This window comes from Nitrobacter sp. TKz-YC02 (assembly GCF_049852135.1).
GTDB lineage: Bacteria > Pseudomonadota > Alphaproteobacteria > Rhizobiales > Xanthobacteraceae > Nitrobacter > Nitrobacter vulgaris.
Genome location: NZ_CP180728.1, coordinates 2,549,267 through 3,009,372 on the forward strand (window position 1 = coordinate 2,549,267; position 460,106 = coordinate 3,009,372).

Sequence of the window (460,106 nt, forward strand, 5' to 3'; positions counted from 1 at the left end):
TTCGAGAGCGTCGACGCGATCTCTCTCGCCTTAGTTCAAAAAAACCTTCGATGTGCATAGACGCTGCTTCGGTATCAACGTCGGAATTTCCCATCGTCTGGCGCTGGCTTCCTACTTCTCGAGCAGCGATAAGCATCCACACACACCAGCCATCCATTCGTGAAGGATGATCTCATGATCTATCACAACATTCTCGAAAGCACTGGGAATACGCCGATCGTCCGTCTTTCTCGCTTGTTTCGCAATTCGCCGTGTGAGGTGCTTGCTAAACTAGAAATGTTCAATCCGGGAGGCAGTGTTAAGGATCGGCCGGCGCGCTATATCATCGAACGCGGTCTGGCGGACGGGTCCATCCGGCCGAATTCACACATCATCGAAAGTTCGTCGGGCAATCTCGCCATCGCGCTGGCCATGGCTTGCCGCATTCATGGTTTGCGCTTTACGGCAGTGGTCGACCCGAAGATCTCACCTCTCAATCTGAAAATTATTCAATGCTATGGCGGCAATATCGAGCTCGTCACCGAGAAGGATAGCCAGGGCGGTTATCTGGGAACGCGCATAGAGCGCATCAAATGCCTGCTGCGCGAGTGGCCCGATGCCGTATGGGTCAACCAGTATGCCAACGAGCGCAATTGGCAAAGCCACTACCATGGGGAAGGTGAGGAGATCCTGCGACATCTAGATCGTCCGGTGGATTACCTGGTGCTGGGCGTCAGTACTTCAGGCACCGTGCATGGCATCTCCCGCCGCCTGCGCGAAGCGTGGCCCGAGTTGAAGGTAGTGGGAGTGGATGCGGTCGGCTCGATCCTGTTCGGCACGCCTCCCTATCCTCGCGACCTGCCGGGAATCGGCGCCAGCCGTGTGCCGGAGTTATTCCAGCGCGATGAGATCGATCAGGCAATTCATATCGACGATTATGAATCCGCGGTCGCATGCCGTGAACTCGTCAACCACGAAGGTATTTTCGCCGGTGGATCGTCCGGTTCGGTGATCGCGGCCATTCAACGGCTCTGTGCAGACCTGCCACGCGACACTCGCATCCTGACCATTCTGCCGGATCGGGGCGAACGCTATCTGGATACGATCTATGACGACGAATGGGTGTCGCGCATGAAGGATCGCCACTTGGTGCGCACGGCAAAAAATTCCGTCAACTTGTCTATGGAACACACAGCATGACTTCGCCAACCGTCACACCGAACTTGCTTTATCTCAACCGTAACGACCTGATCGTGTTGGGCGGCGATCATTCACAACCGTATGTCGACGCCATTGTCGACGGGTTAGCCGCGCATGCGCGCGGCGAATACGTGCAGCCGCTCAAACCCTACCTGCGCTGGCCGACCGCTGACCATATCGCCGACCGCATCATCGCGATGCCATGCTACCTGGGAGGCGAGCGGCCTATCGCGGGCGTGAAGTGGGTCGGCAGCCGGCAGCATAACCCATCCCTTTTCGGGCTGGAGCGTGCCAGCGCGGTCGTGGTGCTGAACGACGCGGAAACAAATTATCCGATTGCGCTCATGGAGGGGGGCCTGCTTAGCGGTATGCGTACCGCAGCGATCACAGCCGTAGCCACTCGTTATCTGGCGCGTGCCGGCTTTACCGACGTGGCCGGCATCGGCTGCGGCCCGATTGCGCGCATGCAGGTACAAACCCTGCTGGAGCAATTCCCGTCGATCGAGCGCCTTCACCTGTTTGATCTCTCGCATGCCGCTGCCGACGCCTTCATTACTGAGTTTGCGGCGCGTTTTCCGAACAAGGAGTTTGTCCTGGCTATTTCGGCGGAAGCGGCGGTGCGTGCCGCCGATGTGATCGTGACCTGCACGGTGGCCGATGCACCTTATCTGCATTTCGGTTGGCTTAAGCGGGGCGCCTTTGTCAGTAACGTATCGATCATGGATGTGTGCAAGGAGGTCTACGAAAAGGCCGACAAAGTGGTGGTGGACGATTGGGATCAATCGAATCGCGAGAAAAAGATCATCAACCAGTTGGTGCTGGAAGGGCGGTTTAGCCGCGAGCGGTTGCACGCCGAACTCGGTCAAATCGTCGTGGGCGACAGGCCCGGCCGCGAAAGCGAGGAAGAGATCATTCTCCTCAATCCGATGGGTATGGCGCTCGACGACATAGTATGCGCCCGGCATTTCTATCATCTGGCACGCGAGCGCGGCGTCGGCGTGCAATTGCCGCTATACGGTTGAAATGCATGCAGTCCAATACATCTCATCCGTACGCGCGGCGGCTGGCTCAGGATCTGTTCGATGCGCTTTGGTTGGAGGATCTGTACGGCTTTCGCAAGCACTGCAGGTTTCATTCGCTCGAAGACGGCGACACGATGCTGGATGTCGCGCTTGATGAGACGCGGTCGTTGCTTTGGCACGGTTATCAAGCCGGTGGTTTGCGCCCATTCCGGGTGTCGGACCGGCCCGTCGCGTTGCATATCGCTCACCGTACGACAAACCAAACACTCGTCGAAGTCGTCGAGACCCTGCAAACCGCCGACTGGTGGGGCGACCGGACTGGCCGTTTCGCCCACTTCTTTGCGTTAGCCTACGACCAGGCCGCATGGACGGCGGTGTATGAACCAACCATCATAGCGCGGGCTGTTGCGGCTCCGGAGGACCTGCTGTCCTGGGAGGCCGTGAGTTGTCTAAAAGACCGCCCGTTTCATCCGCTGGCGCGCGCCAAGGATTGGGATGAATGCGACGGGACCACCTACTTGCCGGAAACGGGCGCTTCGTTTGCGCTGCATTGGGTGGCCTTGCCGCGGGATCAGGTCCTCACCGTTTCCTGCGAGTCCTTGTCGGACCTGCTGCTGGACCGCTTCCAGCAGCAAGCCCTCGCCGAGATGGCGCGCGCGCGCGGCGCCGATGGCGATACTTACTTATGGCTGCCTGCGCATCCGTGGCAGTGGGGGCGGCTTAACCGCACCGGACTGTCAGACCTGGCGGGCTGCATTGACTTGGGCACAGGGCCGGGATCCGTCATGCCGACCGCTTCGCTGCGTTCGCTTGCCGTCATCGGCCGCCCCGGCTTGCACCTCAAGCTTGCGCTTTCCGTCAATGCGTTGGGAGCGGTGCGCACGCTTCCACCGCGCTATCTACACAACGGCATGCTCGCCAGTGCTTGCCTTGAGCGCCTGAAACAGCGGGATGACTGGCTGGCTGCCATTTTACGCTTGTGCAATGAGAATGACTGGTGGGCGTTGAGCCAGCGCGATGCATTGCAAGCAGAGCCCGGAGAACTGGCGTGTATGATCCGCCGCTATCCGACGGTGGCTGGTGCGACGTTCATTCCGATGGCGGCATTGCCGGCGACGAGCGCCGGAGGAACGCTGCCGGCTTTCGACCATCTGATCGGTCTTGCCGGAACGGAGAGTAAGGTTTGGGCATTGTTCGCCGATATCGCCCGCGCCTTGTTGGAATTGGGCCTGCGCTGCTTTGCGTACGGTGTCATGCCGGAGTTGCACGGACAGAATGTGGTGCTGGCATTTCAGGGGCAGCGCATCGCCGCGCTGGTCCTGCGCGACCACGACACCTTGCGCATCTGCCCGCCGCTGATGCGGGCCCAGGGTGTAGCGGCGCCGGACTATATGATTGATCGCAGCACGCCGAACACGCTCGAACTGAATACCCCGCGCGAGTTGCTGGCGTATCTGCAAACCCTGGCCATCGAGGTCAACCTGTATGCCATCCTTTCCGCGTTGGCGGAGCGCTACCGCCGGGAAGAGTCGCATGGCTGGCATATCATACGCACGGTGTTGGAAGACTGCCTGGCGCGTGTGCCGCTGCCGAACGACATCGCCAATGAGACCAGGAGCCTGCTGCTGGATGAACCTGATTGGCCGTTCAAGCAGCTTCTGGCACCGCTGCTCGGCCGAGCGAGCTTCGGCACCGGCATGCCCAGCGCGATGGGACGATTGAGCAACCCGTTATTACCTGTCGAATGTAAATGTCTGGCGTAACATCATGTTCCCGCAACCTTGTCCTGTTGCTGGCATGCCAAGCCGTGACGACGCTCGGGCTGATGGTGTTGGTGCCTATCCTACCTCTGTATATGGCGACGCTTACCGGCATTGATACGCTTGGCGCCGCACGTTGGAGCAGTCTCGCGCTGGCAGCACCGGGGCTCGGCACTTTGTGCTTCGCGCCTCTTGTCGGTCAGTGGTGTGACCGATTCGGCTATCGGCGCATGTTACTGGTGTCGCTGGCGGTGTTCATCGCAAGCATGCTGCTGATGGCGCTGAGCACAAGCGTGTTGAGCTTCATGTTGGGTCGCCTGCTGCAAGGTATGAGCACCATTGGCGTCGTACTGACTGCCTTCGTCGGCCATGCCAGCAGCGACGCGTCGCGTGGACGCTCGCTGGGCTTGCAGGAAAGCGCGATTGCTTGCGGCGCGCTGGCCGGTCCGGTGCTGGGTGGCATGATGCTGGACCAATGGTCGCTGAAGCCACTTTTGATAGCGAGTGCGCTGCTCACGGGCATGGCGGGCGGCGTGTTATGGAGCCAGCTCAGAGAGCCGCCCAAGTCGACGCCGGATAAAAACCTTCCACAGTTCGCCGGCTTGAAAACTGTGCTTGCCCGCGCCGATTTGCGCAACTGGATGTTAGCTGCCTGCCTGACCCAGGCCGCTGCATTCGCACTGGTCAATGTTTTCCCGCTCTATTTGATGGCGCATTTCCCCGCGGCGGATGCGATTGCCAGCAAGACCGGGGCGCTGCATGCATTGGGCTGGCTGGCAACTATGCTGGCGAGCCCGCTGTGGGGACATCTGAACGATCGTGGTGACCCGCGCCGTCAATTCGTGCTGGCCGCGATCGGTTGCGCATTGTCCATCGGATTGTTGATGAAGGCCGATCAACTCTGGCTGGTCGCCTTGCTCAGGGTAGTTCAGGGGGTCTGCTATGCCGCATTGGCGCAATCGATGTTGCTGGCCTGCAGTCGTCAACTGCCGGCAGCGGTTTATGGGCATGTGACTGGGTTGAGCCGCAGTTTCATGGTCGTCGGCCAAATGCTGGGGCCGCTCATCGTCATGCTTCTGATGCCGCTTCTTGCGCCTGCCAACCTGGTATGGCCGATCACCGCACTGTTTATGGCGGCCGGTTTACTCGTGCTCGGCAATGGCATGCAGCGCTCATACCCTGTTTGCAGGATTGAAAACCAAGGGAAGGATGTCGCATGACAATGCATTTTCCGCGGCTCGCTCCCTTGGAGCGGCGTCTGGTGGAGCAGTACCTCAACACGTATTGCCGTGAGACCGCTTGTTTCGATCCTCGCTTAGCACCGACTGACGCGGGACCAGCCGAATTGCAAGCGCAGATAACCGGCTGGCGGGCTGCCGGACTGATGCCGTATCTCGTGTCGTTCGCGCAGACCGGATATCAACTGGTCGGCGCGCTGAACTACTTCTCCCCGATCGGTTACCACCGCGTGACGCCTTTTGCATGGATCGGGTACAACGGCGACTGGTGTCCCCTGACGAACGCGACGCCACTGGTCGACCGGATCGTGGACACACTCGCCGATGCCAGCGGCCAGCCCGCCGAGACGGCGCAACAATGCCGTGATCGCTTGAAGACCTTGATGCGTAACAGCGTGGACAAGGTACGCCGTTTCCACCAGCACCATGCCGCCGCAAATCGATCGGCTTTTGTTACGGCGGAACAAGGCTTGCGGTTCGGCCATATTTTTCATGTCACTTCCAAGGCTTCGGAAGGATTCAGCGAAGAAGACATGCAGCGTTATGCACCTGAACTGGGAGCCTCGTTTCGTTTGCACTACTTCGCAGTCGCCACCAGCTTGCTGGATACGCGTGTCGTAAACGCCGGACAGTTGCCTATCGATCCGGAGGCGGCACGTTTCGATGAGGAACTGTTGGCCGATGGCGGGTACCACCTGCTGCCTTGCCATCCGTGGCAAGCCAATCATCTGTTGAGTCTGTCGGAGATCGCCGAGCTGGTGAAAAACCGCTCGCTGATTTCGCTCGGGCCTCTAGGGGAAGTGGTTTGGCCGACGTCCTCGGTACGCACGGTCTGGTTGCCTGCTCAAGAGCTGTTCCTCAAGTTATCCCTCAATATCCGCATCACCAACTTCGTGCGCAACAATCCGCCCGAACATGTCGAGCGGGCGCTGGATGCAAGCCTCGCGCTGTCCCAATTGCCGCAAGAGGCATTGGAACAGCCGGCATTCCATATCTTGACGGAGTTGGGCAGCCAGAGCTTGAAGCTGTCGAGCGAGGCGCTGCGCGCCGCCTGCACGGTGGTGTACCGAAAAGCCATCCCAGGCACCGAGGCCGAGCATGCGCAAGTGGTCGCGTCAGTGCTGGAAGAACCGGCGGAGGGTGAGATTCCTTTGTGGGTGCTGCTGCGCCAAGCTGCAGGGCGGAACGCGCCCGACGCCGCCTTAGTTCAACGCTGGTGGGCACGCTACCTGGATGCGAGCCTGATGCCCTTGCTGCGCTTATTCTCCGAATACGGCATTAGTCTGGAGGCACATCTGCAGAACACGATGATGGCATTCCAGGACGGCTGGCCGGCACGGGGTTATGCGCGCGACATGGAGGGCACCAGTATCAGCCGCACGCGCTTCCCGTTCCTCGATCGCCTGAAGCCCGACAGTCCTGTTTTATACGACGAGCAGCAGGCGTGGCATCGTTTCCAGTATTACGTGCTGGTCAATCATATCGGTCATGTCATTGCCTGCCTGGCCCGCACCGGCCTGACAACGGAGGCTGCGCTATGGCGCGACACGGCCGACCGAATTGCTACGACCGGCGATTCGCTGGTGTTGCAGCTGCTCGCGCAGCCGACGCTGCCGGCCAAAGCCAACATGCTCAGCAGTTTCCAGCAACGCGGTGAACGTCCGTCGTGGGTGGAGGTTCCCAATCCACTGCTTCAGAGATAAGCCATGCATCCGCACGATTATCAGAACCTGATCGACAGCCCGGCCTACCGGCAGGCCAGCCGCCGCGTGCTGCGCCAACTGCTGGAAGCCTTGCTGTTCGAAGAGGCTTTGCCGCATTGCGTGTGGCGCGGAGAAACTCTGACGATACCCGGCTGCGCTGCCGACGACACGGCAGTCAGCTATCAATGCCAGGCGCGACGCAGCTTCAGCTTCGGCCGTGTCCGCATCACCGCACCCCTGCAGCGCCGGGCGGACGATGTAACGGAAGAAGCGAGTGATCCCGCACTGTTCCTGGCGGAAATCGCACCCTGGCTGACCGCAGACGAAACGCGGCTCAGCCAGTTTGCTGCGGAACTGCTGGCAACCCAGATCAAGGATGCTCAAACCTTGCATGTGCGCGGCGACAAGATATTGCGGGGTGCCGATTACGACACGGTGGAAGCTAGGCTGACCGATAGCCACCCTTATCACCCCAGCTACAAATCGCGTCTCGGGTTTACGCTCGATGACAACAGCGCCTATGCGCCGGAGATGACGTCGGCAGTGACGCCGCTGTTGCTGGCCGGGCGCCGCGACCGCAGCCGTTGCTCGGTCAGCGCCACGATCGACCGGGAACATGCGGCGCGCACCCTGCTGGGGGACACCGACTGGCAGCGCTTTCACGACAAACTGAGCCAACGCGGTGTGCGTTCCGACGATTACGTGCCGCTGCCGGTTCATCCGTGGCAGTGGGAAGAAGTGTTTCTTCCCGCTTTCCATCAAGCGCTGGCGCGCGGCGAACTGCTGCTCATCGGGCCGCTGACGAAGCGCTATCTGCCGCAGCAATCCATCCGTACGCTCGGTAATATGGATGACCGGAAAGGCTTATCGCTCAAGCTGGCGATGAGCCTCGTCAATACCTCCACCTCGCGCGTGCTGGCGCCACACACCGTGCAAAACGCCGCGGTCATCAGCGACTGGTTGCAAGCCCTGGTGGAACAGTCGTGCTGGCCGGCGCCGATGGTGCGTCCGGTGCTGCTGCGCGAAGTGGCTGGCGTGAGCTTCACCGCGCTGGCGCCAGCGCACGGTCAATACGGGGCATTGGCGTGCATTTGGCGTGAAAGCGTGCACCGGCATATGCAGCTGGGCGAAGCCGCGGTGCCGATGACCGCCTTGATGCATGTGGACGCCGATGGCCGGCCGTTTGTCGATGCGTGGGTCAGGCGCCATGGCCCCGAACCATGGCTGAAGCGCTTGGTTGAGCGGGCCTGGCTGCCGGTGCTGCATCTGCTTTGGGAACATGGCACGGCACTCGAATCGCATGCGCAGAACATGATCCTCCTGCACGAAGACGGGCTGCCGGCACGGGTGGCGCTCAAGGACTTTCACGACGGCGTGCGGTTTTCCAAGGCCCTGCTATCCGGCTCCGCACCCGCGCTCATCGCGCCGCCGGCCGAACATGCGCGCGTCAATCCGAATTCTTTCCTGGAAACCGACGATGCCGACGAGCTGCGCGATTTCACCTTTGATGCCCTGTTCTTCGTCAACATGGCTGAACTGGCGTGGCTGTTCCAGCGTTTCTACGACGTGAAGGAGACGCGGTTCTGGGAGATTGTGCGCGATGTACTGCGGTCATATCAATCGCGTCACCCTGAACGCGCGGCGCGCTACCGATTGTTCGATTGCTTTGCCGAGCAGGTCTCGATCGAACTGCTTGCAAGCCGCCGCTTTCGGCAGGAAATCCGTTTGCGCACTCGGCTCGCGCCGAACCCGCTGGCGCCGGAAGGGAAGCCGTCATGTCTCTGAAAGTGCGCCTGCAACAGAAAGCCTCGTCGCATCCATTGTATGGATTATTTTGCTCTACGCCGGCTGCGCTTTCGGTCGAATTGATCGCGGCAGCCGGCTACGACTTCGTGGTGATCGATCTGGAACATACGCTGATCGGCCCGGACCAGTTAGCCAGCATGTTGCTGGCGGCGCGTGCCGCCGGGATCGCCGTGCTGGTCCGGGTGGCGGCGCCGCATCAGGCCGCGCAGGCGTTGGACGCCGGTGCCGAAGGCATCGTGTTTCCGCGCATTTGCTCGGAGCAGGCCGCTCGGGACGCGGTGCGGCTTTGTCATTTCGCACCGTACGGCGAGCGTGGCTTGAACGCCACTTGGCATAGCGGCTATGGGCGCGATGATCTGGTATCCGCCTTGGAGGCCGCGCGTGAGCGCACGCTGGTCGTGGCGATGATCGAAGACACCGAAGGCATCGATCAAGCCGATGCGATTGCCGCAGTCGACGGAGTGGACGTGCTTTTGGAGGGCGCCGCCGATCTCTCGCAATGTCTCGGAGTTCCGTGGCAGACACGCCACCCGGAGGTGCGCGCGGCGGTGTCGCGCATTCGCACGGCGGCTTTGCAGCATGGCAAGACGTTCTGCGCGTTGCCGCGCGCTCCGGAGGATTGCGAGGCCTGGCATCGGGACCAGGTGCGCATGTTTATCCTGGGCGATGATCGCGGCATCAGCCGCCGCGCCATGGCGGCCCATCTGGCACGGCATCAAATGAAAGATAGCGGGCAATGAACCTGCAACACTTACGCAATTACCTGGATGGCCGCACCGAACCAGTGTGCGCCTACCTCTACGATCTGGCGCATTTGCGCCGGCGCGTCGACACGCTGCGCCGTTGCCTGCCTGCGCAGTGCAAGCTGTTCTACGCCATCAAGGCTAATAGCGACGCGCCGATTCTGCGGGCGCTGTTGCATCGTACCGACGGCTTTGAAGTGGCATCACTGGGGGAAATCCGGGCCGTGCGTGAGGTCGACGATGCGGTGCCGATTGTGTTCGGCGGGCCTGGCAAGACCGATGCCGAGCTTGAAGGCGCCCTTGATCAGGGTGTCCTGCTGATCCATGTCGAAAGCGAGCACCAGTTGCGGCGTCTGGACTGGATCGCGCGCCGCCGCAATCAGCGAGCGGATATCCTGCTGCGGGTCAACCCGGCATCCGTACCGCAGCAAGCTACACTGCGCATGGGAGGGCAGGCGACCCAGTTCGGCATTGAAGAGGCGCAGATACCTGCCCTGATCGAACTGGCGCTCGGCCTACCCGGCGTACGTCTGAAAGGCCTGCATATCCATTCCATCTCCAACAATCTGGACGCACAAACACATCTCGCCCTGCTCGAACATTACTTCGATCTGACGAGCACTTGGCAGCGGCGCTATCAACTGGAATTCGATTGGCTCAACGCCGGCGGCGGCATCGGCATCAACTATGCCGACCCGGAGGCCTCATTCGATTGGGAAGGCTTTTGCGCCGGATTGGCGACGTTGATCGCCGCGCGCCGGCCGCGCTTCCAGCTCGTCTTCGAATGCGGGCGCTTTCTGACTGCGGACTGCGGTTATTACCTTGCCGACGTCACCGACCTCAAGCACACTCACGGCAAGCACTTCGCGATACTGCGTGGTGGATCTCACCATTTTCGGCTGCCGGCATCATGGCAGCACAATCATCCGTTCGTGGTGCTGCCGCGCGAAGCCTGGCCATATCCGTTCCCGCGCCCGGCCGTGCATGAGACTCCAGTGACCTTGTGCGGCGAACTGTGCACGCCAAAAGACACGCTTGCCTGCGACGTCCGGGTCAAGCGTCTGCGCGCGGGCGATTGCATCGCCTTCCTGCTGGCCGGCGCCTATGGCTGGCACATTTCACATCATGACTTTTTAAGTCATCCGCATCCGGAACGGGTTTATCTGGATTAGAAAGGAGCCGGCCGTGCTCTGTGCGTTGCCCGTCCACTTCGTTCGTGCCGACTCGATCCTGCCGAACGAATGCCACTATCCGGAACATGCTGCAAACTTGGCGGAAACACTTCGGCGCGAACAACTCTGGCGCATCCCGATTGTGCTGGAATGCAACAGCATGGCGGTCATGGATGGTCATCATCGATTGCAAGCCGCATTGCAACTCAAGCTGGCTCATGTGCCATGCCTGTTGCTTGACTACGACGACGTGGAGGTGAGCGCCACGCGGGAGGGCTACCTCGTTACGCCGCAAGAGATCGTGCGCCGCGCCAGGGCACAGGATCTCTACCCGCCGAAAACCACCCGCCATCGGTTTCCATCGGCTCTGCCGACCTGCAATGTTTCGGTATGGTTGCTTACAGAACGTCCAACCGCGGCTGATGGCGTGCCGGATCGCAGGACCGGCAGACAGGACGAACATGCCCGGAAAGTCCCCTCTCCGGAAACTGTGCTTCGTGCTCCGAGCGATGGCCGCACAACTGGCGCCACGGCTTCTCGATCTCCAGCTTGATGTGGCTGATCAGGGCTTCGGAGCTCGACAGGTCCGTCGCATTGGCTGCCTCGGCCTTGGCGCCTCATTGCCCGGGCTTGGGCAATTGTCGCGGTAAATTGCGTCTTTGCCGCAACCGTCTCCGCTTGCCAGCGTGCAGGGCGCTCGCCGAGGATCATCGCATATGCGGCGGCCAACCCCTGGCGAGAATGATCGAAGGAGATTACGACGATGATAAGATCAGCCAAACGCACGCACCGCATCGGCGTTTCGCGCTCAAGCTGCTGCCCCCGAACGGTCGTTCACAACGTTACTGTCCCATGGCGACTCAAAAATCGATGCTCGCCGAGATTCGGTAAGTGCGTGGTGTACCGGGGGTGAGGAAACCACGTCCTGTCGTTGCCCAGTAGTCTAAGCCGAAGACGTTTTCCACCGCCGCACGCAACGTCAGCAACCTGCCGTCGATTTTAGTGACGTAGCGTGCCCCGATATCAGCCCGGGTCCAGTCCGGTATCTGCTGCGTGTTCGCCTGATCGTAAAATTGTCGCGAGGTATAAATGACCCTTCCGGTCAGGGTCGCTACTCCCGAGGTCCGCCAGAAGGGCAGATCGTATTCGCCATACAGGTTGAATTGAACATCTGGAACGCCAACCGCGGTCCTGCCGTCGAATTGGCCGCCAACCGTCTTGGTCTGCACGCCGTCGATGAGGGCCACGCCACCGAGCAGACGCACTCCAGGAGCGACTTCACCGAAGGTGTTGAACTCCAATCCGCGATTACGTTGCTCGCCATCGACCGAGAAGATGTTGGTTGCCGGATTCGTAAACCCGTTGGGCTGTGTAATCTCAAACGCGGCTACACTCACACCCACAGTCCCGAAGTCATACTTGGCGCCGACTTCGATCTGCTTGGCCACAATCGCAGGAAAGACTTGGCCGACATTGGCGGTCCCGACTGGCGCTATTCCACCCGACGTTAGGCCTTCGATGTAGTTGCCGTAAAGCGACAGGTTGTTGATTGGCTTTACTACGAGAGCCACGGCAGGAGTGATCGCCTCGTTCTGCGGGCGTGAGGTCACGGCACCGGTCCTATTGAAGTTGGCGACATCGATTCCCTGCCAGCGCCCGCCCACGGTGAGGAGCACGCGATCATCGAGAACCGACATTGTATCTGCGATCGCGACGCTTTGATTGATCCGCCGCGAAGCAAGTGGCGCATCGTGTGACAGGCCCGTCGCGCTACGCGGAGCCACATAAACCGGGTTATAGAGGTTCGACGTAATCAATGATCCGACATTGGTAGCGGCAGTTCCGTTGTCTTGCCACAGACCGGTGGCCGACATCACGGTTGAATGTTTCACCACTCCGGTGGCGAAACGGCCGCGCAGCCCAACCTCTCCGGTTTCGCGATCGGCATCTTGTACGGTGAGGGCCGGTTGTGACGTGAACCTGCCCAGTGCGTTCGTGAGTCTCAGAGTTCCACCGAAGAAAGTCTCGTCAGATTTGCTGCGACCGTAAGCTCCGTACAGCGTCCAGAAATCATTGAGGTCATATTCGGCGCGAAGCGCCGCGTATTGATGGTTCGATTGATAGTATTCCCAGGGCTGCTGCTGGTTGATCCAGAGTGAAGGTGAATCCGGGATAGGAAAGCCCGGGTTCACTTGCCGCACGCGTGTTGGCGCCTTCAGGTTCTGCTTCTGAAAACCGACATCCACCGTAGCCCGGAACCGTTCGCCACGATAGTCGAGAGCCGCCGCGCCGACGCCGAATCCATCCGTCTGGAAGGCAATCGGCGTCTGGCCATCGCGATAGGCACCATTGAGGCGAACGCCCCATTCTTTGTTCTCGCCAAAGCGCCGACCGAAATCGACGGCCGTCCCGACATTTCCGTTTGACACGAAGCCCGTCGTCAATCGCGTGATCGGATCGTCGGTGGCACGCTTCGGAATGAGGTTGACTGTCCCGCCGACATTTCCGAACGGCGAAATCCCATACAGCAAGGCGCTTGCCCCCTTTAAGATCTCCACACGCTCGATAGGCTCTAGCGCAGGGCGGCGCGTATCGGTGATGCCGAAAAGGCCGTCAAACGCGAAGTCGCTCGCAAATACCGGGAAGCCGCGGATCAAAAACCCATCGATTCCGCTATAACGTGGTGAGTTCGTACGCACCGAGGGATCGTTGTCGGCGACATCGCTGATGGTGTTGGCCTGCTGGTCGCGGATTAGCTTGCTAGTGTAGCCCGTCGTGTTGAACGGCGTATCGAAGACATTGCGATTGCCTAACATGCCGACACGCGTGGTGGTCCCGACTTGACCGCCGGCATAGGGAGCCGGCGGCTGACCGATCGTGCCGGTCGAAGGCATGAGGTACGGTACAGCCGGCGCCCTCACCGGAGTCGCAACGCGCGAAACAGCAGTCGATCTCACCGGAGCGGTAGCGCGCCGAGCAACAGTGCGCGGTTTCTTGTTTGCGGCCTTGGGTGCGGTGACCGTCACGGCTGGTAAGGAAGTGGCTTCCTGCGCGTACGCGTCCTCTGCTAATTCATAGGACAACGGGAGATAACTCACTGCGCCACAACAAACGGCCCAGTAGAATTTTTTCGTCCAAGGATTCATCGTCGCCCCCATGTCCTCACCCAAGAAAGTATGCTCTACTCAATTATTCTGTGTGCGGCTACCTTTCATCTTAGAATTATTGTAAATAGCTCTTGCAGCTGTGGAAATGCACTCTGTCGCGCACGCCGAATGACATCGAAAGCCCTCACAAGGGCTGACATTCGAGCCTTGCTTGGTGCTGACGTTTTTAGCTTTCTTTAGCCTCTCGTCGAAGCTGCCTCATTGATTCTAATTTTGCTCGAGCGCTTTTTGAGCCACATCGTTACGCCGCTAACAAATAAGGCGAAAGGCGCGAAACCAGCTGTGAACACGAGCAGGCGACCAAAGAGCCCGAATGTCGAGCCGTTATGAATCCAGAGCTGTTCTGTCATGTAGCGATCACCCATCGACATGGCATCCGAGGCCCGATCCTGCACTATCGCCCCGCTCCACGGGTCGATCCAGATCGCGCCGCGTGAACGTAAAGCGGGATCAGCGTCATCTGGGCGGAATCGTATGCGCCATGCGTTGCTAGTCTCGGTCGGCGGATTCAGCACCGTGATCGACAAGGTCGGCTTGGTTGCCTGTGCGATCCGCATGATCTCATCAGGCGGGAGTTGCGGCGTTCCCTTTGGCGACGAAGTCTCAATGCGAGGCGAGCGATCAGGTGTCGCCTTTGACAGGAGACCAACGACGGGGCGGACCACCCCGGGGAAAACGACACCGATTCCCGTGATAGAGATCGCCAGGAGCACGATCAATGCCCAAAAACCCGCCGTGTTATGAACATCGACAAAAAATCGAAGAGGCGAAACACCTCGGCGTATCGATACCGATCGCCAGAACCTCCCCTGCTTGGGCCACCATGAATATAGGCCCGATAGCGCCAATCCAAGCAGCACGAACCCGACCACGCCCACCACCTGTTTGCCCCCCCATTCGTAGAGCAGCAATGTGTAGTGCAGGCGATAGATCATGAACACGGGCGCGTTCGTGTAGTCACGCTGACCAAGCACCCTCCCGTTCGAAGGATCGATCATGGTGGTCCAAAGATTTTTGAAGCTATCTTTCGGACCTTCGTGGGTATGCATCACAACCCATACGGGCCAAACCTTATCGGGAACTACGATCGCGAAAATCGGCGCGGGGTCAGCCTCTGCCGCGATCCGCACCACCTCGGTCAGGTTGATCGATTTCTCTGGACCAGCGGGGACAAAAAACGCTGGATTCAGTGCGGCGTCGATTTCCCGGTAAAAGACATTGAAGCTTCCTGTGAGCCCCATCAGCACCACAACAATGCCGCACACTAGCCCAAGCCATCGATGAGCCCACAAGAAGCCCCGTCGCACACTAACCGACGAATAATTTTTGAATACCGTCCGCACAGATAAGACGTTGGTCATTTCTTGAAGGCGCTGGTCGATGTCCGGACCTCACCGGCACACCAACTGTTCGTTCTGATGACCGATCCTTCACAAGTATGCATGAAGCGTCTCACTAGGCTGTAAGTGCAGGCGACTACAGATCCACACTCATCGAAAAGAGATATGTTCGCGGCGCTCCCAGGAAAAACGTTCCGAACGAGGCCACGCTGGACCAGTAATTTGCGCCGGTCACGTTCTGAACGTTCGCGCGGAAAATTGTCCTTCTGCCGTAGATTGCCGTCGTGTACCGAACGCCAAGATCGAGGCGCGTCCAATCCGGGATCGGCTGCCGGTTCGCTGTATCGATGAACTGCCTGCCGGTATAGATGATTGCTCCATTCAAGGTGAGTCCTCTCATCCATGGCAAGTCCCACTCGCCCCCAATATTGGCCTGTATGTTCGGAACGCCGATTGGCGTATTGCCCACATTTGCCGCGACCGCACTCTTCGTCAGGGTGCCATCTAGCAGCGACACGCCTCCGAGTACACGCACATCGGGCATCAGTTCGCCGTAGACATTGAACTCGAGCCCGCGAACCTGCTGTTCGCCAGTCTGCGCTAAGCGCCCAGCGGACAGCTCACCGCTCGGCTTCGATATCTGAAAGGCGCTGAAAGTGGTGGCGATTCTGCCAAAGTCAACCTTGACACCAGCCTCGACCTGCTTGGTGATATAGGGCGCGAGTACTTCGCCGAAATTGGTTGCATTCTCCGGTGCTATATCACCTCGGCTCAGACCTTCGACGTAATTCGCGTACAGAGAGACGTTGTCCCGGGGACGGACAACGAGGCCGACCACGGGAGTCACTGCGCTCTTATCGTAGGAGTTCACCGGAGTTCCGACATTAGAAAGATAGTTGTTCGCCTCGACACCTTGACGCCGGACGCCCAATGTCAACAGTACATGCTCATCAAGCATCGACAAGGTATCAGCGATCGAGAGTCCCGTGAGTTGACTGTCCGAGAGCCGAGGACGCCCGGGGATATCGTTTGCGAACTGAGTGGGCGTCACCGTCGGATTATAGATGTTCGACGCGAGCAGACTGCCATTGGTGAGCCGCCGGTACAGCGCGTCATGATAAACCGACGCCTGGAAAACGACAGCATGGTGAACGACTCCGGTATCAAAACGGGCGCGGAAGCCGCCATCATATGTGTACCGTTCGATGTTAAGCCCGAAGAACTGGGGCGCCGCGGTCGTGTCGCCTTGCTGATTGAGAATGGTGTGTAGAGGTGCATTCGCGAAGAAACGATTGACCGTCGACCGCGACCCACCAACGTCAGCGAACACCGTAATCTGATCATTTACATCGTATTCGTTCCGCCATAGGACAGATTGATCGGTAATGCGCGACCATTCCCAAGGTTGGATCACATTCAACCGACCGTCTGGTGCCGTTGGTACCGGCAAGCCAGCAGCCATACGGAAGGGGCGGGACGGAGCGGTAAATCGATCATTTTGCGCGAGGAGGTAGAGCCAAGTCCTGTACCGCTCGCCCTGATAGTCTAAGGCGAGTGACCCAACCGCCGTCGTTTCAGACTGGTGGTCAATGGGTGTATCGCCGCCACGCATGCTGCCGTTGGCCCGCACGCCCCATTCCCGGTTACCGCCGTAGCGCCTCGCGACGTCCAAGTAACCGCCGAACCTCGCGACCGAACCGTAACTCATAGTGAGACGAGTCAAGTCGTCTCCCGCGCGCTTAGGCACGATATTGATGACGCCGCCGACACCACCGTTGGGTGCGATGCCAGAGAGCGCAGCCGAAGGCCCCTTGAGCACCTCGATACGCTCGGCGTAATCCGTAAAGATGCGGTAGCTCGGCGCTATACCGTAAAGCCCTCCAAAGGCGAACTCACCATTGTTGCCTTCGTTGGCTGGGAGGCCACGAACATTGAATGAACTGACTGTACCGCCTGCTGGGGCGGTACTCCGCACGGAAGGATCAAGGATCAATGCGTCTGCACCCGTTGCCGCCTGTTGGTCTCGGATGAACTTGTCCGTGTAGCTTGTGATGTTGAATGGAGAATTCATCACACTGCGATTGCCGAGAATACCGAGCTGGCCTCCTGTTGCGACCTGCCCACCCGCATAAGCTGGCATCGGCGTCATCGTCGAATTGGGATTCTCACCCTGCACATCGATGGTATCGAGCGCGATTGCGCCGGCCGGCACCGCGCCGCCCGTGGTTTGCGCGCCGGGCGTCCCGATCACGACAGTGGAAGCTCCAGTGAACCGATAGGAAAGGCCGGTTCCGGCCAACAGGCGTGTCAGGGCAGCGGCGGGTGTCAGGGTGCCTGTCGCGCCGGGCGACGTCAGACTTCTCACCGCCGCAGCATCGACGGAGACTTGCAGACCAGTCTGCTGACCGAACACCATGAGGGCACCTGGAAGGGGCTGCGGCCGGATTGCGAATGCCCGTTCCTGAGTTGCGTAACCGGATTGCGCTGCCTGCGCTTGCGGAGCAATTAATGTCACGACGTTTATCGATCCAAGTGCGGTACTCATCAGCAGCGCCGCGAAAGCCTTACTTCCGAGTCCACCCGCCTTCCGCGCCTTCATTTCCGCTTGCATCCCCTAACCCTTCATTCCTCAGTACAAGGGGCTGCGCGGCTGCGCAGAAATAAACCCTCGCTGAAGGAACGAAGCCGAGCCGGATTTTTTTAGCGAAAAGCGACGGATTGCAGATTAGAAGTGTTGTAAAATGACAATCGCCGTCATGAACTCGAGACGATAATCAGCCAGGGGCTGACCTGACGTGCGCGTGCCCCAAGCGCCTGCGCGACGGCATGAACGGCATCGATGGGCTTGTTGAGATCATAGACGCCCGTCACGCGTTTCTCGCCAAGGTCACCGCTTGCGATGATGATCTTGCCACGGTAGTGCCGTCCGATTTCGTCAATGACATCGGTGATGGCCTCGTCCTTGACCGCGAGCATCCCTGAACGCCAACCGCCGGCCAACTCGGGCGCATCGTTGCCGCGTCGGACTGTCCCGCTCCATGCGACCCGGACCCAATCGCCAGCAACCAGCGGCGTTACGAGAGCCTGGCTGGCGATCGGCGATGTCACGGCTACGCTGCCCTCGTTGACGGCGACCGATACGCCGTCGGGCCTCCGCCGAACATCGAACGCGGTTCCAAGGTCTACCGTATCGACGGAGCCCGCCTCGACATGGAAAGGCCGCACGCTGTCCTTCTGAACCTCGAAATAAGCCTGACCGGACAGGAGGCGCACGCGGCGGCGGCTCGCATCATAGGCGACCTCGATCGCGCTGTCGGCGCCGAGGAAGGCGATGCTGCCATCCTCCAGCCGGATTTCCCGAGTCTCCGCAACGCCCGTGCTATAATCGGCGCGTAGCCATACATCGATCGCCGGCTGAAGGATGACGACTGCACAGGCTGCGGCGAGGCCCGCGGCTGCCATGACGAGATGGCGGGGTCGGAGGCGCGATGCCGGTCGCGCCGTGGCGGTCGATAGCCGAGAGGGCCGGGTTGACGCTAGTGGGGTCGCCTGCATTGGCGCTTTGACTGAGGCTCGCGCCTCGCCGAGCACATCCCAGAGATGCTGTGCCTCCTCCCACGCTCGGGCGTTCTCCGGATCGCTCGCACGCCAAAGCTCAAGATTTGCCCGAAGGCTCGGATCGTCAGGGTATTCCTGAAGGGCGATCAGCCAATGAAGCGCTTGTTGACTTGGGCTGTTATGGTCGTCGTCCGGTTTAATCAGCTATCTCCCAAAGAAGTACGGTGCCCGGAGCCGCCTGGAGGACGAATCGTCCGATCAACCGGCTCAATTGTAGAACGAATGAAACCAGCAGATTTTCAGGAAGCGCAGGAAAGCGCGTCACGATTCCCGTGCCAGTCGCTTACGGCAATACTCCAATCCCTCATAGACGAGGGAATGCGCGCGCGCGACCGAGATGCCCAGACGGGCTGCGATGTCCTTGAGCGTCAGACCCTCGAAACGATGCAGCTCCAAGGCGACACGCGTCCTCTCGGGCAATTCCGCCATCGCTTCCATGACGATCAACAACTCGTCGCGCTTGACGATCGCATCTTCCTGCGATGGCCGGTCTTCAGCGATCGTCTCACAGGCCACAGACCCTGCGAGAAGTTTGCCTTCAGACGCGAGCCGTCGCACCCAGTCGATCGCAAGATTGCGGACGATCCGCCGGAGATAACCGAGAGGTTCATCCAGCGGCCGGTCGGCCGAAGATGATCTGAGACGAAAAAAAGCTTCTTGAACGACATCCTCGCCGCGCCCGCGATCTCCGACGATCGCCGTCGCGTAATCGACCAGCTCGCCGCGGTGGCTGAGATAAAGGCCCAGATGTTTATCGGCATATCCCAACGCGTGCGACCTTCCGAACGGGCGTTCTCAACGCTACATTTTAGAGTTAGTCTAAATTCTACAAGGGCTTGGTATCCCTTAATATGCTTATTTTCTTATTTGAAACGAGGGCTGACGGCAACGCAAACAGTCTCTAAAGGATGATACCATGCGCCCCCATTGGCCCGCCTGACACACACTTTTCTTTCGCTGTCCTTATCGCAAATCAAATCCGGATATATTGATGGTTGTGTGTACCGAAAACCTTATCCGAGTTGATGACGTGACGGAATCGCCTAAGCTGGCGAAATGATCGGGCTACTCTGTTTCGCTTTGGCCGTCCTGGCCTCGCCTGTCCGTCGTCAGACCATGTTGAGACTGATCGGGCATTTCGCGAAGAGGCTCTGGCTCATCTGGGGTTAGAGTTTAGGCGGCCTGCAGCCGATGCTGCAAGCGGCGGTTTGCGGTAGTAGCAAGCTTGATACGTTTGCGTTCGGCGAGGATCGTCTCAGATCTGCCGAAGTAAATGTCGGCCGGAGTGAGATTGTTGATGCTCTCGTGATAGCGGACATGGTTATAGTGCGCGACGAAGGCGTTGATCTGCCGTTCGAGATCACCGGGCAGGTAATAGTTGAACCGCCCGGGTTTGCCGGAGGCTCCAACTCTTGAGAGGATGGAGCCACCATGAGTAAGACGACCAACAAGTTTCCGCCTGAGGTCCGCAACCGCGCTGTCCGACTGGTCCTTGATCACGAGCACGAGCATCAGTCGCGATGGGCTGCGATTACCTCGGTTGCCGCGAAGATCGGCTGCACAGGCCAGACATTGAACGACTGGGTGAAGAAGTCGGAGGTCGACACCGGCAAGCGTCCTTGTGCCTACCGCAAATCAAATCCGGGCATATTGATGGTGCAGTCCGCCCAGGATCGGTCGACAGAGAATGCGTCCGGCTGTCTCGGCGGCGCGTGATTTCGGCGCGTCCTTGTTCAATGACAAATGGGTGCGTGTGCCGTTGTAATAGCTCATGTACGAGAGCGGCACGTGACGCAGATGGCGTTCGCCAAACACCACGATATGATCAAGGCATTCCCTGCGGATCGATCCGATCAGCCGTTCAGCATACGCATTTTGCCACGGTGAGCGTGGAGATGTCGGGCGGTCGCGAATACCGATGGACCGAACCCGACGCAGGAATATTTCGCCATATGCGCCATCGCGGTCCCGGATCAGGTAACGAGGGGCCTGCTCCCAGCCACACGTCTCCGTCAGTTGGTAGGCGATCCATTCGGCCGTCGGATGCGCGGTCGCCCCAACCCACAGGATCTGCCGACGGCCATGGCCCATAATCAGAAGGCCGTAGAGCAGACGAAGGAGATTGTCGGCACCACGAAAAGGTCCATCGCGGCGATCCCGTCAGCATGGTTACCAAGGAACGTCTTCCATCCTTGTGACGGAAGAGCCCTCCTCCGTGCCAAATACTTGGCCACGCTGGTCTGGCCGATCTCGATGCCAAGCTTGAGAAGCTCACCGTGGATTCTCAGCGCTCCCCACAACGGATTGGCGAGGCTCATCTCGCGGATCAGCCGGCGAATTTCCAACGGCACCATCGGTCGGCCGGAGCTGGCGGCTCGACTTCCAGCGCCAATACGATCTGAAACCGGTACGATGCCAACGGATCACAGTGTCCGGTCGGACAATCGCCAGGGCACCATAGATCTTGGGAAACAATCGGCAGACACCTCCCAAGATCAGTCTGTCGATCGAGATGAAGATAGGTCTCCTGGGACGGGTTCGCCGCAGCACATTGATTTGTTGCCGCAAGACCAGAATTTCTGCCTCGAGCACAACGCGCGACCGCAGCAGGTCGATCACCATTCCAAAGATCAGTCTGCACAAATCCAACATCGAGCAGCAGCATCGCCCGACTCTCGATCAACTGCCAGCAGGATTGGATTTACGGTAGGGACAGCACTAGGCCCACCCCTCAAGACGCCACCCACGAGCCACAAAAAGTGGGACGAATGGCAAGGGAATAAACAGCCGGTCCTCGGGGTTTGGAATTCGGAAGTAACTTTGGGGCCGGAGGATCACGTTGTCGCTGCGACTCAGATCGATAATGGCTCGGTTGGGTTGCTCGCGGCGACCCAGATACCGCACCTCGAAAGCCTCGAAGCGAAGCGGGTTAGCTGGAACAAACACACCATCTCCGTTGACGCGTGCTTTGCGGACGAAGTCGCGCGCTTGCTTCAACGCTGGAGTCGATTCGGCCAGCTTGTTCGCTTCTCCCGGAGAGATCACCGCGTCGAGAAGCGATCTGGCCTTGCGGAACGGATCGACGTTCGGCCAGATGAAGTACGGTAGGGCCGCGCCTCTCTCGAGCATTCGCGCATTGTAGGTCAAAGGTCTCGGGCCCGGATCGGTGGGCGCAGGCTGGTTTCGGTTGATGAACGCAAGGAAGCGGCCAAAAGAATCGAAGACCTCAAACTCGAATGACACGAAGTAGGCGAATGTATTCGTGTCTTGCCCAAGGGCCGCCATGTCCGACTGTACTAACGCGGTTAGCGCCTGTTCGGCGTTGCCAGCGTGGAGACGATGGTTCACGCCCGCTCCAGGACCAATCCGGCCGCGCAAGTGCGTGACGAGGGGCTCCTCAAGTTCGAAAGGCCCGAACTGGGGTTGAAACGGATCGGTCAGGTAGGCCTCCCACTGAGGCGAGCCCAGGTCAATCTGACCGCCCGATCCAGGAACTTCAAACGCCTTTTCGGGTGAGTCGATCCCCAGGAAGCGCACCGAGCCGCTCCCTTGAACGTGAACTCCAATTGTGTCGCCATCCGGGATGGACTGGGGGACCGATTGCGGTTGGCCATTCGCGGCCTGCCGCACCCGCATGACCGATCTCGGTCGGCCTTGGTCTGCGAAGAACGCCTCGGGCATGGCTAGCCTCCCTGCGATTTGCCAATCAATCCCTGCGCAGCACGCCGCCCACCTGAGCGGAAGGCGGTGTTTAAGCGCTGCCTACCGTCGCTCTGATGCCCTCCTTGGCCGTTGCGGGCTTTCCCGGTGCAGGGCATTTCCCTGAGGCGAGAATGTTGTCCACTGTCATGAGGGCGAGCGCCGAAAGCGTGAGCACCGGATTGGTCGCCGATCCTGTTGGGAAGGTGCTGGCGCCGACCACGTACATGCCAGGATGCGCGTGGCACTCCCCGAACTTGTTCACGACCGAAGTGGCGGCATCAGGCCCCATGCGGCAGGTCCCCATCGGGTGCCCAGCCGTATTCCACTTGGCTGGATTGAACGGCTTCGGGCCTTCCTCCGGCCTCTCCGCGTGCGGCTCTGCCCCCATCGCATGGAAGATTTCCAGCGCGACGCGATGGCCGTGCTGCAATGCATCCTGCGTGTACTTGTGGACCTCGAAGCGGATCAAGGGACGGGGTATGCCGAGATCATCCTCCTGTTCGGACAGCGTCACGCAATTGCTCGCGTGCGGCAGCTGCTCCGTCGAGAACCCAATCCTCACGAGGCGGATGAGCCTCTCCACCGCGGCCTTCCGCAGATCTGCGCCAATCTTAAACTCGTTGGGTTTGGTCGGATTGAGCATCCCCTCGAGGATGGACGTCGGGTTTCCCTCTCGCCCCCAGCCGTCATTTCCGAGCGTCAGCCTGAACGAGGCGAATTTGCTGCGATACCTGCCGTCCCTGAGTGAATCGATGCCACATAGTGTTTGAGGCCCACGGAACGGAAAGATCGGCTCCGGCGCCAAGGCGAGAGCCTCGCCTTGCACGTGATCCATTAGATACTTGCCAACCTGCGGACCTCCCAGGCGCGACATCAGCAGGATCTTCGGCGTCTCTATGGGATTCGCGGCAAGAATGACGCGGTCTCCCGAGACCGTTTCCGAACTCTCCTTCGGCCTCTCGCTCCGCCAGTTCTTGTAAGTCACTTCCCATCGGCCGTCGTCGCCGCGTTGAGCCACCCCGACCACAACCGCAGCCGTCCTGATCTCGGCACCTTTCAGAACGGCTTGCCGAAGGTGGATGGTGGCATCGTATTTCGCATGCGTCGGGCAGAGCGGAATGCAGTTGTGATTGCCTTCACAAGCAGGCCGGCCCTGATAGGGGCGAGTGTTCCGCGCCTGCGCCATGGTGAACACTCGCACAGGCAGGCTCTCTCCATCGAGATCCACGCTCAGTTCACCCATCCTTGAGACAAGGATCTTGTCCGAGTAGCTCTTCGGCTGCCCGGGCATCGGGTAAGGCACGCCGTCGCGGGGGGTGAGTTGCTCCCATTCCTCGGCATTGCCGGCAACGCCCAACTCCTCCTCCGCCCTCAGGTACCAGGGCATCAGCTCTTCGTAACTGACAGGCCAATCGGCAACATTCGCGCCGTCGGGATAACTGCCGTCCGGGAAGTAGATCGAGGCCAATCTCAGGTCATTCGGCATCATGCGTGGGGTGTTGCCCCGCCATGCCCACGTGCTTCCCCCAAGCAGACGCTGGTAGTAGGCCTTGAACGTGCGCAACGAGGTCGCATCATCGTTCGGATTGGCCGGATCCACCGCGGGCTGATCGAAATACTTCGTGTCATTGGTGCTGGGACTTGGGTAAAATTTGCGACCAACATCGTCGAGATAGGGCGTATTCCAGGACTTCGGTATCTTGGGATCCCACACCCGGCGGTATTGCTCGCGTTGCGCGCTGCCTATGCCGTTCGATCCGGCCTCAAGGATCAGAACCTTCTTGCCGGCTGCCGCAAGGCGATCCGCGCAGATCGCGCCTGCAACGCCTGAACCCACGATAACGACATCATACTCAGACATGGCATGTTCCCTCGTTTGGGAGTGGCGACTGAGTGGCGGGGATGATCGGTCTCACTTGAAGAAGCTGACAGGCTGTTCGCTCCAGTAGCCGTGCGGCAGGTTCGAATACCCCGAGACAGGCGCTCCGATGAGCGGAAAGATGACCGCTAGCTGGTACTGTCCAAGGCCTCCGCCGAGTTGCGATCGGCTCGTCCCCTTTTCCTTGTCCAGGCTAGCTTGTGGATCATCAATAGTGGAGAGGAACCAGATCTTGGCGATCTGCCTGGCCGCCAGCCGGAGGGCAAGCGCAGCGTCCCCGGTCTTGCCGAGTTCGGCAGCAAGCTTGCTTGCCGCATCGGGCTGACTGGGATCAAGGCGCACCCACAGTTGCAGGAGGCGAACGAGCTCCGTCGGATAGGCGGCGCGCACACGATCGTAGAAAATTTCATAGAGCGGCTGCTTCTCGCCCGTCGGCAGTGTCTGCTCGATCCGGGCCGGGAGATCATTCTCCAACACCCCTGTGATCGCGACCGAGATTGACAGAAATGCTCGCAGGCTCGCCTCGCGACCAACGGGCTTGGTGCTCCCGGCCGTTTCGCCGATCCTTGTGGGGATTTCCACGTCGGGCGCAGGAGCTTCGTTCCAATATGTCGTTCCCGACGGGCGAGCTTGTGCGGTGCCGAGCGGCTGATCGTCTGCCATATGGGTTCCCCTTAGGGTCAACGCCAAAACAAACGCTCCAATGTCGGACGCAAGACGGCCCGACATCATGTCCTATCAACTATCCAGCCGCGAATGATTTGGCCGGCAGTAGCAGCGACTTAACAGTGCTCTGTATGTTATCACCTTTGCACAGATCTGAACACCCTCTTTTCGATTGACTAACCCGTTCTGGGCTTCCACTGAACCGTGAGCAACTAAAATCAGAGATAGGGATTAGGATTGCCTCACAGGTCGCGGCAAGACCAGGTTGCTTGCTCCTCGCGTCCGGGCTTGATCGTGATCGTTTCCGAAGGGGCAAACTCGCGCCTTCTGCGGCGTGAGGATTTGTCCCGCGAAAGGGAGACAACGAACATGGCCATTTCTCATCCTATCGACGATACGTCACACCTACGACCGGGAGCGGTCGCCGCAGACGGACCGGTAATCCGGCACATCGGTTTCTCCGACCTTCGTGATGCGTTGCGGCTGGGCTGGGAAGACTTCAAGGCAGTTGTGCCTACCGCATATCAAATCCGGACATATTGATGGTGCAGTCCGCCCAGGGTTGGACGACAAAGATTGTGCCCGTCGCGATCGACGGCGCACGAGATCGGTGAATCTTCTCCAGGGATAGATGCGTGCGGGCCCCGTTGTAATATTTCATGTACGACAGCAGTAGGTGACGGAGGTGGCGCTCGCTGAACACAACAACGTGGTCAAGGCATTCCCTGCGGATCGAACCGATCAGCCTTTCAGCATATCCGTTTTGCCAAGGGGAGCACGGCGACGTCGGTCGAACGCGAATGCCCATTGATCGAAGCCTTCGGATGAAGACCTCACCATACGTCCCGTCCCGGTCACGAATGAGATAGCGAGGAGCTTGTTCCCAGCTGCAGGCTTCCGTGATCTGATTTGCGATCCATTCTGCAGTCGGATGCGCTATGACGCCAAACCATAAAATCTGCCGTCGACCCATGCCCCACAATCAACAAGCCGTAGAGCAGACGAAATGAGATTGTCGGCACCACGAACAGATCCATCGCGGCGATGCCGTCTGCATGATTGCGAAGGAACGTCCTCCAGCCTTGGGATTACAGACCTCTTGCATAAGGCAAGAGCATCGCCCGATTCGATATCAGTTGCCAGCAAGATTGAGTTTCTGACAAGGACAAGTATCGCTGATGCTCCGATCTTTATTCCCCGACGACAGAATCGATGATTACTGCCGTCCCGTTCGCCACCCACTCAGGTTCAGTCCCAATAATGCCGCACCATTCAGCCCGCAGTTCTGCTGCGATGTAGATGGCAGACATGAAGGTATGTGCACATCGTCGTAACGGGTATGGACTCGTCGTCAGTCCTTGAGTCTGCCGAACGTGTTTTCGATTTTATTCCGTTAGCGATAGAGCAGCGCCAGTATCGCGCAATCAGGATGATTTCCGCGATAGCCTACCTGACTATTCCTGGGCGGGCCTCAGATTGCCAGGCAGATATCTTTGCGAGTGCCTCGCGCAAATTCTCCTCGAATGCTCTCCGATCGTACAGGTCGTTGTGACCGGCCTCGATGGTGCGATCGAACACCAGGCTCGGTATAGCATCCCGCAACGGCGCGCTGCGCCGGGCTGGTACAATTGTGTCTCGGGCAGCCACGATCAAAGCCGTCGGCGTCGGCCTATCGCGAACGAAGTCAATAGTTGGCATGCGATGGCGCAACAGAAGGCCGACCGGCGCCCACCAGTAAAGGTCGCTTGCCAAGGCCTCGAGCGAGTCGAAGGGCGTGACCAGGATGAGCCCTGCTAAGGATCGCTGGCGAGCAAGGTAGGCTGCCACCCCCGAACCGATGCTGAACCCGACCGCCACAACCCGCTCGGGGGCGAGGACCTTCTGCACGTGGTCGAAAGCGGTAACCGCGTCTGTCAGCAGCGCCTCTGCACTAGGCCGCCCCGTGCTCGGCCGGTAGCCCCGATAGTGGAAGGCGACCACGCCGCAATCAGGGATGCGCTCGTGCAGGTAGAGGGCCAGGGCATCACCGCTCCAGGCATTCCCGCCAAAGCCCAGCAGCAGCGGTCTACGCTGCCCCGAACTAATCGAGCCCGGAATATGCACGCCGACAAGCCGATCGCCACTAGACGCCTCAATCTCGAGCCGCTGAGCCGAGGCGGGCAGCCGCACGTGCCCGGCCTGCACGAGCGTGGTCGGGAATATGAGCCAGGTTTGGGCGAAGTACATGCCGGTCAGCACGGCCACGTAGAGGGCCATTCCGACAAGGACGAGATGAGCGAACCACATGCGATCAGCTCGAATAGGCGCAGCGTAGGCCGATGCAGATGGCGGGGGCGGGAATTTTCATCAGCTTTTCCCGGGTAATGCGGAACAGGCGCTCGACCAAGATGAGCTTTAGGAGCTCGCCGACGATCAATGTGACGACACTGCTCGCCATCTGAGCGGTGGCAGCCAAATAAGCCGCACCGGTTTGATTGGTTCCAGAATGATCACCGGTATCAAAAACAGCGCCAACGACGGGTAGGGGCGTAACGATCTGATGCAGACGCACAATTGCCTCAGTCATGAAAGCCGCGTCTGCCAAGAAATACATGGCGGCCAGTCCGGCTTCGGTACTGTACAGATCAAAGGCTCCGCGCCTAAGACAATCAATTTCATACCAACTCGTTTGAATTGATGTCCTTTTCGAAAATCGTTCGCAGCAACCGCCATAGCTCGCGATGCCCGGCGCTTTGGCCGCCTTGCTTGAGGTAATCGCAAATATCCATCGTCGTGGTTTGGATCTCCGTCGTCCCGTCATGAACGTCTACATGGGCCACATCGCGTTCGACATATAGACTTTTGGCGTCAGTATCGAAAACGAGCGTGCAGCAATCCGCGTGCGTGACCTCGGGACCTTTTATCTGACGGCATAACTCACGTCTCAGCAGAGCCATGTTCCACTCCTGTCAGAACCGCTGCCCCACAATCAATCATATCAGTCCGTCCGACCGCGCGGCAGCGTCTTCGCTAGTGCTGTGCACAATAGAACTGACCCCAACGCTATGCGCAGCACTTAACAATGCGGTCGTCTAAATCCAATCAGAATCCGCAACCAATGCACTCATGGCCTCGTCTTCTTGGCCTCGCGATGAACTTCGCCCCTCACGTCTACTTTGGTCGAGACGCAGAAAGTGGCGGCGCCGGATGCATTTTGGGGCTCGATTGTCGGAGCGCCTGCTCCCATCAGATGTTCGACATTAGCATTGTTGAGATTCTTGCAGAAAGGACTGGCATTCGTGGGCAAAGCGAGCATTGCTGTGGCGTGAGAGATGGCCCTCGGATCGGCCCCGCAGCGCAATATCGCTGACGGGGCCTTGGATGGTGCGACGCTGATGTCGCATCATTCGGATGGCCTAACCGCTCTGGAGAAGGCCCCCCTTCGCCGAAGACAATGTCGTCGCCATCGCCGCCGCGCAGCACATCGTTCCCAGCATTGCCGTCGATATAGTCGTCGCCGCTGTTGCCGGTGATGGCATCATTGGCGATGCCACCAATCAAAATATCGTTGCCGCCGGCGCCATCGAGAAAGGCAGTCGATGTCATGCCCGAGGCGTTGAACGTATCGCTGCCGTCGTCGCCGATCACCTCTTCAACATGTGCCGCCGCAAGGTCCAACGTCACGCCTTCCGTATCGTTGACCTTAACGAGGTCGAAGCCGGTGCCGCCGCCGAGCCAATAGGAGCGCGTGTCGTTGACATCGACGAGAAAGCTGTCATCGCCTGTCGTTGAATAGAACGCATCCGGATGCGTGCTGTCGGCCAGCGTGAAAGTCGAGGCATTGATGGTCTGCCCGGCGTCATCAGTCACCACATAGCTCGTGACGGTCTCGGCACCCTCGGCCCGGACGATGACCGCCCCGGTGACCTCCGTGGTTGTTACCGACGCGCCGTCGGCCTCGAAATCGACGCTCGCGACCTGGCCTGTGGTCCCGTCGTCCCGTGTGTAACTCGCGCGGTTGATCACGTCATTGCCGGCGATCGCCTCGCCCTGGTTGCCCGAACCCTGCAGCGAGATTGCCGTGATGCCGAGTTCGTCCAGCGTCTTCAACTCGCCGGCATCGGTCTGGCCGTCCGCATTGGCATCGACCCAGATCCTGACCTCGTCGAAATAAAGGTTGCCGGTCGCGGGATTAGTGCGCGACGTCGCGCGCGAAAAGCTCACCGCCCCAAATTGCGCCAGCGACGTCAAGGCGGCGAAGCCGTCCGCAAAATTCCCGCCGGCAAATTTGACCGATACCATCTCGGTGATGTCGTCGATCGCGCCATTGCCATTGCGGTCAAGCACCGTCGCCGTCCGCGGTCCAGCCGGTCTGGTGGGTCTTACCGTCTCCAGTCATGTCGAAGAACACGCTGCCAGAGACCCAGTCGGTCAGCTCAATCCCGTTGCCGTTGAGATCGAGCACCAGGGGATCGATGTTTTTGGTCGTCGACCCTTGCGCCTTAGCGAACGTGAAGCGGACTCCATTCGCCACGATTTCTCTGATCGTCGCTCCCAAACCGGAGCCCTGATCGAGACGTTTGGCGACGTCATGCTTCTTATTCTGGACTTCGTGGCGACCGGGATTAACGTTGCCGGTAATGATGTAGTTCTGCGCCACCGGCCAGAATCCGTCATTGTTGATCGTGGGCGAACCCGCCAGGAATGCCGCCGCCGCCCTGATAGATCCCGTACAGCACCGCCCCGGTCGGATCCGTTAGCACCGGAGCCGCCTGTGTCGGCGCACCGGAAGACCAGTTGGAGCCGCTGACAGAGAGGTGGGAGTTGTCCGCCATTGTGCCTGGCGGCAAGGTCATGGCTGGCGAATAAACTGACTGCACAAACGCCGGCGTTACTGTTACGCCATGCTGCAGCGCCGCCAAGATTCTCCCGTCGTCGCCTTTCAGAACGCCAAGCAACGCATGGCCCGTTCCAAGGTCTTGAACAGGAACATTGAAGAACGCAGAGTTTCCTAACGCATCATTCTTCAAAACATCCAGGCCGACAACCTTTCCGTTACTCCAAACCGCGTTGAGAACAACGCCGTTATTCGCACCCATCATGACTGGCCAGGGCATAAAGATATATCCTTGATATTTCTTTTTAGAGGTATAGATTTTGACTCGTGGCGAGGGTCCTAGTTGTTTGGTCCCGGCATTTTCTGGAGCGGGTTTAGTTTGAATCGCTTCGGTTCGCTTGTCCAGCATTTACAGATGAACTCGTAAGGCGTGAGGCCTTTGAGGGTTTTCAGCCTTCGACCGAAATTGTAAGCGTCGACGAAATCAGCGAGATGGCGTCGCAGTTGGTAGTGGCTGTCGTAGTGATAGCGTTTGACGGTGGCTTCCTTGATAGTGCGGTTCATTCGCTCGACCTGACCATTGGTCCACGGATGATTGATTTTGGTGAAGCGATGCTCGATGCCGTTCTCGCGGCATCGCATGTCGAACATGTGTGTCATGTAGCGGGCGGTTGGGCCATCGGCGTAGCGTGGCGCGAAACGGAACTGAATGCCGTTGTCCGTCAGGATCGTGTGAATCTTGTAAGGAACGGCGGCAATCAACGCGACCAGGAAGTCTGAGGCGGCCACACGGTTGGCGCTCTCGACCAACTGCACGAACGCGAATTTGCTCGTGCGATCGATAGCGACGAACAGATAGAGTTTGCCTTCGGCCGTCTGCACTTCGGCGATGTCGATGTGAAAGAAGCCTATCGGATAAGACTTGAACTTCTTCTTTGGTGGTCTGTCGCCCGCAACCTCGGGTAACCGACTGATCCCGTGCCGTTGCAAGCAACGATGTAATGACGAGCGCGTCAGGTGCGGGATCGTCGCTTGCAAGGCGTAGAGGCAATCATCGAGCGGCAGTAACGTATGCCGACGGAAGGCGACGACGATCGCCTCGTCCTCGACGGAAAGAACCGTCGACTTTGGCTCTTTAGGGCCGGTCGGCAAATCGCTGACCGACGAGCGCTGCTTCCACTTGGCGACCGTCTTCTGGTTTATCCCATAGCGCTTGGCCAGTGCCCTCAGGCTCTCTTGACTATGTTGTATCGCTCGACGGACCGCCTCTGTCGTTGTGGCGCTCCCGTGCAGAATTTGGCCCATAGCGCATCCTTCCATTCCAAGGAAAAGACTGCACCATCAAAGTCCGGGATCAAACACCTAGTCCCTTCCTTCGCCGCAAGGTCCGCGATCCGGTACGAGTACCGATAGGTACCGGATCGCTCCACTCTTTTTATGCATCCAAAACCACGAAGGTAGAACGGTCCTCGATTTTGGTTTTGTGCACTCACCAAACCAACGAGGGGCCGGGAAAGGTTTCCAATGACTACCGTAAAGCCAGTTCAAGAAGCAGCCCAATCGCAAAAGGACGCCGAAGACTTCGCCACCCAGCAAGCTGATCCACGTTCCAGTGAGAGCCTAGTGCCAATGCTTGTCGCCGGGGTTGTTCTAACTTTTGGAGGGATGATTGCCGCCTTGGCCTTTACTTCGGTGACTTAAAATATGGGTCAATATCGAGTCGATACCTGACCTACTGCATCCGGCAGAGGGAGATGAGCGCAATGGCCATGCACCACGCCAGTCCCGAGGAAGTTTTTGATCTCGCACCATTGGGTCCGAAGCTGAAGGACGCGCGGACAACCGCCGTCGTAAAATCGGAAGCGTTCGAGGTCGTGCGCCTCATCGTTCACGCTGGCACGGATATCAAGGCGCACCAAGTTGATGGTCCAATCACGCTGCATTACCTGGAAGGTCGGGCTCTGCTCGGCTTACCTGAAACGTCACTTGAACTTTCGGCAGGTCAATGGGTGTATCTCGAAGGGGACGTCCCGCACTCGCTCAGGGGAATCGAGGATACGTCTGCTCACGATTCTTTTCTTCTCGAAAAGTTCCGGCCCTCTCAGTGATCAAAGGGAAAGAGGGCGGGCATGAAAGATGAGGTGACATGAAGATAGTTGTGGCAACAATTCTAATCATCGGAACATTGGTAGGTATTAGGGTCAGGACTCATTGATCAGAGCCAAAAGATGACGGCTGCTGCGATGCAGATGACAGACATGAATGTATGTGCGCATCGGTCGTAGCGGGTGTGGATGCGCCGCCAGTCCTTGAGCCTGCCGAACGTATTTTCGATCTTGTGTCGTTGGCGATAGAGAAACCGTAATACATATGCTCGCAAGCTTTGCGGGATACCGAGAATGTTACTGCGTCAATCGGTTCCTGACGCAGAGACAAAGTCGCCTTGAAGAACAACCAGACGGGCCAAGGTCTGGGTAATAGCCTGGCGTGCGGGCAACACCTCTCGGCGAGCAGTGCGAATGTTCTGCTGGGCCTCGGCTACCTTGCCTGCATCAATGAGATCGAGCGTCTCGCTGGCCGCCGTACCCAACCAGCCGGCCAGTCGGTGAATGGCTAGATCCATCTGGGAATCGCCATAGCTCAGCGCTTCGAAGAGCCGCTTCATGGTTTCCGCCTCCTGTGGCGACAGCACCCGGTGAAACCAGCGGTCGAGGTGCTTCTGGTAGATGTTGTAAATCTTGTGACAGTGGCCCCGGGCTTCGCCCATTCGAACCGTGAGCTGACCGCTTTCCAATGTGAGTAAGACCTGCCGCTCGGCCGCCAGATTGCCCGCCGGTTCGAAATGCAGGCTGAGGAAGCGGACCAACTCGGATTCGAGGGTCGAATAGATTTTCGACAGCTCGTCGAGCACGGTCGCCAACTTGTCTGCGGCTGCATCCGGATTGCGGAACAGCTTTTTCTTGACGCCGTCTAGCAGGCCAAGTTTGTCGGCGATGTCAAGGAGGGCGGTCGGATCGAATGGGATGGTCATTTGGTTACATGCGTGCTGTTCAGGAGGGCTTTCCTATAGGAGCGGCCTAGTGCATTCGATTCTCGCGCCAACACAGGAGCAGGCTGCGACCTTCTACAAGTTCAAAGCGAAGTTCGGCGGCATGGATGTGTTCGACGGCCGTCGTCTGAAAGCGCTGGAGAAGGGGAACGCTCGGCTGAAGAAGCTATTGGCAAATGCTCAACAATGCGATTCTTGAAGGACGTCACCTCAAGAAAATGTATGATCCGCCCCGTCATTGCAAGGTCCTTGTACGTGACGAAGAAACAGTTGCGTAAATATATCCGGCCTTCGCAAGCGGACTGCTGTTGCAGTCAGGCCATGATGAGATCCGCGCGCATCGTTCTCAGATAGACTCGACCGAGGAGCATTCGTATTCATCACCTTTCCCTCGCGGCGTCGTAGCGATAGCGCAGCAGTGGTAACAACAGATATTCAATGACACGTCGTTGGCCGGTCTTGATTTCCGCCGTCACGGCCATGCCCGGCGCAAGCCGGACGGTCCTGTCGTCGATCAGCTGTAATGTCAGAGCACCATCGAGCCCCGCCTCTTCGGCCACGACATCAGTAATCTCAATTTGAGCACCAATTTTCTGAGCGTAGCTCTGCCATACATCGAGTATCGCTGTTCGGTCACCCACTTGCTCGCCCGCCCGAAGCGCATTGAGTATCGCGTCTGTATCGAGAAATATGACTTTGCTCATGCGTCCTCGCCTCCCCGCGCGGGGTGGATTATTTGATTCCGTTAAGCTTCAGGCCTCTTACGAGTTCGCTTTGTTCACACCAGTCAAGAAACACCTTGGCCAAGTCCTTCGGCAAGTCAAAGGTGAGGCCTCCAGGCGCTTCTGCTCCCTTCTTCGTCTTCGCCCAAATTTTCGGATAGCGAACCGTGTCGAGGAAGCGTGTCCTGCCAATGTGAGTTTGCGAAACGCGATCCCGCTCATCGGTTGGGCGTCGGCAGAATCGATGAGACCATCATCACCAATAGCGTGAGGTGGTATTCAAGCTTGTCGCCTAGCGCGCGAGGGCGCGGAAAAACGCGCCCTCGTTCGGAGTATTTATGACGAAGCCTCAGGGCCGCAATTGTTTTTGTGCGGGTTCGCTCACGCAAATGCCGGGGCAGTCGGCGCCGCCCTTGGCGGGATCGCACGTATCCGACGGATCGTCCACGCACTTCTTGTCTTTCGGGCAGGGAATGCCGGCGATGCCGCCGCACATCTGCTTCGAATAATCTTTGCCATAAGCCGGGCTTTCCTTGGACGGATATTCTTTGCGTTCTTTGATCTCGGGCTTGGGTTCGGCGGGAACGATCTCCACGGCTTCGTGTATCTGGCGCGGCTGGACCGCATCGACGTCCATGGTCTCCACTTCGCCGTCGCTGTGCCTTGCGGAGTAAACGGAGACCACGTCCAGCGGCTCGGGGCTCTTGATCACCACGAAGCCTTCTAGAAAGGCGAAATCGATGCACACGCCATTGATCGGGCAGAAGTAGCTCGCAATGTCGAAGCAACTCAATTTCACGGCCCCGTCCGGCGCCAGCTTGGCCTTCTTGAACGGCGTGACGCTGAAGGGGCCTGGATCGGAGCCGAAATCCGCGGAGAGCGCGACTTTCGCGGCGATTGTGAGCGGCTTATTGCCGGGATTGTGCATGTTGACGATGGTGCGATACGTGCCCTTCGCAAGCGTTCCATCCTGGTGCGGGAGCATCAAGGAGCAAACGACTTTGGCGGCGTATTGATATTCGGTCTTTATGACCTCGGGTTTCGTCGCCTGCGCGAGCGAAGGATCGGCACCCGCGGGGCCGAGCCAATAGGCTAATCCCAACAGCGCCGACGAGAGTTTAGCAAGGCGCAAATGTTTCATCGCAATTCCCTCGTGTTGATTCGAATTTGAAGTCGGACTCACGAGCAATATCGATGGACGCTGCCGATGCAGCCAAAGCGGCCAGCGCCCCCACTGCGAAACTTTTCGTCTTGGTCGCGCCAATAGCCATTAGGATATCCTTGATTCTCGGGCTGTGGCATCGGCCGCCGCCCGAGATCGCTGTTCAAACAAATGCCACGTTCCGGCCCGTAGCATTTGATCCAGATCAAGAGGATCTACCGGTAGCGACAGCTAGGCTGTGCCTATCGCAAATCAAATCCATATTGGTGATGCAGCCCGCCCAGGATTGGAAGGCGAAAAACACGCCCCGCTCTCTGAACCGTGCGCGATAGGGGCGCATCCTTGTCCAACAATAGATTGTAGGAATGTACGGACTTGCGAGACATCCTTTCTCTTGAGCCTCAATGGCAGGAAGGATGATCGGGATGCACAAGTTTCGGCGAGATGTGGGCTACAAGCTGCGGGTGCTCCAGCACGCTGACAAGATTGGCGATGTCGGCAAGGCCTGCCGGTATTTCGGCGTCGCTAGAGCCAGTTTCTACCTCTATGGACGGCTCTCCCGTTGCAAGTCGATTTTGATCTGATCTGCTTGGCCCGTTGCAAACATCTATCCGGCGTCGCCCGCAGTGATCAGGGCGCCCAGATGGGGAATCCGCTCGCGCCCGCCTCTACAACTGGTAGGCCACGAGGGCCTCGATAAAAGTCAGGCTCTTGGCGCGCCGGTCCGACCTGTGCAGCTCATTTCTCCGTCGTCTCGCAATCTCCAGGTGGGTCCTCAGAAAGCGGCGCGGTACGGTTCGCCGGTTCGAAGCACAGCCCAGATGATCCGTGCATTCTTGTTGGCGACCGCCACCGTGGCACGGTTGAAGCCGCGCCGCTCCTGAAGCTGATTGACCCATTGATTATTATGGTCTGTCTTGGATGGCGCCGTCCGGACCACAGCTCTGGCGCCATGAACGAGCAAGCTGCGCAGGTGCTGGCTCCCGCGCTTGGAGATGCCCATTAACGTGGTGCGATCGCCACTGGAGAATTGCCGTGACACGAGACCAATCCAGGCGGCAAGATGACGGCCGTTCTTGAATTCCGCGCCGTCTCCGATGGCGGCGACGATTGCCGTGGCGGTCTTAGGTCCAACACCTTAGATCGTCGCGATGCGCTGGCAACGCTCGCTGCCGCAGAAAACCGCATCGATCCTCTTGTCGAAGATCGCGATACGGCGGTCGATATCTAGGAACAGATCATGCAGTTCAGCGACTGCCTCCCGCGCCAACGGCGTCAGTTCGTTCTCGAGATCCGATAGGATCTCCGGAACCACCCGGCGGGCGCGGGTAATGCTCTTGGCAATGCCGAAGCCTCGATCGAGCAAGAGACCTCGGATTTGGCTGACCACAGCGGTGCGATGATTGACCATGCGCTGGCGAGCGCGATGCAGGGCTTGGATGTCCTGCTGCTCGATCGTCTTCTTTGGGACGAGCGGAATGTGCGGTTGGCGTGCGGCGGTGCAGATCGCCTCAGCGTCGTTGCCATCGTTCTTCTGCCGGCGCACAAACGGCTTCACATATTGCGTGCTGATGATCTTTACCTGGTGGCCGAGTGCCTCAAACTTACGAGCCCAGCAGAACGCGCCCGTGCATGCTTCGACCACGATCGTGCAGCGCTCGACCTTTGCAACAATGTCGAGAAGCCGATCGCGCATCACCCGCCGCTTCAGCACAACGCAGCCATGATGATTGACCCCGTGAAGTAGAAACACGTTCTTGGCGATATCGATGCCCAGTGTCTCGACGGTCATTGCAGCTCTCCTTGCTGTTGCAGGCTCTCAGCCTGAATGGTGGAGGGAGAGCCGTCCGTCCCATTAGATGGTTCGTGGGCATCGGCGTCGACGATCCCGCCCGGTACCTGTGCCTACCGCAAATCAAATCCGGACATATTGATGGTGCAGTCCGCCCAGGATCGGATGGCAGAGAATGCGTCCAGCTGTCTCGGCGGCCCGTGACATCGGCGCGTCCTTGTTCAATGACAAATGGGTGCGCGTGCCATTGTAGATCGCGATTGAATGCTGGATTTTGTCGCGCCTATCATCCGCTAACGTGACAATGCCCTCGCCCGGGTTCTATAACCGACCGGGCATCATAGAGATCCGTACCATTGCGCCTATCTCTCCCGCAGGCTGATCGCGTTCAGCAGGACTCCGCTTGAGCGGGCGGCGGACTTGAGAAACACCAGCGCAATCGCGCGGGCCTCAATCGTGCGAGGTGAAATGGCCGTGCCACGCATCCGCGGTCAACCGTGCAAATTCCCCGCGGCCCAGATGGATGAGCGTGGCGTGATCGCCGCCCTCTATGTAAATCTCGCGCTGCGCCTCGATGCTGTCGTCGACGATGACGTCGAGCCCGTAGCACTCGCCAACCGGTGGAACGGCCCCACGTTCGCAGTCGCAAAACAGCTGCACGATCTCGTCTTCACTCGCCAGAGCGACCTTGTCACCGAGCTGCATTTTCAAAGTCGACAGGCGGATGTGGTGGTGCGAGGCCGGAAGGACTGCCAGCAGGTAGCCGCCGTTGCGGCGCAGCACGACGCCCTTGGCCAGATAGTCACCCGGCACGTTGCAGGCTTCGGCGGTGCGCGTCGACGACATAGTGGGATCGTGTGAGATCTGCTCGTAGGTGACGGTTTGATCAAGGTATTTCTGCAGGGTCGGAGCGATGGTCATGTCGGTTCCTCCATTGCAATGGGCAATCCGCACACCGGGAGGAACTCGCGCCGTCGCCTCACGATGCGGGCGATTGTAGCTTGGCTGAGGATACGCCTGTCGGGAGCCCGCGACAATGCGCGGATTTCGTCGGCCAATCATCCTTCGGCCAAAGGCCGTCGTCGCGCGGCGGATTGGAACCATCCAACATGCTGCGGCGGCCGCAAATCCGCGGCGGCGAAATCGTGCAAAATCGTATGGTCGCGCGCCCGAAGAGATTTGATCAGGATCTGACCTTTCTTATCGCAAATCGAATCCGTCCGGACATATTGGTGGTGCAATCCGCCGAGAATTGAACGACAAAGAATGTGCCCAGCGCGGTCGACGGCGCGCGATACCGGCGCATCCTTATCCAAGGATAGGTGCGTGCGCGTCTCATTATAATAATTTATATACGACTGCAGCACATGACGAAGATGCCGCTCGCCAAGCACAACAACGTAGTCAAGGCACTCCTGTGTGTGCCGAAAACCTCATCCGAGTTGATGAGGTGACGGAATCGCCTAAACTGGCGAAATGATCGGGCTGCTCTGTTTCGCTTTGGCCGTCCTGACCTCGCCATTCAAGTCGAAGTTGCGGCTTGAAGCTGAGAACGCGGCGCGCTTCGACATCAGTTGATTGTTTTGCGGCGCAAGTCGCGGGGCCGTGTTCGACTCGCAAACAGCGATCGCTGGTTCTTTGTCCAGCTGTATCGCTGGTTTCCGTCAATCCTGCAGGTTCTCACCATCATCCGGCCCGAGACGCTGGTGCGTTGGCATCGGGCTGGCTTTCGCCGCTATTGGCGTTGGAAGTCGCGCCCGCAGGGAGGGCGCCCGCGGATCGACGCGGAGCTACGCGTATTGATCCGGCGGATGAGCGTCGAAAATCCGCTTTGGGGCGCGCCCCGCATCCACGGCGAACTGCTCAAGCTCGGGTTTGAGGTCGCGCAATCAAGCGTCGCCAAGTACATGGTCAAACGGCGAGGACCGCCAAGCCAAGGGTAGCGGACTTTTTCTGCGTAATCACGCGCCGGATATTGCCGTATGGACTTGTTCGTTGTCCCGACGATCGGTTTCGACCTGCTCTATGCCTTCGTCATCGTCCGGCTCGATCGCAGAGACCTCGTCTGGATCAACGTCACAACAAACCCCACGGCGGAGTGGATTGCGCGTCAGATCACGGAGGCCTTCCCTTGGGATGATGCCCCAAAATACCTGATCCGCGATCGGGATCAAATCTATGGCGCGGTCGTCACCCGCCAATTGCGCGCCATGGGCATCCGAGACAAGCCCACCGCAGCAGCTTCACCTTGGCAAAATGGCTTTGCCGAACGGCTGATCGGATCGATCCGGCGTGAGTGTGTGGACCACATCATTGTCCTGGGAGAGGTGCATCTGCGCCCGGTACTCAAATTTTATGCCAACCATTACAACCGTGTCAGAACCCATCGATCTTTGGACAAGGATGCGCCGGCTTCCAGGCCGGTTTACCGAACCGGTGTCATTTGTTCACACGCCATTCTGGGCGGGCTGCATTACCGCTACGCCCGTGTTTAAGTTTTCGGTACACACAGCTATCTCTTCCTGCCGGAAGGCAAGCACGTCGGTCAGCGGCTACAGATGGCCGAGTTCATGAAGGACGACTTCCGCGCCATTTACGGCAACCCGGCTGGCTGCGATCCCAATGGCTGGCCGACCGATAAGCTACATTCGTGGAATGACTATTCGATCGAGCCGCACTTCCACGCCAGCCATTCGCTTTTCCATGGCTGAAAAACGAGTTTCGAGCGCGCCGAAGCGCACTTCCATAGTGCGAATTTCCTCGCTGATATTATCGAGCTTGGTGAGGATAGCAGTCTGGTTGCGGCGAATGGCGCGCAGCATCTCATGGACGACCAGTTGGACGTCGTCATTGTCGGGCTCTTCGCTCATCCGCATTTTATAGCACGCCGCTAACAAAAAGCCAGAAGCGGGAGGTGAGCGACAGCTCGTTTTGCGCGTTGTTTACCGCCAACGCCATGTAGGCTTCGGCGTCAGACATTTTGCGCTGACCCGAGCCGGGCACCCTACTTCGCGAGCAAGCCGTTTGCGGCAACGTGCAGCCAAGCCGTGCGACTGATCCCAAGCCGCCGAGCGTCGGCATCGATACTGTGCCTACCGCAAATTAAATCCGAACATAATGATGGTGCAGTCCGCCCAGAATCGGGCGACAGAGAATGCGTGTCCTTATCGCAAATCAAATCCGGGTATATTGATGATGCAGTCCGCCCAGGATCGGATGCCAGATAATGCGTCCAGATGTCTCGGCTGCGCGTGACATCGGCGCGTCCTTGTTCAATGATAAGTGAGTGCGCGTGCCGTTGTAGTAGCTCATGTACGAGCGCAGCACGTGGCGCAGATGGCGGTGCGCTTTACCGACGAGAAGCGCTATTTTGTGTCCGAAGCCACCGTCTATCGCCTGCTCAAGGCCCATGATCTCATCACCAGCCCGGCCTTCGTCGTCATCAAGGCCGCCGACGAGTTCAAGGACAAGACCACGCGGCCCAACGAGATGTGGCAGACAGATTTTACCTACTTCAAGATCATCGGCTGGGGCTGGATCTATCTGTCGACCGTGCTCGACGACTTCTCCCGCTACATTTGCACAACCATGCGCGCCGAGGACGTGACCGACACGCTGGAACTGGCGCTCACGGCTTCAGGCTGCGACAGCGCCAGGGTGCTGCACAAGCCAAAACTGCTCAGCGACAATGGCCCGTCTTACATCGCCACCGAACTCGCCGAGTGGATCGACGCCAACGGCATGAGTCATGTCCGCGGCGCTCCGCTTCATCCCCAGACGCAGGGCAAGATCGAGCGCTGGCATCAGACGCTCAAGAACCGCATCCTGCTCGAAAACTACTTCCTTCCTGGCGATCTCGAACGCCAGATCGAGGCCTTCGTCGAGCGCTACAATCATCGCCGCTATCACGAGAGCCTCGGCAACGTGACCCCGGCCGACGTTTACTTCGGAAGGGCCGTAGCCATCATTGAACAACGGGAAAGGATCAAACGACAGACAATCCAACTCCGGCGCTTGCAACACCGCAAGCTCGCCGCTTAACATCAGCCCAAAAGCCGACACTCCGCTAAATCGAGCAGCCATCAGCGCCAAATGTTCTGACGACGGACACTGCTAAAAATCGACTCCGAGGATGAGGCGTTCAAGGACTAAACTGGGAAGTCAGCAAGCGCAAATTGGGTTTCAACGCTGAGTTTTGGAGATCGGCGATGGATCGTGATGCGCTTCAGAATGACCAGTGGGAATCCGTGGGATGCCCAAGTCGCATTCGAACGCCTGCCGGTCCCACTTGGCCAGGTCAGCGGCCGCTTCGTACGTCGATTGCAGGAAGCTCGTGAGGTCCTCCTGAGGATCGGCACTGGTCCGCACCGCCTCATAAGGCAACAAGAACTCTCCAAGCTTCTGGTCGAAGCGGGCCGCCGCCGGCTTGACGCAACGGTCGGCGAAGCCCCCGGGCGCCGGATAGGCGTAGGAGTAGAACATCGCCTCATCCACCCCGCCGCCGCCGGGCCAGAATCCAGCCGAGGATACTTCGTGACTATAGGCTTCCTGGGTAATCGAATCCGGAAGCGCGGGAATCCCGCCGGGATGGAGCGGTGCTTTGCGTCCCGAGAACCGTGTCACAGCCAAATCGAACGAGCCCCAGAACAGATGCACCGGCGAGACCTTGCCAAGATACCCGGTGCGGAAGCGTGCGAACACGCGGTCGATCTGCACCAGCGCCCGATGGAACCGCTCGACCGCCTTACGGTCGTAGGGCCGCAATGCGGTGTCCTGCGCGAACGGTTTCGCATCGGGAATCTCGTTCGGAGCGCCATGAATGTTCATCCGCCCGCCAAGCCGTTCGACCAGCGTGGTCGTCCGGCTCAGGAAGTCGGCCACACACATTGCCTCCAGCGGAAAGCTCTCGCGCATATCGGCCGTTTCGCCGATCAGCGCATGATCGTGGAAGTCAAAGGTCAAGGTGATGGCCGACTTGCCGTCGGGCACCATTCCCGTCGTCAGACCGCGCGGCGTCACATAGAGCGTGGCGTGCCAGGAGTGATTAACCCAGGGTGTGTGCGCGAGCCGGTACTTGCCGACGATCTGCGTCCACAGATGGAGCGCGGAGCATGTTTCGGCCCAATCGCGATAGGGCAAGGCCGGCCAGCCCGTTTCTTCCTCGCTCATCCGATGGGCTCCATGGCCTGCCGCGCGAGTGCCTGCTTCACACCCTCGTCCGCTTCCATATGCACGCGGAACGCTTTCAGCGGCGGATAATCGCCGATCGACAGCGGCGTCTTCTCGATCCAGCGCGTCAGCACATAGAGAAAGGTGTCGGCGAAGGAGCGCTGGCCGAGATACCATTTGCCGCCATTCCCGCTCAGAACGCCATTCAACCGCTCGTAGTGACCGACGAGTTTCTCATAGGTCTTACGCTTAACCTCTTCCTGCGCCCCCGCGCTCTCGGCAAATTTTTGGGTGTTAAAGTGACCGCCATAAGCCGCATGGACTTCCGAACTCATGTAGGCTAGCGCCTCGGCCTCCTTGCGGCCGAGCCGGCTGCTGGGGGCGTAGCTCTCCTTGCCATAGGTCGCTCCAAGCCAGGCGAGGATCGCCGTCGCCTCGGTCAGCACATCCCCGTCTTCGAAGCGCAGCGCCGGCACCTGTCCCCGAGGATTGATGGCGAGATAATATTCCTTTTTCTGGTCGCCATAAGGAATGTTGAGAATTTCGACCGGAGCGTCGAGCCAGGCGACAGCGATGTTCGGCGAAAGCGAACAAGTGCCAGGCATCGTGTAGAGAGTCGGCATCTGATATTCTCCTTCTGTGCTTGTGTTCTCGATGCGCGGGCTTCGCCAGTCGGTCGTATACGAGAGCCAAAAATCCCGACGAAGCCATTACTCTGCGGTTACGCTAAACGCCGTTCGAAATTCCAACGACAGCTTGCCCCTTAAGTTAACCACCGCATCCATGTGAAAGAAAGGCGATCACAGGGGCAAGGTGGCAAATGAGACGTAGAACTTGCACACGACCCGAGACGAGCAACAAGATTGCTCAGAATGACTGGCGTTGCTGGAGCAACGAGTTTGGCTGTGAGCTAACAGGCTCGTCAGGCCCCCTGCCCTGCCCCCGCGGCTTGGCCACTCGCGGGGCAGCGTTGGTGGGGATGCGATGGATGCCCCGCGTCACGTACCTGGCCGCGACGACTCACTTCAAAGGCGCAGTCCCACTTCTCGTCGATCAAGTTGACAGATAGCGTTTGGTTCGCAATACGGACCATCGGCCTACCGGCTTTGCTCTGTCCAAATCAAGAATTTGAATCATAACTCACCTGCGCGCCTCCCCTTTCAACCGATCTTCAAAACTGCCTTTAGGAGGTGCAGGGAATGACCCATCGAACCTGCTGCGTTGTCGGCGCCGGCCCAGCCGGCTTGATGTTGGGTCTGCTATTTGCGCGCGCGGGCGTAGACGTGACCGTCCTGGAGAAGCACAGCGATTTCCTGCGCGACTTTCGCGGCGATACGGTCCATCCATCTACCCTCGAAGTCATGCACGAGCTCGGACTGCTTGACGGACTCCTGAAGCTGCCGCACACGCAGGCTCCGAGATTGCACGCCGAGATCGACGGCAAGGACATCACAATCGCAAACTTCTCACGCCTGCCGACGAGGTGTCGCTTTATCGCGTTCATGCCGCAATGGGATTTTCTCGATTATGTCGCGCGGCAGGCGTCCAGATTTACGAATTTCCGGCTGATCATGCAGGCGGCGGTGACAGAGCTTATCGAGGAAGACGGCCGGATCGTCGGAGTCCGGGCCGCTACACCAAGCGGCGATCTGGACATCAGGACAGCGTTGGTCGTCGGAGCCGACGGACGCAATTCGATCGTGCGGGAAAAGGCAGGCCTCGAGATCGAACGCTTCGGAAGCCCGCGCGACGTGCTGTGGATGAAGCTCTCACACTGGCCCGATGATTCACCCTTCGTCATGGGACATGGCGGACCGCGGCAAGGCTTCGTCATGATCGACCGCGGCGACTATTGGCAATGCGGCTACGTTGTTCGGAAGGGGTCGTTCAATGACGTGAAGGCCGTGGGGCTGGATGCATTCCGTGCAGCCGTCGCTGCGATCTCACCGTTGCCGCCCGAACGTATGGAAGAGGTGAGGTCGTGGGATGATGTACATGTGCTTAGCATACGCATCGACCGCTGTCCGGGATCAGCGCCTATGGCACAGAATTGAAGGTATGATTTAAGGAGAGTTCGGTTCTCGTCGATGACGAAGGAACGAACATGACTACGAAGTCTCGCAGCAGGAAAAGTTCTGCCGAACGGGTTGTCAAAGACATTCGCCGCGCCACCCGGCGCCATTTCTCGGCGGAAGATAAAATCCGGATTGTGCTTGATGGCTTGCGCGGTGAAGACAGCATCGCTGAACTGTGCCGCAAGGAAGGGATCGCTCAGAGCCTTTACTACGTCTGGTCGAAGGAGTTCATGGAGGCAGGCAAGCGGCGGCTGGCCGGTGATACGGCGCGAGCTGCGACAAGTGGTGAAGTGCAAGACCTTCGCCGTGAGGCGCATGCCCTGAAGGAGGTGGTTGCCGATCTGACGCTGGAGAACCGTCTGCTCAAAAAAAGCATGATCGCGGATGGGGGCGAAGGCGAATGAGATATCCCGCATCCGAAAAGCTTGAGATCATCAGGCTCGTCGAGCAATCGCATCTGCCGGCGAAGAAGACACTCGACAAACTGGGCATTGCACGTCGAAGCTTCTATCGCTGGTATGACCGTTACCTTGAGGGCGGGCCGGAAGCGTTGGAAGATCGTCCTTCCCGGCCAGGTCGCGTGTGGAACCGCATCGATGCCGATATCCAGGGTCAGATCATCGAGATGGCGCTGGAGCAATCCGAACTTTCATCGCGCGAACTGGCAGTGCGCTTTACCGATGAGAAGCGCTACTTCGTCTCCGAAGCCAGTGTCTATCGCCTGCTCAAGGCCCACGATCTCATCACCAGCCCAGCCTTCATTGTGGTCAAGGCGGCTGATGAGTTCAAAGACAAGACGACAGCACCCAACCAGATGTGGCAGACCGACTTCACCTACTTCAAGATCATCGGCTGGGGGTGGGTGTATCTGTCCACCGTACTCGATGACTTCTCTCGATATGTCATTGCCTGGAAGCTGTGCTCGACCATGCGCGCCGAGGACGTCACCGATACGCTCGAACTGGCCCTTGCAGCTTCAGGCTGCGACAACACCAAGGTGTTGCACAAGCCCAGACTGCTCAGCGACAATGGTCCCAGTTACATCGCCGCCGAGCTTGCCGAATGGATCGATGCCAACGGCATGAGCCATATCCGCGGCGCACCGCTGCATCCGCAAACCCAAGGCAAGATCGAGCGATGGCATCAAACCCTCAAGAACCGCATCCTGCTCGAGAACTACTTCCTGCCCGGCGATCTCGAGTGTCAGATCGAGGCATTCATCGAGCATTACAATCATCGCCGTTATCACGAGGGCATCGGCAACGTCACACCCGCCGACGTCTACTTCGGACGTGCACAATCCATCATCAAACAGCGTGAAAGGATCAAACGACAGACAATCAAATATCGGCGCTTGCTCCACCGCAAAATCGCCGCTTAACATCAACCAACAAATGAGGCCCGCTCTCCGCTAAATCTCGCCGCTCTTTGCGCCAAATGTTTTGATGACGGACAATGCTGCCCTCCAAATCCAGTCAGATTCCTCAACGAAGGCATTCATGGCCGAACAGATTCTGAAGGCCGCAGGAAATGGTGTTTATCGCCGAAAGGATCTGACCGACATTGCTGTTAAAGCAGCTCGCATGGAAGCACTGGTCGTCTCTGGCGAGACGTCGAAGCCAAAATAGAACTTGTCAGACGCGCCATGAAGCGTTGGTGAACGCTTCTGGGGATTACGCACTGAGATAACAGGCTCGTCTCAAACAACAACGATTGCTCGCAGTTAACGTCGCAGGGCTGGAGACTCTACTGGGGAGTTCCCTGAGCACGATCCCCAACGTCTGAGAGATACATGCGCGCTCCAACTTGCTCGATTGGCCATTCGGAGGAGTCCAATGAACGGCGCATACGACAGTCATTATAAGCGCCTCCCCGGCAATGATCGCAAACCACCTATGGCGGAACGCTTTCTTGCCTATGCCAGACGGTTCTGTCCGTATTTGAGCTGAGACTGGGCGGGTTCGCGCGGTTTTTACCAAATGGACGTGCCTGACTATGGGCCGATATCCCATCCAAGGTCAGGTCGCTTGCAACGGCTATCGTCTGAGGAAAATCGGAGCGAGCACCCGCCGCGATGTCACCTTGAAGAGCAAATTGTGTCAGTCCCGAATAATTTGGCTGCCAAGGCTGACCAGAGCCGTAGAAATACTCCTTCGCTTCGGGATCGGAATAGGGAAGGCCACTCGTCGAGGCGGCATCATACAGGCTTTCGACAGCACCGCGGAAACCAATATTATCGAATGTTGTGCCACCCAGACCGTACAGCGATGCAACAAAGCCGGCGAGAGCTCCACCTAATGAATGTCCGGTTGTTTCGATCGTTCCTCCAGTTTCCTGTTGGACAGTGCGAAAAAAAATCGACAGCCAGACGAACTTGCGCGGCGTTGTAGTTGTCAGCAAACCAGACTGACCAAGCTTCAATATCTTGAATGTTCGCGGGAAACTCCGAGGGATTCAATGAAGGAAGCACATCCGTTCCGCGATAGGATATTACCGTTTCTCCACTCCAGGAGTAAGCCTGAGCAAAAAAGCCTTCTTCTGGCGACCCATCGGGCAGATCAACGTGAAGCAGCGTTGCATTCCCGAGCTGACTGCCAGCGACGTTCAGTCCTAGACGAATTTCCCGATTATAAGAATCCATCGCGAGGATGGCGGCAAAAAGTGGATCCGTTGAGAGAGCCATGTTCTCATCCTTTCTGAAAGAGATCCTCAGGCACTTGTGAGACACCCGTCCTCACCCCTTCACGCCAAGCTCGTTTTGCTATCGACGCAGGACGGCCAGGCAACGACCACCACAGCAGTTTCTTTTCGATCCCGCGTGTGACAGGAGTACTTGTGGTTTCCAGAGTCATTCGTCGAAGGGAGTATCCAGGTCCGAATGTTGCAGCCAACTCGGCTGGGCTCACGACTTTCGCGGTGGCAGGATCTCCCAAATCACTAAACGTAATCAGCGTAGGAAAAAATGACGACGGAAGATCACCTCGGCCCTTGAGTTTGTGTTCATCTTTCCATTCGACCTTGCGGTTTGGTGCGAGAGCAGCCCTCGTCAGATAAAATATCTTGCTTTCATCCTCACCAAGCTTTCCCCAGCCTAGAATGGCGATAAGATTTTTGCCGTGACCAAGGTCAACAAAGATTGCCTCCCCCTTCACGGTCGACCGCACCCCTCTAGCGTCGGGCAGCCCACCGCTTTCCCAGCTGGCGGTTTCAATTACGCTAGATCCGGATTTCAAACCGTCCGGTGTGTCAACCTCAACGGTCAATCGAAATCGGTTTGAGGAGTAGGGCTGCAGATAAATGTAACCTCCTACTGATCCTGACCCAGGAAGCTGGTCCATGTTGAAGGCAATTTTTTCGGGCATTCTGAACCCCACGGAGGGCGGATGCCATGAAACGGAAGCGGTTTTCGGAGGAACAGATTGCCTTTGCGTTGAGGCAGGCAGAGAGCGGGACGACGATCGAGGAGATCTGCCGGAAGATGGGGGTCTCGGAGCCGACATTTTATCGATGGAAGAAAGTCTATGCCGGCATGGGCGTGAGCGAGATCCGGCGGCTGAAGCAGCTTGAGGACGAGAACGCGAAGCTGAAGCGTGTGGTGGCGGATCTGACGCTGGACAAGGCGATGTTGCAGGACGTCCTGCGAAAAAAATGGTGAGGCCCGCCGTCCGACGTGAGGTCGTATTCCATCTGCAGAAGGTCTACGATATTGGCGAACGACGGGCCTGCAAAGCGACCGGCTTTCATCGCTCTTCACAACGCTACAAGTCGCGCGGCGATCCGCAAACCGAGCTGCGCATTCGGCTGAAGGACCTGGCAGCCAGCCGGGTGCGTTACGGTTATCGGCGTCTCCACGTCCTGCTGCTGCGCGAGGGCTATCGCTTGAACCACAAACGCACTTACCGGCTGTATCGCGAAGAAGGCCTGTCGATCAGGACAAAAACGCCGAAGCGCAAACGGGCCTGGCGCTATCGTTCCGATCGGCCGAAGATCGCCGCCGTGAACCACTGCTGGGCGATGGACTTCATGTCGGATGCGTTGTTCAACGGTCGCCCGTTCCGACTTTTGACCGTTGTCGATTGCCACACCCGAGAATCACTTGCGATCGTTCCGAGAACGAACTTCAGGGCCTTCCAGGTCGTCGAGGTTCTTGAGCGGCTGGCAAGGGAGCGCGGCAAGCCAAAGACCATTCGCTGCGACAATGGCCCCGAGTTCGCCGGCAAGATGCTCGACCAGTGGGCCTATCACAATGGCGTCGAGATCGACTTCTCGAGACCCGGAAAGCCAACGGACAATGCGTTTTGCGAGGCCTTCAACGGTCGCGTCCGGGCGGAGTGCCTGAATGCCTCATGGTTCCTGTCGATGGCCGACGCTATCGAACGGATCGAGGAATGGAGGTGCCACTACAACAATGATCGGCCCCACACCTCGCTCGGCAACTTGACGCCGAACGAGTTCGCACGACAAACTCAAACAGCTCGAGAAATTGCCTGACATCTGGACCACAAAACGGGGCAGCTCCAAAACGGCTGATAGCCTAAGTCAGGGAGGACCACTTTTCAGGGGGCAGACCAGTGGCCTTATCGCAAATCAAATCCGGGTATATTGATGATGCAGTCCGCCCAGAATCGGTCGACAGAGAATGCGTCCGGCTGTCTCGACGGCACGTGATATCGGCGCGTCCTTGTTCAATGACAAATGGGTGCGCGTGCCGTGTAGTAGCTCATGTACGAGAGCAGCACATGGCGCAGATGGCGTTCGCCGAATACCACGATATGATCAACGCATTCCCTGCGGATCGATCCGATCAGCCGTTTGCTACGGTGAGCGAGGAGACGTCGGGCGGTCGCGAATCGATGGGTCGAACCCGACGCAGGAATATCTCGCCGTAGGCGCCATCGCGGTCCTGGATTAGGAGGGAATTGCTCTCAGCCACATCTCGCGGATCAGCCGGCGAATGTCCAACGGCACAGTCGGTCGGCCGCAGCGGCGTCGCGATTTCCAGGGCTAATACGATCTGAAACCGGCACGATGCCAACGGATCACAGTGTCCGGTCGGACAATCGCCAGGACATCGTACATTTTGGGAAACAATCGGCAGACACCTCCCAATATTAGTCTGTCGATCGAGATGAAGGTAGATCTCCTTGGACGGGTTCGCCGCAGCACATTGATTTGTTGCCGCAAGACCAGAATTTCTGCCTCAAGCACAACGCGCAACCGCAGCAGGTCGATCACCATTCCAAAGATCATCGAGCAGCAGCATCGCCCGATTCTCGATCAACCGCCAGCAGGACTGGTTTTACGGTAGGGACAACACACAAGTTGTTTACCATTCTCATGTTCAATGAATCGCCTCCTACCCGGATGATTCGACATGGACATCGATCTTGCAGCGCTCGTCGGGTTGACTCCGGCTGACGCAAGCTGCCTTCAGTCGCTCAAGCTGCGGATGGGAGGCAACCAAGATGAGATCATCAACGCTTTCTACGGGCGGATTCTGTCGTTTCCCGCCTTCAAGGCGATGATCGAACAGGCCTGCGCACGGGAGAAGATCGATATCGGGCAGCTTGTCGCCCATATCAACGACGTCCAGTTCAAGCACTGGCACCGATTCTTCGATGGCACGCCGGACAAGGTTTTCAAGGATTTCGCGCACAAGATCGGAACCGCGCACGAGAAATGCCTTCTCAGCAGCGACCTCTATGTCGCGAGTTCTGCCGTTATCCTTGAGAAATTTCTCGGACTCGCGGTTGACCAGCATCTCGGCGATGCCGAACAGGCCGCAGCGATTAAGGCGTCGCTCAGCGCCATTGTCCGGATGTTCTTCCTCGATATCTCCCACGCGATTTCGGCCTATGACAACGCCGCCGCCCGGACCGCCTTCCAGCATGTTTCCGAGCCGCTGCTCAACGCCTTCGAGGTCGAGATCGCGGGCGACCTCAAATCGATGGCCGGCGCCGCCGACGAACTCAACAGCACCATCAAGAACATCGTCGCGGTCAACCTCGGCAATATGCAGCGATGCCGCGACACCGTGTCGAGCATCGAGACCCTGACCAAAAATCTCGCCGATCTTGCACAGACCACGCGACAGATAGAGAATTTCGTCAAGGTCATCACTGACGTCTCGCGCAAGACCAAGCTGCTGGCGCTGAACGCCGCGATCGAGGCTGCGCGCAGCGGCGAATACGGGCGCGGCTTTAACGTCGTGGCGAACGAAGTCAAGGCGCTGGCCAATGAGGCCGAAAGCGCCACCAGGGATGTCACACGGCAGGCCAGCGAAATCCAGGACGCCATTGATCACGCCATCACGCAGGTCGCCAGCTCGCAGCGGCTGGTGCAGGAGATCGATGCCGGTATGACCACGGAGAGCGAAGCCATTGGCGCCCAGAGCACCGCCGTCAGCGAGATCTCGACCACCCTTGCAGCCGTGTCCGAAAGCGCGCGCGGGCTGCGGGAACGCTTCAAGACGCTCAGCGCCGCGTGACGAAACGTCCCTTGCGCTGAAACAGTTGTTCTTTCAGGGTTGAAACGTTCGGTCCGCATCTCGCCGAAACTTGTGCATCCCGATCATCCTTCGTGCCATTGAGGCTCAAGAGAAAGGATGTCTCGCAAGTCTGTACATTCCTACAGGTCGCGTTCTGGACCACAAAACGGGGCAGCTCCATGGCGACGGAACCGTTGTGGGAACCAGGGTGGCCCTCGCACAAGGTGATCTTAGTTTTCACCGACTAAGACAGAAATTGCGTCAGCAGCATGACTGCATAGAATTCCCGGCGCCAGTCGCAGCAGCACGACGCGCGACCCGCGGATGCTGTTTCACCCTTGAAAGCAGGCCGCTGCGACCGCGAGCTTTTGCGGTGCAGGCACATAGCGGCTTCTTCGCTTCGTTTGATGAAAGGCCTGACTACGCGTCAGCCACAGCCGATCAAAACCCTCTTGCTACTCTGGGGGCGTCCACAGAAGACCCCAGTCCACGCGGACGAGGAAATCTCTTTCCTCCGGCCACGAGCAGATAATAGTCAGGATTCAAGCAACTATCTGCTCGATTGCCGGGTGACGCCAACGCGCCAGCCGTTGAAGCGGATTGACCGAGGAGCCTCTTTCATTCTCAGTTCGATAATACCCTCTGGAGAATTGCATCGACGGAGTGCGGCGAAATTCCAAGTTCAATAAATCCAGGCATCTCCGGTGATGACACCGTATCGATCTGCATCAGTTCCACTTGATTGCGAGTTAGGAGTGGACCCGGAAACATTTCGGAAGCCCATGCGAGTGCATGCCAAACGGCAAACGGGATCGGAATCAACAGGGGCGCAAGGCCGGCTTGGCGCGCAATGGCTCCGAGAAGTTCTTTGTAGGAGTAGACACGAGGGCCGCCGAGCTCGAAGATCATCGAAGGCGTCTCGGCGTGCTGCATGACCCGGCCAATCGCCTCCGCAACATCCTCCACATAGGCCGGCTGCAGCCTGGTCAGGCCGTGGCCAAACATCGGATAGATTGGAAGCTGGCGGAGGAGCTTGAGGATGGTGGTGAGAAACGCGTCGTCCGGTCCGAACATCACCGCCGGGCGGATGAAAAGTGCATCGGCGAACGCGGCTTGGATCGCCATTTCGCCTTCGCCGCGCTTTCGGATGTAGTGTGACTGTGAGGTCGGATTGGCGCCGATTCCTGAAACATGAATGAGTCGCTCGACTCCGACCCGGCGCGCTTGCGCTGCCACCCGTTGAGCCGACTCGACATGAACGGAATGAAAAGTCTCCTGTCCGTGCTCGACGTAAAGACTAACCGCATTTACAAGACCGTAAGCGCCAGCAAGCGCATCCGCAACTGACCGCTCGTCGTGAATGTTGGCCCGGACGGATTGAAGTTGTGGATCATCAGGACCGAACAGTCTGTTCCCCCGATCCGGATGCCTTGACGCGACCCGAACAGGAAATCCGCGATAGCGCAGATGCTGAACGATGCGGCGGCCGAGAAAGCCGGTTCCACCAAACACTGTCACGATGCGACCGCTCGTTGCTACCATGACTCGAACTCGCCAAATTGCGGCGACCACTGTTCATCGGAGCACCATACGCGCCCCCAGCACCTTGGAATGGCAGGCCGCTTCGAGCAGCTATTGGACGGAAGCTGGAAGCAAGCGCCGAGCGAAACTGAGTTCGTGGCGGTCGGGGTCAATTAGGTGGAAGAAGCGCTCACCCCACTCGGCAACGCGGGGTGCGGTGGTTGGCTGGCACCCTGCTGCGAGCGCACGTTCATAGAGTGCATCAACATCGGTGACGTAGAAGATAACGCGGCCCCACCAGGACCAGCGCCGCTCGGCAGGCTGCGCGATGAGGTTCAGATAGCCCGCCCCCGCGCGAAAGCTAGTGAATGACGACTCTTCGCCGCCATGCAGGACTTCAAATCCCAGCGCGCGGTAGAATCGAACAGCTCGCGGCATTTCGTGTGTGGCCAGCGTGATTGCGCTGATCCCCTCAATCATGGATAGGGCTCTCCTGTTTCTTCCTGTGCGTCATTTGTAGTCGACTTCTCCACCGGTCTGATTTGTGAAATTGCTTCCAAGCCTGACCCCACCCGCGAGGTAGCGCATTTCATTGATCATACGAAGGAATTCATGATTTCGGGTGGGGTCACGTTTCGCGCGAATATGACCCCACCGTAATCCGCATTTTCCTAGCGATTTCAATGCGCAGCAGGCGTCGGGGGGTGGGGTCATCGTTCGGCGCGTTTTCACATGCTCCGACCAACGCCAACCAAATTAGGCTACAGACCTCTCGCATAAGGTAGGAGCATCGCCCGATTCGATATCAATTGCCCGCAAGATTGAGTTTCCGACAGAGACAAGTATCGCTGATGCTCCGATCTTTATTCCCCGACGACAGAATCGATGATTACTGCCGTCCCGTTCGCCACCCACTCAGATTCAGTCCCAATAACGCCGCACCATTCAGCCCGCAGTTCTGCTGCGATGTAGATGGCAGACATGAAGGTATGTGCACATCGTCGTAACGGGTAGTTGCAAGCGCCGAATTCGCCGAATTGGCTGTCCCACCCAGTCAGCGAACCGGTCTCTGCCGTTCGGCCAGGAACGGGATTTTTCGATGCAGAGACGGAGCGCCCTTTGGCGATACTCTTGAGGCCAGAGACACGCGCAGAGACTCAACGGATCGCCAAAACCCCGCAATTTGCGCGACAAATTCACGGATACGCTACCGAGTCCGATCCCTACCGGTCTCGGCGCGCAAATCCCCTGCTATCAGGGAAAATAACAGGGAATTTTGCGAAAATCGCAGTTCGGGGAGCCCGGCGGCCAGCTATTTTCACGAGAATTCAAAGATTTGCAGACGAATTCCCTGCTTTGCGAGCAGGGAATTTTTCAGAACGTAACAGGGAATTTTGAGCAACGGATCAGGGAATTTGTAAGCGTCCATTTCTCGCACCCTTGTTCGATCGTTAGCGACCCCGATCTGTTCCTGTCTTCAATTTGAAGATGGAGAGAACAGCATGACGAGCGAACATCGAGGGTGGAGGCGTCAAGGCGAGGATTTTTGGCGGGCGCATCACGAGGCATGGACGCGTAGCGACTTGAATCAACGTCAATATTGTGAAGCGCAAGGCATTCCGCTCAAGGCGTTTGGCAACTGGCGATCGTTGTTTAAAGTGGAGCCACAGCCGCCCAAGCGGAAGCTGTTGTATCGACGACGCTCCTTAAGTCCTCCCCTTAGTCCGCCGTTAAGTCCCCTCGTAAGTCCGGGATCTTATCCCTCCTCGGCGGCAGCGGAGCCCATTGTTCCAAGACCACGTGAAGGGCATCGGCGACGGTTCAGCGAAGCCGACAAGCGTTGGATTCTTGAAGAGATGATACGGTCCGGCGCGAGCGGCAGCGAGATCTCGCGCCGCTACGGCATCGCTCCGCGCGTTCTGCGCCGATGGAAGCAGGACGTTGCCGCAGCGAAAGAGCTGGGCTTCGTCACTGTGCAGATCGCCGACGGAGCGACACCTGCGGCCGAGAGGGCCATGCCATGACGGCCTTGCTTCCTCCAAACGTAAAGGTGCACCTGGCTCTGGGCTACATCGATATGCGCAAAGGCATCGACGGTCTCGCGATGCTGGTGCAAGGCGTCCTGCACCAGGATCCATTTACCGGACATCTGTTTGTCTTCCGAGGTCGCACCAGGGCCAACCTTATCAAGATCATCTACTGGGATGGCACCGGCTTCTGCCTATTCACAAAACGGCTCGAGCACGGCGTCTTTCTGTGGCCGCCGAGCATTGCGCCTGGCGAAACGCTGTCGTTGACCTCAGCACAGCTGTCGCTGCTGATCGAAGGTGTCGATTGGCGCGCGCCCGAGCAACGCTGGCGTCCGGCAATTGCCGGATGATCTGCGACCGATTGACTCGATGATGCAAGAAATGCGGCGAGAACGGTGCGAGTCAGTTAGATTCTTCTCGTATGAACGTCGATCTCGCCGCACTGCCCGACGACGTGGAGACGCTGCAAAAGCTGGTGCGTTCGCTTGTAGCCGAGCGCGTCAGCCTCAGCGAGGCGAAGGCCGAGATCGAACGGCTCAATCTCATCATCAAGAGGCTGCAGCGCAACCAGTACGGCCGCCGGGCTGAGCGGCTCGATGACGAGCAGTTGCAACTCGGCTTCGAAGACCTCAACGCCGATCTTGCGCGCGTCGAAACTAGCCTTCCGCCTCCGCCAGCCGAGAGCCGTCCCCCGAGGACCCAAAGCGAGCGCCCGAGCCTGCCGGTGCACTTGCCCCGCGAGGATGTCAGGCTCGATGTTGAGCATCAAACCTGCCCTTGTTGCGGCGGCATACTGCACTTGATCGGCGAAACGACGAGCGAGATGCTCGACCATGTGCCGGCGCGGCTGCGGGTCATCCGAATCTGCCGGCCGCGCTATGGCTGTCGGGCCTGCGGGACTATCCATCAAGCGCTAGCACCAGAGCGGCCGATCGCCAAGGGGCTGGTCTCCCCGGCTCTGCTCGCCCATGTTCTGGTCTCCAAATACTGCGATCACCTCCCGCTTTACAGGCAGAGCCAGATCTTCGCCCGGCAGGGCGTCACGTTGGACCGCTCGACCTTGGCGAACTGGATCGGCGGCGCCTGCTGGTGGCTGGAGCCCCTTCAATCCAAGCTCGCTGAACACATCTTTGCATCGCAGAAACTGTTCGCCGACGACACGCCGATCCCGGTACTCGATCCCGGCCGCGGCCGCACCAAAACTGGCCGGTTGTGGGTGTACGCCCGCGATGACCGGCCTTGGAACGGACCGGATCCGCCAGCCGCGGTCTATCTCTACAGTCCGGATCGCAAGGCTGAGCGTCCCGCTGCTCATCTGGCCAACTTCAGCGGCATCGTTCAGGTCGACGGTTATCCCGGGTTCGATCGGCTTCGCGACGGCGGCACCATCCAGCTCGCAGCTTGTTGGGCTCACGCCAGGCGGAAGTTCTACGAGGTGCAGCAGGCGACCGCCTCGCCTGTCGCGACCGAAGCGCTGCGACGCATCGCCGAGCTTTACGTGATCGAGGCCGCCATCCGCGGCCAGACCGCGGAAGCACGGCAAAGCATGCGTCGATCAAAGTCGTTGCCTCTGGTCACGGCGATGAAAGCATGGCTTGAAATGCAACTCGCCCAAATCCCGCCGCGCAGCGGGCTCGCCGATGCCACTCGCTATGCCCTGAGCCGCTGGGATGCTCTTTGCTGCTTCCTCAATGACGGCCGCATCGAGCTCGACACCAACACCGTCGAACGCGCCATTCGCCCCATCACGCTCGGACGAAAGAACCACCTGTTCGCCGGATCAGATGGCGGGGCTCAGCGCTGGGCCACAGTCTGCTCCCTCATCACCACGGCAAAGCTAAATGACGTCGAGCCCTTCACCTATCTCAAGGACATCCTTGAACGAATGTCGGCCGGTCATCCCATGAGCCGGCTCGATCAGCTCTTGCCATGGAACTGGCGCCCGGCAACTATCCTCAACTAAGATGACGTGTCAGGAATAGACGCTTACGCCGGACTGGTCGGAACGCAACAGCGTGTATCGAGTAAGGTCGCCGACCGTTAGCACCTTGAGGAGTGGATTTGCTTTGACCAGGAAGATGAGGCGTCTATCGCGTAGCGCCGATTAGATGGCATCCGCCTGGCATAGTGTGATCCGCGTCAATTCGGACGGGCGACCGAGCCGCAGCGCGAAGCCGGGCCACAGCGCGGTACCGTTGTTCACGTAGAGCGTCATTCCGCCGACGTTGTAACGGCCTGAGACGTAGCCGGCGTTGGCGCGCGCAACCAACCGGTCGATCCCCAGAATCAGTCCTCCGTGCGTGTGTCCGGATAGTTGAAGAGCCACGCCGAGCTTCGCGGCGTGCCGAGCGTCGCTCGGCTGGTGATCGAGCAGGATGACGGGGACGCCTTTTGGAGCACTTTCGAGAATCGCGGCAAGGTCGCGAACGGGATGCTCCGTGCGGCCTGACGCACGATCGGTGATGCCAGCGAGAACCAGCTTGCCGCCGTCACGAGCGAGAACGATGTGCCTATTCTCGAGCGACAGCAATCCCAACGTGGCGTAATGCGCCATCCACGTTTTGTAGCCGAAGATGTACTCGTGATTGCCAGAGATCACGTAGACGCCTTCGGTTGCTTTCAAATTCCGCAACGGCTCGATGTCGGCGCGTCGCGCATCGAGTGTGCCGTCGATCAGATCCCCTGTGATCGCGATCAGGTCCACCCCAAGTTTGTTCGATCGCTCGACAACTGTACGCGCCCATGAAGCGGGAAACAGACGGCTGATATGGAGATCGGTCAGTTGCAGAATGGTATAGCCGTCGAATTGGCGGGGAAGTCCGCGGATGCCGACCTGGATATCTTTCAGCGGCGGAATCCGCATCGCCTGATGGACGCCGATCGCGGCCGCGGCGGCGGCCAACGCGGCCAATCCAAAGCGGACGCCATCGGGAGCGCTCACGATGCCGCCGTGGATCAGCATTCCGAATAGAAGCCCGGTATCGAGCAGCAGTTGCAGCAGTGCGAGCAGGACGATCGTACCAAATGCCCAGTTGAAGAGGGCGACCACCGGGCGTGGAAACTCCGGAGAGAATACCGAGCCCGATGAGAGCTTGCTCCAGCGGTGAAACTGCAATGCGATCAACCCGAGCGTCGCCACCACGATCTTGATCGAAAGCGGCAACTGCAGAGGCCAGAGGAATCGAGTTAGAATCAGCAGATAGATCAAGCCGAAAATGAGTTGAGGAATCGATCTGCTCCGAATTTGATTTGGCCCGGCTTTCGTACACGAACTCCAGCGCCATATCGACCCGATTAGCTTTGCCCCAGACGCCGATCAGGCGGCTTCCTCGGCGCGGTCGAACGCGCCTTCCCGCTTGAGGTTCATGAGGTTCAAAAGATGGCCCGTCGTTGTGCGTGACGAAGATCCCGTCGCCCATGAACTGTATGAAACTATCCGCGACTTCCGAGAATATCGGCGCACCGCGGGCGGTCTCGAATACCGATGGACCGAACCCGACGCATGAATATTTCGCCATATGCCGCCATCGCGGTCCCGGATCAGGTCACGAGGGACCTACTCCCTGTGCCTGTCGCAAATCAAATCCGAATATATTCGTGATGCAGCCCGCCCAGGATTGGAAGGCGAAGAAAACCCCCGGCTCTCTGAACCGTGCGCGATAGGGGCCCATCCTTGTCCGACGATAGGCGCGCGCGCGTCTCATTATAGTAGTTCATGTAAGACAGCAGCACGTGACGAAGATGCCGCTCGCCGAAGACAACAACATGGTCAACGCATTCCCGCCGGATCGAACCGATCAGCCGTTCAGCATATGCGTTTTGCCAGGGTGAGCGAGCAGACGTCGGGCGGTCGCGAATACCGATGGATCGAACCCGGCGGATAAATATCTCGCCGTAGGCTGTGCCTACAGCAAATTAAATCCGAACATATTGATGGTGCAGTCCGCCCAGAATCGGCCGACAGAGAATACGTCCGGCTGTCTCGACGGCACGTGATATCGCCGCGTCCTTGTTCAATGACAAATGGGTGCGCGTGCCGTTGTGTAGCTCATGTACGAGAGCAGCACGTGGCGCAGATGGCGTTCGCCGACTACCACGATATGATCAACGCATTCCCTGCGGATCGAACGCGGCGGATAAATATCTCGCCGTATGCGCCGTCTCGATCCCGGACCAGGTAACGAGGGATTTGCTCCCAGCCACATGCCTCCGTCATTCGATTGGCGACCCATTCGGCCGTCGGATGCGCGGTCACCCCAAACCACAGGATCTGCCGCCGGCCGTGGCCCATGATCAGCAACCCATAGAGCAGTCGGAACGAGATTGTCGGAACCACGAACAGGTCCATCGCGGCGATCCCGTCAGCGTGGTTACGAAGGAATGTCCTCCAGCCTTGTGACGGAGAAGCCCGCCTCCGCGCCATATACTTGGCGACGCTGGTCTGGCCGATCTCGATGCCAAGCTTGAGAAGCTCACCATGGATTCGCGGCGCTCCCCACAACGGGTTGGCGAGGCTCATCTCGCGGATCAGCCGGTGAATTTCCAACGGCACCGTTGGTAGGCCGCAGCGGCGTCGCGATTTCCAGCGCCAATACGATCGGAAGCCCGCGCGGTACCATCTTATAACAGTGTCCGGCTTAACGATCGCAAGCGCACAACAGGTCCGAGGGAGCAACCGGTAAAGACCATGAAAATCAGTCGGTCAATTAGGTTGAAAGCAAACTTGCGAGCCGCCCCTCGCCGAAGCACATTGATTTGTTGCATCAATACCAAAATCTCGGCCTCAAGCGTAGCTCGCGACCGGAAAAGATCCGTGAACATCCGCCAGATCAGTCTGCACAGGTCCAACATCACGCAACAGCATCAGCCGATTATCAATCAACTACCAGCCGGATATGGTTTGCGGTAGGGACAGGGTGCCTGGCACCAAACGATACAGCCCAACGAAGATCCGACGGTCGATGGCACCAAAGGTCAGTCTCTTCGGCAGATGCCGTCGCTGGATGTTAAGTTGATGACGAAGGGTCAGGATCTCGGCTTCCAGCGAGGCCCGCGACCGGAACAACAAGACCAGCACTGACCAGACCAGGCTGCAAGCTTCTCTCATAAGACCGAAGCATCACGCGATTCAGCCTCACCTGCCAGCCGGATTAGGTTTCCGATAGGGACAAGCGAAAAGACTTTGAGGAACGCCGGGCCGCAGTTCTTAGCCAACGGGAGCCGAAGCCGCCCTAGCGCGCAGCGGCCGCCTCGATTGTCACCGAGCTCATAGCCCCAGACATCGAGACGGCCTTGCGAGAGCGCGCGTCTTTCCATCAATCCGAATTATCGAAGAACCGGTGCTTGCGCCCGTAAGGGGGCAACAAGACGGACGGGAAATCGGCCGCGTAGCGCTGTTCCCTCTCCTTTTCCGGGACTTCGTGCGCCGATGTCGTCAACGGGCTCTCGATCGCCTTGCGATAGAGGTGCCACGTCGCATGACCGAGCAGCGGCATGACGATCGTGAGGCCGAGGAAGAAGGGAATCGACCCAAGCACCAGCAAAACGGCAACGATCAAACCCCATTCCACGGCCGCAACTGGATTCTTCGCCACCACGCGCATCGACGTCATCATGGCATCGCTCATGTCGGCGTGCTGGTGGAGCATCAGCGGGAACGACACAAGGCTGATGCACAGGGCAACGGCTGCGAACAGGAACCCGACGCCAACACCGATCATGAGCATGCGCCAGCCCTCGGACGTGGTGAAGACCTGCGTGAGGAAATCGGGAATTGCCGAAGCCGGGGTATCGCCGTAGGTGGACACGTAGATCGCGTGCGCCGTTGCCACCCAGGCGATAAAAATGGCGAGCAGCAGCGCGCCCAGTCCAAGCATCGATCCGAATGACGGTGCCCGCAACACGCGGAATGCGTGCCAGGCGGACGCTTCCATACCAAGTTCGCGCCGATAGCTCAGTTCATAAAGTCCAAGTGCCGCAAACGGCCCGATGAGAGCAAAGCCGGCGGCGATCGGAACCAGCATCGGCAAGACCGAATAGCCGAGCACCATCCGCCACAGCAGAATTCCGATTATGGGATAGATAACGCAAAGGACGATGGCGTGGCTGGGAACCGCCTTGAAGTCTTCCCAACCCAGCCGCAAGGCTTCGAGAAGATCGGAGAAACCGATGTGCCGGATCACCAGTCCGTCCGCCGCGACCGCTCCTGGTCGTAGTGACGTGTGGTCGAGAGGATAATGAGTGGCCATGTTCGTTGTCTCCCTTTCGTGGGCCGATCTCTAACCGCCAAAAGGCGCGAGTTCGCCCCTTCGGAAACGATCACGATCAAGACCAGACGCGAGAGCACAACCAACACTGATCTTGCCGCGACCTGTTAGGCAATCCTAATCCCGATCTCTGATGTTGGTTGCTCACTCTTCAGTGAGTTTGTGCCGCAGGATGCATCGGTTATTATTAGTTCGGACGGGGTGCGCAGCCCAATCTAGGTCATCCGGGATTGGCTGCGTATCTCGACCAAAGACCCGCCGGTGGTCTCCCTTGCCGGCGGGTTTTGTTGAGGCACGGACTTTCATTTTCATCGACCGCAGTACCAGCTCGGTGCCGCCCAATGCGGGTATTGGCGCTGTCGCGCGCTGCTCGCGGCGCGCCGAGCCTGTGCCTGTCGCAAATCAAATCCGAATATATTGGTGATGCAGCCCGCCCAGGATTGGAAGGCGAAGAATACGCCCTGCCCTCTGAACCGTGCGCGATAGGGGCGCATCCCTGTCCAACGATAGGTGCGTGCGCATCTCATTATAGTTGTGTGTGTAGTTGTGTGTGTGCATAGTTGTGTGTGTGTGCCGAAAACCTCATCCGAGTTGATGATGTGACGGAATCGCCGAATCTGGTGGCATGATCGCGCTGCTCTGTTTCGTTCTGGCCGTCCTGGCCTCGCCATTCAAGTCGAAGTTGCGGCTTGAGGCAGAGAATGCCGCGCTCCGACATCAGGTGATTGTATTGCGGCGGAAGCTGCGTGGCCGCGTCCGGCTCACTAACCAGGATCGTTGGTTCTTCGTCCAGCTGTATCGCCGGTTTCCATCAATCCTGACGGTTATCACGATTGTTCAACCTGAGACCCTCGTGCGTTGGCATCGGGCGGGCTTTCGCTGCTACTGGCGGTGGAAATCGCGGCGGCGGGGTGGTCGCCCGCAAATCGAAGCGGACCTGCGCGCGCTGATCCGGCAGATGAGCATGGAGAATTTGCTTTGGGGTGCGCCGCGCATCCACGGCGAACTACTCAAGCTTGGATTTAGCGTCGCCCAATCAACCGTCGCCAGGTACATGGTGAAACGACGTGGACCGCCCAGTCAGGGGTGGAAGACCTTCTTGCGAAACCACGCTCCGGATATTGCCGCCATGGATTTGTTCGTGGTCCCGACCATTGGCTTCAAACTGCTGTACGGCTTCGTGATTGTACGGATTGATCGCAGAGATCTCGTCTGGATCAACGTCACAGCCAACCCGACGGCGGAGTGGATCGCTCGGCAGATCACCGAGGCTTTCCCTTGGGACGGTGCTCCGGGTTACATGATCCGGGACCGTGATCGCATTTACGGTGCGGTCGTCACACGCCGACTGCGTGCCATGGGCATCCGGGACAAGCCTATTGCACCGGCCTCACCCTGGCAGAATGGCTTTGCCGAACGGCTGATTGGATCGATCCGTCGCGAGTGTCTCAATCACGCGATCATCTGTGGCGAGGCACATTTGCGTCGGGTCCTGAAACCTTACGCTGACTATTACAACCGTTTCAGAACGCATCGGTCTTTCAACAAGGATGCACCGGTCTCTCGCTCGGTGCAGCACACCGGTGTCATTCGTTCACGCGCCATCCTGGGCGGACTTCATCATCGCTACGCCCGTGTTTAAGTTTTCGGTACACACAGGGGTTGGCTGAGCGCGGAATCATGGTGTCCTATGAGACGGTACGCCGCTGGGTGAGATACTTCGGACCGACGATCGCAGCTGACCTTCGACGACGCCGGCCCAAGCCTCATTCGACTTGGCATCTCGATGAGGTGTTTATCAGGATCGATGGCAGGTTGGTCTATCTATGGCGCGCCGTCGATGCCGAAGGCGAAGTTCTCGACGTTGTTGTCCAGAGCAAGCGGGACAAGCGCGCGGCACTGAAATTGCTGCGGAAACTGCTCAAGAAAATGGCCTTTGTTCCGGACAAGCTTGTGACCGACGATCTTCGATCCTACGGCGCGGCCGCCCGTGAGCTTGGGCTGTCTCGTTGCCATGAACGCGGGCGATGGCGCAATAACCGAGCGGAGAACTCGCATCAACCGACCCGACGACGGGAGCGCAAGATGCAGGGGTTCAAGAGTGCGGGATCAGCCCAACGATTTCTGTCCGTCCACGCCGCCACCTACAACACCTTCAACGTCCAGCGTCACCTTATCTCAGCGAAGACACACCGGGCATTCCGAGCCTCGGCCATGCAGACGTGGCGCGAGGTGACTGCTGCGGCGTGATCGCGATTGAATGCTGGATTTGTCGCACCTATCATTCGCTAACGTGACAAAGCCAGAATTTGCTTTGGGGTGCGCCGCGCATCCACGGCGAACTGCTCAAGCTTGGATTTAGCGTCGCCCAATCATCCGTCGCCAGGTACATGGTGAAACGACGTGGACCGCCCAGTCAGGGGTGGAAGACCTTCTTGCGAAACCACGCTCCGGATATTGCCGCCATAGATTTGTTCGTGGTCCCGACCATTGGCTTCAAACTGCTTACGGCTTCGTGATTGTACGGATTGATCGCAGAGATCTCGTCTGGATCAACGTCACAGCCAACCCGACGGCGGAGTGGATCGCTCGGCAGATCACCGAGGCTTTCCCTTGGGACGGTGCTCCGGGTTACATGATCCGGGACCGTGATCTCATCTACGGTACGGTCGTCACACGCCGACTGCGTGCCATGGGCATCCCGGACAAGCCTATTGCACCGGCCTCACCCTGGCAGAATGGCTTTGCCGAACGGCTGATTGGATCGATCCGTCGCGAGTGTCTCGATCACGCGATCATCTGTGGCGAGGCACATTTGCGTCGGGTCCTGAAATCTTACGCTGACTATTACAACCGTTTCAGAACGCATCGGTCTTTGAACAAGGATGCACCGGTCTCTCGCTCAGTGCAGCACACCGGTGTCATTCGTTCACGCCCCATCCTGGGCGGACTCCATCACCACTATGGCCGGATTTGAGATTTTCGGTACAGACAGCCAGCCGGATGGGATTTGCGACATGGACATGCATTCGCGCCACCGTTTCTCGCGCGCTGTTGCGCTGACGCAACAATTGATTAGTCGATGTCGTGCTACCTCAAGGATGGCTGGGGCGCTCGCGCTGTGCGAATTTTTGGTTTGTGACTGTTGGTTCGCAGGAGGACCATGGAATGAACCGTTGCTTACGCTCGCTGGCCCGTGTCCTCACCCTCACAGCGCTCGCCATGCTTTCGAAGGACGCGACGGCGGCGCGGACCAATCCCAAGCAACAACAGACCACGAAGACACACGAGGCGAAGCAGGCTCGCCCCCCTCGCAGCGCGGCGGTTGGAAAACGCCGGCACGCCAGGCATGCCGACGCTCATCGCAAATCAAAGCCGTCGAAGGACACGCCGCCGCGCAGGGAGCCTACCACTCCGCTCACCGGCGATCTGGCGCTGGTAAAGGAAGCGATTGATCTCGCGCGTAAGGCTAAGACCGACGAGACGACCGCCACTCGGAACAAGATCGCGGACCCGGCAGGGCAAAAACTCGTCGAATGGTTCATCCTGCGCCACTCCGAGACGACGGCGAATTTCAGCCGCTATGCCACGTTCCTCACCGCCAATCCGGAATGGCCAAGTGCGGCGTTGCTGCGCCGGCGGGCGGAGGCGCGGCTATGGCAGGAGCGCAGCGATGCGGCCACGGTGCGCGGTTTTACCGGCGACCAGCCGATCAGTGCGAGGGGCAAACTCGCGCTCGCGCGTGTGCTGCTCGCTGCGGGCGATCGCGAGGGTGCGGGCCGGCTGGCGCGCGACGCGTGGCGATCGGACGAACTGTCGGAGCGCGTGGAGACCGAAGCATTCGAGATGTTCCGCGACCTTCTCACCCGTGAAGACCACCGTGCGCGCATGGACAGGCGGATCGGCGCCAAGGATCTCGCGGGCGCCAGACGCGCGGCGCAACGTCTCGGCGGCGACGAGCTTGCGATCGTGAGGGCCTGTGCCGCGGTCAGGGGCAAAGCGAACAAGACGCTGGATGCGCTCGATGCGGTCGCGACCGAGGCGCGATCGGATCTCGGCTACACCCTGTGCCGCATCCAGTGGATGCTCGCCCAGAACAAGATTGACGACGCGGCCCGCCTGATGGTGGCGGCGTCGCCAGAGACGATGGCGCTGCAGGACACCGATCAATGGTGGCGCGAGCGGCGTTCGCTCGCCCGCAAGCTGCTCGATCAGGGTAAATTCCAGACGGCATATGATGTGATCCGCCCCGCCGCTGCGCCGGCCAATGAATACTACCGCGCCGACTACCACTTCATGTGCGGCTGGATCGCCCTGCGCTACCTCGATGACCCCGCCACCGCACAGGCGCATTTCGCGCATATCGACGACGGCGCGACCAATCCGATCGTGCTGGCGCGGGCGAACTATTGGCGCGGGCGCGCCGCCGAGGCCCTCGGCGAGAAAGACAAGATGCGCGCAAGCTATGAAGCGGCCGCGCGCTATCCCACTGCCTATTACGGGCAGTTCGCGCGCGCCAAGCTTGGCCACGACCAGATCGAACTGCGCGCGCCCTCGCCTGTTCTCGCGTTCGCCGATGCGCCAGCCACCGACGAACGCGTGCGCGCCGCCGATATGCTCTACGAGATCGGCGAGCGCGACACCGTATTGTATTTTGTCGCCGATCTCGGCGAACAAAGCTCCGACGTGGCCCTGCTCGAAGCACTCGGCGAACTCACCGGCCGGCGCAACGACGCCCGCGCGATGCTGCAGATAGGAAAGCCCGCGCTCGGCCGCGGGCTGCCGCTCGACCATTACGCGTTTCCCACCATCGGGATTCCGCCGCACCGCCAGGTCGCTCCCGAAATCGAGCTCAGCATCATCTATTCGGTGGCGCGTACCGAGAGCGCGTTCGACCAGCGCGACAAGTCTCCGGCCAACGCCGTCGGCCTGATGCAAGTGACGCCGGAAGCGGGACGCGATACCGCCAAGCGCTTCAAGGTCAGCTACGACTGGGACCGCATGGTCTCCGATCCGGTCTACAACACCCAGATGGGCGCCGCCGAACTCAGCGCGCTGCTCTCCGAATACAAGGGGTCTCACATCATGACCTTCGCTGGCTACAATGCCGGCAGGGGCCGTGTCCGGGACTGGGTCAAGGTGTGCGGCGATCCACGCGACCCCAAGGTCGACCCCGTCGACTGGGTCGAGCGCATCCCGTTGTCGGAGACGCGAAACTATGTCCAGCGCGTGATCGAGAACCTGGTGGTCTACCGCGTTCGTTTTGAGAGCGACCCTGCGGTGGCGAAGACCGACCAGCCTGTCGCTCTGCAGGAGAAAACGAATGTGTCACCGATTCCGTCGGCTGAGGCGGCTGCCGGGCGGTGAAGTTGCGGCGAAGGCGTTGAAAGCGCCGTTCGTCCGTTATGCGCGTGATGAGTTTGGAAATCCCTCATGGTGAGAAAACGATGATCGCGAAAAGACAAATGTTTTCAATAGCTAAGTCGCTCAGTGTCTGCACAGTGTCAGGACCAGCTATCGCGTTGATCTGACACTGAAACGCCCCACGATCCCAACATCTGCTGCCCCGTGCTGCACTCGTCCGCAGCACTGGTTGCGCCCTGTCTTAGCCCTTTCGCTGTAGTTGTCCGTCGCTGGCACTATTTTTGATACCGGTGATCATTCTGGAACCGGTTAAACCGGTGGCGGCTTATTTGGCTGCTACCGGTCAGATGGCGAGCTGCTAAAGCTCATCTTGGTCGAGCGCCTGTTCAGCCTTACCCGAAACAAGCTGATGATATTCCAGCCTTTGCCTGGGCGCTTGACTGCGGTTGGCGTGCGATTGTCGCTGCAGCTCGTCGCAAACTCGACAGGGAACGCGTCAGAATTAGGCACACAAAAAGCGGGACCTGACCGTCATTTGCTCGGCGCGCAACGTCAAAAAAGTGCGAACTCACCAGCCGATCGAAACGCCGCCAACAGTTCGACAAAGCTCAATCGGGACTGAAGCGCAAGCGCGACACGCTTAGCTAGCGCCCCGCTTGCGGGCGGCTTTCGCCTTTTTGCTTGGCTTCTTGTCGCCAACTTCGGGCGCGTTCATCGGCGCAAAGCTTCCGAGGGACATCCCCACGATTTCGCGCTGTGCAGCGAACCAATATGCCTCTGCATTCCCGTTCGGTCGGCCAGCCGCCAGCCAGAAATGGTAGGCTCGTTCACGAATTGCCTGTTCGACATCCTGCATCGAAAGCTCCATTTTTGACTGAGCAATAATGCCAAATCAACCTTAACAAAATCTAAACAGTCGGCTTACAAGAGATTGCGACGGTCCGAAATTATGGCTCCCCCCGGTTCGCACCTCGTGTATTTTCTGACGAGGACGCGGTCGTTGAGCCTTTCCATCCCAAAGCCATGACTTATGAGGAGAGTGGTTTCTGGATGTTTGCAGAGGCCTACGAGCGATTCGCACCGGGGCTGCCACCCCTTCTAGGCGAGCCTCGAGCTCGCTTGCGTCCCTCAGAACCGCAACGCGGTGACTACGGTACAGTTACCGTTAACCGACTATGAAGCTACAGCCGTTTGATTTGCCGACGACCTTATGGAAGTTGAGAGGTGATTTTCATCAATATGGAGAATGATCGAACGTCGTCGAGTTATTCGAACGAAGGTTGCGCAGCCCGCGAAGATCTTATCGCGAGATGCTGACATCCTTCACCGTTGCATCGTGACTAACTTAAGTACCGCGGGTGCTTGCATAATATTTGAAGCAAAGCCGGTCAGCGAGTTGCCACCAAAGTTCTACCTGTCCTTCGACAACTGCCGCACCCTTTGGGATTGCCGCGTGATCTGGCGCAACTCTTATGTTGGTCGTGTCGGAGTGTCTTGGAAGAAGCAATGACGGATGTCGCAAGCCGGCCTCAGCACGTCCTTCGGCGTGAGTGGTGTTTCGCAGCGCGACCGCGCGCAAGCAAGACCCGTCGGCAGCTGTATAGGGGCACTGTGCCGAAAACCTCATCCGAGTTGATGAGGTGATGTAACCGCCTAAGCTGGCGCAATGACCGGGCTGCTCTGTTTCGTTCTGGTCGTCCTGGCCTCACCACTCAAGTCGAAGTCGCGGCTTGAAGCTGAAAACGCAGTGCTTCGACATCAGTTGACTGTTTTGCGGCGCAGGTTGCCTAACGCGTTCGATTCGCAACAACGTCCGCTGGTTCTTTGTTCAACTGTATCGCTGGTCCTGTAGGTTCTCCTTGATATAGGCGCGGACTTCGGCGGGCCCCTGACCGCCGCTGGATACCGCGAGCTTATGTGAAACCAGTGTTCAAAGGCGCGGTAGACTTTTTCCGGTGGGGTAGCGAAGACCCGGTGCAGTTTCACGGTATTAGGCATGGATATTTCCTTTCATTGAGTTGTTATCAACCGCGTTTTATTTATGAATTTCCCTTAGGACGAAAGCCCTCCACGCATTCCGACAACCCGCGACAAGTTTCTGTCAACTTGTCGTAGGCCTGGTCAAGAATCGCGTGATAGCTGGGGCACTAGCGTCACCTGCTTCGTCTCAGACAAACTAGGACCTTGTTGAGGCCGTTCTGAGCAGCGGAAGCTCTGCATTGGACCTACAGTGTTGATATGTGAAACGCTTGGTATTCCACCCAAGACGTTTGACAACATTCCCGAGCCATTTGATAGCAAACTTGCTCATCACGTCCGATGCTGCTCGCGCTCAACTTGCGGCTTTGGAAAATGATAGGCTTTGTAGGTTCCGGTTCAACCACACTAAAATTTGCTGCGGTATGTCCGGCTCTCATGAAATCGTCACGGCGCAGGCGTTAGTTGAGCTTTCCGGCATTGGCCGGCAGCCAATGCGAGGACCCGGGATGCAGACGACGATCACAGGTACTGTCCGGGATCAGCGCCTATGGCACAGAATTGAAGGTATGATTTAAGGAGAGTTCGGTTCTCGTCGATGACGAAGGAACGAACATGACTACGAAGTCTCGCAGCAGGAAAAGTTCTGCCGAACGGGTTGTCAAAGACATTCGCCGCGCCACCCGGCGCCATTTCTCGGCGGAAGATAAAATCCGGATTGTGCTTGATGGCTTGCGCGGTGAAGACAGCATCGCTGAACTGTGCCGCAAGGAAGGGATCGCTCAGAGCCTTTACTACGTCTGGTCGAAGGAGTTCATGGAGGCAGGCAAGCGGCGGCTGGCCGGTGATACGGCGCGAGCTGCGACAAGTGGTGAAGTGCAAGACCTTCGCCGTGAGGCGCATGCCCTGAAGGAGGTGGTTGCCGATCTGACGCTGGAGAACCGTCTGCTCAAAAAAAGCATGATCGCGGATGGGGGCGAAGGCGAATGAGATATCCCGCATCCGAAAAGCTTGAGATCATCAGGCTCGTCGAGCAATCGCATCTGCCGGCGAAGAAGACACTCGACAAACTGGGCATTGCACGTCGAAGCTTCTATCGCTGGTATGACCGTTACCTTGAGGGCGGGCCGGAAGCGTTGGAAGATCGTCCTTCCCGGCCAGGTCGCGTGTGGAACCGCATCGATGCCGATATCCAGGGTCAGATCATCGAGATGGCGCTGGAGCAATCCGAACTTTCATCGCGCGAACTGGCAGTGCGCTTTACCGATGAGAAGCGCTACTTCGTCTCCGAAGCCAGTGTCTATCGCCTGCTCAAGGCCCACGATCTCATCACCAGCCCAGCCTTCATTGTGGTCAAGGCGGCTGATGAGTTCAAAGACAAGACGACAGCACCCAACCAGATGTGGCAGACCGACTTCACCTACTTCAAGATCATCGGCTGGGGGTGGGTGTATCTGTCCACCGTACTCGATGACTTCTCTCGATATGTCATTGCCTGGAAGCTGTGCTCGACCATGCGCGCCGAGGACGTCACCGATACGCTCGAACTGGCCCTTGCAGCTTCAGGCTGCGACAACACCAAGGTGTTGCACAAGCCCAGACTGCTCAGCGACAATGGTCCCAGTTACATCGCCGCCGAGCTTGCCGAATGGATCGATGCCAACGGCATGAGCCATATCCGCGGCGCACCGCTGCATCCGCAAACCCAAGGCAAGATCGAGCGATGGCATCAAACCCTCAAGAACCGCATCCTGCTCGAGAACTACTTCCTGCCCGGCGATCTCGAGTGTCAGATCGAGGCATTCATCGAGCATTACAATCATCGCCGTTATCACGAGGGCATCGGCAACGTCACACCCGCCGACGTCTACTTCGGACGTGCACAATCCATCATCAAACAGCGTGAAAGGATCAAACGACAGACAATCAAATATCGGCGCTTGCTCCACCGCAAAATCGCCGCTTAACATCAACCAACAAATGAGGCCCGCTCTCCGCTAAATCTCGCCGCTCTTTGCGCCAAATGTTTTGATGACGGACAGGGAAACAGGGCCCTGGGAGGGCCCGAGGTGGCCCGGAGGCCGATCCCGCATTTCTAACCTCACGTTCGAATCAGCGTGTTGAGCTATATCAACAGGCACATTGGCTAGGCCACTTCATCACCTCGCCAACTTGTGTGTGCCGAAAACCTCATCCGAGTTGATGATGCGACGGAATCGCCTAAAGCGGCAGAGTCGATCTGGTCGGCCTTCGAGCGAGCCTGAAACCTTTCCTCTTCGGGCATGGTCGTGGACGAAGGGCGAGTTACGCTGTCGCTAACCCGCCCTACTCTTCACGCAGCCTTGGCGACTTTCTCTGGTCCGGCCTGCTCCATTGCGCGCATATAGAGATCGAGCAGACCCTCGCGCTCGTCGCGCTCTTCCTGGTCCTGCTTTCGAAGTTTGATGATCTCTTTGAGGATCTTCACGTCAAACCCTTCCCCTTTGGCCTCCGCAAACACTTCCTTCTTTTGTTCGTTCAACTCTAACAATTCTGTGTCCAGATTTTCGATCCGTTCAACGAACGCGCGAATTTTGCCGCCAGGAATGGTGACATCAGACATAGTGCCTCCCTGATAAATGGAAGCGCAAAATGCCCGCAAACAAATAACTAATGTGTTAACCCAAAAAAACCAAAGCGAAAGGTGACTAACGGCGGACCCGGCGTCTATTTGGTGTCCGCTTTGCCTTCGATTGTGTTGAAAAACTCCGGGTTGTGAACGGTCAGAAGCGCTGATTCACTCAGGCATCCAAGCCTGGGGCGAAGCCATGATGGGTGAACGGCGAATCGATCAAGCGGCGCTTTTCTATCTATTCTCGCTGGAGCGGCACGTGCCGGCGGACCACATGCTGCGGGCGATCGACCGGTTCGTCGATCTGCAGGGTGTGCGGGCGCACTTGGCAGCGTTCTACAGTTCGACGGGTCGCCCCTCGATTGATCCGGAGCTGCTAATCCGGATGCTGATTGTCGGCTACTGCTTCGGCATCAGATCGGAGCGGCGTTTGTGCGAGGAAGTCCACCTGAACCTCGCCTATCGTTGGTTCTGCCGATTAGGCCTCGATGGCGACGTGCCAGACCACTCAACCTTCTCCAAGAACAGGCACGGCCGCTTCCGTGACAGCGATGTGCTGCGACATGTGTTCGAGACCGTGGTGCGTCGCTGCATGACCGAGGGGTTGGTTGGCGGTGAGAGCTTCGCTGTCGATGCCAGTCTGATCAAGGCCGACGCCAACCGCCAAAGCGGGGTGCAGGGCGCCGAGGAGCTAGATCCAGTTCGATCTCGTCGCGCAGTTCGTGAGTATCTGGCGGTGCTAGATGACGCAGCCTTCGGTGCGGCGACGTCCGTCGCGCCGAAATATCTCGCGCCCGTCGATCCGGCCGCGCGGTGGACCGCGGCAAACGGCGGCCTCGCGTTCTTCGCCTACGCGACGAACTACCTGATCGACCTTGATCATGCCGTCATCGTTGAGGTGGAGGCATCCAGCGCCGTACGCCAGGCCGAGGTTACAGCCGCCAAGACCATGATCACGCGAGCCCACGATCGCTTCGATCTTCAGCCGGCGCGTCTCGCCGCCGATACGGGTTATGGCTCAGCCGAGATGCTCGATTGGCTGGTCAACGAAGAAGGTATCGAGCCGCACGTGCCGGTGTTCGACAAATCCCAACGCACCGACGGGACCTTCTCACGAGACGAATTTATTTACGACCATGAGCGCGACATCTATGTCTGTCCCGGCGGCAAGAACCTAACGACGAAGGGAACGCTGGTGAACGACGGCGCCACCTTGTTCTACCGCGCCAGCAAGGCTGACTGCTCCGCCTGTACTCTTAAATCTCGTTGCAGCCCTAACACCCCGATGCGGCGAGTGCCTCGCAGTATCCATGAGGGCGCAAGAGACTTCGCCCGCCACATCGCCAAGACCGCCGCTTATCTAACCTCGCGGCGACAGCGCAAGAAGGTTGAGATGTGCTTCGCCCACCTCAAACGCATCCTCAAGCTCGACCGACTGCGACTGCGCGGCCCATGTGGCGCACATGACGAGTTCCTGCTCGCCGCCACCGCTCAGAACTTGAGAAAACTGGCCAAGCTGATCCCCGCCACCGCACCGATCTTGGCCGCTTGATCGGTTACGACCGCCTTCAAACGCTACGGCTTGCCTCGACGTAAGATCACTCCAGACCGAAAGGCGACTTCTTCAACACAATCCGCACACGAGCAGACGGCTTTGTCACGTTAGCGGATGATATGACGGGACGATTGTGACATGCATGCCATGGTGCTTCCGGCGCGCGGCGCGCCGCTGACGCTGGTGGAACGGGCCGAGCCGGTACCGGGCGCGGGCGCGGTTCGGATCAAGGTCAGCGCCTGCGGCGTGTGCCGGACCGACCTGCATGTGGTCGACGGCGAGCTGCCCGACATCGGCTATCGCAATCGTGCTGTTCGCGTTCCGCAGGCACGTGCCATGACCTCGAAATTCCGCTGTGCAACTGTGAAATGCTACGATATATATACATAGATATGACGATGAAATGCTCCTCATCGTTCGTATTCGCCGCAAGGTGGTAGTGACTTGGTTCCTCGCTTACGTTCCTAGAAACACTTGCCGCGCTGTCCACTTCGGTGGATGGCGCGGCTTTCTTTCTGATGCCCCGGATAGACGGATGTCTACCGGTGTAATGAAGTGGTTTAACAGCCAGAATGGTATTGGATTTATCCAACCGGATGGTGGAGGTAATGACGTGTTCGTGCACATCAGCGCCGTTCAACGAAACGGCCTTGGAGAAGGTCAAAAGGTGTCGTTCGAAGCTAAGACCGACAAAATGCGCGGCAAGGTGAGCACGGAAAATATGTCGCTAAGGTGAGGACAAAATCTACGGATGTACCGAACTGAGGTAGCTCGTCCGTTCCAATATTGGACGAGCTTCATCCTCGGGATCAGTTGAATACGCGCACCGAGGAGCGGACTTCAAACCGCTTGTCTCGCAGATGGGTAACCGCTATGGCCTGCCGTTCACGCATTAAGGCGAGATATTAACGTTGGTTGTCGCCTGGCGGTCAGCGGCCTTGCTATTAGACCACATCATTGTCTTGGGCGAGCTGCATCTGCGCCAGATACTGCAATCGTACGCGCGCTATTACAATGACATCAGGACGCAGCGGTCATTGGACAAAGATGCACCGATCTCTCGCCAAATTCAGCGAACCGGAAGCATCAAATCACGTGCCGTCCTGGGCGGACTTCACCACCACTACGCCCGTGTTTAAGTTTTCGGTACACACAGGGCGCGAGAGCGCGAACTAACGGTCCTGTGAGAGCCGCAACGATCATTTCGGCGGTTGAAGCTCCGGCGAGTTGATCCAGTCATTGAGTTCTGAAGCTTTCTCGGCTTGTGCGATTTTCTGGAGCAAAGCGTCTTTTTCCGGCCCTGGCGCCAGCGTCTCTGCCTGCTCTCGAAGATCGTCGGCCCACGCCGAAAGACGATCCTGAAGGGTGAGTTTCTTGGACAAGGGGCTACTCCTCCCGCTTTAGACGAAGAGAGAATGAATTTTAGTGCCTGTGCCTACCGCAAATTAAATCCGAACATATTGATGGTGTAGTCCACCCAGAATCGGTCGACAGAGAATGCGTCCGGCTGTCTCGACGGCACGTGATATAGGCGCGTCCTTGTTCAATGACAAATGGGTGCGCGTGCCGTTGTAGTAGCTCATGTACGAGTGCAGCGCGTCTTCGCTGAGATGAGGTGACGCTGGACGTTGAAGGTGTTGTAGTGGCGGCGTTGGCACCATGCGATTGCCCACATCGTCGAACAACAGCCCGGTCAGCAAATGGTCGCTGGCATTCCGTAGCCTGGATCGGGTGGTCCATTGCTCGGTGAGCTTGTGCTGAACCGCGTCGAACAATGCTCGATCCAGGATAGGCCCGGACCGTCTGCGCCGGTGTCCCCGCGGCCGTTATCGGGAAGCTCCCTATCAGAGCGTGCTAGGCCGAATGGTGACCATCCGGGAAGGTGGAACCACCCGCCGTGTCACGGCTGTCCTTATCGCAAATCAAATCCGGGCATATTGATGGTGCAGTCCGCCCAGAATCGGACGGCAGAGAATGCGTCCGGCTGTCTCGGCGGCGCGTGACATCGGCGCGTCCTTGTTCAATGACAAATGGGGGCGCGTGCCATTGTAGTAGCTCATGTACGAGAGCAGCACGTGACGCAGATGGCGTTCGCTGAATACCACGATATGATCAACGCATTCCCTGCGGATCGATCCGATCAGCCGTTCGGCATATGCGTTCTGCCAGGGTGAGCGAGGAGACGTCGGGCGATCTCGAATGCCGATGGACCGAACGCGGCGGACGAATATTTCGCCGTATGCGCCGTCTCGATCCCGGACCAGGTAACGAGGGATTTGCTCCCAGCCGCAAGCTTGAGTGAGCTGATTGGCGATCCATTCGGCCGTCGGATGCGCGGTCACCCCAAACCACAGGATCTGCCGCCGGCCGTGGCCCATGATCAGCAACCCATGGAGCAGTCGGAACGAGATTGTCGGAACGACAAACAAATCCATCGCCACGATGCCGTCGGCATGATTGCGAAGGAACGTCTTCCATCCCTGTGACGGAGGGGCCTTCTCCGCGCCATATACTTGGCGACGCTGGTCTAGCCGATCTCGATGCCAAGCTTGAGCAGTTCGCCATGAATCCGTGGCGCTCCCCACAGCGGATTGGCAATGCTCATCTCGCGGATCAGCTCGCGTATTTCCAGCGGCACCGTCGGCCGGCCGCCGCGGGGGCGCGATTTTCAGCGCCAGTACGATCTGAACCCGGCGCGATGCCAGCGGACAATGGTGTCCGGTTTCACAATTGCCAACGCGTCGCGAACTTTAGGGAACAGCCGATAGAGACCAACGAATATCAACCGATCGATGGCGCTGAAGGCGTGTTTCGTTGGAGCCGTTCGCCGCAGAATGCTGATTTGCTGCCGTAGCACCCAAATCTCTGCCTCGAGCACTATCCGCGACCGGATCAGATCGACGACCATCCAACCAATGAGCCTGCAAAGGTCCCTCATCACACAACAGCATCGCCCGATTCTCAATCAACTGCCAGCCGGATTAGGTTTACGATAAGGACAGGCTGGTAGCTCCCCGCTTTGCGGGTAGGAAGCCGCCAATAGCCGCAAAGCTAGCTGGTAACTCCCTAAGTATATCACGTGCAAAAAGTCTCCCGCCTGTGAAGCCGGAGCAGTTGGCTTGCCGGGACGAAGGGAAATCCGACAAGGCTGGGTTTTCACGGGTAGCGAAGCGCGGCGATGAGGTCGCCGTGCGGCCCGAGGACGAACTCCGGCCCTTCGATCATCCGGCAGTTAGTGAACGACGCCTCGCAGTGCGGGGAGCAGAACGTCTTGCCCCCGCTGTGCCGGCGCATGAGGCCGAAGGCGGACCGATTGCAGAAGTCGCATGTCTTCTTGATGCGTGGTTGGTGCTTTGATTGCCACATTGGCGACGCTCCTCGGTTGTGAAGGCGTACTGCGGAGTGGAGATACTCAAAAGCAACTGCACCGCACGATTCCAAAACCGACGAATCGAACTGGCTGCCTACATCCTAACACGGGTCCATAGTGTCTCGGGAAAAGTGCACAGCTTTCTCGTGCGGGATACAGCACAGACCCACTCCGAAAAAGGAGCTATTGATGCTAGGAATCAGAGATTGGTGTAGGGCTCGTGGATGGATATAGCGGCTATACCACTTGCCGTTTTTGCAAAGGATGATCTGCCCATAGCGGCCATAAATTCAGAAGATCGCATTTCGCCTCTGCCTGATGACGCAGATGCGGCGGAGCGTTGTATTTTAGTGGAGGCCACATGGCTGCGGAAGTAAGCCCACTCGCTGGCAAGACGGTTGAATCGGCGATGCTCGTCAACGTGCCGAGGTTGGTGACGGCTTATTTCGCGGGCAAGCCCGATCCGGCAGTAGCGGCGCAGCGTGTTGCCTTCGGCACGTCCGGGCACCGCGGGTCGGCGTTCAACTGCGCTTTCAATGAACGGCACATTTTGGCGATCAGTCAGGCCATATGTGATTACCGGATAAGCTCTGGGATCACGGGTCCGCTGTTCATTGGGATCGATACCCACGCACTGGCCGAGCCTGCATTAATCAGCGCGCTGGAAGTATTCGCGGCAAACGGCATCAACGTCATGGTCGACGAGCACGGCGGATATACACCGACGCCAGTTATCTCCCATGCGATCCTCACCTATAATAAAGGCCGCGAGAACGGCTTAGCCGATGGGGTTGTGATTACGCCGTCACACAATCCGCCTGAGGACGGCGGCTTAAAATACAATCCACCTAATGGCGGGCCGGCCGATACCGCTATAACTGCGGGAATCGAACGCGTTGCCAACGCGTATCTGGAAGGTAATCTCAGGGACGTAAAGCGAATTTCTTATGAACGCGCTCGCAATTTGCCGTCCATTCATCGCTACGATTTCATCGGACTGTCCGGGATCAGCGCCTATGGCACAGAATTGAAGGTATGATTTAAGGAGAGTTCGGTTCTCGTCGATGACGAAGGAACGAACATGACTACGAAGTCTCGCAGCAGGAAAAGTTCTGCCGAACGGGTTGTCAAAGACATTCGCCGCGCCACCCGGCGCCATTTCTCGGCGGAAGATAAAATCCGGATTGTGCTTGATGGCTTGCGCGGTGAAGACAGCATCGCTGAACTGTGCCGCAAGGAAGGGATCGCTCAGAGCCTTTACTACGTCTGGTCGAAGGAGTTCATGGAGGCAGGCAAGCGGCGGCTGGCCGGTGATACGGCGCGAGCTGCGACAAGTGGTGAAGTGCAAGACCTTCGCCGTGAGGCGCATGCCCTGAAGGAGGTGGTTGCCGATCTGACGCTGGAGAACCGTCTGCTCAAAAAAAGCATGATCGCGGATGGGGGCGAAGGCGAATGAGATATCCCGCATCCGAAAAGCTTGAGATCATCAGGCTCGTCGAGCAATCGCATCTGCCGGCGAAGAAGACACTCGACAAACTGGGCATTGCACGTCGAAGCTTCTATCGCTGGTATGACCGTTACCTTGAGGGCGGGCCGGAAGCGTTGGAAGATCGTCCTTCCCGGCCAGGTCGCGTGTGGAACCGCATCGATGCCGATATCCAGGGTCAGATCATCGAGATGGCGCTGGAGCAATCCGAACTTTCATCGCGCGAACTGGCAGTGCGCTTTACCGATGAGAAGCGCTACTTCGTCTCCGAAGCCAGTGTCTATCGCCTGCTCAAGGCCCACGATCTCATCACCAGCCCAGCCTTCATTGTGGTCAAGGCGGCTGATGAGTTCAAAGACAAGACGACAGCACCCAACCAGATGTGGCAGACCGACTTCACCTACTTCAAGATCATCGGCTGGGGGTGGGTGTATCTGTCCACCGTACTCGATGACTTCTCTCGATATGTCATTGCCTGGAAGCTGTGCTCGACCATGCGCGCCGAGGACGTCACCGATACGCTCGAACTGGCCCTTGCAGCTTCAGGCTGCGACAACACCAAGGTGTTGCACAAGCCCAGACTGCTCAGCGACAATGGTCCCAGTTACATCGCCGCCGAGCTTGCCGAATGGATCGATGCCAACGGCATGAGCCATATCCGCGGCGCACCGCTGCATCCGCAAACCCAAGGCAAGATCGAGCGATGGCATCAAACCCTCAAGAACCGCATCCTGCTCGAGAACTACTTCCTGCCCGGCGATCTCGAGTGTCAGATCGAGGCATTCATCGAGCATTACAATCATCGCCGTTATCACGAGGGCATCGGCAACGTCACACCCGCCGACGTCTACTTCGGACGTGCACAATCCATCATCAAACAGCGTGAAAGGATCAAACGACAGACAATCAAATATCGGCGCTTGCTCCACCGCAAAATCGCCGCTTAACATCAACCAACAAATGAGGCCCGCTCTCCGCTAAATCTCGCCGCTCTTTGCGCCAAATGTTTTGATGACGGACAGAGTTTACCGAGGCGTCGTTTTAAGGAAAGCTTCGTTAAGACGCGGCATCGGAAGCACCAGCACCGCCGCTCTGACCTCGGCAAATTGAACAGCATCCCGATCAGAACAATTCATCCGACAGTCTCAATCACTGGAAACAGCGTACATGAAACAGTTGGCGAACAAGCACGATATGAACATCACGTTCCAAGAAGGAGCAAGCGCAGCCGAGATGAGCGGCGCATCCAAGTCCCCGATCATTCTGCATGCTGCCGATGCCCTTCGCCGAGCGCGCAAGCTTCCGGTGGGCGCAGCGAGAAACGATCTTCGCCAGTTAGCGAGAGAATTGCGAGATCTGCATCGGATCGGGACCTACGCCAGTCTCCAAAACGTGAGCCCCGCAACCGCCGAATTGCTCTGACCCATACGCGGCGCAGACACTTGCAAATGGATGTTCGACCACAACATCGGTAGATATCGCGCGATAGTGACGCGCGACGCGTTTGCCCCTGCGCGCGAATTATGGCTGTCCCACCATCCAGACCGCCGTCATTGTGATGACAATCGCAATGAACTGAAGGAGGACCCGCATTCGCATAAGCTTTTGCGATAGGTTGGGACTACCGCCGCGCATCATGTTGATCAGACCCATCAGCAGTACGGCAGCGACCGCAGCCACCGCGATCGGAATCAAAACGTTGCTCAGGAATAGGGTCATGGTGATGGCGATCTCAGGCCCGTTTACTGTAAGTAACTGAGTGAGACGGGAGGGGTTCCGGACAACCGCGCGTTCTTTGGCCCACAGCCCTATAGAAACGCCCTACGCGGCCCTAAACTCGCTCTTGACGACTTCAAGACTATTCGCGGCCGCCCGTCCGAATGGCTTTTGCTATGACGATCCACTTCGTCAGGAAGCAAGCGTGAAGCGCGGCCAACATCGGCATGAATGACGTTATCTACCCTCCGGGTGGCCAAACCTTCGACGTTGATCTCGCCATTACATCTTCGGACGCGGATCGTCTTTAGGATTGATGTAGTTGATGCCCCATGGACCGGAGCTATTGAGCTGAATAATCGTGTCGCCGTCGGCGAAGAAAGAGTGCACCGAACCAGCGGACATCGCAAAGAAACTACCTGCGGGAAGAACCTGAGCTTTGTCGTGATCGTCTGTCGTTCCCATTCCCAGCCGCGCTGTTCCCGAGAGCACAGTGACGATCTCTGGCTTAGGATGGGTGTGTGGTGCAATGTGATAGCCCTTCGGCACCTTCAGCCGAAGGGCAAACAGGCCTTCCTTGCCCGGGTCGCCATACAGCACTGCCGCCTGCGCACCCTGCGGGAGGGATGATGGCGCTGGTCCCCACACGATGTCCTGGGGCGCAAACAACTTGTGCTCGCCTGTCTCTTGGCCAACGGCGCTGCCGGCCAGCGTTGTGAGTCCGATAGCCGTTGTCGCAACAATGTTGAGAAGAGTATGCTGATTCATTGTGGCTTCTCCTTTGACATAGGCGCTGCCCGTGAACGGCTACGCGCTCGGCGCAGATGCGAAAATTAAAATCAGACTGCTCAGCCGAGCAACCTGCCTCGCCGAAACATGAAAATGCCGGGAACGAAACTTCTGGCCACCGCGAGAACGCCACTCTCGCAGTTTTCCAACGCGATCTTCTGGGCAAGCATCACGTCTCCGATCGGCAGCTCACCCATTGTTCGAAAACACAGCCCTAACCTCGGGTGGCCTGTTTCGTCGACCTCGCAGACGTTCAACATGGTGCCGGGATAAATCCTATAGCGCCTGCCCGTGTCGCCACCGACGACTTCGAAGTATTCCTTTTCCGCGAACTGCATCCGTTGCACCGGTGACAGCCACTCCCGCAGAAGCCGCAAAGACCGGCCCTCCGCAGTTCGCTCGGCCCCAAGTCTGATGAAAAGCGCCCTTACGGCTCTTATACGCGAGCGTTCGCATGGTGGAAGTCGCGACATGGCGCTGATCGTTTCTAGCCGCCGACCAGCCTGGGGAAGAACACGGTTTCTTCCGCGTCTGGGTCAAACGATCGGATTTGCGAGACCTGCCCCGCACCAGTCCGGACCGCGGCGGTGAAGCCGACCTTCGTCAGCTCGCAAAATCGCTGCTCCGCCTTCGCCAGTTCCTGTGCGTCATTCGCATTGAAAAAGTTCCGGCTGTCGCCGGTACGGTCCATCACGATCTGGATTGCCATGATCGTCCTCCTCGGATTGCTGATAGCCAAGGACCTTGATCAATTATCCGGCTGAAGCTGCGGAACTTCAAGAAAATAGATTCGTCGCGAACCCATAATTTCGATTACAGCGCGCTCAAATCACTCGGCACCTCGCCAAACGCTTTCAGAAAAACGGCATCTGCAAACTCACCGCCGGCAGGATCGCCTGTACGGCTAAATGCCACCGCACCGATATGTCCATCAGACCGTGCCATTCGCTCAGCACTTCGTATCGCCGCATTCGCGCTTGTGCTTTCGACTGCTCCGCGAGGCTTCGGCCCCTCGTCGCCAGCACCGAAGGATAGCATAGAACCGCAGACCACCAGCCCCAAAGCAAGAAAATCCGACGTCAGTTCGTGCATACACTCGATTAACTATTTCACTGGATGGTGACGCGCGGACATATCTTAACAAAGCAATCCTACTTTGCGCAGTGGAGTCACTATGCGTCGGTTTCCTGTTTTTATCGTCGCGGCTGGGGCTATGGCCGTGGCAAGTGGCAGCATCATCGCGGTCGCGGCAAAACATTTTCTCGGTTCAACCGCCGTCGAACCAGCACCCACTGCGAAGTCAGAACTAACCACCGGCTCAATTGATGCGCGTTGGCCCAAACCGGGCGTGGAACGCCAGACTGCAGTCGCCGAAGCTGCACCGAAACTCGTCGCGCTGGAAGCCGAGGCAGCTCCGGAACCCGAAAAACGAGTGGCCGTCGCCAAGCCCACCTGCAACAACCCGAATGCATTAGGCGTGTCGCGCACGGTGCAGATCGACACCATGGGCGGACCTGGCTTTGGTATGTCACAGTATCGCGATTACGACTTCCTACAACCTGGCGAGGTAGTGTTGACTTTCGATGACGGTCCCTGGCCGGTGACGACACCGATGGTGCTGGCGGCTTTGAAGGCTGAGTGCTTGCGGGCCACCTTCTTCTCGATCGGCAAGCACGCCACCTGGTACCCTGAAGTGCTGAAACAGGTGGTCGCGGCGGGCCACACGGTGGGCTCACACACTTGGTCGCACCAAAATCTTGCTCATAAATCGCCGCAAGAAGCCCAGGATGAAGTCGAGAAAGGCATGAGCGCTGTGGCGATGATGGCCGGTACACCGATCGCGCCGTTTTTCCGCTATCCGCAATTGCGGCAAACCCGCAATCTCAAGGCATATCTTGTCCAGCGCAATGTCGCGGCGTTCTCGATTGATATCGACTCGGAAGACTTCAAAATCAAGAAGCCTGACGTGTTGGTGGGTTCGACGATGGCTAAGCTCAAAAAGAATGGCAAGGGCATTATCTTAATGCACGATCTGCATAAGTGGACCGCCCTTGCGGTGCCGGAACTGCTAGCCCAGCTCAAGGCGAATGGCTACAAGGTTGTCCACGTCCGCGCTAAAGGCACGCTTGATACCCTACCGGAATACGACGCAATGGTCGCGGCGGCGCAGCCGGTCAAACCAAGCAACGCGCGTGCGATTTCCGCAGAAATGCAGACCTTCGACTGAAGGCAACGGTGGGCATGCGCGTAACTCCGTGCTCACAGCGAGCAAGAAAAATCCCATTCTCGCGCCCCAGGCCCAAGTCATGCCGGTCCGTGACGGCAAATGGAAAGCGATCTCCGGACTAAGCGCCGTCTCTTGATCTCCGTGAAAACGCCCGTTGGCGAAGCGCATGGCCTTGCCGGATCGCGCAGCGCTGCGCTGTCATTGCCTTGCGCAAAACGCGCGATCTGCTAAACCGCGCGTTTTGTGATTGAAGGATCGAAGATTTGCCAAAGAAAAATAAGCTGTTCGTCGCGAGTGGACGAAAGACGACGTTCGCACTCTCAAGGCGCTCGCGAAGCAAAAGGTAGGCGTAGCGAAGATTGCAGGAATGTTGAAACGAACACCAGGCGCAACGGCAGCGAAGGCGCATACCATCGGTGTGTCGTTGAGCACTCAATAGTGGCGCAAGCATTGAAAGCAACGGCTTGGATACTCTTACTCGCCCTCTTCATTTTTACGGTTGGGCCGCTCGGCTTGCGTCCAACGTTCGGGTACCCAAATGCTGAGCGACTACTGGCACTCGCTGTGCTCGGGTTTGCCTTCTCTCTTGCCTATCCTCGTCGACTCTTGGTCGTCTTAATTCTGCTTGCAGGCGCTCTATGCTGTTTTGAGTACCTGCAGCATTTCGTGAATTACAGGCACGGGACCGCGCATGATGTCGCGATCAAGCTGGCAGGCGCAGTAGCAGGAGTCGGCGGCAGACTCGTCGTTTCAAAAGTTTGCCGTGAGCGCTTTGTGGCTTAGCCACGACTAGGCTCCCACCGCACATAGTCTACGGATGGACCGGTAGCAACCACGTTCACTCGGTGATGGATTGTACCGCGAAGGGTTCCAGAATTAACCCGGAACGCGCCTATCAAGCTTAATAAGCGAGTTTTGTTGCGTTTGCCGAAGTCCGCGCTAGCTTCCCAACACCGGACATTGCCCTACGTCCGGGTCTATCCCCGGCGAAGTCGTTGATCGATCATATTCCGCTCGGCGGCTTCGTTTTATGCGGATTTAGCTCAGCGGCAGAGCGACGCGTTTTACGACGCAGGTCCATGTTCGACTCATGGAATCCGCACCATTCCATTCCGTTTGCGACCGACGAGCGCATTCAAAGCGACGGGACATTCCACCATTCGGAATAGTCGAGCCTATTCGCAAATGATATCCGAACGACGAAATCAAAAGGCCAAGCCTTGTGCAATTCGCCTGCCGCGCTTCACCAATCTGCGCGGTAATTTCTCTATTTCGACTTTGAGTGCTGCGGCTTCTGCGATCTGTGTTTGACATCATCCGGCGCTGTGACGGAAGGCGCCTGCTGCGAAAGCTGATCAAAGCGTTTGTTCAGATTTCCAACGTCCGTCTGAAGAGCGTCTATCGTCGTTTTGACCGACTCAGAATTTGCCGTTACGACGCTGTCTATCTTTGTCTTGAAAGCGTCGAAATCCGCCCCCTTGAAAGTTCCCAACTGCGTTTGTATTGCCGCGAGCTGGGACCCCAGACCCTTAAGTTGTGCTTTGAGCTGAGAGGTGTCGAATGCTGGGGGAACCTTCATCTTGGATTCGACCTCTACCAAGCGCTCATCAAGCATGGCGACCGCATCTACTTGGGGAGACGCGACTTGTGCCTTCGCCTTCGGAGCTTCTGCTATCGGTTTCGACGGAAGCGCGTTGCCGCTGCTCCAAACCAAACCCACGCTGCCCGCGACAAGCAAACAGACAACGGTCATGGTCAAGATCATCAACTTATTGGCGCGGTCGTGTTCGTTCATCACGGCACCCTCCGTTCAAGCCAAGCTCAAAGTATGACCGATCTACGACATTTGTATAGAGTGCGCACGCATCTTCGGCGCGGCGCGAGGGATCAGGTTGGATGCTTCGTCGACATGAGTTTATGCTGACCCCATCCAGAATCGCTTGATGCCAAAAGTCTACCATCGGCGCGAAGATCGGATAAGGAAGACCTCATGCTGGCGATCCCGATCTCAAGATTTAACCGTCTCTTGATCGCAGCACTTGTCACACTCGTTTCCTCGCCTGCACTCGCGGGTACAATCACAGGACAGGCTTCCGTTGTTGACGGCGACACGCTCGAAATTCACGGGCAGCGCATTCGTCTATCAGACGTGGACGCGCCCGAGTCCGATCACCTCTGTCGTGGAGACGATAGCCTACAATATCGCTGCGGTGCGAAGGCTGCGAACGAGCTAGCTCGCTTCATTGCTGACAGGCCGGTTAGCTGCAAGGGCGTGGACATTGACCGATATAAGCGCGTTGTCGCTGTCTGCTCTGAACCGCCCTGGGTTTGCCGGAGGCTCCAACTCTTGAGAGGATGGAGCCACCATGAGTAAGACGACTAACAAGTTTCCGCCTGAGGTCCGCAACCGCGCTGTCCGACTGGTCCTTGATCACGAGCACGAGCATCAGTCGCGATGGGCTGCGATTACCTCGGTTGCCGCGAAGATCGGCTGCGCAGGCCAGACATTGAACGACTGGGTGAAGAAGTCGGAGGTCGACACCGGCAAGCGTCCTGGCGCATCGACGGACATGACCGCCAAGATGAAGTCTTTGGAGCGCGAGAACCGTGAACTCCGGCAAGCCAATGAGATCCTGCGCAAGGCATCCGCGTATTTTGCCCAGGCGGAGCTCGACCGCCGGTCAAAGACATGATCGCGTTTATTGACGATCATCGCGAGGTCTATGGGGTCGAGCCGATCTGCAAGGTTCTGCCGATTGCCCCCTCGACCTACCATGACCACGTCGCCAAGAGGGTTGATCCTTCGAAGTTATCGGTTCGGGCGCACCGGGATTTGGTGTTGAAGCCGGAGATCGAACGTGTCTTCGCCGAGAACTTCGAAGTCTACGGCGCACGGAAGGTCTGGCGGCAGCTCAACCGCGAAGGCGTCGCTGTCGCGCGTTGTACGGTCGAGCGCCTGATGGCCGACCTCGGCCTCCAGGGCGTGATCCGCGGCAAACCAGTCCGCACAACGATGCAGGACAAGGCCGCGGCTTGCCCGCAGGACCATGTGAACCGCCAATTCCATGCGCCGGCGCCCAATATGCTCTGGCTCTCCGACTTCACCTATGTGAGTACTTGGAGCGGGTTCATCTACGTCGCTTTTGTGATCGACGCCTACGCTCGTCGCATCGTCGGCTGGCGCGTCTCCCGAACGGCGCATGCAAGCTTCGTGCTCGACGCGCTGGAACAAGCGCTTCACGAACGGCGACCAGCACGTGGTGGCCTGGTGCACCATTCCGACAGGGGTTCGCAATACGTCAGTATTCGATACACCGAGCGCCTTGCTGAGGCGGGCGTCGAGCCTTCCGTCGGCAGCGTCGGCGACAGCTACGACAATGCGCTCGCCGAAACGATCAATGGGCTCTACAAGGCTCAGGTCATCCACAGACGTGGACCTTGGCGGAGTTTCGAAGCCGTCGAGTTCGCAACGCTGACCTGGGTCGACTGGTTCAACAATCGCCGGCTGCTGGAGCCAATCGGCAACATCCCGCCGGACGAAGCTGAGGAACGTTACTACGCTATGCTCAATGAGCAGAAACTGGCGGCGTGACTCAAACGAAATAGCCTCCGGCAAACCCGGGGCGGTTCAATCCGCTTGTACACATCCCCATTCTTGAGGTTGAATGACGTTTGCACTCGTCTGAATAATAGACTTTGTTTGCATATTGTTTTTTGCCCTATTCAGTTTTCAACGAGCCGCTGCCAGTTTACGCGCTGTGTAGTTTACATCCGTTGAGCGGAGCGGATGGCCTGGGAAGGCGGAATTGGCGCACAACGAATTAGAGCCGCCCCAACTCAAAGGGTACGGCTCGTATTCGGTATGAAGCTCGTCAGGATGGCGCATATAATCCTACCATACTGGTAAGGCGCACACGCGCAATCGTCATCCTAATTTTCTCCATACGCTTTCAATTCTAGCACGCCCAAGATTTGCGCAAACCCAAGCGCGGGGATAACCGCGCGCTCGATCTCAGCCCAATGAATATCTGGCGGGCTCTTTTCGTTGGAACGTTTTTTCTCCATCCGCATTGAACCATCGGAACGGGCTCCACAGCCCCTGTGACGCCCGAACCCAAATTGGTCCGCTGTGACCCTCCGTCCGGCGGGCCTTTTTGTGGATTCAGGAGCAAACTGTTCGAGCAGAACGGTACACCCAGCGATATCTTTGGAACAAACAGGCCTTGGCCCTCAGCCTTCGTCACCGCCCGGTCGTGGCTTTTATCGGTGATGAGAACGCCGGTTTGCGCTCCCGCCTTCCTCAAACGGAAAGGAGCGCGGCATGCAGATCGGGCGTCGTTTCAAACAAAACCTGACCTTCTTCGAACGATGCCACAATGAAGCGGAACGTCTGCGTATTATGGAGGCTGAAACGCTTCCATTGGGCGCTGAGCTGAAGAACTCGAAAGCAAGGCGATTCAGGCTGAAACCGCGGCTGACATGGAACGCTGGTTGCGGTCGCCTGAACTCCAACCGCCGAAATAGTGCTCGCCGATTGGCAACCCGGAAGGCAAGAAGAACCACCGCTGAAAAGGCATCCAAGCGATAGGATGTCCGTCCGGCGGGCCATTTTGCCGACGATGAAACCAATTTCCTGGTCCCATGAAGTCTGTTTGAAACGTTGAACTGCTACGTCTTCCCGAAACGATCAAGGGAAGCGTCATGCTGGAATCCTCAGTCGCCGCACTGCTTTTAGTTAGCGCCGTCGTATTCATCGCTCACGCGTACGATGCGATGCGTACGTATTGATGCGCTGGCTCATAGTGACAGCTAAGCGGCCGACAGGAAGGGTGGCAGTCTTTTGAACTGGTCCCGTCGCTTCGACGATCCTGTCCCGATGCCAGACGGCACAACGATACGAACCATTGGCGAGGCGGCGGAATATGCAATCAGGCGACCCAAAACGGTTCGCAACACCGAGCCATGGCAGCGCGCCGCGAAGGTGTTGCACGAGGCGGCGGAACACGGCGGCCCGTTCGTGTTCATGGCGCGGATCAACTTCTATCGGGCCGTCTACGGTGACCAGTCGCCGCCGATCGGAAACCCGCAGGGCAAGAAGGGACGTAAGTGGGGAAAGCGGAAGCTGGCGCGGGATGAATAAATGAAAATTCCGTCCACGTGAGTCGTGAAATGACGCATTTTAGGTTCAATTCATTTAATTTAAGGAACTTACAGAAGGGAACTGAGTTACCAGCGCTCCGATCGGGCCGCCCTCTACCGCCGCCCTCTCCTCAGGGCCATTGCTCTCATGTCCATCGACCAAGCCAGTAAGAACTTGCCAACTTTTGCGGGTATACGAACTGGCTTTGAAGGCACCCGATGGGGATGGCTTCTAATTGCCATGATCGCCATTATCGCCGCGGACACCCTGCTCGCGGCTGGGGCTTGGATCGCTGTTGGCTACATCATCGGAAAGTAGGTCACTGCCGAAATAAAAAATGTGACCGATCACGTAGGCTGCCTGGTTCACGACCAGACACGCGGCTATGATAACGATCCCACTCCCGGATCCAAAACCGTACATATGGAGAACAGCGGCCGAAACCGGGACAATTACCAACGCGATGGGCACAAAGACGAAGACACTAAAGCGCAAGCCTGAGGCCGCACCTATCAGTGTGCTAGTTAACAGCAAAACAGAAACTGTCCGTCATCAAAACATTTGGCGCAAAGAGCGGCGAGATTTAGCGGAGAGCGGGCCTCATTTGTTGGTTGATGTTAAGCGGCGATTTTGCGGTGGAGCAAGCGCCGATATTTGATTGTCTGTCGTTTGATCCTTTCACGCTGTTTGATGATGGATTGTGCACGTCCGAAGTAGACGTCGGCGGGTGTGACGTTGCCGATGCCCTCGTGATAACGGCGATGATTGTAATGCTCGATGAATGCCTCGATCTGACACTCGAGATCGCCGGGCAGGAAGTAGTTCTCGAGCAGGATGCGGTTCTTGAGGGTTTGATGCCATCGCTCGATCTTGCCTTGGGTTTGCGGATGCAGCGGTGCGCCGCGGATATGGCTCATGCCGTTGGCATCGATCCATTCGGCAAGCTCGGCGGCGATGTAACTGGGACCATTGTCGCTGAGCAGTCTGGGCTTGTGCAACACCTTGGTGTTGTCGCAGCCTGAAGCTGCAAGGGCCAGTTCGAGCGTATCGGTGACGTCCTCGGCGCGCATGGTCGAGCACAGCTTCCAGGCAATGACATATCGAGAGAAGTCATCGAGTACGGTGGACAGATACACCCACCCCCAGCCGATGATCTTGAAGTAGGTGAAGTCGGTCTGCCACATCTGGTTGGGTGCTGTCGTCTTGTCTTTGAACTCATCAGCCGCCTTGACCACAATGAAGGCTGGGCTGGTGATGAGATCGTGGGCCTTGAGCAGGCGATAGACACTGGCTTCGGAGACGAAGTAGCGCTTCTCATCGGTAAAGCGCACTGCCAGTTCGCGCGATGAAAGTTCGGATTGCTCCAGCGCCATCTCGATGATCTGACCCTGGATATCGGCATCGATGCGGTTCCACACGCGACCTGGCCGGGAAGGACGATCTTCCAACGCTTCCGGCCCGCCCTCAAGGTAACGGTCATACCAGCGATAGAAGCTTCGACGTGCAATGCCCAGTTTGTCGAGTGTCTTCTTCGCCGGCAGATGCGATTGCTCGACGAGCCTGATGATCTCAAGCTTTTCGGATGCGGGATATCTCATTCGCCTTCGCCCCCATCCGCGATCATGCTTTTTTTGAGCAGACGGTTCTCCAGCGTCAGATCGGCAACCACCTCCTTCAGGGCATGCGCCTCACGGCGAAGGTCTTGCACTTCACCACTTGTCGCAGCTCGCGCCGTATCACCGGCCAGCCGCCGCTTGCCTGCCTCCATGAACTCCTTCGACCAGACGTAGTAAAGGCTCTGAGCGATCCCTTCCTTGCGGCACAGTTCAGCGATGCTGTCTTCACCGCGCAAGCCATCAAGCACAATCCGGATTTTATCTTCCGCCGAGAAATGGCGCCGGGTGGCGCGGCGAATGTCTTTGACAACCCGTTCGGCAGAACTTTTCCTGCTGCGAGACTTCGTAGTCATGTTCGTTCCTTCGTCATCGACGAGAACCGAACTCTCCTTAAATCATACCTTCAATTCTGTGCCATAGGCGCTGATCCCGGACACTGCTGAATAATCACGGGTGGGAAGCGATATCCGGCGTAGCTGATTTTGCTCATGATCGACACCTATGGCCGCAGATCAGCGCCGGCAAGCCCAACAACGTGACAATGCCGGCGCGCCTATTTCATTGCAGCCAAGGCTTCTACGACAGGGCGATTGCTCACCGTAATCATGCCGACCCCCGGATAGTCCATGTCGATGGTCATCCACAGCGCTGCCGCAAGAACGGCTCCAAAAACGGCGTCGAGCACGGAAAATCGGCGGCCAATACGACCATTGCCGAAACCTATGATGCCAAGACTAATTGCCGCCGTCCCCAAAAGCACCGCCATGATCGGAATGGGCAGATGTCTTCTCGCCATAGTAAGGTGCATCAAATGCAGATCAATGACCTCGTTGATCGGCGGCAGAACCACCGCCATCAGGGGCGCGTTGTCCTGAGCAGCAGTGATCGCCGACCTCCACATTCGTTCATGCAAGCCACTTACCTTGGCGAGCAAAGGCTCAATTTGGTCGCGCCCTTCGCGACTGAGGAGTGTAACCCTGTCGGCGGAATACTCCTTTAGTGCAGCCTTCAGTTCGCCGCGCTGAGGCTCGGCTATGGTGTCGGCTCTCAAGTAGGCAGTTCCGAGCGCGTTCGCTTCCTTCACAATGAGATCGACCCGATTTGTAAAGCGCGATGCTGCCCCCGAAAAAGCAAAGCCGACCAAGAACGCAACCAGAGCGGCCGTGGATGTCCGAACCAGGGCTATTTGGCGATCAAAGGGCTCATCAGCGTTGCGCCTAAGTGAACCCAGCCAAAAGCCAACCTCGTGAGCGGCGACAACTCCGGCGATTAGGCCCATTGCGACCAGTAACTCAGTCATCGTAGCCTCCCCGACTGCACCGCAGGTTATCAGATTTGCAAAGATCAGTAAGAGCGTCGGGTTACTTCGTAACCTGTCAAAGCCGCCGTATCATACCACTTAAATGTCCGGTTTGGGTCGATTGTGTTGAAGAAGTCGCCTTTCGGTCTGGAGTGATCTTACGTCGAGGCAAGCCGTGGCGTTTGAAGGCGGTCGTAACCGATCAAGCGGCCAAGATCGGTGCGGTGGCGGGGATCAGCTTGGCCAGTTTTCTCAAGTTCTGAGCGGTGGCGGCGAGCAGGAACTCGTCATGTGCGCCACATGGGCCGCGCAGTCGCAGTCGGTCGAGCTTGAGGATGCGTTTGAGGTGGGCGAAGCACATCTCAACCTTCTTGCGCTGTCGCCGCGAGGTTAGATAAGCGGCGGTCTTGGCGATGTGGCGGGCGAAGTCTCTTGCGCCCTCATGGATACTGCGAGGCACTCGCCGCATCGGGGTGTTAGGGCTGCAACGAGATTTAAGAGTACAGGCGGAGCAGTCAGCCTTGCTGGCGCGGTAGAACAAGGTGGCGCCGTCGTTCACCAGCGTTCCCTTCGTCGTTAGGTTCTTGCCGCCGGGACAGACATAGATGTCGCGCTCATGGTCGTAAATAAATTCGTCTCGTGAGAAGGTCCCGTCGGTGCGTTGGGATTTGTCGAACACCGGCACGTGCGGCTCGATACCTTCTTCGTTGACCAGCCAATCGAGCATCTCGGCTGAGCCATAACCCGTATCGGCGGCGAGACGCGCCGGCTGAAGATCGAAGCGATCGTGGGCTCGCGTGATCATGGTCTTGGCGGCTGTAACCTCGGCCTGGCGTACGGCGCTGGATGCCTCCACCTCAACGATGACGGCATGATCAAGGTCGATCAGGTAGTTCGTCGCGTAGGCGAAGAACGCGAGGCCGCCGTTTGCCGCGGTCCACCGCGCGGCCGGATCGACGGGCGCGAGATATTTCGGCGCGACGGACGTCGCCGCACCGAAGGCTGCGTCATCTAGCACCGCCAGATACTCACGAACTGCGCGACGAGATCGAACTGGATCTAGCTCCTCGGCGCCCTGCACCCCGCTTTGGCGGTTGGCGTCGGCCTTGATCAGACTGGCATCGACAGCGAAGCTCTCACCGCCAACCAACCCCTCGGTCATGCAGCGACGCACCACGGTCTCGAACACATGTCGCAGCACATCGCTGTCACGGAAGCGGCCGTGCCTGTTCTTGGAGAAGGTTGAGTGGTCTGGCACGTCGCCATCGAGGCCTAATCGGCAGAACCAACGATAGGCGAGGTTCAGGTGGACTTCCTCGCACAAACGCCGCTCCGATCTGATGCCGAAGCAGTAGCCGACAATCAGCATCCGGATTAGCAGCTCCGGATCAATCGAGGGGCGACCCGTCGAACTGTAGAACGCTGCCAAGTGCGCCCGCACACCCTGCAGATCGACGAACCGGTCGATCGCCCGCAGCATGTGGTCCGCCGGCACGTGCCGCTCCAGCGAGAATAGATAGAAAAGCGCCGCTTGATCGATTCGCCGTTCACCCATCATGGCTTCGCCCCAGGCTTGGATGCCTGAGTGAATCAGCGCTTCTGACCGTTCACAACCCGGAGTTTTTCAACACAATCGGTCAGTAGCCGACAATTCCCGGTTCGAAAGGGCATGCCCGAAAGCGGACATCATCGTCGGGGTCGACCGTGAGCGGTCGGCAGGGTCCTGTGGAGGACGGAAAAAAGCGCGGGGACCGCGCCACGGCAGTTATCGAGGGTATCTGGTGCGAGAAAATCCGTGGTTGCAGTTGCGGGAAGCTTACTCAATGTCCGCTATGCCACGATCGCGACTAAGGTCCGCAGCGCAGCGAAATGACGCGATGGGCCAGAACTCGACATCGCGCGTGCACTCCTCTGGATAGTTCTGAGCGAAGACCTTGCGTTCACGCACAAAGTTCAAAGTGAACACTACTTTTCTTGTTGGCGAACGCTACGGCCGCGCCTGACGCCTCGCTTGTGCTCGTAGCGGATGAGTACCCCTTTACGAACAATTACGCATCGATTCTATATTCATCTCCACCAAAACTTCCCCGGCGATGATTTCCGGGTCTCCAAGATCAAGGTCAAGCAGGCTTGCTTGAACAAACTTCAATACTTTATCGTTCGCCGCAATGGCGCTTTCGCGGTCCTCGAATATCATCACAGCGACACCGACGCCTTCGCCCCCATCCAGTACATAATAAGATCTGAATCCGTGTGATTCCCTTAGGATCTGACCGATGCCGCTTTTGGCGCGGCGGGCAGCATCCGCAACCGAACGAACCTTGGTGTACTTTCGAATGACTAAGTACATGAGGCCACCCATGCGTCTCAGTTCCAGCCCCACGCATCAAAGCATATCGGGCCGCTGCTGGACTAGGGCAAACTTCCGAGATGGGTCATTCGCGACGGGGCCGGGCCAGCAGCAAGTCCGGCGATGTCCGCTATGCCGCCGGAAGCGGAAGGGAATTCAGAGCATTAGAAGGACCGAGACCGGCCATTGCGGGTTGGTGGCGCTGTCCTAGACGTGATTCAAGCTCCGAAACTGGAGCATCGAATCATGCGCTACAAACTCAGCGACTACGAATGGACCGCTATCAAACCGATGCTGCCAAACAAACCGCGCGGGGTTAGGCGTGTAAATGACCGTCGCGTGCTCAGTGGCATCTTCTGGGTCCTCCGAACATGTTCGCAATCAGAAGTCCGACACCGACCGCGGCCAGCCCCATGCCGAAGGCCGAGAGCTGGATCAGCACCCAGTTGCAAAACAATAAGGTTCCTAGCGCCGCGCCGAAGCTAGAGCCGTGCTCTCGTACATGAGCTATTACAACGGCACGCGCCCCCAATTTGTCATTGAACAAGGACGCGCCGATGTCACGTGCCGCCGAGACAGCGGGACGCATTCTCTGTCGCCCGATTCTGGGCGGATTGCATCATCAATATACCCGGATTCGATTTGCGATAAGGAAACCTGGCCGAAGGATGATTGGCCGACGAAATCCGCGCATTGTCGCGGGCTCCCGACAGGCGTATCCTCAGCCAAGCTACAATCGCCCGCATCGTGAGGCGACGGCGCGAGTTCCTCCCGGTGTGCGGATTGCCCATTGCAATGGAGGAACCGACATGACCATCGCTCCGACCCTGCAGAAATACCTTGATCAAACCGTCACCTACGAGCAGATCTCACACGATCCCACTATGTCGTCGACGCGCACCGCCGAAGCCTGCAACGTGCCGGGTGACTATCTGGCCAAGGGCGTCGTGCTGCGCCGCAACGGCGGCTACCTGCTGGCGATCCTTCCGGCCTCGCACCACATCCGCCTGTCGACTTTGGAAATGCTGCTCGGTGACAAGGTCGCTCTAGCGAGTGAAGACGAGATCGCGCAGCTGTTTTGCGACTGCGAACGTGGGGCCGTTCCACCGGTTGGCGAGTGCTACGGGCTCGATGTCATCGTCGACGACAGCATCGAGGCGCAGCGCGAGATTTACATAGAGGGCGGCGATCACGCCACGCTCATCCATCTGGGCCGCGGGGAATTTGCACGGTTGACCGCGGATGCGCGGCACGGCCATTTCACCGCGCACGATTGAGGCCCGGACCGTCTGCGCCGGTGCGATTGCGCTGGTATTGGCTTTGTCACGTTAGCGGGTGATAGGTGCGACAAATCCAGCATTCAATCGCGATCACGCCGCAGCAGTCACCTCGCGCCACGTCTGCATGGCCGAGGCTCGGAATGCCCGGTGTGTCTTCGCTGAGATAAGGTGACGCTGGACGTTGAAGGTGTTGTAGGTGGCGGCGTGGACGGACAGAAATCGTTGGGCTGATCCCGCACTCTTGAACCCCTGCATCTTGCGCTCCCGTCGTCGGGTCGGTTGATGCGAGTTCTCCGCTCGGTTATTGCGCCATCGCCCGCGTTCATGGCGACGAGACAGCCCAAGCTCACGGGCTGTGTGTGCCGAAAACCTCATCCGAGTTGATGATGTGACGGAATCGCCTAATCTGGTGGCATGATCGGGCTGATGTCGAAGCACCGCATTCTAAGCTTCAAGCCGCAACTTCGACTGAATGGCGAGGCCAGGACGGCCACCCCAACTTGCTTGGAACTTTTCGAGGGTTCGAGGATTGCCAAAATTGCAAGGGTGGCGGAAGCCCCCAGTCGGCTTTCGACGCAAGTTTGCGGCGTTGAAGGAGCTGCTGGGAGGGTCGTTATGAACTCAGATTTGGACCCGCAAACGCTTTCAAACATGGAAATCGCGCTCGAACGAGCCTGTGCCAATATTCCTAGCACTGAAAAACGCCGAGCTCGGCGACACATCGCTCATCGAATTATCAGATGCGCACGGAAGGGTGGTCGAACCTTGGAATCACTCTTGCGAGCCGGAGAGATCGCAGCAGCAGAGCTCCGCAAGCGCGCGACAGCTGGGATCGAAGCGAGACCGCCCGTGAGAGATAGCAGCAAACCAACCGGAGTTGATTCTGCTCCTGCCCGTCCTGAACCAATCCAATCTACCGCACATTGAGACGCTATGCTGTGCACCTGCCCGCTGTGTGTACCGAAAACTTTATCCGAGTTGATGATGTGACGGAATCGCCTAAACTGGCGGAATGATCGGGCTGCTCTGTTTCGCTTTGGCCGTCCTGACCTCGCCATTCAAGTCGAAGTTGCGGCTTGAAGCTGAGAACGCGGCGCGCTTCGACATCAGTTGATTGTTTTGCGGCGCAAGTCGCGGGGCCGTGTTCGACTCGCAAACAGCGATCGCTGGTTCTTTGTCCAGCTGTATCGCTGGTTTCCGTCAATCCTGCAGGTTCTCACCATCATCCGGCCCGAGACGCTGGTGCGTTGGCATCGGGCTGGCTTTCGCCGCTATTGGCGTTGGAAGTCGCGCCCGCAGGGAGGGCGCCCGCGGATCGACGCGGAGCTACGCGTATTGATCCGGCGGATGAGCGTCGAAAATCCGCTTTGGGGCGCGCCCCGCATCCACGGCGAACTGCTCAAGCTCGGGTTTGAGGTCGCGCAATCAAGCGTCGCCAAGTACATGGTCAAACGGCGAGGACCGCCAAGCCAAGGGTAGCGGACTTTTTCTGCGTAATCACGCGCCGGATATTGCCGTATGGACTTGTTCGTTGTCCCGACGATCGGTTTCGACCTGCTCTATGCCTTCGTCATCGTCCGGCTCGATCGCAGAGACCTCGTCTGGATCAACGTCACAACAAACCCCACGGCGGAGTGGATTGCGCGTCAGATCACGGAGGCCTTCCCTTGGGATGATGCCCCAAAATACCTGATCCGCGATCGGGATCAAATCTATGGCGCGGTCGTCACCCGCCAATTGCGCGCCATGGGCATCCGAGACAAGCCCACCGCAGCAGCTTCACCTTGGCAAAATGGCTTTGCCGAACGGCTGATCGGATCGATCCGGCGTGAGTGTGTGGACCACATCATTGTCCTGGGCGAGGTGCATCTGCGCCGGATACTCAAGTCTTATCCCAAATATTACAACCGTGTCAGAACGCATCGATCTTTGGACAAGGATGCGCCGGTTTCTCGCCCGGTTCAGCGAACCGGTGTGATCAGTTCACGCGCCATCCTGGGCGGGCTGCATTACCGCTACGCCCGTGTTTAAGTTTTCGGTACACACAGCCGTCCGTCCGCGGCTTAAATTGCAGGGTGGTCGCTCGGCTCATGTCGGGCGACCGCCTCAATCTTTGCGATCGCCCATGCTACTGTGCTCGCGAGGCGCTTGATGACGTCACCAGCTCCAACATCTTTTGAACTAATCTTTGTTCATGGCACTTGGGCGCGCGACGGCACGTACGGGCAAAGGGACACTTTCTTTGTAGAGAAGCTGATGGAGTTTGCTGGCGAAGCAGCTTGTTATCGTCGTTTCACATGGTCAGGCCGAAACACGGTCAGCGCGCGTGAACGCGGAGCGAAAGAATTCACCGAATTCGTCGCCAAGCTTCCTCCTAAGCCACCTAAAACAAAGCGCATCGCTCTTTGTCACAGCCACGGAGGAAGCGTCGTCCTGATGGCGTTTCTTGATGAAGCAACTTCCTCGTCATTTGACCTACTCAGCTAACAGGGAAAATCCTTCGGAGTAGCAGGTAAAGGTCAGAATTTATCAGGGTAATCAGCCCGCTTATTACGCGTGGATGGCTGTTTTACCTTGTGCCGTAAGCCCGGTCGCCGGCGTCACCCAGGCCCGGCAGGATGAAGCCGTGCTCGTCAAGACCCTCGTCCAGGGCAGCCGTCCATACCGAAACATCCGGATGCAAACCGCGAATCCGTTCGAGGCCCTCGGGCGCGGCGATCAGACACACGAGGCGAATGTCCTTGGCGCCGCGTTCCTTCAGCCGGTCGACCGCGGCAACCGCGGTGTTCGCGGTCGCGACCACCGGCGTCACCACGATCGCGAGTCGCTCGCCGAGGTCGGAGGGTGATTTGAAGAAATACTCGACGGCAGCGAAGGTGCGCGGCTCGCGGTAAAGCCCGATATGCGCGACGCGTGCGGTCGGCACCAGGTCCATCATGCCGTCAACGAAGGTCACGCCGGCACGCAACACCGGAACGAACACCAGCTTCTTGCCGGCAATTTTTGCAGATTGCATGCGCACCAGCGGCGTCTCGACGATGACCTCGGCCAGCGGAAGGTCGCGAGTGACCTCGTAGCAGAGCAGCATCCCGATCTCCTTGAGCAGTTCACGGAACGACTTGGTGGAGATCGATTTGTCCCGAATGAGCGTGAGCTTGTGCTGGACCAGAGGATGATCGACGATGGTAACGCCTTCCATGGCGAATAGCTCCTTTATTGGCAATCATGACCAGGCCAGAGCCGGATCATGATCTCAAATTCGTACTAGAAGACAGTGCCGTCGCTGACGACCTTGATTGGTGGCGCGCCATCGGCACGCGTCTCAAAGGCGGCGGCGCGGCCAGCCGCCCAAGTGCCGCCTTCCAGCAGGCTTGCAAGCGGCAACGACACCCGACTGCGGCCAAGGCGCGAACGTATTCGTTCCGCCAGCAGATCGAGCAGCGCAACCGTCAGCGCGCGCCACTCCACGACAAGGGGCGAGCCGATATCGTGCGAGCGATCGGCGTCCTCCGGATGACGCAGGCGAAGGACGTCATGGTCGATGAACAGGCCGCCGTTGCGATATTCGGCGAGTCCCGTAAGGCCGTCGATGTCAGTCACCCCGATGCCGGCACGCTCGAGCGGTTCGATCAGGGAATAGGTCAGCCACTGCGAAAGTTTGTGCAACGGCACGAGACCGTCAGTCGCTCCAGCAGCCCTGATCGAGGGGTGGCGCCAGCAATCGCCGAGCGGAATGCCGGCGAGCTCGAGCCGCGACGGCCAGATCGGGCCGAGTTGCACCAGCACTTCGAAGAGGATTGTCGGCGCCGCGATAGCGCCGTCTTTCGCTTTCGCTGCGAGATGATCGAACAGTCCTCCCGGGCGCGGCCGGTCATGCGATGCAAAGACCTGCGGTCGCTCGGACACCAGCCGGCCGAGATTCCGCAAAAGATCGGCGCGGCCATCAAACCCGACCAGCGGGTTGGCGTCGGCGACCTGAAAACCATCCTGCAGCAGCGCCAACGGAAATTTCGCAATCACATCGGCATCGACCCTGAAGGGGTCACGCGCATCGCTGGAGAAAGCGCCGCTTGCGAACATGTCGAGGCTTGCGAGCGCAAGTCCTTCGGAGCGGCCGATGCCTTGTCCAGACATTCGGTCCCGATATCTCCACATGGTTCCGGCGCCCGCATCCAGAAGCACGCTGACGATGGCAAGATCGAATTCGGCGCGTCCGCGCGCCGCGCGATCGCTCCAGGAGACCGATTCCGCATGAGCGGCCCAGCGATCGACGCCGCCAAGGACGAAGTGCCGCCACCGCGCGTGAAACGGAATTTTGAGCGAAGGATAGGATCTGCGCATGACCGCGAGGACGGCGTCCGCAACGTTCTCCAGACGATCGATGCCAATCGTGAAATGCGCAAGGCCGTCGCGCACACCGAGCTCGAGCATCTGCCTTGCGCCTGAGCGCACCGCCTGAGCGGTGAGAAGCGAAAGCGCCTCCTGCTCTGTCGCCGTCGCCTGCGCTGTCACGGGTTCAATACTTTTCCAGCGAGCGTCCGAGGGCATCCGTCAGATCCTGCGCGGTCGGCGCATCGGGCGAATAGTAACCTGCCGCCTTTTTTGCCGCGATCTCGACATGCGCATCCGCCGGAATCAATTCGTCCGGGATCGGCACGCGCTCGACGATATCGATGCCCTGCCCCTTCAGCGCGTCGTATTTCATGTCGCTCATCGACAGGAAGCGATCGATGCGCCTCAATCCGAGCCAGTGGATCACATCGGGCATCAATTGCTGGAAGCGTGCATCCTGCACACCGGCCACGCATTCGGTGCGCTCGAAATACGCCGCCGCCGCGTCGCCCTCCTCCTGGCGCTTTCGGGCATTGTAGACCAGGAATTTCGTGACCTCGCCGAGCGCTCGCCCTTCCTTGCGGTTGTAGACGATGATGCCAAGCTCGCCCGCCTGCGCGCCGCGCGCGCATTCCTCGATGCCGTGAATGAGATAGGGACGGCAGGTACAGATGTCGGAGCCGAACACGTCAGAGCCATTGCATTCGTCGTGAACGCGGCAGGTGATCCTGGTGCGATGATCGGGAAGCTTCGACACGTCGCCGAACAGATAGACGGTGGTGCCGCCGATCGGCGGCAAGAACACCTGCATGTCCGAACGTGTCACCAGTTCCGGAAACATGCCTGCGGTCTGCTCGAATAGCGTGCGCCGCAGATTGGTCTCGCTTGTGCCAAATCGCTCGGCCACGCTAGGCAGGTACCAGACGGGGTCGATGGCAATCTTCACCACCGAGACGCCGCCGTTGGCGTGCACGACGTTGCCGTCCGAGCTCAACCGTTTGGCCGCGAGTGCGGACCGGATCTCGGGCAAATCGAGCCGCGCACGCGTCACCGCGATGCTCGGCCTGATGTCGACCCCCTCGGCGATCTCGGCACGAAAATTTTCCGCGGCCAGATGCCCCCACGGGTCGAGCGCGACAATGCACGCAGGCTCGCTCCATTGCGGAAACGGTCCGATGGTCGCAGCCGGGAAGGTGTTGGTGAGATCGGGACGCCTGATCGGATCGAGTGCGCCGGCGGAAACCGCGAGCGCGCGATACACCGCGTAGGAGCCGCCATGGCTGCCGATCACGTTGCGATCCTGCGGACGAGACACCGTGCCGATGACGGGTCCGCGCGACCGCGCATTTGCTGCACCCCAATGAATTGGGAATGCGTGCTTCGCGCCGGGCTCCGGATGGGAGGTGAGGCGGATATGGTCAGTGCGGTTCGAGCGGCTCATGGTTAGGCATCCAAAACACGACGGCCCGCCTGTCCGACGGGCCTGGCTTGATCGTCCTTCCGCCCGGCGCTTCGGGCTGACTACATATATTCTGCCAGAATATATGTAGCAAACCGCTAACAGCCAACGTTGTATAAATTTATATATATCAGTCTCTGGGAAGCCCTTAATAGTTCCTCAGGGGGTTATACCAAATCTCGGAGAGCGTGACTCTGTGGGGCTTTCAAATCAGCGGCGGGCTGATTCAACATGGCGAACGAGGGAGGTTCGCCATGTCGCCCCTGCCACTGCGAGCTGATTTCAACGCGCAGACGACACGGTCCGCTGCCAAGCGGTCGAAAGACGGGCCGCAGGCGCGGCGACTTCTGGCTCTGGCCGCGATCTACGACCGTGCGACGCGGACGGAAGCCGCCAGGATCGGCGGAGTTGGGGTACAAATTGTTCGCGACTGGGTGATGAAGTTCAACGCACTCGGCCCGGACGGCCTTTTCGATCGCAAGGCGCCCGGTCAGCCGTCCCGGCTCGAGGACGAGCATCGTCAGGCGTTGGCTGCCGTGATCGAAAGCGGGCCGATCCCTGCTATTCACGGCGTTGTCCGTTGGCGCATCGTCGATCTCTGCCAGTTGCTGTATGAGGAGTTCAGGGTCACAGTCTCCAGGCAGACTCTGAGCCGGGAGCTGCGAGGCATGGGCTATCGCAAACTCTCCGCTCGTCCGCGCCATCATGCGCAAGCCAAGGGCGCGATCGAGAGTTTTAAAAAACCTTCCCCGCCCGAGTGGCGGAAATTGCGAAGGACAAGAGCGTCGATCCAGCCGATATAGAAATATGGTTTGGCGACTGTCCGTCATCAAAACATTTGGCGCAAAGAGCGGCGAGATTTAGCGGAGAGCGGGCCTCATTTGTTGGTTGATGTTAAGCGGCGATTTTGCGGTGGAGCAAGCGCCGATATTCGATTGTCTGTCGTTTGATCCTTTCACGCTGTTTGATGATGGATTGTGCACGTCCGAAGTAGACGTCGGCGGGTGTGACGTTGCCGATGCCCTCGTGATAACGGCGATGATTGTAATGCTCGATGAATGCCTCGATCTGACACTCGAGATCGCCGGGCAGGAAGTAGTTCTCGAGCAGGATGCGGTTCTTGAGGGTTTGATGCCATCGCTCGATCTTGCCTTGGGTTTGCGGATGCAGCGGTGCGCCGCGGATATGGCTCATGCCGTTGGCATCGATCCATTCGGCAAGCTCGGCGGCGATGTAACTGGGACCATTGTCGCTGAGCAGTCTGGGCTTGTGCAACACCTTGGTGTTGTCGCAGCCTGAAGCTGCAAGGGCCAGTTCGAGCGTATCGGTGACGTCCTCGGCGCGCATGGTCGAGCACAGCTTCCAGGCAATGACATATCGAGAGAAGTCATCGAGTACGGTGGACAGATACACCACCCCCAGCCGATGATCTTGAAGTAGGTGAAGTCGGTCTGCCACATCGGGTTGGGTGCTGTCGTCTTGTCTTTGAACTCATCAGCCGCCTTGACCACAATGAAGGCTGGGCTGGTGATGAGATCGTGGGCCTTGAGCAGGCGATAGACACTGGCTTCGGAGACGAAGTAGCGCTTCTCATCGGTAAAGCGCACTGCCAGTTCGCGCGATGAAAGTTCGGATTGCTCCAGCGCCATCTCGATGATCTGACCCTGGATATCGGCATCGATGCGGTTCCACACGCGACCTGGCCGGGAAGGACGATCTTCCAACGCTTCCGGCCCGCCCTCAAGGTAACGGTCATACCAGCGATAGAAGCTTCGACGTGCAATGCCCAGTTTGTCGAGTGTCTTCTTCGCCGGCAGATGCGATTGCTCGACGAGCCTGATGATCTCAAGCTTTTCGGATGCGGGATATCTCATTCGTCTTCGCCCCCATCCGCGATCATGCTTTTTTTGAGCAGACGGTTCTCCAGCGTCAGATCGGCAACCACCTCCTTCAGGGCATGCGCCTCACGGCGAAGGTCTTGCACTTCACCACTTGTCGCAGCTCGCGCCGTATCACCGGCCAGCCGCCGCTTGCCTGCCTCCATGAACTCCTTCGACCAGACGTAATAAAGGCTCTGAGCGATCCCTTCCTTGCGGCACAGTTCAGCGATGCTGTCTTCACCGCGCAAGCCATCAAGCACAATCCGGATTTTATCTTCCGCCGAGAAATGGCGCCGGATGGCGCGGCGAATGTCTTTGACAACCCGTTCGGCAGAACTTTTCCTGCTGCGAGACTTCGTAGTCATGTTCGTTCCTTCGTCATCGACGAGAACCGAACTCTCCTTAAATCATACCTTCAATTCTGTGCCATAGGCGCTGATCCCGGACACCGATGCCCAGCTTGAGAAGCTCGCCATGGATTCTCGGCGCTCCCCACAACGGGTTGGCGACGCTCATCTCGCGGATCAGGCGGCGAATTTCCAACGGCACCGTTGGTCGGCCGCAGCGGCGTCGCGATTTCCAGCGCCAATACGATCGGAAGCCCGCGCGGTGCCATCTTATAACAGTGTCCGGCTTAACGATCGCAAGCGCACTACCGGTCTGGGGGAACAACCGGAAAAGACTAACGAAAATCAGTCGACCAATTAGGTTGAAAGCAAGCTTGCGAGGCGCCCCTCGCCGAAGCACATTGATTTGTTGCCTCAAGACCAAAATCTCGGCCTCAAGCGTAGCTCGCGACCGGAAAAGATCCGTGAACATCCGCCAGATCAGTCTGCACAGGTCCAACATCACGCAACAGCATCAGCCGATTCTCAATCAACTACCAGCCGGATATGGTTTGCGGTAGGGACAGGGTATGGATCTTGCGGACCCGTGTGCCGCCGGGCAGTCGGCTGAGACCATTGCGCCTGAGAATGCGATAGACCCCGGCGTCGGAAATGGTGATGGTGATAGCGTGCCAGATGCCAGACGATGCGGATTGGCCCGAGCCGGTAGGTCTTGCGCAGATACAGCACCTTCTCGACGATCTCGGGGGGCGTGCGATTGGCAGGGTTCTTCGGCGCCGTCTTGCGGTGCTCGAGACCTGCCAGACCGAACTGCCGATAGGCTGTTCGCCAACGGTAGAAACTGGCTCTACCGACGCCGAAATATCGGCAAGCCTTTCCGACATCGCCAATCTTGTCAGCGTGCTGGAGCACCCGCAGCTTGTGGTCCACATCTCGCCGAAACTTGTGCATTCCGATCATCCTTCCTGCCTATGAGGCTCAAGAGAAAGGATGTCTCGCAAGTCTGTACATTCCACCACCCCGCCGATTTTCGGCGGGGTGGTGCGTCGCCGGCCGCCGGTCTAGTGGACCACAAGAACCGGAATATGCGCAGTAGCAACAACCTCGGCAGTCTGGCTGCCCAAAAGGACCCTCTTGATTCCACGATACCCGTGCGAGGCCATGACGATCAGATCGCACCCCTGCGTTTTCGCCGCATCAACGATAGCTGCGGCCGGTGAGTCATTCGAGATATGAAGTGTCTCGACCGTCAGTCCCATTTCTTCTGCCGCCGCTTTCGCTGCGGAAAGGATAGCTTGTGCATGCCGTGTGTTGGCATCTTTAAGCCGATCCGGTTCCATACCCTCTATACCCCATGCGCTGATAGAAGGAACTGGAAATGGCTCCGTCACAGTGATGATTGTAACCTTGCTGGCGTTTTCGTCGGCCAGCGACAAGCCATGGTCGACACCTTTCTGCGCCAGTTCGGAGCCGTCAGTGGAAATGAGAATGTGAGTGTACATGGTACCGCTCCGCACTCAGAAATCCTGCGACGATCATAGTCATCACATATCATCTCGACAAGAAGTCGCAGCCGGCTGCGGTCTATAACCGCCCCACGAATTGAAATGCGCGAAGGGGCGGTCTCTCGGTAGGCGTTTCGGTCCGGTCAAAAAGAGACCAATTCTCTCGGCTGATCAACGTGCAGAAAAAAATCCGGCGGCCCTTAAAAATGATTCGCGCTTTGTCAATTTTCGATACACACTGTTGCACTATCCTTTTCGTATGACGAAACGCTTTATTGCGCTCCACCTTCCTCCTACGGAAAGGAATAGCGTCATGAACCTGCGTATCCGCGTCAAGCACGATAAGACCTTCCAAGAGCGCCTCAACGAACAGGCTAGGCGTCTCAGGGAAGATTTCGCCAGAACCCCTTCCGACTCATATCGAGAGCTCCTGTTGTGCCGCGCCAGCGAGGCTGAAGCCGGTTCGCGCTTGGAGAAATGGCTTGCGTCCCCCGAATTGAGGCCGCCGAAATGACTGATACGCCAAAGACCCCGATCATACTTCATGCGACCGACGCACTCCGGCGCGCGCGCAAGCTTCCTGTCGGAGCGGCACGAAACGACCTTCGCCAGCTGGCGAGGGGATTGCGTGACCTTCACCAGATGGGCGCGTATGCCCACCTCCAAAACAACGAGAGTCCCGAACCGGGCCTCGAGAGCATGCGGTGATCCGATGGGCGGCCTGGGCAATCCCAAATGGATGTCCGAGCAGAACGTTGAAAGATACCGCGCGACAGCAGACGAGTGCCAGGCTCACGCTGAGCAGGCGAGGCACGCGATCGACAAGGAGGCATGGCTAAAGCTCGCCGCCGAATGGATTGCGCTTGCCGATAATACGCTGCGGAGACGCAGCAATGGGTAAGCCTCACAGAGCAGCCGCTCTAGCGGAACTCGTCCGCTACATCGCAGGCTATTCGCGGGGACCATGGCCGACTACGGTCCCGCCACCCTCTACCTCAAGCCCCGTGGGGCCGTGCGCCCTCAGTGGTAGCACAAGCGAGCCAACGCAAGAGCAGATCGAGCGTCGGTCGTATGAGCTATGGCAGCAAGCGGGCTTTCCCTCAGGAAGGGACGAGGAATTTCGCCGACAGGCCAAGCGGGAATTGCGCGGCGCTTTCTTACAAGTTTAAAGAGTCAACTGGCCTGACTTTTAAAACAGTTCGACGGCGTTAATCTACGCTCCTTATGCCTCGGAGGGTTTAGATCAAGTTTTGGGAGATGTTCCAATGATTGAACGTCGAGCCCTTGACCGCATTGAAATTAATCAGCTCGCGATGTTTCACCTTGACGGTGTTTGCGGCGTACACCCCTGCATGGTGGTGGATATCCACGATAGGGGAGCCAGGCTTTATTCAGTCACGTTTCACATTGCCGCTTTCCAATTTGATCTATCATTGGATGGCTTCAGAACGACAAAGCATTGCCACGTGGTGTGGAGGGCCAGAAATACGTGCGGCGTGGAATTTGTCGCACGCAATTAGGCGGGCGGTCGGCAAACTCTTGGGATTTCTAGTGATGGTGGCTCGGGCGGGCAGTACCGGCCGGGGCGGCGCTCCTGCGCCCATTGGCAGCAAGCGCGTTCAATGGTCCGAGCTTTTCGTGCCCGGCGTGTCCGGTCACACCATCAACGCAGACCTACTGAACCGCCCTGGGTTTGCCGGAGGCTCCAACTCTTGAGAGGATGGAGCCACCATGAGTAAGACGACTAACAAGTTTCCGCCTGAGGTCCGCAACCGCGCTGTCCGACTGGTCCTTGATCACGAGCACGAGCATCAGTCGCGATGGGCTGCGATTACCTCGGTTGCCGCGAAGATCGGCTGCACAGGCCAGACATTGAACGACTGGGTGAAGAAGTCGGAGGTCGACACCGGCAAGCGTCCTGGCGCATCGACGGACATGACCGCCAAGATGAAGTCTTTGGAGCGCGAGAACCGTGAACTCCGGCAAGCCAATGAGATCCTGCGCAAGGCATCCGCGTATTTTGCCCAGGCGGAGCTCGACCGCCGGTCAAAGACATGATCGCGTTTATTGACGATCATCGCGAGGTCTATGGGGTCGAGCCGATCTGCAAGGTTCTGCCGATTGCCCCCTCGACCTACCATGACCACGTCGCCAAGAGGGTTGATCCTTCGAAGTTATCGGTTCGGGCGCACCGGGATTTGGTGTTGAAGCCGGAGATCGAACGTGTCTTCGCCGAGAACTTCGAAGTCTACGGCGCACGGAAGGTCTGGCGGCAGCTCAACCGCGAAGGCGTCGCTGTCGCGCGTTGTACGGTCGAGCGCCTGATGGCCGACCTCGGCCTCCAGGGCGTGATCCGCGGCAAACCAGTCCGCACAACGATGCAGGACAAGGCCGCGGCTTGCCCGCAGGACCATGTGAACCGCCAATTCCATGCGCCGGCGCCCAATATGCTCTGGCTCTCCGACTTCACCTATGTGAGTACTTGGAGCGGGTTCATCTACGTCGCTTTTGTGATCGACGCCTACGCTCGTCGCATCGTCGGCTGGCGCGTCTCCCGAACGGCGCATGCAAGCTTCGTGCTCGACGCGCTGGAACAAGCGCTTCACGAACGGCGACCAGCACGTGGTGGCCTGGTGCACCATTCCGACAGGGGTTCGCAATACGTCAGTATTCGATACACCGAGCGCCTTGCTGAGGCGGGCGTCGAGCCTTCCGTCGGCAGCGTCGGCGACAGCTACGACAATGCGCTCGCCGAAACGATCAATGGGCTCTACAAGGCTCAGGTCATCCACAGACGTGGACCTTGGCGGAGTTTCGAAGCCGTCGAGTTCGCAACGCTGACCTGGGTCGACTGGTTCAACAATCGCCGGCTGCTGGAGCCAATCGGCAACATCCCGCCGGACGAAGCTGAGGAACGTTACTACGCTATGCTCAATGAGCAGAAACTGGCGGCGTGACTCAAACGAAATAGCCTCCGGCAAACCCGGGGCGGTTCAGTCTCCTGTCCGTGCTCGACGTAAAGACTGACCGCATTCACCACACCATAAGCGCCGACAACGGCATCGGCGACGGACCGTTCATCGTGGATGTTGGCCTCGACCGATTGGAGATGCGGATCATCGAACGCGAACACACTAGCTCCCCGATCAGGATGCCTTGATGCAATGCGAATGGAAAACCTATAGTCACGGAGATGCCGAACGATGCGCCTGCCGAGAAACCCGGTCCCGCCGAACACGGTGATGGTGCGCTCGTTCGTGACCATCATGCGGACCCGCTGTTGATTGAATTTTGCCCTCTCAATGCTGGCGGTCGAGAACTCGGTCGATCTTGGTCGCGATGATAAAATCGTTCTCGTGCAGCCCCTTGATTTTCTTAGTGTTCAGGGAGACGGTGACATAGCCCCAACCGAAACTGATATCAGGGTGATGCCCTTCGGCCTCGGCGAGCTCGCCAATTTTCTGAACAAAAGCCAGCGATTCTCGGAAATTGCCAAAGCGAAAGCTGCGCTCGATGCGGTGGGCATCATCAACGAGCTCCCAATTGGATACCTGTATCTGCAAGCGTTGGGCTTCCTCGCGCGTGAGTGGCGGAACGCGACCGCGACAAGGTGTGCATGTCTTCTCGGCGAGAGTGTCGATCATATCCGCGTCCTCCATCAGCTATAAAGGGACACCGGGTAAATGAGGGTACCCGAGACACAAAACGACGAAGGGAACACACAGCCGATGAGCCCTCCGACAAAGATGATCTGCTGGATCCGGGTTCGAGTATATCTCACCTTGCCCGCCATCTCAGCCGGATGGGCTCAGACGGGCCTTTATTAAACGTAAGTAAACTCTGAGGGCTACAAATTGGTTCCGATCGGTCTCGGCCGAATTTTCTAACCCTTGCCTGTCGCAAATCAAATCCGAAGATATAGGTGATGCAGCCCGCCCAGGACCGGACGGCAAAGAATATGTCCGGCCCGCTCAACGTTGCGCGAGACCGGTGAATCCTTCTCCAAGGATAGATGCGTGCGAGCCTCGTTGTAATAATTCATATACGACAGCAGCAGGCCGCCACGGGCGCGCGATTTCCAGCGCCAGTACGATCTGAACCCGGCGCGATGCCAGCGGACAGCTGTCTCGGCGGCGCGTGATTTCGGCGCGTCCTTGTTCAATGACAAATGGGTGCGTGTGCCGTTGTAGTAGCTCATGTACGAGTGCAGCACGTGGCGCAGATGGCGTTCGCCGAAGACCACGATATGATCAACGCATTCCCTGCGGATCAATCCGATCAGCCGTTCAGCGTACGCATTTTGCCACAGTGAGCGAGGAGAAGTCGGGCGATCTCGAATGCCGATGGATCGAACGCGGCGGACGAATATTTCGCCGTAGGCGCCATCGCGATCCCGGACCAGGTAACGAGGGATTTGCTCCCAGCCACATGCCTCCGTCATTTGATTGGCGACCCATTCGGCCATCTTATAACAGTGTCCGGCTTAACGATCGCAAGCGCACTACCGGTCTGGGGGAACAACCGGAAAAGACTAACGAAAATCAGTCGACCAATTAGGTTGAAAGCAAGCTTGCGAGGCGCCCCTCGCCGAAGCACATTGATTTGTTGCCTCAAGACCAAAATCTCGGCCTCAAGCGTAGCTCGCGACCGGAAAAGATCCGTGAACATCCGCCAGATCAGTCTGCACAGGTCCAACATCACGCAACAGCATCAGCCGATTCTCAATCAACTACCAGCCGGATATGGTTTGCGGTAGGGACACCTGTCCCACTGGGGCGAACGGCTCTGCGTTAACGTCGACTGCTACGACAAGCAGAACGCCGAGCGCATCCTGTCGACGTGGTGACGGAGCTCCAGACCACCGCCGCCAACGTTCGCGAGATGACGGACGCTTATAAGTTCGTCGGCGCGGCGGCGGCCGTCGCCGGGGAAAATATCGAAAGCACCAACGCCCTTATTATCGCATTGTCGAAAGCCGGTCAGATGGGTAGCGAGGCCGGCGTGGCGCTACGCTCCGCGTATGTTCGCGTCCTGAAGCCGACAAAGGACGGTCAGGCCACGATGGCCCGGCTCGGGCTCGACTACGGCAATTATGTCTCCGGTGGCAAGCGCACCGGTACGGGCGTTGCAGCGGGGCTTGCGTCGTTTGGCTTCGATGTGCCTGCGGCAGATATCGACAAGGCGCTCGCGCGGAACCGAGGCAGCAACGAAAAGCAACGCAAGGCGGTCTTCGACGCGGTGGCGTCGCGGCTCGGCGCGGATCAAGCGATGGACCGCGACGCGATTATGAAGGCGGTGGACGGTGCGCTCACGTTGGCCGGTGGTAAGACCGATCTTACCAAGTTGCTTATCGACCTGAAGAAGGCCGGCGCGACGCAAGGCGATCTGGCGCGTATCTTCGAAGGCCGGCAGTCGGTTCGAATGTTGTCGCTGCTCAAGGCCGATCTTGAGGGCATCCTGAAGGATGTGAACGAAGGCGCGGCGGGATATACCGAGAATACGGTCGCCAAGCGCCAGCAAGGTTTGGAGGGTGCGACCCGCAGGCTCAGCGCGTCATGGCAGACCTTTTCCAATACGTTGGTCCGGACGGTGACGCCTGAGATCGTCGGCATGATGGAGCACCTTGCCAGTGCGGTGAAGAACCTCGCGGCAACCTCCCCCGCCACGCTCAAGCTCGGTATCGGCCTCACTGCCGCAGCCGCAGCGGCTGGCCCGCTAATGTTCGCGCTCGGGGCGATCGGCCGCGTCGGTGCGTTGGCCCTCACCGGATTGCTGTCGCCGATCGCGATGGTCGCGCGCGGCATTGCTTTCATCGGCACCGCCGTTGCGGGACTCGCTGTAGCCGGACTTGCGCGCCTTGGCACGCTCATGGTTGGCCTTCGGATGCTGTCTACGTTTGGCGCTGGGGCAACGTTGGCAGCGATTGGCGCAAGCCTGGGCCGGTTCGCCCTCGCCACGCTGCTCTTCCCTGTGAACGCGCTGCGCGGCATCGGAATGGCGATGTGGGCGCTGGCGGCGAACCCCGTTGGCCTGATCGTCGGCGCCCTTGTCGTTGGGCTGACGGCGCTTGGCATTTGGGTTGCAAACAATTGGAACGGCGTCAAGGAGTTCTTCAGCGCCTTCGGTTCGAGCTTCATGGAAGGAATTGGTGGCGCCAACGGTCCGCTCGGCACGCTGGTCGGCTATCTGCGCTCTGCGTTCGATTATGTCAGCCAGTTGCTCGGCCCGTTGAATCAGACGACCGAAGGTTGGTGGTCCTGGGGCGCTGCGGTCGGTGGTGCCGCTGCGAGTGGCATCAATGCGGTGGTCGATGCGATCCAAAGGGTGATCGGCTTCCTCGGCACTGCCATCGAAAAGGCGAGACAGTTCGGTAGCGCCGTCAGTAATTTTCTTGGCTTTGGCGGCGGCGGTGGCACGGCTCCGACCGCGGCGGCTAATCCTGCGCCGGCTGTTGCAGGCAAGCGCGCACTCGGCGGTCCGGTGGCGGCAGGAAAGCCGTACCTTATCGGCGAGCGTGGTCCCGAGCTTTATATCCCCGGCATGTCCGGCAGGATCGAGTCCAACAACCGGCTGCGTAGCTTTACCGCTGATGGCGTTGCTGCGCTCGCTGGGGCGTCGAGCAGTACGACTCGCGGCCCGACCACGATCACCAACCATTGGACGATCAACGGCGCAGATGATCCACACGGCGTAGCGCGGCAGATCGATTCCAGATTCGATGAACTGTTGCGGCAGTTGGAGGGCGAGCAGCGGGGGTTGTTGAGTGATTGAGCAAAGAGGCAACCAATCGATCACGCTCGGAAGTGCCGGTTGCCTGTCTTGTCATAGGCTCCGCGCAAGCGGTTCGATACTATTGCCATCCGATGGCAACATGCCATAGTCGGAAGAGGGAGACGGAGAGCTTCTTATATGGTGGGCACCCGCGAACCGATCCTGCATCCGATTCCAATTTTATCGCTGCGGCCGACGCAGATGACGGTCGGGATGCGGGAGGTCGAGGAAAAGCGTCGGCGCTGGCGCGCGCAGGAGTCCGACAAGAAGCGCGCCGAGTCGCTTGGCCGGCGTTTGATCCCGGTGGTGCGCGGCCCCAACCAACACCATTACGTCATCGATCACCATCATCTGGCACGGGCGCTGCACGACGAAGGTGTGAAGGACGTCCTTGTTACCGTCATCGCCGACCTGTCCATGGTCGATCAAGAGGCCTTCTGGGTAGTGATGGACAACCGGCGCTGGGCTTATCCGTACAATTCCAAAGGCGAGCGCTGTCACTTCAAGGACATTCCCAAATCGGTGACCGACCTCAAGGACGATCCGTTCCGCAGCCTCGCCGGCGAATTGCGGCGCGTGGGTGGATTCGCCAAGGATACGACGCCATTCAGCGAATTTCTTTGGGCGGATTTTCTGCGCCGCAGGGTGTCGAGAAAAACGGTCGAGGCCGATTTCGAGAACGCGATCGAGCAAGGGTTGAGCCTGGCCAAGAGCAAGGACGCGATCTACCTGCCCGGCTGGTGCGGGCCGATTGGGTAAGCTGGCTCCTATTTCTTCGACCCCACCGAATCCTCGTGGGGCGTGAGACACCACCGCCGAGATAACGGATCGCATGTTCTCCGAGATGTTCGGATAGATTCGAGGGCCGGGAAAGCACCCGGCTAAGGGCTGCCAGTTCTAACCCCCATGTTGGGTACTGGGCCGGCAGTCCCCGATCAAGCGGGTTCTATATCAAAGGCAGCGAAAACGAGCGCTCACCGCTCTCATACCGATTCAAAAGCAACGCCAATCCGGCTCTGATTGATCCAGAGGATTCTACAGTTGAGCACGACGCGGCCATGCTCGGCCACAAGTCGAAACCGATCGGGGACGTGGTGCGCGTCCGGCACATCGATAGACGCTCCATCAGCGGAAAGATCTACGACACTACAGCCGATGCTCACTCCATTACCACCTATTCGCGCGGGGTGATGACTCTCGATCTTCGATCATGACGAGCACCAATTTGAGCCGGCGCTTTGATGCGCAATATCCTGACAACCATTTATAGTTTTTCAGGCCTGAACGATTTCACGGTCAGGTGAGCCAAGGTAAACATGCCGCAAGAAAGGCATATGACAACCGCTGGATCGATCCGGCCGGTGCAGAATGACCGCTTGCCCCCACCATCAACATCATTAGCAGCGATTGATCCCGACGCTTGTTGTTGAGGATAGGGGGAGTGACCATGTTGTGCGAAAGCCTTGGACGGGCGGGAGGTTGTTGTGCAGAGCGCAAGTCGTCAGGCCCATTGGGAAAACGTTTACACCAAGAAGGGCGAGAATGAAGTTAGTTGGTTTCAGGAAAGCCCGGCGCAGTCGGTTGAATTGATCGCCGAATTGGGGGCGAGCCCGGACGCGGCCATTGTTGACATCGGAGGGGGCGCTTCACGCCTTGTTGATAGTTTGGTTGCAAAGGGCTTTCGAGCAGTCACGGTGCTGGACTTGTCGGAATCTGCATTGAAGACGGCTCAAGCACGTTTAGGCCAAGATTCCGCATTGGTGCGGTGGCTTGTTGCAGACGTCACGACTTGGGAGCCAACTCAGGAATACGACGTTTGGCATGACCGAGCGGCATTCCACTTCCTTACAGAAGACAAGGACCGTGTTGCTTACGTTGCACGTCTTAGACGCGCGTTGAAAGTCGGCGGGCACGTCATCATCGCCACCTTCGCATTGGATGGACCCGAGAAGTGTAGCGGCTTGCCGGTCGTGCGTTATGATGCTGAGAGTCTTGGGCAGGTGCTCGGAACCGAGTTTCGGCTGGTACACACGCTGCGACATGAACACGCGACCCCTTGGGGTTCGCAACAGTTTTTCCAGTTCAGCGTCTTTCAACGCGCCCTTTGATAGAGATCAGCCAGCTCAGCCCTCCCCCCCCGTTCCTGCCGCCCGAAGGGCGGCGGATCGAGGGCGCGCATGTCCGAGTGCCAGTCAGCAGGCCTCACGAAGCTACCTGCGGGAAGAACCTGAGCTTCGTCGTGATCGTCCGTCGTTCCCATTCCCAGCCGCGCTGTTCCCGAGACTGCTCTCAGCCGAGAAGCCTGCCTCGCCGGAACATGAAAACGCTAGGAACGAAGCTTCTGGCCAACGCGAGAACGCTACTCTCGCAGTTTTCCAACGCGATCTTCTGGGCAAGCATCACGTCTCCAATCGGCAGCTCACCCATCGTTTGAAAACACAGCCCAAGCCTCGGGTGACCTGTTTCGTCGATCTCGAAGACGTTCGACATGGTGCCGGGATAAATCCTATAGCGCCTGCCCGTGTCGCCACCGACGACTTCGAAGTATTCATTTTTCGCGAACTGCATCCGTTGCACCGGCGACAGCCACTCCCGCAGAAGCCGCAAGGACCGGCCCTCCGCAGTTCGCTCGGCCCCATGTCTGATGAAAAGCGCCCTTACGGCTCTCACACGCGAGCGTTCACATGGCGGAAGTCGCGACATGGCGCTGACCGTTTCTAGCCGCCGACCAGCCTGGGGAAGAACACGGTTTCTTCCGCGTTCGGGTCGAACGATCGGACTTGCGAGACCTGACCCGCACCGGCCCGGACCGCGGCGGTGAGACGCGCCAGCCGACGATGCGACGAGCGTAGGCGTCGATCACAAAAGCGACGTAGATGAACCCGCTCCAAGTACTCACATAGGTGAAGTCGGAGAGCCAGAGCATATTGGGCGCCGGCGCATGGAATTGGCGGTTCACATGGTCCTGCGGGCAAGCCGCGGCCTTGTCCTGCATCGTTGTGCGGACTGGTTTGCCGCGGATCACGCCCTGGAGGCCGAGGTCGGCCATCAGGCGCTCGACCGTACAACGCGCGACAGCGACGCCTTCGCGGTTGAGCTGCCGCCAGACCTTCCGTGCGCCGTAGACTTCGAAGTTCTCGGCGAAGACACGTTCGATCTCCGGCTTCAACACCAAATCCCGGTGCGCCCGAACCGATAACTTCGAAGGATCAACCCTCTTGGCGACGTGGTCATGGTAGGTCGAGGGGGCAATCGGCAGAACCTTGCAGATCGGCTCGACCCCATAGACCTCGCGATGATCGTCAATAAACGCGATCATGTCTTTGACCGGCGGTCGAGCTCCGCCTGGGCAAAATACGCGGATGCCTTGCGCAGGATCTCATTGGCTTGCCGGAGTTCACGGTTCTCGCGCTCCAAAGACTTCATCTTGGCGGTCATGTCCGTCGATGCGCCAGGACGCTTGCCGGTGTCGACCTCCGACTTCTTCACCCAGTCGTTCAATGTCTGGCCTGCGCAGCCGATCTTCGCGGCAACCGAGGTAATCGCAGCCCATCGCGACTGATGCTCGTGCTCGTGATCAAGGACCAGTCGGACAGCGCGGTTGCGGACCTCAGGCGGAAACTTGTTAGTCGTCTTACTCATGGTGGCTCCATCCTCTCAAGAGTTGGAGCCTCCGGCAAACCCAGGGCGGTTCACCCGCTCCATTTTATCAAATTCTTTATTAGGCAGTCAGCGCGCGCGAGACATTCGTCGTTGCCTTGCGCAAAACGCGCGATCTGCTAAACCGCACTCAAACAAATTAGGAGAGACGGTTTGGCCAAAGCTAAAAAGACAGTCCGCCGCGAATGGACGAAATCGGACGTTCGCGATCTAAGATCGCTGGCTAAGAAAAAAGTCGGTGTCGCAAAAATCGCAAGGCAATTGAAGCGAACACCAGGCGCAACGGCGGCTAAGGCTTGCTCCTTGGGCGTTTCGCTCAGTATGCAGTAATGGCACCAGCACTTAAAGCAACAGCCTGGATTCTCTTACTCGCCATCTTCATTCTCACGGATGGTCCGCTTGGCCTACGTCCGACGTTCGGGCATCCAAATGCTGAGCGATTACTGGCGCTTGCGGTGCTCGGGTTTGCCTTCTCACTTGCCTATCCGCATCGACTCCTTGTCATCTTAATTCTGCTAGCGGGTGCTATTTGCGGTTTTGAGTACCTCCAGCATTTCGTGAATTACAGACATGGAACTGTGCATGATATCGCGATCAAATTGGCAGGCGCTTTCGCAGGAGTCGGCGCTGGCATCTTCGTTTCCAAGTTTGCCGTGAGCGCTTTGCGGCCGTGCCACGATTAGGCCCGCACCGCGCATAATATGGGGCGGACGGGTAGCAACCACGTTCACCTCAAAACCGCTGATGGATTGTGCCCACGAAGGGTTCCAGAATTAACCTGGAACGCGCCTATCAAGCCTAATGAGCAAGTTTCGTTACGCTTGTCGGAGTCCGCGCTAGCTTACCAACACCGGACATTGCCCTCGTCCGGGTCCACCCCTAGCGAAGTCGTCGACCGATCATACTCCGCTCGGCGGCTTCGTTTACGCGGATTTAGCTCAGCGGTAGAGCGGCGTGGTTCACGACGCAGGCCATGTTTGACTCATGGAATCCGCACCATGGCATCCCGTTTGACGGGACGGGCGAACGCATTCAGCGCGACGGCACATGGTGCGTTTATGAGTTCGCCGTAAAGTTAGACGCAATTCAATTTTGGGACCGCTTCGACGGCCGCTGGCTTCGCGGCAAGTCGACCGAAAAGGCATCATTTCTTTCTAAGAACAATAATACCCTGATATGGAGCAATCCCGTTCATTGCTACGTCTATCAAGTCAAACCGGTCAGTCCAGTTTTGCTCGATGTATTTCCGGGTGATGATGGTCTCGCCGTAGGTCATTGCGCCGTCGACTTCCAAGCTCTGCGGATAGAAAACAATGCCATCGCGCCGTATAGTCTCGGCTATCTCCTGCTGATCCCAACCTGGTAGCTTTGAGACGGGATCATAGTACGCATATGCCGGAGGTCGGACTGTAAGGTACACAATGCCGTCCTCATTGAGGGATGCGTGTAAAGCGGTCAAACATACATCGCTGGCGACTGGGGACAGGTGAGTCCAGACAGAAAGCGCGTAAACGAAATCGAAATTTCCAGCAAATGGCAGACTGTTTGGTAGACTGTCCGACAATACGATATCGAGCTGTGGATTGAGGTCTTTGGCTACTTGGATGATGCCCTTGTGTGGATCGCAAGCATGCAAATTACTCAGCGGCACGTCCTTCATGAAGTATCGGATCACATTGCCCCAACCGCACCCATAGTCCAGCACCGAGCATAGATCGAACGGCTTCCTAAGATGAAGCCTCAGCTTATCATGCATAAGGCGATAAGTTTCGACGACTGCGGCCCCCAACTCCATTCCCGAGCGTCCGGACCAATTTTTCTGAGTTTCAGTATCCGGCACGTTGGGAAGTGTATTCTTTATGGCCTCGTAACCATCGTACTCTTTCCAAAGAAGTACGTTCCATAGGTACGGGTCCGTTATCCAACTAAACGCTACGTATATCGATGCCCCCTTTTCGCATATCGCGTCCGTCTGGGCCAATTTATCTCCGTAGTATTCATTGAGCCACGAACTCCAGTTCATAAGTCCTCCGAGAGGCCACCACGAATTTCATCTTCCGACCTGTATCGTTCCTGCCGCAAATTTATTTCTCATGTTGAAGCAGCCGCTCTGCACGACGCCCAAAGTTATCAGCGCTCCCATGAGGCGCCTAATGACCTTTTTGGGGCGGCGTAGTGGCTCAAAGTGATCGAGCGTGTTGTGGTGAGGGGTACGTAATAACGAGCGAGGTGGTATCATTTCGGAATATTGTGATTTTCACTGATCTCATCCAGCAGCTCCCCCTTGGCTGGTTTTCCAATTGGAAAGCGATTTTCGCGACGCACATTCAGATGGGTGGCCGTGTCGCGCGCCTAGAACACTCTAGACTTGAGACAGAGGCTTGAACCATGACGCGATATGCTGCGCTATTGGCATCGATACTTTTCGCATCCACTGCCACGGCCGAAGAGCCAAAGGCCGTCAGGACTGTCAAAATCACGCAGTCGCTCAACAATACGGCGCTTTATGAAGTGAAGGACGACGGCACCGTTCTAATCGATTGGGCCGAAGTCGAAGCGCTCGCAGCGAGCAAACAAGACCAACTGCTATTACCCCAAGCCCGCGTCATGTTGGCAATCCGTGACGGCAAGTGGAAAGCCATGGATCATTCAAAGTGACCCCAAGATTTAACCGTCTCTTGATCGCAGCGCTTGTCACGCTTGTTGTATCGCTTGCACTCGCAGAGACAATCACAGGCCACGCATCCGTTATTGACGGCGACACGCTCGAAATTCATGGGCAGCGTATTCGCCTATCGGGGATAGATGCACCCGAGTCCGATCAACTCTGCCGCGGTGACGATAGCCTGCAATATCGCTGCGGTGCAAAGGCGGCGAACGAGCTAGCTCGCTCTATTGCTGGTAGGCCGGTTAGCTGTAAGGGCGTGGACGTTGATCGATATCGGCGTGTTGTTGCTGTATGTTTTGTCGGCGGCGATGATCTTGGGGAATGGATCGTGCGAGCGGGGTTCGCATTCGATTGGCCCCGATACTCAAAAGGAAAGTATGCGGGCGCTCAGAAGGAAGCCGAACGTGCGGGTCGAAATGTCTGGGCTGGTAGTTACGTTGTGCCGTGGGACTACAGGGCTTGCCGATGGGGCGGCGGACGGCCGAGCCGGTGTTCGGATGATGCGAATGCGCGGGATTAGGCGAACCCTATGACTCGCAACTGGACATCGGCAGGGGCATGTCCGCTAGGGCCAACAGCAGACATCGCAAGCATGACTTGCTATGAAGTCGCATCCAACTGTGAAACACATGCAATGGAAAAGTCAGAGACAAAGAAAGCGATGTGCGCTGTTTGCGCCGGAATGCGGAATTGCGACGTCCGTGGTAACACCACCGAACGCTGGGATGATGCCGGTGGTTTAGTTTGGGGAAGGACCGACTGGTTCATTCTTCAATGTCGCGGATGCGATCACGTCTTTTGCCAGACCATCAAAATCTTCTCTGAGGATTACCAATACGAATGGGATGATGCCGCGCAAGAAGATGTCCTCGTTTATGACGAAACGGTCGCGTATTGGCCTGCCATCTTAGATCGCAAGGCCCCAGATTGGTTTTCGTCTGGCAATCTCCCAGTAGAAAAATCGGACATGTTAGAAGAGGCCATGAACGAGCTATACATCGCCCTTGAGCACGATCTGTCGATGCTTGCTGCGGCTGGCGTTAGAACGGCTTTCGACATAGCTTCTGAACTTCTGGACGTGGATTCTAATCTCACATTCAAACAGAAATTGGATGCGCTTGTCGCTGACAACCGGATCACGAATTTAGATCGCGAAAGATTGGAGACATTGACGGAAGCTGGCAGCGCTTCTATGCACCGAGGTTGGGTGCCAGAAAAATCTGATTTATTGACAATGGTGGAGATACTCGAACACTTCGTACATCAGGCATTCGTTGCACCCGCGCTTCAGAAGAAGCTTGATGAGCGAAGTGCGAGACTAAAACAGATCGTACCGCCAAGAAAGCCACGACAGCAGAAGGCGTGAGATGCCCGGCGACAGCCGGAACATTACCGTTTGTGAAAACTTGCTGACCCGAATAACTCTTGTTGAAGTTCTCCTAAATCCTCCTTCGGTTCATTTGCCTTTCTATAGGCCCAGCTCATCAGCTTGGGCGCTTCATCGTGATCCGATGCATGAATCATATGATACATGATTCGGCGGCCTCCACCCTCTTTGTCATAGATCGGCCAAGCATGGGCGTGCTTATAGCCAAATTCACTCTTGAAGCGGCTCGCTAATAGCTGCGCTCGATCGAAGGAGCGCATTCCCAGCAGGCTCCGCCAGTCATCATTACCCCACCATTTTGAAAGAACGTCTTGATTGCGGGTAGTTGCTGCAATTGCTCGATCAAGCCAACCTGTAGCCAGAAAGTAGAAGAGTTCGATTTTATTGCCAGACTTATGCGCCGAGAGCGCCTGCAACGATTTCCATTCACATTCGAAGGTATGCTAGATCGAGAAGACAGAAAGTCGCCATTTTTTCCGTAATGGCTCCGCTTTCAAGTATGGATTTTAGATTCTCGTTGAAGTCTCCGAAAACCACTTTAATGGTGCGGCCCTTCTGCATACTCGATGCCGCTAAATCATGGAGTGCCGGTAGCTTTTCCTTGCTTTGCTCACAGAGCCAAAACTTGCGTAGGAAGGGAGGCTTAGAATCCAGCACGAGCTTTGCTGCCCAAGCATCCACCTTTTCAGGGTATTGAGGACCAGCGAAGCCGTCGATGTAAGCTCCGTGCTTCGTGATCATCACGAAATAGTATAGGTACCTCTCAATCAGCTTTGCTTTATTCTCCGTCCAGACCGGACGGTCTGGCGTCCGAAAGCGGATCGGTCGATCCGCCGGCGGGGGCAGATTTTCAAAAAGAAGACCCTGCTTATTCATGCAACCGATGGTGGCGCATCGATTCACTTAGCTCAAGCAGCTACAGTACGTAACCCACGAATTTTAGGAAATTCTCTGACGATCTTCCCGTCAATGAGCCCCCCGCCCTTCCCGTTGGATATTGGGTCAATATCTGCGGCCTGGCGCTCAGTTAGGCCAGCTTCAACAACAAGCGGATTATTCGAATATCGGCCCCACTGTTTCAAAAACGGCGAAGCGCCGACACGGCGACACTCTGCGATCGCTTCTCGTGCCCATTGAGGCTTGGTCGGCCGCGTCTTGTCGATTGCCACGCCGCTCTCGCCACCGATAATCACCCAATCCGGCGAATGCCCAGCAATCGAAAGAGGCCCTAGCGGTCCCATCGCGGGTTCGTAGCTGATAAAATGGACCACGGCAGGCACCGCTAGAAGATGCCTGCCTCGCTGCTGATATGGTTCGCTTCGCGAGCGGTCATACAGTCGTTTCCTGACCCAGGAAGCCGAACGCCTGCTGAAGCACTTCGGCGCGGAAACCCGCATCTTCGACCCGCATGGCTTGCCGTTGCCAGATGGAGCGGCAATCGATCACCCGAAGGTGCGTGAACTGCGGAAACTCTCGCTCTGGTCGGAAGGCCAGGTCTGGACCAGCCCGGAGCGGCACGGCGCCATGAGCGCGGTGATGAAGGCACAGATCGATTGGATTCCCCTGTCGGTCGGCGCCGTCCGGCCGACGCAAGGCCGAACGCTTGCCGTCATGCAGGTATCGGGCGGCTCGCAGAGCTTCAACGCCGTCAACCAGATGCGCGTGCTTGGCCGTTGGATGCGGATGGTGACGATCCCCAACCAGTCATCCGTTTCCAAGGCCTATCAGGAGTTTGATGAAGCTGGGCGGATGAAGCCATGCTCCTACTATGATCGGGTCGTCGATGTGATGGAAGAACTGGTCAAGTTCACGCTGCTGACGCGCGATGTCTCGGCTTACCTCACCGACCGATATTCCGAGCGCAAGGAAAGCGGTGAAGCCCTGATGCGGCGGGTGAACCTCTCGGCGGCGGCGTCCTCTTGAGATTGAATGCAACGACTTGAAATGAGCCAAAAAGCCACCCGACACGCGATCTGTCGTTCCGCGACTCTTCACGAAAGGGTCATTTTCCCCACCTTCCCCGAACGCGAAGCCTGTGCCATTTTCCGATCATGAGGGTAGGCATCTGGCTCCGCAGGTTGCTCCCGATCCTTGCGATCGTGGGGCTTATTGCTGGACCGTTCACCGCATCGGTGAGCGGAGCCGTGGTGGCGGCCGCCTCTGATATGTCCATAGCGTCAATGCCGGACGATATGCCCTGCTGCCCGCATGAGAAGCCGGTAGTCCCGGATTGCCAGAAGTCCTGCCCGTTGATGGCGACCTGTATGGCCAAGTGTTTCTCGGTCACGCCGACGCTTTCGAGTCTTGCCTTCATCTTTTGGGATCAAAGCGATTCCCTTTCTCCAGGCAACGATGTCGTGCGCGATGCGCTCGTGGTAGAACCTCCAGCTCGACCTCCAAGAACCTAGAACATCGCCGGCACTTCGGTGCCGGTTCGCGCCGCCCAAGCGTATGCTCGGGCGGTCGAAAGCGCGTGGCCATAGGCCGCGCAACGCCGGGCCATGCGCACGGTGCTTCGATGAATCTGGGATTTTCAAACTATGACGACTTCTTCTATGAAACGCGCCGCTGCGGCGGTGCTCGTGGCCGCACTTTCCGTGACGGCTTTTTCGGCAGCTAAAGCCGACATCACGGACTATGAGCTTCGACTCGTTCAAACTGAAGTCAAGCACGGCAACGGAGCCATCGTCGCAGTCCGGCTCATCAACAAACGATCCGGCAAGGCGGTTCCCGACGCGGTCATCTTCGCGACACGGATCGACATGGCGCCCGACGGCATGGAGTCGATGGCGGCGCCGATCGAGGCTCTGCCATCAACCGAGCCGGGTGTCTATCGCTTCAAGACCAACTTGACGATGGCTGGTGGCTGGCGGCTTTCGCTCGGCGCCAAGATCCAGGGTGAGACCGGAACGCTCGAGAACAAACTGGTCCTGAAAGCGACGCCATGAAACGGCTCGCTCTTATTGGCCTCGCCCTCGCCGCTATTTTAGCGGCGGGGGCCGGAGGCTATTGGGCGGGTGTTCGGAATCTTCCGGTCACCGGCCTCACAAAATGGTTTCGTGTCGAGGCACCCTTGGCGGCGTCGACGCCAGCCGGCACGGGAGCGGTGATTTACTATCAGGACCCTGACGGTAAGCCAGCTTACTCGGCAACACCGCGCAAAACCGCAGACGGCCGTGCTTTCCGCGCCGTTCGCGCCAGCGAGGATGTGAGCTTCGAAGAGAAGCAGCCGACGACAGCCGAGGCGACTGAGCAGGCCGGCACGCAGCGCATCCTCTACTATCGCAACCCGATGGGCCTGCCTGACACCTCGCCTGTGCCAAAGAAAGACTCGATGGGGATGAACTATATCCCCGTCTACGAGGGAAAGGACGACGGCAGCTCAGTCGTGCAGGTGTCGCTCGGCAAATTGCAGCGGACTGGTGTGCGATCCGAGTTGGTCAAGCGGCGGACCGTCGGCAGACCTGTTCGAGTACCGGGAACCATTCAGCTCGACGAGCGGCGCGTCTCGGTGGTCGCAACCCGGAGCGATGCCTTCGTCAACGAGGTGGCGAACGTCACGACGGGAGACCGGGTCACGAAAGGCCAGATACTGGTCCGACTCTACTCACCTGACATCGCTGCCGCGGGTGCGCTGTTTCTCAGCGATCTCAATATTGGCGGTCGCGACGGCGCTATCGGCGGTGCTCGCCAGCGCCTGGAAAATCTGGGAGTACCACCCGAGGCCATCGCCGAGATCGAGCGTACCCGCAAGGTGCCACTATCGATCACATGGCGTGCGGCGCGCGACGGCGTCGTGCTCGAACGCAATGTCGTTGAGGGCATGAAGGTAGCATCAGGCGATGTGCTGTTCCGCCTCGCGGATATCTCGACTGTCTGGGTGTTGGCGGACGTGCCGGAGTTCGATCTTGCGGCCGTTCGAATTGATGCGCCGGTAACGATACGAGTCCGAAGCCTACCAGGCCGCACCTTCGAGGGACGTGTGTCTCTGATCTATCCGCAGGTTAGTGAAACGACGCGAGCCACGCGGGCACGGATCGAAATTGCCAATTCCAGCGGTGTTCTGCTCCCCAATATGTACGCCGAAGTGGAGGTAAGCACCGGCACTGCCGCGCCCGTGGTGGCCGTTCCGGACAGCGCGGTGATCGACACCGGCACACGACAGGTCGTGATCATAGATCGTGGAGACGGCCGGTTCGAACCGCACGATGTGAAGATCGGCTTGCGTGGCGAAGGGTTCACCGAAATCCGCGAGGGGATTGCGGAGGGTGACCGTGTCGTTGTCGCGGCGAACTTCCTGATTGACGCCGAGAGCAATCTAAAGGCGGCGCTCCGCGGCCTGACCCCGCCGGAGGCCCGGCCATGATCGCCCAACTCATTGGCTGGTCGGCCCGCAACCTTGTGCTCGTATTCGTCGGCACGATCTTCGCCGTTGCCGCTGGGCTCTATGCGCTGAAGACGCTGCCGCTCGACGCCATCCCCGACCTCTCGGACGTGCAGGTGATCGTCTACACCAACTATCCCGGCCAGGCGCCGCAAGTGGTCGAGGATCAGGTCACTTATCCGCTGACGACCTCGATGCTGACGGTGCCGAAGTCAAAAGTGGTGCGTGGCTTCTCCTTCTTCGGCGTCTCCTTCGTCTATGTGATCTTCGAAGATCGCACCGATCCCTATTGGGCACGAAGCCGCGTCCTTGAATATCTCAACGCTGCCGCTCAGCGGTTGCCGGCGGGCGTGACGCCAACCCTCGGTCCGGATGCGACCGGTGTCGGCTGGGTCTACCAATACGCCGTCGTCGCGAAGGAGATGACGCTCGCCGAGCTGCGCTCTCTGCAGGACTGGGTGATCCGCTTCGGGGCCTCCAAGGCGGATGGCGTCGCGGAAGTCGCCAGCGTCGGCGGCTTCGTGAAGCAATATTCGATCGTGGTCGATCCCAACAGACTGCGGGCGTTGGGTATCTCGCTCGACCGCGTGCGCGAGGCCGTCAAGGCCAGCAACGCCGATGTCGGCGGTCGTACCGTCGAGCTCTCCGAGTTCGAATTCATGGTGCGCGGTCGCGGCTATATCAGAAGCGCCGCCGACATCGAAAATGTGGTGCTGAAGACCGACCGTGGCGTGTCGCTGCGCGTGAGAGACGTTGCCCGCGTCGAAATCGGGCCGGGCGAACGGCGCGGTATCACTGAACTCAACGGCGAAAGCGAAGTCGCGAGCGGTATCGTCCTGCAACGCTTCGGTGCCAACGCGCTGACCGTGATCGAGAACGTCAAGGCGCGACTTGCCGAGATTGCGTCGAGCCTACCCGAGGGCGCCGAGATCGTGCCGGTCTACGACCGTTCCGAACTGATCGGCCGGGCGATCGAGACCCTGAAGGGCACGCTGATCGAGGAGAGCATCATTGTGGCGCTGGTCTGCGTAGTGTTCCTGCTACATTTGCGCAGTGCGCTTGTCGCCATCCTGATGCTGCCGGTCGGCATCCTCATAGCCTTCGCGGCGATGAAGGCGATTGGGCTTGGCTCCAACATCATGAGCCTCGGTGGCATCGCCATCGCCGTCGGCGCCATGATCGACGCCGCCATCGTGATGATCGAAAACGCTCACAAGCATTTGGAGCGCGCACCGCCCGACAAGCCGCGCGTCGAAATCCTGATCGAGGCGGCGAGCCAGGTCGGTCCGGCGCTGTTCTTCAGCCTGCTCGTTATCACCGTCTCCTTCCTGCCGATCTTCACGCTGGAGTCGCAGGAGGGCCGGATGTTCGGTCCGCTCGCCTTCACAAAGACCTTCGCGATGGCGGCCGCGGCGTTGCTGTCGGTGACACTGGTGCCGGCGTTGATGGTGGTCTTCGTGCGCGGCCGGATCATCCCGGAGCACCGGAACCCGATCAACCGTTTCCTGATCTGGGTCTACCGGCCAGTCATCCGCGGAGTCCTGAAGGCGAAGACGCTCACCATCCTCGTCGCGCTCATTGTCCTCGGAGTGACTGTCTGGCCGGCACGACAACTCGGTTCGGAGTTCATGCCGAGCCTCGACGAGGGGGCACTGATGTACATGCCGACGACCTTACCAGGGATTTCCGTGACCAAGGCGGCTGAGCTTCTGCAAGTGCAGGACCGGATCATCAAGAGCTTTCCGGAGGTGGCTTCGGTCTATGGTAAGGCGGGACGTGCGCTCACCGCCACCGATCCGGCGCCGATGGAGATGTTCGAGACCATCATTAATCTGAAGCCGAAGAGCGAATGGCGGCCCGGTGTCACCATCGACAGCCTGAAGACCGAAATGGATAGAGCATTGCGATTTCCCGGCGTCTCCAATGCCTGGACCATGCCGATCCGCGCTCGCATCGATATGCTTGCGACCGGCATTCGCACGCCAGTCGGTGTCAAAGTGTTCGGAACGGATCTCGCTCAGATGGAGCAGGCGGCTCGTGAGATCGAGCGGGTGCTGCGATCGCTGCCGGGCACATCGAGCGCCTATGCCGAGCGGGTGATCGGCGGCTACTACCTTGACATCGTGCCGGATCGCGACGCGCTTGGTCGCTATGGCTTGGCCATTGGCGACGTCCAGGCCGTGATCGCAAGCGCGCTCGGGGCCGAGTCGGTGACCACTACCGTTGAGGGTCGCGAACGCTATGCCGTCACCATCCGCTATCCGCGCGCTTTCAGGAGTGACCCACAATCGATCGCTCGTGACGTGCAGGTGCCGTTGCCGGGAGGCGGAACGGTGCCGCTCGGCGAGGTCGCCAAGGTCGAGCTGACCCGCGGCGCCGCCTCGATCCGCACCGAGAACGGTCAGCTCGCAGTCTACGTTTTCGTGGATATCGCCGGCCGCGATCTCGGCGGCTATGTCGCAGCGGCGCAGCAAGCGGTCGCGACCGAGGTCAAGCTGCCACCCGGTACCTATGTCTCGTGGAGCGGCCAGTTTGAGTATCTTCAACGCGCAGAAGCGCGGTTGAAGATCGTGGTGCCGGTGACGCTGCTGGTCATTTTCCTGTTGCTCTACCTCAACTTCCGGGCGCTAACCGAGACGCTCATTGTCATGCTGTCGCTGCCCTTCGCGCTGGTCGGCGGCATCTGGTTGATGTGGTGGCTCGGCTTCAACATGTCGGTCGCCGTGGCGGTCGGCTTCATCGCGCTTGCCGGCGTAGCCGCCGAGACCGGCGTCATCATGCTGATCTATCTCGAACAGGCGATGGCGGAACTAAAGGTTGAGCGGGAGGCGGAAGGACGGCCCTTCACCCGAACAAATCTCTACGAAGCGATCATGCTCGGCGCCGTCGAACGTGTCCGGCCGAAGATGATGACCGTCATCGCCATCACAGCCGGCCTCGTCCCGATCCTGTGGAGCACCGGCACCGGTTCGGAAGTGATGCAACGCATCGCAGTGCCGATGATCGGCGGCATGGTCTCCTCGACCGTGCTCACGCTGGTCGTAATCCCCGCCGTCTATGCGCTGATCAAGGGGTGGCGGCTGCCGCGGAGCATGGCCTCCGAGGAGACAGCGATCGAACAGGGGCTAGCTGGTCTCAAGGCAGCCGCCGAATGAGAGGAAATTCCAATGATGCACGACATGATGGGAGCCATGGGATGGCATGGCTCTCGCCGGCGTGATCGGCCTCTTTGTTTTGGTGCTGGTGATCGCGGCACTCGTGAAATACGTCTTCTTCCGATGAGATGCGTTATACGCAACTTCGATTGGAGGCCGAGCGCGAGGGAGCAGCCAACGAAAGCAGAAGCAACATGACAACCAAGCAATTAACAACGCGGCGGGCGCTGATGATGGCGCCTTATAGGCGACCGCCATGCTCGCGCTATCGCAACGCTCACGGGCGGCTGAGACATTGCCCAAGATGACCGTGACCCGCGATCCGAACTGCGGCTGTTGCGGCGGTTGGGTTGCCCATGTGAGGGCAGCCGGATTTAGGGTTGAGGTGGTCGAGACGCCCGACCTCGCGCCGCTCAAGGTCCGACTCGGCGTGCCCGATGCTCTGATCTCCTGCCATACGGCAGAAGTCGTAGCTATGTCGTCGAGGGGCAAGTTCCGGCCAATGCGATCAAGCGGCTGCTGGTCGAGCGGCCGCAAGCGATAGGCTTGGCCGTTGCCGGCATGCCCATCGGATCTCCGGGCATGGAGGTTTCAGGGACGCTGCCTGAGACTTACGAGGTGGTTCTGTTCGGACAGGGACAACAGCGCGTGTTCGCACACTATCGCGGGTCACAGGCCCTCTGATCTTAAATCATCAGTAGAGGGAAGCCCATGGCTATCCTAGAGGCCACCATTACTTGCCCGCAATGCGGTGCAATATCGAAAGAGATAATGCCAACGGACGCCTGCCAATATTTCTACGAATGTCAGGCGTGCGGTGTCGTTTTGAAGCCCAAGCCCGGAGATTGTTGCGTCTACTGCTCATACGCAGACGTATCTTGCCCGCCGATTCAAGAAGATCCGTCCGATTGCTGCAAGACAAAGCCTTAAGTCTTGTCTTATGGCGCGACTATGGTTGTGGGCGACAGCGCCTCGATGATCCGGCAATCGGCAACCGTGCCGCAGCGACACTGATCGATCATGCTGTCAAGTTCGCGACGCAGGGCGCGCAAGTCGGCGATCTTTCGATCAACCTCGGCCCGGTGCTCTTTGGCGATTGCATCGACAGCGTCGCAGGAGCGATCACGCTGATCGGCCAAATCGAGCAATGCGCGCACTTGGTCGAGCGAAAACCCAAGATCCCGCGAGCGCCGGATGAAGCTCAGCCGATTGAGGTGCTCGGAACCATAGGCCCGGTAGTTTCCCGCCGTGCGGCCCGGCGCGGCAAGGAGTCCAATCCGCTCATAATAGCGGATTGTCTCAATCTTGGTATCCGTCCTTCTCCCCAACTCGCCGATCGAGAGGAAATCGCCTGTCATAGTCTTGACCCTATAGTTACTACAGGGTCCATATGGGTGGTCATGTCGAACTTGTCGAGGTGACCCATGGCAACCGCCACCCCGTTGAAGCTGCGTATCGAATGGATGGATTGCGGTGCCTGCGCCGCGAAAATCGAAAACGCGATGAAGCGGCTGCCGGGTGTCAGCGACATCCACGTTAACTTCGGCCTGCAGTCGCTCTCCTTGTCGGTTGACGAAGACCACACGTCCCGGCGTGCGATCGAGGCCAAGATCAGGGCGCTCGGCTACGCACCTGTTGATCCGTCTGAGCAGGTCATGTCGTCGGGTCATCGTGATGATGATCGCGATACGGCGGAAGGCGCGTGGTCATCACCGAAAGGACGCCTTGTCATCGGCACCGGCGCCTTGCTGTTGCTTGCTTTCGCGGTGTCGTATGTCGAGCCTGCCTGGTCGAACTGGGCCTTTATCGCCGCCACTTTAGTCGGCCTAATTCCGATCGGCCGGCGTGCGCTCGCCGGCGCTCTCTCGGGCACGCCGTTCAGCATCGAGATGCTGATGTCGATCGCGGCGGTCGGCGCCGTAGCCATCGGCGAGGCGGGAGAGGCCGCCGTCGTCGTGTTCCTCTTCGCGGTCGGCGAATTGCTGGAAGGCGTCGCCGCCGGGCGGGCACGCGCTGGCATCAAGGCGCTGATCGATCTCGTACCGCGCACTGCCCGCCGTCATACCGGCTCCGACATTGAGACAGTGCCAGTCGGAGATCTGGTCGTCGGCGATGCCGTGATCGTCCGGCCAGGCGACCGAGTACCTTCTGATGGGACCGTGATCGGGGGCGTATCCGAGGTCAACGAGGCGCCGGTGACCGGTGAGTCCGTCCCGGTCGGCAAGGAGCCCGGATCGGTCGTCTACGCCGGCAGTATCAATGCCAATGGTGAGTTGCGCGTCGAGATCACCCGGACGGCCGCCGACAACACGATTGCTCGTATCATCCATATGGTCGAGGAAGCACAGGGGTCGAAGGCGCCGACGGCCCGGTTCATTGATCGCTTCAGTCGCTGGTACACGCCGGCTGCGATGGTCGTTTCGGCGCTTGTCGTCCTCGTTCCTCCACTGGTGTATGGAGTTGACTGGTTCACCTGGGTCTATCGCGGACTGGCGGTACTGCTGATCGCTTGCCCCTGCGCTCTGGTGATATCCACCCCGGCCGCGATCGCGTCGGGTTTGGCCAGTGGCGCACGACGCGGCCTCCTCATCAAAGGTGGCGCGGCATTGGAAACGCTCGGCAAGGTCAGAACCGTTGCCTTCGATAAGACCGGCACGCTGACCATCGGTCACCCGCAGGTTACCGACGTTGTCGTGATCGTAGGCATGAAGGCCGATATCCTGGCGAAGTCCGCTGCCGTTGAGCGTGGCTCCAGCCATCCGCTTGGCGCGGCTATTGTCGCCGAGGCTGAAAGGCGCGGACTCGATATCCCCAAAGCCTTTGGCGGTGGAATCGCGACGCCTGGCAAAGCAGTAACTGCCCGACTTAAGGCTGGTTTCGTCTCAGTCGGATCGCCCCGCTACGCGGCCGAGCAAGGCGCGGTGCCTGAGAACGTCCGGAAACAGATCGAGGCTCTCGAAAGCCAGGGAAAAACTGTCGTGGTGGTCAGCGAGGGTAAGCAGCACATCGGACTGATTGCGCTGCGTGACGAGCCGCGTCCGGATGCCGCTGACGGCCTTGCGAAGCTCCGCACTCTTGGCATACGCCCGATCATGCTGACCGGCGACAATGCCCGTACAGCGGCTGCGATCGGCGGCGCACTCAAACTTGAAATCAGGGCCGAACTGCTGCCGGACGCCAAGCTCAACGCGATCTCAGTTTATAAGAGCGAAGGGCCTATCGCGATGGTCGGCGACGGCATCAACGATGCGCCCGCGCTTGCCGCGTCCTCGGTAGGCATCGCCATGGGAGGCGGCACGGACGTCGCATTGGAGACTGCGGACGCGGCGCTCCTGAAAAACCGAGTTACCGGCGTTGCAGAGTTGATCGCGTTATCGCGCGCGACGCTTGCCAATATCTGGCAGAACATCACGCTCGCGCTCGGCCTGAAGAGCGTTTTTCTCGTCACCACGCTTTTCGGCGCAACACCGCTCTGGATGGCGATCCTGGCCGACACTGGTGCGACCGTTTTGGTGACGGCAAACGCCTTACGGCTGCTGCGCTTCGAATTCAAAGCGTGCGCAGGACCATAGCAATTCGACTATGTCGTCGGGGTGCCGCTGCAGCTTTGCGTACAACTGAAGCTTCAAGCGATTTGTACGTGCGGCAATCAGCAGTGATTGGGTTACGGCGATCAGGATAGCCTGTTTCAGGCTCTTCTCCGCCTCACATTCCGATCCGGCTCATGGGGCCGGCCTCCAGGCGTGTTTCGGCGGCGGATCGATGTTCGCGGCACTGCTATTGCGGTACATGCTGGATCGACTGTCGGATCGCCGGGTGAAGATTTCCGCAGCTGGGACCACTTTCCTTGGCATCATATTGGTGAGCCACAACTCCCAATCTCCATTTGGTTGCTGTGGGTCGTGATTGGGGGTCAGACTTCGACCGGACGGTTGCTCCAACGCGCAGCACAAGCCTCCGACCCGACGTCTACGCCTCATTTGAGGTCTTATTATTGCTTCTTCCACAATCGCCGATGCCCAGGACATCGACTGGCAAAAGGTCGATCCGACGCTCGGCCGCAAGCCCACCCTATCCGGCGACGTCCATCGTTACGGCTTCACAAGGAGCGACCTTAAGGTAACCCTCGATGGGGTTTCGATTGCGCCGGCCCTTGCCCTCGGCGGCTGGGTTGGGTTCAAGCCAGATCACGACGGCGCCATGGCCATGGGCGATCTCGTTCTCCTAGAAACCGAGATCAATCCAGTCATGTCGAAACTAATCGAGGGTGGCCTCGAAGTCACAGCGATTCACGATCACCTGCTCCGAGCAACTCCCGCAACCTTCAATCTTCATGTTAGGGGACTGGAGACCCGGTGAAGATGGCCTCCATACTTCACGACGCTCTCGCCGAGAGCAAAACCCCACTTGCAGCACCGACCACTGCGGCCGCAACGTCCTCCCTCGATCTCGACACGGTTCAGATCGATCAGATCATCGGTGCAAAGGGACATGTAAACGCCGGCGTCTATCAAATCGGTGTTGCGCGGCGCGACGAGATCATGATGGGCGGGATGGCGACCGCTCCTGCGGGGCCAATGGGCATGGCCACTGGGATCAACTTTCAGCCAACGGGTGGCGGCAAAACAGCGATCACTGGTGATTTTGTCTTAACCAGTGACGAAGTGAATCCGGTCGTCAAGGCACTCCGCTTGGATGGCATCGAGATAACTGCGATTCATAGCCACATGCTGGAGGAACAACCGCGGCTCTTCTTCCTGCATTTCTGGACGAACGACGACGCGATCAAGCTCGCGCGAGTGCTCAGCACGGCGCTTAATGCGACTAATCGAGCATCACGGCACTGACCAGAGTAACAGCAATGAAGCTTCAGCGCCGTATTTTGACGAGGGTCGTGTGCCGAATTGTGGCAAGGACATTGTCCCCTTGTCGGTCTTTAACCCAGTCCGAGACGGACCTGCGGCGTGGGCGCGAATTGCTCAATACGCGACAATACCTTCGGCCGCGCGAGCTTGTATCGTCTCATCAAGCTTGTCTGGATGAATCAAGATATCGATAAGCCGTGAGCCATTTAGGATCAAAGACGTCTTCGGGTCCTTTGCCAAGCGCGTAGCAGGGGCGGCCAATCCCCGGGGTTGATCACCGGCCTTCCTGCTCTCCTTTTTGAGGTCGCTCATCGCGGCTTAGCAGCTCCTCAGCAAGAACAGATTTCGTCCGTGTGCGCCATCTGCTGGAGGCGCGCATGAACAATCGCGGCCACAATGGGTCGGGAAAAATGGCTCGAAGGCCTGTTTCTACGGCTACGCTGGATGCGCGACAGGATAAATTTCGACAGCAACAGCTCTGTCTATAATGATTCTACAGTCGAATCCTAATCTACACGCGAAAGGATGCTATAGAGGGATTCGGTTTTTGGGTGCATGGTTAAACTTGGGGCGATGATGAATCCGTTGACGAAAAAACTTTACTGGATGGTTTGTTGCGGTGCAGTGAGTTATCTCCCATTGTCCTATCAATTAGCAGAGGACGCATACGCACAAGAAGCCACTCCTTTACCAACCGTGACGGTCACCGCACCCAAGGCCGCAAACAAGAAACCGCGCACTGCTGCTCGTCGCGCTGCCGCTCCAGTGAGATCGACTGCTGCGTCGCGCGTTGCCGCTCCGGTGAGATCGCCGGCTGTCCCGTACCTCACGCCTTCGACCGGCACGATCGGTCAACCGCCGGCTCCCTATGCCGGCGGTCAGGTCGGGACCACCACACGCGTCGGCATGTTAGGCAATCGCAATGTCTTCGATACGCCGTTCAACACGACGGGCTACACGAGCAAGCTTATCCGCGACCAGCAGGCCAACACCATCAGCGATGTCGCCGACAACGATCCCTCGGTGCGCACGAACTCACCACGCTATAGCGGAATCGATGGGTTTCTGATTCGCGGTTTCCCGGTATTTGCGAGCGACTTCGCCTTCGACGGCCTTTACGGCGTTTCCGATTCGCGCCGCCCTGCGCTAGAGCCTATCGAGCGTGTGGAGATCCTGAAGGGACCAGGCGCCTTGCTGTATGGGATTTCGCCATTCGGAAATGTCGGCGGGACAGTCAACCTCATTCCGAAGCGTGCCACCGACGATCCGATCACGCGATTGACGACGGGCTTCGTGTCAAACGGAAATGTCGGGACGGCCGTCGATTTCGGTCGGCGCTTTGGCGAGAACAAAGAATGGGGCGTTCGCCTCAATGGTGCCTATCGCGATGGCCAGACGCCGATTGCCTTCCAGACGGATGGATTCGGCGTCGGCGCGGCGGCTCTCGACTATCGTGGCGAACGGTTCCGGGCTACGGTGGATGTCGGTTTTCAGAAGCAGAACCTGAAGGCGCCAACACGCGTGCGGCAAGTGAACCCGGGCTTTCCTATCCCGGATTCACCTTCACTCTGGATCAACCAGCAGCAGCCCTGGGAATACTATCAATCGAACCATCAATACGCGGCGCTTCGCGCCGAATATGACCTCAATGATTTCTGGACGCTGTACGGAGCTTACGGTCGCAGCAAATCTGACGAGACTTTCTTCGGTGGAACTCTGAGACTCACGAACGCACTGGGCAGGTTCACGTCACAACCGGCCCTCACCGTACAAGATGCCGATCGCGAAACCGGAGAGGTTGGGCTGCGCGGCCGTTTCGCCACCGGAGTGGTGAAACATTCAACCGTGATGTCGGCCACCGGTCTGTGGCAAGACAACGGAACTGCCGCTACCAATGTCGGATCATTGATTACGTCGAACCTCTATAACCCGGTTTATGTGGCTCCGCGTAGCGCGACGGGCCTGTCACACGATGCGCCACTTGCTTCGCGGCGGATCAATCAAAGCGTCGCGATCGCAGATACAATGTCGGTTCTCGATGATCGCGTGCTCCTCACCGTGGGCGGGCGCTGGCAGGGAATCGATGTCGCCAACTTCAATAGGACCGGTGCCGTGACCTCACGCCCGCAGAACGAGGCGATCACTCCTGCCGTGGCTCTCGTAGTAAAGCCAATCAACAACCTGTCGCTTTACGGCAACTACATCGAAGGCCTAACGTCGGGTGGAATAGCGCCAGTCGGGACCGCCAATGTCGGCCAAGTCTTTCCTGCGATTGTGGCCAAGCAGATCGAAGTCGGCGCCAAGTATGACTTCGGGACTGTGGGTGTGAGTGTAGCCGCGTTTGAGATTACACAGCCCAACGGGTTTACGAATCCGGCAACCAACATCTTCTCGGTCGATGGCGAGCAACGTAATCGCGGATTGGAGTTCAACACCTTCGGTGAAGTCGCTCCTGGAGTGCGTCTGCTCGGTGGCGTGGCCCTCATCGACGGCGTGCAGACCAAGACGGTTGGCGGCCAATTCGACGGCAGGACCGCGGTTGGCGTTCCAGATGTTCAATTCAACCTGTATGGCGAATACGATCTGCCCTTCTGGCGGACCTCGGGAGTAGCGACCCTGACCGGAAGGGTCATTTATACCTCGCGACAATTTTACGATCAGGCGAACACGCAGCAGATACCGGACTGGACCCGGGCTGATATCGGGGCACGCTACGTCACTAAAATCGACGGCAGGTTGCTGACGTTGCGTGCGGCGGTGGAAAACGTCTTCGGCTTAGACTACTGGGCAACGACAGGACGTGGTTTCCTCACCCCCGGTACACCACGCACTTACCGAATCTCGGCGAGCATCGATTTTTGAGTCGCCATGGGACAGTAACGTTGTGAACGACCGTTCGGGGGCAGCAGCTTGAGCGCGAAACGCCGATGCGGTGCGTGCGTTTGGCTGATCTTATCATCGTCGTAATCTCCTTCGATCATTCTCGCCAGGGGTTGGCCGCCGCATATGCGATGATCCTCGGCGAGCGCCCTGCACGCTGGCAAGCGGAGACGGTTGCGGCAAAGACGCAATTTACCGCGACAATTGCCCAAGCCCGGGCAATGAGGCGCCAAGGCCGAGGCAGCCAATGCGACGGACCTGTCGAGCTCCGAAGCCCTGATCAGCCACATCAAGCTGGAGATCGAGAAGCCGTGGCGCCAGTTGTGCGGCCATCGCTCGGAGCACGAAGCACAGTTTCCGGAGAGGGGACTTTCCGGGCATGTTCGTCCTGTCTGCCGGTCCTGCGATCCGGCACGCCATCAGCCGCGGTTGGACGTTCTGTAAGCAACCATACCGAAACATTGCAGGTCGGCAGAGCCGATGGAAACCGATGGCGGGTGGTTTTCGGCGGGTAGAGATCCTGTGCCCTGGCGCGGCGCACGATCTCTTGCGGCGTAACGAGGTAGCCCTCCCGCGTGGCGCTCACCTCCACGTCGTCGTAGTCAAGCAACAGGCATGGCACATGAGCCAGCTTGAGTTGCAATGCGGCTTGCAATCGATGATGACCATCCATGACCGCCATGCTGTTGCATTCCAGCACAATCGGGATGCGCCAGAGTTGTTCGCGCCGAAGTGTTTCCGCCAAGTTTGCAGCATGTTCCGGATAGTGGCATTCGTTCGGCAGGATCGAGTCGGCACGAACGAAGTGGACGGGCAACGCACAGAGCACGGCCGGCTCCTTTCTAATCCAGATAAACCCGTTCCGGATGCGGATGACTTAAAAAGTCATGATGTGAAATGTGCCAGCCATAGGCGCCGGCCAGCAGGAAGGCGATGCAATCGCCCGCGCGCAGACGCTTGACCCGGACGTCGCAGGCAAGCGTGTCTTTTGGCGTGCACAGTTCGCCGCACAAGGTCACTGGAGTCTCATGCACGGCCGGGCGCGGGAACGGATATGGCCAGGCTTCGCGCGGCAGCACCACGAACGGATGATTGTGCTGCCATGATGCCGGCAGCCGAAAATGGTGAGATCCACCACGCAGTATCGCGAAGTGCTTGCCGTGAGTGTGCTTGAGGTCGGTGACGTCGGCAAGGTAATAACCGCAGTCCGCAGTCAGAAAGCGCCCGCATTCGAAGACGAGCTGGAAGCGCGGCCGGCGCGCGGCGATCAACGTCGCCAATCCGGCGCAAAAGCCTTCCCAATCGAATGAGGCCTCCGGGTCGGCATAGTTGATGCCGATGCCGCCGCCGGCGTTGAGCCAATCGAATTCCAGTTGATAGCGCCGCTGCCAAGTGCTCGTCAGATCGAAGTAATGTTCGAGCAGGGCGAGATGTGTTTGTGCGTCCAGATTGTTGGAGATGGAATGGATATGCAGGCCTTTCAGACGTACGCCGGGTAGGCCGAGCGCCAGTTCGATCAGGGCAGGTATCTGCGCCTCTTCAATGCCGAACTGGGTCGCCTGCCCTCCCATGCGCAGTGTAGCTTGCTGCGGTACGGATGCCGGGTTGACCCGCAGCAGGATATCCGCTCGCTGATTGCGGCGGCGCGCGATCCAGTCCAGACGCCGCAACTGGTGCTCGCTTTCGACATGGATCAGCAGGACACCCTGATCAAGGGCGCCTTCAAGCTCGGCATCGGTCTTGCCAGGCCCGCCGAACACAATCGGCACCGCATCGTCGACCTCACGCACGGCCCGGATTTCCCCCAGTGATGCCACTTCAAAGCCGTCGGTACGATGCAACAGCGCCCGCAGAATCGGCGCGTCGCTATTAGCCTTGATGGCGTAGAACAGCTTGCACTGCGCAGGCAGGCAACGGCGCAGCGTGTCGACGCGCCGGCGCAAATGCGCCAGATCGTAGAGGTAGGCGCACACTGGTTCGGTGCGGCCATCCAGGTAATTGCGTAAGTGTTGCAGGTTCATTGCCCGCTATCTTTCATTTGATGCCGTGCCAGATGGGCCGCCATGGCGCGGCGGCTGATGCCGCGATCATCGCCCAGGATAAACATGCGCACCTGGTCCCGATGCCAGGCCTCGCAATCCTCCGGAGCGCGCGGCAACGCGCAGAACGTCTTGCCATGCTGCAAAGCCGCCGTGCGAATGCGCGACACCGCCGCGCGCACCTCCGGGTGGCGTGTCTGCCACGGAACTCCGAGACATTGCGAGAGATCGGCGGCGCCCTCCAAAAGCACGTCCACTCCGTCGACTGCGGCAATCGCATCGGCTTGATCGATGCCTTCGGTGTCTTCGATCATCGCCACGACCAGCGTGCGCTCACGCGCGGCCTCCAAGGCGGATACCAGATCATCGCGCCCATAGCCGCTATGCCAAGTGGCGTTCAAGCCACGCTCGCCGTACGGTGCGAAATGACAAAGCCGCACCGCGTCCCGAGCGGCCTGCTCCGAGCAAATGCGCGGAAACACGATGCCTTCGGCACCGGCGTCCAACGCCTGCGCGGCCTGATGCGGCGCCGCCACCCGGACCAGCACGGCGATCCCGGCGGCACGCGCCGCCAGCAACATGCTGGCTAACTGGTCCGGGCCGATCAGCGTATGTTCCAGATCGATCACCACGAAGTCGTAGCCGGCTGCCGCGATCAATTCGACCGAAAGCGCAGCCGGCGTAGAGCAAAATAATCCATACAATGGATGCGACGAGGCTTTCTGTTGCAGGCGCACTTTCAGAGACATGACGGCTTCCCTTCCGGCGCCAGCGGGTTCGGCGCGAGCCGAGTGCGCAAACGGATTTCCTGCCGAAAGCGGCGGCTTGCAAGCAGTTCGATCGAGACCTGCTCGGCAAAGCAATCGAACAATCGGTAGCGCGCCGCGCGTTCAGGGTGACGCGATTGATATGACCGCAGTACATCGCGCACAATCTCCCAGAACCGCGTCTCCTTCACGTCGTAGAAACGCTGGAACAGCCACGCCAGTTCAGCCATGTTGACGAAGAACAGGGCATCAAAGGTGAAATCGCGCAGCTCGTCGGCATCGTCGGTTTCCAGGAAAGAATTCGGATTGACGCGCGCATGTTCGGCCGGCGGCGCGATGAGCGCGGGTGCGGAGCCGGATAGCAGGGCCTTGGAAAACCGCACGCCGTCGTGAAAGTCCTTGAGCGCCACCCGTGCCGGCAGCCCGTCTTCGTGCAGGAGGATCATGTTCTGCGCATGCGATTCGAGTGCCGTGCCATGTTCCCAAAGCAGATGCAGCACCGGCAGCCAGGCCCGCTCAACCAAGCGCTTCAGCCATGGTTCGGGGCCATGGCGCCTGACCCACGCATCGACAAACGGCCGGCCATCGGCGTCCACATGCATCAAGGCGGTCATCGGCACCGCGGCTTCGCCCAGCTGCATATGCCGGTGCACGCTTTCACGCCAAATGCACGCCAATGCCCCGTATTGACCGTGCGCTGGCGCCAGCGCGGTGAAGCTCACGCCAGCCACTTCGCGCAGCAGCACCGGACGCACCATCGGCGCCGGCCAGCACGACTGTTCCACCAGGGCTTGCAACCAGTCGCTGATGACCGCGGCGTTTTGCACGGTGTGTGGCGCCAGCACGCGCGAGGTGGAGGTATTGACGAGGCTCATCGCCAGCTTGAGCGATAAGCCTTTCCGGTCATCCATATTACCGAGCGTACGGATGGATTGCTGCGGCAGATAGCGCTTCGTCAGCGGCCCGATGAGCAGCAGTTCGCCGCGCGCCAGCGCTTGATGGAAAGCGGGAAGAAACACTTCTTCCCACTGCCACGGATGAACCGGCAGCGGCACGTAATCGTCGGAACGCACACCGCGTTGGCTCAGTTTGTCGTGAAAGCGCTGCCAGTCGGTGTCCCCCAGCAGGGTGCGCGCCGCATGTTCCCGGTCGATCGTGGCGCTGACCGAGCAACGGCTGCGGTCGCGGCGCCCGGCCAGCAACAGCGGCGTCACTGCCGACGTCATCTCCGGCGCATAGGCGCTGTTGTCATCGAGCGTAAACCCGAGACGCGATTTGTAGCTGGGGTGATAAGGGTGGCTATCGGTCAGCCTAGCTTCCACCGTGTCGTAATCGGCACCCCGCAATATCTTGTCGCCGCGCACATGCAAGGTTTGAGCATCCTTGATCTGGGTTGCCAGCAGTTCCGCAGCAAACTGGCTGAGCCGCGTTTCGTCTGCGGTCAGCCAGGGTGCGATTTCCGCCAGGAACAGTGCGGGATCACTCGCTTCTTCCGTTACATCGTCCGCCCGGCGCTGCAGGGGTGCGGTGATGCGGACACGGCCGAAGCTGAAGCTGCGTCGCGCCTGGCATTGATAGCTGACTGCCGTGTCGTCGGCAGCGCAGCCGGGTATCGTCAGAGTTTCTCCGCGCCACACGCAATGCGGCAAAGCCTCTTCGAACAGCAAGGCTTCCAGCAGTTGGCGCAGCACGCGGCGGCTGGCCTGCCGGTAGGCCGGGCTGTCGATCAGGTTCTGATAATCGTGCGGATGCATGGCTTATCTCTGAAGCAGTGGATTGGGAACCTCCACCCACGACGGACGTTCACCGCGTTGCTGGAAACTGCTGAGCATGTTGGCTTTGGCCGGCAGCGTCGGCTGCGCGAGCAGCTGCAACACCAGCGAATCGCCGGTCGTAGCAATTCGGTCGGCCGTGTCGCGCCATAGCGCAGCCTCCGTTGTCAGGCCGGTGCGGGCCAGGCAGGCAATGACATGACCGATATGATTGACCAGCACGTAATACTGGAAACGATGCCACGCCTGCTGCTCGTCGTATAAAACAGGACTGTCGGGCTTCAGGCGATCGAGGAACGGGAAGCGCGTGCGGCTGATACTGGTGCCCTCCATGTCGCGCGCATAACCCCGTGCCGGCCAGCCGTCCTGGAATGCCATCATCGTGTTCTGCAGATGTGCCTCCAGACTAATGCCGTATTCGGAGAATAAGCGCAGCAAGGGCATCAGGCTCGCATCCAGGTAGCGTGCCCACCAGCGTTGAACTAAGGCGGCGTCGGGCGCGTTCCGCCCTGCAGCTTGGCGCAGCAGCACCCACAAAGGAATCTCACCCTCCGCCGGTTCTTCCAGCACTGACGCGACCACTTGCGCATGCTCGGCCTCGGTGCCTGGGATGGCTTTTCGGTACACCACCGTGCAGGCGGCGCGCAGCGCCTCGCTCGACAGCTTCAAGCTCTGGCTGCCCAACTCCGTCAAGATATGGAATGCCGGCTGTTCCAATGCCTCTTGCGGCAATTGGGACAGCGCGAGGCTTGCATCCAGCGCCCGCTCGACATGTTCGGGCGGATTGTTGCGCACGAAGTTGGTGATGCGGATATTGAGGGATAACTTGAGGAACAGCTCTTGAGCAGGCAACCAGACCGTGCGTACCGAGGACGTCGGCCAAACCACTTCCCCTAGAGGCCCGAGCGAAATCAGCGAGCGGTTTTTCACCAGCTCGGCGATCTCCGACAGACTCAACAGATGATTGGCTTGCCACGGATGGCAAGGCAGCAGGTGGTACCCGCCATCGGCCAACAGTTCCTCATCGAAACGTGCCGCCTCCGGATCGATAGGCAACTGTCCGGCGTTTACGACACGCGTATCCAGCAAGCTGGTGGCGACTGCGAAGTAGTGCAAACGAAACGAGGCTCCCAGTTCAGGTGCATAACGCTGCATGTCTTCTTCGCTGAATCCTTCCGAAGCCTTGGAAGTGACATGAAAAATATGGCCGAACCGCAAGCCTTGTTCCGCCGTAACAAAAGCCGATCGATTTGCGGCGGCATGGTGCTGGTGGAAACGGCGTACCTTGTCCACGCTGTTACGCATCAAGGTCTTCAAGCGATCACGGCATTGTTGCGCCGTCTCGGCGGGCTGGCCGCTGGCATCGGCGAGTGTGTCCACGATCCGGTCGACCAGTGGCGTCGCGTTCGTCAGGGGACACCAGTCGCCGTTGTACCCGATCCATGCAAAAGGCGTCACGCGGTGGTAACCGATCGGGGAGAAGTAGTTCAGCGCGCCGACCAGTTGATATCCGGTCTGCGCGAACGACACGAGATACGGCATCAGTCCGGCAGCCCGCCAGCCGGTTATCTGCGCTTGCAATTCGGCTGGTCCCGCGTCAGTCGGTGCTAAGCGAGGATCGAAACAAGCGGTCTCACGGCAATACGTGTTGAGGTACTGCTCCACCAGACGCCGCTCCAAGGGAGCGAGCCGCGGAAAATGCATTGTCATGCGACATCCTTCCCTTGGTTTTCAATCCTGCAAACAGGGTATGAGCGCTGCATGCCATTGCCGAGCACGAGTAAACCGGCCGCCATAAACAGTGCGGTGATCGGCCATACCAGGTTGGCAGGCGCAAGAAGCGGCATCAGAAGCATGACGATGAGCGGCCCCAGCATTTGGCCGACGACCATGAAACTGCGGCTCAACCCAGTCACATGCCCATAAACCGCTGCCGGCAGTTGACGACTGCAGGCCAGCAACATCGATTGCGCCAATGCGGCATAGCAGACCCCCTGAACTACCCTGAGCAAGGCGACCAGCCAGAGTTGATCGGCCTTCATCAACAATCCGATGGACAATGCGCAACCGATCGCGGCCAGCACGAATTGACGGCGCGGGTCACCACGATCGTTCAGATGTCCCCACAGCGGGCTCGCCAGCATAGTTGCCAGCCAGCCCAATGCATGCAGCGCCCCGGTCTTGCTGGCAATCGCATCCGCCGCGGGGAAATGCGCCATCAAATAGAGCGGGAAAACATTGACCAGTGCGAATGCAGCGGCCTGGGTCAGGCAGGCAGCTAACATCCAGTTGCGCAAATCGGCGCGGGCAAGCACAGTTTTCAAGCCGGCGAACTGTGGAAGGTTTTTATCCGGCGTCGACTTGGGCGGCTCTCTGAGCTGGCTCCATAACACGCCGCCCGCCATGCCCGTGAGCAGCGCACTCGCTATCAAAAGTGGCTTCAGCGACCATTGGTCCAGCATCATGCCACCCAGCACCGGACCGGCCAGCGCGCCGCAAGCAATCGCGCTTTCCTGCAAGCCCAGCGAGCGTCCACGCGACGCGTCGCTGCTGGCATGGCCGACGAAGGCAGTCAGTACGACGCCAATGGTGCTCATACCTTGCAGCAGGCGACCCAACATGAAGCTCAACACGCTTGTGCTCAGCGCCATCAGCAGCATGCTTGCGATGAACACCGCCAGCGACACCAGTAACATGCGCCGATAGCCGAATCGGTCACACCACTGACCGACAAGAGGCGCGAAGCACAAAGTGCCGAGCCCCGGTGCTGCCAGCGCGAGACTGCTCCAACGTGCGGCGCCAAGCGTATCAATGCCGGTAAGCGTCGCCATATACAGAGGTAGGATAGGCACCAACACCATCAGCCCGAGCGTCGTCACGGCTTGGCATGCCAGCAACAGGACAAGGTTGCGGGAACATGATGTTACGCCAGACATTTACATTCGACAGGTAATAACGGGTTGCTCAATCGTCCCATCGCGCTGGGCATGCCGGTGCCGAAGCTCGCTCGGCCGAGCAGCGGTGCCAGAAGCTGCTTGAACGGCCAATCAGGTTCATCCAGCAGCAGGCTCCTGGTCTCATTGGCGATGTCGTTCGGCAGCGGCACACGCGCCAGGCAGTCTTCCAACACCGTGCGTATGATATGCCAGCCATGCGACTCTTCCCGGCGGTAGCGCTCCGCCAACGCGGAAAGGATGGCATACAGGTTGACCTCGATGGCCAGGGTTTGCAGATACGCCAGCAACTCGCGCGGGGTATTCAGTTCGAGCGTGTTCGGCGTGCTGCGATCAATCATATAGTCCGGCGCCGCTACACCCTGGGCCCGCATCAGCGGCGGGCAGATGCGCAAGGTGTCGTGGTCGCGCAGGACCAGCGCGGCGATGCGCTGCCCCTGAAATGCCAGCACCACATTCTGTCCGTGCAACTCCGGCATGACACCGTACGCAAAGCAGCGCAGGCCCAATTCCAACAAGGCGCGGGCGATATCGGCGAACAATGCCCAAACCTTACTCTCCGTTCCGGCAAGACCGATCAGATGGTCGAAAGCCGGCAGCGTTCCTCCGGCGCTCGTCGCCGGCAATGCCGCCATCGGAATGAACGTCGCACCAGCCACCGTCGGATAGCGGCGGATCATACACGCCAGTTCTCCGGGCTCTGCTTGCAATGCATCGCGCTGGCTCAACGCCCACCAGTCATTCTCATTGCACAAGCGTAAAATGGCAGCCAGCCAGTCATCCCGCTGTTTCAGGCGCTCAAGGCAAGCACTGGCGAGCATGCCGTTGTGTAGATAGCGCGGTGGAAGCGTGCGCACCGCTCCCAACGCATTGACGGAAAGCGCAAGCTTGAGGTGCAAGCCGGGGCGGCCGATGACGGCAAGCGAACGCAGCGAAGCGGTCGGCATGACGGATCCCGGCCCTGTGCCCAAGTCAATGCAGCCCGCCAGGTCTGACAGTCCGGTGCGGTTAAGCCGCCCCCACTGCCACGGATGCGCAGGCAGCCATAAGTAAGTATCGCCATCGGCGCCGCGCGCGCGCGCCATCTCGGCGAGGGCTTGCTGCTGGAAGCGGTCCAGCAGCAGGTCCGACAAGGACTCGCAGGAAACGGTGAGGACCTGATCCCGCGGCAAGGCCACCCAATGCAGCGCAAACGAAGCGCCCGTTTCCGGCAAGTAGGTGGTCCCGTCGCATTCATCCCAATCCTTGGCGCGCGCCAGCGGATGAAACGGGCGGTCTTTTAGACAACTCACGGCCTCCCAGGACAGCAGGTCCTCCGGAGCCGCAACAGCCCGCGCTATGATGGTTGGTTCATACACCGCCGTCCATGCGGCCTGGTCGTAGGCTAACGCAAAGAAGTGGGCGAAACGGCCAGTCCGGTCGCCCCACCAGTCGGCGGTTTGCAGGGTCTCGACGACTTCGACGAGTGTTTGGTTTGTCGTACGGTGAGCGATATGCAACGCGACGGGCCGGTCCGACACCCGGAATGGGCGCAAACCACCGGCTTGATAACCGTGCCAAAGCAACGACCGCGTCTCATCAAGCGCGACATCCAGCATCGTGTCGCCGTCTTCGAGCGAATGAAACCTGCAGTGCTTGCGAAAGCCGTACAGATCCTCCAACCAAAGCGCATCGAACAGATCCTGAGCCAGCCGCCGCGCGTACGGATGAGATGTATTGGACTGCATGCATTTCAACCGTATAGCGGCAATTGCACGCCGACGCCGCGCTCGCGTGCCAGATGATAGAAATGCCGGGCGCATACTATGTCGTCGAGCGCCATACCCATCGGATTGAGGAGAATGATCTCTTCCTCGCTTTCGCGGCCGGGCCTGTCGCCCACGACGATTTGACCGAGTTCGGCGTGCAACCGCTCGCGGCTAAACCGCCCTTCCAGCACCAACTGGTTGATGATCTTTTTCTCGCGATTCGATTGATCCCAATCGTCCACCACCACTTTGTCGGCCTTTTCGTAGACCTCCTTGCACACATCCATGATCGATACGTTACTGACAAAGGCGCCCCGCTTAAGCCAACCGAAATGCAGATAAGGTGCATCGGCCACCGTGCAGGTCACGATCACATCGGCGGCACGCACCGCCGCTTCCGCCGAAATAGCCAGGACAAACTCCTTGTTCGGAAAACGCGCCGCAAACTCAGTAATGAAGGCGTCGGCAGCGGCATGCGAGAGATCAAACAGGTGAAGGCGCTCGATCGACGGGAATTGCTCCAGCAGGGTTTGTACCTGCATGCGCGCAATCGGGCCGCAGCCGATGCCGGCCACGTCGGTAAAGCCGGCACGCGCCAGATAACGAGTGGCTACGGCTGTGATCGCTGCGGTACGCATACCGCTAAGCAGGCCCCCCTCCATGAGCGCAATCGGATAATTTGTTTCCGCGTCGTTCAGCACCACGACCGCGCTGGCACGCTCCAGCCCGAAAAGGGATGGGTTATGCTGCCGGCTGCCGACCCACTTCACGCCCGCGATAGGCCGCTCGCCTCCCAGGTAGCATGGCATCGCGATGATGCGGTCGGCGATATGGTCAGCGGTCGGCCAGCGCAGGTAGGGTTTGAGCGGCTGCACGTATTCGCCGCGCGCATGCGCGGCTAACCCGTCGACAATGGCGTCGACATACGGTTGTGAATGATCGCCGCCCAACACGATCAGGTCGTTACGGTTGAGATAAAGCAAGTTCGGTGTGACGGTTGGCGAAGTCATGCTGTGTGTTCCATAGACAAGTTGACGGAATTTTTTGCCGTGCGCACCAAGTGGCGATCCTTCATGCGCGACACCCATTCGTCGTCATAGATCGTATCCAGATAGCGTTCGCCCCGATCCGGCAGAATGGTCAGGATGCGAGTGTCGCGTGGCAGGTCTGCACAGAGCCGTTGAATGGCCGCGATCACCGAACCGGACGATCCACCGGCGAAAATACCTTCGTGGTTGACGAGTTCACGGCATGCGACCGCGGATTCATAATCGTCGATATGAATTGCCTGATCGATCTCATCGCGCTGGAATAACTCCGGCACACGGCTGGCGCCGATTCCCGGCAGGTCGCGAGGATAGGGAGGCGTGCCGAACAGGATCGAGCCGACCGCATCCACTCCCACTACCTTCAACTCGGGCCACGCTTCGCGCAGGCGGCGGGAGATGCCATGCACGGTGCCTGAAGTACTGACGCCCAGCACCAGGTAATCCACCGGACGATCTAGATGTCGCAGGATCTCCTCACCTTCCCCATGGTAGTGGCTTTGCCAATTGCGCTCGTTGGCATACTGGTTGACCCATACGGCATCGGGCCACTCGCGCAGCAGGCATTTGATGCGCTCTATGCGCGTTCCCAGATAACCGCCCTGGCTATCCTTCTCGGTGACGAGCTCGATATTGCCGCCATAGCATTGAATAATTTTCAGATTGAGAGGTGAGATCTTCGGGTCGACCACTGCCGTAAAGCGCAAACCATGAATGCGGCAAGCCATGGCCAGCGCGATGGCGAGATTGCCCGACGAACTTTCGATGATGTGTGAATTCGGCCGGATGGACCCGTCCGCCAGACCGCGTTCGATGATATAGCGCGCCGGCCGATCCTTAACACTGCCTCCCGGATTGAACATCTCCAGTTTGGCGAGCACCTCGCACGGCCAATCACGAAACAAGCGAGAAAGACGAACGATCGGCGTATTCCCGGTGCCTTCGAGAATGCTGTGATAGATCATGCGATCACCTTCACGAATGAATTGCGGGCGTGTTGATGCTTATCACTTTTCGAAAAACGGCAAGTCTGGCGCCAGACGATGGAAATTCCGGCACTGATACGCAAATAGCGTCTACGCGCATGGGAGCTCCTTGAATCAACGGTTATGGATTTGCGTTTAGGCAAGATGGATCACATCGACACTCGCGAACGCTTCGAAGTTTGACGAGCGAGCGGCGCGCCTGCTCCGATTCTTTATGAGAACCTTGCGCAGCGAACAAGATCATTCGATCCCGATTATATAGCTTCTAATTGTTTGGTCGTTACCCCACCGGATGAGCCAACATTCTCTTTGGCGAGCTCCAACAAATTTGAATCACTTTGCTCTATATGGTGGACTTGCGCACGATTTCATCGAGTGCGTGTCCTCCTGATCAACGCGCGACAATGGATGAAGATCCCGACCTCGTCGCCGTGCAAACGCTGGAGCAGGTCTGCAAGGGCATTGTTACCCCAAAAGCATCCGTGTCGACCAAGGCTCGGAATTCATTTCGCGCGATCTCGATATTTGGGGCGTATCAACGCGGCATCATTCTCGACGCCTCGCGGCCTGGCAAGCCACCAGCAGCGGCCCCACTCGTTACAGAGGTAACAGACCGGCTCCGCGTTTGACGAAGGAAGGAATGGCAATCGGCGAAATTGGCGTGGCGTTACACGGCTCCGCTGCAGCAAGTACGCCCAGTGCCGAAAGGCCGAGAATTCCAAAGGTAACCTTTCGCAGCGAGCTCTCCAGCATTTGGAGATTCACTGCAATGGGATCGCTCTGAACGCTGGTTGAATGCTTTCGTTATCATCTCGGCTAAAACAAAAAGGCCGCCCTAGTCGGCGGCCTTGGTGTCAATCACAAACCCGCACGCGCGGGCGCACCCAACGCTCGCTCCAGTCATCCCAATAGGCTTCCCCACGAGACCAGTAGCAGCGTCTCTCATAGATGGGTTCGGGCTCAACATAGACCGGAGCGGGCGCATAATAGGGGCGAGGGGCTAATGCACCGCCCAACAGCATCCCACCAAGAAGCCCGCCGGCAACCCCGGCAGCAATCTGGCCATCGTGAGCCTGTGAAGCCGCGGGAACCAGGCAGAGCGCAACAAATGAAAGCGAAAGGAGTTTTTTCATAGCCGTGTCCTCTTGGATTATAGAATGGCGCCATATACGGCAAAAATGTATGGTTAGTGAATGAGGGCCGGTGAATAATGCTCCGTAGGTCAGCCGTAAGCTGCGGACATATTTTTTATCGGTTTGCCTTCAAACCGGTCCCAACAACCGACGAATGGCGTCGGGAGCGGTCGGGGTTTGTGTGTCGAGCATTACTTGAATGTGTACGCCTCTTGCTGGAGCGGCCGGAAGCATGCTGCGGCGCCCATCACATGGGCCGGTCGCTGGCGGCACTGGGGCACGAGGTCCGGCTGATGTCACCTGAGTATGTGAGGCCTTACGTCAAGGCACAGAAAAACGACGACCGCGATGCGGGAGCTATCGCCGAAGCGGCGACCCGACTCACCATGCGCTTCGTCGAGCTGAAGAGCGAGGAGCAGCTCGACGTCCAGACACTGCATCGCGTGCGCGACCGCCTGGTCGGAGAACGCACCCCGCTGACCAACCAGATCAGGAGCCTTTTGCTGGAGCACGGGCACGTCGTGGCGCTGGGTCATGCCCGATTACGCCTCTTGCTCAGCAAACTACTGGATTGCGGCGCGGGCGCTCTGAGCCCGCGCATGACGTTCCTGCTCAGGGATATGCGGATACGCTGGGAGGAATTGGATCGCCGCATCGCCGCATTCGATGCCGAGTTCGCCGCCATGGCAAAGACCGACGACCGGGCTCGGCGGCTAACAGGTATTCCGGGCATGAGAGCTAAACGCCACCGCATTTCCGCCCAATCGGACGAAACGGTTGTAGAGCGTCTTCCTCGGACCGTATTCGGGAGGTGCGTCCATCCAGCGGCCACCTGACTTCAACACATGTACGATGCCGCTGATCACGCGCCGATCATCAACGCGCGGCTTGCCCCGCGTGACTGTCGGTAAGTGCGGCCAATCTTCGAAAACTGCGCTTCCGTCAGCCAGAATTGATCCCGACTCATCAACCGAGACTCCCGCTGCATTTCGCGGCCTATCAAACGTGGTTTACGCGCAGCCTACGTCGCACAACCCGTGGCAACGATCGGCCGCCACGGGTTGCAAGCGTTTTCAGATCAGTACGGATAAGGTGACCACGGGTCCGTTTCCATGACGTCAGCCGCAGGGTACCAGTAGCATTCCAGATCGACGCCGGTGTCAAAGCAATAGGCATAGTAGAACGTATCTACCTGCGCGAGATGAAGCTCACCATTAGCGGCAACCTGCAACTTGTCTCCGTTGAGATCAGCTATCTTCTTGTTGGATTTGAATCTTTTGACCGGCAAGTTGCCGGCACTCATTCCGATGACCTTGTCGTTACTGACTTCCGCGACGACCGCGTTGGCGCCAATTTTGCCGATGCCATGCTTGCCGTTCTTATGAATCTTTGCCCCGAGTAGGTTATGACCGTTGTTGTGATGCGCGTTCTTCGCCAAGGCAAAGCCGGTAGCGGACAATAAGCTTGTACCGATGGCGAGCGCCATGATCGTCCGACGAGTAAACATAGAGGTTGCTCCGTGTGGTGTGATTCTCATGAATCACGCGCGTCGATGAGTGTTGTTGACGCCGGGCTTTTTGAGGGCGGTATTTCGTCCGATTATCGGCTTTCAGTTTCTTCTCGACCACGGAATTGAATGCGTCCGCTAATTAGTGGCATTGTGGTAAGTCTTGTCGCCTTTGACTTGGCTCGAAGCTGGAATCCCAATTTACGGATCGGCCGCAGTCCGCACAATAACCGAAACCTAGCCATAATTTAGGGCGCTTTCGTTCAGACGCCATTCACGGCATCTTCGATGGAATGCACAATCTACTATCGCCATTGCTGGGACAACACTCATGCGTTTCTTGGCTTGTATTGCACTCGCGCTTGTCACGCTCGTATCGTTATCTCCGGCCAGCGCGCAACAAGCTGAAAAGCGCGTCGCTCTGGTGATCGGCAACGCCGCCTATCAGCCAGAAGCATTACCAACATCAGCGAATGATGCTGGCCTGATTGCTCAGACACTGCAGGCCGCAGGCTTTGACGTGGTCGGTGCGCGTGATCTCGATCAGGACACGCTGCGCCGCACCTTCCGCGAGTTTCTCGACAAGGTCAGCGCATCGGGGCCAGACACCGTAGCCGTCATCTATCTCGGTGGCTTCGGCGTGCAACTCGAAGGCGAGAATTACTTCGTACCCGTCGATGCGAAGCTCGCACATGATACCGATGTGCCGCTCGAAACGCTGCGGCTATCCGACTATATCCGGCCGCTGGCAGCACTGAAAATCAAAGCGGGTATTGTCGTCCTCGATGCGGCACGCGCGAATCCGTTCGCCAGATCGGACCAGCCGTTGGCCAGCGGCCTCGCGCTGGTGGAGCCCGAACCGCACATGTTGATCGCCTTCAATGCGGCTCCCGGTACGGTGGCGCCACAGGAGAAGGGGCCGTACGGCGCTTATGCGCAGGCACTCGCCGAAATGATCCGCACCGGCGGCTTGCCGCTCCCAGAAGTGTTCGACCGAACTCGCCTGCGTGTCAATGAAATGACCAAGGGTGGCGAAGTGCCTTGGAGCGCATCGAAGATCGAGGCCCCTTTTAGTTTCTTCGACCGCGCGCCTGACGCTCCACCACCACCGACTGCATCAATGCGTGTGAGACCCATCCGCGATCTCGACGCGCAGGAAGCGTATATCGCTGCGCTGGAGCGCGATACGTTACGAGGATATCTCGATTTTCTCGCCGCCTATCCAAACGATCCGATGGCGAGGCGCGTCCGCGCCATTGTCGCCGCACGCCGGGAAGCGATCACCTGGAGGCACACACGTAGTGTCGACACGCCACGAGCCTACTGGTCGTATCTGCGTCGCTATCCCCACGGGCCGCACGTCGGCGACGCCCATCGCCGCCTCGCCTATCTCGCTGCAGCGTTCGAACCGCCCCCGACGTTCACCGCGATCAGCTACGATGTCCCACCACCGCCCGAAGAGGAGGTCGTGTATTTCCGTCGGCCGGTGCTCGTCTTTGACGATCCGGACTATGGATTCGCGCCACCGCCGCCACCGCCGGTGTTCTTCCTGCCACCGCCACCACCGGATTTTGTCGTGCTGGCACCGCCGCCGCCCGTATTCGCGGCGTTCGTGCTGCCGGTCCCCAATTATGTGCCAATGCCAGTATATTACAGCCCGCCACCCTACGTGGTACCGCCGCCGCCGAATGTCATCTACAACAACATCCACAATACGGTGGTGATCAACAACAACACCAATATGGTCACGATCACCAGACCGGGTGGCGAGGCGCAGACGGTGACGCCGGCGCAGGCGCTCGTGCCGCAACCGGTATCCGCGGCTCCGGCGGCAACGCCAGGCGCCACACAGCAACCTGCCGCGCAGCAGCCTGCTACGCCTGCATCGGGCGCGCCCACCACGCCGACCGCTCCGGGTACCGCAGCTACACCGTCGCACGGCGCATCTCCCGGCGTCATCGCCGCCGGAGCGGCCGTCGCTGGCGCCGCTCTCCTCGCACCGGCATTGCCGAAAACGGTGGCGAAAAAAGCGGCGGTGACCGCGCCGCAACAGAACCCGCAAGTACCGGCGCAACAGAGCAAGCCTCCTGTACAGGGAACCGGGGCCACGCAGCGTGGCCAACCGGCTACCGCGCAGGGGCAGGCCACGCTCACCACCTCGCCTGACCGTAAATCGACAACAACGCCGCTACCGGGCACGCCTGGCGGGCAGTCGCTGCCTCCAGCAGCACAAACCGCGCCGGCGCAACCGGGCGACAAGGCGATTGCCCAACCCCTGCCGAGTCCAAGCGGCCAGCCAAATCCACCGGCACATCCTCCGAAGCAGGACACCGATGCAAAACCTGCTGTCACCTCGCCGCAGACACCGGCATCGCCCGATCATAAGTCGGCCGTGCAACCATTGCCCGGCGCGCCCAGTGCGCAATCGCTGCCTTCGGTGAACGGCAAGCCGCCGATTTCCGGTCAACCCCAACATCCGGCGACCACGCCAGCTTCGCCCACGCCATTAGGCAAAGCGGCTGTGCCGCCTCTACCAGCTCCCGGTGGTCAGCCGAACTCACTGACACAACCTCCGAAGCGAGAACCCGGCGCAAAACCTCCTGTCACTTCGCCGCAGACACCGGCATCGCCCGGTCATAAGTCAGCCGTGCAATCATTCCCCGGCACGCCCGGTGCACAATCGTCGCCTTCGGTGAATAACACGCCGCCGATTCCTGGCCAGTCCAAGCATCCGCAAGCGCAGCAACATACGCTGGTGCCACCGGCTGTGTCGCCTGCGCAATCGGGCGGCAAAGCTGCCGCGCAACCGTTATCGAACCCACATAACCAAAGCAGTTCACCGCAGGCACCGCAACAAAAGCCGATTACCTCACAGCCTTCAGCACGAGCGGCGTCGCCACAGATCGTACGCCCGAGTCCGCCACCGGCTACACACCCAGCGCCACCGGCCATGCGGCCAGTTCCTCCGCCGCCCCAAATGGCACGACCTGCTCCGCCCGCCGCACGCGTTGCCCCGCCCGCAGCCGCAGTCGCGCGGCCAGCACCCCCAGCGATGGCTCGACCTGCTCCTCCGCCACCACCTCAAATTGCGCGTCCTGCTCCGCCACCCGCTGTACGCCCACCCTCACCTCCAGCTGCCGCCACGCGGCCAGCTTCTCCCCCGCCAGTTGCTCGTCCGGCCCCACCACCCACAGCCCATCCGATACCGCAAGCAGCCAAACCTTGTGTCCAGCCAAACGGACAGCCTTGTAAAAAGTAAGTGTCCAAAAGAGCCCGCCCATCGCGTGCATACGCCGCTCGAGGATAATCCGCGATCCCGGCTCGCGGTACTGTTGAAGCGGGATAGGCTCTCGATGAACCTGAAGAACGTCTATCGGTTCTACAAAGCGGAGCAGCTCGCCATGCGGCCGATCGCTGATTGTGCCCGCTACGACAACCTTCGGAGGACCAACTGATGGAACGAGCCCAAATCTTCGATCTCATGGGTGAGCTCAAACTCTACGGAATGAAGGCCGCCTTCGACGAGATCATGGTGACCGCCATCAAGCGCCAGCATGAACCTCAGCGCATCGTCGGCGACTTGCTCACGGCCGAGATCAGCGAGAAGCAGGCGAGATCGATCAAGTACCAGCTCACCATCGCCAAGCTTCCCCTCGCCAAGGACATCGCTGACTTCCAGTTCGGACGGCACGCCGATCAACCAGACACTCGTCAATGATCTCGCCGGCGGCGGCTTCATCACCCAGCAACGCAACGTCGTGCTGGTCGGCGGTACCGGCACCGGCAAGACCCATCTGGCCATCGCCATCGCCAGGAGCTGCATCCGCTCCGGTGCCCGCGGGCGCTTTTACAACGTCGTCGACCTCGTCAACCGTCTCGAAAGCGAGACCCGCAACGGACGTCAGGGCCGGCTCGCCGAGCATCTGACCCGGATGGACTTAATCATTCTCGACGAACTGGGTTACCTACCGTTCGCTCAATCCGGCGGTCAGCTTCTGTTCCACCTCATCAGCCGGCTTTACGAGCGCACATCCGTCATCGTCACCACCAACCTCGCCTTCGGAGAATGGCCCAGCGTGTTCGGCGATGCCAAGATGACCACTGCGCTGCTCGACCGGCTGACCCATCACTGTGACATCGTAGAGACCGGTAACGACAGTTGGCGTTTTAAAAGCCGCGACGACGATCAAACAACCCGCGCTCGCACCGTCTCCGCAACCCCGGCCAGCTCCGACGCTGCGAGCGCTACTAGCAAAGCTCGCCGATCAAAGGGGTCCCTTTTGGGCTCTGACTCACATCTGATGATTTTTCTGCCGAGCTTGCGGTTCTTCAACGGGGGAACAGCGCCATGCGAGCCGGTATTCGAATTTCGTCGCTTGTCCCGAGCGGGTTGGTTATCGAGAGCGTAAGCGATTCATCTGACTCGATTATTTTAGCCGTCCGATCCGAAAGCGACGTGGCCGAGTGTCCATTATGCGGGGCGAGATCGCGCCGAATCCATAGCCGATACGACAGACAGGTCGCGGATTTGCCATGTGCAGGCAAGCAAATACGCCTCCGCGTGATCACGCGACGGTTTGTTTGCGAACTACCTCGTTGTCGGCGGCGGATTTTCGCTGAACGGTTCGGGGACGACGTTCTCCCGACCCGGTCGCGCCGGACGGCACGGCTGGAATGCATCGTCCACCATCTGGGGCTGGCACTCGGCGGCAGGCCGGCAGCGAGCTTTGCCAAGCGACTGATGCTGCCGGTGAGCAACGATACTCTGCTGCGGGTTGTTAGGCGACGAACGCGCCCGCGAATGGAGCCTCTGATCGTCGCCGGCATTGACGACTGGGCTTTTCGCAAGAACCATCGCTACGGAACAATCGTGTGCGATCTGGAGAGACGGCGGATCGTAACCCTGCTTCCAGATCGCGAGATTGCAACGGTGCGGGCTTGGCTTTCCGACCATCCGGAGATCAGGGTCGTATCGCGCGACCGTGGCGGCGGCTACGGTGAGGCCGCGGCAAAGGCGCTGCCGGACGCGGTCCAGGTCGCGGACCGTTGGCACCTGATGGAGAACGCAAGCGCGGCCTTCCTCAACGCGGTGCGCCGTTCCATGCAGGTGATCCGCACCTCCATCGGTGCGACGACGATCAATCCAAAACTGCTCACTTGCGCGGAACGGCTGCAGTATGAAGGGTATCTCCGACGCAAGCGGACGAATGCCGCGATCATGGCGCGCGTCGGAGACGCAGTGCCACTCAAGGAGATCGTCCGTCGAACAGGACACAGCCGTAAACTCGTTCGCCAAGTCAGTCGCGGCGAGAGTACGGATGTCTTCCGGACACGGCAGAGCACGCTCGATGCCCACTTGCCCTTTCTGGATGCGCAATGGAACGAGGGCTGCCGTAACGGCGCAGAGCTCTGGCGTCGTTTGCAAAGGCAAGGCTTCCAAGGCTCCTTGCGTGTCGTCAGTGAGTGGACGGCACGGCGACGACGGGCCGAGAAGGCGATCAATCAACAACTGCAAAAAGTGCCATCCGCGAGAACAATCTCACGATTGATGACCACGGCGCGTGACAATCTCAGCAAAGCAGATACGGTCACCATCGCTGCTATCGAGGCGCGCGTTCCCACACTCGTCGAAGCCCGCATGCTCGTCGAAAGCTTCCAGACCATGGTGCGCAAGAAGCTCGTCGCTGATCTCGATCCATGGATCGCCACCGCCAGCTTGAGCCTGATCGGCTCTTTTGCGAGTGGCATCATCAGGGACAAGGCCGCCGTCCGTGCTGCCATCTCCGAGCCTTGGTCCAATGGCCAGACAGAAGGGCAGATCACGAAACTAAAGCTCGTAAAACGCCAGATGTATGGGCGGGCGAAAATCGACCTCCTGCAAGCTCGGCTGATAGGCGCGACCTAGTTGCGGTAAGCCGTCATCGAAGTTGCGTCAGAGCCCCTTTTGAAGGCCGATGGAGGGTCCCGTTCCAGCGCCGATTGACAAGAAACGTCGTCGATCCCATCTCAGTTAACGGAAACCCCGTCTCGATTCGAGAAATTTTGTCGATCCTTCTCGACAATGCGATTCGCTATTCATCGCAGGACAGCATGGTTACAGTGAAACTTTCTCTCGCTGAGAATTAGCCAAGAATATTCCACGCCGAAACACACTGCTGATCCCGTTTGCTTCTCAGTCAACCGATCAGCAACCAACCGACACCCTACAAGATCAAATAGTGCTACTTCCAGCGCGCAGCACTTTGGCACGTCTTGATTTCGTAGAACGTTTTTTGAACCACATGATCCCACCACTGATAAACAGCGCGAGGGGCACGAAGCCAGCTGTGAGCACGAGCAAACGGCCGAAGAGCCCGAACGTCGAGCCGTTATGAATCCAGAGCTGTTCTGTCATGTAGCGATCTCCCGCCGACATGGCATCCGAGGTCCGATCCTGCACCACGGCGCCGCTCCACGCGTCGAGCCAGATTGCGCCTCGTGAACGTAAGGCTGGATCAGCGCCATCTGGGCGGAATCGTGCGCGCCATGCGTTGCTAGTCTTGGTCGGCGGGTTCAGCACGGTGATCGACAAGTTCGGCTTGGTTGCCTGCGCGATCCGCATGATTTCATCAGGCGGGAGTTGCGGCGTTTCCTTTGGCAACGGAGTCTCAATGCGAGGCGACGGATCAGGTGTTGCCTTTGATAGGAGACCAACGACAGGGCGGACCATACTGGGAAAAACGACACCGATTCCCGTGATAGAGATCGCGAGGAGCACTATTAATGCCCAAAAACCCGCCGTGTTATGAAGATCGAGAAAAAATCGAAGGGGCGAAACGCCCCTGCGCATCGATACCGATCGCCAAAACCGCCCCTGTTTCGGCCACCACGAATATAGGCCCGATAGCGCCAAACCAAGCAGCACGAACCCGACGAACCCCACCAGCTGTTTGCCTCCCCACTCATAGAGCAGCAGCGTGTAGTGCAGGCGATAGATCATGAATGCCGGCGCGTTCGTGTAGTCGCGTTGTCCAAGTATCTTCCCGTTCGAAGGATCGATCATGGTAGTCCAAAGATTTGGGAAGCTATCTTTCGGACCCTCGTGGGTATGCATCACAACCCAGACCGGCCAAACCTTATCGGGAGCCATAATCGAAAAGATCGGCGCGGGATCAGCCGCCGCCGCGACCCGCACCACCTCGGTCAGGTTGATCGATTGTTTCGGACCAGCCGGGATAAAAAGCGCTGGATTCAGTGCGGCATCGATTTCCCGGTAAAAGACATTGAAGCTTCCTGTGAGCCCCATCAGCACGACAACAATTCCGCACACTAGCCCAAGCCATCGATGAGCCCACAAGAAGCCCCGCCGCACGCGCGCCGGCGAATAATTTTTGAATACCGATCGCACTGACAAGATGTCGGTCAATTCTTGAAGGTTCCGGTCCGGGTCCGGACGTCACAGGCACACCAACTGTTCGCTGTATTGACCGCACCGTCACAAGTATGCATGGAGCAACTCCCTAGTAGGCGCCTACAGGTCCACGCTCATCGATAGGAGATACGTGCGAGGTGCTCCCAAGAAGAACGTTCCAAACGAGGCCACGCTGGACCAGTAATTCGTGCCGGTCACATTCTGAACGTTCGCGCGGAAAATCGTCCTTCTGCCGTAGATCACCGTCGTATAGCGGAGGCCTAGGTCAAGTCGCGTCCAATCCGGGATCGGCTGCCTGTTCGCTGTATCGATGAACTGCCTGCCGGTGTAGATGACGGCCCCGTTCAAGGTGAGCCCCCTCATCCAAGGCAAATCCCATTCGCCTCCAATATTGGCCTGTATGTTCGGAACGCCGATTGGAGTGTTGCCGATATTTGCCGCGAGTGCAGTCTTCGTCAGGGTGCCATCCAGCAGCGATAAGCCTCCGAGAAGACGGACATCGGGCATCAGTTCACCGTAGACGTTGAACTCGAGACCGCGGACCTGCTGTTCGGCGGCCTGCGCGAAGCGCCCGGCGGACAGCTCACCGCTCGGCTTCGATATCTGAAAGGCGCTGAAAGTGGTAACGATTCTGTCGAAGTCGACCTTGACACCAGCCTCGACCTGGTTGGCGATATAGGGCGGAAGCACTTCGCCGAAATTAGATGCCGCCTGAGGTGCTACGTCGCCCCGGCTCAGACCTTCGACGTAATTAGCGTACAGCGAGACGTTGTCGCGAGGTCGCACGACGAGGCCGACCACGGGAGTGACTGCGCTCTTGTCGTAGGAACTCGTCAGAGCCCCAACATTAGAAGAAAAGTTATTCGCCTCGACACCCTGCCGCCGGACACCCAATGTCAGCAGAACACGCTCGTCGAGCACGGACAAGGTATCAGCAATCGAGAGTCCCGTGAGTTGACTATTCGAGAGCCGAGGACGCCCGGGGATATCGTTTGCGAACTGAGCGGGCGCGACCGTCGGATTATAGATGTTCGACGTGACAAGACTGCCGTTCGTAAGCCGCCGGTATAGCTCGTCATGATAAACCGAAGCTTGGACAGTGACGGCGTGATGAACAAAGCCGGTATCGAAGCGGGCGCGGACACCGCCATCGTATGTGTATCGATTGACGCTAAGGCCAAAGAATTGGGGCGTTGAAGTCGTGTCGCCCCTCGTGTTGGTGATCGTCGGAAGACCGAAAAAGCGCTCGACATTGGTCCGCGACCCACCCACATCGGCGAACACTGTAACCTGATCGCTGACATCGTATTCGTTCCGCCACAGAACAGATTGATCGTTGATGCGCGACCATTCCCAAGGTTGCGTCACATTCAACCGACCGTCCGGCGCCGCTGGTACTGGCATGCCAGCAGCCATAAGGAAAGGACGGGACGGAGCGACAAATCGATCGTTCTGCCCGAGGAGGTAGAGCCAAGTTCTGTACCGCTCGCCTTGATAGTCTAGAGCAAGCGACCCGACGGCCGTCGTTTCAGACTGGCGGTCAATGGGCGTATCGCCGCCACGCAGGCTGCCGTTTGTGCGCACGCCCCATTCCCGGCTATCGCCGTAACGCCTTGCGACGTCGTAATAACCGCCGAACCGCGAGCGCGAACCGTAACTCGCGGTGAGACGAGTCAAGTCGTCTCCCGCACGCTTAGGCACAATGTTGATGACGCCGCCGACACCGCCGTTAGGTGCGATGCCCGAGAGCGCGGCCGAGGGCCCCTTGAGCACCTCGATACGCTCGGCGTAATCTGTGAAGATGCGGTAGTTCGGCGCGATGCCGTAAAGCCCTTCAAAGGCGAATTCACCATTGTTGCCTTCGTTGACTGGGAAGCCACGAATATTGAATGAATCGACTGTACCGCCTGTTGGGTGGGAACTTCGCACCGAAGGATCAAGGATCAATGCATCCGCACCCGTGGCTGCCTGTTGGTCTCGAATGAACTTGTCCGTGTAGCTTTGTCACGTTGAACGGTGACTTCATTGTGCTGGTATTCCCGAGTAGTCCCAGCCGCGCACCTTGAGCGACCTGGCCGCCCGCGAAGGCAGGCTGCACCCCTCCAACGGAACCGGTTGAAGGCGTCACGGGAGATGGCGCCTGGCGCGGCGCTGGTGCGGCAACCCGTCGCTGGACGCGGTCACCGGACGTGCGGGTTCGTAACCTGCGGGCCGCGTGGTGAACTGCCGGTTTGGGTGCAACGACAGTAATGGACGGCAAGCTAGACTGCGCGGCAGCGTGTTGAATGTAACCCGTCTTGTCGATGGACATTACAAAATAACCCGCCGCTCCCAGCAGCGCAGTACTCATAATGGTTTTGCCTGAGATTTTGCGTGTCATTTCAGCCCTTAGCATTATTCGCCCAGCTGGCGAATCCCCCGCTCGGCCTAACATGCAAGGGTGTTCCGGAGATAGACATCTGCAACTGGAACTTTTCTAAAGCGCCATGGTAAGTGCAGTGCCTCGATTATCGACTATCGACGAATCAAATCGACAGACACCGTGTGCGTTGGAGGAATCCAAATCAGTGCTGTCGAAACTGACAGGAACGATATAGGCTTCAGATGCATCCTATTGAGCATCGAGCGAGTTGAACTCTTGATCAAGTCCGGCATCGGTCGCGATCCGCACACCCGACAGTTTTGCCACACACCGATTTGCCAAACGATGAGTGGCCTACAGACCCAACCGCGGCGCTCGCGAGCCTCGTCAACGCGCTGCGCAATGATGGCTTGCTGACGCCGAAAGTGCGCGCAATGTCGCTGTTGCGGCTCTCAATCCGCCCGGACATGATGGTTGCGTCCCGTCCGCGCCGACTCGTTTCAGTCGGCGCGGACTCGGCCTGCGTGCCGAGGTGAAGCCTGATCTCGCCCATATCGGCGGCGCCGGCGCCCTTGCATGTCCAGCGGAGCTGTCCGTTCAAAGAACACCAGCACTTGCTCAGCACAATCGAGCGACCATCCAGCCAACAGCACCTGATCTGCGATCTTAGAGCGACGATCCGCGCCTTGATCGTGGCAAATGAGTTTTGGAATCGCTTTCGGAAGGCTACCGGCGCGGCGTGGGCCACGGACGGTTCAATTGCTATTCGGGATGACCGTGATGGGTTGGCGCGCGCAAGAGAACTACGAACTGACGAACGAGCGTGACTTCAACCGCCTACCGGGCCTGACCGGAAGATCATTCGGGCAGGGTGGATTGCCGCGCTGGTGATCTTGTTTGCCTGCATCGTCGCTGCGGTGCGCTAAGGCCAAAAAGAAAAAAGGTCGCGGCAACCGCGACCTTTTTACAAATCCGCCGACAGGGATGGTTATGTGATTACCACGTGCCGACGCTGAGGCCGAATGACGGACGATAATACCCATAGCCGTCATAGACGCCCACGCGCGGGGCGTAATAGCGGGGACGATAGTAGCGAGGTTCGTAGCCATCATCATCGTCGTCGTAGTATCGGCGTTCGACGTAGCGCCGCGGATGCGTCCGATAGCAATGGCCATAGTCGTCACACACCATATGAGCGCGCACCAGCGGCGCCGTTTCTGTCGCCGCGCGCGTCGGATGCAGCGGTGCGGCGGAAGCGGAAAACCCAAGCAACAGGCTCGCACCGGCAAGAAGACTTATTTTGAGCATCGAAATATCCTCATGGAAACTTAGCTAACAACGGTTTATTTAACGGTCCGCCATATCTTTAGAAAGGTTGAACCGTATCGATGGCCGAATTTTGACTGGTCGCGGAGTCGATCTTTCGAGCACATACCTGTCAACGGCGCCTAAATCGCTAAATCTAGTGCCGCTGCCAACCGATCAGCCATCGACTTGATCATTTGCAGTCTGGCGTTCGCGCCCAGATCGTCCTCAAGATCTATGGGCAAGACCTCGATACGTTGCGCCAGTTGGCGGAAACCACTCGCCAGCGGTTGTCACCAATCTCCGGGCTGGTCGATCTCCAGGTGGAGAAACAGGTCCTCATTCCGCAGGTACGGATCCAGGTTGATCACGAACGCGCCGCCCTCCACGGCCTGACGCCTGCGGCAATCACGCAGGCACTGGACACCCTCTCGAATGGTCGCAAGGTCTCGCAGATCGTCGACGGCAATCGACGCTTCGATGTCGTCATGCGTTTGTCCGATCAGAACAGGTCGACCAGCGGCCTCCGGGATCTCCTGATTCCGACGTCGTCGGGGTTCATCCCCTTAAAGGAACTCGCGGAGGTCACCGAGACCGACGGAGCGAACCAAATCCGAGAACGTTTTCAGCCAGATCTCCGTGTTCTTTAGCAAGATGGCAATGGTGACGTTCGGTGGCGCCTATGCCGTGCTCGTGTATGTCGCCCAGCAGGCCGTCGATCACTATGGCTGGTTGAAGCCTGGCGAAATGTTGGACGGCCTCGGCATGGCGGAAACCACTCCCGGTCCACTTATCATGGTCCTGCAATTCGTAGGATTCATGGCGGCCTATCGCGATCCCGGAACGCTGTCGCCCATGCTGGCAGGGACACTCGGTGGATTGCTTGCCACGTGGGTCACGTTCACCCCGTGCTTCCTCTGGATCTTCCTCGGTGCGCCCTTCATTGAAGTCATTCGGGGGAATAAGAACCTGGTGGCAGCGCTGTCCGGCATCACAGCCGCGGTCGTCGGCGTGGTGCTCAATCTTGCGGTTTGGTTCGCGATCCACACCATGTTCCGGGAGACCATTGCGTTTCACGGAGTGTTAGTGGATTTCGATGCTCCGAAACTGACGAGCGCCGATCCTTGGGCGCTCGGACTATCGGCCGCGGCCGCGGTTGCGATCTTCCGATTCAAAATCGGCATGATACCGACGCTTGGTGCCTGCTGTGCCGTCGGTATCGGTTTGCATCTCGCTGGGGTGTTGAGGTGATGCGACCAAATTAAAGAGGCGCAATACCGACCAGGGTCGTAAAAACGGGATTCTACCCCTTCAAACGGAGATGAGCATGCGCACACTTTTTTCTGCTTTTCTTGGTCTTATCATTGCATCTCCCACATTTGCCAATGCCCAGGACATCGACTGGCAAAAGGTGGATTCAACACTCGGCCGCAAGCCAGCCATATCCGGCGACGTTCATCGTTACGGTTTTCCGAGAAGCGACCTCAAGGTAGCCCTCGATGGGGTTTCGATCGCACCCGCACTTGCACTAGGTGGCTGGCTTGCGTTCAAACCCGATCACGGCAGCACCATGGTCATGGGCGATCTCGTTCTCCTCGAAACAGAAATCAATCCCGTCATGTCGAAACTAATCGAGGGCGGCCTGGAAGTCACAGCGATTCACAATCACCTGCTCCGAGCAACCCCCGCGACCTTCTATATGCATGTCGGAGGACACGGAGACCCGGTGAAAATGGCCTCCACACTTCACGACGCTCTCGCCCAGAGCAAAACCCCACTTGCAGCACCGACCACCGCGGCCGCAACGTCCTCCCTCGATCTCGACACGGCTCAGATCGACCAGATCATCGGTGCGAAGGGACATGTAAACGCCGGCGTCTATCAAGTCGGTGTTGCGCGGCGTGACAACATTACTATGAACGGGATGAGCATCTCGCCTGCGGGACCAATGGGCGTCGCGACTGGGATCAACTTCCAGCCAACTGGTGGTGGCAACGCAGCAATCACCGGCGATTTCGTTCTGACAAGCGCCGAAGTGAATCCGGTGGTCAAGGCACTGCGCTCGGGTGGCATCGAGGTAACTGCGATCCATAGCCACATGCTGGACGAACAACCGCGACTCTACTTCCTGCATTTCTGGGCGAACGACGATGCGATCAAGCTAGCGCAAGGCCTTCGATCCGCGATCGACAAGACTGCAAGAAGGGCGAACTAACATGGCTTCGGTACGGACACGCGGCCATCGTTTAGCTCGCCTATTTCTCGCCAGCGGGCTTCGGTCCACGCTACACCGACCTCGCCGCGACCGTCGGCCCGCTTGGGACGGCGATCCTGACGCTCGACGTCGGGCTGAGCGCACAGGCAACGAGTCGCGCGATCATAGCGCGGCTATCTCCCAGGGTTGACGCTCGGCTCGTGGTGTGAGGCAACGATGATGATGGCGGTGATGTAATGACGACGTTGCACCCCACCAGCGGATCAGCCGCGCGATCGGTCCGGGTGAAAGTGCCGCGGTTTAGCTGACGGAAGTGTTTAAGCCGATGCCACTATCAATTTATGAGAAGTATCCAATCCGCAGAGAAGCGGTAGTGCGCATTGTGCCACTATACGAGCGAGAGCAAAAAATGCCGCATCGACTTAAAGTACGCATCAGGAGGAGCGAGCATGCCTACAGCAACGGAGAAGACCTCTTTCACCAAAGACGTCCAAGGCCGCTATCTCTGCAACAACCTCGCAGAAGTAGATGCGTGGAAGACCGCTGGTGGACGCCCTTTCGACTTCATCATCGTAGGCGGTGGGACCTTCGGCTCCGCGATTGCAGAACATCTTTGGTTTCGTCAGAAACAGGCGGGGGGTGGACTGCGCACACTGGTCGTAGAAGCCGGGCTGTTCAGCATTCCTGAGCACGTCCAGAACACCGGCATTCAGGGTTTCGCTGACCCGGCGAGTCCTTTCTTTTTGAATGAGAACGCGCCGCAGCCGGAGCCACCGCGCAATGAGGTCTGGGGCCTTCCTTGGAAATCCACCATTCCCTTCAAAGGGCTCGCCTACACGGTAGGCGGCCGATCGCTATATTGGGGTGGGTGGTCGCCTCGCCTTCTCGATGAGGAAATGGCGACTTGGCCTACAGTCACTGTTGTTGCGCTGAACAGCCGTTATTTCGACGAGAGCTCAAGACAGATCGGGGTCGACGAGGCCAACGATTTCATTTCCGGAGAGCTGCAGAATGGTTTGCGTCGTCAGCTCTTCGACAATCTCACCAGCGTCCCTGACGTGTTTCCCCTCGGCGCGCTCCCCGCGTCGCCTCTCCTGAAGCCAGGCTCCGATCCGGCAAAGCTGCTCGGTCTAACCTCTACGGGCGGGCTGTCTCAAACTGATCTCCTGAATATGCTGAAGCTTGAGGCGCCGCTTGCGGTGCAGGCGCGGCCACCCCACGCAGGCTTCTTTCCTCTCAACAAATTCAGCGTGGTGCCGCTCCTGATGAAGGCAGCCAGGACGGCGGCTGGGACCTCGAACGGTAACGACGCCACCAAGGAATTCATGATCCTGCCCGACACACATGTGTTGTCCCTCCGCACACTGCCGACTGCCAACGGCACGTGGCGGGTCACCGGCATTGATACAAGCCAAGGACCTATTGATCTTGCGCCGGGCGGCACTGTTGTCATTGCGCTTGGAACCATTGAGAACGCGAGGCTGGCACTGGCCTCGTTCGACGGCACTGGGCTTCCGACCTTGCCACTTTTGGGCAAGAACCTCACCGCGCACCTTCGCTCGAACTTGGTCATCCGCGTGCCTCGCTCAGCGATCTCTGGCCTCTCCCCCACAGTCAACGAGCTGCAAACGGCGGCGCTGTTTGTGAAGGGGCGTGCGATGCGGTCGAACGGTGATCTGATCGGTCGATTTCACCTTCAGATCTCAGCGAGTGGCGGCGGTAATACCGTTGGCGGAGAGGACGAACTCTTTCGCAAAGTCCCCGACATCGATTTCTACGACCAGCTCCGCACCTCAAACGATACACATATCGCCATAGCGATACGGGGCCTTGGAGAGATGGAGCCTGCCGATCTGGCCAACCTTGGTGCTCACCCAAGCCGGGTCGACCTGAGTTCTCGAACCGACGAATACGGAGTGCGCCGCGCATCAGTCGTGCTCACCCCGACCCAGCGTGATCAGGATCTGTGGGACGCGATGGATGCGGCTATGCAGAAAATCGCCGCCATCTTCGCGAACGGGCAGCCCATGCAGGTGGTCCAGAGCAATCGCGACGGTCTCGGAACAACTCATCACGAAGCCGGAGGCCTGTGGATGGGAAATGATCCGATCACGAGCGTCACCGATGGGCACGGACGCTTCCACCACACCGAAAACCTGTACGCGGCAGGCCCCGCGCTTTTCCCAAGCATCGGCTCGCCGAACCCGATGCTCACCGGTATCGCGCTATCACGACGTACAGGCGACCTCATCATGACCCCGCCCCCGTTCGCTGCAGATGCGGGGTTCGAAACGCTATTCGATGGCTTGTCGCTGGGCGACTGGACAATGTCCACCATCAGCAACCAACCCGGTCGGGACGACCCCGGCTCATTTCGGGTCCGGCGAGGTGTGCTGGAGGGGCGGGCCGGAACAGATCTCGGCCTTCTTTGGCTGACGCGGCCGACGCCCGCCCGCTATATATTGCGGCTGCAATGGATGATGACGGCCCCGGACGACAATTCGGGAGTGTTTATCGGCTTCCCCGACCCGAGGCTCGAAGGCTATGACAATACCGCCTATGTCGGCGTCAACTTCGGTTTTGAAATACAGATCGACGAGTTGGCCCGTCCCGATAACGCGCCCATCCACAGCACGGGCGCCGTCTACTCCTTCAAGGGCCCGACCGACGGTCCCGTTGTGGTTCATCCGGTTGGGGAATGGAACGAATACGAAATCACCGTCGACGGCGCTGACATCAGCGTCGTACTGAACGGACAGATGGTCAATCTCTTCCACTTCACCGGCGATCCGCAGTCACCTCGTCGCGGGCTTCCATCCACGGCCCAAGACCCTCGCTTCATCGGCCTCCAGACACATACCGGCCGGGTCTTTTATCGCAACATCCAGTGGAAGGCGCTGTAATCATGCAGCTAGACCGGATTCGGCTTAATCCGGCTCATAACCAGCAGCGGCGAAAAAGTTAGCGCATTCCTGCGGCGTGAAGGTCGCAGCAATGCGCTGATGCGGTTCCACAGGCCGTCGACAGTTCAACTCCGCTGCCTTTCGCAGAAGCGCCTTGAGTTTGGAGAAGGCGTTCTCGATCGGATTGAAGTCGGGGCTGTAGGGCGGAAGGTACGTGAGCCAGGCTCCTGTCGCTTCGATCGCCGCGCGGACGCCGGTGCACTTGTGTCTGCCAAGATTAGCCGTGATGACAATGTCACCGGACCGCAGTTCGGGAACCAGGACCTGCTCGATGTAGGCCTGGAACCAGACGCCGGTGATCGGCCCATCGAGGACCATCCGCGCGACCATTCCGGTCTGCCGCAGCGCGCCGATGAAGGTCGTCGTTTTCCAGTGGCCGTGAGGAACGCCGGCGCGAAACCACTCGCTTTTCGGGGCGCGACCGTAGCGACGCGCCATGTTGGTCGAAGTCCATGTTTCGTCGATGAAAACGAGGCGCTGCGGATCGAGATCGAGCTGGCCGTCGAACCAGTCTTCGCGCCGCTTCAGGCTGTCCGGGCGGTCCTACTCGCTCGCGTGGGCGGACTTTTTTTAATGTCAGTCCGCAGAGGTCGAGGAAGGTCCATAGCGTCGCCCGGCTGGCACGTACGCTGCATTCGGCCAGAAGCCGCTCCAGCAGCTCGCTGATCGTCAGGTCCGGCGTTTCCGCGATCAGCCCGAGAAGATAACCACGGTGCGGATCGAGTTTCGAGCGATGTGGCTGGCCTTGCAGGCGCGCCGAACGGTCGCCGGCCTCGTGAGCCCTGCGAACCCACACGATCGCTGTGGCCCTCGCCAATCCCGAAACGGGCTGCAGCCGGCGTGCAGACGCGCCAGACAACGCGGCGTCGATTACGCGGTCACGCAAATCCCGGCTGTAGGCTCGCGCCATGCTTCGCCCCCGTCGCTACCACGACAAAAGACTCGCATTATTCGCGTATTATTGAGATTCTTGCAGAAAGGACTGGCATTCTCGGGCGAAGCGAGCATTGCTGTGACGGGAGAGATGGCCCTCGGATTGGCCCCGCAGCGTAACATCGCTGACGGGGCCTCGGATGGTGCGACGCTGATGTCGCATCATTCGGAGGGTCTATGCAAAAGTCATCTCGCAATCGGAAGCCATTGAAGCGCGCTCGCCGTGCAAAAACTGCTCGCGTGGTAAAGACGGCAAAAACGGCACGTCAGTCCGCACGGCATGCAACCCGGGAACGCGCGAACAAGCAAACAAAACTGCTCGATCTTCTGAGGCGCCCGGCTGGTGCGACCATAGCCGCGCTCTCGGAAGCTTCAGGCTGGCAGCAGCATTCCGTGCGTGGTTTTTTGGCTGGCGTGGTCCGCAAGAAGCTCGGGCTCGAGTTGGTCTCAAGCTTTGAAGCCGATCAGCGCATCTACCGTATCATTGCAGCGAAGCAGGCCTGACGATGGCTGAAGCCTTGAAGGGCGAGCTCGCGGGTCGTCGCGATCTCGTTGGTCAGCGACCGCAGTCGCGTGGTCGTCGCTCTAGCTGGTCCACGCTGGCGCATCTTCCGAAGCATCTCCAGACAGCCATCATCAGCTATCGGCGACAGGCGGATCAGTCGGGCGACCTCGATCCGGCGATACGCCAGTTCCTTGATCGGATCGGCGAGAAAGAGACGTCCGACTCCATCATGGCCAAGCTCGTGGCCTTCGACCGGGGACAGGTCGAGCTGAAAGCTGGCACTATCCTGTCCCGAGAATGGAACGGCATCACCTATCGGGCGATCGTCGTTGACGATGGCTTCCTGTGGGACGGGACACGGTACGACAGCCTCTCGGCGATCGCCTTCGCCATCACAGGTACCCGCTGGAGCGGCCCCCGCTTCTTTGGCCTGCGGGATAGCACGGTCGCTGGCGAGGATGAGCCGTGAGGGCGGGAAAAGCGGTGGCCCGAGAGCTCGTCCGGTGCGGTATCTATACCCGGGTCTCGACCGACAATGGCCTGGACCAGGGGTTCAACTCGCTGGATGCCCAGTATGAGGCTTCCAGTGCCTATATCAAAAGCCAGGCCCATGCCGGTTGGGTGCAGGTCAAGACCCGCTATGACGATGGCGGCTTCTCGGGAGGATCAACCGACCGGCCGGCGCTGCAGAGTCTGCTCGAGGATATCCGGGCCCGCAAGATCGATGTCATTGTGGTCTACAAGGTCGATCGTCTGACCCGCTCGCTCGCCGACTTCGCCAAGCTGGTCGAGCTGTTCGATGCTCATGGCGTCTCGTTCGTCTCGGTCACCCAGCAGTTTAATACCACAACGTCCATGGGACGCCTGACCCTCAACGTTCTCTTGTCCTTTGCTCAATTCGAACGGGAGGTCACGTCCGAACGCATCCGGGACAAGGTTGCAGCCTCCAAGAAGAAGGGTATCTGGGTCGGTGGCCCCCTCCCCCTCGGCTACGTCATGGAGAACGGTAAGGTGACCGTCGTCTCTGAAGAATCCGAACGGGTCCGCCACATCTTCACCCGCTATCTCGAACTCGGCAGTGCCCGTGCCTTGATGCGAGACCTCAATGACTGCAACATCGTCAGCAGGCGGCGCGTTCTCAAGACCGGAGCAATTCGAGGCGGTGTTCCGTTCGGCTGTGGCGCCTTATTCCATCTGCTCCGCAACCGCTTTTACGTCGGCGAAGTCAACTACAAGGGGCAGATCTATCCGGGCGAACAACAACCTATCCTTGATCGGGACCTGTTCGACCGCGTCCAGACCATGCTCTCCGTGCAGCGCAGTCATCAGACCAGAACCCGGACTTCCTTCAGCCATCTCCTGACCGGTCTGATGTTTGACGACGCCGGCCATCGCATGGCGCCAACCCAGGCCCAGAAGAAGGGCCGGCGCTACAGCTACTATGTCTCCCGGCCGCTTCTGTTCGGGAATGCAGCCACAGCCACAGTTGGTTCAGTCGCTCGGGTACCTGCCCATGATGTCGACGATCAGGTTCGCAAGGTTGTCCTGGAGCCGCGAACCAAAAGCACGAACCCGATCGACAACACCTCCGCCTCCTTGCTGATCGAACGCATCGAGGTCCAGCAAAACTGCCTCGTCGTGCAGCTGAAGCAGGATCCGGACAATCACGCCGACGAAGATCACTCCATCATCGTCATCCCCTGGACCAAGCCACCATCCAAACGAGCGCGGTCCATCCTGCGCCCCACCTCCGCGAAACTTCCGCTCCGCCCGATGAAGCTGGAGCGACGCGCCACGCTCGTCGCAGCCATTGCCCGCGGCCAACGTTGGCTGGGCGAACTCATCGAAGATTCAGCGACAGATGCCGAAGCAATCGCAAAACGCGAGCGATGCAGCCTACGACACGTCAACATGACGCTGTCGTTGGCCTTCCTCTCTCCCGCACTCACCAAGGCTGCCGTTGAAGGCCGGTTACCCCGCGGTATCGGTCTCGAACAACTGCGCGAGCTCCCGCTCGAATGGAATCGTCAGTTCGAAGCATTAGGTCTCGATCCGACCTGACGAGCGTACCTCCGTTTCGTCTTGCCACTTCGATGGCGCGAAGGAGGCTCCCCCGCCGACAGGGTTTCGGCAGACGGGCAGACCATCCCCGTCCCGATCTTTCATCAATTAGTATGAACGCCGGCTATGTCCCGTTGACCCGATTAGTTGCAAGCGCCGAATTCGCCGAATTGGCTGCCCACCCAGTTAGCGAACCGGTCTCTGCCGCTCGGCCAGGAACGGGAATTTTCGATGCAGAGACAGAGCGCCCTTTGGCGATATTATTGGGTCCAGAGACGCGCGCAGAGACCAGACGCATCGCCAAAACCCCGCAATTTGCGCGACAAATTGAGGGATGTGCCACCGCGTTCGATCCCTGCGAACTGGGTGGTGGCGGACGCAGTCGGATGCGAACGGGTCTCCTGTTATTTGGGCTAAACACGGTGATTTCCTGCAAAAAACAGGGAGACGTAGAGCGACGATCGTGACTTACGCCTGCCTCGTAGCGGTTTCTGTGATTTTTCTGAAGGAGGATATCAGGGAAAAAACAGGGAGGCGGCCCCTTAGAATCACGATCGAAAAAGACAAAAACACAGCCTATTTTGAACACGCTGCCCTTTTCATTCGCTCTAGTTTGTCTATAGATGTTTGATAGACAGGAGAGCTTTCCTTGCCTCATTCTGCAATTGCCGTTTTCACCAGCAAATCACTTGAGACGCTGCTCGCACATGGCGGTTCCGGCCCCTGGGTAGGTGCGGAGCAACGCGTGCAGCAGCAGGAATTTCTGGTCTGTGTCCGAAAGGAGAGGCCCGGCGCGGAAAGCCACGGCGGGGCCTTTTTGGTCGGCAAGATCAGTGCAGTCCGCAAGCACGGATTTGACCGACGAGGTCAACAGCGCTGGTTTTTCGAGATCAGCGAATTCGCCATTCCCATTGGTAGCGGCCGATGGGAGTGGCGTAATCCGGTCAGGTATACAACCCTCGAGGAACTCGGGATTGAGCTAAGGAAGCTCAAATTCAAGCCTGCGCCGCCGCCCACGCAGACTATACCGACGCCGGACGCCATTTCTAGCGTCAAGCCCTTAACGATAGCCGAGGCCAAGGCGGGGCTGGCCGCGAAATTCGGCGTGAGCCCGGACGCAATAGACATCCACATCAAAGGCTAACCGCAGTCGCGTTAAGCATTGCGGGCATTGGTATGCCACGCCGCATTGCTATGTTTATTAGATATCTATAGATATGCCTGACGAGACAGACGGTAATCGCAGGCATCGATATGAATAACCCACAGATCCAACACGTCGCGCCACAAAGTTTGAGGCCGTATGCCGGAAACGCACGCACGCACTCAAAAAAGCAGATCAAACAGATCGCGGGATCGATCGAGCGCTTCGGCTTCATCAATCCGTTGATCGTTTGTGACGGGGTGGCAATCGCCGGGAATGGGCGCTTGCAGGCTGCGCTGCAGCTAGGTCTCAAATCCATTCCGATCATCGTCGTGAAAAATTTGTCCGACGCTGATCTCCGGGCCTATGTGATTGCGGACAATCGGCTCGCGCAAAATGCAGGCTGGGACCCTGATGTTCTTGCCATCGAATTGCAGAGCCTCCTCGACCTTGGCTTTGATGATTTAGAACTGACAGGATTTTCGCTCGGCGAGATCGACGGTATTCTCAGTGACGCCGCTGAGAAGAGCCCTCTCGAGCCCGGGCCCGAAGACTCACTTCCCGAACATTTCGGAGCTGCCGTCTCGCGTCCAGGCGATTTGTGGATCCTCGGAGCACATCGTTTGATCTGCGGCGACGCTCAGAACGAGGCGGACTACGATCGCGTATTGGCAGGAAAGCCGGCCGATCTTGTTCTCACAGATCCGCCCTATAACGTTCCTATCAAGGGCCACGTCTCCGGCTTAGGCAAGATACAGCATGCTGAATTTGCGATGGCATCCGGCGAGATGTCGGAGAGCGAATTCACAGGTTTCCTAGCGACGTTTCTTGCTCACGCTAAAGCTCATTCCAAGGCCGCTGCGATTCTATTCGTCTTTATGGACTGGCGTCATCTGTTCGAGCTGACCGTCGCTGGACGCGAGAATAACCTGGAGCTGAAGAATCTTATCGTTTGGGCCAAAGACAATGCCGGCATGGGAAGTTTCTATCGATCAAAACATGAACTCTGTTTTGTCTTCAAAAGTGGCGAGGGTTCTCACGTCAATACCTTTGAGCTCGGGCAGCATGGCCGCTATCGGACGAATGTTTGGGAATACGCCGGCGTCAATACGTTTCGAGCAGGTCGGACAGAAGATCTGGCGATGCATCCAACGGTTAAGCCAACGGCGATGATTGCAGATGCCATTCGCGACGTGACCAAACGGGGAGCCGTAGTGCTCGATCCCTTCGCCGGCAGCGGAACGACGCTGATCGCAGCCGAAAAGACCGGACGCGCGGCGTGTGCCATCGAATATGATCCGCGCTTCTGTGATGTCATCATACGCCGTTGGCAGCAATACACCGGTAAAGCTGCGACGCTTGAGGGCGACGCAGGCACCTTCGAAGACGTTGAAATGAAACGCGCACACCCTGTCAGCTTCTCGACATCCGAGGACAATAGCAATGGATGACGATCGCAAGCCTGAACTCCTTCACCCCGACCTTCCTTCGGATGATTCCACCGTTGGCCCTGGCCGCCCGCCGAAAGCAACACGTTGGAAAAAAGGAGGTCCCTCGCCTAATCCTCAAGGGCGTCCGCGAAAAGATTCCATGTTCGCAGATGTGAGGAGGCTTTTCGAAGGTGCATTAAAGCAGAAGGTTTCGCTGACGCGTAACAGCCGGCACGTGACCCTGACGAAGCTTGAGGTGGGCTTTGAGCAACTGGCAAACCAGTTTGCCAAGGGTGATCGCCACGCGCGGCGCGACGTTTTCACGTATTCTGAACAGCTGGGCATTGACCTTACCGGAAAGGCAGAGGCTCTCAAAGAGACACTGGCACCAAACCACCAGGAGATCCTCGACGCCTATTTAGCCCGTCAACGATCGTCGGACGAACGGCTTAAAGATGAGCGCGTGATCGCACCGGTCGATTTGCTCGATAACGACGCGGATGAAGTGCGCTAGTATGAGCCACACATCAAATGCCCTTGATACGGCAGAAATCCCTCCCCAGCTTGTGCTGCGCGCGGCGCTCGCGCGCGATTTCTGTGCCTTTATTGAGTTTAGCTTTGGCGTCCTTCGACCGGGCACGCCATTTCGACCCAATTGGCACATTGAGGCGATGGCTCACAAGCTGGCTCAGATCGCCTCTGGCGAGGTCAAACGGCTTATCGTCACCCTGCCTCCGCGCAATCTCAAATCAATCTGCGCGTCCGTTGCGCTGCCTGCTTGGTTTCTTGGTCATCATCCCTCGGAACGGGTGGTCGCTGTTTCCTACTCCGATTCGCTCGCCAAAACCCACGCCAACGATTTCCGCAAAGTCGTGAGTGATCCGATCTATCAGGCCACGTTTCCGGCTATGAGGGTCTCTCGCGACACCGATAGCGAGATCCACACCACGCTACGCGGGCGGCGCTACGCCACCTCGATCGAAGGAACATTGACAGGGCGCGGCGGTAACCTTGTCATCATCGATGATCCACTCAAACCCAACGATGCCCATTCGGAAGCAGCGCGCACTCGGAGTATAGAATGGTATCGCTCGACGTTGGTGACGCGACCCGACGACAAGATGGCGGCCCGCATTGTCGTTGTCATGCAACGCGTTCACGAAGATGACTTGGTTGGCTATCTGTTGGAACAGGGCGGATTTGAAGTCTTAAATCTTCCAGCGATCGCGCAGTCGGATGCCTCCTATGAACTTGGCGCGGGTGGTGTTTACAGGCGCCAGAGGGGTGAATTGCTTCATCCCACCCATGAACCGGCCGAGGTGCTGCGCGATCTCAAGAAAAACATGGGATCCTATGCATTCTCTGCGCAGTACCAGCAGTCTCCTATTCCGCCCGGTGGCCGGATCATCAAGAAGAGATGGTTCAAGCGATACGGCCAATTGAGTCATGAACCGCGCGATCGTATTCTGATCAGCTGGGACATCGCGCTGAGCGAAACTGAAGCCGGGGATTTTTCGGTAGGAGTCGTGCTGCTCTGCCGAGAAGAAACGTTTTATGTCCTCGATGTTGTTCGAGGCAAATTTCCCTTCGATCAACTCAAGCGCAAAATTATAGAACAAAAGCAAATCTATCATCGCTCAACATTAATTATTGAGGAATCTCCAATCAGCCATGGCCTCATTCAATCAATACAGGAATCGCGCATCAATGTGATCACGTTCCGGCCCGACAGAGACAAACGGGCTCGGGTGATTTCACAGAGCGATCTGTTCGAGGGCGGGTCTGTCTTTTTTCCAATTACAGCGCCGTGGCTCGAGGACTTCGAAAATGAACTTCTTGCCTTTCCAGGCCGGCATGACGACCAAGTTGACGCTCTGATCCAGGGTATCGCTTGGCAGCGCGAAGAGTTTTCCATCGTGGGGTCAGCAAGAGCTATCGGTCATTATTAGAATGACGGCGATCTCGCGCTAGGGACATCATCGAGACGGCTGCGCGCAACAGGTTTTCGGCCGAGCGGACGGGCCGCCGCGGCTACGGTATCGAAATCGATCCGCTATATTGCGACGTCATTATCCGCAGGCTGCGCACAGCATGCCGCCTTGAAGCCACCCTCGAAGGTGCAGGGAAATCATTACAAGAGACCCAGGCCGAACGATCTGAACCAGCTAATGCCTGACTGAGAGCTCAAGCTTTTTGCAGGCAAACGGTTGGCGCGTGGCAGTTTTCATAAGACCAGAAACGAAGGCTTGGTGCGATGAGAATCACCACCTCACCGCTCTGGCGTTTCCGGCAATCCTCAATCGATCCGAGCGCGATCAGCAGATGCAGGCGTCACCTCCACTTGAGGATCTGCGGGCGACTTCAACTCTTCCAGGCCGGCTTGATCGCGGGCTGCGTCCAAGCCGCAATAATCGTTGTGATCACCCCGCTGGTGCTCCTCTTCGCACAATGTCGGGATAACGATCCCAGCGCGTCCGATCGCGACCCGGCGTCCTCGGTGAGCTCGTTGCTGCCTCTATCCTGACGTGAACACCAGCACCGCTTGCTTTGCATGCAGGTCCGCAAGCTTCGGCATTTTTCGGTTGCGACATTCGACAGTCCCGCCTCATAGGCTCGGTTTGCCCGCCGGGAGGCGTCTCTCCGACCCCGGATGGGCCGTCACCAAGAACCGACTAGATTTGGTTATGAGAATTTGATATACATTTATTTAAAGTCATTAGTCATGTCAAATACATCACAATTAACGAGAATACGCTTTTGAAGATTCTCGGTCGATTTAAGGGCAAGCTGGGCGAGATCGCTATCTGGGAGAGCGAACGGACCGGCGACCGACTTTATCGCGAGGGAGAAATCTTTCAGAGCGAAAGCTCCGCAACTGGCGAGAGCCGGCTCCCATACGTTAAAATGATGGAAGTGTTCTTGGGCGACGCCAAGAATGTCCTTCTGCTAGGCTGTGGCGGAGGAAACCTCGCGACGATGCTTGTACGCTCTGGCAAGAACGTAACCGTCGTCGACCACAGCCCTATCAGCTTCGACCTCGCCAAGCGATTCTTCGGAATGCCAAAGGAAATTTCCTGCTTCGTTGCAGATTTCAGGGAGTATCTCGCGGCCGAGACGCGCAGCTTCGATGGGATAGCAGTTGACGTTGGCGGGCCCGGGTTTTGCTACGAAGAACAGTTCAATCCGTCAACGTGTCATTCGATCACGGCGCGGCTGAGCCGCGGCGGACGCATCATCCTGAACATGCTTGTTGCGACCGACTTCGACGCGGCGCCTGACTTGATAGCAAGTGATTTGTCTGAAGACCACCTGAGTTCCTGGATATTCGACCGGCCGGGTCTTCTGAACCGGAATGCCCTTCTCGCCTGCCTGCCGAAAGGCCGCCGTACCGCGAACAAGCACTATATGGCGAAATTTTCCAGGACCACCGACGAACTTTGGACGCTTCGGCGTCCCCGTAGGCCTTCCCATCACAGCCAAGCGGTCGTCGTCGAGATCGCATGAGCAAACTGATCTGAGCCTAGGGAGAAAATGAATGTTGGAACAGGGCATCCGGAATACGGAATACGGGGGCAGATAAATTTGGCTTCACGGATCTTGAGGCGGTCAATTGAAATTTGCTGGAGCCGGAACTGTACGAACGCGTCCCGGCGGAGAAGCTCAACTCAGGTCCGGCGGTGCGCTCTGCGCCGAAACCGGCCTACATACCGGACGCACTCCGAAGGACAAGTATATCGTCTGCTACGGCGTGACGGACGAGACCGTCTGGTGGGAAAACAACGGCAAGATGAGGCCGGCGCAATTCGCGCGTTTGTACCAAGATTAAGAGGGCCGTCTTCACGACGAGCTATTTCTGCCAAATTCGAAAGCGTCGTCCAGGCCGACAGCATGGCCATCGCGATATCCGCGTAAAGTTCGTGTGGCAATTCACCGGATCGGGCCGATTGCTTGATCGCCGACTACTGAGGAGAGACCGAATGTCCGTCAGCAATTCATCCCTGACCGTGCGCGTCTGGCCTGCGATCGTTCGTGCGGTATCCGGAAGGTGCCCGGCATGCGGCGGCGGCAAGTTCTTTAAAAGCTATTTGCGACAGGTTGATAGATGCTCGGTGTGCGGTGAAAGCTTCGGTCAGATCCATGCTGACGACGGGCCGGCGTGGTTGACCATCGGTATAGTGGGTCACGTTGTGGTGCCGATTCTTTTGTTTACCGAAACAAATTATAACTCGCCGTTTTGGATTAGCATGACGGTTTGGCCCCTGACGGCATTGGCGCTGACATTGACGATCCTGCCGCGGGCGAAGGCCCTATTTATTGCAGCGATCTGGGCGATGAAGGCTCCTGGGATCGAATAAGGCATGGCAGACTGGGCCTAGGACTTTCGGGGACACGAGGAACATTGAGAGACTCGCTTGAATGGTTGCTTCGCCGTACGACACGGAAGCGTCGTCGCGAACCTGCGTTACCAAAAGATCCATTCGACATGGCCGACACAGAGGACGCAATATAGAAGGATCTGCCGATTCCATCTTCGCTGCTCGCTCCGGATCTGCTTTTTTCTGCCTTGAGGCATCTTGGCCCAGGCCACGAAGCCTTTGCCCGCTTCGCAAAGAACCTTGATCCTCGTTCCGATGTGCTTCATGTTTTGGATGATCGCGGCAAATTACGGAGCGGAGATCCCGTCTGCAGCTCCTATGGGTACAATCGGAGCCATGCTCCTGTTGACCAACATCGCCTGCCTAGTTGTGCTGAGACTGGACATGTTTGCGCGTCGGGCGGGGCCCGTGCTCGCATGTTCGAAGTCATGCAATCACGAATGCCGCGATCATCATTGCTGCTTTGCTGATATGGGTGTCCGGGACGATATGACCGGACGTCCTGGCCGGACTGGGGATTTTATACACGAACACGGACGCAGCGGAGCACGTTTGGCTCGCTGCGGGCCACCGAACGCAGCGCGAACCTAAACGTTCAGGCTGACGTCCGGAGCTATTCATCGACGCGTGGAACGAGCTTCGCTTACGATGCCTTGTGGTGATACTGCAGCGAGATGAGGAGGCTCTTCAGCCCCCGCAACGGCCAAAGCGTCACGATCAGGACCAACGGAATCCAAAGCGCGGCGTGAACCCAATATGGCGGGTGATATTTAATTTCAGTAATCAGGGCGGCGACGACGATGATGGCACCGGCGATCAATATGACGAATACGGTGGCCCCGTCGCCGACGTTCGCGAAGGTGAAATTCAGACCGCACTTTTCACACTCGGGTTTCAACGTCAGGAATCCATCGAAGAGCTTTCCCTTGCCGCAGCGCGGGCATCGGCACATCAACCCAGTGAAATATGGTGAAGGCATCTTTGAGTGAATCCCTTGTCAGTGATTTCCATATGGCACATGTGATAGCCAACCCGTTCGAATGCGCGATATGCAACCGACCGAATTTACCGTCCCACGTTGCTAGAAGAATTCGCGCTGAAGCGAGACAGTCGGGTCCATAGGCATCCAAGTCGAAAGACGTCACATATGCGTTTCCATCGTTAGCGACTCCCGGGTCCCTCAGCTCTTTGACCCCAGCGTTGGCTGGGTCGGCGTGGATCGTCTGCTTCTCGGCACCGAATTTCAGAATCAGCCGCTGGGTTATCAAGACGACCAATAAATCCCCGTCAGGCAAAAAGCTCAGACCGAACGGTCGACTTAGGACGGCGGCGACAATCGTAGCCCTGCCGTCCAGATCGATGCGGAAGACCGCTCGCGCACGCACGTCGGATACCCATAGGGCTGTGCCTGTCGCAAATCAAATCCGAACATATTGGTGATGCAGCCCGCCCAGGATTGGAAGGCGAAGAACACGCCCTGCTCTCTGAACCGTGCGCGATAGGGGCGCATCCTTGTCCAACGACAGGTGCGTACGCGTCTCATTATAGTAATTCATATACGACAGAAGCACGTGACGGAGATGCCGCTCGCCGAACACAACAACATAGTCAAGGCACTCCCGCCGGATCGAACCGATAAGTCGTTCAGCATAGCCGTTTTGCCATGGGGAGCGCGGCGACATCGGTCGATCGCGAATCCCCATGGATCGAACTCGTCGAATAAAGACTTCGCCATAGGCCCCGTCCCGGTCGCGGATCAGATAGCGAGGGGCCTGCTTCCAGCCGAACGCTTGCGTGATTTGGTTTGCGATCCATTCTGCGGTCGGATGACATGTGACGCCAAACCATAGAATCTGTCGCCGGCCATGCCCCATGATCAACAGGCCATAGAGTAGACGGAACGAGATTGTCGGAACGACAAACAAATCCATCGCCACGATGCCGTCGGCATGGCGGAGGAACGTCTTCCAGCCTTGGGACGGGGGGCCTCTCCGCCTGGTCATATACTTCGCCACGCTGGTCTGTCCGATTTCGATGCCGAGCTTGAGCAGCTCGCCATGAATTCGTGGCGCTCCCCACAGTGGATTGGCGATGCTCATCTCGCGGATCAGCTCGCGCATTTCCAGCGGAACCGTCGGCCGGCCGCCGCGGGGGCGCGATTTCCAGCGCCAGTACGATCTGAACCCGGCACGATGCCAACGGACGACCGTCTCCGGCTTCACAATTGCCAACGCGTCGCAAACTTTAGGGAACAGCCAATAGAGACCAACGAATATTAACCGGTCGATCGCGCCGAAGGCGTGTTTCGTTGGGGCCGTTCGCCGCAGAACGTTGATTTGCTGCCGTAGCGTCCAAATCTCTGCCTCAAGCGTTGCCCGCGATCGAAACAGATCGACAACCATCCACCCAATGAGTCTGCAAACGTCCTTCATCCCACGACAGCATCATCCAATTCTCGATCAACTACCAGCTCGATTAGGTTTACGATAGGGACAACGCTTTCAATTTGCGCCAGTAAATATGACACTAGCTCGTTAGGGTCATGACTCATTGATTAGAGCCAGAAGATGACTGCAGCTGTCGATGCAGATGGCTGATAAGAAGCTGATAAGAAGGTATGAGCGCATCGGTCGTAGCGGGTATGGATGCGCCGCCAGATTGAGTCTGCCGAACGTATTCTCGAGCTTGTGCCGTTCGCGATAGAGAATGCGATCATGCTCGATCGGCTTTGCGCGGTTGGACTTCGATGGGATGCAGGCTGTGATATCCCGGACCGCGAGAACCTGGCGGAACCAGTCGGCGTCCTATCCCCAGTCGCCGCGTAACTGCTTCGCGGCGGTAGCGCATCGATCATCAACGCAGCCCCCTTGTAATCGCTCATCTGGCCTTCGCTGAGCCAGCATGATGATGAGACGTCCCTGACCATCACATACGGCGTGCAGCTTCGAGATCAGACCCCACTTGGTGCGCCCGACCACAGGCGAAAGCATCACCTCACCGTCCAGGCGTTCCGGCAGCCTCAATCGATCCGAGCGCGATCCGCTCTTCATGACTTTCACACCGAATCATACTTTGGGAACGCTCGCTGCAGCCGATCGATGGTGGCCTGCCATGCCGGGACCTTGGGCGCGCAGACCGTGTTGCGGTTACCGAACAGGCCCGGCTCGTCGATGGCGCTGCTTTCTGGCACGGTCTCAGCCCATTCGATCGGGACAAAGTGCTCCATCTTCTCGGGGTCATCCGGCGCTTGGCTTGAGGCCAGAACATCCGAGGCCGGCACCCGCTTGCCATCCACGTTGACGCTGAACTCTGTTTGGGGCGTGGAGAACCCGGTCACACGGCCGACGCCGACGTAGCCGGTCCGGGGAATCTTGACCCAGACCCGGTCCCCGGGCTTCAGCAGTTTTAAGGTGTTGGTGAACCAGGTCCCTCCGCCTGCGCTAATAAAGCCGTACTTGACCGCTTCCTCCCAGAAGCGCCCCTCACCTCCAAATGAGACATAATACTCGCCGTTCCATGGCCCCGACGGCGATCTTGAGGTGGTCGCGCTGCTGGCAGCCTGTGATTCCGCGGGATCGCGGAGCCAGGCACGGCTGAGGAGTTTGTCGGCCCCGCATTCAAAGACCTCGAAGCAGAGCACATTGATGGCGACCGACCGCTTGCTGAGATAAGACACGATCCGCTCGGAACTGGCATCCAGCGAGGCCGCCACAATGACGATCTGGTGCTGGTGAGGGAAGACCTCGGTATCGAGGCCGACGCCAAATCTTGCTTCAAAGTCCTTTGCAAGGTCCCCGCCCTTCTTGAACCGGGAATAGATTCGGGTCACGGCCTCGGCGTCGAGCGCCTCGACCCAGGTGGCATAATCGATCGCTTGAGCAACCACCTCTCGCGGCGACCGGCCACGCTTGAGCTCGATCAGAATCAGGGAGCTATCCGGCGCGATCGCCAAAAGGTCGATGCGCCCGTTAAAACCGGTATCCTCCTGCTGGCCGATGATCATCCATTGGTCGGAGACGATCTCGGGTTTTGCCACAATCATCTCCTCCAGCTGCCGTTCCGAGGCAAGTCTGGCTTCGGGAAGACGCTCGGGTGATTGGCCGACCCGCCAGATCCGTTGATTGAGCTGCATGTGTAACCTCCGTGGCTCGTGTGACCATGGCCACAGCAATTGCTTCGCGGCGCGCCTGTATCCACTTCAAAGCGAGGTAGCCCCACCAGAACAGCAGGTCAGAGTTAATATTATCCTTTTTTGGGATAATCCCGTCTCGGGATCAGCTTGCCCGGGCGATGACTATTTCCGCCCGCGGGATCGGCAAAACCGTCCATTCCTCCGATCAGGCCGCCCTCTGCGCCCTGATGGTGGCTGCCCGCAAGCAGGCCAACTTGACCCAGCATGAGCTGGCGCGCCGGCTGAAGCGACCCCAGTCCTTTGTCGCCAAATACGAGGGCGGCGAGCGGCGGATCGATGTCGTCGAGTTCGTGGCCATCGTGCGAGCGATCGGAGCCGATCCCGTCAAACTGCTGCGGGATCTGATGGCCGGCAAGCCGCCGGCGAAACCTCGGCGCGCGTCGGCGAAATAGCCCACCCTCCCCGTATTCGGCCCCCCTAAGATCACATCGTGCTCCAGCACCCCGATCTCCGCCACAAGATTATCCAGTTCCCGCTCGACTTCCCGCGGCAGCAGAGCGGTAGTGGGGCGAACTCTTACGGAGGACCGATGGAGCGCGCCAGCATCGAACCAGCGATCAAACTCATCATTACCGAGATTCATAATAAACTGAGCGAAGCAGCACGCATTGCCAAGGCCGCCGAAGCCTGTGTCCAGAACGGCGCTATCGCTGAGGGCGTTGAGGTCGCCATGGATATCGAGCAGTTGATCTACGAGGCCGGGCGGCTCCATGACGCCGCCTCGCTGCTCGACCGCATAAGACGAAATCAAGATTAAGTCACCAAGCCGTGATGAGTGTTTCTGCGAGCGAGGCGCTGCCTATGGCGACGTGAGGACTCGCGTGAAAAGGGCGGTGCGTCTGTCGGCGGCGTTTCGCGGGAGAAAAGTGGGCGTGGCCCCGGTCGTGAGAGGCCTATTAGGATCATCATACAGCGAGGGCGTTCTTTTGAGCGTCTAGTCGTGATGGAGAATGGGGGTAATGCAGTGGGATGGTGTGACGAGTCCACCGCTTCTATTTGATTGAAGAAACCAGCATGGTCGTACGAGCACTGCTCGAGCGACGAACGTCCGACGGGGTTCAAGATGAATCCCCGTCGGAGCCACGCACTATAAGAAACATGCCCGCCTATCCAGCGTAAACAATTCGCTTGACGTCCTGACGCGAGTTTTACTCGTACCTACTGATTGATTTCAGGCTCGACCAGTCTTGCGAGCTTACGCAGAGATTCCTGCCAACCGAGATAACAGGCTTCGGCAGGGATCAGATCCGGTACACCCTGTTGTTCTATATTCACCTCTGTGCCGACCGAAACGGCCTTCAGGCTCACCGTGACCTTCATCTCGCCGAGCAAGTGCGGGTCATCGAACTTATCGGTATAGACAAGACGTTCACCCGGAACGAGTTCGAGATAAGAGCCGCCAAAGGAATGGCTTTTCCCCGTGGTAAAATTTCGGAATGACATCCGATGATTGCCACCGACCTTTGCATCCAGTTCGTGAACGGTGCAGGTAAACCCGAAGGGTGGAAGCCAGCTCGCAATAGCATCCGGTTCGAGGAAGGCGCGATAGAGCTTCTCGGGCTTGGCGGCAATGACGCGATGCAGACGGATCGTGTTGGGCATGACTTCTCCCCTGCGGTTTGGCTTTATCCGTTGGTCGATCGTCTCCGGCAGAAGAACGTGGGTTGATGGTTGGTCCGGGTAGCGACGATGCCGCACGCTTCCTACGGATAAACGGTTTTGACCAGCCCAAGCTCTAGAGCGTTTCACGTTTTTATTGAAGCGTATTCGGCGTTGGCGAAGTAGTTTCCGCTCCCTGATCCAAAGGGGTGAGTCGTATGCAGGAACTATCCCACATACTCGCTGAGGCAGCGGCGACTATCGCGTCAAGTTGTCTCGGCGGCGCGTGACATCGTCGCGTCCTTTTTCAATGACAAATGGGTGCCATGGTGAGCGAGGAGACGTCGGACGATCTCGAACGCCGATGGACCGAACCCGACGCAGGAATATTTCGCCGTATGCGCCATCGCGATCTCGGATCAGGTCACGAGGGATTTGTTCCCAGCCACACGCCTCCGTCAGTTGATTGGCGATCCATTCGGCCGTCGGATGCGCGGTGACTCCAAACCATAGGATCTGCCGCCGGCCGTGGTCCATGATCAGCAACCCATAGAGCAATCGGAACGCGTTGTGTCCGCCGCAGCGGCGGCTCGGCTTCCAGCGCCAATACGATCTGAAACCGGCACGATGCCAACGGACGACAGTCTCCGGCTTCACAATCGTCAGTGCGTTGAGGGTGCCTGGCACCAAACGATACAGCCCAACGAAGATCACACGATCGATGGCACCAAAGGTCAATCTCTTCGGCAGATGCCGTCGTTGGATGTTAAGTTGATGACAAAGGGGCAGGATCTCGGCTTCCAGCGAGGCCCGCGACCGAACAATAAGACCAGCACTGACCAGACCAGGCTGCAAGCTTCTCTCATAAGACAGAAGCATCGCGCAATTCGGCCTCACGTGCCAGCCGGATTAGGTTTCCGACAGGGACAACGGGCGCCGACGGTGACGGTGATGCGAGATGATGACTGGGCCACAGGAAGGATGATATTCTCGGCCATCTCGCCGCTTGGCCGAGATGGCTGAAAACGAAAAAACAGCCCGCACATCGTCTCTAAGGAGACTGCCATGTCGTCGATAGAATTAGCGTATTGGCTGATGATAGCTGGAGCCTTGCTGGTGGTGGTGGGCGTCGTTGGCCTAGCGTTGCGCCGAAACAAGGAGGATGAAGCTGATCCTGTTGTGCTTCCCGGAGACGCCCCATGGATGGGCCTGCGATCGGATTCTCCACGAGGGAGTAATCCTGAGCCCAAGAAAAACTCAAGATCCCCATCACCGTGAAACCCCTAACACGGCTGTTGATGGCATCAGCAATTTCTCTGTACATCAACAGCTTCGCTGCTCAGGAGCCCGCCCGATCGCACAAGCCATCCGCCGCCTGGTTGAGCTTGGTCTGAAGGCGAAGGGCAAGTGAAATGATAAAGCCTGACAAGTTCGAACATCCTGAGCTATCGACGGCGACATCGAACTGTTCTTGCGGAAAGTTGGCGATAATTCGGAGCGGCGCTCCTCGTGGCGCACGAGCGATAAGAGGGATGGCCATGCCCAGCACCGGACGGCGCTTTTGGACCTTGAGCGTTCGTGACGATGATTGCCATTGCTGTTTTGATGTCTCCCTTGTCGGCGATTGCCGCATCGGCGTCGATGCCCTCGATCAGGTCATGAGCAAAAGCAATGTCGTTGCGCTGGCCGGGCGTGCCGATCAGGCGGACAGGCAGGCCAAGCGCCTCGGTGGCGACGTGGATCTTGGTGCTCAGGCCGCCGCGAGACCGCCCCAGGCCCTGGGCATCCGCCCCCCTTTGACCTTGCGCGCTCCGGCCGCATGCTGGTGAGCGCGCACGATGGTGCTGTTGATCATCAGCCATTCGAGATCGGCTTCGCGGGCGAGTGTTTCCAGCATCTCGTCCAGCACGCCCATCTCGATCCAGCGATAGTAGCGCCGCTTCACCGGACGGTAGTCGCCAAGCCGCTCCGGCAGGTCGCGCCAGCGACCGCCCGAACGCGCCATCCACAGCAGCGCGTCGAGGAACCTGCGGTTATCCGTGCGTGGCCCGCGCCGACCCTTCGCGCCGCCCGGAACAAAGCCCTTGATCCGCTCCCATTGGTCGTCCCGAAGCGCATCGCAATCCATCGCTGATCCCCAAAATCAGCGTTGAATCTGATTTGCACCCCCGTGGGAATCCAAATCATTAAATCGTCACCACGGCCTAGACGAGTGCGTGCCGCGCCCGGTGACGACTGAGAGACTGAGTAGCATCACGAGCACTGCACCCCGATAACCCAGCCGATCGTGGTGTTGTTGACACGCCTTATGGAGCTGCCCCGTTTTGTGGTCCAGATGTCAGGCAATTTCTCGAGCTGTTGGAGCTGCCCCGTTTTGTGGTCCAGATGTCAGGCAATTTCTCGAGCTGTTTGAGTTTGTCGTGCGAACTCGTTCGGCGTCAAGTTGCCGAGCGAGGTGTGGGGCCGATCATTGTTGTAGTGGCACCTCCATTCCTCGATCCGTTCGATAGCGTCGGCCATCGACAGGAACCATGAGGCATTCAGGCACTCCGCCCGGACGCGACCGTTGAAGGCCTCGCAAAACGCATTGTCCGTTGGCTTTCCGGGTCTCGAGAAGTCGATCTCGACGCCATTGTGATAGGCCCACTGGTCGAGCATCTTGCCGGCGAACTCGGGGCCATTGTCGCAGCGAATGGTCTTTGGCTTGCCGCGCTCCCTTGCCAGCCGCTCAAGAACCTCGACGACCTGGAAGGCCCTGAAGTTCGTTCTCGGAACGATCGCAAGTGATTCTCGGGTGTGGCAATCGACAACGGTCAAAAGTCGGAACGGGCGACCGTTGAACAACGCATCCGACATGAAGTCCATCGCCCAGCAGTGGTTCACGGCGGCGATCTTCGGCCGATCGGAACGATAGCGCCAGGCCCGTTTGCGCTTCGGCGTTTTTGTCCTGATCGACAGGCCTTCTTCGCGATACAGCCGGTAAGTGCGTTTGTGGTTCAAGCGATAGCCCTCGCGCAGCAGCAGGACGTGGAGACGCCGATAACCGTAACGCACCCGGCTGGCTGCCAGGTCCTTCAGCCGAATGCGCAGCTCGGTTTGCGGATCGCCGCGCGACTTGTAGCGTTGTGAAGAGCGATGAAAGCCGGTCGCTTTGCAGGCCCGTCGTTCGCCAATATCGTAGACCTTCTGCAGATGGAATACGACCTCACGTCGGACGGCGGGCCTCACCATTTTTTTCGCAGGACGTCCTGCAACATCGCCTTGTCCAGCGTCAGATCCGCCACCACACGCTTCAGCTTCGCGTTCTCGTCCTCAAGCTGCTTCAGCCGCCGGATCTCGCTCACGCCCATGCCGGCATAGACTTTCTTCCATCGATAAAATGTCGGCTCCGAGACCCCCATCTTCCGGCAGATCTCCTCGATCGTCGTCCCGCTCTCTGCCTGCCTCAACGCAAAGGCAATCTGTTCCTCCGAAAACCGCTTCCGTTTCATGGCATCCGCCCTCCGTGGGGTTCAGAATGCCCGAAAAAATTGCCTTCAACATGGACCAGCTTCCTGGGTCAGGATCACTTATGCTGTCCTTCCCTCTGGGGGGATTGTCATTTGGCGATGCCATGTTGCCTGCGCTCCATGCCTGTCCAGGAACAACAACCGCACAGGGTTTTCACAGTTCCTGCAGAGGGCGCACGGGCGAGCCGATGGGTGGCCGCATCAGACCAAATTTAGGTAACACATAACGACCCAGTCGGCAGCGGGAGGACTTTGTCGTGCTGATCCCTTGCTACTTCATCACCTTGAGACCGCGAAAGCCCGCCTGGATTCGCTTGGCGGCACCGACAGCGTCCGCCTTATCCAAAACGGTCAATATCTGATCTTGAACCTGTCGCGGATTTCGAGGCTTTCCGAAATCGAGATCGTCCGAAAGCGCCTTCTCAAGATCTAATATCAGTTTGATATCCAAGACTGCTTTGGCGAGTATATCGGCAGTGCTGCAGGGCGGCTCCTCTACAGCAAATAGGCTGACTAAAGACCCAGTCCGAGATTCACTTGTTTCGGCGACGTTAGCTACGTCGAAAACGATGTGCTCAGCCTCGCGGCGGCTTTCGCAGATTAGGAGGTCTTTGCCTTTGGCCCGCACGACATACTGCTTTCCCGTCTTGTGAATCGAATATCGCAGCATCGTGTCGGCCCCGGTTTCTTTTCTTGCACCCAGTAGTTTTGCACCCAGTAGTAAATCCCCGCAATCGTAAGTTGTTCCAGCAAAAAAAGCCTGCCAATGGCAGGCTGAAATAGGGAACGGACCCGGCCGAGGAGCCGACGATAGTTGTTTTGAACCTTTTATCGGGCTCAAGCGCCTCATGATTGCTGGGGAAGTTTTTAGGACCAGCTATGGACCAGCGCCGCCGACGAACATGGTTCGCAGCGCGGCGTTGTGCGTGCGTTTGTGGACCTCACCTTAGCAGCCAAAGCAAAACCCGCCGACGCGGGTATTCGCCGCTGAAAGCTACGCGAGGAGCCGACCAGTCTTCAAAATCGAAAAGGATTAGCTGACTGCAGCAACTGAGTATTTTCATTATTATCGTTTTTCGCTAAATCCTACCTGTTCTTCAATGGTGCACGAGCATCGGCACTCAGAGCTTCCGTCACGAACGAATGTGGCACTCGCTTTGCTTTGGACAGAACGTTCAGTGAAATCATAGTGCAAAGTGTTTTGTTATGACCCAAGCATTGTCCTGCCAGGACACGACACACCCGCCCCTCAACCGAAAATGGTACAGTAGCAATCGGAGGATACGCCGCACGCTAATGCGTTGGCGAAAGAAGCCGGGATGGGGGCGACTTCTGATCGCCGTGATCATCATCGATAGCCTGCTCGCGGCCGGGGGGTGGTTCGCCGTCGGTTACTTCATCCAATGATAGGTCTGAAGCGCCGGGCCCGAGGCCGATCTGAACAAGGACGTAGGCCGCCTGGTTCACGACCAGACACGCGACTATGATAACGATCCCACTCCCGGGTCCAAAACCGTGCATCTGGAGAACAGCGGCCGAGACCAGGACAATCAGCAACGCGATGGGCACAAGGACGAAGACGTTAAAGCGCAAGCCTGCGATTGCACCTATTAGTGCGCTGGTAGACAGTAAAATAGGAACGATAATATCCATGATCGATGCCGCGCGCCTGTCGTCGAGCGAGCCAAGCTCTTGAATCATCAGGCTTTAAGATTGGAGCAGAATGGAAGGCAAGGGACAAGTACGCGAATCCGTACCTTGACCTATCGGATAAGGTGGTGTCTGAACGCCCTCGCGACGGTTTGGGTACGGTTTGTGGTGTTGAGCTTGGCGCGAAGTTGGCGCGCGATCTTGTCGACGAAATGTTCTGAAACCTCCAAAATAACACCGATCTCCCAGTCACTTTTTCCTTCCGCCATCCACTGCAGAATATCCATTTCTCGCGGAGTCAAACTCACTGGAACTGGGTGATATCTTTGCGCGAGGGCTCGCGCAAAAGTGTCGTCTAGCGTTCGTCCCGACATCGCCCCTCCCGTCATCACGGGAACCATAGGTGCGCAAGTCCCGTTCCGTGGATTCAATGGCGTTGATTGGAAAAGTCGTTCCAGCAAGACAAGCTCGCAAGAGGCGAAGAAGCGACTTCCCAAATATGAGAATCAAACTGTTACTGCGCGTTGTTAAATCAATCTAATATGGTCGCAGAAGTTACGATAAATATACGCAATCGCTGTTTTTTATCCCGCGCCCGCTTGCCCCAGTTGTGGCTCTCTTGCTTTCCGGTTGCCGATCGGTGGTGGCTTGTCGCCATATACGGCCTAATCAAGATGCCCGCCTATCGTCACAATCCCAACGCATCAAAGGAAGCAAACTTGATTCGATCGTAAGGGTGGCACAACTGTTGAATGGTTGGATTTGGGAGGAAGGAGCTGTTCCGAACGCTCTAGTCAGCGAGGCGGGATTGATTGCCTTACTGATCGGACAAACGATTGCTGAGGTTGAACGCGATCTCATTATTGAGACGCTGCGTGCTTGCGATGGCAATCGGACGCGGGCAGCAAAGACGCTTGCTATTTCGGTTCGCACCTTGCGTAACAAGATCCATGAATATGAAGCCAAGGGCCTGGATATTCCCGCTCCAATCCACAACGGATCAGAGCTTGTTGGGTGCCGCTAGAGCATTTTTCGATCAGGTTGCGGCGGCCATTATTGGGCGCGGAAGATCGCGAAGCTGGAGCACGATGTCCGGCTAATCGCTCCGGGATACGTCAAGCCTTTCGTGAAGCGAGCGCCTGTAAAGCCGCGCCATTTCTAGTGTTGGCGCTGGTTTCGTCGATGAAGACGAGGCGCCCAGGGTCGAGATCGATTTGCCCTTCGAACCAATCCTCACGCGCGGCATTTATATCGCCATGCCGTTGCTCGGCAGCGTGCGCTGTCTTTTTTTAAGTGTGATCTTTCTGCGCTGGAAGAGACGCCAGAGCGAAGCAATGCCGGCCGATATCCCCGCGACGCTTCAACAGGTCTCGTAACTCGGCGAGCGTGATATCCGGCTTCACTGCCACCGAAAATGCTCTAGCCTACGATCTCTGTCAGTTCCGCCAACCGATTCCAGCCCTCAGTAGCTTATTGAATACCCCGAGGGTCGATGGCTTCTTGAGATAAGCAATCGGCCTCCTTCATCTTATAGATGCGCTTTCTGGCTCAGAGGTCTCTCCTTCGAGACTCGGTTCCGACGCTGGTGTAATAGGCCTATCCCGGATGCCCATGGCGCGCAATCGGCGTGTGACGACCGCGCCAACGGCTGCGAACAGGAACCCGACGCCGACGCGTCATGATCATGCGCCAGCCCTCGGACGTGGTGAAGACCTGCGTGAAGAAATCAGGAATTGCCGCTGCCGGAGTGTTACCGAAGGTAGGCACGTAGATCGCGGCGCCGTCAGTCGGCTTACAAGGGTCGCGCGATCCGGATGGACAAGCTGGATGGCCTTGTCACCGAACAACTTGTCGAGCGCCTGCTCCAACCGGAACGTCTAGCGGTGATGCTGTCCTCCCGGAAGGCTCGGCGAACCGCAAAGCCGAGAGCGAGAACAAACGCATCATGGCGCTTCAGCGTGAGTTATCGGATGGAGCTGCCCCGTTTTGTGGTCCAGATGTCAGGCAATTTCTCGAGCTGTTTGAGTTTGTCGTGCGAACTCGTTCGGCGTCAAGTTGCCGAGCGAGGTGTGGGGCCGATCATTGTTGTAGTGGCACCTCCATTCCTCGATCCGTTCGATAGCGTCGGCCATCGACAGGAACCACAGTTCGGTGAGGAAGGCGGCCATTGCAAACCCACGACATAACGATGGATGCGGCGCGAGCAGAAAAGGCCGGGCGACGAAGGCATTCGGACGCATGCAAGGTGCGGTTATTTGCCCTAGTTGATATTTTGAATGTAAAGTAAGATACATTGCGAGTGTAAAGTAGCGTACATTTGAGCTAGGAGAGCGAGCCTGATCACCTCCGCGCAGATGTGTGCTGCCCGCGCCTTGCTCGGCATCGACCAGAAACAACTGGTCGAGATGTCCGCGGTGTCGCAGCCGACGATCCAGCGGATGGAGGCCAACGAGGGGAATGAGCGCTGGGTCGTCCACACGCTCACCAAAATCGTCGAGAACGCGAGAAGCGGGGGGGCGGACGGAGAGCCCGCTTCACGCACCCAGCCTCACCGTCGGGCGATAACGCCTTCTAACCAAAAGCAAAAATTACCGGACGGCGGCTACCTGCCCCCGGATGATCCCTCCATTCAAGCGGCATAAAATAAGGGATGGCGATGACTGCGCGATCGGTTGAACCGACCTTTGTTGAAGCATTCACACCCAAGCTCGTCACGGTCCTCCGGGAAGGCTACCACTTTAGGGATTTCCGCGCAGACGTTCTCGCCGGGCTGACCGTCGCCATCGTGGCGGTGCCGCTCTCCATGGCGATCGCCATCGCCTCCGGCGTGACTCCGGACCGCGGCTTGTACACTGCGATCATCGGCGGATTCATCGTCTCGTTTCTTGGCGGCAGCCGATTTCAGATCGGCGGCCCTGCGGGCGCGTTCATCGTCCTTATCGCCACGACCGTTACGCTTCACGGCGTGGAAGGACTGCTCCTTGCCACCATGATTGCGGGCGTCGTCCAGCTCGTGGTGGGACTGCTGAGGCTCGGGACCTTCATCAAATATATTCCGTTTCCGGTGACGATTGGGTTCACGGCGGGTATCTCCGTGATCATTTTCGCCAGCCAACTCAGCGAATTACTCGGCCTCACTCTTGCGGGCAAAGAGCCGGGGGAACTGATCCCCAAGCTGACGGCCATTGGCGCAGCGTTGCCCACCATGAACGCGGCGGCGGTGGCCGTCTCCGTACCGACGATCGCGTTGATCGTCGCGATACGTTACTTCCGTCCCTACTGGCCTGCGATGCTGATGTCGGTCGGTGTTGCCTCGGTTGCGGTTTGGTTGCTCGGCCTGCCGGTAGAGACCATCGGCACCCGTTTCGGTGGTATTCCCCAAACGCTGCCAGCACCCATGCTCCCCGTGATCTCGCTGGAGAAGATCACTGAGGTGCTGCCCGCTGCCCTGTCATTCGCGCTGCTGGGGTCTATCGAGAGCCTGCTATCGGCGGTGGTGGCCGACTCCATGAGCGGACAGCGGCACCGTTCCAACTGCGAGCTCGTGGCGCAAGGTATTGCCAACATCGTTTCCCCGTTTTTTGGCGGCTTCTGTGTAACCGGCACGATCGCCCGCACAGCGACGAATGTGCGCTCCGGTGCGCACGGCCCGGTCGCGGGCATGCTGCATGCGGTGTTCTTGTTGCTGTTCATGCTCGTCGCCGCACCACTCGCTTCGTACATCCCGCTGGCCGCGCTCGGCGCCGTGCTGGCCGTGGTCGCGTGGAACATGGCCGAAAGGCACGCATTCGCAATGCTTCTGCGTGCCTCGCGCAGCGACGCGGTGGTATTGGTGGTTACGTTCTTGCTGGTGATCTTCAGTGGCCTCATCGAAGGCATTCTTGTCGGCTTCGGTATCGCGGCGCTTCTGTTCCTGCATCGCATGGCGAAAATGGTGGAAGTCGAGAACGCGCGTTTGCCGACCGACGAGGACGAGTCGGACAGGGTCAATGGCAATGGCCGGAAAGCGTATGATGTCGCCCTCGCCACTGATCCCGATGTGGCCGTTCACCGGATTTCCGGGGCGTTCTTTTTCGGAGCGGCGGCGAATGTCGGCGCGGCACTCGACAGTATTGGCGACCATCCGAAAGCCTACGTCATCGATTTCTCGGACGTGTCGGTGATCGATTCCTCCGGAGCTGCAGCCATTGAGGGCTTTGTGCACAAGACGCATTGCCGGCGAGCGCCCGTCTATATTACCGGAGCGTCTCCCGCGATCCGGCGCACGCTTCTGATCCATGGCGTGAAGCCGCCTTACGTGCGATTTCGCAGCGATCTGGCTGAAGGCGTCAAGGCCGCGCATAGCAGGGTCGCGCATAGCAGGGGCACGCATAGCAAGCTCGCGCAGAGCGGGGTAGCGCGGCGCGACGCGGCGGCGGAAGAGGAGGAGGCGCTGACGTGAGCAGCCTCCGGGTATAGGAACGCCGTGATCGCCTAGTGGTAAAGGGACAGGACGCGGCTTCGGAGAGCTCCGTTACCAAAGGTCGTCAATGGAGATCTCTGGCATCATTGACCCACTCTCGGCGGGAGAGTTCTGATAATCATTTGCGCGCAGGACAAGGATGCGATTTACATTTCACAAATGTATTAGACAACACGGTTGATGTATTGTACATTTAAATTGATACTTGATACTAAATTCCATATGACTTAAGCACATCAACTGTGAACCGCATCGGGGTTGCCAGAATTCATGATTTCCGCCAATCAACTCAGGGCCGCCCGTGCGCTCCTGAACATAGATCAACGGCAAATGGCTGAACTGGCAGATCTTTCAGTTCCGACTATTCAACGCATGGAAGCTAGTGACGGCGTCATCCGTGGCAATGTCGATTCCCTGATGAAACTGGTTTCAGCTCTGGACAACGCGGGCATCGAGTTGATTAGTCCGGATGGTCAAAGCTTGGCCGGCGGTCGGGGCGTCCGGCTCAAAGAACAAGTCACGAAGCCAAAGATAAAGCAACCAAAGCCTTTCTCGTCGCGGCCCTTGGAACGAACTCGATAATCTACCCTCTCTGAAGTGTCTCCCTGAAGTATGATTTTCGGATGTCCTTTGCGGGCGTCAAATCTTCACTGAGCGCTTCGCTTAAGGAGTGCTAACGCCATCGGCGCGACGTACAGCGTGGCTCGCTTCTATCGTCCATCACCCCGGTCTGGCGCTTGGCGGTCGACCGGCAGCAGGCTTCGCTAAGTCTCCCAGCCCATCGACGACGGCATCAGGATATCACTGACGCCGCGGCCCTTGAGTTCGTTGATGACGAGCAACCAGCACTTGGCGCCTTCGGTTTGTTCGATCCACAGACCCAGAATATCCTTGGTACCGTCAGGCAGAACGCCCAACGCGATGTACACCGCCTTGTTGCGCACAAAGCCTTCGTCGCGAATCTTGACCCGCAACGCGTCGAAGAACACCAGCGGATAGCTGACATCGAGCGGCCGTTTTGCCATTCCGCGATCTCGTTCAGAACGGCGTCGGTCAGCATTTGATCCGCCGGCGCTTTGCCCGGCCCAGATTTTTGTTTCATCTTCGCTCCTTGCGACTACGATGAACCAAAAATCCTCCCCTCGTGAAGCCTCTCAATTTTGTCTCAAGGGTTCTGACGGCAAATACTCGCGCACCAGATCGTGCAGCTCGTCTACGTCCCAGCGGTCTTGGCCCAGAAGCTCCTGCTGGCGCCATGGGCGGGATCTCCCGCCGCTTACGCTCGCATCCAGCCAGCCTTGCGCGGTTCTTCCCGCGTTCACCACCGTACGCTCCTGCGCAAACAACGGGCACGGGCGCATCCGTCGTTTCACATCCCGTAGCTATGACGCCCACAACTCCAGTACTGTTTCGATCGACGCGATCGTCATCCATGATTGTTGTCGAATCATAGTGATGTAGCGAGTCAGAACTCGCTAATCAGGCGATCTTGATCGGTTACTGTTCAAAAAATTGGTCATTTTCGGACAGAAAAACGGGGTGCAGCCACAATGGCTGATCTCGGCAGGGCTATCGCCTTCTCTTGTCCGTCAATTACTCGACAACGGCAGGCTGCGACGTCTCGAACACGCGACTGGCAAGAACGTCGGACGCTACTACCGACTGGACATCGTCGACAGACAGGATGGCGTCCTCGTCCGCGACCAGGCGATTGGCCTGACGCAAGCGAATACGATCCAGCGCGTTGCGGATCGAGCGTGCGTTGGAGAACAAGGGCTGCGCCTTGCGCAACGCGATATAACGTACAAAGGCGTCGCGGGCGTCAGAGGTGAATTTATAGTTCATGTGACGCAGCATCACCTCCGCGATCGCGAGCAACTCCTCGTTGGTGTAGTCGGGGAAGTCGATGTGATGGGCGATGCGAGAACGGAAACCGGGATTGCTGGAGAAGAATCTTTCCATACGGTCGGCGTAGCCGGCGAGAATTACCACCAGATCCTCGCGCTGCGATTCCATGACCTGAAGTAGTATCTCGATGGCTTCCTGGCCGTAGTCTCGCTCGTTGTCGGGCCGATGAAGGTAATAGGCCTCGTCGATGAACAGCACACCGCCCATCGCCTTTTTCAATATTTCCTTGGTCTTCGGCGCGGTGTGGCCGATATACTGTCCGACCAATTCGTCGCGCGTGACCGAAACGACATGGCCACGGCGTACATAACCCAGTCGATGGAGAATATCGGCCATCCGCAAGGCAACGGTGGTTTTGCCGGTACCGGGATTTCCGGTGAACGACATGTGCAATGTCGGGATCTCCGACGTCAGTTCCATTTTCTTGCGTATCCGCTCGACGAGGAGCAGCGACGCAATCTCCTGGATTCGTGTCTTGACCGGCTTGAGACCGATCAGCTCTTGATCGAGCTGCTTGAGTATCTCGCCGATTCCAACGGCCTCGAGTTCCTCGCGAAGGTTGACTTTTTCTTGCATCGAAGATGGTCCTGATAACCTCGGTCGGGAGCTTCTTTTTTACGACCGCTCGCGAGAAAACCGTTCGGGGAGAAAGGCTCCGTCGTCAGGAGACGACGGAGCAGTACTTCCGGGCTGGACGACCGAAAGGATAAATCGTCCAGCCTTAGCCGGATGGAATCATGATGAATAGCGCTGACCTTCGGAACGTTCGGCCACCGCATAGGAGGTCGTGGTGTATCGGACGTTGCGACTATCGGATTCCTGGCGCTCGAGCCGGAAGCCCGGCTCGTTCTTGGGCCTGTTGACGATGAACGAGATCTTCACCGACTCCCAGCCAGGACTGGAATCGAACCCGGAGATCCGGATGTAGCGGTCGCCATAGACCTTCCGGCACTCCTTCAGCTCCATCAGCACGCCTGCCGCGTCCAGCAGGTCGAACATCGGCAAATTCCACATTTCCCAATAGGTATTGCGGGGATGCGGATCGTCGGTGAACTCAATGTTCACCGCCCACTTCTGGCTGAGGCAGTACTGGATCTGCCGGGAAATCTGATCGTCGGTCAGATCAGGCAGGAACGAAAAACAACCTTGAGTAATACGCATGATGTCCTCCATTACGCCGCAGGAACGGCGGTGGGCACGTAGTCGGGAGCGTCGGTCGAGGCGTAGTCGAAGGTGACGTCCTTCCACACCTCAAGCGCCTGCTTCAGCGGCGTGCAGCTCGCGGCTGCCTTGGCCAGGATCTCCGGCCCTTCGCTGACGTAATCGCGACCTTCGTTGCGAGCGAGGATCATCGCTTCCAGCGCCACACGATTCGCTGTCGCACCGGCCTGGATGCCCATCGGGTGACCGATGGTGCCGCCGCCGAACTGCAACACCACATCCTCACCGAGGTGCTGGATGAGCTGGTGCATCTGGCCGGCATGGATGCCGCCAGAAGCGACCGGCATCACCTTGTTGAGGCTCGCCCAGTTCTGGTCGAAGAAGATGCCGTGTTCGAGCTGGGTCGGGTTGTACTCCTCGCGGCAGATATCGTAGAAGCCGCGCGTGGTAAGCGGATCGCCTTCCAGCTTGCCGACCACGGTTCCTGCGTGGATATGATCGACGCCGGCGAGCCGCATCCATTTGGAGATGACGCGGAACGACACGCCGTGACTGCGCTGCCGCGTGTAGGTCGAATGACCGGCGCGATGCAGATGCAGGATCATGTCGTTCTTGCGCGCCCAATTCGACATCGACTGGATCGCGGTGTAGCCGATCACCAAGTCGATCATGACAACCACCGAGCCCAACTCTTTCGCGAACTCGGCGCGCTCGTACATGTCCTCCATCGTCGCCGCAGTGACGTTGAGGTAGCTGCCCTTGATCTCTCCGGTCGCTGCCTGGGCGCGATTGACCGCCTCCATGCAGTAGAGGAAGCGTTCTCGCCAGTGCATGAACGGCTGCGAGTTGATGTTCTCGTCGTCCTTGGTGAAGTCGAGACCGCCTTTCAAAGCCTCATAGACCACGCGGCCGTAATTGCGGCCGGACAGGCCGAGCTTCGGCTTGACGGTGGCGCCAAGCAGCGGCCGACCGAACTTGTCGAGGCGCTCGCGCTCGACGACGATGCCGGTGGGCGGCCCCTTGAACGTCTTAACGTAAGCAACGGGCAACCGCATGTCCTCGAGCCGCAAGGCCTTGAGCGGCTTAAAGCCGAACACGTTGCCGATGACCGACGCGGTGAGGTTGGAAATCGAACCGGGTTCGAACAGGTCGAGATCGTAGGCGATATAGGCGAAGTACTGGCCTTCCGCCCCCGGTACCGGGTCGACGCGATAGCACTTGGCGCGGTATTTTTCGGCTGCCGTGAGGCGGTCCGTCCATACCACGGTCCAGGTCGCCGTCGAGGATTCACCAGCCACCGCCGCCGAGGCTTCGATCGGATCGACGCCATCCTGAGGCGTAACCCGGAACAGGCAAATGACGTCAGTGTCCTTCGGCGTGTAGTCCGGCTCCCAATAGCCCATCTTCTTGTAGGACATGACGCCGGATTTGTAGCGGTCCTTTCCGCGGACGGTCACCGATTTTTCGTTTTGGACGTTCATCTATCTCTCCTTCTTCTCTCTGTGATCCGCGAAAGTTCCGGATCGAATGTCACGCCGCGGCAACGGCCGTATCAGCGATGCTTGGATCAAGTTTGCCCGTACGATAGAGCTCGGCCATCTCAGCCCGTGGGTTCACCTTGATTTTTGAGGCATTTCCCGCTGTGCAGCGATCGGCTCCTTCTTGAAGCTCCATCCGGGGATTGGCGTCAGTCTGACGATCACCACTCGCCAGGAGATACGCAGGCCTTGCGTGGCTATGCGCTTCGCAATCATGGCCCCCCTCCCGACATCGAACTGGACACCCACTTGATCGCGACCATCGGGCTTCCGGACTAGCAGCGAGCGATCTGGCGCGGCCTTCCTCGAAAAGGTCGATCGGCTAGGCAACTGAGGCGTAAAATCTCATGTCTTCAAGTTGATATCTCATGTCTTTAACAAAAAACATGTGTCTTCAGCATAATATAAGGTGTTTTTACAAGCTATTCACGTGCCAAAAATATAAACGATGATATACTAAACACCAATTGTTATTTCTTATAGAATGCATTAGATTCGCTTATGTATCTGACGCTCAGACAGCTCCAGATCTTCGACGCGGTGGTGCGTCGGCGGAGCTTTACGCGCGCGGCCGACGCGCTGCACCTCACCCAGCCGGCGGTCTCGATGCAGATGCGACAGCTGGAAGAGCAGATCGGCGTGCCGCTGTTCGACCACGTCGGGAAAAAGATCCATCCGACCGATGCAGGTCGCGAGTTGCATCGCCACGCCACGCTCATCGGCGCCAAGATGCACGATCTCGAGTCGGCGATGGAGGAGTTCCGCGGCGTCCATCGCGGAGAACTCGACCTCACCGTGGCCAGCACGGCCAACTACTTCATGCCGAAGCTCATCGCAGCTTTCTGCGCCTGCCATGCCAGGGTGCAGGTGAGGCTGCAGGTGTCCAACCAGACGCATATCCTCAAGACGCTCTCAGCGGCGAACCAGGACCTGGCCATCATGGGGCAACCGCCAGAGGACGCCGAGCTCGTCGCGCGCGCGTTCCTCGACAACCCACTGGTGGTCATCGCTTCGCCCGAACATCCCCTGGCTGGACGCCGGAAGATTCCGCTGGAGCAACTGGGACGTCAGCCGTTCATTACGCGTGAGCCCGGCTCGGGCACCCGCAACGCCGCGGAGCGTCATTTTTCGCGCCACGGCGTGGAATTCCATTCGGTGATGGAGATGAGCAGCAACGAGGCCATCAAGCAGGCTGTCGAAGCCGGGCTGGGGTTGGGCATCCTGTCGCTGCACACTCTGGAGCTGGAGCTGGTGACACGCCGCCTGGTTACTCTCGATGTGAAGAGTTTTCCCATCGTGCGGCAATGGTTCGTCGTGCATCGCAAGGGCAAACGCCTATCGGCGGTGGCGCAGTCCTTCCTGGCGTTCATCTCCCAGCAGGCGCGTCCGCTGGCCTCGCCCAAGCAGTCATCGACCCACTCAGGGCTACAAGCCTTTCGTCTTCAACAATGAGCGCGCCGCTCGTTGCCCAGGCTCAGGAGGATCTCGTCGCATGAATGCGATCAAACTGCATCCGCTGAAAAAACTGGAAATCATTCTCGCCGGCGAGCACAAGGAATTCGCTACCGACCTGCTCGAGCGCGCCGGGGTGAAGGGTTACACCATCGTCGGCAATCTGTCCGGCAAGGGCAGCCACGGCCTGTACGAAGGTCACCTGATGTTCAACGAGGACGACGTCCTCATCATGATCATCGCTGCGGTACCGCAAGGCTTGGCCGATTCGCTGCTCGATGGTTTTCAGCCGTTTTTCGACACCCACTCAGGTGTGATTTTCGTCAGCGACATCCAGGTCTGCCGCCCGACCAAGTTCATGGTGGCCTGCCCCCATGAGGTGGCCCGGTTTCAGTCTTAATGCATGATCGGCTTTTCGACCATTGCTTGCGCGGCTAACGAAGCCCAGCCGGATGTCTCAAAACCGGGCTGCATTACAGAGGATCGCGGATATGAACACGCGTAAACGCCTTCAGTCCCTGCGACGAAAAGCCAGCCCCGTTGCTGTGGCAACGCCCGTGGCGGCGGCTATGCTTGATCGTCCGGCGGGCATGACTGACGGCGAGCAGATGTGTGAGCATGCGCTGGTCGATCGCGATCTCAATCGCCTGCTGTTCGATTACGAGCAAACCGTGCGCTCGCGTTTTACCCGCATCGTCGACGTGCTCAAGCGTATCTCGACGTATCAGCACGACGAGAATTTTATCGGGCGGGCGCAGCAGCTTACCCGCGAACAACTCGGCTTCGATCTTCCGACGCAGGTGCTCGAGGACGCCTGGGTGTGCGGGCTGGATTTGTCCACGCTGCATTCACGCTGCATATTCAGCTCTTTGAAGTTGAGCGTCGATAACGCGCAGACCGAGCAGATCGGTTGGCGCCAACGCCTCCCGCTCGACGAGAACTTTCTGCGTTCGTGCGGCTACCACACCGTGGACATCAGCCCGTGTTCCGACGGCCGGCTGCAGGGCGTCGGCGCCTATGTGCTGCGCATGTTGCCTGGGCCAAATGTGCGGGTGAAGGGGTATGCCGGCGCACTGTTTAATGTCGAAGCCAATATGTCAGACTGGGCAGAGCGCGAAGTCAAGCGGCTATCGGGGGAGATGGTCGATGGTGATCGCCTGAACTACCTCAAGATCGCCGTTTATCATTTCAGCAGTTCTTCGCCCGATAATCACGGTTGCGCTGCTCACGGCAGCAACGACCGTCAGGCCATAGAGGCGGCACTGCAGCGCCTGCACGAGTTGCGAGCGGCGGTCGACCAGACTTTCGGCGCGGGCGCTGCGCCAGATGTGCTGCTTATCGGTGTTGACACGGATCTGGATGCGCTGCGCATCCATCTGCCTGATGGCTTCGGCGAGCTTAACGCGCACCGCTACTTCGAAACCGCGCAGGTCTACCGCGACACCCTCGGGCTAGCGCCCGATGCGGCTCGGGCCCATATCGCCGAGACCGTCGCCGTTGCCGAGGGCATGAATGACGGGAGCCAGGACACCGGCCGAATGCACGAGGGTATGCGCCGCCTGGTGCTGGCGCTGGCTGAGGCCAACCTGTCGCAAATCGAATACGTCATCGAGCACCACACCGGGCGCTACGCGACCATCGGGCACGACGAGGAGTACATCATCGCCGGTGAGAAGCTGCGGCCGCTGCAGCTGCGCAATCTATTTTATCTTGCTCACCTCAATACAATCGAGGAAGGCGCGCCGGACATGGATGTCGGGATTGATATCTTCACCAAGCTCAACGCCGCGCACGGTCTACCGGTGCCGGTGCTAGTGCATTTCGAATATGATGCACGAGTTCCCAAGTCGCGCGAGCGGGCGATCGCGCGGGGTCGGCGGGTGCGTGACGCGATCGAGTCGCGCTACCCAGTTCTGGCCACCCGGGGTCTGCTCAATTGCGCGATTGCGGTAAGCGAACGTGGCGGCGACGAGCGCTGCGCCTTCGTCGCCGACGACGCTGCCGACGATCAATGAGGACGTATGGCTGAACGCCTTCGACGACGCCACGATGACACCCGCGTTGCTCGACCGGATCACCATCACTGCGAGATCGTCGAGACCGAAAACGAATCTTGGCGCTTCAAGAGTCGCTCACAAAACTAAAGCCGAAAGCCTGATCAGCCGCGCCCGAGCAAGCTGCGCAACCCCGACCAGCTTGGCCTGATCAGGCGCTAATCGACATGCTTTTCAGCACCTCGAACTGGAGAGAACGTTGCGCCGATGATATCAAGTATATTTAGCCTTATGCTTGATATATCAGTTAGTATGTGTAGATATTCAAATACGGATCTTGGCAAACTTTGAGGGGATAAGCCCGCTCGGCATCTGCGCTGCCTCTGAGGGTGTGGTCTGGACGGCCGCGACCCGATAGTCGCTTTCTGTGCGCTTGCTACGAGGTGGACGCGTCACGCATCGCATCACGTCTCGGGTAAAATGGCTTGCATTAGCATTGCGAGTTGGCTCGGTCAGTTACTGTCCCGCTCGGAGCGCAGAAAGCTAGAAATGGTAATCAATGACAAGGGATTCACGCAAAGATGCCTTCACCATATTCCACTGGGTTGTTGTGCCGATGCCCGCGCTGCGGCAAGGGGAAGCTCTTCGACGGATTCATGACGTTGAAGCCCGAATGTGATTCGTGCGGTCTGAATTTCAACTTCGCAAACGTCGGCGACGGGGCCACCATATTCGTCATCATGATCGCGGGTGCCATCGTCGTCACCGCCGCTCTATTTACTGAAGTCAAATATCAGCCGCCGTATTGGGTTCACGTGGCGCTTTGGATTCCGTTGATCCTGATCGTGACGCTTTGGCCGCTGCGAGGGCTGAAGAGCCTCCTTGTATCGCTGCAGTATCACCACAAGTCATCGTAAAGCGAGGCTCATCCCCCGCGCCTACGAATAGCTCCGGACGTAGGTCTGAACGTTTATTCCGCTCAAGGCGTTTGGCAACTGGCGATCGCTGTTTAAAGTGGAGCCACAACCGCCCGAGCGGAAGCTGTTGTATCGACGGCGCCCCTTAAGTCCTCTCCTTAATCCGCCAATAAGTCCGGGGACTTATCACTGTGCATGCTGATCGAAAAATGACCCCCATCGGCATCACGGGGACCCTTCGCGTTTGTGACCCTTAAAATGGTGCGCCGAAATGTTTCTTGGCGAAAGCGTCAAACCGTTGGTCAAACCCAGGTTGAATGTACACTTTCATGACGATGGAGCGTGCGATGTTATTATACCCATGGCCCTTGTACGCTGATGCGGACGTTTTGAGCGAGGCACTCGATATCGTAATGCGCTACCTGCTCTTCACGGGGCAAGCGAATCGGCGGGTAGAGATGCGCCATGTCGCGGCTCACGCTATGCTCGCCGCGTGGCGCTCGGGGGGCAGACACAAGATACAATTGGCCAATTGCGGCATTGCAGCAGTGGAGAAAAACTCTTCAGGTGAGGAGATGCTCTCGTCCTATTCTCGTGTTGGTTGATTTCGGCTTTGTCGGCTTCTGATCTGCGACCTTCAAATCGGACCGTTTTTGGTTAGAGTTTTTCCGCTGGATTTCCTCGGACTGGGAGGAGCGGAGAGCGATGAAAGCCTCGAAGTTTTCAGACGCGCAGAAGGCATTTATTCTGAAGCAGGGTTCCGATGGGGTGCCGGTGGCTGATATTTGCCGTAAGGCCGGGATCAGCCAGGCGACCTATTTCAACTGGAGAAGGAAGTACGACGGCTTGCTGCCGACCGAGATGCGGCGGCTGAAGCAGCTTGAGGATGAGAATGGCAAGCTGAAAAAACTGGTCGCTGATCTCAGCCTGGATCGCGAGATGTTGCAGGACGTCATCCGCCGAAAAATCTGAGGCCTGTTCGTCAGCGCAAGCTCGTCGACGCGGTCCGCGGTGAATGGGATGTCTCGATCCGGCGGGTGTGCCAGATACTCGAGGTCGACAGATCAACCTATCACTACAAGTCGCGCCGGCCCGGACAGGCCAGCCTCGAAAGCAAGATCAAGGAGATCTGCCAGACGCGGGTTCGCTACGGCTACCGCCGCGTGCATGTGCTGCTGCGCCGCGAAGGCTGGCTAATCAACCAGAAGAAGACGCGACGGATCTATCGCGAGTTAGGCCTGCAATTGCGCAACAAAACGCCGAAGCGACGGGTCAGGGCGAAGCTGCGCGACGATCGCAGAGATGCCACGCATCCCAACGAGACCTGGGCGATGGACTTTGTGCACGATCAGCTCGCCACGGGAAACAAGATTCGTGTGCTCACCGTTGTCGACTTATTCTCACGGTACTCGCCGGTGCTTGATCCGCGCTTCAGCTACCGCGCCGAGAATGTCGTTCAAACGCTGGAGCACACCTGCGCGGCAGTTGGTTATCCGAAGACCATCCGCGTCGATCAAGGCTCCGAGTTCATCTCGCGCGATCTGGATCTGTGGGCCTATTCCAATGGTGTCACGCTCGACTTCAGTCGGCCTGGCAAACCGACTGACAATGCGTTCATCGAAGCCTTCAATGGACGCTTCCGCGCTGAGTGTCTGAACACTCATTGGTTCCTGACCCTTGACGACGCACGATCAAAATTGGAGGATTGGCGCAGATACTACAACGAAGAACGCCCGCATGGGGCGATCGGGAATAGACCCCCGATTACGTTGCATAATCGTGACAGCGATCCCAGCTCGCCGTCATGACAAAGCCGGAAACTCTAGCCTCCGGCGGTCCAAAGAATGGTCGCAGATCAACAAAGCCGGAAACTCTAGCCTCCGGCGGTCCAAAGAATGGTCGCAGATCAACGAAATCCAGGACTCTCCCTCAAGCTGGAGGAGACTAGGGTATCAGGTCACTTCGCAAGAAGGTAGGTCAAGCGTATTTGAAAAACATAAGAATCCTGTGGAACGCCTTTCGGTCTCACCTTGGGCCAACTCTTGAAACGGCTCAGTCGTCTTGGTCCGCTAGGGAGCGCCAATGGTTCCAACTGGTTAGCTCTTTTCGCCGTTCGTTATGTCTAACTCTACTACGCAGCGTTGAGAGGAGACGGCTCGAAACGCGGGCGTCAAATGTCCGCACACCGACTCCTCGGTGACGGCTGAACCGTTCTCCCGGAGCCAGGGTACAAGGTCACTCAATACAGCTACCATTTGCTGAACGTCGCTGGTTAATGGCATGTGTAACGATGAAGAAGATGCTCTGACATGCAGGTGAGCCAAGCGGATTGGAAAGCATAGCAATTCTTGAAAGGCTTTCTGGTCTCACCTCCGCACACCGACACCACTCAATCTTCTTGGTCTCCATCTCAATGCACTGCCATCGCGCGATCCGGCTCGTGCGGCGCTTGCGATGCAAATGCTTTTCCCAGAGGCTCACCACCAACATGATGATCGTCGTGAGCCAGCCCATGGTGAGCAGGTCCGGGCGGTAGGTGACAGGGATGAGTGCCGCGAGCAAGACGACGCCGACAATGTGTGACGCGGGCCCGGCACCATAGACCACTTTCTTGTAGATAGCGCTGCCGAGAAGGTAGATCGCCGGCCTGGCGGACAGGACGAGCGCATAAGCCATATTCACCGCATCGTGTGGATGAGCAAGAACGAGGTCGTTGGCGACGGCGGGGCGATGATGCCCGCGACCAAGATAGCATGGAGATAGTGGAACCAGGCTCCGATTCGGCGCGGATCGTCGGACCGTGTGATGGTCTCGGTCACGTCTTCGCTCGACGTGCCGAAATAGAGCCACCACATCGCCAGCGTGCCTAGGAAGGTGGCGAGCATGGCACCGAGAATGGCCGTGTTCCAGCTTGCTGCTCGGCCGAGCGTCGAACCGGTAGCGAGCACCGTCTCGCCTAGCGCGACGATCACAAAGAGCTGGCAGCGCTCGGCGAGATGTCCGCCTTCGATGGTCCAGTCGCTGGTTCTGGAGAGACCGAGGCCGGGAAGCGCAAAGCCGAACATTGGCGAGACATACTCGCAGAGCATGGCAACCGCCCATAGCGCGGCGCGGGACCAGCCCTCCATGAAGGCACCCGAGATCCAGAACACGGCTGCGACCATGAGCCATCCGAGTATGCGGCGGTAATTGGCCGCAAGCGGATGATCCTTGCCGAGCTCAAAGACGATATAAGCGGTCCGTCCCACCTGGATCGCGACATAAGCAAGCGCGAAGACCAGCCCGCGTTCACCGAACGCGCCAGGGATGGCCGCTGCCATGACGAGGCTCGCCAGCATTACCACGAATAGCAACGAACGGATGCGCGGGGTGTCGGGATCGAACCAGTTGGTGACCCAGCAGGTGTATTGTCAGCCAAGCCAAACCGCGAACCACAGGATCAGCGTTTGGACCACGCCGGTCAACGTCAGGTTGGTCAGAAGTTCATGACTGAGTTGAGTAACCACGAAGACATAGACGAGATCGAAGAACGGTTCAGCATAGCTGACTCTTGCATGATGGCCGTCACGGCGGCGCAGTAACGGATGAGGGGCGGAAGTATGATCTGACATAATCAACAACTCAGGTCACATAACGGGACCTCCGGTTTCGCTCAAACTTATCTCTGCGGCTGCATCTGCGGCAGCGTTGCGGTATTCGACGACTGTCCGATAATGGTCCAAGCTGCCAGTAAATCATTTTTACAACGGCGCCAAAATCTAGGCCTAGTCTAATTTTCAAACACGCTCGACGTCCAGTTTGAGGTTGAGCGCCTTCAGAACCCATATGTCATGCTAAGTTGGACGCTGCGCGGTGCACCATACGTGTAGCTGCTGCACCAATTGTAAATTGAATAATATTTTTTTGTCGAAGAGGTTTCGGACATTGAGGTGACTGAAAGGTTCTCATTGAACTTATAATTCGCCATCAGATCGACGGCCCAATAACTCGGCGCCGTGCTCCTGACGTCGGCGCCAATTAACCCGTTCCAGACCTCATCGCTCCATGTGATGTCCTGCCACCACACCGCCGCCGACCGTCAATCCGTCCAGCGCACCATCAAGTTTGTAAGTCGTGTAAAGAGTAAACTGATTTTCGGGCGTCAGCGTCGAAACCCTCCCCTTGTCCCATCCCAAACCCGCTGGCGGCGCTGTGGCTGGTCCTCTGGTTACGGGACCGAGCGGCTTCTTGTTGAGGTCAGATGTGATTGCTATGATCGTCGCAGACTTTCTGAGTACGAAGGGGTACTACCCATGTACGATCACATTCTCATTTCAACTGACGGCTCCGAACTGGCACAGAAAGGTGTCGACCATGGTCTGTCGCTGGCCGACGAAACCGGCAGCAAGGTTACAATCATCACTGTGACGGGGCAGTCTCCAGTTCCTTCCATCAGCGCAAGCGGATGGGGTATGGCGGGTATGGACCCGGATCGGCTTGAAGATGCCAACACGCGGCATGCAAAAGATATCCTTTCGGCAGCCAAAGCGGCGGCAGAAGAAATGGGACTGATGGTCGAGACACTTCATATCCCAAGCGCCTCACCGGCCGCGGCCATCGTTGATGCGGCGAAAACGCATGGTTGCGATCTGATCGTCATGGCCTCCCATGGGTACCGGGGGATCAAGAGGGCCCTCTTGGGCAGCCAGACCGCCGAGGTTATTGCTACTGCGCATATTCCGGTTCTTGTGGTCCACTAGATCGGGCGACCGACATTGGCTTGTCCGGGCGCCGCCGCACAACCCGTCTCTGCCCATGGCATGTGGATGTAGATCGCCAACGCGTTCGCTTTCTCGCCCGTGAGCGAGCGCGTTGCGAGCGGTCACACCGAGCCTGGCAAGCATTCGTCGAATACCGCAACCCAGACGCAGCCGCAGAAATAAGTTTGGGCGAAAGTCTGGCGGCCCCTATGGGCCCTGACGCCGCACAAACTGCACAGGACAAGCGGTGTGCCTGTCGCAAATCAAATCCGAACATATTGGTGATGCAGCCCGCCCAGGATTGGAAGACGAAGAATACGCCCTGCTCTCTGAACCCTGCGCGATAGGGGCGCATCCTTGTCCAACGACAGGTGCGTACGCGTCTCATTGTAGTAATTCATATACGACAGAAGCACGTGACGGAGATACCGCTCGCCGAACACAACAACATAGTCAAGGCCCTCCCGCCGGATCGAACCGATAAGTCGTTCAGCATAACCGTTTTGCCATGGGGAACGCGGCGACGTCGGTCGATCGCGAATACCCATGGATCGAAGTCTTCGGATGAAGACCTCGCCATAGGCCCGATCTCGATCACGGATCAAATAGCGGGGAGCTTGCTCCCAGCCGCAAGCTTCCGTGAGTTGATTTGCGATCCATTCCGCAGTCGGATGTGCTGTGACGCCGAGCCACAGAATCTGTCGTCGACCATGCCCCATGATTAACAAGCCATAGAGCAAGCGAAATGAGATCGTCGGTACGACGAAAAGGTCCATCGCCGCAATACCGTCGGCATGATTGCGGAGAAACGTCTTCCAACCTTGCGACGGCGGGCCTCTACGCCTGGCCATATACTTCGCCACGCTGGTCTGACCGATGTCGATGCCAAGCTTGAGCAGTTCGCCATGAATTCGTGGCGCTCCCCACAGTGGATTGGCAATGCTCATCTCGCGGATCAGCTCGCGTATTTCCAGCGGCACCGTCGGCCGGCCGCCGCGGGGGCGCGATTTCCAGCGCCAGTACGATCTGAACCCGGCGCGATGCCAGCGGACAATGGTGTCCGGTTTCACAATTGCCAACGCGTCGCGAACTTTAGGGAACAGCCGATAGAGACCAACGAATATCAACCGATCGATGGCGCTGAAGGCGTGTTTCGTTGGGGCCGTTCGCCGCAGAACGTTGATTTGCTGCCGTAGCGTCCAAATCTCTGCCTCAAGCGTTGCCCGCGATCGAAACAGATCGACAACCATCCACCCAATGAGTCTGCAAACGTCCTTCATCCCACGACAGCATCGTCCAATTCTCGATCAACTACCAGCTCGATTAGGTTTACGATAGGGACAGCCCAAGCCGTCAAGACTGTCAAAGTCACGCAATCGCTCAACGATATCGCGCTCTATGTGGTGAAGGACGACGGCACCGTTCTAATCGATTGGGACAAAGTCGAAGCACTCGCCGCGAGTAAGCAAATCCCCTGCTCCTGTCCCAGGCTCAAGTCATGCTGGCTATCCGTGACGGTAAATGGAAAGCTATGGATCAAACTAGCTAAGTGACGCGGTCACAATCACCGGCCAAGCGTCCAACTTCACCAACAAGGCGGCCGGAGTTCTGTTGGCGAAACGCACGACTGCCAGATTGCGCCTAGATAGAAGAAGCGCGACGATCGACCTCCGCGGCTGATCTTTTGCGACCAGTTCCAGAATTAACCTGGAGCGCCGAAATAAATCTTAATTCCAATCCGACGTTGTGTGCATCAAACAAGGCGTTACCCTTTTCTCACCGGACATTGCCCTAAGTCCGGAGGTGCCCAGCGAAGCCGCAGGAAAGTCCCAAGCAGCCCGCGGTTTCGTCTTATGCGGATTTAGCTCAGCGGCAGAGCGGCGCGTTTACGACGCAGGTCCATGTTCGACTCATGGAATCCGCACCATTTGGGCTTCGCTAGCGGCGTAATTTTGTGATCCGCTTGGCCGAACAAAAGGCCATGCAAGATACGTCACACGCGCCTCAACGGGTGTTCGAATCGCTGCACGAAACGCCAGAGTAGATTGACGGGTGGCAATTGAATGGCCCTCCGGCTCAGCTATAACTGAATGTCGGCGCAATATTTCGTGAATCATCTGTCGGTCTTGCCACTATGTTTCTGCCACGTTTTCGTTCTGAAAATGACAAGCGAGTTGATCCGAGGGACGTGCTGAGCGCATTCACAGAGTCGGCCTGACTTAGGATGCATCGCCAGAAATAGATCGAGTCGTCGCGGCATGGACCATCAACGCTATTCGCTGATTCTCGCGGTTGCAGTGCTGTTCGCCAACTCAGCCGGATCGACCCTGTCGCTTGAGCTTGAGCTTCCGATCGCGTGCGAGATTGGCCAGACGTGCTTCATTCAGAACTACGTCGACCACGATCCATCAAGGGGAGCGTGTGATTACATGTGCCGCCACCAAACTTACGATAAGCACGACGGTACAGATTTTCGTCTGCCGAGCGTGGCATGGGAGCGCACCGGCGTTGCGGTGCGTGCGGCTGCGGATGGGCAGGTCCTGCGCACCCGTGATGGCATGCAAGACGTGTCTGTGCAAACAATTGGTCATGAGCAAATCAAGGGGCGAGAGTGCGGCAACACTGTGATTCTCGCCCATGCAGACGGATTCGAGTCGATCTATTGTCATCTGCAGCGCGGCAGCCTCCGTGTTAAACCAGGAGACACGGTGAAGCGGGGGCAGGACCTGGGCCGCGCTGGGCTGTCAGGTAATACCGAGTTCGCTCACCTGCACTTTGGCTTGCGTCGAAATGGAAAACCTGTCGATCCGTTCTCCTACGGAGCCCCTACTGATGCATGCGGTGGTGGGACTTCGCTTTGGGCACCGCGCCTGGCGAGCGCGCTGAGCTACCGGCCATTCGCGGTCCTCAATGCTGGATTTGCTTCGCACGCAATCACGTCGGAGGAAGTCGAGGCCGGGGATGGTATTGGCCCGCCGCCAAGCATCAATTCTGATATTGTTGCGTATGTACGCGCGATCGGCTTAGAGACCGGTGACGTGCAGCAACTCACGCTCACGGGCCCCGGCGACCGTGTCATCGCCCAATACACCGCCCCCGCGCTCGCGAACGATATGGCTCAGTACACATCGAAGGCCGGACGAAAACGCCCCGAAGGCGAATGGCCGCACGGCACCTATCGGGCAACTTATCGGGTCGAACGCAGCGGCGTGTCTCTGATTGAGAAAACTTTTGAGCTACAGCTTTAGCGGCGTTCAGCCGATGCGCGGCAAGTGAACTTACGCTCCGCTGCCAAGGAAAGACCGCGGGGGCACCCTGGCGGCCATCACCAGCACCAAGGGACAAAATGGCGCCCGTTGAACCAATTATACGTACACATTGCGCGACTGTTTGATCGTAGCGCGAGGTGCGCGACGGGAGGTGGAAAGCTATCATGCGAAGTGACCTCAGGACTTAAGCGTCGTCATCTTGATCGCAACGCTTGTCACCCTCGTTTCGTCGCCTGCACTCGCGGGCACAATCACCGGACAGGCTTCCGTTGTTGACGGCGACACGCTCGAAATTCACGGGCAGCGCATCGCCTCTCAGGTATCGACGCGCCTGACTCTTCCCAACTCTTTCGCGGCGACGATAGCCTGCAATATCGGTGCGGAGCCAAATCAGCCAACGCGCTTGACGAGCACATCGCGGGAAGGCCCGTTAGCTGTAAGGGCATCGGCCGGGATCAGTATGGGCGCACCACCGCGGTATGCTCGATTGATGGCGAAGACGTTGCGGGCTGGTCCGCAATGGCCTCGCGTTCGATTGAACCAGGTATTCAGGCGGAAAGTACGCAAGCGCTTAGAAAGAGGCAGCGCGCGCGGGCCGTGGCGTTGGCCGGATCGTATGTCGCACCGTCGAGCTATCGAGCGTGCGTCAGGAATGGCGGACGGCGGGTGGAGGACCCGTCCTGGTGGGTAATGCGCTGAGGCGGGGTATAAACAAAAACCCGCCACCAGCATCAGTCGGCAGCGGGTCTTGTATGCACGCAGTACTATGGTCCTCTCGGGTTGGAATCAGGCTAGCACTGCTGGGTTTGAGGGGGAGATGGCTCCGGGCGCGCCATCTATGCCACCCGGACGGAGTCCAGGAACTTGTTCACTTCCACCTTGAGCCGGGCGCTGTCGCGCGACAGCGTTTGCGCCGCAGACAATACTTGCGACGAGGCGGTTCCCGTTTCCGCCGCGCCGCGCTGGAGGTTGCCGACATTCGAGGAGACTTCCTGCGCCCCCTGCGCAGCGTGCTGCACGTTGCGAGCGACTTCGTGGGTGGTCGCGCCCTGTTCCTCAACAGCAGACGCGATCGCGGAGGAGATTCCCGAAAGCTTTTCGATGGAGTTACGAATATCGTTGATTGCCGCGACGGATTCCTGCGTGGCCGATTGGATGCCACTGATCTGCTGACCGATCTCGCCGGTAGCCTTGCTAGTTTGCTCGGCGAGCGCCTTCACTTCCGAGGCAACGACCGAAAACCCACGGCCGGCTTCCCCGGCGCGCGCCGCCTCAATGGTGGCGTTCAGGGCAAGGAGGTTGGTCTGACCAGAGATATTGTTGATGATCTCGACGATGTCGCCGATGCGCGCTGCCGCGCTCGACAACGCACTGACGCGCTCAGTCGCCGAATGCACCTGTTCGACGGCATCGCCCGCCATGCGCGCTGATTCCTGCACCCGCTGGCTAATTTCGCGAACCGAGGCGGTCATCTCCTCCGTGGCCGAGGCCACCGAATTGACGTTCGAGGAGGCTTCGTTCGAACCGTTGGCAACGCGTGCCGCAAAATCCTTTGCATGGTCAGCATTCGACGCGAGCGTGGTTGCGGAAGCTTCCAGTTCGGTCGCTGACGTCGCGACAGCCTGAACGATTTCGCCGATCGCCGCTTCGAAAGAATTGGCGATTTTTGTCATGTCCGTCTTGCGCTGAACCTCGGCCTGGCGTTGCGTGGAATTGACTTCTTCCCGGCTGAATCGAATCAGCGTCTGCACGGTCTGAAGGTTGCGAAGCGCCACGCCGATCTCGTCGTCGCGCTTGATTTCGATCCGATTGTCGAATTTGTCGTGAACGAGGTTCAGCATGGTCTCGTTCAGATGATGTATCGGCCCCTCAAACGCGCGAAGCGTCTGACTCCCGACGATCCATCCGACGGCACCCCCGACAATGGCAAGAAGGCTGAGGACGAGCCCCCACGTCCCGCCAACCACGACTGCCCCCAGCACACCACAGGTGAGCAGAAAAGCAGCTTGCAGCGTGATCAGCGTCGTTATTCGCGCCCGCATGGTGCGGGTGAAAAGTCCGAAACGATCGAAGAACGATCGCTTCCGGATGATGCCGGCATCAATCCGGTACGGATGCGGCCGCTTTTCGCGGATGGCTGCATAAACTTCGTCTGCCAAGGCGCGCTGGTCGGCGGCAAGCTTGGTGCGGATCGAGGTATAGCCGGTGACCTGCCCGTTTGTGCAAATCGGCGAGGCAGTCGCCAACACCCAGTAGAAGCCGCCGTTCTTGCGGCGATTCTTGATCGCGCCGACCCAGGGCTTCTCGGCCTTCAGCGTGTCCCAGAGATTTTCGAACGCCTCCGGCGGCATGTCGGGGTGGCGCACGATGTTGTGCGCCTTGCCAATCAATTCCTCGGGCGTAAATTCCGCTGCGTCGATGAAGTCCTCATTGACGTAGGTGAGACGACCTTTGAGGTCGGTCCTGGAAACGATCAGCGTTTCGTCGGAAACGGGATATTCGGCGTCGGTAACCGGAAAATTCTTGCGCACGGGGAAACTCGTTGATCTGTTGCGGTTGAAGCAAGCATCACGCCCGACGCGCTGCTATGACGCGATTCGCTACGGGCCTCTCAGCCACGGCTCCCTGTGGGAGGGGGCCGCTGCTGATGATAGAGTAAAAAGAATCATCCATGATATTTGTTTAAAATCGATTTAGGACACCGAGCTTGCTGACAGCCGTCGTCGAGCGATTTTTTCGCCGACTGTGCTGGACAAGCCAGAAGGAAATAGTGTCTCCGGATATTTTCAGATATTGGTCAGAGGGCCGGGAGGCGTCCGGCTAGGGGGGTGCCTACCGCAAACTAGATCCGAACATATTGATGGTGCAGTCCGCCCAGGATCGGTCGATAGGGAATGCGTCCGGCTGTCTCGACGGAACGTGATATCGGCGCGTCCTTGTTCAATGACAGGTGAGTTCGCGCGTCGTTGTAGTAGGTCATGTATGAGAGCAGCACGTGACGAAGGTGCCGTTCGCCGAAGACAACAACATGATCAAGGCATTCCCTGCGGATCGATCCGATCAGCCGTTCGACGTATGCATTTTGCCATGGCGATCGCGAATGCCGATGGACCGAACCCGACGCAGGAATACTTCGCCGTATGCGCCATCGCGATCTCGGATCAGGTCGGGATTTGTTCCCAGCCACACGCCTCCGTCAGTTGATTGGCGATCCATTCGGCCGTCGGATGCGCGGTGACTCCAAACCACAGGATCTGCCGCCGGCCGTGGCCCATGATCAGCAACCCATAGAGCAGTCGGAACAAGATTGTCGGCACCACGAACAGGTCCATCGCGGCGATCCCGTCAGCATGGTTACGAAGGAACGGCTTCCATCCCTGTGACGGAGGAGCCCTCCTCCGCGCCATATACTTGGCGACGCTGGTCTGGCCGATCTCGGTGCCAAGCTTGAGCAACTCTCCATGGATTCGCGGCGCTCCCCACAACGGGTTGGCGAGGCTCATCTCGCGGATCAGCCGGCGAATTTCCAACGGCACCGTTGGTCGGCCGCAGCGGCGTCGCGATTTCCAGCGCCAATACGATCTGAAGCCCGCGCGGTGCCATCTTATAACAGTGTCCGGCTTCACAATCGTCAGTGCGTTGAGGGTGCTTGACACCAAACGATACAACCCAACGAAGATCAGACGATCGATGGCACCAAAGGTCAATCTCTTCGACAAATGCCGTCGCTGGATGTTAAGTTGATGACGAAGGGTCAGGATCTCGGCTTCCAGCGAGGCCCGCGACCGGAACAACAAGACCAGCACTGACCAGACCAGGCTGCAAGCTTCTCTCATAAGACAGAAGCATCGCGCAATTCGGCCTCACGTGCCAGCCGGATTAGGTTTCCGACAGGGACAGGTGTATTGCGCACATTCAAACGGTCATCGCAACACGGATCAGCTCACCTCGCGTAGCCACTCGTCAAGCGCCTCGGCTCGCGTTTTCCAGCCCAGTGTTTTTCGTGGCCTTGAGTTCAGGGTTGCGACTAACCGGGGGCTCGAGGGCCTCAGATCGCCCGAATGGTGTCGCTCACCCAAGCAACACCGACCTGACCGGCCGCTTGCCACACAACCTCGCAACGCCAGATCGTTACAAAGTTGTCGAAGCTGAGTTCGAATGTTTGCGGAAGCTTGTCACCAGCATTTTCCAGCATGATGCACGCACCGACGGCGGTGACGTTGCGAACGATACAGTTTCGCGGCGTCATGTCCGGCGACAGCAGAAACTTGGCGGCGCAATGAACTGCAGTTCGTTCGCGTGTCCGGCGTTCCGGCAACATCACGGCACCTCAAAATCGAAGCGTGAGCACAAATCATCCAAATATCCGCGAGATTAACATCGCCGCACGCGTCGCGCATAGCGGGCTAAGGCATTACGCTTAATGGACTGGGTATTAGGTGCACGACGCTCGGCTGCCAGCACAAATGCATCGCGTAACAGTTGGTTAAGATTCAACGCCGCGGCCTATTCGGCATCATCGAGATGCTGGTCAACGACGGGTCCGAGAAATTTCTCAAGGATGATGGCAGAACTAGCGACATAGAGGTCGCTGCTGAGAAGACATTTCTCGTGCGCGGTTCCGATCTTGTTTGCGAAAGCCTTGTCAGGCACGCCGTCGAAGAATCGTTGCCAATGCTTGAACTGGACATCGTTGATATGGGCGACAAGCTGCCCGATATCGATCTTCTCTATGCGCAGGTCTGTTCGATCACCTCCTTGAAGGCGGGAAACGACAGAATGCGCCCGTAGAAGGCGTTGATGATCTCGCCCTGGCTGCCCGCCATCCACAGCTTGAGCGACTGAAGGCAGCTACACCCAGGGTCAGCCCGACGAGCGCCGCAAGATTGATGTCCATGTCGAATCATCAGTCGGCGTCATCCGCTCGATCGATTGCGCGACGGCGGCGATCGTCGAAGCGCTACGGCCAGTTCCCCTCAGCGACGATGCGCCCGCCTTCACGATGTCCTCCGTGTGATACCTGTGTGTACCGAAAACTTATCCGAGTTGATGACGTGATGAATTCAAAACTGGCGAAATGATCGGGTTGCTCTGTTTCGCTTTTGGCCGTCCTGGCCTCGCCATTCAAGTCGAAGTTACGGCTTGAAGCTGAGAACGCGGCGCTTCAACATCAGTTGCACAAGCTGCGTGGACGTGTTCGACTCGCAAACAGCGATCGATGGTTTTTTGTCCAGCTATATCGCTGGTTCCCGTCTATCCTTCAGGTGCTTGCAATCATCCGCCCGAGACGCTCATCCGATGGCACTGGTCTGGCTTTCGCTGCTATTTGGGGCTGGAAGTACACTGCGTACCTTAATCTTTAGACAAACGGCACCCCGATCCGCTTCCTCTCGCCAGACTATCTCGCAGAATAGCGCGGAGTAATCGGCGTCAAGTATCAACATTGAGCTGGCAGCGCGATCAGCCGATGACCTTGAACAGGAAGAGGGCCGAGGTCAGTGTCGCACCTGCGAGGATTGACAGACCAATCCTGAAAAACTGTTTCTCTTCCTGTTCGGCAATTCGCCTGCCGCGACAGGCTTCGATTGCAAGAAGCGACAAACGCCCACCATCCATCGGCAAAAGGGGAAGCAGATTAAACAATCCGACAGAGGCGGACAGGCCACCAATCAACAAAGCGAGCGTGGTTGCGAGGTGTTGAAGAGATCCAATTGAAAATCTTCCGCCCAGGCAAATGATCGTCAAGAATACTATGCCTGCAAAAGCTAAATTAAAAATCGGACCAGCGACATAGATCATGGCTCGTTCGCTGTGGGACGCATCGGAAAATGCTCGTCCGCTGAGATCCGAAGTGGTCAGTGCGCTGGCACGGTCTGAAAAAGTGCAACTCCCTCCCACAGGAAGCAACGCCATCGTCCAGCGCGTCCCTGATCCATCTGTGTATCCGATCACTTCGGGCCCAAGTCCGACGCTAATCCCTGATGCATTGAGGCCGAAGAAGCGGGCCACCACAAGATGGCCAAGCTCGTGAATCAGGAGAACCCCGAACGTTCCGGCCACCAATATCAACCATTGAAGATACATTTGAGGCTCTGGCGCAAAGTAGTTCATACTCGGGCAAGTTGGCCTACGGGACCGTAGGCCCTCCGAAGCAAGTCCCCCAATATTACCGTCTTTGGCTTAAGTGAACCTTTTAAACTGACCAGAAATTTTCCGTCGCAAATAATCGGTGAAGAAATCCCTAGTCAAAACGCACTCGTTCCACCACACGATGCCTGTATATACCGAAAACTTAAACACGGGCGTAGCGGTGATGCAGTCCGTCCAGAATGGCACGTGCCCCGATCACACCGGTTCGCTGAACCGGGCGAGAAACCGGCGCATCCTTGTGCAGCGACCGATGAGTTCTGGCACGGTTGTAATATTCGGCATAAGATACCCGGCGCAGATGCGCCTCGCCCAGGACAATGATGTGGTCCACACTCACGCCGGATCGATCCGATCAGCCGTTCGGCAAAGCCTTTCTGCCAGGGCGCTGCTGGTGTAATAGGCCTATCCCGGATGCCCATGGCGCGCAATCGGCGTGTGACGACCGTGCCAACGGCTGCGAACAGGAACCCGACGCCGACGCCCATCATGATCATGCGCCAGCCCTCGGACGTGGTGAAGACCAGCGTGAAGAAAACGGGAATTGCCGCTGCCGGAGTGTTACCGAAGGTAGACACGTAGATCGCGTGCGCCGTAAGTCGGCTTACAAGGGTCGCGCGATCCGGATGGACAAGCTGGATAGCCCTGTCACCGAACAACTTGTCGAGCGCCTGCTCCAAGCGGAACGTCTAGCGGTGATCCTGTCCTCCCTGAAGGCTCGGCGAACCGCAAAAGCCGCGAGCGAGAACAAACGCATCATGGCGCTTTAGCGTGAGGTATCGGAAGCGGACGAACGGCTCAAACGCCTGCGCCTACCGCAAATTAAATCCGGACATAATGATGGTGCAGTCCGCGCAGGATCGGTCGACAGAGAATGTGTCCGGCTGTCTCGACGGAACGTGATATCGGCGCGTCTTTGTTCAATGACAAATGGGTGCGTGTGCCGTTGTAGTAGCTCATGTACGAGAGCAGCACGTGACGCAGATGGCGTTCGCCGCGATATGATCAACGCATTCCCTGCGGATCGATCCGATCAGTCGTTCATACGCATTTTGCCACGGTGAGCAAGGAGACGTCGGACGATCTCGAATGCCGATGGATCGAACGCGGCGGATAAATATCTCGCCATAAGCTCTTTCGCGGTCCCGGATCAGGTAACGAGGGGCCTGCTCCCAGCCACACGCCTCCGTCAGTTGATTGGCGATCCATTCGGCCGTCGGATGCGCGGTCACCCCAAACCACAGGATCTGCCGCCGGCCGTGGCCCATGATCAGCAACCCATAGAGCAGTCGGAACGAGGTTGTCGGCACCACGAAAAGGTCCATCACCGCGATCCCGTAAGCGTAGTTACGAAGGTACGCCCTCCACCCCTGCGACGGAGGAGCCCTCCTCCGCGCCATATACTTGGCGGCGCTGGTCTGGCCGATCTCGATGCCAAGCTTGAGCAGCTCACCATGGATTCGCGGAGCCCCCCACAACGGATTGGCGAGGCTCATCTCGCGGATCAACTGGCGAATTTCTAACGGCACCATCGGTCGACCGCAGCGATGCCTCGATTTCCAGCGCCAATACGATCTGAACCCGGCACGATGCCAACGGACGACAGTCTCCGGCTTCACAATCGTCAGTGCGTTGAGGGTGCTTGGCACCAAACGATACAACCCAACGAAGATCAGATGGCACCAACGGTCAATCTCTTCGGCAAATGTCGTCGCTGGATGTTAAGTTGATGAAGAAAGGTCAGTATCTCGGCTTCCGGCGAGGCCAGCGACCGGAACAACAAGACCAGCACTGACCAGACCAGACTGCACAGGTCCAACATCACGCGACAGCATCACCCAATTCTCAATCAACTACCAGCCGGATATGGTTTGCGGTATGGACAACCCTGAGTAGCACCAAGAACTCGAAGATCCGCTCGATGATCTGGCTATGCAGCCGCATCCCCAGGGCCTCGATGAGGCCCGCGCCAGCCATTGGGGGTTGCTCCAGAATCAACATAAGCAACTTCTCGCCGCCTGGGGCGCAACCGCTCGCAACCCACATGCTTCCCGACCTGATGTAACCTAGTGGATAATCTGCTGAACGCGGCGCGCCTGTTCGGTGCCCATCAGGCCAGTGAGCTTGCTTTCCTTGGTGGCTTTCATCATTTGTTTGTGCGATGCATCACTGCGAAACCAAACTATAATAAACAAACGACTCTTAGGGGAAGCAGGCCGTAGCCGAAATCGGGAACACGAAAGTTTTGAATCCGATGTTCATCGAGTAGGTGACCGATCCGGTCACGGAGTTGCCGCACCCGGCTGACGCATAGGTAAAAGTGGGCGAAATGTTGGGACCCAAATAGTGGCTTTGAGTATAGGCGATGGTCGTCGCCGAATCGGAGCATATTGTGGTTTTTACGGAAGCGCAGCGTGCGCCGTCTTCAACGGCGTAGTGGAGACTTCCAATCAGAAAAAGAGCAAGGCATAGGCCGATCGTGCCAAGAAGCAGCAGAATGAACACAGGTGCGATGATTGCGAATTCGACCGCTGTGGTGCCGTCCTTGTTTTGAAATAGGTCTCTAAATAGATTGCGCACGATCAACCCAATCTCAACATGGCGGTCCGGATGATAGGTGTCGGGAAAGTTGTGGCGACACTGATCCCCGGAAACAATGGTTGATAGGTGAACGTTGTATTTACGGTAATGTAATCGCCCGGTTGCAACGTCGGCATACCTGCTGCGGTGCAATCGCCAGGTTTCGAGGAGACGTCGCTTACACGTTGCAGCGCGCTTGATGAATTGATGCAGTAGTATCCCTCTGTCGGCGAACCAGATTGCAGTGTGACGGCTGTGCCCAACGAAGTGCTCTCCAACGCGTTCTGCATAGCACTCAATAGGCTCGAACAGTTTGTCGTTGCCGGCAATTTGGTGCTGCAGGTCTTCAATGCGGCTTGGGCCGCAATCTCCGTTGCATTCTCCACCTGCATGCGCTGGTAGATGTAAATCGAGACGTCCGTGACATTCGCAAGCGTGGCTGACAGAAAAATAGCAAAGATACCGAATTCGATCGCGGCGACACCTCGGCCATCCGCCCTCATCGCCCGAATTTTGTCAGAGAAAGGGAGCCTAGGATTCCGCGATAACCAGCCCCGGTGTTTTGCTGTTTGCCTCATAGGACGAGCTTTGCTCCGCCGGGAATCATGGCTGTTGGCATCGTCAAGCCTGCTTGCGAACATTGTCCGATATCGGTTTTTGCAATTCCGCCATTGCCGCTGAGCTGAACATTGTCTGCAACCAGGACAACGCACGATTTGCCGGATGTCGATTTGTCGATCGCGCCCTTCAGCGTGACGCTCGCATGAGGCATGTAAATCAGCCCGCTGATGTTCCAAGTCGGACTGTTTCCCGCCGCTGAAACATCGACACCGGTCGTCAACGTGGGATCTTGATAAATTGCGACGCCGGACCACGCTCCTGACGTTGGAGCCGTCAGGTCGAGAACGCCTCCTGGTCCGTTCGTGTTATCGGTTGGCGCGTGCGAATATCCACCTCCATTGGTGCCGGAAAAAACCAGCGTGACCGCCGAACCGGTGGAGGTTCTCAGCGCATGTCCGTTTAGGTCAAACTGACCATTTTCAATGACGAGGACCGCGGACTGACCTGGCGGCGTATTGATAGTTACGTCGCCGGTGAGCAATTGATCTCCGCAGAGAAAATTATTGCCACTCAAGAGGCTGAGACTTCCCGCCAGCTGGTTGCTTGAGGCTACGGTGTAGCTGTTGCCTTTTTTCGTTTCCTGCGGGTAATTCTTACAACCGCTCGAGCTAAGGGCTGGAATATTACTCGCAAGATACGCGTAGGGATCCGCTAGCGCAGGACTGTGCAACTGTTGAGCGCCACAGCCGCTGTTAGATCCAACGGCAAAGCTGATCCCAAGTCCTAAGTTGGAACCATTGCATTGCGCGGCGGTATTCGACATTGAGTCGCAGCCGTTCATATTAGCTGTGGGCGATCCGTTCGTGCGGATTCCCTGAGGAACACCACTAGATGCTAACGCCAACATGCAAAGACTGTCAGGCGTGCTGCTCTGCTTGGCGGCTGCAAGTGCACTCAACCTCTTTTGGCGGCTACCGTTGAGGTTGTTGTCGCCCTGGAAGCCGACAACCTGCGACATCAGCAGTGGTGTATAGCCGGCAATCGTCACGCTGTAGCAGGTATTGCTGCCGTTGGGACAGGCTGCCGTGTTGGAGACCCCGACGGTGACGTTGTTGGTGTCATTGACAAAGCCATACTGTGCTGCCACCGCTCTGGCCTCGACATCATAGTTCGACCCGTTGTTGATTGCGGCCGCAAGCGCGGACGCATCGGCGGCGTTTTGCATCCCGCGCGTGATCAGATACCAGTGAGAAACTTCGAACCCGACGGCCAGGAACCCCACCAGCGGGACGAGCAGAAAGCCCATCATGACGCTTACTGTGCCGCGTTCATCCATGCGCAGGCGGCACAAATGATTTGCTAAGGACAAAATGGGCAAGGGAAACTCCTCAACAGCGGGACTTGAAAAGCCTTGCTTACGTGAGGCTTACGCCAGCAATTCCTGTTTTCCCGCTCCGTCTATTTTAGGCTGATGAGTCGTGAAAGAACGGTTTCTAAATTGAGAGGCCTTGTCGAGAATTGCCGCCAATGGTGAACCAGCGTGTCCCCTTTCGAGTGCAGCAGGAAAGCGTGATGAGCAAATACTCTGGACAGCCGGTATCGACAGGAAATCTCTGCATTGGTTCGGAGTGATCGTCCGATTGAGCTGCCTGTGCGCGGGAGCTATTGCCAAGCCCGAATCTGAAAGCCGCCCGATTGTAAACGGCCCACTCGGTCAGGCAGAGCCTGATCGCTGTTAGCTTTAGCGTAGAAACGGCGGTGATCGGCGGCAATAGAGGGCGATCGACGGTTTTGGCACGCCCGAAGAGATTCGAACTCCTGCCCCCCAGATTCGTAGTCTGGTGCCGATCTAGATTCACATGCGCCACCGCACCGACCCCCGAAAGCGAGCAACAAGATCCCGGCAACGTTCAAGATCTGGGTCCTCCCCGCTTCGTACTGTCGAGATTCCTGCAGAAAGGACTGGCATTCGCGGGCAAAGCGAGCATTGCTGTGGCGTGAGATGACCCTTGGATCGGCCCCGCAGCGCAACATCGCTGACGGGGCCTCGGATGGTGCGACGCCGATGTCGCATCATGTGGAGGGGGTCTATGCAGAAGTCATCCCGCAATCGTAAGCCTTCGAAGCGCGCAGGCCGGGCAAAGGCTGCCAGAGCAAGTGGACATCGCGCAGCGAAGACAGCAAAAGCGGCGCGTAGCGTTGCACCGTCGCCGGTTAGCGAACGGATGAATAAGCAAACAAAACTGCTCGATCTTCTGAGGCGCCCGGCTGGTGCCACCATTGCCGCACTCTCAGACGCCTCCGGTTGGCAGCAGCATTCCGTGCGAGGATTCTTGGCCGGTGTGGTCCGCAAGAAGCTCGGGCTCGAGTTGGTCTCAACCGTTGAAGCCGACCAGCGCATCTACCGCATCGTTGCAGCGAAGCAGGCCTGACGATGGCTGAAGCCTCGAGGAGCGAGCTCGCGCGTTGTCGCGATCTCGGTCGTTGGCGACCGCAGTCTCGCGGTCGTCGGTCAAGCTGGCCCGCACTGGCGCATCTTCCGAAGCATCTACAGACAGCCATCGTAAGCTATCGGCGACAGGCAGATCAGTCGGGCGACCTCGATCCGGCGGTTCGCCAGTTCCTTGATCGGGTCGGCGAGAAAGAGACGTCCGACTCCATCATGGCCAAGCTCGTGGCCTTCGACCGGGGACAGGTCGAGTTGAAGGCCGGCACCATCCTGTCCCGTGAATGGAACGGCATCATCCAGCGAGCGATCGTCGTTGAGGGTGGCTTCCTGTGGGACGGGACACGGTACGACAGCCTTTCGGCGATCGCCTTCGCCATCACCGGCACCCGCTGGAACGGCCCCCGCTTCTTTGGGCTGCGGGATAGCACGGTGGATGGGGAGGATGGGCCTTGAGGGCGGGAAAAGCGCTGTCCCGAGAGATCGTCCGGTGCGCGATCTATACCCGGGTCTCGACTGAGAATGGTCTCGATCAGGAGTTCAACTCGCTGGATGCGCAGTATGAGGCTTCTAGCGCCTATATCAAAAGCCAGGCCCATGCCGGTTGGGTGCAGGTCAAGACCCGCTATGACGATGGCGGCTTCTCGGGCGGATCAACCGACCGGCCGGCGCTGCAGAGCCTGCTCGAGGATATCCGGGCCCGCAAGATCGATGTCATTGTGGTCTACAAGGTCGATCGTCTGACTCGCTCGCTCGCCGACTTCGCCAAACTGGTCGAGCTGTTCGATGCCCATCAAGTGTCGTTTGTCTCGGTCACCCAGCAGTTCAATACCACAACGTCCATGGGACGCCTGACCCTCAACGTTCTCTTGTCCTTTGCTCAGTTCGAGCGGGAGGTCACCTCGGAGCGCATCCGGGACAAGGTGGCAGCTTCCAAGAAGAAGGGCATCTGGGTCGGTGGCCCCCTCCCCCTTGGCTACGTCATGGAGAACGGTAAGGTGGCCGTCGTCCCCGAAGAAGCCGAACGGGTTCGTCACATCTTTGGGCGCTATCTCGAGCTTGGCAGCGTCCGTGCCCTGATGCGGGACCTCAAGGACCGCAACATCGTCAGCAGGCGGCGCGTTCTTAAAACTGGTGCGACACGGGGTGGAGTTCCCTTTGGCTGTGGCGCTTTATTCTACCTGCTGCGCAATCGCTTCTACATTGGCGAGGTCAACTACAAAGGTCAGATCTATCCGGGCGAGCAGCCCCCGATCCTGGATCGCGACCTGTTCGAGCGCGTCCAGACGATGCTGACGGACCAGCGCAGCCATCAGACCAGAACCCGGACCTCCTTCGGCCATCTCCTGACCGGTCTGATGTTTGACGACGCCGGCCATCGCATGGCGCCGACCCAGGCCCAGAAGAAGGGCCGGCGCTACAGCTACTATGTCTCGCGACCGCTTCTGTTCGGAAATGCAGCTAAAGCCGACGTTGGTTCAGTTTCTCGTGTCCCAGCCCCCGATATCGACGATCAGGTTCGCAAGGTTGTCCTGGAGCCGCGACACAAAAGCACGAGCCCGATCGACAACACCTACGCCTCCTTGCTCATCGAACGGATCGAGGTCCAGCAACACCGTCTCGTCGTGCAGCTGAAGCAGGATTCCGACAATCCCACCGAAGAAGACCACTCCATCATCGTCATCCCCTGGATCAAGCTCCCATCCAAACGAGCGCGGTCAATCCTCCTGCGCCCGACCTCCGCGAAACTTCCGCTCCGCCCGATGAAACTGGAGCGACGCGCCACGCTCGTCGCAGCAATTGCCCGCGGCCGGCACTGGCTTGACGAACTCATCGCCGATTCAGCAACGGATGCCCAAGCAATCGCAAAACGCGAGCGATGCAGCCTGCGACACGTCAACATGACGCTATCGCTGGCCTTCCTCTCTCCGGCACTTACCAAGGCTGCCGTTGAAGGTCGTTTGCCTCGCGGCATCGCTCTCGAACAATTGCGCGAGCTCCCGCTTGATTGGGATCGTCAGTTCGAAGCGCTCGCTCTCGATCCAATCTGACCAGCAACACCGTCGGTATTGCATTTCCAAGTCGCAGCGGCCGCGTTTCTAGCGTTTCCCGAAAGCGCGATTCAAGACCAACATTGTCCAAACTCTTCATAGAGTAGCATGACGCCGGCTATGTCCCGTTGAACCGATTGGTTGCAGCGGGCCGAACTAGCTGCCTCACCCAGTCAGCGAACCGGTCTCTGCCGCTCCGCCAGGAACGGGAATTTTCGATGCAGAGACGGACCGCCCTTTGGCGATATTTCTGGGACCAGAGACGCGCGCAGAGACCAGACAGATCGCCAAAACCCCGCAATTTGCGCGACAAATAGACGGACGTGCCACCGAATTCGTTCCCTACGAACTGGGTGGTGGCGGACGCAGTCGGATGCGAACTGGTCTTCGCGGTTAGTATTCCAAAATTGCCCGAAATTCCCTGCAGACTCACTTTTCTCAGCGAAAACCCGCGAATTTCTCTCATAAAAGATAGTTGATCCAAGGAATTAACCGCGAATTCCCTGCCCTAATTTAGCAGGGAATTTTCGGTGCGCAGCAGGGAATTGATTGGTCTTAGGCAATGATAAAAAGCGCACGCCACAGAGCGCGCTAAACCCTCTCCTAAGTAGAAGTGCTTGACGGGAACCCAGTCCTGGCATAACGAACCGTCGATCGTGTGTCCCCTTGTGAGGGCCGCTGTTGCTGTCTTGTGTGCGCACAACATGGCATCGGCCAGACGATATGAACTCGTCTCGCGAACGAAGCAGAAAAGGAAACTTGACGATGAAGCGTGTTCAACCGCGCTCGGAGTCCGCCTTTTCTGTTTTCGAAAAGGCTACTCCGAGCCAAAACTGGAGGAGCCTATGTCTAAGACCTTCGAGACAGATCCACCCGACGCGGACAAGGAGTCGGAAAGTCGCGTAAGCCCCGTTGGGGAAGACGTGGCCGACGACGACAAGGTTGGATATCGCCGACCGCCGAAATCATTTCAGTTCAAGAAAGGGCAAAGCGGTAACCCGCGTGGGTCCTCGCGCAAAGTCCAGAGGCGATTACGTCGTCAAGGCCTTCCGCTTGATGATCTCATTCTTGAAAACTCACAAACATTGCTGCGTATTCGCGAGGGCAACCGCACGTCCAGCATCAATGTGAAGGAGGGGATGATAAGAAAATTATCCGCGCTCGCTCTCAGCGGCAACCGTCTAGCATTAACCGCCTCTCTCAAAATGATCCAAGCAGCCGAAAAAAATACGCTCGCCGAAGCTCTCGATCACTACGCGACGTACCGTGACTATCAAGATCAATATGCCGCGAGGGCCAAGGCTTGCCGTGATCGCGATCTCCCCCCTCCTCTGCCCCATACCGATGACCTGCACTTCGACTATAACACTTTCAAACTTAAGATCACCGGTCCGATAAACCATGAGCAGCTCCATCGGCTTGAGAAAATACTTGAGGCCAGAGAGCTTTTTCTGAAGATGATCGAGGAACAACGTGCCGATGCCGAGGAGTGCGCTCAGCAAGGCTGTCCCTATTCTCCAAAGGACCTCGAAATCCTCTCTCTTCTAGAGAACTACCTCAGATTCTTTGACAACGAACTCGAAAAGCGCGGCTGGTTGCCTCGGATCGCCGGTCGAAAGGAGGCATAGGCACCAGCACTTGTATGCATTGGGGCTCATCCTGGAGCCTACAACCGATTGGCATGACCGCTCTGGAGGAGCGAATGAGGGACGGGAAGCAAGGAACGTCATCATGCAAAAACGCCATTGATTCTGAATCGACCAAACAGAGCGAACGAGCGCCTGCATCGGCATCGAAGCCGAAGGCACGCAACCCGAGCACCGATGGCGAGAAGCAGACCGACAGCATCTACGATCACTTTGATAAAAGCAGCTTCCGCTTTTGGGAGCGCGCGATTTCTCGGGGCCACTTGCCAACGTCGGCAGAGCTTACCGAGCTGCTCAAGAACAACAGCGGTAGTCCCGTTCCGGATTGGCTCGTTCCAATCGTTGAGCGCCGAGATGAATTAAGGTGGCGTACCGGCCGCCCCCCGAAATCTGTCCTCAACGAGATGCGAATCAATTTAGCTACCGCAAGGTACCCCCGCTACCTCGCTTGGCTGCGAGCACGCCATCGTCGCTTGGGTCTTCAGGGTTGGCCTGCCATTCGCAATAAAGATTGGTGGACCGGTCCACCGCATGAACGCGCGGCGCGAATGGCGTTACGGAGCGCAGAACTTAGGTACATGACTTGGAGAACGTTTCTCAATGGGGTCGTTAACTACAATGCGCCGACTTAATATGAATGAACCTGCGGTCTTTTGTGCCTAATAAGCTACCTCCTGTCACGGAGGTAGAAATGAGCTCACTGTCGGCAAACAGATCCAACCTGACCATTGTTTATCAGGACATCGCAGTCCTCAATCCGCGCAAGAGTAATCCTCGAACCCACTCCAAGAAGCAAATCGACCAGCTTGCACGAGCGATCACAGAGTTCGGATTTACAAACCCGGTTCTGGTCGATGATGGCAACGGCATTATCGCCGGGCATGGCCGCGTCGCAGCCGCCAAGCTCGTAGGGATGAGCCAGGTTCCGACGGTGCGTCTCTCGGCGATGAGCGAAGCCGAAATCCGCGCCTATGTCATCGCCGATAACAAGCTTGCGGAGAATGCCGGCTGGGATCGCAACCTGCTTGGACTGGAGTTTCAGTATTTGAGCAGCCTCGACATCGATTTCGATGTCGGTTTAACGGGGTTCGAACTGCCGGAAATTGATCTTTTGATCGGCGAACTCGACATCGCCAATAGCAACGAGCCTGCCGACACAGACATTCCGCTTCCCTCCGGTCCCGCTGTGACGCGGCTCGGAGATATCTGGCAAATCGGCCGCCATCGCCTGATCTGTGGCGATTCAACCAAGCGGGATACGTATCAGCGATTGTTGGGCGAAGCCCGCGCGCAGCTGGTGTTCACCGATCCGCCCTATAATGTTCCGATTGCGGGTCACGTTGGAGGCTTGGGCAGCGTTCAGCACCGGGAGTTCGCAATGGCCTCGGGCGAGATGTCACAATCGGAGTTCACGGCGTTCCTGACATCTGTTTTTACGCACCTTGCGGAATTTTCCGTCGATGGTTCTATTCACTTTCAGTGCATGGATTGGCGCCATGTCGACGAAATCCTGCAAGCCGGCCGGAATGCCTATCATGAACTCAAAAATATCTGTGTCTGGGCCAAAAATAATGGCGGCATGGGATCGCTCTATCGTTCTCAGCATGAACTCGTGTTCGTTTTCAAATCAGGGACTAGCCCTCACATCAACAACGTTGAACTCGGCAAGCACGGCCGCTATCGCACCAATATTTGGAGCTACGCCGGCGTGAACAGCTTCGGTACTGATCGTTCGGACCTTGCCCTTCATCCGACCGTCAAACCGGTCGCGCTGGTTTCAGATGCCATCCGGGACTGTTCTCATAGAAAGGGCATTGTCCTCGATGTTTTTGCCGGTTCCGGCACGACATTGATTGCGGCCGAGCGGACGGGCCGCCGCGGCTACGGCATCGAAATCGATCCATTGTATTGCGACGTCATTATCCGCAGGCTGCGCACAGTATGCCGCCTTGAGGCCGTCCTCGAAGGTGCAGGCAAATCATTTCAAGAGATCCAGGCCGAACGCTCTGAACCGGCTAATGCCTGACTGAGAGCTCAAGCTTTCTGCAGGCCAGCGCGCTGACGCGTGGCAGTTGTCATGAGACCTGAAATGAGGGCTTGATGCGATGAGAATCACCAACTCACCGCTTTGGCGTTTCCAGCAGCCTCAATCGATCCGAGCGCGATCCACCCTTCATGACTTTCAACCGAGTCGTATTTTGGAAACGCCCGCTTCAGCCGATCGATAGTGGTCTGCCATGCCGGGACCTTGGGCGCGCAGACCGTGTCGCGGTTGCCGAACAGGCCCGGCTCGTCGATGGCGTCGTCTTCTGGAACAGTTTCGGCCCATTCGATCGGAACGACGTGCTCTATCTTCTCAGGTGTCCGGGATCAGCGCCTATGGCACAGAATTGAAGGTATGATTTAAGGAGAGTTCGGTTCTCGTCGATGACGAAGGAACGAACATGACTACGAAGTCTCGCAGCAGGAAAAGTTCTGCCGAACGGGTTGTCAAAGACATTCGCCGCGCCACCCGGCGCCATTTCTCGGCGGAAGATAAAATCCGGATTGTGCTTGATGGCTTGCGCGGTGAAGACAGCATCGCTGAACTGTGCCGCAAGGAAGGGATCGCTCAGAGCCTTTACTACGTCTGGTCGAAGGAGTTCATGGAGGCAGGCAAGCGGCGGCTGGCCGGTGATACGGCGCGAGCTGCGACAAGTGGTGAAGTGCAAGACCTTCGCCGTGAGGCGCATGCCCTGAAGGAGGTGGTTGCCGATCTGACGCTGGAGAACCGTCTGCTCAAAAAAAGCATGATCGCGGATGGGGGCGAAGGCGAATGAGATATCCCGCATCCGAAAAGCTTGAGATCATCAGGCTCGTCGAGCAATCGCATCTGCCGGCGAAGAAGACACTCGACAAACTGGGCATTGCACGTCGAAGCTTCTATCGCTGGTATGACCGTTACCTTGAGGGCGGGCCGGAAGCGTTGGAAGATCGTCCTTCCCGGCCAGGTCGCGTGTGGAACCGCATCGATGCCGATATCCAGGGTCAGATCATCGAGATGGCGCTGGAGCAATCCGAACTTTCATCGCGCGAACTGGCAGTGCGCTTTACCGATGAGAAGCGCTACTTCGTCTCCGAAGCCAGTGTCTATCGCCTGCTCAAGGCCCACGATCTCATCACCAGCCCAGCCTTCATTGTGGTCAAGGCGGCTGATGAGTTCAAAGACAAGACGACAGCACCCAACCAGATGTGGCAGACCGACTTCACCTACTTCAAGATCATCGGCTGGGGGTGGGTGTATCTGTCCACCGTACTCGATGACTTCTCTCGATATGTCATTGCCTGGAAGCTGTGCTCGACCATGCGCGCCGAGGACGTCACCGATACGCTCGAACTGGCCCTTGCAGCTTCAGGCTGCGACAACACCAAGGTGTTGCACAAGCCCAGACTGCTCAGCGACAATGGTCCCAGTTACATCGCCGCCGAGCTTGCCGAATGGATCGATGCCAACGGCATGAGCCATATCCGCGGCGCACCGCTGCATCCGCAAACCCAAGGCAAGATCGAGCGATGGCATCAAACCCTCAAGAACCGCATCCTGCTCGAGAACTACTTCCTGCCCGGCGATCTCGAGTGTCAGATCGAGGCATTCATCGAGCATTACAATCATCGCCGTTATCACGAGGGCATCGGCAACGTCACACCCGCCGACGTCTACTTCGGACGTGCACAATCCATCATCAAACAGCGTGAAAGGATCAAACGACAGACAATCAAATATCGGCGCTTGCTCCACCGCAAAATCGCCGCTTAACATCAACCAACAAATGAGGCCCGCTCTCCGCTAAATCTCGCCGCTCTTTGCGCCAAATGTTTTGATGACGGACAATCGCTACCTTGCGGAAAACACGCCGTAGGCAGCGTGGTATCGCATGCTCGGTTGATGGTCCGTTCGCAGGTCAGGCCGCCGCCGCCTCGCGAGCATCGAATGTTTTGAGAACGCGCTTTGATAGCCCCTCGCCGACAACAATTTGCCAACGCGCGAAGGCGGCGGATTCGTTTGCGTGGCACGCTGGGAGGTCGGCAACAATGGCAATTGTCGATACACTCCGATGCGGGTCGCGTTGGGCTCGGATGGAGAGGCGGGTATGCTTGCGAACGAGTACTCCAAGCGGCTGGCCCTCGCTAGCATCGAGGATGCTTGTCTCGTCGATTTCGATGGCGACGTTGGGCACGAGGACTCCTGTCCAATCGTCATTGCCAGCGCTCGGCATGTATGAAAACCGGTACTGGCCGTCGAGGAAAATCGCGGTCGGCTCACCCGGCGCAGACGTAACAAGAAAAGAAGCTTCCCCCGCGTCGCGGCGCAGCAGGAGGGTTATGCCCGAGGCGAGGGCCAAAGGGCCAACCAAGAACTCGTGGGGAGCTAGCATGCCGGGCCCTCTCATGAACGCTTCCATTGCCTGCGCAACGGCACCAGCAAATCTTCCGCGATGCGTTGTCGGTCTAGCCGAAGCGCGGGACGAGGCTTGTGCAGCGAGACCGGCTCACGCTGTTCATTCCGGTAAATCGACATCGTTCCACCGTTCGGGCTGGCATCTTGTTCGCGCTGCGTGCGCCATGCCATGTAGTCGCTTGCCTCGATCTGTACGGCGCAGACGATATGCGACAAGCGCTGCGTCGGATCGACATGGTCAAGCAACCACGACGCATAATTGAGTCCGGCGGTGATGCTCGCCAGCACCGTCTCTTCAATGACCGCAGGGAAGCTCATGTGGTTGTTGCGCCGCTGGTCGGCTTCCTCAAGCGCGATGCGAAGCACAATCGCGCCATCCTCCTCCAACTGAATGCGTCCGCCGCCCTGCTGTTCGAGCACGAGCGAGTCACCATCCATGCCGGTTTCTACACCCAGATTGCGGAAGAAAATGCGCGCACCGAATAGTGCCTCGCGGTGCAGGGCTTCCCCAAGGACAGGCGCTTCAATCTCGGCCGGACGTAGGATTTGCTGTTGCGGGCCCCCGGCAACGGCGAGGGAGATAGCTGCCACTCGTGAGCTGTGGCGCTCGTCCTTCGGCAAGAGCTCTTTCGCGCGCTGGACCAGGGCCTTAGGATCAACCGTCCCGACCGCGCGGGCGAGGTCGTAGTCGTGCAGCGCCCGGATAAGTTCGTCCCGCAAATCATCTGGCGCTCTAAACCCGACGCGGAACAGCCCGTTTTCCCACTCCTGCACTTCCCTGATGAATGCCGCCTGCTGGGGCTCAGGCGTCATACTCTCCTGTACGAAAGCGATCACTGGCTTGCGGCCCTTGGCCTCGCGATATTCTTCATGCGTTGCCGACAGGCCCGAGCCGGGCTGGGGTTGGCCATAGCTTTGGCCCAGAACGAGCACGACAAGGTCCGCGCTCCGCAGGCCCTGCAGACAAGCGACCTGCGGCGAATGCAGGCTGGCTCCGAAATCCTCGGCCATCACGGGCTCGTGCCGCAGCGCGGTAATCGCCCCACGGCAGGCCTGCCGCTCGTGCCCAAATCCGGAAATGAGAGAGCTGACGAAAACCTTCATGGCCGCGATTTAGCGCTTTTCCTCAGCCGCTCAACGGCCCGAATACGATGAGTCCGCTTCGACCGGTTGAACCCAGTCGCCCAACACGGCGGGCAGGCTACGCCATCTACCATTAATTCGCCATCCTGCTTCACCCCGCGTGCGACGATCTGCAACGCGCCATCCGGCCGGGGGTGCTGCAGCCTCAGCGCCCTCTCCCGCCGGCGCGGTGAGCCACACCTCGATCTCGTCCGGTCCAGGACTGTTTTACCAGTATGAAAGCGGAAAGGTCCATTTGCCGATCTCGGCTTCGTAGCTGACGCATGCCGACATTCTCGGTGCCGGCCGTTTCGTCAAGATCGGTATTCCCTGGCCAGAATTCTTTGGGCCGTTCGTTGGCGTGATTGAAATACTAGCGGGGACCATGTTCATGATCGGCTATGCTTCGCGCGCGGTGGCCGTACCGATCATCGTCATCATGATCGTGGCGATCATCTCCACGAAAATCCCAATCCTGTTAGGCCGCAACTGGTGGATATTCAGCCTCCGCCACCTGGATCGCTATGGTTTCCTGAGCTTCACTCATGAGACGCGCACCGACTGGGCGATGCTGATGGGCGCAATCTTCATGTTGCTGTCCGGATCGGGTCGCTGGTCGCTCGATGCGCGCGCTTGGCGACGAAGTTCAGCCAGCGGGAATGCATTAGCTGATGGTGAATGAGGAAAGACCACCACGGGGTAATGCGAGGCAGGAAATGCAGAATTGCGCTCATATATACCGGGAATGGGCTATCGGTAACTTGGCAACTCTGCCGCCTGAACGGGCGTTGTGTCGCATTACGCCGAGTGGGGTCGCCGCCTCAGTTTTTTGTGCTTGCGGTTTTGTCGAGTGCTGCGCGTAGGCCTTTGGCGAGCTTGATTGCATCGTCATTGGCCCAGAAGTGCATGAAGAAGAGCCTTGGCTGCTCGTCGAGCATGTGGCTGTGAAGTGCAGTGACTTCGATGCCGTGCGTGCGCAGCGCAGCTACCACCGGATTGACCTCATCGCCTGTCAGGACGAAGTCGCCGGTGATAGCAGCCTTACCATCGCCCGTCGGTTGAAAGTTGATTCCGATCGCCACACCCATCGGCCCGGCCGGCGCCAACGTCATGCCACCTTCGCTGACAGGATCACGTCGCGGCACATTGAACTGATAGACGCCGCCATTGGTCTTACCCTTCGCGCCGATAATTTGGTCTAGTTGCGCGGTATCGAGGTCGACAGCAGAAGGTGGATTTGACGACGGAGTAACCTGAAGCGGGGTTTTACTTTCGGCAAGCGCGTCATGGAGCACGGTGGCGAGTTTGGCGGGGTCTCCATGCCCGGCCACATGCATGTAGAACGTCGCGGGGCTCGCCCGGAGCAGATGATTATGGATGGCCGTGATCTCGAGCCCGCCAGCGATCATCTTCAACATGACTGGGTTGATTTCACTTTCCAACAATACGAGGTCTCCCATCGCCATTGCGCCATCGTGAGCTCGCTTAAATGCGACCCAGCCACCGAGCGCCAAAGCCGGCTTGATGGTCACGCCGTCAAGGGTCACCGTCAAATCGGTTCGAGGGAAACCATAACGATGCACGTCTTCGGCGACCGCCGCCTTTCGACCGAGTATTCCATCGACCTCCCCCCAGTCTACGCCCTGATCTTGCGCGTAAGTGCTTCCATTCACTGCCATGAAGCAGGCGCTTATGCCTATCAGCGCTGAGAGTACGTTTCGCATAAAAGCTCCTTCTTATGTCTCTCAAGGTCTCGTCAAAAACAGTTCGTCAGCGTTCATAGTTTAAATGATGCCCGCCAAACGCAAAAATATGCCTGCGGCGCAGGAGGCCGCCAGGACAATGAGCATCCCCACTTTGAAGTGGAAGATTGCAGTAGCCGCTGCGAGTGACAGGAGAAAAGCTCGAATGTCGATGCTGCTCAGAACGGGTGCGTCGAACGACAGGCCGAATTTGTGAATCGGGAACGTCTGATGAAATAGCGTGTGCAGCGCGAACCAAATCGACAGATTCAAGATAACGCCGACCACGGCAGCGGTAATCACCGAGAGCGCTCCGGCGAGCGCCTTGTTGCCCCGCAGGGCCTCGATATAGGGCGCTCCGACGAAAATCCAGAGGAAGCACGGCGCAAAGGTCACCCAAGTCGCGAGCAGCCCACCAAGCGTTCCGGCCATAAGCGGGGAGAGTCCGCTAGTCTCGCGGAAGGCGGCCATGAAGCCCACGAATTGGACGACCATGATGAGGGGCCCGGGGGTGGTCTCGGCCATGCCGAGACCATCGAGCATTTCCCGCGGTGTGACCCAGTGATAATACTCGGCCGCCTGCTGCGCGACATAAGCCAAGACGGCGTAAGCTCCTCCGAACGTAACCATCGCCATTTTACTGAAGAAGATTGCGATTTGGCTGAAGACGTCGTCCGGGCCAAGCGCGACAAACAACGCAAAAACCGGAACGAGCCAGATTGCGAGCCAAGCTACAAGCAGTCGCAGCGTGCGCGCCGTATTGGGCCTTACGTGTTCGGGAATTCCCTCGCCGAGCATACTGTCGATCACGGCAGTATTTTTTCCCCTGTGCTCCAGTGCCGCGAATTCTGGGCGGCCTAGTCGTGCGCCCAGGAAGCCGATGAGAGCGGCAGCGACGATAATGAGCGGGAACGGTACACTGAAAAAAAAGATGGCAACGAACGCCATGGCTGCGAGAGCCACCATAATCGGATTGCGGAGCGCGCGCTTACCGACGCGGACAACAGCCTGCATCACTATGGCGAGCACTGCAGCTTTCAGGCCGAAGAACAGAGCTTCGACGAACCCGACATTCCCGTAGATCGCATAGACGTAGCTGAGACCCATGATAGTCACGACGCCCGGCACAATGAACAGACCGCCCGCCACAAGACCTCCGACTGTCCGGTGCATGAGCCAGCCGATGTAGGTGGCGAGTTGCTGCGCCTCAGGTCCCGGCAGAATCATGCAGTAGTTCAAGGCGTGCAGGAACCGGCTCTCGGAGATCCAATTCTTCTCCTGGACCAGAACGCGGTGCATGACGGCAATCTGGCCTGCCGGCCCGCCGAAGCTTAGAATGGCCACCCGTATCCAAACGGGAAGCGCCTCGTTTAAGGAAATTCCGTGCCCCAATGCCTCGGCGCCAGTCTTTTGATTCGCTGCGACGTCGGTCATGGCTTCACCTTGTTGGTCGGCCAGTTATGCGTCTCCTTCGTCGCGTCGCGGCACCACCGATAGAACGCATCGTAGAGAAGAAGACCTGCATTCAATTGTTCGAGGTCGTCGTCGAACATGCGTGACAGGCCCAGCGAGGCTGCTAGAAGGCCAGGTGCCTCCGGAGACAGATCCGGCCGTGCAGTGTCGGCAGCGCGAACCATCGCCGCTAATCGCTCCAGCGGCGGCGTCGCAAGCCCGAACTCCGCCACCATGACATCAAAGGTGCAAAGTTCGCCTCGATGGCTCCAGAATGTATTTTCAATGTCGAAGGGAGTAGCGTCGAAGCGCTCGGCCACAGCTTCCACCTCAGCCGGCGTTACGAAGAGGAAGACCGCGGACGGATCGACGAAGCGGCGGATCAGCCATGGACAGGCAATGCGATCGATCTTCGGGCGCGATCGCGTGACCCAGACTGTACGCCCTGATTCGTCGCGTTTAGGGATCTTGTCCGCGGGGATGGTTGGCAGTTTTGCCTCCTTCCAACCCAGATGACCCCCTTCCAGAATTTCGGCGGCGACGTTGCTGCACCGGAGCCAGGCCGCGGTTCCCTCACTAAGCTTTTGGCCCTTATTGCCGATCACGACCACCGATTGTCCGTTCAGAGGCGGTGCCCATTGCTGAAGGTCAAGATGCGAGCGCTTCACGGCGCTTGGAATCAAGCGCGGGTCGCCAGAGAAATCTTCATCTAGGCGGACATCGATCAGCATCGGCGCGCCCGCCGTGCCGATCAGTCGTGATAATTTATCGGATGAAATCGAAGTGTATGATGCTGACATGTTGCGCCCTTGGTGTTCCAGGACGCGATACTTGGGCATGTCGCCTCGCGGGGAGATCGCAGATCCCCGTGCCCCGAATAAAAAGCCTATTCTCGATAGTGTCAACGGTCATGCGGCCTTCCTTCTACAAGGTCGGCATTAAGAGTTATTGCGGTTGCGCCCAACTTCCGGTCTGTCACAGCGCGCCGAGCGCTGACCGCAGATAGCTCCTGCCAGCTGTAATCCGGTATGCGCAGAACCACTGGGCGGAAAATCTGCATCGCTGAACGCGCCCGCTGCCAGTTAACCTTGATCGTGGATTTTGCTTAAGTCAGTGAACCTTTCAAGGCGCTGTGAGACACCCCGACAAGGGGGCCCTAGCATTGAGGGTGCAACGGCATGAACACTCCCGATCAGGCCAGAGAGCTCCGTCTCGCCCTTTCGCTCGCTCGCCACTCAACAACACAATCTCTTCCTCGAATTCGTAATCCTCGGAAAGATGAGGCGCGAACTTGCCTTGAAAGCTCGCGACAGGTTTCCATGACGGCAGCGGCTTGCCGTATTGACGAGCGTTATGGGTACGGAGCTGTCCAAGGATCATAGGGAGACTTGCATCCGAGCAACAGAGGAACGGACGACATAGGTTGGGAAGCGTGTTGCATCAGGAGAAGCGAGCATGCCTACAGCAACGGAGAGGACCTCCTTCACCAAAGACGTCCAAGGCCGCTATCTCTGCAACAACCTCGCCGAAGTAGATGCGTGGAAGACCGCTGGTGGACGCCCTTTCGACTTCATCATCGTAGGCGGTGGGACCTTCGGCTCCGCGATTGCAGAACATCTTTGGTTTCGTCAGAAACAGGCGGGGGGTGGACTGCGCACACTGGTCGTAGAAGCCGGGCTGTTCAGCATTCCTGAACACGTCCAGAACACCGGCATTCAGGGTTTCGCTGACCCGGCGAGTCCTTTCTTTTTGAATGAGAACGCGCCGCAGCCGGAGCCAGCGCGCAATGAGGTCTGGGGCCTTCCTTGGAAATCCACCATTCCCTTCAAAGGGCTCGCCTACACGGTAGGCGGCCGATCGCTATATTGGGGTGGCTGGTCGCCTCGCCTTCTCGATGAAGAGATGGCGACTTGGCCTGCAGTCACTGTTGTTGCCCTGAACAGCCGTTATTTCGACGAGAGCTCAAGACAGATCGGGGTCGACGAGGCCAACGATTTCATTTCCGGAGAGCTGCAGAATGGTTTGCGTCGTCAGCTCTTCGACAATCTCACCAGCGTCCCTGACGTGTTTCCCCTCGGCGCGCTCCCCGCGTCGCCTCTCCTGAAGCCCGGCTCCGACCCGGCGAAGCTGCTCGGTCTAACCTCTACGGGCGGGCTGTCTCAAACTGATCTCCTGAATATGCTGAAGCTTGAGGCGCCGCTTGCGGTGCAGGCGCGGCCACCCCACGCGGGCTTCTTTCCTCTCAACAAATTCAGCGTGGTGCCGCTCCTGATGAAGGCAGCCAGGACGGCGGCTGGGACCTCGAACGGTAACGACGCCATCAAGGAATTCATGATCCTGCCCGACACACATGTGTTGTCCCTCCGCACACTGCCGACTGCCAACGGCACGTGGCGGGTCACCGGCATTGATACAAGCCAAGGACCTATTGATCTTGCGCCGGGCGGCACTGTTGTCATTGCGCTTGGAACCATTGAGAACGCGAGGCTGGCACTGGCCTCGTTCGACGGCACTGGACTTCCGACCTTGCCGCTTTTAGGCAAGAACCTGACGGCGCATCTTCGCTCGAACCTGGTCATCCGAGTGCCTCGCTCAGCGATCTCGGGCCTGTCCTCCGCAGTTAACGAATTGCAAACGGCGGCGCTGTTTGTAAAGGGGCGTGCGACGCGGTCGAACGGTGATCTGATCGGTCGATTTCACCTTCAGATCTCAGCGAGTGGCGGCGGTAATACCGTTGGCGGAGAGGACGAACTCTTTCGCAAAGTCCCCGACATCGATTTCTACGACCAGCTCCGCACCTCAAACGATACACATATCGCCATAGCGATACGGGGCCTTGGAGAAATGGAGCCTGCCGATCCGACCAACCTTGGCGCTCACCCAAGCCGGGTCGACCTGAGTTCTCGAACTGACGAATACGGAGTGCGCCGCGCATCAGTCGTGCTCACCCCGACGCAGCGCGACGAGGACCTGTGGAACGCAATGGATGCGGCTATGCAGAAGGTCGCCGCCATCTTCGCGAATGCGCAGCCCATGCAGGTGCTCCAGAGCAATCGCGACGGTCTCGGAACAACTCATCACGAAGCCGGGGGCCTTTGGATGGGAAATGATCCGACCACAAGCGTTTCCGATGGTGAAGGACGCTTCCACCATACCGAAAACCTGTACGCGGTAGGCCCCGCACTTTTCCCAAGCATCGGCTCGCCGAACCCGATGCTCACCGGCATCGCGCTATCACGACGTACAGGCGACCTCATCATGACCCCGCCCCCGTTCGCTGCAGATGCGGGGTTCGAAACGCTATTCGATGGCTTGTCGCTGGGCGACTGGACAATGTCCACCATTAGCAACCAACCCGGTCGAGACGACCCCGGCGCATTTCGGGTCCGGCGGGGTGTGCTGGAGGGAAGGGCCGGAACAGATCTCGGGCTTCTTTGGCTGAAGAGACCGACGCCCACCCGCTATATATTACGGCTGCTATGGATGATGACGGCGTCAGACGACAATTCGGGAGTGTTTATCGGATTCCCCGACCCGAGGCTCGAAGGTTACGACAATACCGCCTATGTCGGCGTCAACTTCGGTTTTGAAATACAGATCGACGAGTTGGCCCGTCCCGCAAACGCGCCAATCCACAGCACGGGCGCAGTCTACTCCTTCAAGGGCCCGACCGACGGTCCCGTTGTGGTTCATCCGGTTGGGGAGTGGAACGAATACGAAATCACCGTCGACGGCGCTGACATCAGGGTCGCACTGAACGGACAGATGGTCAATCTCTTCCACTTCACCGGCGATCCACAGTCGCCTCGCCGCGGGCTTCCATCCACGGCCCAAGACCCTCGCTTCATCGGTCTCCAGACCCACACCGGCGGGGTCTTTTATCGCAACATCCAGTGGAAGGCGCTGTAATCCATGCAGCTAATGCCACTCCGCTCACTGGGCGCCGTCGAGACGAACGGCGCCGTTACATTCGGTCTCTTGCCGTCTACCGTGAGTTTGGGCGAGAGATTCCTGGCGCTAGAGCATTTTCCGACCGGAATGAATCGTTGGGGATTCCCAAAATGGCGCGAGTCAGGTTCAAGCTGCGTGCTGGCGAAGGAGGTCAGCATGCATGGCCAAGGCGCTTTCCGTTGATCTTCGCCAAAGGGTGATCGCCGCGATTGATGGTGGCTTGTCCTGTCGACAGGCCGCCGAGCATTTTGGTGTCAGCGCGGCCAGCGCGATCCTGTGCCTGTCGCAAATCAAATCCGAATATATTGGTGATGCAGCCCGCCCAGGATTGGAAGGCGAAGAATACGCCCTGCCCCCTGAACCGTGCGCGATAGGGCGCATCCTTGTCTAACGATAGGTGCTGCGCGTCTCATTATAGTAGTTCATGTACGACAGCAGCACGTGACGAAGATGCCGCTCGCCGAATACAACAACATGGTCAAGGCATTCCCGCCGGATCTCACCGATCAGCCATTCAGCATATGCGCTTTGCCATGGCGAGCGCGGCGACGGCGGTCGATCACGAATGTCCATGGATCGAACTCTTCGAAAAAAGACTTCGCCATAGGCCCCGTCCCGGTCGCGGATCAGATAGCGAGGGGTCCGCTTCCAGCCGCACGCTTGCGTGATCTGATTTGCGATCCATTCTGCGGTCGGATGCGCGTGCGGATGAAAGAAATATTCGTACGTGCGATCTTCCTTTGCGGTGAAGTCGTCCCAAACGGAACTCTGTATCGCTGGTCGAAAGTGCTCACCGGTTGTTCACCCGTCGGATTCGGCACAACCGAAGGGAAAACCTTGAAGCCGCACATGAAGTAGCGCTGACCACGTCGCGTCGTTCGACCGCAAAACCACGCAGCCCGTCGGTATTCGCATCCTTTGCATCGATGCCGAACGACACGGTACTGATACCGCTCACAGCGTAGATCTGATAACCCCCGATTTTTTTGATTTGAACCGCATTCGCCTCTCCCGATTCAATACCGTAGACTGGCCTGCTGTGTGTACCGAAAACTTATCTGAGTTGATAACGTGATGAAATCACCTAAACTGGCGAAATGATCGGGCTGCTCTGTTTCGCTTTGGCCGTCCTGGCCTCGCCATTCAAGTCGAAGTTGCGCGTTGATCCGACAGATGATTATCGAAAATCCACTTTGGGGCGCACCACGCATCCACGGCGAACTTCTCAAGCTTGGGTTTGAGGTCGCTCAATCAAGCGTCGCCAAGTACATGCTCAAACGGCGAGGACCGCCAAGCCAAGGGTGGCTGACCTTTCTGCGTAATCACGCGCCGGATATCCGACGGAGTAACGCCTGCTGTTCGGGACCTTCTCCGTCCGCAGGAGTTCTCCAAGTTCGATATGTGATAGTCGGCCGCCCGATGAAGAATCGGGCTGGCGGATGATAACGCGTGCCCGTCAGCGGATGTGCGCCGTCCACCGAGATGAGCGCGGCCAGTTAGCCAAAGCGGCGCAAGTTTGACTGGATCGCGCCTCCCAGGAACGTTTTCCCCGCCAATCCTTTCACTCAGTAACCTAGGAGAAGCGAAGCTCTAATGCAGAAGGCCCGGCAGGGGTGCCGGGCCTTTGTCTTTCTCTTGCGCTCTGAACAGCTAGACTTAGAAATCCATACCTCCCATGCCACCGCCACCTGGGGGCATCCCACCAGCGCCTGCATTCTTCTTCGGCAGCTCGGCGACCATCGCCTCGGTGGTGATCAGCAGCGCCGCGACCGAGGCCGCGTTCTGTATCGCGGTGCGCACGACCTTGGTCGGGTCGATGATGCCCTTAGAGATCAGGTTGCCGTATTCGCCGGTCTGCGAGTCGAAGCCGTGGGAATACTGCTCCTTCTCGAGGATCTTGCCGACGATGACGCTGCCGTCTTCGCCCGCGTTGATCGCGATCTGACGGGCAGGCGCGGACAGTGCCTTGCGCACAATCTCGACGCCGGTCTTCTGGTCATCGTTCTGCGTCTTAATGCGCTTGAGCTGCTCGGAGGCACGGAGCAGCGCAACGCCGCCACCCGGAACGATGCCTTCTTCAACCGCCGCACGGGTCGCATGCATCGCGTCGTCCACGCGATCCTTCCGCTCCTTCACTTCGACCTCCGTCGCGCCACCGACGCGGATCACCGCGACGCCGCCGGCGAGCTTGGCCAGACGCTCCTGCAGCTTCTCACGATCGTAGTCCGAGGTGGTTTCCTCGATCTGCGCCTTTATCTGCGCCACGCGCGCCTCGATGTCGGCCTTCTTGCCGGCCCCGCTGACAATGGTGGTGTTCTCCTTGTCGATCATCACCTTCTTGGCGCGGCCGAGCATCTGCAGCGTGACATTCTCAAGCTTGATGCCGAGGTCTTCGCTGATCGCCTGACCGCCGGTCAGGATGGCGATGTCCTGCAGCATGGCCTTGCGGCGATCGCCGAAGCCCGGCGCCTTGACGGCCGCGACCTTGAGGCCGCCACGCAGGCGGTTGACCACCAGCGTCGCAAGCGCTTCGCCTTCAACGTCTTCCGCGACGATCACAAGCGGTTTGCCGCTCTGCACCACGGCTTCCAACAACGGAAGCAATTCGTTCAACTGAGATAGCTTCTTTTCGTTGATGAGGACGTAGGCATCTTCCATTTCAACGCGCATCTTTTCGGCGTTGGTGACGAAGTAGGGCGAGATATAGCCGCGGTCGAACTGCATGCCCTCGACGACCTCGAGTTCGGTTTCAAGCGACTTGGCTTCTTCAACCGTGATGACGCCCTCGTTGCCGACCTTCTTCATAGCGTCGGCGAGGAATTTTCCGATTTCGGAATCGCCGTTGGCCGAGATGGTGCCGACCTGGGCGATTTCCTCGTTCGAGGTGACCTTCTTGGAGTTCCTGGCAAGGTCGGCGACCACGGCTTCGACAGCGAGGTCAATGCCGCGCTTCAGATCCATCGGATTCATTCCGGCGGCGACCGACTTGGCGCCTTCCCGGACGATCGCAGCGGCGAGGACCGTTGCGGTCGTGGTGCCGTCACCGGCCGCATCCGCGGACTTGGAAGCAACTTCGCGCACCATCTGCGCGCCCATGTTCTCGAACTTGTCCTCAAGCTCAATTTCCTTGGCGACGGTAACGCCGTCCTTGGTCATGCGGGGTGCGCCGAACGACTTGTCGAGCACGACGTTGCGGCCCTTCGGGCCGAGCGTAACCTTCACCGCGTTGTTGAGAATTTCGACGCCGCGCAGCATCTTGTCGCGAGCATCGACGCCGAATTTAACTTCTTTGGCAGACATAATGATCTCCGTTTTCGTCAGATCCCTAAGACCGCGCGATTGGGCGGTTTCTTGAGAAATGATGGCTGTGCCTACGCGACCTTCTTCTTAGTGGCGGGCAAATCGGTGAGAACGCCCATGATGTCGCTTTCCTTCATGATCAGGAGATCCTGACCGTCGATCTTGACCTCGGTGCCGGACCACTTACCGAACAGCACGCGGTCGCCGACATTGAGGTCGATCGGGATCAGATTGCCTGCCTCGTCACGGCCGCCGGGGCCGACGGCTACGACCTCGCCCTGCGAGGGCTTTTCCTTGGCCGTATCCGGAATGATGATGCCGCCAGCGGTTTTGTCTTCGGCGTCGATACGCTTGACCACGATGCGGTCGTGAAGCGGACGAAAGTTCATGCGATCCTACTTTGCTGTTGGGATTATGGATTGGCAGTCGTAATGAACGAGTGCTAGCCGCTGCTGACATAACTCCAGGAACGCTAGCGCGCAAGATCTGCGATGTTTTCCGGCTTCCGGCGCCGACCGCATGCATGTGCCAGCGGGGACGGAGATCACATCGCCATTGCGAACCGGGCGCCATTACACCTTATCGGCGATGGAGATGTCTTCGATCGAGGCACGCAACATCGCTGATGACGGCGGATTTCAAACCAACGCCAACCCGCGCGCCGACTTCGAAAATATCAGGGCTGCCCTCTTACCGTTCGGCAGGCCGATGGACCGCGCGGAATTCCATGCCAGCGCTGCCGTTGAACGTTTCGTGTTCAGCTCCTTCAGAACGAATAGCTGCCGATCTAAGTGCAAACGCCGCACGAGCAAAACACCGCCGGCTTTGCGGCCGGCGGTCTTCATCGCACTTCGATAACATGAGCACACCTCTGAACGAGGACACGCAACCGATCTAAAGGTCCCAGTACATCCGTGGGTACCTCAAGTCGGCGAATTAATCGACGCGAAGGTTTTCAGCGCTGGTCTTGCCGCGCATGCTGTCGGTCTTGGCTTCGAACGAAACCTTCTGACCCTCGTCGAGGGAGCTCAAGCCAGCGCGTTCGACCGCGCTGATATGAACGAAGATATCCTGCCCGCCACCGTCAGGCTGAATGAAGCCGAAGCCCTTTGTCGCGTTGAACCACTTCACTGTTCCAGTTGCCATTTGTCATCTCCAAGATGCGCAAAAGCGCGCTCGCTCGCACGACATCCGTGCAAGCTTGATCCGAGTTCAGCGATGTCTTGGGGAGTGGAGCCGGTTTCGGCGCGGTCAACAAGCCAGAGCGACAGTTCGAACCTTACCTACATATGGTCCCTTAGGGAAAATGCAAGGGGCCGGTCCAATCCACATTTGGGCACCCTGCGTTATGAGGAAAGACTCAGAACTAATGAATAGCTATTGGACCAGAAAGGGCGCACGCTCATGGAATGTCGTCGCAAACGCAATTTCTCGTGCAGGCCTTTAATGCCGCAAAAGGTAATCAGTTGAAGCCAGACAGGCCGATTGTGTGTCGATCAGCTGAGGGCGCCCGTCGAACCGCGCAGAGGCTCGCACTGTCCAAGGCAGGCGTCGTTGCCTTCTCCATAACCTCTGATGATGAAACCGGCGACTATGACGAGAAGCCGGCGATCTTTTATTGGGAAGGACAGATCCCCGACGAATTTAGTGAGATGCCATGATGAGCGCGCTGTCGGTACTATTTTTTGAAAACGGATTACCAGATCTTCCGATAATCCTGATCGAGCCGCATCGAAATCAGGAAGGGCTTTGGCGCATCAAGGTCTGCTACGCCGACGATGAGCCGCTCCCCATGAGTTCGGTTCAAGCTTCGGCGCTGACCGGTAACCTTCATCAAATGGGCGAGGCCCAGTTGGCCGACGAGATCAACGACGCAGTGCGAAGAGCGAAGCGCTACTACTCGATGTGAGTACGCCTGTTTAACGAGACGTGTTATCAACGAGAGGAGATCATCGTGGCAAAAAGCAATCGCGAGTCGAAGAAACCGAAAAAAGAGAAAGCCAAGATCATCGCGGCAGCACCAAGCCAAAAGGGCGCTGCGGCATGGCAACCAAACTCCGGTGCGGGCAAAAAGAAGTCGTGAACTGGTAGTCATTGTGGTATCAATCGCAAAGAATCGTCAGGCGCCAAAAGCTATCAGCTATCATGCCGTTCATGCTTTTCGTTGGGAGCGGTCTCCAAATGGAGAGACTAGATTTTGGATCCTGCTTCGAACGTTGCGACCGAAACATCTCTGCAAGACCTGATCGAGCGAATTGGCTCAGAACATGTTGAGCGGCGATTGAAAATCGAAGCCGAGCACGAGGCCCAGCTGTTCGGCCAGGGACTGATCTTCTTCAATCTCGAAAACTGGTACGCAGCACCGTGGATCGTCAGAATCGCGTTGAAACTGACTGGACTTTATGGCCGCGCGCGTCGAAATGCTGACCACGTCGTTGTCAAACACCATAGCGTGGCTTTCGCCAATCTGCCCCCGGCATTTGACAATTTCACTATCCTCCACATCAGCGATCTGCATGCCGACATAAGTGTAGGCGCGATGCGGCATCTGGTCAGCGTGATCGGCGGCCTTCAATACGACATTTGTGTCTTAACCGGAGACTATCGTGGCAGGACGTACGGTCCGTTCGAAAAAAGTCTAGGTATCATCGAGGAGATCCAGGCTCGGTTGAAAGGGCCGATCTATGGGATACTTGGAAACCACGACAGCATCCAAATGGCCCCTTCCATGGAAGCGATGGGAATCCATATGCTTTTCAACGAAAGTGAACCGATTTTCCGTGACGGACAACGCATCTTCCTGGCCGGTGTGGACGATCCGCATTTCTATCGAGCGGACGACGTTGAGAAAGCCGCGAACCAAATTCCTTCAGACGCCTTTTCGATTTTGTTGGCGCACACGCCCGAAGTTTATGATCGAGCGATGAACGCGGGATTCGATCTTATGTTTTGCGGACACACCCACGGGGGCCAGCTCTGCCTACCCGGTGGAGTTCCAATCAAGCTGGAGGCAGCATTACCTCGATTCATGGGCGCTGGACCGTGGCGCCATGGCGGCATGGTCGGATATACCTCGGTGGGCGCTGGCACGAGCATTCTTCCCGTGCGCTTAAACTGCTCACCGGAAATAACTCTGCATACCTTGCGCGCGATGGGCGCTTCCGGCTAACCGCCTATCTTTTCCGGCCGGTTTCTCGCTCCGTACACAGACCCGGATCCTGAGAGGCAGACGGCGATAACTAGCCGCCGCCGGGTTGTTGCATCAATCCTGACGGTTATCGCGATTGTCCAACCTGAAACCCTCGTGCGTTGGCATCGGGCGGGCTTTCGCTGCTACTGGCGGTGGAAATCGCGGCGGCGGGGTGGTCGCCCGCAAATCGAAGCGGACCTGCGCGCGCTGATCCGGCAGATGAGCATGGAGAATTTGCTTTGGGGTGCGCCGCGCATCCACGGCGAACTGCTCAAGCTTGGATTTAGCGTCGCCCAATCATCCGTCGCCAGGTACATGGTGAAACGACGTGGACCGCCCAGTCAGGGGTGGAAGACCTTCTTGCGAAACCACGCTCCGGATATTGCCGCCATAGATTTGTTCGTGGTCCCGACCATTGGCTTCAAACTGCTTACGGCTTCGTGATTGTACGGATTGATCGCAGAGATCTCGTCTGGATCAACGTCACAGCCAACCCGACGGCGGAGTGGATCGCTCGGCAGATCACCGAGGCTTTCCCTTGGGACGGTGCTCCGGGTTACATGATCCGGGACCGTGATCGCATTTACGGTGCGGTCGTCACACGCCGACTGCGTGCCATAGGCATCCGGGACAAGCCTATTGAACCGGCCTCACCCTGGCAGAATGGCTTTGCCGAACGGCTGATTGGATCGATCCGTCGCGAGTGTCTCGATCACGCAATCATCTGTGGCGAGGCACATTTGCGTCGGGTCCTGAAACCTTACGCTGACTATTACAACCGTTTCAGAACGCATCGGTCTTTGAACAAGGATGCACCGGTCTCTCGCTCAGTGCAGCACACCGGTGTCATTCGTTCACGCCCCATCCTGGGCGGACTTCACCACCACTATGGCCGGATTTGAGGTTTTCGGTACAGACAACGGCTGAGCAGCCCGTCTAACTTGGGGTGACTTGACCCGCCGGGAAACTGGCAGGTCTTTTTTTTGCCGGCCGACCAGAATCGCAAGGAACTCCCTTCCCGTCCGTGCATTGTCCAGAAGACGGAGAACGCCCCCACGTTCCTTCGTCAAACCCCTGCAGCCCGTCGGCGCGCCCATCGTCGGCGGGCTTCGCGCGTCACTCCGCGTTACACAGTCGCTTCATCATGAACTCGATCTCCCCGGCGGGTTTTTCTTTGAAACCACATCCCCGCCGCCCGCATTATTCATCCGGACCGGTTGATCGCTTGGTACGGCTGATCCCGGTCCCGAAAGGCCCGCTGTGACTGCAACCGGCGGGCCTTTTCGCGGGCGTCGCTCAGCGGTGTCGCACCCGCCTTCGGCTCGATCGAAAACAGTCGGCAACTTCCTTGAGGCCGGGACGGCGTTGCCTCGCGCAGTTCGTATTGTCGTCAGCGCCCGTAATGGCGCTGGTGGCTTTCAAGCTCATTTCTGCGGCTGCGATTGCGTCGCGGGGCTGGGCGGATTCTCGGCGGATTTATCGTGCGTTTTGCGGCCGGGGTAGATTAGCAGGAGGCCGAACAGCACCAGGACAACCGCGCCCGCGATCGCCCAGCGGGTGGTGTTGATGCGCCTTTCATCCCTTGTCCCCCTGGGAGGCTCGTTTTCATTCGGGAATGTCATGGCTGCGCTCCATGCCTGTCTAGGAACAACAACTTCACCGAACTATTACCGTTCCTAAAGCGACCGCGCACGGGCGAGCCGGTGCGTGGCACTCAGGCCAAATGGTGGAAAAATCGGAAGCTGGCGAGGGACAAAAAAAGGTGGCCCGACTCTGCAAGAGCGTACCGGCTGTCACTATATGTTCAGCCGTGGGGGCAACAAAAAAAGGAGCTCCCTATGTCCAATCAAAACGAGAAAAATCCGGACCTGCAGCAACCGAACCAAAGTCAAAAGCCGAGCCAGCAGGCCGACGAGGAAGAAATCAGGATGGCCGAAATCAGGAAGGCCGTAAGGGCAGATATGATCGACCCGAAACATCCTCAGGGCCAACAAGATACTGAGTATAGCGGTGGCACCTGATAGGGCCGAGCATCGCCGGGTGACCCGCTGTACGCTTCACGGTGGGTGTGTGTGCCGAAAACCTCATCCGAATTGATGATGTGATGGAATCGCCTAAGCTGGTGGAATGATCGGGCTGCTCTGTTTCGTTCTGGCTGTCCTGGCCTCGCCATTCAAGTCGAAGTTGCGGCTTGAAGCTGAGAACGCGGTGCTTCGACATTGATTGTATTGCGGCGCAAGCGGCGTGGCCGTGTTCGACCCGCAACCAGCGATCGCTGGTTCTTCGTCCAGCTGTATCGCTGGTTTCCATCAATCCTGACGGTTATCACGATTGTCCAACCTGAAACCCTCGTGCGTTGGCATCGGGTGGGCTTTCGCTGCTACTGGCGGTGGAAATCGCGGCGGCGGGGTGGTCGCCCGCAAATCGAAGCGGACCTGCGCGCGCTGATCCGGCAGATGAGCATGGAGAATTTGCTTTGGGGTGCGCCGCGCATCCACGGCGAACTGCTCAAGCTTGGATTTAGCGTCGCCCAATCAACCGTCGCCAGGTACATGGTGAAACGACGTGGACCGCCCAGTTAGGGGTGGAAGACCTTCTTGCGAAACCACGCTCCGGATATTGCCGCCATGGATTTGTTCGTGGTCCCGACCATTGGCTTCAAACTGCTTACGGCTTCGTGATTGTACGGATTGATCGCAGAGATCTCGTCTGGATCAACGTCACAGCCAACCCGACGGCGGAGTGGATCGCTCGGCAGATCACCGAGGCTTTCCCTTGGGACGGTGCTCCGGGTTACATGATCCGGGACCGTGATCGCATTTACGGTGCGGTCGTCACACGCCGACTGCGTGCCATGGGCATCCGGGACAAGCCTATTGAACCGGCCTCACCCTGGCAGAATGGCTTTGCCGAACGGCTGATTGGATCGATCCGTCGCGAGTGTCTCGATCACGCAATCATCTGTGGCGAGGCACATTTGCGCCGGATACTCAAATCTTATGCTGACTATTACAACGGCGTCCGAACGCATTGATCCCTGAACAAGGATGCGCCGGTTTCTCGCCCGGTTCAGCGAACCGGTGTGATCAGTTCACGCGCCATCCTGGGCGGACTTCATCACCGCTACGCCTGTGTTTAAGTTTTCGGTACACACAGGGAATTCTGGAAGCTGCCACAGTGCGGATCAGCTTCGCGGTAGCGGTTTCGTCGCGGATAGCCTTCTTCAGGGTTTGCTTGGTCCGTCCGCGCTCACTATCTGGAACGATGACGGTCGACACGGGTTGAGGACCGCGCAAACGTGGCATTCAGGAACCAATCTAGCGAGGAGGAAAAACGAGTGGCCTTTTTCATTGAACTGACGGAAGCGGACAGCAATGCGCGGACGTGGGTCAATTTGGGCCGCGTCAATCGCTTCGTTCAGTCAGCAGGCGGAAATTCCGTCGCGCATTTCGAAAATGGCGTCCGGTTGGATATCCGGGAGTCGATGGCCGAAGTTTTGACGCAAATTCCGCACAACCTCCGCGAAGGGCAGGAATTCGAGGAATAGCCGGCGAGTTTCGCCCAGGTTGCGAGGTTGTCGCCCGCGAGAGCGTTGAAGGCTTCGGACGAGTAATCGGCATTGTCGTCGTAACCGGCATTCGACGCCGGCGGGAAGTTTTCGAGCGCCGTAAACCAGACCGTCGTTCCACGCGGCGTGACTACATCGGCGGCAACGTGGAGACCACCAGAAGGGTCGCCCGAAAGCGTGTGGCAGCACGGCAGGATGCGCACCGGGATTCCGGTTTCTGGAGGCGCCGTGGGTGACGATAGTGGTTTCGAGCCATGAGCAACTGGTCGGCTTATTGGCGCATACCCCCTAAACAATTCGAAAAAAATGTTGGTTTTGCTGGAACGTCTTTGTGGCGCAAGCATTGTCAATTTGAATGATACGAGGAGGGAGAAATCCACCGAAATATCATCTCAAAGCCCCGTCAGTTACTTCGGTAGCTGGCGGGGCTTTTGTTTGGCTGCTGCCCTCAGAAAGGCCGAATAGAAAGGCGAGTGCTCTTGCGCGCAGAAAGACGAGCGCGGGGCAACCGACCGGTCGATCCCCAGAATCAGTCCTCCGTGCGTGTGCCCGGACAGTTGAAGAGCCACGCTGTCAATCGGCTCGCAAATTTCCGGCAGACACCTCCCAATATCAGTCGGTCAACCGAGATGAAGGGAGGTCTCCTGGGACGAGTTCGCCGCAGCACATTGATTTGTTGCCTCAAGACCAGAATTTCTGCCTCAAGTGCAACTCGCGACCGCAGCAGGTCGATCACCATTCCAAAGATCAGTCTGCACAAATCCAACATCGAGCACCAGCATCGCGGGATTCTTGATCAACCGCCAGCCGGATGTGGTTTGCGACAGGGACAGGACCTTTTCAAAATGCTTATTCGAGATCTCAGCCTTGGAAGTGTAATCCGTCAGCATCGCCCTACAGACCACGCCGGAAATTTTCTAAGGAAACAACCGTCAACGCGCTCACCCCCTGGACAAGGCTCGAAAACCAGCGTCTCAACTTTTGATGATATCGAACCATACGAATTGACGGGCATAGGGCAGCAATTCGTACATTACGCGATGAACGAAATAGTAGCGAAGATTGAATTCAAGGAAGAAGCCGAAAGCTAAGCCTTTCTCTTCCCCTTTCAGCCCCACTACGACGGCCTCGGATTCCCGCGATGCGATTGCTTGGATTCATCGGGCGCGGTATGTGAACTGATGTTCAAAAACCCCAAAAGCCTCTACGAAGTCGCCTTGATGTCGGTGGCCGGATCACTCTTCGTCGTTGTGCTGTTGAAAGCAGCTTTCGCATTTGGCTTCGGCTGAGCCAGAGTCAAAAACATGGTGCCTAGATGAGTAAGAGGGTGGGAAATGTTCTCTACTGGGCTGGCTGCATTCTAGCTGGCATTGCCGTCTTATTCGGCGGACTCATCTCTATCGTCTTATGGCAAAGCGGAAATCCAAACGACCACGAGATGGCTTGGTTTCCGGCTGTCTTCGCAAGTATTGGCGCTCTGATTACCTGGCTGATAGGCCGCGCACTTCAATACGTCTTGTCTGGCAAATAACCAGCAACTCCTCCGGCGTTGGAAATTTTCCGACGATACATTTCGTATTCATCTTCACCTAAAACGGAACGATCATGCGAACGTCCTCATTTTTCTCAACAGTACTCGCCTCGCTTCTAGCTGGATCGCCCTTGGGCTAGCATCTTCCCTGACTACAAGTTGAAACCACCAGAATGAAGTTGGAACGATGCTGGTAGCCTTGACTTGTAGGCCATGACAGAAAGCTCCGATCTGCGCGACCAAGCTGCCAAATGCCGCCGACTCGCTAAGACCGGGGTGGATCCTAAAACCATAGCCAGCCTGAGCTCCCTTGCGCTTGAATACGACGCCCGTGCGCTGGTCATTGAAGAGCGGCTTACCCACACCTGACACCACATTCGGTTCGGACTTTAGAGAGAGAGAGATGATACCTGAGATTGGCTCTGAATGGATCGCGCGCGATGGTCGTAAGATGCGTGTGGACGAGGTGATAATACCCGTCGATCCGGACGCGATGCCATGGTGCAAAATGACAGTATTGAACCCCGGCGAGAGGATGCGTCGCCACACCGAAATGTCGGTGTCGAACTTCGGCAAACAAGCCAACATCGGATTTTTGAGGCCGCTTCCATGACAGACACCGAGCGAACGCTCGCAACTGCGGTGAACTCGCCGACGATGCGAAGGACCTGCCTTCGAAGAACCGCTACAGACGCATGCCTGGCTCGCACTTGCCGAGGAGCAAGACTGGCTAGATGGACAGTTGCCAACTCATAAATAGAAAATCCCGCCCGAGCAATGCATTAAGCGTATGGCGGCACTTCGACGAGTGTCCCAATCAAACGGAGCAATGCCTGCTGTTCTGGACCTTTCCCACTCCGTAGGAATTCTCCCAGTTCAATATGCGACAACCGTCCGCCGGATGGGGAATTAGGCTGGTGAATGATAAAGGCATGCCCGTCTGTCGGCTCGCGACCTAAGTACCAGGAATCGCCATTTGGGCTTCGATATAGTTCGCGGCGTTCTGTCATGACTTGCCTCCTCCTGTCTTGAGGTCAGTCTATCACAGGGGGCGCGGGGAAAGGCTTTCGGACTGGACTCTACAAGACCAAGCGACGGCCCCGGCAGCCTGCAAATGCCGAGACCGCCACAGGCGGGGTGCCATGGGCAACACCCCCAATAGCCAAACCCCCAACTGGCATAAGGTTACTCTTCCAAATCAGGATTATTTACATCGCCCCTAAGAATATTGGTGCAGCCTTCCGCGACGGGGCGTCTGCCCACCAAACTCGACCATAATACCTTCTTTTCTTTTGTGCGGCTCTAGTTTTGATCGGTGGGACTGCCCATATAGGTATTATTGCCAGCAACGCTATCCAACCGGCACTGGCGACAGAGAGACGCTCCTGTGCTCCCGCCCACAAAGGGAGCAAGCTATGTACGCCATGGTCTATCCGATTCATCTTCAGAGAAGCTCGGAGCGCAGATGGGCAAATCGTGCCGCCCGTGAGATACCCGTCCGAAGATCGCGCCCCGAAGGGACTGATACCTGCGCTTGTGGGAATACCGTAACAGCACCCATGAACTCGCGATATTCGCCTCATATCGTCACCAACGAATGGTACTGCACTAAGTGCAACGCCAGGTGGACGACCGAAGCATCCATTCCGTGCGGCTAACGCGTCAAGCCTTCCTTTTAGTCAGGCTTTTTCGCCACAAAGCCGCATAATGACGGTGCTTACATCGTTATCAGCGCTCGCCCTCGCTTCGCAGTCCAGGCCTCTGCATTTATCGGTGACTGAGAGCGTTGCGCTTCCGTCTCCTGCCAAAAAAGGAGCCACGCCATGCAGACTCGATCTCGCTTTCTACCGAATCCAAAATCGCTCTATCAACGTCTCAACGATGAAGCTCAGCGTCTGCGTAAAGAGGCGCGCGGTACTCAGCTCGGCGTTGAGCGAGAGCGGCTAATCCGAGAAGCACGCCAGGCTGAAACAGCGTCGCACATCGACCAGTGGCTGTCGTCCCCAGGCCTTCGGGCGCCGACATAATGAGCAAATATCACACCTACGTTTGGGCAAGCACGAAACGCCTGATTCTTTATTTGCAGTGCTTGTGATGCTACTCAGTCTCTCCGTCTTCACCGGGCGCGGCACGCCACCTAAATCCGGCGAGAATGCGCCGAGTAGCCCAACGCAGACGCAATTGCAGAGATGGGCTTAACCGCCGTGTCCACCGCGGTAGAACTCGACGGGCCGCATCGGTCAATAAAAGGAGAGCAGCGATCGGGAAGCCTATCATTAACGATATGTCTCTGTATGCGGCGTGCTAGGGTGATGGCAGCCAGCAGCCAACCACATTGAAGGAGGTGCCTAAGTGATAGGCCAGATTGCATTTGTGTCTATTACAGCGGGCCTTGCATGCACCTTCGCGGTATTTGCTCACTTCAGGCACAAGCGGGTTTTGCTCACGGTACAACAAGACGCTTCGCCGGTTTTCCTTGATCTATTGGTTGAGGGTGGCCTCTGGGGTGCAAGTGTTCTTTTTGGTGTTTCGGGGGCGATATACTTGGCTTTCTGCGCTTCGAGATATTGGGTGAGTTACTAGAGGACGTGAGATATCGCCGCGCGTCTTTTGGTTTGCGCTCAGACACCCCAGCCCCCTTGCGACCGCTTTGGCCTGTCGGCCTGACGGTATTCAAGTGGGTGATTTCCTCCTGACGGATCACGCGCGAGAATGCTTGCGTCGCAAGGACTCCCTGTTGATCACACCCCCACGGCAGGGCCGCATGAACCCGTCGGAGCAGCGATCATGTTGTTGATCTCAACAAGATGATTCCTAGGCCTCGCATCGGCCAAATGGGTCATCAGGACGCACAGCAACGCAGCCGCTAGAAAGGTTCGCATGCTCGTCGATTTTATCTTGTGGTGTTGGTGGATAGGCCTAGGTGTTTGATCCCGGACTTTGATGGTGCAGTCTTTTCCTTGGAATGGAAGGATGCGCTATGGGCCAAATTCTGCACGGGAGCGCCACAACGACAGAGGCGGTCCGTCGAGCGATACAACATAGTCAAGAGAGCCTGAGGGCACTGGCCAAGCGCTATGGGATAAACCAGAAGACGGTCGCCAAGTGGAAGCAGCGCTCGTCGGTCAGCGATTTGCCGACCGGCCCTAAAGAGCCAAAGTCGACGGTTCTTTCCGTCGAGGACGAGGCGATCGTCGTCGCCTTCCGTCGGCATACGTTACTGCCGCTCGATGATTGCCTCTACGCCTTGCAAGCGACGATCCCGCACCTGACGCGCTCGTCATTACATCGTTGCTTGCAACGGCACGGGATCAGTCGGTTACCCGAGGTTGCGGGCGACAGACCACCAAAGAAGAAGTTCAAGTCTTATCCGATAGGCTTCTTTCACATCGACATCGCCGAAGTGCAGACGGCCGAAGGCAAACTCTATCTGTTCGTCGCTATCGATCGCACGAGCAAATTCGCGTTCGTGCAGTTGGTCGAGAGCGCCAACCGTGTGGCCGCCTCAGACTTCCTGGTCGCGTTGATTGCCGCCGTTCCTTACAAGATTCACACGATCCTGACGGACAACGGCATTCAGTTCCGTTTCGCGCCACGCTACGCCGATGGCCCAACCGCCCGCTACATGACACACATGTTCGACATGCGATGCCGCGAGAACGGCATCGAGCATCGCTTCACCAAAATCAATCATCCGTGGACCAATGGTCAGGTCGAGCGAATGAACCGCACTATCAAGGAAGCCACCGTCAAACGCTATCACTACGACAGCCACTACCAACTGCGACGCCATCTCGCTGATTTCGTCGACGCTTACAATTTCGGTCGAAGGCTGAAAACCCTCAAAGGCCTCACGCCTTACGAGTTCATCTGTAAATGCTGGACAAGCGAACCGAAGCGATTCAAACTAAACCCGCTCCAGAAAATGCCGGGACCAAACACCTAGGCTTGATAAGCCGTGTTGGCGCTATAGAGCGACCCGGTAGTACGGCCCGACACGCCTGCTCTCACGAGTGACCGCGTGTCGGGCTGTTGCTCTAGCTGAAGTGCTCGCCGTCAGGGCGGCCCGCGAGAAAGGTTCGCACAGTCATCGAATTACCTTGTGATGCTTGTGGATAGGCCTAGGGTGGATATCCGTATTGGCGCTGTAGAGCCGATCCGGTATGGCTCCCGGCGCGCCACTTCCCAGGAAAACGTGCCGGGGCCTATCTCAAGCGGTATTCAACTGAGAAGTCGGTCTTCGGTTTTTGCGCCTCAGTTGCCCAAGCTGTCCAAACATAAAGAGCGGTGACATCGATCGCATCCGTCGCTTGCACCAGGTTAGGCTTGGTGCCTTTCCTCTTGCGCGCCATAAGCTGCGGCAGACAGCGAGCGATTACGGCTCCTCAACCCGCCTCACCCGAGCGAGATTGCTGTCCGCGATCTCAAAGAAGAGCGGGAATTTTGGTGACGGCTCTCTTCATCAACTCAGCGCGAATCCCAATAGAGACTTGGGGAGGTTCGGTATCGCAACCGATTAGCGATCGTGGCCTAGGATCCAGCGGGTTGGCTGCAAACTTGCTCCGGCCAAGTGCTGCGGCAAGCTGAATCTTGATTTCCCTCAGTTTGTAGGGGTCGCGCTCCAGCATGCCGCGTCTGAATAGAGCCACTGCGTCTGCTGTTATGTGCGCCGAGCTGCGGCGCCTGAGCAGCGCCGATGGAAGCAAGATGTCGCGGCGATGACAGGGCCAGGCCCGAATAGCTGGCTGGTCGGACGAGCTCAGCTTTGTCCTACAAATCAAATCTGTCCGCCCCCAAAATGATCGCGAGGACGTGTTTCTTTCCATCTAAGGGAACGTGCACAACACCCTCTGTGCGACCAACAGGCTCGCCGTCAAGGTCAGCTTGAACCACATTGCGGCCCGCGCCGGGCAGGTTCCGAACGCAGATATCATAGTGCGTAGAAGCTACTTTTACCGCGGCTTCGAAACCAGGCCAGGCGGAGGGAATACAGGGAGCAATGACGAGAAACGCACCCTCGCGGCGAATGCCAAGAATGCTCTCGACGCCTGCGCGGTACATCCACGCCGCCGAGCCCGTGTACCAAGTCCACCCCCCGCGACCCGTATGGGGAGGCACGGAGTAGACGTCGGCGGCGACCACATAAGGCTCGACCTTGTAGCGCTCGACCTCGTCGAGGGTCCTCGCGTGGTTGATGGGGTTAGCTAACGAAAACAGATCAACTGCGCATGCGCCCTCCCCTAGCTTCGCGAACGCCATAATCGCCCACATGGCAGCGTGACTATATTGCCCGCCATTTTCGCGCAGCCCCGGCGGGTAACCCTTGATGTAGCCCGGATCGCGCGGCGTCGTGTCGAAGGGTGGCGTGAATAGCAGGACGAGGCCGTCGTCATGGCGGATGAGATGCCGGTCGAGTGCCGCCATTGCCCGGGCGGCGTGCTCGGAATCGGAGGTTTCCGACAGCACCGCCCAAGACTGGGCGATGGAGTCGATCCGGCATTCCTCGCTCTCCTTCGAGCCGAGCCACGTCCCGTCGTCGAACGTAGCCCGGCGATACCATTCGCCGTCCCAGGCCTCGCGCTCGATCGCGGCTTGGACGGAGGCGGCATGCGTCCGCCAGCGGTCAGCGCGGCCCGGACCGCGACTGTCGGCGAATGGAGCAAAGAGCGCGATAGTGCGCACCAGCAGCCAGCCGAGCCATACGCTCTCGCCCCTGCCGTCCTCACCGACCCGGTTCATACCGTCGTTCCAATCGCCCGTACCGATGAGCGGCAGGCCGTGCTCGCCGGTGAGGTCGAGGCACTGGTCGAGCCCGCGGGCGCAATGCTCGAACAGCGACGCCCGCTCGTTCGCGATCATCGGCTGGAAAAAGGCATCGTGCTCTCCGCCACCAAGAGGCGCTCCCTCAAGAAACGGCACAACCTCGTCCAGAACGGCCGTATCGCCGGATGCCGTGATATAGGTCGCGGCAGCGAAGGCGAGCCAGACCCGGTCGTCGGAAATGCGTGTGCGCACGCCCTGACCCGAATGCGGCAACCACCAATGCTGGACGTCGCCTTCGATAAACTGCCGGGCGGCCGCCCGCAGGAGATGGCGGCGCGTCTCGTCCGGCGCGGCAAAGGACAGCGCCATGGTGTCCTGGAGCTGATCGCGAAAGCCGTAGGCGCCACTCGCCTGGTAGAAAGCCGAGCGGGCCAGCACGCGGCACGCGAGCGTCTGATAGAGCAACCAGCCGTTCAGCATGAGGTCCATCGTCCGGTCCGGCGTCTTTACGCGGACCGCGCCGAGCAGGGTCTCCCAATGATCCGCCACCGATGCCAGCACGGTGTCGAGGTCGGTTTCGCGGGTTCGGGCGATCAGCTCGCGTGCATCCTCGACCGAACCGCATTGTCCGAGGAGCCAAACGATCTCGGTCGTCTCACCTGCCCCGAGTTCGATGCTCGTTGCGAGCGCAGCGCAGGGGTCGAAGCCGGCACCAACCGCACCGGACAGCGTTCCGCCATGGACCAGCGCGGCCGGTGCTTCAAGTGCACCATTATGACCGACAAACTCGGCGCGGTCGGCCGTCCAGGCCGTCTGCCGCCCGCCAAGATCGGCGAAGGCGATCCGGCCGGGAAAGGCGGTGCTCCAGGGATTGCGGGCGAGAATGGCGCCGCTGACCGCATCGATCTCCGTTACGATGAACGGCGCGGAGGCACCGCGGGACGTGCCAAGCACCCACTCGGCATAAGCGGTGATCGACAGCCGCCGGGCGCGTCCTGAGCGGTTGCTAAGTGTCAGGCGGGAGATCTTGACCGGATCGGATAGCGGCACGAATTGCAGCAGCTCGAGCGCAATGCCGTTTGCCTCGTGCTCGAAGCGACTGTAGCCGAAGCCATGGCGGGCGACATAGAGCCCGCCATCTCGGATGGGTTGTGCCGTCGGGCTCCAGAGATCGCCCGTGACCTCATCGCGGACATACATCGCCTCGACGGGAGGGTCGCTCACCGGGTCGTTCGACCATTGCGTCAACTGGTTTTCGCGGCTGTTCCCGGCCCAAGTATAGCCGGCTCCCTCCGTCGAGACCTGGAAGCCGAAGCAGGAATTGGCGATTACGTTGATCCAGGGTGCGGGCGGCAGGCGCTCACCGTCGAGGACGGTCACGTATTCTCGCCCGTCTTTGTCAAAGCCGCCTAGACCATTGAAGAATTCGAGACCGGCTGTCGCCAACGTCGCCGCTGACTGCTGGGCGGCGGGAATTGCCGCCCTCGGTTTTGGATGTTTGAGCGGCAAAGATCCGCCCGACGGCGGTCGTAGGCGGGCGAGCTGATCGGCGAGCGTACCGCGATATGCGTGCAGGACGACACGGGCGACCGCATGCAGCAGCGATCGGGCCTCGGCGTTCATGAGGTCGGCACGGAGCGCATAGACCGCGCCTTGCGCGGGAACGTCGCCGACGCGGGGTCGCGACTGGCTGCTGCGCACTGCGGTTTCGATCGCGATCTGCAGGTCCTGCATATAGGAAGCGGCGTGCTCGTTGACGATGACGAGATCGACCGCGAGACGCTTCATGCGCCAGTACACGTGCGCGCGGAGCAACTGGGCGATCTGAGCCATGTCCTCGATATCGTAAATTCGCAGCACGACGATCGGCAGGTCGCCGGAGATAGCATAGGGCCACAGGCCAGACTGGGCGCCCGCTCCGCGCTGGATCGCCTCCGAAGGCACCCGGAAGCGCGGGTCGGCGTAGAGGATGGGCGCCGCGAGACGCTGGAAATCTGCGGCTTCTGCCGTGGCGATGCCAAGATGCCGAAGCTGGACCTGTCCCTTAGTCCACGCCAGGGTCCTCGCCCGGTCGAATGCGCTGCGATCTTGGTTCTTGTCGATCAGCCCCAAAAGTTCGTCTCGTGACGACGCGGCAACGGTCCAGAAGGCGACCCGTGCAATCTTGCCGGGTTGAATCATTACGCGCTGCCTAAGCGAGAAGATCGGATCGAGAACCGTCCCCACCGTTTTCGAAAGCGGATGGCCGTCCAGGATAGCGGTAGCATCGGCAACCGCGCGGCCGCGGCCAAGAAAACGAGCCCGATCGGTCTCATATTGCGGATCGGCCGCGACCTCGCCTTCAACGACAGCGAAATGGGCAACCCAGAGCCGAGGCTCGTTGTTCGACCTCGGACGGCGAGTCGCGAGGAGCGCGTCGAATTCGGGAAGATGCTCGGTCTGAACGAACAGCTTGGAAAAAGCCGGATGGGCATTGTCAGCGGCCGGCGCCGCCAGCACCACCTCCGCGTAGGACGTGATCTCGATCTCGCGCGGCCGGCCTCCCTTGTTGGTCAAGCTGACGCGGCGGACCTCGCCATCGTCCTCGCTCAAAACCAGGATGTCCGTTGTCGTCGTTAGACTGCCATCGCGGTGGACGAACTGTGCATGGTCCTCGCCGAAAAAGACTTCGTCGTGATCGGCATCGCTGCCGTCGGACCGTGCGCCTACCGACCAAATTTTCCCACTTCGGCCGTCTTTGAGAAAAAGGAATGATCCCCAGTTGTCGCGAGTCGTGTCCTCCCGCCAGCGCGTCACCGCGATGTCTCGCCAGCGACTGTAGCCGCCTCCGGTCGCGGTCAGCATCACGGCGTAGCGTCCGTTCGAAAGCAGATGCGTGACCGGCGGGCCGCCCGTCGATGCCGAAAGGCGGCGTACGGTCACGGCCTCGGTGACCGTCCCCGGAGGGGGTGACTTCACCTCCTCAGCGCGGGGATGCACAATCGCAACCTCCATTGGTATGCGCTCCTGCAACAGAAGCTCGCTGGCCTTTATCATAGGCTCGCGATGGAACCTGGCGCGCATACAGCCATCGTCCAGGGTGTTGGCGATGGCGACGATGGTCATGCCCTGGTGATGCGCCATAAAGGCGCGCACGATCGCGACGTTCTCACCCGCCGGCAGACGCGAGCGGGTGAAATCGAGAGACTCATAAAAGCCGTAGCGGCCCCGAGCGCCCATCGCCGCAAGCCGGACGTAGTTCGCTTCCGCGCCCGCCGGATCGACCATGGCCGCCAGCGCCGTGGCGTAGGGCGCGATCACGGCGTTCGCCGAGAGCCCGCGCTTGAGGCCGAGGCCGGGCACGCCGAAGTTGGAATATTGATAGGTGAATTCGATGTCGCGAGCGTTGTAGGCCGATTCTGAAACGCCCCAGGGAACCCCAAGGGATCGGCCATACGCCTGCTGACGTTTCACAACCAGATGGCCGGTCTGCCCGAGCAGACTGTCGTCGGGCGCGCGCATCACCAGCGACGGCATCAGGTATTCGAACATTGACCCCGACCAGGAGACCAGCGCCGCGCCGCCACCAAGCGGCGTTACCGCACGGCCGAGGCGGAACCAGTGCTTTGTCGGGACGTCGCCCTTGGCGATCGCAAACAGGCTCGCGAGCCGCGCTTCGGACGCGAGAAGGTCGTAGCAGCTCGAGTCAAGGCCATTGTCGGCAAGCGAATAGCCGATCGAAAGCAGCTTCCGATCGGGATCGAGGAGAAAAGCGAAATCCATTGCCAGCGCCATTTCGCGCGCTGTGTTGGCGAGCGCCTTCAACCGCCCGTTCAGAGGGCGGGCGGGGTCGGCAAGTCCGGGACGATCGCGCAAAAATTCGAGCCCAATCCTCTTCAATGCCCCGATCCAGAACAGGAGATCCGGTGTGTCGCAGTCCTCAGAAATGGGCGTAACGCTGCGAGCGGCCGCGGCTGCCTTTTCGGTAAGCCGGTTCAGGGAGGCGGCTATCCGTTCGATTGCCTCAGCCCCATTCAACCGGGTCTCGATATCGTCAAAAGCGGCGAAGAGCGAGTGCCCCCTGCCCCCCGCGTTCGTCGGCAGAGCTTCCGCAGCCTCGCGCGCCAGTCGGAGGGCATCGTTCATCCCGACTCTCGCATCCGGCATGCACGTCGGATCCATCCATTCTTCGCAGGCATTGGCGAGCGCAATCAGATGGCCAGCGAGATTGCCACTGTCGACCGACGAGACATAAGCCGGGTCGAGCGGGCGCAGATCCCGCGTATCGTACCAGTTGAAGAAGTGTCCCTTGAACTGGGCGAGTTTCCGCATCGAGCCGAGCGTAGCCTCGAGGCGCTCAACGGTCTCGGTCGTTCCCGCCCAGCCGAAGTCGCGGGCGGCGACCGCGGACAGGAGATAAAGTCCGATGTTGGTGGACGAGGTGCGGTGCGCGAGCGCGGGCTTCGGATCTTCCTGGAAGTTGTCGGGCGGCAGCATGTTGTCGTCCGGCGTCACGAACGTCTCGAAATAGCGCCAGGTGCGGCGCGCGATGAGGCGCAAGTCGGTCGCATCTGCCGGCGAAATCGAAAGCCGCCGCGCGATCGGCGGCGCCCGGCTGATCCGGAAGGCGAGTGCCGGCGCACATGCCCACAGCAGTACGAAAGGCAGGACGAGCGGCCAGGATGCCGGAACAGCCGCCAGCGTGAGCGACGCCAGGGCCAAGCCGAGCACCACGCCGCCTGCCATCCCGCGATAGAAGCCGCCCATGCCCAGCCGAGCCGCCGCCGTCGATTTCGCTGCCGTAGTCCATTCGAGGAGATGACGGCGAGTCACGAACAGTCGCAGCAGGGTTCTGGCGATGGCGTCTGCCGCCCGTTGCGCATGGTCGGGCAAAAAGGCGACCGTGAACGACGTCTGGGCGGCGGCGAGGCGGAGACCTCCGGCAAGCGCGCCGAGATGGTTGCGCACGCGAAGCCCGGCGCGACGTGGCAGGACCGAGAAGACGCTCGGGAGGAATGCCGGGATGGCGACGGTGGCGAGGACGAGCAGGAGCCCGACGATGGCAGCCGGCATCGGCAGCAACCAGCAGAAGACGACCGCCATCAGCGTGGTCGGCGCAAGCAGCGAGCGCCTTAGATTGTCAAGCATCCTTAAGCGACCAAGGAGTGGCATCGTCCCGCCGCGACCAACGATCCAGGGCAAGAGCTGCCAGTCGCCACGCACCCAACGATGCTGGCGCTTGGCAGCAACGTTGTATCGATTCGGAAACTCCTCGACGACCTCGATGTCGGACGCGAGGCCCGCGCGAGCAAAAACACCCTCGAAGAGATCGTGGCTGAGGAGGGCATTGTCAGGCACGCGCCCGGCGAGCGCCGCCTCGAATGCATCGACGTCATAGATGCCCTTACCGGTGTAGGTACCCTCGCCAAATAGGTCCTGGTAGACGTCGGAGATCGCCGCCGCATACGGGTCTATACCTGCGGGTCCGGAAGACACTCTTTGATAGACAGACCCCTCACGGCCGAGCGGTAGCGCGGGTGTGACGCGGGGCTGGATGATCGCGTAGCCGCTAATGACCCTCCGCTCGCGTTCACTGAACTGCGGCCGGTTCACCGGGTGAGCCATCTTACCGACCAGGCGGCGAGCGGCATCGCGCGGCAGTCTGGTGTCGGCATCGAGGGTGATGACGAAGCGGACATTGTCCGGAACACGAGGTGCCTTGCCCGCCACCGCCACGAAGGTTGTGTCGGGAGCCCCACGCAGAAGCCGGTTGAGTTCGTGCAGCTTGCCGCGCTTGCGCTCCCATCCCATCCACACGTTCTCGCGGGCGTTGAATACGCGGCGACGATGCAGAAGGAGGAAACGGTCGCCATCCGGTCCTGGGCCATAATGACGGTTTAGACGTGCGATCGCCTCGGCCGCGACCCCGAGCGGATGTGCGTCGCTGGCGACGATCTCCCGGTCAGCATCGACGCCGTCCGAAAGAAGAGCGAAGGTCAGATCTCCGCCGGAGCCGGCGAGATAATGGACTTCAAGCCGGTCGACCTGCTCCATGAGATCGACTTCATTCGTCAACAGCGTCGGAACGGCAATCAGCGTCCGAAACGATTTCGGGACACCCTCAGCGAGTTCTAGCCCAGGCAGGGTGGTCGCACCGAAGCTCCAGGTGATCGCACGGTTGACCAGTGCGGTTGCCACCTCGGTCGTCGGCAAGAATCCCCACAGTGCAAACAAGACAACCCAGTTGGCGTCGAGGCCCAAAGCCGAAAGCGTCCATAAACCGAGGGCCAGCAGCGCCGCGGTGACCGACAGGATGACCCCAACGTAACCGATGATGCCAGGGCGCAGGCTAAGACGGCTGATCCGCAGTCGGACACCCGGCTTGAAGCCGATCGTCCGTTCGAACGCACGGCGCCCCTCGGCGATCAGATGATAGCCGGGATCCCCAACTCTCTCGCGCTCCTTGGGATCATGTGCTTGCGCGGCCGCCCCGGAGGATACCAACAACACCTGCTCGGCAACCTCGATCTCGGACGATAGCGAGCCGCGGGCGAGTTCTTCGATCGCGCTTCGGTAAAGATTGCGGGTTGGGAAATCCATCGCGGCAAACGCGCTTCCAACGCGAAGCCGCTTATCAACGAGACTGAGGCTCTCGAACAGGTCCGCCCAGTCGATGTCGGAGATCAGCCGCATGCTGGTGATAACGTTGCGGACGGAAACGTTGGACGCGCCCAGCCTGTGCTGGGCATTCTGCACGACATCCTCGATCGAGGACTCCTGCAGACGGAGCCGCTCCGCGAGCAAGCCGAGCGCGGGAGTTGTTCTCGGATCCTGATCCCTCAGGCGCTTGGCGAGTTGCGCTGCGTACACCTCCGACAGGGGCGCACTCAAACGCGCGCCGATATCAGCGTCGAGCGCGGATTGCGCACCTCCTGATTCCAGAAGCCTGTCGGCGAGTCGATCTGCATCCGCGCGTTCTCCGCGTCCCGCGACGATCTGGTCTGCCAATCGTCGCAGGTTCTCGATGAGGACGATGCGAAGGGTGATCGCAACGGCCCACAACTCGCCGATCGTAAGCGGCTGAACCTGCTGATAGGCTGCAATGAACCGGCGCAATATCTCTAGGTCGATGTGGCTGTCTGTGTGGGCGACAAAAGCCCAGGCCAAGCCGAATACGCGCGGATATCCAACAAACGGACCGTCAGCTAGTTTGGGCAGCTGCCGGTAATAGCCGGGTGGCAGATCAGCTCGGACTTCGCGGATCTGCTCTTCGACCAGGTGATAGTTGTCCAGCAGCCATTCCGCCGCGGGAACCACGCCTCGGCCGCTTTCGAGATCGGAAGCGCAGATGCGATAGGCCGCCAATAAGGCAGCGGCATTTTCACTCAGCCGCGCCTGCAGAGATCTGACTGGCGGCGGTCGCGTCGTGACCTGCTGCGCTGCGGCCAAGCTTTCCGCATGCCGTTCCAGGCGTTCGACACCAAATAGTTCCTCGCGCACTGGAGAAGTGCCGTTCCACGGTGCTGATCGAGGGCGGGACCATAGCCCGCCGTGGAAGAAAGTCTGAAGCATTCGCGCCTTTCCGGCTGCACGGTTAGCGCCGTATGCGAGGGAGGACCGTCGCCCTTTCCAGAACGATTTATTAACAATGGCCGTCGCTGCTTTTCCGTAGACCGGATTCGTTCTTGAGAACGAAATAGAGTCAAACCCAGAACTTCACGAACGGGCTTTGCGCTTGCGGCGGGCGATGTGCGGTTTCTTCGGCGAGATTCAAAAACGGCTGATCAGAATCATTTCGCAAGGTCGAACAAGCAACGCCCAAGTCGGAGATGTGGCAGGCTGGAAGCCGGTCCTCTCTGCCCTAAAGACCGATACGGCGAAGCGGGATAAACTCGATGAAGACCATTAACTTACGGCATCGACCTTGGTGCGGACCTTCGTTTCCGCGTTATACACTTCCACGCGGAGCATCGGAAATTTTTCTAGAAGTTCCTCACCGGCCGCTTTGGCGGCTTGCTCATCGGAAAAGTTACCCTTGAGCTTTCCGTCCACGACCATTGCAAAACCCTCAGTCGGGATAATGTCCGCGCGCTGAGCATTCCGAGGCCGAAGCTCCTCCAACAACTGAGTTTCGTTCGGCTTATGCTTAAAGGTTTTCATGGCTACCTGATTTGTGGGGATCGCGTTTTGTGTACCGATTCGCGATTCCAGCATCGCGGCTCATATTGCGGCAACGAGATCCTATCGTCCGCATTCAATGGACATGTCGCGACTGAGTTTTTACGTTTTTACAAGTCCAATTGCGGCGGAATTCCAAGCCAGCGCTGCCGTTGAACGTTTCGTGTTCAGCTCTTTCAATAGCTGCTGATCTAAGGTGCAAACGCCGCACGAGCAAAACACCGCCGGCTTTGTGGCCGGCGGTCTTCATCGCGCTTCGATAACATGAGCACACCTCTGAACGAGGACACGCAACCGATCTAAAGGTCCCAGTACATCCGTGGCACCCCAAATCGGCGAATTAATCGACGCGAAGGTTTTCAGCGCTGGTCTTGCCGCGCATGCTGTCGGTCTTAGCTTCGAACGAAACCTTCTGGCCCTCGTCGAGGGAGCTCAAGCCAGCGCGTTCGACCGCGCTGATATGAACGAAGATATCCTGCCCGCCACCGTCAGGCTGAATGAAGCCGAAGCCCTTTGTCGCGTTGAACCACTTCACTGTTCCAGTTGCCATTTGTCATCTCCAAGATGTCCGTCATCAAAACATTTGGCGCAAAGAGCGGCGAGATTTAGCGGAGAGCGGGCCTCATTTGTTGGTTGATGTTAAGCGGCGATTTTGCGGTGGAGCAAGCGCCGATATTTGATTGTCTGTCGTTTGATCCTTTCACGCTGTTTGATGATGGATTGTGCACGTCCGAAGTAGACGTCGGCGGGTGTGACGTTGCCGATGCCCTCGTGATAACGGCGATGATTGTAATGCTCGATGAATGCCTCGATCTGACACTCGAGATCGCCGGGCAGGAAGTAGTTCTCGAGCAGGATGCGGTTCTTGAGGGTTTGATGCCATCGCTCGATCTTGCCTTGGGTTTGCGGATGCAGCGGTGCGCCGCGGATATGGCTCATGCCGTTGGCATCGATCCATTCGGCAAGCTCGGCGGCGATGTAACTGGGACCATTGTCGCTGAGCAGTCTGGGCTTGTGCAACACCTTGGTGTTGTCGCAGCCTGAAGCTGCAAGGGCCAGTTCGAGCGTATCGGTGACGTCCTCGGCGCGCATGGTCGAGCACAGCTTCCAGGCAATGACATATCGAGAGAAGTCATCGAGTACGGTGGACAGATACACCCACCCCCAGCCGATGATCTTGAAGTAGGTGAAGTCGGTCTGCCACATCTGGTTGGGTGCTGTCGTCTTGTCTTTGAACTCATCAGCCGCCTTGACCACAATGAAGGCTGGGCTGGTGATGAGATCGTGGGCCTTGAGCAGGCGATAGACACTGGCTTCGGAGACGAAGTAGCGCTTCTCATCGGTAAAGCGCACTGCCAGTTCGCGCGATGAAAGTTCGGATTGCTCCAGCGCCATCTCGATGATCTGACCCTGGATATCGGCATCGATGCGGTTCCACACGCGACCTGGCCGGGAAGGACGATCTTCCAACGCTTCCGGCCCGCCCTCAAGGTAACGGTCATACCAGCGATAGAAGCTTCGACGTGCAATGCCCAGTTTGTCGAGTGTCTTCTTCGCCGGCAGATGCGATTGCTCGACGAGCCTGATGATCTCAAGCTTTTCGGATGCGGGATATCTCATTCGCCTTCGCCCCCATCCGCGATCATGCTTTTTTTGAGCAGACGGTTCTCCAGCGTCAGATCGGCAACCACCTCCTTCAGGGCATGCGCCTCACGGCGAAGGTCTTGCACTTCACCACTTGTCGCAGCTCGCGCCGTATCACCGGCCAGCCGCCGCTTGCCTGCCTCCATGAACTCCTTCGACCAGACGTAGTAAAGGCTCTGAGCGATCCCTTCCTTGCGGCACAGTTCAGCGATGCTGTCTTCACCGCGCAAGCCATCAAGCACAATCCGGATTTTATCTTCCGCCGAGAAATGGCGCCGGGTGGCGCGGCGAATGTCTTTGACAACCCGTTCGGCAGAACTTTTCCTGCTGCGAGACTTCGTAGTCATGTTCGTTCCTTCGTCATCGACGAGAACCGAACTCTCCTTAAATCATACCTTCAATTCTGTGCCATAGGCGCTGATCCCGGACAGGCCGACATCAAAGCGCTCGAAGAAAACCTGACTAAAGCAATAGCGAACCACTATCCTGACGCAAAGTAGGCTCGCGACGAGCTTAAGTCACCTGCGGATACTTGGGAGCACCGCGACATCACTTCTGCGAGACATGCTGGGCTTTGCTGGTCTAAGGCACTAACAAAAACGGAACGAACCTACATATCAAGCTGACGGTCCTATCTCCTAGAACCACCGCACGGTCCTGCACCTTTTGCCTCGCAAGAGCCCCTGCGGGACAGTGCGCCGCCCGTCGCAGAAAGCCAGGAAGCGCCATGGACGCCCCGCACAACGCCCAGATCATAGTCCGCGCCAATCAACTATGGGAAGAGGCCGGCAGTCCTGAAGGGCGTGCCGAAGAGTTCTATGCTCGGGCCGAAGAGGAGCTGCGCGAACAAGAAGGATTCGATCCGATGCGCACGCTAGATAATCCTAAAGATGACCACTAGCCCCACTTTTACCTGGAGCATCGTGACGCGGGTACTCGTAATTCTCTCATGGCTTGAAGATCGCGCGAGCTCCGCTATTCACCCGCTCATCGTTCTGTCCCGCCTAGTCAGGAAGCTCTTATAATGAGGATCCCAGCCCTTCATATGTTTGAACAATGCCTGGCGCCGCTGTTCGGGCATGCCGGGCCCGTACTCTATGAAGTTCTGCACCGTCTTCTTGAAGTCCTGTGCCTGCGTCTCCCCGCCCAGCGTCAGGTGGCCGTACTGCGCGACGATGTCGTTCACGCACACTTCTATCTCGTCCATCTTCGAGGTCCTCTCAGCTGTCACACTCATGTCCGTCATCAAAACATTTGGCGCAAAGAGCGGCGAGATTTAGCGGAGAGCGGGCCTCATTTGTTGGTTGATGTTAAGCGGCGATTTTGCGGTGGAGCAAGCGCCGATATTTGATTGTCTGTCGTTTGATCCTTTCACGCTGTTTGATGATGGATTGTGCACGTCCGAAGTAGACGTCGGCGGGTGTGACGTTGCCGATGCCCTCGTGATAACGGCGATGATTGTAATGCTCGATGAATGCCTCGATCTGACACTCGAGATCGCCGGGCAGGAAGTAGTTCTCGAGCAGGATGCGGTTCTTGAGGGTTTGATGCCATCGCTCGATCTTGCCTTGGGTTTGCGGATGCAGCGGTGCGCCGCGGATATGGCTCATGCCGTTGGCATCGATCCATTCGGCAAGCTCGGCGGCGATGTAACTGGGACCATTGTCGCTGAGCAGTCTGGGCTTGTGCAACACCTTGGTGTTGTCGCAGCCTGAAGCTGCAAGGGCCAGTTCGAGCGTATCGGTGACGTCCTCGGCGCGCATGGTCGAGCACAGCTTCCAGGCAATGACATATCGAGAGAAGTCATCGAGTACGGTGGACAGATACACCCACCCCCAGCCGATGATCTTGAAGTAGGTGAAGTCGGTCTGCCACATCTGGTTGGGTGCTGTCGTCTTGTCTTTGAACTCATCAGCCGCCTTGACCACAATGAAGGCTGGGCTGGTGATGAGATCGTGGGCCTTGAGCAGGCGATAGACACTGGCTTCGGAGACGAAGTAGCGCTTCTCATCGGTAAAGCGCACTGCCAGTTCGCGCGATGAAAGTTCGGATTGCTCCAGCGCCATCTCGATGATCTGACCCTGGATATCGGCATCGATGCGGTTCCACACGCGACCTGGCCGGGAAGGACGATCTTCCAACGCTTCCGGCCCGCCCTCAAGGTAACGGTCATACCAGCGATAGAAGCTTCGACGTGCAATGCCCAGTTTGTCGAGTGTCTTCTTCGCCGGCAGATGCGATTGCTCGACGAGCCTGATGATCTCAAGCTTTTCGGATGCGGGATATCTCATTCGCCTTCGCCCCCATCCGCGATCATGCTTTTTTTGAGCAGACGGTTCTCCAGCGTCAGATCGGCAACCACCTCCTTCAGGGCATGCGCCTCACGGCGAAGGTCTTGCACTTCACCACTTGTCGCAGCTCGCGCCGTATCACCGGCCAGCCGCCGCTTGCCTGCCTCCATGAACTCCTTCGACCAGACGTAGTAAAGGCTCTGAGCGATCCCTTCCTTGCGGCACAGTTCAGCGATGCTGTCTTCACCGCGCAAGCCATCAAGCACAATCCGGATTTTATCTTCCGCCGAGAAATGGCGCCGGGTGGCGCGGCGAATGTCTTTGACAACCCGTTCGGCAGAACTTTTCCTGCTGCGAGACTTCGTAGTCATGTTCGTTCCTTCGTCATCGACGAGAACCGAACTCTCCTTAAATCATACCTTCAATTCTGTGCCATAGGCGCTGATCCCGGACACTTCAGAGCGACCGATTCGCGCAGAGCACGTTTAACGACCGAGTCGTTCGATATTGATCCAGATGATCTGAAAGAAGCCTTGCGAATAGACGCTGTAGTCTAGCTTCGCGATGGCTTGTCCGGAAAGCGGACGGCCCTAAACGGCTGAGAATTTACCGGAGTTGTTAGATCATGAATCGCGATAATGAAGTTAGCCCCGGCGGTGTGCCCCCAGTCAGGAACGCACCAGACATCGAGAAGCTGCTAAAGGTCCATGATTTGGTGGCTGAGTTGAGCCATTGGAATGGTGATGACCAAGTGGTGTTCCGATCCACCTCAGATGGCAGCGCGCTGCGTTTCTATTGTTTTCGATCACCCGAGGCCGGAATCCTTGAGATAGATCTCAGCGACTAGCATTAGATAGGCGATAGCGGTTCGCTGTACGCTTGATCGCCTAATAACGGATGGAGGACGCTTTGGGCGATAAGGTTCGTACATTCGTAGACTTTTGGATTCAGTCTCACATCCGTGCCGAGGGTTATCAGGCGAAAGGGGACACCAGGCTCGCTAGGGCGCTTGCTCGCAAGTGCGTTGAGATGGCTCAAACGGAGGGCATATCAGCTAGCGATATCGAGGCTGAGTTCGGTGATATCATCGAGTACGTTCACTGGCAGATCAAACGCGTAAACGACGATTTGGCCATGAGCGTGAGGGATATCGATAGAGCAAGTATCCGACGTATCGATCAACAGCTCGAAGAAGGGTTGATCGACTCCTTTCCGGCGTCCGATCCCGTAAGTGTGACGCAGCCCAGCAAGTCCAGATTCGAAGCTCGCTAACCGAAAAATCTCTCAAAGGCTCGGCGCAGTGCATTTATCACCTGAAGGGTTGTCCAATGACTTCTGTGCGCAAAACTATCCTGGCATTAACTGCCGTAACCGGCGGCGCTCTAGTCCTTACGTCCTTGACCGCTTCGGCGGGAATCGTTTGTTCGGAAAACGTGTGCTGGCACACACCGGATCAGTACAGCTACCCGCCGGACGCGAGGATCGTCATTCACGACGATAGTTGGCGCGCCGACCCGCATGTCGTCTTCCGCGAACATGAGGGGCGAGGTTATTGGAGGGGCGACGAATGGGTGACTTGGTAACAAGTCTGCAACAGCCGTGAGAAATGGCCTTCGCTTGGTGAACGAGCTCCGAGTTGAAAGGGCTGATAGATCGCTAGCCTCGCCGAACGCTTTCAACACCACCGCGTCGGAGAATTCACCGACGGACGGATCTCAGGTGCGACTGCCAACGTCTTTCCAAATGGCCTCCGGGCGTAAGTACGCTCCACTCCGCCTTATGATCTGAGATCCCACGCCACGTTCTGCGCGTCAGTTGCTTACGCTGATCAGCGCAGCATGGAAATCCGTGCCGGAGCGCCCTCGTGTAAGTCTGTGCTGGCAACATTATTGAACACTATCAGCCGCGCGATGAGGCCTTGCATCGGTAACTGCGTTTTTGAGGCAGCCCTGCCGTTGTTCCACTTTAAACTCTTGAACCGGAGGCAAGCTGGCTGCCCGAACCGTTGCAACGTCCTCGGCAGGGAAGACGTTGCTCGAGGCTGTAAAATTCGGTTGCGTTCCGCCGGGCGATATCCAGGTAACCGAACTGATGAATAAGTTGTAATGACCGTCGCTTGGATGATATCATTATGTGCCGGACTGATGCCTAGTCTTCGTCAATTCGCTATCGGCTTTGTTTCCTGCCCTTTCAGCAAGCTGCAGACAGTTATCTTCGTTTTCGCGAAGTGCTTTGAATCTTGGGTCATCCGCAGACACCGCCTCAGGCAGGATCATTGCCTTACCGGCGTAAAGCCTACCTGGATGCCGGTGCTTGGGGGCTGCCGGTCAGCTGTAAAACCTCGTATCAATGCCTTGTAATCGCGGGCCAACGGCAGCGTACGAGTGGAACAAATATTTCTTATTTCGCATGCACCCATTGCGATCAGAGTCACAGGCCCCACTTCCAGCGAGCACCTAGAAAATTAGTTTTAGGTTCGTTTCCGGAAGGAAACACCATGTCCGATACACCGATCGCTCCCACTGAATCCCCGAACACTGCACCTCCGGGCGAGGCCAAACCTACCGCTCAGGACAACACGCGCAATACCAGACCCTTGCCGGAAGCTCCGAAGCAGAAATAGCTGTCCTTGAATGGCGCGAGGGAGCCCGGCGCGTGCCGGGTTTTCTTTTTCGGGGGAAGTTATCATGTCAATTTAGACATCATTTCGCTTTCGAGACTGGCCCGTATTGCCTTGGCTTCAAGATTTCCTGGCTCCGTCATTTTGGCATTGATGACTGATGATTCTTGTCCGCTCACTGTGAATTATGGGCATCGGTAAGCCTGCTCACGGGCACGCTTCGGATTACGAAATCTCGCATTATGAAGGCGACACAAACTTCACTCATCCTTAGCAGATAGTAACGCAATCATAACTCATGACTACCTCAAGGTGCCGCGTTCACGCCAACGCGATAATAGCGGAACAAGTCGCGCCGCCCGAGCGCTGAGATTGATCCGGCCACCGGCAACGAAAAGAGAGCTTCTATGAATGAGACATCACTGCACGAAAGAAACGCCAACGCGCTCGTTGACAACGCCGTCAACGACGGTTTTCAAATCTCCATCAGCAGTGGAGATAAAACGGTCGTTAGCCGATCACGAAATAGCGCCGAGATCATCAAAGCGATGTTTCATACCGATATGGACACGCTCACGCTTAACGTCGAAGAACGGCGCGTTGGCATCGTCACTCTAATGTACGACACCGAAAAACCCGGGATCGAAGTAATCGGCGACCACACCGACATCCCACACATAAATCGTCTCGTCGAACACACCATGAAGGAGTTTGAGAAATGATCTCTGCGCCGAACCTGCAGGGCACTTCCGAACATACGGCTTGGCGAGGAGGGTTCGCGAAGTCTGTGATGGAGATGCTGCGCTGCGCCGATCGCTCGTCACGTCGACGACTATAAGAATAGCCGCCTACTGACGCGGCATCACTTGGTTAATCGTCGCGCTTGTCATTATGCCCTCGGTGGCGAGAGCGCTTCGATGGTTTGATCGTTTCCCCAATAAGTCAATGCTGTCATGACCGCCCAATCAGACCTAATATTCAGCTGAAAAATGACCTAAATCGTCTCGTTGCCATGACTTACGCGTGACATTTGCCCATTATCTCGGTGCCTGAAGTTCTGTCGACGTCGCTAGCGATCAGATCATTTATGGTTTCTTCGGTTCCGATGTACTTCTCCTAGGTTACTGAGAGAAGGGACTGACCGGGGAAGCGTTCTTGGGAGGCGCGATCTATTGCATTGGACCGTCAAGCTTGCGCCGCTTTGGCTAACTGGCCGCTACTAGCGCCGAAGAATTCTCCCGCCCGAGCTATTACTTTCCGGCGCGACCAATCCGGGTGCGGTGGATTGTCCAGCCCACCAATCCCCTAGCGGCTTCCGTTGCCCCTATCCGGGTTGCAGATCGGGCTCTCGTCCGCTGGCGGCACACGAGCGAGCACCACAATTGAACATTATCAACACCCACCCTTTCCGCCTCGACTCACGCTATCGTGCTATGAAGACCTTGTATCGGCAGACTTTGTTGCCACTTGTAACGGGCGATAGCGTTTATTTGGCCGCAGCCCTGAAGTGACGAATGATGGGACGCGAGCCTGAACGATCTGCATGCCGATTTATCAGGCATCCCTATTCAGCAGCGACGTGAACTGACGGCGGAGACTCTTTAGAACGCGCTGCTTGACGAGGAAGCGTTTACTGCGGACTAAGATTCGCAGCCCTCTATGATGACACCACGCGATCGTTGCATCGAACAGGCGGAGCGGATCATGGCCACACGAACGCGCCGAGAGACAGTTTACTTCAAGCATCCATTCAAGATGCAAGGAATCGATCGCCTGTTGCCCGCAGGCCCTTATGAAATCTTAACAGACGAGGAGTTGATCGAAGGACTGTCGTTTCCCTGCTATCGTCGCGTCTCTACCATGATCATGGTGCCGGCCGCTGCCTCGTGCACGGCGGCGATAGAGATGGTGTCCATTAGTTCGGTCGATCTGTCCAATGCGCAGCTTAGGGATGCGCGTGCGGCTTGTGATCCCTCCTGAAGGTCAACCGGATCCCATCACGGCAGCGGGGCGAACGTGACATCGGGGCGCCAAGTAACAGGTCCGCTCGCTACAGTGAAGGAAACAATCTCATGACACTGACACGCGGAGCCTTTGATAGGTTTGAATACGATCGGATGGTCGTGCTGTTCTCGATGATGAACGACGAGGTGGAAATCCCCTGCGCCATCAGCACCGACGCGCTCGACAGCATGGAAAATTCTGGACGCATTGCGCCTGCCCAGCGCGCTGCTCAGTTCGAGCGATTGCGCGACCGGATCGAGGCTTGCGCGATCCGCAAGTTTCAATTGTCGGAATTCGAGGGCAAGCCACCCGGTCTCATCCTGCGCACCACCGACTTTCGCTGACGGGACGCCGAGGCCTTCAATGGGTGACGCAGTAGTCGCTTTCACGTTGTCGACGGCAATGACGGTGAGGTTCATCGCTCGAAAAGCAGCCGGTCGGGATCCTAGTCCCTCTTAGCCCACCTATCCACGCTCCTTCACGAAGCCGAGGCGGGGTTCGTTGAGGATTTTGGAGACGGATGATGTCATGGAAGCGGCCTCAGAAACCCGATGTAGGATCCTCTGCCGAAGTTTGACACCGCCATCTCGGTGTGGCGACGCATCCTCTTCCCAGGGTTCAATACTGACATTTTGCACCATGGCATCGCGTCCGGATCGACGGGCATTATCACCTCGTCCACACGCATCTTACGACCATCGCGCGCGATCCATTCAGAGCCAATCACAGGTATCATCTCCCTCCTAGTCCGAACCCATGGCGTTTTCGGGGTTCTTTCAATGAATCAATCAATGCGCGATGACCTTCGACCTCATCCGGTGTCATGTTTTGAAAATCATCTTCAGAAAAAGCTGGAGCGGCTCGAATAATAATTTTGTCCGATTCATCATCAAAATATCAGCCGCGATCTGTCGTTAAACCAGTATCAGATAAGCTCATCAAACTTTTGGGTGACGATATGCCCCGAATCGCCACCAGCTAGCTCATCCTGCACTTCTTCGATCTTAACTGCATATCCGCCTGCTTATTTCGCATTGAGAAAATCCTGCGCCTTTCCCAGCAGACTGCAGTTAGCGTGGGAAGATCGTGCCTGACCCATCTGATAAGGGCAACGATCTTCATCGCATTCAACGCGCTGTAACGGAAGATTTTTTGACGGTTGGACGAGCGCAGCAGTAAGCCCGTCCCGGCGTGCATTAGGCGTATTGCATCGCAATTTGTCAATCGGCTCGCAAATTTTGCATGCCGAATGACACGCAATTTGTCGATCGTGCGCTTACACCTCAGGTTCAGCACGGCGGCGAGAGGCTAAGCTGCATGAGTACCGTAGAGAGCATATACGCCAATCTCGGCAAAGCGATTGCCCAATGTCACGGGCCCTCCGGTCCATTGCAAGCCAAGTCCGTTCAGACGCTCCGCCGGATGCTTCTCGATCACGGCAAGACACATTCTTCATCCCGCTCCGCACGATCGTGAAATCACCTGGAAATAAACGCTCTAACGGCGGCTGGAATTCAGGCGTCAGTGATCTTCAGAGGTTGAGGGTATCAGAGGTAAAAGTGGGCTAGTGCTCAATTCGCCAAAAGTTATTGCACCATCGGTTTTTTATCGAGGGCTTTCTGGCTGGAAGGGCGCGCCGCTTCGAGGTGCTCTCCGAGCAGCACATCCAGTTGTTCTTCGAGCGCTGTAAGTTCGGCTTTGTTGAGGCTGATGCTAGCCGGGTCGTCAAGTCCGATCGAAAGCCCGCGGTTGACAGCAATCTTTCGGCGCAGTTCGTCGCATTCGCTGCACATGGTGCGCTCCGTAAGAGGCGGGAGCTCGCGCTGCTCTCAGTCATCGGCGGATGCCTCGAAAGGGGCGATGATGGCTGAGCCTACCATTTATGCACGGCTTCCGGCACAAAATCGTCAGCCGCGGATCGGACAGGTTTCATGCATCGTTCTGACTTAATTTGATTGTTCCAGTGGCCTCCCTGGGGAGCACGGTCCCGCGGGGGCTTTTGGGGGCGAAAAGCTGCGGGACCGTGCTAGAGCCCTCCGGGGGGAATGGGCCCGTCGCGCTAATATGTACGCCTGATCAATCCTTGTAAGCCCCTTGAACGGGTTTTGCCGCGACAATGCCTGAGATGTGATGTCGCATCGCATCGCGCTATTTTCCGAGACAATGCATCGCTCGACGGCTCTCAGTGCAGCGTCACTTCTTCGATAATAATGATGACCTGGCTCGTGTCAGGAGGGGTGCTGTCGTTGCACTCGCACGGCATCCCTTCGCTACACGCGCAGCCGAGCTCGTAGTCAAAAGCCTTGCTGGAATGGATCTCGCACACCCAGCCGACGCCGCAGCATACGCGGCAGTTGCCAATCATGCCGGATCGCTCCTCTGCTTCTCTTCGGCCCGCAGTTCCTGCGAGGCCCGCTGTTCGAACTCGTTGTCCCTGCCTTCGGGGAAGCCCGCCTGCTGCCACAGCTCAAACGAGCGGCGCCGGACCTGCGCCTTGGTGGGGTTCTTCATGCTGCTGGTTCTTTGATGGGAGGGATCCTGAGGATGCGGCGCTAGGAATGCTGCCGCGCCTACTTCGGCGGCTGCAGTTCGGGCGAGCTCGCCCACGCCTCGATGTTCGCGGCTGTCTCGGCCTGCCGGATTTTCTTCCGCAGCTCGTACTCGTCCGCGCCGCCCGGCGCAGCGTTAGCCTCGTAGCGCGCGCCCGAGATGAAGGCTGAAAGACGGTCCTGGAACGATGTGGTCTGCTTGAAACGACGCCCGATCTGCATGGCGCTGCTCCTGTCCGCGAGAGGAGGGCGTGAGCGCGAGCGGCGTTCTCATCACCGATATAAGCCACGATCCGTGCGGTGATTAGCCATCATTGCACATCCGGCAGCGGAAGTTATGCGCACTAGTGGACGGAGAGTTCACAAGCGCTTGAATGCTACGGGCCCCTTTTTCTTCTTCCACTGCGCCCAGCGCGCGCCCGTGCCGCCTTCCAATGGATGCATCCATTCGCCGCCGAACTTGCGTACAGAACATCTCCGCGTGCTTAGAACCGCTCCCACGCCTCCTTAAACTCGCTCTTGGCTTCATCCAAACTATCGGCGTCGCCATTGCGCCATGACGGGATACGTTCCACTACCACCTTTCACCTTGCCAGGACCGCTCATCGACACGCCTGATCGTCCCGATACGAAGATCCCTAAGGAAGATGAAATAATGGTGATTCATCTGGTCGTCGGCGATGACGGTTGGCGGAGCAGGTTATGCGAGTCAGGCTCAGAAGGCGCTGCTCTCATCGTTCCAGATCTGAGGTCGCCTCATCATCGACGCTCGATCCCACGGTTGCGATCGATCTGGTTCAGGACCTTTCACATTTTGTCGCCAGCGGCCTGAGAGCTCGATGCGGCCCGACCAAAGTGAACGACGAGAGCGAGTAGATTATCGTAGTAGAGGCCGAGCTCAGACTGCAGCCGCCACCCGCCGGTCGAGCCGGCGAGTTTGAAAATCTACTCGGCCGTCGCGATGCGCGGGTTGAAACATTTATGCCGCACCGGAGGCGTTTCGGCCTTCGACCGTATTTTCGAGGTTCCTGCAGAAAGGACTGGCATTGTCGGGCGAAGCGAGCATTGCTGTGGCGTGAGATGGCCTTTGGATCGGCCCCGCAGCGCAACATCGCTGACGGGGCCGTGGATAGTGCGACGCTGATGTCGCATCATTCGGAGGGCCTATGCAGAAGTCATCCCGCAATCGGAAGCCATCGAAGCGCAACGGGCGTGCCAAGGCCGGCACTGCGGCGAAACCAGCAAGAAAAAAGTCTCGTCCGGTGGGGAGACCGACGAAGCGACGTCCAACGCTTCCCTTAAGCTCGGCTCAATCGGGCGGCGTGGTCAGCGTAACTGCTGAAGCCAACAAACGCGCGAATAAACAAGCCAAACTGCTCGATCTTCTGAGGCGCCCGGCTGGTGCGACCATTGCCGCACTCTCGAAAGCCTCCGGTTGGCAGCAGCATTCCGTGCGTGGATTTTTGGCCGGTGTCGTCCGCAAGAAGCTCGGGCTCGAGTTGGTCTCAAGCTTTGAAGCCGATCAGCGCATCTACCGTATCATTGCAGCGAAGCAGGCCTGACGATGGCTGAAGCCTTGAAGGGCGAGCTCGCGGGTCGTCGCGATCTCGTTGGTCAGCGACCGCAGTCGCGTGGTCGTCGCTCTAGCTGGTCCACGCTGGCGCATCTTCCGAAGCATCTCCAGACAGCCATCATCAGCTATCGGCGACAGGCGGATCAGTCGGGCGACCTCGATCCGGCGATACGCCAGTTCCTTGATCGGATCGGCGAGAAAGAGACGTCCGACTCCATCATGGCCAAGCTCGTGGCCTTCGACCGGGGACAGGTCGAGCTGAAAGCTGGCACTATCCTGTCCCGAGAATGGAACGGCATCACCTATCGGGCGATCGTCGTTGACGATGGCTTCCTGTGGGACGGGACACGGTACGACAGCCTCTCGGCGATCGCCTTCGCCATCACAGGTACCCGCTGGAGCGGCCCCCGCTTCTTTGGCCTGCGGGATAGCACGGTCGCTGGCGAGGATGAGCCGTGAGGGCGGGAAAAGCGGTGGCCCGAGAGCTCGTCCGGTGCGGTATCTATACCCGGGTCTCGACCGACAATGGCCTGGACCAGGGGTTCAACTCGCTGGATGCCCAGTATGAGGCTTCCAGTGCCTATATCAAAAGCCAGGCCCATGCCGGTTGGGTGCAGGTCAAGACCCGCTATGACGATGGCGGCTTCTCGGGAGGATCAACCGACCGGCCGGCGCTGCAGAGTCTGCTCGAGGATATCCGGGCCCGCAAGATCGATGTCATTGTGGTCTACAAGGTCGATCGTCTGACCCGCTCGCTCGCCGACTTCGCCAAGCTGGTCGAGCTGTTCGATGCTCATGGCGTCTCGTTCGTCTCGGTCACCCAGCAGTTTAATACCACAACGTCCATGGGACGCCTGACCCTCAACGTTCTCTTGTCCTTTGCTCAATTCGAACGGGAGGTCACGTCCGAACGCATCCGGGACAAGGTTGCAGCCTCCAAGAAGAAGGGTATCTGGGTCGGTGGCCCCCTCCCCCTCGGCTACGTCATGGAGAACGGTAAGGTGACCGTCGTCTCTGAAGAATCCGAACGGGTCCGCCACATCTTCACCCGCTATCTCGAACTCGGCAGTGCCCGTGCCTTGATGCGAGACCTCAATGACTGCAACATCGTCAGCAGGCGGCGCGTTCTCAAGACCGGAGCAATTCGAGGCGGTGTTCCGTTCGGCTGTGGCGCCTTATTCCATCTGCTCCGCAACCGCTTTTACGTCGGCGAAGTCAACTACAAGGGGCAGATCTATCCGGGCGAACAACAACCTATCCTTGATCGGGACCTGTTCGACCGCGTCCAGACCATGCTCTCCGTGCAGCGCAGTCATCAGACCAGAACCCGGACTTCCTTCAGCCATCTCCTGACCGGTCTGATGTTTGACGACGCCGGCCATCGCATGGCGCCAACCCAGGCCCAGAAGAAGGGCCGGCGCTACAGCTACTATGTCTCCCGGCCGCTTCTGTTCGGGAATGCAGCCACAGCCACAGTTGGTTCAGTCGCTCGGGTACCTGCCCATGATGTCGACGATCAGGTTCGCAAGGTTGTCCTGGAGCCGCGAAACAAAAGCACGGGCCCGATCGACAACACCTACGCCTCTTTGCTGATCGAACGGATCGAGGTCCAGCAAAACCGCCTCGTCGTGCAGCTGAAGCAGGATCCGGCCAACCCCGCCAAAGAAGACCACTCCACCATCGTCATCCCCTGGATCAAACCACCCTCCAAACGAGCGCGGTCCATCCTGCGCCCGGCCTCCGCAAAACTTCCGCTCCGCCCGATGAAGCTGGAGCGACGCGCTACGCTGATCGCAGCAATCGCCCGCGGCCGGCACTGGCTTGATGAACTCATCACGGACTCGGCGACAGATACCCACGCAATCGCAAAGCGCGAGCGATGCAGCCTGCGACACGTCAACATGACTCTGTCACTAGCCTTCCTCTCTCCCGAACTCACTAAGGCTGCCGTTGAAGGCCGGTTGCCACGCGGCATCGGTCTCGAACAACTGCGCGAGCTCCCGCTTGAATGGGATCGTCAGTTCGAAGCGCTAGGTCTCGGTCCGATCTGACGAGCGATACCTCCGTTTGGTCTTGCCTTTCCAAGTCGCGGCGGAAGCGTTTCTGGCATTTCCCCCAAGGCACGTTTCAAGTAGACGGGCAGATCGACGCCGTTCAAACCCTTCATAAAGCAGCACGACGCCAGCTATGTCCCATTCAGCCCCAGACCCAGGGGAAGATCGAACGCTGGCACCAGACCCTGAAGAACCGCATCCTGCTCAACAACTAGTATCTACTTGGCGATCTCGAGCGGCAGATCGCCGCCTTCGTCGAACATTACAATCATGTCCGCTATCACGAGAGCATCGACAATCTGACCCCGGCTGACGTCTACTTCGGCAGAGCTGAGACGATCCTCGCAGAACGTCAGCGCATCAAGCGCGACACCATCGCAAACCGTCGCTTGCAGCATCGACTGCAGGTCGCCTAAACTCTAACCCAAATGAGCCAGACCTCCCTTCGCAGAACGCCTGAGCTGTCTCAAATTATCTGACGACGGACAATGCGGTTCGAGAGCCAGTTGTCGCGCATATTCTGCCAGATACTTTCGACCGGGTGGAGTTCAGGGCATTTCGGCGGCAGCGGGATAATGGTGATGTTGGCGGGAATGAAATTTCTGCGGGAGACTCGGACCCTCACGCCATGATAGCTGAGGAGACACTGCACTTGCGTTCCGGGCCATGCCAAGAGTCTTCGCCGGGGGCGGCGCCGTCCAAGCTGCGGCGCGGCAGGGCAAAAATTTCGCCGCTGCGGATCCTGTTGTCTGAGGGATCGAGCACGTCCGCGCGGGAGGCGATCACGATTCTTGGGATGCAGGGGCATCATGTCGAGGTGTGCGATCCGGATCCGCGCTGCCTCGGGCGCTTCTCGCGGTTCGTGCGGCGATTTCATCGCTGCCCGGGCTTGGGTGTCGATCCGGCCGGCTATGTCATCTTCGTGCTGGCGCTCCTCGCGAGGCGGCGTTTGGACGTTCTGCTGCCGATCCACGAGCAGGGATATGCGCTTTCGAAAATCCGCGAGGCGGTCGAAAACCATGTCACCGTCGCGCTGCCGTCGCACGCCGCGTATCAGGAGGCGCACAGCAAAGCCTCTTTCAGCCGCCTCCTGAGCGAGCTCGACCTGCCGCAGCCGCGCACGCAGCTCGTCAAGACGCGCGAGGACGTGCTGGCGCTCGAGCGTTTTCCGCTGATGCTGAAAGCCGCGACCGGCACGGCGAGTCGGACGGTGTGGCCGGTGAAGGGGCCGCGCGAGCTTGCAGCCGCGGTCAAGGAGCTCGCGCGAGGCGGCGCGTTCACCGACGTCATCGTCGCCCAGCAGCTCATCGAAGCTCCGGTGGAGCATGCACAGGCGGTGTTCGACCGCGGGCGACTGTTGGGCATGCACGCCTACCGGCAGATCGTCCGCGGCGCGGGCGGCGGCGACGCTGTGAAGGAAAGCGTCAACCGCCCGCTCGTGCGCGAGCATCTGACGCACATCGGAAAACACCTCGACTGGCACAGTGCCCTGTCGGTGGACTATCTGGCGGCGGGCGAGGACGACGTCCGCTACATCGACTGCAACCCGCGGCTGGTCGAGCCGATGAACGCCCTGCTCGCTGGTCACGACCTGTTGAGCCTGCTCCTGCAGGTGACGCGGGGCTCCTCGCCGGAGCCGCTGCCCCCTGGCCGCGCCGGCGTGCGCACGCACCTTGCTCTACAGGCCCTGCTCGGATGCGCCATGCGGACGCGGTCGCGGCTGGAACTCTTGCGCGAATGCCGGCGTTTGCTAACACGAACGGGTATTTACCGGGGCAGCGAGGAGGAGCTGACACCCCTGCGCATCGACTGGCCGAGCGTCATTCCTACCCTGTTTGCAGCCGCCTGGCTGCTGATCCGGCCAAGGGCGGCGGAGCAACTGGCGAGCAGGGGCTGGGGAGCTCACCTGCTGAACCCGGAAAGCATCCGGATCATTGAAGGGTGGAACGGCCAGCCAGCGTAGTATCTTTTCCATCACCGGGGGCTCGACCCTCTTGGAGCCGGCGGACGTGGAACCTATCACCCTGCAACCTCCCGTTAAAACGGCGCCGGCCGGCCGTCGCCGCGTCCTGGTCACAGGCGGAAGCGGATTCATTGGGCAGCACCTTGTGGCAGCGCTTCACCGCCGGCACGACGTCGTCCGGGTCTTGGATCTGCAACCGCCGCCGACCGGACCCCTGCCGGAATTCATCGAAGGCACGATCCTGGACCCGCACGACGTGCGGCGCGCGCTGGACGGCGTGGATACCGTGTATCACCTGGCGGCGATCTCGCACCTGTGGACGGCGAACCCCGCTGACTTCGAACGCGTGAACCAACACGGCACCGAGCTCATCCTCGCCGCGGCGCGCGAGAGAGGGGTGCGGAACATCGTCCATTGCTCCACCGAAGCGATCCTGTTTCCATACCGCAGAGGCGAGACGAAGAGCCCGCAACGCGCCGAAGACATGCCGGGCCCCTATACGCGATCGAAATTCATGGCCGAGCAGGCCGCGCGCGATGCGGCAGCCGACGGACTGCGCGTCGTTATCGCCAATCCCACCGTTCCGATCGGGCCCGGCGATCACAATTTCACCGAGCCGACGCGGATGCTCGAATTGTTCGCGCGCAAGCCGCCGCCGATGGTGCTCGACTCGACACTGAACCTTGTCGACGTGCGGGATGTCGCAACCGGGCTCATCCTGGCCGGAGAACGCGGCCGGGCAGGCGAACGCTACATTCTCGGCGGCGAGAACGTCAGCGTGCGCGAGCTCGCGCGGCGGGTCGGCAGCCTGTGCGGCCGCAGCACCAACGTACACGCGCTGCCGGGTGCCCTGGCACTCGCGATCGGCGCGGCGTCCGAATGGTTCGAAGGTCAGATGATCCGCCGCACGCCGCGCGTCTCAATCGAGGCGGTGCGCATCGCGCTACGCTCGATCCCGCTGGACACGCGCAAGGCAGAGACCGAACTCGGCTATCTGCCCCACCCGATCGACGACGCGATCGCCGACGCCGTCGCCTGGCTCACGCGCCGCGAGGCGGTGGATGCGGTTCGGCCGCGGGTGTCCGCTTAGTCGGGCGGCTGGAGCGTTTTGCGCATGTCATTGCCTTTCATGCCATGACAACTCATGGATGCGATAACAAACCTCATCGATTGAGCATTCGACCCTGATGCGATCGCGTCAAATCGCGGTTGTCATGCCCGCCATAGACGTTTGAAGAACGGCGTCCTTCGACTATGGGCGGGCATCCAGTACTCCGCAGCGTCACGACAAACGCCGTCGAAGGTCGGTTGCCACGTGGCATCGGTCTCGAACAACTGCGCGAGCTTCCGCTTGAATGGGATCGTCAGTTCGAAGCGCTAGGTCTCGATCCGACCTGACGAGCGGCACCGTCCTTCTGGTCTGCCGAGTCACGACAGAGCGTTTCTGGCATTTCCCCCGACGGGTTGCAGCGGCCGAACTCGCTGCCCCACCCAGTCAGCGAACCTGTCTCTGCCGCTCGGCCAGGAACGGGATTTTTCGATGCAGAGACCGAGCGCCCTTCGACGATATTTTTAAGGCCAGAGACGCGCGCAGAGACCAGACAGATCGCCAAAACCCTGCAATTTGTGCGAAAAATTGACGGATGTGCCACCGAGTTCGATCCCTACGAACTGGGTGGTGGCGGACGCAGTCGGATGCGAACCGGTCTTTCGAGCTTTACGGGAATTAACAGGGCAAAAATGCGAATTTGATCGTTTTCGCGCGTATGGCATGGCGAACAACGGCGTGTTTGTAGGGACTTACGCTATAAATTCCCGCGAAAATTGGAACGGGAATTTGTGACGCGGCGTACGGGGAATGAACGCTAGCCAACGCGAAGAACGGCACTCGTCGCGCTGGATTTATCGGCATTCCACATCTGGACTTGATCGACGCGGTAAATCGTTTTATTGGCCGGGGGCCTGAGACGGGTGTCGATGATGCGGCATGGGTCGTTGCGCTGCCCCGTTGTGAATAGAGAGCCGGCATGGGTCGGAGCTATTCTTAAGGTACCTCGACGCTGCATGGGCAGATTGCGTGGTTTTCGGTTTTCACCGGAGCCGCGCTTTTTTTATGCCGGCTCCAAATCGAGGAGCAGTCCATGCCCCGTGAGTATTCCGTCGGTTACAAGAAGCCACCTGTTGAGTATCGCTTCAAAAAGGGCAATCTCGCCGCGCATCGCAGGGCGAGCCTAAAAGATAAAGTCCCTGATCTCGTCAGTCACCTCAATCGCCCCTTTGACACGGAAAGAGGCGGCAAGCGTGTCAAGGTGCACCCTTTCGAAGCCGCCCTGCTTTCTTTGGCCAGAGACGCTATGAAGGGCAAGCCGAGCGCTATCAAGAAGATTATCCAGATCTTTGAAGGAGCGGGCCTGTTGGATCCGCCTCCGGCCAAACAAACTCATGGCGTCCTCGTTGGGCCGAAGCACATCCACCCGGAATTCTTCTACGACAAAGTGCAGGAAATCCTGGGCATCTCGCACCTGGATCCTGAACTGTTTGAGGCGGCGCGGGTCGAATATGATCAAGATCAAGCGCAGATTAAGGAATTACGCCTCCAATTTCTAAGGGGGCAGAACAATGGCTGAGATTGCGAGCGGCCGAAAGCCGCCCCCGGTCGAATACCGCTTTCTCAAAGGCAAGTCAGGCAACCGTCTGGGTAGGCCAAAAGGCGCGATCAGTCAGCGCTCGATCGTGCGGCGGGTCGCCCTGAAAAAGGTTCGGGGGTCTTACGACGGTGAGCCCGTTTGCCAGACCGTCCTTGAATGTATTTTGGACGTACTGAAACGAGAGGCCGCACGCGGAAAGCCGTCCATGGTAGCCGAATTAGTGAGGATTTCGAACAAACTCAGTCCATCGCCTGAGGATCAGCAAGGCGGCTTTCTGATGGTGTCGGGTCCTTTGACTACCGAGGAATGGATGGCTCAGGCTGAAAAGCACAATGCAAGAGCGGCCCGCGATCCTTCGCTCCCCTACGAGCCAAACCAAGAAGCAGACGCCACAGTCCCTGCTGTCTCGAAAGATCAAGCGCTTGTCGACGCAGAGATCGAGAAAGCACGAAACGGCCTGCCATCCCCGCTCGGAGAAGCTATACTGGCCTTCGAGAGAAAGTGGGGTTACCTAAGTCAATGAGCGGCCGCGCCTCACGAGACGCTGGCCTCGCAGTGGACACAGCCTGCGGCATCACCAAACCTGTTGACGCCGAGGGCAAGCTACGTAGGCAGTCTACCTTCGCTATTCATGCTGAAAATGCGTTGCACTGTCGCTGATCGCTTTGAGCGACAATCGGCATCAAGCCGGACGCGAGGTTTTCGAAATGGAAATATCGCGGGTAGCATCTGCATGCCTTGGGATGCGTCTTTCGGGCCTAGCACCCGATGGCATGATCGTACTTGAGGAGCGAATGATGGACGGAAAGCAAGGAACGTCATCAGGCAAAAACGTCATTGAATCCTCAATCGACCAAGCAGCCCGAGCTTGCGCCAGCATCGGCATCGAAGCCGACTCCAAGTCATTTCGGGACGCCTGGTGAGAAGAAGACCGACAGCATCTACGATCACTTCGACAAAAGCAGCTTCCGCTTTTGGGAGCGAGCGATTGCCCAGGGACGATTTCCCACCTCGCCCGAGCTCGCTGACCTGTTGGAGGCCAATTCGAGCGACATAATTCCATCCTGGCTGAACCCGATTATCGCCCAGGGTCTTCGAGGCAAGCTGAAGCAGCCTGCGGGCCGTCCTCCTGCTACAGCGCTGCAGAGCATGCATTTGCAGCTGGCTGTTGCGATGTATCCTCGTTACCTTTCATGGTTAAAGGCGCGCGAGAAACGTTGGGGCCTCACCGGATGGCCTTTAATTCGCGAAAGAGAGTGGTGGGTTGGACCACCCCATGAGCGTGCTGCAAAGATGCTCACCGCGCGTTGGCTTCCGCACATGGATTGGCGGTCATTTTTGAACCGCGTCCATTCATAAAAATACGCCCATCTTTTTGTGAATGAATCCTGCCTGTTTCAAATTTAAGCAAGTCTCCGAATCGAAATGGAGACTTAAGGTGGACGCAACTAGCAAAATCGAAACGCCCCTTTCAATCGTTTATCAGGACATCGCAGCCCTCAATCCGCGCAAGAGCAATCCTCGAACCCATTCCAAGAAGCAAATCGACCAGATCGCGCGAGCAATCACGCAGTTCGGATTTACAAATCCGGTTTTGGTCGATGATGCCAACGGCATTATCGCCGGGCATGGCCGCGTCGCAGCCGCCAAACTGGTGGGCCTAAGCCAGGTTCCGACGGTCCGTCTCTCGGCGATGAGCGAAGCTGAGGTCCGCGCCTATGTGATCGCCGATAACAAGCTTGCGGAAAATGCCGGCTGGGATCGCAACCTGCTTGGGCTGGAGTTTCAGTATTTGAGCAGCCTCGACATCGATTTCGATGTCGGTTTAACCGGGTTCGAGCTGCCGGAAATTGATCTTCTGATCGGCGAACTCGACATCGCCAACAGCAACGAGCCTACTGATACGGACATCCCACTTCCCTCAGGTCCCGCTGTGACGCGGCTCGGAGATATCTGGCAAATAGGCAGTCATCGCCTGATTTGTGGCGATTCCACGCAACGGGAAACGTATCAACGATTGTTGGGCGGAGCCCGCGCGCAGCTGGTCTTTACCGATCCGCCCTATAATGTTCCGATCGCGGGTCACGTTGGAGGTTTGGGCAGCGTGCAGCACCGGGAATTCGCAATGGCCTCGGGCGAGATGTCACCATCGGAGTTCACGGCGTTCCTGACATCTGTTTTTGCGCACCTTGCGGAATTTTCCGTCGATGGTTCGATCCACTTTCAATGCATGGATTGGCGCCATGTCAGCGAAATCCTGCAAGCCGGCCGGAATGCCTATCAGGAGCTAAAAAATATCTGTGTCTGGGCCAAAAATAATGGCGGCATGGGATCGCTCTATCGTTCTCAGCATGAACTCGTGTTCGTTTTCAAATCAGGGACTAGCCCTCACATCAACAACGTTGAACTCGGCAAGCACGGCCGCTATCGCACCAATGTTTGGAATTACGCCGGCGTGAACAGCTTCGGTAACGATCGTTCCGACCTTGCCCTTCATCCAACGGTCAAACCGGTCGCGCTGGTTTCAGATGCCATCCGGGATTGTTCGCATAGAAAGGGCATTGTCCTCGATGCTTTTGCCGGCTCCGGCACGACTTTGATTGCGGCCGAGCGGACGGGCCGCCGCGGCTACGGTATCGAAATCGACCCGCTATATTGCGACGTCATTATCCGCAGGCTGCGCGCAGCATGCCGCCTTGAGGCCGTCCTCGAAGGTGCAGGCAGAACATTTCAAGCGATCCAGGCCGAACGCTCTGAAGCGAGCTGACGTTAAAAATTGAGGAACGCGATCCGCCTGCTCCCCGTCGGCAACTTCGAGGGACATGGATGGATTTTGAAGAAATTGTTTGCCGCCTTGGCCTTTACTTCGGTGACTTAAATATGGGTCAATATCGAGTCGATACCTGACCTACTGCATCCGGCAGAGGGAGATGAGCGCAATGGCCATGCACCGCGCCAGTCCCGAAGAAGTTTTTGACCTCGCACCATTGGGGCCGAAGCTAAAGGACGCGCGGACAACCGCCGTCGTAAAATTGGAAGCGTTCGAGGTCGTGCGCCTCATCGTTCACGCTGGCACGGATATCAAGGCGCACCAAGTTGATGGTCCCATCACGCTGCATTGCCTGGAAGGTCGGGCTCTGCTCGGCTTACCTGAAACGTCACTTGAACTTTCGGCAGGTCAATAGGTGTATCTCGAAGGGGGCGTCCCGCACTCGCTCAGGGGGATCGAGGATACGTCGTTACTGCTCACGATTCTTTTCTTCTCGAAAAGTTCCGGCCCTCTCAGTGATCAAAGGGAAAGAGGGCGGCCATGAAAGATGAGGCGACATGAAGATAGTTGTGGCAGCAATTCTAATCATCGGAACATTGGTAGGTATTTAGCGCGCTAGTGTCTGCTGTTTACAAAACGGATAAAGCTGTTCCTCATACCAGCAGTGTGTGGCATCAGCACGAAGAATTGACGCTGCGTGCAATATACGTCTCCATTGCGCGTTTCTGGTGCGTGCGTCGCTATACGCAGCGCGCTCCTGCTCGCGACGCGCTGAACCGTCCTGGAGCGCCTCTCGCCTACGCTGCCACGTGACGACACATGTCGCCAGCCTGCTCGCACGACCTTGCGTATTCCTCGCAGATCTCGACGCATTGCCGGCAGGTATGCTTATGGTGTGGGTGCCAAAACCCGACAGCTTTGCGCGGTCGGCAATCACACCGCGACGTCGCTTTCTCAGGGTTACCGTACGTCGAACGTGTGATCAAAAAGGAGAGTGCAGGTGCACTCGCCCTGCTCCTGAATGTTGGCAGAGTTGACAATGCCACCGAGGCGGCGTGCGGCAGAGATCGGGTCACCGCCGGTGAGTGACATATCCATGCTCTGCGAGATCACCACCGCAGCCCACTTTCCGGCCGGCTCCTGCAGAGGCAGGTCGAATGTGCCAGAATAGTAGGTGGACATCGCCTTCCATGGATCGGCGGAGATGCGATGTTTGTCGGTGCAGATCGAAGCAAGGACGCCGTCGCCGCCTCCGCCCTCGAGGTCCAACCGAATAATTTCGGGCCCGGTGAGTCGCAATTTCTGTACCACGCCGGGCTGGTCAGCGGAGGTCGCCTCAGCGACGACGTCCCCGTTTGCGCCGATCGCCCTCACGTGGATACGTTTCCCGCGGTGCAGCACGTCCAGGTCGGCGTTGGTGCATGGTGGAACCGCGACGTAGATTGCTTCACCTGCCGGAATGCCGAGAGCCGTTCCGTCGATGACAGTCGAAGGGGTGCGGCTCCAGAGACGAAACGGTGCCTCTACAACTGGAAAGAGCATCTGCGCCACGCCTTGGATTTGTGGCGTGAACCCTTGGATACAGATCGGCTTTTGCTCTTTCTCCAGTTTGTCGTCCAAACGCTTGCAGACTTCGTTTTCCGCTAGGACACGCCTCGTGATCCGCGAAGGATCGGCGATTGGAAAAAGGTGTGCGACGACGAACAGCTCTCGGACTTTCTCCCGTGCGGGCGTCCATATCTCGGCACAGATTCTCACGCGGTCACCTCCGCGATAAACAGGGCGATCGCTGAACACACGCTTGCCGATCAGCGTATGCTCGTTCGGCCGCTCCGCATCGACGGTGCCGGTCGTTGAACCACTCGTTGCGATCCGGGTGTATTCCCATTTCGTCTTCGCTTTCCAGGTGCGGCCCGGGAACGGAAGATGCGGTATCTCGGCGTCAAGGCGTATGGTCTCGCGCTCCGTCAGGGCGCCACCCGGCGGGACCGCAGTGGTGCGCTGACCCCAGCGGTTTGGATCTTCCGCATCCGACGCGGATGCGGCCAACCAGGCGATCGCGGCAGCGGTGTCGAGGATCGTCGTGGCCGCACTTGGCGCTGTCCAAAAGAAGAGGTGCGTAAGTGGGCCTCCGCACGCCAACCATGCGATGGCAGCGCCGATATATTCGTTAGTCGGGAGCCATGGTTGAATACCTTCGGCTCCGAGGGAGTCTCCGTATACATGGGCGTTCGATAGCGCCATCGCGTCGCCGCTCACTGCGTCGAAGCAGATGCCCCCAAGCGTTCCATAGCCGGTCGGGAATGAGTGGAAACTGCCGAGGGTGGTCGTTGAGGTGCCGCCAACGAGAGGATTCTCGATCTCGCTGCCGCGATCCCCCGTCGGCGGGTTGTCTGGTGGACAAGCGAGCGTCCGGAAAATCTCGACCTGAATGACATCCGTCGGATAGCCGCCCACTTCGCCGGGGATCATCGTCGTTCCGAGCTTCTCTAGGTCGTGGCTCGAGGCCTTCTCGCGTACGTAGTACTGTAGAGCCGCGGAAAGCCTTGGCTTTCCTTTCACAAACTTGAGGCCAATGCCCATGGACAGCAAGTTCGGATCATTGATGAGGCGTCTCGATTCCGCCGCCGCTACTTCCGCGAGAGTCTTCCGTTCAGGAATGACCGTTTTCTGAACCATGGCTTGTCCCTCACGCGAAGCGAATGGAAAGCTGATTGATGACGTCTTCTATGCGGCAGGCGCCTGCAGTCACGCCGGACTCCAGCCCTGCGTGATTGAGCGCAATAATCGCGTTGGTGCCCTGCTGGAACCAGAGCGAGCCGGAGTCACCGGAGCAGGAAAGAGAGTCCGTCGTGTCGGCGTCTTGCGTAAAGGAGACCTGGTTCATCATCCAGATCACGCCGCCGTCGTCCGTGAGGCGTGGGAACTGCCTGACCACCGACGACACCACCCCGAGGCCGAGGCCACTGCGGGCGCCGCTCTTGTAGGCGCGGACGGCAGCCTGTGCGGCCGGATCGGAGGGGTTGTCCGCGAGGTTCTGCACAATCGCCTCGATCTGTTCGTTCGTCAGGAACGTGCCGGGTGTGTCGATCGTGCTGTCGAGCCCAACGATGGGCGTGGTCGTGAAGAACTCTCCGCTCTGCGCGTCCAGCTCCGTGAATACGGCTGGCGTCAAATCACGATTGCCGACTAGCGTGACCACGGCTGCGTCGATCGTTCCAGGGTCCGTCGGCAAGGGATCGATGGCCTGCCTCGCGCTTAGCGCATTGAGGATCGAACCGGTAAGAAACCCAATGGACACGCTGTCGCCGCGGTTCGCGAGATCTGCCGTCGACGATGCCCAGGCCGCAATCGTCAGGATAATGGCGATGATGATCAGCAGTACCTTCCACCACGGGTCATCGTATGGGATCGGTCCGAACTGGCCCGCAAATGGTGAGTGATAATCCACGGAGTAGTCGATTTTCGTTGGCCAAAGAAAAAACGACACCCCGGCCCCGGGGTAGGCGGTCCAATCGTCGCCCCCTCCATCGTGCTGGCATCCCGCGCAGCAACACGCAAGGTCGCGCCAGACTGCACAGATGTCGACGCTCTTTCCCTCAAGAAACATACGGAGCTGCGCCCGGATTTGTTCGAGCTTGCGTGGATCGCACCCTTGTGTGGGAGTGGTTGTTCCCCCTCCCCCTCCGCCGCCCTCGCGGATGAAGTGGCGGGCGTCACCGAGCGCCCGCTTGAACGAGTTGTAGTCGACGGTGAGCTCTTTGATTGCGGCCGTCATGGTGCCGACGTCGCATCGTGAGGTGAAAATATTGGTCGACGCATCGAAGGTTGTGCGCGAGACCTGAATTGGCGCCTTCGCCTTCTTGCTGATCAGCTCTATTGCCTCGGCGCCAAAATCGGTATCGACCTGTAGCTCCACCTGATGCTTGCGCACCTGCGCCGCTGATACCTCGACCTTGAAGTAGATCAGGCGTGATTCCCACGCCGGCAGTCCACCCGCCGCGACCCGGCCATTGAGGACTGTCTGACCCAAGGTGGCCTGTTCGTTCGCACTCCAGGCGTCCACCACGTTGATGCCGCCCGCTGCGAGCCAAGCGCGGCATCTCGCGGAGAGCCCCACGCGCGCTGATGAGGGCCACGCATGCGTGAAGATGTTTGTCACGCGAACGGCCATGAAATAACGGCCGAGAGTAGCCTCAAATACCCCTTCGGGCATCGCCTGCATCGTCTCGGGACGGATCGCAAACGGCGGCACGCGCTGTGAAATGGCCCCGAGCTTGTCCACCCGGATGATCAGGTCGTTGAAATCGCCATCCGTTCCGGTGGTGATATCTTCGGAGACGATGTTCATCGATATCCGCACTCCGGCCATGAACGAGGTTGAGCGCAACCAGTTAGATTGCCACCCGCTTGAGCCGTCGTTGTGCTCGATGCGCAGGACCCACGGCGCTGTGCCGTTGCCGAGGATATCGAGCGATTGCCCCGGAACGCCGTTGACGAAGAGGGTGCCCGCGCTCGAGCCGGTCGTCGCTACCCGCTGACTCCAGCCAGCGCTCTTGCTGAGCACTGTGATCCGCCAGTCACCTACAAATGTCAGTTGAGTTATCTCAGCCATGTCTAGCCCCTCTCCGGAGCGCCGGGTTTGAACCGGATTTTAGGCTAATTTGTCGAACGCTACTCTTAATAATTGTCTATACGACTTTTGCTTCTGAACGACGCATACTCGCATGGTACGCTTTCAATTTGCGACAGTAAATATGGCACTAGCTCGTTAGGGTCAGGACTCATTGATTAGAGCCAGAAGATGACTGCAGTTGTCGATGCAGATGGCTGATAAGAAGGTATGAGCGCATCGGTCGTAGCGGGTATGGATGCGCCGCCAGTCCTTGAGTCTACCGAACGTATTCTCGATCTTGTGCCGTTCGCGATAGAGAATGCGATCATGTTCGATCGGCTTTGCGCGGTTGGACTTCGATGGGATGCAGGCCGTGATATCCTGGACCACGAGAGCCTGGCGGAACCAGTCGGCGTCCTATCCCTTGTCGCCGCGTAACTGCTTCGCGGGCGGTAGCGCATCGATCATCAACGCAGCCCCTTGTAATCGCTCATCTGGCCTTCGCTGAGCCAGCATGCGTGCTGTTCAGGAGGGCTTTCCTATAGGAGCGGCCTAGTGCATTCGATTCTCGCGCCAACACAGGAGCAGGCTGCGACCTTCTTCAAGTTCGATGGGGAGAGCGAAATTTGGACCGAGCCGATTTCGGCCTGATCACGCGGAGATCAGGGAGAGCGTGGTGGTCAAGGTCTTCACGGAAATGCACCAGAACGAACACCTGGTGTCCCTGAGTGAAGGACTCCGCGATGCATTGGCGCCATGTCGACGAAAATCCTGCAAGCCGGCCGCAACGCCTATCATGAGCTAAAGAATATATGTGTTTGGGCCAAGACCAATGGCGGCATGGGATCGCTCTATCGTTCCCAGCATGAACTCGTGTTCGTCTTCAAGGCAGGGGCTAACCCTCACATCAATAATGTCGAACTCGGCAAGCACGGCCGCTACCGCACGAATGTGTGGAGTTACGCCTGCGTAAACAGCTTCGGCATTGAGCGTTCCGACCTTGCCCTTCATCCAACGGTCAAACCGGTCGCGCTAGTGGCAGATGCCATCCGGGACTGCTCCCATAGAAAGGGCATTGTCCTCGATGCTTTTGCCGGTTCCGGCACCACCATGATTGCGGCCGAGCGGACGGGCCGCCGCGGCTACGGTATCGAAATCGACCCGCTCTATTGTGACGTCATTATCCGCAGGCTGCGCACAGTTTGTCGCCTTGAGGCCACCCTCGAGGGTGCAGGCAAGTCATTTCAAGAGATCAGAGCTAATGCCTGATTGAGAGCTCAAGCTTTTTGCAGGCAAGCGCCCTGGCGCGTGGCAGTTTTCATGAGACCTGAAATGAAGGCTTGGTGCGATGAGAATCACCGCCTCACCGCTCGGGCGTTTCCGGCAGCCTCAATCGATCCGAGCGCGATCCACCCTCCGAATCGTATTTTGGAAACGCGCGCTGCAGGCGATCGATGGTGGTCTGCCACGCCGGGACCTTGGGCGCACAGACTGTATTTTGGTTGCCGAACAAGCCCGGCTCGTCGATGGCGTTGGTTTCCGGAACGGTCTCGGCCCATTCGATCGGGACAAAGTGCTCCATCTTCTCGGGGTCATCCAGCGCTTGGCTTGAGGCCAGAACATCCGAGGCCGGCACCTGCTTGCCATCCACGTTGACGCAGAACTCTGTTTGGGGGGTGGAGAATCCGGTGACCCGGCCGACGCCGACGTAGCCGGTGCGGGGAATCTTGACCCAGATCCGGTCCCCAGGCTTCAGCAATTTTAAAGTGTTGGTGAACCAGGTCCCTCCGCCTGCGCTAATAAAGCCGTACTTGACCGCCTCCTCCCAGAAGCGACCCTCGCCTCCGAATGAGACATAATACTCGCCATTCCATGGCCCCGACGGCGATCTTGAGGTGGTCGCGCTGCTGGCAGCCTGTGATTCCGCGGGATCGCGGAGCCAGGCACGGCTGAGGAGTTTGTCGGCCCCGCATTCAAAGACCTCGAAGCAGAGCACATTGATGGCGACCGACCGCTTGCTGAGATAAGACACGATCCGCTCGGAACTGGCATCCAGCGAGGCCGCGACAATGACGATCTGATGCTGGTGAGGAAAGACCTCGGTATCGAGGCCTACGCCAAATCTTGCTTCAAAGTCCTTTGCAAGGTCCCCACCCTTCTTGAACCGGGAATAGATCCGCGCCACGGCCTCGGCGTCGAGCGCCTCGACCCAGGTGGCATAATCGATCGCTTGGGCGACCACCTCTCGCGGCGACCGGCCACGCTTGAGCTCGATCAGGATCAGAGAGCTATCCGGCGCAATCGCCAAAAGGTCGATGCGTCCGTTATAACCCGTATCCTCCTGCTGGCCGATGATCATCCACTGGTCGGAGACGATCTCGGGTTTTGCCACGATCATCTCTTCCAGCTGCCGTTCCGAGGCAAGTCTGGCTTCTGGAAGACGCTCGGGTGATTGGTCGACCCGCCAGATCCGTTGATTGAGCTGCATGTGTAACCTCCGTGGCTCGTGTGAACACGGCCACAGCAATTGCTTCGCGGCGCGCCTGTATCCACTTCAAAGCGAGGTAGCCCCGCCAGAACAGCAGGTCAGAGTTAATATTATCCTTTTTTGGGATAATCCCGTCTCGGGATCAGCTTGCCCGGGCGATGACTATTTCCGCCCGCGGGATCGGCAAAACCGTCCATTCCTCCGATCAGGCCGCCCTCTGCGCCCTGATGGTGGCTGCCCGCAAGCAGGCCAACTTGACCCAGCATGAGCTGGCGCGCCGGCTGAAGCGACCCCAGTCCTTTGTCGCCAAATACGAGGGCGGCGAGCGGCGGATCGATGTCGTCGAGTTCGTGGCCATCGTGCGAGCGATCGGAGCCGATCCCGTCAAACTGCTGCGGGATCTGATGGCCGGCAAGCCGCCGGCGAAACCTCGGCGCGCGTCGGCGAAATAGCCCACCCTCCCCGTATTCGGCCCCCCTAAGATCACATCGTGCTCCAGCACCCCGATCTCCGCCACAAGATTATCCAGTTCCCGCTCGACTTCCCGCGGCAGCAGAGCGGTAGTGGGGCGAACTCTTACGGAGGACCGATGGAGCGCGCCAGCATCGAACCAGCGATCAAACTCATCATTACCGAGATTCATAATAAACTGAGCGAAGCAGCACGCATTGCCAAGGCCGCCGAAGCCTGTGTCCAGAACGGCGCTATCGCTGAGGGCGTTGAGGTCGCCATGGATATCGAGCAGTTGATCTACGAGGCCGGGCGGCTCCATGACGCCGCCTCGCTGCTCGACCGCATAAGACGAAATCAAGATTAAGTCACCAAGCCGTGATGAGTGTTTCTGCGAGCGAGGCGCTGCCTATGGCGACGTGAGGACTCGCGTGAAAAGGGCGGTGCGTCTGTCGGCGGCGTTTCGCGGGAGAAAAGTGGGCGTGGCCCCGGTCGTGAGAGGCCTATTAGGATCATCATACAGCGAGGGCGTTCTTTTGAGCGTCTAGTCGTGATGGAGAATGGGGGTAATGCAGTGGGATGGTGTGACGAGTCCACCGCTTCTATTTGATTGAAGAAACCAGCATGGTCGTACGAGCACTGCTCGAGCGACGAACGTCCGACGGGGTTCAAGATGAATCCCCGTCGGAGCCACGCACTATAAGAAACATGCCCGCCTATCCAGCGTAAACAATTCGCTTGACGTCCTGACGCGAGTTTTACTCGTACCTACTGATTGATTTCAGGCTCGACCAGTCTTGCGAGCTTACGCAGAGATTCCTGCCAACCGAGATAACAGGCTTCGGCAGGGATCAGATCCGGTACACCCTGTTGTTCTATATTCACCTCTGTGCCGACCGAAACGGCCTTCAGGCTCACCGTGACCTTCATCTCGCCGAGCAAGTGCGGGTCATCGAACTTATCGGTATAGACAAGACGTTCACCCGGAACGAGTTCGAGATAAGAGCCGCCAAAGGAATGGCTTTTCCCCGTGGTAAAATTTCGGAATGACATCCGATGATTGCCACCGACCTTTGCATCCAGTTCGTGAACGGTGCAGGTAAACCCGAAGGGTGGAAGCCAGCTCGCAATAGCATCCGGTTCGAGGAAGGCGCGATAGAGCTTCTCGGGCTTGGCGGCAATGACGCGATGCAGACGGATCGTGTTGGGCATGACTTCTCCCCTGCGGTTTGGCTTTATCCGTTGGTCGATCGTCTCCGGCAGAAGAACGTGGGTTGATGGTTGGTCCGGGTAGCGACGATGCCGCACGCTTCCTACGGATAAACGGTTTTGACCAGCCCAAGCTCTAGAGCGTTTCACGTTTTTATTGAAGCGTATTCGGCGTTGGCGAAGTAGTTTCCGCTCCCTGATCCAAAGGGGTGAGTCGTATGCAGGAACTATCCCACATACTCGCTGAGGCAGCGGCGACTATCGCGTCAAGTTGTCTCGGCGGCGCGTGACATCGTCGCGTCCTTTTTCAATGACAAATGGGTGCCATGGTGAGCGAGGAGACGTCGGACGATCTCGAACGCCGATGGACCGAACCCGACGCAGGAATATTTCGCCGTATGCGCCCATCGCGATCTCGGATCAGGTCACGAGGGATTTGTTCCCAGCCGCACGCCTCCGTCAGTTGATTGGCGATCCATTCGGCCGTCAGATGCGCGGTGACTCCAAACCACAGGATCTGCCGGCGGCCGTGGTCCATGATCAACAACCCATAGAGCAATTGGAACGCGTTGTGTCCGCCGCAGCGGCGGCTCGGCTTCCAGCGCCAATACGATCTGAAACCGGCACGATGCCAACGGACGACAGTCTCCGGCTTCACAATCGTCAGTGGCGTTGCGGTTGCTTGGCATCAAACGATGCAACCCAACGAAGATCACACGATCGATGGCACCAAAGGTCAATCTCTTCGGCAGATGCCGTCGTTGGATGTTAAGTTGATGACAAAGGGGCAGGATCTCGGCTTCCAGCGAGGCCCGCGACCGAACAATAAGACCAGCACTGACCAGACCAGGCTGCAAGCTTCTCTCATAAGACAGAAGCATCGCGCAATTCGGCCTCACGTGCCAGCCGGATTAGGTTTCCGACAGGGACAACGGGCGGCGACGGTGACAGTGATGCGAGATGATGACTGGGCCACAGGAAGGATGATATTCTCGGCCATCTCGCCGCTTGGCCGAGATGGCTGAAAACGAAAAAACAGCCCGCGCATCGTCTCTAAGGAGCCTGCCATGTCGTCGATAGAATTAGCGTATTGGCTGATGATAGCTGGAGCCTTGCTGGTGGTGGTGGGCCTCGTTGGCCTAGCGTTACGCCGAAACAAGGAGGACGAAGCTGATCCTGTTGTGCTTCCCGAAGACGCCCCATGGAGGGGCCTGCGATCGGATTCTCCACCGGGAAGTAATTTTGAGCCCAGGAAAAACTCAAGTTCCCCATCACCGTGAAACCCCTAACACGGCGGTTGATGGCATCAGCAATTTCTCTGTGCATCAACAGCTTCGCTGCTTAGGGGCCCGTCCGATCGCACAAGCCATCCGCCGCCTAGTTGAGCTTGGTCTAAAGGCGAAGGGCAAGTGAAATGATAAAGCCTGATAAGTTCGAATATCCTGAGCTATCGACGGCGACATCGAACTGTTCTTGCAGCAAGTTGGCGATAATTCGGAGCGGCGCCCTGGTCTGCCCCCTGAAAGTGGTCCTCCCTGACTTAGGCTATTCGCCGTTAGAGAGGACGTTGGAATGCCCCAGAAGAAGCACAAGGCGGAAGAGATTGTCGCGAAGCTGCGCCAGGTTGATGTTTTACTGTCCCAAGGCAGAACGGTTGGCGAAGCGGTTCGTTCGATCGACGTGACGCAGTTCACGTATTACCGGTGGCGCAAGGAATTTGGTGGCCTGAAGGGCGATCAGGTGAAGCGCCTCAAGGATCTTGAGAAAGAGAACGACCGGCTGCGCAAGGCAGTGTCGGACCTGACGCTGGAGAAGCTGATTCTGAAAGAGGCTGCCTCGGGAAACTTCTGAGCCCCTTCCGCCGTCGCCGCTGCGTCGACCATGTCATGGTGAGGTTCTCCGTTTCGGAGCGCTTTGACCGCTAAATTTCCTAATGGGAAACTCGCGATGCGCTCCGATGAAGGTGGAGATGCGGATTGAGACGGGCGGGTGCTGCTCCTGCAAGATCAGCGATAGGAAGTAGTACCTCAGCTCGACGCGGAAGCCTCGACGGAGCTGATCCAGCGATCACGACTTCTGAGGCAAAACTCCTTGCGCAGATGTTTGCAGGGGTGCGGTGTGTTGCATACCCTGCCAGCCAAGCCAGCCGGTGTAGAGGCCGACAAACACGATCAGGACGGCTGAAGCATAAGGCGCTCGCCTTGCGAAGCTGCTGAAGCCCGACCAGCGGCTCGAAACGTGCTTGACGCTGAGCGCCGCGAGAACGCCGGCCGATACCATCGTCAGCGCTAGCCCGATGCTGAAACACACGACCAGCACGAACCCAAGGCTGAGTTGCTTTAGCTGCATACACAGAAGCAGCACGGTAATCGCCGCGGGACACGGAATCAGGCCGCCCGTCAGGCCGAAGAGAATGATCTGCCCGGTCGTGACCGTACGCCCGTCAAACCGGCGTCGAATATCCGCGGCATGCGCGCGAGCATGCGCATCGTCCTCGTCGCCGAGATTCATGTGGCTGTGGTCGTGCTCCTCGAATGCGATCTCGTGGATCTCGGTGCCCGCCGTATTGTCGATCTCCAACCGAACGGTGAAGGCATGCGGCTCCGGGATTTCATCCACGCTTTCGAGGAAGTCGCCCTTCGCCACGAAGGCAAACGCCTGTCGTGTGCTGTCTTCGCGGGTCGTGCCGAGGTTAATCTGATTAGCGGCTGGCAATTCGCCCCTCTCGGAGCGAATGCGCCAGCGTGGCGGGACACCGTCTTCAAAAACCTCGACCGTCAGCAATCCCGTCCGCGTCGTGATGTGTTGGACCTCATCGTGATTATGGTGGTGGTGGTGCTCCTCGGCATTTTGTTCCCGCCAGGTCCGCCATGCCATCCAGACGGCAATGCCGATGATGATGGCAGCCGAGGCTAGCTGGAAATAGGGCTCGCTCGCTTCACCGCCCCACTGTTGGCCGAAATACTGACCACCAAGGGCTATCACCCAGACGACTGCCGTGTGGGACAGCGTCGCTGCAAGCCCAAGCAGGACCGCCTGCATGACGGTTCCGCGAATTGCGATGATGAAGGCCGCCATCATTGTTTTGGAGTGCCCCGGTTCGAGCCCGTGAAGCGCGCCTAAAAGAATGGCAGTCGGGACGAACAGCCACGCGTGCGCGGTGCCTTGCGCAAGGAGATCGGTGAAGGAGGTCACGGACAGCTTTCTTACTTCAGATAGGTGCGAAGGACTTCGATCAGCTCTGCCGCACCCTTGGCGCGCGTCTCGTCCCGTTCACTATCGGGGTTCACGACATGATGGCGGATGTGGTCTTCCATCAGTTCGACGGTCAGGCCGTTGATGGCACCGCGCATCGAGGCGACGAGCATGAGAACGTCAGCGCAATCACGCTCCTCTTCCAGAGCGCGCTCGACCGCTTCCGCCTGGCCTTTCAATCGACGCACGCGCGCCAGCAGCTTCGATTTGTTCTTAATCGTATGAGCCATGCCGTCGCACCTTATAATATAGGTAGGTACCCTATAATTGACTGACTTAATCCTGACAAGGCTGGTTCGATGTCCACGTTTTCAGAACCCGCGCTTTACTGTCAGATCAGCGCCGGCCAGGGCTCGGCGCAACGGCTAAGGCTGGGTGCGGATTCACGACGCCCCGCAGCGCGGTTATTGTGCGGAGCGTCGTAAATTGCCGTTACCTGACTGCGACTTTGTCGAGCGCGGCGCGTAATCCCCTGGCCAGTTTTCCGGCGTCGTCATTGGCCCAGAAGTGCATGAAGAACAGCCGCGGGGTGTCATCCAGCATGTGATTATGGGAGGTGATCCTGACCCACGAAGCTGGTCCATGTTGAAGGCAATTTTTTCGGGCATTCTGAACCCCACGGAGGGCGGATGCCATGAAACGGAAGCGGTTTTCGGAGGAACAGATTGCCTTTGCGTTGAGGCAGGCAGAGAGCGGGACGACGATCGAGGAGATCTGCCGGAAGATGGCGGTCTCGGAGCGGATTTGAAGAAGAAGAAAGCGCGCCCCCGCTGCCGCCAGCTCGGCCGCGACTTCCCAAAGCGAGCGCTTCCGGCAGTTCACGGTGTGCCGCATCAGCCTTGGCTTGCATGTCGGCGAACGCGTTGAGGTCGGCCATGGGCCATGTTACCAAGTTCGGCAAACCCTATGCCGAAGCCGACTTCCACGGCGAGAAGCGGACTAACGACACGCATGCCTCGACCACCGATCCGGACGCAAGGCTCTACAAGAAGGGCAAGGAGGCGAAGCTATGCTTCATGGGTCATGGGCTGATGGAGAACCGCCACGGCCTGTTGGTCGACGCCTGCCTGACGCTGGCCGGCGGACATGCCGAGCGGGTGGCGGCGTTGCACATGATCGAACCTCGCGCCGACCGGCCCCTGGCCATCACACTTGGCGCTGATAAGGCCTATGACACGGAGGACTTCGTCAACGAGTTGCGCGCGATGAAGGTGACGCCGCACGTGGCGCAGAACACAAGCGGCCGAAGCTCGGCGATCGACGGGCGCACGACGCGGCACCGCGGCTATGCCATCAGCCAGCGTATCCGCAAGCGCATTGAGGAAGCGTTCGGCTGGATCAAGATGGTTGCCCGCCAGGACAAGACCCGCTTCCGTGGCCGCGACCGCGTCGGATGGGCCTTCACCTTCGCAGCCGCCGCTTACAATCTGGTGCAACTGCCGAAGCTCATGGCGGCGCCAGCATGACCGCGCCGTCTCACGGCCACGCCAAACTGCTCGACGGCGGCTCAATCCAGATCGCATTCGCTTATCACAACGGCGATCAAGCCATCCCCAAAGCCAGACGGAACACTTCTTCAACAGCCTGTTAGATAGAAGAAGCGCAACGATCGACCTCCGCGGTTGATCTTTTACGACCAGTTCCAGAATTAACCTGGAGCGCCGAAATAAAGCTTAATTCCAATCCGACGTTGCGTGCATCAAACAAGGCGTTACCCTTATTGCCCTAAGTCCGGAAGGGCCCAGCGAAGCCGCAGGAAAGTCCCAAGCAGCCTGCGGTTTCGTCTTATGCGGATTTAGCTCAGCGGCAGAGCGGCGCGTTTACGACGCAGGTCCATGTTCGACTCATGGAATCCGCACCATTTGGGCTTCGCTAGCGGCGTAATTTTGTGATCCGCTTGGCCGAACAAAAGGCCATGCAAATACGCCACACGTGCCTCAACGGGTGCTCGAATCGCTGCACGAAACGCCAGAGTAGATTGACGGGTGGCAATTGAATGGCCGTCCGGCTCAGCTATAACTGAATGCCGGCGCAATATTTCGTGAATCATCTGTCGGTCTTGCCACTATGTTTCTGCCACGTTTTCGTTCTGAAAATGACAAGCGAGTTGATCCGAGGGACGTGCTGAGCGCATTCACAGAGTCGGCCTGACTTAGGATGCATCGCCAGAAATAGATCGAGTCGTCGCGGCATGGACCATCAACGCTATTCGCTGATTCTCGCGGTTGCAGTGCTGTTCGCCAACTCAGCCGGATCGACCCTGTCGCTTGAGCTTGAGCTTCCGATCGCGTGCGAGATTGGCCAGACGTGCTTCATTCAGAACTACGTCGACCACGATCCATCAAGGGGAGCGTGTGATTACATGTGCCGCCACCAAACTTACGATAAGCACGACGGTACAGATTTTCGTCTGCCGAGCGTGGCATGGGAGCGCACCGGCGTTGCGGTGCGTGCGGCTGCGGATGGGCAGGTCCTGCGCACCCGTGATGGCATGCAAGACGTGTCTGTGCAAACAATTGGTCATGAGCAAATCAAGGGGCGAGAGTGCGGCAACACTGTGATTCTCGCCCATGCAGACGGATTCGAGTCGATCTATTGTCATCTGCAGCGCGGCAGCCTCCGTGTTAAACCAGGAGACACGGTGAAGCGGGGGCAGGACCTGGGCCGCGCTGGGCTGTCAGGTAATACCGAGTTCGCTCACCTGCACTTTGGCTTGCGTCGAAATGGAAAACCTGTCGATCCGTTCTCCTACGGAGCCCCTACTGATGCATGCGGTGGTGGGACTTCGCTTTGGGCACCGCGCCTGGCGAGCGCGCTGAGCTACCGGCCATTCGCGGTCCTCAATGCTGGATTTGCTTCGCACGCAATCACGTCGGAGGAAGTCGAGGCCGGGGATGGTATTGGCCCGCCGCCAAGCATCAATTCTGATATTGTTGCGTATGTACGCGCGATCGGCTTAGAGACCGGTGACGTGCAGCAACTCACGCTCACGGGCCCCGGCGACCGTGTCATCGCCCAATACACCGCCCCCGCGCTCGCGAACGATATGGCTCAGTACACATCGAAGGCCGGACGAAAACGCCCCGAAGGCGAATGGCCGCACGGCACCTATCGGGCAACTTATCGGGTCGAACGCAGCGGCGTGTCTCTGATTGAGAAAACTTTTGAGCTACAGCTTTAGCGGCGTTCAGCCGATGCGCGGCAAGTGAACTTACGCTCCGCTGCCAAGGAAAGACCGCGGGGGCACCCTGGCGGCCATCACCAGCACCAAGGGACAAAATGGCGCCCGTTGAACCAATTATACGTACACATTGCGCGACTGTTTGATCGTAGCGCGAGGTGCGCGACGGGAGGTGGAAAGCTATCATGCGAAGTGACCTCAGGACTTAAGCGTCGTCATCTTGATCGCAACGCTTGTCACCCTCGTTTCGTCGCCTGCACTCGCGGGCACAATCACCGGACAGGCTTCCGTTGTTGACGGCGACACGCTCGAAATTCACGGGCAGCGCATCGCCTCTCAGGTATCGACGCGCCTGACTCTTCCCAACTCTTTCGCGGCGACGATAGCCTGCAATATCGGTGCGGAGCCAAATCAGCCAACGCGCTTGACGAGCACATCGCGGGAAGGCCCGTTAGCTGTAAGGGCATCGGCCGGGATCAGTATGGGCGCACCACCGCGGTATGCTCGATTGATGGCGAAGACGTTGCGGGCTGGTCCGCAATGGCCTCGCGTTCGATTGAACCAGGTATTCAGGCGGAAAGTACGCAAGCGCTTAGAAAGAGGCAGCGCGCGCGGGCCGTGGCGTTGGCCGGATCGTATGTCGCACCGTCGAGCTATCGAGCGTGCGTCAGGAATGGCGGACGGCGGGTGGAGGACCCGTCCTGGTGGGTAATGCGCTGAGGCGGGGTATAAACAAAAACCCGCCACCAGCATCAGTCGGCAGCGGGTCTTGTATGCACGCAGTACTATGGTCCTCTCGGGTTGGAATCAGGCTAGCACTGCTGGGTTTGAGGGGGAGATGGCTCCGGGCGCGCCATCTATGCCACCCGGACGGAGTCCAGGAACTTGTTCACTTCCACCTTGAGCCGGGCGCTGTCGCGCGACAGCGTTTGCGCCGCAGACAATACTTGCGACGAGGCGGTTCCCGTTTCCGCCGCGCCGCGCTGGAGGTTGCCGACATTCGAGGAGACTTCCTGCGCCCCCTGCGCAGCGTGCTGCACGTTGCGAGCGACTTCGTGGGTGGTCGCGCCCTGTTCCTCAACAGCAGACGCGATCGCGGAGGAGATTCCCGAAAGCTTTTCGATGGAGTTACGAATATCGTTGATTGCCGCGACGGATTCCTGCGTGGCCGATTGGATGCCACTGATCTGCTGACCGATCTCGCCGGTAGCCTTGCTAGTTTGCTCGGCGAGCGCCTTCACTTCCGAGGCAACGACCGAAAACCCACGGCCGGCTTCCCCGGCGCGCGCCGCCTCAATGGTGGCGTTCAGGGCAAGGAGGTTGGTCTGACCAGAGATATTGTTGATGATCTCGACGATGTCGCCGATGCGCGCTGCCGCGCTCGACAACGCACTGACGCGCTCAGTCGCCGAATGCACCTGTTCGACGGCATCGCCCGCCATGCGCGCTGATTCCTGCACCCGCTGGCTAATTTCGCGAACCGAGGCGGTCATCTCCTCCGTGGCCGAGGCCACCGAATTGACGTTCGAGGAGGCTTCGTTCGAACCGTTGGCAACGCGTGCCGCAAAATCCTTTGCATGGTCGGCATTCGACGCGAGCGTGGTTGCGGAAGCTTCCAGTTCGGTCGCTGACGTCGCGACAGCCTGAACGATTTCGCCGATCGCCGCTTCGAAAGAATTGGCGATTTTTGTCATGTCCGTCTTGCGCTGAACCTCGGCCTGGCGTTGCGTGGAATTGACTTCTTCCCGGCTGAATCGAATCAGCGTCTGCACGGTCTGAAGGTTGCGAAGCGCCACGCCGATCTCGTCGTCGCGCTTGATTTCGATCCGATTGTCGAATTTGTCGTGAACGAGGTTCAGCATGGTCTCGTTCAGATGATGTATCGGCCCCTCAAACGCGCGAAGCGTCTGGCTCCCGACGATCCATCCGACGGCACCCCCGACAATGGCAAGAAGGCTGAGGACGAGCCCCGACGTCCCGCCAACCACGACTGCCCCCAGCACACCACAGGTGAGCAGAAAAGCAGCTTGCAGCGTGATCAGCGTCGTTATTCGCGCCCGCATGGTGCGGGTGAAAAATCCGAAATGATCGAAGAACGATCGCTTCCGGATGATGCCGGCATCAATCCGGTACGGATGCGGCCGCTTTTCGCGGATGGCTGCATAAACTTCGTCCGCCAAGGCGCGCTGGTCGGCGGCAAGCTTGGTGCGGATCGAGGTATAGCCGGTGACCTGCCCGTTTGTGCAAATCGGCGAGGCAGTCGCCAACACCCAGTAGAAGCCGCCGTTCTTGCGGCGATTCTTGATCGCGCCGACCCAGGGCTTCTCGGCCTTCAGCGTGTCCCAGAGATTTTCGAACGCCTCCGGCGGCATGTCGGGGTGGCGCACGATGTTGTGCGCCTTGCCCATCAATTCCTCGGGCGTAAATTCCGCTGCGTCGATGAAGTCCTCATTGACGTAGGTGAGACGACCTTTGAGGTCGGTCCTGGAAACGATCAGCGTTTCGTCGGAAACGGGATATTCGGCGTCGGTAACCGGAAAATTCTTGCGCACGGGGAAACTCGTTGATCTGTTGCGGTTGAAGCAAGCATCACGCCCGATGCGCTGCCATGACGCGATTCGCTACGGGCCTCTCAGCCACGGCTCCCTGTGGGAGGGGGCCGATGATAGAGTGAAAAGAATCATCCATGATATTTGTTTAAAATCGATTTAGGACACCGAGCTTGCTGACAGCCGTCGCCAGGCAAGATGGGCGGGTGGCGAATCCTCCGACTCTTCGTAATGCTATCACGCGCATGTGTTAGAACGCCTTGATGACTGTTATAGACTGTTAAGGTTTCTCGCTGTTAAACGGAGACTGCGAAACAAAGCATGGAGGGCAACATGCTAGTCCCGAATAACGGCCATTGGGGAAGATCGAACAGCAGTCCGGGCGGCTGGGCTATGGTAGGCGCGGTTGTGGTGCTGATGGCTGTCCGTCATCAAAACATTTGGCGCAAAGAGCGGCGAGATTTAGCGGAGAGCGGGCCTCATTTGTTGGTTGATGTTAAGCGGCGATTTTGCGGTGGAGCAAGCGCCGATATTTGATTGTCTGTCGTTTGATCCTTTCACGCTGTTTGATGATGGATTGTGCACGTCCGAAGTAGACGTCGGCGGGTGTGACGTTGCCGATGCCCTCGTGATAACGGCGATGATTGTAATGCTCGATGAATGCCTCGATCTGACACTCGAGATCGCCGGGCAGGAAGTAGTTCTCGAGCAGGATGCGGTTCTTGAGGGTTTGATGCCATCGCTCGATCTTGCCTTGGGTTTGCGGATGCAGCGGTGCGCCGCGGATATGGCTCATGCCGTTGGCATCGATCCATTCGGCAAGCTCGGCGGCGATGTAACTGGGACCATTGTCGCTGAGCAGTCTGGGCTTGTGCAACACCTTGGTGTTGTCGCAGCCTGAAGCTGCAAGGGCCAGTTCGAGCGTATCGGTGACGTCCTCGGCGCGCATGGTCGAGCACAGCTTCCAGGCAATGACATATCGAGAGAAGTCATCGAGTACGGTGGACAGATACACCCACCCCCAGCCGATGATCTTGAAGTAGGTGAAGTCGGTCTGCCACATCTGGTTGGGTGCTGTCGTCTTGTCTTTGAACTCATCAGCCGCCTTGACCACAATGAAGGCTGGGCTGGTGATGAGATCGTGGGCCTTGAGCAGGCGATAGACACTGGCTTCGGAGACGAAGTAGCGCTTCTCATCGGTAAAGCGCACTGCCAGTTCGCGCGATGAAAGTTCGGATTGCTCCAGCGCCATCTCGATGATCTGACCCTGGATATCGGCATCGATGCGGTTCCACACGCGACCTGGCCGGGAAGGACGATCTTCCAACGCTTCCGGCCCGCCCTCAAGGTAACGGTCATACCAGCGATAGAAGCTTCGACGTGCAATGCCCAGTTTGTCGAGTGTCTTCTTCGCCGGCAGATGCGATTGCTCGACGAGCCTGATGATCTCAAGCTTTTCGGATGCGGGATATCTCATTCGCCTTCGCCCCCATCCGCGATCATGCTTTTTTTGAGCAGACGGTTCTCCAGCGTCAGATCGGCAACCACCTCCTTCAGGGCATGCGCCTCACGGCGAAGGTCTTGCACTTCACCACTTGTCGCAGCTCGCGCCGTATCACCGGCCAGCCGCCGCTTGCCTGCCTCCATGAACTCCTTCGACCAGACGTAGTAAAGGCTCTGAGCGATCCCTTCCTTGCGGCACAGTTCAGCGATGCTGTCTTCACCGCGCAAGCCATCAAGCACAATCCGGATTTTATCTTCCGCCGAGAAATGGCGCCGGGTGGCGCGGCGAATGTCTTTGACAACCCGTTCGGCAGAACTTTTCCTGCTGCGAGACTTCGTAGTCATGTTCGTTCCTTCGTCATCGACGAGAACCGAACTCTCCTTAAATCATACCTTCAATTCTGTGCCATAGGCGCTGATCCCGGACAATGGCAGGCTTTTTGGAAGGCTATCCGACAATACGATATCGAGCCGTGGATTAAGGTCTTTGGCTACTTGGACGATTCCCTTGTGTGGATCGCAAGCATGCAAATTACTCAGCGGCACGTCCTTCATGAAGTATCGAATCACACTTCCCCAACCACACCCATAGTCCAGTACCGAACATAGATCGAATGGCTTCCTAAGATGAAGCCTCAGCTTATCATGCATAAGGCGATAAGTTTCAACAACTGAGCCCCCCAACTCCATTCCCGAGCGTCCGGACCAATTTTTTTGAGTTTCAGCATCCGGCACATTGGGGAGTATATTCTTTATGGCCTCGTATCCATCGTACTCTTTCCAAAGAAGCACGTTCCATAGGTACGGGTCCGTTATCCAACTAAACGCTACGTAAACAGATGCCCCCTTTTCGCATACCGCGTCCGTCCTGGCCAATTTGTCTCCGTAGTATTCATTGAGCCACGAACTCCAATTCATAAATCCTCCGAAGGTTCACCACCAACTTTATCCTTTGGCCTGTATTATTCCTGCCGCCCATGTTGAAGCCGTCACTCTGACGTATCAGCGCATCCCATGATGCGCCTAATGGTCTTTTTGGGGCGGCTTAGTGGTGGAGAGATCGAGCACGTTGTGGTGAAAGATAACGCGATACAGTTCCCTTCTTGGCTGGATTTCCGATCGCAGGGCGGTTGTGTGACGCACGTTCAGATGGTTGATGGTGTGAACGCCGTCGTGCGCCTAGAGAATCGAGGCCCTATGATGGAGGCTTGAATCGTGACGCGATATGCTGCGCTATTGGCATCGATACTTTTCCTAACCGCCGCCTCTGCCCAAGAGCCGAAATCCATCAAGACTGTCAAAGTCACACAATCGCTCAACGATACCGCGCTCTATGAAGTGAAGAACGATGGAACCGTTCTAATCGATTGGGACGAAGTCGAAGCACTCGCCGCGAGCAAGCAAAACCCCCTGCTCTTGCCACAGGCTCAAGTCATGCTGGCAATCCGTGACGGAAAGTGGAAAGCCATGGATCATGCGAAGTGACCTCAGTACTTAAGCTTCTCTTAGTCGCAGCGATTGTCACCCTCGTTTCGTCGCCTGCACTCGCGGGCACAATCACCGGACAGGCTTCCGTTGTTGACGGCGACACGCTCGAAGTTCACGGGCAGCGCATTCGTCTCTCAGGCGTGGACGCGCCCGAGTCCGATCAGCTTTGTCGGGGCGACGATAGCCTGCAATATCGCTGCGGTGCAAAGGCCGCTAACGAGCTAGCTCGCTTCATTGCCGGCAAAACGGTTATCTGCAAGGGTGTGGACATTGACCGATATAAGCGCGTCGTCGCTGTCTGCTCGGTTGGCGAACAAGACATTGGGGAACGGATCGTGCGAGCGGGGTTCGCATTCGATTGGCCTCGATACTCAAAAGGAAAGTATGCTGGCGCTCAGAAAGAAGCCGAGCGCGCAGGCCGTGGTGTCTGGGCTGGTAGTTACGTTGTGCCGTGGGACTACAGGGCTTGCCGATGGGGCGGCGGACGGCCGAGCCGATGTTCGGATGAAGCTCGGTTAGATTGATTGCGACTCACTAGGACGGAAGGACCTCGCGGGCGAACAGGGGAATCCTCCTTTCGCAACCACCCGGCATACTCAAATTTGTTACCCTTAGAATCAATGCTACCGTCCGTGCCATGACGCTGGTTATACGAGAAATGCGGGACAACGACGCCCGGGCGTTTTTAGAAGTCCACCATGCAGCGGTGCGTGGTCTTGCTGCTCGGGATTGAGATGCGACGTCCGCCGAAGGTGCGGGCGTTAATCCAAGCCGTCGAAAGTTCTCCATTTCTTTTTTGCCAAATGCTTCAGTACGGCATACTGACGAAAGAACGCTCGGCTCTGACGTGCTGGAATCCCCACCCAGCGTTCGCCGGCCGGAATGTCGCACATAACTCCGCTCGCACCTCCGATCTGGGCTTTTGAGCCAATCGTGATGTGAGGGGCGATCGCCGCATGACCGCCAATGGCGACAAAATCACCGATAGTTGTCGATCCCGCTATACCGACCTGGGCGGCGATCACGCAATGCGCGCCGATCTCCACGTTGTGCGCCACTTGAACGAGGTTATCGAGTTTTGTTCCTTTGCCGATAACCGTCGCTCGCATCGATCCGCGATCGATCGTGGTGTTGGCTCCAACTTCCACATCATTTTGGATTATTACGCCGCCGACTTGGGGAACTTTGACCCACTTTCCTCCGAGAAACGTGAACCCAAAGCCATCTTGGCCAATGGAGGTGCCGGGATGAATAATAACGCGGTCGCCAACAACGGCGTGCGCAACGGTGACGTTGGCTCCGATATAGCAATTCCGCCCGATCCTGACACTGGGTCCAATTACTGCATTCGATCCAATACAAGTGAAGTCGCCGATGCGCACGTTTGGACCAATGGATGCACCCGGATCAATCGTGACGTCACATCCTACAATGGCAGATGCATGGATGTTCGCCTTCGGAGATATTCCGCTCGTCGCAAAATTCGACACGGGAATTGTTGCATCCGGATAGAGTAGCGCGAGCACTTGCGCATAAATCGCATAAGGATGCGGCGTTACAAACGAAAAGGTTCCCACCGGAACGAGCTCACTGTATCGGGGGGATATCAGACACGCGCTTGCTCGAGTTACTTTTAACTCCTCAATGTATTTGGCATCGTCCATATAGCAGAGTTCGCCAACACCAGCTGTCGCAAGCGTGCCTGCGGCCGATATGACAAAATCATCGGTGACAAACGATAAACCGGCAAGGGCGGCGATTTGACTTGCGGTCACACTGTTGTTCGCCACGAAGAAGGTCTCGCTCGACATGGCAATCTCCATCGTTCTGCTGCGGTGCAGCCGATGTGCTTCCTAATGACATAGGGATCGTTTCAGGTCAGAAGGCCACCATTGAGATTATAGCTCGTCGGGTGTTGGCCCAGAGGCCACCGCGCTCAAACTCGCCGCACTCCGCACGTGCATTTGCTACTTCTTGCGAGTCTTGGCAACGTCGGCTTGCATAAACCCCTTCGAGCTAGGAGCCGCCGCGATCACCTTCGGCTTTTCTTTCTTCGGCTTCTTTGCTTCGCGATTCCCGCGTTGTTCACCTTTGGCCATGGTTCAGTCCTCCGGCCCGAAGTGGGCCTGACATCACACTAGCACGGCTCCGTGCATCCGTTGCGGTATTCCTAGTCATTATCGACGAGGGTGTCCCGGAACTCCGCTGGCCCATCGATCAATTGGCTTTTGCGGTCCTCTACATTGGCACTGCTGGCATACCTTTCGCTCAGTCCGTCGACTGCGCCCTCAGCCAAGTCGCTCGCACGTTGGCTTTGGTTTCTCGCGGCGTGTTCATCGAGCCAATCCTGCTCAGCCGCCAAAGCGGCCCAAGCTTGAGCCATCCGCCTATTCCATATCCGGCGATCATACAATTCCACAATCCCGCCTCATGAAGGAGATGCAACCGCCACCTACCCTTGCAGAAGATAATATCGCAATCTTGACTCATGCTTGCATCAAGGTGCCGCGTTCACGCCACCGCGAAAACAAAGAAGCGGAGCACACTACCGGGCGGCACCCCCGAGCGCGGAAATTGATCCGGTTACCGAAGGACGAAGAGAACGCTTCCAATGAGTTCGATATCACTACACAAACAAATTGCCACCACGCTCGTTGATAACGCGGTCAAAGACGGCTTCATCATCTCCATCAACAACGGGGACGAGACGATCGTGGACCAGTCACGGAATAGCGGCGAGATCATCAGCGCGATGTTTCATGCCGAAATGGACACGCTCACGCTAAACGTCGAAGAGCGGCGCGTTGGCTTTATCACTCTAATCTACGACAACGAAAGAACCGGGCTCGATGTGATCAGCGACCACACTGACATCCCTCACATTAATCGTCTGGTTGAGCACACCATGAGGGAGTTCGAGCGTTGGTGCCGCGTATCTCGTCGATGATTCCACTCGCACCAGCGGCATTTTGTCAAAGCTCGCGACGAGCTGGCTTGGGTTCCGCTGGCCTTACGCTTTCGCGGCTGTCTTTGCTCGCCGATCTCGGCAAACGGATTTGGTAGCGTAATTTTCATATCGATCAGAGGTGACGCGGGAGAATGACTGCGGTCGGCCCGCGATATATGACGTCGCGCCGCTATCCTATCAGCTAGATCATTCGGGGTGCTGACACTTAAAATGTAACTCACGCGCCGGAGATTGGGAGTTTAGTATTGCGTGATCGATTGAGTTAGGCAGCACTAACACCACCCCGTTCCGTCGCTGCCTGGCATCTTTCCCGACTATCCGACGCCGATTGTGCGCAACGATGTGAGATCGCTACTCGCCGGGATTTTCAACGCAATGCATTGTTGATGACGTTTGCAAGTCTGGCCGCCGCCAGCGCGGCCCGGCTCAAGGCAATATTGCGGGCGTTCGTTTCGTACTCACGGGTCAGCAGCACCGGGTTTTTGCCCAGGCTCACGGGGGCTGCGTAAACGTATTCCTTGGCCACTTCGGCGCTCTCCTCGATCCACTTCAACGGGTCGGCGATCTTCGCCGCGGCATCACTGACATCCCGGTTGTCGAGCCCTTCCTTGTCCTCGGCATCGAAGATGGCGCCCGCGGGCGAGACGTAGCCACCGAAAATACTGTCCCAGTAGGCATGAAGCGCCATCGGCTTGCCGTTCGCCGGAATGACCTGCTCGGCGTTGCCGCCTGCATCGCCATTCGGAATCTGCCGGGTGAACCGGCCAATCCCGTGCAATGGCTGATGCGCATCGCCGACCAGGTGAAGGATCCAGACAAGATCATACGATCTCACATCGTCCGACGCGCCGGAGGCGGCCGGGAGCGCCGCCAGCATCAGGTTGAGTTGCGTCACCAGGTCGACGGTGGCCGGCGCCGGCATCTCCACCCCGTCCGGCGAGAAGTGGATGTCCTTGAAGTGCCAGTAAGGATGCTGGTTCCTGTCGGCATACCCGATGTTCTGACCAGCCGTCGGACTGTCGCCCCTATCGCGCGTGTAGTTATATTCCTTGGTCTTGATGTCATCCGCCCAGGTGGCGGCGTGAACGAACGCATGCAGCTTCGCGGTCTTGGGATCCGTGATGCCGGCCGTCCATTTCGGATAGTCCGGATTCAGCCGAAGCAGGACGTCCACCTTGTTCTTGACCGGCTGATCGAGCTGCTTGTAAGCGACGTAGGCGATCTGCATGTGGCCGCCGTCCCACCAGGCCAGGGATGGGCTGGCGGAGCAGCCGATGACCAGGCCGATCGCCGAGGCAACCAGCGGGGAAGCGGGCGAACGATGTCATGGAGTTTCTCCGCAGTCGGTTGATCTTCGTCGAGAAAAATTTGAACATGGCGAGTTATCGTGACATCGGCGATCGAGAGGTCCAGCAAAATTTTTTGGTCCGAGTGTGCGGGGCCTCATAAAACTGCAACACGCCTATCGTACCGAAAGGCCGTCACGGCCAAGAATCTGATCAGGTTGCGGCCCTGACCAAAGTTCGATGATAAGCTGAAGACGTTTTCCGGCCGGCGGTCTTGGCGTCAGTGGACGTGCGATCTAGAAATATCCGGCGTCCGCTTCTGACCGATTGTGTTGAAAAACTCCGGGTTGTGACCGGTCAGAAGTGCTGATCCAACTCAGGCATCGAAGCCTGGGCGAAGCCATGATGGGTGAACGGCGTATCGATCATGCGGCGCTTTTCTATCAATTCTCGCAGGCCGCATCCATATCACCGACTGGACGACCAATCCGAATTTCCTCGGCGCCTATTCGACCATGTTGCCCGACTTCAAACGCCGTAATCCGCTGGTCGTCGGCAATTTGGTGTTCGCAGGCGAAGTGTTCGTGCAAGCCTGAAGAAGAGCCCGAGTCAAATGACCGGGCTTGGGATCCGAGCAAATGGTAGGACTCCGCCAACTACCATCGCGGGCGTGACCGGTGTCCATCAGCGGGTTCGCTAGCCACCGCCGTTCACATATGCATGGCACGCTTGGAGACGGTCTGAAGAAGTGGAATTGCCAAGCATATTGGGCAAAACCGCGGCTTCACGCTTGACCCGCTGAATGGCCATGTTCTATTTTCGTTCTCATGTAGACGGATGGCTGCTCTTGGGGCGCAGGAAGCTTAAATGCCTGCGGCCGACCAAAACCATTGGACAAGAACATGTACGAGATTATCTGTCCCCACTGTGACAAGGCCTTCAAGGTCGATGAATCGGGCTATGCGGAGATCTTAAAGCAGGTCCGCGATGGCGACTTTGAGAAACAACTCCACGAACGGCTGGAATTAGCCGAGCGCGAAAAGCTGTCCGCTGTGGAGTTGGCCAAGGCGAATTTCAGCAGCGATTTGCAGAAGATCGCGGCCGCCAAGGATGCCCAAATTCAGGAGCTGAAATCCAAGCTTGACGCGAGTGAGGTCACTCAGAAGCTCGCTGTCACTGAAGCCCTCAGTGCGCTGGAAAGAGAACGTGACACGCTCGCGAACGCTCTAGTGCAAGCGGAACACGAGAAGAAAGCCGCGTCGGATCTTGCTGAAGCGCTTTTGGCCAGCGAGCTTCATAAGATCTCCGCAGACAAGGAAAGGGAAATCCAAGAGCTGAAGGCAAAGCTCCAAGGTATCGAACTTGAGAAGAAGCTTGCGGTGACCGAAGCGGTCAGTGTGATCCGGAAGGAGCGCGACGAGCTAAAAAATGAAATTAAGCAGGCTGGGCTTGAAAAACAGCTTTCTGAAAAGTCTCTCAAGGACAAGTACGAAACGCAGATCAAGGATCGTGATGACACGATCGAGCGATTGAAGGACATGAAAGCTCGCCTTTCGACCAAGATGGTCGGCGAAACCCTGGAACAGCACTGCGAGACCGAGTTTAACCGGGTGCGCTCAATGGCCTTTCCGCGGGCGTATTTCGAGAAAGACAACGACGCGCGCTCCGGTAGCAAGGGCGATTATATCTTTCGCGACTCGGACGGGGTTGGTACCGAGATCATCTCGATCATGTTCGAGATGAAGAACGAGAGCGACAAGACCGCGACAAAGAGCAAAAACGAGGATTTCCTCAAGGAGCTTGATCGGGATCGTGCCGAAAAGGGCTGCGAGTATGCGGTCCTAGTCTCGCTGCTCGAACCTGACAGCGAACTTTACAACGCAGGTATCGTCGACGTCTTCCACCGCTATCCGAAGATGTATGTCATCCGACCGCAATTCTTTCTGCCGATGATTACGCTTTTGCGAAACGCGGCTATCAACTCTCTGAAGTATAAGACGGAACTTGCGCTCGTTAAGGCGCAAAACATCGACATCACGCAATTCGAAAGCCAGCTTGAGACGTTCAAGAACGGGTTTGCCAAGAACTACGACCTCGCCTCCAGGAATTTTCAGACGGCGATCAACGAGATCGACAAGTCGATTGATCATCTCCAGAAGACAAAGGACGCCTTGATTGGCACAGATCGCAATCTACGCCTGGCGAACGACAAGGCGCAGGACGTGACGATCAAGAAGCTGACCCGCTCTAATCCGACGATGGCAGCGAAATTCTCGGAGTTGAAGAGCCAATCGGCCGAAGCCGCCGAGTGAGATGACGAATGCTCGAGGCGAGCGTGCGATCGCTTGGCGTTCGCCGAATACCACGATATGATCAAGGCATTCCCTGCGGATCGATCCGATCAGCCGTTCAGCATACGCATTTTGCCACGGTGAGCGAGGAGACGTCGGACGATCTCGAATGCCGATGGATCGAACGCGGCGGATAAAATATCTCGCCATAAGCTCCATCGCGGTCCCGGATCAGGTAACGAGGGGCCTTGTGTGTGCCGAAAACCTCATCCGAGTTGATGATGTGATGGAATCGTCTAAGCTGGTGGAATGATCGGGCTGTTCTGTTTCGTTCCGGCTGTCCTGGCCTCGCCATTCAAGTCGAAGTGGCGGCTTGAAGCTGAGAACGCGGCGCTTCGACATCAGTTGATTGTTTTGCGGCGCAAGTTGCGTGGCCGTGTGCGACTCGCAAATAGCGATCGCTGATTCTTTATCCAGCTGTATCGCTGGTTCCGTCGATCCTGAAGGTTCTCACCATCATCCGGCCCGAGACGCTCGTGCGTTGGCATCGGGCTGGCTTTCGCCGCTATTGGCGTTGGAAGTCGCGCCCGCAGGGAGGGCGCCCGCGGATCGACGCGGAGCTACGCGTATTGATCCGGCGGATGAGCGTCGAAAATCCGCTTTGGGGCGCGCCCCGCATCCACGGCGAACTGCTCAAGCTTGGGTTTGATGTCGCTCAATCAAGCGTCGCCAAGTACATGGTCAAACGGCCAGGACCGCTAAGCCAAGGGTGGCGGACTTTTCTGCGTAATCACGCGCCGGATATTGCCGCTATGGACTTGTTCGGTGTCCCGACGATCGGTTTCGACCTGCTCTATGCCTTCGTCATCGTCCGGCTCGATCGCAGAGACCTCGTCTGGATCAACGTCACAACAAACCCGACAGCGGAGTGGATTGCGCGTCAGATCACGGAGGCCTTCCCCTGGGATAATGCCCCAAAATACCTGATCCGAGATCGGGATCAAATCTATGGCGCGGTCGTCACCCGCCGATTGCGCGCCATGGGCATCCGGGACAAGCCCACCGCACCCGCTTCACCTTGGCAAAATGGCTTTGCCGAACGGCTGATCGGATCGATCCGGCGTGAGTGTGTGGACCACATCATTTTCCTGGGCGAGGCGCATCTGCGCCGGATACTCAAATCTTATGCCAAATATTACAACCGTGTCAGAACGCATCGATCCCTAAACAAGGATGCGCCGGTTTCTCGCCCGGTTCAGCGAACCGGTGTGATCAGTTCACGCGCCATCCTGGGTGGACTTCATCATCGCTACGCCCGTGTTTGAGTTTTCGGTACACACAGGGTGAACAGCTTGTTTGAGTAAGGCGCCGAACTTGGCCCTGGAACATTCGCAGGCTCCGATTTCTCCGAACAATTATTCGACCGACCAATCGCCCGGATTATGATCCATGTGCCGGGCGACCTGGTCGCGCAGGCTCTCAACGCAATGGACCGCATGGCGGCTCGGCTTCACGCTCCCGCTAACGCAAAGGTCTGAATGCGGACGGGTTCAAACGCAATGCAATCGAGACGATTGATCAACTTCCCCGCGGGCTTCGACGAGAAGAAAAGCTATCCCGCCATCGTCGTCTCGCATCCCGGCGGCGGCGTGAAGGAACAGACCGCGGGCACCTACGCCGCAGCATTCGTCCGCTGCGAAAGCCGCATGAACTTCGCCCGTCACGTCTACTTTGGTCGAGCCGCAGAAAGTGGCGGCGCCGGATGCATTTTGGGGCTCGATTGGATTTTCGGAGCGCCTAAGCCACCCTCCAAACGAGCGCGATCAGTCCTGCGCCCAACCTCCGCAAAACGTCCGCTCCGCCCGATGAAGCTGGAGCGACGCGCCACGTTGGTCACAGCGATTGCCCGCGGCCGCCGCTGGCTTGACGAACTCATCACCGATTCATCATCTGATGCCCAAGCGATCGCGACGCGCGAGCGATGCAGCCTGCGCCACGTCAACATGACGCTATCGCTGACCTTCCTCTCTCCCGCACTCACCAAGGCTGCCGTCGAAGGTCGGTTACCACGCGGCATCGGTCTCGAACAGCTTCGCGAGCTCCCAGCCGAATGGGATCGTCAGTTCGAAGTGCTAGGTCTCGATCCGATCTGACGAGCGATACCTCCGTTTGGTCTTGCCACCTCGATGGCGCGAAGGAAGCTCCCCCGCCGACAGGGTTTCGCACAGACGGGCAGACCATCCCCGTCCCGATCTTTCATCAATTAACATGATGCCGGCTATGTCCCGTTGAACCGATTGGTTGCAGGGCCGAACTGGCTGCCCACCCAGTCAGCGAAAGCGAGTGGTGGGTTGGACCACCTCATGAGCGTGCAGCAAGGATTGTCACCGCGCGCCGGCTTCGGCATATGGATTGGCGGTCATTTTTGAACCTTGTCTCTTCACGAAAATTGCGCCGCCCTTTTTGTGAATGAACCCGGCCTATTGCAAATCTAAGCAAGTCTCCGAATGGAAATGGAGACTTAAGGTGGACGCAACTAGCAAAATCGAAACGCCCCTTTCAATCGTTTATCAGGACATCGCAGCCCTCAATCCGCGCAAGAGCAATCCTCGAACCCACTCCAAGAAGCAGATCGACCAACTAGCACGAGCAATCTCGCAGTTCGGATTTACAAACCCGGTTCTGGTCGATGATGCCAATCCTTTGGCAGTACGATCTTGATGATCCACTTCTTGGGCTCGCTCACGGCGTCTTCTCGGACGGAGTGGACCAGGCCAGTCACGGACACACCCGACAGGCTCATTCGCGTTGGTATTCCCCTGAACTGAGCAGCCCGACAACGTCTTGCTTCAGAGCGTTGGGTCGTTTCGAACGTCTGCATATCCGGCTCCCTTCGCGCGCATGTCCGATCGGAATCGAAAAGGTCGGCGGGCGTGACGCCGCCGACCTTTCGATGCGACTGCCGGCTCAAGAATCCGGTGCCGTCGCGGCCTGTGATAATCGTGGCCGCGTATGCTTAATAAAGGATTAGCACCTGCCTCGGCTGTCAATCGGCTCGCAAATTTTGCATGCCGAATGACATGCCTCATGGTTCCTGTCGATGGCCGACGCTATCGAACGGATCGAGGAATGGAGGTGCCACTACAACAATGATCGGCCCCACACCTCGCTCGGCAACTTGACGCCGAACGAGTTCGCACGACAAACTCAAACAGCTCGAGAAATTGCCTGACATCTGGACCACAAAACGGGGCAGCTCCAGTTCCTGTCGATGGCCGACGCTATCGAACGGATCGAGGAATGGAGGTGCCACTACAACAATGATCGGCCCCACACCTCGCTCGGCAACTTGACGCCGAACGAGTTCGCACGACAAACTCAAACAGCTCGAGAAATTGCCTGACATCTGGACCACAAAACGGGGCAGCTCCAAGCCCATCATGCATTAAGACTGAAACCGGACCACCTCATAGGGGCAGGCCAAAATGTTCTGATCGTGCATTTCACGATACTTTTAACGTCGCGAGCCGATCATTGAGCCACCCGATCTCCAATGTCGACTGGCCGTATGAACGTGTCATCATCGGTAAAGATGAACGTGCCAGCAGTGTTGCGGTATCGCAAGGCTTTCTCGTGCGACCTTGAATATAGCACGGCAACACTTACAAACCGATCATGCCCGAGGTCATCGTGTTTTGCGAGCCTCGAAATATCGACGACTTGAACCTTCTCTTTCAGGGCAGCCTCGCGCACAATGGGATTGTCGACATCGATGTCTCCCGCACGAGCAATACCACCATCAAGAAAACTAGAGGCTCGAAGCGCACCATCATCCTTGGAAACCAGGACAAGCAAAGGTGGCTTTAGCGGACCGATAGCTTGCACGTTGGTACGGAACGTTCTTGCATTGATGTCGGGTGCCGCGAGCACCACCCGGCTTAGCCTGGCGATCACCCGGCCCTTGCCTTCGATACGAAGCTGGCGCAGAGCTTCAACGGTCAACATGGCGCCCATGCTGTGGGCTACCACCATAATGTCGCTGACCTCGGAATTACTGCTAAGCATCGTTAGGAGAGCCATCAGATAGTCGCGAGAATAGTTTGCCGATTGCTTGTCTATTTCATAAGCCCCTACCCGACCTTGCGATGGCCACGCGAACAGTATCGGAATTCCGTCGATCTTCATGTCCGCTTGTAATTGCGTGATTCGGAACAGTGACTCTTGAAAGGTGTTGTTGAACCCGTGCACGAAAACAAAAACTTTGTGCTTTTTACGGTGGGTATGGTTCTGATGAGTAACAGCTTGACGAAACTCAGATTCGCTAAGTGCGGCCCGATCAACGACAGCAAAGTCTCTTTCTGGATCTGGAGTTGCGGTCGGCATTTCAATGTTGCCGGACTTGTGGTTAGGGGGAACTGAGACGGAAAACCTTGCAAAGTTGAGTGCATTGGCAAGGTTCGCGGTGAACGCGTTTTGTGACAAATCGCGTTCGCGCGTAGTTGCCACGTAAATTTGCATAGTCTTCCCGCCAACCGAGGCCGCCACCGGCGTCAGAGCCTCCGAACCAAGTCTGGCAGCACAACCAGCTAAAAGGAATGAGAATAGAATGGCGACTGCGCCTAGCGTACGACCGCCACTCCACCTCGACATGACAACTGACTCCCCACCACCGAGTAGCACCGATGCTGCTGTTCTTAAATTCCCCGAGACGAACAATGGCTTGCAAAGTATCCTAACGATTCTCTCGCAACCCGTGACTGCTTAGCGCCGCACACGTTTAACCCCAAGTCCCGCAAAGTTGTCGCATCTGCACGAAGCGGACCCGTCGCACGTGTGAGCATCAAGCGCACCGTGCGACCTGGCCGCATCACGCTTATTTAAACCTCACCGTTACCCCGCCTACTGCAGCCGACACTTCAGCGCCGACCTTGGGGCCGCTAAGCTGCAGGATTACGCCATTGGCATTCTGCAATTGAACGCCTCCCGCCCCGGCCGCAACTGCACCGCCAGCTCCAATCGCGCTGTAGTTGCCCTGAAACGCAGCCAGGCTATTCAGATTGAGAGCTCGTCCAACCAGCTTGGTCGTCGAGGCTCCGATCGTAAATCCGATACTCATGCCCGAAACGGTGAATGGATAGCGCCTGCCCTTGAAGGTAAGGACACCTTCGCCACCCCCGGCCCCGACGATGAATCCTCCTTTTGTGAATACGACGGAAACCTGACCAGTTTCGGCCCGCAATGGCGCGCTAAAGCCGACTACGCCAACAAGCAAGGCAACAAAAGCTGCGTTTAGAAAAAATCTTCTCATGACATTTTCCTCTGAAAGAGACAGCAACGGCTAGTTCAGTATCCGATCTGCCGCGAGAATCGACGGCGATCACTTTAGATTTTTACCTCCGCGATCCCTGCGGAGTCATTGTCGGAATGCCGTCTTGCGCGAGCAACTTGCGAGGTAACCGTTCTGGCCTCCAGTGGCTTACAAAGTCTCCTAACGATTTGCTCGCCCCCCAAGTTTCCGCACCTGTTGTTACATCTGCGCGAAGCGGACCAGTCGGTCGAGGAAACGAGGAGGTCTCGGCTGCTACCTCTTAAGCTGCGACTATTTTTTCATCTTGATGTTGTTCTGACTCCTGTACTCTTTGAACACCACGTCGATGGCTTCGATGACTTTTTTGCCTGGATTGGCCTTGCAATAAACAATGACTTCGTGCTGCAGCGCCTTTGCGCGGGTGACATTCACCATGTGCTTCTTGGCGAGGCCATTGTACCAACCGCTATACCAGGCAGCCAAATAGTCGGCATCTTCCTGGAACGTGCCCGCCAGTTGTGCGCAGGTCAGCTTCTGAACGTCGAGATGCCCGTCTTGATCCGCGTAGGTGTTGAGTTCGACCTGAGCCACGGCCGGCGCAGCAACAAGAAACGCAACGCAAGACAAGATGAGTTTTTTCGCAATCATTTGGATAAATCCTTTCGTTGCCTGGCTTCGGTATTCAATTGATTGGCTTGAGTTTCATGCGAGCGACGCCGAGCGCGAGATTGACGCCGACCTGTCCTTCCACCGACAACGGCTGCAGCGAAACCGATTTGCGCGTGCCGCCGACCAGCAGGTTGGCGCCAACGCCAAGACCGGCCGAAATGTCGCCGCTGGCGCCGACGAATTCTCCCGCCAGCGCACCAGATGGAATAGTGGTGCTCGCCAGCACCGCCCACGCCATTACGCCGCCGGCAGTAAACCCGATATCGAACCCGAGGCGGCCGATAGTGCCGATGTATTTCTGGGTCCGGCCGCTCTCCGATCTGAACTGACAACGGAGCCGCTGGCGCGATCCAACGAGGAGGCCGACACTCGCCGATATCCGGCAGGTCAATACCCCCTGACGAACCGTGTTGCCCTGCGCCGAGGCGGGCGCTGTCGAAAGCAGGAACGCCGTTAGCAACGCTGCGCTCACGTGGGGCATTCTCGGTGACGAAACTATCCTTGTTGTCACTGACATGTCTGGCCCTCTCGCTACTGGACTCGAACAGTCTCTCGCCGGCGGGCAAGATACCGATCGCAGCAGTCATCAAAACTTGTAGCCCATACGCGCCGTTGCTCAGTTGTTGCACCAGCGCCGACGCCGGGTGTGGTGACACGGTCCTCGCAACTGGTGGGCTTCAGGACAACGCCGGGTGAGCCATGCGGCCAACTTACCGGCAAACGGTGGCGACCCGCCCGTAGGCGTCCACGACCTGCGTGCAAGCGGGCGTGACCACCACGGGCGCAGCCACGACAGCCGCCGTACCCGCAGCTACCGACCCGACTGCCACGGCCCGGCGAGTGGTTCGCCTGGCAACACCGGCATAGCTCATTGGCGTCAGCGGACGGCCTATGCGGGCCTCAGCTGCGGACACCAGCGACGCTTGGGGATCGACGGGCAGTTGCCCATTCCACGACAGCACGGCGGCGCCAAGCACGGTGCCGATCGAAAGACGGACGAGAGCGGCCAATTTGCGGGTCATTTCCTTGCTCCTGCCTTAGCGGCGCCATGAGGTACTTCGTCGATGTCGCCGAGTTCGCCGAGCGTGATCTTCTTGGATGTAGAGTCCGGCTTGAATGCAAAGGCATCAGCTGCAACGTCCGTCTTCCAGTCCTTGATCCGTAGCGTGTATTGCGGCGCTTCCGCGACACCCTTGCTGGTGATGATATACTTTCGCGGGATCGGCTTCGCGCCCGTTTCGATCCAGATCTGCCAGTCGGTGTCGACGTTGCGAAACGCCAGATGATCGCATTCAACGCCGTCGATAACGCCCTTGCCGATCACGGCGGCGTCGACCACGTCCGCCATCATGACGTTGAATACGTTGGTCAGCAGCAAATCGGCGCCAGGAGCTACCACGCCGTGCTTTTCACGTAGCACATCGATCAATTCCTCGGTGGTGCCTGTGGTCTCGATCTGAGCATAGTCCTTGTCGTCCTTGTTGTTCACCGTAAGCATCTTGCCATCGAACACGATCTCCACGTCGCGATAGCCGCCAGTGCGCCTGACGCGGAGCTTGTCCGGTCGGCTCAATTGCACCTGGCCGGAGCTGGTGAACTGGATCTTCTGAAGATTGGAGGTAATCACTTCGACGTCGGAATCGTAGGTTACGTTCAGAGCCTTCTGGCCGGCTACGTAATCGGCCATCCCCTTCAAGATCTTCTCGGCATCGTCGCTCTGTGCGCTCGCCGGCGATAGAAGCGAAACGCTCATGGTCAACAACGTTCCAACCAGGACGGGCCACCGCGCTGCCGCGTCGATCGATTTGATCGCAGTCTCCTGCGTTTCTTTCATCGCCTCTCTCCCCCGTTTGCTTTGATGGAAAATCGATATCAAGGGTGGTGACGGCCAACTATTGGCCCAAGGTACAATGGAGCAGGGATAAGGTTGAATCCTTTGCGTGGTGTGTGAGCGTGAGTGCCGCTCAGTCACCTGCAACTTCAATGGCGACATAGTGGCGGTCACGTGCGAGGACCGCCCATGCAATGCGCGAGAGTTTATTTGCCAATGCCACGATCACGACGTTGCGGTGTGTCCGCTCGAGCAGACCTCTGAGCCAACGCCCGAGCGGGGTCTCGCTCTTGGCGAGCCCTGGCAGGGCGGTGCGTGCCCCATGGATCAACAGCGTCCGCAGATATACGTTGCCGCGTCTGCTGATGCCGAGCAGCTTTGGTTTTCCACCGGTCGTTGCCTGGCGCGGTACCAATCCCAGCCACGCCGCGAGGTCTCGGCCACGGGTGAACGTGCGGGCATTGCCGACCGCTGCCACAAGAGCTGTCGCCGTAAGGAGCCCGACCCCCGGAATCCCCATCAACCGACGGGTCGTCTCCGTTGCCCGCGCCCGCTCCAGAAGCTCTTGGTCGAACTCCAATATGCGCCGGTCGATGTCCCGCCATTCCTCGCGCATGTCCGCAAGTAGCCGCCGAAGACGCGGTCCAAGACCGTTACCTTCGTCCGCCAAAATCTCCGGAAGCAGCCGCTCGACCTTGCGTCGCCCTTGAGGCGCAGTGAGCCTTCGAGGCCACCAACGCGATCAGCGCATCGCCGTAGCGTTCGAGCTTCTTGTCGCCGATCCCAGCGATGGCGCGCAATTGAGCGTGGGTGCGCGGACTCGTTGTCGCGATGCCTTCCAAAGTCGCATCGTTTAAGACAACATAGGCGGGCACGCCGTGCTTGCGGGCCATCTCTGAACGCCAGGCGCGCAAAGCGCCGAGGAGACCGGTGGATTGCGAGGGCGCCTCGCGCGAGATTGCGGCAAACTTCACCCCCCGCTTCGATTTGGACGCGCCCCGTTGGCCGGCGGCATCCGCGGGTTCCTCGCGCAGCATCACTGCGGTGATGCCTTTCAAGACATCGCGCGATGACTCTGTTAGCTTGAATGCACCGAAAGCCTCGCTGTCTGGCCTGAGATGACCCAGCGCGACCACCTGGCGCAAAGCTGCGCGCCACTGACTGTCATTGAGGTTAGCGCCGATCCCGAATACCGACAACTGGTGATGCCCGAACTGCTTGACGCGATCCGTCTCACGGCCGGTCAGAATGTCGATGAGATGGGCAGCGCCGAAGCGCTCGCCGGTTCGATAGACAGAGGACAAGAGCTTTTGCGCGATGACGCTGCCGTCGCGAACCTTGGGTGGCGACAGGCAGTTATCGCAGTTGCCACACTTGGAAGCCTCCAGCTTTTCACCAAAATAACCTAGCAGGCGAGTTCGCCGGCAATGGGTGGTTTCGGCCAAGCCAACCAGCGCGTTGAGTTTATCGAGCGACACCCGCTTGAACGCTTCCGCCCCTTGCGACTCATCGATCATGCGCCGCTGCTGCACGATATCCGCGAGGCCATACGTCATCCATGCATCGGCGGGTTTGCCGTCACGTCCGGCGCGTCCGGTTTCCTGATAATAGGCCTCGATGTTCTTGGGCAGATCAAGATGCGCAACGAACCGCACGTCCGGCTTATCGATCCCCATGCCGAACGCTACGGTGGCGACGATGACGATGCCGTCTTCGTTGAGGAAACGATCCTGATTGCGGGCACGCAAATCTGAATCCAGGCCCGCGTGATAGGGCAGTGCCGCAATGCCGGCTTTGGTTAGCGCGGCGGCGGTATCCTCGACCTTGGCGCGCGACAGGCAATAAACGATGCCGGCATCGCCGGCATGACGTTCGGTGATGAACGCCTTGAGTTGCGTCTGAGCGTTTTTCTTGTCGATGATCTCATACTGAATATTGGGTCGGTCGAAACTGGCCACGAAGCTCGGCGCGCCATTGAGCACTAGTCGATCAACAATCTCGCGCCGAGTGAGATTATCTGCGGTCGCAGTCAGTGCGATGCGCGGTACCTTTGGAAAGCGTTCCGCGAGCAGCGACAGTCCAATGTATTCGGGCCGAAAGTCGTGCCCCCATTGCGATACGCAATGGGCCTCGTCGATGGCGAACAACGCTAGCCGCGCGCGGCTCAGGACGGCGAGGCAGCGTGGCGTCAGCAGCCGTTCCGGCGCGATATAAAGCAAATCGAGCCCGCCCGCGAGCAGACGCTGCTCGATCTCGGACGCCTCATCCCACGACAGCGTCGAGTTCAGAACCGCCGCCTTGACGCCCGCCTCGAGCAAGCCGGCGACCTGGTCGCGCATTAGCGCAATCAGCGGCGACACCACGACGCCGCAACCTTCACGCAACAACGACGGCAACTGGTAACATAGCGACTTGCCTCCGCCGGTTGGCATCAGCACCAGGCAATCGCCGCCTGCCGTCACGTGCCGGACGATTTCCTCCTGGGCGCCGCGAAAGGCACGCAGGCCGAACACGGAATGGAGAACTGATTGGGCTGTCGGAGCGATAGCGGAATTTTGTCCCTTGGTGGCAATGGCAGGATTGGGCATGTTGCTCTGATAATTGCCTGAACGTGAATCGGCACAGGGGGCAGATCGCTGCAGATGCCGGCAGTAGCGCCAAAAAGACAACCGAAAAAAGCCGATCGCGAGTATAGCGTCTGAGCCAGTTTGAAAGCGGTACCTCAACCTCGGTTTGGTCCCGCCAATCCGGACCAGGCTCTGCTATGCCAATCGGACGAATTAAATCGCGCAACAACAGGTGTCACTTGCCGCCGTCCCTACAACCGGCGATCAATTCGGCGGCTTCTAGCGTTGTCGCTGCGTCTTTGCCGCTTCTAACCGCCGATTCCTGAATGCCAAGTGCAGCCGCAGCCTTTCTGAAGCTGCCATGTTCGGCCGCAGCCAAGAGATATCGAAGATGGCGGACCTCGATCAGTCCCAAAGTTTGCTCGCCGTCTCAGCGATCTTGCGCCCTTGGTATCGGGCACCATTGAACTCGTTCTCAGTGGGCCTGCGCGATCCATCGCCGCCGGCAATCGTGGTTGGGCCGTAAGGCGAACCGCCGGTGACTTCGCCCAACGTCATTTGGCCTGCGCGACCGTAGTCAAGGCCTACGATTATCATTCCGAAGTGCCTGAAAATTTGCGTTCACGTGCCGGATGCAGTCGCCGTCGAACCATCACAGCGACGACCAACAAGGCCGTAACCAATTCCAGTGCGTGGTCTGAGAAAGCGCTGCTGCCGAGGATCAGCGCCGCCACCCCCAACAAAAGCCAGTGCTGAGGAACGCGTCTGGAGGTGCGATCGCGAACAAGCCACAGCGCCGAGAGGTAAAGCGTAATCGGAACGCCGATGGCGAGAGCCGCGACCTGTTCTGAAACGGGTGAGCCGCCGTGGACTACGTCCAGGGAGACCGCAAATCCCGCAGCCGTCGCGGCGCCAGCCGCAAACAGAATATAGTGACCATAGGCCCAAAGGAGTACGTTGCCGAGCTTGCGGCCAAGAAGCTGTTCCTTCCGGTCGAAATAAAGGCCCCACATCGAAAACGCGATGGCGAAGCACAGAACTGCCAGCCAGAAGTGTCGGAGATTCGGCACGCCGGCATCGGCGATGATCATTGCAATGGATGCGAAGCATTCGCCCAGCACAATAATATTGAACATATTATATCTATCGACGATGTGGTCGTGGTGCCAATTGGACGTGGTCTTCCACTCTGCCAGCACCGGGATCGCCAGTTCACCAGCAGCGCCGAGCGCAAAAAGGGGAAGGTAGAGCGCTGCCTGTGGAGGAAGAACGAGGATCAGGCCGTACCAATAGAATTGCATGACGCCGATCCCGCCCGCATAACGCAGGGCTGTCGGACGCCGATCTGGATCTCCATTTGCCGCGCCCAGCCAAAGGGCAATCATGCCCAGCCGCATAATGGTGAAACCGACGAGCGCCAGCCAGATAGGCTGATCGCCATGGGAATTCTGGATCCCTCCGGCAAGCGTGAGCGACCCGAATATGATGACCATCGACAAGGCACGAAATGCGATCGACTTATTGTCGTATCCGGATGCGAACCATGTGTAGTTCATCCAGGCTAGCCAGGCCATGAAGAAGCTCGACACAAACCGGATCGCACCGAGCGCGGGACGGTCGCCACTGACATCCTGCGCCAATCCATGCGCCGCGGCGGCCACAGCCACAACGGTTGCGAGGTCGAACATCAATTCGAGGGAGGTGGAACCACGATTGGCCTCGTCGCGATCGCGCGCTGGCAATCGGAAGTATGCTATCCGAGCCATGTTAGCCTGCCGCTCTTCGCGGGCCCGCCGACAGCGATGGCGACACCGGCGGGATTCTGGATCACAGCCACCTACTTAGCCTGACTTTTGCGCCGTCTCAGGCGAATAGAAGGAAGCGATCAGGAACAGAAGCACGGCAGGGAAAAGCATGCCGGCAACGCCCACTGTCGTTTGCGCGAACGCGCCTGCGCCACAGCCCGCTACAAAGCCGACGACAAGAATGATCGCCGTCAGAGATTGGCCCCATTCCCCGGAACTTTCCCTGTAACCGATCAGGCGACGCGCGGCCGCGACCGCAAGACCTGCGATATTGCCGGTCATCAAGGAAAACGGCGGGCCGAGCCGGGGGTCGAGCCGTTCGATCGCCGTCAGCATCCCCATTGCGGCGACAGCGAAGAGCGCGCAGGCGGTATCAGGCCCGGCCTTGGTGATGGCAAGGCCGGCGGAGATCGTGAAAGAACAGGCTGAAAGAACGAGCGTCCAGAAGGTCGCGCGCTCGAGCGGCTTAATCCAGGCGACCATCATTGCCGCGAGCCCCGCACCTAGCATAAAGAGCGGGAACGTCATGATCTGAAGACCGCGGAGGCCGCCCTTCGCATGCCCGACCAGGCCCAACCCGATGAGGATGACATTGCCGGTCACCAGACCGACGAACAGTCCGCCCAGATGTATGAAGAACAGCGCGTCGGCGAATCCGGAAATGAACGCCAGCACCAGTGAATTGCCTTTGCCGCGAAATTTATTCAGCATTCCGTGCCCTTTTTCTTTTGAAGCGTGCACCAGCTCAGAGTCACGCGGATTAGCCCTCAGTTCGGAAGCGGGATGAACTCCTGATTGTCATCCGGTGGTAGATGGAAGCGACCGTGAGCCCAGTCCCCTTTCGCCCAGGCTTCCTTCGCTGCATCAATTTTCTCTTGCGATGAGGCGACGAAATTCCACCAGACATAGCGCGGGCCGTTCAGGGTTTCGCCGCCCAGCAGCATCAGTCTTGCCCCGCGCGGCCCGGCGCGCACCGTGATCGCGTCGCCGGGTCTGAAGACCATCATCCGGCCGCTCTCGAACGGCTCGCCGGCGACCTCAATCGAACCTTCGGTGATGTAAAGTCCACGGTCCTCGTGGTCGTCAGGAAGAGGCAGGCTGGCGCCGGCTTCGAGCACCACATCGGCGTAGAACATCTCGCTGAAGGTCTTGACCGGTGCCTTTGCGCCCCAGGCCGATCCCAGGATCAGGCGCACTTGCTTGCCCTCACCCTCCAGCAGAGGAAGCGCATCCTTGCCACGATGCTCGAAGCTCGCATCGGTTTCTTCAGCACCCTCCGGCAGAGCCACCCATGTCTGAATGCCAAACAGGCCGTTCTTGCCAGCACGTGTGCTTGCGCTGGTGCGCTCCGAGTGGGTCACACCGCGGCCGGCGATCATCCAGTTCACCTCGCCCGGATAGATCATCTGGTTCGTGCCAAGCGAGTCACGGTGCTGAAACTCGCCGTTGTAAAGATAGGTCACCGTTGCCAGCCCGATATGCGGGTGGGGCCGCACATCGATCCCGCCGCCGGTGAGAAACTCGGCCGGCCCCATCTGGTCGAAGAAGATGAACGGCCCAATCATCTGGCGCGTCGGCGCTGGCAGCGCGCGACGGACTTCGAAACAGCCCAGGTCTCGCGCGCGGGGAATGATTTGCGTTTCAATCGCGTCGAGCTCGCCCGCTTCGGGGCAATGCGGCTCAAGACTTGGATTCCAGCTCATATCAGCAAACCTTCGGCTTTCGTAAATCTCAGGCGATCTCGGGATCGGCAGACAGGTGGATCGCGGTGACGATCGCGATCGCTACCAGGGGCGGGAGAAGAAAGGCCCGCAGGCCAAACCCGATGAAAATGAGGGCCGCTACGCCACATCCGGCAGCAAAAGCGACAATGTTCGGCACCATCTTCCGGAGCCGTCCTCGAATATCAGAGCGCTGCTGTTGCGACGCGGCCCCGGACAGAAGGTCGGCCAAATCGAGCATGACCTGTGTCGTCGTTCCGGTCATCAGCGTGGAGGGAGGGGCTTTTGGGAGGTAGACGCGATGCGCGGCATTCTGGATCGCCATCGCGCACACCAGAATCATGCCGGTGAGGATGGCGCGCCCACTGTCGCCATCGGGAAACGGCCCCCAGGCCAAAGCAAAGCTGGCGGCGACGGCTAGCAGCAGCACCTTGACCAGGAGCATCGTTTTCAATGCCCGGGGGCCCGACGCGCCTAGGTGAACCGCGATGACACGAGCGAGGACAATCGTCGCGCAGAAGACTGGCAGCGCAAGTAGCTTGGCGAATGCGCCTGACGTGCCCTCCACCATCGCAGCGCCAAACGTCACGAAGTTGCCCGTAACGTGGGCCGCGAACAGCCCATGCAGCGCCAGAAAACCGGCGGTGTCGACATATCCGCCGTTAAAACTCAACAATAGCGGAGCGCTTTGTTTCAATTCCCGTTTCCTTGTTCGATTCTTTCACCCTGCTTCGCTGTTGGATTAGAATGATAGTGTTGCCCACGCGACGGCGAACGATCCGGATGTGCCGCCAGCATCCCGAATTCTTCGGCCGGGGGTATAGTTCACAAAAGTGCCGCCGAAGCTCAGATGCTTGGCCGGTTTCCACTCAATCGTCGTTGAAACCTGCTGACCGATATATCGGCCTTTACCGCCAGCGGTTCCCTTGATCGGGGCCACCGCGGGCCCGCCGTAAAACGCATCGGCTTCCGTCTCCTTCCAGAGTGGATTCCAGCCCGCATTGAGGCTGACATCCTTCGACAGGGCCAGCGTCACATTCGGCTGAATGTCGATGAGGTTGGCCGGCGCTGCCAAGTTCGCTTCCGAGAAATACGGCAGCTTCGGAAACAGCGGATTGAAGGTGCCGAGCGTGCCGCCCTTCAGATTTTGATCGCCGCTGATCACATCGGCGTTGAGACCGAAGCGCGGTGAGAACGGCAAGTTCCGCACTGTGTAGCCAAGATCGGCCGACACCGTCCAGGCGCTGATGTTGTCCTGGCCGAAGGTGCCGAATTGGTAGGCGCCTTCGAGGTTCCAGTCGAAATCATTGGCCTTGCCGAAAAGGCGCCCGCCTACGGTGTGGCGATGTTCGTCGGCGACACCTCGAGCAAATTTGGCGTTGTCGTGATCGAGGCCGAGGTAATAGAGATCGAATTTGAGCACACTGACGCCCGGAACATGGCTCGTGGCATAGACGCCCCAGAAAGCCTGGCCAGGATCGGCGCTGTCGTCGAATACACCCGCCTGCGGAACAACCGGGCGCGTGTAGAAGGCGTCGATACGCGTACCCGCCGATCCGATCCAGGCGGCGCGAACGCCATCAAAAGAGCGCCGGATATTGGGACTCTCGCGCACGGACACGAGGCGTGATGAGCCGAAGCTCATTTCCTGTCGCCCGGCGCGCACCATGACGCTCCCGGCGCTGGCCGGAACCGTGAGTTCGCCATAGCCTTGCATCAGGTCGAGGCGATCGAGCTGCGTCCCGGATGGCGTCCCATTCCAAACCGGCACCAACCCGCTACCTAGTTGGACAAACGCCCGGACATTTGGCCCGAGATGCAGATCGGCCGACAGGAAGGTGCGCAGCAGCAGGCCGTCATTGTGTTCGGGCGTGCCAAGCCCGAAAATCGGGTGATCGGAAAACTCGGATCGGACGCGAAATTGCCCGCCGAAGTCGATGTAGACGGCGCGGTCCGAAGACAGCGGGATGTTCTTTAGTGCATCGAAGGGGTCGTTTTGGGCAGCGCCTTTCGAATTGCTCTCCTGCGCCATCGCGGCGGTGCCGAGCGTCAGACAACACACAGCCAAAGCAACACAAGAAAAACGCCTAGCAAACAGCGCTCCATGCCGGAACGGTAAGGGCTCAAACTGCTGATCGGCGCTTGTTATCCGATCGGTCTTGCCGAGGCGGTTACGAGCGACCTGTGTTTGTGTATCGGTGGTCGCCGGGCGGCGAGCATCGATGTCGGACACAACGAGACGCTTAAGAACTTCGCTCATGTCTTGCGTCTTTCGTTCCAGCGAGATCGTCTATGGCAACCAGAACGAACCCGCCGACGAGGCCGAGATGCTCGAAGAAGGTGTTCATCGCCATCATCCGCCCCTGACCGACCGGGATTTCCCAAAAGCGCAGCGCGACGAACGTCGCCAGCAGTGTGAAACCAGCCAGCGCAAGCGCCGCGAGCCAGCGCCAACGGCTGAACAGAACCATTGCACTGGCCACCAATTCGAACGTGATCACCATCACGGCGAAGACAGGGGCGGGTGACAATCCGAAATGGGCCATCTCGGCGATGGCGCTGTCGAAATCCAGAATCTTGGTCACGGGACCCTGGATATAGGCGGCGCACAAGGCGAGATAGGCGAACCACCGTATGGCGGGCGCCCCGAAGAACGGCCGAACGATCGCCGCCAATTCGTGGTGATCGACCGGGTAACGTTGGGCGGCGGGGTCATCTCATACCGCCCAGCAGGAGCAGCCCAGCGCGCCCCAAAAGCTCTTGAGGTCCGAGATCGGCAGTTTCGATCCCCAGGCGCTGGCATGATCATGGCCATGGACCCCGCAGGAGGAGGCGCATCCGCAAGACGAAATAGCCGCCCGATGCAGCGAATTCTTACCGGCACCCTCCGGTTCGCCCCACGCGGCATAGCCCTTGAAGGTGCGAACCGGCGACCAATCCGGCATGGCCGGCGGCACCGGATTGTCATCGAGCTTGGCGAAGTTGCCGGCACCATAGACAATCTTGCCACCCACCATCGTCAGATCGGACGTCAGGAAGGAAATCTCGTCTTCCGCGCAGGCGAAAAAGTCCTTGTCGGGCACGATCAGGTCCGCGAATTGCCCTGTCGCGATCCGGCCCTTTTTGCCTTCTTCGTTGGAGAACCAGGTAACGTTCTCTGTCCACATGCGCAGGGCGGTTTCCCGGTCGAGGCAGTTACGGCGAGGATAGATCTGCATACCGCCGACCGTCTTGCCGGTGATCATCCAGCTCAAGGACACCCAGGGATTGTAAGACGCCACGCGTGTTGCATCCGTGCCGGCCGAAACTTTCATGCCCTTCTTGAGCATCTGTGCGATCGGCGGTGTCGCCTCAGCAGCGCCAGCGCCATAGCGCTCGACGAAATATTCGCCCTGATAGGCCATGCGATGCTGCACCGCGACGCCGCCGCCGAGGGCGGCAATGCGATCCATCGACTTTTCCGAGATGGTCTCCGCATGGTCGAAGAACCAGTTCAGGCCTTCAAGCGGGATGTCCTTGTTGACCTTCTCGAACACGTCGAGGGCGCGCGAGATCGTCTCGTCATAGGTTGCATGCAAACGCCACGGCCAGCGATTTTGCGCGAGAATTCGCACGACCTCTTCCAGTTCGCCTTCCATTTCGGGCGGCATATCGGGGCGCGGTTGACGGAAATCCTCGAAATCCGCTGCCGAGAAGACTAACATCTCGCCCGCGCCGTTGTGACGGAAATAGTCGTTACCCTGCTTATATTGCACGGAAGACGTCCAGTTGAGAAAGTCCTCCTTCTCTTCCTTGGGCTTCTGCGTGAACAGATTATAGGCGAGGCGCACCGTGAGCTGATTGGCGTCAGACAGTTTCTGGATGACGGCATAATCTTCAGGATAGTTCTGAAAGCCCCCGCCTGCATCAATCACGCCGGTGACGCCCAGGCGATTCAACTCACGCATGAAATGCCGCGTCGAGTTGACCTGATAGTCGAACGGCAAGGTCGGTCCCTTGGCCAATGTGGCGTAGAGGATGGCGGCATTCGGCTTGGCGAGAAGCAGGCCGATCGGGTTGCCATTGGCGTCACGCGTGATTTCGCCACCGAGCGGTTCAGGCGTATCCTTGGTGTAACCAACCGCCCGCAGTGCCGCGGCATTCAGCAGCGCACGATCGTAGAGATGCAGCAAGAAAACCGGGGTATCCGGCGCAACCGCATTGATTTCGTTGATGGTCGGCAGGCGCTTTTCGGCGAACTGGTGCTCGGTGAATCCGCCGACCACCCGGACCCATTGCGGAGCCGGCGTGATGGCGACCTGGCGCCTCAGCATCTCCATGGCATCAGCCAGCGAGCGGACGCCGTCCCAGCGCAATTCCATATTGTAATTGAGACCACCGCGCACGACGTGCGTGTGATTGTCGATCAAACCGGGCAGCAGGCGCCGGCCTTTGAGATCGATCAACTTTGTGTTCGCGTCGGCGAGAGGCAAGATCTCCTTGTCATCACCGACAGCAACAAATTTGCCATCCTTGATGGCGACAGCGCTGGCAACAGGATTGCTCCGGTCGAGCGTGGTGATCTGTGCGTTGTGGATGATTGTATCAGCAGTCATTGCGGTCTCTCCCGAATGAATATTGATCATGCTTTATACCGATAAAGCCAGAGAACGCTGGGGTTGCTCGGTATGCGGTCCAAAGGGTGCAACAAGCACCCGTCAGCAGCTCTTGTCGTTTGGCAGATCGGATGGCTGCGCGACCTGCCGGCCCGGAAGCTGCCCGAACACATGCGTTGTCGCGCCTGTTTTATTGCAGGCCGATGCGAACGCCGTGCCGGCCAGCAATTGCTTTCCGACCGGGATGACCTGTTCGCCAACGAGCATTCCCAGCAGGCCGATCAACGCCACGACGGGCGGGGCGGGGGAGCGCACACCCAGAAGGCTGTAGACCACGCCGACCAGAAGGCCGGCTCCGAGCGATATGAGATAGAGTTTCATGGGATAATTCCTCTGATAATCGGCCCGAAGCTCCAACCCGCGTTCGAAATAGAAATGCGAACCCTTTGATGAGCGTCGCCCTTTCTTCTCTGGCCGGCCCATAACGACAGGCCAGAGAAGTGACCGGCGATGGCTATTTTGCGGGGTTCGGGTCGACACGCTCGCCGTGCCTCACGCGCTCGGGCGCCTTGTGCACCATGGTATAGGCATAATCGACGCCCATGCCGTAGGCGCCGGAATGCTCCTTCACGATATTCATGACGGCGTCGTAAGTCTCCTTGCGGGCCCAGTCGCGCTGCCATTCCAGCAGGACCTGCTGCCAGGTCACAGGCACGACACCGGCCTGCACTAGGCGATCCATGGCGTATTTCTGGGCGTCAGCACTGGTGGCGCCCGAGGCATCTGCGACCATATAGATCTCGTAGTCCGTGTCGTGCATGCACGAGAGCGCGAAGGTCATATTGCAGACCTCGGTCCACAGGCCGGAGCAGACGATCTTCTTGCGGCCGTCCTTGGCGTTTTTCGCCAATGCATCGCGAACATTCTGGTCGTCCCAGGAGTTCATCGACGAGCGTTCGAGGAGCTGGTTGTCGGGGAACACCGCCAGCAGTTCGGGATACGTGTGACCCGAAAAGGATTCGGTCTCAACCGTTGTGATGGTCGCCGGAATGTTGAAGGCCTTGGCCGCCTTGGCAAGGCCGACGACATTGTTCTTCAGCACTTGGCGGTCGATCGACTGAACCCCAAAGGCCATTTGCGGCTGTTGATCGATGAAGATGACCTGGCTGTTTTGAGGAGTCAGGAGCTCGGTAAGCTTGCTCATATTCGGTTCTCCGTTAGTGACCCGGGGCTGGTTGACTATGTGCACGTCGCGCGCAAAGAACCACGGGATGGGGACGCTGCGACGAGGTTGGACAAAAGAGCACGGACCTGACCGACTTCGTCGTCGTTGATCTCATGGCCCATGTGCGGATAGATTTTCTCGACGACATCGCCACCCAGTGCCGAGAGCACGCGGCTGCTTTCGCGGACCCGTTCGACCGGGATGTGGAAATCGTTGTCGGAGCACCCTAGAAAGACCGGTGTGTTGGCAAGGGACCCGGAATACTTTCTCGATATCCCCTCTGGACCCATTAGGCCCGCGCTCAAACCGATGACGGCGCCATATCGGCGCGCATTGCGTGCGGCAAATTCGAGCGCCAGGCATCCGCCTTGCGAAAAGCCGAGCAGGCCTATTCGCTCCGGACTAAACCCGAGCCCACCCAGATTGGTGACGACATTACCGATCGTGGCGAGCGAATTGGATAGGTAAGGATCGTTGCGGTCGAGCGGCGCCAGAAACGAAGCGGGATACCAGGAGCCGTCTGGCGCTTGCGGTGCGCAATAGGCGATATCGGGTTGCTCGAAGATGTCGGCAAGCCCGAACATGCTTTCCGCAGCGGCACCACGTCCGTGGACGAAAATGACGGCCACCTTGGCGCTTTTGAGCGGCGCACCTGTGGTCGAAAAGGGAAATATTTCAGTCATTTTATTACCCGTCGTCAAGCACTATTATTTCAAAAACACTCGCTCTCTTCGGTCGACTGGACAGTCATGGCGACATGAATTTTAGATTAACGTTGCCGATCGCGTATAGTTTACTCACTATTTACTTGAGAAAATCGCTTTATTGTTCGCATCCAAACGATGCATCGTCTTGCGAATACATCACTCTGCATCACGCACGCGACGATATCGGCGTTCCAATGTATTGACAATATGGAATCTTATGACGCACTTGTCTACGAATTGAGGACAAACGGGCGCCACGGCCAAGGCTCCTGACCTTTAGGAAGCCGATGGCTCAGGACTGCGGAGGCGCATTTGGACAAACTGACCAATATGAAGGCGTTCACCAAGGTGGTGATCCATGGCAGCTTCAGCGAGGCCGCGAGAGAGTTGAGGTTGTCGCGGTCTGCCGTCAGCAAATATGTGATCGATCTTGAGATCGAACTCGGCGTCCAACTGCTTAACCGAACCACGCAGAGCGCTACGCCAACCGAAGTTGGCCACCGTTATTATGAGCGTTGCCTCGCGATCCTCGCCGAAATCGAAGACGCCGAAACCTCGGTTTCGCAGTTCCAGGTCGAAGCCCGCGGCCTGCTGCGCGTCAACGCGCCCATGTCGTTCGGGACAATGTTCCTCGGACGTTTGATCGGCCAGTTCATGGCACACCATCCCGCCCTTCAGATTCAGTTGGTCCTCACCGATCAACAACTCGATACCGTTCAAGAGGGGTTCGACGTCACGATCCGCTTGACCGATACGCCGCCCCCAAATCTCGTCACCCACCAGATCGCATCTGCATCAAGGGTAATCTGTGCGTCGCCTGGCTATCTGGAGCAGGCCGGTATTCCCCAACATCCTCGGGATCTGCGGGACCACACCTGCCTCAATTACGGCTATCTGGCGACCAAGTCACAATGGAAGCTCACCGGCACGGACGGCGATCATTGGGTGCCGGTGAATTGGAGTCTATGTAGCAACAACGGAGAGGTGTTGCGGGACGCCGCGCTTGAAGGGCGCGGGATCACTCTGCTTCCAACCTTCATCGTCGAATCCTGCCTCCGCGACGGCAGGCTGCAGGAAGTGCTGAGTGACTATCGCGCGCCCGAGATGTCCGTCCACGCGATGTTCCCGCCCGCGAGATACCTGCCTTACAAGTTGCGGGTCTTCATCGATTTTCTCGTCGAAGCCCTTTCCGAACGATTCACTGGGCCGACACCCCCGATGCCGCAACGCCGGCGTAACAAGAATACTTAGGCTCAGGATCTGTAATTTACAGAAGCTCTCGCGGCTGCCCCTGAGGGTTTCAAGGACCTGTTGGCACTCGCCGCCCCGGAGGGCGGTGGTGCTGTATCGGGTCTCACAAGGTCGGACGTTGCATTGACTCGAAACGGGCTTGGCAGCCCATCTGGTAACCTTCGCAGATCGTCCGTCCCTTCGTTCCTCACGGGACTTGCGTCGGGCGTCCTTCAGTGGAACTAGGCCGTGAACCCACAAAGACCGAGATTGGGTGGATAGCGGCCTGTCCAGTTCTTGCGATCGTAAGGGGCTGGGTGGCGGCTAGCCCGCTCTGCAATGGGAGACAGTGGGGCTCGTTGCCAATTGCTATTTTAACAGATGGCGCGCCCGAAGAGATTCGAACTCCTGACCCCCAGATTCGTAGTCTGGTGCCGATCTAGGTGTTTGGTCCCGGCATTTTCTGGAGCGGGTTTAGTTTGAATCGCTTCGGTTCGCTTGTCCAGCATTTACAGATGAACTCGTAAGGCGTGAGGCCTTTGAGGGTTTTCAGCCTTCGACCGAAATTGTAAGCGTCGACGAAATCAGCGAGATGGCGTCGCAGTTGGTAGTGGCTGTCGTAGTGATAGCGTTTGACGGTGGCTTCCTTGATAGTGCGGTTCATTCGCTCGACCTGACCATTGGTCCACGGATGATTGATTTTGGTGAAGCGATGCTCGATGCCGTTCTCGCGGCATCGCATGTCGAACATGTGTGTCATGTAGCGGGCGGTTGGGCCATCGGCGTAGCGTGGCGCGAAACGGAACTGAATGCCGTTGTCCGTCAGGATCGTGTGAATCTTGTAAGGAACGGCGGCAATCAACGCGACCAGGAAGTCTGAGGCGGCCACACGGTTGGCGCTCTCGACCAACTGCACGAACGCGAATTTGCTCGTGCGATCGATAGCGACGAACAGATAGAGTTTGCCTTCGGCCGTCTGCACTTCGGCGATGTCGATGTGAAAGAAGCCTATCGGATAAGACTTGAACTTCTTCTTTGGTGGTCTGTCGCCCGCAACCTCGGGTATATCCGCAAGCGCGACCCGTGGTGCGTTACCTGCCTCATGGACGGGCGGCGCACTCCCACCACCGAGGCGGGGCACTACAAGCACACGAGCGACAAGGTGAACCAGACGCTCGGCGGCAATATGGTGTGGTGGGACGAGCGCAATCTCAACGGCCAGTGCGGCCGATGCAACAGGCACAACAGCGGCGAGCTTGACCTGTACGGGCTGTACCTTGAGCAGAAGTTCGGCCACGGCATCTGTCAAGAGTTGGACAGGCAATTCCGCATCCCGAAGAAATGGTCGAGGGAAGAAGCGGCCGAAGTCGAGGCCAAATATACGGCCCTGTTAGGCGGTATTTCAGCTCCCAAACAATAATGCGACCGCGCCACCGCCCAAAGCCGAAGAAGGCGCCTGAGGAGCCAAAGCAAAAGCGCCGCTACTGCTCGGAATGCTACAACGACCTCAAGGCGTGGCGCTTTTCCCTCTGCAAGCTGTGCATGATTTCGATACTCCGCCGCTCGGAAGCGCTGTGCCCGAAATGCGCGGGGCAATGGAAGTGATGGCTTACATCGTCAACGGCATCGCCTACGACGACGACAGCCACATACGGCAGGTCACGGTCGCTCTCGCCTACGACAAGCAGAAGCCGCGTATTGAGATTGCAGTTGCGCCGCTGTAGCCAGCCGTTCGGCGGATGTTCAAATCGTTCCAGAGCTTATCGCCGCAGGCCGCGCTGTTATCTTGAGGAACGCATGCGGCGCGCAGCCGTTGTCGCCATAAGGCCTCTCAAAAAGGAGACGATCATGAGCAGCAGGACGGAGTTCCCCCCGGCCGGAGAGCCGAAGGATGATCCCAAGGAGACCCTCGGCAAGACTATGGAACAGCTGACCGACGAAGCGGATAAGCACCTATCCGATAAGGAAAAGAAGAGCGGGGAGAGCATCAAGCATGCCACGCCCGGCAAGAGCGACATCCTGCCGTAAGCCATTAGTTAGGTGCCGAAGGAAGCCGTCAGCGCCCGTCATGGTCTGGCGGCTTTCGTTGTGCGCGAAACCTCGCTTACCTCATCTCTGCGGCTCGGATTGCGCAGGGGTATTCGGGGTATCAGTAGTCGGCGCGCTGCGCCCGCCGTAGAACCAAGACAGGCCGATCAGCAGCGCGATTATTGCGCCTCCGGCAGCCAACGCGGTCGTGCTGTTGCTGACGCGCCTCACATTGCTCGTCCGCCTAGGAGGCTCGTTATCGTCGGGGAATGCCATTGCCGCGCTCCATGCATGATTGATGACAGCAAACCTCACCGGGCCGAAGAGTGTTCCTAAGGGCCCGCGCACGGTCGCGTGATGGATCAGCACCCGGTCCGCTCCAGCCAGCGCACCTATCCCCCTCTCCCCACACTTATCCCCATAGCCGCGCTTAACGAGCGGTCGTGTGCTATACTGGCGCTAGGTTCGCAGGGCATTATTATTTAGCAACCACATAATTTATGCATTCAACTGAGTACTCGCCGAGCCGGGGTCCCGATTATTTCTACCAACCCGCTAGCCGCAAGTCCCGCCTGGTCACCTTCCTGCTCGCGTTCTTCCTGGGCATGTTCGGCGCGCACCGGTTCTACGTCGGGAAGATAGGCACCGGGATAGTCCAGCTCCTATTTACCCTCTCGGGCATCGGCATGCTGGTATCGGCGCCGTGGGTACTGGTCGACTGGATCTTCGTTCTCTCCGGCAACTTCAAGGACGGCCAGGGGCGCAAGATTACCCGGTGGGATAATTAATATGCGAACCTTCCTAATCGGCGCGCTCATGTACGCAAGTTGGAGTCATGTCTCCTACTTCAACACGGGCCCGGAGGCACACGGGATATGGGTGACTGCATTATTTTTCATTCCGGGAATATTCCTCGCGATCTTCCAGGATTTAAAAGAACTCGAAATTTATGGCTAAGCAACTACGGGGCTTCGCGTGCATGAGTCCGGAGAAGCTGCGCGAGGTCGCCGCTCGCGGCGGGCGGGCTCAGGGCAAGAAGACCAATTCCGGCAACTTCGCAAATGATCCGGCGCGCGCAGTGAAAGCGGGCGCGAAGGGCGGCAAGGCGAAGCGCACAAAATAAATATCTCTATGATCCAAAAAGACAAGAACGGCATCCCGTATATAGCAGGAAACCGGCATGAGCGCCGGAAGAAGGTAGCGTTGGAGCGCGGCAGGTATATGCGCGACGTAAAGAAGGCAGCGGAGTTCGAGAAGGATTTCCGCAAGGACGCCATCGCGGCGCGGGTGGAGCGGCAGCAGGGTACGGCGCGTGCGCGCGCCGTAGCGCGGAAGAAAGCCAAACGCCAGGACGCATGATAATCGTAGAGATTCCGAAGAAAGAGCTGCTGCGCCAGCTGCCCGAGAAGGCCGGCTACGCCCTCTTGGCGTACTTCGAGGAGCTTCCGCAAACGTTCCGCTTCGAAGCGCTGCCGCTCAAGACCGACTCGCAGGTCCTCGAGAAGCACTATCCGGCGCTTCGAAGGAAAGCGACGCCGTCGCAGTGGATTCTCTTCGTCGGTCTCCATGAGCGCGGTCGGGTCTCAAGCAAGGCACTGTTCAACTTGCTCAGGCGCGGCCCTGAGCGCAAGGAGTTCGAGGTGACAAGCAATATCATACAGATACACATCAAGAACCTACGCAGGCTTCTGGCAGAGACGGCCACGCCGCTCCACATCATCACACACCGGGGCGGCGGAATGTATGACGGCCAATACGAGATGAAGCGATTACCGAGGGAGGAGGACCGCTACAGGCCGACTCGAGGCGGCAACGGACGGCTATAGTGAGAATGCTATGCGACAATCTCGGTATGAAGATTGATAATTTCTCAGAAAAAAGGCGCTTGCGCGCTAACGGCAAGCGGTGCCCCGACTGCGGGACCTGGACGTGTTTCCCGCTGCGCTTCCTCAACGCGTTCGTATCGAACAGGTACATCTGCGAGTGCGGCCGCGTCGTCGACCGCAACGGCCACAGAATAAGGCCGCGCGTGCTACGATAAGGCTCATGGCGAAGAAAAAGAAGCCGACCGCTCCCGAGCAAGAGAGCGACCTTGTTATGAAGCGCGAGCTCTTCTGCCAATACATCACTCAGAACAGCAGCACGTTCGGCAACGGTACACTCTCCTACGGGCTGGCGTATGGCTACAAGCTCGACGAGCTGTCGCGCGAGCCTGAGTACGAGGGCGAGGGCAAGAAGCTCAAAAAGCTTCCGAGCGAATACGATCGCGCGTGCGCAGTTTGCGCGACAGAAGCCGCCCGGCTCCTCAGAATTCCTGAGGTCATTGCTCGGGTCCGCGTCTTGCTCAATGAGCTTCTCAAAGACAATGTGGTCGACGCGCGCCTTGCCGAGCACATCATGCAGGTGGACGACGGCGAGCTCAGCCTTTCCGGCATCAAGGAGTACAACAAGCTGCGCGGCCGCATCATCGACAAGACGCGCGACGTGACCGAGCGCTTCGCGATGGACGACATCCGCGAGCTGCTCGCCCCGCTCCCGCAGGAGCGGCGAGACGAGATATATGCAATCCTCACCACCGCTATCGCAGAAGCAGAGCTACTTAGAAGCGCTGCGCAAGGCCAAGACGGCCATACTCGGTAGCCCCGAGGACATCCGGCGGCGGTTCGGCACCAAGCCCATTACCCTGATGCGCCTCGTCGATCCGTCGATGCGCTTCCCCAAGAAACTGCGCGTCATTTTCGCCTGCCTGTGGCTGCAGCAGGACATGCAGGGCCGGCCGACGACCCGCTTCATCATGAAAGGCCCGCGCGGCGGCGGCAAATCAAAGCTGCTCGGCGCCCTTGGCTTTGTTAAGTGGTTCCTGCAGCTACGCAACATCATCGACATGGGAGGCTCGCTCGAGCAGGCGAAGGGCGTCTACAACTATTTCACCGGGCACATCTACTCATCCGAGGCCATTACCTCCGCGCTCCCGGCCGAGCCGACCATGCTTCGCACGAAGACCCGTACGTCGATGCGACCGAGAACGTGACCGAGAGGCACTTCGTCTCCCGCGAGATCGAAGTCGCGGCCATGCTCACCAGCACCAGCACCATCACGCAGAACACCACCCTCTCCGGCATCAGCCAGTGGTCGGACCCCAACTCCGACCCGAAGAAGGCCATCAAGGACGCCGCCGAGACGATCCGCGACAGCATCATGGTCGATCCTAATACGCTGATGCTCTCCAAGAAGGTCTTTAACGAGCTCGCAGACCACCCGGCCCTCGTCGAGCGCGTCAAGTACTCGCAGCTCGGCATCCTGACGGCCGACCTGCTCGCGCGCTTCTTCGAAGTCGACCGCGTCATCATCGGCGCCGCCAAGAAGAACACCTCCAAGGAGGGCCAGGCCGACAGCATGTCCGACATCTGGGGCCGCGACGCGCTCCTCGCGTTCATCAACCCGCGCCTCGGCCAGAAGACCGTATCGCTCGGCGTCACCTACCAGTGGAAGAGCCGCACCACGGAGCGCCTCAACGGCACCGACGTCCGCGCCCTTGCCGAGACGGTGACGGCGGAGGGCACCTTCCTGGGCCGCTTCGTCACGAAGATGCGTAAGGGCATAACCCTCCTGACCTCGAGGGCGGACCGCGCCGTGCTACAATCGAGGGCGCAGGACGATCCCACGCCGCTCGCCACGAAGAACGACAGGACAATCCTCTAACCAGCATGCGCACCCTCCTAGCCGTCACCGAGCCTTTCATAAAGACGGAGGTCACGCGCCTCTCGGCTGACGCGGCGGCCGGCTCGAGCGTCACGCTCGCCGTGGAGAGCAGCGACGGCTTTTCAGAGTCCGCGTACGTCGTCATCGGCCGCGAGGGCAGCGAGCTCGCGGAGCTCCAGCAGATAACCGAGGTGGTAGGCGGCCCGTCGCAGGTCACCGTGGGCACGCTCAAGTTCAACCATCAGAAGGGCGAGCCCGTGACGCTGTACCGGTTCAACCAGCGCAAGTTCTACGGCTCGACGAGCGCCGATGGATCATACCTCGAGCTTACGTCTGACGGCAGCCCGAAGGATATCCAAGTCGACGACCCGCAAGGCACGGTCTTCGAGTACACCGGGAGCACTGCGACGTATTTCAAGGCGACGTATTACAATAGCGCTACCGGCGACGAGACCGCGATAGGCGACTCGGAGGCCGCGCTTGCCGATGAGACCAAGCGCTACGCCTCGCTGTGGGCGATCCGCAAGCACGCGGGCCTGGCAGGCAATCCGCTCTACTCCGACTTCCGCATGGAGATGAAGCGCAAGCAGGCAGAGAACGAGATCAACAGCGCCATCGTTTCACGATACACATTGCCGCTCTCCGAGGTACCGCCCCTCCTCTCCTACATCTGCGAGCTGATGACGGCCGGCTACATCGACTACGAGGAGTTCGGCAAGGACAGCGAGGGCGTGAAGTGGCTCGGCGAGGCGCGCGCGCTTCTGAAGGCGATCCAGATCGGCAGGCAGCTCCTCCTCGGCGCGGACGGCGCCGAGCTTGGCCGGCAGACTGATACCGGCGTCTTGGCCGGCTATCCGGATGACGAGGATACCGACGAGGCGCATTTCTCCATGAGTGACCGGTTCTAATATGACGAAGTGCCGAGCACACCATCTACCGCTTTGGCTATCCTTCAAGGGTGTTCCCCGCTCCTACTGCATATTGTGCGTGGCGGTTCGATTTAGATTTTTCATATGGCGAATTTTCAGATCGAATGGTCGATAGAAGGCGATAAGAGCCTTTCCCGCGTGCTTATCGGATTGGGCGCGTCTTTGAGCGACTACCGCCAGCCCTTCAACAGCTCGGCGGAGTATCTGAAGCGCACGTTCTCCAGGGACGTGTTCAGCACCCAGGGCCGCGCGATCGGGGAGCGGTGGAAGCGCCTCTCGCCGGCCACCGTCGCGGAGAAGGCGCGGCTCGGCTATTTCTCGGGACCGCTCATCCGCACCGGGCGCATGCAGAACAGCTTCCAAAGCATCGTGCAGAGCGACCAGGCGGTGGTCTACAACACGGCGCCGTGGTTTAAGTATCACCAGAGCAAGCAGGGGCGCAGCGGCCGCCTGCCGCGTCGTCCAATGATGGGATTGGAGCCAAACCAAAAGGCCACGATCGTGAGATACTTCCAGGAGTACATCCAGCAGTCGATGCGCAAATAACTATGGCTACCTACACCGATCCCATCATTAAGAAATACATAGACCTCATCAAAACGAACACGTCCGCTCTAAAAGCCTTCTATCAGGGCGAGCCGATACGCCTGCCTGTGAGCAATCTCCCCTGCGCCATCATCTCCAAGCGCGAGACCCGCGTGGGCCCGCTCACCAACGCCGAGGACGAGCACGGCATCGGCATGTCGATCACGATAGTGGCCGACGTGCGCAAGGACTTATCCACAGAGGACAATATCGCCAAGGCCGTTGCCGGCGTGTCTACGCTCTACGACCTCATCGAGGGCCGCAACGACGACCTCACGCTCAAGGACCAGTCCATTCTCGGCATCCTGCGCTCGAATATCGTAGTGGACGCGGCGCGGAATCTGCGCACGGACCTGGGAAGCATGACCCGCGTCGATTACGGCACCACGCTTAGAGACCGAGCGCCGGAGGAGTGGTCGATAGAGGCTAGGATAGACTGTCCGGGATCAGCGCCTATGGCACAGAATTGAAGGTATGATTTAAGGAGAGTTCGGTTCTCGTCGATGACGAAGGAACGAACATGACTACGAAGTCTCGCAGCAGGAAAAGTTCTGCCGAACGGGTTGTCAAAGACATTCGCCGCGCCACCCGGCGCCATTTCTCGGCGGAAGATAAAATCCGGATTGTGCTTGATGGCTTGCGCGGTGAAGACAGCATCGCTGAACTGTGCCGCAAGGAAGGGATCGCTCAGAGCCTTTACTACGTCTGGTCGAAGGAGTTCATGGAGGCAGGCAAGCGGCGGCTGGCCGGTGATACGGCGCGAGCTGCGACAAGTGGTGAAGTGCAAGACCTTCGCCGTGAGGCGCATGCCCTGAAGGAGGTGGTTGCCGATCTGACGCTGGAGAACCGTCTGCTCAAAAAAAGCATGATCGCGGATGGGGGCGAAGGCGAATGAGATATCCCGCATCCGAAAAGCTTGAGATCATCAGGCTCGTCGAGCAATCGCATCTGCCGGCGAAGAAGACACTCGACAAACTGGGCATTGCACGTCGAAGCTTCTATCGCTGGTATGACCGTTACCTTGAGGGCGGGCCGGAAGCGTTGGAAGATCGTCCTTCCCGGCCAGGTCGCGTGTGGAACCGCATCGATGCCGATATCCAGGGTCAGATCATCGAGATGGCGCTGGAGCAATCCGAACTTTCATCGCGCGAACTGGCAGTGCGCTTTACCGATGAGAAGCGCTACTTCGTCTCCGAAGCCAGTGTCTATCGCCTGCTCAAGGCCCACGATCTCATCACCAGCCCAGCCTTCATTGTGGTCAAGGCGGCTGATGAGTTCAAAGACAAGACGACAGCACCCAACCAGATGTGGCAGACCGACTTCACCTACTTCAAGATCATCGGCTGGGGGTGGGTGTATCTGTCCACCGTACTCGATGACTTCTCTCGATATGTCATTGCCTGGAAGCTGTGCTCGACCATGCGCGCCGAGGACGTCACCGATACGCTCGAACTGGCCCTTGCAGCTTCAGGCTGCGACAACACCAAGGTGTTGCACAAGCCCAGACTGCTCAGCGACAATGGTCCCAGTTACATCGCCGCCGAGCTTGCCGAATGGATCGATGCCAACGGCATGAGCCATATCCGCGGCGCACCGCTGCATCCGCAAACCCAAGGCAAGATCGAGCGATGGCATCAAACCCTCAAGAACCGCATCCTGCTCGAGAACTACTTCCTGCCCGGCGATCTCGAGTGTCAGATCGAGGCATTCATCGAGCATTACAATCATCGCCGTTATCACGAGGGCATCGGCAACGTCACACCCGCCGACGTCTACTTCGGACGTGCACAATCCATCATCAAACAGCGTGAAAGGATCAAACGACAGACAATCAAATATCGGCGCTTGCTCCACCGCAAAATCGCCGCTTAACATCAACCAACAAATGAGGCCCGCTCTCCGCTAAATCTCGCCGCTCTTTGCGCCAAATGTTTTGATGACGGACAGTCTCCATCGACCCGATCTACGTAAGCGGCATGCTCTGCTACGCCCGAATATGGCTCTGCCACGGCAAGAAGGTGCTGGTGAAGGAGAACTACCAGCCGAAGCTCGGCGAGCTGCTCATGATTGGCAACAACACCGGCTTTTCGACCGGCCCGCATACCCACATGGGCCTCTATCGCGTGGACGGGTCCGGCTACAAGCTCGACAGCAACGACGCGACCGGAAGCATCGACCCGTCGCTCTTTTTCGCGGAGAAGTACGCCATAGAGCAGGCAAGCGTATCGCTCCTTATCGCCAACGGCCTGCGGCTCGCCAAGTACTACCTGACGGGCAAATAATAGGACGTGCTACGCTTTCTGAAGGAGCGCCCTGCGCTTCGATTACCCATCATTTTAAATTCACATGGAAGAGACATTCAATCTGGGGAAGTCCGTGCTCATGCGGTTTACGCGCGGAGGCATTGCGGGAGCGTTCGCCAGTGCCGCCACTCTGACCAGCCTAAGCGGCATCCAGAGCTGGACGGAGCTGCGAACGGCGCTCGTGTTCTTGAGCCTCTCGGCTCTGATCGGCTTCATTACGGGAGGCATAATGGCGGTCGACAAATTCCTCCGATCGACCCCGGAGGCATAAGCCTTAAAAGGTTGCCAGACACGAGCAAGGCCCTGATGTGGGGCCTTTATCGTTTGGAACCGTTTCCGTCCCTTCTGACAGGCTACACAGCGTTTCACGGCCTGCCCCGTTCAGGCGGGAGCGATGCAAGAAATATTTTCCTTCCCATGAAACCTTTTCGCGCCCAGCGGCTACCTACCGCTGGGCGCGTATCATCATGGCACATCTCTATCGCATCGCCGCAGGTTTTGCAGAGCGGCACTCCGGGTGAGCATCTTCAAGCGCATATTCGGCCGCGCGGAGGGGGCTCACCCCTATTGGGTCGCGCTCGAAGAGTGGAAGTGCACGGGCCCGAACTACCGGTGGCTGCGGAGTTTCTGCGATGAGCGCGGCCTGTCGCTGTCCCGGCACGGGCATTCAGTGGCGCGCGAGCATAAGCGGTACCAGGTCTTCATGTTCGCCGAAGAGGAGCACGCCGAGATATTCCGCGAGGCGTTCGGCGGCGAGCGGATGCATCCCCCGGAGAAGGGCAAGGGCGCGCGGTGAGCGCAATGGATGAAAGGGAAAGGCCCCTAGCGCATCCGTCGAAGCCTAAAAAATGACCACCCGTGCCTAGAAAAATGATTCGCGCTTTGCCGATTTTAGGCGCACATTTGCGCGCTACCCCTTCGCATACGACGAAACCGCTTTGTCGCGCTCAGCCTTCCTCGCAGGGAAAGGAACAGCCGTCATGGGCCTGCATATCCGCGTCAATCGCGATAAGACCTACCAGGAGCGCCTCGACGAAGAGGCGCAGCGCCTCCTAGAGGAGGCGGAGAAATCCCCTTCCGAAGCGTACCGCGACCTACTCATGCGCCGCGTCAGCCAGATCGAAGCGGCTACGCGCAGAGATAGATGGCTCGCGTCGCCCGAACTGCGGCGGCCGACATGACGGCCCCCTCCGAGGCGCCGATCGAGCTCCGCGTCGCGGACGGTCCCAAATGGATGTCCGACCAGAACGTCGGACGCTACCGCGCGATGGCGCACGAGTGCCGCGCCTGCGCCGAGCAGGCCAGGTACGAGCTCGACAGGCAGGCATGGCTGAAGCTCGCCGCCGACTGGAACGCGCTCGCCGAAGGCGCGCTGCGGAGGCGTCCCGATGGGGCAAGCATCCTCTTTAACGGAACTGGCCCGCTTCATCGCCGGCCATAGCCATGGGCCGCGGCGCCCCCCGCAGCCCTGCACGGTCCCGCATTCTCCGCCCCCCAAGGACCCCTGCGGGACCGTGCCCACGAGAGTGGCGTGATGAGCGAACCCACAGAACGAGACATCGCACGCCGCGTTTATGAGCTGTGGAAGCTCGCCGGCTTTCCTGAAGGGAGGGACAAAGAGTTCGAAGAGCGGGCCAAGCAGGAATTGCAGGAAGAAGAAAAGTCAGGACCGCCGAAGACACGGGACACGCCTCCATGAAAGACAACTGCCCTACATGCCGCGGCGTCGGATGGGTTTGCGAGAACCATCCCGACAAGCCGTACGATGATGAGCCGGGATGCGCCTGCGGCGAAGGAATACCGTGCGCGTGCAACGACAGCACCCCTCCCGATACGAGCCAGGTAATCGTCATCGGGGAAGAGACGGTGCACTAGGCGCACTTCGCTGACGCGGGGATTTGCCGTTAGAGCATGTTAGAATTTCGCTATGGCAAAAGACCCAGGCGCCGTCGCGCTCGGCAAGAAGCGCGCGCAGAACCTCCGCAAGAAGCTCGGCTCTGACGAGGCGCTCAAGGAGCACATGCGCAACGTGCGCGCGGGCAAGAAACTCTCTTAGCCCGCTATCCCCAGCCCGTCATTTGACGAGCGGTCGTCGTGATATACTTGACGCAGTGACGCCTCAAGCCTCCCCCTCTAGGTAGTGACCAGGGAGCTGAATCACCCCTCCACCTAAGGAAGTTAAGCGCCTAGAGCCGGGGATTTGGGGCATCACAGTGGTTTGTTGAACGCGGGAGAGAGCGTAAGGGCGCAGCATATAACCACAGACTGGCCGCCGGGATCCGCGGTCTCTCTCACGCTCAGCAAGCCACACATTATCGTTTTAGCCGCGACCTCTTGAATCCATAGCAGAGGCCGCTCCATGCATGACTGTAGAAATTCGCAAAGCCGAGCGCACGAAAGCCAAGCTGCGCCTCGGCATCGCCGGCCCGTCGGGCGCCGGCAAGACCATGAGCTCGTTGAAGCTCGCAAAGGGCATCACGCCCACCGGCCGCATACTCATGATCGATACCGAGCGCGGCTCGGGCGACCTGTATGCGGACCTTTTCGATTACGACATCATCACGCTCCAGCCGCCGTACAAGCCTGAGAAGTACGTCGAGGCGATCCGCGCCGCTGAGGAAGCCGGCTACGACACCGTCATCATCGACAGCCTCTCTCACGCATGGAGCGACGAAGGCGGCATCCTTGACCAGGCCGACAAGCTTTCGGCCGGAGGCAACCGCTTTACCGTCTGGGCGAAGCTCACGCCCCAGCACCGCGCGCTCGTGAACGCGATGCTCAACTCGCCCGCCCACGTGATCGCCACCGTGCGCTCGAAACAGGACTACGCGATCGACGACAACGACAAGGGCCGCAAGACCGTCAAGAAGCTCGGGCTCGCGCCGGTGCAGCGCGAGGGCATGGAGTACGAGTTCACGGTCTTCCTGGACGTTGACCAGGACCACAACGCGCGCGCGTCGAAGGACCGCACCAATCTCTTCAAGGACGAGGTGTTCGTCATCGACGAGAAGATAGGCCGGCGCATCCTCGAGTGGCTTAACTCCGGCAAGGAGGCCGCGCCGGAGGACATCAACCTCAAGAAAGCGAAGATAGTGCACTGCCTCAGGCTGCTGGGCGCCGACGTGGCGACGCAGGAAGCTATCCGCAAGAGCATCATAGGGCTGACGCAGCTCGACGGCGCTCGGGTCGAAAACGCCGACGCCATCCTCATGCGCCTCGAGGAGAAGGTGAAAGCGATGCCGCCGGCAAAGCCCGCGGCCCCTGCCCCGGCATCTGTAGCTCCCAAAGCGGCTGATCCGGCGGCCGGTGACCTATCGGCGGAGGAGGAAGCCGCCGCATTAGCAGCTATGGACGCCGCGCGCGCGGAAGCGGAAAACCATGGCTAAGGCAACCAAGAAGGATACCGACCCGGCGATACTCAAGCATATCGATCGGTGTGCGGTGTTTCTCGTCAAGACATTCTGCCTGGACAACAACGCCGCGGTGGCCACGCTCACCCAGACCATTACCCACTACGGCAGGAGCATCGGCCGCTATCGCATAACCATCGAAAAGATATGAACCGCCCTATCAAGTACCGAGCATGGGCCAACGGGAAGATGCGCGAGGTGCGCGCTATCAGCTTCACCGAGACCGGCGAGGTCCACCGCATCCTCGACAGCGAGGGAGTGCAGCGCGTGCCCGAGGCGCTGCTGCAATTCACCGGCTTCACTGATAAGTACGACAAGGAGATTTGGGTCGGGAGTATCCTCATGTACCCGGACACCGAGAGCCATTACGTCCACAATGGCATCGGCGAACAAAAAGTGGCGGAAACCGGCGTCAATAGTTTCTTCCTAGTCGAGATGAGAGACGGAGAATTTGGGATGGAGGTAAAAGGTGGCGAAGTCACCTATGGCGATCTCGGCTGGATTTCACTCCGCGCATTCTTCCAGGATTACGTAGAACAAAAGGAATGCGAGGTCATCGGAGACATTTATCAGAACCCAGAACTACTAAAATGAATGACTATCACCTCAGCGTGCAGAACCACCGCGACATGCACAAAACAGGCTTCACGGAGCTGATATGCCCGCACGGCATCGGCCATCACAAGGGCATACACGGGTGCGACGGGTGTTGCAGTGAAGGCAAACGTCCCGAAGACTTATGGGCGAAGGTAAGCAAAGACGCCGACGACGAGCCCAACACCCTATGCACCAGCGCGTGCGGCAACGACTACGACTGCCCGCATAACGACGATAGCGAGACTGAGGCTATGACCCGACAAGAACAGCTCGACCTGATACGCGCCGCATGCATCGAGGCGAACCCAAGCGATACGACGTTGCGTGACAAGAATTCGTGGCAGGGGCTTCAAATCAAACGCGAGCACGGTCGCCCCATCCGCCTCGCCGACGTGCTGTTGGCGATACCGACGCTCTGGGTTCAGCCAAAGACGGACGTTGGAAACGGTACCCGCTTCATCAATAGCGGCATGGTGAACAGCGGAATATCGTGGAACCTCCGCAGAGACGACCTCGCCGAGCAGAGCGACGAGTGCGTAGCGTTCTTGGCAAACCTACTCGGATGACACTTGGCGATCAGAACCAGCGCCCGCGGCCGTACCAACCGCCGCCGCCAAGGAGAAGCACGATCACAATGATGATGATGAGCGTTGTAGTGTCCATGTGGGTCCTACCAGCTTCGTGTGGACAATGAACTGGCGGCAGGGAGCTTAGTTCCGGCATGCAGCCTCGATCCCAAGATTTAAACGCTAAAAATAATTCCTATGAACTTCAACAAAGTCCTGTTGCTCGGCAAACTTACCCGCGATCCCGAACTCAAGGCCCTCGCCAACGGCGGCTCGATCGCCACGTTCACACTCGCAACTAACCGTCGCGTCAAGAAGGGTAACGAGAAAGTCGAGCAGCCGGAGTTCCACAACATCGTCGTGTTCGGAAAGCAGGCGGAGAGCTGCGCGCAGTTTCTCAGGAAGGGCAGCATCGCGCACGTCGAGGGCCGCATTCAAACGCGGACATACGAAAAAGACGGCGTCAAGATGTACCGCACCGATATCGTGGCGGAGAACGTGCAGTTCGGCCCGCGCCCAGGCGCCGCAAACGGGCCTGTGAAGGACGTAGCGCCCGAGGATGACACGGACCAGCGCCCGCCGTCCGAACGCGGCTCAGGCGAGGCCACAGCAAGCGCAGCGCCTATCCCTTATCCCGAGGAGGAAGACATCGACATCTCGAACATCCCTTTTTGACGGATACCGTTCTAGACGTACAATTGGATATGTGCCGCTCAAGACTTGCTTCAAATGTAAACACGAGAAGCCCATAAGCGAATTCTACGCGCACGCCCAAATGCGCGACAGGCATCTCAACAAGTGCAAGACTTGCACGAAATCAGATGTGCGGATCGGCAAGATTAGACGCATTTGTCTTGTGTGCGGAAAAGCCTTCCTGACCCACTCGACTGAGATACGCCGCGGCGGCGGTAAATTATGCTCGCGCTATTGCTATTACGAATGGCAACGTCGCACGGCCAAGAGAGGCGATGAGCATCATAGCTGGAAGGGCGACCGCGTCGGCAACGCGGCACTCCACGATTGGGTTCGTAAGGTGTTGGGTACCCCGCAGAAGTGCGAGAAGTGTGGAACGGATCGGGCAAAGCTATACGACTGGGCCAACAAGTCGGGACTGTATAGGCGCGAGGTTTCCGATTGGATCAGGCTATGTCGTAAGTGCCACAACAGCTACGACCACGCAGAGCGTCTTCCAAAATGGCGCGCGAGCGTCCAAAGGCGCCATGGTTGGAACGTTGGTTCTTGACCCGTGGGCAAGACGCTGGGACGCAGGCAGTATCTTTTAGACGCCTGAGGCCCGGCGCCCTGCCCGGGAGGTGTGGATAAAGGTGGGGATAGCGCCTGCGCGAAACCTGCCCGAGTGGGGACAGCGGCGAACGGGTGTGTGGTTGAGCCGCCGAAGTGGGGACAGCACTCGGACAAATTCCGGATAAAGTGGGGATAAGAAAACCGTTACAGGCTCACGCGGAATTCATAAATCGACCCAGTTATCCCCCTATCCACAGCAGATAGTATTAATAATAGAATTTATAAGAAGAGTTATGCGCACTACCCCCACCCGGCCATTCCAACCCTGCGATGAGGCGAATATCGGCGCCGGCCGCGATCCGTGGCCTGCGTGCGATTGCTGCTTAGGGCGAGGCTTCTTCTATGACAGAGGATGGGCGCTTACGTGCTTATGCAAGAGCCGGAGTCGCGTTCGCAGTTCTGGAAACGCTTAGCGGACTGACGCCTCAGCTCGTCGAAGACGCGAGGCGTTGAACTCCTCGGTTTCGTCCGGGTACCGCTCAGCGAGGAAGCCCAGCGCGGCAGATTCCGTATCAAAGCCCAAGAGGATGTTCGGATTGCCGCCGCCCGGCCCCGTCGGCTCGAAGTCAACGATCTTCCCGCCGTGCTTGCGGATTCCCCTGAGGACGTCCTGGATCGTCTCGTTCCAAGCGAAATCCACATCGACCTTGACCATAGCGCGCTCCTCGGTTGCGGGATCATACCGCGCGCTTCAAGGAAAAGCAGTCATGCCGGAGACCTTTGGGCAGTTTTTCCGGTTAATGTTCTTTATTTGTTTCCTTGGTACTATCCCCCGATGATTCGTATGGTGGCGTACGGTTTGCAGGTGCAGATGGCGGACAGCTCCCTCAATTTCTACGAGTTCTTCGCGGGCGGAGGCATGGCCCGCGCCGGCCTCGGAGCCGGCTGGACCTGCCTGTTCGCCAACGATTTCGACCATAAGAAAGCGCGGGTCTATCGCGACAACTGGAACGGCGCGCCCGAGCTCAGGCACGGCGACGTGAGCAAGCTCGCGCCTGCCGATCTGCCGGGCGCCGCGGACCTGGTCTGGGCGTCTTTCCCCTGCCAAGACCTTTCGCTCGCAGGCGGGGGCGCGGGCCTCAAGGGCGAGCGCTCCGGTACGTTCTGGCCCTTTTGGAAGCTCATGAAGGGGCTCGCCGCCGAGAGACGCGCGCCGCGGATGCTGGTTCTCGAGAACGTGTGCGGCACGCTCACGTCCCACGAAGGCAAGGACTTCGCGGCGATATGCACCTCGCTGCGGCAAGCATCGTACCGGTTCGGTGCCGTCGTTATAGACGCCGCTCTCTTCGTGCCCCAGTCGCGGCCCAGGCTCTTCATCATCGCCGTACGCGACGACGTGGAAATCCCTTCCGGCATCGCCTCCGCCGAGCCCAGCGCGCTCTGGCACACGCGCGGCCTCCGCTGCGCGCACAGCAGGCTTTCGGCGCAGTCGCGCCAGAGGTGGGTGTGGTGGGATCTTCCTCGGCCCGCGAAGCGCAACACCAACCTTGCAGACCTCATCGAGGACGATCCGGTCGGCGTCGAGTGGCACACCCGAGAGGAGACGCGGGCGCTTATCAGGATGATGAGCGAACTGAACCGGGAAAAGCTGCTGGAAGCGAAGAAGTCCGGCGGGCGCGTGGTGGGGTGCGTCTACAAGCGGACGCGCAGCGACGAGTTCAAGCGCAAGGTGCAGCGCGCCGAGGTCCGTTTCGACCGCGTGTCGGGATGCCTCAGGACGCCGGCGGGCGGATCTAGTCGGCAGCTCATCCTGGTCGTCGAAGGAGAAAAGGTGAAGTCCCGCCTCATCTCCGCGCAGGAGACCGCGCGCCTCATGGGGCTGCCTAAGGAGTACGCACTTCCTGTCAATTACAACGAGGCTTATCACCTGACCGGCGACGGCGTAGTGGTGCCCGTGGTCCGCTACCTCGCGGCTCACATTTTCGAGCCCGTCCTTGCCCCCGCGCCGATCGCTCCAAGGAAGGCGGCTTGACCGACGTAATACCATGCGAGCAGAACGAGGAACTCAGACTCCGAATCCGCGAATTTTCCGAGGTGTTGAAGACCGAAGCGCACAAGCTCGGCTCCCACGGCCTTAGCGAAGCGGAGTTTTATAACTCGGGACTATTCCGCGGCGCGATAGAGCGCATCCGGGGGCAGTTCTCGGCATCAATGGGCCCGAAGCGCTCATTCATGCAGCACGTGCTGAACTACATGCAGGACGGGAAGTTCATCGCGAAATGGGAATCCTCCGGCAGCGATAACCGCCACGATTACACGATCACGATGCCGTCCGGCCGCATTTCGGTGGTGGAGCTCAAGGGGTGCCTGGACGGCAACAACACGAACATCTTCGACCGGCCGGCGCATGCCAACGAGTTCATCGTCTGGAGCGTCTGCACGAACCCGGGCGCCGACCCGCGGCATAACGCATGGTCGGGAATCCACGTGCGGCTGGGGGCGGAGATCATCACGCGCGCTGAGCGGGTCGACGGCTTGGTCGTATGGGACATGGTTTGCGGCACGCTCGGCCGGCCTTGTCCGAAGACCGCCGAAGCTCCCGAGCGGCTCACCGAATGCGGCCCGTTCTCACTTCCGCCGCCATGCATCTATATGTTCCCGGCCACGGTACCGAATCCGCGGACCAATCCCTCGCCGGTCGCCCAGCCTCTCGCGGATGTCCAATTCCTCGCGGCGCTGCATCAATGCTTCAAAGGAAAAGACGCCGAACTGCAGTTCGTGGACTTCGAGGTGCAGTACAAGGGCGCGGACACGGTGCGCCTGACGCGCATCCGGCGGGACGGGCAAGTAGCGAGAGAGTCCCTATTCACCGCCATCCGCAGAACCTAACCAGCCCTGAGCGCAGCGCGGCCATGCGCGCAGTGCGCTCACGGGATACCGCTCCGGAGCTGTTCGTAAGGCGGATGGTCCACCGGCTCGGCTACCGCTTCCGGCTCCATCGGAAGGACCTTCCGGGCAATCCTGACATCGTTTTTCCGTCGCGGCGCAAGGTCATCTTCGTACACGGCTGCTTTTGGCACGGGCATAACTGCAAGCGTGGGGCTAGAGAGCCGAAGGCCAATGCGGACTATTGGCGCGCGAAGATCGGGCGCAACCGCTTGCGAGACTCAGCATCGGTGAAGGCATTGCGCGCGGCAGGATGGACTCCGCTGGTCGTATGGGAATGCGAGCTGCGGGTGCCCGATAAACTCAAGGCGAAAATAACGCGCTTCCTCGCAATCGCCGCCCGACCTGCCAATTAGCCTAAGCGCGGGCAGTAAGAGGCTATAGCGAGGCTAAGCTTTTGGGAAAAGGAGCCAAGTGCCTGATTTTATTGGTGGGCGATGTAGGGCTCGAACCTACGACCCGCTGATTAAGAGTCAGCTGCTCTACCAACTGAGCTAATCGCCCGGAACTGTCCGAAATTCCCTTGCGGGAGGGGGTCGTTTAGCAAAGCGAACCCACGATGTCCAGCAACGCAGCCCCGCTTTCCCCTGCCGCCGCAGCCTTCGGAGAGACGAAAAAGCCGCCGATTTCCGGCGGCTTCCTCATGGCTGGGCTAACTTATGTCGGCGGGTCAGAGGCGTCCGGGCTTCTGCTGGTCATGGTGACCGGAGTCCCCGTCGCGGTCCTTGCTATGATCGGACCAATCACCGCCTCGGTCAAAGTGATGATGGCGCCAGCTTCCCATTCCGAAGCCGTGATTCATACGGGTGAGAACCATCAGGCGCCGCTTTTGGCCATCGTCGAGGGTCTTGTAAAGCGGATCGGCAGCATCAGCGATCTTTTTCAAAGCTGCAGCTGTCTCGGCCATGCGATCGGCGTGCGCGCGAAGCCGCGCCACCTGATCAACAGGCGCCTGCTTTTCCGCATCATCATTCTTGGCTTCGTTCTTGCTCTCCTTCTTAGCCTGCATCTTGGCGTCGGCCCGGTCGATCCGAAGTTTGGCGAAATCACGGATTGCCTTTTCCACCGGCGGCCACAGCTTTTCCTGATCCGGCGTCAGAGTAAGACCGGCGTGGACCGCCGCAATCCGCGCATCAGCGATAGCCGTTCGGTCCTGCTGACTGAGTTGTACGCGATCATGGGACCACAGGTGACGCGGGTGAGCGTACACCGCTGTCGAACCGGCGATGATCAGCGCTGCGACGCCGGCGAGGATGGCCTTCTTCATTGGAACTCTCCTTTGCAAGGTCCAATCAAGATGGGTGCGCGCAGCACACCAAGCAAATTACATCTTCGCAAGGGAACCCTATCTTACGAAGATGTAATGTCGCCTCGCGATTCGTCGCGATGATATGTCGCGTCAGGATCTGTCGCTCGCACAAACGGCGGTTGACGCACCGTCCGTTTCGCTTGCGGAACGGGCAGTCAGCTGGCAGCGGCCGAAGGAAGGTCGCGCTGATGTTTCATCACGATCTTGTTTAGCGCACCGAGATAGGCCTTGGCGGATGCAACCAGCGTGTCAGGATCGGCGGCCTTCGATGTCATCGCGCGGCCGTCCTGGCTGAGACGCACCGACACTTCCGCCTGCGCGTCAGTGCCTTGGGTCACCGCATGAACCTGGTAGAGTTCGAGCTTGGCCTCGTGCGGCACCAGCCTCTTGATGCAGTTGAACACCGCATCCACCGGGCCATTGCCTTCGGCCTCCTCGATCCGGGTCTGGCCATTGACGGTGAGCTTCATGGTCGCTCGCTGCGGGCCATGAGTGCCTGCGATCACTGTCAACGATGTCAGCTTGATGCGATCATGCGACGCGGCCATTTCCTCGTCCACCAGCGCAACGATGTCCTCGTCGTAGATGTCCTTTTTACGGTCGGCCAGTGCCTTGAAGCGCACGAACGCATCCTGCAACTGGTTCTCGGCCAGCTTATAGCCGAGTTCTTCCAGCTTGTGCTGGAAAGCGTGGCGGCCGGAATGTTTGCCCATCACCAGCGAGGTCTGTTTCACGCCGACGCTTTCCGGCGTCATGATCTCGTAGGTCTGCGCGTTCTTCAACATGCCGTCCTGATGAATGCCGCTCTCGTGCGCGAACGCGTTTCGGCCGACGATCGCTTTATTATACTGCACCGGAAAGGAGGTGGCCGCCGAAACCAGCTTGGAGGCACGAGTCAGCATGGTGCTCTCGACGTTGCACCAATACGGCATGACATCGCCGCGGGTCTTGATCGCCATCACGACTTCTTCCAGCGCGGCGTTCCCTGCCCGCTCGCCAATGCCGTTGATGGTGGATTCAACCTGGCGCGCGCCACCCTCGACGCCGGCCAGCGAGTTGGCGACGGCGAGACCCAGATCGTCATGGCAGTGCACCGAGAAGATCGCTTTATCCGCGTTCGGCACCCGCTCGCGAATGGTCTTGAACATCCGCCGGTACTCGTCAGGCACGGCATAGCCAACGGTGTCTGGCAGGTTGACGGTGGTGGCGCCGGCTGCAATCGCCGTCTCTACGCATTTGCACAGGTAATCAATTGGGGTGCGGGTCGCGTCCATCGCCGACCACTCGACATCCTCGACCAGGTTGCGGGCCTGCGTCACCGTGGCAGTGATGATCTCCAGCACCTCCGCCTCGCTTTTGCGCATCTGATGCGCCAGATGGATCGGCGAAGTGGAAACGAAGGTGTGGATGCGGCCCCGCCGTGCATGACGCACCGCTTCACCGGCACGAGCGATATCGCCGGAAATGGCGCGGGCCAGACCTGCGATTACCGCGCTTTTAGCGTTCTTCGCGATCTCCGCGACCGCTTCGAAATCGCCGACCGAAGCGATCGGGAAGCCGGCTTCGATGATATCGACTCCCATGTCGTCGAGCATCTCGGCGACTTCGATCTTCTCCTCGAAAGTCATGGTGGCGCCGGGGCATTGCTCGCCGTCGCGCAGGGTGGTGTCGAAAATAACGACGCGGTCCTTGTCGGACTTATTCGCGGTAGTCATGGGAATGATCCTCTGGTCAGTGCGCCGTGCGGGCGCTCGAAGGGGCTGGCGTTTCTGCGTTCCCCCTGAGTGCCCAGGCAACAACTGCCCAGCCGGCGCTCAGGGGCCGATAAGAAGCAGAAGCCCGCCAGTCAGCAGACTGGGCATGGGCGCAGCCGGAATCTCTTCGGAACCAGTGGCCGACGCCACCAGCCCGTGAACTCCTGCCATCTCGCTGCAAGCCAGCATTACCGAACCCTTTAGAGGGCCATTTTCAACAAGAACCGTTGACGGTTCGTTGCCGACCCTTCCTACACGGATTTTAGACGAGAATGACCTGACATCGCAATGCCCAAAATTTGGTCAGGAATCGTGACCAACCACTCTGCTCAGTTCGTTCGTGCCGACCTCCCTGTTCCTCGAGATGCCGACGAATCGGAAGCAACTTCGGACTTCTCCCCCGCAGCATGCTTCACCGCCGCCTTCTTTACGCGCGACGCGCTGTTGTTCTCATTCTGCAATGCCTTGCGAACCTTCTTGAATTCACCCAATTCGCTCTTGTCGACCTTAGGGAACCGCAGGTCCAACCCATCCAGCGCGCCGACAATGGCAGATCCGACAACGACACGCGCGAACCACTTGTGGTCGGCCGGCACGATATACCACGGCGCATCGAGCGAGGATGTATGGCGGATCATGTCCTGGTAGGCCGCCTGATACCTGTCCCAGAGCTTTCGCTCGGCAACATCGCCCATCGAGAACTTCCAGTTCTTCGCCGGCTCCTCCAGGCGATCTAGAAAGCGCCGGCGCTGCTCCTCCTTCGAGACGTTGAGAAAGAATTTCAGCACGAGCGTGCCGTTACGGGCGAGATATTTCTCGAAAGCCGAAATATCCTCGAAGCGTTCGCGCCAGATATTCTTCGTCACCAGCTTCGGTGGAACTTTCTGCTTTGCCAAAATTTCCGGATGCACGCGCACCACCAGTACTTCCTCATAATAGGAGCGGTTGAAGATACCGATGCGCCCGCGTTCGGGAAGCCGCCGCGCCGCGCGCCACATGAAATCATGATCGAGTTCTTCCGTTGAAGGTTGCTTGAAAGAATGAACGTCGCAGCCTTGCGGATTGACGCCGTCGAACACGCTCTCGATGGCGCTGTCCTTGCCGGCGGCGTCCATGCCCTGGAAGATCAGGAGCAGCGACCAGCGATCCTGCGCATAGAGCTTTTCCTGCAAATCGCTAAGGCGGTCGCGGTTGGCCTTGATAATCTCCTGCCCGCTGTCCTTGTCGATGCCGCCGCGCTCCGCAGTTTTGTACGAGGCGAGACGAAACGCCCTGGTACCATCGACACGAAAGGGCTCCACGTAGCGTTTTAATTGTTCTGGCAACAACGATGATGTCTTTCTCATAAGGGAATTGCGCCTTTGCTTCCCCATTTCCTGCGGGAGATGGTGGTTTCGAGCGTAGCGAGAAATCGGATCCAAAACAAAATAAAGGCGGGGACAGCAAGATAAAATTGTCGACGCCTTCCAGCGTCCCCGACCGGATCAAAACTCGAACTAAGCTGTGGGTTCGGGCTTCGCCTAGAATTTACTGTTGCCACCAAGGGGATGGGCTTGGTGCGATCGCGGCCGTGTGATAACCCCCGCGGGGCATGAGCGAAACCTCACCGCTGGTCGCGTTTTCGCATGTAGCCAAAAGCTTCAAAGGCGGCTGTGCAAGAGACGACTATGTAAGAGCTGTGGACGACGTCTCGTTCGCCATCGCGGCGGGCGAATTCCTCGCCATTGTCGGCGGTTCCGGCTCTGGCAAGACCACACTGCTGCGGCTCGCCAATCGCCTGATCGATCCCGACGCCGGAACTATCACCGTTGCGGGCGAGGATATCGCCGGAATCGACGCGATCGGGCTGCGCCGCCGCATCGGCTACGTATTCCAGAGCGGCGGCCTCTTTCCGCATATGACTATCGCCGCCAACATCGGCATCACGCCCCGCCTGCTCGGGACGCCGAAATCCGAAATCGCCGCGCGGGTCGACGAGTTGATCGATCTGGTGCAACTCGACCGCGCCCAACACCGCGATCGCTTTCCGCATGAACTTTCCGGTGGCCAGCGCCAGCGGGTCGGCGTAGCGCGAGCACTTGCCGCAGAGCCGCGCATCGTCCTGATGGACGAGCCGTTCGGTGCCCTCGACCCGGTAACGCGTGACGCGCTTGGCAACGACTATCGTGCGCTGCACGCCAGACTCTGTCTCACAACCATCATGATCACCCATGACATGACCGAAGCGCTGCTGCTCGCGGATCGCGTTGCTGTCATGCATGAAGGTCGCCTGATTGCGTTGGGCACGGCGAAGGAATTGTCTCGTATCGACAACCCCTATGTCTGCGAGCTGCTCGGCACGCCACGCCGCCAGGCCGAGCGGCTTCAGGCAGCGTTCTCACAGAGCATCACGTTATGAGTTTGCTCTTTGATCCGCGCTGGAATGAAGCGCTCGGTCACCTGCCCGGCTATCTTGGCAACCACGTCCGCGTCAGCGTGACGGCGCTGGCGCTGGGACTCGTGATCAGTTTTCCGCTCGCGCTGGCCGCTCGCAACCGGCCGGTGCTGCGGAGTATGATTCTCGGTTTTGCAAGCATCGTGCAGACCATGCCGGGGCTGGCGCTGTTGGCGTTGTTCTATCCCCTCCTCCTGGCTCTGGCGACAATGACGTCGCGATGGTTCAACCTCGGATTCTCAGCATTCGGATTCTTGCCTGCGGTCCTGGCGCTGGCGCTCTATTCGATGCTTCCGGTACTGCGCAACACCATCACAGGCTTGCAGGGGATTGATCCTGCATTGACGGAAGCGGCCCGAGGGGTCGGTATGACAGCGCGGCAATCCCTCGTCATGGTCGAACTTCCGCTGGCGCTTCCTGTGATCATGGCCGGCATCCGCACCGCCGCGGTTTGGGTGATCGGCACCGCGACACTCTCTACGCCGATCGGCCAGACCAGCCTCGGCAACTACATTTTTGCCGGGCTGCAGACCCAGAACTGGGTGTTCGTGCTCTTCGGCTGCATCGCCGCGGCAAGCCTCGCGCTGGTCGTCGATCAGTTGCTGGCGCTGATCGAATCCGGCTTGCGGATACGTCGCCACATCCGCGTGTCAGTCGGCCTTGTCGGCATCGTAGTCCTCGCTACCGCCACAATGGCGCCCTCCCTCACCCGCGCGACACCCACCTACATCGTCGGCGCCAAAACCTTCACCGAACAATATGTGCTCGCGGCGCTGATCTCGCACCGGTTACAAACCGCGGGTCTTCCCGTAACCACCCGCGAGGGTCTTGGCTCCAACGTCATTTTCGATGCGCTAGCGAATGGCGACGTTGACGTCTACGTCGATTATTCCGGCACGCTGTGGTCCAATCAGTTCCATATGACAGACGTCAAGCCGCGCGAGGAACTACTCACCGAGCTCAAGGCGAGGTTGGCGCGGCAAAATATCACGCTGCTTGGTGAACTCGGATTCGAGAACGCCTACGCGCTGCTCATGCCCAAAACACGAGCCGACGCACTGAACATTCATTCGATCTCCGACCTCGCCGCCCGCGCCGGCACGATGTCGATCGCCGGCGACTACGAATTCTTCGCCCGGCCTGAATGGACGACTCTGAAGAGCGCTTACGGATTATCGTTTCGTGAGCGGCGACAGATGCAGTCGGACTTCATGTACGCCGCCCTGGATTCCGGCGAAGTCGACGTGATCGCGGGCTACACCAGCGATGGACTGATCGCCAAATACGGCCTGACCGTGCTTGACGATCCCCGACACGCCATTCCGCCCTATGACGCGATCGTGCTGATATCACCCCGGCACGCCAACGACGCAAAGCTGCGCACCGCAATTCAGCCCTTGCTCGGAAGAATCAGCATCACGCTCATGCGCGAGGCCAATCTTCGCGCCAGCGGCAGTGACGCGGACAGTTCATCGGCAACGGTGGCGCGGTGGTTATGGACGAAGATCGACGAGAAATAAGGTGGTAGATGCTTGCTTGTGTACCTCACCGCGGCACCTTCCCTCTCCTTATGGGAGAGGGAGCCTCAATTCATTGTTAGTCGACCCGCGCACCATACTCCTGATCATTAAGATCGCACCGCGCGATCAATCATAGGCAGGAATGAAGAACTTCAGTTCTTCGTTTTGTCGACCATGGCGGCCTTCTTGATCCACGGCATCATGTCGCGGAGTTTTGCACCGACCTCCTCGATCGGATGGGCGGCAAGCCTTGAGCGGGTCGCCTTGAAGGAAGTCTGGTTGACCTTGTTTTCCAGCATCCAGTCGCGAGCGAACTTGCCGGACTGAATATCGTCGAGCACGCGCTTCATCTCCTTCTTCGTCTCCGCGGTCACGATGCGCGGACCCGTGACGTATTCACCGTATTCAGCGGTATTGGAGATCGAGTAGTTCATATTGGCGATACCGCCCTCGTAGATCAGATCCACGATCAGCTTCACCTCGTGCAAGCACTCGAAGTAGGCCATCTCCGGTGCATAACCGGCTTCCACCAAGGTTTCGAAGCCATTCTTGATCAACTCGACCAGACCGCCGCAGAGCACAACCTGTTCGCCGAACAGGTCGGTCTCGCACTCTTCCCTGAACGTGGTCTCGATGATACCAGCGCGGCCGCCGCCGATCGCCGAGGCGTAGCTAAGACCAAGATCATGCGCGTTACCCGAGGAATCCTTGGCAACCGCAATCAGGCAAGGAACGCCGCCGCCGCGTTGATACTCCGCCCGGACAGTGTGGCCAGGACCTTTCGGAGCGATCATCAGGACATCGAGATCGGCGCGCGGGTCCAGCAGATTAAAATGCACGTTGAGTCCATGCGCGAAGATGAGCGCCGCGCCCTTCTTCATGTTGTCGTGCAACTGCCCGCGATAGATGTCGCCCTGCAGTTCATCAGGCGTCAGCATCATCACGAGATCGCCCCACTTCGCGGCATCGGCGACTTCCATCACCTTGAAACCAGCGGCCTCAGCTTTCTTGGCGGAAGCGGAGCCTTTGCGCAGCGCGATCGCGACCTCCTTGACGCCGGAGTCCTTCAGGTTCAGCGCATGAGCGTGGCCCTGGCTACCATAGCCGACGATGACCACCTTCTTTCCCTTGATTAGGTTCAGGTCGGCGTCGCGATCGTAATAAACACGCATGGTTGATCCTCTTTTGCGGCCACAAGTTGCGCCCGGTTTTAGGGCTACGGATGCCGGGAAACAAGTCCGCTGCAATGCCTTGGATGATGGAAAAACTTCAAAGGTCGTCCGGTAAGAAAGGTAAATAACGACGCGCGACAAACACAAGCCTATGCCGGAGGCTCGTCGCCTGGCTTGCGGCAGAGATAAGTGCCATGGAGCGGCGCGTGATAGTCCGCAGATACCAGCGTAAAGCCGACGTCTTTCAGCATCCGCTCAATCACCCAACCAAAGGTCGAATGTTCGTCGCGCATGTGGCTGGCGACCTCGCCACTTGGGAAGTCGTGGTTGTTGATGTTGAATTCCGCCCACTGCTCGACCGTTCGGTCGGAGCCATCCGGTTCGCGGACGAACACGATGTCGCGCAGAAACAGCTGTCCGCCGGGCTTGACGACGCGGAACATGCGCGACAGCGCGACTGCCTTCCAGAAATCCGGCAGATGATGCAGCGTGAACTCGCTCACGACCAGATCCAGAGAATCCGATGCGAGAGCAAAACTGAGCAGACCGGCCGCCTGAGTCCGGATCGCGATGTTGCCGTCACGCGCCTGGGCCTCGGCCAGAGCGAGCGCTGCCGGCGCAATATCGACCGCATAGACTTCCGCACCCATCCTGGCGGCTTCACAAGCGAGCGTGCCCGTGCCGCAACCGATATCTGCGATCCGCCAGCCGGGCCGCACGCCTAGCTTGGCGAGGGTTGCGCGAGCCCGGCTGCCGCTATCATCGTGATCATAGATCGCGGAGCGCGCAGCAATGAGCGAATCCAATCCGATCCGCCCACGTTCACTGTAAAACCAGTCGCGCGCCAGCATGACCTTACATCCCTTCCGGTCCGCGGCCGATCGCAGCGACACCGGTTCGCGACACTTCGACTAGACCGATCGGCCGCATCAGGTCGACAAACTGATTGATCTTCGAGGTGCCGCCCGTAATCTCGAACACAAAGCTCTCATTGGTGGCATCCACCACACGAGCACGAAACACCTCTGCGAGCCGCATTGCCTCGATACGTTGGTCCCCCGAACCCTTCACCTTGACCATGGCTAGCTCACGCTCGATGGAGCGTCCGGTCAGTGTCATATCAACGACCTGATAAACCGGGATCATGCGGTCGAGCTGATGCTTGATCTGCTGGATCACCATTGGGGTGCCAGTGGTGACGATGGTAATTCGCGAGACGTGCTTCTGATTTTCAGTCTCGGACACCGTCAAGCTTTCGATGTTGTAACCGCGACCTGAGAACAGCCCGATCACCCGCGCCAACACGCCCGGTTCGTTGGCGACCAGCACCGACAGCGTGTGCGTCTCATTCGGATCGCGGCGCTCTTCGAGAAAGTAGGCGGAAGCGGGCTGGTTCATGGATATGTTCTCAAATCGATATCGTGATTGCCGTCATTGCCGGGCGTAGCCGTTCGTAAAACGGCGTCGCTTCGTTCGCCTGTGCCCCGGCAAGCCGTCTTCACGATGGATGAGCGGATCAAGTCCGCGCATGACGATCTGTGCGTGGCGACACTTCGAGACATTTTCACACCAGCGCCTTGCCGCCGGCAAAGGCGGCCGCGGTCGCATCATCATTGGCTTCCGCCGGCAACAGCATTTCGTTGTGCGCCTTGCCGGATGGAATCATCGGGAAGCAGTTTTCCAGCGCTGCGACGCGGCAGTCGAACAGCACCGGCTTTTTCACGGAGATCATTTCGGCGATCGCAGCGTCGAGATCCGAGGGTTTGGTCGCCCGCAGGCCGACACAGCCGAAAGCATCGGCGAGCTTGACGAAATCGGGAAGCGCTTCGGAATACGAATGCGACAGGCGGTTGCCGTGCAGCAATTGCTGCCACTGCCGCACCATGCCCATGTACTGGTTGTTGAGGATGAAGATCTTGATCGGGAGTTCGTGCTGAACTGCCGTCGACATCTCCTGCATTGTCATCTGTACCGAAGCATCGCCGGCAATATCAATGACGAGGCTGTCGCGATGCGCCACTTGCACTCCCAGCGCGGCCGGCAAACCGTAGCCCATAGTGCCGAGGCCACCCGAGGTCATCAAGTGGTGCGGCTCCTCGAATCCGAAGAACTGCGCGGCCCACATCTGATGCTGGCCGACCTCGGTTGTGATGTAGGTGTCCCGGCCTCGCGTCGCCTCGAACAGACGCTGTATCGCGAACTGCGGCAGAATCACGTCGTCGTTCTTCTTGTAGGCCAGCGAGTTTCGCGCGCGCCAGCGCCCGATCTCGAACCACCACGGATCGATCTTCGGCGTCTTGCCTTCCGCCTTGAAAGCCTGCAACAGGTCGGCCATCACGCTGCCAGCATCACCGATGATCGGCACGTCGACGCGGATGTTCTTGTTGATCGAGGAAGGATCAATATCGATATGAATCTTTTTTGATCCCGGCGAGAACGCATCGGTACGACCCGTTATTCGATCGTCGAAGCGCGCACCGATGCACAGCATGACGTCGCAGTCATGCATCGCCATGTTGGCCTCATAAGTGCCGTGCATGCCGAGCATTCCAAGCCAGCTCTTGCCGGAGGCCGGATAGGCGCCTAGTCCCATCAAAGTAGACGTAATCGGAAAACCAGTGGCTTCGACCAGCGCGCGCAGCGTCTTCGACGCCTCTCGGCCCGAGTTGATGATGCCGCCGCCGGTATAGATCATCGGCCGCTTGGCATTCACTAGCAGCGCGACAGCCTTGCGGATCTGTCCGGCATCTCCCTTTATCTGAGGCTTGTATGACGCGTGGACATCGGTCTTGCGCGGCGGGTGATAGGTGCCGGTAGCGAACTGGACATCCTTGGGCACATCGACCACGACCGGCCCGGGACGACCAGTGGTCGCGACATAGAACGCCTCGTGCAGCACCTTGGCGAGATCGTTGACGTCGCGCACCAGCCAGTTGTGCTTGGTGCAGGGCCTAGTGATGCCGACGGTGTCGCATTCCTGAAACGCATCGTTGCCGATCAGGTGCGTCGGCACCTGGCCGGTGATACAGACCAGCGGGATCGAGTCCATCAGTGCATCGGTCAGCGGCGTCACCATATTGGTAGCACCGGGTCCAGAGGTCACGAGCACCACGCCCGGCTTGCCAGTGGAGCGGGCGTAGCCTTCGGCCGCGTGACCTGCGCCCTGCTCGTGCCGCACCAGGACATGCTCGATATCGCTCTGCTGAAAAATCTCGTCATAGATCGGGAGTACGGCCCCGCCCGGATAACCGAAAATGCTTTTGACACCATGGTCGACGAGGGCTCGAACAATCATGGCCGCACCGGTCATCTGATTGGAATCTTGGCGCTTGGTCTGACTCATGGTCGGCTCCGGATTCGCGCAGGCTTCGTGTCCGCCAGCGTCGCAAACAATAAAAAAGGGCCTTGAAGGCCCCCGGCACACCGCCTTCCATTCGGACGGCTCAGCCGTCCCGGGCGGTGCTCCAAGGTACGATGATAACGGGGACGAGGTGACTGATAACAAAGTTGCGCATTTTACAGCTAACGTTCCCAAAGGTTGCGCGGGTTATACGGGGCGGATTTGCGGCCGTCAACGGTGTTTCGATGCAAATAAGCCGGTTTCGGCGGTTTGGAAGGGGCCGAGGGGCCGGTCGCCTCAGCGCGAAACGTCAAACCTCTTAGTCCAGCGCCTTTCTGGCCTCTTCAGGCCGCATCCAGGCGAACTCTGTCAACTGGTGACGAAACCAGGTGAACTGCCGCTTGGCATAGTGGCGCGTGTCGGCGCGCCCGATCTGGGCGGCCTCCGCCAGCGAAATCTCGCCGCGCAGATGCCGGACCAGCGCGGGCACGCCATGTGCCTTCATCGCCGGCAGGAGCGGGTCGAGACGCCGTTCGGCCAGCGCCGCGACTTCCTCCAGCGCCCCGGCCGCCAGCATCGCATCGAAACGGGCGTCGATCCGCGCGTAGAGCACTTCACGATCCGGAGCAACGAAGACCGCCCTCGCCCGCTCCGGCGGCAGCAACGGCGGCAAGCCATCGCGATGCCAATCGGTCAACGAGCGTCCGGTCGCCTCGACAACTTCGAGGGCACGGGCGATGCGGGCGCGGTCGCGCGGTTTCAGACGTTGCGCCGCCGCCGGATCGCGCCGCGCGAGAACAGCATGAAGCGCTTCGGCCCCGTCACGTTCGAGGCGCGCTCGGACGTCATCGCGCACCTGAGACGGAATCGGCGGCACCGCCGACAGACCGCGCGTCAGCACTTTGAAGTAAAGGCCGGAGCCGCCGACGAAAATCGGCACCCGGTTTTGCGCGCGAGCTTCGGCGAGAGCGACCGCTGCATCGGCGACCCACATCCCGGCGGAGCAGTTCACGCTCGCATCGACATGGCCGTAGAGCCGGTGCGGCGCCCGCCCCTCCTCATCAGGGGTCGGCCGCGCGGTCAAGATGCGGAGATCTCGATAGACCTGCATGGAGTCGGCATTGATGACGACGCCGCCCGTCCGTTCGGCAAGCGACAACGCCAACGCAGACTTGCCGCTCGCGGTCGGCCCTGCGATAAGCACGGCATCCGTCGCCTGCCCGTTTACCTCGCCAGAGCTCTCCCCATCCATGTCACTCGTCGCCACGCTGATCTGCAATCCGGTTAACCCCGCGCTCGATAGCACGGTGCTCGACGGCGCGCGCGCAATTCTGAGCAATGCCGGCCCCGCGCGCTGGCTGTGGGACGAAGTCGCGGCCGACATTCCCTTCGAAAGCGACGAGCCCATTCCGGCCATTACGCAGCGCCTGCGCGAGGCGCGCAGCGATCTGCCGATCGACGTAGTGATCCAGCCGCAGCTCGGCCGGCGCAAGAAGCTGTTTCTGGCCGACATGGATTCCACCATGATCGGCCAGGAGTGCATCGACGAACTCGCCGATTTCGCCGGTCTCAAGACGCATGTAGCAGCGATCACCGAGCGTGCCATGCGCGGCGAAATGCAGTTTGAAACCGCGCTGCGCGAGCGCGTGGCGTTGCTGAAGGGTCTTTCTGTATCAGTCGTAGACGAGGTGCTGGCAAAGCGCATCACGCTGACACCGGGCGGGCGCGAATTGGTCATGACCATGCGCTCCAATGGAGCCTATACCTGCCTGATCTCCGGCGGCTTCACCTTGTTCACCAAAGCGGTGGCCGCCATGATCGGCTTTCAGGAAAATCGCGGCAATACACTACTGGTCGAAGACGGAAAATTGTCGGGCGCGGCCGCCGAACCGATCATCGGCCGCGAGGCGAAACTTGCAACTCTGATCGAACTGCGCGAGGCCTCCGATCTCGACAATCTTGATACGCTGGCGGTAGGCGACGGCGCCAACGACCTCGGCATGATCCAGCAGGCTGGTCTAGGTGTCGCCTATCACGCCAAGCCCGCGGTTGCCGCGGCGGCAGCCGCCCGAATCGATCACGGCGACCTTACCGCCCTGCTCTATGCGCAGGGATACCGACGCGACGAGTTTGTGACCGCTTGAGTCCATTCAGACTCAAAAACGCAATCAGCCGCCGTCTCCGCTATCGTTCAGTGATCCACATCTTTCGCGATGGCACGATAAAGACGGAGTTCGACGCGCGGCCACAGGCGAACGAAGGGATACCGCTCCATCGAACGGCGATTGCCCCGACCACGACAACCCCGCTCCGATGTGGTTCGTGCCTACTTCAAGCTCAGCGCCACAAACCGCAGTTCGCCAGCACCGTTCGAAACCATCAGCAACACTGCCTTTTTGCCGTCCTTCTTCAACTGATCGACGCGCTTGCGGATATCGGAAGCGCTACTCACGGCCTCCTGCGCCACCTCTACGATGACGTCGCCCGCGCTGAGCCGCTTCTCGGCCGCGTCGGAATCCGCGTCCACATCGGTAACGATGACGCCCTTGACACTGTCCTTAATCTTGTAGCGCGCACGCAGATCCTTGCTAAGCGCGGCGAGATCGAGACCGAGCGCCTTCTGCGTTACGGGCTTGTCGTCGTCATCAGGCTTGGTCTTGATCGAGACGGGCGTTGCCTTGTCGCTGTCGTCGAGCCGTCCCAGCGTTACCTTCTTGGTCTCTTCCTTGCCTTTGCGAATGATCGTGACCTTGACTGCCTTGCCAACTGCCGTGTCGGCGACAAGGCGAGATAAATCTTTCGGCTCCTTGATGTCCTTTCCGTCGAAAGCGATGATGACATCGCCGGGTTCGATGCCGGCAGGCTTAGCTGGACCTTTATCCTCCACGCCGGCAACCAGCGCCCCGCGGGTCGGTTTGATATTGAGGCTGTCGGCGATCTCGTCGGTGACCTGCTGGATACGGACACCAAGCCAACCTCGACGCAACTCACCGAACTGCCGTAATTGATCGACAACGCCTGCTACCGTCTTCGACGGTACCGCAAAGCCGATCCCGATAGAACCGCCCGACGGCGAGATGATCAGCGTATTCACTCCCACGACCTCGCCCTCGAGATTGAACAGTGGACCACCGGAGTTGCCACGGTTAATGGAGGCATCGGTCTGGATGTAGCTGTCATAGGGGCCGTTGTTGATGTCGCGGTTGCGCGCCGAGACGATCCCGGCGGTAACGGAGCCGCCAAGACTGAACGGATTGCCGATGGCAATCACCCATTCGCCGAGCCGCAACTTGTCGGAATCACCAAACTTGACGGCGGTCAGCGGATGCGGCGGCTTGAACTTCAGCACCGCGAGATCGGTTTTCTTGTCGACCCCGACGGTTTCAGCCTTGACCTTGGTGCCATCATTCAGAATGACGTTGATCTCGTCGGAATCGGCGATGACGTGATTATTGGTGACCACAATTCCGGCGGCATCGACGATGAATCCGGAGCCGAGCGAGTTTGTCTTGTGCGTTTGCAGGCCGCCATTCTTGCCGCCGCGGCGATTCTTGAAGAAGTCGTCGAAGAACTCCTCGAACGGTGATCCCGGCGGAAGTTGTGGAATGGCGCGGCGACTCTCGCCGCCCTTTGCTTCAACGGTTTGAGTCGTCGAGATGTTGACCACCGCGTCGATCACCTTTTCCGCCACGTCAGCGATGCCATCGGGACCGCGGGCCAGCGCCGGCTCGGATATCATGGCGCTAGCGGCGCTGAGGCATAGCGCGATTAGCAGGGAACGCCGGCGAAAGCTCAACGCGTGAATCGCTCGGATCATGTTTCGAGTCTCTCCTGGAGAAGCATATTGCCGGGCATACACTGCGCCGGACGCCGAACACGCGCAAGCAGCGAAACGGCGCTCGCTGATCGATCGGGATTTCCGATTACGGCAAAAAGCTGGCACCGCCTTCACGATACGTTGCAAGCTCAGACTTTCGAGCCGCTCCCGCCCGGTAGATCCAGTAGGTTTGCGCCTTCTTCATGCCGACCGGCGGTCGCTTCGTGCGAAACCTATAATATTCGCACGCATGATCTCAGCGATCGTCGCGGCGAAGGCTTGGAACTACAGGGTCACTGGCGGATCAAACTATAGAGTCGGTGACTGCCAATAGCCTGCTCCCTAACGCCTGACCAGCCAGATCAGGATAAGGCCCACGATTGCCGACCCGATACCCACCATCCGCAAAATGTGTTCCGGAGCCGCCAGCGCACTTTTCATCGCTCGCCGCGTCCATTCCGGTGCCGCGGCAAACAGGATGCCTTCAATCATGAAAAGAATACCGAGACCGATAAGAAAATCGTCGAAGGCGATGGAACCCATCGACGACGTCTCCCCCGGCATCGCAATCTTTCTGGTTTACGGCTTCGCCGCCGATGCCGAAGGCCTGCCGCTCGGATGCCCAAAGAAGCGGAAGAAGTCAGAGTCGGGCTTCAGCAGGAAGCGGGTGCCGCTGCCCTTCAATCCGTTCTGGTAGGCGGTCATTGACCGGTAGAACGCAAAGAAGTCCGGGGCCTTGTTGTAGGCATCGGCAAATAGCCGGTTGCGCTCGCCATCGCCCTGGCCGCGGATCTGTTCGGCCGCGGAATTGGCCTCGGCCACGATCACGGTCGCTTCGCGATCAGCCTTTGCCCGGATCTCCTGGGCTTTCTGACCACCCTGAGCGCGGAACTCGGCGGCTTCCCGTTGTCGTTCAGTCTGCATGCGCTGATAGACCGCCTGACTGTTCTGATCCGGCAGATCGGCTCTCCGAATCCGAACATCGACGACCGAGATGCCGTATCCACTGGCCTCCTTGTCGAGCTGGTCACGGATGCGACCCATCAGATGTTCGCGCTCATCCCGCACGACCTGGATGAAGGTGACTTCGCCCAGAACACGACGCAGCGACGCATTGAGCAGCGTCGTCAACTGGATATTGGCTGCCTGGACGGAGCCGACGCTTTGGTAGAACTGCAGCGCATCCTTGATTCGATAGCGCGCGAACGCGTCGACGACGAGCCGCTTCTGGTCCGACGCAATGACTTCCTGCGACGCCTGCTCAAGGTCCAGAATTCGTTTGTCGATCTGGATCACCGAGTCCACAAACGGCGCCTTGAAATGCAGCCCCGGCTCGGTGACGACACGCACCGGTTCACCCAGTCGCACCAGCAACACCTGATCGGTCTGGCTCACCGTGAAAACGGAACTGTATCCTACCACCAGCAAGGCCAGCCCCACCAATAGCCCGGCAATCCCTAAAACTCCGATTTTCATCGGGCGCTCCCGTTCGTCCTGGCCGGCTGGTTCACAGTCCCGGTGCCACGCGGCGACGTCAATTCGCTCAGCGGCAGGTAAGGCAAGATACCCGGCGACGATGAACCCGGATCGTATACGAGCTTGTCGGCGTCTCCGAGCACATGCTCCATGGTCTCTAGGTAAATGCGCTCGCGCGTCACGTCAGGCGCCGTTTTGTAGGCCTCATAAACCTGAAGAAACCGAGAACTCTGACCCTTGGCTTCGGCGATGGCCTGTCCCTTGTAGCCTTCAGCATTCTGCACGATCTGCGACGCCCGTCCGCGCGCATCGGGAATAACTCGATTGGCGTAGGTTTGGGCTTCGTTCTGCAGCCGCTCGAGGTCGGCACGCGCCGCCTGCACGTCGCGGAATGAATCGATGACCTGAGCCGGTGGATCGACCTTCTGCATCTGCACCTGCTGAATCAGAACACCGGCGCCATATTCATCCAGGGTCTTCTGCATCAGTTCGTGCACCGAAGCTTCAATTTTGGTTCGCTCGGACGTTAGAATGGGTTGAATATCCGAACGTCCCACCAATTCGCGCATCGCACTTTCAGCCACCGCTTTGACGGTACCTTCCGGATTCTGGATATTGAACAGGAAGTCACCGACCCCGCCCGGCTTGATCCGCCACAACACCGTGAAATCGACGTCGACGATGTTTTCATCGCCCGTCAGCATCAGACTTTCCTCCGGCACGTCGCGCATCGTGCTGGTATTCCGGGCTGGGTCCTGAGCCAGCGTCAAACCGATATTGAGGGTCGAGACACGCAGCGCCTTCGGCAGCAAAACGGTCTCGATCGGATACGGCAGATGATAATTGAGGCCAGGCTGCACGGTCCGTACATGCTTGCCGAAGCGCAGCACCACACCGAGTTCTTCCGACTGCACCCGGAAGAAGCCGGACATCCCCCAGATCACGACCGCGCCGACCAGGATCAGCAAGATGCCCATGCCGCTCAGATGTCCGCCTGGCAACAGTTGCCGGATACGCTCCTGAGCCCGACGCAGCAGATCCTCAAGATCCGGCGGCTTGGGTCCAGTCGGCTGCGGGCCGGCTCCCCAAGGTCCTTTCGGACCCTGACCCCATGGCCCCCCGGTTTGATTCTTCCACGGCATCGACACTCTCCTCCGCGCGGATGGGCCTTTAAAGCCTAACCTCGCTCTCCATTCGACCTTATAGGGGACGCTCTCGGCCCTTACAACGCGGCTTGTTAGCTGCAAGGAGCTATATTCGATCAGACAAATGTCAATGCAAACATCAGGGAATGCGGTTAATGCATCCGACGGCGATATGTCACATAAGAATAATCGGCAGTGTCGCCGCTGGCCGCCGTGTTTCGGCAGCGGGCGACTTCGTGCCAGATCGAGGGATCGATCGGCGGGAAAACGGTATCCCCATCGACTTGGGTATGAACCTCGGTCACTTCGAGGCGATCGGCTACAGGCATGGACGCGGTATAAATCTCGGCACCGCCGATCACCGCGATCTCAGCGACCGAACGCCGCATGGCATCTCCTTTTGCGATGGCGAGCGCGTCTACCAGCGATCGTGTCACCAACGCTCCGGCCGCAGTAAAGTCCGGATCGCGGGTGATGACGATGTTGGTTCGTCCCGGCAGTGGCCGACGCAATGAGTCGAAGGTTTTGCGGCCCATTACGATCGGCTTGCCGATGGTGATCGCCTTGAAGCGTTGCAGATCGGCTTTCAGCCGCCACGGGATTCCATTACGCTGACCTATTACCCCGTTCTCGGCAACCGCAACCACCAGGGCTATTTCCGGACGCGGGGAGACAATCCCGGTCATACCGCGACCTCGGCCTTGATGTGCGGATGGGGATTGTAATTTTCGAGTTTGAAGTCCTCGTAGCGAAACGCGAAAATATCCTTCACCTCGGGATTGATCGTCATCGTCGGCAGCGGCCGCTTGGGCCGCGCGAGTTGAAGCCGAGCCTGCTCAAGATGATTCGAATACAGGTGCGCATCGCCCAAGCTATGTACGAAGTCGCCGGGATTAAGCCCCGTAACCTGCGCAACCATCATCGTCAGCAGCGCATAGGACGCGATATTGAAGGGCACCCCGAGGAATACGTCGGCCGAGCGCTGATAAAGCTGGCATGACAGTTTTCCGTTGGCGACATAGAACTGGAACAGGCAATGGCACGGCGGTAGCGCCATCTTATCGACATCGGCCGGATTCCACGCACTAACGATCAGCCGCCGCGAATCGGGGTTGCGTTGGATCATGTCAATGACGTTGGCGATCTGGTCGATACTGCGACCGTCCGGCGCGGGCCATGAACGCCATTGCGAGCCGTAGACCGGGCCGAGATCGCCGTTTGCATCGGCCCACTCATCCCAGATCGAGACGCCGTTGTCTTTCAGATATTTAATGTTGGTGTCACCCTTCAGGAACCAGAGCAGTTCATGCACGATCGACCGGAGGGGAAGCTTCTTGGTGGTCAACATCGGAAAGCCAGATGCGAGATCGAAGCGCATCTGATGTCCAAAGACAGACAGCGTTCCGGTGCCGGTACGGTCATGCTTTTCCGTACCTTCGCCGAGTATTCGTTTGAGCAGATCGTGATATTGATTCATGCCAGTGGCGCTTTCGGGCGATGAACTTAGCGTCGGATCGGTTGATCTGACAGCGCCGCGTCTCATTATACCCGGGAAAATGGATCGCAGAGACGGCAAAAAAATGTGCCGTTTGGCACCCTTTTTTCCTCACGTTTTGCAGGCTATATTGAAAGCGCCGGTTCGCCGGCTATGGAAATAAATGGCCGCCGCAATAAACCATTCGGACCCGGGGGCAGTACCCGGCGCCTCCACCAGAGCCCGACCCGGCAAATTCCGGGTTCCGGCGGGGGCGAAACAGGATCGACGAGGGCGTAAAGGGCTCGCTTTTTCCCGGTATGGTTCCGCCGTTATCGGGCTATGCAATAGTTGCAAACGACAACTATGCTCCGGTTGCTCAGGCTGCGTAACGCAGTTTGAAAGACCACTCTGAAGTCCTGATGGGTTAAGCTCCGTCAGGCGGGGTTCGGAGGCACCTGGCAACAGAAGCCTCCACTTTAATCCGTTCACCGCTCCAGCCCAACTGGCGACGAGAAACTTACCGGTCCGACCCCAACCGCTGCTGACCTCGCAAGATCGTGGGAGTATCATCGCGAGACGGCGCGAGTCGGCTTAGACGTTCGCGGCGATTTGCGCATACTGCCGAGGCGACGAGACCTAATCGATGCAAACCGATCATATTCGCTACGATTTACTTACGAGCGACGCAATGCGCGGTGTCCTGCGCCGCGTGCTGACGGACGCCGCCGAGCACGGACTGCCGGGCGAGCACCACTTTTTCATCACCTTCATGTCGACGGCCGACGGAGTGACGATATCGTCCCGCCTTCTGGCGCAATATCCCGAGGAGATGACCATCATTCTCCAGCATCAGTTCTGGGATCTGACGGTGACCGAAGATCACTTCGAGGTCGGGCTGTCGTTCGGCGGGGTACCGGAGCGCCTCGTGGTTCCATTCAGCGCGATCAAGGGCTTCTTCGATCCATCGGTACAGTTCGGATTGCAGTTTGAGCCGGCTGCGACAGAAACAACCGAGACGGAGAAAGCTGAGATCGAGACAAGCGCGAGCGAGACCTCGAGGACGGTCCCGACTGCACCCTCTCCAACGGCGCTGGCCGTTCCGGCCAGTCCTTCCCAGCCAGCCGAAACCGAGGACAAACCTAAACCTGGCCAGGGCGCCGAGGTTGTCAGACTGGACCGCTTCCGCAAGAAGTAACCTGGGGTTGCATTTGCCGGATTGTCCTTTCGCGGGCGGAGGATTGGGCTGCGCCCCACAGCGGCATCAAACATAACGGACCGGACCATGGTTGCGTCATCACGCACGGCGAAAACGCGCACGGAAACCGATAGCTTCGGTCCCATCGAAGTTCAGGCAGACCGCTACTGGGGAGCCCAGACCGAACGCAGTCGACAAAACTTCCGCATCGGAGACGACCGGATGCCGATGCCGCTGATTCGAGCGCTCGGCATCGTCAAACTCGCAGCAGCGCAGACCAATCGGGAGCTTGGCCTGCTCGACCGCCGGCGCACGAACGCAATCATTCGCGCGGCACACGAAGTGATCGACGGCAAGCTCGACGAGCATTTTCCACTGGTGGTTTGGCAGACCGGTTCCGGCACACAGACCAACATGAACCTCAACGAGGTCATCGCCAATCGTGCCAACGTGTTACTCGGTGGCGAACTCGGCCATAAGAAGCCCGTTCACCCAAACGACCACGTCAACATGAGCCAGTCGTCGAATGATTCATTTCCGACGGCGATGCATATCGCGGCGGCTCATGGCATCGTGTCAGACTTGGTTCCCGCCCTGGCCGCTCTGCTCAAGGCGCTGCGCGAAAAAGAAAAGGTCTTCGCTGATATCGTCAAGATTGGGCGGACCCATACCCAGGATGCAACTCCGCTGACGCTCGGCCAGGAATTCTCCGGCTATGCGGCGCAGATCGAGAGCGGTCTGGCCCGGCTTCACATAGCACTGAAGGATCTCTATCCGCTGGCGCAAGGCGGAACCGCGGTGGGGACAGGACTGAACTCGAAGCCAAAATTTGCCAAACTGTTTGCGAAAAATGCAGCGCTGCTTACAAAACTCCCCTTCACAAGCGCTCCAAACAAATTTGAGGCGTTGGCTTCAAACGACGCCTATGTTTTCGCTCACGGCGCGATTAATGCAGTCGCAACGGGCCTGTTCAAGATCGCGAACGACATCCGCCTTCTGGGTTCCGGACCTCGGTCTGGCCTCGGAGAGCTGATTCTTCCCGAGAACGAGCCTGGGTCGTCCATTATGCCGGGGAAGGTCAACCCTACGCAGTGCGAAGCGATGACAATGGTCTGTTGTCGGGTGTTCGGAAACCATACGACCGTGACTGTGGCTGGCAGTCAGGGGCATTTCGAACTTAACGTTTACAAGCCGGTTTTGGCTTACTGTATGATCGACTCCATACAGCTGCTCGCCGACGTCGTGCGCTCATTCACCGAACACTGCATCAAAGGCATCCGTGCCGACGAGCAGCGGATTCGCGAATTGATGCAACGCTCGCTCATGCTGGTCACGGCTCTCGCGCCAAGGATCGGCTACGATAACGCGGCGAAGGTCGCTAAGGCCGCCCACGCTCGCGGATCAACATTAAAGGAAGAGGCTCAGCGGCTCGGCTTTGTTACGGCTGTGGAGTTCGACCGATTGGTGCAACCCAGCAAAATGACCCGACCGGGATAAAATGACCGGTCGGAGCCTCGATGCTTTGTAGTTTCCTATCATTCCCTAACAGGCTGATATTCTAATGATCAGGGTTTCGGGAATTATTATATTCTAATATTGTGCGGCATATTAGACAAAATTTTCTACCCTGCTGCGATGCATCATGGTACATCCCCAATTATAACCGCTTTTGGCGGAATGAATTTTCGATGTTTGCGGCTGCGCGTTCCCGGCATTCAAGACAGCGGAATTGGTCATGGGGGATGTGATTAACTTGAACAAGCGCAGGAAGCGCGCCGAACGCAAACAGGCGGCCGCCATCGCTGACGCTAATCGCGCGCGCTTCGGCCGCAGCAAAGCCGAGCGCGATCTTTCCGAACAGCAGAGGATACGAGAACTGCGTTTGCTCGATCAACACCACATCGACGGCGAGGACGCGTCATGAAATCGCCGGTAGTGAAACGATCGATCGTAGTGGCTGGTCACAAGACGAGCGTGAGCCTCGAGGAAGCATTCTGGAACGGGATGAAAGAAATTTCGAGTCACCGCGACATGACCCTGTCCGAACTCGTCGGGGAGATCGATAGCAACCGCCAACAGGGCAACCTCTCCTCGGCAATCCGTCTCTTCGTGCTGGACTACTTTCGAAGCCGCGCGACGATGTCCGGATCCGAACACAGTCCAAGCCTCGGATAGTAGGCACTATTCTCCGTAGATCACCGGCGCAATTCTCATCCGTATGTCTGCGCACGTCGGCGTCACGATAGTGAGCCGGGCTAGGTTATTTCCCGAATACCGACGTCGGGTACTTTCAGCTACTATTTACCTGCCTTGACGATCTGCCATCGCGCCGATCAGAGGTGGACCGCGAAGTCACCTGCATGCCCGCAGCGCGGTCCACCGACGGTCCGCAGCACCGCTTTCGCAGTTAGACCAAACAAACATCCGGTGAGATCTCATCGTGCGCCGATGATGAGGCTTGCCGGAATACAGATGGAGTCAATCATGCAAAACGACGAAAGCGGCGACCGCCGCGGAGAACCAGGACCATTGCGCGAATATGCCGTCGTCAAAAGATCGGTTGTCGTCGGTGGTCACAAGACCAGTGTCAGCCTTGAAGATGCGTTCTGGACCAGCCTGAAGGATATCGCGACACGACGGGGCATAACCCTTTCCACACAAATTGCTTCGATCGATACCAATCGCAGGACCAGCAATTTGTCTTCGGCGATTCGTCTGTATGTCCTCGAGCATTTTCGCACGCGAGCGGTAAGCACCATGTTCATCGGCGAACGTCAAGCACCGTCAACGCGGCTTGCGCCGCTTGGCCCGAAGTAGCTCAACTACTGTCGGCTCGGAGCAAATCAGAAGGAACACCGGGACCTGGTCGGGGACACTTCTTCGCGAGTTGACGCACCGGCTTCGTTCCTCCGGCGGAGACGGGCGGCCTTAGCGCTGGCGCACCGGCCTTGGCGCCACGAGCTGTGTCTCCACCGGCAAACGCGCAACCGACGGCGGTGTCGGCACACGGGATGCCCGGGCGGCAGTCGTCGGACGCCGAGACGGTAGCGGGACAGCCATCCGACCTCTTGCCGCGAACCGCCGAGGATCCCGCTTTGGTCTTGGTGGATGAGTGACGGGTGCCGCGTCCGAAGCCAGTAGACTGGCGGAAAGATTTGACGGTTCAGCCTGCAGGGATGCCTGCGCCGGGGAAACGCTCGGAGCCGGCTCCAGGCTTTGCTCGATCGAGTCGAGTCTGCGAGACTCGCGATCGATCGACCTCACCGCAAGCCATGAGGACAGCGCCGCGACATCAATAGCTCGGTTTATTGCGTGGGACGGTCCAACTGCGAATATCTGAACTTGCGGACGATCGCTCGCAGACCCGGTCGAGGTTGACGCAAGGCCGGCGCGCATATCGACTTGATCCGACGTGATGTCATAGCCGCCGGAGACAATCGCCTGCGCACCTTCGCCGTCTAACGGCGTTGGGCTAACACGCAAACGGCCATCCCTCACCGTGAACGGAATTTGCGCCGATGCGACCGATAGCGGACCGGCGGAGAGAGACTGCTCTACGATCTCCTGCAATCTAGCATCGTCCGATCCCCGCTCGACATTGCCATTGATCGCAACTTCGAACATGTGCGGATCAAGCCCTGAAATCCGCGCGTGATCGAGCGTGACCACCCCGTCGCCGGACAACGCTCCCACCATCGCCGACGCGCTGCGGCCCCGGCTGGCGAGTGTGATCCGCGCCGAGATGCGGCCGGCAGGCATCGCCAGCGCACCGTATTGCAATGCTGCCCCCTTGACGTTGGTGAGCTGGACGTTCGCATTCAAGGCAACGCCTTCGGCAGTCTGCCCAACATGGAGACTTGCCGTGGCATCGCCATCGCCGATTTTCCCCTTCATCGCATCGAACGTCAGGGAATGGTCGTCCCCTTTGACAACGCCGCTGATGGGTCTCAATTCAGCGCCTCCCGGCAACGTGCCGCGCAGCGCCGCGAAAGCCAGTTGACCGCGCCACCCCTCCGGCAGGCCGACATTCAACGGCTCCGCCGGATCACGCCCCCCGAAGTCGATTGCAAGTCCGAACACCGTCGCCAGATCGAGCGTATTGATTCCGAGTTCGCCTTCGAGGCGGCTTTCGTTTCCTAGACTGACTGTAACATGCCCGCGCATGCGCGAGCTGCCGATCGCGCTATCGAGATCGCTGAAAATCAGCTTGTCGTCGGCCAGGGTGACATGTGACGAGAGCCTGACGTCCTGACCGTCGGGACCAGACGGCTGACGACTCGGTCGCGGCTTGAGATCGACGCGGTGAACTGTGAGATTAAGGTCCGCCTTCCGATCCGATGACCACGGCTGCACCATTCCTTTTATTTCGGCATCCAGATCGGTTCCTGACATCCTCGCATTTAGCTGGGCCGGGGTACGCCAGGTTCCCGTCGCTGTAGCTTCCAGTACAGATGGGTTCGCAACCGCAATCACACGATCAAGACCCAACAACGCCGGCACGCCCCCGCCGCGCTCCGACGTCAGCTTCGTCCGAAGCGTCACCTCGCTGCGTGCCAATGCATCAAAATCGGCGGCGCGCACCGCCGCGAGTGAAGGTGCTGCAACCAGTGACAGTGAGCCTTTCAGTTGCGGCAGATTGACGTCGAGTGTAGCGCTGGCATCTGCCTTGTTGTTGTCGGCAGGGCTCTTGCCAACGTTGAGCGTGAGGCGAAGCTGGGCAGCCCCCGCGGCCGCCGGTATCGCATCGAGACGCGCCGCGACGCTCGGTGCGAGCGGAGCAATCATGCTCGCCATAAGGGCAACCGACTCAGACGTCGCATTCAACGATAACTTCCCGATGGTATTGATGCGGTCGAATGCACCGGAGCTATCGATCATGAGTCCGGCGGAGGAGCCGACTTTCAATTGTTCGAGCAAGATTGCCGTTGGCCCATAACTCAGTTCGGCGAGAAATGGGCCGAACTCCCGTGTCGCCCACATCGCGTGATCAACATTTAAGGACAATCGTCCCTCACTGGGCCAACCGTCTTGCAATGCCGCGACCGCGTGCACCAGACTTGCCGCCGCATCAAGATCGAGACGATCCGCTTTGAGTTCAGCTTCGGCCCGCGTACCGTTCTCTGGCGCCAAATCGACAAACGCCAGCCGCCCTTCAACGCTACCACCCTCGATATCGGCCTTGAGCTGTTCGAAGACCACCTGGCTTGGATCACCAGTCAACTTGCTTTGCACACGCAGCGGCTTTCGGCTCCGATGAGTGACTTCGCCGCGGCCTTGCAACCATGCGATGAAAGTATCGGGATCAGATGATTCAACGTCGAGTGCACCGTTGAGCCGCGGCGACGGTCCGGGCAGCAGGATCGCGCCGTTAACAGCCATACGCGTGGCGCCGGGAGCTTGGAATTCTAGCCGGCTGATCGTCCATGAAGCAGCGTCGCTGCGTAAGTCAGTACTGAAATTTTGTATCGGGCGGCCGCCCAGCATGATCTGGTCGGCGCTGATCTCTATGTCAGCGGCGATCCATGGTTTCGGAATTTTTGTTAGATAACGTTGCATTGTCTGCAACATCTTTGCGGGATCGGCCTGTTCCTTGGCAAACAGGCGGTCGGCGTCGAGTTGACGCGCGGAGAATGCAGCGCGAAGCCGGGGCGACGAGCCGAAACGAATGTCTCCCTTGCCTGTGAGCCTCAGCGCAGAGTCGGCATTACCATAACTAGCATCAACCTGCTCGAGACGCGCGCCTTTCGGATCTGCTTTTACGTTGGCCGATACACGCCATGGTCGTTGAGAGGGGACGACCGAAAAGTTTTTGCCGACAGATTCCCCAGCACCTGCCAGCGTCAGCGCGCCATCGAAACGCGGGATCTGTTCGTCGAATGACAAGATCCCATCGACGTCGATGAACTCCGCCCGCGTTCCGGGATCGATCGCGAGATGAACACGGCTGGCACCGCCGACACCCGCCTGTGCGAGCGAAATTTGGAAGGGATATCGCGTTCCTGACAACACGAAATTGCCGTCGCCGCGCACGGAAGCTCCCGATGGCCGTACCTCTCCACTGAACGCGATGTCGTTCAATTCCAAAGTGCTGCGGCTTGCAGCATCATGAAGCGCCACGCGGCCGGTGAGATTCAACTGATCAACAGAAAGCGAGCCGAAATTGAGCGATAGTGGCCAGCCCATCCGCTCTCTGTCATTGAGACCGAGGTCGAGCGCAACACCGTTGATCGTCAATTCGGTTGCGCGCCACTCTCCACGCATCACCGAACCAAGGCTGAATTCGACGGCGAGACTGTCGGCCTGTACCTGTCCCGGGTCGTTCGGCCTTCCAACGAATACCGACTCAAGCCGCAATGACGGCGACGGCAGCAGCCGGGCGTCGATCCCACCCTCGACCCGCACCGGCGCGCCGATTACGCGTGCCGCCTCTGTCTCGAACTGGGACCGAAAGCGGCTCCAGTCGATGAAATGCGGCCCGATCAGCGCGGCGATGAGCGCAACAATGAATGTAATCGCCAGGCCGAGCAGTGTCGTCTGCACGGTGTCCCCCTCTGACCCTTCCGACAAAATTGCATTCGTTCGGTTCGCCCTTCCGCAAATGGTAGACCCGGGTTCGTGCTTCCGGACTCCGCGAGGCGCACTAAAACGAATGCCGCATCCTTATACTAATAACAACTGTGGCAAAGTCGCAGCGACGGCAGGCAGCGTATTGTTCCTAGAAGGGCGGCGCAGACAGTGCGAAGCGATGATGGCGGTCAAGTGATCCATCATCGCGCACCGACCTGTTCTGGCTCGAACTGGGGAATCGGCCTCGATTACATGAAAGCGTGCCCGCGCCTCCCGCGTTTATGACCGAATCCCATTTACGCTATTTGCGGGAGATCGCCTGGACGGCCCAATTGCAGAACCAACTCTTCCGATTGATCGACGAAAAGCATCTGCGTGAGGGAGAGGAAATTACAACACGCTCACCGAGGAAGCCTCTCGGCAACCTCCGAACGATGACGCTTTTACGTCGATACGGCCGCCTGCAACGTTGTGCCCCTTCGCCTCCGATATCCGTCCGTGTCCGCATTTAGGCCGTCGTTGCGCTTGCAGCATCACCCGCGCGTCCCCGAGATGTCCTCGACACCCCGGTTAACCCACGCGCTATACGGGGGGTCGGCCGCGCAACAACCCGACCACCGCTGAAACCACTAACAGAATCAGCGCAATGAAAAAGATGATCTTCGCGATTTCGATTGAGGCGCCCGCGATACCTCCAAAGCCCAAAACGCCGGCAATCAATGCAATGACCAGGAACGTCACGACCCAGTTCAACATGATCTGGCCTCCATTTTTGCGCGCTTTGCGTGTGACTGAAAAACAATCCGTCACCGGAACAATAGTTCCGCCTGGCCCTATACGGGAAAGTTCTGAAAATAAGCGGCTTTTGGGGAACAAAACGTCGATCGCGGCAAGGCCATTCCATTGGCCTGGACGCAGAAAAGCCGCTACGAAGCGCGTCGCCCTATATATTTCTTTGATCCGACCAAGAGGGCTCTCCCCTTCGCTGGCCAGCAGTGTCATCGTGGGAAAAGACGATTCGCATGACCGATCCAGGTAGACTGATCCATAGCAACGTTTCCGAGCACCAGCCCGCCGCCGGCGGCATCGCTGCGCGCGCGCGAGCCGCGGCAACGCCACAATATCTGAGCGGGCTCAATCCGGAACAGCGCGAGGCCGTGGAAACGTTGGACGGACCGGTTCTGGTGCTGGCCGGAGCGGGAACAGGCAAGACCCGCGTGCTGACGACCCGCATCGCGCATATTCTCAGCCAGGGCCGCGCCCGGCCTGGCGAAATCTTGTCGGTGACCTTCACCAACAAGGCCGCTCGCGAGATGAAGCATCGTCTCGGCCAGATGCTCGGGCAAGCAGTCGAAGGTATGCCGTGGCTCGGCACCTTTCATTCCATTTCGGGCCGCATCCTGCGCGTTCATGCCGAGCTGGTGCAACTCAAATCCAACTTCACGATTCTCGATGTCGACGATCAAATCCGCCTGCTCAAACAGCTTCTGCAGGCCGACAACATCGACGACAAGCGCTGGCCCGCGCGGATGCTGGCCGGGTTGATCGACGGCTGGAAGAACCGCGGGCTGACGCCCACACAGGTGCCGTCGGGCGAAGCCTCCGTATTCGGCAACGGTCGCGGCGGCAAGCTTTACACCGCCTACCAGGCGCGGTTGAAAATCCTCAATGCAGTGGACTTCGGTGATTTGCTGCTGGAGAACGTCCGGCTGTTCCGCGAGCATCCGGACGTGCTGCGGCAATACCAGAACCGCTTCAAGTTCATCCTTGTCGACGAGTATCAGGACACGAACGTTGCGCAATATCTATGGCTGCGGTTGCTGTCGCAGGCGCCGCCTTCATCGCAAGCGCATTTTCCCGCTCCCTCTCCGGGAGAGGATCCGAGCCCGCGCACGGCCCAGCCAAAAAACATCTGCTGCGTCGGCGACGACGACCAGTCGATCTACGGCTGGCGCGGCGCCGAGGTGGATAACATCCTGCGCTTCGAGCACGATTTTCCAGGCGCCAAGGTGATCCGACTGGAGCGTAACTACCGCTCAACCGGTCATATCCTCGCCGCTGCCTCGCACCTGATCGCGCATAACGAAGGCAGGCTCGGTAAGACATTACGTACCGAGGATATCGACGGCGAGAAGGTCACCGTCACCGGCTCCTGGGATTCCGAGGAGGAAGCCCGAGCCATTGGCGAGGAAATCGAACAGCTCCAGCGCGCCGGCGAGAAACTGAACGAAATCGCAATTCTGGTGCGCGCCTCATTCCAGATGCGCGAATTCGAAGACCGCTTTGTCACGCTTGGCCTGCCCTATCGCGTTATCGGCGGTCCTCGCTTCTACGAGCGCGCCGAAATCCGCGACGCGCTCGCCTATCTGCGCCTCATCAACTCGCCAGCTGATGATCTTGCCTTCGAGCGCATCGTCAACGTCCCCAAACGTGGCCTGGGCGATGCCACCGTCCAGACGCTGCATGGGATCGCGCGAAAGCGGCAGATCCCGCTCAGCGAAGCGGCCCGCACCGTTATCGAAACCGACGAGTTGAAACCGAAAGCGCGCGGATCGCTGCGCGCTTTGGTCGAGAACTTCGACCGGTGGCGCGTGCAGCGAGAGGCCATGCCGCACACCGAACTTGCCGAGATCGTGCTGGACGAGAGCGGCTACACGGAGATGTGGCAAAAGGATCGCTCGGCCGATGCTGCTGGCCGCCTGGAGAATCTGAAAGAACTGGTCCGCTCGATGGAGGAGTTCGAAAACCTGCAAGGCTTTCTCGAGCATATATCTCTGGTGATGGATCGCGACGGCGGCGGCGACGAGGATGCCGTCTCGCTCATGACGCTGCATTCCGCCAAAGGGCTCGAATTCGACAGCGTCTTCCTGCCAGGCTGGGAGGAAGGTCTGTTTCCCCATCAGCGCGCGTTGGATGAGCAGGGACGCGCTGGTCTCGAAGAAGAGCGCCGCCTCGCGCACGTCGGGCTGACACGGGCGCGCCGACGCGCAAAGCTCTATTTCGCCACCAATCGTCGTATCCACGGCTCATGGTCGACGACGATTCCGTCCCGCTTCCTCGACGAACTGCCGGCGGAAAACGTCGAGATCACGGAATCGAAGGGTGGGTCGGGATGGGGCGGAACGGGCGGTTACGGCCCCTCGCGATTCGACAACATCGAGTCGTTTGGCTCAAGCTATGCGACGCCTGGCTGGCAACGCGCGCAGGCCAATCGCGGTCGGGGCGGATTTAACGAGACCAATGCACCCTATGCTACGAGGCGATCGAAGTCGAAGTACACGCCATTGACCATCGAAGGCGAACTGGTCGCGAAATCTACCGGCACGACATCCGAGTTCTCACTTGGCGACCGGGTCTTTCACCAGAAATTCGGCTACGGAAAAGTGACGCGGATCGATGGCAACAAGCTGACCATCGCTTTCGAAAAAGCCGGCGACAAAAAGGTGGTCGATAGCTTTGTGAAGCGGGTATAGCCGAATTGCGAACCACCGCACGTGTTCCTATCTGACCTCCATTCCATCATCCTGCCATTCGACGCGATATCATCTTCTCGTCGTCCCTTTTCCACCAGCTTACAGCGTGTCAAGCTCGCATGTCGCCCATCATATCTATTTCCGGCTTGTCGAAGACCTACGCGTCCGGCTTCGCAGCACTGAAGAGCATCGACCTCGATATCAATCGGGGTGAGATTTTCGCGCTGCTCGGCCCCAATGGCGCCGGCAAGACAACGCTCATCAGCATCATTTGCGGCATCACCAACGCATCCGCAGGTCAGGTGCGGGTCGACGGTCGGGACATCCGGCGCGACTATCGAGCTACCCGCGCGCTGATCGGCCTGGTGCCGCAGGAACTACATACCGATGCGTTCGAAACGGTCTGGGCGACCGTGAGTTTCAGCCGCGGGCTGTTCGGAAAGCCCAAGAACCCGGCCCATATCGAGAAGGTCCTGAGAGATCTCTCGTTGTGGGACAAGAAAGATAGCAAGATCGTCACGCTGTCCGGGGGCATGAAACGACGTGTGATGATCGCGAAGGCCCTCTCGCACGAACCGCAAGTGCTGTTTCTCGACGAGCCCACAGCGGGGGTCGATGTCGAATTACGGAAAGCCATGTGGGAGATGGTGCGCGCGCTGCGAGCCTTGGGTGTCACGATCATTCTGACGACGCATTACATCGAAGAAGCTCAAGAAATGGCGGACCGTGTCGGCGTCATCAATAGGGGCGAGATCATTCTCGTCGAAGAAAAGGTAGCGCTGATGCAGAAGCTCGGCAAAAAGCGGTTGAAGCTTCATTTGCAGAGCAAGGTCGAAGCCATACCTGCAACGTTGGCGGCTTACAATCTCGAACTTGCCGCAGACGGAATGCAAGTGATCTATACCTATGATACCCAAAGTGAGCACACTGGCATCACCAGCCTGCTGAGCGATCTCCGTGCCGCGGGTATCAGATTTTCCGACCTCGACACCACCGAAAGCTCGCTGGAAGAGATCTTCGTCAGCCTGGTAAGGACCTGACCATGAATTTTGGAGCCGTGCAGGCGATTTACAAGTTCGAAATGGCGCGCACTTGGCGCACGCTGCTGCAAAGCATCGTGTCACCGGTGGTTTCGACCTCGCTTTATTTTGTGGTGTTCGGCGCGGCAATCGGATCGCGCATCACTCAGGTCGAGGGCGTCAGTTACGGTACTTTCATTGTGCCCGGGCTCATAATGTTGTCGGTGCTGACGCAAAGCATCACCAACGCATCGTTCGGGATCTACTTCCCAAAGTTCATAGGCACTATTTACGAGATACTGTCGGCGCCGGTCTCCTATTTCGAGATTGTCCTCGGTTATGTGGGGGCGGCTGCGACCAAATCGATCATTCTGGGCCTGATCATTCTGGCCACCGCCGGCCTGTTCGTGCCATTGCACATTCATCACCCGATATGGATGCTGACCTTTCTGATATTGACCTCAGTGACCTTCAGCCTTTTCGGCTTCATCATCGGGATTTGGGCCGACGGTTTCGAGAAACTGCAGATGATTCCGATGTTGATCATCACGCCGCTGACATTCCTCGGAGGAAGTTTTTATTCGATCAACATGCTGCCGCAGACTTGGCAAACCCTCGCGCTTTTTAATCCGGTGGTCTATCTCATCAGCGGATTCCGGTGGAGTTTTTACGAGATCGCTGACGTCAGCGTGTTCGTGAGCATCGGCATGACAGTCGGTTTTCTCGCGGCCTGTATGTTGATGGTATGGTGGATATTCAGAACCGGCTATCGGCTTAGACATTAAGTTTTGATGCGCAAACGCAGACCGCGACTGGTTCGGCCTCGGACCGCGGTCTGCTCATACGGGAAATCCTTAATCAACGGTAGCAGTGGAAATGCCCGTGCTTCCAATAACCACGGCATCGATGCCCCCTTCGGTATCCGCGATCCGGAATGCCGAGCACGCCGTTGACGCCGCCGACCGCACCCCCGACGCCGGCACCGATCGCGCCGCCGATTGCGCCGCCCACCGGCCCTGCCGCACGATGACCCTCGTACGCGCCTTGGTTAGCACCGCGCTCCATACCGTTGAAGACACCTTGAGCATGCGCTTGATGCGGTATGGCGAATAGGGCCAGCGCCGCTGCAGCAGCGGCTACCGCGATCCGCAATCGGAAAGAAGGCTCGGTTGGCAATGCTATGGTTCTCATCCTCATCGGCATTTCTGTCCTTATTTTGAATCTAGCTAGGCTGCCCCAACAGACCGTGATCGCTGGATCTACGGTGATATAACGTGGAATCCCGCCGAAAGTTCCGAACCTTGCGGGAGGGCGCTTTCCAAGGTCTCACCCGACTTTTCCTCTTCCCCGCCTTGGTCGTGCCGCCTCGTGAGTTAACGATGACGCAAACCCGCTACTGGAAGCACACCCTGTTTGAGCGCATATATATGGCTCGGGGACGTAGGCTGAAGTCGAGGCCGAGGTAATGCGCAAGTTTCTTATTCCTGTTTCCGCCCTGCTGTTTCTCGCCGCTGGTAGCGTCGCCCATGCAAAGGTGTCCATTGTGGTCGACAAGGACAATCAGCGAATGACCGTTTCCGTCGACGGCGTTGAACGCTATCAATGGCCGGTCTCGACTGGAAATCCGTCGCACGAAACTCCGAATGGCAAATTCCAAACTTTCCGAATGGAAGCCGACCATTTCTCCAAGGAGTTCGACGACGCGCCGATGCCGCACTCGATCTTCTTCACCAAGATCGGTCATGCCATCCACGGCACGTTCTCCGAGGGCAGCCTCGGCGTCCCCGTCTCTCACGGCTGCGTCCGTATCTCGCGCGCGAACGCCAGCACACTGTTCTCTCTTGTGAAGACAGAAGGCGTCCTCAACACCACCGTCACACTGACTGGATCGTCGCGCGTGGCGCTAGCGCGCAATCCTCGAAGCAGGCGACAAACCGATGTCGCCCGTCGCGACCCGACGTCGGCCTATCAATCTTACGATGCCGCTGGAAATCCGGTCGATCTGACGCCCGGGCAGATCGCACCCGGTCGGCAGCCGCAGGCCACCGTTCGCGGCAACGACGGCTATATCTATCCGGCCGACGGCAGTTCCAACGATCAGCGCTATCCTGCTCCGCGCAGTTATCGTCATGGCGCGCAGAACATTCCTCAACCACAGCAATACTACTACGGCGATCAAACAGGCTACGGATACGCGCAGCCTCAAGTCTATGCGCCACGACCCTACCGGTCGCGAGGCCTGTTCTCTGGCTTCGACGACTGACCGCTACTATCTTCACCATTGCGCAGTTACCGCCAACGCAGAGCGTGTCACCAGGCTGAACTCGGCTCGTAAGCCTTGTGCCGTCCATCGGCCTTTCCGATAAGAGCTTGAAGGACGGCAGTCAGACCGTCTGAGGACTTTGAAGCGGATATGTCAGACACTGACGTCGTTATCATCGGCGCAGGCCACAACGGCTTGACGTGCGCGGCCTATCTCGCAATGGCCGGACTACGCGTCAGAGTCGTGGAGCGGCGCAAGGTGGTGGGCGGCGCAGCGGTGACCGAGGAATTCCACCCAGGTTTCCGCAATTCGGTCGCGGCCTACACCGTCAGCCTGCTCAATCCGAAAGTCATCGCTGACCTGCGGCTTCACGAGCACGGCCTGCGGATCGTCGAACGCCGCGCGCAGAACTTCTTGCCCGCTCCCGACGGCCGCTACCTACTCACCGGCGAAGGCCGCACCCGGGCATCGGCGGCTCGCTTGAGCGAACGGGATGCGAACGCGATCGGCGATTTCATGCGCGAACTCGAAGAGATCGCCGACGTTGTCCGCCAATTCGTGCTCCGCGCGCCACCAAATCTGGTTGAGGGGCTTGGCCTCAAGGCGGCGCACGAGTTCGTCAACGCCGCCGGCGCGGTGGGCATCCTGCGCGGGCTTTCGCTGGAGCAGCAACGCAGCCTGCTCGATCTCTTTACGCGATCGGCAGGAGACATGCTCGACGATCGTTTCGAAATCGATCTTATCAAGGCTCTGTTCGGCTTTGACGCCATCGTCGGCAACTATGCGAGTCCCTACGCGGCCGGCTCGGCCTACGTGATGCTGCACCATGCTTTCGGGGAAGTGAATGGCAAGAAGGGCGTTTGGGGACACGCCATCGGCGGCATGGGCGCGATCACCCAGGCGATGGCAATGGCCGCCCGCGCGACCGGTGTGGAAATCGAAACGAACGCAGGCGTGCGCGAGATTATTGTCGAAGGAAAGCAGGTAGCAGGTGCCGTGCTCGACGACGGACGGACGATCCGCGCAAGATATGTCGCGGCGAACGTCAACCCAAAACTGCTGTATACGCGGCTGTTGCCCGCAGACGCGCTACCCGCCACCTTTCTGACCCGCATCAAGAACTGGCGCAATGGCTCCGGGACATTCCGGATGAACGTCGCGCTCTCCGCCCTCCCCTCATTCTCCGCCTTGCCGGGCGCCGGCGACCATCTCAGCGCCGGTATCATCATTGCACCCGGTCTCGACTACATGGACAGCGCCTGGCAGGACGCGCGAAAGTTCGGCTGGAGCCGCGAACCGGTGATCGAGGTTCTGATCCCCTCGGTGATCGACGACTCCCTGGCGCCACCCGGCCGCTATGTGGCCAGTCTTTTCTGCCAGCATGTCGCGCCGCAATTGCCTGACGGCGCATCTTGGGATGACCATCGCGATGAGGTCGCCGACCTCATGATCGCGACCGTCGACCGCTACGCGCCGGGCTTTGCCGCCAGCGTGATCGGCCGGCAGGTCCTGTCACCGCTCGACCTCGAACGCGAATTCGGATTGCTGGGCGGCGATATCTTCCACGGCGCGCTGACGCTGAACCAATTATTTTCGGCCCGGCCGATGCTGGGCTACGCAGACTATCGGGGCCCGCTGAAGGGGCTCTATCACTGCGGCGCCGGCGCGCATCCCGGCGGAGGTGTCACAGGCGCACCCGGTCATAACGCCGCCCGCGCCATCCTGCGGGATCACCGGGCGCTGTTCGCTCGCCGCTAACAATCAGCACCACATAGACTATCGCCAGCGAGGCCAATTCCGACCACAACCCGCGCTGATATCGAGGCAGCCTATAAGGCTGTCGAAAACCCTGTGCGAAACCGGGGATCAGACTATGGAAATCCTGTGGATATCTCTGTGGAAAGCTTCCGTATTCCCGGCCGCCCTTCGTGACAATCGCGACGCCTGTCGCCGTCACCCCGCCCCCGCCTTCCGGCCCGCGCATTTTCCATCGTCTAAGTTTCCGATTTGCACTAAAGCAAAGGCCTGACGAAAGCAGGCAAGTTCTGGGGGGTGAGGTGCTACAAATTCTTGGCCGGGTTTTTCTGGCGATTCTTGTCCCGACTTATCTCGGTTATGTCGGCGCATCGTTGAATATTTTTGACATCTACCTGCTCGTGGCCGCCTCCTGGTCGCTATGGGCCTACGGGCGACCGGGACCGCAAGAGCTCTGGGGGAGCGGCGGCATCATCGCGATTATAAAGGGCTGGCTTGTCATGGTGTTCGCCATCCTCCTGGTCGCGGGACCGGCCTATGGCATCGGCTATCTCATTGCCAAATATGTATGAGGCCCTGCGGGATCTCCGTTTCCCTTTCCGCTTCTCATGAAATCCGAGGCGGAGCTATGATCTTGATTTAACGCGTTTTCTTCACGCGAACCGGTCCACTTCGCTCGAAAACGCTATGGGCCCCACTGTCGATGACAAACGCCATTTCACCGGCAACAAGCTGCGCCGCCTTCGCCATCGGGGCGGAGCAGATCGCGCGTCGGGTCGTCGATCTCCTGACCGAAAGCCTTGAGGATAGCGAGGCCGCGGTTACCGCATTTGAACGCAGCGACGGCTGCTGGAGCATCGCGGTCCACTTCGCCGATCCGCCGGACGAAAAACGAATCCGCGCGCTGGTCGCTCTCGCTGCCGGCGATGAGGTCGCCCAGACCGTCGTCTTCGATAGCGTTGCCGCCAGGGACTGGGTCGAGGCCAGCCTTGCAGGGCTGGCTCCGGTCCCGGCCGGCCGCTTTATCGTCCACGGCCGACACGACCGCGCACGCGTCCCGCCGAACAAGCTAAGCATCGAGATCGAGGCCGCTCTGGCATTCGGCACCGGCCACCACGGCACAACCCGTGGCTGCTTGCTGCTGCTCGATCGGGTACTGCGCGCCCGAATGCCACGGCGCGTTCTCGATCTCGGCGCTGGCACCGGCGTCCTGGCCATCGCCGCGGCCAAATCGCTGCGTCGGAACGTGCTGGCCAGCGACATCGACTCGCGTTCGGCAGCGGTTGCGAGAGAGAATGCCGTATCGAACGGCGTCGGCAATCTTGTCGAGACGATCTGCGCGACCGGCTTTTCCGCGCCGTCGTTTCGCATGCGCGCGCCGTTCGATCTGGTGCTGGCGAATATCCTCGCCAATCCGCTGCGGCAGATGGCCCCGGCCATGGTGCGTCACCTTGCGCCTGAAGCCATGGTGATCCTCTCGGGGCTGCTGCCACAGCAAACTCGCGGCGTCATCGCGGCCTACCGCGCGCAGGGGCTGGTGTTGATCCAGCAGATCCGGATCGACGGATGGTGCAGCCTGCTGATGCAGAACAGACGATGACCCCCCGGCTGCGTTGCGCAGCCCTGCCCTCGATCCTATGATGCCCGGACAATGTTCGAGGCCCATTTCCAGACATTCGAAGACCCCGAAGGCGGCGTCGCGCTGACCGCCCGTCTCGCCGCGTTTCGCGAGGAGCTGGTGCGGCGGCAACTGACAGGCTTCGTGATCCCGCGCGCAGATCGGCAGCAGAACGAGTATGTCCCGCCTTCCGAGGAGCGGCTGGCGTGGCTCACCGGCTTCACCGGATCGGCCGGCCTTGCCGTCGTGCTGGCGACGGAAGCTGCCGTATTTGTCGACGGCCGCTACACCTTGCAGGCGGCGCAACAGGTGGATGTCCGGGCCTGGAGTATCGCTTCGCTGGCCGATCCGCCCCCGGAAAGCTGGCTGGCGGAGCATCTCACGGCCGGCGATCGCCTTGGCTATGATCCATGGCTGCACACCTCGGCGGCAGTCGAACGCCTTTCGACGGCTTGCACGAAAGCGGGCGCCGAGTTGGTCCCCGTCGACAGCAACCCGGTCGATAGCATCTGGACCGACCGACCCGCGCCGCCGCTCGGCCCGGTCACGATCCACGGCGCGACGTTCGCCGGCGAAGCCGAGGCCGATAAGCTCGCGCGCATCCGCACTGAGATGACAAAGCTCGGCGTCGATGCGTTGGTGTTGTCGGATTCCCATGCGGTGGCGTGGACCTTCAACATTCGCGGCGCCGATGTCTCGCATACGCCGCTGCCTCTGTCCTACGCTTTGGTGCCGAAGGATGGCCGCCCCACCATCTTCATCGACACCCGCAAACTTTCCAACAGCACACGCGATCATCTTGAGCGCAACGCCGAGGTCCACGAACCTGACGAGCTGACCGACGCGCTGACGCGGACGGCACAATCCGGCGCGGCGATCGCGCTCGACAAAGCCACCGCCGCCGATGCGCTGAGCCGCCTGATCACCTCCGCCGGTGGCAAGCCGGTGCGCGGCAACGATCCCGTCGCGCTTTTGAAGGCGGTAAAGAACCAGACCGAGATCGAGGGCGCGCGCGCCGCGCATCGGCGCGACGCCGTGGCGCTAGCGCGGTTTCTCGCCTGGATCGACCGCGAGGCGCCGAAGGGCACGCTGACCGAAATCGACGCGGTCGAGGCGCTGGAAACTTTTCGCCGCGACACCGGCGCGCTGAAGGACGTCTCCTTTCCCACCATCTCGGGCACCGGGCCGAACGGCGCCATCGTGCACTACCGCGTCACCCGCATGAGCAACCGCCGCATCGTGCCCGGCGATCTGCTGCTGATCGATTCCGGCGGGCAATACGAAGACGGCACCACCGACGTCACCCGCACCATCGCCATCGGCACGCCGACCGACGAGATGCGCGACCGCTTCACCCGCGTGCTGCGCGGCCACATCGCCATCGCCCGCGCGGTGTTTCCCGATGGCACCACCGGCGCGCAACTCGACACGCTGGCGCGGCAGTTCCTCTGGCAGGCCGGCATCGACTTCGACCACGGCACCGGCCACGGCGTCGGCAGCTATCTGTCGGTGCATGAAGGCCCGGCGCGGATTTCGAAACTCGGTACCACGCCGCTCAAGCGCGGCATGATCCTGTCCAACGAGCCGGGCTATTATAAACGTGATGGGTTCGGCATCCGGATCGAAAATCTGGTGCTGGTCACGGCCGCGGAGATTGCCGGCGCCGAGAAGCCCATGAACGGCTTCGAGACCCTGACGCTGGCGCCGATCGACCGCCGCCTGATCGATCACCGCATTAGCAAGAAAGAGCTGATGTGGCTCAACGACTATCATGCTCGCGTTCGCCGCGAGGTGCGCCCGCATCTCGACGAGGCCACGAAACTCTGGCTCGACGCCGCGACGGAGCCGCTAGCGTAATGCGCGCGAGGCTTGCCTCGTTCGCGCTCATAACAATCCACGCTAACCTCCAGACGTGCGAGAACACCCCTGTTGTTTGCGGCGCGGGGACGCCATCGCTTGTTTCCGTTTGCTCCCCCCAAAAGAGGGCGCGCGGAACGCCGGACGCGCGATGCGTCCGCAGCCTCATGCGCGAGAAAAACAAGCGCACGAGTTAGCCACCACGAAAGCACCGGACACATCCGGCGTTCCGCACACAGTGGTTTTTCGGCTTGCTTCGTGCTCTCCCCGGCAACGGTCGAAACCTGACGCCGTCGTCTCCGCGGTACCTTGCGTTTCCGGTTGGAAAACGCGAAGGAGCAGTCCGGATTTCGGCAAGGACCACACGACTTGGGCCGCCGCGCAAAGGCGATGCAAATGGGGTGCATCTCCACCCCGGTCCGCACCGCGCAACGTCGTCGTCAGCCGGACCTCCGGTCGCTCACGCGCATCCAAAGTTCGAATGCCCCTCCATAAGAGGAAAGCATCCTCGCTCCGGGCTTGCGCCCTGCGACCTTCGTTCCGGCCTGACGCTGCCGCGTCCACCGCATCCCGCCCCGCGTTCGTGACGATCGCGAGCCGCCCCTCTTAGTGGGACGGGATGAATGGGAATATAATCCTATATCCAATTTTTGTCAACGCGAACTTTGTTCCCCAACGGTTGTAATCGAGTAAGTCAGTTGCGGAAAACAATTTGCAGCGCGGCTTTATGAAAGAAAAGAAATTAAGGCATTGTCCGTCATCAAAACATTTGGCGCAAAGAGCGGCGAGATTTAGCGGAGAGCGGGCCTCATTTGTTGGTTGATGTTAAGCGGCGATTTTGCGGTGGAGCAAGCGCCGATATTTGATTGTCTGTCGTTTGATCCTTTCACGCTGTTTGATGATGGATTGTGCACGTCCGAAGTAGACGTCGGCGGGTGTGACGTTGCCGATGCCCTCGTGATAACGGCGATGATTGTAATGCTCGATGAATGCCTCGATCTGACACTCGAGATCGCCGGGCAGGAAGTAGTTCTCGAGCAGGATGCGGTTCTTGAGGGTTTGATGCCATCGCTCGATCTTGCCTTGGGTTTGCGGATGCAGCGGTGCGCCGCGGATATGGCTCATGCCGTTGGCATCGATCCATTCGGCAAGCTCGGCGGCGATGTAACTGGGACCATTGTCGCTGAGCAGTCTGGGCTTGTGCAACACCTTGGTGTTGTCGCAGCCTGAAGCTGCAAGGGCCAGTTCGAGCGTATCGGTGACGTCCTCGGCGCGCATGGTCGAGCACAGCTTCCAGGCAATGACATATCGAGAGAAGTCATCGAGTACGGTGGACAGATACACCCACCCCCAGCCGATGATCTTGAAGTAGGTGAAGTCGGTCTGCCACATCTGGTTGGGTGCTGTCGTCTTGTCTTTGAACTCATCAGCCGCCTTGACCACAATGAAGGCTGGGCTGGTGATGAGATCGTGGGCCTTGAGCAGGCGATAGACACTGGCTTCGGAGACGAAGTAGCGCTTCTCATCGGTAAAGCGCACTGCCAGTTCGCGCGATGAAAGTTCGGATTGCTCCAGCGCCATCTCGATGATCTGACCCTGGATATCGGCATCGATGCGGTTCCACACGCGACCTGGCCGGGAAGGACGATCTTCCAACGCTTCCGGCCCGCCCTCAAGGTAACGGTCATACCAGCGATAGAAGCTTCGACGTGCAATGCCCAGTTTGTCGAGTGTCTTCTTCGCCGGCAGATGCGATTGCTCGACGAGCCTGATGATCTCAAGCTTTTCGGATGCGGGATATCTCATTCGCCTTCGCCCCCATCCGCGATCATGCTTTTTTTGAGCAGACGGTTCTCCAGCGTCAGATCGGCAACCACCTCCTTCAGGGCATGCGCCTCACGGCGAAGGTCTTGCACTTCACCACTTGTCGCAGCTCGCGCCGTATCACCGGCCAGCCGCCGCTTGCCTGCCTCCATGAACTCCTTCGACCAGACGTAGTAAAGGCTCTGAGCGATCCCTTCCTTGCGGCACAGTTCAGCGATGCTGTCTTCACCGCGCAAGCCATCAAGCACAATCCGGATTTTATCTTCCGCCGAGAAATGGCGCCGGGTGGCGCGGCGAATGTCTTTGACAACCCGTTCGGCAGAACTTTTCCTGCTGCGAGACTTCGTAGTCATGTTCGTTCCTTCGTCATCGACGAGAACCGAACTCTCCTTAAATCATACCTTCAATTCTGTGCCATAGGCGCTGATCCCGGACAGTGGTACTCTTACTGGCACAAGCAATGGGGTTTTAGTCGCGAAGATGACCCCAAGGGCATTGTAGTGTTGACGCTTGGCGCAGGCGGCACCCATGAGTAGGCTAGCGGACTTACAGAAGGATTTACAGGGCGCAGCGGCGGCGGTAGCTCACGCTGAGCGCACCCTGGCGGCACATCCAGATGTGCCATCAGTACACGCTACACTTCGCGCAATTCAGAGTCGCAGGGCCTCGTTGGAAGAGCAATTCTTCGCGGCGGCCGATGAGCTTGGCTTGGATGCTTGCGGTTACCGTATTGAGATGACCGGCAGCACGGCTTCGATCTCCGGATTAACTGCGGTTCTGGGAACGTTTCAGAAGATTTTCACGACGGTATACGACGCGCTGGAGCGCGGAACTAAAAAGAAGACCGCCAAGAATTCTGACAAGGCGATTGCTGATACCACGTTGGGGTTTGCTTATTCATTCCCTGGGTCGGTAGGCGTAATGATGACAATCGCAAATGACCGAAATTTATTCGGCGCACAATTGGATGAAGCGATGGATAAGACTTTCCAACTTATCCGCGCGCAAGAGACCGAGGAATTGCAGTCATTGACTGATCGAATTGGGTTGCCTGCATTGCGGTTGGTGCATCAGTGGACGGAAGAAAACGTTAAGGCGGGTTTTGGTGCCGACATTGTTTGGCGGCGTGATGATGTCGTGAAAAGGGAGGTCCGAGTCCAACTCCCTGAGTTGGCGATGAAGGCCGCAACCCTCAAGTCCATGAGGGCAGAAGAGACCGTCGTCGTCGTTGGCGAACTGCTTGACGTGAAAGTTTCTGACCACACTTTTAGCATGCAGTTAGGCGACAAAATTATACAGGGGACTTTCGATAAAGTCATAAGTTCTCAGAACCCAGTGCAACTCCCGAAGGTCTATCAGGCAACACTGAAAATATTGCAGAAGGTCGTTGTCGACGATACTGGCCAAGAACAGATCGACTATTTTCTCGTTCGCTTAGACCCGCCGTCAGAAGCGGGAGTCTTCTTGACCGACTTGTCTGGTCGGGATTCCTGATATCTCTTCTGCTCTTCATGTAATTGCGTTCGAGAAACCCTAAGCAGACCGAGCGTGAGCTTCTTAAAGTTTTCCATCGGTGTAGGCGGCTTGGCCTCGTCTTTTGCCGCGCCCTTGTCTTGGCTTTCAGTGGGGCTTCGCTTCTGCGGCATTCCCGATCAACTCCTTATACGTGAGGCGCTTGTCGAACACGGACGATAGCACTGTTTTAAACCGGCCTGCGTCATTGTCTTTGCGCTCGTTGAAACGGAAGGATTGTTCGTCGAGATAGCGGCCAAGATGGAAGGGTTCGACACTTACGTAAGTGCCCTTGATCGTGCGCTTAAGTAAGCTCCAAAAATTCTCAATACCGTTCGTGTGGACTGTTCCGTTCACGTACTCAATCGCATGGTCGATAACTTCGTGCTGGAAGTCGTGAGAGAGGCCACGATAACCAACCCAAGCATCAGTGTGAACGATCGTGCCCGGCTCCACGGTAGCGTGGATTTCCGGTTGAAGTGTTGCGGCCTTGACGTTCGGGATGACGACGGCGCGAACCCGGCTCGCCTTCTTGCTTGTCTTGCGTTGCAGGATGCCCATGACGGCAGTCTTGTTCGTGCCGCCGGTGCCCTTGATCGCGGTTTTGCGTTTCGCCTTGTGCATGTTCTTTGAAAGCCCGCCCAGAAAACTTTCGTCGGCTTCGACCTCGGTATCCATTTTCAAGATTGACCCAGCCTGCATAGCAAGCCTGATCCTGTGAAGCATGAACCACGCGGATTTTTGTGTCACACCAAGCGCGCGATGCATTTCGTAGGAGCTAATGCCATTCTTGCAATTGGCAATCATCCAGATGGCGGAGAACCACTTGTCGAGACCAAGCGGACTGTCCTCAAAAATCGTGCCAATCTTCGACGAGAATTGCTTCTTAGGGTGTTTCTCTTTGCACTCCCACATGCGGCGGGTGCTGATGAAACGAACGTCTGTACGACCACAGGTGGGGCAGTGAACACCGTTCGGCCAGCGAAGGCCGACAATTGTTTCGTGGGTCACGGCTGGATCAGCAAAATGCTTGATCGCTTGGATGAGTGTGGTCGGTTCTGTTTTCATGACGCCAACCTAGCTGTTTGATCCCGGACTTTGATGGTGCAGTCTTTTCCTTGGAATGGAAGGATGCGCTATGGGCCAAATTCTGCACGGGAGCGCCACAACGACAGAGGCGGTCCGTCGAGCGATACAACATAGTCAAGAGAGCCTGAGGGCACTGGCCAAGCGCTATGGGATAAACCAGAAGACGGTCGCCAAGTGGAAGCAGCGCTCGTCGGTCAGCGATTTGCCGACCGGCCCTAAAGAGCCAAAGTCGACGGTTCTTTCCGTCGAGGACGAGGCGATCGTCGTCGCCTTCCGTCGGCATACGTTACTGCCGCTCGATGATTGCCTCTACGCCTTGCAAGCGACGATCCCGCACCTGACGCGCTCGTCATTACATCGTTGCTTGCAACGGCACGGGATCAGTCGGTTACCCGAGGTTGCGGGCGACAGACCACCAAAGAAGAAGTTCAAGTCTTATCCGATAGGCTTCTTTCACATCGACATCGCCGAAGTGCAGACGGCCGAAGGCAAACTCTATCTGTTCGTCGCTATCGATCGCACGAGCAAATTCGCGTTCGTGCAGTTGGTCGAGAGCGCCAACCGTGTGGCCGCCTCAGACTTCCTGGTCGCGTTGATTGCCGCCGTTCCTTACAAGATTCACACGATCCTGACGGACAACGGCATTCAGTTCCGTTTCGCGCCACGCTACGCCGATGGCCCAACCGCCCGCTACATGACACACATGTTCGACATGCGATGCCGCGAGAACGGCATCGAGCATCGCTTCACCAAAATCAATCATCCGTGGACCAATGGTCAGGTCGAGCGAATGAACCGCACTATCAAGGAAGCCACCGTCAAACGCTATCACTACGACAGCCACTACCAACTGCGACGCCATCTCGCTGATTTCGTCGACGCTTACAATTTCGGTCGAAGGCTGAAAACCCTCAAAGGCCTCACGCCTTACGAGTTCATCTGTAAATGCTGGACAAGCGAACCGAAGCGATTCAAACTAAACCCGCTCCAGAAAATGCCGGGACCAAACACCTAGCGTCTGAAATTTACTGAGTCAAGTATATTAATGCCGGATTTAGCTTCGTTTCTCAAACGAGGAAATGCCTTCCGTCTTTTGGACGATATTTCGATAGGCTTTGACTCAGAATCTGACGCAAAACAGGCGCTACGCGCTCTTAGACAAGCCCTTTGGAAGTATAATTTACAACTAAATGATGAAAAAACAAAAATCACGACCTCACCACTTCTCTTCCGAGAGAAATGGAAACTGGAATTTGAAACAACTCCGCTCTCGCAGGTAGATTCACAAAAGCAACTTCGCGAGATTGATTACATCGTCGATTTGGCACTTAACTCATGCCATGAGACTAACATTGCTACACCTGCCCAATGGGCTTGTAGACGATTAAGCCGCGCGAAAATTCTCGACGGAACTCTTGGAGCCATCCTTGACGCACTTTTTCGTCTCGCAAGGGATTTTCCAATCTGCGTCAATTACGTTGTTAGCTTTCTGATCAACAATCAGACCCATTGCACAAATGACGAAATAAAATTAGGCGTTCGACGTTGGATACTATCGATTTTAAAACTTCATCTTCCCCAGGGCCATCATTTTGAAGTGGCGTGGTGCCTCATAGCCGCAGGCGTTCTAAATATAAAACTGAACAAAGAGGACGTGCCTGCTGATGGAATTTTTCCCGGCTCAATAGTCCTTTCGATTTTTGGTCTTCTTAGAGAGCGAAGCCTACTCAACTTTCCTCTATCTCGCTGGGATTGGCGAGGACGCATACGTGGTCACGGAGCTTTTGGCGAAGATTGGCTTTTGTTGTATGAATCTGTTCGTCGCAATTGGACCAACGATCCAAAATTATTATCGCTTGCCAGGCACCCCCCCTACTCGCATCCGCACTAGATGAAAACGTCGCATTTCTTCGTGACGAGATTTTCGATGCGAAAAAAATAAACCTCGACCGGCGCGTTTTCAATCGGAAGGAAAAGATCGAGAGTTCATTGAAAAAAGGGAAATCGTCCGACCGAACAAAAGCTGAATTCGTATATCAAGGAATCGATTCAATCGCCGCCCTTTATGAATTCGACGAAGAACAGGAAGACGGCCCTGAGATTGATCAATACGATTCCGCCTATTAGGCGAGTGGCTGGAATTCCAACGCTCCAATCCGCTTGCGTTGCAAGACGTCCGAAATGACAAAGCCTAATACTCCACCTCCGGAAACCACGTCTCCCCTCGCCCGTCTGGCGTCATGTCGAGCAGATTCCACAAGGGATCGGCCATGTCGCCGGCGCGGTGATGCTGACCCGGCGCGGGGCGCGCGAAGGCCATCTCCGAGCCCCAGAAGTGATGGATCTTTCCGTTGCGCTTCTTGAACACGTTGAAGATCGTCTCGTCCCAGTTCTTGCCCACCGGCACCCTGTGCTGAAACCGCATGGCTTTTGACAACTTGGTGGTGTCGCCAAAATAGTCTCCGTCGTAACAGTTGCCCGCGGTCGAGAGCAGCGACATGTGCTGCCAGCCGCGCTGGCGCGCGAACGCGGTGAGCCGCGCGATCGGCGATTTGGCGACGACGTGAAACGCGGCGCGCTGGGTGAGGTGCCGCGCCGCGCCGTCGATGCCATCGAGAAGATGCGTGCAACCGGAGCACGGGGAGTCGCGCTCGGGGCCGTACATGAAGCTGTAGAGGATCATCGTGTCGTGCGGCCCGAACAGCTCGGACATCCTCACCTTCTGCGGCATGAGATTGCCGCCGATGCGCTCGAACACATAATCCCACGGCACCTCGCCACCCAACGGCAGCGCGCGACGCCGCGCCGCGACCGCCTCGATCTGCGCGCGCAGCTTGATCTCCTCCTCCAACAACCGGTTGCGCGCGATTCGATAGCCCTCGCTCTCGTTCGGATATTGCAGATGTTCCATCGGGGCCTCGCGGGAATGCTTGGGGCGGGATCGAATGGAAAACGCAGGGCCTGAGGCTGGGTTCCGGGGCCGCGAACATGCGCCGTGTTGCCGGACATGCCGGCGCAACAAAAAAGCCCCGTCATCGCTGACGAGGCCTAACGTCCGTTTCAGTTCATCCGTGAAACGAAACGTAAAACCCGAAAGCGCGCTGGGGGTTGTTCGCGGGTCGCGGCGCTTTCGAATTCCCTGCATGATGCACGGCCATCATCACAAAGGGATGACAGCCAGCGCGACCATGATCTGTTTATGCGAGCGAGAGGTTTTCCGCGCTGACCTTGCCGCGCATCTTGTCGGTCTTCAGCTCGAAGTTGACCTTCTGGCCCTCGTTGAGGCCGGAGAGGCCCGCACGCTCCACCGCGCTGATATGCACGAACACGTCGTTGCCACCATCGCTCGGCTGGATGAAGCCAAAACCCTTCTGGCCGTTAAACCACTTCACTGTACCTGTCGTCATCGGAGTCGTCCTCTATTCCAAAGCGCGCACATGCGCGTTTTCGCGCACGATTGCGCGAACCCATCCAATCTCAGCGATGTCTTTGGAAAGGAGCCTTGTCTTTTTACAGAAGACTTGCGGCGCTCTAACAAAACCAATGCCGGCAATCGAATACCGTAGCTATGGCATTTTTCGGCGGAGAAGGCAAATCCCGGCCCCGCCCTGGCATTCCGGCAAACCGTGCCTATATAAGTTCCATGACAAAGTCTCCGCCGAGTCCAGCACAACTGGCCCGTAACGAACGGATGCGTACAGCAGCCGTCGAGGGTGCCAAAGCCCGCGCCGATATTGAAGCCCGCGATGTCGCGGTCCGCAAGAACATGGAGCGCCTGCGCGCCCTGCGGCTTGCGAAGGAAGCCGAAGAGGCGACGCAGCCGAAGCCGGTGAAAGCGCCTCCCCGGGCCAAGAAGGCAGCGCCCAAACAAGCGGCCAAGCTGTCGGATTTCCTTGCTTCGCAAAGGAGCAACGGCCGGACCACTTGAACCGGTGACGTCCGACCACCGCTCACAATTGACAGAATCTAAAAAGCCCCGGATCGCTCCGGGGCTTTTTACGTTTCGTAGCGCGTGAGCCTTCAAGCGAGCATGATCTCATCCGAAAACCGGTGCCCACTTTTCGAGATCATGCTCAATACCGGTAATGATCGCTCTTGAACGGACCTTCGACCTTGACGCCGATGTAATCGGCCTGGTCCTTGCGCAATTCGGTGAGCCTGACGCCGATCTTGTTCAGATGCAGCCGCGCCACCTTCTCATCCAGCGACTTCGGCAGCACGTAGACTTCCTTCTTGTACTTGCCGTTCTTGTTGCCCGCGAACAGTTCGATCTGCGCCAGCGTCTGGTTGGTGAAGGAGGCCGACATCACGAACGACGGATGCCCCATGGCATTGCCGAGGTTCACCAGACGGCCTTCCGACAACAGGATCATGCGCTTGCCGTCCGCGAAGGTGATCTCGTCGACCTGCGGCTTGATGTTGTCCCACTTCAGGTTCTTCAACGCGCCGACCTGGATCTCGTTGTCGAAGTGCCCGATGTTGCAGACGATGGCGCGATCCTTCATCGCGCGCATGTGCTCGATGGTGATGATATCCTTGTTGCCGGTGGCGGTGACGAAGATGTCGGCGCGCGGCGCGGCATCTTCCATGGTCACGACCTCATAGCCCTCCATCGCCGCTTGCAGTGCGCAGATCGGATCGATCTCGGAGACCATGACGCGGCAGCCGGCCTGACGCAGCGAGGCGGCCGAGCCCTTGCCGACGTCGCCGAAGCCCGCGACCATGGCGACCTTGCCGCTCATCATCACATCGGTGCCCCGGCGGATGCCGTCGACCAGCGACTCGCGGCAGCCGTAGAGATTGTCGAACTTGGACTTGGTGACGCTGTCGTTGACGTTGATCGCGGGCCACAGCAGCGTGCCGTTCTTCTGCATCTCGTAAAGTCGATGCACACCGGTGGTGGTCTCCTCCGAGACGCCCTGGATGGATTTGGCCACCGCGCCGAACCAGCCTTTCGGCTTGTCTTTCAGCAGGCGTTTGATCAGCGCGAACAACACTTCCTCTTCCTCAGCGCCCGGCTTGTCGAGAAACGCGGTGTCGCCCGTCTCCGCGCGCACGCCGAGGTGGATCAGCAGCGTCGCGTCGCCGCCATCATCGAGGATCATGTTGGGGTGACCACCGCCGTGCCAGTCGAACAGCTTCGCGGTGTAGTCCCAGTAGTCCTTCAGCGTCTCGCCTTTGACAGCAAACACCGGAATGCCGGCGGCGGCGATCGCGGCGGCGGCGTGATCCTGCGTCGAATAGATGTTGCAGGACACCCAGCGGATATCGGCGCCGAGCGCTTTCAGGGTTTCGATCAGCACGGCGGTCTGAATCGTCATGTGCAGGGAGCCCGCGATGCGCGCGCCCTTCAACGGCTGTTTGGGGCCGTATTCCTCGCGCGTCGCCATCAGGCCCGGCATCTCGGTCTCGGCCAGCGAGATTTCCTTGCGGCCGAAATCGGCAAGGCCAATGTCGGCGACGATGTAGTCTGTGAAACCGGCGGGCTGCTTGGCGGTGGCAGATTGGGTCATGGTGTTATGGTATTCCCTGATATCTCACGAGATTAACGAGTGAAGCGCTCTCTTCCGCAACGGAGAGGGAAACATCACACAGCGCGCTTGATCACCTCGGCAAGATCGGTCTTCTCCCAGGAGAATCCGCCCTCGTTGTCCGGCGTGCGGCCGAAATGACCGTAAGACGAGGTACGCGCATAAATCGGCCGGTTTAGGTCGAGATGCTTGCGGATACCGCGCGGCGTGAGATCCATCGCCTCGGAGACGATCCGCTCAAGCGTGTCTTCCGGAGCCTTTCCGGTGCCGTGGGTATCAATATAGATCGAGAGCGGCCGCGCCACGCCGATGGCATAGGCGAGCTGCAATGTGCAGCGATCGGCAAGACCGGCCGCGACGATGTTCTTGGCAAGGTAGCGCGCGGCATAGGCCGCCGAGCGGTCGACCTTGGTCGGATCCTTGCCGGAGAACGCGCCGCCGCCATGCGGCGCCGCGCCGCCGTAGGTATCGACAATGATCTTCCGGCCGGTCAGGCCGGCGTCGCCGTCGGGGCCGCCGATGAAGAACTTGCCGGTGGGATTGATGTGCCAGATGGTCTTGTCGGTGATCCATCCCTTCGGCAACGCCTCGCGCACATAGGGCTCGACACGCTCGCGGACCTGATCGGAGCTCATGTCCTCGACGAGATGCTGATGCGACACCACGATCTCACGCACGCCGACCGGCTTGCCGTTTTCATATTGCACCGTGACCTGGCTCTTGGAGTCCGGTCCCAGCACCTTTTCCTTGCCGGAGTGGCGAGCCTCAGAAATCAGCCGCAGGATCTTGTGAGCGTAGAAAATCGGCGCCGGCATCAGGTCCGGCGTCTCGTTGCAGGCGTAGCCGAACATGATGCCCTGGTCGCCGGCGCCCTCTTCCTTGTTGGCTCCGGGCTGCAAGGCGTCGACGCCCTGCGCGATGTCCGCCGACTGCGGATGCAGCAGGATCTCGATATTGGCATTCTTCCAGTGAAAGCCATCCTGCTCGTAGCCGATGTCCTTGATCGCGGCGCGCACGACGCTCTCAATCTTGTCCTTGGTGACGGATTTCGGCCCGCGGGTTTCGCCGGCGATCACCACCTTGTTGGTGGTGGCAAGGGTCTCGCAAGCGGCGCGGATCGCCCATGGGTCGATGCCGGCTTTTGGGCCTTCGCTGAAAAAGAGATCGACGATCTCATCGGAGATCCGGTCGCACACCTTGTCGGGATGTCCTTCCGAAACCGACTCGCTCGTGAATAAATAGGATCCGCGCATCAATCGACCTTTCGTCCGCCAGAGGTGGCGGTCCTTTCGTGCTGTTGTCTGAAATGTCAGTCCCGGCGACGCGAGATGACGTAGGATTCATCGTAGAACCAGAGACCGTTGTGTTTGCGCAAAACCTCTCTGGTAGCGTCGAGATAGCGGCCGCTTTGGGTCATTTCCGTCAACCGGTCATCTTCGACTTGGGCGACGTAAACCGCCGCATTCCACGCCGCGAACAAAGTCGAAGTCCCGATGGACCCGGTGACCTCATTGGGCAGCGCTTCCATATCATAGCGAAAAATCGAACGATGGTCGGCGTATGCGTTGAAATTGAGGTCGCGCCCCACCGAACCGAGCTCATACTTCACGGCGCGCAATAGCTCATGACGGCTCACGGCGAAAGGGTTTTCTCCTGGCCAGACGGTCTGGACGATCTCCAGTCCAGGATCTTGTCCGTGAGAATGTATTCCTATCAAGCGCCCTCCAGATCGCAAGCTCCGCGCCAGCGGAGCGATTATTCTTCTAGCCTTGAAATTGAGGGAAGACCGAGCTCGGTACGGCTGCGAGGCGATCACCAGATCAAAGTTGGCTTCGACCCGCCCGGCCCGTGGAATCGCGGAATCCAGCAGGAACTGGTGATCCTCGCGATAAATGACCAGCACCACCGGGCGCTCGTAAACCGGCATCCCCGTGACCGGGCTGACGCTCGCCCTCCAGTTCTCCTCCAGAAAAGGCCACAGGTCGCGGATTTGAACCTCGAACTCGCCGGAGGATGCCCCCCGCAGCGGCACCTCGCGCCATACCATGCTGGCCGCAGCCTGGGACGACCGGGGCGCCAACCAAGGCGCTTCCGCGTAATTCATGTTGGTCAGCACCATAACCGTCGCAGGATGCTCAAACAGACGATCCGGCAACTTGTCCAGCGTCAGCTTGATGTCTTCGAGGCTGAGCTCCTTACCTGCGATGTAGAACGGCATGTGGGGAAACCGGCCATGCATCGACCGCATCACCCGCGCCAGGACGGTGCCGTCGCCGACCCCCGCATCAAAAACCCGCAGCGCCGGCGGCCGCGGATGAATGCTGCCGAACTCCAGCGCGACCCGATCGGCGATCACCCGCTTTTCGCTGCAGGTATGGACGAAAAGCAGATACTTTTGCCGGTTCTCAAAAAAGCGGAAGTTGGCGCGCGGATCGCGCCGCTCGATCGGCTCCGGTTTGCGGACCCGCACCGTCCCATCCGGGGAACCGGAGACGATATAGGCCTCGATCCGGTTCAGGGTGTCGATGGTGATGCGCTTGCCCTCGCGCAGCCGGTGCACGAGCTTACCGTCATTGACGGCGCGCCGGCCGAAGGTCGATTCGGCCATGCCGGCGCGGCGGCAATAGCCGGAAATCTGGCTCAGCAATTCCTCGTTCGTCATTGTAGCGTGAATGGGGCCAGATTAATGGGCAGAAGGACGTGAAGCCATTTTCCTATCATCATCTGCCCACAATTGAAACCCAGAAAAACGGCCAGGAGCCTAACCCGCTTCAACCCTTGTGAAGGTCAGATGCCTCTTGACGCGTTTTCGTCATGCGAACCGGTTATCGACTTCGCTCGAAAACGCTATATGAGGCGCTGATTACCATCCCCCCGCCCCTCCTGCGATAGGTTAGAACGATGCGCATCGCCATGATCGGCACGGGCTATGTTGGCCTGGTGTCTGGAGCCTGCTTTGCCGATTTCGGGCATCAGGTAACCTGCGTCGATAAGGATGCGGTCAAGATCGCCGCTCTTTGCCGCGGCGAAATTCCGATCTTCGAACCCGGCCTTGAGGAGCTGGTCGCGACCAACGTCAAGGCTTCACGGCTCGATTTCACTACCGATCTCGCCGGCCCGGTGGCGGAGGCCGATGCGGTGTTCATCGCCGTCGGCACCCCCTCGCGAAGAGGCGATGGTCATGCCGACCTCAGCTACGTCTATGCCGCGACGCGCGAGATCGCGGCGGCGATCCGCGATTTCACCGTGGTGGTTACCAAATCGACCGTGCCGGTCGGCACCGGCGATGAAGTGGAACGGCTGATCTTTGAGGCCAACCCGTCGGCAGATGTGGTGGTAGCGTCCAACCCCGAATTCCTGCGCGAAGGCGCAGCGATCCGCGATTTTAAATTTCCTGATCGCATTGTGATCGGAACAACCGACGAGCGCGGGCGCAAGGTGCTCGGCGACATCTACCGGCCGCTGTCGCTCAATCAGGCGCCGTTGATGTTTACCGCGCGTCGCACCGCCGAACTGATCAAATACGCGGCCAACGCATTTCTCGCGACCAAGATCACATTCATCAACGAAATCGCGGACCTGTCAGAAAAGGTCGGCGCCGATGTCCAGGAGGTCGCGCGCGGAATAGGTCTCGACAATCGCATCGGCACAAAGTTTCTGCACGCCGGCCCGGGCTATGGCGGTTCGTGTTTTCCCAAGGACACGCGCGCGCTGGTCAAGATCGCGGAAGACCACGACACCCAGCTTCGCATTGTGGAATCGGTTGTCACGGTCAACGATAACCGCAAGCGCGCAATGGCGCGCAAGGTGGCACAAGCGCTCGGCGACAATCTCCGGAACAAAACCATCGCGGTGCTGGGACTGGCGTTCAAGCCGGATACCGACGACATGCGCGACGCGCCGTCAATTCCGCTGATTACAGGCCTGTGCGATATGGGGGCGAAAGTCCGCGCCTTCGACCCCGCCAGCATGAAGGAGGCGCGACGCGAGCTTCCCGATATCGATTATTGCGACGACCCTTATTCATGCGCGGAAGGTGCCGACGCACTGGTGATCGTGACAGAATGGGTCCAGTTCCGCGCTCTCGACCTGCCGCGCCTGAAACGCATCATGACGCAGCCCATCGTGGTCGATCTGCGCAACGTTTACCGCCCAACCGAGTTGGAGGAGCTTGGTTTTGCCTACACCGGCATCGGCCGGGGCGAAGCATAAGAACTCGTTCGAGGTGCATGACGCCTGACAGGCGGCGAGACGATCGTTGTTTGGGACAGCCAGCCGCCTTAAACTCCGTACGTCAACGAAATGCGGCAACCGGCGCTGCCTCGCAATTTCCACATCGGAATAATAATCAGCCTCCATGAGCTCCCTCACGCGCCAAATCCAGATCCTGCTTTGCGTTCTGGCGACCGTATGCAGCCTTGCGGGATGTGGCAGTATCAATTCGCATCTATCGGCCGGAATGGGCGACGCGATCCCGCACTGGGCGGGCGGACTTCCCGCGGACGCACCGCCGCGGCCGGGGACCGCGAAATACGACGAGATGATGAAGCAGCGCGAACGCGAGCGCCTAGAACCGAAGGCGAAAGATTCCGACACCCAATCGGCCGACAATCATGCGATGGCTCCGGCCAAATGAACCCCGGCAACGGGGGGCGACTCAATCCATGAACACCACGGTCTTGCGGCCGTTTAGGATCACGCGGTCATCCAGGTGATGCCGGATCGCCCGCGCCAGCACTCGTCGCTCGATATCGCGCCCCTTGCGGACCAGCGTATCGGGCGTATCGCGATGGCTGATGCGCTCGACGTCCTGATCGATGATCGGACCCTCGTCGAGATCGCTGGTGACATAATGCGCGGTTGCGCCGATCAGCTTGACGCCGCGCTCATGGGCCTGGTGATAGGCTTTTGCGCCCTTGAACCCGGGCAGAAATGAATGATGGATATTGATGCATCGACCGGAGAGCTTGGCGCTCATGTCGTTCGACAGAATTTGCATGTAGCGCGCTAGCACCACCAGATCGGTGCCGGTTTCCGCCACCAGCTTCAGAACCTCGGCTTCTTGCGACGCCTTGTTTGTCACCGGAAAATAGTGAAACGGTATTTCGCCGAAATCGAGATGCGCATAGGTCTCGCGTCGATGATTAGAGACGATCGCAGTCGGAATCATCTTCAATTCGCCGGTGCGCCAGCGATAGAGAATATCGACCAGACAATGATCGGACTTCGACACCAGCAGCATAACCTTGCGGAGTTCGGCGCGATCGCGCAACTGCCAGGTCATGTGGAAACGCTCGGCGATCGCATCGAACCCGGTTTGGAGCGCCGGAAGCCGCACGGCGAGATCGGCGGCATTGAACACCACTCGCATGAAGAAGCGGCCGGTCTCGGCATCGTCGAACTGCTGGGCATCAATGATGTTCTGGCCGTTGTGAGCCAGAAACGTGGACACTGCGGATACGATCCCGGGCCGGTCGGGGCAGGAGAGCGTCAGCACGAATTGATGGTGGGGCATGGGACCGGACGATAGCGATGAAACTCGAACAGACACCCTTGCTCTATCACCCACATTGACCTTGCGCCACTCATCCTGCCAGAGAGACAATCAATACGGTAAAGCGATCAACACCTGACCTCCTGGGTGACCATGACTGACAGGCTATCTGGTTTCCGTATCTTGATCCTCGAAGCGCGCGAAGAAGCGCAATTTGCCCGCTTACTGGCGGAGCAAGGCGCCGAAGTGTTGCAATGCCCGATGTTCACCATTCGCGACGCGCCAGACCCCTCGCAGGTCGATGACTGGATCAGACACTGCATCCGGACCCCGCATGACGATCTGGTGCTGACGACCGGCGAAGGGTTGAGGCGCCTCGTCAAAGCTTCGCGGCAGATCGGCCTCGATCAGGAATTTATCACGGCCGTCGGTCAAGCCCGCACGTTCGCGCGCGGCCCGAAGCCGGGCAAGGCGTTGCGCGAAATCGGACTGGAGGCGACGATCACCACCGACAAGCCGACCTCCGAAGGCATCGCCGAGATGCTGGCGCGGTTCGATCTCGACGGCCATCGCGTCGGCCTGCAGCTTTATCCAGATCGCGACCACAGCGCCCTGCTTGGAAAAATCAAAGCCCAGGGTGCAAGTATCGATCCGGTGGTACCATACATCTACGATGCGAGCGCGGCTGAGGCCAACATCGTCGAAGCGATCGGAGAAATGGCCGACGGCCGGGTTGATGCCGTTGCACTGACGAGCTCCGGACAGGTTCGCCGGCTGGTGGAGGTCGCGCGAGTCCATGGGTGCGAGGACCGCTTGCGCGCCGGGCTCGACCGCACCAAGATCGCGTCGGTCGGGCCCGTGGTGTCGGAGGAACTGAAAGCCTACGGCCTGCGCACCGATATCAAGCCTGCAAACGATGCGTTCTTCATGAAGCCGCTGATCTCGGCGATGGCGGTAGAGTTCGACAGGACAGGTGCTCAAGCCTTCAAGCGCGAATAGTTTGATTCGTGTCGCACGCTGACGAGATGTGAGGACCTTGAACCGCGCCGGCGGTACTAAGCGGCGGAAACGCCCGTAGCGGCTTGTCTCGCAAACAGACCGATATCAGCAACGGTTCCCTTGTTGTCGAATTCACCTTCCCAGCATCCGGCTAAGCGAACCTCACCATAGGCTTCGGTATGAGCATTGGATTGGTCCGTGGTTGGCTGTGCTGACGATTCGATCTGTGCTTTAAGCCAGATCATGCGAATAGATATTCAAGCTCTCCGGGGCATAGCCGTCTCGATCGTGGTACTATTCCATGCCGAAATGGGCATCTCAGGCGGATACCTGGGAGTCGATGTGTTTTTTGTGATCTCTGGATATTTGATCACGGATCTAATTTGCAGGCAGCTTGACGCAAAGCAATTTTCTTTTGCCGAATTCTATTGGAGACGAGCCAAGCGCCTCCTCCCGGCGGCTTACGCGACTTTTGCCCTTACCACTCTGGCAATGGTCTATCTCGCAACCAGCACCGAACTCTTCTCATATCTTCAACAGTTGATCGGCGCCGTAACGTTCACGGCAAATTTCGTACTGGCTGGGCAGATCAATTACTTCGACACGAATGCTGCCCTAAAACCGCTTCTGCACATTTGGTCTCTAGCTGTTGAAGAGCAGTATTATTTTCTCGCGCCGCTCATACTCTGGGTCACCCCAAAAAATCTGCGCGTCCGCGTTATTGCCGCGCTGTTGGTCATTAGCCTTGTTCTTTGCTTCGCTTTCGCAAGAAGCAAACCAAGCTTCGCTTTCTTTATGCTCCCAACGAGATCATGGGAAATATCTATAGGGGCACTGGCAGCTTTAGTCTCGATCGTCCCCTCTAACAATCTGGCGCGCCGCATTCTGAGCCATTCATCGGTTCTCATTCTCGCTCTTATCGCAGTTTGGAGCGTAGATAAAATTCACCCCAGGACAGACGCGCTGATTGTCTGCATCGCGACTGCGATCATCATCCAGACAAGGCCAGCAGTCCTGAATGGCGGCCCGATCGCTCTCATTTTCTCTAAGCTAGGGGACATCTCGTATTCTCTCTATTTGGTGCATTGGCCGATCTTCTCGTTGGCTCATCAAGTGTATTTTGGACAACTTCCTTTCTCAGTTCGCATTTCTTGCGTCATCGCATCGATCTTGTTGGCTGTACTTCTCTACCTGTGCATCGAACGCCCAATACACCGGTCCAATCTTCAGCCGAATTGGCCGATCATAGGTACGACCGCTGCCGGGATCGCGATTACAATCGCAATTTCAGCATCGTACCTTGATCGAGGCCAAACCAGTTGGGCTGTGCTTCGCAAGCCAAACGAAGGCTTCGGAAGACCATGCGACCAGAACGGAAAACCTTTTGCAATCCGGCGCGAGTGTCAGGACGCAGAAGAGCCAAAAATCGCCGTTTGGGGGGATAGCTTCGCGATGCACCTAGTAGATGGCCTTGCCGCGCATGACCAAGGATATGGCATTATTCAATTGACACGCAGCACTTGTGAGCCAACATTTGATTCATTGCCAGACGCTGGTTGTTCTTCGTTTAACCAATCTGTGTTCGAATATCTCCGCAGAATAAGCAGCATCAAGTATGTCGTTTTATCGACTGCTTACGACCCGATAAAACTTGCGCAGACAGTTCAAAAACTTCGGACCACAGGTAAAAAGGTTATTTTTGTCGCTGCTCCACCGTCAATAGGCGTGGATTTTTCGCGATGTGTTGAACGACTTAGCACTGGTCTTCACACATTCAATCTCTCGGCTCAATGCAATTTCCGTTTAGATGCAGCAAACAACCACGGTTCGATGTTAGCGAGCGGAGCATTAAAACTCTCGTCATTGGTGGACGTCTCTGTGATCTGGCCAAGTGACGTTCTGTGCGAGGGGGGCATCTGCCGAACCAGTGACGGGCATTTCCCTTTGTACGCCGATTCCGATCATCTCTCTAAGTATGGATCAATCTATTTTGCAGAGAAAGCCAAGCTACTTGCAAAAGCGATTGCGATGGCGAGATGATTTAGACCTCCAGACAATGAACCACGATCTAACTTTCTGCAATTTTCCAACTCGTTAAACTAGCGCGGATCCAATACGGCGTTGCGCGACGTCATGCAGACTAGCATGATGAAAAATGTACAGACCACCGCCGCCGGCTTCACAAAGAGAATGCTCTCCGTCAAATTAGCGATCAATAGATAGGTTACCATCGCAAGCCCGATCGAAAAATACGCCGCCGACAGGCGCCTGGAGCCGGTATCGACGACGTTGGGGCGAATGGCCCGGACCAAGATGACCGCGATCAGCGTGAGATTCAACAGCCCGCCGAGAATGCCGAAGCTGACAATGTCCTGAATATAACCGTTGTGGAATTGAGTCAGCGGTTTGATCGACGGATTGTCCGCGAAAATACTGATAAGCTGCGATACATCGGGGCCCCAGCCGAACCAGGGCCTCTGAGCAATCAGATTGCTTCCTAGCAGGTCGAGCTCGAGCCTTTCACTGACCGAGTTGCCGCCAAGAAGAAGCCCGACAATAGCGCTGCCGGACTTGTCCGATGCCGCGATCGTCATCATCCGGTCTGCAACGGACGGCAGGTAATACATCGTGACCGCAGCCATGACGACGACCAGACCAACGGCAGCCAACGCCGGCTTTCCGGTCTTGTAACCCCTTGAAATTCTTGTTCGTGCGAATGAAGCAAGGAATACCAGAAGCGCTGCGGTAGTCGCTATAAACGCAGTGCGGCTGGGCAGAACGATAAGCGCCACCTCCAGTGCAACGAAAATCATCGCTAGAAGAACTAGACCGATAACGAGCTTGCATGAGCGTGGACGTTCCGCAGAGATGATATGACAAAACAACGCGACCGTTCCAAGAAGGGACAGGCCGCAGGTCAGCGCCGCATAATTGCGGTTAAGCCTTCCAACGCTGCCCTGGCGATTGAAGGCATCGAGAAACTCTTCGACCTGATACATCTTTGGCGCGGCGATATCGAATGGCCCATTGCGCACCAGAATGAGAAGGCCGCCGATGACGAGGCCGCCTAGAAACAGGGTCACGAGCGTGTCCCTATGCAGTCGCAGACGATCGCAGGCGGCGCTGAGCGGGATGGCTAGCAGCGGCCCCAATGCGATAGGGAGGTGTTTCCCCAGACTCCCCAGGTGATGTCCTGGCAGTCCCGCTGAGGTCGAATAAATGGCGGACGCAGCGACGTAACCTATCCAGACAAATCCGAGAGCTAGCGGCCCATGTGCGAAACTTACTCGTCTGCGCGTCAGCAGAAACAGCGCCGCAGCGGCAAGTGCGCCGAGAAGGATTTCACAGACTGAAGTCGCGTTGAACGAAGTGATCGCGATTGCCGGAACGCAGGCGATGGTGACGTAGGCCTCATAAATAGAGCCTGTATTAGCCGAATTGCGAGACAAGCTGGGCGCGCTATCAGACACGGAACTCTTTCATGGAAGCTCGCCAATTTCCGAGGATCGGCCGGAACGCGCTACACTCACAACATTCCAACTATCCGATATATGATGGCTTATGCGCTGGGAAGTGGGTACTCTCATGGCATTTGCGATGGGCAGCCGGCCGATTTAGAAGGAAGACGAAATTTTGAAGATTGCGCTGGCCCTCTTTCAGTTCGATCGTCGCGGCGGCAAAGAACGCGACTGTTTGGCGATTGCCAGATCGCTGGCGGAACGAGGTCACGATGTGACGATCGTAACCACGTCGCGACCTGCATCCGAAGCCAGGCCATACAGGATCGTCACGGTGCCGAGACGGGGGCTGACAAATCATGCGTTAGCCCGCAACTTTGCCAGCAAAACAATGAACTACTGTTCCGAGGCGGGATCGGACGCGTGCCTGGCATTCGAACGGATCCCGGGCGCCGAGTTTTATTATGCGGCCGACAATCCAGCTGCCTTTAAGGTTCGCGGTGTTCGATCGCTGCTGCCGCGTGGCCGAATCAGGCTGGCGCTCGAGCGCGGCGTTTTCGAACAATCGCCATGCCCGTTCTTTTTTTTTCTCACCGAACAGCAGCGCTGCCAGTTTGGTGCCCTTTATCGCTTCGACGCATCACGCAGTGTGGTTTTGCCGCTCATTCTTCACGACGATCGCTACGACATGGCCGCAGCCGGTAGCGACCCGGCTCGCATACGCCAGCAACTCAAATTGCCAGCCACGAGCCCGGTGGCGATTTCGATTGCGGTCAGTTCCGCCCTCGATAATAAAGGCGTGGATCGTTCCCTCGCAGCCCTTTCGCATCTGCCGGATTTGTATCTGGTCGTCGTCGGATCGGATGACCGCCGCTTAAAACGCCGGGTCAAGGCATTGGGACTCGAGCGACGCGTGCGTATCGTGCCCCACGCGTCGAATATCATCGAGCTGATTGCAGCGGCTGACGTTCTTGTCCATCCCGCACGTTCTGAGGCGGCAGGTCAGGTAATTGGTGAAGCGCTGCTGGCGGCAACGCCCGCGATAATCTCGAGCGTATGCGGCTACGCGCCTTGCGTCGAGCGTTCCGGTGCCGGCGTCGTTCTGGAAGAGCCGTTTCGCCAGGACGCGTTTGAGCAAGCCATCTCTGGCACCCTCGCGCGACTGCCCGTCGCACGTGCGGCGGCGGCGCGCGAATCGCAGCGTCTGCAGCATGAGCGTGGAAAGTGGCTCGCCGTTATTGGCGATGAAATCGAGCGACGAATCGGCAGCGGTAGCCGATGACGTCCTGAATTCGGTCGGGGACTAAAGATTGAGAACCGGAGTCTTGAGGCGCGAGTTGCCGACGCGCCCAACCGAACTATTCGTCAAGATACAACCTGATCCCGTGTCGTCACGATCCCGGTGGCGCCCGGCGGCGGCGCAGGAACCAGTGGCGTGTCACGCCGGGCAAGGTCGATCAGGTCGGTTGGTGCACCCATCCGGGTCAAAATATCCGACACGCCTCGCAATGCGGACGCCCGCGAGACGGAGGCGACAGCCGTGAGCCCGATTAGTTGTAAGTCCAACCGGATGCTCGAGTTGGCGACATAAAACAAACCGAGCTTCGATTTACCTGGCCTGATCAACTGATTGTAGGCGATGTCCGGATCTGCCTTGCCGTTTAGGATATCACCCTCGTCGGAAAATACGATCGACGCGAAATCAGTGATGCCGGGTCGCACGCTGAGCAGTTTTTTCTCTTCCCGCGTGTAGAGATCGGTCTCACGCTTCACGTTGGGCCGCGGACCAACGAGACTCATCTCTCCCTTTAGAACGTTCCACAACTGGGTCAATTCGTCTAGTTTGTACTTGCGGACAAAACGCCCAACTGCAGTGACCCGATTGTCACCGGCTGAGGTGGAATCAACACCTGTCTTATCGGCGTTCTTGATCATCGAACGCAACTTCACCATCCGGAACGGACGGTCATCCTTGCCAGTGCGCGCAGCGATATAAAACGGAGAGAACCCATCTTGCCGCCAGATCAGAAACATTGCGGGCAGCAGGACTACGCTCGTGCAGAGCAATCCGACGGCGGAAATCACGATATCGAAAAGGCGTTTCATAGCAACGATCGCACATCAAAGGAGGGAACGGGCGGCCGCAACCACGTCCCATGCCTTGGTATAGTAGGCGTCTTCTAACGGCTTCGAAGTGGGAGCAGGCGCATCGACCAACGTCACCCGCCGCGGCGGGGATTTCCAGACCGAGATCGGTAGGCTCTCCGACGCAACCGCAAGCAACTCACCGGCAAAGCCGCAAGTTCTCCAACCGCCGTCGACCGCGAGCAAACGACCGGTTTTTCGCACCGATTCAACAATCGGCGTGTGATCGAGAGGATTCAGAACACGAACGTCAACGACCTCAGCGGAAATGCTCTGTTTCGCCAGTTCATCGGCAGCCTGCATAGCGAGACGAACCGAGAAGCTCGCCGCCGCAATCGTGAGATCGGTCCCCTCACGGCACACACGCGGACCCTGCCGTGCCAGGTCGAGTTCGACGATGGGTGTCTCGGCATCATCCCAATCGTAAAGCCAGCGATCGTCGATGTAGAGAACCGGATCGTTGCAGAGCGTCGCGGCGATCAGAAGATCACGCGCATCAGTCGCCGTTGCCGGCATCACTACGCGGAGGCCAGGGATATGCGCAAACCACGAATGCAGCGCCTGGCTGTGCTGCGCACCCTGTTCGCCACCGCGATTGATGATGGCGCGGATCACCAGCGACGGGCTAACCTGCCCACCCAGCATGTGGTGCCACTTCGCCGCCTGGTTGACAATCTGGTCTACCGCGAGAAGCATAAAATCGATGCGCGGATGAATAACGATCGGGCGGTATCCGAACAGAGACGCTCCGACAGCCGCTCCGGTGGTGGACAATTCACTGACCTGACTGTCTATTACGCGCTCGCGACCGAATTCCTTGTCCAGATCAGTCATCGAAGACCCGACGTACCAAGGACTCCACAACCCCTGGCCGATCGCAAATACATTTGGATATGCCTTGAACAAATAGCCAAAGCCCGAGCGGATACCCTCCGCATAGGTCATTCGTCCGTTCATTGTTCGTCCCGCTGATAGACAAAATCGAGCAGGTTGGAGATGGGCGGATAAGACGCCTGACGAGCACGGAGCAATGCCTCATCGCATTGCGCACGGATATCTGAGGTCAGAACGGCAGCACCATTTTCCGCCAGCGCGCCCCGCGCGACCAATGCATCAACCAGTCGGCGCACGGGATCGCGCTTCTTCCAAGCAGCTAATTCTCCAGGCTGACGTCGCACGCCAACGTCGATGTCCTCGTTCGGCCCAACATGCCCTCGCCAGCGATAGGTGACTGCCTCAAGAAATCCTGCACCCTCGCCTCGCCGCGCCCGCGTAGCAAGATCATCCATTGCACGCGACACCGCAACGACATCGTTGCCGTCAACCGTATGAGATCGCACCGCATGCGCGGTAGCAAAACGCGCCACTGAGTTTTGCGGTTGACGCAGATGAATATCGAGGTGGCTTGAGAACAGATTATTCTCGCAAACAAAGACAATAGGCAATTTCAAGATTGAAGCCATATTGAGGGATTCGTGCAGCAGTCCCTCTTCGGCAGCTCCATCGCCGAAATAGCTGACGGCAATCGCACCGGCGCCATCCATTTTGCAGGCAAGTCCGGCGCCCGTGGCTATCGGAATGGTGGCTCCAACAATAGGCACCGATCCATGGAAGCCGACCTCGGGGCCGTAAAGATGCATCGAACCGCCCATTCCCTTCGACGAGCCGGTTTCCTTGCCGAGTACTTCGCCGAACAATTCGTCAAGCCCACCGCCGACCGCAAGGTAATGCGAATGGCTTCGGTGCGCACCGAAAATGCGATCCGCCGCCGTCAGTTGCGCCGAGACGCCGACTGCAACGGCTTCCTGGCCAATGCCGAGATGACAGGGGCACCGCGCCTCGCCACTTTGAGCAAGTTCGCCGATCACTTCCTCGGCGACGCGAATCCGCAACATATCGCGCAGTTTCGACAGCGCCCATGCGCTGTCGACCTGAGCGAGATCGAGCGACCCGGTAAAGGCGTTGGGATCGGCGAGCGCGCCGAGCGTATCCCGAAAGCCGGTCGCGTATCCGTACTGGTTAGCGACCATAAAATGCGCGGATCGAGTTGGCCACGTGGTCGACGTCTGAGTCGCTCATCGCAAGATGAAGCGGAATCATGAGGCAACGCTCGAACATCCGGTCAGTCTTCTGCAGCGGCCGTGAGGACAGTCCGAGAGCCTTGATCTTGTGCAGCGGCTGACCGGCCCACTGAATGATCGAGCCGACGCCCATCCCCTTCAGATATTCTTTTAGCGAATCCCGGCGATCGGCCTCGATCTCATAGTTCTGGTAGATATCGAAGTGCCGCTTATCGGCGTCCGGCGCGGGCGGAAGATGAAGCTCTGGGACTTCCTTCAGGAGTTCATGATAACGTGCGGCAATCCAGCGGCGACGCTTCATGGCGTCACCGTAGGTGGTCAGCTTATATTTGAGAAACGCCGCTTGAAGATTATCCAGCCGCGAGTTCGTGCCCCACATCACGAATTCGCCGTGCTCGTTGCGGCCGTGATCGGCCGCCGTTCGCACATATGCGGCGATCCTGTCGTCGTTGGTCAAGACCGCCCCGCCATCGCCGAAGCAGCCAAGCACCTTAGCTGGGTAGAAGCTGATAGTGCCGAAGGCGCCGAACAGGCCAGCATGAGTACCATTAAAGCGCGCACCAAGCGCTTGGGCTGCGTCCTCGGCCACGATCAGCTTGTGCTCAGCCGCAAGGGCGCGGATGGCATCCATATCGGCACAGCGTCCGTTGAGTTGGGTCGGCATGATGACGCGCGTTTTCGGCGTAATAGCTTCGCGGATCGCAGTCGGGTCAATCATGTGGTCCGGTCCGCAATCGACCGGTACCGGAACCAGTCCAGCAAAGTAGGCAGCATTGGCAGTCGCCACATAGGTATGCGAAGCCATGATGACCTCTGAGCCCGCCGGCAATTCAAGCGCACGCAGCCCAAGCAGGATGGCGTTCGTTCCGTCTGCCACGCCGATAGCATGCTTGGCGCCGGTGAACGCCGCAAGCGCCGCCTCGAATTCCCGCAGATCCTTCTGCATGATGTAGGCGCCGCGACCGCAGACATCGAGAAAGATTTGGGTGAGACCGGCCCGATCCTGTTCGAATAACGCAGGATAGTCGAAGAATGGAACTTGTCGCGCAACAACCGCGGAGGCCAGCATATTCATCAGCATCTCCCCTCATCCGAATCGAGGCCGCCAACGGCTCGGCAACGGCGATTCGTTCTAGTCAGCAGTCTATGACCACGCAATAGACAAGGCATACGCCCAAGTGCCGGGTCGGCAACGCTCCCCAAGCAAGCTCAAAGACGCTGGGCAGCGCAGTAGACGACCCTGTGCCGCCGATCGGGAACACCGGCCGGGACTGGGTCCGGCGGTGCATAATCAATCATCCCCTCACCGATCTCGATCGGCATGCGCACAAGAGAGCCGAACACGATCCGCTTCAGGAACTTCTTCCCGTTCATCGTCTTAGGCATCAGATTCATTGCAACGACCGCTTTCTTCAACGGCACCAGCGCGCGCTGCCAGAGCGGAGCTGCCTCATAGGTCCAGTAGCCGAAAAAGGTCGTGGTGAACCCGGCCGAATCGAACAACCGGCCTAGTTCCACAACGCCATGATAGATTCGTGAATAAGGGCTCGGGTTGAAGTCAGGCATGTCCTTGTTGGAATTCGTCACCAGGACGTACCCGCCCGGACGAAGCACACGGCGGCATTCCGCAACGAACGCGGTCGGCTCCGGCAGATAGTACAGCGCCTCGAAAATAATGACCACGTCGAGCGAACCGTCGGCGAAAGGCAGTGCCTGTGCATCGATGGTTTGCGTCGGTACGCGGTCGCCATAGTGAGCGCTGACACGTTCTACCAGCGCAGGATTGATGTCCCCCGCCCGGACTGAATGAGCGCACTGCGCAAGGTAGCCCAACCCGAACCCGCTGCCGCAAGCGACCTCCAGCACGTCCTTTCCCTTGCAATAAGGCGCAGCCCAATAATAGCGATAACAGGCGCTCGCCACCTGCTGTCGCGTCACCTCGTCGCCAGCAAGCTCGGTGATCGTGGTGAAATCCGTAGCCGTTTGCATACAACTATCAAATCAACTGTGTTTTCAGTGTATTACAGGCTCGCGAAGCGCTCGTCGGCGCCTGCGCGTCTTAAAGCAAGCCATCCCGATTTGCAACAAGCCCTATTTTGGCGATCTCAAATGCTTGCGGGCATGATAGGCCTTCCCTGCCGAGACCCACATCTGGCCCCACGAATTCATATTTCGACAACGCGAGGGCCTGCGATGGAATCAGAACAGGCTCCATGACACCTCGCTCACTCGTCGGCTACCTGCACGGCGCCTTCTGGAAAGTCCTCGCGCTTCTGGCGAAGGCCGCCTTTGTCTTCCTGATCGTTCCACGGCTCGCAGACGGCGTTTTCGGCGGATACAGCCTTGTCGCGACGGTGACCATGTTGGTCGCGATCGGGTTGTCGCTTGGCGCGCTCGATGCGCTTCCGGTATTTGCGGGCGGCCGCAAGGCCGTCGAACAGAGTCTTGCCCCGCTCTTTCATCTTGTCCTGATCGCCGCGGGTCTTTGTTTCGCAGCATATGCGATCATTGGTGGCGTCGCCCCGATTGCCGCAACCGTGGCGGCCGTCAACCTCAGCTATCTGATCCTGTCGGGCATCCTGCGTTCAAGTCGACCGCATTACTATGAACTGCTGACAAACCTGCCGACCCCCCTCTTCGTTGGACTTTGCGCAGTTCTCAGATCTCCCGATCTCGAGCGCCTGCTTTTGCTGTTCGCCGTGGCGAACCTGGTAGTCGTGGTCGGCATCGGCGCATGGAGTGGCCTTCTGTCCTCAAGCAGCCGCAGGCAACGCACCTACTCGGCGGCGGTCGCACGCCGCCTCTTGAAGACCGGCAATATCAAAAGCCTTTCCACGATCCTGCTCCTCGTCGACTTTCGGGCCCTGATCCTTGTGCCGGGGGTCCTGTTTGCGACCGTGCCTGCGGATACGCTCGCCATGGCCCTCGCGCTGGCAGAGGCCGTTTGGCAACTCGGCATGGTCGTCGTGAACCGAAGCTATTCGCGCTACTGCGCCGGGATCGGAACTCTCGCGGATTCCGTCAGGACCGCGAGCGTGCTCCTTGCAGGCTTTGCCCTGTTAGGATGCACCTTCATCTGGCTCCCGATACCCTTCACCATCCGCGGTTTTGACTGGCCATTGATCGGCTGGGCGCTGCTATTCTTCGCCGCCATGATCGCACTACTAGAACTGCGTTACTTTTTCTGGTCGCGTGGCCAATACGACTATCAGATCATTCTGGCACAGGTCGGTATCGTCGCCGTTCAGGCACTCGTCGTCGCGTTAGTGCCCGAGCACGTTTGGCTACCGGCGTCAGCGATCGTGTTGCTGACAGCAACCATTTCGTTGTTGGCAATCCTCTCTAGAAGACGAAAATGATCCAGCTGCCAGCGCACTCGTTCCAGGTACGGGGGGCTCGTGTCGGCGCACCCATTTCGCATAGCTTCTGCAGCGCCGCCCTCGAATGTTCCGCCAGGATCTTCTCGGTCATGTTGTTCAGGGCGCGGAAATGCATTGATAGAGGGTCAACGACCAGTGCTCTTACCCTCCAGCAGAACGCATCTTCAGCCGCCGCCTGTATCTGACGAAACAAGTTCCAGCAGCTCGATCTTGCCGTCAGGCTGGCGGCATATGCAGTGCCGTAGGGATAAACAATCTTGTAGACGGTCAGAGATTTTCAGGTAGAAATCTCCGACTCATCGCGATAGGAGCGATACTCCAGCATGGATTTGAAGATTGTGCCTACAAACGATGACGTGTTCGTCGAAAGGCGCGCTTTTGACCTTCCTAATGTGCTGGGCATAATCGCCACCGCTGCTTTGACGATCTCTATCCTCGCTGGCAAACTCGCTTTTCCTCGTCTATTTGGCGAGACCGATACATCCCCGCATTGGCTTGAAATACGGCTGCCTGCCTTGCTGGTCGCGGCCGGGTTGGTTGCGGCCATCTTACTTCAAACAAAGCTAAGCTCTTTTAAGCATTTCGCCAAAGATGGCATTTACTTCGCGTTCTCCGTAACGGCGTTGGCCGCCTATCTCGTGGTGCGAAGCCTCGGTCTCGATAGTAGTGCCCCCGCCATCATCGATAATCTCTATCTAACGGCCCAAGTCTGGCTTCTAGTATTGCTAGCAAGCAACCGACAATGGGCAAGTGCTATCGCAGGCACCTCCCTCGCCACAGCGGCTCTGCTATTCCTGCTCGCCTTGGCTGGAGTTAACAAGGCGGAGATCAATGGTCTCGGTTGGGCACCCATTGGCGGCGTAATTACATTCTATCGAATAGAATTTCTGGGCCTATGTGTCTCGCTTTATCTTTACCTCCGCGGCAACAAGCCGATCATGTTGCCCCTGATCGGCGTGTTTTTCTTTGCAACATTGGCTACACTCTCGAAGGCAGCCGCTCTGTCCGCTATCGTCGCACTCGGTATCGTATTTGCGGCGCTCCTGGCGAGGCGGAGAGTACTTAGTCTGGCGCTGCTGTTCATTTCTCTCGCCATCGCCTTTTCGATCTGGAACGTTCGATTCAATTCTTCAATGTCCAAGCGCATTTCGGAGGCTTTCGTCGTTTTCAACAACCCTACAATTGGGGAAGCCGGACCGAACCATGGACAAGATGGAGTCAGGCTGAATCCGGGACAAGATATGGAGATCCGGATCGACTATTGTCTCCTTTCCGCTAAGAGAGAGGAATGCCAATCCAAGGTGATCACCGATCGGTCCGGACGAGCGGTTTTGCTGACAGTGGCCTTAAGTGGCTTCATGTCATCACCCGTTTTCGGAAACGGCTTGGGACAGTATGTCGTCAACAGCATCAACGTCTACAACGGAGCACCGGAGCCTTATAGGTACCCGCATAACATTCTGGCTGAATGGATGTTTACGGGTGGTCTCGTCGCGCTCGCGCTCGCCATGGTGATGCTGGCTTTGGCAGCAAAACTCTGCTGGCAAGAAAGCGATCGATCGCTTCCATCAAGTGCCATCGTGTCTTTCATAGTCTTCGTCTTTTTGACCGCATTGGCGTCCGGCGATCAATACGACCTACGCCTTTTGCTCTGCGCCGTCGTAATTCTCGGAGCAAGGCCAGGAGGTCAGCGAAGTGAAACAGAGAGACTTTGATCCTCTGCAATTTCTCCCATCGACGACGTGGTTCACGTTCTACCTTGTACCACTCCTTTACACAGTACCAGATTTTGGCAAACTTCAGGGCTTTTCGGCTGTATTCATTTTCATTTGCCTAGTCGCGGGTGACTATCTAGCGAGCCGAGGACGAGCTTTTCGCCACGACCGTGATCAACCGCACCCGATATTGATCGCCGTTCTGACGGCGCTGGTGGTGGTCCTGCCCGTTGTTCATATTGCGATTGCTGGCGAGGTGCCGTTGCTCAAGGCGCTGCGGGCGCATTCGATCGTGGCGGCAATCCCGGAGCGGGAGCATTTCAACAAAGGCATTCCTCAGATTCTATCCTACTCTTTCCAGTATGTGTTGACCGTGTTCGGTCCACTGCTGGCCGGACTTCTTTTGTATGCCCGACGCTATTTGGCGACCGGTGCCGTGATTTTGTGGTGTACGACCTATGCCTTATCGAGCGCGGCAAAATGGCCGGGTTTCATCTTTTTGTTGACAGCAACTGTCTTGTTTATCGCGCTACGTCGACCAAGATTGCGTGCAGCCGTACCCATTGCAGCGGCAGTCTGCGGTTCAATTCTACTGCTCGGGACGCACTACATGTACCGCACGCTAATACCGTGGCAGGCAGCTGGCGGCGCAGCGCAGGAGATTGCGGTCCTCGAGCACAGTGGAGCGAGGGTCGGGCTCGGCGACCTGTATCGATTGAGCGAAGCAACCGACGGACCTACCCGTTTCGGGCATGTCGGCGACTATCTCATTTACCGCACCTATTTTGCACCCGTGGAAGTTTCGAGCAGATGGTATGACTATTTTCCCGAGGCATACGGGCGTTACTTGGGGCTGGACGGGATAGTCAGGTCGACCCTTTCCGGACGCTCACCATCGAACATTATTGGGGTTGAAGTCTATAAGAAGCTCTTTCCATATAGATACTACGATTCGACTAGCGCATATGCATCGGTGGACGCCGACGCCAATGCACATTGGGGCCTTCCTGGCGTCATCGTCTTGGGATTTCTGATGATTTTCATGCGCGCTGTCTCGGTGATAGCGACCGATACTGCACTCGGTAAGATCGCACAAACAGCCAACGTCATGATTTTCACCATGGTGCCATATCAAGGATCGCTACAAGCAATGCTCATAGCGCACGGCGCGTTGCTTCTTATTGCGGTGCAGGTCTGTTGCTGGTGGCGCACGACAGCCAGTTGCCCGTCGAGAGAGTCCGCATAATGGCGCGCGCAGCTCTCTACGCCGATACGATGTGCCCCCCGGTCAATCCCCGCTTGCCGCAGGCATTGCGCGTATCGACGATAAGAGGCGCCCATTTCACCAGCGCAGCATAATCGACATCGTCGTGGTCAGTCGCAATCAACACCGCATCGTATAAATTGATGTTCGGGCCGAATGCTACGGATTTCCTATTAGCCAGTTTTGCATGCTCGCGCGTCGGAGGAACAACCGGAACATGGGGGTCATAGAAATCCACAGTCGCCCCGCGCGCTTCAAGCAACTCGATCAGGACGAGCGATGGGCTCTCCCGGACATCATCGATATTTTTCTTATAGGCGAGCCCAAGCACTAGAATACGAGAACCATTCAGCCCCTTTCGCTGCTGACGATCGAGCGCAATCGCAAGCTCGTTAACGACGTAGCCTGGCATGTTGGAATTGATCTCGCCGGCCAGTTCGATAAACCGCGTGGCAATTCCGAATTCCCTAGCTTTCCATGTGAGATAGAACGGATCAATCGGGATGCAGTGACCACCGAGCCCGGGACCGGGATAGAACGGCATAAAGCCGAATGGCTTTGTCTTGGCCGCTTCGATCACTTCCCAGATATTGATCCCCATCTTCTTGTAGATCACCTTCAGTTCATTCACAAGGGCGATATTGACAGCCCGAAAAATGTTTTCGGTAATCTTCACCGCCTCAGCGGTCGCGGCTGACGACACCGGAACCGTCTTTGCAATGAAGCCGTCATAGAGGGCGACCGCCATTTCGCGTGCGAGTGAATCATCTCCGCCAATGACCTTCGGAATTCTGGTGGTAGTGAAATCGGGATTGCCGGGGTCCTCGCGCTCAGGAGAAAACGCGAGGAAAAAATCAACACCGTCGCGGAGTCCGCTTTTCTCAAGGATCGGCCGCAATACCTCACGGGTTGTTCCCGGGAATGTCGTCGATTCCAGAACGATCAATTGCCCCCTGCGTAAGTTCGCCGAAACCACCTCCGCGGTCGACTCCACGAATGACAGGTCAGGCTCAAGATGAGAAGTCAACGGAGTCGGAACGCAGATCAGGATGGCGTCGGCTTCCCGCAGACGAGAGAAGTCCGACGTGGCCTGGAACCGGCCGGTCTGGTTGGCCAAGCCGATCTTATTCGCTTCGATGTGCTTGATGTAACTTTGTCCTTTCGCCAGCAGCGCCGGCTTTTCGGGATCAATATCAAAGCCGATCACGCGCGAGCCTGATTCGGCGATCGCAAGACAAAGCGGAAGGCCGACGTAGCCAAGGCCTATTACACCGACAACGGCCTCTCGGCTCCGAAATCTGCCTACGCTATCCTCACCTGACATATTTAGCTTTCTTTGCGACTGGTAACGGTGGCTCAGTGCACCATAGGTCTCTGTAAAATCGGACTTATCCGACGAATAGCCTATAAGGCCACCGCACGATCAGACGCAATATTCTTGTTGCAAAGACCTTCCGAAGCTAAATGCTCCAGGTGCTCACAAAAGCTATCGTAAATCCGCTGTGGATCGAACAATTCCTTGTAAACCTCACGCGCCATCCGTTGCTTCGTCTCGAACGACGAACGATCCGCAGAGATAAGCTGCAAACACCTGGTCGCAGAGGCTACATCACCCTCATTATAGAAATACCCCAGACCGCGCGCTTTCAATAGCGAACGGACCTGCCCGGTTAAGCCGGTCATGATCGGCAATCCGGCACCGAGGTATTCGCCAACTTTGTTGGGATAGTGCACAACAAAATCAGATGTCGAGAAATAAGGCACCGCTCCATAGTGGCACCGCCGCAGCAGAACGTGAATTTCGGCGGCAGTTCTCCAGCCGGCAAAAACGATATGCTTTTCAGTCCGACCCAGTGCGCGCAGTTCGTCGTCCTGATCGCCCTTACCACAAATGACGAGTTTCGACGTCTGCTTGTCGGTCTCCGGAAGCTGGACCGCTCCCTGTACCAGCGTCTTGATGTCCAGTCGGCGGCTCAATGTCCCCGCAAAACATCCAATGGTTTGCTCCCTCCCAGGCATAATGCCCAACTCATCCCAGAACCGTTCCGCATCGTGAACGTCTGACTGCGCAGGTGGGATTGGATTAATCGCGAGATGAAAGGCTCGGTCGAGCGGCCCACGCGGGCGACCACCTCGCTGTAAAGCCCAATCCACGAAACCGTCGGTCACACCGAGAATGGCGGTCGCATTCCTGACGGTGTAGCGAAGCGACCTGTTCCAATAGGCGACCGCGGGCATCGCGGCGATGCGGCTCAGACCCGAAGCATACTCTGCGATGATGTCAGGCCACATGTCCCTGAAATCGACGGCGACCGGAACGCTGTTCGAGCGGGCAAAACGAACGGCGGCTTCAGCCAGTTCAATCGGCGGATATCCGCACAAGATCAAATCCGGACGAGGCATCGTCGGTGCCAGTTGTTCAAAGGCACGTGCGTTCTGCACGTGACTGACGATGCGCCTTATCGATACATTCTTCGAATAGAGCCGGCCGTAGAGCAGCACCAGCTTGTAACCTTCAGGCCTGTCCGCGATCGTCGTCGTCGACGCGCGCTGTTCCTTTCTCTGATGGTTGACCGTGGAATTCCACCAGGTCACCTCATGGCCGCGGTGGGCCAGGCGCTCCGCCATGATACCCGTTCTCAGGAGACGCGGCTTGCCGGTGTCCGACGGGATCTCCTCTCCGGTATTGACCAGCCAGATTCTCATTTTGACTTCGGCTTCCAAAGAACATGGGTTTCGTTTTCGTATTCCGTCCGGCTTCGAACAATCTCTTCGTAATCGAGAGGAAAGTTCAAACCCACAGCCTTCATCACGGTGTCTGGAATCGGTCGGTGGCCCGCCGGTGCCGTTAGTACCCAGGCACTGCCGAGCTGATCGCGCGGGACGATATCAAGCGCTCTTCTTGTGAACTCTTCGCTGTTTGGATAGCCACCCAACAGCCAAGCCGAACCGATCGGCAAGCCTTCCAAAAAGAAAATGGTCGAGGGTGCGGTTCCCGTCAAATCGATAATCGGCGTTGATCTGGCAAAACCCGACATGAGAGCCGCCTTTTCGATTTGGCGAAAATAGCGGACCGAGGCCGGATCCAGACATATGGGGAGGCTTGAACGTCCGATCCAGATGCACTCGTTCTGCGCCCACAATGAATGCGTCAAGCGGTAGGGTTTCGATGCCGCGCCGACCAGCGCCGCAAACGTTGCGCAGACAAATCCGACTCCGATCCATTCGACGATCCGACCGTGCGCAGTCGGAAACAAAGCCATTGCCAGTAAAAAGACAACTGCGATCCAGAATACCGAAGCAAGTCCGCTCAACAGATCGATGGTGTTTCCGCTGCCAAACCCGAAGGCGATCGGAACCCAGCAAAGCAGCAGCGCTGTCCAACATGCCTTGGCTCTATCGTCGCTATCAAGAGACCGGCTGATCAAGGCCAGCAGCAAACTGGCCAGAATGACCATCGTCAGTACCGAGGATAGACTCCACCAGACAAGCACCGACGCCGCAATGAGGACGAGAATGAACGCGAGATTGAGCTTCGATGCCCGAAAGATGGAGGTAACAAGAAGCGCGATAACCGTGCTTAAGGGGATCAATCGCGCGACCGACTGGCCACCGTCGTCGGCAACGATTTTCATTCCGATGCAGATGCTGACTGCCACAACAGCCAGCACCGCAAGCACATGGAGCCATGGACCGGTTCTATCCAGGCGCCCTAGTTGAACAATCAGAAAAGCAATCGCCGCGGCGCCGAGAAAGAAAATCCAGTCGAGGTGCGAAAACGTATACCAGAACTGATCCCTGATCGAAGGCAAGAAAGGCGGCCTCAACAGGCTAATCAAGTCAAAACCCAGACGGTAGTGATCGACCAAACCTTGAAATGTCCCGCCAATCGCAAGCGCGATCACCGCACTGAAAATCAAAGTCAGAAACGTTGCCCAGATCAGCGAAACAAGGACCTCGCGCCGCTTATGGACAACCAGAAAAATCATGGCGAACAGCGCCATCGGGAAAGCGGTCGAAGGCCTCGCCATCCAGATTGCAATCGCACCCAAGCTGGTCAGCCCAGCACTCGATACCATCCGAAGGCCATACATGCGGCCATCGCCGCCAGCGCTAAAGAGCAAGCCGGCGGTGAATAACAAACATCCCGCGAGATTCAGCAGATTGTATCCGGGAGAAGGCAGCCACCAGCTATAAAAGAAAAGGACCGTCGTGGACAGAGTCAGAACAGCCGACAACGGCAATTCCGGCCTCTCGGGAAGCCACCGATAGACATACGATCGAATGCTACAGCCGAATGCAAAGGCTGAACCGAGAAGAAGACCCCCGCCAGCCCACCGCCAGGCAACGACGTTGTCCGGAAAAATCAGCGCGAGAGGATGAAAGAAAAATCCGGTCGCGGTGAGGAAAAAGGAGTATTCCCAGGGATCCTTGATCCAGTTCAGGTAAAAGCCTTCGTCGGTCAGATCGAGACCGCGCGTACAAAATAAAATAAAGAGACCCACATTCAAGGCCACCAGAAGGTAGCCTGCAGCACGCCAGAATTTCCAGACCAGCAACCCGTCTGTATCCTCCGGTTTCGCGCTCACGCTATGCATCCCTGTCGCGACTGGCTCCGCCACGGCCGCCGACAGCAACCCGAGCTCTGATCAAAGTCCTAGGCCGGAATGGGTTGAATTGCAAAATGTTCCACTCCCGGACCATTCTATGGTATCCGGATCGAATTATCCCCGATCGCGTCAGCTAGGAAACGCGTCACAGCCGACGAAACAGTGGAATGCAACGTGTTGCGATTGACAGGCACGACAGACCGCCAACAGGAAACGCGTTTGGCGAAAGTGCGCGAGGCGCTCTGCTGCCCGACATGCCGGGCTGATCTCACCGATACCCCATCCTCCCTTCGCTGCTCCACATGTTCGGCGGAATATCCTGTCAGGGGCGGAAAAATCTATTTCATCGAAGTTCCCGACGCGACGGACGAACTCGATATCGTCAAATATCGGCTAAAGAAGATCCTGGGAAAGGCCTACTACGCTTTGGGGATTACGGTCTTCGCACCGACGTTTCCGTTCAACTATCGCGCCGCCGTTTTGCGCTTCTCGGACCCGGAGAAACAGCTTGTCATCGATATCGGAGCGGGCAACCACCGAATCGATCCGCAGATCGTTACGATAGACCTGTTCGATTATGCCGCAACCGACATCGTATGCGATTTGAGCAATCTGCCGTTCCGGGATGAATCCGTTGATGCTTTCATATCGCGGTCCGTTCTTGAGCACGTTCCCGGGTTGACGCAGATTTGCAAAAATCTCGCACGAGCGACGCGCGAAAACGGTTTGGCGGCACACCTGATCCCGTTCATGTTTCCGTTTCACGCCTCCCCTCATGACTATCAGAGGCTGACACACGTCGGCGCGGCCACTCTCTTTCCGGGCTTTGAATTGCTGGAGCAACGTAACGCAACAGGTCCATTCACGTTACTGACTCTGCTGCTGACCGAAGTCCTGGCCGTGATTTTTTCATTGGGCAATGAGCGCCTCAAGGCATTTCTGTACTTGATTTTTTGTCTGGTCTTTTTTCCGATCAAGTTTCTTGATTTTCCGTTTGTCGGGCGCCGCTCCATGCTCGGGATTGCACCGAGCATCTTTACGGTGACACGCAAGACAAGAAATCTAGAAGTTGTATGACCGCCATCTCTGGACAGACCGATATTCGCATCAGGGGTACGGAAAAGTGAACGCTGCGGTCTCTCGCGTCGCGGCATCGCTGCTTCCCCGAATAAGGCGCTTAGCCCGCACAGGAAGTGAATTTTACCGTCCTGACGGTGGACTTGGTGCGGGTTGAAAGTTATGCAGAGGCTTATTCCAGAAGCTATCAGGCACATTTCGTACGGCTCAAGATGACCAGCGAGAGAGCACGCCCCGCGCGGCTAACCCTGATTACTCCGGTATTCAATGAGTCACCGAATATTGACGCATGTGCGGATGCAGTCACCCGGGTTATTTTCGCCGATCCCGAGATCGACGGCCGCGTTATTTTTGTCGACGATGGGTCATCCGATGACAGTTGGGCCAAGATCGAAACACTGGCCCAGAGGTCGTCTCGTTTTTCCGGAGTTCGGCTGTCGCGGAATTTCGGTGCCCATTACGCCCTTACGGCCGGCTTCGATCATGTCGAACCCAATCAGGACGTCGTCGCCACGCTGGCTTGCGATCTTCAGGATCCTCCCGAAACCGTTCTCGATTTTATCCTGGAATGGCGTAACGGCGCCGATATCGTCTGGGGCGCACGTCGTGAACGTGCCGACAGTTGGCCACGCAAAACCGCGTCGCACATCCTGAATTACGTCCTAAGACGCTATGCGATGCCGAAGAATTCAAGATTCAGGACGGGCAGCTTCCTGCTCATGGATCGCACCGCATTCGACTGCTTTCTGCAATACCGTGAGCATAACCGTGTCACGTTCGCTCTCGTCGCATGGACGGGTTTCAACCAGGCCACCGTTCCCTATGACCGAAAAGCACGCATCCACGGCGCCACACGATGGTCATTCGGCCAGATGCTGAACACCGCCTACGACGTCTTTATCGGCTTTTCGCCGGTCCCTGCGAAGTTCGTCGCGATGCTCGGTTTCACCGTCTTCACCGGCAGTATCCTGTTCCTGCTTTATCTGCTGATAACCTGGTCGGTTACCGACGTGGAACCGGGCTGGACCGGAATCATGACCATGATGACGGTGCTGTTCGGATTGCTGTTCATGATGGTTGGAATGCTCGCCGAATATCTTTATCGGATTTTCATCGAGACAAAGAGGCGACCACTCTATTTCGTTTCGAAACGAACCAAGCCAGCACCGCTGAGACCAGAAAGCGATGTCTGAGACCTCGCTGATCAAAGTGCGGCTAGGCGGCCAGGACTTACCCGCAACGGCATCTTGGGCCGAAGGGCTTGATATCATGCTGCCGGCACAAATGGCCGCGCTGATCGGCAATGGCACCGTCGACTGGCATGACAGCGCAGTCCGGTCCCAAACACAAGCAAGCGCGGTGTATCTTCGAGAGCGCAACGCTTATCTGTCCAGGCCGCCGACATCGGCACGATTGCCGGTGAATTATCGAAGTATTCCGGGACCACTCCGCCGAGCTATCGGGCGCGGCATCGGACGCCTGCAGCGTTACCGGCAGTCGCAATGGGCCAGTTTCCCGGGCTGGCCAGTGGACCTTTCGGCAGATGCCGTGGCGGACCTCGGCGACGTGCCATTTCAAAGGCCTGCACGAACGCCGGTCCTCCTCACGCACGACATCGACAGCGCGGAGGGACTCGCCAACCTGGTCAAATGGTTTTTCCCCATCGAGGAAGGCCACGGTGCCCGCTCGGCAAACTATATCGTACCCTGCGCCTGGTCGATCGACAGGGGCTTGACCTCGGAGATTTGCAAGCGCGGTCATGAAATTGGCATTCATGGCTACGACCATTCGAACCGGACGCCCTTTGCGCCGGCGGCAGAACGGCACGCGCGCCTCGCGGCCGGCGCACAGGTGGGAGCGGAATTCAAGACGGCCGGCTATCGCGCACCGTCGCTGGTGCGCACGAAGGTCATGATCGAGGAACTTGCTTCCCACTATCGCTACGACAGCAGCATTCCGACATCCGGCGGACTGTTCCCGGTTCCCAACAACGGATGCGCCAGCGCTCGCCCTTGGAAGATTGGCACGATGTGGGAACTTCCGCTCTCGATGCCGCGCGACGGCAGCCTGCAATTCCTTGGCTACAGCCCGACCCGGATTCTCTCGACCTGGATCAAGGCCGCTTACCTGATCGCCAGCAGCGGCGGAATCGTGTGCCTGCTGACCCATTGCGAGCGCGGCTTTTCCGGAAATCCGCCGATGCTCAAGATCTATCGGGACTTCATCGAGATAATCGCGGCCGACAGTCGCTTCGAATTCCTGCGGCCGATCGACCTCGTCGAACACCTGGATCGGCAATCCGCGTGACGGGCGAAGCGGGCCGACCGTTTGAAAAAACGGCCTTCTCCGGGCGCGAGGACAGCATTCGTCTATTCCTCGATGCTGCGCTCGAGCGCATGCCTGACAGCGACGCGCTTCACGTTCTGGATCTCGGATGCGGTGCCGGCAATCTCCTACTTGCGCTTCGCCGGAACCGGCCTCACGCATCCCTCACTGGCGTCGATATCTCGCCCTTCAACATCCAGACCGCTGCGGCGCGGGCGAAAGCTGACCCTGGTGGCAGCGATGGTTTGACATTCGAGACCGCAGACTACTTGCAAGCCCGGCGCGGTCCGTTTGACGTGATTCTTGCAGAAAGCGTGCTGCACCTGATAGCCGGAGATCACAACCGGCTTGCCGCAAAGCTCGCGGCCGACATAGTTCCATGCGGGCTTTCTGATCGCCACCATGCCGCAGGACAATTTTACGAATCGGTTTCTTATCGGCCAGCGCCGCCTCTGGCGAGCGATGCCGTCGACCGCGGACTCCATCGCCGTCCGGGTCGCTCAGGCAATCTATCCGACCGAACCCGCGCATATCATCGCTGAGCGTGTCGGCTATCTCCGGATCATTCCCGAACGCTTGCATGGACCGCAATGGATCGAGCAAATGCAAAACGCCGGCCTCGATCTGGTGGAAGATTCAAATTGGCCGCGAGCATCGATACTCAAGCCCATCCATCGCCTGCTCGTTTTCAAACGAACAGCCATAGCAAGGCGGAACTAAGCATTCGATCAGAGCAGAGCGTCGCAATGTAATCGTACTGCTCAACTCTTGAAATTCGATAAGACCTCGAGGACCCGCTCGGCGTCTGAATGCGTCATTTCGGGGAAGATCGGCAGTTGCAGTGACGATGCAGCCACAGCTTCTGTATGCGGCAGGCGCGCACCCATGTGACGATAGGGCTCTTCAAGGTGCGATGCCATGACGCCGCGGCGTGTCGCCACACCATACCGATAAAAATGCTCCATGAGCGCGTTTCGGGTCGAGGGCTGGCCGTCGCGCACCCGCACCTGAAACGATTGCCAGTTCGGCGTGACATGCTGTGGCACGCTCGGCGCTACGACAGTTGTGTGATTCTTCAAACCATCTAAATAGATTTGCGCGATCACACGACGGCGCGCAAGAAACGCGTCGAGTTTCTGTATCTGCGCCACGCCGATTGCAGCCTGAATATCGGTGATACGGAAATTATAACCGATTTCCGGATAGGATTCGAACATGGTCGGCGAGCTTTTGTGCCGCTGATAGTCGCTCAGCGACATTCCTTGATGGCGCAGGCGGCGAAGTTTTGCCGATAGCTCCCCATCGTTGGTCACGATCATACCGCCCTCCCCCGTCGTAATCACTTTCCGGGCATGAAGGCTGAAAACGGAATATGGTGCATGCGAACCGGCCGGGGCTCCGCGGAACTTGCTTCCGAACGAACAGGCAGCGTCCTGGATAAGAATGAGATTCTTCGCAGCCGCCAACACCTGAAAACGATCGATTTCGCACGGCAAGCCAATCTGGTCGACAGGCAGTATGGCCCGCGTTCTTGGCGTGATCTTGCGCTCGGTGTCATCCGGATCGATATTGAATGTCCCCGGATCGATGTCTGCAAAAACCGGTGTGGCGCCTGCATGAACAATGACGTTGACGGAGGCTATAAACGTCAGTGACGGCACGATAACTTCATCGCCCGGACCAATTCCCAACGCCTTCAGCAGCAGAAACGCTCCCGTCGTCCAGGACGACACCCCGACAGCATTCTCGGCGCCGCAGACTTCGGCAAACCGCTTCTCAAATTCGGCAAGGCTGGGTCCGCCAACCACCCAGCGGCTGCGGATCGCCCGCGCCGCCGCTTCCTCCTCTTCGATTCCAAAGCACGGTCGGCTAAAAGCAACTTCAGGAGCGGATGGCATCGACATCGCCTTCCATCATCCAGTTTTCGACCTTCTGCTCCAGCAAATCCTTCGGGTCGATGGTCGCGCGTACCCAATCGATGTAGTCACGCACCCCGGTGTGAAGCTCGACTTTGGCCTTGTAGCCAAGCAAGGTTTCTGCCTTCCGGGTGTCGGCATGCAGATAGGCCACGTCGCCCGGACGATCGCCCCGATATTCAATCGTGAGATCGTTTCGCGACAGAGCCGTCAGAACCTCCCGCGCCAGATCGTTCACCGTGACTGGCACGCCGCGCGCGACATTGACGCGCTGGCCGATAACGGCATCGGTTTCGCCGGCCAGCCTGATCCCGCGTGCGATCTCGGTGATATAAGTAAAATCGCGAGCGTTCTTGCCATCGCCGAACACAACCGGGCTGAGCCCATTCAGAACTCGTCCGACAAACCGCGGCAGCACCTCGGCGCGGACGCCGGTCTGGTACGCACGCGGCCCATAGGCATTGAAGGGGCGAACGACAGTCGTGGGCAGACCGTAGGTTCGCAGATAGGCCTCAGTATATAGCTCTCCTGCCAGCTTCGAAGCGCCGTAAGCCGTCATCGGACAGCAAACGGTGACGTCTTCGCGCAACTCCCCCCGCGACGCGTTTCCGTAAACCTCCGAACTGGAGCAATACACAAAGCGGCGGACGCGCCGCCGCCGCGCCTCTTCCAGAACGGTCATGGTTCCCGTCGCGTTCACGTCATGGGATTCCATCGGCCTCGTGAGTGATCGGCGTACACATTGTGTCGCGAGATGATAGACCACCTCGCAGTTATCGAACGCATCCGCCACCGCCTCCGGATCCGTCACCGATCCTCGCACGACGCGAACATCACCCTTCCCGGTTGCGTTGACGAGATTGCTTTCGAAGCCGACGGAAAAATCGTCCAGGACAGTAACCGGCCGCGCTTCATCGATGAGCTGATCAACGAGGTGGCTACCGATGAATCCGGCTCCGCCGGTAACGAGTATCCGCGCGGTCATTGCGGCATGGCTCGCCGTGACCGGACGCGCCTCAAATTGTCATCGATTCGCGATTGCGCCATTTCCAGGGTTTGCACGATCTTCAGACCCTGGACCCCATCCATGATCGACAGCGTCTCGCCTTGAATGACGTCGGCAAAGTGTTGCGCGACGCCGACAAGCGCTTCCGTCTTCTGCAAACGCGGCGAATGGATATCGCCGATTCTGTACTGCGGAATGATCATCGAGCGTTGCTCTTCGGGCTGAAAGTGAATGCCAGAGCTGTAGATCTTGATCTTCTGATCCTCGTCCAGATCGTCCCACACGAGCATCTTGTCAGCTCCCCCGATCGTGAAGCGCCGGATTTTGACCGGCGACATCCAGCTCAGGTTCAAATGCGCGATGCAGTTCTTCCGGAAATGCAGCGTGAGATACACCATGTCGGGCGCATCATGATTCACGTGACAGTAGCCGGAGGCCTCGATATCGATCAGCTCATCATCGATCAAATGATTGATGATCGACAGATCGTGAGGCGCCAGATCCCAGAGGCAATTCACATCGGGCTGGAAAAGACCGAGGTTCACACGCAGCGAATCGAAATAGCAGACCTGACCGAGCGCCGACCGCGCGACCAGTTTTTTGATCATCTGGACCGCACCGGTGAACAGAAAGGTATGATCGACCATGAGAACCAGGGACTTCCGCTCCGCCCGCTCAACAAGGTCCTGCGCTTCGTCCACTGTAGCGCACATCGGCTTTTCAACAAGCACATGTTTTCCAGCATCGAGCGCCCGGCGCGCCAAGTCGTAGTGGCTTGCGACCGGAGTCGCGATGACCACAGCATCGACATCACGAAGCGCGATGAGCGTTTCAGCGTCCTCGAAAGTCTGGATATCAGGGAATGCGGCCGAGAGGCGCTCGCGAGTCTCGCCTTTCTTGTCGGCAACTCCAATCACGCGGCAAGCCAAATTGCTGCGAAAATTTCGAAGCAGGTTTGGTCCCCAATACCCATAGCCCACCAATCCAATTCCGATTGTCATTATGGTGCCATCCACCCCAGCGCGCGGTGCGCAGATATTTTACTAGTCGACAATTCGCTGCGAGCAGCGACGGCCGGCATTGCCGTCGGGTCCATCGATTAAATCCCCCAGGCAGCGACATCAACGCCTGTAACGGCATGAAATTCTCTGACTTCAGACGCGAAGCATGCTCGGAGTCGTTTTGCCGTTTCGGGATCGATGGGCCTATCGGCTTCCGTCGCATTGACGCGACCTGTCTGCAAGGCAGACCAGGAAAGCTGCGTTAGCCCTGCAAACGCCTGGATTCCGGCAACGAAAATTTCCGGTCGACTCAAAATGTCTTCGAAGATGAAGAACCCGATGCGATCACGACCCAGCGCCTCGATCCAGGATCTCGCCAAACTCCCATAGCGCCCGCGTGTTGTATAGTCGAACGGCCGTGCTGCTTCCCGCCCTGGCGGCAAGGGATTCGGTCTTTTCCCTTCCAGACTCAGGGCTTCCTCGAAGCTCAGTGTCTCAAGACCATTCTTGCGTGACCAGAGCCAATTGGAATAAGCGCGATCAACAGGATTGCGCAGCAGTATGATCAGCTTGGTCTTGGGCAGCAATCGCGCGAATCGCAATCGCGCATCTTCGTTTTCAAAATAGTTTGTGGTCTTCTCGATTCGCACCAAATTCGGCGGGGCGTCCGCGAAATAGTGATCGTATCTTTTTAGAATTCCCTCATCGCCGTCAGGATGCTCAGCCAACAGCACTTTTGGCTCTGGCGCGATTGGCTTTGCCAGATACACGCCGGGATGCTTGTCAAGGACCTCGCAAAGAAAGGTCGTACCCGAGCGCGGAGCGCCTCCAATGACGATGTCGGGCAAAATCGACATATGAGATCATCTTCCCCACGGCATCGCGGCGGATCTGGCACGCTCTGCTCGGCCTACTGATAGAAGGCAGTGACCGCCTTGACCACGTAATCAAACTGCTCGTCCGTCATTCCGTCAAATAGTGGAAGCGAAAGGCCTTCGTCTGCCCACTTGTCAGCCACCGGATACGTTGCACCAGGCTTCACATAGGCAGACAGGCAAGGTTGCCGGTGTAATGGCACAGGGTAGTGCAACCCGGTCTCAATCCCGGATTTTGACAATGCATCGCGGAGTGCGTTGCGCGAGTGCGTGCGGATGACAAAAAGGTGCCAGCAATGCGTTTGATGCCGGATGGATGGGATTTCGAGCGGTAGCCCCCCGAGGCTTGCAATATACCTAAGCGCGAGCTCGTTCCGCCGTTTCGTCCACGTGGATAGAAGCGGCAGCTTGTGTTTCAGAACAACGGCCTGCAGCCCGTCCATCCGATAGTTGAAGCCGAGCTCCGCATGAACATATCGCTCGGTCTGAGCGTGATTGCGCAATGAGCGCAAGCGGCCGGCATAGTTGTCGTCGGAGGTTACGATCAACCCCGCCTCGCCAGCAGCTCCGAGATTTTTTCCGGGATAGAAGCTGATGCAGCCCAGATCTCCCATCGTGCCGGTGGAACGTCCATTCCATGTCGCGCCGATCGATTGAGCAGCGTCTTCGATCACCTTTAGATTGTGATCCCGAGCGAAGCTGACGACTGCGTCCATGTTTGCCGGCTGGCCATAGAGATGGACGGGAATGATAGCGCGTGTCCGCGGAGTCACAAGTTGACGCGCGGCCGCGATATCGATCGTTCCGGTCCGCTCATCGACATCGCAGAACACCGGGACCGCGCCGACATACAAAATGCCCCAGGCACTGCCGATAAACGTATGCGCAGGCAGCAAAACTTCGTCGCCACTCCCGATGTTGCCAGCGAGGAGCGCGAGATGAAGCGCCGAGGTCCCGGAATTGACGCCGATCGCGTGCGGGACATTCAACCATTCCGCAATCTGACGCTCGAAGGCGTCGACGAATGAGCCCGATGAGAACTGGCTGCTTGCAAAAACACGGTCGAAATCAGACTTGACGCCGTCCTCGATATGGCGCCACTGCCATGTCAAATCATTGAAGGGTACTTTCACGAGGTATCCCGTATCAGCTAGCGCGGATCGCGCTTATCGCGCACATCGCCGATCACCCGCCCCGGATTTCCGGCCACGATGGCATATGGTGGTACATCCTTCGTTACGACGGACCCAGCACCTATCAATGAGGATGCACCAATCCTGACGGGCAAAATGACGGCCCGACTGCCGATCGACGCACGAAACTCCACCGACGTGCGCGACATCACCCAATCGTCCGTAATCCGCCGCCCGGATTCATCGGTGGCGCGGGGCAAAAGATCATTGGTGAACATGACACCATGCCCGACGAAAACCTCATGTCCGATGTCGACGCCTTCGCAAATAAAGGAATGCGACTGAATTTTACAGAGGCGCCCGATCGTTACCCCCGTTTGAATTTCAACAAAGGGGCCAATGAAGGTGTCATCCCCAATGGAGCACCCATAAAGGTTCACCAGATCCGGGAGAGGAATCCGCGTCCGCTCTCCCAGTTGAACGTCGGCTGCGATGGGCAAACGATGCTTCCTCTTCGGCCTTCAGATGCCAAGTTAGCCAAGCTCGGTCAACCAAATACGATGCGCCGCGTTGAACCGACCACGATGTTCCACTTCTGTTCCAATGACATCTCCCAGTCCGTCGTTGAGGGCGAAGCGAAGGTTGTAAAGCTCTGATATGGGAGAGCAACTAGAGGCAAATCAATGAAGCGGCACGTCCTATTTTTATGCACCGGAAACTACTATAGGAGCCGCTTTGCGGAAGAATTGTTCAACCATCGGGTCAGCTTTATTGGTTTGGATTGGATCGCGTCGTCGCGGGGCCTGGCGCTCGAACGAGGCTCCTCGAATGTCGGCCCCATATCACCGTATACCCGCGACGCGCTCGAACACCGCGGCATCCTTCCCTTGGCTGCCGACCGCTTGCCCGAAACATGCACGGTCGACGACCTCGCTCGTGCGGACGTGGTTGTCGCGCTGGATGAGGCCGAGCATCGCGAATTGCTTCATGCAAGATTTTCAGGATGGGAGGATCGCGTAACCTACTGGAACATCCATGATATAGGTGTTAGCGATCCAATGGATACCTTCGTATCGATCGATTTCGAGATCGGTCATCTGATATATCGTCTGCAGTAGCCGAGCAGGGGTCGACACTGGCGCCTATCTTGCAGCGTAGTATCCTTGGCGCATAATGAATCATTTCAAAATCCTCGCAGTTGTCCTTAAGCTGGCTGCCTCCGTTGCGCTATTGTGGTTTGCGTTGAGCGGCTTCGACATGGCCGCGCTTGTGGCGCGAGCCGGCAGTATTTTGCCATTATGGCTGGCAATAGCATTCACGATATGCCTATTGCAGTCCGCCCTCATTGCCGAGCGGTGGCGCGTGATTTGCCGTTTCTGCGGTATCGAGTTGACTTGGCGCCGGGCCTTTCAACTGGTGATGATCGGAAATTTCTTCAATCAAGTTCTTCCGTCTTCGCTGGGGGGTGATGCCATCCGGCTATGGCTGGTTGGGCGCCAATCGGGATGGCGTGAGACGACCTACTCAATCCTGATTGATCGCGGGTTTGGTTTGCTGGCAATCTGCGGGATAATCGTCGCGACGTGGCCGCTGAGTTTTGGCCATATAAACGATAGTGCGTTACGGGTTTCCCTGATCGCAGCCGGAGGTGGCGGACTTTTCGCAGGGTTTTGCTTTGTTGCTAGCGGCTTCGCGGCGTGGCCCCTTCTCGACGGGCTGCCGTTGCTGCGGAAACTGCACGATTGCGCAAAAATTGCCGCTCGCGTCGTCCGCTCGTCTGGAAGTGGATCTCTGGTTGTTTCAGTGTCGTTACTAATTCATGTCATCGCTATCGCGACGACTTACGCACTGGCGCAAGCGATAGGGGCGCGCGTCACTTTAATGGATCTGTTTATGCTGCTCCCACCAGTGATGCTGATTGCAGCATTTCCTATCTCAATTGCGGGGTGGGGTATTCGTGAATTTTCTATGGTTGCAGCCTTTGGATTTTTCGGATTAGCGCAGACCGATGGCTTAGTGATCTCCCTGCTGACAGGGCTCGTTCAGCTCGCGACTGGCGTGATGGGCGGCGTAATGTGGGTGGCGTTCAAGATGAGCCCGAAACGCACCCTTGAAGCCAAGGCGGGCCCGTTGGCAGGTCCCAGCGAAACGGCTTCCTGAGAGCCATATTGCGGTCGCCCGCTCCCCGAACGGGTATGAGGGGTCTGTTCGAACGTGACGCGATCGGCAAAGCCGTGATCACCGAACAAATCGTCGCCGACGGCGGGGGCGTTGCAGCCAGCATGATTTCAAAGGTTCGCAAACCATCCCCTTCCCCCGCCGCGTGATGAAGTCACGAGCTGGTTGAGAAGTGCGGCCGACTATTGATAGCCGGGATATCAGATCGTCGCGAATCCGGCGGCTGCCAGAGGATCACGTATGCGCCCGGAGTAGTTGCCTCGTCCACGGGCCCTTTACCTTTCTACTGGGCTCGATTTGACCATCCGGGCTGGTCCAAGAGCGGGGCGACAGAATTGGCGAACAAAGCCGGCCATCGTCATCAACAGCGGAGCGGTGCCCGACTAGGCGGGCGAGGCGGCCGCCTCTAAAGGTTTGGTTTCCGCACTCAACTCCAAAGGCGCACGCCAGGCCCCGCACCATTTTTAGCGAGGAACTTTACGCCAGCATTCTCGAGCGCGCGCTGAATTGCCACGGCCGCGTCATAGGAAATGTCCCTGCGGGATTTTTCGAAATCCACGATCGTTGACAGGCCGAGCCCCGCGAGGTCGGCGAGTTGCGGCTGGGTGAGGTCGAGCAGCGCGCGCGCTGCCCGGCATTGTCCAGGTGTGATGGCATACGATTTCATGCTTGACTATACTAAGCCATTATTGTTCAATATTAAATGTTGATATCACATCGCTGCGGGCTTATCTCAAATTTCATGTTGGCGGACAACAGAGGTGGTTATTTCAAAGAAAACCCAATTACTTAACCAAGATCGCCGTCACTTTCTTGGTGGCTCCGATGCCCGCATCATCATGGGCAAGGACGAAAAAGCCCTGTTGCAGCTTTGGAAGGAAAAGCGTGGCGAGACGGCCAGTCCCGACCTCTCGGAAGAGCTCATCGTTCAACTCGGGGTCGTCACTGAGGAATTGAACCGGCGCTGGTACGAGCGCAACGCCGGGCACCAGGTCGTTGGGGTTCAGAACCGCCTCTTCCACCGCTCCGTCCCCTGGATGGCGGCGACCCTGGACGGCCTCGTCAAGGAAACGGGAGCCGTCTTTGAGGCCAAATTTATGCTCCCGTGGTCGTTCTCGGAAGAAGCTGCGGCTGCAAAGCATATGGCTCAGTTGCAGCACAACATGCTTGTGGCCAACACGCAAAAGTCCGTGCTGTCAATCATCAATGGCGGGGGAAAGTGGGTGGAGATATCGGTCGAAGCTGATCCGATCTATCAGACCGTATTAATCGCCGTGGAAAAAGTGTTCTGGCACGCTGTAAAGACCGGCGAGCCGCCCGTCTTATTCGAAGGCGAGCCACCGAAACCTCGGATTGAGGCCATTCGGATCGTGGACATGAATGTGTCCAATGCCTGGGCCGATTTCGCTGCGCTCTACCGGCAGACCCGCAGCGCACATCTCGATCACGAGCGGGCAAAAACCGAGCTGAAGGCACTCATGCCGATGGATGCCAAAGAAGCCATGGGCCATGGCATCCGAGCCAAACGTTCAAAATCCGGCGCTGTCACCTTTGACCTTCTTGACCTGGAGGCGTCATATGCGCCGGTCCAGTGAACACGTCGCAGCGATCGCAACAGCGTTGGCAAAAGCGCAGATCGAACTCTCGAACCCGGCAAAATCAATGTTGGGCTCGGTCTATCCTGGCAACATTCACGAAAGCCCGAAGAATTTCCGCTACGCACCCTTGTCCGGTGGTCTGGAAATTATCCGAAAAGCGTTAGGCGGACAGCAGATTGCGATCACCCAAAGCACCGAGATCGACGCGACCAACGGTCTCATCAACCTCACGACCTTGCTGATCCACACCTCCGGTGAATGGATATCGTCGGACTGGCCGATCTGCCGGCTCTCGGAAATTTCGGCACCGCGGCGGATGGGCGCTGCACTCACATACGCACGGCGGTATGCCCTGTTCACGTTGGTCGGCATTGCCGGGGACGACGATCTCGATGCGCCTGACATCAATCCCCAAGCAAGCGCGGCAGAAGTCCAGCTAGCCGCGGCCGGTCCAGCAACTGAACCTTCCCCCGGCAGCCGTTCTTCCGAATCTTCGGCAAACAGCACCGCAGACATCGAAGCAACCCGAACGGACCTTCTCGCTGTAATCGAGGCGCTTCCCACCCAGGAACAAATGCAAGCGCGCGCGGTCAACATTCTCAAAGCCAAAAATCGTCTCCCTCCGGAGGATGCCAAACAAATCGAGGCGGCGTTCAGCACGAGAATGGCGGCCTTGCAGTTGGTCCGCTCCGATTCTGCCCCGACTGCAATCGAAGATAAACCTAGCGACAAAACCGTCATCGCCCCAGTCTCACCTAAGCGTACCCGCCGACGAGCCAAAACCGCTGTCCTTGCTGGCGAGGTGGACTTGGAACCTCTAGGAGCCTCAAACGCGTCAGAAATTGAAACACCAGCAAAAATAGACAAGAGCGTATTGACCTTTGGCGAGCCTCGTCGCAAGCGCGACAAACAGCACCTCCGGTTCGTTGCGTCACAACCCTGTTTGATTTGCGGTCGCGCACCATCTGACGCGCATCATCTCCGCTTCGCGCAACCACGCGCCATAGGGCGCAAATCAAGCGACGAATTCGTAGTCCCCTTATGCCGCACCCACCATCGCCAAAATCACCGAACCGGCCGCGAGGAATCGTGGTGGGCTTCGGTGTCGATTGATCCGCTTGAAATCGCCACGAAGCTTTGGAGTCTCAGTCATGGAAGTGTCGCGGATTCGACTGTGCATGGCTGTAGTTGATTTAGGGGTGTGGACCCAGCGGACGGCGGATCCGCTTTGGTCTGCACAGCAGACTGAAATCGAATTTGGGCTCCATGTCACCGACGAGAATCGCCGACTGCGTGTGGTGGAATAGGCGTGAAGGTCGATTGTTGCCCTTCGGAAATTAATAGACGCGAAGGTCGCTAAGAGATACTATGTAAACTAGTTTACTTATAAGACTAAAAGCCGCCTGTGACTCGTCGGGAAGCGTTGCTTGACGTCCAATGCGTAGTCGGAAACGGAACTTGATGCCAGCGCAAGCGCGTTCTGTTTGTCGGGAGATGTCGTGAAAAATCCGGTTATCTCGGCTGATGTGACGCTCCAGCCATCGGGCAACTCCAGGGTTTTGTGGATTTCGTCCCTGGCATTTGCGCTCGGTTTCGCGGTTTGGGGAATGTTTGCCGCGCTCGCCCCTTTTTTAATCAAGTGGTACGATTTCAGCGCGACCCAGGTGCTTGTCCTGACAGCGATGGAGCCTTTTTTCGCGGCGGCGGTCAGCATTCCGCTCGGTATCTTGAGTGACAAGTTCGGCGGTCGGCGCGTTTTCACGCTTCTGCTTCTAGCTCTCACTCTACCCCTTCTTTTCGGGTACTTTGCCCAGGGCTATTACACCTTTTTGCTAGTCGGGACGCTGCTCGGACTGGGAGGCGCGAGCTTCGTCGTCGGCAACGCTCATGTATCGTCTTGGTACCCCAAATCGAAGCAGGGTACAGCCCTCGGTATCTTTGGTATGGGCAATGTCGGAATCACCGTCGGCATGGTGACCGTCACTTTCCTGATTACCCGTGTTTTTACCGGCCCCGATGGCTGGCGCCTGATATTCCCAATCTTCGCTAGTGCTACATTTTTGATGGCTCTGGTCTATTGGTTCTTTACGTCCGATCCGCCAAACAGGAAACTCAAGAAAACATCGTTGCGTGAAATCTTCGCCGTGTACCGTTCAGGCGCGGTGGTGTGGCTGGTGACGTACCTTTACTGGGTCTCGTTTGGCACCCTCACCTTCTTCGCGTCGGCCATGTCGATCTATCTGCTTGACCAATGGCATGTGGATGCCATCCGGGCGTCCATGGTGTATACTCCGCCATTGGTGGTCTGTGTCGCGGCTACCCGGCCCCTGGGCGGCTGGCTGGCCGACCGTTCGGATCCATTTCGAATCTTGAGATGGTTGTTCGGGATTATGGTCATTCTGGCCCTGCTCATGACCTTGCAGATCGCGCTGCCCGTTCAGCTGTTTGCCATGTATGGGCTTGCGCTGATGTCCGGTGCCGCCGCGGCGGCAGTCATCAAGCTGATCCCGATGTACTTCGTGCATGTCGGTGCGGTCAGCGGGCTGGCCAAGGCCGCCGGCGCGGCCTGTGGCTTCGCCATGACGATGATCCTGGCCACTAGCAAGCAACTTCTGGGCGAATACACCCTAGGATTTGCGATCTGGGCGCTCATGAACGTCGCCGCATTCTACATCGTGTTTTCGCGGGTTGGCTTCAGGGATACAAAACCGCTCCTTGAACAATCGACTGGGGGTCGGCAGATCATAACGGCAAGCGGCGCGTGACCGATCGATGCTCACGGCGAATGACGCCTTTAGACGGCCGAAGCTCATGACCTTGCTATTCTCTGTTCTCAATCAGCCTCGTGCCCTCTGACGGATGTATGTCATGTCCTCCATCACTGAGCTCCCGGAACTCATCGGCTCTTGGTGGCGCGCGGCGCCAGGTCTGACATCGGTAATTAGGCTATGCGTGCTTAGTGCCGCAATCATCGCCCCTGTGACGCCGGCGTCCACTCAGGAGGTGGCGCAACCGTCAATGCAGGAGCAGCCGCTGAAACCGAAGGACGTGTTTAAGGATTGTGCGAATTGCCCGGAGATGGTGGTGGTGCCGGCCGGAAGCTTCAAGATGGGGTCGCCGACAAGCGAGCCGGGGCATTCCGCCGAGGAAGGCCCGCAACATCTGGTCACGATTGCTCGACCGTTTGCGGTTGGCCGGTCTGAGGTGACCTTCGACGAATGGGATGCCTGTGTCGCCGAAGGCGGCTGCAACGGCTACAAGCCTTCCGATGAAGGCTGGGGCCGTGGCCGCCGCCCGGTGATCAATGTTTCCTGGGACGATGCTCAAGCTTACGTCACGTGGTTATCGAAGAAGACCCGCAAGTCGTATCGGCTGCTCTCAGGGTCCGAATACGAGTATGCGATGCGCGCTGGGACACAGACGGTCTATCCCTGGGGCGACACCGTCGGCACCAACAACGCCAACTGCCACTCCTGTGGCAGTCAATGGGACGCCAAGCAACCCGCGCCGGTCGGGTCGTTTGCGCCGAACGGGTTCGGTCTCTACGATATGGTAGGCAATGTGCGGGAGTGGACGGAGGATTGCTACCACGACACATACCACGGCTCTCCGACGGATGGCTCTGCTTGGATCGAAGGCGGCGATTGTTATCATCGTGTCGTGCGCGGCGGGTCCTTTCTCCTCGCTCCTGCCTTCCTCCGCTCGGCGAGCCGTTATTGGTTCACCTCCGACTATCGGCTCAGGTATCTTGGTTTTCGGGTCGCTCGGACCCTTGCACCTTAAATTTCTTTCTCGCTGCGGATGTCAGTTACCGGTTACGAGTCCAGACTCTTACATTGGCTGAGCCCCAGAACGCGCTCGCGGCACACCTGCCATTTCCTTGACGTTTTCCACGCCGAAGCGGCCGTATCCGCGTGCGTGGCATGAACTTGGAAGCCAGAGCAAAGCCAGCTCCATCATCAGAAAGCGGGAACCTCCGCCTACCGCAGGGGCAGACACCGCAACACGGCCCTGGCAACGATCGACTGCATCGAATTTTCCATAACCTGCCGCTTGAGCGCATCAAGCCAATGATTTTCTGGATCCCAGTCCTCATTGGTTCGATTTGATAGTTGCTTAACATTGCGCAGCGAAAGCATGTCTCGTTAACCGGTCATTAACCAACGGTGCTCAATCTAAAAATTAAACAATGGTAAACCATTTACGCACGGAAAGCCGTCATTCATGGACTCAAAAGTCGAGCCACAACGCCAGGTGATGCGGCTCCGTGGCCGGTCTTACATCGCGTTTGTCTTCTCGCCGTTCATGCCGATCGTGGACTGGCTTGGGGAGATCGACGCGACCCTGGCCCGTTCATCCGGCTTCTTCGCCGGACGTCCGATAGTACTCGATCTCTCCGCAGTCGATCTGAGCTCGCACGGTATCGCGCACTTGGTTTCAAACCTTGAAAGCCGCGGCATCCGCGTTCTTGGTCTCGAAGGCGTGGAGCCCACAGGGTTGGATGCAGGCTTGCCGCCCGTATTGAGCGGCGGACGTGGTTGTGTGGTCGAGCAAGTCGAACCAAAGAATGTGAAGGATGAGCCGCCACCGCCCCCGACCCCGTCGCTGCTGCTCCAGTGTCCTGTTCGATCGGGTCAACGCATCGTGTTTACCGAAGGCGACATCACTGTGCTGGGCTCTGTTGGCTCCGGCGCGGAGATCGTCGCCGGAGGCTCCATCCACGTTTACGGGACGCTCCGAGGACGGGCGATGGCCGGCATTAACGGAAATTCGGCCGCGCGGATATATTGCCAGAAGATCGAGGCAGAACTTGTTGCCATCGACGGCTACTACCAGACAGCAGAAGATATCGGTGAAACGATGCGTCGTCGAGCCGCGCAAGCGTGGCTGGACGGCGACATCATAAGAATAACGCCGCTCAATTAACATACAAAGGAGGCCATGATGGCCAAAGTCTTGGTCGTAACGTCAGGCAAGGGGGGCGTTGGCAAAACCACGTCCACAGCCGCGCTTGGTGCAGCGCTTGCGCGGGAGGGAGAGAAAGTCGTCGTCGTCGATTTCGACGTCGGTCTCCGTAACCTGGATCTTATCATGGGAGCGGAGCGCCGTGTTGTCTTCGACCTCGTCAATGTGGCGCAGGGTATTGCAAAGCTCTCGCAAGCCCTCATCCGCGACAAGCGACTCGAAAGCCTCTGGTTACTTCCTGCGTCGCAGACGAGGGATAAGGATGCCCTGACGGACGACGGCGTTCGCGACATTATAGCCGATTTGCGAACGAAGTTCGATTGGGTGATTTGCGACAGTCCCGCCGGCATCGAACGTGGTGCAACCCTGGCGATGCGCTACGCAGATGAAGCCATTGTCATTACAAACCCTGAAGTCTCGTCTGTTCGCGATGCCGACCGCATCATCGGCATGCTTGATTCCAAGACTGTCAAAGCGGAGGCGGGCGAACAGATGAAGAAGCACGTCTTGATCACCCGCTATGACATGGGGCGAGCGGCACGCGGCGAAATGCTCAGCATCGACGACATTCTTGATATCCTCGCGATTCCGCTTCTTGGGATTATTCCTGAAAGCCAGGATGTCCTGCGAGCGTCGAACGTCGGCTCTCCAGTCACGTTGAATGACGCTGCGAGCATGCCCGCGCGGGCCTACACAGACGCAGCCCGGCGCCTCAACGGCGAGACGATCGCTATGATGGTGCCGACTGAGCAACGCAGACGCTTTATGGACCGGCTACTTGGACGGAGGGCAGCATGAGCCTGAACCTTCTGCAGTTCATTCGCCGCCGCACCGGTTCGGCGCCGGTTGCTCGGGAAAGGCTACAAATTCTACTGGCGCACGAGCGTGGGTTACGCAGCCAGCCTGATTTACTTGGAGTCTTGCGAGATGAGATTCTCGCCGTAGTTTCGCGACACGTCGTGCTGAACCCCGAAAAGGTGGTTGTCCGAATGGACAGAGGGGAAACCGTGTCTACCCTCGAAGTTGACATTGAACTTCCGAATGGCTTTGACAAGCGGATCGCGGTCGCCAACTGACCAGGTTCGGTCCCCGAAAGAATTCCTTGGAGGCGTCCGTTTGCGCAGCCCCGTGAAGTGGGCAGAACAATCTCAGTTGTCTACATCAGGAACCATTCTCATACGTGGAGATACGACATGAATCTTCTCATTCCGCCTCGCCATAGGGAGTTATTCCCGTCGTTGAAAAATCAGATCGCGAACGAACACACTAAATACGGTCCAATAACTTGGAACGGATATCTTCGCGTCCAGACCGACGATCAAGAATTGATCGATGAACTCAAACAGAAGCTGGACGCTCAACCAACGTAAACCTAACCCGCCTCAGCCTGGCTTTCTCTTCGGGCGCGACCGAGCATACCGCCCAAGCGATTTCACCATCAGGAAACCCGGGCACGCGTATGAGACGTTGTCCGAGCCGTCAACGCGAGATGCTGTAGGCATCACGTAGGACGTTCTGGTCGGAGCTAAAAAATGCATCAACGATTTCACGTTCGAAAATCCGGCCAATAACTGGTTCACACTCGTCACCACGAGAGCGCCAACAAGAACAATTATTCATCCCGGCTACCGCATGAAGCCAGAGCATGTGTGGCCCCAACGAAGAGGCAGACGGTTCTTTTTCCGCCAGTTTGGCACGGCGCATTAACCGCTGAGGGGCGCTGGGCGCCGTGATGCTGCCCTATTCCGAGCTGGAGGTGGTTGCGAGACACCGATTCGCTGCTAAAGCGTTCTCGTAGCGCAGGCCGGAAGCGGCGGGTAAAGCACGCTACGCGCTGGTTATATGAGACACACCATGGGAGGTGGGCGTGGCTAGAAAACGCATTGGCATTCTCACCGGCGGCGGCGACGTCCCCGGTCTCAATGCAATCATCAAGACCGTGACTTATCGCAGTAGTGAGAACGACGTCGAGGTCGTGGGTCTCCGCCGTGGCTGGGAGGCCTTGACGCATCTGGACCTCGATGACCCGACAAGCAGGTCTCGCTATCTCATACCGTTGAGCCGCGACAACACACGCACCATCGACCGGCGCGGCGGCACCGTGCTGCACTCGAGTCGCACCAATCCGTCCAAAATGAAAAAATTGCCCGACCATCTGGTTGGCACTGACCTTCCGTTTTCCGTCAACAACGGCGACAGCGAAACCAAGACCTGGGACCTGACCGGCCAAGTGCTCGCTAACTTGTCAGGACTTGGCATAGAGCATCTGATCGCCATAGGCGGCGACGACACGCTCAGTTATGCGGCCAAGCTCGACGAAGTCGGCGTCAAGATCATCGCCATCCCAAAGACCATGGACAACGACGTTCGCAATACCGAGTACTGCATTGGCTTCTCGACGGCGATCACGAGAGCGAGCGATGCCATTCAAAGGCAGCGCACAACTGTCGGATCGCACGAGCGCATTGGCATTTTCCGGGTGTTCGGCCGCGATGCCGGGTTTTCGGCGCTCTTTACCGCGTATGCAACCTCAATCCGGTGTGTCATACCGGAGTACAAGGTCAATCTCGACAAGCTGATTCAATTGCTCCTCGAGGAGAAGCGAGCCAACCCAAGCAACTACTCGCTGATCGTACTCAGCGAAGGCGCCGAGTGGGAGGGCTACAAAGTACAGGAATACGGCGAGCCTGACCCCTACGGTCATCGCAAGAAGGCGAGCGTCGCCGAAGCGCTTGCCGACGAGATCAAGCGGCGCGCCGGCGAAGAGACGATCGTATCTGACCTGACCTATGATCTGCGATCGGGCGATCCGGACTTCGTGGATAAACTCGTCGCTTTGACTTTCGGCAATATGGCTTTTGATGCAGTCCTGGAAGGCAGGACGGGCCTGATGTCAGCGCTGGTCGAGGGCCGCTACGACTTGGTGCCGATCCCTGAGGCCAAGCTGGGGCCGCGCAAGTTGGAGGTGGCTAGCACATACGATATCGAACGCTATCGTCCTCTCTACGCCGGCAAACGAGGGCTACCGATCTTCCTCAACCGCGCGTCATGAAGTGGCAGGTGGCATCTCCGCGACATCCCCCATGGGGCCCACCTCGGAAGTAGTGCCCGGAAAGATGCGCCTGCTGACGTGGAGTTAGGCCACGAGATCGAACGCACGACACTCGGCACCGTCACGATTAACGGAGAGACCTATGAACGTAGATTTCGGTGGTGGGCTTCGGTTCGATCGATCGCTTGAGGTCGCCGAGGGACCTTAGGTTAGCACTCATGGGAGCGGTTCGGACTCGCTCTGAGCTATCTTTGCGACTTCATTCAGAATTTTCCCCTTTCAGTTTTTTCTTACGGAATTCTTCAATGGCCTCCTTGAGGCCCGTGTTCGGCACGTTACGGACTCTGTCAAATTTGCTTGCTGTGCTGGTAGCCTGTTTGATGACAGCATCAACGCGATTGAAGGACCTCACCAAATCCACGAACCCGCGAAGATCCAAATCCATAAGCTGCTCGCTCTGCCTAGTAGCTTCCTCCTGGATTATGATAGACAAAACATACAATTCTTTGATCTTCGCCTTTAACACGTCGATCGCTTTCTCGACAGCATCCGCCGCCTTGGCGCCCAAACTGCTCATCGCTTCACAACTTTGACTGAGCACGGAGATGGCAGCAATATAGGCGTCTAGGCATGCGATCGCTTCACTAATGTTCATCAGCTGCATGAGATCCCCCGATCGATAAATTTCTATCAGCCAACCAAGCGGTCAGAATGGAAAACTCCAAATTTGTCTGTGGAGAAATCGAGAACTGCGAACTGTGGCGAGCCGGACCAATAAACTAGTATTGATTCGGGATCGGTGCATCGTGATCGTTGGAGAAGCGGATGCCCAGATCGATTGTTAAATCATCGCGGCGGCTGCGCTCAGATCTTACCCGACTTCTGGGCGACGCCCCGCTGGTCGGGGACGAGAGGCAGGAAGACTACGACGCATTCTATCAGGCTATCGTCAGCACGACGTCTCAGCCTGATGTGATCAACAAGCTTTATCTGAAAGATTTTGTGGATTTGTCTTGGCAAATCCGTCGCGAACGTTTGATTTTGGCTGACATGATCAAACTCTTCCAAAAGAGAATTGTTCTTCGCCTATTGAAGGAAACACGTAGCCCGTCTGATCAGCCACCTGGAATCTCAACCGCAATTTTTCGCATTTTTGGCGCCGACAGCGAGGCACAGAGTTGGCTAAGCGACCCGGTCGCCCGGAAGAAAATCGACGCAAACTTGAACGCGCGAGGCTACTCACCTTCCAACATATTGGCCCAAGCCTACCTCGAAGGCGCAACAGAGATCGACGCGGTGGAACAGCGAATTGCGTCCTACGAAATCCGAAGATTGATGGCGCTTCGGGAAATCGAACGTCGTAACGAGAAATCTGCACGACAGTTGAAAAAATCAACAGCCTACCTGATTGAGGGTGAATTGGGCGCATTCAAAGAGGCAGCGGAGTAACTTACCATGGCCTCGGCCCGACAGATCGCCGCTAACCGAAAAAATGCCCAAAGAAGTACCGGACCAATTTCTCAAGCCGGCAAAACACGGGCAGCGAAGAATGCACTTCAGCACGGATTGGCGCGCACCGACTCAGCATTCAGACACGAGATCGAGGAATTCGCGCGCCTTCTTTCGAAGGAAACGAACCAGGACGATCCCACGTTCGCCAGCGTTGAAGCCGCCCACGCGCAGTTGACCCTTCTGCAAGTGAGGAAAGTTAAGGCTGCAATATTCGATCGCTTTTTCAAAAGCGATCGAACGCTTGACGACAGCATTCGGCTGAACGCGGAATTGAGGAAGATCGAAAGATACGAAAAGCGCGCCTTTTCAAGGCGTAAACGAGCAATGCAACATCTTTAATTCAGCAGAGCGAAGCCAATTTTCATGAGTGAAATCAAAACTGGTTTGTGGATTTGCCGACAGGATGGTTTGTGCGGCCGCCTAAAAAAGACCATGCATTCCTCCGCCAAATGTCAGCCTTGGACATCTCGGCTTCGCTCAGGAGGAGGATACGGAGGGGGTGAACAGTCGGGGGAGCGATACCGCCTTTGAGAGCGGAGAGACGATCTCCGTTGACGGACGTGAGGGCGACTACGTGCCCGCTCTTTCGTTTATGCTGTTTCCCTCAAAGATCGTCGGAGCGCCGCATTGTAGCGAGCCCCGACGATCGAAGTGGTTCTAATCAAGCCACGACAGCTCTCAACATCGGCGAAGCCTCGCGCCCTTTGAGCACCTCCATCGCCGCAGCGACGCCGCCCGCGCGATACGGCACCTTGGCGATGTCTAGGCTCATCTCGATGCCTGCCAGGGCTCCCATCAACATCAGGTCGTTCTGATGGCCGAGATGACCAATGCGGAAAGCCTTGCCCTTGATCTTGTTGAGGCCGGCGCCGAGCGACATGTCGAAATTGTCGAGCACCACCTTGCGGAACTCGTCGGCGTCGTGTCCGTCAGGCATCATGACGGCTGTCAGCGCCGGCGAATAGGCGTGCGGATCCTGGCAGACGAGGTCCAGCCCCCACGCCTTCACGGCAGCCCTCGTCGCAGCGCCGTGACGCTTGTGGCGAGCCCATACATTCTCCAGACCCTCCTCCTCCATCATGGCGATCGCGACCTTCAGACCGTAAAGGAGATTGGTGGCCGGCGTGTAGGGAAACGAGCCCTGCACGTTGTTGGCTATCACCGGATGCCAGTCCCAATAAGCGCGCGGCGACGTGTTGGACTTTGAGGCGGCCAGCGCCTTTTCAGACACCGCATTGAAACCGAGACCGGGCGGCAACATCATGCCCTTTTGGGAACCTGCGATCGACACGTCGATACCCCAGGCATCGTGCTCATATTCCAGCGCGCCGAGGCCGGAGATGGTATCGACCAGCAGCAGCGCCGGATGTTTGGCGCGGTCGAGGATTTTGCGAACCTCAAGGGGATGGGTGACGCAGCTCGTGGACGTCTCATTGTGCACGATCATCACGGCCTTGATCTTGTGCTCCCGATCGGCCTTGAGCCGCTCCTCGATCAAGTCCAGGGGGGCGCCGCGCCTCCAGTCGGTCGGCAGCACATCGACATCGAGCTTGAACTTGTTGGCCATGGTAAGCCATAGCGTCGCGAACTGGCCGGTCTCCGCCATCAGCACTTTATCGCCCGGCGACAATGTGTTGACGATCGCGGCTTCCCAGGCGCCCGTGCCCGACGACGGATAGATGATGACCGGCTGCTTGGTGCGGAAAATCCGCTTGGCGTCGGCCAGCACCTCATGGCCCAACACTGCGAATTCCGGACCGCGATGATCCAGGACGGGCATATCGATGGCGCGCTGCACGCGGTCAGGCACATTGGTTGGGCCTGGAATCTGAAGAATATGTCGTCCTGTGTGCAGCGTCATCTGGGAGCGTCCTTTCCGGGGATTTGTCGTATTGCAGGTCGAATACCACTATCCGGCGGCGTTGTCCCGCGCTCGCACGCCCCGCCAATATTCAAGAATGCGGCCAATACCTGCCGGACCGCCCTCGGGAGACCCAGTTCGAGCCGCCCCGTCCGTCGCGCGCGATGAGTCCCCCCCAGTCCGCCCAGAGTTCCTCTGCCTCAACCCCTGGGGCATTGACAGCGGCTGAGGCCGGCCCGAACATGGAACCAGCCCACAACAGTTTCTCATTTCTGCTTTTACAGATATCTCCAATAAGCTGTACGCAGGATTCGACGTTCTATCCGCAGCACAGGAGATAGGTCCGATGATTCTCTTCAATATTCTGCCGGCGAGGGTTTTGGCAGCCGTCGTGGTTTCACTGGCCATCTCAACGTCCGCAGGGGCAGGGCATCGTCACCACAAGCACCACCACCACACCCATCCGGCCGAGACCAATATCTACCTCCACAACTACGGGCCTGCCGTCACGCCGGACCAACCCTTCGCCTATTACGACGGACCGGTCAGCGTGCGCTGCAAACAGAGCGCCGCCCCATACCAAGGGCAGGACGGCCGCTCGCATCCCTGCAATTGACTGCGTGGTGCGAGGGAACGCTCACCGCGTGCAAGCGCGTCGATCGGGCAAAACCGTGCGTGGCGTGATCGCAAGCCTCCGCGTTAGTATGGGCTCACGGGCAAGAGGAGACGACAAGGCCTCCCATGGATGAATCGGACGATGGATACGACTACAAGCGCTATCGAGACCTTCTCGCCGAGGCGACGGATGAATCAAAGCGGCTGGAGTTGATCGACTTGCTGATCAAGGAAGGCGCACGGGATCAACTTACGCGCGAGCGGATCAGACGGCTTGGCCTAACAAAGCTGATGGATCGGCCGCGCAATCGGGAATAGGGCCAGCGCGGCGAAATCCGAGGGTAGCGGTTGCGCCGGCATTTGCCGAGCAGAATGCGGCTAAAAGCAGCTTGAACAAGCCGGGATAGACCGAATGAGATTAGTGCCAGCCTACGACGACCAGAATATTTTCGCGAAGATTCTTCGCGGCGAGCTGCCGTGCTTCAAGGTTTACGAGAATGCGCATACATTCGCGTTCCTTGACATCATGCCGCGCACGCCGGGCCACACGCTGGTGATCCCGAAGGCCCCTGCCCGCGGGATCTTCGACATTTCAGCGGATGATCTGGCGGAAGTCGCGCGAAGCAGCAAGACGATCGCGGTGGCGGCCGTGAAGGCCTTCGACGCCGAAGGCACCATCATCCAGCAGTTCAGCGAAGCCGTCAGCGGACAGGTGGTGTTTCACCTGCATATGCACGTCATACCGATGAAATCGGGAGTGGCGCTTCTGCCGCCCCTGAGCCAGCAGGAGGACGTCAAGGTGCTCCAGGATCACGCGGCCCGGCTGATCGCCGCGCTCGGCTCTTAGAGAATTTTCGCTTCTGATTGAATAAGAAGCGAAGCTGTAAAACGCTCTAACGATGTCGCCTGATCATCCGGTCGCGTCAGCAATCTCGCCGATCGCATTAAAAACGCTGTCGAGTTCGTGCGGCGTGCTGCAGTAAGGCGGCATGAGATAGATCGTGTTGCCCAGCGGCCGGACCAGCAGCCCACGGCTAAGAAAGCTGCCGTAAAGGCGCGGCCCGATGCCGGCTAGATAGCCAGCGTCATCCGCGACGACATCCAGCGCTGCGATGGTTCCGATCTGACGGACGTTGATAAAACGCCGATCCTCGCGAAAGCGGTCAAGACCGCTGGTTTGCGCGCGCGCCACGGCAGCGATGCGCTCCATCACGGGTTCGCGTTGCCAAATCTCCAGATTCGCGCAAGCGGCCGCACAGGCGATCGGATTCGCCGTGTAGGAGCTGGAGTGAAAAAAAGTCTTGCCGCGATCCGTTGAATAGTGAGCATCGAAGATATCCGCGCGGCACAGTGTCGCCGCCAACGGTAGAGAACCGCCGGTCAGGCCCTTGGAGTAACAGGCGATATCGGGCGTCACGTTGGCCTGCTCGCAGGCGAAGAGCGTTCCGGTGCGACCCCACCCCGTCATGACTTCGTCGGCAATGAACAGAACGCCGTGAGCCTCGCAGATCCGCTTCATCTCCGCCAGAACCGAGGCCGGATAGATCAGCATACCACCGGCACCAAGGATCAGAGGCTCCACAATCAGCGCCGCGGCGCCGGTGTTCCGGCACGCCATCGTGATCGCATCCAGCGTGGCCTGCTCACGACCCTCGGAGGGAAAGGGGATCCGCTCCACATCAAACAGCAGCGGATCGTACGGCGCGTTGAAAACCCCTCGTTCACCCACCGACATGCCGCCGATGGTGTCGCCGTGATAGGCTCCTTCGAGGGCCAGAATACGACTGCGCTGCTCACCCCGGTTCCGCCAGAAACCGAGCGCCATTTTCAGCGCAACTTCCACCGACGTTGAGCCGCTATCGGAAAAGAAAACGTAGTCGAGTCCGCGCGGCGTGATCGCAACAAGCTGCCGCGCGAGCCTTTCGGCCGGTTCGTGGGTGAATCCGGCAAAGATCACCTGATCGAGACGGTCGGTCTGATCCTTAATCGCCTGCACGATATGCGGATGACGATGACCGTGCGTCACCACCCACCAGGAGGATATCGCATCGAAGATGCGGCGGCCGTCGACGGTTTCAAGCCAGGCGCCCTCGCCCCTAGCGATCCGTATCGCCTCCGACTGCAACGCGTGCTGGGTGAATGGGTGCCAGACGGGAGATGCCGGATTCATCGTACCCGCTCTTTGGCGAAATCGCCGATATCAAAGCCGTCGGCAAAAGTCTTACGCAAGGTAGCGCGGGTCAATGGCGTCACATAACCCAACCGGCCCAGACGTTTCACCTTTCCCATATCGATGATGATCCGTTCGGTTTCGGCGTTCTCGTCTCCGATGAAGCTAACGCCGAGTATCGTAACGTCGCGCGCGCGCAGCGCTTCGATCGACAACAGGCTGTGATTGATGGTGCCAAGAGTCGTTCGGGCGCAGAGCACCACCGGCAGGCGCCACCTCGCCATGAGATCGAGATAAGTGACATCGCGCGTCAGCGGAACCAGCAAACCGCCTGCTCCTTCAATCACCAGGGGACGATCCGCGTTCGGCACCTCCAGCGTCCGGTGCTCGATGGTTACTCCGTCTAGCTCGGCGGCGAAATGCGGAGACGCCGGCGTCCGCAACCGATAGGCCTCCGGTAATACGCGCTCGGGCGCGAGTCCCGACAGACGCAGCACGGTTTGCGAGTCGGTTTCCTCGTCCAGTCCCGACTGGATCGGCTTCCAGTAATACCCGTCGAGAGCCCCGGCAAGCGCAGCCGAGAAAACCGTTTTTCCGACGCCGGTATCGGTCCCGCTGACGACGATCCGCGCGCTCACGCAGCTAACCGCATGTCTTCTGCCAAAGCCGCGAACAAGTCCGCGACGATTGTCTCGTTGACATGGAGCGTCAACGCGATGCGCAATCGCGCCGTGCCTTCAGGAACCGTCGGCGGGCGGATCGCCCGTATATCGAAGCCTCTGCGCTGCAACGAGGCCGCCAGCTCCACCGCCGCCTGATCGGCACCGACAATCACCGGAATAATCTGCGAGCCCGATGGCTCAATATTGCAGCACCGGCGCAGTTCGTTGCCGGCAAATTGCACCAGATGCGCCAAGCGCTCACGCCGCACGGAATTGGTGTGAGAAAGTTCGAGCGCTGCGCGCGTTACCGCGGCGGTAAGAGGCGAAGGCGCGGTGGCATAGATGAACGGCCGTGCGCGATTAATCAGGAAGTCGCGGATGATCTTCGGCGCAAGAATGAAGCCGCCCGACGTTCCGAGCGCCTTGCCGCACGTGTGCAGCGTGATGACGTTGTCGCGTCCTTCGAACGGCGCGGCAAACCCCCGCCCCTGCGGCCCGAGCACGCCGGTCGCGTGGGCTTCGTCGATCACGACCATTGCCTCATGCCGGTCGGCGACCGCGAACAGTTCAGCGAGTTTCGGGCTGTCACCGTCCATGCTGTAGAGGCTTTCGACCGACAACCAGGGCCGCCCCTTGCCGCCGGCCCTGCGCCATTTCACGATCGCCGCATCAAACGCATCGGCATCGTTATGCCGGACGCCGACGGATTCAGCGCGGCCAAGACGAACGCCGTCATGAACGCTGGCGTGGATCAGTTCGTCATGCACGACGAGATCACCGCGCTGCGGCAGCGTCGAGAAGATGGCGAAGTTGGCGACGTAGCCGCCGCCGAAATAGAGCGCTGATTCAGCGCCGAAGAAAACTGCCGCTTCGCGCTCCAGCGCTTCGTGTTCAGGATGATTGCCGCGCAGCAGGCGCGATCCACCCGACCCGACAGGCACTCCTCGCGCCAGCGCATCCACAGCAGCTTGTCGCAATTCCGCAGATTCAGCCAGACCGAGATAATCGTTCGATGCGAGATCGATGCCCGCGCGCCCGCGCAACGTCCGGAGACGACCCCTGTCCGCGAGCGACTGTAAATCTTTCGTATAAATCCCGTGCATCGTCATGTGTTGCGCTTAACCTCGCCAGCGGCGATAGCCCCGCTACAAGCTAATCGGCCGGCACATCGTAATCGGCTGCAAATCGCATGTCCCGAAGCGGCTGCACCCGCTTCGTCGATGCCTGGTAGAGATCATGCGCCTTGTAGGCTGCGAGTTCCGCCTCGCTGTCGAACTCGCCATAAACCACGACGTCGATGTCGTTGCCGAGCTGATCGGTCTTTCGGTTGCGCGCCACCTCGAGCCGGCGCGCGTGCGGGATTGTGGCAAGCGGCGACAGGCCATCGATTATCTTGTCGATATCGCCCTTGTCTTTCGCGGTGAATAAAACGATGTGACGAATCATGGCTGGCCGTAGGGCAGAGAGAGGGTGATCCAGGCCGCATGACTATCTTGCGATCAGGTCCAACGCAACGCTCACGACGCAGGGCACGATATCCGATGCAGGGAGCAGCATTTCACGAGCCGGGACATCCTGTTGAATGTTCCGCGAAATACTGCCCATATGAGCTTTCTTCAATGTCCGCACCGGACGCACCAGATCTCAGTGCATGAGCACGTTCGATGATGGCCGCTTGCGATGAATGATCCGCTTGTCAAATCCAAGGTGCCCATGCATTCGGCGTCTCCTGCCTCCCCGCAGGCAATTGCGGCAGACCTCATTGCGCTACTAGTGGCGGTGACTGCCGGAGATCCCCGTGTTCTGACAATTCAGGATCAGAATGCGTTGCCATCGGGTCCGTTCGAACTGGCTCATCGCTCTCTGCAATCGGGATTGCGGGCTTGGGTCGAACGCCAGACAGGGCTGCCGTTAGGCTATGTCGAGCAGCTTTACACCTTCGCGGATCGTGATCGCACCGGCGCCGCCGACCAGCGCGTCATCTCAATCAGCTATCTCGGCCTCACCCGCGAGCAAGCCGGGTCCAACCAATATGAGACGAGTTGGCGCAGTTGGTATGATTATTTCCCTTGGGAGGACCATCGCCTCGGTACGCCAATGATGGAGAAAACGCTGCGATCCGGCCTCGCGGCGTGGATCGCAGCAGCACCGGACCGGACAGCGCGAAATAATCGCCGGCAGCGAGCGGCGAGGCTGTTTGGTTTGGACGACCACATCTGGAACGAGGAACTCGTCCTGCAAAGGTACGAGCTTATGTACGAGGCACGACTGATCCCGGAAGCCCTCCGCGGCGATGGACCGCCCGCTTCGACGGCCGCGTCCGTGCCGGGTGATCCCATGATCCTCGACCATCGACGGATTCTGGCAACCGGCATCGCCAGACTTCGCGCCAAGATCAAATACCGCCCCGTCGTATTCGAATTAATGCCCGAGACGTTCACATTGCTGCAATTGCAACGGTGCGTTGAAGCTCTGGCGGGAAAACTTGTGCATAAACCGAATTTTCGTCGTTTGATCGAGCAGCAGGAGCTGGTGGAGGATACCGGCGAAACCAGCCAGGAGACCGGGGGACGGCCAGCAAAACTTTTCCGTTTCCGCCGCGCCGTGTTGGCTGAGCGTGCGATTGCCGGGACCAAATTACCCGTCTCGGGGACTTGACAACACTTATACTCAACATCAGTATAATAGGCGTCCGAGTGGAGTATAGTCATGTCGTCCGTTTTGGAACTGCGGCCATCGGCCCGAATCTATCCCAAAGTGCGGCACGCGATCCCCCGGATCGAATGGCCCGCTTTCGCCGAGGACGTTGATGCGATCATCGAGCTGAAGAAGCGCCGCAACGCAGTCGTGCTTGCGCATAACTATCAGACGCCGGAGATCTTCCACGGCGTGGCCGATATCGTTGGCGACAGCCTCGCGCTGGCCCGCAAGGCAACGGAGGTGGAAGCCGACGTGATTGTGCTCGCCGGGGTGCACTTCATGGCCGAAACAGCCAAACTGCTGAATCCGTCAAAAACGGTCTTGATTCCTGACACTGGCGCCGGCTGCTCACTCGCCGACTCGATTACACCCGAAGACGTACGACTTCTACGGAAAACCTATCCCGATACTCCGATCGTCACTTACGTGAACACCTCGGCCGCGGTGAAGGCCGAGTCGGACATCTGCTGCACGTCAGGCAATGCAAAGGCCGTTGTCGAGTCCCTCGGCGTCGAACGTGTCATCATGCTGCCCGACGAATTTCTGGCGAAGAACATCGCTGTCGAAACCCACGTCAAGATCATCGCCTGGACCGGGCATTGCGAAGTGCACGAGCGCTTCAGCGCCGACGAGGTGCGGCAGTTGCGCGACGATTACCCCGGCGTGGTCGTGCTGGTACATCCGGAATGCCCGCCGGAGGTTGTCGCGGAAGCCGATTTCGCCGGATCGACCGCCGCCATGGCTTCCTATGTCGCGACCCGACGGCCGCCTCGGGTCGTGCTCCTGACGGAATGCTCGATGAGCGACAATGTCGCAGCTGATCATCCTGGCCTGGAATTCATTCGTCCCTGCAATCTGTGCCCGCATATGAAGAGGATCACGCTCGGTAATATTCGCCACGCGCTGGAGACGATGCAGCACGAGGTCACAATCGACCCGGGCATCGCTGCGCGCGCACGCCTCGCTGTCGAGCGAATGCTATCTGTCGGATGACCGCGCTGCATGACACCAACGGCGCCGCGGTCGTTATCGGCGGCGGCCTTGCCGGCCTGATGACAGCGCTCGCGCTGGCGCCGCGACCGGTGCTGCTTTTAAGCAGCGCGCCGTTGGGCCTCGAGACATCGAGCATCCTCGCACAAGGCGGCATTGCCGCGAGCATCGGACCGGACGACAACGCATCGCTGCATCTGGCCGATACCCTCGCCGCCGGGGACGGGCTTTGCGACCAGCGCGTTGCTGCGACGATCCTCGCCGCCGCGCCGGCTGCGATCGAGCGGCTTATGCAGCTCGGCGTAGTTTTTGATCGCGATACCGACGGCAACCTCGCGCTTGGCCTTGAGGCAGCCCACTCGCGCCGCCGGATTGTCCATGCCGGAGGTGATGCGAGCGGCCACGACATCATTCGTACACTGGTCCGTAAGGTCTATGAGACGCCTTCGATCACTGTATGCGAGGCGACCAGCGCACGGCGTTTGATCGTCGAGGACAATACGGTGAGAGGAGTCGTCTGCCAGACCGAGCGTGATCTGGTTGCTTACGCCACCGGTCACATCGTCATCGCGACCGGAGGCATCGGCGGATTATTTCTGCACGGAACCAATCCGGCGGGATCGTGCGGGCAAGGACTAGCGCTCGCGGCGCGCGCCGGCGCCACCATGGCCGATCTTGAATTTATCCAGTTTCATCCGACGGCGCTCGATACTGGCTCCTTCCCGCTGAAACTGATCAGCGAAGCGGTGCGCGGCGAAGGTGCGACTCTCATCGACGAAAACGGCGATCGTTTCATGGCGGATACGCCGGGCGCGGAGCTTGCGCCGCGCGATGTCGTCGCGCGCGCCGTCTGGCAACATATGGCCGCAGAACATCGGGTATTTCTCGATGCGCGGAACCTCCGAGGGATCGACTTCACCCGACGTTTCCCGGCGATCACCTCGTTTTGTCGCAATGCAGGGATCGATCCCCTGACACAGCCGATCCCGGTTCGTCCCGCCGCGCATTATCACATGGGTGGAATCTCCGTCGATAAACACGGAAGAACATCCGTTGAAGGTCTCTGGGCCTGCGGTGAGGCCGCTTGCACCGGCCTTCATGGGGCAAACCGGCTCGCGAGCAACTCGCTTCTGGAGGCAGTCGTGTGCGCCGGTCTGGTCGCTCAGGATATTGCCGCCATGGCGCCTGCGAAACGACGTCCCCCCAGAATGACGGATGCAGGCGCCGGCTGCGATCCGACCTTGATCCGGCCGATTCTGTCCCACGCCGCCGGAGTTTTGCGAGATGGCGACAAGCTGCGTGCAGCCGCGCGCGCGCTCTTACCGCTCGCCACCTCCCATCAGGCAGCAGGCGACCCAGCCATCGTCGCCCTGATGATCGTGATCTCGGCGCTTCGCCGTGAAGAAACCCGCGGCGCCCATGCGCGCACCGACTGTCCCGAGCGAGCAATCCGAGCGACGCGAACGACATTGCGTCTTTGCGATGCGTTCGACGCTGCACAAGACTGCGTTCCCGATTTGGTTAGTTAGCTCGTACGCAAGGACACAATGTCGCCCCCTGCCCTCCCGCGCATCATGATCGAACCACTGGTTCGTATGGCCTTGCTTGAAGATATCGGCCGCGCTGGCGATCTCACGACCGACGCGATCGTACCAGTTGACCACCGGGCCACGACCCATATTGTCGCTCGCCAGCGAGGCACCGTTGCCGGGCTCGATCTTGCTCGGCTCGCCTTCGAACTCATCGACCCGGCAATCCAGATGCGTATCGAGCACGAAGACGGTGCGGTCGTCGAGCCCGGTGCGGTGATCGCGACCTTGTCGGGTCCGGCGCGGGGGATTTTGACAGCGGAACGGGTCGCACTGAATTACCTGTGCCGTTTGAGCGGAATCGCCACGGCGACAGCGTCCGTTGCCACCGCGATTCAAGACCACAAGACGAAAGTGGTCTGCACGCGCAAGACGACGCCGGGATTACGCGCGATCGAAAAGTACGCGGTCCGCGTCGGCGGAGGCAGCAACCACCGGTTCGGTCTCGACGATGCGGTTCTCATCAAAGACAATCACGTTGCCATCGCCGGCAGCGTCACCGAAGCGCTGAAGCGCGCAAAGAACAGCGTCGGCCATCTCGTCAAGATCGAGCTGGAAGTGGATACGCTCGATCAATTGCGTGAAGCACTCGATCACGGCGTCGATGCCGTACTGCTCGATAACATGACCGCCGAGACGCTCCGGGAAGCCGTTGCGATGGTCGGCGGTTGCGCCGTAACCGAAGCCTCCGGCCGCATTACGCCTGCGACGGCGTCAGCGATCGCTTCAACGGGCGTCGATCTCATTTCGATCGGCTGGCTCACGCACAGCGTCGGCATTCTCGACCTCGGCCTTGATTTTCAGGACCAAGCGAGCGCTTGATCCAACGTCGAGTTGCGAACGGAGATGTCGGCGGCTGATAAAGCCCCCGCAGGTAATCAATACTGGTTAGCCCAACCAGACAGTGTTACTCAGGTCGCTAAAGCCACGAACTCGTCCATGCGCCCGGTTTAATTCGAAGGCGGTCGTTTCCGAAAAGGATCCGCTGCTTCATCGTGCCCGTGACGGCTACTAATGAACATCAGGGCCATTAATCCACATCCGATGACAATCGAAAAGAACGTGCCAAGGCCAAGCGCGATCCAGCCATGTTTTCCTATCTCGACGTCGGAGGTCTGATTCAAGATCAAGATCATCCACACGCCCGTAGCTATCAATATGCCTGTCAGCGCAATTATAATGGCGATTCTCCCTTTGCCCATACTTTCCATCGTCGTGCCTTTCCTTTTGTGAGTCTGGCCCGAGCCAACTCCGCCGAAGTCTGTTAAATCCCACGCTACCAGCCAGTATATGGGGCGTCGCACTCATCTCGTTGTCGCGCATTCTGCGCAAAATCCAATGCTAGCCCCAGAGAATGCTAGCCCCAGAGAAGGTCTTCTGCATGCCGTTCTAGCAGATTTAAAAGTGGAACGCTCCCACGAATGATGCATAACAAATATATCTTTACATGCATCCCCAAATAAAGGGAACCCTGCAGAAACCAAGTATTGTCAAATCGCTTTTTTGTCGCGCTGCTGTTTCTCTTGTTTAGCCAGCAGCTTGGCAGGGTTTTAAACGGGAGAGGAACATTCGGTGTGGCCGTCGCTTTTATTCCCACCGAGCGAAGGAGAAGCTGATGGCTATGGATGGAAACACTGAAAACCTGATCCCGAGCGATAAGCAGTCTGGAAAAGCTGTCTATGGTGCCGAAGACAAGAAGATTGGTTCGATCGAATGCGTGATGGTCGACAAGTCCAGCGGGCAACCAGCCTACGCTGTTTTAAGCATCGGCGGATTTCTCGGTATGGGCGACGACCATTACCCAGTGCCCTGGAAGTTGCTCAGATACGACTCGGAGTTCGACGGCTATCGCAGCGACATTAGCGGGAACCGGCTGAAAGGAGCCCCCAAGCATGGCTCTGAACTCTTCGACTGGACGGCTCGCCGTGCAGAACTCGACGACTACTATAACGACGAAGTGATACGCCCCGGCTGAGTGGGCAATCGTCCGTACCGATTGCAACTCAGAGGCAGCTCTAACCTGCAGTCTCATCACGAACGAGCGGACACCCTCTTTTTGGCTGTAACTGGCGCGCTTGTCGCCGGACCGCTTGAACGAGGAACCCTGCTACGCCGCGTGAGTTAACTGGCTGGACGGGCTAATTGCCTCTATCCCTCGTCCGCTCCTGGCCCGTCGGTGTACCCCCTTCACCGGCGGGCTTTTTGAATCGGGAACGCCTTTCCCAGGTCGAAACTCCGGACAAATTCAGGCTGATTTACCCTGACGAAAGTCGGTTGGGTGTCCGGTGATTTCGCGAAAGGCAAACTTAATAAGGAGGGAAGTTTAAGGAGGTACCCAGAAGGCGTCCGTCCCATGATCGGCGGACTCTACCAGATTTGGCGGAAATTCAGAGGAGCGGGTTACTCAGCGTGCGAACGAATCGCGCGAGACATCGAGCCGGGGACAAGCCACCCGGCGTTCATTATTTCAAAACCATGGATAAGAGTCTTCTCGTCACGGTGAGCTTCCATTAATCGCTACCGTTGCACGCTATCGAAAAGACGGAAAGTCGCAAGGAACACCGGGGAAGGCGGAGCGGCGCGGCTCCGGAATTGCTATGCTGAGCGTGCCGACACTGTGGGTGGTGTTTATCGTGAACTTCCTGGCGTTGGGCCTGGTCTGGACCTACGTCATGCGGAGCTATCCGACGCTAGCGGCTGCGCCATACTGGGCGGCGGCGTCCTTCGTCGCCGCTTTTTTTACCGCAGTACCCGTACTGCGCCATCACGTCGATTCAATCCTGCCCCTGGTGATCGGTGGCGGCGGGGTGATCTTCGCCATCTGCCTCTGCACGATGGGAATCCGCCGCTTCTACGAGCAACCTGTCTCTTGGCAAACAACCTTTGTCACGGTCGGTGTGAGCGTCGCCGGACTCTCCTTTTTCGTATATGTGCGCGACGACATGCAGATGCGCATTTTCATCTACTCAGCGGCTCAGGCGATACCGATCGCCCTGACGTTGAAAATGGTGCTGTCGCGCAGGGAGGGCCGCATCAATTCGGGAGCCCAGCTCGCGGGAATTGTTGGCGTACTTATCATCGGCATCACCGTGATCAGGTCGGTCTGCGCATTTTTCCAGATTGGCAACGGAATGTCCTTCGTCAACTTCAACGGTCTTCAGGCTGCCTTGACGTTAGGCCTCATGTTCCTGTCGATGGCCTGGAACTTCGGGTTCATTTTGATGGCGATTGAGCGACTGCGCAGCGAGGTTGTCGACCTTGCGCTTGTGGATGATCTCACCGGTGTCGCTAACCGGCGGCAGCTGCTCGGACGGCTGGAGGAGACATGTGCACTGTCGCAGCGCAGCGGCGAATCTTTCGTGATCCTCGTGGTCGACCTCGACGGCTTCAAGCAGATCAACGATACCCACGGTCATGCAGCCGGCGACGCCTGCCTGCGGCATTTCACGCTGATGACGCAGATGCAGTTGCGGCCCGGAGATCTGCTGGCGCGTACCGGCGGTGACGAATTCTGTATCTTGTTACCCGCCACAACGCTGGGAGAAGGTGCGGAGATTGCGCGGCGCGTGCTGAATGCCTGTCGCGAAGACGCCGCCGGATGCGCCGGCGCCGATGTTCCCATCGCGGCTTCCATCGGGCTTGCTCAATGGACACAGGAGATTGGAGCCTGTTCGGAGCGTCTGCTCGCCGCCGCCGATCAGGCGCTCTATGCAGCCAAGAACGAGGGGAAAAACCGGTATGCGTCATGCGGAGACATTGCACCGCCGATTGCCCCGGATTTGCTGTCGCAACAGATTCTGTGGAATCAAAAGGCATAAGCAGCGTTGAAGACTGAAGCGCTGGCTTCCGGGCCACGAACAGCAGGCCGCGAACAAACAAAAAGGGCCGGCGTCGCCGCCAGCCCTCATCTCAAAACGGAAGCTTCCAGCTTTAGCGGGCGGCTTCCATAGCAGCTTGTTCCTGCCGTGCGATCGAGGTCTTCACCGCAGACTGAACCTTCTCGAAGGCGCGAACCTCGATCTGCCTTACGCGCTCACGCGACACATTGAACTCGGCAGCGAGATCTTCCAGCGTCATCGGCTCATCTGCGAGGCGTCGGGCCTCGAAGATGCGGCGCTCACGCGGATTAAGCACGCCCATTGCGCCGGTCAATGCGCGACGACGATGATCGAACTCCTCATGTTCAGCCAAGATGGCTTCCTGAGTAGGCGAATGATCGACGAGCCAGTCCTGCCATTCGCCAGCCTCGCCATCATCACGAATCGGAGCGTTGAGCGATGCATCGCCACCAAGGCGGCGGTTCATGTCGACGACGTCCTGTTCCGTGACGCCAAGACGCTTGGCGATGAGCTTGACCTGATCCGGACGCA

Annotated in this window: 422 protein-coding genes, 6 tRNA genes, 1 other RNA gene, 49 pseudogenes and 3 other annotated features (1 of these 481 cut by a window edge); of the genes and pseudogenes, 248 read left to right on the forward strand and 230 right to left on the reverse strand. The window is 58.4% G+C overall.

Features of this window, described 5'->3' with window-relative positions; translation table 11 throughout:
* The first annotated feature begins 174 nt into the window (after nt 1-174).
* The 9 genes from sbnA (ACM561_RS12060) to ACM561_RS12100 are packed head-to-tail and all read left to right on the forward strand — an operon-like array spanning nt 175 to nt 11,176.
* Nucleotides 175-1,179, forward strand: a complete 1,005-nt coding sequence (gene sbnA, locus ACM561_RS12060; protein WP_425905336.1) for a 2,3-diaminopropionate biosynthesis protein SbnA — start codon at nt 175-177, stop codon at nt 1,177-1,179.
* Nucleotides 1,176-2,201 carry a 2,3-diaminopropionate biosynthesis protein SbnB gene (gene sbnB / locus ACM561_RS12065; RefSeq protein ID WP_425905338.1) on the forward strand — a complete coding sequence of 342 codons (1,026 nt, stop codon included), beginning with the start codon at nt 1,176-1,178 and terminating at the stop codon, nt 2,199-2,201. The genes sbnA (ACM561_RS12060) and sbnB (ACM561_RS12065) overlap by 4 nt, the downstream gene beginning before the upstream one ends.
* A gap of 5 nt (nt 2,202-2,206) precedes the next feature.
* On the forward strand, nt 2,207-3,964 hold the full coding sequence (locus ACM561_RS12070) for an IucA/IucC family protein (RefSeq protein WP_425905340.1): 1,758 nt from the start codon (nt 2,207-2,209) through the stop codon (nt 3,962-3,964).
* Nucleotides 3,952-5,181, forward strand: a complete 1,230-nt coding sequence (locus ACM561_RS12075; protein WP_425905341.1) for an MFS transporter — start codon at nt 3,952-3,954, stop codon at nt 5,179-5,181. The genes ACM561_RS12070 and ACM561_RS12075 overlap by 13 nt, the downstream gene beginning before the upstream one ends.
* A gap of 2 nt (nt 5,182-5,183) precedes the next feature.
* Nucleotides 5,184-6,902 carry an IucA/IucC family protein gene (locus ACM561_RS12080; RefSeq protein ID WP_425905343.1) on the forward strand — a complete coding sequence of 573 codons (1,719 nt, stop codon included), beginning with the start codon at nt 5,184-5,186 and terminating at the stop codon, nt 6,900-6,902.
* 3 nt (nt 6,903-6,905) lie between these two features.
* Entirely contained in the window at nt 6,906-8,687 is a 1,782-nt protein-coding gene (locus ACM561_RS12085) for an IucA/IucC family protein (protein WP_425905344.1), read from the forward strand.
* On the forward strand, nt 8,678-9,448 hold the full coding sequence (locus ACM561_RS12090) for an HpcH/HpaI aldolase family protein (RefSeq protein ID WP_425905346.1): 771 nt from the start codon (nt 8,678-8,680) through the stop codon (nt 9,446-9,448). Before ACM561_RS12085 ends, ACM561_RS12090 begins: the two co-directional genes overlap by 10 nt.
* Nucleotides 9,445-10,623 carry a type III PLP-dependent enzyme gene (locus ACM561_RS12095; RefSeq protein ID WP_425905347.1) on the forward strand — a complete coding sequence of 393 codons (1,179 nt, stop codon included), beginning with the start codon at nt 9,445-9,447 and terminating at the stop codon, nt 10,621-10,623. The genes ACM561_RS12090 and ACM561_RS12095 overlap by 4 nt, the downstream gene beginning before the upstream one ends.
* A gap of 13 nt (nt 10,624-10,636) precedes the next feature.
* Nucleotides 10,637-11,176 (forward strand): ParB N-terminal domain-containing protein, encoded by a 540-nt coding sequence (locus ACM561_RS12100; protein WP_425905349.1) that lies wholly within the window; start codon nt 10,637-10,639, stop codon nt 11,174-11,176.
* A 307-nt stretch (nt 11,177-11,483) separates the two neighbouring features.
* Here the strand turns inward: ACM561_RS12100 and ACM561_RS12105 are convergent, their stop codons facing one another.
* The 7 genes and pseudogenes from ACM561_RS12105 to ACM561_RS12135 all read right to left on the reverse strand — a co-directional run.
* Complete coding sequence (locus ACM561_RS12105; RefSeq protein ID WP_425905350.1) at nt 11,484-13,769, reverse strand: TonB-dependent siderophore receptor; 2,286 nt, start codon at nt 13,767-13,769, stop codon at nt 11,484-11,486.
* A 197-nt stretch (nt 13,770-13,966) separates the two neighbouring features.
* Entirely contained in the window at nt 13,967-15,151 is a 1,185-nt protein-coding gene (locus ACM561_RS12110; protein WP_425905352.1) for a PepSY-associated TM helix domain-containing protein, read from the reverse strand.
* 115 nt (nt 15,152-15,266) lie between these two features.
* Nucleotides 15,267-17,741 carry a TonB-dependent siderophore receptor gene (locus ACM561_RS12115; protein WP_425905354.1) on the reverse strand — a complete coding sequence of 825 codons (2,475 nt, stop codon included), beginning with the start codon at nt 17,739-17,741 and terminating at the stop codon, nt 15,267-15,269.
* A 143-nt stretch (nt 17,742-17,884) separates the two neighbouring features.
* Nucleotides 17,885-18,592: a FecR family protein gene (locus ACM561_RS12120; RefSeq protein WP_425905355.1), complete on the reverse strand. Its 708-nt coding sequence runs from the start codon at nt 18,590-18,592 to the stop codon at nt 17,885-17,887.
* Between the two features lie 147 nt (nt 18,593-18,739).
* Nucleotides 18,740-18,892 (reverse strand): annotated as a pseudogene (locus ACM561_RS12125) (FecR/PupR family sigma factor regulator); the annotation flags it as partial.
* Nucleotides 18,893-19,009: 117 nt separating this feature from the next.
* The gene (locus ACM561_RS12130; RefSeq protein ID WP_425905357.1) at nt 19,010-19,516 is read right to left on the reverse strand and encodes a sigma-70 family RNA polymerase sigma factor; all 507 of its coding nucleotides are present in this window, start codon (nt 19,514-19,516) and stop codon (nt 19,010-19,012) included.
* Nucleotides 19,517-19,921: 405 nt separating this feature from the next.
* Nucleotides 19,922-20,128 (reverse strand): annotated as a pseudogene (locus ACM561_RS12135) (integrase core domain-containing protein); the annotation flags it as partial.
* A 51-nt stretch (nt 20,129-20,179) separates the two neighbouring features.
* On the opposite strand from ACM561_RS12135, the pseudogene ACM561_RS12140 reads away from it, so the two are divergent.
* Nucleotides 20,180-20,365: pseudogene (locus tag ACM561_RS12140) on the forward strand (transposase); the annotation flags it as partial.
* A gap of 18 nt (nt 20,366-20,383) precedes the next feature.
* On the opposite strand, the gene ACM561_RS12145 reads toward ACM561_RS12140, so the two are convergent.
* The 5 genes from ACM561_RS12145 to ACM561_RS12165 all read right to left on the reverse strand — a co-directional run bounded on the left by ACM561_RS12145 (nt 20,384) and on the right by ACM561_RS12165 (nt 24,992).
* Nucleotides 20,384-20,839 carry an integrase core domain-containing protein gene (locus ACM561_RS12145; RefSeq protein ID WP_425905359.1) on the reverse strand — a complete coding sequence of 152 codons (456 nt, stop codon included), beginning with the start codon at nt 20,837-20,839 and terminating at the stop codon, nt 20,384-20,386.
* A gap of 2 nt (nt 20,840-20,841) precedes the next feature.
* Nucleotides 20,842-21,102: a hypothetical protein gene (locus ACM561_RS12150; protein WP_425905360.1), complete on the reverse strand. Its 261-nt coding sequence runs from the start codon at nt 21,100-21,102 to the stop codon at nt 20,842-20,844.
* 364 nt (nt 21,103-21,466) lie between these two features.
* Nucleotides 21,467-22,429 carry a hypothetical protein gene (locus tag ACM561_RS12155; protein ID WP_425905362.1) on the reverse strand — a complete coding sequence of 321 codons (963 nt, stop codon included), beginning with the start codon at nt 22,427-22,429 and terminating at the stop codon, nt 21,467-21,469.
* Between the two features lie 70 nt (nt 22,430-22,499).
* A complete protein-coding gene (locus tag ACM561_RS12160; protein WP_425905363.1) occupies nt 22,500-24,311 on the reverse strand; it encodes a GMC family oxidoreductase in 1,812 nt (603 codons plus the stop codon).
* Between the two features lie 51 nt (nt 24,312-24,362).
* Nucleotides 24,363-24,992 (reverse strand): hypothetical protein, encoded by a 630-nt coding sequence (locus ACM561_RS12165; protein WP_425905364.1) that lies wholly within the window; start codon nt 24,990-24,992, stop codon nt 24,363-24,365.
* Between the two features lie 372 nt (nt 24,993-25,364).
* Here ACM561_RS12165 and ACM561_RS12170 point away from each other — a divergent pair, with 372 nt between their 5' ends.
* Nucleotides 25,365-25,538 (forward strand): hypothetical protein, encoded by a 174-nt coding sequence (locus ACM561_RS12170; RefSeq protein ID WP_425909868.1) that lies wholly within the window; start codon nt 25,365-25,367, stop codon nt 25,536-25,538.
* Here ACM561_RS12170 and ACM561_RS12175 read toward each other — a convergent pair.
* From ACM561_RS12175 to ACM561_RS12210, 8 genes are all read right to left on the reverse strand, one after another.
* Nucleotides 25,510-25,968, reverse strand: coding sequence for an integrase core domain-containing protein (locus tag ACM561_RS12175; RefSeq protein ID WP_425905365.1), 459 nt, complete (start codon nt 25,966-25,968; stop codon nt 25,510-25,512). The genes ACM561_RS12170 and ACM561_RS12175 overlap by 29 nt on opposite strands.
* Nucleotides 25,969-26,441: 473 nt before the next feature.
* Entirely contained in the window at nt 26,442-27,281 is an 840-nt protein-coding gene (locus ACM561_RS12180; protein WP_425905367.1) for an alpha/beta hydrolase, read from the reverse strand.
* 4 nt (nt 27,282-27,285) lie between these two features.
* Entirely contained in the window at nt 27,286-27,588 is a 303-nt protein-coding gene (locus ACM561_RS12185) for a hypothetical protein (protein ID WP_425905369.1), read from the reverse strand.
* Nucleotides 27,589-27,649: 61 nt separating this feature from the next.
* Complete coding sequence (locus ACM561_RS12190; RefSeq protein ID WP_425905371.1) at nt 27,650-27,931, reverse strand: hypothetical protein; 282 nt, start codon at nt 27,929-27,931, stop codon at nt 27,650-27,652.
* A 289-nt stretch (nt 27,932-28,220) separates the two neighbouring features.
* Nucleotides 28,221-29,321 carry a calcium-binding protein gene (locus ACM561_RS12195; protein ID WP_425905373.1) on the reverse strand — a complete coding sequence of 367 codons (1,101 nt, stop codon included), beginning with the start codon at nt 29,319-29,321 and terminating at the stop codon, nt 28,221-28,223.
* A complete protein-coding gene (locus ACM561_RS12200; RefSeq protein WP_425905374.1) occupies nt 29,314-29,634 on the reverse strand; it encodes a hypothetical protein in 321 nt (106 codons plus the stop codon). The genes ACM561_RS12195 and ACM561_RS12200 overlap by 8 nt, the downstream gene beginning before the upstream one ends.
* Before the next feature lie 13 nt (nt 29,635-29,647).
* Entirely contained in the window at nt 29,648-30,220 is a 573-nt protein-coding gene (locus ACM561_RS12205) for a hypothetical protein (RefSeq protein ID WP_425905376.1), read from the reverse strand.
* On the reverse strand, nt 30,151-31,116 hold the full coding sequence (locus ACM561_RS12210) for an IS481 family transposase (RefSeq protein ID WP_425905378.1): 966 nt from the start codon (nt 31,114-31,116) through the stop codon (nt 30,151-30,153). The genes ACM561_RS12205 and ACM561_RS12210 overlap by 70 nt, the downstream gene beginning before the upstream one ends.
* Before the next feature lie 219 nt (nt 31,117-31,335).
* Between ACM561_RS12210 and ACM561_RS12215 the strand changes: the two genes are divergently transcribed.
* Both ACM561_RS12215 and ACM561_RS12220 read left to right on the forward strand, forming a co-directional pair.
* Nucleotides 31,336-31,512 carry a hypothetical protein gene (locus tag ACM561_RS12215; protein ID WP_425905380.1) on the forward strand — a complete coding sequence of 59 codons (177 nt, stop codon included), beginning with the start codon at nt 31,336-31,338 and terminating at the stop codon, nt 31,510-31,512.
* 62 nt (nt 31,513-31,574) lie between these two features.
* A complete protein-coding gene (locus ACM561_RS12220) occupies nt 31,575-31,919 on the forward strand; it encodes a cupin (protein ID WP_425905381.1) in 345 nt (114 codons plus the stop codon).
* A gap of 107 nt (nt 31,920-32,026) precedes the next feature.
* Here ACM561_RS12220 and ACM561_RS12225 read toward each other — a convergent pair.
* A pseudogene (locus ACM561_RS12225) lies at nt 32,027-32,164 on the reverse strand (transposase); the annotation flags it as partial.
* Between the two features lie 57 nt (nt 32,165-32,221).
* On the reverse strand, nt 32,222-32,842 hold the full coding sequence (locus ACM561_RS12230) for a hypothetical protein (RefSeq protein WP_425905383.1): 621 nt from the start codon (nt 32,840-32,842) through the stop codon (nt 32,222-32,224).
* Nucleotides 32,843-32,927: 85 nt separating this feature from the next.
* On the opposite strand from ACM561_RS12230, the pseudogene ACM561_RS12235 reads away from it, so the two are divergent.
* Nucleotides 32,928-33,038, forward strand: a pseudogene (locus ACM561_RS12235) (transposase); the annotation flags it as partial.
* Nucleotides 33,039-33,240: 202 nt separating this feature from the next.
* Here the strand turns inward: ACM561_RS12235 and ACM561_RS12240 are convergent.
* Both ACM561_RS12240 and ACM561_RS12245 read right to left on the reverse strand, forming a co-directional pair.
* Nucleotides 33,241-33,564 carry a hypothetical protein gene (locus ACM561_RS12240; protein ID WP_425905385.1) on the reverse strand — a complete coding sequence of 108 codons (324 nt, stop codon included), beginning with the start codon at nt 33,562-33,564 and terminating at the stop codon, nt 33,241-33,243.
* Between the two features lie 367 nt (nt 33,565-33,931).
* The gene (locus ACM561_RS12245) at nt 33,932-34,723 is read right to left on the reverse strand and encodes a hypothetical protein (RefSeq protein ID WP_425905386.1); all 792 of its coding nucleotides are present in this window, start codon (nt 34,721-34,723) and stop codon (nt 33,932-33,934) included.
* Nucleotides 34,724-35,169: 446 nt separating this feature from the next.
* On the opposite strand from ACM561_RS12245, the gene ACM561_RS12250 reads away from it, so the two are divergent.
* Nucleotides 35,170-35,328 carry a hypothetical protein gene (locus tag ACM561_RS12250; protein ID WP_425905388.1) on the forward strand — a complete coding sequence of 53 codons (159 nt, stop codon included), beginning with the start codon at nt 35,170-35,172 and terminating at the stop codon, nt 35,326-35,328.
* Between the two features lie 191 nt (nt 35,329-35,519).
* On the opposite strand, the pseudogene ACM561_RS12255 reads toward ACM561_RS12250, so the two are convergent.
* Nucleotides 35,520-36,536, reverse strand: a pseudogene (locus tag ACM561_RS12255) (IS110 family transposase).
* A 450-nt stretch (nt 36,537-36,986) separates the two neighbouring features.
* Complete coding sequence (locus ACM561_RS12260; RefSeq protein WP_425905390.1) at nt 36,987-37,457, reverse strand: aminoacyl-tRNA deacylase; 471 nt, start codon at nt 37,455-37,457, stop codon at nt 36,987-36,989.
* A gap of 662 nt (nt 37,458-38,119) precedes the next feature.
* Between ACM561_RS12260 and ACM561_RS12265 the strand changes: the two genes are divergently transcribed.
* Together ACM561_RS12265 and ACM561_RS12270 are read left to right on the forward strand one after the other, a co-directional pair.
* Nucleotides 38,120-38,479, forward strand: coding sequence for a hypothetical protein (locus ACM561_RS12265; protein ID WP_425905391.1), 360 nt, complete (start codon nt 38,120-38,122; stop codon nt 38,477-38,479).
* A 39-nt stretch (nt 38,480-38,518) separates the two neighbouring features.
* Nucleotides 38,519-39,031: an integrase core domain-containing protein gene (locus tag ACM561_RS12270; RefSeq protein WP_425905392.1), complete on the forward strand. Its 513-nt coding sequence runs from the start codon at nt 38,519-38,521 to the stop codon at nt 39,029-39,031.
* A 147-nt stretch (nt 39,032-39,178) separates the two neighbouring features.
* On the opposite strand, the gene ACM561_RS12275 is transcribed toward ACM561_RS12270, so the two are convergent.
* The gene (locus ACM561_RS12275) at nt 39,179-39,406 is read right to left on the reverse strand and encodes a hypothetical protein (RefSeq protein WP_425905393.1); all 228 of its coding nucleotides are present in this window, start codon (nt 39,404-39,406) and stop codon (nt 39,179-39,181) included.
* Between the two features lie 463 nt (nt 39,407-39,869).
* Between ACM561_RS12275 and ACM561_RS12280 the strand changes: the two are divergent.
* A pseudogene (locus ACM561_RS12280) lies at nt 39,870-40,577 on the forward strand (transposase); the annotation flags it as partial.
* Between the two features lie 141 nt (nt 40,578-40,718).
* On the opposite strand, the gene ACM561_RS12285 reads toward ACM561_RS12280, so the two are convergent.
* Both ACM561_RS12285 and ACM561_RS12290 read right to left on the reverse strand, forming a co-directional pair.
* Nucleotides 40,719-41,705 carry a DUF5996 family protein gene (locus tag ACM561_RS12285; protein WP_425905394.1) on the reverse strand — a complete coding sequence of 329 codons (987 nt, stop codon included), beginning with the start codon at nt 41,703-41,705 and terminating at the stop codon, nt 40,719-40,721.
* Nucleotides 41,702-42,328 carry a glutathione S-transferase family protein gene (locus ACM561_RS12290; RefSeq protein ID WP_425905395.1) on the reverse strand — a complete coding sequence of 209 codons (627 nt, stop codon included), beginning with the start codon at nt 42,326-42,328 and terminating at the stop codon, nt 41,702-41,704. The genes ACM561_RS12285 and ACM561_RS12290 overlap by 4 nt, the downstream gene beginning before the upstream one ends.
* Nucleotides 42,329-42,904: 576 nt before the next feature.
* On the opposite strand from ACM561_RS12290, the pseudogene ACM561_RS12295 reads away from it, so the two are divergent.
* From ACM561_RS12295 to ACM561_RS12305, 3 genes and pseudogenes are all read left to right on the forward strand, one after another.
* Nucleotides 42,905-43,726 (forward strand): annotated as a pseudogene (locus ACM561_RS12295) (FAD-dependent oxidoreductase); the annotation flags it as partial.
* An 83-nt stretch (nt 43,727-43,809) separates the two neighbouring features.
* A protein-coding gene (locus tag ACM561_RS12300; RefSeq protein ID WP_425905397.1) for an IS3 family transposase occupies nt 43,810-45,161 on the forward strand; the annotation gives its coding sequence in 2 pieces (ribosomal slippage) (nt 43,810-44,146 and nt 44,146-45,161; 1,353 coding nt in all).
* A 118-nt stretch (nt 45,162-45,279) separates the two neighbouring features.
* Nucleotides 45,280-45,408, forward strand: coding sequence for a hypothetical protein (locus ACM561_RS12305; RefSeq protein ID WP_425905399.1), 129 nt, complete (start codon nt 45,280-45,282; stop codon nt 45,406-45,408).
* Between the two features lie 265 nt (nt 45,409-45,673).
* Here ACM561_RS12305 and ACM561_RS12310 read toward each other — a convergent pair whose 3' ends face one another.
* Both ACM561_RS12310 and ACM561_RS12315 read right to left on the reverse strand, forming a co-directional pair.
* Complete coding sequence (locus ACM561_RS12310) at nt 45,674-46,201, reverse strand: hypothetical protein (protein WP_425905400.1); 528 nt, start codon at nt 46,199-46,201, stop codon at nt 45,674-45,676.
* Nucleotides 46,202-46,467: 266 nt separating this feature from the next.
* Nucleotides 46,468-47,142 carry a hypothetical protein gene (locus ACM561_RS12315; RefSeq protein ID WP_425905401.1) on the reverse strand — a complete coding sequence of 225 codons (675 nt, stop codon included), beginning with the start codon at nt 47,140-47,142 and terminating at the stop codon, nt 46,468-46,470.
* Between the two features lie 26 nt (nt 47,143-47,168).
* Here ACM561_RS12315 and ACM561_RS12320 point away from each other — a divergent pair.
* A protein-coding gene (locus ACM561_RS12320; RefSeq protein WP_425905403.1) for an IS3 family transposase occupies nt 47,169-48,271 on the forward strand; the annotation gives its coding sequence in 2 pieces (ribosomal slippage) (nt 47,169-47,430 and nt 47,430-48,271; 1,104 coding nt in all).
* Nucleotides 48,272-49,154: 883 nt separating this feature from the next.
* Nucleotides 49,155-50,267, forward strand: a complete 1,113-nt coding sequence (locus tag ACM561_RS12325) for a methyl-accepting chemotaxis protein (protein ID WP_425905405.1) — start codon at nt 49,155-49,157, stop codon at nt 50,265-50,267.
* Nucleotides 50,268-50,891: 624 nt separating this feature from the next.
* Here ACM561_RS12325 and ACM561_RS12330 read toward each other — a convergent pair.
* Both ACM561_RS12330 and ACM561_RS12335 read right to left on the reverse strand, forming a co-directional pair.
* Nucleotides 50,892-51,785 carry a complex I NDUFA9 subunit family protein gene (locus ACM561_RS12330; RefSeq protein WP_425905407.1) on the reverse strand — a complete coding sequence of 298 codons (894 nt, stop codon included), beginning with the start codon at nt 51,783-51,785 and terminating at the stop codon, nt 50,892-50,894.
* 114 nt (nt 51,786-51,899) lie between these two features.
* Complete coding sequence (locus tag ACM561_RS12335) at nt 51,900-52,268, reverse strand: VOC family protein (protein ID WP_425905408.1); 369 nt, start codon at nt 52,266-52,268, stop codon at nt 51,900-51,902.
* Between the two features lie 1,022 nt (nt 52,269-53,290).
* Here ACM561_RS12335 and tnpA point away from each other — a divergent pair.
* The 3 genes from tnpA (at nt 53,291) to tnpC (ending at nt 55,781) form a co-directional block, all read left to right on the forward strand.
* On the forward strand, nt 53,291-53,812 hold the full coding sequence (gene tnpA, locus ACM561_RS12340) for an IS66 family insertion sequence element accessory protein TnpA (RefSeq protein WP_425905410.1): 522 nt from the start codon (nt 53,291-53,293) through the stop codon (nt 53,810-53,812).
* Nucleotides 53,809-54,168: an IS66 family insertion sequence element accessory protein TnpB gene (gene tnpB, locus ACM561_RS12345; RefSeq protein WP_009798194.1), complete on the forward strand. Its 360-nt coding sequence runs from the start codon at nt 53,809-53,811 to the stop codon at nt 54,166-54,168. Before tnpA ends, tnpB begins: the two co-directional genes overlap by 4 nt.
* Before the next feature lie 71 nt (nt 54,169-54,239).
* Nucleotides 54,240-55,781, forward strand: a complete 1,542-nt coding sequence (gene tnpC / locus ACM561_RS12350; RefSeq protein WP_425905412.1) for an IS66 family transposase — start codon at nt 54,240-54,242, stop codon at nt 55,779-55,781.
* A 141-nt stretch (nt 55,782-55,922) separates the two neighbouring features.
* On the opposite strand, the gene ACM561_RS12355 is transcribed toward tnpC, so the two are convergent.
* From ACM561_RS12355 to ACM561_RS12370, 4 genes are all read right to left on the reverse strand, one after another.
* Entirely contained in the window at nt 55,923-57,047 is a 1,125-nt protein-coding gene (locus ACM561_RS12355; RefSeq protein WP_425909734.1) for a metallophosphoesterase, read from the reverse strand.
* Between the two features lie 350 nt (nt 57,048-57,397).
* Nucleotides 57,398-57,706, reverse strand: coding sequence for an integrase core domain-containing protein (locus ACM561_RS12360; protein WP_425909736.1), 309 nt, complete (start codon nt 57,704-57,706; stop codon nt 57,398-57,400).
* 202 nt (nt 57,707-57,908) lie between these two features.
* The gene (locus tag ACM561_RS12365; RefSeq protein ID WP_425905413.1) at nt 57,909-58,370 is read right to left on the reverse strand and encodes a hypothetical protein; all 462 of its coding nucleotides are present in this window, start codon (nt 58,368-58,370) and stop codon (nt 57,909-57,911) included.
* Nucleotides 58,371-59,133: 763 nt separating this feature from the next.
* Nucleotides 59,134-60,066: a DUF2189 domain-containing protein gene (locus ACM561_RS12370; RefSeq protein ID WP_425905415.1), complete on the reverse strand. Its 933-nt coding sequence runs from the start codon at nt 60,064-60,066 to the stop codon at nt 59,134-59,136.
* Between the two features lie 1,375 nt (nt 60,067-61,441).
* Between ACM561_RS12370 and ACM561_RS12375 the strand changes: the two genes are divergently transcribed.
* The 5 genes and pseudogenes from ACM561_RS12375 to ACM561_RS12395 form a co-directional block, all read left to right on the forward strand.
* On the forward strand, nt 61,442-61,726 hold the full coding sequence (locus tag ACM561_RS12375; RefSeq protein ID WP_425909738.1) for an integrase core domain-containing protein: 285 nt from the start codon (nt 61,442-61,444) through the stop codon (nt 61,724-61,726).
* Nucleotides 61,711-62,334 (forward strand): annotated as a pseudogene (locus ACM561_RS12380) (IS6 family transposase); the annotation flags it as partial. The gene ACM561_RS12375 and the pseudogene ACM561_RS12380, both read left to right, overlap by 16 nt.
* Before the next feature lie 265 nt (nt 62,335-62,599).
* Entirely contained in the window at nt 62,600-63,061 is a 462-nt protein-coding gene (locus ACM561_RS12385; RefSeq protein WP_425905416.1) for an integrase core domain-containing protein, read from the forward strand.
* Between the two features lie 191 nt (nt 63,062-63,252).
* Nucleotides 63,253-65,451, forward strand: a complete 2,199-nt coding sequence (locus tag ACM561_RS12390) for a transglycosylase SLT domain-containing protein (protein WP_425905418.1) — start codon at nt 63,253-63,255, stop codon at nt 65,449-65,451.
* Nucleotides 65,452-65,711: 260 nt separating this feature from the next.
* Nucleotides 65,712-65,976 (forward strand): annotated as a pseudogene (locus tag ACM561_RS12395) (hypothetical protein); the annotation flags it as partial.
* A 112-nt stretch (nt 65,977-66,088) separates the two neighbouring features.
* Here ACM561_RS12395 and ACM561_RS12400 read toward each other — a convergent pair.
* Nucleotides 66,089-66,304 carry a DUF2934 domain-containing protein gene (locus tag ACM561_RS12400; RefSeq protein ID WP_425905420.1) on the reverse strand — a complete coding sequence of 72 codons (216 nt, stop codon included), beginning with the start codon at nt 66,302-66,304 and terminating at the stop codon, nt 66,089-66,091.
* A gap of 390 nt (nt 66,305-66,694) precedes the next feature.
* Here ACM561_RS12400 and ACM561_RS12405 point away from each other — a divergent pair, with 390 nt between their 5' ends.
* Together ACM561_RS12405 and ACM561_RS12410 are read left to right on the forward strand one after the other, a co-directional pair.
* On the forward strand, nt 66,695-66,958 hold the full coding sequence (locus ACM561_RS12405; RefSeq protein ID WP_425905421.1) for a PilZ domain-containing protein: 264 nt from the start codon (nt 66,695-66,697) through the stop codon (nt 66,956-66,958).
* Nucleotides 66,959-68,040: 1,082 nt separating this feature from the next.
* Nucleotides 68,041-69,392 (forward strand): IS3 family transposase gene (locus ACM561_RS12410; RefSeq protein ID WP_425905397.1). Its coding sequence is split into 2 segments (ribosomal slippage): nt 68,041-68,377 and nt 68,377-69,392, totalling 1,353 coding nucleotides; the frame shifts between segments, so codons are not numbered across the junction.
* 365 nt (nt 69,393-69,757) lie between these two features.
* Here the strand turns inward: ACM561_RS12410 and ACM561_RS12415 are convergent.
* Nucleotides 69,758-70,027, reverse strand: a complete 270-nt coding sequence (locus tag ACM561_RS12415; protein WP_079568238.1) for a DUF2312 domain-containing protein — start codon at nt 70,025-70,027, stop codon at nt 69,758-69,760.
* A 205-nt stretch (nt 70,028-70,232) separates the two neighbouring features.
* Here ACM561_RS12415 and ACM561_RS12420 point away from each other — a divergent pair, with 205 nt between their 5' ends.
* The 3 genes and pseudogenes from ACM561_RS12420 to ACM561_RS12430 all read left to right on the forward strand — a co-directional run bounded on the left by ACM561_RS12420 (nt 70,233) and on the right by ACM561_RS12430 (nt 72,327).
* On the forward strand, nt 70,233-71,588 hold the full coding sequence (locus tag ACM561_RS12420) for a transposase (RefSeq protein ID WP_425905026.1): 1,356 nt from the start codon (nt 70,233-70,235) through the stop codon (nt 71,586-71,588).
* A 141-nt stretch (nt 71,589-71,729) separates the two neighbouring features.
* Nucleotides 71,730-71,891, forward strand: a pseudogene (locus ACM561_RS12425) (alcohol dehydrogenase); the annotation flags it as partial.
* Between the two features lie 235 nt (nt 71,892-72,126).
* On the forward strand, nt 72,127-72,327 hold the full coding sequence (locus ACM561_RS12430; protein WP_425905422.1) for a cold-shock protein: 201 nt from the start codon (nt 72,127-72,129) through the stop codon (nt 72,325-72,327).
* A gap of 463 nt (nt 72,328-72,790) precedes the next feature.
* On the opposite strand, the gene ACM561_RS12435 is transcribed toward ACM561_RS12430, so the two are convergent.
* From ACM561_RS12435 to ACM561_RS12455, 5 genes are all read right to left on the reverse strand, one after another.
* Nucleotides 72,791-72,973: a hypothetical protein gene (locus tag ACM561_RS12435; RefSeq protein WP_425905423.1), complete on the reverse strand. Its 183-nt coding sequence runs from the start codon at nt 72,971-72,973 to the stop codon at nt 72,791-72,793.
* A 63-nt stretch (nt 72,974-73,036) separates the two neighbouring features.
* Nucleotides 73,037-73,366, reverse strand: coding sequence for a hypothetical protein (locus ACM561_RS12440; protein WP_425905424.1), 330 nt, complete (start codon nt 73,364-73,366; stop codon nt 73,037-73,039).
* A 147-nt stretch (nt 73,367-73,513) separates the two neighbouring features.
* Nucleotides 73,514-74,026 carry an integrase core domain-containing protein gene (locus ACM561_RS12445; protein WP_425905425.1) on the reverse strand — a complete coding sequence of 171 codons (513 nt, stop codon included), beginning with the start codon at nt 74,024-74,026 and terminating at the stop codon, nt 73,514-73,516.
* Between the two features lie 233 nt (nt 74,027-74,259).
* The gene (locus ACM561_RS12450; protein ID WP_425905426.1) at nt 74,260-74,499 is read right to left on the reverse strand and encodes a hypothetical protein; all 240 of its coding nucleotides are present in this window, start codon (nt 74,497-74,499) and stop codon (nt 74,260-74,262) included.
* A 248-nt stretch (nt 74,500-74,747) separates the two neighbouring features.
* On the reverse strand, nt 74,748-74,957 hold the full coding sequence (locus tag ACM561_RS12455; RefSeq protein WP_425905428.1) for a hypothetical protein: 210 nt from the start codon (nt 74,955-74,957) through the stop codon (nt 74,748-74,750).
* Between the two features lie 365 nt (nt 74,958-75,322).
* Here ACM561_RS12455 and ACM561_RS12460 point away from each other — a divergent pair.
* A pseudogene (locus ACM561_RS12460) lies at nt 75,323-75,955 on the forward strand (phosphoglucomutase, alpha-D-glucose phosphate-specific); the annotation flags it as partial.
* Nucleotides 75,956-76,042: 87 nt separating this feature from the next.
* A protein-coding gene (locus ACM561_RS12465; protein ID WP_425905397.1) for an IS3 family transposase occupies nt 76,043-77,394 on the forward strand; the annotation gives its coding sequence in 2 pieces (ribosomal slippage) (nt 76,043-76,379 and nt 76,379-77,394; 1,353 coding nt in all).
* A gap of 574 nt (nt 77,395-77,968) precedes the next feature.
* Here the strand turns inward: ACM561_RS12465 and ACM561_RS12470 are convergent.
* The 5 genes from ACM561_RS12470 to ACM561_RS12490 all read right to left on the reverse strand — a co-directional run bounded on the left by ACM561_RS12470 (nt 77,969) and on the right by ACM561_RS12490 (nt 79,897).
* On the reverse strand, nt 77,969-78,166 hold the full coding sequence (locus ACM561_RS12470; RefSeq protein WP_425905429.1) for a twin transmembrane helix small protein: 198 nt from the start codon (nt 78,164-78,166) through the stop codon (nt 77,969-77,971).
* Nucleotides 78,167-78,445: 279 nt separating this feature from the next.
* Complete coding sequence (locus tag ACM561_RS12475; RefSeq protein ID WP_425905430.1) at nt 78,446-78,931, reverse strand: cupin domain-containing protein; 486 nt, start codon at nt 78,929-78,931, stop codon at nt 78,446-78,448.
* A gap of 80 nt (nt 78,932-79,011) precedes the next feature.
* Nucleotides 79,012-79,329 carry a hypothetical protein gene (locus tag ACM561_RS12480; RefSeq protein ID WP_425905431.1) on the reverse strand — a complete coding sequence of 106 codons (318 nt, stop codon included), beginning with the start codon at nt 79,327-79,329 and terminating at the stop codon, nt 79,012-79,014.
* A 110-nt stretch (nt 79,330-79,439) separates the two neighbouring features.
* Nucleotides 79,440-79,661 carry a hypothetical protein gene (locus ACM561_RS12485; RefSeq protein WP_079445982.1) on the reverse strand — a complete coding sequence of 74 codons (222 nt, stop codon included), beginning with the start codon at nt 79,659-79,661 and terminating at the stop codon, nt 79,440-79,442.
* Between the two features lie 104 nt (nt 79,662-79,765).
* A complete protein-coding gene (locus ACM561_RS12490; protein WP_425905432.1) occupies nt 79,766-79,897 on the reverse strand; it encodes a hypothetical protein in 132 nt (43 codons plus the stop codon).
* A 229-nt stretch (nt 79,898-80,126) separates the two neighbouring features.
* On the opposite strand from ACM561_RS12490, the gene ACM561_RS12495 reads away from it, so the two are divergent.
* The 3 genes from ACM561_RS12495 (at nt 80,127) to ACM561_RS12505 (ending at nt 82,284) form a co-directional block, all read left to right on the forward strand.
* Nucleotides 80,127-81,179, forward strand: a complete 1,053-nt coding sequence (locus ACM561_RS12495; RefSeq protein WP_425905433.1) for a polysaccharide deacetylase family protein — start codon at nt 80,127-80,129, stop codon at nt 81,177-81,179.
* Nucleotides 81,180-81,617: 438 nt separating this feature from the next.
* Nucleotides 81,618-81,962 (forward strand): VanZ family protein, encoded by a 345-nt coding sequence (locus ACM561_RS12500; RefSeq protein WP_425905434.1) that lies wholly within the window; start codon nt 81,618-81,620, stop codon nt 81,960-81,962.
* 249 nt (nt 81,963-82,211) lie between these two features.
* Nucleotides 82,212-82,284: transfer RNA gene (locus tag ACM561_RS12505), tRNA-OTHER, on the forward strand.
* Between the two features lie 162 nt (nt 82,285-82,446).
* On the opposite strand, the gene ACM561_RS12510 is transcribed toward ACM561_RS12505, so the two are convergent.
* A complete protein-coding gene (locus tag ACM561_RS12510) occupies nt 82,447-82,974 on the reverse strand; it encodes a hypothetical protein (RefSeq protein ID WP_425905435.1) in 528 nt (175 codons plus the stop codon).
* Between the two features lie 195 nt (nt 82,975-83,169).
* Between ACM561_RS12510 and ACM561_RS12515 the strand changes: the two genes are divergently transcribed.
* The 4 genes from ACM561_RS12515 to ACM561_RS12530 all read left to right on the forward strand — a co-directional run bounded on the left by ACM561_RS12515 (nt 83,170) and on the right by ACM561_RS12530 (nt 86,637).
* Nucleotides 83,170-83,553, forward strand: a complete 384-nt coding sequence (locus ACM561_RS12515) for a thermonuclease family protein (RefSeq protein WP_425905436.1) — start codon at nt 83,170-83,172, stop codon at nt 83,551-83,553.
* A protein-coding gene (locus ACM561_RS12520; protein ID WP_425905437.1) for an IS3 family transposase occupies nt 83,546-84,771 on the forward strand; the annotation gives its coding sequence in 2 pieces (ribosomal slippage) (nt 83,546-83,834 and nt 83,834-84,771; 1,227 coding nt in all). Before ACM561_RS12515 ends, ACM561_RS12520 begins: the two co-directional genes overlap by 8 nt.
* Nucleotides 83,827-83,943 (forward strand) — a sequence feature (AL1L pseudoknot). It overlaps the preceding gene by 117 nt.
* Nucleotides 84,772-86,055: 1,284 nt before the next feature.
* Nucleotides 86,056-86,319: a hypothetical protein gene (locus ACM561_RS12525; RefSeq protein ID WP_425905439.1), complete on the forward strand. Its 264-nt coding sequence runs from the start codon at nt 86,056-86,058 to the stop codon at nt 86,317-86,319.
* A 147-nt stretch (nt 86,320-86,466) separates the two neighbouring features.
* Nucleotides 86,467-86,637 carry a hypothetical protein gene (locus ACM561_RS12530; RefSeq protein ID WP_425905440.1) on the forward strand — a complete coding sequence of 57 codons (171 nt, stop codon included), beginning with the start codon at nt 86,467-86,469 and terminating at the stop codon, nt 86,635-86,637.
* 299 nt (nt 86,638-86,936) lie between these two features.
* Here the strand turns inward: ACM561_RS12530 and ACM561_RS12535 are convergent.
* From ACM561_RS12535 to ACM561_RS12550, 4 genes are all read right to left on the reverse strand, one after another.
* A protein-coding gene (locus ACM561_RS12535) for an IS3 family transposase (RefSeq protein ID WP_425905397.1) occupies nt 86,937-88,288 on the reverse strand; the annotation gives its coding sequence in 2 pieces (ribosomal slippage) (nt 86,937-87,952 and nt 87,952-88,288; 1,353 coding nt in all).
* Between the two features lie 200 nt (nt 88,289-88,488).
* Entirely contained in the window at nt 88,489-89,214 is a 726-nt protein-coding gene (locus tag ACM561_RS12540) for a hypothetical protein (protein WP_425905442.1), read from the reverse strand.
* A 223-nt stretch (nt 89,215-89,437) separates the two neighbouring features.
* Nucleotides 89,438-90,793: a transposase gene (locus ACM561_RS12545; protein ID WP_425905026.1), complete on the reverse strand. Its 1,356-nt coding sequence runs from the start codon at nt 90,791-90,793 to the stop codon at nt 89,438-89,440.
* Between the two features lie 480 nt (nt 90,794-91,273).
* Entirely contained in the window at nt 91,274-91,585 is a 312-nt protein-coding gene (locus tag ACM561_RS12550; RefSeq protein WP_425909740.1) for a hypothetical protein, read from the reverse strand.
* A 246-nt stretch (nt 91,586-91,831) separates the two neighbouring features.
* On the opposite strand from ACM561_RS12550, the pseudogene ACM561_RS12555 reads away from it, so the two are divergent.
* A pseudogene (locus ACM561_RS12555) lies at nt 91,832-91,957 on the forward strand (transposase); the annotation flags it as partial.
* Nucleotides 91,958-92,394: 437 nt separating this feature from the next.
* The gene (locus tag ACM561_RS12560; RefSeq protein ID WP_425905443.1) at nt 92,395-92,862 is read left to right on the forward strand and encodes an aminoacyl-tRNA deacylase; all 468 of its coding nucleotides are present in this window, start codon (nt 92,395-92,397) and stop codon (nt 92,860-92,862) included.
* A gap of 93 nt (nt 92,863-92,955) precedes the next feature.
* On the opposite strand, the pseudogene ACM561_RS12565 reads toward ACM561_RS12560, so the two are convergent.
* A pseudogene (locus tag ACM561_RS12565) lies at nt 92,956-93,216 on the reverse strand (DDE-type integrase/transposase/recombinase); the annotation flags it as partial.
* 768 nt (nt 93,217-93,984) lie between these two features.
* Between ACM561_RS12565 and ACM561_RS12570 the strand changes: the two are divergent.
* From ACM561_RS12570 to ACM561_RS12580, 3 genes are all read left to right on the forward strand, one after another.
* The gene (locus ACM561_RS12570; protein WP_425905391.1) at nt 93,985-94,344 is read left to right on the forward strand and encodes a hypothetical protein; all 360 of its coding nucleotides are present in this window, start codon (nt 93,985-93,987) and stop codon (nt 94,342-94,344) included.
* A 39-nt stretch (nt 94,345-94,383) separates the two neighbouring features.
* Complete coding sequence (locus ACM561_RS12575) at nt 94,384-94,896, forward strand: integrase core domain-containing protein (RefSeq protein ID WP_425905445.1); 513 nt, start codon at nt 94,384-94,386, stop codon at nt 94,894-94,896.
* A gap of 120 nt (nt 94,897-95,016) precedes the next feature.
* Nucleotides 95,017-95,352, forward strand: a complete 336-nt coding sequence (locus tag ACM561_RS12580) for an alpha/beta hydrolase (protein WP_425905447.1) — start codon at nt 95,017-95,019, stop codon at nt 95,350-95,352.
* Nucleotides 95,353-95,434: 82 nt separating this feature from the next.
* On the opposite strand, the gene upp is transcribed toward ACM561_RS12580, so the two are convergent.
* The 3 genes from upp to ACM561_RS12595 form a co-directional block, all read right to left on the reverse strand.
* Nucleotides 95,435-96,064: a uracil phosphoribosyltransferase gene (gene upp / locus ACM561_RS12585; RefSeq protein ID WP_425905449.1), complete on the reverse strand. Its 630-nt coding sequence runs from the start codon at nt 96,062-96,064 to the stop codon at nt 95,435-95,437.
* A gap of 65 nt (nt 96,065-96,129) precedes the next feature.
* Nucleotides 96,130-97,413, reverse strand: coding sequence for a URC4/urg3 family protein (locus ACM561_RS12590; RefSeq protein ID WP_425905450.1), 1,284 nt, complete (start codon nt 97,411-97,413; stop codon nt 96,130-96,132).
* Nucleotides 97,382-98,638 (reverse strand): GTP cyclohydrolase II, encoded by a 1,257-nt coding sequence (locus ACM561_RS12595; protein WP_425905452.1) that lies wholly within the window; start codon nt 98,636-98,638, stop codon nt 97,382-97,384. The genes ACM561_RS12590 and ACM561_RS12595 overlap by 32 nt, the downstream gene beginning before the upstream one ends.
* A 272-nt stretch (nt 98,639-98,910) precedes the next feature.
* Here ACM561_RS12595 and ACM561_RS12600 point away from each other — a divergent pair.
* A pseudogene (locus ACM561_RS12600) lies at nt 98,911-99,476 on the forward strand (winged helix-turn-helix domain-containing protein); the annotation flags it as partial.
* A 74-nt stretch (nt 99,477-99,550) separates the two neighbouring features.
* On the opposite strand, the pseudogene ACM561_RS12605 reads toward ACM561_RS12600, so the two are convergent.
* From ACM561_RS12605 to ACM561_RS12615, 3 genes and pseudogenes are all read right to left on the reverse strand, one after another.
* Nucleotides 99,551-100,901: pseudogene (locus ACM561_RS12605) on the reverse strand (IS3 family transposase).
* Nucleotides 100,902-101,422: 521 nt separating this feature from the next.
* Nucleotides 101,423-101,834 (reverse strand): annotated as a pseudogene (locus tag ACM561_RS12610) (helix-turn-helix domain-containing protein); the annotation flags it as partial.
* A 110-nt stretch (nt 101,835-101,944) separates the two neighbouring features.
* Nucleotides 101,945-102,385 (reverse strand): universal stress protein, encoded by a 441-nt coding sequence (locus tag ACM561_RS12615; protein ID WP_425905454.1) that lies wholly within the window; start codon nt 102,383-102,385, stop codon nt 101,945-101,947.
* 513 nt (nt 102,386-102,898) lie between these two features.
* Between ACM561_RS12615 and ACM561_RS12620 the strand changes: the two genes are divergently transcribed.
* From ACM561_RS12620 to ACM561_RS12635, 4 genes are all read left to right on the forward strand, one after another.
* The gene (locus ACM561_RS12620; protein ID WP_425905455.1) at nt 102,899-103,096 is read left to right on the forward strand and encodes a hypothetical protein; all 198 of its coding nucleotides are present in this window, start codon (nt 102,899-102,901) and stop codon (nt 103,094-103,096) included.
* A 4-nt stretch (nt 103,097-103,100) separates the two neighbouring features.
* Nucleotides 103,101-103,289 carry a hypothetical protein gene (locus ACM561_RS12625; RefSeq protein WP_425905457.1) on the forward strand — a complete coding sequence of 63 codons (189 nt, stop codon included), beginning with the start codon at nt 103,101-103,103 and terminating at the stop codon, nt 103,287-103,289.
* Nucleotides 103,282-103,557 carry a DUF2934 domain-containing protein gene (locus ACM561_RS12630; RefSeq protein WP_425905458.1) on the forward strand — a complete coding sequence of 92 codons (276 nt, stop codon included), beginning with the start codon at nt 103,282-103,284 and terminating at the stop codon, nt 103,555-103,557. Before ACM561_RS12625 ends, ACM561_RS12630 begins: the two co-directional genes overlap by 8 nt.
* A 562-nt stretch (nt 103,558-104,119) precedes the next feature.
* Nucleotides 104,120-105,345, forward strand: a protein-coding gene (locus tag ACM561_RS12635) for an IS3 family transposase (RefSeq protein ID WP_425905460.1) whose coding sequence is annotated in 2 segments (ribosomal slippage) — nt 104,120-104,408 and nt 104,408-105,345 — 1,227 coding nt in all. Because the reading frame shifts where the segments join, the coding sequence is not laid out codon by codon here.
* Nucleotides 104,401-104,517 (forward strand) — a sequence feature (AL1L pseudoknot). It overlaps the preceding gene by 117 nt.
* Here the strand turns inward: ACM561_RS12635 and ACM561_RS12640 are convergent.
* From ACM561_RS12640 to ACM561_RS12650, 3 genes are all read right to left on the reverse strand, one after another.
* Nucleotides 105,309-105,656 carry an SDR family oxidoreductase gene (locus ACM561_RS12640; protein WP_425905462.1) on the reverse strand — a complete coding sequence of 116 codons (348 nt, stop codon included), beginning with the start codon at nt 105,654-105,656 and terminating at the stop codon, nt 105,309-105,311. The two genes, ACM561_RS12635 and ACM561_RS12640, sit on opposite strands and share 37 nt — an antisense overlap.
* A gap of 31 nt (nt 105,657-105,687) precedes the next feature.
* On the reverse strand, nt 105,688-106,032 hold the full coding sequence (locus ACM561_RS12645; RefSeq protein ID WP_425905464.1) for a 4a-hydroxytetrahydrobiopterin dehydratase: 345 nt from the start codon (nt 106,030-106,032) through the stop codon (nt 105,688-105,690).
* A gap of 260 nt (nt 106,033-106,292) precedes the next feature.
* A complete protein-coding gene (locus ACM561_RS12650; RefSeq protein ID WP_425905465.1) occupies nt 106,293-106,853 on the reverse strand; it encodes an integrase core domain-containing protein in 561 nt (186 codons plus the stop codon).
* 374 nt (nt 106,854-107,227) lie between these two features.
* Here ACM561_RS12650 and ACM561_RS12655 point away from each other — a divergent pair, with 374 nt between their 5' ends.
* Together ACM561_RS12655 and ACM561_RS12660 are read left to right on the forward strand one after the other, a co-directional pair.
* Nucleotides 107,228-109,159: a phage tail tape measure protein gene (locus ACM561_RS12655; protein WP_425905467.1), complete on the forward strand. Its 1,932-nt coding sequence runs from the start codon at nt 107,228-107,230 to the stop codon at nt 109,157-109,159.
* 138 nt (nt 109,160-109,297) lie between these two features.
* Complete coding sequence (locus ACM561_RS12660) at nt 109,298-109,918, forward strand: ParB-like protein (RefSeq protein ID WP_425905469.1); 621 nt, start codon at nt 109,298-109,300, stop codon at nt 109,916-109,918.
* A gap of 224 nt (nt 109,919-110,142) precedes the next feature.
* Here ACM561_RS12660 and ACM561_RS12665 read toward each other — a convergent pair whose 3' ends face one another.
* Nucleotides 110,143-110,361 carry a PilZ domain-containing protein gene (locus tag ACM561_RS12665; protein ID WP_425909742.1) on the reverse strand — a complete coding sequence of 73 codons (219 nt, stop codon included), beginning with the start codon at nt 110,359-110,361 and terminating at the stop codon, nt 110,143-110,145.
* Nucleotides 110,362-110,643: 282 nt separating this feature from the next.
* Between ACM561_RS12665 and ACM561_RS12670 the strand changes: the two genes are divergently transcribed.
* Nucleotides 110,644-111,267: a class I SAM-dependent methyltransferase gene (locus ACM561_RS12670; protein WP_425905470.1), complete on the forward strand. Its 624-nt coding sequence runs from the start codon at nt 110,644-110,646 to the stop codon at nt 111,265-111,267.
* Nucleotides 111,268-111,448: 181 nt separating this feature from the next.
* On the opposite strand, the gene ACM561_RS12675 is transcribed toward ACM561_RS12670, so the two are convergent.
* Together ACM561_RS12675 and ACM561_RS12680 are read right to left on the reverse strand one after the other, a co-directional pair.
* Nucleotides 111,449-111,766 carry a hypothetical protein gene (locus ACM561_RS12675; RefSeq protein ID WP_425905472.1) on the reverse strand — a complete coding sequence of 106 codons (318 nt, stop codon included), beginning with the start codon at nt 111,764-111,766 and terminating at the stop codon, nt 111,449-111,451.
* A gap of 211 nt (nt 111,767-111,977) precedes the next feature.
* Nucleotides 111,978-112,801, reverse strand: a pseudogene (locus ACM561_RS12680) (IS3 family transposase); the annotation flags it as partial.
* Nucleotides 112,404-112,520, reverse strand: a sequence feature (AL1L pseudoknot). Its footprint overlaps the pseudogene before it by 117 nt.
* Before the next feature lie 347 nt (nt 112,802-113,148).
* On the opposite strand from ACM561_RS12680, the gene ACM561_RS12685 reads away from it, so the two are divergent.
* Together ACM561_RS12685 and ACM561_RS12690 are read left to right on the forward strand one after the other, a co-directional pair.
* A complete protein-coding gene (locus ACM561_RS12685) occupies nt 113,149-113,502 on the forward strand; it encodes a VanZ family protein (protein ID WP_425905473.1) in 354 nt (117 codons plus the stop codon).
* Nucleotides 113,503-113,746: 244 nt separating this feature from the next.
* Nucleotides 113,747-113,818: transfer RNA gene (locus ACM561_RS12690), tRNA-Val, on the forward strand.
* A gap of 145 nt (nt 113,819-113,963) precedes the next feature.
* Here ACM561_RS12690 and ACM561_RS12695 read toward each other — a convergent pair.
* The gene (locus ACM561_RS12695; RefSeq protein WP_425905475.1) at nt 113,964-114,842 is read right to left on the reverse strand and encodes a class I SAM-dependent methyltransferase; all 879 of its coding nucleotides are present in this window, start codon (nt 114,840-114,842) and stop codon (nt 113,964-113,966) included.
* 365 nt (nt 114,843-115,207) lie between these two features.
* On the opposite strand from ACM561_RS12695, the gene ACM561_RS12700 reads away from it, so the two are divergent.
* The 3 genes from ACM561_RS12700 (at nt 115,208) to ACM561_RS12710 (ending at nt 116,853) form a co-directional block, all read left to right on the forward strand.
* Nucleotides 115,208-115,477: a hypothetical protein gene (locus ACM561_RS12700; protein ID WP_425905477.1), complete on the forward strand. Its 270-nt coding sequence runs from the start codon at nt 115,208-115,210 to the stop codon at nt 115,475-115,477.
* 20 nt (nt 115,478-115,497) lie between these two features.
* The gene (locus ACM561_RS12705; RefSeq protein ID WP_425909743.1) at nt 115,498-116,007 is read left to right on the forward strand and encodes a thermonuclease family protein; all 510 of its coding nucleotides are present in this window, start codon (nt 115,498-115,500) and stop codon (nt 116,005-116,007) included.
* Nucleotides 116,008-116,121: 114 nt separating this feature from the next.
* The gene (locus ACM561_RS12710) at nt 116,122-116,853 is read left to right on the forward strand and encodes a DUF4145 domain-containing protein (RefSeq protein WP_425905478.1); all 732 of its coding nucleotides are present in this window, start codon (nt 116,122-116,124) and stop codon (nt 116,851-116,853) included.
* Between the two features lie 23 nt (nt 116,854-116,876).
* Here ACM561_RS12710 and ACM561_RS12715 read toward each other — a convergent pair whose 3' ends face one another.
* The 3 genes from ACM561_RS12715 to ACM561_RS12725 are packed head-to-tail and all read right to left on the reverse strand — an operon-like array spanning nt 116,877 to nt 118,271.
* On the reverse strand, nt 116,877-117,290 hold the full coding sequence (locus ACM561_RS12715) for a hypothetical protein (protein ID WP_425905480.1): 414 nt from the start codon (nt 117,288-117,290) through the stop codon (nt 116,877-116,879).
* 10 nt (nt 117,291-117,300) lie between these two features.
* Nucleotides 117,301-117,750 carry a three-Cys-motif partner protein TcmP gene (tcmP, locus tag ACM561_RS12720; protein WP_425905482.1) on the reverse strand — a complete coding sequence of 150 codons (450 nt, stop codon included), beginning with the start codon at nt 117,748-117,750 and terminating at the stop codon, nt 117,301-117,303.
* Between the two features lie 32 nt (nt 117,751-117,782).
* A complete protein-coding gene (locus ACM561_RS12725; RefSeq protein ID WP_425905484.1) occupies nt 117,783-118,271 on the reverse strand; it encodes a DUF5131 family protein in 489 nt (162 codons plus the stop codon).
* On the opposite strand from ACM561_RS12725, the pseudogene arsH reads away from it, so the two are divergent.
* The 6 genes and pseudogenes from arsH to ACM561_RS12755 all read left to right on the forward strand — a co-directional run.
* Nucleotides 118,183-118,797: pseudogene (gene arsH, locus ACM561_RS12730) on the forward strand (arsenical resistance protein ArsH); the annotation flags it as partial. The gene ACM561_RS12725 and the pseudogene arsH sit on opposite strands and share 89 nt — an antisense overlap.
* A gap of 617 nt (nt 118,798-119,414) precedes the next feature.
* Nucleotides 119,415-119,822, forward strand: a complete 408-nt coding sequence (locus ACM561_RS12735; RefSeq protein ID WP_292961473.1) for a FixH family protein — start codon at nt 119,415-119,417, stop codon at nt 119,820-119,822.
* The gene (locus tag ACM561_RS12740; protein WP_425905486.1) at nt 119,819-121,240 is read left to right on the forward strand and encodes an efflux RND transporter periplasmic adaptor subunit; all 1,422 of its coding nucleotides are present in this window, start codon (nt 119,819-119,821) and stop codon (nt 121,238-121,240) included. Before ACM561_RS12735 ends, ACM561_RS12740 begins: the two co-directional genes overlap by 4 nt.
* Complete coding sequence (locus ACM561_RS12745; RefSeq protein ID WP_425905488.1) at nt 121,237-124,413, forward strand: efflux RND transporter permease subunit; 3,177 nt, start codon at nt 121,237-121,239, stop codon at nt 124,411-124,413. The genes ACM561_RS12740 and ACM561_RS12745 overlap by 4 nt, the downstream gene beginning before the upstream one ends.
* 230 nt (nt 124,414-124,643) lie before the next feature.
* Nucleotides 124,644-125,097: pseudogene (locus ACM561_RS12750) on the forward strand (DUF411 domain-containing protein).
* A 27-nt stretch (nt 125,098-125,124) separates the two neighbouring features.
* Complete coding sequence (locus ACM561_RS12755) at nt 125,125-125,343, forward strand: GDCCVxC domain-containing (seleno)protein (protein ID WP_081431756.1); 219 nt, start codon at nt 125,125-125,127, stop codon at nt 125,341-125,343.
* Between the two features lie 8 nt (nt 125,344-125,351).
* Here the strand turns inward: ACM561_RS12755 and ACM561_RS12760 are convergent, their stop codons facing one another.
* Nucleotides 125,352-125,771 carry a MerR family transcriptional regulator gene (locus tag ACM561_RS12760; protein ID WP_425905489.1) on the reverse strand — a complete coding sequence of 140 codons (420 nt, stop codon included), beginning with the start codon at nt 125,769-125,771 and terminating at the stop codon, nt 125,352-125,354.
* A gap of 66 nt (nt 125,772-125,837) precedes the next feature.
* On the opposite strand from ACM561_RS12760, the gene ACM561_RS12765 reads away from it, so the two are divergent.
* Both ACM561_RS12765 and ACM561_RS12770 read left to right on the forward strand, forming a co-directional pair.
* Complete coding sequence (locus ACM561_RS12765; RefSeq protein ID WP_425905491.1) at nt 125,838-127,985, forward strand: heavy metal translocating P-type ATPase; 2,148 nt, start codon at nt 125,838-125,840, stop codon at nt 127,983-127,985.
* A 418-nt stretch (nt 127,986-128,403) separates the two neighbouring features.
* Nucleotides 128,404-129,260: pseudogene (locus tag ACM561_RS12770) on the forward strand (DUF1259 domain-containing protein).
* Nucleotides 129,261-129,392: 132 nt separating this feature from the next.
* Here the strand turns inward: ACM561_RS12770 and ACM561_RS12775 are convergent.
* The gene (locus ACM561_RS12775) at nt 129,393-129,590 is read right to left on the reverse strand and encodes a hypothetical protein (RefSeq protein WP_425905493.1); all 198 of its coding nucleotides are present in this window, start codon (nt 129,588-129,590) and stop codon (nt 129,393-129,395) included.
* 453 nt (nt 129,591-130,043) lie between these two features.
* Here ACM561_RS12775 and ACM561_RS12780 point away from each other — a divergent pair, with 453 nt between their 5' ends.
* A complete protein-coding gene (locus ACM561_RS12780; RefSeq protein ID WP_425905495.1) occupies nt 130,044-132,140 on the forward strand; it encodes a TonB-dependent receptor in 2,097 nt (698 codons plus the stop codon).
* A 307-nt stretch (nt 132,141-132,447) separates the two neighbouring features.
* Here the strand turns inward: ACM561_RS12780 and ACM561_RS12785 are convergent, their stop codons facing one another.
* Genes ACM561_RS12785 through sbnA (ACM561_RS12825) form a run of 9 tightly spaced genes read right to left on the reverse strand, consistent with a single transcriptional unit; the run spans nt 132,448 to nt 143,449 of the window.
* Entirely contained in the window at nt 132,448-132,987 is a 540-nt protein-coding gene (locus tag ACM561_RS12785) for a ParB N-terminal domain-containing protein (RefSeq protein WP_425905349.1), read from the reverse strand.
* 13 nt (nt 132,988-133,000) lie between these two features.
* Nucleotides 133,001-134,179, reverse strand: coding sequence for a type III PLP-dependent enzyme (locus tag ACM561_RS12790; RefSeq protein WP_425905347.1), 1,179 nt, complete (start codon nt 134,177-134,179; stop codon nt 133,001-133,003).
* The gene (locus ACM561_RS12795; RefSeq protein WP_425905346.1) at nt 134,176-134,946 is read right to left on the reverse strand and encodes an HpcH/HpaI aldolase family protein; all 771 of its coding nucleotides are present in this window, start codon (nt 134,944-134,946) and stop codon (nt 134,176-134,178) included. Before ACM561_RS12795 ends, ACM561_RS12790 begins: the two co-directional genes overlap by 4 nt.
* Nucleotides 134,937-136,718 (reverse strand): IucA/IucC family protein, encoded by a 1,782-nt coding sequence (locus ACM561_RS12800; protein WP_425905344.1) that lies wholly within the window; start codon nt 136,716-136,718, stop codon nt 134,937-134,939. Before ACM561_RS12800 ends, ACM561_RS12795 begins: the two co-directional genes overlap by 10 nt.
* A gap of 3 nt (nt 136,719-136,721) precedes the next feature.
* Nucleotides 136,722-138,440: an IucA/IucC family protein gene (locus tag ACM561_RS12805; protein ID WP_425905343.1), complete on the reverse strand. Its 1,719-nt coding sequence runs from the start codon at nt 138,438-138,440 to the stop codon at nt 136,722-136,724.
* Between the two features lie 2 nt (nt 138,441-138,442).
* Nucleotides 138,443-139,672 carry an MFS transporter gene (locus tag ACM561_RS12810; RefSeq protein WP_425905341.1) on the reverse strand — a complete coding sequence of 410 codons (1,230 nt, stop codon included), beginning with the start codon at nt 139,670-139,672 and terminating at the stop codon, nt 138,443-138,445.
* Entirely contained in the window at nt 139,660-141,417 is a 1,758-nt protein-coding gene (locus ACM561_RS12815) for an IucA/IucC family protein (protein WP_425905340.1), read from the reverse strand. Before ACM561_RS12815 ends, ACM561_RS12810 begins: the two co-directional genes overlap by 13 nt.
* Before the next feature lie 5 nt (nt 141,418-141,422).
* On the reverse strand, nt 141,423-142,448 hold the full coding sequence (gene sbnB / locus ACM561_RS12820; RefSeq protein ID WP_425905338.1) for a 2,3-diaminopropionate biosynthesis protein SbnB: 1,026 nt from the start codon (nt 142,446-142,448) through the stop codon (nt 141,423-141,425).
* Nucleotides 142,445-143,449 carry a 2,3-diaminopropionate biosynthesis protein SbnA gene (sbnA, locus tag ACM561_RS12825; RefSeq protein ID WP_425905497.1) on the reverse strand — a complete coding sequence of 335 codons (1,005 nt, stop codon included), beginning with the start codon at nt 143,447-143,449 and terminating at the stop codon, nt 142,445-142,447. The genes sbnB (ACM561_RS12820) and sbnA (ACM561_RS12825) overlap by 4 nt, the downstream gene beginning before the upstream one ends.
* A gap of 452 nt (nt 143,450-143,901) precedes the next feature.
* On the opposite strand from sbnA (ACM561_RS12825), the pseudogene ACM561_RS12830 reads away from it, so the two are divergent.
* Nucleotides 143,902-144,048 (forward strand): annotated as a pseudogene (locus ACM561_RS12830) (IS3 family transposase); the annotation flags it as partial.
* Nucleotides 144,049-144,324: 276 nt separating this feature from the next.
* Here the strand turns inward: ACM561_RS12830 and ACM561_RS12835 are convergent.
* Nucleotides 144,325-144,603 carry a hypothetical protein gene (locus ACM561_RS12835; protein ID WP_425905499.1) on the reverse strand — a complete coding sequence of 93 codons (279 nt, stop codon included), beginning with the start codon at nt 144,601-144,603 and terminating at the stop codon, nt 144,325-144,327.
* Between the two features lie 227 nt (nt 144,604-144,830).
* Between ACM561_RS12835 and ACM561_RS12840 the strand changes: the two are divergent.
* Nucleotides 144,831-145,337 (forward strand): annotated as a pseudogene (locus tag ACM561_RS12840) (IS110 family transposase); the annotation flags it as partial.
* A 12-nt stretch (nt 145,338-145,349) separates the two neighbouring features.
* Here the strand turns inward: ACM561_RS12840 and ACM561_RS12845 are convergent.
* Both ACM561_RS12845 and ACM561_RS12850 read right to left on the reverse strand, forming a co-directional pair.
* Nucleotides 145,350-145,570: pseudogene (locus ACM561_RS12845) on the reverse strand (transposase); the annotation flags it as partial.
* Between the two features lie 111 nt (nt 145,571-145,681).
* Nucleotides 145,682-146,089: a hypothetical protein gene (locus ACM561_RS12850; protein ID WP_425905500.1), complete on the reverse strand. Its 408-nt coding sequence runs from the start codon at nt 146,087-146,089 to the stop codon at nt 145,682-145,684.
* Nucleotides 146,090-146,441: 352 nt separating this feature from the next.
* Here ACM561_RS12850 and ACM561_RS12855 point away from each other — a divergent pair, with 352 nt between their 5' ends.
* From ACM561_RS12855 to ACM561_RS12865, 3 genes and pseudogenes are all read left to right on the forward strand, one after another.
* On the forward strand, nt 146,442-149,369 hold the full coding sequence (locus ACM561_RS12855; protein ID WP_425905501.1) for a caspase family protein: 2,928 nt from the start codon (nt 146,442-146,444) through the stop codon (nt 149,367-149,369).
* 195 nt (nt 149,370-149,564) lie between these two features.
* Nucleotides 149,565-150,288: pseudogene (gene istB, locus ACM561_RS12860) on the forward strand (IS21-like element helper ATPase IstB); the annotation flags it as partial.
* Between the two features lie 170 nt (nt 150,289-150,458).
* Complete coding sequence (locus tag ACM561_RS12865; protein WP_425905502.1) at nt 150,459-152,015, forward strand: ISL3 family transposase; 1,557 nt, start codon at nt 150,459-150,461, stop codon at nt 152,013-152,015.
* Between the two features lie 306 nt (nt 152,016-152,321).
* On the opposite strand, the gene ACM561_RS12870 is transcribed toward ACM561_RS12865, so the two are convergent.
* From ACM561_RS12870 to ACM561_RS12880, 3 genes and pseudogenes are all read right to left on the reverse strand, one after another.
* Nucleotides 152,322-153,497 (reverse strand): PepSY-associated TM helix domain-containing protein, encoded by a 1,176-nt coding sequence (locus ACM561_RS12870; RefSeq protein WP_425909744.1) that lies wholly within the window; start codon nt 153,495-153,497, stop codon nt 152,322-152,324.
* A 123-nt stretch (nt 153,498-153,620) separates the two neighbouring features.
* Nucleotides 153,621-155,832: pseudogene (locus ACM561_RS12875) on the reverse strand (TonB-dependent receptor).
* Nucleotides 155,833-156,879: 1,047 nt separating this feature from the next.
* On the reverse strand, nt 156,880-157,191 hold the full coding sequence (locus ACM561_RS12880; protein ID WP_425905504.1) for a hypothetical protein: 312 nt from the start codon (nt 157,189-157,191) through the stop codon (nt 156,880-156,882).
* Between the two features lie 167 nt (nt 157,192-157,358).
* On the opposite strand from ACM561_RS12880, the pseudogene ACM561_RS12885 reads away from it, so the two are divergent.
* The 4 genes and pseudogenes from ACM561_RS12885 to ACM561_RS12900 all read left to right on the forward strand — a co-directional run.
* A pseudogene (locus ACM561_RS12885) lies at nt 157,359-157,802 on the forward strand (efflux RND transporter permease subunit); the annotation flags it as partial.
* Nucleotides 157,803-157,806: 4 nt separating this feature from the next.
* Nucleotides 157,807-158,439 (forward strand): annotated as a pseudogene (locus ACM561_RS12890) (chromate transporter); the annotation flags it as partial.
* Between the two features lie 76 nt (nt 158,440-158,515).
* Entirely contained in the window at nt 158,516-159,403 is an 888-nt protein-coding gene (locus tag ACM561_RS12895) for a DUF1259 domain-containing protein (RefSeq protein WP_425905505.1), read from the forward strand.
* 449 nt (nt 159,404-159,852) lie between these two features.
* Complete coding sequence (locus tag ACM561_RS12900) at nt 159,853-162,306, forward strand: family 16 glycoside hydrolase (RefSeq protein WP_425905507.1); 2,454 nt, start codon at nt 159,853-159,855, stop codon at nt 162,304-162,306.
* Between the two features lie 24 nt (nt 162,307-162,330).
* On the opposite strand, the pseudogene ACM561_RS12905 reads toward ACM561_RS12900, so the two are convergent.
* Nucleotides 162,331-163,276, reverse strand: a pseudogene (locus ACM561_RS12905) (IS630 family transposase).
* A gap of 200 nt (nt 163,277-163,476) precedes the next feature.
* Here ACM561_RS12905 and ACM561_RS12910 point away from each other — a divergent pair.
* The 10 genes from ACM561_RS12910 to ACM561_RS12955 all read left to right on the forward strand — a co-directional run bounded on the left by ACM561_RS12910 (nt 163,477) and on the right by ACM561_RS12955 (nt 172,794).
* Nucleotides 163,477-163,803: a DUF3489 domain-containing protein gene (locus tag ACM561_RS12910; RefSeq protein ID WP_425905509.1), complete on the forward strand. Its 327-nt coding sequence runs from the start codon at nt 163,477-163,479 to the stop codon at nt 163,801-163,803.
* 2 nt (nt 163,804-163,805) lie between these two features.
* Entirely contained in the window at nt 163,806-164,273 is a 468-nt protein-coding gene (locus ACM561_RS12915; protein WP_425905511.1) for a DUF2924 domain-containing protein, read from the forward strand.
* A gap of 14 nt (nt 164,274-164,287) precedes the next feature.
* Complete coding sequence (locus tag ACM561_RS12920) at nt 164,288-165,865, forward strand: recombinase family protein (RefSeq protein WP_425905513.1); 1,578 nt, start codon at nt 164,288-164,290, stop codon at nt 165,863-165,865.
* A gap of 649 nt (nt 165,866-166,514) precedes the next feature.
* Complete coding sequence (locus ACM561_RS12925) at nt 166,515-167,009, forward strand: hypothetical protein (protein WP_425905515.1); 495 nt, start codon at nt 166,515-166,517, stop codon at nt 167,007-167,009.
* Between the two features lie 110 nt (nt 167,010-167,119).
* Nucleotides 167,120-168,460, forward strand: coding sequence for a site-specific DNA-methyltransferase (locus ACM561_RS12930; RefSeq protein ID WP_425905516.1), 1,341 nt, complete (start codon nt 167,120-167,122; stop codon nt 168,458-168,460).
* Nucleotides 168,453-168,953 carry a DUF5681 domain-containing protein gene (locus ACM561_RS12935; RefSeq protein WP_425905518.1) on the forward strand — a complete coding sequence of 167 codons (501 nt, stop codon included), beginning with the start codon at nt 168,453-168,455 and terminating at the stop codon, nt 168,951-168,953. Before ACM561_RS12930 ends, ACM561_RS12935 begins: the two co-directional genes overlap by 8 nt.
* A gap of 1 nt (nt 168,954) precedes the next feature.
* Complete coding sequence (gene terL / locus ACM561_RS12940) at nt 168,955-170,388, forward strand: phage terminase large subunit (RefSeq protein ID WP_425905520.1); 1,434 nt, start codon at nt 168,955-168,957, stop codon at nt 170,386-170,388.
* 808 nt (nt 170,389-171,196) lie between these two features.
* Nucleotides 171,197-171,943, forward strand: coding sequence for a methyltransferase domain-containing protein (locus tag ACM561_RS12945; RefSeq protein WP_425905521.1), 747 nt, complete (start codon nt 171,197-171,199; stop codon nt 171,941-171,943).
* A gap of 106 nt (nt 171,944-172,049) precedes the next feature.
* Complete coding sequence (locus ACM561_RS12950) at nt 172,050-172,265, forward strand: phosphoenolpyruvate carboxykinase (ATP) (protein WP_425905522.1); 216 nt, start codon at nt 172,050-172,052, stop codon at nt 172,263-172,265.
* Nucleotides 172,266-172,416: 151 nt separating this feature from the next.
* Nucleotides 172,417-172,794 carry a DUF983 domain-containing protein gene (locus ACM561_RS12955; RefSeq protein WP_425905524.1) on the forward strand — a complete coding sequence of 126 codons (378 nt, stop codon included), beginning with the start codon at nt 172,417-172,419 and terminating at the stop codon, nt 172,792-172,794.
* Between the two features lie 664 nt (nt 172,795-173,458).
* Here ACM561_RS12955 and ACM561_RS12960 read toward each other — a convergent pair.
* From ACM561_RS12960 to ACM561_RS12970, 3 genes are all read right to left on the reverse strand, one after another.
* A complete protein-coding gene (locus tag ACM561_RS12960; RefSeq protein WP_425905526.1) occupies nt 173,459-173,794 on the reverse strand; it encodes a DUF983 domain-containing protein in 336 nt (111 codons plus the stop codon).
* Nucleotides 173,795-174,233: 439 nt separating this feature from the next.
* Entirely contained in the window at nt 174,234-175,217 is a 984-nt protein-coding gene (locus tag ACM561_RS12965; protein ID WP_425905528.1) for an integrase core domain-containing protein, read from the reverse strand.
* 653 nt (nt 175,218-175,870) lie between these two features.
* A complete protein-coding gene (locus tag ACM561_RS12970) occupies nt 175,871-176,947 on the reverse strand; it encodes a hypothetical protein (RefSeq protein WP_425905530.1) in 1,077 nt (358 codons plus the stop codon).
* 158 nt (nt 176,948-177,105) lie between these two features.
* Between ACM561_RS12970 and ACM561_RS12975 the strand changes: the two genes are divergently transcribed.
* Complete coding sequence (locus ACM561_RS12975) at nt 177,106-177,399, forward strand: helix-turn-helix domain-containing protein (protein WP_425905531.1); 294 nt, start codon at nt 177,106-177,108, stop codon at nt 177,397-177,399.
* Between the two features lie 38 nt (nt 177,400-177,437).
* Nucleotides 177,438-177,764 (forward strand): hypothetical protein, encoded by a 327-nt coding sequence (locus tag ACM561_RS12980; protein WP_425905533.1) that lies wholly within the window; start codon nt 177,438-177,440, stop codon nt 177,762-177,764.
* A gap of 401 nt (nt 177,765-178,165) precedes the next feature.
* Here the strand turns inward: ACM561_RS12980 and ACM561_RS12985 are convergent, their stop codons facing one another.
* Nucleotides 178,166-178,609: an SRPBCC family protein gene (locus ACM561_RS12985; RefSeq protein WP_425905535.1), complete on the reverse strand. Its 444-nt coding sequence runs from the start codon at nt 178,607-178,609 to the stop codon at nt 178,166-178,168.
* Between the two features lie 255 nt (nt 178,610-178,864).
* Complete coding sequence (locus ACM561_RS12990; RefSeq protein WP_425905537.1) at nt 178,865-179,461, reverse strand: hypothetical protein; 597 nt, start codon at nt 179,459-179,461, stop codon at nt 178,865-178,867.
* Between the two features lie 307 nt (nt 179,462-179,768).
* Between ACM561_RS12990 and ACM561_RS12995 the strand changes: the two genes are divergently transcribed.
* Complete coding sequence (locus tag ACM561_RS12995) at nt 179,769-180,017, forward strand: hypothetical protein (protein WP_425905538.1); 249 nt, start codon at nt 179,769-179,771, stop codon at nt 180,015-180,017.
* Between the two features lie 199 nt (nt 180,018-180,216).
* Here the strand turns inward: ACM561_RS12995 and ACM561_RS13000 are convergent.
* The 4 genes and pseudogenes from ACM561_RS13000 to ACM561_RS13015 form a co-directional block, all read right to left on the reverse strand.
* Nucleotides 180,217-180,734, reverse strand: a pseudogene (locus ACM561_RS13000) (IS5 family transposase); the annotation flags it as partial.
* 260 nt (nt 180,735-180,994) lie between these two features.
* A protein-coding gene (locus tag ACM561_RS13005; RefSeq protein WP_425905403.1) for an IS3 family transposase occupies nt 180,995-182,097 on the reverse strand; the annotation gives its coding sequence in 2 pieces (ribosomal slippage) (nt 180,995-181,836 and nt 181,836-182,097; 1,104 coding nt in all).
* A gap of 289 nt (nt 182,098-182,386) precedes the next feature.
* A complete protein-coding gene (locus tag ACM561_RS13010; RefSeq protein ID WP_425905540.1) occupies nt 182,387-182,956 on the reverse strand; it encodes a hypothetical protein in 570 nt (189 codons plus the stop codon).
* 922 nt (nt 182,957-183,878) lie between these two features.
* Nucleotides 183,879-184,166, reverse strand: a complete 288-nt coding sequence (locus ACM561_RS13015; RefSeq protein WP_425905541.1) for a response regulator transcription factor — start codon at nt 184,164-184,166, stop codon at nt 183,879-183,881.
* Between the two features lie 335 nt (nt 184,167-184,501).
* Between ACM561_RS13015 and ACM561_RS13020 the strand changes: the two genes are divergently transcribed.
* A complete protein-coding gene (locus tag ACM561_RS13020; protein WP_425905542.1) occupies nt 184,502-184,789 on the forward strand; it encodes a helix-turn-helix domain-containing protein in 288 nt (95 codons plus the stop codon).
* A gap of 148 nt (nt 184,790-184,937) precedes the next feature.
* Here the strand turns inward: ACM561_RS13020 and ACM561_RS13025 are convergent.
* Nucleotides 184,938-185,062: pseudogene (locus ACM561_RS13025) on the reverse strand (IS630 family transposase); the annotation flags it as partial.
* Nucleotides 185,063-185,765: 703 nt separating this feature from the next.
* A pseudogene (locus tag ACM561_RS13030) lies at nt 185,766-185,915 on the reverse strand (integrase core domain-containing protein); the annotation flags it as partial.
* A 186-nt stretch (nt 185,916-186,101) separates the two neighbouring features.
* On the opposite strand from ACM561_RS13030, the gene ACM561_RS13035 reads away from it, so the two are divergent.
* The 3 genes from ACM561_RS13035 (at nt 186,102) to ACM561_RS13045 (ending at nt 188,809) form a co-directional block, all read left to right on the forward strand.
* The gene (locus ACM561_RS13035; RefSeq protein ID WP_425909746.1) at nt 186,102-186,407 is read left to right on the forward strand and encodes a helix-turn-helix domain-containing protein; all 306 of its coding nucleotides are present in this window, start codon (nt 186,102-186,104) and stop codon (nt 186,405-186,407) included.
* Between the two features lie 14 nt (nt 186,408-186,421).
* On the forward strand, nt 186,422-188,206 hold the full coding sequence (locus ACM561_RS13040) for a SulP family inorganic anion transporter (RefSeq protein ID WP_425905544.1): 1,785 nt from the start codon (nt 186,422-186,424) through the stop codon (nt 188,204-188,206).
* A gap of 291 nt (nt 188,207-188,497) precedes the next feature.
* The gene (locus tag ACM561_RS13045; RefSeq protein WP_425905545.1) at nt 188,498-188,809 is read left to right on the forward strand and encodes a helix-turn-helix domain-containing protein; all 312 of its coding nucleotides are present in this window, start codon (nt 188,498-188,500) and stop codon (nt 188,807-188,809) included.
* Nucleotides 188,810-189,001: 192 nt separating this feature from the next.
* On the opposite strand, the pseudogene ACM561_RS13050 reads toward ACM561_RS13045, so the two are convergent.
* The 6 genes and pseudogenes from ACM561_RS13050 to ACM561_RS13075 form a co-directional block, all read right to left on the reverse strand.
* A pseudogene (locus tag ACM561_RS13050) lies at nt 189,002-189,284 on the reverse strand (transposase); the annotation flags it as partial.
* A 124-nt stretch (nt 189,285-189,408) separates the two neighbouring features.
* Nucleotides 189,409-189,600, reverse strand: a pseudogene (locus tag ACM561_RS13055) (IS701 family transposase); the annotation flags it as partial.
* A 220-nt stretch (nt 189,601-189,820) separates the two neighbouring features.
* Nucleotides 189,821-190,711: a CbbX protein gene (cbbX, locus tag ACM561_RS13060; protein WP_425905546.1), complete on the reverse strand. Its 891-nt coding sequence runs from the start codon at nt 190,709-190,711 to the stop codon at nt 189,821-189,823.
* A gap of 159 nt (nt 190,712-190,870) precedes the next feature.
* Nucleotides 190,871-191,296, reverse strand: a complete 426-nt coding sequence (locus tag ACM561_RS13065; RefSeq protein WP_425905547.1) for a ribulose bisphosphate carboxylase small subunit — start codon at nt 191,294-191,296, stop codon at nt 190,871-190,873.
* 11 nt (nt 191,297-191,307) lie between these two features.
* A complete protein-coding gene (locus ACM561_RS13070) occupies nt 191,308-192,777 on the reverse strand; it encodes a form I ribulose bisphosphate carboxylase large subunit (protein WP_425905548.1) in 1,470 nt (489 codons plus the stop codon).
* A 132-nt stretch (nt 192,778-192,909) separates the two neighbouring features.
* Nucleotides 192,910-193,050 (reverse strand): hypothetical protein, encoded by a 141-nt coding sequence (locus ACM561_RS13075; protein ID WP_425905550.1) that lies wholly within the window; start codon nt 193,048-193,050, stop codon nt 192,910-192,912.
* 285 nt (nt 193,051-193,335) lie between these two features.
* Here ACM561_RS13075 and ACM561_RS13080 point away from each other — a divergent pair, with 285 nt between their 5' ends.
* From ACM561_RS13080 to ACM561_RS13105, 6 genes and pseudogenes are all read left to right on the forward strand, one after another.
* Complete coding sequence (locus ACM561_RS13080; protein ID WP_425905551.1) at nt 193,336-194,286, forward strand: LysR family transcriptional regulator; 951 nt, start codon at nt 193,336-193,338, stop codon at nt 194,284-194,286.
* 40 nt (nt 194,287-194,326) lie between these two features.
* Nucleotides 194,327-194,686 carry a P-II family nitrogen regulator gene (locus ACM561_RS13085; RefSeq protein WP_425905553.1) on the forward strand — a complete coding sequence of 120 codons (360 nt, stop codon included), beginning with the start codon at nt 194,327-194,329 and terminating at the stop codon, nt 194,684-194,686.
* 91 nt (nt 194,687-194,777) lie between these two features.
* On the forward strand, nt 194,778-196,301 hold the full coding sequence (locus ACM561_RS13090) for a carboxysome shell carbonic anhydrase (RefSeq protein ID WP_425905554.1): 1,524 nt from the start codon (nt 194,778-194,780) through the stop codon (nt 196,299-196,301).
* A gap of 19 nt (nt 196,302-196,320) precedes the next feature.
* A pseudogene (locus ACM561_RS13095) lies at nt 196,321-196,430 on the forward strand (ATP-binding protein); the annotation flags it as partial.
* A 431-nt stretch (nt 196,431-196,861) separates the two neighbouring features.
* Nucleotides 196,862-197,197: a DUF983 domain-containing protein gene (locus ACM561_RS13100; RefSeq protein WP_425905556.1), complete on the forward strand. Its 336-nt coding sequence runs from the start codon at nt 196,862-196,864 to the stop codon at nt 197,195-197,197.
* A 705-nt stretch (nt 197,198-197,902) separates the two neighbouring features.
* Nucleotides 197,903-199,005, forward strand: a protein-coding gene (locus tag ACM561_RS13105; RefSeq protein WP_425905558.1) for an IS3-like element ISNisp3 family transposase whose coding sequence is annotated in 2 segments (ribosomal slippage) — nt 197,903-198,158 and nt 198,158-199,005 — 1,104 coding nt in all. Because the reading frame shifts where the segments join, the coding sequence is not laid out codon by codon here.
* A gap of 427 nt (nt 199,006-199,432) precedes the next feature.
* Here ACM561_RS13105 and ACM561_RS13110 read toward each other — a convergent pair.
* Entirely contained in the window at nt 199,433-199,873 is a 441-nt protein-coding gene (locus ACM561_RS13110; protein WP_425905559.1) for a hypothetical protein, read from the reverse strand.
* Nucleotides 199,874-199,875: 2 nt separating this feature from the next.
* Nucleotides 199,876-200,808, reverse strand: a pseudogene (locus tag ACM561_RS13115) (low temperature requirement protein A).
* Nucleotides 200,809-201,489: 681 nt separating this feature from the next.
* Here ACM561_RS13115 and ACM561_RS13120 point away from each other — a divergent pair.
* The gene (locus tag ACM561_RS13120; protein ID WP_425905560.1) at nt 201,490-201,936 is read left to right on the forward strand and encodes a universal stress protein; all 447 of its coding nucleotides are present in this window, start codon (nt 201,490-201,492) and stop codon (nt 201,934-201,936) included.
* 263 nt (nt 201,937-202,199) lie between these two features.
* Here the strand turns inward: ACM561_RS13120 and ACM561_RS13125 are convergent, their stop codons facing one another.
* A complete protein-coding gene (locus ACM561_RS13125; protein WP_425905561.1) occupies nt 202,200-203,186 on the reverse strand; it encodes an integrase core domain-containing protein in 987 nt (328 codons plus the stop codon).
* 605 nt (nt 203,187-203,791) lie between these two features.
* On the opposite strand from ACM561_RS13125, the gene ACM561_RS13130 reads away from it, so the two are divergent.
* Nucleotides 203,792-203,863, forward strand: a tRNA-OTHER gene (locus ACM561_RS13130).
* A 331-nt stretch (nt 203,864-204,194) separates the two neighbouring features.
* Nucleotides 204,195-205,184 carry a M23 family metallopeptidase gene (locus ACM561_RS13135; protein WP_425905563.1) on the forward strand — a complete coding sequence of 330 codons (990 nt, stop codon included), beginning with the start codon at nt 204,195-204,197 and terminating at the stop codon, nt 205,182-205,184.
* An 857-nt stretch (nt 205,185-206,041) separates the two neighbouring features.
* Here the strand turns inward: ACM561_RS13135 and ACM561_RS13140 are convergent.
* From ACM561_RS13140 to ACM561_RS13155, 4 genes are all read right to left on the reverse strand, one after another.
* Complete coding sequence (locus ACM561_RS13140; RefSeq protein ID WP_425905565.1) at nt 206,042-207,736, reverse strand: methyl-accepting chemotaxis protein; 1,695 nt, start codon at nt 207,734-207,736, stop codon at nt 206,042-206,044.
* 311 nt (nt 207,737-208,047) lie between these two features.
* The gene (locus ACM561_RS13145) at nt 208,048-208,392 is read right to left on the reverse strand and encodes an integrase core domain-containing protein (RefSeq protein ID WP_425905566.1); all 345 of its coding nucleotides are present in this window, start codon (nt 208,390-208,392) and stop codon (nt 208,048-208,050) included.
* Entirely contained in the window at nt 208,367-208,999 is a 633-nt protein-coding gene (locus ACM561_RS13150) for a hypothetical protein (RefSeq protein WP_425905567.1), read from the reverse strand. Before ACM561_RS13150 ends, ACM561_RS13145 begins: the two co-directional genes overlap by 26 nt.
* 254 nt (nt 209,000-209,253) lie before the next feature.
* Nucleotides 209,254-209,526 carry a hypothetical protein gene (locus ACM561_RS13155; protein WP_425905569.1) on the reverse strand — a complete coding sequence of 91 codons (273 nt, stop codon included), beginning with the start codon at nt 209,524-209,526 and terminating at the stop codon, nt 209,254-209,256.
* A 161-nt stretch (nt 209,527-209,687) separates the two neighbouring features.
* Here ACM561_RS13155 and ACM561_RS13160 point away from each other — a divergent pair, with 161 nt between their 5' ends.
* Complete coding sequence (locus tag ACM561_RS13160; RefSeq protein WP_425905571.1) at nt 209,688-209,996, forward strand: hypothetical protein; 309 nt, start codon at nt 209,688-209,690, stop codon at nt 209,994-209,996.
* Nucleotides 209,997-210,665: 669 nt separating this feature from the next.
* On the opposite strand, the gene ACM561_RS13165 is transcribed toward ACM561_RS13160, so the two are convergent.
* The 3 genes and pseudogenes from ACM561_RS13165 to ACM561_RS13175 all read right to left on the reverse strand — a co-directional run.
* A complete protein-coding gene (locus tag ACM561_RS13165) occupies nt 210,666-211,289 on the reverse strand; it encodes a site-2 protease family protein (RefSeq protein WP_425905572.1) in 624 nt (207 codons plus the stop codon).
* Between the two features lie 208 nt (nt 211,290-211,497).
* A complete protein-coding gene (locus ACM561_RS13170) occupies nt 211,498-211,692 on the reverse strand; it encodes a hypothetical protein (RefSeq protein ID WP_425909870.1) in 195 nt (64 codons plus the stop codon).
* Nucleotides 211,693-211,864: 172 nt separating this feature from the next.
* Nucleotides 211,865-211,930 (reverse strand): annotated as a pseudogene (locus ACM561_RS13175) (hypothetical protein); the annotation flags it as partial.
* Nucleotides 211,931-211,939: 9 nt separating this feature from the next.
* Between ACM561_RS13175 and ACM561_RS13180 the strand changes: the two are divergent.
* On the forward strand, nt 211,940-212,122 hold the full coding sequence (locus ACM561_RS13180) for a hypothetical protein (protein ID WP_425905574.1): 183 nt from the start codon (nt 211,940-211,942) through the stop codon (nt 212,120-212,122).
* A gap of 186 nt (nt 212,123-212,308) precedes the next feature.
* On the opposite strand, the gene ACM561_RS13185 is transcribed toward ACM561_RS13180, so the two are convergent.
* The 6 genes from ACM561_RS13185 to ACM561_RS13210 all read right to left on the reverse strand — a co-directional run bounded on the left by ACM561_RS13185 (nt 212,309) and on the right by ACM561_RS13210 (nt 216,364).
* Nucleotides 212,309-212,884, reverse strand: coding sequence for a transposase (locus ACM561_RS13185; protein ID WP_425905575.1), 576 nt, complete (start codon nt 212,882-212,884; stop codon nt 212,309-212,311).
* Between the two features lie 313 nt (nt 212,885-213,197).
* Entirely contained in the window at nt 213,198-213,329 is a 132-nt protein-coding gene (locus tag ACM561_RS13190; RefSeq protein ID WP_425905577.1) for a hypothetical protein, read from the reverse strand.
* 225 nt (nt 213,330-213,554) lie between these two features.
* On the reverse strand, nt 213,555-213,932 hold the full coding sequence (locus tag ACM561_RS13195) for a TadE/TadG family type IV pilus assembly protein (protein ID WP_425905578.1): 378 nt from the start codon (nt 213,930-213,932) through the stop codon (nt 213,555-213,557).
* 2 nt (nt 213,933-213,934) lie between these two features.
* Nucleotides 213,935-214,435: a TadE/TadG family type IV pilus assembly protein gene (locus tag ACM561_RS13200; protein ID WP_425905579.1), complete on the reverse strand. Its 501-nt coding sequence runs from the start codon at nt 214,433-214,435 to the stop codon at nt 213,935-213,937.
* Between the two features lie 71 nt (nt 214,436-214,506).
* Nucleotides 214,507-215,871 carry a TadE/TadG family type IV pilus assembly protein gene (locus tag ACM561_RS13205; RefSeq protein WP_425905581.1) on the reverse strand — a complete coding sequence of 455 codons (1,365 nt, stop codon included), beginning with the start codon at nt 215,869-215,871 and terminating at the stop codon, nt 214,507-214,509.
* A 414-nt stretch (nt 215,872-216,285) separates the two neighbouring features.
* Nucleotides 216,286-216,364 (reverse strand) — tRNA-Arg (locus ACM561_RS13210).
* A gap of 219 nt (nt 216,365-216,583) precedes the next feature.
* Between ACM561_RS13210 and ACM561_RS13215 the strand changes: the two genes are divergently transcribed.
* The 6 genes from ACM561_RS13215 to ACM561_RS13240 all read left to right on the forward strand — a co-directional run bounded on the left by ACM561_RS13215 (nt 216,584) and on the right by ACM561_RS13240 (nt 224,432).
* A complete protein-coding gene (locus tag ACM561_RS13215; protein WP_425905583.1) occupies nt 216,584-216,925 on the forward strand; it encodes a DUF3489 domain-containing protein in 342 nt (113 codons plus the stop codon).
* A gap of 2 nt (nt 216,926-216,927) precedes the next feature.
* Nucleotides 216,928-217,395, forward strand: a complete 468-nt coding sequence (locus ACM561_RS13220) for a DUF2924 domain-containing protein (protein ID WP_425905584.1) — start codon at nt 216,928-216,930, stop codon at nt 217,393-217,395.
* A complete protein-coding gene (locus ACM561_RS13225) occupies nt 217,392-218,990 on the forward strand; it encodes a recombinase family protein (RefSeq protein ID WP_425905586.1) in 1,599 nt (532 codons plus the stop codon). Before ACM561_RS13220 ends, ACM561_RS13225 begins: the two co-directional genes overlap by 4 nt.
* Before the next feature lie 845 nt (nt 218,991-219,835).
* On the forward strand, nt 219,836-220,618 hold the full coding sequence (locus tag ACM561_RS13230) for a DUF5681 domain-containing protein (protein ID WP_425905588.1): 783 nt from the start codon (nt 219,836-219,838) through the stop codon (nt 220,616-220,618).
* A gap of 709 nt (nt 220,619-221,327) precedes the next feature.
* A complete protein-coding gene (locus tag ACM561_RS13235; RefSeq protein WP_425905590.1) occupies nt 221,328-222,662 on the forward strand; it encodes a site-specific DNA-methyltransferase in 1,335 nt (444 codons plus the stop codon).
* Nucleotides 222,663-223,080: 418 nt separating this feature from the next.
* Nucleotides 223,081-224,432, forward strand: a protein-coding gene (locus ACM561_RS13240; protein WP_425905397.1) for an IS3 family transposase whose coding sequence is annotated in 2 segments (ribosomal slippage) — nt 223,081-223,417 and nt 223,417-224,432 — 1,353 coding nt in all. Because the reading frame shifts where the segments join, the coding sequence is not laid out codon by codon here.
* Nucleotides 224,433-224,577: 145 nt separating this feature from the next.
* Here the strand turns inward: ACM561_RS13240 and ACM561_RS13245 are convergent.
* Both ACM561_RS13245 and ACM561_RS13250 read right to left on the reverse strand, forming a co-directional pair.
* A complete protein-coding gene (locus tag ACM561_RS13245; RefSeq protein WP_425905591.1) occupies nt 224,578-225,051 on the reverse strand; it encodes a hypothetical protein in 474 nt (157 codons plus the stop codon).
* Between the two features lie 11 nt (nt 225,052-225,062).
* A complete protein-coding gene (locus ACM561_RS13250; RefSeq protein WP_425905593.1) occupies nt 225,063-226,178 on the reverse strand; it encodes a DUF4062 domain-containing protein in 1,116 nt (371 codons plus the stop codon).
* Nucleotides 226,179-226,488: 310 nt separating this feature from the next.
* On the opposite strand from ACM561_RS13250, the gene ACM561_RS13255 reads away from it, so the two are divergent.
* Nucleotides 226,489-226,878, forward strand: coding sequence for a DoxX family protein (locus ACM561_RS13255; protein ID WP_425909748.1), 390 nt, complete (start codon nt 226,489-226,491; stop codon nt 226,876-226,878).
* 139 nt (nt 226,879-227,017) lie between these two features.
* On the opposite strand, the gene ACM561_RS13260 is transcribed toward ACM561_RS13255, so the two are convergent.
* From ACM561_RS13260 to ACM561_RS13270, 3 genes are read right to left on the reverse strand one after another with little or no spacing between them, the layout of a single operon-like run.
* Nucleotides 227,018-227,920, reverse strand: coding sequence for a DUF1259 domain-containing protein (locus ACM561_RS13260; RefSeq protein WP_425905595.1), 903 nt, complete (start codon nt 227,918-227,920; stop codon nt 227,018-227,020).
* A gap of 60 nt (nt 227,921-227,980) precedes the next feature.
* The gene (gene chrA, locus ACM561_RS13265) at nt 227,981-229,372 is read right to left on the reverse strand and encodes a chromate efflux transporter (RefSeq protein WP_425905596.1); all 1,392 of its coding nucleotides are present in this window, start codon (nt 229,370-229,372) and stop codon (nt 227,981-227,983) included.
* Nucleotides 229,369-230,190, reverse strand: a complete 822-nt coding sequence (locus ACM561_RS13270) for a chromate resistance protein ChrB domain-containing protein (protein WP_425905598.1) — start codon at nt 230,188-230,190, stop codon at nt 229,369-229,371. The genes chrA and ACM561_RS13270 overlap by 4 nt, the downstream gene beginning before the upstream one ends.
* 655 nt (nt 230,191-230,845) lie before the next feature.
* Between ACM561_RS13270 and ACM561_RS13275 the strand changes: the two genes are divergently transcribed.
* Both ACM561_RS13275 and ACM561_RS13280 read left to right on the forward strand, forming a co-directional pair.
* The gene (locus ACM561_RS13275) at nt 230,846-233,299 is read left to right on the forward strand and encodes a family 16 glycoside hydrolase (protein ID WP_425905600.1); all 2,454 of its coding nucleotides are present in this window, start codon (nt 230,846-230,848) and stop codon (nt 233,297-233,299) included.
* Between the two features lie 202 nt (nt 233,300-233,501).
* Nucleotides 233,502-233,609 (forward strand): annotated as a pseudogene (locus ACM561_RS13280) (IS630 family transposase); the annotation flags it as partial.
* Between the two features lie 119 nt (nt 233,610-233,728).
* On the opposite strand, the gene ACM561_RS13285 reads toward ACM561_RS13280, so the two are convergent.
* The 4 genes from ACM561_RS13285 to ACM561_RS13300 form a co-directional block, all read right to left on the reverse strand.
* Nucleotides 233,729-233,914, reverse strand: coding sequence for an integrase core domain-containing protein (locus ACM561_RS13285; RefSeq protein WP_425905601.1), 186 nt, complete (start codon nt 233,912-233,914; stop codon nt 233,729-233,731).
* 1,083 nt (nt 233,915-234,997) lie between these two features.
* Nucleotides 234,998-236,641 (reverse strand): chaperonin GroEL, encoded by a 1,644-nt coding sequence (groL, locus tag ACM561_RS13290; protein WP_425905603.1) that lies wholly within the window; start codon nt 236,639-236,641, stop codon nt 234,998-235,000.
* Between the two features lie 71 nt (nt 236,642-236,712).
* Nucleotides 236,713-237,030, reverse strand: coding sequence for a co-chaperone GroES (locus tag ACM561_RS13295; protein WP_425905604.1), 318 nt, complete (start codon nt 237,028-237,030; stop codon nt 236,713-236,715).
* A 547-nt stretch (nt 237,031-237,577) separates the two neighbouring features.
* On the reverse strand, nt 237,578-237,787 hold the full coding sequence (locus tag ACM561_RS13300; protein ID WP_079447074.1) for a cold-shock protein: 210 nt from the start codon (nt 237,785-237,787) through the stop codon (nt 237,578-237,580).
* Nucleotides 237,788-238,050: 263 nt separating this feature from the next.
* Here ACM561_RS13300 and ACM561_RS13305 point away from each other — a divergent pair, with 263 nt between their 5' ends.
* The 3 genes from ACM561_RS13305 to ACM561_RS13315 are packed head-to-tail and all read left to right on the forward strand — an operon-like array spanning nt 238,051 to nt 238,724.
* Complete coding sequence (locus ACM561_RS13305) at nt 238,051-238,302, forward strand: hypothetical protein (protein ID WP_425905606.1); 252 nt, start codon at nt 238,051-238,053, stop codon at nt 238,300-238,302.
* Nucleotides 238,299-238,550, forward strand: coding sequence for a hypothetical protein (locus ACM561_RS13310; protein WP_425905607.1), 252 nt, complete (start codon nt 238,299-238,301; stop codon nt 238,548-238,550). Before ACM561_RS13305 ends, ACM561_RS13310 begins: the two co-directional genes overlap by 4 nt.
* A gap of 45 nt (nt 238,551-238,595) precedes the next feature.
* Complete coding sequence (locus tag ACM561_RS13315) at nt 238,596-238,724, forward strand: hypothetical protein (RefSeq protein ID WP_425905609.1); 129 nt, start codon at nt 238,596-238,598, stop codon at nt 238,722-238,724.
* A 177-nt stretch (nt 238,725-238,901) separates the two neighbouring features.
* Here the strand turns inward: ACM561_RS13315 and ACM561_RS13320 are convergent, their stop codons facing one another.
* Nucleotides 238,902-239,189, reverse strand: a complete 288-nt coding sequence (locus ACM561_RS13320) for a hypothetical protein (protein ID WP_425905611.1) — start codon at nt 239,187-239,189, stop codon at nt 238,902-238,904.
* Between ACM561_RS13320 and ACM561_RS13325 the strand changes: the two genes are divergently transcribed.
* The 3 genes from ACM561_RS13325 (at nt 239,181) to ACM561_RS13335 (ending at nt 240,733) form a co-directional block, all read left to right on the forward strand.
* Nucleotides 239,181-239,810, forward strand: a complete 630-nt coding sequence (locus ACM561_RS13325) for a metallophosphoesterase (RefSeq protein ID WP_425905613.1) — start codon at nt 239,181-239,183, stop codon at nt 239,808-239,810. The genes ACM561_RS13320 and ACM561_RS13325 overlap by 9 nt on opposite strands.
* A gap of 135 nt (nt 239,811-239,945) precedes the next feature.
* A complete protein-coding gene (locus ACM561_RS13330) occupies nt 239,946-240,275 on the forward strand; it encodes a hypothetical protein (protein WP_425905614.1) in 330 nt (109 codons plus the stop codon).
* Entirely contained in the window at nt 240,272-240,733 is a 462-nt protein-coding gene (locus tag ACM561_RS13335; RefSeq protein WP_425905616.1) for an integrase core domain-containing protein, read from the forward strand. Before ACM561_RS13330 ends, ACM561_RS13335 begins: the two co-directional genes overlap by 4 nt.
* 522 nt (nt 240,734-241,255) lie before the next feature.
* Here the strand turns inward: ACM561_RS13335 and ACM561_RS13340 are convergent.
* Entirely contained in the window at nt 241,256-241,453 is a 198-nt protein-coding gene (locus ACM561_RS13340; RefSeq protein WP_425905617.1) for a hypothetical protein, read from the reverse strand.
* Nucleotides 241,454-241,669: 216 nt separating this feature from the next.
* Between ACM561_RS13340 and ACM561_RS13345 the strand changes: the two genes are divergently transcribed.
* The 6 genes from ACM561_RS13345 to ACM561_RS13370 all read left to right on the forward strand — a co-directional run bounded on the left by ACM561_RS13345 (nt 241,670) and on the right by ACM561_RS13370 (nt 248,876).
* A complete protein-coding gene (locus ACM561_RS13345; protein WP_425905619.1) occupies nt 241,670-241,852 on the forward strand; it encodes a hypothetical protein in 183 nt (60 codons plus the stop codon).
* A gap of 198 nt (nt 241,853-242,050) precedes the next feature.
* Nucleotides 242,051-242,413, forward strand: coding sequence for a hypothetical protein (locus ACM561_RS13350; protein WP_425905620.1), 363 nt, complete (start codon nt 242,051-242,053; stop codon nt 242,411-242,413).
* Nucleotides 242,414-242,508: 95 nt separating this feature from the next.
* Nucleotides 242,509-242,865, forward strand: coding sequence for an integrase core domain-containing protein (locus ACM561_RS13355; protein WP_425905622.1), 357 nt, complete (start codon nt 242,509-242,511; stop codon nt 242,863-242,865).
* A gap of 303 nt (nt 242,866-243,168) precedes the next feature.
* Nucleotides 243,169-243,378, forward strand: a complete 210-nt coding sequence (locus tag ACM561_RS13360) for a hypothetical protein (protein ID WP_425905624.1) — start codon at nt 243,169-243,171, stop codon at nt 243,376-243,378.
* Between the two features lie 1,765 nt (nt 243,379-245,143).
* Nucleotides 245,144-245,299, forward strand: a complete 156-nt coding sequence (locus ACM561_RS13365) for a hypothetical protein (RefSeq protein WP_425905625.1) — start codon at nt 245,144-245,146, stop codon at nt 245,297-245,299.
* Nucleotides 245,300-247,910: 2,611 nt separating this feature from the next.
* The gene (locus ACM561_RS13370) at nt 247,911-248,876 is read left to right on the forward strand and encodes an IS481 family transposase (protein WP_425904734.1); all 966 of its coding nucleotides are present in this window, start codon (nt 247,911-247,913) and stop codon (nt 248,874-248,876) included.
* An 824-nt stretch (nt 248,877-249,700) separates the two neighbouring features.
* Here ACM561_RS13370 and ACM561_RS13375 read toward each other — a convergent pair.
* The 4 genes from ACM561_RS13375 to ACM561_RS13390 form a co-directional block, all read right to left on the reverse strand.
* Nucleotides 249,701-258,244 carry a GH36-type glycosyl hydrolase domain-containing protein gene (locus ACM561_RS13375; protein ID WP_425905627.1) on the reverse strand — a complete coding sequence of 2,848 codons (8,544 nt, stop codon included), beginning with the start codon at nt 258,242-258,244 and terminating at the stop codon, nt 249,701-249,703.
* 333 nt (nt 258,245-258,577) lie between these two features.
* Complete coding sequence (locus tag ACM561_RS13380; protein ID WP_425905628.1) at nt 258,578-258,832, reverse strand: hypothetical protein; 255 nt, start codon at nt 258,830-258,832, stop codon at nt 258,578-258,580.
* A gap of 358 nt (nt 258,833-259,190) precedes the next feature.
* Nucleotides 259,191-259,400 (reverse strand): cold-shock protein, encoded by a 210-nt coding sequence (locus tag ACM561_RS13385; RefSeq protein WP_079447074.1) that lies wholly within the window; start codon nt 259,398-259,400, stop codon nt 259,191-259,193.
* An 89-nt stretch (nt 259,401-259,489) separates the two neighbouring features.
* Nucleotides 259,490-260,841, reverse strand: a protein-coding gene (locus ACM561_RS13390; RefSeq protein WP_425905397.1) for an IS3 family transposase whose coding sequence is annotated in 2 segments (ribosomal slippage) — nt 259,490-260,505 and nt 260,505-260,841 — 1,353 coding nt in all. Because the reading frame shifts where the segments join, the coding sequence is not laid out codon by codon here.
* Nucleotides 260,842-261,221: 380 nt separating this feature from the next.
* Here ACM561_RS13390 and ACM561_RS13395 point away from each other — a divergent pair.
* Entirely contained in the window at nt 261,222-261,395 is a 174-nt protein-coding gene (locus ACM561_RS13395; RefSeq protein ID WP_425905630.1) for a DUF2934 domain-containing protein, read from the forward strand.
* A 78-nt stretch (nt 261,396-261,473) separates the two neighbouring features.
* On the opposite strand, the gene ACM561_RS13400 is transcribed toward ACM561_RS13395, so the two are convergent.
* Together ACM561_RS13400 and ACM561_RS13405 are read right to left on the reverse strand one after the other, a co-directional pair.
* Nucleotides 261,474-261,701: a hypothetical protein gene (locus ACM561_RS13400; protein WP_309775859.1), complete on the reverse strand. Its 228-nt coding sequence runs from the start codon at nt 261,699-261,701 to the stop codon at nt 261,474-261,476.
* A 103-nt stretch (nt 261,702-261,804) separates the two neighbouring features.
* Nucleotides 261,805-263,156 (reverse strand): IS3 family transposase gene (locus ACM561_RS13405; protein ID WP_425905397.1). Its coding sequence is split into 2 segments (ribosomal slippage): nt 261,805-262,820 and nt 262,820-263,156, totalling 1,353 coding nucleotides; the frame shifts between segments, so codons are not numbered across the junction.
* Between the two features lie 2,126 nt (nt 263,157-265,282).
* Here ACM561_RS13405 and ACM561_RS13410 point away from each other — a divergent pair.
* The 4 genes from ACM561_RS13410 to ACM561_RS13425 all read left to right on the forward strand — a co-directional run bounded on the left by ACM561_RS13410 (nt 265,283) and on the right by ACM561_RS13425 (nt 267,753).
* Nucleotides 265,283-265,408 carry a hypothetical protein gene (locus ACM561_RS13410; protein WP_274533940.1) on the forward strand — a complete coding sequence of 42 codons (126 nt, stop codon included), beginning with the start codon at nt 265,283-265,285 and terminating at the stop codon, nt 265,406-265,408.
* A 404-nt stretch (nt 265,409-265,812) separates the two neighbouring features.
* Nucleotides 265,813-266,127, forward strand: coding sequence for a hypothetical protein (locus ACM561_RS13415; RefSeq protein ID WP_425905632.1), 315 nt, complete (start codon nt 265,813-265,815; stop codon nt 266,125-266,127).
* A gap of 982 nt (nt 266,128-267,109) precedes the next feature.
* Complete coding sequence (locus ACM561_RS13420) at nt 267,110-267,385, forward strand: hypothetical protein (RefSeq protein ID WP_425905633.1); 276 nt, start codon at nt 267,110-267,112, stop codon at nt 267,383-267,385.
* A 92-nt stretch (nt 267,386-267,477) separates the two neighbouring features.
* Complete coding sequence (locus ACM561_RS13425) at nt 267,478-267,753, forward strand: DUF1488 domain-containing protein (RefSeq protein ID WP_309775952.1); 276 nt, start codon at nt 267,478-267,480, stop codon at nt 267,751-267,753.
* A 1,242-nt stretch (nt 267,754-268,995) separates the two neighbouring features.
* On the opposite strand, the gene ACM561_RS13430 is transcribed toward ACM561_RS13425, so the two are convergent.
* From ACM561_RS13430 to ACM561_RS13445, 4 genes are all read right to left on the reverse strand, one after another.
* Nucleotides 268,996-269,202 (reverse strand): hypothetical protein, encoded by a 207-nt coding sequence (locus tag ACM561_RS13430; protein WP_141385145.1) that lies wholly within the window; start codon nt 269,200-269,202, stop codon nt 268,996-268,998.
* A 389-nt stretch (nt 269,203-269,591) separates the two neighbouring features.
* Nucleotides 269,592-269,774 carry a hypothetical protein gene (locus ACM561_RS13435; protein ID WP_141385143.1) on the reverse strand — a complete coding sequence of 61 codons (183 nt, stop codon included), beginning with the start codon at nt 269,772-269,774 and terminating at the stop codon, nt 269,592-269,594.
* Nucleotides 269,771-269,920, reverse strand: a complete 150-nt coding sequence (locus ACM561_RS13440; RefSeq protein ID WP_141385142.1) for a DUF2934 domain-containing protein — start codon at nt 269,918-269,920, stop codon at nt 269,771-269,773. The genes ACM561_RS13435 and ACM561_RS13440 overlap by 4 nt, the downstream gene beginning before the upstream one ends.
* A 59-nt stretch (nt 269,921-269,979) precedes the next feature.
* Nucleotides 269,980-270,180: a hypothetical protein gene (locus tag ACM561_RS13445; RefSeq protein ID WP_141385140.1), complete on the reverse strand. Its 201-nt coding sequence runs from the start codon at nt 270,178-270,180 to the stop codon at nt 269,980-269,982.
* Between the two features lie 944 nt (nt 270,181-271,124).
* Here ACM561_RS13445 and ACM561_RS13450 point away from each other — a divergent pair.
* The 4 genes and pseudogenes from ACM561_RS13450 to ACM561_RS13465 all read left to right on the forward strand — a co-directional run.
* Nucleotides 271,125-271,520 carry a DUF3489 domain-containing protein gene (locus ACM561_RS13450; protein WP_244613850.1) on the forward strand — a complete coding sequence of 132 codons (396 nt, stop codon included), beginning with the start codon at nt 271,125-271,127 and terminating at the stop codon, nt 271,518-271,520.
* Between the two features lie 2 nt (nt 271,521-271,522).
* Nucleotides 271,523-271,990: a DUF2924 domain-containing protein gene (locus ACM561_RS13455; protein WP_425905511.1), complete on the forward strand. Its 468-nt coding sequence runs from the start codon at nt 271,523-271,525 to the stop codon at nt 271,988-271,990.
* 14 nt (nt 271,991-272,004) lie between these two features.
* Entirely contained in the window at nt 272,005-273,582 is a 1,578-nt protein-coding gene (locus tag ACM561_RS13460; RefSeq protein WP_425905636.1) for a recombinase family protein, read from the forward strand.
* A gap of 140 nt (nt 273,583-273,722) precedes the next feature.
* Nucleotides 273,723-274,001: pseudogene (locus ACM561_RS13465) on the forward strand (integrase core domain-containing protein); the annotation flags it as partial.
* 65 nt (nt 274,002-274,066) lie between these two features.
* On the opposite strand, the pseudogene ACM561_RS13470 reads toward ACM561_RS13465, so the two are convergent.
* Nucleotides 274,067-274,180: pseudogene (locus tag ACM561_RS13470) on the reverse strand (IS630 family transposase); the annotation flags it as partial.
* A gap of 57 nt (nt 274,181-274,237) precedes the next feature.
* On the opposite strand from ACM561_RS13470, the gene ACM561_RS13475 reads away from it, so the two are divergent.
* From ACM561_RS13475 to ACM561_RS13505, 7 genes are all read left to right on the forward strand, one after another.
* A complete protein-coding gene (locus ACM561_RS13475) occupies nt 274,238-275,548 on the forward strand; it encodes a hypothetical protein (protein ID WP_425905637.1) in 1,311 nt (436 codons plus the stop codon).
* A gap of 46 nt (nt 275,549-275,594) precedes the next feature.
* Nucleotides 275,595-276,638, forward strand: a complete 1,044-nt coding sequence (locus tag ACM561_RS13480; RefSeq protein ID WP_425905638.1) for an NAD-dependent epimerase/dehydratase family protein — start codon at nt 275,595-275,597, stop codon at nt 276,636-276,638.
* A gap of 164 nt (nt 276,639-276,802) precedes the next feature.
* Entirely contained in the window at nt 276,803-276,946 is a 144-nt protein-coding gene (locus ACM561_RS13485) for a hypothetical protein (RefSeq protein WP_425905639.1), read from the forward strand.
* Nucleotides 276,947-277,689: 743 nt separating this feature from the next.
* Nucleotides 277,690-278,175, forward strand: coding sequence for a hypothetical protein (locus tag ACM561_RS13490; RefSeq protein ID WP_425905640.1), 486 nt, complete (start codon nt 277,690-277,692; stop codon nt 278,173-278,175).
* Nucleotides 278,168-278,719: a DUF5681 domain-containing protein gene (locus ACM561_RS13495; protein WP_425905642.1), complete on the forward strand. Its 552-nt coding sequence runs from the start codon at nt 278,168-278,170 to the stop codon at nt 278,717-278,719. The genes ACM561_RS13490 and ACM561_RS13495 overlap by 8 nt, the downstream gene beginning before the upstream one ends.
* 915 nt (nt 278,720-279,634) lie before the next feature.
* On the forward strand, nt 279,635-280,963 hold the full coding sequence (locus tag ACM561_RS13500; RefSeq protein WP_425905643.1) for a site-specific DNA-methyltransferase: 1,329 nt from the start codon (nt 279,635-279,637) through the stop codon (nt 280,961-280,963).
* A 172-nt stretch (nt 280,964-281,135) separates the two neighbouring features.
* A complete protein-coding gene (locus ACM561_RS13505) occupies nt 281,136-281,381 on the forward strand; it encodes a cupin (protein WP_425905645.1) in 246 nt (81 codons plus the stop codon).
* Nucleotides 281,382-281,926: 545 nt separating this feature from the next.
* Here the strand turns inward: ACM561_RS13505 and ACM561_RS13510 are convergent.
* The 3 genes from ACM561_RS13510 to ACM561_RS13520 all read right to left on the reverse strand — a co-directional run bounded on the left by ACM561_RS13510 (nt 281,927) and on the right by ACM561_RS13520 (nt 285,971).
* Nucleotides 281,927-283,645 carry a hypothetical protein gene (locus ACM561_RS13510; protein ID WP_425905647.1) on the reverse strand — a complete coding sequence of 573 codons (1,719 nt, stop codon included), beginning with the start codon at nt 283,643-283,645 and terminating at the stop codon, nt 281,927-281,929.
* 10 nt (nt 283,646-283,655) lie between these two features.
* Complete coding sequence (locus ACM561_RS13515; protein ID WP_425905649.1) at nt 283,656-285,581, reverse strand: hypothetical protein; 1,926 nt, start codon at nt 285,579-285,581, stop codon at nt 283,656-283,658.
* Between the two features lie 162 nt (nt 285,582-285,743).
* Complete coding sequence (locus tag ACM561_RS13520) at nt 285,744-285,971, reverse strand: transposase (RefSeq protein WP_425905651.1); 228 nt, start codon at nt 285,969-285,971, stop codon at nt 285,744-285,746.
* A 366-nt stretch (nt 285,972-286,337) separates the two neighbouring features.
* Here ACM561_RS13520 and ACM561_RS13525 point away from each other — a divergent pair, with 366 nt between their 5' ends.
* Complete coding sequence (locus ACM561_RS13525; RefSeq protein ID WP_425905652.1) at nt 286,338-286,850, forward strand: DNA-methyltransferase; 513 nt, start codon at nt 286,338-286,340, stop codon at nt 286,848-286,850.
* A 94-nt stretch (nt 286,851-286,944) separates the two neighbouring features.
* On the opposite strand, the gene ACM561_RS13530 is transcribed toward ACM561_RS13525, so the two are convergent.
* Nucleotides 286,945-288,069 carry a hypothetical protein gene (locus ACM561_RS13530; RefSeq protein WP_425905654.1) on the reverse strand — a complete coding sequence of 375 codons (1,125 nt, stop codon included), beginning with the start codon at nt 288,067-288,069 and terminating at the stop codon, nt 286,945-286,947.
* Nucleotides 288,070-288,227: 158 nt separating this feature from the next.
* Between ACM561_RS13530 and ACM561_RS13535 the strand changes: the two genes are divergently transcribed.
* Together ACM561_RS13535 and ACM561_RS13540 are read left to right on the forward strand one after the other, a co-directional pair.
* Nucleotides 288,228-288,521, forward strand: coding sequence for a helix-turn-helix domain-containing protein (locus ACM561_RS13535; protein WP_425905531.1), 294 nt, complete (start codon nt 288,228-288,230; stop codon nt 288,519-288,521).
* A 38-nt stretch (nt 288,522-288,559) separates the two neighbouring features.
* Nucleotides 288,560-288,886 carry a hypothetical protein gene (locus ACM561_RS13540; RefSeq protein WP_425905533.1) on the forward strand — a complete coding sequence of 109 codons (327 nt, stop codon included), beginning with the start codon at nt 288,560-288,562 and terminating at the stop codon, nt 288,884-288,886.
* Between the two features lie 401 nt (nt 288,887-289,287).
* On the opposite strand, the gene ACM561_RS13545 is transcribed toward ACM561_RS13540, so the two are convergent.
* The gene (locus ACM561_RS13545) at nt 289,288-289,731 is read right to left on the reverse strand and encodes an SRPBCC family protein (protein ID WP_425905535.1); all 444 of its coding nucleotides are present in this window, start codon (nt 289,729-289,731) and stop codon (nt 289,288-289,290) included.
* Between the two features lie 1,569 nt (nt 289,732-291,300).
* Between ACM561_RS13545 and ACM561_RS13550 the strand changes: the two are divergent.
* A pseudogene (locus tag ACM561_RS13550) lies at nt 291,301-291,641 on the forward strand (transposase); the annotation flags it as partial.
* Between the two features lie 154 nt (nt 291,642-291,795).
* Here ACM561_RS13550 and ACM561_RS13555 read toward each other — a convergent pair.
* The 3 genes and pseudogenes from ACM561_RS13555 to ACM561_RS13565 all read right to left on the reverse strand — a co-directional run.
* Entirely contained in the window at nt 291,796-292,923 is a 1,128-nt protein-coding gene (locus tag ACM561_RS13555) for a nickel/cobalt efflux transporter (protein ID WP_425905656.1), read from the reverse strand.
* Nucleotides 292,924-292,934: 11 nt separating this feature from the next.
* Nucleotides 292,935-293,213, reverse strand: coding sequence for a metal/formaldehyde-sensitive transcriptional repressor (locus tag ACM561_RS13560; protein WP_425905658.1), 279 nt, complete (start codon nt 293,211-293,213; stop codon nt 292,935-292,937).
* 202 nt (nt 293,214-293,415) lie between these two features.
* Nucleotides 293,416-293,535 (reverse strand): annotated as a pseudogene (locus ACM561_RS13565) (DUF1259 domain-containing protein); the annotation flags it as partial.
* 82 nt (nt 293,536-293,617) lie between these two features.
* Between ACM561_RS13565 and ACM561_RS13570 the strand changes: the two are divergent.
* The 4 genes and pseudogenes from ACM561_RS13570 to ACM561_RS13585 all read left to right on the forward strand — a co-directional run.
* Nucleotides 293,618-293,722 (forward strand): annotated as a pseudogene (locus ACM561_RS13570) (transposase); the annotation flags it as partial.
* Nucleotides 293,723-293,891: 169 nt separating this feature from the next.
* Nucleotides 293,892-294,449, forward strand: a pseudogene (locus ACM561_RS13575) (transposase); the annotation flags it as partial.
* Between the two features lie 323 nt (nt 294,450-294,772).
* Nucleotides 294,773-294,844, forward strand: a tRNA-OTHER gene (locus tag ACM561_RS13580).
* Between the two features lie 330 nt (nt 294,845-295,174).
* Nucleotides 295,175-296,164 (forward strand): M23 family metallopeptidase, encoded by a 990-nt coding sequence (locus ACM561_RS13585; RefSeq protein ID WP_425905563.1) that lies wholly within the window; start codon nt 295,175-295,177, stop codon nt 296,162-296,164.
* A gap of 857 nt (nt 296,165-297,021) precedes the next feature.
* On the opposite strand, the gene ACM561_RS13590 is transcribed toward ACM561_RS13585, so the two are convergent.
* Nucleotides 297,022-298,716 carry a methyl-accepting chemotaxis protein gene (locus ACM561_RS13590; protein WP_425905659.1) on the reverse strand — a complete coding sequence of 565 codons (1,695 nt, stop codon included), beginning with the start codon at nt 298,714-298,716 and terminating at the stop codon, nt 297,022-297,024.
* A gap of 493 nt (nt 298,717-299,209) precedes the next feature.
* A protein-coding gene (locus ACM561_RS13595; RefSeq protein WP_425905397.1) for an IS3 family transposase occupies nt 299,210-300,561 on the reverse strand; the annotation gives its coding sequence in 2 pieces (ribosomal slippage) (nt 299,210-300,225 and nt 300,225-300,561; 1,353 coding nt in all).
* 870 nt (nt 300,562-301,431) lie between these two features.
* Between ACM561_RS13595 and ACM561_RS13600 the strand changes: the two genes are divergently transcribed.
* Both ACM561_RS13600 and ACM561_RS13605 read left to right on the forward strand, forming a co-directional pair.
* Nucleotides 301,432-301,701, forward strand: a complete 270-nt coding sequence (locus tag ACM561_RS13600; RefSeq protein WP_425905661.1) for a hypothetical protein — start codon at nt 301,432-301,434, stop codon at nt 301,699-301,701.
* On the forward strand, nt 301,698-302,228 hold the full coding sequence (locus ACM561_RS13605) for a thermonuclease family protein (RefSeq protein ID WP_425905663.1): 531 nt from the start codon (nt 301,698-301,700) through the stop codon (nt 302,226-302,228). Before ACM561_RS13600 ends, ACM561_RS13605 begins: the two co-directional genes overlap by 4 nt.
* 237 nt (nt 302,229-302,465) lie before the next feature.
* Here ACM561_RS13605 and lpxD read toward each other — a convergent pair whose 3' ends face one another.
* Nucleotides 302,466-303,515: a UDP-3-O-(3-hydroxymyristoyl)glucosamine N-acyltransferase gene (lpxD, locus tag ACM561_RS13610; protein ID WP_425905665.1), complete on the reverse strand. Its 1,050-nt coding sequence runs from the start codon at nt 303,513-303,515 to the stop codon at nt 302,466-302,468.
* Nucleotides 303,516-303,671: 156 nt separating this feature from the next.
* Entirely contained in the window at nt 303,672-303,803 is a 132-nt protein-coding gene (locus tag ACM561_RS13615) for a hypothetical protein (protein ID WP_425905666.1), read from the reverse strand.
* 512 nt (nt 303,804-304,315) lie between these two features.
* On the opposite strand from ACM561_RS13615, the gene ACM561_RS13620 reads away from it, so the two are divergent.
* On the forward strand, nt 304,316-304,651 hold the full coding sequence (locus tag ACM561_RS13620) for a hypothetical protein (protein WP_425905668.1): 336 nt from the start codon (nt 304,316-304,318) through the stop codon (nt 304,649-304,651).
* Nucleotides 304,652-305,039: 388 nt separating this feature from the next.
* On the opposite strand, the gene ACM561_RS13625 is transcribed toward ACM561_RS13620, so the two are convergent.
* A complete protein-coding gene (locus tag ACM561_RS13625) occupies nt 305,040-305,975 on the reverse strand; it encodes a S1/P1 nuclease (protein ID WP_425909749.1) in 936 nt (311 codons plus the stop codon).
* A gap of 885 nt (nt 305,976-306,860) precedes the next feature.
* On the opposite strand from ACM561_RS13625, the gene ACM561_RS13630 reads away from it, so the two are divergent.
* Nucleotides 306,861-308,270 (forward strand): DUF2130 domain-containing protein, encoded by a 1,410-nt coding sequence (locus ACM561_RS13630; protein ID WP_425905670.1) that lies wholly within the window; start codon nt 306,861-306,863, stop codon nt 308,268-308,270.
* Here ACM561_RS13630 and ACM561_RS13635 read toward each other — a convergent pair.
* Nucleotides 308,151-308,468 carry an integrase core domain-containing protein gene (locus ACM561_RS13635; RefSeq protein ID WP_425905672.1) on the reverse strand — a complete coding sequence of 106 codons (318 nt, stop codon included), beginning with the start codon at nt 308,466-308,468 and terminating at the stop codon, nt 308,151-308,153. The two genes, ACM561_RS13630 and ACM561_RS13635, sit on opposite strands and share 120 nt — an antisense overlap.
* Nucleotides 308,469-308,890: 422 nt before the next feature.
* On the opposite strand from ACM561_RS13635, the gene ACM561_RS13640 reads away from it, so the two are divergent.
* The 5 genes and pseudogenes from ACM561_RS13640 to ACM561_RS13660 all read left to right on the forward strand — a co-directional run.
* Nucleotides 308,891-309,574, forward strand: a complete 684-nt coding sequence (locus tag ACM561_RS13640) for an integrase core domain-containing protein (protein ID WP_425905673.1) — start codon at nt 308,891-308,893, stop codon at nt 309,572-309,574.
* A 234-nt stretch (nt 309,575-309,808) separates the two neighbouring features.
* Entirely contained in the window at nt 309,809-310,402 is a 594-nt protein-coding gene (locus ACM561_RS13645; protein ID WP_425909751.1) for a hypothetical protein, read from the forward strand.
* Between the two features lie 316 nt (nt 310,403-310,718).
* Nucleotides 310,719-310,970: a ParB N-terminal domain-containing protein gene (locus tag ACM561_RS13650; RefSeq protein ID WP_425905675.1), complete on the forward strand. Its 252-nt coding sequence runs from the start codon at nt 310,719-310,721 to the stop codon at nt 310,968-310,970.
* 358 nt (nt 310,971-311,328) lie between these two features.
* A pseudogene (locus ACM561_RS13655) lies at nt 311,329-311,481 on the forward strand (integrase core domain-containing protein); the annotation flags it as partial.
* Nucleotides 311,482-311,511: 30 nt separating this feature from the next.
* A pseudogene (locus ACM561_RS13660) lies at nt 311,512-311,652 on the forward strand (integrase core domain-containing protein); the annotation flags it as partial.
* A gap of 128 nt (nt 311,653-311,780) precedes the next feature.
* Here the strand turns inward: ACM561_RS13660 and ACM561_RS13665 are convergent.
* The 20 genes and pseudogenes from ACM561_RS13665 to ACM561_RS13760 form a co-directional block, all read right to left on the reverse strand.
* Nucleotides 311,781-312,899: an alpha/beta hydrolase gene (locus ACM561_RS13665; RefSeq protein WP_425905677.1), complete on the reverse strand. Its 1,119-nt coding sequence runs from the start codon at nt 312,897-312,899 to the stop codon at nt 311,781-311,783.
* A gap of 223 nt (nt 312,900-313,122) precedes the next feature.
* The gene (locus ACM561_RS13670) at nt 313,123-313,557 is read right to left on the reverse strand and encodes a hypothetical protein (protein ID WP_425905678.1); all 435 of its coding nucleotides are present in this window, start codon (nt 313,555-313,557) and stop codon (nt 313,123-313,125) included.
* A gap of 291 nt (nt 313,558-313,848) precedes the next feature.
* Nucleotides 313,849-314,205 (reverse strand): HdeA/HdeB family chaperone, encoded by a 357-nt coding sequence (locus ACM561_RS13675; protein ID WP_425905680.1) that lies wholly within the window; start codon nt 314,203-314,205, stop codon nt 313,849-313,851.
* Between the two features lie 34 nt (nt 314,206-314,239).
* Nucleotides 314,240-314,698: a DUF992 domain-containing protein gene (locus tag ACM561_RS13680; protein ID WP_425905682.1), complete on the reverse strand. Its 459-nt coding sequence runs from the start codon at nt 314,696-314,698 to the stop codon at nt 314,240-314,242.
* Nucleotides 314,699-314,936: 238 nt separating this feature from the next.
* Nucleotides 314,937-315,248: a hypothetical protein gene (locus tag ACM561_RS13685; protein WP_425905683.1), complete on the reverse strand. Its 312-nt coding sequence runs from the start codon at nt 315,246-315,248 to the stop codon at nt 314,937-314,939.
* Nucleotides 315,245-316,060: a DUF2092 domain-containing protein gene (locus ACM561_RS13690; protein ID WP_425905684.1), complete on the reverse strand. Its 816-nt coding sequence runs from the start codon at nt 316,058-316,060 to the stop codon at nt 315,245-315,247. The genes ACM561_RS13685 and ACM561_RS13690 overlap by 4 nt, the downstream gene beginning before the upstream one ends.
* Nucleotides 316,061-316,190: 130 nt before the next feature.
* The gene (locus ACM561_RS13695; protein ID WP_425905686.1) at nt 316,191-316,727 is read right to left on the reverse strand and encodes an IS110 family transposase; all 537 of its coding nucleotides are present in this window, start codon (nt 316,725-316,727) and stop codon (nt 316,191-316,193) included.
* Nucleotides 316,711-318,645 (reverse strand): DNA helicase RecQ, encoded by a 1,935-nt coding sequence (gene recQ / locus ACM561_RS13700; RefSeq protein ID WP_425905688.1) that lies wholly within the window; start codon nt 318,643-318,645, stop codon nt 316,711-316,713. Before recQ ends, ACM561_RS13695 begins: the two co-directional genes overlap by 17 nt.
* A gap of 214 nt (nt 318,646-318,859) precedes the next feature.
* Nucleotides 318,860-319,039 carry a LysR family transcriptional regulator gene (locus tag ACM561_RS13705; protein ID WP_425905689.1) on the reverse strand — a complete coding sequence of 60 codons (180 nt, stop codon included), beginning with the start codon at nt 319,037-319,039 and terminating at the stop codon, nt 318,860-318,862.
* Nucleotides 319,030-319,230: pseudogene (locus ACM561_RS13710) on the reverse strand (NAD(P)H:quinone oxidoreductase); the annotation flags it as partial. The gene ACM561_RS13705 and the pseudogene ACM561_RS13710, both read right to left, overlap by 10 nt.
* Entirely contained in the window at nt 319,218-320,390 is a 1,173-nt protein-coding gene (locus tag ACM561_RS13715; protein WP_425905691.1) for a low temperature requirement protein A, read from the reverse strand. The gene ACM561_RS13715 and the pseudogene ACM561_RS13710, both read right to left, overlap by 13 nt.
* Before the next feature lie 75 nt (nt 320,391-320,465).
* Nucleotides 320,466-321,140, reverse strand: coding sequence for a YoaK family protein (locus ACM561_RS13720; protein WP_425905693.1), 675 nt, complete (start codon nt 321,138-321,140; stop codon nt 320,466-320,468).
* A 56-nt stretch (nt 321,141-321,196) separates the two neighbouring features.
* Nucleotides 321,197-322,132 (reverse strand): pirin family protein, encoded by a 936-nt coding sequence (locus ACM561_RS13725; RefSeq protein ID WP_425905695.1) that lies wholly within the window; start codon nt 322,130-322,132, stop codon nt 321,197-321,199.
* 28 nt (nt 322,133-322,160) lie between these two features.
* Entirely contained in the window at nt 322,161-322,847 is a 687-nt protein-coding gene (locus tag ACM561_RS13730; protein WP_425905696.1) for a YoaK family protein, read from the reverse strand.
* 45 nt (nt 322,848-322,892) lie between these two features.
* Entirely contained in the window at nt 322,893-324,410 is a 1,518-nt protein-coding gene (locus ACM561_RS13735; protein WP_425905698.1) for an alginate export family protein, read from the reverse strand.
* Nucleotides 324,394-324,825, reverse strand: a complete 432-nt coding sequence (locus ACM561_RS13740) for a DoxX family protein (protein WP_425905699.1) — start codon at nt 324,823-324,825, stop codon at nt 324,394-324,396. Before ACM561_RS13740 ends, ACM561_RS13735 begins: the two co-directional genes overlap by 17 nt.
* Nucleotides 324,826-324,867: 42 nt before the next feature.
* Nucleotides 324,868-326,745 (reverse strand): amidohydrolase, encoded by a 1,878-nt coding sequence (locus tag ACM561_RS13745; protein WP_425905700.1) that lies wholly within the window; start codon nt 326,743-326,745, stop codon nt 324,868-324,870.
* Between the two features lie 102 nt (nt 326,746-326,847).
* Nucleotides 326,848-327,126 (reverse strand): XapX domain-containing protein, encoded by a 279-nt coding sequence (locus tag ACM561_RS13750; protein WP_425905701.1) that lies wholly within the window; start codon nt 327,124-327,126, stop codon nt 326,848-326,850.
* A 133-nt stretch (nt 327,127-327,259) separates the two neighbouring features.
* Nucleotides 327,260-327,949 carry a hydrolase gene (locus ACM561_RS13755; protein ID WP_425905703.1) on the reverse strand — a complete coding sequence of 230 codons (690 nt, stop codon included), beginning with the start codon at nt 327,947-327,949 and terminating at the stop codon, nt 327,260-327,262.
* 35 nt (nt 327,950-327,984) lie between these two features.
* Nucleotides 327,985-328,653 (reverse strand): alpha/beta hydrolase, encoded by a 669-nt coding sequence (locus tag ACM561_RS13760; protein ID WP_425905705.1) that lies wholly within the window; start codon nt 328,651-328,653, stop codon nt 327,985-327,987.
* A 336-nt stretch (nt 328,654-328,989) separates the two neighbouring features.
* Between ACM561_RS13760 and ACM561_RS13765 the strand changes: the two genes are divergently transcribed.
* Complete coding sequence (locus ACM561_RS13765) at nt 328,990-329,928, forward strand: LysR substrate-binding domain-containing protein (protein ID WP_425905707.1); 939 nt, start codon at nt 328,990-328,992, stop codon at nt 329,926-329,928.
* Between the two features lie 418 nt (nt 329,929-330,346).
* On the opposite strand, the pseudogene ACM561_RS13770 reads toward ACM561_RS13765, so the two are convergent.
* Nucleotides 330,347-330,991: pseudogene (locus ACM561_RS13770) on the reverse strand (integrase core domain-containing protein); the annotation flags it as partial.
* An 18-nt stretch (nt 330,992-331,009) separates the two neighbouring features.
* On the opposite strand from ACM561_RS13770, the gene ACM561_RS13775 reads away from it, so the two are divergent.
* From ACM561_RS13775 to ACM561_RS13900, 26 genes are all read left to right on the forward strand, one after another.
* The gene (locus ACM561_RS13775; RefSeq protein ID WP_425905708.1) at nt 331,010-331,327 is read left to right on the forward strand and encodes a recombination protein NinG; all 318 of its coding nucleotides are present in this window, start codon (nt 331,010-331,012) and stop codon (nt 331,325-331,327) included.
* Nucleotides 331,328-331,421: 94 nt separating this feature from the next.
* Entirely contained in the window at nt 331,422-331,631 is a 210-nt protein-coding gene (locus ACM561_RS13780) for a hypothetical protein (RefSeq protein ID WP_425905710.1), read from the forward strand.
* A gap of 124 nt (nt 331,632-331,755) precedes the next feature.
* Nucleotides 331,756-331,935, forward strand: a complete 180-nt coding sequence (locus tag ACM561_RS13785; protein WP_425905712.1) for a hypothetical protein — start codon at nt 331,756-331,758, stop codon at nt 331,933-331,935.
* A 500-nt stretch (nt 331,936-332,435) separates the two neighbouring features.
* Complete coding sequence (locus ACM561_RS13790) at nt 332,436-332,723, forward strand: TM2 domain-containing protein (RefSeq protein ID WP_425905713.1); 288 nt, start codon at nt 332,436-332,438, stop codon at nt 332,721-332,723.
* Nucleotides 332,724-332,914: 191 nt separating this feature from the next.
* Entirely contained in the window at nt 332,915-333,058 is a 144-nt protein-coding gene (locus tag ACM561_RS13795; RefSeq protein WP_425905715.1) for a KGG domain-containing protein, read from the forward strand.
* An 8-nt stretch (nt 333,059-333,066) separates the two neighbouring features.
* On the forward strand, nt 333,067-333,294 hold the full coding sequence (locus ACM561_RS13800; protein WP_425905717.1) for a hypothetical protein: 228 nt from the start codon (nt 333,067-333,069) through the stop codon (nt 333,292-333,294).
* Nucleotides 333,291-333,761 (forward strand): helix-turn-helix domain-containing protein, encoded by a 471-nt coding sequence (locus ACM561_RS13805; RefSeq protein WP_425905719.1) that lies wholly within the window; start codon nt 333,291-333,293, stop codon nt 333,759-333,761. Before ACM561_RS13800 ends, ACM561_RS13805 begins: the two co-directional genes overlap by 4 nt.
* A 220-nt stretch (nt 333,762-333,981) precedes the next feature.
* Nucleotides 333,982-334,575 carry a hypothetical protein gene (locus ACM561_RS13810; RefSeq protein WP_425905720.1) on the forward strand — a complete coding sequence of 198 codons (594 nt, stop codon included), beginning with the start codon at nt 333,982-333,984 and terminating at the stop codon, nt 334,573-334,575.
* 46 nt (nt 334,576-334,621) lie between these two features.
* Nucleotides 334,622-334,966 (forward strand): hypothetical protein, encoded by a 345-nt coding sequence (locus ACM561_RS13815; protein WP_425905721.1) that lies wholly within the window; start codon nt 334,622-334,624, stop codon nt 334,964-334,966.
* The gene (locus ACM561_RS13820; RefSeq protein WP_425905723.1) at nt 334,963-335,637 is read left to right on the forward strand and encodes a hypothetical protein; all 675 of its coding nucleotides are present in this window, start codon (nt 334,963-334,965) and stop codon (nt 335,635-335,637) included. The genes ACM561_RS13815 and ACM561_RS13820 overlap by 4 nt, the downstream gene beginning before the upstream one ends.
* A 5-nt stretch (nt 335,638-335,642) precedes the next feature.
* Complete coding sequence (locus ACM561_RS13825; protein WP_425905724.1) at nt 335,643-336,545, forward strand: phage protein Gp36 family protein; 903 nt, start codon at nt 335,643-335,645, stop codon at nt 336,543-336,545.
* A gap of 105 nt (nt 336,546-336,650) precedes the next feature.
* Nucleotides 336,651-337,112 carry a phage virion morphogenesis protein gene (locus tag ACM561_RS13830; RefSeq protein ID WP_425905726.1) on the forward strand — a complete coding sequence of 154 codons (462 nt, stop codon included), beginning with the start codon at nt 336,651-336,653 and terminating at the stop codon, nt 337,110-337,112.
* Nucleotides 337,113-337,114: 2 nt separating this feature from the next.
* The gene (locus tag ACM561_RS13835) at nt 337,115-337,621 is read left to right on the forward strand and encodes a hypothetical protein (RefSeq protein ID WP_425905728.1); all 507 of its coding nucleotides are present in this window, start codon (nt 337,115-337,117) and stop codon (nt 337,619-337,621) included.
* A gap of 50 nt (nt 337,622-337,671) precedes the next feature.
* Nucleotides 337,672-339,023, forward strand: a protein-coding gene (locus tag ACM561_RS13840) for an IS3 family transposase (RefSeq protein ID WP_425905397.1) whose coding sequence is annotated in 2 segments (ribosomal slippage) — nt 337,672-338,008 and nt 338,008-339,023 — 1,353 coding nt in all. Because the reading frame shifts where the segments join, the coding sequence is not laid out codon by codon here.
* Nucleotides 339,024-339,127: 104 nt separating this feature from the next.
* A complete protein-coding gene (locus ACM561_RS13845; RefSeq protein ID WP_425905730.1) occupies nt 339,128-339,433 on the forward strand; it encodes a hypothetical protein in 306 nt (101 codons plus the stop codon).
* A gap of 64 nt (nt 339,434-339,497) precedes the next feature.
* Nucleotides 339,498-339,725 (forward strand): hypothetical protein, encoded by a 228-nt coding sequence (locus tag ACM561_RS13850; RefSeq protein WP_425905731.1) that lies wholly within the window; start codon nt 339,498-339,500, stop codon nt 339,723-339,725.
* 246 nt (nt 339,726-339,971) lie between these two features.
* On the forward strand, nt 339,972-340,250 hold the full coding sequence (locus tag ACM561_RS13855) for a hypothetical protein (RefSeq protein ID WP_425905733.1): 279 nt from the start codon (nt 339,972-339,974) through the stop codon (nt 340,248-340,250).
* Nucleotides 340,251-340,434: 184 nt separating this feature from the next.
* Complete coding sequence (locus ACM561_RS13860) at nt 340,435-340,635, forward strand: hypothetical protein (protein ID WP_425905734.1); 201 nt, start codon at nt 340,435-340,437, stop codon at nt 340,633-340,635.
* On the forward strand, nt 340,632-340,895 hold the full coding sequence (locus tag ACM561_RS13865) for a hypothetical protein (RefSeq protein ID WP_425905735.1): 264 nt from the start codon (nt 340,632-340,634) through the stop codon (nt 340,893-340,895). Before ACM561_RS13860 ends, ACM561_RS13865 begins: the two co-directional genes overlap by 4 nt.
* A 93-nt stretch (nt 340,896-340,988) precedes the next feature.
* Nucleotides 340,989-341,153: a DUF2934 domain-containing protein gene (locus tag ACM561_RS13870; RefSeq protein ID WP_425905737.1), complete on the forward strand. Its 165-nt coding sequence runs from the start codon at nt 340,989-340,991 to the stop codon at nt 341,151-341,153.
* 228 nt (nt 341,154-341,381) lie between these two features.
* Complete coding sequence (locus ACM561_RS13875; protein WP_425905738.1) at nt 341,382-341,510, forward strand: hypothetical protein; 129 nt, start codon at nt 341,382-341,384, stop codon at nt 341,508-341,510.
* 307 nt (nt 341,511-341,817) lie between these two features.
* The gene (locus ACM561_RS13880) at nt 341,818-342,840 is read left to right on the forward strand and encodes an ATP-binding protein (RefSeq protein ID WP_425905740.1); all 1,023 of its coding nucleotides are present in this window, start codon (nt 341,818-341,820) and stop codon (nt 342,838-342,840) included.
* Nucleotides 342,833-343,015 (forward strand): hypothetical protein, encoded by a 183-nt coding sequence (locus tag ACM561_RS13885; RefSeq protein WP_425905741.1) that lies wholly within the window; start codon nt 342,833-342,835, stop codon nt 343,013-343,015. The genes ACM561_RS13880 and ACM561_RS13885 overlap by 8 nt, the downstream gene beginning before the upstream one ends.
* Entirely contained in the window at nt 343,012-343,458 is a 447-nt protein-coding gene (locus tag ACM561_RS13890) for a YopX family protein (RefSeq protein WP_425905742.1), read from the forward strand. The genes ACM561_RS13885 and ACM561_RS13890 overlap by 4 nt, the downstream gene beginning before the upstream one ends.
* Nucleotides 343,455-344,027 carry a hypothetical protein gene (locus ACM561_RS13895; RefSeq protein ID WP_425905743.1) on the forward strand — a complete coding sequence of 191 codons (573 nt, stop codon included), beginning with the start codon at nt 343,455-343,457 and terminating at the stop codon, nt 344,025-344,027. Before ACM561_RS13890 ends, ACM561_RS13895 begins: the two co-directional genes overlap by 4 nt.
* Before the next feature lie 198 nt (nt 344,028-344,225).
* On the forward strand, nt 344,226-344,702 hold the full coding sequence (locus ACM561_RS13900; RefSeq protein ID WP_425905744.1) for a single-stranded DNA-binding protein: 477 nt from the start codon (nt 344,226-344,228) through the stop codon (nt 344,700-344,702).
* A 1,039-nt stretch (nt 344,703-345,741) separates the two neighbouring features.
* On the opposite strand, the gene ACM561_RS13905 is transcribed toward ACM561_RS13900, so the two are convergent.
* Nucleotides 345,742-345,987 (reverse strand): hypothetical protein, encoded by a 246-nt coding sequence (locus ACM561_RS13905; protein ID WP_425905746.1) that lies wholly within the window; start codon nt 345,985-345,987, stop codon nt 345,742-345,744.
* A 120-nt stretch (nt 345,988-346,107) separates the two neighbouring features.
* Here ACM561_RS13905 and ACM561_RS13910 point away from each other — a divergent pair, with 120 nt between their 5' ends.
* The 3 genes from ACM561_RS13910 (at nt 346,108) to ACM561_RS13920 (ending at nt 348,574) form a co-directional block, all read left to right on the forward strand.
* On the forward strand, nt 346,108-347,304 hold the full coding sequence (locus ACM561_RS13910) for a DNA cytosine methyltransferase (protein WP_425905748.1): 1,197 nt from the start codon (nt 346,108-346,110) through the stop codon (nt 347,302-347,304).
* Between the two features lie 62 nt (nt 347,305-347,366).
* Nucleotides 347,367-348,161, forward strand: a complete 795-nt coding sequence (locus ACM561_RS13915; RefSeq protein WP_425909753.1) for a hypothetical protein — start codon at nt 347,367-347,369, stop codon at nt 348,159-348,161.
* The gene (locus tag ACM561_RS13920) at nt 348,137-348,574 is read left to right on the forward strand and encodes a very short patch repair endonuclease (RefSeq protein ID WP_425909754.1); all 438 of its coding nucleotides are present in this window, start codon (nt 348,137-348,139) and stop codon (nt 348,572-348,574) included. Before ACM561_RS13915 ends, ACM561_RS13920 begins: the two co-directional genes overlap by 25 nt.
* A 72-nt stretch (nt 348,575-348,646) precedes the next feature.
* Here the strand turns inward: ACM561_RS13920 and ACM561_RS13925 are convergent.
* From ACM561_RS13925 to ACM561_RS13940, 4 genes are all read right to left on the reverse strand, one after another.
* Nucleotides 348,647-348,722: transfer RNA gene (locus tag ACM561_RS13925), tRNA-Lys, on the reverse strand.
* A gap of 166 nt (nt 348,723-348,888) precedes the next feature.
* A complete protein-coding gene (locus ACM561_RS13930) occupies nt 348,889-349,485 on the reverse strand; it encodes a Spy/CpxP family protein refolding chaperone (protein ID WP_425905750.1) in 597 nt (198 codons plus the stop codon).
* 197 nt (nt 349,486-349,682) lie between these two features.
* On the reverse strand, nt 349,683-351,242 hold the full coding sequence (locus tag ACM561_RS13935; RefSeq protein ID WP_425905752.1) for a 2-isopropylmalate synthase: 1,560 nt from the start codon (nt 351,240-351,242) through the stop codon (nt 349,683-349,685).
* 368 nt (nt 351,243-351,610) lie between these two features.
* The gene (locus tag ACM561_RS13940; protein ID WP_425905754.1) at nt 351,611-352,627 is read right to left on the reverse strand and encodes a polyphosphate kinase 2 family protein; all 1,017 of its coding nucleotides are present in this window, start codon (nt 352,625-352,627) and stop codon (nt 351,611-351,613) included.
* 245 nt (nt 352,628-352,872) lie between these two features.
* Here ACM561_RS13940 and ACM561_RS13945 point away from each other — a divergent pair, with 245 nt between their 5' ends.
* Both ACM561_RS13945 and ACM561_RS13950 read left to right on the forward strand, forming a co-directional pair.
* Nucleotides 352,873-353,679, forward strand: a complete 807-nt coding sequence (locus tag ACM561_RS13945; protein ID WP_425905755.1) for an ATP-binding cassette domain-containing protein — start codon at nt 352,873-352,875, stop codon at nt 353,677-353,679.
* Complete coding sequence (locus ACM561_RS13950) at nt 353,676-355,235, forward strand: ABC transporter permease/substrate-binding protein (protein WP_425905757.1); 1,560 nt, start codon at nt 353,676-353,678, stop codon at nt 355,233-355,235. Before ACM561_RS13945 ends, ACM561_RS13950 begins: the two co-directional genes overlap by 4 nt.
* Nucleotides 355,236-355,387: 152 nt before the next feature.
* Here ACM561_RS13950 and ilvC read toward each other — a convergent pair whose 3' ends face one another.
* The 5 genes from ilvC to miaA all read right to left on the reverse strand — a co-directional run bounded on the left by ilvC (nt 355,388) and on the right by miaA (nt 360,999).
* Nucleotides 355,388-356,407 (reverse strand): ketol-acid reductoisomerase, encoded by a 1,020-nt coding sequence (ilvC, locus tag ACM561_RS13955; protein ID WP_425905758.1) that lies wholly within the window; start codon nt 356,405-356,407, stop codon nt 355,388-355,390.
* Nucleotides 356,408-356,556: 149 nt separating this feature from the next.
* Entirely contained in the window at nt 356,557-357,258 is a 702-nt protein-coding gene (locus tag ACM561_RS13960) for a methyltransferase domain-containing protein (protein ID WP_425905760.1), read from the reverse strand.
* A 4-nt stretch (nt 357,259-357,262) separates the two neighbouring features.
* Nucleotides 357,263-357,805, reverse strand: coding sequence for an acetolactate synthase small subunit (gene ilvN / locus ACM561_RS13965; protein ID WP_079447372.1), 543 nt, complete (start codon nt 357,803-357,805; stop codon nt 357,263-357,265).
* A 166-nt stretch (nt 357,806-357,971) separates the two neighbouring features.
* The gene (locus ACM561_RS13970; RefSeq protein WP_425905762.1) at nt 357,972-359,750 is read right to left on the reverse strand and encodes an acetolactate synthase 3 large subunit; all 1,779 of its coding nucleotides are present in this window, start codon (nt 359,748-359,750) and stop codon (nt 357,972-357,974) included.
* 316 nt (nt 359,751-360,066) lie between these two features.
* On the reverse strand, nt 360,067-360,999 hold the full coding sequence (gene miaA, locus ACM561_RS13975; RefSeq protein ID WP_425909756.1) for a tRNA (adenosine(37)-N6)-dimethylallyltransferase MiaA: 933 nt from the start codon (nt 360,997-360,999) through the stop codon (nt 360,067-360,069).
* Between miaA and serB the strand changes: the two genes are divergently transcribed.
* Nucleotides 360,998-361,891: a phosphoserine phosphatase SerB gene (serB, locus tag ACM561_RS13980; RefSeq protein ID WP_425905764.1), complete on the forward strand. Its 894-nt coding sequence runs from the start codon at nt 360,998-361,000 to the stop codon at nt 361,889-361,891. The two genes, miaA and serB, sit on opposite strands and share 2 nt — an antisense overlap.
* Nucleotides 361,892-362,073: 182 nt before the next feature.
* Here the strand turns inward: serB and ACM561_RS13985 are convergent, their stop codons facing one another.
* The 6 genes from ACM561_RS13985 to ACM561_RS14010 all read right to left on the reverse strand — a co-directional run bounded on the left by ACM561_RS13985 (nt 362,074) and on the right by ACM561_RS14010 (nt 367,662).
* Nucleotides 362,074-363,564 carry a Do family serine endopeptidase gene (locus ACM561_RS13985; protein WP_425905765.1) on the reverse strand — a complete coding sequence of 497 codons (1,491 nt, stop codon included), beginning with the start codon at nt 363,562-363,564 and terminating at the stop codon, nt 362,074-362,076.
* Between the two features lie 342 nt (nt 363,565-363,906).
* Nucleotides 363,907-364,107, reverse strand: coding sequence for a DUF2065 domain-containing protein (locus ACM561_RS13990; protein ID WP_425905767.1), 201 nt, complete (start codon nt 364,105-364,107; stop codon nt 363,907-363,909).
* Nucleotides 364,108-364,143: 36 nt separating this feature from the next.
* Nucleotides 364,144-365,040: a protease modulator HflC gene (hflC, locus tag ACM561_RS13995; RefSeq protein ID WP_425905769.1), complete on the reverse strand. Its 897-nt coding sequence runs from the start codon at nt 365,038-365,040 to the stop codon at nt 364,144-364,146.
* Nucleotides 365,037-366,182 carry an FtsH protease activity modulator HflK gene (gene hflK, locus ACM561_RS14000; RefSeq protein WP_425905770.1) on the reverse strand — a complete coding sequence of 382 codons (1,146 nt, stop codon included), beginning with the start codon at nt 366,180-366,182 and terminating at the stop codon, nt 365,037-365,039. The genes hflC and hflK overlap by 4 nt, the downstream gene beginning before the upstream one ends.
* A 155-nt stretch (nt 366,183-366,337) precedes the next feature.
* Complete coding sequence (locus ACM561_RS14005; RefSeq protein WP_425905772.1) at nt 366,338-366,871, reverse strand: dihydrofolate reductase; 534 nt, start codon at nt 366,869-366,871, stop codon at nt 366,338-366,340.
* Entirely contained in the window at nt 366,868-367,662 is a 795-nt protein-coding gene (locus ACM561_RS14010; protein ID WP_425905774.1) for a thymidylate synthase, read from the reverse strand. The genes ACM561_RS14005 and ACM561_RS14010 overlap by 4 nt, the downstream gene beginning before the upstream one ends.
* Nucleotides 367,663-367,779: 117 nt before the next feature.
* Here ACM561_RS14010 and ssrA point away from each other — a divergent pair.
* From ssrA to ACM561_RS14040, 6 genes are all read left to right on the forward strand, one after another.
* Nucleotides 367,780-368,138, forward strand: a transfer-messenger RNA (tmRNA) gene (gene ssrA, locus ACM561_RS14015).
* A gap of 167 nt (nt 368,139-368,305) precedes the next feature.
* Nucleotides 368,306-368,857 (forward strand): SspB family protein, encoded by a 552-nt coding sequence (locus ACM561_RS14020; protein WP_425905776.1) that lies wholly within the window; start codon nt 368,306-368,308, stop codon nt 368,855-368,857.
* Between the two features lie 87 nt (nt 368,858-368,944).
* Entirely contained in the window at nt 368,945-370,354 is a 1,410-nt protein-coding gene (fumC, locus tag ACM561_RS14025) for a class II fumarate hydratase (protein WP_425905778.1), read from the forward strand.
* A gap of 238 nt (nt 370,355-370,592) precedes the next feature.
* Nucleotides 370,593-370,781: a DUF4169 family protein gene (locus ACM561_RS14030; protein WP_425905779.1), complete on the forward strand. Its 189-nt coding sequence runs from the start codon at nt 370,593-370,595 to the stop codon at nt 370,779-370,781.
* On the forward strand, nt 370,778-371,032 hold the full coding sequence (locus ACM561_RS14035; protein WP_425905781.1) for a ribbon-helix-helix domain-containing protein: 255 nt from the start codon (nt 370,778-370,780) through the stop codon (nt 371,030-371,032). Before ACM561_RS14030 ends, ACM561_RS14035 begins: the two co-directional genes overlap by 4 nt.
* A 309-nt stretch (nt 371,033-371,341) precedes the next feature.
* Nucleotides 371,342-371,674: a ribbon-helix-helix domain-containing protein gene (locus ACM561_RS14040; RefSeq protein ID WP_079447411.1), complete on the forward strand. Its 333-nt coding sequence runs from the start codon at nt 371,342-371,344 to the stop codon at nt 371,672-371,674.
* A gap of 111 nt (nt 371,675-371,785) precedes the next feature.
* On the opposite strand, the gene ACM561_RS14045 is transcribed toward ACM561_RS14040, so the two are convergent.
* Both ACM561_RS14045 and ACM561_RS14050 read right to left on the reverse strand, forming a co-directional pair.
* Complete coding sequence (locus ACM561_RS14045; protein ID WP_425905783.1) at nt 371,786-375,397, reverse strand: AsmA family protein; 3,612 nt, start codon at nt 375,395-375,397, stop codon at nt 371,786-371,788.
* Nucleotides 375,398-376,006: 609 nt separating this feature from the next.
* A complete protein-coding gene (locus ACM561_RS14050; RefSeq protein WP_425909757.1) occupies nt 376,007-376,180 on the reverse strand; it encodes a DUF1328 domain-containing protein in 174 nt (57 codons plus the stop codon).
* A 266-nt stretch (nt 376,181-376,446) separates the two neighbouring features.
* On the opposite strand from ACM561_RS14050, the gene ACM561_RS14055 reads away from it, so the two are divergent.
* The 3 genes from ACM561_RS14055 (at nt 376,447) to ACM561_RS14065 (ending at nt 380,701) form a co-directional block, all read left to right on the forward strand.
* Nucleotides 376,447-378,897 carry an ATP-dependent helicase gene (locus ACM561_RS14055; protein WP_425905784.1) on the forward strand — a complete coding sequence of 817 codons (2,451 nt, stop codon included), beginning with the start codon at nt 376,447-376,449 and terminating at the stop codon, nt 378,895-378,897.
* A gap of 119 nt (nt 378,898-379,016) precedes the next feature.
* Nucleotides 379,017-379,937, forward strand: coding sequence for an ABC transporter ATP-binding protein (locus tag ACM561_RS14060; RefSeq protein ID WP_425905786.1), 921 nt, complete (start codon nt 379,017-379,019; stop codon nt 379,935-379,937).
* Between the two features lie 2 nt (nt 379,938-379,939).
* A complete protein-coding gene (locus ACM561_RS14065; protein WP_425905788.1) occupies nt 379,940-380,701 on the forward strand; it encodes an ABC transporter permease in 762 nt (253 codons plus the stop codon).
* 73 nt (nt 380,702-380,774) lie between these two features.
* Here ACM561_RS14065 and ACM561_RS14070 read toward each other — a convergent pair whose 3' ends face one another.
* Nucleotides 380,775-381,113, reverse strand: a complete 339-nt coding sequence (locus tag ACM561_RS14070) for a hypothetical protein (RefSeq protein ID WP_079447390.1) — start codon at nt 381,111-381,113, stop codon at nt 380,775-380,777.
* 268 nt (nt 381,114-381,381) lie between these two features.
* Between ACM561_RS14070 and ACM561_RS14075 the strand changes: the two genes are divergently transcribed.
* From ACM561_RS14075 to ACM561_RS14095, 5 genes are all read left to right on the forward strand, one after another.
* Nucleotides 381,382-382,179, forward strand: a complete 798-nt coding sequence (locus ACM561_RS14075; RefSeq protein ID WP_425905789.1) for a L,D-transpeptidase — start codon at nt 381,382-381,384, stop codon at nt 382,177-382,179.
* A 150-nt stretch (nt 382,180-382,329) separates the two neighbouring features.
* Complete coding sequence (locus ACM561_RS14080) at nt 382,330-383,937, forward strand: phytoene desaturase family protein (RefSeq protein WP_425905791.1); 1,608 nt, start codon at nt 382,330-382,332, stop codon at nt 383,935-383,937.
* Between the two features lie 299 nt (nt 383,938-384,236).
* A complete protein-coding gene (locus ACM561_RS14085; protein ID WP_425905793.1) occupies nt 384,237-384,506 on the forward strand; it encodes a hypothetical protein in 270 nt (89 codons plus the stop codon).
* A 131-nt stretch (nt 384,507-384,637) separates the two neighbouring features.
* Complete coding sequence (locus ACM561_RS14090; RefSeq protein ID WP_425905794.1) at nt 384,638-385,534, forward strand: 50S ribosomal protein L11 methyltransferase; 897 nt, start codon at nt 384,638-384,640, stop codon at nt 385,532-385,534.
* A gap of 51 nt (nt 385,535-385,585) precedes the next feature.
* Nucleotides 385,586-387,409 carry an aminopeptidase P family protein gene (locus tag ACM561_RS14095; protein ID WP_425905796.1) on the forward strand — a complete coding sequence of 608 codons (1,824 nt, stop codon included), beginning with the start codon at nt 385,586-385,588 and terminating at the stop codon, nt 387,407-387,409.
* An 825-nt stretch (nt 387,410-388,234) separates the two neighbouring features.
* Here ACM561_RS14095 and ACM561_RS14100 read toward each other — a convergent pair.
* Nucleotides 388,235-389,586 (reverse strand): IS3 family transposase gene (locus ACM561_RS14100; RefSeq protein ID WP_425905397.1). Its coding sequence is split into 2 segments (ribosomal slippage): nt 388,235-389,250 and nt 389,250-389,586, totalling 1,353 coding nucleotides; the frame shifts between segments, so codons are not numbered across the junction.
* 175 nt (nt 389,587-389,761) lie between these two features.
* Here ACM561_RS14100 and ACM561_RS14105 point away from each other — a divergent pair.
* Nucleotides 389,762-390,727 carry a hypothetical protein gene (locus tag ACM561_RS14105; RefSeq protein ID WP_425905797.1) on the forward strand — a complete coding sequence of 322 codons (966 nt, stop codon included), beginning with the start codon at nt 389,762-389,764 and terminating at the stop codon, nt 390,725-390,727.
* A 126-nt stretch (nt 390,728-390,853) separates the two neighbouring features.
* Here ACM561_RS14105 and ACM561_RS14110 read toward each other — a convergent pair whose 3' ends face one another.
* The gene (locus ACM561_RS14110) at nt 390,854-391,813 is read right to left on the reverse strand and encodes an IS1595 family transposase (RefSeq protein WP_425905798.1); all 960 of its coding nucleotides are present in this window, start codon (nt 391,811-391,813) and stop codon (nt 390,854-390,856) included.
* A 70-nt stretch (nt 391,814-391,883) separates the two neighbouring features.
* Here ACM561_RS14110 and ACM561_RS14115 point away from each other — a divergent pair, with 70 nt between their 5' ends.
* Both ACM561_RS14115 and ACM561_RS14120 read left to right on the forward strand, forming a co-directional pair.
* Complete coding sequence (locus tag ACM561_RS14115) at nt 391,884-392,849, forward strand: IS481 family transposase (RefSeq protein ID WP_425904734.1); 966 nt, start codon at nt 391,884-391,886, stop codon at nt 392,847-392,849.
* A 30-nt stretch (nt 392,850-392,879) separates the two neighbouring features.
* Entirely contained in the window at nt 392,880-393,725 is an 846-nt protein-coding gene (locus tag ACM561_RS14120) for an RNA-directed DNA polymerase (RefSeq protein ID WP_425905800.1), read from the forward strand.
* A gap of 300 nt (nt 393,726-394,025) precedes the next feature.
* Here ACM561_RS14120 and ACM561_RS14125 read toward each other — a convergent pair whose 3' ends face one another.
* Entirely contained in the window at nt 394,026-394,745 is a 720-nt protein-coding gene (locus tag ACM561_RS14125) for a DUF899 family protein (RefSeq protein ID WP_425905802.1), read from the reverse strand.
* Between the two features lie 286 nt (nt 394,746-395,031).
* Nucleotides 395,032-395,241: a cold-shock protein gene (locus tag ACM561_RS14130; protein WP_079447398.1), complete on the reverse strand. Its 210-nt coding sequence runs from the start codon at nt 395,239-395,241 to the stop codon at nt 395,032-395,034.
* Between the two features lie 236 nt (nt 395,242-395,477).
* On the opposite strand from ACM561_RS14130, the gene ACM561_RS14135 reads away from it, so the two are divergent.
* Nucleotides 395,478-395,762 carry a hypothetical protein gene (locus ACM561_RS14135; protein WP_425905803.1) on the forward strand — a complete coding sequence of 95 codons (285 nt, stop codon included), beginning with the start codon at nt 395,478-395,480 and terminating at the stop codon, nt 395,760-395,762.
* 145 nt (nt 395,763-395,907) lie between these two features.
* Here the strand turns inward: ACM561_RS14135 and ahcY are convergent, their stop codons facing one another.
* From ahcY to ACM561_RS14150, 3 genes are all read right to left on the reverse strand, one after another.
* On the reverse strand, nt 395,908-397,347 hold the full coding sequence (gene ahcY, locus ACM561_RS14140) for an adenosylhomocysteinase (RefSeq protein ID WP_425905804.1): 1,440 nt from the start codon (nt 397,345-397,347) through the stop codon (nt 395,908-395,910).
* A gap of 74 nt (nt 397,348-397,421) precedes the next feature.
* Entirely contained in the window at nt 397,422-398,618 is a 1,197-nt protein-coding gene (gene metK / locus ACM561_RS14145; protein ID WP_425905805.1) for a methionine adenosyltransferase, read from the reverse strand.
* 56 nt (nt 398,619-398,674) lie between these two features.
* Nucleotides 398,675-400,027 (reverse strand): hypothetical protein, encoded by a 1,353-nt coding sequence (locus ACM561_RS14150; protein WP_309774483.1) that lies wholly within the window; start codon nt 400,025-400,027, stop codon nt 398,675-398,677.
* Between the two features lie 239 nt (nt 400,028-400,266).
* On the opposite strand from ACM561_RS14150, the gene ACM561_RS14155 reads away from it, so the two are divergent.
* Both ACM561_RS14155 and ACM561_RS14160 read left to right on the forward strand, forming a co-directional pair.
* Nucleotides 400,267-401,577 (forward strand): UDP-glucose dehydrogenase family protein, encoded by a 1,311-nt coding sequence (locus tag ACM561_RS14155; RefSeq protein ID WP_425905807.1) that lies wholly within the window; start codon nt 400,267-400,269, stop codon nt 401,575-401,577.
* Nucleotides 401,578-401,722: 145 nt separating this feature from the next.
* On the forward strand, nt 401,723-402,001 hold the full coding sequence (locus tag ACM561_RS14160; RefSeq protein WP_425905809.1) for a hypothetical protein: 279 nt from the start codon (nt 401,723-401,725) through the stop codon (nt 401,999-402,001).
* Between the two features lie 21 nt (nt 402,002-402,022).
* Here ACM561_RS14160 and purU read toward each other — a convergent pair whose 3' ends face one another.
* On the reverse strand, nt 402,023-402,880 hold the full coding sequence (purU, locus tag ACM561_RS14165; protein ID WP_425909759.1) for a formyltetrahydrofolate deformylase: 858 nt from the start codon (nt 402,878-402,880) through the stop codon (nt 402,023-402,025).
* 132 nt (nt 402,881-403,012) lie between these two features.
* On the opposite strand from purU, the gene ACM561_RS14170 reads away from it, so the two are divergent.
* Nucleotides 403,013-403,858 (forward strand): uroporphyrinogen-III synthase, encoded by an 846-nt coding sequence (locus ACM561_RS14170; RefSeq protein WP_425905810.1) that lies wholly within the window; start codon nt 403,013-403,015, stop codon nt 403,856-403,858.
* Nucleotides 403,859-403,914: 56 nt separating this feature from the next.
* Here ACM561_RS14170 and ACM561_RS14175 read toward each other — a convergent pair whose 3' ends face one another.
* The gene (locus ACM561_RS14175) at nt 403,915-404,103 is read right to left on the reverse strand and encodes a hypothetical protein (protein WP_425905812.1); all 189 of its coding nucleotides are present in this window, start codon (nt 404,101-404,103) and stop codon (nt 403,915-403,917) included.
* Here ACM561_RS14175 and ACM561_RS14180 point away from each other — a divergent pair.
* Entirely contained in the window at nt 404,102-405,898 is a 1,797-nt protein-coding gene (locus tag ACM561_RS14180; RefSeq protein WP_425905814.1) for an acyltransferase family protein, read from the forward strand. The two genes, ACM561_RS14175 and ACM561_RS14180, sit on opposite strands and share 2 nt — an antisense overlap.
* A gap of 59 nt (nt 405,899-405,957) precedes the next feature.
* Here ACM561_RS14180 and ACM561_RS14185 read toward each other — a convergent pair whose 3' ends face one another.
* Complete coding sequence (locus ACM561_RS14185; RefSeq protein ID WP_425905816.1) at nt 405,958-407,328, reverse strand: O-antigen ligase family protein; 1,371 nt, start codon at nt 407,326-407,328, stop codon at nt 405,958-405,960.
* 163 nt (nt 407,329-407,491) lie between these two features.
* Here ACM561_RS14185 and ACM561_RS14190 point away from each other — a divergent pair, with 163 nt between their 5' ends.
* Entirely contained in the window at nt 407,492-408,598 is a 1,107-nt protein-coding gene (locus ACM561_RS14190; protein WP_425905817.1) for a glycosyltransferase family 4 protein, read from the forward strand.
* A gap of 83 nt (nt 408,599-408,681) precedes the next feature.
* Here ACM561_RS14190 and ACM561_RS14195 read toward each other — a convergent pair whose 3' ends face one another.
* The 5 genes from ACM561_RS14195 to ACM561_RS14215 form a co-directional block, all read right to left on the reverse strand.
* The gene (locus ACM561_RS14195) at nt 408,682-409,422 is read right to left on the reverse strand and encodes a sugar transferase (RefSeq protein WP_425905819.1); all 741 of its coding nucleotides are present in this window, start codon (nt 409,420-409,422) and stop codon (nt 408,682-408,684) included.
* Nucleotides 409,423-409,437: 15 nt separating this feature from the next.
* Nucleotides 409,438-410,418: an alpha-ketoacid dehydrogenase subunit beta gene (locus tag ACM561_RS14200; protein ID WP_425905821.1), complete on the reverse strand. Its 981-nt coding sequence runs from the start codon at nt 410,416-410,418 to the stop codon at nt 409,438-409,440.
* Nucleotides 410,415-411,491, reverse strand: coding sequence for a thiamine pyrophosphate-dependent dehydrogenase E1 component subunit alpha (locus ACM561_RS14205; RefSeq protein ID WP_425905822.1), 1,077 nt, complete (start codon nt 411,489-411,491; stop codon nt 410,415-410,417). The genes ACM561_RS14200 and ACM561_RS14205 overlap by 4 nt, the downstream gene beginning before the upstream one ends.
* Entirely contained in the window at nt 411,481-412,617 is a 1,137-nt protein-coding gene (locus ACM561_RS14210) for a DegT/DnrJ/EryC1/StrS family aminotransferase (RefSeq protein ID WP_425905824.1), read from the reverse strand. Before ACM561_RS14210 ends, ACM561_RS14205 begins: the two co-directional genes overlap by 11 nt.
* Before the next feature lie 134 nt (nt 412,618-412,751).
* Nucleotides 412,752-413,531: a class I SAM-dependent methyltransferase gene (locus tag ACM561_RS14215; protein ID WP_425905825.1), complete on the reverse strand. Its 780-nt coding sequence runs from the start codon at nt 413,529-413,531 to the stop codon at nt 412,752-412,754.
* A gap of 224 nt (nt 413,532-413,755) precedes the next feature.
* Between ACM561_RS14215 and ACM561_RS14220 the strand changes: the two genes are divergently transcribed.
* The 3 genes from ACM561_RS14220 (at nt 413,756) to ACM561_RS14230 (ending at nt 417,883) form a co-directional block, all read left to right on the forward strand.
* Nucleotides 413,756-414,901, forward strand: a complete 1,146-nt coding sequence (locus ACM561_RS14220; protein ID WP_425905826.1) for a hypothetical protein — start codon at nt 413,756-413,758, stop codon at nt 414,899-414,901.
* A gap of 344 nt (nt 414,902-415,245) precedes the next feature.
* The gene (locus tag ACM561_RS14225) at nt 415,246-416,637 is read left to right on the forward strand and encodes an O-antigen ligase family protein (protein ID WP_425905828.1); all 1,392 of its coding nucleotides are present in this window, start codon (nt 415,246-415,248) and stop codon (nt 416,635-416,637) included.
* 190 nt (nt 416,638-416,827) lie between these two features.
* The gene (locus tag ACM561_RS14230) at nt 416,828-417,883 is read left to right on the forward strand and encodes a hypothetical protein (protein WP_425905830.1); all 1,056 of its coding nucleotides are present in this window, start codon (nt 416,828-416,830) and stop codon (nt 417,881-417,883) included.
* A gap of 16 nt (nt 417,884-417,899) precedes the next feature.
* Here the strand turns inward: ACM561_RS14230 and ACM561_RS14235 are convergent, their stop codons facing one another.
* The 3 genes from ACM561_RS14235 to ACM561_RS14245 form a co-directional block, all read right to left on the reverse strand.
* Nucleotides 417,900-419,225: a nucleotide sugar dehydrogenase gene (locus ACM561_RS14235; RefSeq protein WP_425905832.1), complete on the reverse strand. Its 1,326-nt coding sequence runs from the start codon at nt 419,223-419,225 to the stop codon at nt 417,900-417,902.
* A gap of 80 nt (nt 419,226-419,305) precedes the next feature.
* Nucleotides 419,306-420,607, reverse strand: a complete 1,302-nt coding sequence (locus ACM561_RS14240) for a glycosyltransferase (RefSeq protein WP_425905834.1) — start codon at nt 420,605-420,607, stop codon at nt 419,306-419,308.
* Nucleotides 420,604-422,490 carry a hypothetical protein gene (locus ACM561_RS14245; RefSeq protein ID WP_425905835.1) on the reverse strand — a complete coding sequence of 629 codons (1,887 nt, stop codon included), beginning with the start codon at nt 422,488-422,490 and terminating at the stop codon, nt 420,604-420,606. Before ACM561_RS14245 ends, ACM561_RS14240 begins: the two co-directional genes overlap by 4 nt.
* Before the next feature lie 249 nt (nt 422,491-422,739).
* Between ACM561_RS14245 and ACM561_RS14250 the strand changes: the two genes are divergently transcribed.
* The 5 genes and pseudogenes from ACM561_RS14250 (at nt 422,740) to ACM561_RS14270 (ending at nt 426,633) form a co-directional block, all read left to right on the forward strand.
* Nucleotides 422,740-423,588: a methyltransferase domain-containing protein gene (locus ACM561_RS14250; RefSeq protein WP_425905837.1), complete on the forward strand. Its 849-nt coding sequence runs from the start codon at nt 422,740-422,742 to the stop codon at nt 423,586-423,588.
* Between the two features lie 116 nt (nt 423,589-423,704).
* On the forward strand, nt 423,705-424,781 hold the full coding sequence (locus ACM561_RS14255; protein ID WP_425905839.1) for a glycosyltransferase family 2 protein: 1,077 nt from the start codon (nt 423,705-423,707) through the stop codon (nt 424,779-424,781).
* Entirely contained in the window at nt 424,774-425,895 is a 1,122-nt protein-coding gene (locus tag ACM561_RS14260; protein WP_425905841.1) for a hypothetical protein, read from the forward strand. Before ACM561_RS14255 ends, ACM561_RS14260 begins: the two co-directional genes overlap by 8 nt.
* 89 nt (nt 425,896-425,984) lie before the next feature.
* A pseudogene (locus tag ACM561_RS14265) lies at nt 425,985-426,218 on the forward strand (class I SAM-dependent methyltransferase); the annotation flags it as partial.
* Between the two features lie 97 nt (nt 426,219-426,315).
* Complete coding sequence (locus ACM561_RS14270; protein WP_425909872.1) at nt 426,316-426,633, forward strand: hypothetical protein; 318 nt, start codon at nt 426,316-426,318, stop codon at nt 426,631-426,633.
* Nucleotides 426,634-426,674: 41 nt separating this feature from the next.
* Here the strand turns inward: ACM561_RS14270 and ACM561_RS14275 are convergent, their stop codons facing one another.
* The 6 genes from ACM561_RS14275 to ACM561_RS14300 form a co-directional block, all read right to left on the reverse strand.
* Nucleotides 426,675-427,811 carry a DegT/DnrJ/EryC1/StrS family aminotransferase gene (locus ACM561_RS14275; RefSeq protein WP_425905843.1) on the reverse strand — a complete coding sequence of 379 codons (1,137 nt, stop codon included), beginning with the start codon at nt 427,809-427,811 and terminating at the stop codon, nt 426,675-426,677.
* Complete coding sequence (locus tag ACM561_RS14280) at nt 427,795-428,814, reverse strand: NAD-dependent epimerase/dehydratase family protein (RefSeq protein WP_425905845.1); 1,020 nt, start codon at nt 428,812-428,814, stop codon at nt 427,795-427,797. The genes ACM561_RS14275 and ACM561_RS14280 overlap by 17 nt, the downstream gene beginning before the upstream one ends.
* Complete coding sequence (locus ACM561_RS14285) at nt 428,811-429,836, reverse strand: Gfo/Idh/MocA family protein (RefSeq protein ID WP_425905847.1); 1,026 nt, start codon at nt 429,834-429,836, stop codon at nt 428,811-428,813. Before ACM561_RS14285 ends, ACM561_RS14280 begins: the two co-directional genes overlap by 4 nt.
* 98 nt (nt 429,837-429,934) lie before the next feature.
* Nucleotides 429,935-430,693 (reverse strand): sulfotransferase family protein, encoded by a 759-nt coding sequence (locus tag ACM561_RS14290; protein WP_425905849.1) that lies wholly within the window; start codon nt 430,691-430,693, stop codon nt 429,935-429,937.
* 53 nt (nt 430,694-430,746) lie between these two features.
* The gene (locus tag ACM561_RS14295) at nt 430,747-431,844 is read right to left on the reverse strand and encodes a DegT/DnrJ/EryC1/StrS family aminotransferase (protein WP_425905851.1); all 1,098 of its coding nucleotides are present in this window, start codon (nt 431,842-431,844) and stop codon (nt 430,747-430,749) included.
* A 17-nt stretch (nt 431,845-431,861) separates the two neighbouring features.
* Nucleotides 431,862-432,245 carry an acyltransferase gene (locus ACM561_RS14300; protein ID WP_425909760.1) on the reverse strand — a complete coding sequence of 128 codons (384 nt, stop codon included), beginning with the start codon at nt 432,243-432,245 and terminating at the stop codon, nt 431,862-431,864.
* Between ACM561_RS14300 and ACM561_RS14305 the strand changes: the two genes are divergently transcribed.
* From ACM561_RS14305 to ACM561_RS14315, 3 genes are read left to right on the forward strand one after another with little or no spacing between them, the layout of a single operon-like run.
* Complete coding sequence (locus ACM561_RS14305) at nt 432,129-432,500, forward strand: hypothetical protein (RefSeq protein ID WP_425909874.1); 372 nt, start codon at nt 432,129-432,131, stop codon at nt 432,498-432,500. The genes ACM561_RS14300 and ACM561_RS14305 overlap by 117 nt on opposite strands.
* A 27-nt stretch (nt 432,501-432,527) precedes the next feature.
* Nucleotides 432,528-432,962, forward strand: coding sequence for a low molecular weight phosphatase family protein (locus ACM561_RS14310; RefSeq protein ID WP_425905853.1), 435 nt, complete (start codon nt 432,528-432,530; stop codon nt 432,960-432,962).
* A 55-nt stretch (nt 432,963-433,017) separates the two neighbouring features.
* Nucleotides 433,018-434,004, forward strand: coding sequence for a lysylphosphatidylglycerol synthase transmembrane domain-containing protein (locus ACM561_RS14315; protein ID WP_425905854.1), 987 nt, complete (start codon nt 433,018-433,020; stop codon nt 434,002-434,004).
* A 445-nt stretch (nt 434,005-434,449) separates the two neighbouring features.
* Here the strand turns inward: ACM561_RS14315 and ACM561_RS14320 are convergent, their stop codons facing one another.
* Complete coding sequence (locus ACM561_RS14320; protein WP_425905855.1) at nt 434,450-434,689, reverse strand: helix-turn-helix transcriptional regulator; 240 nt, start codon at nt 434,687-434,689, stop codon at nt 434,450-434,452.
* A 94-nt stretch (nt 434,690-434,783) separates the two neighbouring features.
* Here ACM561_RS14320 and ACM561_RS14325 point away from each other — a divergent pair, with 94 nt between their 5' ends.
* The 8 genes from ACM561_RS14325 (at nt 434,784) to ACM561_RS14360 (ending at nt 443,637) form a co-directional block, all read left to right on the forward strand.
* Nucleotides 434,784-435,617 carry a YqaJ viral recombinase family protein gene (locus tag ACM561_RS14325; RefSeq protein ID WP_425905857.1) on the forward strand — a complete coding sequence of 278 codons (834 nt, stop codon included), beginning with the start codon at nt 434,784-434,786 and terminating at the stop codon, nt 435,615-435,617.
* Nucleotides 435,532-436,812, forward strand: coding sequence for an ERF family protein (locus ACM561_RS14330; RefSeq protein WP_425905859.1), 1,281 nt, complete (start codon nt 435,532-435,534; stop codon nt 436,810-436,812). The genes ACM561_RS14325 and ACM561_RS14330 overlap by 86 nt, the downstream gene beginning before the upstream one ends.
* 307 nt (nt 436,813-437,119) lie before the next feature.
* Nucleotides 437,120-438,385: an MFS transporter gene (locus ACM561_RS14335; RefSeq protein WP_425905860.1), complete on the forward strand. Its 1,266-nt coding sequence runs from the start codon at nt 437,120-437,122 to the stop codon at nt 438,383-438,385.
* A 103-nt stretch (nt 438,386-438,488) separates the two neighbouring features.
* Nucleotides 438,489-439,403, forward strand: coding sequence for a formylglycine-generating enzyme family protein (locus tag ACM561_RS14340; RefSeq protein ID WP_425905862.1), 915 nt, complete (start codon nt 438,489-438,491; stop codon nt 439,401-439,403).
* Nucleotides 439,404-439,844: 441 nt separating this feature from the next.
* The gene (minC, locus tag ACM561_RS14345; RefSeq protein ID WP_425905864.1) at nt 439,845-440,546 is read left to right on the forward strand and encodes a septum site-determining protein MinC; all 702 of its coding nucleotides are present in this window, start codon (nt 439,845-439,847) and stop codon (nt 440,544-440,546) included.
* An 18-nt stretch (nt 440,547-440,564) separates the two neighbouring features.
* Nucleotides 440,565-441,383 carry a septum site-determining protein MinD gene (gene minD, locus ACM561_RS14350; protein ID WP_425905865.1) on the forward strand — a complete coding sequence of 273 codons (819 nt, stop codon included), beginning with the start codon at nt 440,565-440,567 and terminating at the stop codon, nt 441,381-441,383.
* Nucleotides 441,380-441,661 (forward strand): cell division topological specificity factor MinE, encoded by a 282-nt coding sequence (minE, locus tag ACM561_RS14355; RefSeq protein WP_425905867.1) that lies wholly within the window; start codon nt 441,380-441,382, stop codon nt 441,659-441,661. Before minD ends, minE begins: the two co-directional genes overlap by 4 nt.
* 791 nt (nt 441,662-442,452) lie before the next feature.
* Nucleotides 442,453-443,637 (forward strand): 6-phosphofructokinase, encoded by a 1,185-nt coding sequence (locus ACM561_RS14360; RefSeq protein WP_425905868.1) that lies wholly within the window; start codon nt 442,453-442,455, stop codon nt 443,635-443,637.
* 259 nt (nt 443,638-443,896) lie between these two features.
* Here the strand turns inward: ACM561_RS14360 and ACM561_RS14365 are convergent, their stop codons facing one another.
* Entirely contained in the window at nt 443,897-444,301 is a 405-nt protein-coding gene (locus ACM561_RS14365) for a hypothetical protein (protein ID WP_425905870.1), read from the reverse strand.
* Nucleotides 444,302-444,462: 161 nt separating this feature from the next.
* Between ACM561_RS14365 and ACM561_RS14370 the strand changes: the two genes are divergently transcribed.
* On the forward strand, nt 444,463-445,086 hold the full coding sequence (locus ACM561_RS14370) for a hypothetical protein (protein WP_425905872.1): 624 nt from the start codon (nt 444,463-444,465) through the stop codon (nt 445,084-445,086).
* A 724-nt stretch (nt 445,087-445,810) separates the two neighbouring features.
* Here the strand turns inward: ACM561_RS14370 and ACM561_RS14375 are convergent.
* Complete coding sequence (locus tag ACM561_RS14375; RefSeq protein WP_425905874.1) at nt 445,811-447,010, reverse strand: pyridoxal-phosphate-dependent aminotransferase family protein; 1,200 nt, start codon at nt 447,008-447,010, stop codon at nt 445,811-445,813.
* A 346-nt stretch (nt 447,011-447,356) separates the two neighbouring features.
* On the opposite strand from ACM561_RS14375, the gene ACM561_RS14380 reads away from it, so the two are divergent.
* From ACM561_RS14380 to ACM561_RS14390, 3 genes are all read left to right on the forward strand, one after another.
* Entirely contained in the window at nt 447,357-447,626 is a 270-nt protein-coding gene (locus tag ACM561_RS14380) for a hypothetical protein (RefSeq protein WP_425905876.1), read from the forward strand.
* A gap of 125 nt (nt 447,627-447,751) precedes the next feature.
* Entirely contained in the window at nt 447,752-447,943 is a 192-nt protein-coding gene (locus tag ACM561_RS14385; RefSeq protein WP_425905878.1) for a hypothetical protein, read from the forward strand.
* Between the two features lie 94 nt (nt 447,944-448,037).
* Nucleotides 448,038-448,472 carry an HIT family protein gene (locus tag ACM561_RS14390; RefSeq protein WP_425905879.1) on the forward strand — a complete coding sequence of 145 codons (435 nt, stop codon included), beginning with the start codon at nt 448,038-448,040 and terminating at the stop codon, nt 448,470-448,472.
* 63 nt (nt 448,473-448,535) lie between these two features.
* Here the strand turns inward: ACM561_RS14390 and ACM561_RS14395 are convergent, their stop codons facing one another.
* The 4 genes from ACM561_RS14395 to ACM561_RS14410 are packed head-to-tail and all read right to left on the reverse strand — an operon-like array spanning nt 448,536 to nt 451,903.
* Nucleotides 448,536-449,795 (reverse strand): adenosylmethionine--8-amino-7-oxononanoate transaminase, encoded by a 1,260-nt coding sequence (locus ACM561_RS14395; RefSeq protein WP_425905881.1) that lies wholly within the window; start codon nt 449,793-449,795, stop codon nt 448,536-448,538.
* The gene (gene bioD, locus ACM561_RS14400) at nt 449,792-450,433 is read right to left on the reverse strand and encodes a dethiobiotin synthase (RefSeq protein WP_425905883.1); all 642 of its coding nucleotides are present in this window, start codon (nt 450,431-450,433) and stop codon (nt 449,792-449,794) included. The genes ACM561_RS14395 and bioD overlap by 4 nt, the downstream gene beginning before the upstream one ends.
* Nucleotides 450,430-451,566, reverse strand: coding sequence for an 8-amino-7-oxononanoate synthase (locus ACM561_RS14405; protein ID WP_425905885.1), 1,137 nt, complete (start codon nt 451,564-451,566; stop codon nt 450,430-450,432). The genes bioD and ACM561_RS14405 overlap by 4 nt, the downstream gene beginning before the upstream one ends.
* A 43-nt stretch (nt 451,567-451,609) precedes the next feature.
* Entirely contained in the window at nt 451,610-451,903 is a 294-nt protein-coding gene (locus ACM561_RS14410; protein ID WP_079447473.1) for a Dabb family protein, read from the reverse strand.
* A 234-nt stretch (nt 451,904-452,137) separates the two neighbouring features.
* Between ACM561_RS14410 and ACM561_RS14415 the strand changes: the two genes are divergently transcribed.
* The 6 genes from ACM561_RS14415 (at nt 452,138) to ACM561_RS14440 (ending at nt 459,554) form a co-directional block, all read left to right on the forward strand.
* The gene (locus ACM561_RS14415; RefSeq protein ID WP_425905887.1) at nt 452,138-453,115 is read left to right on the forward strand and encodes an NUDIX hydrolase; all 978 of its coding nucleotides are present in this window, start codon (nt 452,138-452,140) and stop codon (nt 453,113-453,115) included.
* A 51-nt stretch (nt 453,116-453,166) separates the two neighbouring features.
* A complete protein-coding gene (gene nadA / locus ACM561_RS14420; protein ID WP_425905889.1) occupies nt 453,167-454,150 on the forward strand; it encodes a quinolinate synthase NadA in 984 nt (327 codons plus the stop codon).
* A complete protein-coding gene (locus ACM561_RS14425; RefSeq protein ID WP_425905891.1) occupies nt 454,147-455,676 on the forward strand; it encodes an L-aspartate oxidase in 1,530 nt (509 codons plus the stop codon). Before nadA ends, ACM561_RS14425 begins: the two co-directional genes overlap by 4 nt.
* A gap of 18 nt (nt 455,677-455,694) precedes the next feature.
* The gene (gene nadC / locus ACM561_RS14430) at nt 455,695-456,558 is read left to right on the forward strand and encodes a carboxylating nicotinate-nucleotide diphosphorylase (protein ID WP_425905892.1); all 864 of its coding nucleotides are present in this window, start codon (nt 455,695-455,697) and stop codon (nt 456,556-456,558) included.
* Between the two features lie 799 nt (nt 456,559-457,357).
* Nucleotides 457,358-457,711 (forward strand): PRC-barrel domain-containing protein, encoded by a 354-nt coding sequence (locus ACM561_RS14435; protein WP_425909762.1) that lies wholly within the window; start codon nt 457,358-457,360, stop codon nt 457,709-457,711.
* 622 nt (nt 457,712-458,333) lie between these two features.
* On the forward strand, nt 458,334-459,554 hold the full coding sequence (locus ACM561_RS14440; protein WP_425905894.1) for a GGDEF domain-containing protein: 1,221 nt from the start codon (nt 458,334-458,336) through the stop codon (nt 459,552-459,554).
* A gap of 112 nt (nt 459,555-459,666) precedes the next feature.
* On the opposite strand, the gene rpoH is transcribed toward ACM561_RS14440, so the two are convergent.
* A protein-coding gene (gene rpoH / locus ACM561_RS14445; RefSeq protein ID WP_079447673.1) for an RNA polymerase sigma factor RpoH crosses the window boundary here: on the reverse strand, nt 459,667-460,106 show its 3' portion. The gene runs 460 nt beyond the window's last position; only the last 440 of its 900 coding nucleotides appear in the window; its start codon lies off the right edge, out of view — the gene reads right to left on this strand; its stop codon occupies nt 459,667-459,669.

Bases quoted from the DNA above. Each gene is read 5' to 3' on its own strand.
- sbnA (WP_425905336.1), top strand. From the start codon at position 175: ATGATCTATCACAACATTCTCGAAAGCACTGGGAATACGCCGATCGTC.
- sbnB (WP_425905338.1), top strand. From the start codon at position 1,176: ATGACTTCGCCAACCGTCACACCGAACTTGCTTTATCTCAACCGTAAC.
- ACM561_RS12070 (WP_425905340.1), top strand. From the start codon at position 2,207: ATGCAGTCCAATACATCTCATCCGTACGCGCGGCGGCTGGCTCAGGAT.
- ACM561_RS12075 (WP_425905341.1), top strand. From the start codon at position 3,952: ATGTCTGGCGTAACATCATGTTCCCGCAACCTTGTCCTGTTGCTGGCA.
- ACM561_RS12080 (WP_425905343.1), top strand. From the start codon at position 5,184: ATGCATTTTCCGCGGCTCGCTCCCTTGGAGCGGCGTCTGGTGGAGCAG.
- ACM561_RS12085 (WP_425905344.1), top strand. From the start codon at position 6,906: ATGCATCCGCACGATTATCAGAACCTGATCGACAGCCCGGCCTACCGG.
- ACM561_RS12090 (WP_425905346.1), top strand. From the start codon at position 8,678: ATGTCTCTGAAAGTGCGCCTGCAACAGAAAGCCTCGTCGCATCCATTG.
- ACM561_RS12095 (WP_425905347.1), top strand. From the start codon at position 9,445: ATGAACCTGCAACACTTACGCAATTACCTGGATGGCCGCACCGAACCA.
- ACM561_RS12105 (WP_425905350.1), bottom strand. From the start codon at position 13,769: ATGAATCCTTGGACGAAAAAATTCTACTGGGCCGTTTGTTGTGGCGCA.
- ACM561_RS12110 (WP_425905352.1), bottom strand. From the start codon at position 15,151: ATGACCAACGTCTTATCTGTGCGGACGGTATTCAAAAATTATTCGTCG.
- ACM561_RS12115 (WP_425905354.1), bottom strand. From the start codon at position 17,741: ATGCAAGCGGAAATGAAGGCGCGGAAGGCGGGTGGACTCGGAAGTAAG.
- ACM561_RS12120 (WP_425905355.1), bottom strand. From the start codon at position 18,592: ATGGCAGCCGCGGGCCTCGCCGCAGCCTGTGCAGTCGTCATCCTTCAG.
- ACM561_RS12145 (WP_425905359.1), bottom strand. From the start codon at position 20,839: ATGGGCCATGGCCGTCGGCAGATCCTGTGGGTTGGGGCGACCGCGCAT.
- ACM561_RS12150 (WP_425905360.1), bottom strand. From the start codon at position 21,102: ATGGTGCCGTTGGAAATTCGCCGGCTGATCCGCGAGATGAGCCTCGCC.
- ACM561_RS12155 (WP_425905362.1), bottom strand. From the start codon at position 22,429: ATGCCCGAGGCGTTCTTCGCAGACCAAGGCCGACCGAGATCGGTCATG.
- ACM561_RS12160 (WP_425905363.1), bottom strand. From the start codon at position 24,311: ATGTCTGAGTATGATGTCGTTATCGTGGGTTCAGGCGTTGCAGGCGCG.
- ACM561_RS12165 (WP_425905364.1), bottom strand. From the start codon at position 24,992: ATGGCAGACGATCAGCCGCTCGGCACCGCACAAGCTCGCCCGTCGGGA.
- ACM561_RS12170 (WP_425909868.1), top strand. From the start codon at position 25,365: ATGGCCATTTCTCATCCTATCGACGATACGTCACACCTACGACCGGGA.
- ACM561_RS12175 (WP_425905365.1), bottom strand. From the start codon at position 25,968: ATGGGTCGACGGCAGATTTTATGGTTTGGCGTCATAGCGCATCCGACT.
- ACM561_RS12180 (WP_425905367.1), bottom strand. From the start codon at position 27,281: ATGTGGTTCGCTCATCTCGTCCTTGTCGGAATGGCCCTCTACGTGGCC.
- ACM561_RS12185 (WP_425905369.1), bottom strand. From the start codon at position 27,588: ATGTATTTCTTGGCAGACGCGGCTTTCATGACTGAGGCAATTGTGCGT.
- ACM561_RS12190 (WP_425905371.1), bottom strand. From the start codon at position 27,931: ATGGCTCTGCTGAGACGTGAGTTATGCCGTCAGATAAAAGGTCCCGAG.
- ACM561_RS12205 (WP_425905376.1), bottom strand. From the start codon at position 30,220: ATGCTGGACAAGCGAACCGAAGCGATTCAAACTAAACCCGCTCCAGAA.
- ACM561_RS12210 (WP_425905378.1), bottom strand. From the start codon at position 31,116: ATGGGCCAAATTCTGCACGGGAGCGCCACAACGACAGAGGCGGTCCGT.
- ACM561_RS12215 (WP_425905380.1), top strand. From the start codon at position 31,336: ATGACTACCGTAAAGCCAGTTCAAGAAGCAGCCCAATCGCAAAAGGAC.
- ACM561_RS12220 (WP_425905381.1), top strand. From the start codon at position 31,575: ATGGCCATGCACCACGCCAGTCCCGAGGAAGTTTTTGATCTCGCACCA.
- ACM561_RS12230 (WP_425905383.1), bottom strand. From the start codon at position 32,842: ATGACCATCCCATTCGATCCGACCGCCCTCCTTGACATCGCCGACAAA.
- ACM561_RS12240 (WP_425905385.1), bottom strand. From the start codon at position 33,564: ATGAGCAAAGTCATATTTCTCGATACAGACGCGATACTCAATGCGCTT.
- ACM561_RS12245 (WP_425905386.1), bottom strand. From the start codon at position 34,723: ATGAAACATTTGCGCCTTGCTAAACTCTCGTCGGCGCTGTTGGGATTA.
- ACM561_RS12250 (WP_425905388.1), top strand. From the start codon at position 35,170: ATGCACAAGTTTCGGCGAGATGTGGGCTACAAGCTGCGGGTGCTCCAG.
- ACM561_RS12260 (WP_425905390.1), bottom strand. From the start codon at position 37,457: ATGACCATCGCTCCGACCCTGCAGAAATACCTTGATCAAACCGTCACC.
- ACM561_RS12270 (WP_425905392.1), top strand. From the start codon at position 38,519: ATGGACTTGTTCGTTGTCCCGACGATCGGTTTCGACCTGCTCTATGCC.
- ACM561_RS12275 (WP_425905393.1), bottom strand. From the start codon at position 39,406: ATGAGCGAAGAGCCCGACAATGACGACGTCCAACTGGTCGTCCATGAG.
- ACM561_RS12285 (WP_425905394.1), bottom strand. From the start codon at position 41,705: ATGAGCGAGGAAGAAACGGGCTGGCCGGCCTTGCCCTATCGCGATTGG.
- ACM561_RS12290 (WP_425905395.1), bottom strand. From the start codon at position 42,328: ATGCCGACTCTCTACACGATGCCTGGCACTTGTTCGCTTTCGCCGAAC.
- ACM561_RS12305 (WP_425905399.1), top strand. From the start codon at position 45,280: ATGGCCGAACAGATTCTGAAGGCCGCAGGAAATGGTGTTTATCGCCGA.
- ACM561_RS12315 (WP_425905401.1), bottom strand. From the start codon at position 47,142: ATGCCCGAAAAAATTGCCTTCAACATGGACCAGCTTCCTGGGTCAGGA.
- ACM561_RS12325 (WP_425905405.1), top strand. From the start codon at position 49,155: ATGGACATCGATCTTGCAGCGCTCGTCGGGTTGACTCCGGCTGACGCA.
- ACM561_RS12335 (WP_425905408.1), bottom strand. From the start codon at position 52,268: ATGATTGAGGGGATCAGCGCAATCACGCTGGCCACACACGAAATGCCG.
- tnpA (WP_425905410.1), top strand. From the start codon at position 53,291: ATGACGAGCGAACATCGAGGGTGGAGGCGTCAAGGCGAGGATTTTTGG.
- tnpB (WP_009798194.1), top strand. From the start codon at position 53,809: ATGACGGCCTTGCTTCCTCCAAACGTAAAGGTGCACCTGGCTCTGGGC.
- tnpC (WP_425905412.1), top strand. From the start codon at position 54,240: ATGAACGTCGATCTCGCCGCACTGCCCGACGACGTGGAGACGCTGCAA.
- ACM561_RS12370 (WP_425905415.1), bottom strand. From the start codon at position 60,066: ATGGCCACTCATTATCCTCTCGACCACACGTCACTACGACCAGGAGCG.
- ACM561_RS12375 (WP_425909738.1), top strand. From the start codon at position 61,442: ATGGGCATCCGGGACAAGCCTATTGCACCGGCCTCACCCTGGCAGAAT.
- ACM561_RS12390 (WP_425905418.1), top strand. From the start codon at position 63,253: ATGAACCGTTGCTTACGCTCGCTGGCCCGTGTCCTCACCCTCACAGCG.
- ACM561_RS12400 (WP_425905420.1), bottom strand. From the start codon at position 66,304: ATGCAGGATGTCGAACAGGCAATTCGTGAACGAGCCTACCATTTCTGG.
- ACM561_RS12405 (WP_425905421.1), top strand. From the start codon at position 66,695: ATGATCGAACGTCGTCGAGTTATTCGAACGAAGGTTGCGCAGCCCGCG.
- ACM561_RS12415 (WP_079568238.1), bottom strand. From the start codon at position 70,027: ATGTCTGATGTCACCATTCCTGGCGGCAAAATTCGCGCGTTCGTTGAA.
- ACM561_RS12420 (WP_425905026.1), top strand. From the start codon at position 70,233: ATGATGGGTGAACGGCGAATCGATCAAGCGGCGCTTTTCTATCTATTC.
- ACM561_RS12430 (WP_425905422.1), top strand. From the start codon at position 72,127: ATGTCTACCGGTGTAATGAAGTGGTTTAACAGCCAGAATGGTATTGGA.
- ACM561_RS12445 (WP_425905425.1), bottom strand. From the start codon at position 74,026: ATGGATTTGTTTGTCGTTCCGACAATCTCGTTCCGACTGCTCCATGGG.
- ACM561_RS12450 (WP_425905426.1), bottom strand. From the start codon at position 74,499: ATGGTCGTCGATCTGATCCGGTCGCGGATAGTGCTCGAGGCAGAGATT.
- ACM561_RS12455 (WP_425905428.1), bottom strand. From the start codon at position 74,957: ATGTGGCAATCAAAGCACCAACCACGCATCAAGAAGACATGCGACTTC.
- ACM561_RS12470 (WP_425905429.1), bottom strand. From the start codon at position 78,166: ATGACCCTATTCCTGAGCAACGTTTTGATTCCGATCGCGGTGGCTGCG.
- ACM561_RS12475 (WP_425905430.1), bottom strand. From the start codon at position 78,931: ATGAATCAGCATACTCTTCTCAACATTGTTGCGACAACGGCTATCGGA.
- ACM561_RS12485 (WP_079445982.1), bottom strand. From the start codon at position 79,661: ATGGCAATCCAGATCGTGATGGACCGTACCGGCGACAGCCGGAACTTT.
- ACM561_RS12490 (WP_425905432.1), bottom strand. From the start codon at position 79,897: ATGGCACGGTCTGATGGACATATCGGTGCGGTGGCATTTAGCCGTACA.
- ACM561_RS12495 (WP_425905433.1), top strand. From the start codon at position 80,127: ATGCGTCGGTTTCCTGTTTTTATCGTCGCGGCTGGGGCTATGGCCGTG.
- ACM561_RS12510 (WP_425905435.1), bottom strand. From the start codon at position 82,974: ATGAACGAACACGACCGCGCCAATAAGTTGATGATCTTGACCATGACC.
- ACM561_RS12515 (WP_425905436.1), top strand. From the start codon at position 83,170: ATGCTGGCGATCCCGATCTCAAGATTTAACCGTCTCTTGATCGCAGCA.
- ACM561_RS12525 (WP_425905439.1), top strand. From the start codon at position 86,056: ATGCCAGACGGCACAACGATACGAACCATTGGCGAGGCGGCGGAATAT.
- ACM561_RS12530 (WP_425905440.1), top strand. From the start codon at position 86,467: ATGTCCATCGACCAAGCCAGTAAGAACTTGCCAACTTTTGCGGGTATA.
- ACM561_RS12540 (WP_425905442.1), bottom strand. From the start codon at position 89,214: ATGGGCCTAATCGCCGGAGTTGTCGCCGCTCACGAGGTTGGCTTTTGG.
- ACM561_RS12545 (WP_425905026.1), bottom strand. From the start codon at position 90,793: ATGATGGGTGAACGGCGAATCGATCAAGCGGCGCTTTTCTATCTATTC.
- ACM561_RS12550 (WP_425909740.1), bottom strand. From the start codon at position 91,585: ATGTACTTAGTCATTCGAAAGTACACCAAGGTTCGTTCGGTTGCGGAT.
- ACM561_RS12560 (WP_425905443.1), top strand. From the start codon at position 92,395: ATGACCATCGCTCCGACCCTGCAGAAATACCTTGATCAAACCGTCACC.
- ACM561_RS12575 (WP_425905445.1), top strand. From the start codon at position 94,384: ATGGACTTGTTCGTTGTCCCGACGATCGGTTTCGACCTGCTCTATGCC.
- ACM561_RS12580 (WP_425905447.1), top strand. From the start codon at position 95,017: ATGACGTCACCAGCTCCAACATCTTTTGAACTAATCTTTGTTCATGGC.
- upp (WP_425905449.1), bottom strand. From the start codon at position 96,064: ATGGAAGGCGTTACCATCGTCGATCATCCTCTGGTCCAGCACAAGCTC.
- ACM561_RS12590 (WP_425905450.1), bottom strand. From the start codon at position 97,413: ATGCCCTCGGACGCTCGCTGGAAAAGTATTGAACCCGTGACAGCGCAG.
- ACM561_RS12595 (WP_425905452.1), bottom strand. From the start codon at position 98,638: ATGAGCCGCTCGAACCGCACTGACCATATCCGCCTCACCTCCCATCCG.
- ACM561_RS12615 (WP_425905454.1), bottom strand. From the start codon at position 102,385: ATGTACACTCACATTCTCATTTCCACTGACGGCTCCGAACTGGCGCAG.
- ACM561_RS12620 (WP_425905455.1), top strand. From the start codon at position 102,899: ATGACTGATACGCCAAAGACCCCGATCATACTTCATGCGACCGACGCA.
- ACM561_RS12625 (WP_425905457.1), top strand. From the start codon at position 103,101: ATGGGCGGCCTGGGCAATCCCAAATGGATGTCCGAGCAGAACGTTGAA.
- ACM561_RS12630 (WP_425905458.1), top strand. From the start codon at position 103,282: ATGGGTAAGCCTCACAGAGCAGCCGCTCTAGCGGAACTCGTCCGCTAC.
- ACM561_RS12640 (WP_425905462.1), bottom strand. From the start codon at position 105,656: ATGATGGTCACGAACGAGCGCACCATCACCGTGTTCGGCGGGACCGGG.
- ACM561_RS12645 (WP_425905464.1), bottom strand. From the start codon at position 106,032: ATGATCGACACTCTCGCCGAGAAGACATGCACACCTTGTCGCGGTCGC.
- ACM561_RS12650 (WP_425905465.1), bottom strand. From the start codon at position 106,853: ATGGCCGAATGGGTCGCCAATCAAATGACGGAGGCATGTGGCTGGGAG.
- ACM561_RS12660 (WP_425905469.1), top strand. From the start codon at position 109,298: ATGGTGGGCACCCGCGAACCGATCCTGCATCCGATTCCAATTTTATCG.
- ACM561_RS12685 (WP_425905473.1), top strand. From the start codon at position 113,149: ATGGCACCAGCACTTAAAGCAACAGCCTGGATTCTCTTACTCGCCATC.
- ACM561_RS12695 (WP_425905475.1), bottom strand. From the start codon at position 114,842: ATGAACTGGAGTTCGTGGCTCAATGAATACTACGGAGATAAATTGGCC.
- ACM561_RS12700 (WP_425905477.1), top strand. From the start codon at position 115,208: ATGACGCGATATGCTGCGCTATTGGCATCGATACTTTTCGCATCCACT.
- ACM561_RS12710 (WP_425905478.1), top strand. From the start codon at position 116,122: ATGGAAAAGTCAGAGACAAAGAAAGCGATGTGCGCTGTTTGCGCCGGA.
- tcmP (WP_425905482.1), bottom strand. From the start codon at position 117,750: ATGAATAAGCAGGGTCTTCTTTTTGAAAATCTGCCCCCGCCGGCGGAT.
- ACM561_RS12725 (WP_425905484.1), bottom strand. From the start codon at position 118,271: ATGCGGGTTTCCGCGCCGAAGTGCTTCAGCAGGCGTTCGGCTTCCTGG.
- ACM561_RS12735 (WP_292961473.1), top strand. From the start codon at position 119,415: ATGACGACTTCTTCTATGAAACGCGCCGCTGCGGCGGTGCTCGTGGCC.
- ACM561_RS12740 (WP_425905486.1), top strand. From the start codon at position 119,819: ATGAAACGGCTCGCTCTTATTGGCCTCGCCCTCGCCGCTATTTTAGCG.
- ACM561_RS12745 (WP_425905488.1), top strand. From the start codon at position 121,237: ATGATCGCCCAACTCATTGGCTGGTCGGCCCGCAACCTTGTGCTCGTA.
- ACM561_RS12755 (WP_081431756.1), top strand. From the start codon at position 125,125: ATGGCTATCCTAGAGGCCACCATTACTTGCCCGCAATGCGGTGCAATA.
- ACM561_RS12760 (WP_425905489.1), bottom strand. From the start codon at position 125,771: ATGACAGGCGATTTCCTCTCGATCGGCGAGTTGGGGAGAAGGACGGAT.
- ACM561_RS12765 (WP_425905491.1), top strand. From the start codon at position 125,838: ATGGCAACCGCCACCCCGTTGAAGCTGCGTATCGAATGGATGGATTGC.
- ACM561_RS12775 (WP_425905493.1), bottom strand. From the start codon at position 129,590: ATGAGCGACCTCAAAAAGGAGAGCAGGAAGGCCGGTGATCAACCCCGG.
- ACM561_RS12790 (WP_425905347.1), bottom strand. From the start codon at position 134,179: ATGAACCTGCAACACTTACGCAATTACCTGGATGGCCGCACCGAACCA.
- ACM561_RS12795 (WP_425905346.1), bottom strand. From the start codon at position 134,946: ATGTCTCTGAAAGTGCGCCTGCAACAGAAAGCCTCGTCGCATCCATTG.
- ACM561_RS12800 (WP_425905344.1), bottom strand. From the start codon at position 136,718: ATGCATCCGCACGATTATCAGAACCTGATCGACAGCCCGGCCTACCGG.
- ACM561_RS12805 (WP_425905343.1), bottom strand. From the start codon at position 138,440: ATGCATTTTCCGCGGCTCGCTCCCTTGGAGCGGCGTCTGGTGGAGCAG.
- ACM561_RS12810 (WP_425905341.1), bottom strand. From the start codon at position 139,672: ATGTCTGGCGTAACATCATGTTCCCGCAACCTTGTCCTGTTGCTGGCA.
- ACM561_RS12815 (WP_425905340.1), bottom strand. From the start codon at position 141,417: ATGCAGTCCAATACATCTCATCCGTACGCGCGGCGGCTGGCTCAGGAT.
- sbnB (WP_425905338.1), bottom strand. From the start codon at position 142,448: ATGACTTCGCCAACCGTCACACCGAACTTGCTTTATCTCAACCGTAAC.
- sbnA (WP_425905497.1), bottom strand. From the start codon at position 143,449: ATGATCTATCACAGCATTCTCGAAGGCACCGGGAATACGCCGATCGTT.
- ACM561_RS12835 (WP_425905499.1), bottom strand. From the start codon at position 144,603: ATGAAAAAACTCCTTTCGCTTTCATTTGTTGCGCTCTGCCTGGTTCCC.
- ACM561_RS12850 (WP_425905500.1), bottom strand. From the start codon at position 146,089: ATGGCGCTCGCCATCGGTACAAGCTTATTGTCCGCTACCGGCTTTGCC.
- ACM561_RS12855 (WP_425905501.1), top strand. From the start codon at position 146,442: ATGCGTTTCTTGGCTTGTATTGCACTCGCGCTTGTCACGCTCGTATCG.
- ACM561_RS12865 (WP_425905502.1), top strand. From the start codon at position 150,459: ATGCGAGCCGGTATTCGAATTTCGTCGCTTGTCCCGAGCGGGTTGGTT.
- ACM561_RS12880 (WP_425905504.1), bottom strand. From the start codon at position 157,191: ATGCTCAAAATAAGTCTTCTTGCCGGTGCGAGCCTGTTGCTTGGGTTT.
- ACM561_RS12895 (WP_425905505.1), top strand. From the start codon at position 158,516: ATGCGCACACTTTTTTCTGCTTTTCTTGGTCTTATCATTGCATCTCCC.
- ACM561_RS12900 (WP_425905507.1), top strand. From the start codon at position 159,853: ATGCCTACAGCAACGGAGAAGACCTCTTTCACCAAAGACGTCCAAGGC.
- ACM561_RS12910 (WP_425905509.1), top strand. From the start codon at position 163,477: ATGCAAAAGTCATCTCGCAATCGGAAGCCATTGAAGCGCGCTCGCCGT.
- ACM561_RS12915 (WP_425905511.1), top strand. From the start codon at position 163,806: ATGGCTGAAGCCTTGAAGGGCGAGCTCGCGGGTCGTCGCGATCTCGTT.
- ACM561_RS12930 (WP_425905516.1), top strand. From the start codon at position 167,120: ATGAATAACCCACAGATCCAACACGTCGCGCCACAAAGTTTGAGGCCG.
- ACM561_RS12935 (WP_425905518.1), top strand. From the start codon at position 168,453: ATGGATGACGATCGCAAGCCTGAACTCCTTCACCCCGACCTTCCTTCG.
- terL (WP_425905520.1), top strand. From the start codon at position 168,955: ATGAGCCACACATCAAATGCCCTTGATACGGCAGAAATCCCTCCCCAG.
- ACM561_RS12955 (WP_425905524.1), top strand. From the start codon at position 172,417: ATGTCCGTCAGCAATTCATCCCTGACCGTGCGCGTCTGGCCTGCGATC.
- ACM561_RS12960 (WP_425905526.1), bottom strand. From the start codon at position 173,794: ATGCCTTCACCATATTTCACTGGGTTGATGTGCCGATGCCCGCGCTGC.
- ACM561_RS12965 (WP_425905528.1), bottom strand. From the start codon at position 175,217: ATGGTTGTCGATCTGTTTCGATCGCGGGCAACGCTTGAGGCAGAGATT.
- ACM561_RS12970 (WP_425905530.1), bottom strand. From the start codon at position 176,947: ATGCAGCTCAATCAACGGATCTGGCGGGTCGGCCAATCACCCGAGCGT.
- ACM561_RS12975 (WP_425905531.1), top strand. From the start codon at position 177,106: ATGACTATTTCCGCCCGCGGGATCGGCAAAACCGTCCATTCCTCCGAT.
- ACM561_RS12985 (WP_425905535.1), bottom strand. From the start codon at position 178,609: ATGCCCAACACGATCCGTCTGCATCGCGTCATTGCCGCCAAGCCCGAG.
- ACM561_RS12995 (WP_425905538.1), top strand. From the start codon at position 179,769: ATGAAGCTGATCCTGTTGTGCTTCCCGGAGACGCCCCATGGATGGGCC.
- ACM561_RS13015 (WP_425905541.1), bottom strand. From the start codon at position 184,166: ATGGTTCCCGTGATGACGGGAGGGGCGATGTCGGGACGAACGCTAGAC.
- ACM561_RS13040 (WP_425905544.1), top strand. From the start codon at position 186,422: ATGACTGCGCGATCGGTTGAACCGACCTTTGTTGAAGCATTCACACCC.
- ACM561_RS13045 (WP_425905545.1), top strand. From the start codon at position 188,498: ATGATTTCCGCCAATCAACTCAGGGCCGCCCGTGCGCTCCTGAACATA.
- cbbX (WP_425905546.1), bottom strand. From the start codon at position 190,711: ATGCAAGAAAAAGTCAACCTTCGCGAGGAACTCGAGGCCGTTGGAATC.
- ACM561_RS13065 (WP_425905547.1), bottom strand. From the start codon at position 191,296: ATGCGTATTACTCAAGGTTGTTTTTCGTTCCTGCCTGATCTGACCGAC.
- ACM561_RS13070 (WP_425905548.1), bottom strand. From the start codon at position 192,777: ATGAACGTCCAAAACGAAAAATCGGTGACCGTCCGCGGAAAGGACCGC.
- ACM561_RS13075 (WP_425905550.1), bottom strand. From the start codon at position 193,050: ATGATTGCGAAGCGCATAGCCACGCAAGGCCTGCGTATCTCCTGGCGA.
- ACM561_RS13080 (WP_425905551.1), top strand. From the start codon at position 193,336: ATGTATCTGACGCTCAGACAGCTCCAGATCTTCGACGCGGTGGTGCGT.
- ACM561_RS13085 (WP_425905553.1), top strand. From the start codon at position 194,327: ATGAATGCGATCAAACTGCATCCGCTGAAAAAACTGGAAATCATTCTC.
- ACM561_RS13090 (WP_425905554.1), top strand. From the start codon at position 194,778: ATGAACACGCGTAAACGCCTTCAGTCCCTGCGACGAAAAGCCAGCCCC.
- ACM561_RS13100 (WP_425905556.1), top strand. From the start codon at position 196,862: ATGCCTTCACCATATTCCACTGGGTTGTTGTGCCGATGCCCGCGCTGC.
- ACM561_RS13110 (WP_425905559.1), bottom strand. From the start codon at position 199,873: ATGGCTTATGCGCTCGTCCTGTCCGCCAGGCCGGCGATCTACCTTCTC.
- ACM561_RS13120 (WP_425905560.1), top strand. From the start codon at position 201,490: ATGTACGATCACATTCTCATTTCAACTGACGGCTCCGAACTGGCACAG.
- ACM561_RS13125 (WP_425905561.1), bottom strand. From the start codon at position 203,186: ATGGTTGTCGATCTGTTTCGATCGCGGGCAACGCTTGAGGCAGAGATT.
- ACM561_RS13135 (WP_425905563.1), top strand. From the start codon at position 204,195: ATGGACCATCAACGCTATTCGCTGATTCTCGCGGTTGCAGTGCTGTTC.
- ACM561_RS13155 (WP_425905569.1), bottom strand. From the start codon at position 209,526: ATGTTGCCGGAACGCCGGACACGCGAACGAACTGCAGTTCATTGCGCC.
- ACM561_RS13165 (WP_425905572.1), bottom strand. From the start codon at position 211,289: ATGTATCTTCAATGGTTGATATTGGTGGCCGGAACGTTCGGGGTTCTC.
- ACM561_RS13185 (WP_425905575.1), bottom strand. From the start codon at position 212,884: ATGGTGCCGTTAGAAATTCGCCAGTTGATCCGCGAGATGAGCCTCGCC.
- ACM561_RS13190 (WP_425905577.1), bottom strand. From the start codon at position 213,329: ATGGCTGGCGCGGGCCTCATCGAGGCCCTGGGGATGCGGCTGCATAGC.
- ACM561_RS13200 (WP_425905579.1), bottom strand. From the start codon at position 214,435: ATGAGGGCGGATGGCCGAGGTGTCGCCGCGATCGAATTCGGTATCTTT.
- ACM561_RS13215 (WP_425905583.1), top strand. From the start codon at position 216,584: ATGCAGAAGTCATCCCGCAATCGTAAGCCTTCGAAGCGCGCAGGCCGG.
- ACM561_RS13220 (WP_425905584.1), top strand. From the start codon at position 216,928: ATGGCTGAAGCCTCGAGGAGCGAGCTCGCGCGTTGTCGCGATCTCGGT.
- ACM561_RS13230 (WP_425905588.1), top strand. From the start codon at position 219,836: ATGTCTAAGACCTTCGAGACAGATCCACCCGACGCGGACAAGGAGTCG.
- ACM561_RS13235 (WP_425905590.1), top strand. From the start codon at position 221,328: ATGAGCTCACTGTCGGCAAACAGATCCAACCTGACCATTGTTTATCAG.
- ACM561_RS13245 (WP_425905591.1), bottom strand. From the start codon at position 225,051: ATGCTAGCTCCCCACGAGTTCTTGGTTGGCCCTTTGGCCCTCGCCTCG.
- ACM561_RS13250 (WP_425905593.1), bottom strand. From the start codon at position 226,178: ATGAAGGTTTTCGTCAGCTCTCTCATTTCCGGATTTGGGCACGAGCGG.
- ACM561_RS13260 (WP_425905595.1), bottom strand. From the start codon at position 227,920: ATGCGAAACGTACTCTCAGCGCTGATAGGCATAAGCGCCTGCTTCATG.
- chrA (WP_425905596.1), bottom strand. From the start codon at position 229,372: ATGACCGACGTCGCAGCGAATCAAAAGACTGGCGCCGAGGCATTGGGG.
- ACM561_RS13270 (WP_425905598.1), bottom strand. From the start codon at position 230,190: ATGTCAGCATCATACACTTCGATTTCATCCGATAAATTATCACGACTG.
- ACM561_RS13275 (WP_425905600.1), top strand. From the start codon at position 230,846: ATGCCTACAGCAACGGAGAGGACCTCCTTCACCAAAGACGTCCAAGGC.
- ACM561_RS13285 (WP_425905601.1), bottom strand. From the start codon at position 233,914: ATGGACATTCGTGATCGACCGCCGTCGCCGCGCTCGCCATGGCAAAGC.
- groL (WP_425905603.1), bottom strand. From the start codon at position 236,641: ATGTCTGCCAAAGAAGTTAAATTCGGCGTCGATGCTCGCGACAAGATG.
- ACM561_RS13295 (WP_425905604.1), bottom strand. From the start codon at position 237,030: ATGAACTTTCGTCCGCTTCACGACCGCATCGTGGTCAAGCGTATCGAC.
- ACM561_RS13300 (WP_079447074.1), bottom strand. From the start codon at position 237,787: ATGGCAACTGGAACAGTGAAGTGGTTCAACGCGACAAAGGGCTTCGGC.
- ACM561_RS13305 (WP_425905606.1), top strand. From the start codon at position 238,051: ATGTCGTCGCAAACGCAATTTCTCGTGCAGGCCTTTAATGCCGCAAAA.
- ACM561_RS13310 (WP_425905607.1), top strand. From the start codon at position 238,299: ATGATGAGCGCGCTGTCGGTACTATTTTTTGAAAACGGATTACCAGAT.
- ACM561_RS13325 (WP_425905613.1), top strand. From the start codon at position 239,181: ATGCGGCATCTGGTCAGCGTGATCGGCGGCCTTCAATACGACATTTGT.
- ACM561_RS13320 (WP_425905611.1), bottom strand. From the start codon at position 239,189: ATGCCGCATCGCGCCTACACTTATGTCGGCATGCAGATCGCTGATGTG.
- ACM561_RS13340 (WP_425905617.1), bottom strand. From the start codon at position 241,453: ATGACATTCCCGAATGAAAACGAGCCTCCCAGGGGGACAAGGGATGAA.
- ACM561_RS13345 (WP_425905619.1), top strand. From the start codon at position 241,670: ATGTCCAATCAAAACGAGAAAAATCCGGACCTGCAGCAACCGAACCAA.
- ACM561_RS13365 (WP_425905625.1), top strand. From the start codon at position 245,144: ATGACAGAAAGCTCCGATCTGCGCGACCAAGCTGCCAAATGCCGCCGA.
- ACM561_RS13370 (WP_425904734.1), top strand. From the start codon at position 247,911: ATGGGCCAAATTCTGCACGGGAGCGCCACAACGACAGAGGCGGTCCGT.
- ACM561_RS13375 (WP_425905627.1), bottom strand. From the start codon at position 258,244: ATGCTTCAGACTTTCTTCCACGGCGGGCTATGGTCCCGCCCTCGATCA.
- ACM561_RS13380 (WP_425905628.1), bottom strand. From the start codon at position 258,832: ATGAAAACCTTTAAGCATAAGCCGAACGAAACTCAGTTGTTGGAGGAG.
- ACM561_RS13385 (WP_079447074.1), bottom strand. From the start codon at position 259,400: ATGGCAACTGGAACAGTGAAGTGGTTCAACGCGACAAAGGGCTTCGGC.
- ACM561_RS13395 (WP_425905630.1), top strand. From the start codon at position 261,222: ATGGACGCCCCGCACAACGCCCAGATCATAGTCCGCGCCAATCAACTA.
- ACM561_RS13400 (WP_309775859.1), bottom strand. From the start codon at position 261,701: ATGGACGAGATAGAAGTGTGCGTGAACGACATCGTCGCGCAGTACGGC.
- ACM561_RS13410 (WP_274533940.1), top strand. From the start codon at position 265,283: ATGTCCGATACACCGATCGCTCCCACTGAATCCCCGAACACTGCACCT.
- ACM561_RS13415 (WP_425905632.1), top strand. From the start codon at position 265,813: ATGAATGAGACATCACTGCACGAAAGAAACGCCAACGCGCTCGTTGAC.
- ACM561_RS13420 (WP_425905633.1), top strand. From the start codon at position 267,110: ATGGCCACACGAACGCGCCGAGAGACAGTTTACTTCAAGCATCCATTC.
- ACM561_RS13425 (WP_309775952.1), top strand. From the start codon at position 267,478: ATGACACTGACACGCGGAGCCTTTGATAGGTTTGAATACGATCGGATG.
- ACM561_RS13430 (WP_141385145.1), bottom strand. From the start codon at position 269,202: ATGTGCAGCGAATGCGACGAACTGCGCCGAAAGATTGCTGTCAACCGC.
- ACM561_RS13435 (WP_141385143.1), bottom strand. From the start codon at position 269,774: ATGATTGGCAACTGCCGCGTATGCTGCGGCGTCGGCTGGGTGTGCGAG.
- ACM561_RS13440 (WP_141385142.1), bottom strand. From the start codon at position 269,920: ATGAAGAACCCCACCAAGGCGCAGGTCCGGCGCCGCTCGTTTGAGCTG.
- ACM561_RS13445 (WP_141385140.1), bottom strand. From the start codon at position 270,180: ATGCAGATCGGGCGTCGTTTCAAGCAGACCACATCGTTCCAGGACCGT.
- ACM561_RS13450 (WP_244613850.1), top strand. From the start codon at position 271,125: ATGCAGAAGTCATCCCGCAATCGGAAGCCATCGAAGCGCAACGGGCGT.
- ACM561_RS13455 (WP_425905511.1), top strand. From the start codon at position 271,523: ATGGCTGAAGCCTTGAAGGGCGAGCTCGCGGGTCGTCGCGATCTCGTT.
- ACM561_RS13485 (WP_425905639.1), top strand. From the start codon at position 276,803: ATGGGCGGGCATCCAGTACTCCGCAGCGTCACGACAAACGCCGTCGAA.
- ACM561_RS13490 (WP_425905640.1), top strand. From the start codon at position 277,690: ATGCCCCGTGAGTATTCCGTCGGTTACAAGAAGCCACCTGTTGAGTAT.
- ACM561_RS13495 (WP_425905642.1), top strand. From the start codon at position 278,168: ATGGCTGAGATTGCGAGCGGCCGAAAGCCGCCCCCGGTCGAATACCGC.
- ACM561_RS13505 (WP_425905645.1), top strand. From the start codon at position 281,136: ATGGCCATGCACCGCGCCAGTCCCGAAGAAGTTTTTGACCTCGCACCA.
- ACM561_RS13510 (WP_425905647.1), bottom strand. From the start codon at position 283,645: ATGGTTCAGAAAACGGTCATTCCTGAACGGAAGACTCTCGCGGAAGTA.
- ACM561_RS13515 (WP_425905649.1), bottom strand. From the start codon at position 285,581: ATGGCTGAGATAACTCAACTGACATTTGTAGGTGACTGGCGGATCACA.
- ACM561_RS13525 (WP_425905652.1), top strand. From the start codon at position 286,338: ATGTCGACGAAAATCCTGCAAGCCGGCCGCAACGCCTATCATGAGCTA.
- ACM561_RS13530 (WP_425905654.1), bottom strand. From the start codon at position 288,069: ATGCAGCTCAATCAACGGATCTGGCGGGTCGACCAATCACCCGAGCGT.
- ACM561_RS13535 (WP_425905531.1), top strand. From the start codon at position 288,228: ATGACTATTTCCGCCCGCGGGATCGGCAAAACCGTCCATTCCTCCGAT.
- ACM561_RS13545 (WP_425905535.1), bottom strand. From the start codon at position 289,731: ATGCCCAACACGATCCGTCTGCATCGCGTCATTGCCGCCAAGCCCGAG.
- ACM561_RS13560 (WP_425905658.1), bottom strand. From the start codon at position 293,213: ATGGCTCATACGATTAAGAACAAATCGAAGCTGCTGGCGCGCGTGCGT.
- ACM561_RS13585 (WP_425905563.1), top strand. From the start codon at position 295,175: ATGGACCATCAACGCTATTCGCTGATTCTCGCGGTTGCAGTGCTGTTC.
- lpxD (WP_425905665.1), bottom strand. From the start codon at position 303,515: ATGTCGAGCGAGACCTTCTTCGTGGCGAACAACAGTGTGACCGCAAGT.
- ACM561_RS13615 (WP_425905666.1), bottom strand. From the start codon at position 303,803: ATGGCCAAAGGTGAACAACGCGGGAATCGCGAAGCAAAGAAGCCGAAG.
- ACM561_RS13620 (WP_425905668.1), top strand. From the start codon at position 304,316: ATGAGTTCGATATCACTACACAAACAAATTGCCACCACGCTCGTTGAT.
- ACM561_RS13630 (WP_425905670.1), top strand. From the start codon at position 306,861: ATGTACGAGATTATCTGTCCCCACTGTGACAAGGCCTTCAAGGTCGAT.
- ACM561_RS13635 (WP_425905672.1), bottom strand. From the start codon at position 308,468: ATGGAGCTTATGGCGAGATATTTTATCCGCCGCGTTCGATCCATCGGC.
- ACM561_RS13640 (WP_425905673.1), top strand. From the start codon at position 308,891: ATGAGCGTCGAAAATCCGCTTTGGGGCGCGCCCCGCATCCACGGCGAA.
- ACM561_RS13645 (WP_425909751.1), top strand. From the start codon at position 309,809: ATGCAATCGAGACGATTGATCAACTTCCCCGCGGGCTTCGACGAGAAG.
- ACM561_RS13650 (WP_425905675.1), top strand. From the start codon at position 310,719: ATGAACCCGGCCTATTGCAAATCTAAGCAAGTCTCCGAATGGAAATGG.
- ACM561_RS13665 (WP_425905677.1), bottom strand. From the start codon at position 312,899: ATGTCGAGGTGGAGTGGCGGTCGTACGCTAGGCGCAGTCGCCATTCTA.
- ACM561_RS13670 (WP_425905678.1), bottom strand. From the start codon at position 313,557: ATGAGAAGATTTTTTCTAAACGCAGCTTTTGTTGCCTTGCTTGTTGGC.
- ACM561_RS13675 (WP_425905680.1), bottom strand. From the start codon at position 314,205: ATGATTGCGAAAAAACTCATCTTGTCTTGCGTTGCGTTTCTTGTTGCT.
- ACM561_RS13685 (WP_425905683.1), bottom strand. From the start codon at position 315,248: ATGACCCGCAAATTGGCCGCTCTCGTCCGTCTTTCGATCGGCACCGTG.
- ACM561_RS13690 (WP_425905684.1), bottom strand. From the start codon at position 316,060: ATGAAAGAAACGCAGGAGACTGCGATCAAATCGATCGACGCGGCAGCG.
- recQ (WP_425905688.1), bottom strand. From the start codon at position 318,645: ATGCCCAATCCTGCCATTGCCACCAAGGGACAAAATTCCGCTATCGCT.
- ACM561_RS13715 (WP_425905691.1), bottom strand. From the start codon at position 320,390: ATGGCTCGGATAGCATACTTCCGATTGCCAGCGCGCGATCGCGACGAG.
- ACM561_RS13720 (WP_425905693.1), bottom strand. From the start codon at position 321,140: ATGCTGAATAAATTTCGCGGCAAAGGCAATTCACTGGTGCTGGCGTTC.
- ACM561_RS13725 (WP_425905695.1), bottom strand. From the start codon at position 322,132: ATGAGCTGGAATCCAAGTCTTGAGCCGCATTGCCCCGAAGCGGGCGAG.
- ACM561_RS13735 (WP_425905698.1), bottom strand. From the start codon at position 324,410: ATGAGCGAAGTTCTTAAGCGTCTCGTTGTGTCCGACATCGATGCTCGC.
- ACM561_RS13745 (WP_425905700.1), bottom strand. From the start codon at position 326,745: ATGACTGCTGATACAATCATCCACAACGCACAGATCACCACGCTCGAC.
- ACM561_RS13750 (WP_425905701.1), bottom strand. From the start codon at position 327,126: ATGAAACTCTATCTCATATCGCTCGGAGCCGGCCTTCTGGTCGGCGTG.
- ACM561_RS13755 (WP_425905703.1), bottom strand. From the start codon at position 327,949: ATGAGCAAGCTTACCGAGCTCCTGACTCCTCAAAACAGCCAGGTCATC.
- ACM561_RS13760 (WP_425905705.1), bottom strand. From the start codon at position 328,653: ATGACTGAAATATTTCCCTTTTCGACCACAGGTGCGCCGCTCAAAAGC.
- ACM561_RS13775 (WP_425905708.1), top strand. From the start codon at position 331,010: ATGGACGGGCGGCGCACTCCCACCACCGAGGCGGGGCACTACAAGCAC.
- ACM561_RS13785 (WP_425905712.1), top strand. From the start codon at position 331,756: ATGAGCAGCAGGACGGAGTTCCCCCCGGCCGGAGAGCCGAAGGATGAT.
- ACM561_RS13790 (WP_425905713.1), top strand. From the start codon at position 332,436: ATGCATTCAACTGAGTACTCGCCGAGCCGGGGTCCCGATTATTTCTAC.
- ACM561_RS13795 (WP_425905715.1), top strand. From the start codon at position 332,915: ATGAGTCCGGAGAAGCTGCGCGAGGTCGCCGCTCGCGGCGGGCGGGCT.
- ACM561_RS13800 (WP_425905717.1), top strand. From the start codon at position 333,067: ATGATCCAAAAAGACAAGAACGGCATCCCGTATATAGCAGGAAACCGG.
- ACM561_RS13805 (WP_425905719.1), top strand. From the start codon at position 333,291: ATGATAATCGTAGAGATTCCGAAGAAAGAGCTGCTGCGCCAGCTGCCC.
- ACM561_RS13810 (WP_425905720.1), top strand. From the start codon at position 333,982: ATGGCGAAGAAAAAGAAGCCGACCGCTCCCGAGCAAGAGAGCGACCTT.
- ACM561_RS13815 (WP_425905721.1), top strand. From the start codon at position 334,622: ATGCGCCTCGTCGATCCGTCGATGCGCTTCCCCAAGAAACTGCGCGTC.
- ACM561_RS13825 (WP_425905724.1), top strand. From the start codon at position 335,643: ATGCGCACCCTCCTAGCCGTCACCGAGCCTTTCATAAAGACGGAGGTC.
- ACM561_RS13830 (WP_425905726.1), top strand. From the start codon at position 336,651: ATGGCGAATTTTCAGATCGAATGGTCGATAGAAGGCGATAAGAGCCTT.
- ACM561_RS13835 (WP_425905728.1), top strand. From the start codon at position 337,115: ATGGCTACCTACACCGATCCCATCATTAAGAAATACATAGACCTCATC.
- ACM561_RS13845 (WP_425905730.1), top strand. From the start codon at position 339,128: ATGCTCTGCTACGCCCGAATATGGCTCTGCCACGGCAAGAAGGTGCTG.
- ACM561_RS13850 (WP_425905731.1), top strand. From the start codon at position 339,498: ATGGAAGAGACATTCAATCTGGGGAAGTCCGTGCTCATGCGGTTTACG.
- ACM561_RS13860 (WP_425905734.1), top strand. From the start codon at position 340,435: ATGGGCCTGCATATCCGCGTCAATCGCGATAAGACCTACCAGGAGCGC.
- ACM561_RS13865 (WP_425905735.1), top strand. From the start codon at position 340,632: ATGACGGCCCCCTCCGAGGCGCCGATCGAGCTCCGCGTCGCGGACGGT.
- ACM561_RS13870 (WP_425905737.1), top strand. From the start codon at position 340,989: ATGAGCGAACCCACAGAACGAGACATCGCACGCCGCGTTTATGAGCTG.
- ACM561_RS13875 (WP_425905738.1), top strand. From the start codon at position 341,382: ATGGCAAAAGACCCAGGCGCCGTCGCGCTCGGCAAGAAGCGCGCGCAG.
- ACM561_RS13880 (WP_425905740.1), top strand. From the start codon at position 341,818: ATGACTGTAGAAATTCGCAAAGCCGAGCGCACGAAAGCCAAGCTGCGC.
- ACM561_RS13885 (WP_425905741.1), top strand. From the start codon at position 342,833: ATGGCTAAGGCAACCAAGAAGGATACCGACCCGGCGATACTCAAGCAT.
- ACM561_RS13890 (WP_425905742.1), top strand. From the start codon at position 343,012: ATGAACCGCCCTATCAAGTACCGAGCATGGGCCAACGGGAAGATGCGC.
- ACM561_RS13895 (WP_425905743.1), top strand. From the start codon at position 343,455: ATGAATGACTATCACCTCAGCGTGCAGAACCACCGCGACATGCACAAA.
- ACM561_RS13900 (WP_425905744.1), top strand. From the start codon at position 344,226: ATGAACTTCAACAAAGTCCTGTTGCTCGGCAAACTTACCCGCGATCCC.
- ACM561_RS13905 (WP_425905746.1), bottom strand. From the start codon at position 345,987: ATGGTCAAGGTCGATGTGGATTTCGCTTGGAACGAGACGATCCAGGAC.
- ACM561_RS13910 (WP_425905748.1), top strand. From the start codon at position 346,108: ATGATTCGTATGGTGGCGTACGGTTTGCAGGTGCAGATGGCGGACAGC.
- ACM561_RS13930 (WP_425905750.1), bottom strand. From the start codon at position 349,485: ATGAAGAAGGCCATCCTCGCCGGCGTCGCAGCGCTGATCATCGCCGGT.
- ACM561_RS13935 (WP_425905752.1), bottom strand. From the start codon at position 351,242: ATGACTACCGCGAATAAGTCCGACAAGGACCGCGTCGTTATTTTCGAC.
- ACM561_RS13940 (WP_425905754.1), bottom strand. From the start codon at position 352,627: ATGAGAAAGACATCATCGTTGTTGCCAGAACAATTAAAACGCTACGTG.
- ACM561_RS13945 (WP_425905755.1), top strand. From the start codon at position 352,873: ATGAGCGAAACCTCACCGCTGGTCGCGTTTTCGCATGTAGCCAAAAGC.
- ACM561_RS13950 (WP_425905757.1), top strand. From the start codon at position 353,676: ATGAGTTTGCTCTTTGATCCGCGCTGGAATGAAGCGCTCGGTCACCTG.
- ilvC (WP_425905758.1), bottom strand. From the start codon at position 356,407: ATGCGTGTTTATTACGATCGCGACGCCGACCTGAACCTAATCAAGGGA.
- ACM561_RS13960 (WP_425905760.1), bottom strand. From the start codon at position 357,258: ATGCTGGCGCGCGACTGGTTTTACAGTGAACGTGGGCGGATCGGATTG.
- ilvN (WP_079447372.1), bottom strand. From the start codon at position 357,805: ATGAACCAGCCCGCTTCCGCCTACTTTCTCGAAGAGCGCCGCGATCCG.
- ACM561_RS13970 (WP_425905762.1), bottom strand. From the start codon at position 359,750: ATGAGTCAGACCAAGCGCCAAGATTCCAATCAGATGACCGGTGCGGCC.
- serB (WP_425905764.1), top strand. From the start codon at position 360,998: ATGTCACTCGTCGCCACGCTGATCTGCAATCCGGTTAACCCCGCGCTC.
- miaA (WP_425909756.1), bottom strand. From the start codon at position 360,999: ATGGATGGGGAGAGCTCTGGCGAGGTAAACGGGCAGGCGACGGATGCC.
- ACM561_RS13985 (WP_425905765.1), bottom strand. From the start codon at position 363,564: ATGATCCGAGCGATTCACGCGTTGAGCTTTCGCCGGCGTTCCCTGCTA.
- ACM561_RS13990 (WP_425905767.1), bottom strand. From the start codon at position 364,107: ATGGGTTCCATCGCCTTCGACGATTTTCTTATCGGTCTCGGTATTCTT.
- hflC (WP_425905769.1), bottom strand. From the start codon at position 365,040: ATGAAAATCGGAGTTTTAGGGATTGCCGGGCTATTGGTGGGGCTGGCC.
- hflK (WP_425905770.1), bottom strand. From the start codon at position 366,182: ATGCCGTGGAAGAATCAAACCGGGGGGCCATGGGGTCAGGGTCCGAAA.
- ACM561_RS14005 (WP_425905772.1), bottom strand. From the start codon at position 366,871: ATGACCGGGATTGTCTCCCCGCGTCCGGAAATAGCCCTGGTGGTTGCG.
- ACM561_RS14010 (WP_425905774.1), bottom strand. From the start codon at position 367,662: ATGAATCAATATCACGATCTGCTCAAACGAATACTCGGCGAAGGTACG.
- ACM561_RS14020 (WP_425905776.1), top strand. From the start codon at position 368,306: ATGCAAACCGATCATATTCGCTACGATTTACTTACGAGCGACGCAATG.
- fumC (WP_425905778.1), top strand. From the start codon at position 368,945: ATGGTTGCGTCATCACGCACGGCGAAAACGCGCACGGAAACCGATAGC.
- ACM561_RS14030 (WP_425905779.1), top strand. From the start codon at position 370,593: ATGGGGGATGTGATTAACTTGAACAAGCGCAGGAAGCGCGCCGAACGC.
- ACM561_RS14035 (WP_425905781.1), top strand. From the start codon at position 370,778: ATGAAATCGCCGGTAGTGAAACGATCGATCGTAGTGGCTGGTCACAAG.
- ACM561_RS14040 (WP_079447411.1), top strand. From the start codon at position 371,342: ATGCAAAACGACGAAAGCGGCGACCGCCGCGGAGAACCAGGACCATTG.
- ACM561_RS14050 (WP_425909757.1), bottom strand. From the start codon at position 376,180: ATGTTGAACTGGGTCGTGACGTTCCTGGTCATTGCATTGATTGCCGGC.
- ACM561_RS14055 (WP_425905784.1), top strand. From the start codon at position 376,447: ATGACCGATCCAGGTAGACTGATCCATAGCAACGTTTCCGAGCACCAG.
- ACM561_RS14060 (WP_425905786.1), top strand. From the start codon at position 379,017: ATGTCGCCCATCATATCTATTTCCGGCTTGTCGAAGACCTACGCGTCC.
- ACM561_RS14065 (WP_425905788.1), top strand. From the start codon at position 379,940: ATGAATTTTGGAGCCGTGCAGGCGATTTACAAGTTCGAAATGGCGCGC.
- ACM561_RS14070 (WP_079447390.1), bottom strand. From the start codon at position 381,113: ATGAGGATGAGAACCATAGCATTGCCAACCGAGCCTTCTTTCCGATTG.
- ACM561_RS14075 (WP_425905789.1), top strand. From the start codon at position 381,382: ATGCGCAAGTTTCTTATTCCTGTTTCCGCCCTGCTGTTTCTCGCCGCT.
- ACM561_RS14080 (WP_425905791.1), top strand. From the start codon at position 382,330: ATGTCAGACACTGACGTCGTTATCATCGGCGCAGGCCACAACGGCTTG.
- ACM561_RS14090 (WP_425905794.1), top strand. From the start codon at position 384,638: ATGACAAACGCCATTTCACCGGCAACAAGCTGCGCCGCCTTCGCCATC.
- ACM561_RS14095 (WP_425905796.1), top strand. From the start codon at position 385,586: ATGTTCGAGGCCCATTTCCAGACATTCGAAGACCCCGAAGGCGGCGTC.
- ACM561_RS14105 (WP_425905797.1), top strand. From the start codon at position 389,762: ATGAGTAGGCTAGCGGACTTACAGAAGGATTTACAGGGCGCAGCGGCG.
- ACM561_RS14110 (WP_425905798.1), bottom strand. From the start codon at position 391,813: ATGAAAACAGAACCGACCACACTCATCCAAGCGATCAAGCATTTTGCT.
- ACM561_RS14115 (WP_425904734.1), top strand. From the start codon at position 391,884: ATGGGCCAAATTCTGCACGGGAGCGCCACAACGACAGAGGCGGTCCGT.
- ACM561_RS14120 (WP_425905800.1), top strand. From the start codon at position 392,880: ATGCCGGATTTAGCTTCGTTTCTCAAACGAGGAAATGCCTTCCGTCTT.
- ACM561_RS14125 (WP_425905802.1), bottom strand. From the start codon at position 394,745: ATGGAACATCTGCAATATCCGAACGAGAGCGAGGGCTATCGAATCGCG.
- ACM561_RS14130 (WP_079447398.1), bottom strand. From the start codon at position 395,241: ATGACGACAGGTACAGTGAAGTGGTTTAACGGCCAGAAGGGTTTTGGC.
- ACM561_RS14135 (WP_425905803.1), top strand. From the start codon at position 395,478: ATGACAAAGTCTCCGCCGAGTCCAGCACAACTGGCCCGTAACGAACGG.
- ahcY (WP_425905804.1), bottom strand. From the start codon at position 397,347: ATGACCCAATCTGCCACCGCCAAGCAGCCCGCCGGTTTCACAGACTAC.
- metK (WP_425905805.1), bottom strand. From the start codon at position 398,618: ATGCGCGGATCCTATTTATTCACGAGCGAGTCGGTTTCGGAAGGACAT.
- ACM561_RS14150 (WP_309774483.1), bottom strand. From the start codon at position 400,027: ATGACGAACGAGGAATTGCTGAGCCAGATTTCCGGCTATTGCCGCCGC.
- ACM561_RS14155 (WP_425905807.1), top strand. From the start codon at position 400,267: ATGCGCATCGCCATGATCGGCACGGGCTATGTTGGCCTGGTGTCTGGA.
- ACM561_RS14160 (WP_425905809.1), top strand. From the start codon at position 401,723: ATGAGCTCCCTCACGCGCCAAATCCAGATCCTGCTTTGCGTTCTGGCG.
- purU (WP_425909759.1), bottom strand. From the start codon at position 402,880: ATGCCCCACCATCAATTCGTGCTGACGCTCTCCTGCCCCGACCGGCCC.
- ACM561_RS14170 (WP_425905810.1), top strand. From the start codon at position 403,013: ATGACTGACAGGCTATCTGGTTTCCGTATCTTGATCCTCGAAGCGCGC.
- ACM561_RS14180 (WP_425905814.1), top strand. From the start codon at position 404,102: ATGCGAATAGATATTCAAGCTCTCCGGGGCATAGCCGTCTCGATCGTG.
- ACM561_RS14175 (WP_425905812.1), bottom strand. From the start codon at position 404,103: ATGATCTGGCTTAAAGCACAGATCGAATCGTCAGCACAGCCAACCACG.
- ACM561_RS14195 (WP_425905819.1), bottom strand. From the start codon at position 409,422: ATGAAACGCCTTTTCGATATCGTGATTTCCGCCGTCGGATTGCTCTGC.
- ACM561_RS14200 (WP_425905821.1), bottom strand. From the start codon at position 410,418: ATGAACGGACGAATGACCTATGCGGAGGGTATCCGCTCGGGCTTTGGC.
- ACM561_RS14205 (WP_425905822.1), bottom strand. From the start codon at position 411,491: ATGGTCGCTAACCAGTACGGATACGCGACCGGCTTTCGGGATACGCTC.
- ACM561_RS14210 (WP_425905824.1), bottom strand. From the start codon at position 412,617: ATGAATATGCTGGCCTCCGCGGTTGTTGCGCGACAAGTTCCATTCTTC.
- ACM561_RS14215 (WP_425905825.1), bottom strand. From the start codon at position 413,531: ATGCAAACGGCTACGGATTTCACCACGATCACCGAGCTTGCTGGCGAC.
- ACM561_RS14220 (WP_425905826.1), top strand. From the start codon at position 413,756: ATGACACCTCGCTCACTCGTCGGCTACCTGCACGGCGCCTTCTGGAAA.
- ACM561_RS14225 (WP_425905828.1), top strand. From the start codon at position 415,246: ATGGATTTGAAGATTGTGCCTACAAACGATGACGTGTTCGTCGAAAGG.
- ACM561_RS14235 (WP_425905832.1), bottom strand. From the start codon at position 419,225: ATGTCAGGTGAGGATAGCGTAGGCAGATTTCGGAGCCGAGAGGCCGTT.
- ACM561_RS14240 (WP_425905834.1), bottom strand. From the start codon at position 420,607: ATGAGAATCTGGCTGGTCAATACCGGAGAGGAGATCCCGTCGGACACC.
- ACM561_RS14260 (WP_425905841.1), top strand. From the start codon at position 424,774: ATGTCTGAGACCTCGCTGATCAAAGTGCGGCTAGGCGGCCAGGACTTA.
- ACM561_RS14270 (WP_425909872.1), top strand. From the start codon at position 426,316: ATGCCGCAGGACAATTTTACGAATCGGTTTCTTATCGGCCAGCGCCGC.
- ACM561_RS14275 (WP_425905843.1), bottom strand. From the start codon at position 427,811: ATGCCATCCGCTCCTGAAGTTGCTTTTAGCCGACCGTGCTTTGGAATC.
- ACM561_RS14280 (WP_425905845.1), bottom strand. From the start codon at position 428,814: ATGACCGCGCGGATACTCGTTACCGGCGGAGCCGGATTCATCGGTAGC.
- ACM561_RS14285 (WP_425905847.1), bottom strand. From the start codon at position 429,836: ATGACAATCGGAATTGGATTGGTGGGCTATGGGTATTGGGGACCAAAC.
- ACM561_RS14290 (WP_425905849.1), bottom strand. From the start codon at position 430,693: ATGTCGATTTTGCCCGACATCGTCATTGGAGGCGCTCCGCGCTCGGGT.
- ACM561_RS14305 (WP_425909874.1), top strand. From the start codon at position 432,129: ATGCCCGACGAAAACCTCATGTCCGATGTCGACGCCTTCGCAAATAAA.
- ACM561_RS14310 (WP_425905853.1), top strand. From the start codon at position 432,528: ATGAAGCGGCACGTCCTATTTTTATGCACCGGAAACTACTATAGGAGC.
- ACM561_RS14315 (WP_425905854.1), top strand. From the start codon at position 433,018: ATGAATCATTTCAAAATCCTCGCAGTTGTCCTTAAGCTGGCTGCCTCC.
- ACM561_RS14320 (WP_425905855.1), bottom strand. From the start codon at position 434,689: ATGAAATCGTATGCCATCACACCTGGACAATGCCGGGCAGCGCGCGCG.
- ACM561_RS14330 (WP_425905859.1), top strand. From the start codon at position 435,532: ATGGCATCCGAGCCAAACGTTCAAAATCCGGCGCTGTCACCTTTGACC.
- ACM561_RS14340 (WP_425905862.1), top strand. From the start codon at position 438,489: ATGTCCTCCATCACTGAGCTCCCGGAACTCATCGGCTCTTGGTGGCGC.
- minC (WP_425905864.1), top strand. From the start codon at position 439,845: ATGGACTCAAAAGTCGAGCCACAACGCCAGGTGATGCGGCTCCGTGGC.
- minD (WP_425905865.1), top strand. From the start codon at position 440,565: ATGGCCAAAGTCTTGGTCGTAACGTCAGGCAAGGGGGGCGTTGGCAAA.
- minE (WP_425905867.1), top strand. From the start codon at position 441,380: ATGAGCCTGAACCTTCTGCAGTTCATTCGCCGCCGCACCGGTTCGGCG.
- ACM561_RS14365 (WP_425905870.1), bottom strand. From the start codon at position 444,301: ATGCAGCTGATGAACATTAGTGAAGCGATCGCATGCCTAGACGCCTAT.
- ACM561_RS14370 (WP_425905872.1), top strand. From the start codon at position 444,463: ATGCCCAGATCGATTGTTAAATCATCGCGGCGGCTGCGCTCAGATCTT.
- ACM561_RS14375 (WP_425905874.1), bottom strand. From the start codon at position 447,010: ATGACGCTGCACACAGGACGACATATTCTTCAGATTCCAGGCCCAACC.
- ACM561_RS14380 (WP_425905876.1), top strand. From the start codon at position 447,357: ATGATTCTCTTCAATATTCTGCCGGCGAGGGTTTTGGCAGCCGTCGTG.
- ACM561_RS14385 (WP_425905878.1), top strand. From the start codon at position 447,752: ATGGATGAATCGGACGATGGATACGACTACAAGCGCTATCGAGACCTT.
- ACM561_RS14390 (WP_425905879.1), top strand. From the start codon at position 448,038: ATGAGATTAGTGCCAGCCTACGACGACCAGAATATTTTCGCGAAGATT.
- ACM561_RS14395 (WP_425905881.1), bottom strand. From the start codon at position 449,795: ATGAATCCGGCATCTCCCGTCTGGCACCCATTCACCCAGCACGCGTTG.
- ACM561_RS14405 (WP_425905885.1), bottom strand. From the start codon at position 451,566: ATGACGATGCACGGGATTTATACGAAAGATTTACAGTCGCTCGCGGAC.
- ACM561_RS14410 (WP_079447473.1), bottom strand. From the start codon at position 451,903: ATGATTCGTCACATCGTTTTATTCACCGCGAAAGACAAGGGCGATATC.
- ACM561_RS14415 (WP_425905887.1), top strand. From the start codon at position 452,138: ATGAATGATCCGCTTGTCAAATCCAAGGTGCCCATGCATTCGGCGTCT.
- nadA (WP_425905889.1), top strand. From the start codon at position 453,167: ATGTCGTCCGTTTTGGAACTGCGGCCATCGGCCCGAATCTATCCCAAA.
- ACM561_RS14425 (WP_425905891.1), top strand. From the start codon at position 454,147: ATGACCGCGCTGCATGACACCAACGGCGCCGCGGTCGTTATCGGCGGC.
- nadC (WP_425905892.1), top strand. From the start codon at position 455,695: ATGTCGCCCCCTGCCCTCCCGCGCATCATGATCGAACCACTGGTTCGT.
- ACM561_RS14435 (WP_425909762.1), top strand. From the start codon at position 457,358: ATGGATGGAAACACTGAAAACCTGATCCCGAGCGATAAGCAGTCTGGA.
- ACM561_RS14440 (WP_425905894.1), top strand. From the start codon at position 458,334: ATGCTGAGCGTGCCGACACTGTGGGTGGTGTTTATCGTGAACTTCCTG.